Annotated in this window: 403 protein-coding genes, 1 tRNA gene and 1 pseudogene (2 of these 405 running past the window's edge); 233 read left to right on the top strand and 172 right to left on the bottom strand. The window is 65.4% G+C overall.

The genetic code is table 11. From position 1 onward, the window contains the following. Positions 1 to 751 carry the end of a phospholipase C/P1 nuclease family protein gene (locus LQG66_RS17245; protein WP_231327383.1) on the top strand. 1,757 nt of this gene lie to the left of the window's left edge, so only the last 751 of its 2,508 coding nucleotides appear in the window; the start codon falls outside the window, past its left edge; it ends in the stop codon at positions 749 to 751. A gap of 161 nt (positions 752 to 912) precedes the next feature. Here the strand turns inward: LQG66_RS17245 and LQG66_RS17240 are convergent, their stop codons facing one another. Together LQG66_RS17240 and LQG66_RS17235 are read right to left on the bottom strand one after the other, a co-directional pair. Next, positions 913 to 1,773, bottom strand: coding sequence for a right-handed parallel beta-helix repeat-containing protein (locus LQG66_RS17240; RefSeq protein ID WP_231327382.1), 861 nt, complete (start codon positions 1,771 to 1,773; stop codon positions 913 to 915). Positions 1,774 to 2,063: 290 nt separating this feature from the next. After that, complete coding sequence (locus LQG66_RS17235) at positions 2,064 to 2,972, bottom strand: GntR family transcriptional regulator (RefSeq protein ID WP_231327381.1); 909 nt, start codon at positions 2,970 to 2,972, stop codon at positions 2,064 to 2,066. 98 nt (positions 2,973 to 3,070) lie between these two features. Here LQG66_RS17235 and LQG66_RS17230 point away from each other — a divergent pair, with 98 nt between their 5' ends. Genes LQG66_RS17230 through LQG66_RS17210 form a run of 5 tightly spaced genes read left to right on the top strand, consistent with a single transcriptional unit; the run spans position 3,071 to position 8,025 of the window. Beyond that, positions 3,071 to 4,006, top strand: coding sequence for a hydroxymethylglutaryl-CoA lyase (locus tag LQG66_RS17230; protein WP_231327380.1), 936 nt, complete (start codon positions 3,071 to 3,073; stop codon positions 4,004 to 4,006). Beyond that, entirely contained in the window at positions 4,003 to 5,217 is a 1,215-nt protein-coding gene (locus LQG66_RS17225) for a CaiB/BaiF CoA transferase family protein (RefSeq protein ID WP_231327379.1), read from the top strand. The genes LQG66_RS17230 and LQG66_RS17225 overlap by 4 nt, the downstream gene beginning before the upstream one ends. 49 nt (positions 5,218 to 5,266) lie before the next feature. Beyond that, positions 5,267 to 6,313 (top strand): ABC transporter substrate-binding protein, encoded by a 1,047-nt coding sequence (locus tag LQG66_RS17220; RefSeq protein ID WP_231327378.1) that lies wholly within the window; start codon positions 5,267 to 5,269, stop codon positions 6,311 to 6,313. Continuing rightward, positions 6,310 to 7,158 (top strand): ABC transporter ATP-binding protein, encoded by an 849-nt coding sequence (locus LQG66_RS17215; protein WP_231327377.1) that lies wholly within the window; start codon positions 6,310 to 6,312, stop codon positions 7,156 to 7,158. Before LQG66_RS17220 ends, LQG66_RS17215 begins: the two co-directional genes overlap by 4 nt. Before the next feature lie 15 nt (positions 7,159 to 7,173). Further along, positions 7,174 to 8,025, top strand: a complete 852-nt coding sequence (locus LQG66_RS17210; protein WP_231327376.1) for an ABC transporter permease — start codon at positions 7,174 to 7,176, stop codon at positions 8,023 to 8,025. Between the two features lie 49 nt (positions 8,026 to 8,074). Here the strand turns inward: LQG66_RS17210 and LQG66_RS17205 are convergent, their stop codons facing one another. Continuing rightward, entirely contained in the window at positions 8,075 to 9,406 is a 1,332-nt protein-coding gene (locus LQG66_RS17205; protein WP_231327375.1) for an MFS transporter, read from the bottom strand. Between the two features lie 135 nt (positions 9,407 to 9,541). On the opposite strand from LQG66_RS17205, the gene LQG66_RS17200 reads away from it, so the two are divergent. Continuing rightward, complete coding sequence (locus LQG66_RS17200; RefSeq protein WP_231327374.1) at positions 9,542 to 10,309, top strand: IclR family transcriptional regulator; 768 nt, start codon at positions 9,542 to 9,544, stop codon at positions 10,307 to 10,309. Positions 10,310 to 10,431: 122 nt separating this feature from the next. Beyond that, positions 10,432 to 12,027 (top strand): FAD-dependent monooxygenase, encoded by a 1,596-nt coding sequence (locus LQG66_RS17195; RefSeq protein ID WP_231327373.1) that lies wholly within the window; start codon positions 10,432 to 10,434, stop codon positions 12,025 to 12,027. Between the two features lie 289 nt (positions 12,028 to 12,316). On the opposite strand, the gene LQG66_RS17190 is transcribed toward LQG66_RS17195, so the two are convergent. Beyond that, the gene (locus tag LQG66_RS17190) at positions 12,317 to 13,219 is read right to left on the bottom strand and encodes a TetR/AcrR family transcriptional regulator (RefSeq protein ID WP_486598885.1); all 903 of its coding nucleotides are present in this window, start codon (positions 13,217 to 13,219) and stop codon (positions 12,317 to 12,319) included. Between LQG66_RS17190 and LQG66_RS17185 the strand changes: the two genes are divergently transcribed. Continuing rightward, the gene (locus LQG66_RS17185; protein ID WP_231327372.1) at positions 13,200 to 14,189 is read left to right on the top strand and encodes an alpha/beta fold hydrolase; all 990 of its coding nucleotides are present in this window, start codon (positions 13,200 to 13,202) and stop codon (positions 14,187 to 14,189) included. The two genes, LQG66_RS17190 and LQG66_RS17185, sit on opposite strands and share 20 nt — an antisense overlap. A gap of 258 nt (positions 14,190 to 14,447) precedes the next feature. After that, on the top strand, positions 14,448 to 15,650 hold the full coding sequence (locus tag LQG66_RS17180) for a TylF/MycF/NovP-related O-methyltransferase (RefSeq protein ID WP_231327371.1): 1,203 nt from the start codon (positions 14,448 to 14,450) through the stop codon (positions 15,648 to 15,650). Between the two features lie 348 nt (positions 15,651 to 15,998). On the opposite strand, the gene LQG66_RS17175 is transcribed toward LQG66_RS17180, so the two are convergent. Beyond that, complete coding sequence (locus LQG66_RS17175) at positions 15,999 to 16,487, bottom strand: hypothetical protein (RefSeq protein ID WP_231327370.1); 489 nt, start codon at positions 16,485 to 16,487, stop codon at positions 15,999 to 16,001. Positions 16,488 to 17,498: 1,011 nt separating this feature from the next. Here LQG66_RS17175 and LQG66_RS17170 point away from each other — a divergent pair. Continuing rightward, positions 17,499 to 19,262: a hypothetical protein gene (locus LQG66_RS17170; RefSeq protein WP_231327369.1), complete on the top strand. Its 1,764-nt coding sequence runs from the start codon at positions 17,499 to 17,501 to the stop codon at positions 19,260 to 19,262. Positions 19,263 to 19,441: 179 nt separating this feature from the next. Then, the gene (locus LQG66_RS17165) at positions 19,442 to 20,974 is read left to right on the top strand and encodes a hypothetical protein (protein ID WP_231327830.1); all 1,533 of its coding nucleotides are present in this window, start codon (positions 19,442 to 19,444) and stop codon (positions 20,972 to 20,974) included. A gap of 1 nt (position 20,975) precedes the next feature. On the opposite strand, the gene LQG66_RS17160 is transcribed toward LQG66_RS17165, so the two are convergent. From LQG66_RS17160 to LQG66_RS17150, 3 genes are all read right to left on the bottom strand, one after another. Next, entirely contained in the window at positions 20,976 to 22,184 is a 1,209-nt protein-coding gene (locus tag LQG66_RS17160; protein ID WP_231327368.1) for a CaiB/BaiF CoA transferase family protein, read from the bottom strand. Between the two features lie 250 nt (positions 22,185 to 22,434). Next, complete coding sequence (locus tag LQG66_RS17155) at positions 22,435 to 22,635, bottom strand: cold-shock protein (RefSeq protein ID WP_231327367.1); 201 nt, start codon at positions 22,633 to 22,635, stop codon at positions 22,435 to 22,437. A gap of 257 nt (positions 22,636 to 22,892) precedes the next feature. Beyond that, positions 22,893 to 24,626, bottom strand: coding sequence for an adenylate/guanylate cyclase domain-containing protein (locus tag LQG66_RS17150; protein WP_231327366.1), 1,734 nt, complete (start codon positions 24,624 to 24,626; stop codon positions 22,893 to 22,895). A gap of 194 nt (positions 24,627 to 24,820) precedes the next feature. Here LQG66_RS17150 and LQG66_RS17145 point away from each other — a divergent pair, with 194 nt between their 5' ends. Continuing rightward, positions 24,821 to 26,350, top strand: coding sequence for a glycosyltransferase family 39 protein (locus LQG66_RS17145; protein WP_231327365.1), 1,530 nt, complete (start codon positions 24,821 to 24,823; stop codon positions 26,348 to 26,350). Between the two features lie 3 nt (positions 26,351 to 26,353). On the opposite strand, the gene LQG66_RS17140 is transcribed toward LQG66_RS17145, so the two are convergent. Both LQG66_RS17140 and LQG66_RS17135 read right to left on the bottom strand, forming a co-directional pair. Then, entirely contained in the window at positions 26,354 to 27,382 is a 1,029-nt protein-coding gene (locus LQG66_RS17140; RefSeq protein WP_231327364.1) for a YcjF family protein, read from the bottom strand. Then, complete coding sequence (locus LQG66_RS17135) at positions 27,379 to 28,842, bottom strand: YcjX family GTP-binding protein (protein WP_231327363.1); 1,464 nt, start codon at positions 28,840 to 28,842, stop codon at positions 27,379 to 27,381. The genes LQG66_RS17140 and LQG66_RS17135 overlap by 4 nt, the downstream gene beginning before the upstream one ends. A gap of 190 nt (positions 28,843 to 29,032) precedes the next feature. On the opposite strand from LQG66_RS17135, the gene trhA reads away from it, so the two are divergent. From trhA to LQG66_RS17120, 3 genes are all read left to right on the top strand, one after another. Next, the gene (trhA, locus tag LQG66_RS17130) at positions 29,033 to 29,728 is read left to right on the top strand and encodes a PAQR family membrane homeostasis protein TrhA (RefSeq protein ID WP_231327362.1); all 696 of its coding nucleotides are present in this window, start codon (positions 29,033 to 29,035) and stop codon (positions 29,726 to 29,728) included. 24 nt (positions 29,729 to 29,752) lie between these two features. Continuing rightward, a complete protein-coding gene (locus tag LQG66_RS17125; RefSeq protein ID WP_231327361.1) occupies positions 29,753 to 30,547 on the top strand; it encodes an SDR family oxidoreductase in 795 nt (264 codons plus the stop codon). A gap of 825 nt (positions 30,548 to 31,372) precedes the next feature. Then, positions 31,373 to 32,338 carry an IS110 family RNA-guided transposase gene (locus LQG66_RS17120; protein WP_231327360.1) on the top strand — a complete coding sequence of 322 codons (966 nt, stop codon included), beginning with the start codon at positions 31,373 to 31,375 and terminating at the stop codon, positions 32,336 to 32,338. Positions 32,339 to 32,631: 293 nt separating this feature from the next. Here the strand turns inward: LQG66_RS17120 and LQG66_RS17115 are convergent, their stop codons facing one another. After that, complete coding sequence (locus LQG66_RS17115) at positions 32,632 to 33,096, bottom strand: MarR family winged helix-turn-helix transcriptional regulator (RefSeq protein WP_231327359.1); 465 nt, start codon at positions 33,094 to 33,096, stop codon at positions 32,632 to 32,634. Positions 33,097 to 33,181: 85 nt separating this feature from the next. Here LQG66_RS17115 and LQG66_RS17110 point away from each other — a divergent pair, with 85 nt between their 5' ends. Continuing rightward, positions 33,182 to 33,979, top strand: coding sequence for an SDR family NAD(P)-dependent oxidoreductase (locus LQG66_RS17110; RefSeq protein ID WP_231327358.1), 798 nt, complete (start codon positions 33,182 to 33,184; stop codon positions 33,977 to 33,979). Between the two features lie 427 nt (positions 33,980 to 34,406). Beyond that, positions 34,407 to 36,125: an outer membrane beta-barrel protein gene (locus tag LQG66_RS17105; protein ID WP_231327357.1), complete on the top strand. Its 1,719-nt coding sequence runs from the start codon at positions 34,407 to 34,409 to the stop codon at positions 36,123 to 36,125. Positions 36,126 to 36,740: 615 nt separating this feature from the next. On the opposite strand, the gene LQG66_RS17100 is transcribed toward LQG66_RS17105, so the two are convergent. The 9 genes from LQG66_RS17100 to LQG66_RS17060 all read right to left on the bottom strand — a co-directional run bounded on the left by LQG66_RS17100 (position 36,741) and on the right by LQG66_RS17060 (position 48,255). Continuing rightward, positions 36,741 to 38,459 carry a hypothetical protein gene (locus tag LQG66_RS17100; protein ID WP_231327356.1) on the bottom strand — a complete coding sequence of 573 codons (1,719 nt, stop codon included), beginning with the start codon at positions 38,457 to 38,459 and terminating at the stop codon, positions 36,741 to 36,743. A gap of 328 nt (positions 38,460 to 38,787) precedes the next feature. Further along, positions 38,788 to 40,407: a benzoylformate decarboxylase gene (gene mdlC / locus LQG66_RS17095; protein WP_231327355.1), complete on the bottom strand. Its 1,620-nt coding sequence runs from the start codon at positions 40,405 to 40,407 to the stop codon at positions 38,788 to 38,790. Between the two features lie 175 nt (positions 40,408 to 40,582). Further along, positions 40,583 to 41,431, bottom strand: a complete 849-nt coding sequence (locus LQG66_RS17090) for an HTD2 family dehydratase (RefSeq protein WP_231327354.1) — start codon at positions 41,429 to 41,431, stop codon at positions 40,583 to 40,585. A gap of 2 nt (positions 41,432 to 41,433) precedes the next feature. After that, on the bottom strand, positions 41,434 to 42,543 hold the full coding sequence (locus tag LQG66_RS17085; protein WP_231327353.1) for a CaiB/BaiF CoA transferase family protein: 1,110 nt from the start codon (positions 42,541 to 42,543) through the stop codon (positions 41,434 to 41,436). A gap of 170 nt (positions 42,544 to 42,713) precedes the next feature. Next, positions 42,714 to 43,880, bottom strand: coding sequence for an acyl-CoA dehydrogenase family protein (locus LQG66_RS17080; protein WP_231327352.1), 1,167 nt, complete (start codon positions 43,878 to 43,880; stop codon positions 42,714 to 42,716). Between the two features lie 173 nt (positions 43,881 to 44,053). After that, complete coding sequence (locus tag LQG66_RS17075; RefSeq protein ID WP_231327351.1) at positions 44,054 to 44,635, bottom strand: thiamine pyrophosphate-dependent enzyme; 582 nt, start codon at positions 44,633 to 44,635, stop codon at positions 44,054 to 44,056. After that, positions 44,635 to 45,189, bottom strand: coding sequence for a thiamine pyrophosphate-binding protein (locus LQG66_RS17070; protein ID WP_231327350.1), 555 nt, complete (start codon positions 45,187 to 45,189; stop codon positions 44,635 to 44,637). Before LQG66_RS17070 ends, LQG66_RS17075 begins: the two co-directional genes overlap by 1 nt. A 304-nt stretch (positions 45,190 to 45,493) precedes the next feature. Beyond that, on the bottom strand, positions 45,494 to 46,765 hold the full coding sequence (locus LQG66_RS17065) for a cytochrome P450 (RefSeq protein ID WP_231327349.1): 1,272 nt from the start codon (positions 46,763 to 46,765) through the stop codon (positions 45,494 to 45,496). A gap of 194 nt (positions 46,766 to 46,959) precedes the next feature. Next, entirely contained in the window at positions 46,960 to 48,255 is a 1,296-nt protein-coding gene (locus tag LQG66_RS17060) for a cytochrome P450 (RefSeq protein WP_425601318.1), read from the bottom strand. 224 nt (positions 48,256 to 48,479) lie between these two features. Here LQG66_RS17060 and LQG66_RS17055 point away from each other — a divergent pair, with 224 nt between their 5' ends. The 3 genes from LQG66_RS17055 (at position 48,480) to LQG66_RS17045 (ending at position 52,118) form a co-directional block, all read left to right on the top strand. Continuing rightward, positions 48,480 to 49,652 (top strand): isovaleryl-CoA dehydrogenase, encoded by a 1,173-nt coding sequence (locus tag LQG66_RS17055; protein ID WP_231327348.1) that lies wholly within the window; start codon positions 48,480 to 48,482, stop codon positions 49,650 to 49,652. A gap of 212 nt (positions 49,653 to 49,864) precedes the next feature. Further along, on the top strand, positions 49,865 to 50,998 hold the full coding sequence (locus tag LQG66_RS17050; RefSeq protein ID WP_231327828.1) for a DUF898 family protein: 1,134 nt from the start codon (positions 49,865 to 49,867) through the stop codon (positions 50,996 to 50,998). Beyond that, the gene (locus LQG66_RS17045) at positions 50,973 to 52,118 is read left to right on the top strand and encodes a M48 family metallopeptidase (RefSeq protein WP_231327347.1); all 1,146 of its coding nucleotides are present in this window, start codon (positions 50,973 to 50,975) and stop codon (positions 52,116 to 52,118) included. The genes LQG66_RS17050 and LQG66_RS17045 overlap by 26 nt, the downstream gene beginning before the upstream one ends. A gap of 266 nt (positions 52,119 to 52,384) precedes the next feature. Here the strand turns inward: LQG66_RS17045 and LQG66_RS17040 are convergent, their stop codons facing one another. Together LQG66_RS17040 and LQG66_RS17035 are read right to left on the bottom strand one after the other, a co-directional pair. Then, positions 52,385 to 53,128, bottom strand: a complete 744-nt coding sequence (locus tag LQG66_RS17040) for a DUF2927 domain-containing protein (protein ID WP_231327827.1) — start codon at positions 53,126 to 53,128, stop codon at positions 52,385 to 52,387. 116 nt (positions 53,129 to 53,244) lie between these two features. Next, the gene (locus LQG66_RS17035) at positions 53,245 to 53,817 is read right to left on the bottom strand and encodes a L,D-transpeptidase (protein WP_231327346.1); all 573 of its coding nucleotides are present in this window, start codon (positions 53,815 to 53,817) and stop codon (positions 53,245 to 53,247) included. Positions 53,818 to 54,124: 307 nt separating this feature from the next. Here LQG66_RS17035 and LQG66_RS17030 point away from each other — a divergent pair, with 307 nt between their 5' ends. Together LQG66_RS17030 and LQG66_RS17025 are read left to right on the top strand one after the other, a co-directional pair. Next, complete coding sequence (locus LQG66_RS17030; RefSeq protein ID WP_231327345.1) at positions 54,125 to 55,672, top strand: acetolactate synthase large subunit; 1,548 nt, start codon at positions 54,125 to 54,127, stop codon at positions 55,670 to 55,672. A 133-nt stretch (positions 55,673 to 55,805) separates the two neighbouring features. Beyond that, entirely contained in the window at positions 55,806 to 56,321 is a 516-nt protein-coding gene (locus LQG66_RS17025; RefSeq protein ID WP_231327344.1) for a hypothetical protein, read from the top strand. A gap of 258 nt (positions 56,322 to 56,579) precedes the next feature. Here LQG66_RS17025 and LQG66_RS17020 read toward each other — a convergent pair whose 3' ends face one another. Then, positions 56,580 to 56,963, bottom strand: a complete 384-nt coding sequence (locus tag LQG66_RS17020) for a c-type cytochrome (RefSeq protein ID WP_231327343.1) — start codon at positions 56,961 to 56,963, stop codon at positions 56,580 to 56,582. Positions 56,964 to 57,172: 209 nt separating this feature from the next. On the opposite strand from LQG66_RS17020, the gene LQG66_RS17015 reads away from it, so the two are divergent. Both LQG66_RS17015 and LQG66_RS17010 read left to right on the top strand, forming a co-directional pair. Continuing rightward, positions 57,173 to 58,345: an FIST N-terminal domain-containing protein gene (locus LQG66_RS17015; RefSeq protein WP_231327342.1), complete on the top strand. Its 1,173-nt coding sequence runs from the start codon at positions 57,173 to 57,175 to the stop codon at positions 58,343 to 58,345. Continuing rightward, on the top strand, positions 58,342 to 59,694 hold the full coding sequence (locus LQG66_RS17010) for a hybrid sensor histidine kinase/response regulator (RefSeq protein WP_231327341.1): 1,353 nt from the start codon (positions 58,342 to 58,344) through the stop codon (positions 59,692 to 59,694). The genes LQG66_RS17015 and LQG66_RS17010 overlap by 4 nt, the downstream gene beginning before the upstream one ends. On the opposite strand, the gene LQG66_RS17005 is transcribed toward LQG66_RS17010, so the two are convergent. Together LQG66_RS17005 and LQG66_RS17000 are read right to left on the bottom strand one after the other, a co-directional pair. Further along, positions 59,648 to 60,394: a response regulator gene (locus LQG66_RS17005; protein ID WP_231327340.1), complete on the bottom strand. Its 747-nt coding sequence runs from the start codon at positions 60,392 to 60,394 to the stop codon at positions 59,648 to 59,650. The two genes, LQG66_RS17010 and LQG66_RS17005, sit on opposite strands and share 47 nt — an antisense overlap. 214 nt (positions 60,395 to 60,608) lie before the next feature. Then, positions 60,609 to 61,298: a response regulator gene (locus tag LQG66_RS17000; RefSeq protein ID WP_231327339.1), complete on the bottom strand. Its 690-nt coding sequence runs from the start codon at positions 61,296 to 61,298 to the stop codon at positions 60,609 to 60,611. Between LQG66_RS17000 and LQG66_RS16995 the strand changes: the two genes are divergently transcribed. Further along, positions 61,224 to 61,415, top strand: coding sequence for a hypothetical protein (locus LQG66_RS16995; RefSeq protein WP_231328096.1), 192 nt, complete (start codon positions 61,224 to 61,226; stop codon positions 61,413 to 61,415). The genes LQG66_RS17000 and LQG66_RS16995 overlap by 75 nt on opposite strands. Here the strand turns inward: LQG66_RS16995 and LQG66_RS16990 are convergent. The 3 genes from LQG66_RS16990 to LQG66_RS16980 form a co-directional block, all read right to left on the bottom strand. Further along, positions 61,370 to 62,581: a c-type cytochrome gene (locus tag LQG66_RS16990; protein WP_231327338.1), complete on the bottom strand. Its 1,212-nt coding sequence runs from the start codon at positions 62,579 to 62,581 to the stop codon at positions 61,370 to 61,372. The two genes, LQG66_RS16995 and LQG66_RS16990, sit on opposite strands and share 46 nt — an antisense overlap. A gap of 140 nt (positions 62,582 to 62,721) precedes the next feature. Further along, complete coding sequence (locus LQG66_RS16985) at positions 62,722 to 64,413, bottom strand: PQQ-dependent dehydrogenase, methanol/ethanol family (RefSeq protein WP_345778963.1); 1,692 nt, start codon at positions 64,411 to 64,413, stop codon at positions 62,722 to 62,724. A 518-nt stretch (positions 64,414 to 64,931) separates the two neighbouring features. Continuing rightward, positions 64,932 to 65,141: a hypothetical protein gene (locus tag LQG66_RS16980; RefSeq protein WP_231327336.1), complete on the bottom strand. Its 210-nt coding sequence runs from the start codon at positions 65,139 to 65,141 to the stop codon at positions 64,932 to 64,934. Between the two features lie 476 nt (positions 65,142 to 65,617). Between LQG66_RS16980 and LQG66_RS16975 the strand changes: the two genes are divergently transcribed. Further along, positions 65,618 to 65,824: a DDE-type integrase/transposase/recombinase gene (locus tag LQG66_RS16975; protein WP_256460625.1), complete on the top strand. Its 207-nt coding sequence runs from the start codon at positions 65,618 to 65,620 to the stop codon at positions 65,822 to 65,824. 210 nt (positions 65,825 to 66,034) lie between these two features. Here LQG66_RS16975 and LQG66_RS16970 read toward each other — a convergent pair whose 3' ends face one another. The 4 genes from LQG66_RS16970 to LQG66_RS16955 form a co-directional block, all read right to left on the bottom strand. After that, positions 66,035 to 66,565 (bottom strand): hypothetical protein, encoded by a 531-nt coding sequence (locus LQG66_RS16970; RefSeq protein WP_231327334.1) that lies wholly within the window; start codon positions 66,563 to 66,565, stop codon positions 66,035 to 66,037. Further along, entirely contained in the window at positions 66,555 to 67,430 is an 876-nt protein-coding gene (locus tag LQG66_RS16965; protein ID WP_231327333.1) for an FAD:protein FMN transferase, read from the bottom strand. The genes LQG66_RS16970 and LQG66_RS16965 overlap by 11 nt, the downstream gene beginning before the upstream one ends. Further along, positions 67,411 to 67,869, bottom strand: a complete 459-nt coding sequence (locus tag LQG66_RS16960; protein WP_231327332.1) for an FMN-binding protein — start codon at positions 67,867 to 67,869, stop codon at positions 67,411 to 67,413. Before LQG66_RS16960 ends, LQG66_RS16965 begins: the two co-directional genes overlap by 20 nt. Before the next feature lie 508 nt (positions 67,870 to 68,377). Further along, a complete protein-coding gene (locus LQG66_RS16955) occupies positions 68,378 to 70,372 on the bottom strand; it encodes a multicopper oxidase domain-containing protein (protein WP_345778962.1) in 1,995 nt (664 codons plus the stop codon). Between the two features lie 592 nt (positions 70,373 to 70,964). Between LQG66_RS16955 and LQG66_RS16950 the strand changes: the two genes are divergently transcribed. Beyond that, a complete protein-coding gene (locus LQG66_RS16950) occupies positions 70,965 to 71,270 on the top strand; it encodes a hypothetical protein (protein ID WP_231327330.1) in 306 nt (101 codons plus the stop codon). A gap of 116 nt (positions 71,271 to 71,386) precedes the next feature. Here LQG66_RS16950 and LQG66_RS16945 read toward each other — a convergent pair whose 3' ends face one another. The 13 genes from LQG66_RS16945 to LQG66_RS16885 form a co-directional block, all read right to left on the bottom strand. Further along, positions 71,387 to 72,067 carry a hypothetical protein gene (locus tag LQG66_RS16945; RefSeq protein ID WP_231327329.1) on the bottom strand — a complete coding sequence of 227 codons (681 nt, stop codon included), beginning with the start codon at positions 72,065 to 72,067 and terminating at the stop codon, positions 71,387 to 71,389. Further along, positions 72,064 to 72,621: a type II secretion system protein GspM gene (gene gspM / locus LQG66_RS16940; protein WP_231327328.1), complete on the bottom strand. Its 558-nt coding sequence runs from the start codon at positions 72,619 to 72,621 to the stop codon at positions 72,064 to 72,066. The genes LQG66_RS16945 and gspM overlap by 4 nt, the downstream gene beginning before the upstream one ends. Continuing rightward, the gene (locus tag LQG66_RS16935) at positions 72,618 to 73,721 is read right to left on the bottom strand and encodes a PilN domain-containing protein (RefSeq protein ID WP_231327327.1); all 1,104 of its coding nucleotides are present in this window, start codon (positions 73,719 to 73,721) and stop codon (positions 72,618 to 72,620) included. Before LQG66_RS16935 ends, gspM begins: the two co-directional genes overlap by 4 nt. Then, positions 73,721 to 74,644: a type II secretion system minor pseudopilin gene (locus tag LQG66_RS16930; RefSeq protein ID WP_231327826.1), complete on the bottom strand. Its 924-nt coding sequence runs from the start codon at positions 74,642 to 74,644 to the stop codon at positions 73,721 to 73,723. Before LQG66_RS16930 ends, LQG66_RS16935 begins: the two co-directional genes overlap by 1 nt. Beyond that, positions 74,644 to 75,351, bottom strand: a complete 708-nt coding sequence (locus LQG66_RS16925) for a PulJ/GspJ family protein (RefSeq protein WP_231327326.1) — start codon at positions 75,349 to 75,351, stop codon at positions 74,644 to 74,646. The genes LQG66_RS16930 and LQG66_RS16925 overlap by 1 nt, the downstream gene beginning before the upstream one ends. Continuing rightward, a complete protein-coding gene (locus tag LQG66_RS16920; RefSeq protein ID WP_231327325.1) occupies positions 75,351 to 75,764 on the bottom strand; it encodes a prepilin-type N-terminal cleavage/methylation domain-containing protein in 414 nt (137 codons plus the stop codon). The genes LQG66_RS16925 and LQG66_RS16920 overlap by 1 nt, the downstream gene beginning before the upstream one ends. Further along, complete coding sequence (locus LQG66_RS16915; RefSeq protein ID WP_231327324.1) at positions 75,733 to 76,212, bottom strand: GspH/FimT family pseudopilin; 480 nt, start codon at positions 76,210 to 76,212, stop codon at positions 75,733 to 75,735. Before LQG66_RS16915 ends, LQG66_RS16920 begins: the two co-directional genes overlap by 32 nt. After that, entirely contained in the window at positions 76,209 to 76,688 is a 480-nt protein-coding gene (gene gspG, locus LQG66_RS16910) for a type II secretion system major pseudopilin GspG (protein WP_231327323.1), read from the bottom strand. Before gspG ends, LQG66_RS16915 begins: the two co-directional genes overlap by 4 nt. An 18-nt stretch (positions 76,689 to 76,706) precedes the next feature. Next, positions 76,707 to 77,921, bottom strand: coding sequence for a type II secretion system F family protein (locus LQG66_RS16905; RefSeq protein ID WP_231327322.1), 1,215 nt, complete (start codon positions 77,919 to 77,921; stop codon positions 76,707 to 76,709). A 4-nt stretch (positions 77,922 to 77,925) separates the two neighbouring features. Continuing rightward, positions 77,926 to 79,602, bottom strand: a complete 1,677-nt coding sequence (locus LQG66_RS16900; RefSeq protein WP_231327321.1) for a GspE/PulE family protein — start codon at positions 79,600 to 79,602, stop codon at positions 77,926 to 77,928. Between the two features lie 113 nt (positions 79,603 to 79,715). After that, a complete protein-coding gene (locus tag LQG66_RS16895; RefSeq protein ID WP_231327320.1) occupies positions 79,716 to 80,243 on the bottom strand; it encodes a tetratricopeptide repeat protein in 528 nt (175 codons plus the stop codon). Continuing rightward, a complete protein-coding gene (gene gspD, locus LQG66_RS16890; RefSeq protein WP_231327319.1) occupies positions 80,240 to 82,597 on the bottom strand; it encodes a type II secretion system secretin GspD in 2,358 nt (785 codons plus the stop codon). Before gspD ends, LQG66_RS16895 begins: the two co-directional genes overlap by 4 nt. Positions 82,598 to 82,737: 140 nt before the next feature. Then, positions 82,738 to 84,549, bottom strand: coding sequence for a hypothetical protein (locus LQG66_RS16885; RefSeq protein WP_425601317.1), 1,812 nt, complete (start codon positions 84,547 to 84,549; stop codon positions 82,738 to 82,740). A 927-nt stretch (positions 84,550 to 85,476) separates the two neighbouring features. Here LQG66_RS16885 and LQG66_RS16880 point away from each other — a divergent pair. The 4 genes from LQG66_RS16880 (at position 85,477) to LQG66_RS16865 (ending at position 93,311) form a co-directional block, all read left to right on the top strand. Then, positions 85,477 to 90,537 carry a DEAD/DEAH box helicase family protein gene (locus tag LQG66_RS16880; protein ID WP_231327318.1) on the top strand — a complete coding sequence of 1,687 codons (5,061 nt, stop codon included), beginning with the start codon at positions 85,477 to 85,479 and terminating at the stop codon, positions 90,535 to 90,537. A gap of 34 nt (positions 90,538 to 90,571) precedes the next feature. Next, positions 90,572 to 92,062, top strand: coding sequence for a formylglycine-generating enzyme family protein (locus LQG66_RS16875; protein WP_231327317.1), 1,491 nt, complete (start codon positions 90,572 to 90,574; stop codon positions 92,060 to 92,062). Between the two features lie 168 nt (positions 92,063 to 92,230). Then, a complete protein-coding gene (locus tag LQG66_RS16870; protein ID WP_231327824.1) occupies positions 92,231 to 92,794 on the top strand; it encodes a DUF4399 domain-containing protein in 564 nt (187 codons plus the stop codon). Between the two features lie 127 nt (positions 92,795 to 92,921). Beyond that, positions 92,922 to 93,311: a helix-turn-helix domain-containing protein gene (locus LQG66_RS16865; RefSeq protein ID WP_231327316.1), complete on the top strand. Its 390-nt coding sequence runs from the start codon at positions 92,922 to 92,924 to the stop codon at positions 93,309 to 93,311. A gap of 96 nt (positions 93,312 to 93,407) precedes the next feature. Here the strand turns inward: LQG66_RS16865 and LQG66_RS16860 are convergent, their stop codons facing one another. Beyond that, positions 93,408 to 94,286 (bottom strand): GNAT family N-acetyltransferase, encoded by an 879-nt coding sequence (locus LQG66_RS16860; protein ID WP_231327315.1) that lies wholly within the window; start codon positions 94,284 to 94,286, stop codon positions 93,408 to 93,410. Between the two features lie 560 nt (positions 94,287 to 94,846). On the opposite strand from LQG66_RS16860, the gene LQG66_RS16855 reads away from it, so the two are divergent. After that, entirely contained in the window at positions 94,847 to 95,770 is a 924-nt protein-coding gene (locus LQG66_RS16855) for a 2-hydroxyacid dehydrogenase (protein WP_231327314.1), read from the top strand. 14 nt (positions 95,771 to 95,784) lie between these two features. Continuing rightward, positions 95,785 to 96,141, top strand: a complete 357-nt coding sequence (locus tag LQG66_RS16850) for a cupin domain-containing protein (protein ID WP_231327313.1) — start codon at positions 95,785 to 95,787, stop codon at positions 96,139 to 96,141. A gap of 243 nt (positions 96,142 to 96,384) precedes the next feature. Here the strand turns inward: LQG66_RS16850 and LQG66_RS16845 are convergent, their stop codons facing one another. Continuing rightward, positions 96,385 to 97,074 (bottom strand): haloacid dehalogenase type II, encoded by a 690-nt coding sequence (locus tag LQG66_RS16845; RefSeq protein ID WP_231327312.1) that lies wholly within the window; start codon positions 97,072 to 97,074, stop codon positions 96,385 to 96,387. A gap of 342 nt (positions 97,075 to 97,416) precedes the next feature. On the opposite strand from LQG66_RS16845, the gene LQG66_RS16840 reads away from it, so the two are divergent. Next, positions 97,417 to 98,793: an aspartate aminotransferase family protein gene (locus LQG66_RS16840; RefSeq protein ID WP_231327311.1), complete on the top strand. Its 1,377-nt coding sequence runs from the start codon at positions 97,417 to 97,419 to the stop codon at positions 98,791 to 98,793. A gap of 91 nt (positions 98,794 to 98,884) precedes the next feature. Here the strand turns inward: LQG66_RS16840 and LQG66_RS16835 are convergent, their stop codons facing one another. After that, entirely contained in the window at positions 98,885 to 99,361 is a 477-nt protein-coding gene (locus LQG66_RS16835) for an Lrp/AsnC family transcriptional regulator (RefSeq protein WP_231327310.1), read from the bottom strand. A 112-nt stretch (positions 99,362 to 99,473) separates the two neighbouring features. Further along, positions 99,474 to 100,799, bottom strand: a complete 1,326-nt coding sequence (locus LQG66_RS16830; RefSeq protein ID WP_231327309.1) for an NAD(P)/FAD-dependent oxidoreductase — start codon at positions 100,797 to 100,799, stop codon at positions 99,474 to 99,476. A gap of 680 nt (positions 100,800 to 101,479) precedes the next feature. On the opposite strand from LQG66_RS16830, the gene LQG66_RS16825 reads away from it, so the two are divergent. The 9 genes from LQG66_RS16825 to LQG66_RS16785 all read left to right on the top strand — a co-directional run bounded on the left by LQG66_RS16825 (position 101,480) and on the right by LQG66_RS16785 (position 113,346). After that, entirely contained in the window at positions 101,480 to 103,171 is a 1,692-nt protein-coding gene (locus LQG66_RS16825) for an ABC transporter ATP-binding protein (protein ID WP_231327308.1), read from the top strand. Beyond that, positions 103,168 to 104,838: a peptide ABC transporter substrate-binding protein gene (locus tag LQG66_RS16820; protein WP_231327307.1), complete on the top strand. Its 1,671-nt coding sequence runs from the start codon at positions 103,168 to 103,170 to the stop codon at positions 104,836 to 104,838. The genes LQG66_RS16825 and LQG66_RS16820 overlap by 4 nt, the downstream gene beginning before the upstream one ends. A 75-nt stretch (positions 104,839 to 104,913) precedes the next feature. Further along, complete coding sequence (locus LQG66_RS16815) at positions 104,914 to 105,864, top strand: ABC transporter permease (protein WP_231327306.1); 951 nt, start codon at positions 104,914 to 104,916, stop codon at positions 105,862 to 105,864. 38 nt (positions 105,865 to 105,902) lie between these two features. After that, positions 105,903 to 106,781 (top strand): ABC transporter permease, encoded by an 879-nt coding sequence (locus LQG66_RS16810; RefSeq protein ID WP_231327305.1) that lies wholly within the window; start codon positions 105,903 to 105,905, stop codon positions 106,779 to 106,781. A gap of 67 nt (positions 106,782 to 106,848) precedes the next feature. After that, positions 106,849 to 108,159, top strand: a complete 1,311-nt coding sequence (locus tag LQG66_RS16805; RefSeq protein WP_231327304.1) for an NAD(P)/FAD-dependent oxidoreductase — start codon at positions 106,849 to 106,851, stop codon at positions 108,157 to 108,159. A gap of 301 nt (positions 108,160 to 108,460) precedes the next feature. Beyond that, a complete protein-coding gene (locus LQG66_RS16800) occupies positions 108,461 to 109,336 on the top strand; it encodes a GNAT family N-acetyltransferase (RefSeq protein WP_231327303.1) in 876 nt (291 codons plus the stop codon). Between the two features lie 65 nt (positions 109,337 to 109,401). Then, positions 109,402 to 110,541 carry an alanine racemase gene (locus LQG66_RS16795; RefSeq protein WP_231327823.1) on the top strand — a complete coding sequence of 380 codons (1,140 nt, stop codon included), beginning with the start codon at positions 109,402 to 109,404 and terminating at the stop codon, positions 110,539 to 110,541. A 73-nt stretch (positions 110,542 to 110,614) separates the two neighbouring features. After that, positions 110,615 to 111,892 (top strand): NAD(P)/FAD-dependent oxidoreductase, encoded by a 1,278-nt coding sequence (locus LQG66_RS16790; RefSeq protein ID WP_231327302.1) that lies wholly within the window; start codon positions 110,615 to 110,617, stop codon positions 111,890 to 111,892. Continuing rightward, complete coding sequence (locus tag LQG66_RS16785) at positions 111,889 to 113,346, top strand: aldehyde dehydrogenase family protein (RefSeq protein ID WP_231327301.1); 1,458 nt, start codon at positions 111,889 to 111,891, stop codon at positions 113,344 to 113,346. The genes LQG66_RS16790 and LQG66_RS16785 overlap by 4 nt, the downstream gene beginning before the upstream one ends. Before the next feature lie 191 nt (positions 113,347 to 113,537). Here the strand turns inward: LQG66_RS16785 and LQG66_RS16780 are convergent, their stop codons facing one another. After that, positions 113,538 to 114,410, bottom strand: coding sequence for a LysR family transcriptional regulator (locus tag LQG66_RS16780; RefSeq protein ID WP_231327300.1), 873 nt, complete (start codon positions 114,408 to 114,410; stop codon positions 113,538 to 113,540). A 74-nt stretch (positions 114,411 to 114,484) separates the two neighbouring features. On the opposite strand from LQG66_RS16780, the gene LQG66_RS16775 reads away from it, so the two are divergent. Genes LQG66_RS16775 through LQG66_RS37340 form a run of 3 tightly spaced genes read left to right on the top strand, consistent with a single transcriptional unit; the run spans position 114,485 to position 117,614 of the window. Next, on the top strand, positions 114,485 to 115,552 hold the full coding sequence (locus tag LQG66_RS16775; protein ID WP_231327299.1) for a four-carbon acid sugar kinase family protein: 1,068 nt from the start codon (positions 114,485 to 114,487) through the stop codon (positions 115,550 to 115,552). Between the two features lie 26 nt (positions 115,553 to 115,578). Further along, positions 115,579 to 116,559, top strand: a complete 981-nt coding sequence (gene pdxA, locus LQG66_RS16770) for a 4-hydroxythreonine-4-phosphate dehydrogenase PdxA (protein WP_425601343.1) — start codon at positions 115,579 to 115,581, stop codon at positions 116,557 to 116,559. 20 nt (positions 116,560 to 116,579) lie between these two features. After that, positions 116,580 to 117,614, top strand: a complete 1,035-nt coding sequence (locus LQG66_RS37340; protein ID WP_345778948.1) for a cupin domain-containing protein — start codon at positions 116,580 to 116,582, stop codon at positions 117,612 to 117,614. A 354-nt stretch (positions 117,615 to 117,968) separates the two neighbouring features. Here LQG66_RS37340 and LQG66_RS16755 read toward each other — a convergent pair. From LQG66_RS16755 to LQG66_RS16745, 3 genes are all read right to left on the bottom strand, one after another. Further along, positions 117,969 to 118,043, bottom strand: a tRNA-Val gene (locus LQG66_RS16755). A 217-nt stretch (positions 118,044 to 118,260) separates the two neighbouring features. Next, positions 118,261 to 119,556, bottom strand: coding sequence for a coiled-coil domain-containing protein (locus LQG66_RS16750; RefSeq protein ID WP_231327297.1), 1,296 nt, complete (start codon positions 119,554 to 119,556; stop codon positions 118,261 to 118,263). A 121-nt stretch (positions 119,557 to 119,677) separates the two neighbouring features. Beyond that, the gene (locus LQG66_RS16745; RefSeq protein ID WP_231327296.1) at positions 119,678 to 120,322 is read right to left on the bottom strand and encodes a DUF1134 domain-containing protein; all 645 of its coding nucleotides are present in this window, start codon (positions 120,320 to 120,322) and stop codon (positions 119,678 to 119,680) included. Between the two features lie 119 nt (positions 120,323 to 120,441). Here LQG66_RS16745 and LQG66_RS16740 point away from each other — a divergent pair, with 119 nt between their 5' ends. Then, the gene (locus LQG66_RS16740; RefSeq protein ID WP_231327295.1) at positions 120,442 to 120,954 is read left to right on the top strand and encodes a YHS domain-containing (seleno)protein; all 513 of its coding nucleotides are present in this window, start codon (positions 120,442 to 120,444) and stop codon (positions 120,952 to 120,954) included. Between the two features lie 16 nt (positions 120,955 to 120,970). Here LQG66_RS16740 and cysQ read toward each other — a convergent pair whose 3' ends face one another. Further along, complete coding sequence (gene cysQ / locus LQG66_RS16735) at positions 120,971 to 121,807, bottom strand: 3'(2'),5'-bisphosphate nucleotidase CysQ (protein WP_425601316.1); 837 nt, start codon at positions 121,805 to 121,807, stop codon at positions 120,971 to 120,973. A gap of 272 nt (positions 121,808 to 122,079) precedes the next feature. On the opposite strand from cysQ, the gene chpT reads away from it, so the two are divergent. The 9 genes from chpT (at position 122,080) to LQG66_RS16690 (ending at position 132,619) form a co-directional block, all read left to right on the top strand. Then, positions 122,080 to 122,742, top strand: a complete 663-nt coding sequence (chpT, locus tag LQG66_RS16730) for a histidine phosphotransferase ChpT (RefSeq protein WP_231327294.1) — start codon at positions 122,080 to 122,082, stop codon at positions 122,740 to 122,742. Positions 122,743 to 123,006: 264 nt separating this feature from the next. Continuing rightward, positions 123,007 to 125,838 carry a hybrid sensor histidine kinase/response regulator gene (locus LQG66_RS16725; RefSeq protein ID WP_231327293.1) on the top strand — a complete coding sequence of 944 codons (2,832 nt, stop codon included), beginning with the start codon at positions 123,007 to 123,009 and terminating at the stop codon, positions 125,836 to 125,838. Positions 125,839 to 125,863: 25 nt separating this feature from the next. After that, entirely contained in the window at positions 125,864 to 126,334 is a 471-nt protein-coding gene (locus LQG66_RS16720; protein WP_231327292.1) for a chemotaxis protein CheW, read from the top strand. A 67-nt stretch (positions 126,335 to 126,401) separates the two neighbouring features. Next, positions 126,402 to 126,767, top strand: coding sequence for a response regulator (locus LQG66_RS16715; RefSeq protein WP_231327291.1), 366 nt, complete (start codon positions 126,402 to 126,404; stop codon positions 126,765 to 126,767). Between the two features lie 73 nt (positions 126,768 to 126,840). Beyond that, the gene (locus LQG66_RS16710) at positions 126,841 to 128,031 is read left to right on the top strand and encodes a protein-glutamate methylesterase/protein-glutamine glutaminase (protein WP_231327290.1); all 1,191 of its coding nucleotides are present in this window, start codon (positions 126,841 to 126,843) and stop codon (positions 128,029 to 128,031) included. Continuing rightward, positions 128,028 to 128,897 (top strand): CheR family methyltransferase, encoded by an 870-nt coding sequence (locus LQG66_RS16705; protein WP_231327289.1) that lies wholly within the window; start codon positions 128,028 to 128,030, stop codon positions 128,895 to 128,897. Before LQG66_RS16710 ends, LQG66_RS16705 begins: the two co-directional genes overlap by 4 nt. 175 nt (positions 128,898 to 129,072) lie before the next feature. Beyond that, on the top strand, positions 129,073 to 130,827 hold the full coding sequence (gene kaiC, locus LQG66_RS16700; protein WP_231327288.1) for a circadian clock protein KaiC: 1,755 nt from the start codon (positions 129,073 to 129,075) through the stop codon (positions 130,825 to 130,827). Continuing rightward, complete coding sequence (locus tag LQG66_RS16695; protein WP_231327287.1) at positions 130,824 to 131,120, top strand: circadian clock KaiB family protein; 297 nt, start codon at positions 130,824 to 130,826, stop codon at positions 131,118 to 131,120. The genes kaiC and LQG66_RS16695 overlap by 4 nt, the downstream gene beginning before the upstream one ends. Positions 131,121 to 131,131: 11 nt before the next feature. After that, positions 131,132 to 132,619, top strand: coding sequence for a sensor histidine kinase (locus LQG66_RS16690; RefSeq protein WP_231327286.1), 1,488 nt, complete (start codon positions 131,132 to 131,134; stop codon positions 132,617 to 132,619). A gap of 142 nt (positions 132,620 to 132,761) precedes the next feature. Here LQG66_RS16690 and LQG66_RS16685 read toward each other — a convergent pair whose 3' ends face one another. The 5 genes from LQG66_RS16685 to LQG66_RS16665 form a co-directional block, all read right to left on the bottom strand. Beyond that, the gene (locus LQG66_RS16685; RefSeq protein WP_231327285.1) at positions 132,762 to 133,178 is read right to left on the bottom strand and encodes a response regulator; all 417 of its coding nucleotides are present in this window, start codon (positions 133,176 to 133,178) and stop codon (positions 132,762 to 132,764) included. 113 nt (positions 133,179 to 133,291) lie between these two features. Beyond that, positions 133,292 to 134,455 (bottom strand): glutathionylspermidine synthase family protein, encoded by a 1,164-nt coding sequence (locus LQG66_RS16680; RefSeq protein WP_231327284.1) that lies wholly within the window; start codon positions 134,453 to 134,455, stop codon positions 133,292 to 133,294. Positions 134,456 to 134,461: 6 nt separating this feature from the next. Beyond that, positions 134,462 to 134,677, bottom strand: coding sequence for a hypothetical protein (locus LQG66_RS16675; protein WP_231327283.1), 216 nt, complete (start codon positions 134,675 to 134,677; stop codon positions 134,462 to 134,464). Between the two features lie 116 nt (positions 134,678 to 134,793). Beyond that, positions 134,794 to 135,201: a hypothetical protein gene (locus tag LQG66_RS16670; protein ID WP_231327282.1), complete on the bottom strand. Its 408-nt coding sequence runs from the start codon at positions 135,199 to 135,201 to the stop codon at positions 134,794 to 134,796. A 2-nt stretch (positions 135,202 to 135,203) separates the two neighbouring features. Beyond that, positions 135,204 to 135,608 (bottom strand): DUF350 domain-containing protein, encoded by a 405-nt coding sequence (locus LQG66_RS16665; protein WP_231327281.1) that lies wholly within the window; start codon positions 135,606 to 135,608, stop codon positions 135,204 to 135,206. Between the two features lie 175 nt (positions 135,609 to 135,783). Here LQG66_RS16665 and LQG66_RS16660 point away from each other — a divergent pair, with 175 nt between their 5' ends. Genes LQG66_RS16660 through LQG66_RS16650 form a run of 3 tightly spaced genes read left to right on the top strand, consistent with a single transcriptional unit; the run spans position 135,784 to position 138,868 of the window. After that, entirely contained in the window at positions 135,784 to 136,041 is a 258-nt protein-coding gene (locus LQG66_RS16660) for a hypothetical protein (RefSeq protein WP_231327280.1), read from the top strand. Positions 136,042 to 136,060: 19 nt separating this feature from the next. Next, complete coding sequence (locus LQG66_RS16655) at positions 136,061 to 137,251, top strand: hypothetical protein (RefSeq protein ID WP_231327279.1); 1,191 nt, start codon at positions 136,061 to 136,063, stop codon at positions 137,249 to 137,251. 33 nt (positions 137,252 to 137,284) lie between these two features. After that, positions 137,285 to 138,868, top strand: coding sequence for a S53 family peptidase (locus tag LQG66_RS16650; protein WP_231327278.1), 1,584 nt, complete (start codon positions 137,285 to 137,287; stop codon positions 138,866 to 138,868). A 24-nt stretch (positions 138,869 to 138,892) separates the two neighbouring features. On the opposite strand, the gene LQG66_RS16645 is transcribed toward LQG66_RS16650, so the two are convergent. Beyond that, the gene (locus LQG66_RS16645; RefSeq protein WP_231327277.1) at positions 138,893 to 139,627 is read right to left on the bottom strand and encodes a GntR family transcriptional regulator; all 735 of its coding nucleotides are present in this window, start codon (positions 139,625 to 139,627) and stop codon (positions 138,893 to 138,895) included. 192 nt (positions 139,628 to 139,819) lie between these two features. Between LQG66_RS16645 and LQG66_RS16640 the strand changes: the two genes are divergently transcribed. The 10 genes and pseudogenes from LQG66_RS16640 (at position 139,820) to LQG66_RS16590 (ending at position 151,697) form a co-directional block, all read left to right on the top strand. Beyond that, positions 139,820 to 140,827, top strand: a complete 1,008-nt coding sequence (locus LQG66_RS16640) for an ABC transporter substrate-binding protein (protein WP_231327276.1) — start codon at positions 139,820 to 139,822, stop codon at positions 140,825 to 140,827. A 1-nt stretch (position 140,828) separates the two neighbouring features. Continuing rightward, entirely contained in the window at positions 140,829 to 141,638 is an 810-nt protein-coding gene (locus tag LQG66_RS16635) for an ABC transporter permease (protein WP_231327275.1), read from the top strand. 3 nt (positions 141,639 to 141,641) lie between these two features. Then, entirely contained in the window at positions 141,642 to 142,421 is a 780-nt protein-coding gene (locus tag LQG66_RS16630; RefSeq protein ID WP_231327274.1) for an ABC transporter ATP-binding protein, read from the top strand. 334 nt (positions 142,422 to 142,755) lie between these two features. After that, positions 142,756 to 143,484 carry a maleate cis-trans isomerase family protein gene (locus LQG66_RS16625; RefSeq protein WP_231327273.1) on the top strand — a complete coding sequence of 243 codons (729 nt, stop codon included), beginning with the start codon at positions 142,756 to 142,758 and terminating at the stop codon, positions 143,482 to 143,484. 19 nt (positions 143,485 to 143,503) lie between these two features. Then, positions 143,504 to 144,922 carry a dihydropyrimidinase gene (gene hydA, locus LQG66_RS16620; RefSeq protein ID WP_231327272.1) on the top strand — a complete coding sequence of 473 codons (1,419 nt, stop codon included), beginning with the start codon at positions 143,504 to 143,506 and terminating at the stop codon, positions 144,920 to 144,922. Between the two features lie 669 nt (positions 144,923 to 145,591). After that, entirely contained in the window at positions 145,592 to 147,817 is a 2,226-nt protein-coding gene (locus LQG66_RS16615) for a phospholipase D-like domain-containing protein (protein ID WP_231327271.1), read from the top strand. A gap of 111 nt (positions 147,818 to 147,928) precedes the next feature. Beyond that, the gene (locus LQG66_RS16610) at positions 147,929 to 148,357 is read left to right on the top strand and encodes a hypothetical protein (protein ID WP_231327270.1); all 429 of its coding nucleotides are present in this window, start codon (positions 147,929 to 147,931) and stop codon (positions 148,355 to 148,357) included. Positions 148,358 to 148,844: 487 nt separating this feature from the next. Next, positions 148,845 to 149,636 carry a helix-turn-helix domain-containing protein gene (locus LQG66_RS16600; protein WP_231327269.1) on the top strand — a complete coding sequence of 264 codons (792 nt, stop codon included), beginning with the start codon at positions 148,845 to 148,847 and terminating at the stop codon, positions 149,634 to 149,636. Then, positions 149,611 to 151,146: pseudogene (locus LQG66_RS16595) on the top strand (GNAT family N-acetyltransferase). The gene LQG66_RS16600 and the pseudogene LQG66_RS16595 overlap by 26 nt, the downstream one beginning before the upstream one ends. After that, positions 151,143 to 151,697 carry an ATP-binding protein gene (locus tag LQG66_RS16590; protein WP_231327268.1) on the top strand — a complete coding sequence of 185 codons (555 nt, stop codon included), beginning with the start codon at positions 151,143 to 151,145 and terminating at the stop codon, positions 151,695 to 151,697. The pseudogene LQG66_RS16595 and the gene LQG66_RS16590 overlap by 4 nt, the downstream one beginning before the upstream one ends. A gap of 258 nt (positions 151,698 to 151,955) precedes the next feature. Here the strand turns inward: LQG66_RS16590 and LQG66_RS16585 are convergent, their stop codons facing one another. The 3 genes from LQG66_RS16585 to LQG66_RS16575 form a co-directional block, all read right to left on the bottom strand. Continuing rightward, positions 151,956 to 152,624, bottom strand: a complete 669-nt coding sequence (locus LQG66_RS16585; protein WP_231327267.1) for an LptA/OstA family protein — start codon at positions 152,622 to 152,624, stop codon at positions 151,956 to 151,958. Positions 152,625 to 152,738: 114 nt separating this feature from the next. Continuing rightward, positions 152,739 to 152,975 carry a type II toxin-antitoxin system RelE/ParE family toxin gene (locus tag LQG66_RS16580; protein ID WP_231327820.1) on the bottom strand — a complete coding sequence of 79 codons (237 nt, stop codon included), beginning with the start codon at positions 152,973 to 152,975 and terminating at the stop codon, positions 152,739 to 152,741. Positions 152,976 to 153,029: 54 nt separating this feature from the next. Continuing rightward, positions 153,030 to 153,257, bottom strand: a complete 228-nt coding sequence (locus LQG66_RS16575; RefSeq protein WP_231327266.1) for a hypothetical protein — start codon at positions 153,255 to 153,257, stop codon at positions 153,030 to 153,032. A gap of 372 nt (positions 153,258 to 153,629) precedes the next feature. Between LQG66_RS16575 and LQG66_RS16570 the strand changes: the two genes are divergently transcribed. Continuing rightward, positions 153,630 to 154,472: a hypothetical protein gene (locus LQG66_RS16570; RefSeq protein ID WP_231327265.1), complete on the top strand. Its 843-nt coding sequence runs from the start codon at positions 153,630 to 153,632 to the stop codon at positions 154,470 to 154,472. A gap of 1,102 nt (positions 154,473 to 155,574) precedes the next feature. Here LQG66_RS16570 and ctrA read toward each other — a convergent pair. Together ctrA and LQG66_RS16560 are read right to left on the bottom strand one after the other, a co-directional pair. After that, entirely contained in the window at positions 155,575 to 156,276 is a 702-nt protein-coding gene (ctrA, locus tag LQG66_RS16565) for a response regulator transcription factor CtrA (RefSeq protein WP_012046382.1), read from the bottom strand. After that, entirely contained in the window at positions 156,257 to 156,394 is a 138-nt protein-coding gene (locus LQG66_RS16560; protein ID WP_231327264.1) for a hypothetical protein, read from the bottom strand. Before LQG66_RS16560 ends, ctrA begins: the two co-directional genes overlap by 20 nt. 253 nt (positions 156,395 to 156,647) lie before the next feature. Between LQG66_RS16560 and fliI the strand changes: the two genes are divergently transcribed. The 4 genes from fliI to LQG66_RS16540 all read left to right on the top strand — a co-directional run bounded on the left by fliI (position 156,648) and on the right by LQG66_RS16540 (position 160,451). After that, on the top strand, positions 156,648 to 157,970 hold the full coding sequence (fliI, locus tag LQG66_RS16555; RefSeq protein ID WP_231327263.1) for a flagellar protein export ATPase FliI: 1,323 nt from the start codon (positions 156,648 to 156,650) through the stop codon (positions 157,968 to 157,970). 109 nt (positions 157,971 to 158,079) lie between these two features. Further along, positions 158,080 to 158,499, top strand: a complete 420-nt coding sequence (gene fliJ / locus LQG66_RS16550; RefSeq protein WP_231327262.1) for a flagellar export protein FliJ — start codon at positions 158,080 to 158,082, stop codon at positions 158,497 to 158,499. 173 nt (positions 158,500 to 158,672) lie between these two features. Then, a complete protein-coding gene (locus LQG66_RS16545) occupies positions 158,673 to 159,221 on the top strand; it encodes a sigma-70 family RNA polymerase sigma factor (protein WP_231327261.1) in 549 nt (182 codons plus the stop codon). An 81-nt stretch (positions 159,222 to 159,302) separates the two neighbouring features. Then, the gene (locus LQG66_RS16540; RefSeq protein ID WP_231327260.1) at positions 159,303 to 160,451 is read left to right on the top strand and encodes an anti-sigma factor; all 1,149 of its coding nucleotides are present in this window, start codon (positions 159,303 to 159,305) and stop codon (positions 160,449 to 160,451) included. A 128-nt stretch (positions 160,452 to 160,579) separates the two neighbouring features. Here the strand turns inward: LQG66_RS16540 and LQG66_RS16535 are convergent, their stop codons facing one another. The 3 genes from LQG66_RS16535 to LQG66_RS16525 all read right to left on the bottom strand — a co-directional run bounded on the left by LQG66_RS16535 (position 160,580) and on the right by LQG66_RS16525 (position 164,973). Next, the gene (locus LQG66_RS16535) at positions 160,580 to 160,780 is read right to left on the bottom strand and encodes a hypothetical protein (protein WP_231327259.1); all 201 of its coding nucleotides are present in this window, start codon (positions 160,778 to 160,780) and stop codon (positions 160,580 to 160,582) included. Positions 160,781 to 161,151: 371 nt separating this feature from the next. Next, positions 161,152 to 163,281, bottom strand: coding sequence for a flagellar biosynthesis protein FlhA (flhA, locus tag LQG66_RS16530; protein ID WP_231327819.1), 2,130 nt, complete (start codon positions 163,279 to 163,281; stop codon positions 161,152 to 161,154). A 1,092-nt stretch (positions 163,282 to 164,373) separates the two neighbouring features. Continuing rightward, entirely contained in the window at positions 164,374 to 164,973 is a 600-nt protein-coding gene (locus LQG66_RS16525; RefSeq protein ID WP_231327258.1) for a hypothetical protein, read from the bottom strand. Positions 164,974 to 166,245: 1,272 nt separating this feature from the next. Here LQG66_RS16525 and LQG66_RS16520 point away from each other — a divergent pair. The 7 genes from LQG66_RS16520 (at position 166,246) to maiA (ending at position 173,381) form a co-directional block, all read left to right on the top strand. After that, positions 166,246 to 166,689, top strand: a complete 444-nt coding sequence (locus tag LQG66_RS16520) for a hypothetical protein (RefSeq protein WP_231327257.1) — start codon at positions 166,246 to 166,248, stop codon at positions 166,687 to 166,689. Between the two features lie 410 nt (positions 166,690 to 167,099). Further along, complete coding sequence (locus LQG66_RS16515; protein ID WP_231327256.1) at positions 167,100 to 168,353, top strand: MgtC/SapB family protein; 1,254 nt, start codon at positions 167,100 to 167,102, stop codon at positions 168,351 to 168,353. Between the two features lie 251 nt (positions 168,354 to 168,604). Then, entirely contained in the window at positions 168,605 to 168,985 is a 381-nt protein-coding gene (locus LQG66_RS37335; RefSeq protein ID WP_345778961.1) for a hypothetical protein, read from the top strand. A gap of 71 nt (positions 168,986 to 169,056) precedes the next feature. Then, complete coding sequence (locus LQG66_RS16510) at positions 169,057 to 170,427, top strand: alpha/beta hydrolase (RefSeq protein ID WP_231327255.1); 1,371 nt, start codon at positions 169,057 to 169,059, stop codon at positions 170,425 to 170,427. A gap of 463 nt (positions 170,428 to 170,890) precedes the next feature. Beyond that, the gene (locus LQG66_RS16505; protein WP_231327254.1) at positions 170,891 to 171,808 is read left to right on the top strand and encodes a hypothetical protein; all 918 of its coding nucleotides are present in this window, start codon (positions 170,891 to 170,893) and stop codon (positions 171,806 to 171,808) included. Between the two features lie 329 nt (positions 171,809 to 172,137). Then, a complete protein-coding gene (locus tag LQG66_RS16500) occupies positions 172,138 to 172,659 on the top strand; it encodes a cytochrome family protein (protein ID WP_231327253.1) in 522 nt (173 codons plus the stop codon). 53 nt (positions 172,660 to 172,712) lie between these two features. Then, positions 172,713 to 173,381, top strand: coding sequence for a maleylacetoacetate isomerase (gene maiA, locus LQG66_RS16495; RefSeq protein ID WP_231327252.1), 669 nt, complete (start codon positions 172,713 to 172,715; stop codon positions 173,379 to 173,381). A gap of 23 nt (positions 173,382 to 173,404) precedes the next feature. On the opposite strand, the gene LQG66_RS16490 is transcribed toward maiA, so the two are convergent. Both LQG66_RS16490 and LQG66_RS16485 read right to left on the bottom strand, forming a co-directional pair. Beyond that, positions 173,405 to 174,568, bottom strand: coding sequence for a TAXI family TRAP transporter solute-binding subunit (locus LQG66_RS16490; protein ID WP_231327251.1), 1,164 nt, complete (start codon positions 174,566 to 174,568; stop codon positions 173,405 to 173,407). A 344-nt stretch (positions 174,569 to 174,912) separates the two neighbouring features. After that, positions 174,913 to 177,135: an O-linked N-acetylglucosamine transferase, SPINDLY family protein gene (locus LQG66_RS16485; protein ID WP_231327250.1), complete on the bottom strand. Its 2,223-nt coding sequence runs from the start codon at positions 177,133 to 177,135 to the stop codon at positions 174,913 to 174,915. Between the two features lie 965 nt (positions 177,136 to 178,100). On the opposite strand from LQG66_RS16485, the gene LQG66_RS16480 reads away from it, so the two are divergent. Beyond that, complete coding sequence (locus tag LQG66_RS16480; protein ID WP_231327249.1) at positions 178,101 to 178,874, top strand: hypothetical protein; 774 nt, start codon at positions 178,101 to 178,103, stop codon at positions 178,872 to 178,874. 146 nt (positions 178,875 to 179,020) lie between these two features. Here LQG66_RS16480 and LQG66_RS16475 read toward each other — a convergent pair whose 3' ends face one another. The 4 genes from LQG66_RS16475 to LQG66_RS16460 all read right to left on the bottom strand — a co-directional run bounded on the left by LQG66_RS16475 (position 179,021) and on the right by LQG66_RS16460 (position 181,625). Beyond that, a complete protein-coding gene (locus tag LQG66_RS16475; protein WP_231327248.1) occupies positions 179,021 to 179,791 on the bottom strand; it encodes a hypothetical protein in 771 nt (256 codons plus the stop codon). Positions 179,792 to 179,892: 101 nt separating this feature from the next. Next, positions 179,893 to 180,186, bottom strand: coding sequence for a DUF1330 domain-containing protein (locus tag LQG66_RS16470; RefSeq protein WP_231327247.1), 294 nt, complete (start codon positions 180,184 to 180,186; stop codon positions 179,893 to 179,895). 431 nt (positions 180,187 to 180,617) lie between these two features. Next, on the bottom strand, positions 180,618 to 180,830 hold the full coding sequence (locus tag LQG66_RS16465; protein ID WP_231327246.1) for a tautomerase family protein: 213 nt from the start codon (positions 180,828 to 180,830) through the stop codon (positions 180,618 to 180,620). Between the two features lie 54 nt (positions 180,831 to 180,884). Next, positions 180,885 to 181,625 (bottom strand): SDR family oxidoreductase, encoded by a 741-nt coding sequence (locus tag LQG66_RS16460; protein WP_231327245.1) that lies wholly within the window; start codon positions 181,623 to 181,625, stop codon positions 180,885 to 180,887. Between the two features lie 104 nt (positions 181,626 to 181,729). Between LQG66_RS16460 and LQG66_RS16455 the strand changes: the two genes are divergently transcribed. Then, positions 181,730 to 182,623, top strand: coding sequence for a LysR family transcriptional regulator (locus LQG66_RS16455; RefSeq protein WP_231327244.1), 894 nt, complete (start codon positions 181,730 to 181,732; stop codon positions 182,621 to 182,623). A 509-nt stretch (positions 182,624 to 183,132) separates the two neighbouring features. On the opposite strand, the gene LQG66_RS16450 is transcribed toward LQG66_RS16455, so the two are convergent. The 6 genes from LQG66_RS16450 to LQG66_RS16425 all read right to left on the bottom strand — a co-directional run bounded on the left by LQG66_RS16450 (position 183,133) and on the right by LQG66_RS16425 (position 187,645). Next, positions 183,133 to 183,429 (bottom strand): copper-binding protein, encoded by a 297-nt coding sequence (locus tag LQG66_RS16450; protein WP_231327818.1) that lies wholly within the window; start codon positions 183,427 to 183,429, stop codon positions 183,133 to 183,135. Positions 183,430 to 183,568: 139 nt separating this feature from the next. Then, the gene (locus tag LQG66_RS16445) at positions 183,569 to 184,027 is read right to left on the bottom strand and encodes a cupredoxin domain-containing protein (RefSeq protein WP_231327243.1); all 459 of its coding nucleotides are present in this window, start codon (positions 184,025 to 184,027) and stop codon (positions 183,569 to 183,571) included. A gap of 47 nt (positions 184,028 to 184,074) precedes the next feature. Further along, positions 184,075 to 185,406: a multicopper oxidase family protein gene (locus tag LQG66_RS16440; RefSeq protein WP_231327242.1), complete on the bottom strand. Its 1,332-nt coding sequence runs from the start codon at positions 185,404 to 185,406 to the stop codon at positions 184,075 to 184,077. A 13-nt stretch (positions 185,407 to 185,419) separates the two neighbouring features. Next, complete coding sequence (locus LQG66_RS16435; protein ID WP_231327241.1) at positions 185,420 to 186,835, bottom strand: TolC family protein; 1,416 nt, start codon at positions 186,833 to 186,835, stop codon at positions 185,420 to 185,422. Between the two features lie 9 nt (positions 186,836 to 186,844). Beyond that, on the bottom strand, positions 186,845 to 187,135 hold the full coding sequence (locus tag LQG66_RS16430) for a hypothetical protein (RefSeq protein WP_231327240.1): 291 nt from the start codon (positions 187,133 to 187,135) through the stop codon (positions 186,845 to 186,847). Positions 187,136 to 187,210: 75 nt separating this feature from the next. Beyond that, the gene (locus LQG66_RS16425; RefSeq protein WP_231327239.1) at positions 187,211 to 187,645 is read right to left on the bottom strand and encodes a hypothetical protein; all 435 of its coding nucleotides are present in this window, start codon (positions 187,643 to 187,645) and stop codon (positions 187,211 to 187,213) included. 215 nt (positions 187,646 to 187,860) lie between these two features. Here LQG66_RS16425 and LQG66_RS16420 point away from each other — a divergent pair, with 215 nt between their 5' ends. Both LQG66_RS16420 and LQG66_RS16415 read left to right on the top strand, forming a co-directional pair. After that, the gene (locus LQG66_RS16420) at positions 187,861 to 189,099 is read left to right on the top strand and encodes an MFS transporter (protein ID WP_231327817.1); all 1,239 of its coding nucleotides are present in this window, start codon (positions 187,861 to 187,863) and stop codon (positions 189,097 to 189,099) included. 316 nt (positions 189,100 to 189,415) lie between these two features. Then, positions 189,416 to 190,723 carry a TAXI family TRAP transporter solute-binding subunit gene (locus LQG66_RS16415; protein ID WP_231327238.1) on the top strand — a complete coding sequence of 436 codons (1,308 nt, stop codon included), beginning with the start codon at positions 189,416 to 189,418 and terminating at the stop codon, positions 190,721 to 190,723. Positions 190,724 to 190,729: 6 nt separating this feature from the next. Here the strand turns inward: LQG66_RS16415 and LQG66_RS16410 are convergent, their stop codons facing one another. Continuing rightward, on the bottom strand, positions 190,730 to 191,137 hold the full coding sequence (locus LQG66_RS16410; protein WP_231327237.1) for a DUF4864 domain-containing protein: 408 nt from the start codon (positions 191,135 to 191,137) through the stop codon (positions 190,730 to 190,732). A 245-nt stretch (positions 191,138 to 191,382) separates the two neighbouring features. Between LQG66_RS16410 and kynU the strand changes: the two genes are divergently transcribed. The 4 genes from kynU to LQG66_RS16390 all read left to right on the top strand — a co-directional run bounded on the left by kynU (position 191,383) and on the right by LQG66_RS16390 (position 195,657). Beyond that, positions 191,383 to 192,576, top strand: a complete 1,194-nt coding sequence (gene kynU, locus LQG66_RS16405; protein WP_231327236.1) for a kynureninase — start codon at positions 191,383 to 191,385, stop codon at positions 192,574 to 192,576. After that, positions 192,573 to 193,412 carry a tryptophan 2,3-dioxygenase gene (gene kynA, locus LQG66_RS16400; RefSeq protein ID WP_231327235.1) on the top strand — a complete coding sequence of 280 codons (840 nt, stop codon included), beginning with the start codon at positions 192,573 to 192,575 and terminating at the stop codon, positions 193,410 to 193,412. The genes kynU and kynA overlap by 4 nt, the downstream gene beginning before the upstream one ends. 174 nt (positions 193,413 to 193,586) lie before the next feature. Beyond that, the gene (locus LQG66_RS16395; protein WP_231327234.1) at positions 193,587 to 194,411 is read left to right on the top strand and encodes an alpha/beta hydrolase; all 825 of its coding nucleotides are present in this window, start codon (positions 193,587 to 193,589) and stop codon (positions 194,409 to 194,411) included. 121 nt (positions 194,412 to 194,532) lie between these two features. Further along, a complete protein-coding gene (locus tag LQG66_RS16390) occupies positions 194,533 to 195,657 on the top strand; it encodes a hypothetical protein (protein ID WP_231327233.1) in 1,125 nt (374 codons plus the stop codon). 56 nt (positions 195,658 to 195,713) lie between these two features. Here LQG66_RS16390 and LQG66_RS16385 read toward each other — a convergent pair whose 3' ends face one another. Beyond that, complete coding sequence (locus LQG66_RS16385; RefSeq protein WP_231327232.1) at positions 195,714 to 196,016, bottom strand: ArsR/SmtB family transcription factor; 303 nt, start codon at positions 196,014 to 196,016, stop codon at positions 195,714 to 195,716. Between the two features lie 60 nt (positions 196,017 to 196,076). On the opposite strand from LQG66_RS16385, the gene LQG66_RS16380 reads away from it, so the two are divergent. Further along, the gene (locus LQG66_RS16380) at positions 196,077 to 197,030 is read left to right on the top strand and encodes a threonine/serine dehydratase (RefSeq protein ID WP_231327231.1); all 954 of its coding nucleotides are present in this window, start codon (positions 196,077 to 196,079) and stop codon (positions 197,028 to 197,030) included. A 79-nt stretch (positions 197,031 to 197,109) separates the two neighbouring features. Here the strand turns inward: LQG66_RS16380 and LQG66_RS16375 are convergent, their stop codons facing one another. The 6 genes from LQG66_RS16375 to LQG66_RS16350 form a co-directional block, all read right to left on the bottom strand. After that, the gene (locus LQG66_RS16375) at positions 197,110 to 198,705 is read right to left on the bottom strand and encodes a gamma-glutamyltransferase family protein (RefSeq protein ID WP_231327230.1); all 1,596 of its coding nucleotides are present in this window, start codon (positions 198,703 to 198,705) and stop codon (positions 197,110 to 197,112) included. 140 nt (positions 198,706 to 198,845) lie between these two features. Further along, entirely contained in the window at positions 198,846 to 199,229 is a 384-nt protein-coding gene (locus LQG66_RS16370; protein ID WP_231327229.1) for a RidA family protein, read from the bottom strand. A 173-nt stretch (positions 199,230 to 199,402) separates the two neighbouring features. Further along, the gene (locus tag LQG66_RS16365; protein WP_231327228.1) at positions 199,403 to 201,739 is read right to left on the bottom strand and encodes an acetamidase/formamidase family protein; all 2,337 of its coding nucleotides are present in this window, start codon (positions 201,737 to 201,739) and stop codon (positions 199,403 to 199,405) included. A gap of 290 nt (positions 201,740 to 202,029) precedes the next feature. Beyond that, positions 202,030 to 203,271, bottom strand: coding sequence for an acetamidase/formamidase family protein (locus LQG66_RS16360; protein ID WP_231327227.1), 1,242 nt, complete (start codon positions 203,269 to 203,271; stop codon positions 202,030 to 202,032). Between the two features lie 58 nt (positions 203,272 to 203,329). Beyond that, entirely contained in the window at positions 203,330 to 204,952 is a 1,623-nt protein-coding gene (locus LQG66_RS16355; RefSeq protein WP_231327226.1) for an amino acid ABC transporter permease/ATP-binding protein, read from the bottom strand. 337 nt (positions 204,953 to 205,289) lie between these two features. Continuing rightward, entirely contained in the window at positions 205,290 to 206,180 is an 891-nt protein-coding gene (locus LQG66_RS16350) for an ABC transporter substrate-binding protein (RefSeq protein WP_231327225.1), read from the bottom strand. 470 nt (positions 206,181 to 206,650) lie between these two features. Here LQG66_RS16350 and LQG66_RS16345 point away from each other — a divergent pair, with 470 nt between their 5' ends. The 6 genes from LQG66_RS16345 to LQG66_RS16320 all read left to right on the top strand — a co-directional run bounded on the left by LQG66_RS16345 (position 206,651) and on the right by LQG66_RS16320 (position 213,302). Beyond that, the gene (locus LQG66_RS16345; RefSeq protein ID WP_231327224.1) at positions 206,651 to 207,475 is read left to right on the top strand and encodes an ABC transporter permease; all 825 of its coding nucleotides are present in this window, start codon (positions 206,651 to 206,653) and stop codon (positions 207,473 to 207,475) included. Further along, a complete protein-coding gene (locus LQG66_RS16340; RefSeq protein ID WP_231327223.1) occupies positions 207,475 to 208,539 on the top strand; it encodes an ABC transporter ATP-binding protein in 1,065 nt (354 codons plus the stop codon). The genes LQG66_RS16345 and LQG66_RS16340 overlap by 1 nt, the downstream gene beginning before the upstream one ends. 30 nt (positions 208,540 to 208,569) lie before the next feature. After that, positions 208,570 to 209,601 (top strand): ABC transporter substrate-binding protein, encoded by a 1,032-nt coding sequence (locus tag LQG66_RS16335; protein WP_231327222.1) that lies wholly within the window; start codon positions 208,570 to 208,572, stop codon positions 209,599 to 209,601. A 12-nt stretch (positions 209,602 to 209,613) separates the two neighbouring features. Further along, the gene (locus LQG66_RS16330; RefSeq protein ID WP_231327221.1) at positions 209,614 to 210,444 is read left to right on the top strand and encodes an ABC transporter permease; all 831 of its coding nucleotides are present in this window, start codon (positions 209,614 to 209,616) and stop codon (positions 210,442 to 210,444) included. A gap of 225 nt (positions 210,445 to 210,669) precedes the next feature. After that, positions 210,670 to 212,292 (top strand): amidohydrolase family protein, encoded by a 1,623-nt coding sequence (locus LQG66_RS16325; protein ID WP_231327220.1) that lies wholly within the window; start codon positions 210,670 to 210,672, stop codon positions 212,290 to 212,292. After that, a complete protein-coding gene (locus LQG66_RS16320; protein ID WP_231327219.1) occupies positions 212,289 to 213,302 on the top strand; it encodes a CobW family GTP-binding protein in 1,014 nt (337 codons plus the stop codon). Before LQG66_RS16325 ends, LQG66_RS16320 begins: the two co-directional genes overlap by 4 nt. A 15-nt stretch (positions 213,303 to 213,317) precedes the next feature. On the opposite strand, the gene LQG66_RS16315 is transcribed toward LQG66_RS16320, so the two are convergent. Then, positions 213,318 to 214,139, bottom strand: a complete 822-nt coding sequence (locus tag LQG66_RS16315) for an IclR family transcriptional regulator (protein WP_231327218.1) — start codon at positions 214,137 to 214,139, stop codon at positions 213,318 to 213,320. A 179-nt stretch (positions 214,140 to 214,318) separates the two neighbouring features. Here LQG66_RS16315 and LQG66_RS16310 point away from each other — a divergent pair, with 179 nt between their 5' ends. From LQG66_RS16310 to LQG66_RS16280, 7 genes are read left to right on the top strand one after another with little or no spacing between them, the layout of a single operon-like run. Further along, on the top strand, positions 214,319 to 215,374 hold the full coding sequence (locus tag LQG66_RS16310; RefSeq protein WP_231327217.1) for an ABC transporter ATP-binding protein: 1,056 nt from the start codon (positions 214,319 to 214,321) through the stop codon (positions 215,372 to 215,374). After that, entirely contained in the window at positions 215,371 to 216,228 is an 858-nt protein-coding gene (locus tag LQG66_RS16305) for an ABC transporter permease (protein ID WP_231327216.1), read from the top strand. Before LQG66_RS16310 ends, LQG66_RS16305 begins: the two co-directional genes overlap by 4 nt. A 5-nt stretch (positions 216,229 to 216,233) precedes the next feature. Further along, entirely contained in the window at positions 216,234 to 217,028 is a 795-nt protein-coding gene (locus LQG66_RS16300; RefSeq protein WP_231327215.1) for an ABC transporter permease, read from the top strand. Between the two features lie 12 nt (positions 217,029 to 217,040). Continuing rightward, positions 217,041 to 217,334, top strand: a complete 294-nt coding sequence (locus LQG66_RS16295; RefSeq protein WP_231327214.1) for a (2Fe-2S)-binding protein — start codon at positions 217,041 to 217,043, stop codon at positions 217,332 to 217,334. Continuing rightward, on the top strand, positions 217,327 to 218,721 hold the full coding sequence (locus LQG66_RS16290) for an FAD/NAD(P)-dependent oxidoreductase (RefSeq protein WP_231327213.1): 1,395 nt from the start codon (positions 217,327 to 217,329) through the stop codon (positions 218,719 to 218,721). Before LQG66_RS16295 ends, LQG66_RS16290 begins: the two co-directional genes overlap by 8 nt. Continuing rightward, positions 218,705 to 219,877 carry an NAD(P)/FAD-dependent oxidoreductase gene (locus LQG66_RS16285; RefSeq protein WP_231327212.1) on the top strand — a complete coding sequence of 391 codons (1,173 nt, stop codon included), beginning with the start codon at positions 218,705 to 218,707 and terminating at the stop codon, positions 219,875 to 219,877. Before LQG66_RS16290 ends, LQG66_RS16285 begins: the two co-directional genes overlap by 17 nt. Further along, the gene (locus LQG66_RS16280) at positions 219,874 to 220,920 is read left to right on the top strand and encodes an ABC transporter substrate-binding protein (protein ID WP_231327211.1); all 1,047 of its coding nucleotides are present in this window, start codon (positions 219,874 to 219,876) and stop codon (positions 220,918 to 220,920) included. The genes LQG66_RS16285 and LQG66_RS16280 overlap by 4 nt, the downstream gene beginning before the upstream one ends. A 182-nt stretch (positions 220,921 to 221,102) precedes the next feature. Here the strand turns inward: LQG66_RS16280 and LQG66_RS16275 are convergent, their stop codons facing one another. Next, positions 221,103 to 221,825 (bottom strand): pyridoxamine 5'-phosphate oxidase family protein, encoded by a 723-nt coding sequence (locus LQG66_RS16275; protein WP_231327210.1) that lies wholly within the window; start codon positions 221,823 to 221,825, stop codon positions 221,103 to 221,105. A 64-nt stretch (positions 221,826 to 221,889) separates the two neighbouring features. On the opposite strand from LQG66_RS16275, the gene pdxR reads away from it, so the two are divergent. Continuing rightward, positions 221,890 to 223,338: a MocR-like pyridoxine biosynthesis transcription factor PdxR gene (gene pdxR / locus LQG66_RS16270; protein ID WP_231327209.1), complete on the top strand. Its 1,449-nt coding sequence runs from the start codon at positions 221,890 to 221,892 to the stop codon at positions 223,336 to 223,338. A 2-nt stretch (positions 223,339 to 223,340) separates the two neighbouring features. Here the strand turns inward: pdxR and LQG66_RS16265 are convergent, their stop codons facing one another. Beyond that, positions 223,341 to 223,919 carry a hypothetical protein gene (locus tag LQG66_RS16265; protein ID WP_231327816.1) on the bottom strand — a complete coding sequence of 193 codons (579 nt, stop codon included), beginning with the start codon at positions 223,917 to 223,919 and terminating at the stop codon, positions 223,341 to 223,343. A gap of 253 nt (positions 223,920 to 224,172) precedes the next feature. On the opposite strand from LQG66_RS16265, the gene LQG66_RS16260 reads away from it, so the two are divergent. Beyond that, positions 224,173 to 225,261, top strand: coding sequence for an SMP-30/gluconolactonase/LRE family protein (locus tag LQG66_RS16260; protein ID WP_231327208.1), 1,089 nt, complete (start codon positions 224,173 to 224,175; stop codon positions 225,259 to 225,261). A gap of 130 nt (positions 225,262 to 225,391) precedes the next feature. On the opposite strand, the gene LQG66_RS16255 is transcribed toward LQG66_RS16260, so the two are convergent. The 6 genes from LQG66_RS16255 to LQG66_RS16230 all read right to left on the bottom strand — a co-directional run bounded on the left by LQG66_RS16255 (position 225,392) and on the right by LQG66_RS16230 (position 233,214). Further along, positions 225,392 to 226,186 (bottom strand): class II aldolase/adducin family protein, encoded by a 795-nt coding sequence (locus LQG66_RS16255; RefSeq protein WP_256460624.1) that lies wholly within the window; start codon positions 226,184 to 226,186, stop codon positions 225,392 to 225,394. Positions 226,187 to 226,411: 225 nt separating this feature from the next. After that, entirely contained in the window at positions 226,412 to 227,953 is a 1,542-nt protein-coding gene (gene garD, locus LQG66_RS16250) for a galactarate dehydratase (RefSeq protein ID WP_231327207.1), read from the bottom strand. A gap of 231 nt (positions 227,954 to 228,184) precedes the next feature. Beyond that, positions 228,185 to 229,633: an aldehyde dehydrogenase family protein gene (locus tag LQG66_RS16245; protein ID WP_231327206.1), complete on the bottom strand. Its 1,449-nt coding sequence runs from the start codon at positions 229,631 to 229,633 to the stop codon at positions 228,185 to 228,187. A gap of 55 nt (positions 229,634 to 229,688) precedes the next feature. Next, complete coding sequence (gene gudD, locus LQG66_RS16240) at positions 229,689 to 231,044, bottom strand: glucarate dehydratase (protein WP_231327205.1); 1,356 nt, start codon at positions 231,042 to 231,044, stop codon at positions 229,689 to 229,691. A gap of 171 nt (positions 231,045 to 231,215) precedes the next feature. Further along, on the bottom strand, positions 231,216 to 232,160 hold the full coding sequence (gene kdgD, locus LQG66_RS16235) for a 5-dehydro-4-deoxyglucarate dehydratase (protein ID WP_231327204.1): 945 nt from the start codon (positions 232,158 to 232,160) through the stop codon (positions 231,216 to 231,218). A 148-nt stretch (positions 232,161 to 232,308) separates the two neighbouring features. Then, positions 232,309 to 233,214, bottom strand: coding sequence for a LysR family transcriptional regulator (locus LQG66_RS16230; protein WP_231327203.1), 906 nt, complete (start codon positions 233,212 to 233,214; stop codon positions 232,309 to 232,311). Positions 233,215 to 233,843: 629 nt separating this feature from the next. On the opposite strand from LQG66_RS16230, the gene LQG66_RS16225 reads away from it, so the two are divergent. Further along, a complete protein-coding gene (locus tag LQG66_RS16225) occupies positions 233,844 to 234,152 on the top strand; it encodes a hypothetical protein (protein WP_231327202.1) in 309 nt (102 codons plus the stop codon). Between the two features lie 308 nt (positions 234,153 to 234,460). Here the strand turns inward: LQG66_RS16225 and LQG66_RS16220 are convergent, their stop codons facing one another. Then, positions 234,461 to 235,810 carry an MFS transporter gene (locus LQG66_RS16220; RefSeq protein WP_231327201.1) on the bottom strand — a complete coding sequence of 450 codons (1,350 nt, stop codon included), beginning with the start codon at positions 235,808 to 235,810 and terminating at the stop codon, positions 234,461 to 234,463. A 488-nt stretch (positions 235,811 to 236,298) separates the two neighbouring features. On the opposite strand from LQG66_RS16220, the gene LQG66_RS16215 reads away from it, so the two are divergent. Next, positions 236,299 to 237,324: a histone deacetylase family protein gene (locus tag LQG66_RS16215; protein ID WP_231327200.1), complete on the top strand. Its 1,026-nt coding sequence runs from the start codon at positions 236,299 to 236,301 to the stop codon at positions 237,322 to 237,324. A gap of 235 nt (positions 237,325 to 237,559) precedes the next feature. Then, positions 237,560 to 238,990, top strand: coding sequence for a lysophospholipase (locus LQG66_RS16210; protein WP_231327199.1), 1,431 nt, complete (start codon positions 237,560 to 237,562; stop codon positions 238,988 to 238,990). Positions 238,991 to 239,003: 13 nt separating this feature from the next. On the opposite strand, the gene ppsA is transcribed toward LQG66_RS16210, so the two are convergent. Continuing rightward, positions 239,004 to 241,439 (bottom strand): phosphoenolpyruvate synthase, encoded by a 2,436-nt coding sequence (gene ppsA / locus LQG66_RS16205; RefSeq protein WP_231327198.1) that lies wholly within the window; start codon positions 241,437 to 241,439, stop codon positions 239,004 to 239,006. A gap of 174 nt (positions 241,440 to 241,613) precedes the next feature. On the opposite strand from ppsA, the gene LQG66_RS16200 reads away from it, so the two are divergent. After that, a complete protein-coding gene (locus LQG66_RS16200) occupies positions 241,614 to 242,738 on the top strand; it encodes an SbmA/BacA-like family transporter (protein WP_231327814.1) in 1,125 nt (374 codons plus the stop codon). On the opposite strand, the gene LQG66_RS16195 is transcribed toward LQG66_RS16200, so the two are convergent. Genes LQG66_RS16195 through LQG66_RS16185 form a run of 3 tightly spaced genes read right to left on the bottom strand, consistent with a single transcriptional unit; the run spans position 242,698 to position 246,008 of the window. After that, complete coding sequence (locus tag LQG66_RS16195; RefSeq protein ID WP_231327197.1) at positions 242,698 to 243,636, bottom strand: 1-phosphofructokinase family hexose kinase; 939 nt, start codon at positions 243,634 to 243,636, stop codon at positions 242,698 to 242,700. The two genes, LQG66_RS16200 and LQG66_RS16195, sit on opposite strands and share 41 nt — an antisense overlap. Continuing rightward, a complete protein-coding gene (gene glk / locus LQG66_RS16190) occupies positions 243,633 to 244,616 on the bottom strand; it encodes a glucokinase (protein WP_231327196.1) in 984 nt (327 codons plus the stop codon). The genes LQG66_RS16195 and glk overlap by 4 nt, the downstream gene beginning before the upstream one ends. A 3-nt stretch (positions 244,617 to 244,619) precedes the next feature. Continuing rightward, positions 244,620 to 246,008, bottom strand: a complete 1,389-nt coding sequence (locus tag LQG66_RS16185; protein ID WP_231327813.1) for a GH1 family beta-glucosidase — start codon at positions 246,006 to 246,008, stop codon at positions 244,620 to 244,622. Positions 246,009 to 246,158: 150 nt separating this feature from the next. Between LQG66_RS16185 and LQG66_RS16180 the strand changes: the two genes are divergently transcribed. Both LQG66_RS16180 and LQG66_RS16175 read left to right on the top strand, forming a co-directional pair. Further along, entirely contained in the window at positions 246,159 to 246,770 is a 612-nt protein-coding gene (locus tag LQG66_RS16180; RefSeq protein ID WP_231327195.1) for a TetR/AcrR family transcriptional regulator, read from the top strand. A gap of 59 nt (positions 246,771 to 246,829) precedes the next feature. Further along, positions 246,830 to 247,753 (top strand): alpha/beta fold hydrolase, encoded by a 924-nt coding sequence (locus LQG66_RS16175; protein ID WP_231327194.1) that lies wholly within the window; start codon positions 246,830 to 246,832, stop codon positions 247,751 to 247,753. A 50-nt stretch (positions 247,754 to 247,803) separates the two neighbouring features. Here the strand turns inward: LQG66_RS16175 and LQG66_RS16170 are convergent, their stop codons facing one another. Further along, positions 247,804 to 248,691 (bottom strand): LysR substrate-binding domain-containing protein, encoded by an 888-nt coding sequence (locus LQG66_RS16170; protein ID WP_231327812.1) that lies wholly within the window; start codon positions 248,689 to 248,691, stop codon positions 247,804 to 247,806. 120 nt (positions 248,692 to 248,811) lie between these two features. Between LQG66_RS16170 and LQG66_RS16165 the strand changes: the two genes are divergently transcribed. The 6 genes from LQG66_RS16165 (at position 248,812) to LQG66_RS16140 (ending at position 255,916) form a co-directional block, all read left to right on the top strand. Next, positions 248,812 to 250,335, top strand: a complete 1,524-nt coding sequence (locus tag LQG66_RS16165; protein WP_231327193.1) for an amidase — start codon at positions 248,812 to 248,814, stop codon at positions 250,333 to 250,335. A 171-nt stretch (positions 250,336 to 250,506) separates the two neighbouring features. Further along, positions 250,507 to 251,457, top strand: a complete 951-nt coding sequence (locus LQG66_RS16160; protein WP_231327192.1) for an ABC transporter permease — start codon at positions 250,507 to 250,509, stop codon at positions 251,455 to 251,457. A gap of 23 nt (positions 251,458 to 251,480) precedes the next feature. Continuing rightward, positions 251,481 to 252,338 (top strand): ABC transporter permease, encoded by an 858-nt coding sequence (locus LQG66_RS16155; protein ID WP_231327811.1) that lies wholly within the window; start codon positions 251,481 to 251,483, stop codon positions 252,336 to 252,338. Continuing rightward, positions 252,335 to 253,345, top strand: a complete 1,011-nt coding sequence (locus LQG66_RS16150) for an ABC transporter ATP-binding protein (protein WP_231327191.1) — start codon at positions 252,335 to 252,337, stop codon at positions 253,343 to 253,345. Before LQG66_RS16155 ends, LQG66_RS16150 begins: the two co-directional genes overlap by 4 nt. A gap of 2 nt (positions 253,346 to 253,347) precedes the next feature. Next, the gene (locus LQG66_RS16145) at positions 253,348 to 254,394 is read left to right on the top strand and encodes an ABC transporter ATP-binding protein (RefSeq protein WP_231327190.1); all 1,047 of its coding nucleotides are present in this window, start codon (positions 253,348 to 253,350) and stop codon (positions 254,392 to 254,394) included. A 34-nt stretch (positions 254,395 to 254,428) separates the two neighbouring features. Further along, positions 254,429 to 255,916, top strand: coding sequence for an ABC transporter substrate-binding protein (locus LQG66_RS16140; RefSeq protein WP_231327189.1), 1,488 nt, complete (start codon positions 254,429 to 254,431; stop codon positions 255,914 to 255,916). A gap of 93 nt (positions 255,917 to 256,009) precedes the next feature. On the opposite strand, the gene LQG66_RS16135 is transcribed toward LQG66_RS16140, so the two are convergent. Beyond that, a complete protein-coding gene (locus LQG66_RS16135; RefSeq protein WP_231327188.1) occupies positions 256,010 to 256,171 on the bottom strand; it encodes a hypothetical protein in 162 nt (53 codons plus the stop codon). A gap of 353 nt (positions 256,172 to 256,524) precedes the next feature. On the opposite strand from LQG66_RS16135, the gene LQG66_RS16130 reads away from it, so the two are divergent. Continuing rightward, on the top strand, positions 256,525 to 256,692 hold the full coding sequence (locus LQG66_RS16130) for a hypothetical protein (RefSeq protein ID WP_231327187.1): 168 nt from the start codon (positions 256,525 to 256,527) through the stop codon (positions 256,690 to 256,692). A 6-nt stretch (positions 256,693 to 256,698) separates the two neighbouring features. Here LQG66_RS16130 and LQG66_RS16125 read toward each other — a convergent pair whose 3' ends face one another. From LQG66_RS16125 to LQG66_RS16100, 6 genes are read right to left on the bottom strand one after another with little or no spacing between them, the layout of a single operon-like run. After that, positions 256,699 to 257,541: an ABC transporter permease gene (locus LQG66_RS16125; protein ID WP_425601342.1), complete on the bottom strand. Its 843-nt coding sequence runs from the start codon at positions 257,539 to 257,541 to the stop codon at positions 256,699 to 256,701. An 11-nt stretch (positions 257,542 to 257,552) separates the two neighbouring features. Further along, positions 257,553 to 258,482 carry an ABC transporter permease gene (locus LQG66_RS16120; protein WP_231327185.1) on the bottom strand — a complete coding sequence of 310 codons (930 nt, stop codon included), beginning with the start codon at positions 258,480 to 258,482 and terminating at the stop codon, positions 257,553 to 257,555. After that, positions 258,482 to 259,474 carry an ABC transporter ATP-binding protein gene (locus tag LQG66_RS16115; protein WP_231327184.1) on the bottom strand — a complete coding sequence of 331 codons (993 nt, stop codon included), beginning with the start codon at positions 259,472 to 259,474 and terminating at the stop codon, positions 258,482 to 258,484. Before LQG66_RS16115 ends, LQG66_RS16120 begins: the two co-directional genes overlap by 1 nt. Next, positions 259,471 to 260,445, bottom strand: a complete 975-nt coding sequence (locus LQG66_RS16110) for an ABC transporter ATP-binding protein (protein ID WP_231327183.1) — start codon at positions 260,443 to 260,445, stop codon at positions 259,471 to 259,473. The genes LQG66_RS16115 and LQG66_RS16110 overlap by 4 nt, the downstream gene beginning before the upstream one ends. Positions 260,446 to 260,449: 4 nt before the next feature. Continuing rightward, positions 260,450 to 262,087, bottom strand: a complete 1,638-nt coding sequence (locus LQG66_RS16105; RefSeq protein WP_231327182.1) for an ABC transporter substrate-binding protein — start codon at positions 262,085 to 262,087, stop codon at positions 260,450 to 260,452. A 49-nt stretch (positions 262,088 to 262,136) separates the two neighbouring features. After that, positions 262,137 to 262,958, bottom strand: coding sequence for a sugar phosphate isomerase/epimerase family protein (locus LQG66_RS16100; protein WP_231327181.1), 822 nt, complete (start codon positions 262,956 to 262,958; stop codon positions 262,137 to 262,139). Between the two features lie 209 nt (positions 262,959 to 263,167). Between LQG66_RS16100 and LQG66_RS16095 the strand changes: the two genes are divergently transcribed. Next, positions 263,168 to 264,307 carry a PT domain-containing protein gene (locus LQG66_RS16095; RefSeq protein ID WP_231327180.1) on the top strand — a complete coding sequence of 380 codons (1,140 nt, stop codon included), beginning with the start codon at positions 263,168 to 263,170 and terminating at the stop codon, positions 264,305 to 264,307. Between the two features lie 76 nt (positions 264,308 to 264,383). On the opposite strand, the gene LQG66_RS16090 is transcribed toward LQG66_RS16095, so the two are convergent. Both LQG66_RS16090 and LQG66_RS16085 read right to left on the bottom strand, forming a co-directional pair. Beyond that, positions 264,384 to 265,028, bottom strand: a complete 645-nt coding sequence (locus LQG66_RS16090; RefSeq protein WP_231327179.1) for a Vgb family protein — start codon at positions 265,026 to 265,028, stop codon at positions 264,384 to 264,386. Between the two features lie 34 nt (positions 265,029 to 265,062). Further along, positions 265,063 to 266,283 (bottom strand): helix-turn-helix domain-containing protein, encoded by a 1,221-nt coding sequence (locus LQG66_RS16085; protein WP_231327178.1) that lies wholly within the window; start codon positions 266,281 to 266,283, stop codon positions 265,063 to 265,065. An 85-nt stretch (positions 266,284 to 266,368) separates the two neighbouring features. Here LQG66_RS16085 and LQG66_RS16080 point away from each other — a divergent pair, with 85 nt between their 5' ends. Both LQG66_RS16080 and LQG66_RS16075 read left to right on the top strand, forming a co-directional pair. Then, a complete protein-coding gene (locus LQG66_RS16080) occupies positions 266,369 to 267,130 on the top strand; it encodes a DUF899 domain-containing protein (RefSeq protein ID WP_231327177.1) in 762 nt (253 codons plus the stop codon). A gap of 15 nt (positions 267,131 to 267,145) precedes the next feature. Continuing rightward, the gene (locus LQG66_RS16075; protein ID WP_231327176.1) at positions 267,146 to 267,433 is read left to right on the top strand and encodes a hypothetical protein; all 288 of its coding nucleotides are present in this window, start codon (positions 267,146 to 267,148) and stop codon (positions 267,431 to 267,433) included. Between the two features lie 305 nt (positions 267,434 to 267,738). On the opposite strand, the gene LQG66_RS16070 is transcribed toward LQG66_RS16075, so the two are convergent. The 5 genes from LQG66_RS16070 to LQG66_RS16050 all read right to left on the bottom strand — a co-directional run bounded on the left by LQG66_RS16070 (position 267,739) and on the right by LQG66_RS16050 (position 272,695). Beyond that, positions 267,739 to 268,524: an ABC transporter ATP-binding protein gene (locus LQG66_RS16070; protein ID WP_231327175.1), complete on the bottom strand. Its 786-nt coding sequence runs from the start codon at positions 268,522 to 268,524 to the stop codon at positions 267,739 to 267,741. Further along, a complete protein-coding gene (locus tag LQG66_RS16065) occupies positions 268,521 to 269,294 on the bottom strand; it encodes an ABC transporter permease (protein ID WP_231327810.1) in 774 nt (257 codons plus the stop codon). Before LQG66_RS16065 ends, LQG66_RS16070 begins: the two co-directional genes overlap by 4 nt. Positions 269,295 to 269,518: 224 nt before the next feature. Next, on the bottom strand, positions 269,519 to 270,463 hold the full coding sequence (locus LQG66_RS16060; RefSeq protein WP_231327809.1) for an ABC transporter substrate-binding protein: 945 nt from the start codon (positions 270,461 to 270,463) through the stop codon (positions 269,519 to 269,521). Between the two features lie 133 nt (positions 270,464 to 270,596). After that, on the bottom strand, positions 270,597 to 271,340 hold the full coding sequence (gene hutC, locus LQG66_RS16055) for a histidine utilization transcriptional repressor HutC (RefSeq protein WP_231327174.1): 744 nt from the start codon (positions 271,338 to 271,340) through the stop codon (positions 270,597 to 270,599). Beyond that, positions 271,337 to 272,695: a formimidoylglutamate deiminase gene (locus tag LQG66_RS16050; protein ID WP_231327173.1), complete on the bottom strand. Its 1,359-nt coding sequence runs from the start codon at positions 272,693 to 272,695 to the stop codon at positions 271,337 to 271,339. The genes hutC and LQG66_RS16050 overlap by 4 nt, the downstream gene beginning before the upstream one ends. Positions 272,696 to 272,781: 86 nt before the next feature. On the opposite strand from LQG66_RS16050, the gene hutI reads away from it, so the two are divergent. From hutI to LQG66_RS16000, 10 genes are all read left to right on the top strand, one after another. Then, positions 272,782 to 273,996, top strand: a complete 1,215-nt coding sequence (gene hutI / locus LQG66_RS16045) for an imidazolonepropionase (protein WP_231327172.1) — start codon at positions 272,782 to 272,784, stop codon at positions 273,994 to 273,996. Further along, positions 273,993 to 275,540 carry a histidine ammonia-lyase gene (hutH, locus tag LQG66_RS16040; protein ID WP_231327171.1) on the top strand — a complete coding sequence of 516 codons (1,548 nt, stop codon included), beginning with the start codon at positions 273,993 to 273,995 and terminating at the stop codon, positions 275,538 to 275,540. Before hutI ends, hutH begins: the two co-directional genes overlap by 4 nt. A 15-nt stretch (positions 275,541 to 275,555) precedes the next feature. Further along, complete coding sequence (hutU, locus tag LQG66_RS16035) at positions 275,556 to 277,226, top strand: urocanate hydratase (RefSeq protein WP_231327170.1); 1,671 nt, start codon at positions 275,556 to 275,558, stop codon at positions 277,224 to 277,226. A 93-nt stretch (positions 277,227 to 277,319) separates the two neighbouring features. Continuing rightward, the gene (gene bchI, locus LQG66_RS16030; RefSeq protein ID WP_231327169.1) at positions 277,320 to 278,366 is read left to right on the top strand and encodes a magnesium chelatase ATPase subunit I; all 1,047 of its coding nucleotides are present in this window, start codon (positions 277,320 to 277,322) and stop codon (positions 278,364 to 278,366) included. Beyond that, a complete protein-coding gene (locus LQG66_RS16025) occupies positions 278,363 to 280,108 on the top strand; it encodes a magnesium chelatase subunit D (protein ID WP_231327168.1) in 1,746 nt (581 codons plus the stop codon). Before bchI ends, LQG66_RS16025 begins: the two co-directional genes overlap by 4 nt. A gap of 131 nt (positions 280,109 to 280,239) precedes the next feature. Further along, positions 280,240 to 281,208: an alpha/beta fold hydrolase gene (locus LQG66_RS16020; protein WP_231327167.1), complete on the top strand. Its 969-nt coding sequence runs from the start codon at positions 280,240 to 280,242 to the stop codon at positions 281,206 to 281,208. Between the two features lie 45 nt (positions 281,209 to 281,253). Beyond that, on the top strand, positions 281,254 to 282,159 hold the full coding sequence (bchO, locus tag LQG66_RS16015) for an alpha/beta fold hydrolase BchO (protein WP_231327166.1): 906 nt from the start codon (positions 281,254 to 281,256) through the stop codon (positions 282,157 to 282,159). A gap of 51 nt (positions 282,160 to 282,210) precedes the next feature. Then, positions 282,211 to 283,749 (top strand): phytoene desaturase, encoded by a 1,539-nt coding sequence (locus tag LQG66_RS16010; protein WP_231327165.1) that lies wholly within the window; start codon positions 282,211 to 282,213, stop codon positions 283,747 to 283,749. Beyond that, entirely contained in the window at positions 283,746 to 284,786 is a 1,041-nt protein-coding gene (locus LQG66_RS16005) for a phytoene/squalene synthase family protein (RefSeq protein WP_231327164.1), read from the top strand. Before LQG66_RS16010 ends, LQG66_RS16005 begins: the two co-directional genes overlap by 4 nt. Positions 284,787 to 284,919: 133 nt before the next feature. Beyond that, positions 284,920 to 285,063 (top strand): hypothetical protein, encoded by a 144-nt coding sequence (locus LQG66_RS16000; protein ID WP_231327163.1) that lies wholly within the window; start codon positions 284,920 to 284,922, stop codon positions 285,061 to 285,063. 997 nt (positions 285,064 to 286,060) lie between these two features. Here the strand turns inward: LQG66_RS16000 and LQG66_RS15995 are convergent. Both LQG66_RS15995 and crtD read right to left on the bottom strand, forming a co-directional pair. Beyond that, the gene (locus tag LQG66_RS15995) at positions 286,061 to 286,873 is read right to left on the bottom strand and encodes a hydratase (RefSeq protein ID WP_231327162.1); all 813 of its coding nucleotides are present in this window, start codon (positions 286,871 to 286,873) and stop codon (positions 286,061 to 286,063) included. Positions 286,874 to 286,920: 47 nt separating this feature from the next. After that, positions 286,921 to 288,450: a 1-hydroxycarotenoid 3,4-desaturase CrtD gene (crtD, locus tag LQG66_RS15990; RefSeq protein ID WP_231327161.1), complete on the bottom strand. Its 1,530-nt coding sequence runs from the start codon at positions 288,448 to 288,450 to the stop codon at positions 286,921 to 286,923. Positions 288,451 to 288,571: 121 nt separating this feature from the next. Here crtD and LQG66_RS15985 point away from each other — a divergent pair, with 121 nt between their 5' ends. The 12 genes from LQG66_RS15985 to LQG66_RS15930 all read left to right on the top strand — a co-directional run bounded on the left by LQG66_RS15985 (position 288,572) and on the right by LQG66_RS15930 (position 299,501). Then, entirely contained in the window at positions 288,572 to 289,441 is an 870-nt protein-coding gene (locus LQG66_RS15985) for a polyprenyl synthetase family protein (protein WP_231327160.1), read from the top strand. Between the two features lie 373 nt (positions 289,442 to 289,814). Further along, positions 289,815 to 290,960, top strand: coding sequence for an acetylserotonin O-methyltransferase (locus tag LQG66_RS15980; protein ID WP_231327159.1), 1,146 nt, complete (start codon positions 289,815 to 289,817; stop codon positions 290,958 to 290,960). 90 nt (positions 290,961 to 291,050) lie between these two features. Further along, complete coding sequence (bchC, locus tag LQG66_RS15975; RefSeq protein ID WP_231327158.1) at positions 291,051 to 291,992, top strand: chlorophyll synthesis pathway protein BchC; 942 nt, start codon at positions 291,051 to 291,053, stop codon at positions 291,990 to 291,992. After that, positions 291,989 to 292,987 (top strand): chlorophyllide a reductase iron protein subunit X, encoded by a 999-nt coding sequence (locus tag LQG66_RS15970; protein WP_231327157.1) that lies wholly within the window; start codon positions 291,989 to 291,991, stop codon positions 292,985 to 292,987. The genes bchC and LQG66_RS15970 overlap by 4 nt, the downstream gene beginning before the upstream one ends. A 31-nt stretch (positions 292,988 to 293,018) precedes the next feature. Continuing rightward, positions 293,019 to 294,569: a chlorophyllide a reductase subunit Y gene (bchY, locus tag LQG66_RS15965; protein WP_231327156.1), complete on the top strand. Its 1,551-nt coding sequence runs from the start codon at positions 293,019 to 293,021 to the stop codon at positions 294,567 to 294,569. After that, on the top strand, positions 294,569 to 296,020 hold the full coding sequence (gene bchZ, locus LQG66_RS15960; RefSeq protein ID WP_231327155.1) for a chlorophyllide a reductase subunit Z: 1,452 nt from the start codon (positions 294,569 to 294,571) through the stop codon (positions 296,018 to 296,020). The genes bchY and bchZ overlap by 1 nt, the downstream gene beginning before the upstream one ends. A gap of 32 nt (positions 296,021 to 296,052) precedes the next feature. Continuing rightward, positions 296,053 to 296,280: a hypothetical protein gene (locus LQG66_RS15955; protein WP_231327154.1), complete on the top strand. Its 228-nt coding sequence runs from the start codon at positions 296,053 to 296,055 to the stop codon at positions 296,278 to 296,280. Positions 296,281 to 296,432: 152 nt separating this feature from the next. Next, the gene (pufB, locus tag LQG66_RS15950; RefSeq protein ID WP_231327153.1) at positions 296,433 to 296,663 is read left to right on the top strand and encodes a light-harvesting antenna LH1, beta subunit; all 231 of its coding nucleotides are present in this window, start codon (positions 296,433 to 296,435) and stop codon (positions 296,661 to 296,663) included. Between the two features lie 16 nt (positions 296,664 to 296,679). Next, the gene (gene pufA / locus LQG66_RS15945; RefSeq protein WP_231327152.1) at positions 296,680 to 296,868 is read left to right on the top strand and encodes a light-harvesting antenna LH1, alpha subunit; all 189 of its coding nucleotides are present in this window, start codon (positions 296,680 to 296,682) and stop codon (positions 296,866 to 296,868) included. A 144-nt stretch (positions 296,869 to 297,012) separates the two neighbouring features. Next, positions 297,013 to 297,855 (top strand): photosynthetic reaction center subunit L, encoded by an 843-nt coding sequence (gene pufL / locus LQG66_RS15940; RefSeq protein ID WP_231327151.1) that lies wholly within the window; start codon positions 297,013 to 297,015, stop codon positions 297,853 to 297,855. A gap of 18 nt (positions 297,856 to 297,873) precedes the next feature. Further along, the gene (gene pufM, locus LQG66_RS15935; RefSeq protein WP_231327150.1) at positions 297,874 to 298,800 is read left to right on the top strand and encodes a photosynthetic reaction center subunit M; all 927 of its coding nucleotides are present in this window, start codon (positions 297,874 to 297,876) and stop codon (positions 298,798 to 298,800) included. 17 nt (positions 298,801 to 298,817) lie between these two features. After that, complete coding sequence (locus tag LQG66_RS15930; protein ID WP_231327149.1) at positions 298,818 to 299,501, top strand: biliverdin-producing heme oxygenase; 684 nt, start codon at positions 298,818 to 298,820, stop codon at positions 299,499 to 299,501. A gap of 321 nt (positions 299,502 to 299,822) precedes the next feature. Here the strand turns inward: LQG66_RS15930 and LQG66_RS15925 are convergent, their stop codons facing one another. After that, entirely contained in the window at positions 299,823 to 301,997 is a 2,175-nt protein-coding gene (locus tag LQG66_RS15925) for a GAF domain-containing protein (protein WP_231327148.1), read from the bottom strand. Next, positions 301,998 to 303,371 (bottom strand): transcriptional regulator PpsR, encoded by a 1,374-nt coding sequence (ppsR, locus tag LQG66_RS15920; RefSeq protein ID WP_231327147.1) that lies wholly within the window; start codon positions 303,369 to 303,371, stop codon positions 301,998 to 302,000. Positions 303,372 to 303,686: 315 nt separating this feature from the next. On the opposite strand from ppsR (LQG66_RS15920), the gene LQG66_RS15915 reads away from it, so the two are divergent. Next, the gene (locus LQG66_RS15915; RefSeq protein ID WP_231327146.1) at positions 303,687 to 304,124 is read left to right on the top strand and encodes a c-type cytochrome; all 438 of its coding nucleotides are present in this window, start codon (positions 303,687 to 303,689) and stop codon (positions 304,122 to 304,124) included. Positions 304,125 to 304,142: 18 nt separating this feature from the next. Here the strand turns inward: LQG66_RS15915 and LQG66_RS15910 are convergent, their stop codons facing one another. The 6 genes from LQG66_RS15910 to LQG66_RS15885 all read right to left on the bottom strand — a co-directional run bounded on the left by LQG66_RS15910 (position 304,143) and on the right by LQG66_RS15885 (position 310,180). Next, the gene (locus tag LQG66_RS15910; RefSeq protein ID WP_231327145.1) at positions 304,143 to 304,406 is read right to left on the bottom strand and encodes a hypothetical protein; all 264 of its coding nucleotides are present in this window, start codon (positions 304,404 to 304,406) and stop codon (positions 304,143 to 304,145) included. Between the two features lie 14 nt (positions 304,407 to 304,420). After that, entirely contained in the window at positions 304,421 to 305,632 is a 1,212-nt protein-coding gene (locus LQG66_RS15905) for a geranylgeranyl diphosphate reductase (RefSeq protein ID WP_231327144.1), read from the bottom strand. Positions 305,633 to 305,636: 4 nt separating this feature from the next. Beyond that, complete coding sequence (locus tag LQG66_RS15900) at positions 305,637 to 306,968, bottom strand: BCD family MFS transporter (protein WP_231327808.1); 1,332 nt, start codon at positions 306,966 to 306,968, stop codon at positions 305,637 to 305,639. Positions 306,969 to 306,973: 5 nt separating this feature from the next. Continuing rightward, complete coding sequence (gene chlG / locus LQG66_RS15895; protein ID WP_231327143.1) at positions 306,974 to 307,876, bottom strand: chlorophyll synthase ChlG; 903 nt, start codon at positions 307,874 to 307,876, stop codon at positions 306,974 to 306,976. A 6-nt stretch (positions 307,877 to 307,882) separates the two neighbouring features. Beyond that, on the bottom strand, positions 307,883 to 309,310 hold the full coding sequence (ppsR, locus tag LQG66_RS15890; RefSeq protein WP_231327142.1) for a transcriptional regulator PpsR: 1,428 nt from the start codon (positions 309,308 to 309,310) through the stop codon (positions 307,883 to 307,885). 78 nt (positions 309,311 to 309,388) lie between these two features. Then, positions 309,389 to 310,180, bottom strand: coding sequence for a cobalamin B12-binding domain-containing protein (locus tag LQG66_RS15885; protein WP_231327141.1), 792 nt, complete (start codon positions 310,178 to 310,180; stop codon positions 309,389 to 309,391). Between the two features lie 335 nt (positions 310,181 to 310,515). Between LQG66_RS15885 and bchF the strand changes: the two genes are divergently transcribed. The 14 genes from bchF to hemA are packed head-to-tail and all read left to right on the top strand — an operon-like array spanning position 310,516 to position 326,144. Then, positions 310,516 to 311,115, top strand: coding sequence for a 2-vinyl bacteriochlorophyllide hydratase (gene bchF / locus LQG66_RS15880; protein WP_231327140.1), 600 nt, complete (start codon positions 310,516 to 310,518; stop codon positions 311,113 to 311,115). Next, the gene (locus LQG66_RS15875; RefSeq protein ID WP_231327139.1) at positions 311,112 to 312,398 is read left to right on the top strand and encodes a ferredoxin:protochlorophyllide reductase (ATP-dependent) subunit N; all 1,287 of its coding nucleotides are present in this window, start codon (positions 311,112 to 311,114) and stop codon (positions 312,396 to 312,398) included. The genes bchF and LQG66_RS15875 overlap by 4 nt, the downstream gene beginning before the upstream one ends. A 1-nt stretch (position 312,399) precedes the next feature. Further along, complete coding sequence (gene bchB / locus LQG66_RS15870; protein WP_231327138.1) at positions 312,400 to 313,962, top strand: ferredoxin:protochlorophyllide reductase (ATP-dependent) subunit B; 1,563 nt, start codon at positions 312,400 to 312,402, stop codon at positions 313,960 to 313,962. Beyond that, positions 313,937 to 317,530 carry a magnesium chelatase subunit H gene (locus tag LQG66_RS15865; RefSeq protein ID WP_231327137.1) on the top strand — a complete coding sequence of 1,198 codons (3,594 nt, stop codon included), beginning with the start codon at positions 313,937 to 313,939 and terminating at the stop codon, positions 317,528 to 317,530. Before bchB ends, LQG66_RS15865 begins: the two co-directional genes overlap by 26 nt. Beyond that, a complete protein-coding gene (gene bchL / locus LQG66_RS15860) occupies positions 317,527 to 318,435 on the top strand; it encodes a ferredoxin:protochlorophyllide reductase (ATP-dependent) iron-sulfur ATP-binding protein (RefSeq protein ID WP_231327136.1) in 909 nt (302 codons plus the stop codon). Before LQG66_RS15865 ends, bchL begins: the two co-directional genes overlap by 4 nt. A 28-nt stretch (positions 318,436 to 318,463) precedes the next feature. Then, the gene (bchM, locus tag LQG66_RS15855) at positions 318,464 to 319,162 is read left to right on the top strand and encodes a magnesium protoporphyrin IX methyltransferase (protein ID WP_231327135.1); all 699 of its coding nucleotides are present in this window, start codon (positions 318,464 to 318,466) and stop codon (positions 319,160 to 319,162) included. Next, on the top strand, positions 319,162 to 320,586 hold the full coding sequence (locus LQG66_RS15850) for a BCD family MFS transporter (RefSeq protein ID WP_231327134.1): 1,425 nt from the start codon (positions 319,162 to 319,164) through the stop codon (positions 320,584 to 320,586). The genes bchM and LQG66_RS15850 overlap by 1 nt, the downstream gene beginning before the upstream one ends. Before the next feature lie 19 nt (positions 320,587 to 320,605). Further along, on the top strand, positions 320,606 to 321,379 hold the full coding sequence (gene puhA, locus LQG66_RS15845) for a photosynthetic reaction center subunit H (protein ID WP_231327133.1): 774 nt from the start codon (positions 320,606 to 320,608) through the stop codon (positions 321,377 to 321,379). Further along, a complete protein-coding gene (gene puhB / locus LQG66_RS15840; protein WP_231327132.1) occupies positions 321,376 to 322,026 on the top strand; it encodes a photosynthetic complex putative assembly protein PuhB in 651 nt (216 codons plus the stop codon). The genes puhA and puhB overlap by 4 nt, the downstream gene beginning before the upstream one ends. A gap of 16 nt (positions 322,027 to 322,042) precedes the next feature. Then, positions 322,043 to 322,510, top strand: a complete 468-nt coding sequence (gene puhC, locus LQG66_RS15835; RefSeq protein ID WP_231327131.1) for a photosynthetic complex assembly protein PuhC — start codon at positions 322,043 to 322,045, stop codon at positions 322,508 to 322,510. Further along, positions 322,507 to 322,812, top strand: coding sequence for a hypothetical protein (locus LQG66_RS15830; RefSeq protein WP_231327130.1), 306 nt, complete (start codon positions 322,507 to 322,509; stop codon positions 322,810 to 322,812). The genes puhC and LQG66_RS15830 overlap by 4 nt, the downstream gene beginning before the upstream one ends. Next, positions 322,809 to 323,873, top strand: a complete 1,065-nt coding sequence (gene acsF, locus LQG66_RS15825) for a magnesium-protoporphyrin IX monomethyl ester (oxidative) cyclase (RefSeq protein WP_231327129.1) — start codon at positions 322,809 to 322,811, stop codon at positions 323,871 to 323,873. Before LQG66_RS15830 ends, acsF begins: the two co-directional genes overlap by 4 nt. A 13-nt stretch (positions 323,874 to 323,886) precedes the next feature. Then, a complete protein-coding gene (gene puhE, locus LQG66_RS15820; RefSeq protein WP_231327128.1) occupies positions 323,887 to 324,936 on the top strand; it encodes a putative photosynthetic complex assembly protein PuhE in 1,050 nt (349 codons plus the stop codon). Beyond that, positions 324,933 to 326,144, top strand: a complete 1,212-nt coding sequence (gene hemA / locus LQG66_RS15815; protein ID WP_231327127.1) for a 5-aminolevulinate synthase — start codon at positions 324,933 to 324,935, stop codon at positions 326,142 to 326,144. The genes puhE and hemA overlap by 4 nt, the downstream gene beginning before the upstream one ends. 67 nt (positions 326,145 to 326,211) lie before the next feature. Here hemA and LQG66_RS15810 read toward each other — a convergent pair whose 3' ends face one another. After that, complete coding sequence (locus tag LQG66_RS15810) at positions 326,212 to 327,132, bottom strand: LysR family transcriptional regulator (RefSeq protein WP_231327126.1); 921 nt, start codon at positions 327,130 to 327,132, stop codon at positions 326,212 to 326,214. 136 nt (positions 327,133 to 327,268) lie between these two features. Here LQG66_RS15810 and LQG66_RS15805 point away from each other — a divergent pair, with 136 nt between their 5' ends. The 9 genes from LQG66_RS15805 to LQG66_RS15765 all read left to right on the top strand — a co-directional run bounded on the left by LQG66_RS15805 (position 327,269) and on the right by LQG66_RS15765 (position 337,054). After that, positions 327,269 to 328,342, top strand: coding sequence for a class 1 fructose-bisphosphatase (locus LQG66_RS15805; RefSeq protein WP_231327125.1), 1,074 nt, complete (start codon positions 327,269 to 327,271; stop codon positions 328,340 to 328,342). A gap of 36 nt (positions 328,343 to 328,378) precedes the next feature. Then, a complete protein-coding gene (locus LQG66_RS15800; protein ID WP_231327124.1) occupies positions 328,379 to 329,254 on the top strand; it encodes a phosphoribulokinase in 876 nt (291 codons plus the stop codon). After that, positions 329,251 to 331,278, top strand: coding sequence for a transketolase (gene tkt, locus LQG66_RS15795; protein WP_231327123.1), 2,028 nt, complete (start codon positions 329,251 to 329,253; stop codon positions 331,276 to 331,278). The genes LQG66_RS15800 and tkt overlap by 4 nt, the downstream gene beginning before the upstream one ends. A gap of 47 nt (positions 331,279 to 331,325) precedes the next feature. Next, positions 331,326 to 332,408, top strand: coding sequence for a class II fructose-bisphosphate aldolase (gene fba, locus LQG66_RS15790; RefSeq protein WP_231327122.1), 1,083 nt, complete (start codon positions 331,326 to 331,328; stop codon positions 332,406 to 332,408). 35 nt (positions 332,409 to 332,443) lie between these two features. Continuing rightward, entirely contained in the window at positions 332,444 to 333,904 is a 1,461-nt protein-coding gene (locus LQG66_RS15785; RefSeq protein ID WP_231327121.1) for a form I ribulose bisphosphate carboxylase large subunit, read from the top strand. Between the two features lie 74 nt (positions 333,905 to 333,978). Then, the gene (locus tag LQG66_RS15780; protein ID WP_231327120.1) at positions 333,979 to 334,395 is read left to right on the top strand and encodes a ribulose bisphosphate carboxylase small subunit; all 417 of its coding nucleotides are present in this window, start codon (positions 333,979 to 333,981) and stop codon (positions 334,393 to 334,395) included. Between the two features lie 155 nt (positions 334,396 to 334,550). Then, the gene (cbbX, locus tag LQG66_RS15775; RefSeq protein ID WP_231327807.1) at positions 334,551 to 335,498 is read left to right on the top strand and encodes a CbbX protein; all 948 of its coding nucleotides are present in this window, start codon (positions 334,551 to 334,553) and stop codon (positions 335,496 to 335,498) included. After that, on the top strand, positions 335,495 to 336,217 hold the full coding sequence (locus LQG66_RS15770; protein WP_231327119.1) for an HAD-IA family hydrolase: 723 nt from the start codon (positions 335,495 to 335,497) through the stop codon (positions 336,215 to 336,217). Before cbbX ends, LQG66_RS15770 begins: the two co-directional genes overlap by 4 nt. Positions 336,218 to 336,361: 144 nt before the next feature. Then, positions 336,362 to 337,054, top strand: a complete 693-nt coding sequence (locus LQG66_RS15765) for a TetR/AcrR family transcriptional regulator (RefSeq protein ID WP_231327806.1) — start codon at positions 336,362 to 336,364, stop codon at positions 337,052 to 337,054. An 8-nt stretch (positions 337,055 to 337,062) separates the two neighbouring features. Here LQG66_RS15765 and LQG66_RS15760 read toward each other — a convergent pair whose 3' ends face one another. Both LQG66_RS15760 and LQG66_RS15755 read right to left on the bottom strand, forming a co-directional pair. Beyond that, entirely contained in the window at positions 337,063 to 337,659 is a 597-nt protein-coding gene (locus LQG66_RS15760; RefSeq protein WP_425601315.1) for a PepSY domain-containing protein, read from the bottom strand. A gap of 114 nt (positions 337,660 to 337,773) precedes the next feature. Continuing rightward, on the bottom strand, positions 337,774 to 338,907 hold the full coding sequence (locus tag LQG66_RS15755; RefSeq protein ID WP_231327117.1) for a patatin-like phospholipase family protein: 1,134 nt from the start codon (positions 338,905 to 338,907) through the stop codon (positions 337,774 to 337,776). Between the two features lie 387 nt (positions 338,908 to 339,294). Between LQG66_RS15755 and LQG66_RS15750 the strand changes: the two genes are divergently transcribed. Beyond that, a complete protein-coding gene (locus tag LQG66_RS15750) occupies positions 339,295 to 340,107 on the top strand; it encodes a lytic murein transglycosylase (RefSeq protein ID WP_231327116.1) in 813 nt (270 codons plus the stop codon). 93 nt (positions 340,108 to 340,200) lie between these two features. Here LQG66_RS15750 and katG read toward each other — a convergent pair whose 3' ends face one another. Then, the gene (gene katG, locus LQG66_RS15745; protein ID WP_231327115.1) at positions 340,201 to 342,381 is read right to left on the bottom strand and encodes a catalase/peroxidase HPI; all 2,181 of its coding nucleotides are present in this window, start codon (positions 342,379 to 342,381) and stop codon (positions 340,201 to 340,203) included. A 270-nt stretch (positions 342,382 to 342,651) separates the two neighbouring features. Then, the gene (locus tag LQG66_RS15740) at positions 342,652 to 344,769 is read right to left on the bottom strand and encodes a tetratricopeptide repeat protein (protein WP_231327114.1); all 2,118 of its coding nucleotides are present in this window, start codon (positions 344,767 to 344,769) and stop codon (positions 342,652 to 342,654) included. A 220-nt stretch (positions 344,770 to 344,989) separates the two neighbouring features. Here LQG66_RS15740 and LQG66_RS15735 point away from each other — a divergent pair, with 220 nt between their 5' ends. Beyond that, positions 344,990 to 345,919, top strand: coding sequence for a hydrogen peroxide-inducible genes activator (locus LQG66_RS15735; protein WP_231327113.1), 930 nt, complete (start codon positions 344,990 to 344,992; stop codon positions 345,917 to 345,919). A 65-nt stretch (positions 345,920 to 345,984) separates the two neighbouring features. Here the strand turns inward: LQG66_RS15735 and LQG66_RS15730 are convergent, their stop codons facing one another. After that, positions 345,985 to 347,487, bottom strand: a complete 1,503-nt coding sequence (locus LQG66_RS15730; RefSeq protein WP_231327112.1) for a KGGVGR-motif variant AAA ATPase — start codon at positions 347,485 to 347,487, stop codon at positions 345,985 to 345,987. Further along, a complete protein-coding gene (locus tag LQG66_RS15725; RefSeq protein WP_231327111.1) occupies positions 347,484 to 348,098 on the bottom strand; it encodes a TIR domain-containing protein in 615 nt (204 codons plus the stop codon). Before LQG66_RS15725 ends, LQG66_RS15730 begins: the two co-directional genes overlap by 4 nt. A 319-nt stretch (positions 348,099 to 348,417) precedes the next feature. Between LQG66_RS15725 and LQG66_RS15720 the strand changes: the two genes are divergently transcribed. From LQG66_RS15720 to LQG66_RS15565, 32 genes are all read left to right on the top strand, one after another. Continuing rightward, positions 348,418 to 349,029, top strand: coding sequence for a hypothetical protein (locus LQG66_RS15720; RefSeq protein WP_231327110.1), 612 nt, complete (start codon positions 348,418 to 348,420; stop codon positions 349,027 to 349,029). After that, positions 349,026 to 349,259 (top strand): type II toxin-antitoxin system HicB family antitoxin, encoded by a 234-nt coding sequence (locus LQG66_RS15715; RefSeq protein ID WP_231327109.1) that lies wholly within the window; start codon positions 349,026 to 349,028, stop codon positions 349,257 to 349,259. Before LQG66_RS15720 ends, LQG66_RS15715 begins: the two co-directional genes overlap by 4 nt. Positions 349,260 to 349,302: 43 nt before the next feature. Further along, positions 349,303 to 349,497: a hypothetical protein gene (locus LQG66_RS15710; protein ID WP_231327108.1), complete on the top strand. Its 195-nt coding sequence runs from the start codon at positions 349,303 to 349,305 to the stop codon at positions 349,495 to 349,497. Positions 349,498 to 349,766: 269 nt separating this feature from the next. After that, entirely contained in the window at positions 349,767 to 350,072 is a 306-nt protein-coding gene (locus LQG66_RS15705; RefSeq protein WP_231327107.1) for a hypothetical protein, read from the top strand. Between the two features lie 1,359 nt (positions 350,073 to 351,431). Then, positions 351,432 to 352,442 carry a phosphate ABC transporter substrate-binding protein PstS gene (gene pstS, locus LQG66_RS15700; RefSeq protein WP_231327106.1) on the top strand — a complete coding sequence of 337 codons (1,011 nt, stop codon included), beginning with the start codon at positions 351,432 to 351,434 and terminating at the stop codon, positions 352,440 to 352,442. Between the two features lie 103 nt (positions 352,443 to 352,545). Beyond that, positions 352,546 to 353,544, top strand: coding sequence for a phosphate ABC transporter permease subunit PstC (gene pstC, locus LQG66_RS15695; RefSeq protein WP_231327805.1), 999 nt, complete (start codon positions 352,546 to 352,548; stop codon positions 353,542 to 353,544). 3 nt (positions 353,545 to 353,547) lie between these two features. Continuing rightward, the gene (pstA, locus tag LQG66_RS15690) at positions 353,548 to 354,423 is read left to right on the top strand and encodes a phosphate ABC transporter permease PstA (protein ID WP_231327105.1); all 876 of its coding nucleotides are present in this window, start codon (positions 353,548 to 353,550) and stop codon (positions 354,421 to 354,423) included. Beyond that, positions 354,420 to 355,241, top strand: a complete 822-nt coding sequence (pstB, locus tag LQG66_RS15685; protein ID WP_231327104.1) for a phosphate ABC transporter ATP-binding protein PstB — start codon at positions 354,420 to 354,422, stop codon at positions 355,239 to 355,241. Before pstA ends, pstB begins: the two co-directional genes overlap by 4 nt. A 34-nt stretch (positions 355,242 to 355,275) precedes the next feature. After that, on the top strand, positions 355,276 to 355,992 hold the full coding sequence (phoU, locus tag LQG66_RS15680; RefSeq protein WP_231327103.1) for a phosphate signaling complex protein PhoU: 717 nt from the start codon (positions 355,276 to 355,278) through the stop codon (positions 355,990 to 355,992). 16 nt (positions 355,993 to 356,008) lie between these two features. Continuing rightward, on the top strand, positions 356,009 to 356,716 hold the full coding sequence (gene phoB / locus LQG66_RS15675) for a phosphate regulon transcriptional regulator PhoB (protein WP_231327102.1): 708 nt from the start codon (positions 356,009 to 356,011) through the stop codon (positions 356,714 to 356,716). Positions 356,717 to 356,814: 98 nt separating this feature from the next. After that, positions 356,815 to 358,134 carry a trypsin-like serine protease gene (locus LQG66_RS15670; RefSeq protein ID WP_231327101.1) on the top strand — a complete coding sequence of 440 codons (1,320 nt, stop codon included), beginning with the start codon at positions 356,815 to 356,817 and terminating at the stop codon, positions 358,132 to 358,134. Between the two features lie 174 nt (positions 358,135 to 358,308). Further along, the gene (locus LQG66_RS15665; protein WP_231327100.1) at positions 358,309 to 359,412 is read left to right on the top strand and encodes a HoxN/HupN/NixA family nickel/cobalt transporter; all 1,104 of its coding nucleotides are present in this window, start codon (positions 358,309 to 358,311) and stop codon (positions 359,410 to 359,412) included. 53 nt (positions 359,413 to 359,465) lie between these two features. Next, positions 359,466 to 360,482, top strand: coding sequence for an NADH-quinone oxidoreductase subunit B family protein (locus tag LQG66_RS15660; protein WP_231327099.1), 1,017 nt, complete (start codon positions 359,466 to 359,468; stop codon positions 360,480 to 360,482). Beyond that, a complete protein-coding gene (locus LQG66_RS15655) occupies positions 360,479 to 361,918 on the top strand; it encodes a nickel-dependent hydrogenase large subunit (protein WP_231327098.1) in 1,440 nt (479 codons plus the stop codon). Before LQG66_RS15660 ends, LQG66_RS15655 begins: the two co-directional genes overlap by 4 nt. Before the next feature lie 237 nt (positions 361,919 to 362,155). Next, entirely contained in the window at positions 362,156 to 363,247 is a 1,092-nt protein-coding gene (locus tag LQG66_RS15650; protein WP_231327097.1) for a hydrogenase small subunit, read from the top strand. Between the two features lie 21 nt (positions 363,248 to 363,268). Further along, positions 363,269 to 365,059, top strand: a complete 1,791-nt coding sequence (locus LQG66_RS15645) for a nickel-dependent hydrogenase large subunit (protein ID WP_231327096.1) — start codon at positions 363,269 to 363,271, stop codon at positions 365,057 to 365,059. A gap of 15 nt (positions 365,060 to 365,074) precedes the next feature. Further along, positions 365,075 to 365,818: a Ni/Fe-hydrogenase, b-type cytochrome subunit gene (gene cybH / locus LQG66_RS15640; RefSeq protein WP_231327095.1), complete on the top strand. Its 744-nt coding sequence runs from the start codon at positions 365,075 to 365,077 to the stop codon at positions 365,816 to 365,818. A gap of 12 nt (positions 365,819 to 365,830) precedes the next feature. Further along, positions 365,831 to 366,418, top strand: coding sequence for a HyaD/HybD family hydrogenase maturation endopeptidase (locus LQG66_RS15635; protein ID WP_231327094.1), 588 nt, complete (start codon positions 365,831 to 365,833; stop codon positions 366,416 to 366,418). 27 nt (positions 366,419 to 366,445) lie between these two features. Next, the gene (locus LQG66_RS15630; RefSeq protein ID WP_231327093.1) at positions 366,446 to 366,736 is read left to right on the top strand and encodes a HypC/HybG/HupF family hydrogenase formation chaperone; all 291 of its coding nucleotides are present in this window, start codon (positions 366,446 to 366,448) and stop codon (positions 366,734 to 366,736) included. A gap of 232 nt (positions 366,737 to 366,968) precedes the next feature. After that, positions 366,969 to 367,415 (top strand): thioredoxin domain-containing protein, encoded by a 447-nt coding sequence (locus LQG66_RS15625; protein ID WP_231327804.1) that lies wholly within the window; start codon positions 366,969 to 366,971, stop codon positions 367,413 to 367,415. After that, positions 367,412 to 368,275: a hydrogenase expression/formation protein gene (locus LQG66_RS15620; RefSeq protein WP_231327092.1), complete on the top strand. Its 864-nt coding sequence runs from the start codon at positions 367,412 to 367,414 to the stop codon at positions 368,273 to 368,275. The genes LQG66_RS15625 and LQG66_RS15620 overlap by 4 nt, the downstream gene beginning before the upstream one ends. Further along, positions 368,272 to 368,484, top strand: coding sequence for a rubredoxin (locus LQG66_RS15615; protein ID WP_231327091.1), 213 nt, complete (start codon positions 368,272 to 368,274; stop codon positions 368,482 to 368,484). Before LQG66_RS15620 ends, LQG66_RS15615 begins: the two co-directional genes overlap by 4 nt. Further along, complete coding sequence (gene hybE, locus LQG66_RS15610) at positions 368,481 to 368,990, top strand: [NiFe]-hydrogenase assembly chaperone HybE (protein ID WP_231327090.1); 510 nt, start codon at positions 368,481 to 368,483, stop codon at positions 368,988 to 368,990. Before LQG66_RS15615 ends, hybE begins: the two co-directional genes overlap by 4 nt. Continuing rightward, complete coding sequence (locus LQG66_RS15605) at positions 368,987 to 370,078, top strand: nickel-dependent hydrogenase large subunit (RefSeq protein ID WP_231327089.1); 1,092 nt, start codon at positions 368,987 to 368,989, stop codon at positions 370,076 to 370,078. The genes hybE and LQG66_RS15605 overlap by 4 nt, the downstream gene beginning before the upstream one ends. Further along, positions 370,071 to 370,412 (top strand): hydrogenase maturation nickel metallochaperone HypA, encoded by a 342-nt coding sequence (gene hypA, locus LQG66_RS15600; protein ID WP_231327088.1) that lies wholly within the window; start codon positions 370,071 to 370,073, stop codon positions 370,410 to 370,412. The genes LQG66_RS15605 and hypA overlap by 8 nt, the downstream gene beginning before the upstream one ends. After that, positions 370,412 to 371,389, top strand: coding sequence for a hydrogenase nickel incorporation protein HypB (gene hypB, locus LQG66_RS15595; protein WP_231327087.1), 978 nt, complete (start codon positions 370,412 to 370,414; stop codon positions 371,387 to 371,389). The genes hypA and hypB overlap by 1 nt, the downstream gene beginning before the upstream one ends. Further along, positions 371,386 to 373,653, top strand: a complete 2,268-nt coding sequence (gene hypF, locus LQG66_RS15590) for a carbamoyltransferase HypF (protein ID WP_231327086.1) — start codon at positions 371,386 to 371,388, stop codon at positions 373,651 to 373,653. The genes hypB and hypF overlap by 4 nt, the downstream gene beginning before the upstream one ends. After that, positions 373,653 to 373,889 (top strand): HypC/HybG/HupF family hydrogenase formation chaperone, encoded by a 237-nt coding sequence (locus LQG66_RS15585; RefSeq protein ID WP_231327085.1) that lies wholly within the window; start codon positions 373,653 to 373,655, stop codon positions 373,887 to 373,889. The genes hypF and LQG66_RS15585 overlap by 1 nt, the downstream gene beginning before the upstream one ends. Then, positions 373,886 to 375,013 carry a hydrogenase formation protein HypD gene (gene hypD, locus LQG66_RS15580; RefSeq protein WP_231327084.1) on the top strand — a complete coding sequence of 376 codons (1,128 nt, stop codon included), beginning with the start codon at positions 373,886 to 373,888 and terminating at the stop codon, positions 375,011 to 375,013. The genes LQG66_RS15585 and hypD overlap by 4 nt, the downstream gene beginning before the upstream one ends. Further along, on the top strand, positions 375,010 to 376,050 hold the full coding sequence (gene hypE, locus LQG66_RS15575; protein ID WP_231327083.1) for a hydrogenase expression/formation protein HypE: 1,041 nt from the start codon (positions 375,010 to 375,012) through the stop codon (positions 376,048 to 376,050). The genes hypD and hypE overlap by 4 nt, the downstream gene beginning before the upstream one ends. Before the next feature lie 8 nt (positions 376,051 to 376,058). After that, entirely contained in the window at positions 376,059 to 377,516 is a 1,458-nt protein-coding gene (locus LQG66_RS15570; protein WP_231327082.1) for a sigma-54-dependent transcriptional regulator, read from the top strand. Then, positions 377,491 to 378,858, top strand: a complete 1,368-nt coding sequence (locus LQG66_RS15565) for a sensor histidine kinase (RefSeq protein WP_231327081.1) — start codon at positions 377,491 to 377,493, stop codon at positions 378,856 to 378,858. Before LQG66_RS15570 ends, LQG66_RS15565 begins: the two co-directional genes overlap by 26 nt. A 28-nt stretch (positions 378,859 to 378,886) precedes the next feature. On the opposite strand, the gene LQG66_RS15560 is transcribed toward LQG66_RS15565, so the two are convergent. Next, on the bottom strand, positions 378,887 to 379,573 hold the full coding sequence (locus tag LQG66_RS15560) for a GntR family transcriptional regulator (RefSeq protein ID WP_231327803.1): 687 nt from the start codon (positions 379,571 to 379,573) through the stop codon (positions 378,887 to 378,889). Positions 379,574 to 379,593: 20 nt separating this feature from the next. Continuing rightward, positions 379,594 to 380,307, bottom strand: a complete 714-nt coding sequence (locus LQG66_RS15555) for a GntR family transcriptional regulator (RefSeq protein ID WP_231327080.1) — start codon at positions 380,305 to 380,307, stop codon at positions 379,594 to 379,596. Between the two features lie 137 nt (positions 380,308 to 380,444). Between LQG66_RS15555 and LQG66_RS15550 the strand changes: the two genes are divergently transcribed. The 7 genes from LQG66_RS15550 (at position 380,445) to LQG66_RS15520 (ending at position 388,502) form a co-directional block, all read left to right on the top strand. Next, a complete protein-coding gene (locus tag LQG66_RS15550; RefSeq protein WP_231327079.1) occupies positions 380,445 to 381,050 on the top strand; it encodes a copper chaperone PCu(A)C in 606 nt (201 codons plus the stop codon). 88 nt (positions 381,051 to 381,138) lie between these two features. Continuing rightward, on the top strand, positions 381,139 to 382,917 hold the full coding sequence (locus tag LQG66_RS15545; protein WP_231327078.1) for a PQQ-dependent dehydrogenase, methanol/ethanol family: 1,779 nt from the start codon (positions 381,139 to 381,141) through the stop codon (positions 382,915 to 382,917). A gap of 97 nt (positions 382,918 to 383,014) precedes the next feature. After that, positions 383,015 to 383,512: a c-type cytochrome gene (locus LQG66_RS15540; RefSeq protein WP_231327802.1), complete on the top strand. Its 498-nt coding sequence runs from the start codon at positions 383,015 to 383,017 to the stop codon at positions 383,510 to 383,512. Then, complete coding sequence (locus tag LQG66_RS15535; protein ID WP_231327077.1) at positions 383,509 to 384,141, top strand: hypothetical protein; 633 nt, start codon at positions 383,509 to 383,511, stop codon at positions 384,139 to 384,141. The genes LQG66_RS15540 and LQG66_RS15535 overlap by 4 nt, the downstream gene beginning before the upstream one ends. Positions 384,142 to 384,221: 80 nt before the next feature. Further along, positions 384,222 to 385,775 (top strand): AMP-binding protein, encoded by a 1,554-nt coding sequence (locus LQG66_RS15530; RefSeq protein WP_231327076.1) that lies wholly within the window; start codon positions 384,222 to 384,224, stop codon positions 385,773 to 385,775. Positions 385,776 to 385,813: 38 nt separating this feature from the next. After that, positions 385,814 to 386,752 carry an AEC family transporter gene (locus LQG66_RS15525; RefSeq protein ID WP_231327075.1) on the top strand — a complete coding sequence of 313 codons (939 nt, stop codon included), beginning with the start codon at positions 385,814 to 385,816 and terminating at the stop codon, positions 386,750 to 386,752. Positions 386,753 to 386,780: 28 nt separating this feature from the next. Continuing rightward, complete coding sequence (locus tag LQG66_RS15520) at positions 386,781 to 388,502, top strand: thiamine pyrophosphate-binding protein (RefSeq protein WP_231327074.1); 1,722 nt, start codon at positions 386,781 to 386,783, stop codon at positions 388,500 to 388,502. A 51-nt stretch (positions 388,503 to 388,553) separates the two neighbouring features. Here LQG66_RS15520 and LQG66_RS15515 read toward each other — a convergent pair whose 3' ends face one another. Beyond that, positions 388,554 to 393,092 (bottom strand): nSTAND1 domain-containing NTPase, encoded by a 4,539-nt coding sequence (locus LQG66_RS15515; protein WP_425601341.1) that lies wholly within the window; start codon positions 393,090 to 393,092, stop codon positions 388,554 to 388,556. Between LQG66_RS15515 and LQG66_RS37245 the strand changes: the two genes are divergently transcribed. Then, positions 393,051 to 393,182 (top strand): hypothetical protein, encoded by a 132-nt coding sequence (locus LQG66_RS37245; RefSeq protein ID WP_256460623.1) that lies wholly within the window; start codon positions 393,051 to 393,053, stop codon positions 393,180 to 393,182. The two genes, LQG66_RS15515 and LQG66_RS37245, sit on opposite strands and share 42 nt — an antisense overlap. A 135-nt stretch (positions 393,183 to 393,317) precedes the next feature. On the opposite strand, the gene LQG66_RS15505 is transcribed toward LQG66_RS37245, so the two are convergent. After that, complete coding sequence (locus LQG66_RS15505) at positions 393,318 to 394,628, bottom strand: MFS transporter (RefSeq protein WP_231327071.1); 1,311 nt, start codon at positions 394,626 to 394,628, stop codon at positions 393,318 to 393,320. 150 nt (positions 394,629 to 394,778) lie between these two features. On the opposite strand from LQG66_RS15505, the gene cyoA reads away from it, so the two are divergent. Genes cyoA through LQG66_RS15470 form a run of 7 tightly spaced genes read left to right on the top strand, consistent with a single transcriptional unit; the run spans position 394,779 to position 401,726 of the window. Continuing rightward, the gene (gene cyoA, locus LQG66_RS15500; RefSeq protein ID WP_231327070.1) at positions 394,779 to 395,954 is read left to right on the top strand and encodes a ubiquinol oxidase subunit II; all 1,176 of its coding nucleotides are present in this window, start codon (positions 394,779 to 394,781) and stop codon (positions 395,952 to 395,954) included. Positions 395,955 to 395,964: 10 nt separating this feature from the next. After that, positions 395,965 to 397,974, top strand: coding sequence for a cytochrome o ubiquinol oxidase subunit I (cyoB, locus tag LQG66_RS15495; RefSeq protein ID WP_231327069.1), 2,010 nt, complete (start codon positions 395,965 to 395,967; stop codon positions 397,972 to 397,974). Next, on the top strand, positions 397,971 to 398,600 hold the full coding sequence (cyoC, locus tag LQG66_RS15490; protein WP_231327068.1) for a cytochrome o ubiquinol oxidase subunit III: 630 nt from the start codon (positions 397,971 to 397,973) through the stop codon (positions 398,598 to 398,600). Before cyoB ends, cyoC begins: the two co-directional genes overlap by 4 nt. Next, positions 398,597 to 398,965, top strand: coding sequence for a cytochrome o ubiquinol oxidase subunit IV (cyoD, locus tag LQG66_RS15485; protein WP_231327067.1), 369 nt, complete (start codon positions 398,597 to 398,599; stop codon positions 398,963 to 398,965). The genes cyoC and cyoD overlap by 4 nt, the downstream gene beginning before the upstream one ends. Further along, the gene (locus LQG66_RS15480; RefSeq protein WP_425601314.1) at positions 398,962 to 399,786 is read left to right on the top strand and encodes an SURF1 family protein; all 825 of its coding nucleotides are present in this window, start codon (positions 398,962 to 398,964) and stop codon (positions 399,784 to 399,786) included. The genes cyoD and LQG66_RS15480 overlap by 4 nt, the downstream gene beginning before the upstream one ends. 55 nt (positions 399,787 to 399,841) lie before the next feature. Then, positions 399,842 to 401,191 (top strand): ATP-binding protein, encoded by a 1,350-nt coding sequence (locus LQG66_RS15475; protein ID WP_231327066.1) that lies wholly within the window; start codon positions 399,842 to 399,844, stop codon positions 401,189 to 401,191. Continuing rightward, a complete protein-coding gene (locus LQG66_RS15470) occupies positions 401,181 to 401,726 on the top strand; it encodes a response regulator transcription factor (RefSeq protein WP_231327065.1) in 546 nt (181 codons plus the stop codon). Before LQG66_RS15475 ends, LQG66_RS15470 begins: the two co-directional genes overlap by 11 nt. Positions 401,727 to 401,756: 30 nt before the next feature. Here LQG66_RS15470 and LQG66_RS15465 read toward each other — a convergent pair whose 3' ends face one another. Beyond that, positions 401,757 to 401,957: a hypothetical protein gene (locus tag LQG66_RS15465; RefSeq protein WP_231327064.1), complete on the bottom strand. Its 201-nt coding sequence runs from the start codon at positions 401,955 to 401,957 to the stop codon at positions 401,757 to 401,759. Positions 401,958 to 402,186: 229 nt separating this feature from the next. Here LQG66_RS15465 and LQG66_RS15460 point away from each other — a divergent pair, with 229 nt between their 5' ends. After that, positions 402,187 to 403,467 carry a toll/interleukin-1 receptor domain-containing protein gene (locus LQG66_RS15460; RefSeq protein WP_231327063.1) on the top strand — a complete coding sequence of 427 codons (1,281 nt, stop codon included), beginning with the start codon at positions 402,187 to 402,189 and terminating at the stop codon, positions 403,465 to 403,467. Beyond that, positions 403,464 to 404,438 (top strand): hypothetical protein, encoded by a 975-nt coding sequence (locus LQG66_RS15455; protein ID WP_231327062.1) that lies wholly within the window; start codon positions 403,464 to 403,466, stop codon positions 404,436 to 404,438. Before LQG66_RS15460 ends, LQG66_RS15455 begins: the two co-directional genes overlap by 4 nt. Before the next feature lie 3 nt (positions 404,439 to 404,441). On the opposite strand, the gene LQG66_RS15450 is transcribed toward LQG66_RS15455, so the two are convergent. The 4 genes from LQG66_RS15450 to LQG66_RS15435 all read right to left on the bottom strand — a co-directional run bounded on the left by LQG66_RS15450 (position 404,442) and on the right by LQG66_RS15435 (position 411,113). Continuing rightward, positions 404,442 to 405,728 (bottom strand): DUF2130 domain-containing protein, encoded by a 1,287-nt coding sequence (locus tag LQG66_RS15450; protein ID WP_231327061.1) that lies wholly within the window; start codon positions 405,726 to 405,728, stop codon positions 404,442 to 404,444. A gap of 113 nt (positions 405,729 to 405,841) precedes the next feature. Next, positions 405,842 to 408,919: an efflux RND transporter permease subunit gene (locus LQG66_RS15445; protein ID WP_305879331.1), complete on the bottom strand. Its 3,078-nt coding sequence runs from the start codon at positions 408,917 to 408,919 to the stop codon at positions 405,842 to 405,844. Continuing rightward, positions 408,916 to 409,992: an efflux RND transporter periplasmic adaptor subunit gene (locus tag LQG66_RS15440; RefSeq protein WP_231327060.1), complete on the bottom strand. Its 1,077-nt coding sequence runs from the start codon at positions 409,990 to 409,992 to the stop codon at positions 408,916 to 408,918. Before LQG66_RS15440 ends, LQG66_RS15445 begins: the two co-directional genes overlap by 4 nt. After that, entirely contained in the window at positions 409,989 to 411,113 is a 1,125-nt protein-coding gene (locus LQG66_RS15435; RefSeq protein WP_231327059.1) for an efflux RND transporter periplasmic adaptor subunit, read from the bottom strand. Before LQG66_RS15435 ends, LQG66_RS15440 begins: the two co-directional genes overlap by 4 nt. A 368-nt stretch (positions 411,114 to 411,481) precedes the next feature. Here LQG66_RS15435 and LQG66_RS15430 point away from each other — a divergent pair, with 368 nt between their 5' ends. Continuing rightward, positions 411,482 to 412,120: a TetR/AcrR family transcriptional regulator gene (locus LQG66_RS15430; RefSeq protein ID WP_345778947.1), complete on the top strand. Its 639-nt coding sequence runs from the start codon at positions 411,482 to 411,484 to the stop codon at positions 412,118 to 412,120. A 24-nt stretch (positions 412,121 to 412,144) separates the two neighbouring features. Here LQG66_RS15430 and LQG66_RS15425 read toward each other — a convergent pair whose 3' ends face one another. Then, a complete protein-coding gene (locus LQG66_RS15425; RefSeq protein ID WP_345778946.1) occupies positions 412,145 to 412,852 on the bottom strand; it encodes a hypothetical protein in 708 nt (235 codons plus the stop codon). Then, complete coding sequence (locus LQG66_RS15420; protein WP_231327057.1) at positions 412,852 to 413,148, bottom strand: hypothetical protein; 297 nt, start codon at positions 413,146 to 413,148, stop codon at positions 412,852 to 412,854. The genes LQG66_RS15425 and LQG66_RS15420 overlap by 1 nt, the downstream gene beginning before the upstream one ends. Positions 413,149 to 413,658: 510 nt before the next feature. On the opposite strand from LQG66_RS15420, the gene LQG66_RS15415 reads away from it, so the two are divergent. Next, positions 413,659 to 413,895: a hypothetical protein gene (locus LQG66_RS15415; RefSeq protein ID WP_231327056.1), complete on the top strand. Its 237-nt coding sequence runs from the start codon at positions 413,659 to 413,661 to the stop codon at positions 413,893 to 413,895. A gap of 514 nt (positions 413,896 to 414,409) precedes the next feature. Here LQG66_RS15415 and LQG66_RS15410 read toward each other — a convergent pair. Then, positions 414,410 to 415,597, bottom strand: coding sequence for a urate hydroxylase PuuD (locus LQG66_RS15410; RefSeq protein WP_231327055.1), 1,188 nt, complete (start codon positions 415,595 to 415,597; stop codon positions 414,410 to 414,412). Positions 415,598 to 416,066: 469 nt separating this feature from the next. Here LQG66_RS15410 and LQG66_RS15405 point away from each other — a divergent pair, with 469 nt between their 5' ends. Then, positions 416,067 to 416,375 carry a hypothetical protein gene (locus LQG66_RS15405; protein ID WP_231327054.1) on the top strand — a complete coding sequence of 103 codons (309 nt, stop codon included), beginning with the start codon at positions 416,067 to 416,069 and terminating at the stop codon, positions 416,373 to 416,375. A 20-nt stretch (positions 416,376 to 416,395) separates the two neighbouring features. Here the strand turns inward: LQG66_RS15405 and LQG66_RS15400 are convergent, their stop codons facing one another. Genes LQG66_RS15400 through LQG66_RS15390 form a run of 3 tightly spaced genes read right to left on the bottom strand, consistent with a single transcriptional unit; the run spans position 416,396 to position 421,362 of the window. After that, entirely contained in the window at positions 416,396 to 417,793 is a 1,398-nt protein-coding gene (locus LQG66_RS15400) for a nucleobase:cation symporter-2 family protein (protein WP_231327053.1), read from the bottom strand. Positions 417,794 to 417,823: 30 nt separating this feature from the next. Continuing rightward, positions 417,824 to 420,538, bottom strand: a complete 2,715-nt coding sequence (locus tag LQG66_RS15395) for a molybdopterin-dependent oxidoreductase (protein WP_231327052.1) — start codon at positions 420,536 to 420,538, stop codon at positions 417,824 to 417,826. Further along, positions 420,535 to 421,362: an FAD binding domain-containing protein gene (locus LQG66_RS15390; RefSeq protein ID WP_231327051.1), complete on the bottom strand. Its 828-nt coding sequence runs from the start codon at positions 421,360 to 421,362 to the stop codon at positions 420,535 to 420,537. The genes LQG66_RS15395 and LQG66_RS15390 overlap by 4 nt, the downstream gene beginning before the upstream one ends. A 141-nt stretch (positions 421,363 to 421,503) precedes the next feature. Here LQG66_RS15390 and LQG66_RS15385 point away from each other — a divergent pair, with 141 nt between their 5' ends. Beyond that, positions 421,504 to 422,850, top strand: coding sequence for an 8-oxoguanine deaminase (locus LQG66_RS15385; RefSeq protein WP_231327050.1), 1,347 nt, complete (start codon positions 421,504 to 421,506; stop codon positions 422,848 to 422,850). 8 nt (positions 422,851 to 422,858) lie between these two features. Here the strand turns inward: LQG66_RS15385 and LQG66_RS15380 are convergent, their stop codons facing one another. The 9 genes from LQG66_RS15380 to LQG66_RS15340 all read right to left on the bottom strand — a co-directional run bounded on the left by LQG66_RS15380 (position 422,859) and on the right by LQG66_RS15340 (position 433,550). Further along, positions 422,859 to 423,836 (bottom strand): peptide ABC transporter ATP-binding protein, encoded by a 978-nt coding sequence (locus LQG66_RS15380; protein WP_231327049.1) that lies wholly within the window; start codon positions 423,834 to 423,836, stop codon positions 422,859 to 422,861. Beyond that, a complete protein-coding gene (locus LQG66_RS15375; RefSeq protein WP_231327048.1) occupies positions 423,833 to 424,867 on the bottom strand; it encodes an ABC transporter ATP-binding protein in 1,035 nt (344 codons plus the stop codon). The genes LQG66_RS15380 and LQG66_RS15375 overlap by 4 nt, the downstream gene beginning before the upstream one ends. Positions 424,868 to 424,894: 27 nt before the next feature. Next, positions 424,895 to 425,806, bottom strand: a complete 912-nt coding sequence (locus tag LQG66_RS15370; RefSeq protein ID WP_231327047.1) for an ABC transporter permease subunit — start codon at positions 425,804 to 425,806, stop codon at positions 424,895 to 424,897. Then, the gene (locus LQG66_RS15365) at positions 425,803 to 426,813 is read right to left on the bottom strand and encodes an ABC transporter permease subunit (protein WP_231327046.1); all 1,011 of its coding nucleotides are present in this window, start codon (positions 426,811 to 426,813) and stop codon (positions 425,803 to 425,805) included. Before LQG66_RS15365 ends, LQG66_RS15370 begins: the two co-directional genes overlap by 4 nt. Before the next feature lie 272 nt (positions 426,814 to 427,085). After that, the gene (locus LQG66_RS15360; protein ID WP_305879330.1) at positions 427,086 to 428,684 is read right to left on the bottom strand and encodes an ABC transporter substrate-binding protein; all 1,599 of its coding nucleotides are present in this window, start codon (positions 428,682 to 428,684) and stop codon (positions 427,086 to 427,088) included. A gap of 157 nt (positions 428,685 to 428,841) precedes the next feature. Continuing rightward, the gene (locus LQG66_RS15355) at positions 428,842 to 429,921 is read right to left on the bottom strand and encodes a BMP family ABC transporter substrate-binding protein (protein ID WP_231327045.1); all 1,080 of its coding nucleotides are present in this window, start codon (positions 429,919 to 429,921) and stop codon (positions 428,842 to 428,844) included. An 81-nt stretch (positions 429,922 to 430,002) separates the two neighbouring features. Then, complete coding sequence (locus LQG66_RS15350; RefSeq protein ID WP_231327044.1) at positions 430,003 to 430,920, bottom strand: ABC transporter permease; 918 nt, start codon at positions 430,918 to 430,920, stop codon at positions 430,003 to 430,005. After that, entirely contained in the window at positions 430,907 to 431,998 is a 1,092-nt protein-coding gene (locus tag LQG66_RS15345; RefSeq protein ID WP_231327043.1) for an ABC transporter permease, read from the bottom strand. The genes LQG66_RS15350 and LQG66_RS15345 overlap by 14 nt, the downstream gene beginning before the upstream one ends. Further along, the gene (locus LQG66_RS15340) at positions 431,982 to 433,550 is read right to left on the bottom strand and encodes an ABC transporter ATP-binding protein (protein WP_231327042.1); all 1,569 of its coding nucleotides are present in this window, start codon (positions 433,548 to 433,550) and stop codon (positions 431,982 to 431,984) included. The genes LQG66_RS15345 and LQG66_RS15340 overlap by 17 nt, the downstream gene beginning before the upstream one ends. 568 nt (positions 433,551 to 434,118) lie before the next feature. Here LQG66_RS15340 and LQG66_RS15335 point away from each other — a divergent pair. Further along, positions 434,119 to 435,213 carry a hypothetical protein gene (locus LQG66_RS15335; RefSeq protein ID WP_231327041.1) on the top strand — a complete coding sequence of 365 codons (1,095 nt, stop codon included), beginning with the start codon at positions 434,119 to 434,121 and terminating at the stop codon, positions 435,211 to 435,213. 99 nt (positions 435,214 to 435,312) lie between these two features. Here LQG66_RS15335 and LQG66_RS15330 read toward each other — a convergent pair whose 3' ends face one another. The 3 genes from LQG66_RS15330 to LQG66_RS15320 all read right to left on the bottom strand — a co-directional run bounded on the left by LQG66_RS15330 (position 435,313) and on the right by LQG66_RS15320 (position 438,027). Next, positions 435,313 to 435,828 carry a nucleoside deaminase gene (locus LQG66_RS15330; RefSeq protein WP_256460633.1) on the bottom strand — a complete coding sequence of 172 codons (516 nt, stop codon included), beginning with the start codon at positions 435,826 to 435,828 and terminating at the stop codon, positions 435,313 to 435,315. A gap of 256 nt (positions 435,829 to 436,084) precedes the next feature. Next, entirely contained in the window at positions 436,085 to 437,221 is a 1,137-nt protein-coding gene (locus tag LQG66_RS15325) for an MFS transporter (protein WP_231327040.1), read from the bottom strand. Between the two features lie 32 nt (positions 437,222 to 437,253). Then, positions 437,254 to 438,027, bottom strand: coding sequence for a DeoR/GlpR family DNA-binding transcription regulator (locus tag LQG66_RS15320; RefSeq protein ID WP_231327039.1), 774 nt, complete (start codon positions 438,025 to 438,027; stop codon positions 437,254 to 437,256). Between the two features lie 124 nt (positions 438,028 to 438,151). Here LQG66_RS15320 and LQG66_RS15315 point away from each other — a divergent pair, with 124 nt between their 5' ends. Both LQG66_RS15315 and LQG66_RS15310 read left to right on the top strand, forming a co-directional pair. Next, complete coding sequence (locus LQG66_RS15315; protein WP_231327038.1) at positions 438,152 to 439,084, top strand: 2-dehydro-3-deoxygalactonokinase; 933 nt, start codon at positions 438,152 to 438,154, stop codon at positions 439,082 to 439,084. Further along, the gene (locus tag LQG66_RS15310; protein WP_231327037.1) at positions 439,085 to 439,723 is read left to right on the top strand and encodes a 2-dehydro-3-deoxy-6-phosphogalactonate aldolase; all 639 of its coding nucleotides are present in this window, start codon (positions 439,085 to 439,087) and stop codon (positions 439,721 to 439,723) included. A gap of 92 nt (positions 439,724 to 439,815) precedes the next feature. Here the strand turns inward: LQG66_RS15310 and LQG66_RS15305 are convergent, their stop codons facing one another. Continuing rightward, positions 439,816 to 442,470, bottom strand: coding sequence for a flavin-containing monooxygenase (locus tag LQG66_RS15305; protein WP_231327036.1), 2,655 nt, complete (start codon positions 442,468 to 442,470; stop codon positions 439,816 to 439,818). 289 nt (positions 442,471 to 442,759) lie between these two features. Here LQG66_RS15305 and serA point away from each other — a divergent pair, with 289 nt between their 5' ends. Beyond that, a complete protein-coding gene (gene serA, locus LQG66_RS15300) occupies positions 442,760 to 444,007 on the top strand; it encodes a phosphoglycerate dehydrogenase (protein WP_231327035.1) in 1,248 nt (415 codons plus the stop codon). A 21-nt stretch (positions 444,008 to 444,028) separates the two neighbouring features. After that, complete coding sequence (locus tag LQG66_RS15295) at positions 444,029 to 444,508, top strand: TOBE domain-containing protein (RefSeq protein WP_231327034.1); 480 nt, start codon at positions 444,029 to 444,031, stop codon at positions 444,506 to 444,508. Here LQG66_RS15295 and LQG66_RS15290 read toward each other — a convergent pair. From LQG66_RS15290 to LQG66_RS15255, 8 genes are all read right to left on the bottom strand, one after another. Continuing rightward, positions 444,417 to 444,839, bottom strand: a complete 423-nt coding sequence (locus LQG66_RS15290) for a winged helix-turn-helix domain-containing protein (RefSeq protein ID WP_231327033.1) — start codon at positions 444,837 to 444,839, stop codon at positions 444,417 to 444,419. The genes LQG66_RS15295 and LQG66_RS15290 overlap by 92 nt on opposite strands. Further along, positions 444,836 to 445,426, bottom strand: coding sequence for a DUF2478 domain-containing protein (locus LQG66_RS15285; protein WP_231327032.1), 591 nt, complete (start codon positions 445,424 to 445,426; stop codon positions 444,836 to 444,838). Before LQG66_RS15285 ends, LQG66_RS15290 begins: the two co-directional genes overlap by 4 nt. An 11-nt stretch (positions 445,427 to 445,437) precedes the next feature. Continuing rightward, on the bottom strand, positions 445,438 to 446,304 hold the full coding sequence (locus LQG66_RS15280) for a xanthine dehydrogenase (RefSeq protein WP_231327031.1): 867 nt from the start codon (positions 446,302 to 446,304) through the stop codon (positions 445,438 to 445,440). A 205-nt stretch (positions 446,305 to 446,509) separates the two neighbouring features. After that, on the bottom strand, positions 446,510 to 447,607 hold the full coding sequence (modC, locus tag LQG66_RS15275; protein WP_231327030.1) for a molybdenum ABC transporter ATP-binding protein: 1,098 nt from the start codon (positions 447,605 to 447,607) through the stop codon (positions 446,510 to 446,512). After that, positions 447,604 to 448,293: a molybdate ABC transporter permease subunit gene (gene modB / locus LQG66_RS15270; protein ID WP_231327029.1), complete on the bottom strand. Its 690-nt coding sequence runs from the start codon at positions 448,291 to 448,293 to the stop codon at positions 447,604 to 447,606. The genes modC and modB overlap by 4 nt, the downstream gene beginning before the upstream one ends. A gap of 12 nt (positions 448,294 to 448,305) precedes the next feature. Further along, the gene (modA, locus tag LQG66_RS15265) at positions 448,306 to 449,073 is read right to left on the bottom strand and encodes a molybdate ABC transporter substrate-binding protein (RefSeq protein WP_231327028.1); all 768 of its coding nucleotides are present in this window, start codon (positions 449,071 to 449,073) and stop codon (positions 448,306 to 448,308) included. 261 nt (positions 449,074 to 449,334) lie between these two features. Further along, positions 449,335 to 450,888, bottom strand: coding sequence for an amidase family protein (locus LQG66_RS15260; RefSeq protein WP_231327027.1), 1,554 nt, complete (start codon positions 450,886 to 450,888; stop codon positions 449,335 to 449,337). 24 nt (positions 450,889 to 450,912) lie between these two features. Beyond that, a complete protein-coding gene (locus LQG66_RS15255) occupies positions 450,913 to 452,331 on the bottom strand; it encodes a M20 family metallopeptidase (RefSeq protein WP_231327026.1) in 1,419 nt (472 codons plus the stop codon). A 301-nt stretch (positions 452,332 to 452,632) separates the two neighbouring features. On the opposite strand from LQG66_RS15255, the gene LQG66_RS15250 reads away from it, so the two are divergent. Continuing rightward, positions 452,633 to 452,878, top strand: coding sequence for a hypothetical protein (locus LQG66_RS15250; protein WP_231327025.1), 246 nt, complete (start codon positions 452,633 to 452,635; stop codon positions 452,876 to 452,878). 13 nt (positions 452,879 to 452,891) lie between these two features. Here LQG66_RS15250 and LQG66_RS15245 read toward each other — a convergent pair whose 3' ends face one another. Together LQG66_RS15245 and LQG66_RS15240 are read right to left on the bottom strand one after the other, a co-directional pair. Beyond that, positions 452,892 to 453,089 (bottom strand): hypothetical protein, encoded by a 198-nt coding sequence (locus tag LQG66_RS15245; protein WP_231327024.1) that lies wholly within the window; start codon positions 453,087 to 453,089, stop codon positions 452,892 to 452,894. A gap of 63 nt (positions 453,090 to 453,152) precedes the next feature. Beyond that, positions 453,153 to 453,308, bottom strand: coding sequence for a hypothetical protein (locus LQG66_RS15240; RefSeq protein ID WP_231327023.1), 156 nt, complete (start codon positions 453,306 to 453,308; stop codon positions 453,153 to 453,155). A 118-nt stretch (positions 453,309 to 453,426) separates the two neighbouring features. On the opposite strand from LQG66_RS15240, the gene LQG66_RS15235 reads away from it, so the two are divergent. The 4 genes from LQG66_RS15235 to LQG66_RS15220 all read left to right on the top strand — a co-directional run. Then, positions 453,427 to 454,002, top strand: coding sequence for a cytochrome c oxidase subunit 3 family protein (locus LQG66_RS15235; protein WP_231327022.1), 576 nt, complete (start codon positions 453,427 to 453,429; stop codon positions 454,000 to 454,002). A 3-nt stretch (positions 454,003 to 454,005) separates the two neighbouring features. Further along, a complete protein-coding gene (locus tag LQG66_RS15230) occupies positions 454,006 to 454,269 on the top strand; it encodes a cytochrome C oxidase subunit IV family protein (RefSeq protein ID WP_231327021.1) in 264 nt (87 codons plus the stop codon). 103 nt (positions 454,270 to 454,372) lie between these two features. After that, positions 454,373 to 454,825: a c-type cytochrome gene (locus LQG66_RS15225; RefSeq protein WP_231327020.1), complete on the top strand. Its 453-nt coding sequence runs from the start codon at positions 454,373 to 454,375 to the stop codon at positions 454,823 to 454,825. 37 nt (positions 454,826 to 454,862) lie between these two features. Beyond that, positions 454,863 to 455,656 carry the 5' portion of a cbb3-type cytochrome c oxidase subunit I gene (locus LQG66_RS15220; protein WP_231327019.1) on the top strand. It continues 553 nt past the right edge of the window, so only the first 794 of its 1,347 coding nucleotides appear in the window; the start codon lies at positions 454,863 to 454,865; the stop codon falls past the right edge of the window.

Raw genomic sequence — 455,656 nt, 5'->3', positions numbered from 1 at the left:
GGAGTTCGTCTGTGCCGCCGGCGTGCTGGCGCATTATGTCGGCGATTCCTGCCAGCCGCTGCACATCTCGTACCTCCATGATGGCGATCCCGAGCGGCCCGTGAAGCACGTCTTCAGCAAGGGCAAGAAGGCGGGCCAGACCAAGCTGCAGCCGTTGGGTTCGGGTGTCCACAGCGCCTATGAGGACGCCATGGTGTTTCAGAACAGGGTGGCCATCCTCGACGGGCTGAAGCAGACGGCGAAGGTGCAGCAGTCCGAGTTGGTCGGCTCGGGTCGCGAGGCGGCGATCGCGACCATCCGGCTGATGCGCAACACCTTCAAGGCCGTGCCCCCGGCCAAGATCGTGCAGGCCTATGTCGACATCGGCAAGGGCGGCAATGCCGCGTCGTCCAAGCTGTGGTCGCTGTTCGGCCGGCAGACCATCGGCGTGATGCAGGACGGCGCCCATCTCCTTGCCGTGCTCTGGGAAAGCGCATGGACGGTCGGCGAAGGCGAGCGTCACGTGACGCGCCGCGGCACGCTCACGCCGGATCAGGCGATGGACATCGTCAAGGACGACAAGTTCCTGCCGTCGCTGACGATCGGACAGATCGGCAAGGTGCTGCGCGGCCGGCCTGAGCTCCACGCCGAGAGCTCCGAACCGCTGTCTGCGCCGCCCCAGCGCCGGACGGCGCCGCCGCGCCAGCGTCGCACCGCGCGGGGCACGACGGGTTCACGTCCGCCCCGCAAGGGCGCTGCCCGCTCGGCGTGAGCAGAGCCTCTGACGGCGCCGCCATCGGGGACGCCGATCATGCTTTCGAGAGAAGGATCGTTTGAGGACGAGGCGCAGGCGGGCCGCACGACCGCCGCACCGACGTCTGACTGACGCCCAGACGCAGGTCGGCCAACGTCTGGGACTTCACGGCTAAGCCGTTAGTTCAGGCTGATTCCCGTAAGCGGCGTGCCGTCAGCGCCGTTGTTGCTGATCTCGTTGGTCTTGAACGACGAGACCGCGCCGCCGCCGGTCTGGACCACACCGCTGGTGTTGCCCTGGATGATGGAATTTCCCACAGTGACAGTGGCGCCGCTGCCGCTCGCCAGAACGCCGGTGCTGTTGAACTCGGAAATCAGGCGATCGAGGAAGACGCCCATACCCGGCTTTCCGGCGGGGACCGTGGCGGATACTCCGGCATTGCTGTTCAGAATGGTCTTCGTATTCGACACGAGCACGCTGACTGCGTCGGTCGCGTTCGCGGTCGAGATCTTGATGCCGAACGCGGACACCTTGAGCGTCGAGTCCGAGATCACCGCCTGCGCAGCACCGGTCGGCGTGATGGAAATGGCGCTTTGCGAGAAGTTCTCGATCGTGCAGTTCTCGATGATGAGCTTTCGGCCGGCCAGGAAGTTGACGCCGTTGACGCCGAGGGTCGTGCCGGCGCCGTTGATGCTCAGGTTGCGCAGGATGATGACGTCGGATGCGCCGGCATTCACGTTGATGCCGTTGGTCGCTGACGCCAGGACCGATGCCAGGGTTCCCCCACCATCGATCGTGATGGACTTGGTGATTGTCACGGCGCCGAACCCGCCGGGATCGAGCACGTCGATTTCACCGCCGGCGGCCGTCTTGGAAATTGCGCCGGCGAACGTCTTGCAGGGAGCCGTGCGGCTGCACGGGTTGACGTCATCACCGACGCCGGAGACCCAGGTCCGCGTCGCCTGCGCGTGCGCCCCTGTCGAGGCAAGGACCACCATCGCAACGCACAAAAACAGGATCGACGAAAACAACTTTCGCATGAGTGCTTCCTTTTGAAATGCCGAATATGAAGAAATAACCGAACGCAGAGTATTAGTCTACGAAAGCAACCAGAGCGTTCATCGAAAACGAAGATGCAAAAACAGCGCAACTCGCAAGGTAGAACCGCCCACAGCCAAACGGCGGTGGGAATTCATAACGACGCGGGCAAGACGGACCATACACATTCGGCGAGCCTCCGCCTCTCCTGTCAGTTGAGTGCACTGTAATCCAATTGCTGTAGTTGGACGCGCGGCGTCATGGGCTCAAGGCATAGGATCAACAAATGGGCTTAAGAAATGCGTGACGACAGCGGCCGCTGCAGATGGCGCCGCATCAGCTCGGCGGCGTCGGCATGGCGTCCGGCTTCGAGCAGATCGAGCAGGCGCAGGTGCTCCTTGACGTGCCGGCGCATGCCGTCGCGGTCAGCGAAGCTGCGATAGGCGAACAGGCGGCGGATCGAGTTCACGCGCCGCAGCGAATCCACGAAGAACGGATTGCCCGCGCCGCGCGCGATCTCCTCATGAAACTCGCAGCCGGACTGATAGACCTCGCCGATCGTCATCTTGTCGAGCTCGCCGCCGAGCACACGCTGCTGGTGCTGGCGCAGCCGATCGATGATCTCCCGCTCCAGGTGAAAACCGGACTGCAGGATCGCCGCTGGCTCGATAACCGCGCGGAATGCCGCGGCCTGGGCCTGGACTTCCGGGCTCGACACGGTGTCGGCGAAACGCCAGCCGTAGCCGGGCAACCGCGCGATCCAGCCTTCGGCGGCGATGCGATCCAGCAGACGCTGCAACTCGGTGCGGCTCAGCTCATAGCGACGCATCAGCTCGGCCTCGGTGACGTCGGCGTCGATGCGCTGGTCCAGAACGTCGGCGGCAATGTCGGCATAGGCCTGCTCGGCGCGACTGACCGCCGCGAGCGTCGGTCGCGCCGCGCCGCTCGTTGGACTTTTGGTCAGCACGAAGCCGCGATTGGGCTCGCCGCGTGCGAGCCCTGCCGCCTCCAGGGCCTTCAATCCAAGGCGGATCGGTGCGCGCGACACGTCGAGCGCATCGGCAAGCTTCTGCTCGATCAGGCGGTCACCCGCCTTCATGCCTTCGCGGCGCGCAAACGCCAGGATCAGGCCGGCCAGGTGCTCGGCCCGGTCGGTCGCGCCTGTCCGGGCCGGGGAGGGAGATGTGTCCGAATCGGTCATGACGCGGATGAAACCTCTTTGGGCTTGACAGATCGTCGCGCAGATTGTTCTTTATATTGAAAATGTACAATCGATAAATGAGCGGGGGAGGAGCGCCGATGGTCCGTGAACCGGATATCCATATCTGCGAGGTCGCGGCGCGTGACGGCCTGCAGAACCTCGACGTCTTCGTTCCAACGGAGGCGAAGTGCGCGCTGATCGACGCCATTGCCGCCGCGGGCGTGCGCGAGATCGATGCCGGCTCCTTCGTGCCGCCGAAGGTGGTGCCGCAATTCGCCGATGTCGATGTGGTGATGGCCCATGCGCTGTCTCATCAGGACAAGAGGATCGGCGCGCTGGTGCCGAATTTCAAGGGCGCCGAGCGCGCCATCGCAGCCGGCGTCAACAGCATCTATTTCGTGATCTCGGCGAGCGAGACGCACAACCGCGCCAATGTCCGCCGCACGGTCGATGAGCAGGTCGAGGCCTTCCGCGCCGTTCGCGCGGCGATCGACGCCCGGCCGGCCGCCGAGAGGCCGCAGCTGATGGGCGCGATTTCGACGTCGTTCGGCTGCTCGCTGGAAGGCGACATCAGCGAGGCGGCCGTGTGCAATCTGGCGCGGCGTTTCGCCGAGGCGGGGGCCGATGAGATCGGGCTGGCCGACACCGTCGGCTATGCGACGCCAACGCTCGTCAGGCAGATCGTCTCGGCGGTACGATGCGAGGTCGGGCCGGATGTGACGCTCCGTCTGCATCTGCACGATACGCTCGGCGCTGGTCTTGCCAATGCCGTGGCCGGGCTCGAAGCCGGCATCCGCCGCTTCGATGCCGCCGTCTCCGGTCTCGGCGGCTGTCCGTTTGCGCCGGGCGCGCGCGGCAACATCGTCACCGAGGATCTCGTGTTCATGCTTGAACGGATGGGACTGTCGACCGGGATCGACCTCGACCGGTTGATGCAGACGCGTGAGATCCTTGCCCGCCACATCGCCGCGAAGCACCTGACCGGCCATCTGCACGAGGCCGGCATCCCCAAGGTTCTGCGGAGAGCGGCATGACGCACGCGCCCGGAGACCGCGACGCCCCGCTTCGCCCGCTGGAGGGCGTGCGCGTGGTCGAGTTCAGCCAGATGGTGATGGGGCCGAGTTGCGGGCTCATCCTCGCCGATCTCGGCGCCGACGTGATCAAGGTCGAGCCGCTCAAGGGCGATCGCACGCGCACTTTCAAAGGGCCGGCCGCCGGCTTTTTCGCGACCTACTGCCGCAACAAGCGCAGCATCGCGCTCGACACGTCGACGCCGCAGGGCCAGAGCGTGGCGCGCCGGCTGATCGCGCGCAGCGACGTGCTGATCGAGAACTTCCGTCCCGGACTGATGAAGCGCATCGGGCTCGACTACGAGCAGGTGGCGGCGTTCGCGCCGCGGCTGATCTATTGCTCGCTGAAAGGGTATCTTCCAGGCCCCTACGAGAACCGCCTCGCGCTCGACGAGGTCGTGCAGATGATGGGCGGACTCGCCTACATGACCGGCCTGCCGGATCGGCCGATGCGCGCCGGCGCCTCGGTCAACGACATCATGGGCGGCATGTTCGGTGTGATCGCGATCCAGGCTGCGCTCGCCGAGCGCCAGCGCACCGGGTGCGGGCGCTACGTGCAGAGCGCGCTGTACGAGAACAACGTGTTCCTGATGGCGCAGGCGATGATGTACGAGGTTGTCACCGGCCAGCCCTCGATCCCGTATTCGATCAAGGACAGCCCGTGGCCGGTCTATGATCTCTTCGACACCAGCGACGGCTCCAAGCTGTTCGTGACCATCGTTGGCGAGGAGCAGTGGGTGGCGTTCTGCCGTGCTTTCGACCGCACGGAATGGCTGGACGATCCGCGCTTCGCCACGGCCCAGGGCCGCGTCGACCATCGCGGCTGGCTGATCCCCGAGATCGCCGCGATCTTCAAGACATGGGCGAAGGATGATCTTGCCGCGCTGCTCGAGCGCCTCGAGCTGCCCTACGCACCGGTCAACAAACCCGGCGACCTGTTCGACGATCCGCATCTCAATGCGTCGGGCGGCCTCACCGAGATCCGTCTGCCGGACGGCCGCCGCGCCATGACGCCGGTGCTCCCGGTGTCGCTGGACGGACAGCGGCTGCCGAACCGCTATGATCCGCCTGGGATCGGCGAGCACACGCGCGACGTCCTGGCCGAGCTCGGGCTGCTGCCCGATGAGGTTGCCGTGCTGGAGGAGGACGGAACGATTCTCCCATCGCCTTCGTGAGCCCTTAGATCGCGCGCCGTCGAAAACATAAGAACTGCGGGAGGAATTCATGACGATCACACGGCGCCACGCGCTGGCTTCCGGCGCGGCCTTCGCGGGCACCTCGCTGCTGCCGGGTCGGCTGCGGGCCGAGACCAAGTCCGCGACCGTTGCGTTCGGTCCGGTCTCGCCGGTCTATGCGATCTCCATGATTGCGGAGCTCAAGGGCTATTTCAAGGACGAAGGACTCGATTCCAAGCTTCTGACCGGCAACTCCGGCACGTTCGGCCGCCAGACGCTCGCCGCCGACCAGGCGCTGTTCGCGCATGGCGACGCCAGCCATCCGCTGCAGCTCACGGCGCGTGGCAAGCCGTGCAAGATCCTGCTCGCGACCGAGATGGTCTGCTCCTACGCCAACATCGTCGTGCGCCAGGATCTCTACGAGAGCGGCCTCACCTCGGTCGAAAAGCTCGCGGCCTACAAGCGCACCGACGGCGCGAAGCCGGTCGTCGCCGCCACCGCGATCGGCTCCGGCACCTGGGTCTACGGCACCTATGTGTTCGAGTCGCGCGGCCTCGGCGACAGAGTGAACTGGGTCGCGGGCGGCGGACCCAACACCATGTTTCCATCGCTGCAGACCAAACAGTTCGACGCCATCATGGCGCCGCCGAGCTGGATCGTCGAGATCGAGAAGAAGGGTTTTGGCAAGGTGATCTACGACACCTCGAAGCCCGGCATCTTCGAAAAGGATTTCGGCGGCACGGTCCCGGTGCTCGTCATCTACGCGCTGGCGGACACCGTCGAACAGGACAAGGCGCTGGTGCAGGCGGTCGTCAATGCCATCTACCGCGCCATGGCCTGGGTGAAGGCCACGCCAGTGGCCGAGGTGCAGGCGCTGGTGGCGCCGAAGTACTTCGCCGGGATCGATCCCGATGCGGTCAGCGCCGAGCTCGGCTTCGACACATCCACCTGGGCCTATGACGGCAGCATCGACAAGGCGTCCTACGCGCGCGGTGCCAAGCCGTGGTATCGCAAGGGGACGGATATCCCCGAAATGAAATACGAGGACATCGTCGACCCGAGCTTCCTTGCGGCCGCAAAGGCGAAATACAAATGATGCCGCCCTCTGGTCCAGGCCTCGCCGCGGTGCGAGGCGCGGAGAGTCCCGCCGCGGCGCGAACCCGGATCGCGGTGCAGGGACTGATGAAGACCTACAACACCGGCAGCGGTGAATTCGTCGCCGTCGACAACGTCTCGTTCGAGGTCGGCGAGGGCGAATTCGTCGCCCTGCTGGGGCCGTCCGGTTGCGGCAAGAGCACGATCCTCAACATGGTCGCCGGGCTGCTGCCGCGCTCGGGCGGACGCATCCTGATCGACGGCGACGCCGTCGAGACGGGCAAGGTGAACCCCAGGGTCGGCTATGTGTTTCAGCGCGACACGCTGTTTCCCTGGCGAACGGTCGAGCAGAATATCGGCTACGGGCTCGAAATCGCCGGGGTGTCGAAGCCCGAACGCGCCGCGCGTGTCGCCGATGCCGTCGGCAAGGCGGGCCTGATCGGCTTTGGCCGCAGCTTTCCGCGCATGCTCTCCGGCGGCATGCGCCAGCGCGTGGCGCTGATGCGCACGCTCATTCTCGAACCCGAGATCCTGCTGATGGACGAGCCGTTCGGCGCGCTCGATACCCACACCAAGCTGGAGATGCACAAGACGCTGCTCGAGATCTGGGAACGCGAGCGGCAGACAGTGCTGTTCGTGACCCACGACCTCGGCGAGGCGCTGACGCTGGCAAGCCGCATCATCCTGTTGTCAGCGCGACCGGGGCGGCTGAAGGACGATTTCGAGGTCTCGTTCTCGCGGCCCCGCGATGCTGTCGGCCTGCGCGAGACGGCCGAGTTCGGGCGGCTCTATTCCCACATCTGGCATTCGCTCGGCGAGGAATTTCGCCGCACCAAGGCTGACTGAAAAGGCTGACTGATCATGTCGACCCGCCGCGCCGTCATCCTGTTCTGGCAGATCTCAATCCTGGTCGTGATTCTGGTCGTCTGGCAGTGGGGGTTCGAGTGGAGCAGGGCGCTGCTGCCGAAGGCCTATGTGCCGAAGATCCTCGATCCCTATTTCGTGGCGAAGCCGTCGCTGATCTGGCAGAGCTTCCTGCGGCTCGGCTGCTTCAGCGATCCCGCCGGCCTCGTCGCCTGCGTCCAGTCCACCGACAACAATCTGTGGGTCGCGACCCTCGTCACGCTCAGGAACACCTGGTGGGGCTTCCTGTTCGGCTCGGTGAGCGGTGTCGCCGCCGGCGTCGTGCTCGGTCGCTCCGACATCCTGGCCCGCGTGTTCGGCCCCTACATCATCGCGCTCAACTCGATTCCGCGCATCGCGCTGGTGCCGCTGGTGATCCTGATCTTCGGGCTCGGCGATCTCTCCAAGATCGCCACCGCATGGCTGGTCGTGTTCTTCGTGGTCTTCTTCAACACCTTCGAAGGCACGCGCGCCGTCGATCGCGACCAGATCGCGGCGGCTCGCCTGATGGGGGCAAGCGAGCTGACCGTGCTGCGCACCGTGGTCGTTCCGTCGGCCCTGGCCTGGGTGTTCGCCTCGCTGCTTCCGGCGGTGTCCTTCGCGCTCGTCGGCGTCATCGTCGGCGAGTTCATCGGCGCCGAGCGCGGGCTCGGCAAGCTGATCATCGAGGCGGAGGCGCGCGCCAATGCGAGCGAGATGATGGTGGCGATCTTCGTCATGATGTTCGTCGGCATCCTGCTCGCGCTCGCGGTGCAGTCGCTGCAGTCCTATCTGCTGCGCTGGCAACCGCAGTTCGAACGCTCGGCATAGACCTGCGTGGAACGATCGCGTCAGGACGGCGAACGGGCTCGTGCCTGCATCACACGATCCGCGCCAGCAGCAGCGCTGTCGCGGCGGCCACCAGCGCCGGGACGGCCGCCGCGAAGAACAGCGTCTCGACGTCGACATGGCTCGCCAGCATCGCGCCGCCGATCAGCGGACCGACGATCGAGCCGATGCGTCCGATGCCGAGCGCCCAGCCCATGCCGGTGGCCCTGATCGCGGTCGGATAATAGGTCGCGGTCAACGCATTCGCGGCGATCTGTCCGCCGACGATGCAGAAGCCCGCGGCGAAGATCGCCACCGTGACGAGCGCGATCGCGTGGCCGGACAGGCCGATCGCCGCCACCGCGATCGCCGCAAACAGATAGGTGACCGCGAGCGCGCGAAACGAAAACCGGTCGATGATGCGTCCGAGCGCAAAGGTGCCGACCACGCCGCCGACCTGCAGCATGGCGCCGATCGCGGCCGCGGATGACACCGACACGCCGAGATCGTTCAGCACCGTCGGCAGCCAGTTGGACAGCAGATAGAGGTCGAGCAGGCTCATGAAGAACACGACCCAGAGCAGCAGCGTGGTGCCGGCGCGGCGCTCGGCAAACAGATGTGCGACGGGCAGGCCGGAAAGACGCGGCTCCGGCACCACGAAGCGGACGTCGTCCGCCGTTTGCAGCGTCGGATCGACCTGCCGCAACATCGCCGCGACATCGCGGTCACGGCCGCCCGCCAGCGCGAGATAGCGGATCGACTCCGGCAGTGAGACGGCGAGCAGTGGCGTCAGCAGCAGCGGCACCAGACCTCCGACCAGAAACACCGCGCGCCAGCCGAACGCGGGAATCAGCGCCGCCGCGACCAGCCCGCCCAGCGCTGCACCGATCGAGAAGCCCGCGAACATCGCCATCACCATGGTGGCGCGGCGCCGATGCGGCGCCAGTTCGGCGGTCAGCGCGACCGCGTTCGGCATCGCGCCGCCGAGGCCGAGACCCGTGAGGAAGCGCAGCACGATCAACGAGGTCGCATCCTGCGCCAGCATCGTCGCCAGCGTGCCCAGGCCGAACGCGGCGGTGGCGATCACGATGATGCGCTTGCGTCCGACCCGGTCGGCCAGCGTTCCGAACGCGATCGCGCCAAGCATGAGGCCGAACAGCCCGGCGCTGAACACCGGCCCGAGCGCGCCGCGCGCCAGCTTCCATTCCTGCGCCAGCGCCGGCGCGACATAGCCGATGGCCTGGGTGTCGAAGCCGTCGACGAACAGAACCGCGGCACAGATCAGGAGAACGCGGATCTGGAAAGAGCTGATTGGCAGCCGGTCGATGAGCGCCGGCACGTCGATCTCGGCCGTCGATGGCCCCTCCATGCGGTCGATCTTCATCCGCGTGTCCTTCCCCGAGGCCATTGGCCTGCGCTATCATTGTTATTGGAAATTCTCTTATTATGAGATTTTGTCGAGTTCAAGTGCAGCCGGCGGCCGTGACTCGCGCCCCGGGCACGATGGAGAGCGGACGACTTGGAACAGCGGTTGAAGAAGGCGAACAGCCAGGATCGGCTGCTGGCCGTGCTGGACCTGTTCAGCGAGCAGCGTCCGCACTGGACGCCGGACGAGCTGATGCGCGAGCTCGGCTACACCCGGCCGACCCTCTACCGCTATCTGAAGAGCCTGAAACAGAGCGGGCTCTTGATGACGACCCGCGGCGGGCAGTTGACGCTCGGCCCGCGCGTCGTCGAGATGGATTATCTGAGCCGGCGCGCCGACCCGCTGGTCGCCGCGGCAGCCCCGCAACTGGCGCGGCTCACGGCCGCGCATCCCTGCACGGCGCTGATCGTGCGCTGGTACGGCGACAAGATGCTGTGCGTGGCCTCGCAATCCTCGGCGCCCAATCCGGTCAGCAGCTATCCACGCGGACGGCCGATGCCGATGGGGCGCGGTGCGATCGCCCGCGCGATCATGGCGTTCCTGCCCAAGCCGCAACTGCAGCCGCTGATCGCGCGCTATGCCGCGGATCTGCGCGCGGTCGGCGTCGGCGCGACGGCGGATGAGATCGTGGCGGCGCTGCGGCAGATCCGGCGCGCCGGCGTCGCGATCGCATACGGCGAGGTCACCCCGGGAGCGGTCGGCATTGCCGCCCCCATCGTCGACGCCGGCTATCCGGTAGCGAGCCTCTGCGTCACGATCGCGGGGCTGAAGGCGACGGGCGAAGTGATCGACCGGATCAGCGGCGAGGTTCGCGACGCCGCCCGGCGGATTGCCGCGGATGCGTTCGGTCAAGACATCTAAATCTCACAATGTGAGAATCTTATTGACGCTTCCCCGGCGCGACGGCATGTGATCCGCGACAGCGCCTCGGGCGGCCCGGCCAAACCGCCGGACCAGGACAGGGGCGTGAAGGAGGGATGGCGATGGAACCCAGCAAGCAGGCGCCGGTGGTGATCGTCGGCGGCGGCCCGGTCGGTTTTGGCCTCGCCATCGATCTCGGACAGCGCGGCATCAGATCCGTCGTCGTCGAGCGCCACCTGGCGCCGGTGCCGATCCCGAAGGGCCAGAACCTGACCCAGCGCACGATGGAGCACTTCCATTTCTGGGGCGCGGAGGATGCGCTGCGCGCCTCCCGCACCATCCGCCGAGAATACGGTATTGGCGGCATGACCACCTACCGCACGCTGCTGAGCGGCATCACCCATGACTGGCTGCAGCGTGAGCTGGTGCGGCCGTTCTACTACACCGACAACGAGCGGCTGCCGCAATACGCCACCGAGGCGGTGTTGCGGCGTCGCGCGGCCGAGATCCCGGCGATCGAGACGCTGATCGGCTGGACCGCGACCGCCGTGCGCCAGGACGAGCACGGCACTGAGACCGACATCGTCGACGCGGACGGCAACCGGCGCACCTTGCGCTCCGACTTCGTGGTCGGCTGCGACGGCAGCCGCTCGCTGGTGCGCGAGCAGGCCGGCCTCACTCAGACAAAGTCCGATCACGACCGGCTGATGGTGCTCCTGGTGTTCCGCTCGACCGGGCTGCATCAGCTGCTCGAACGCTATCCCGGCAAGTCGTTCTACAACGTGCTGCATCCTGAGCTCGACGGCTACTGGAAGTTCTTCGGACGCGTCGATCTCGGCACCACCTGGTTCTTCCATGCCCCCGTGCCGGCCGATACGACGCGGGATAATTTCGATTTCGAGCGCTTCCTGCACGAAGCCGCCGGCGCCGAATTCGACGTCGCCTTCGACCATATCGGCTTCTGGGATCTCCGCTTCGCGGTGGCCGACAGATATCGCCAGGGACGGCTGTTCATCGCCGGCGATGCCGCGCACAGCCATCCGCCCTATGGCGGCTATGGCGTCAACAGCGGCTTCGAGGACGCGGTCAACCTGTCATGGAAGCTCGCGGCGACCCTGCAGGGCTGGGGCGGACCCGGCCTGCTCGACAGCTACGGCGCCGAGCGGCAGCCGGTGTTCGCCTCGACGGCGCGCGACTTCATCGAGCAGTCGATCTTTGTCGACCGCGATTTCCTGCGTCAACACGATCCGGCGCGCGACCTCGCCGATTTCGAGGCCGCCTGGGAGGAGCGCCGCTCCGGCGCGCGCGCCGAGGTGAACGCGTTCGAGCCGCACTACGAGGGCTCGCCGATCGTGTTTGGACCTGATGGCGTCGCCTGCAGCGCGATCGGCGGCCACGCCTTTGCGGCGCGCGCCGGCCACCATCTCAGCCCCCAGGTGATGTCGACCGGGCGCAACGTCTATGAGGAGCTGGGCTCCGGCTTCAGCCTGATCGAGCTCGGCGCCGGCGATGCCGCGATCGCCTTCGCCCGCGCCGCCTCCGATCTCGGTGTGCCGCTCAAGGTCATCAGCGACACGCCCGCGCGCGGGCGCGAGAAGTATCAGGCCAGGCTGGTCCTGGTGCGGCCCGACCAGTTCATCGCCTGGGTGTCGGACGGCCTGTCGGATGATCGGGCCGAGCCGACCCGCGTGCTGCAGCATGCGATCGGGGCGGGGTGAGAGGATCGCCGCCGCTTCACTGCAATGCAGCTGCCGGGGAGGGGAAACCGCTTCGCCTCACGTATTCAGTTCGATCTATTTTGTGCATTGCCATGCCGGGTGAGATGGTGCGGCAGACCGGCGACGAAGACACGGGCAAGCCGGGCCATGTCCGGTTTCGGGGTAGAAGCGGCCACCCAGAGAGCAAGCGCGGAAGTCACACTTTGATCCGAAGCTGGCATCGACGCCATCGAGAGACAGCGTGACGACGGCCGGGCAATTGCAGCGGCAAGCAAGTCCGGGGTTGCAGCTACCGTCCGCGCCGCCGAGAGCTGGCCTCGACAGCGGATCTCCCCTCGGGGGCCGCCCACCCCTGGACACTCACATCCGCCAGCGCCTCGAATATAGCCGCTGTGCGCTCCAGGCGGGCGATCGTACGTGCGCCTTCGAGGGCAGCTACCAATGCGGCTGCGGTAGAAGATGCGCGCGCGGACGTGAAACCGCACCCCCTAAAATGCTCCGCAACGATCGCGGTTGAATCAACAAATCCGCGCGCTACCCGCTTGGTCAGATCAGCGTCGAGTGCAGGAAGCTCATTCGCCAGATTTTGCATCAGACATCCATACTGGAAATCAGAGGCGATCATTTCGGCCGCGAACGTGCCGAAAAGCTGGTGAACAAAACTCAGGGCATCACCCGTCGTATTCGCCGAGATATCCCGCAAGACAGCAATTCGACTCGCCACGTAATGATCGATCGCTTCTTCTGCGAGCTGTGACTTGCCGCGCGGAAAATGAAAATAGAACGATCCTTTGGGCGAGCCGCTTTCTTCAATGATCTGGTTCAACCCCGTCGCGGTGTAGCCTTGGATGCGAAACAGTCGCTCGGCAGTGGCAATCGCGCGATCGCGGGCGTCAGTCTTACGGGGCATGCCGCAACCATACCACGCCTGGCTTGACAGGGCTATGGTGATCGCCATACTACGGCGATCACCATAGTGACTGTGTCCCGCCGTATCGCCGCCATCGAATCTCAATCCAGAAGTTGCACGCAGGCAAGTGCCGTTCTCCCAGATTGCTGCGCAGGAAATACTCAAATGCGTTCGAGCAACTTCGATTTCGGCAACTGTTCTCGCGAACGGGATCACTGAGATGGCCTCTCGAACCTGCGCGATGATGCTTTTAGGAGCTGCCATGTTCACTGCGATGTTCACTCGCGTTGTGTCCGGAGAGACGTCAAGCGATGCCATCTGGCACAATAAGATCCCTGTCGCTTTGAGTGAGCCTGCCGTTGATATCGATAAGGATCCGAACCTTCTGCACAGATATGCGGAAAATGCGGGAACGAAAATCCACTACGTCACAATGGGATCCAATCAAAAACCGCTTATGGTGTTCGTGCACGGATTTCCCGACTTCTGGTATTCTTGGCGAAATCAGATCCAGGCATTCTCAGCAAATTACCAGGTGGTCGCTCTTGATCTGCGCGGGTACGATTTGAGCGATCGGCCCGAAGGTGTCGAGAACTATAAGTTTCCGGTTCTCCTCGATGACATTCGTGCCGTGATCAATGCAGAGGGGAACGGTCGCAAGGCCATCCTGATTGGGCACGACTGGGGCGCCGCTCTGTCGTGGCTGTTCACCGGGCAAAATCCGGACATGATCGAAAGACTTGTCGTCCTCAGCGTTCCTCATCCTGGCGCCATCACGAAGGAATTGCTCCCTTGGAACCATCCTATCGCGCAGGCGAGGGCCAGCGCCTACGCCACACGGTTCTTCGCTCAAGGCAAAGGCGACAATCTGACTGCGCAAGATTTGGCGTACTGGGTTGCAGATCCACAGGTTAAGAGTCGATACATCGAGGCTTTCGCGAAATCGTCGATCTTGTCCATGATGAGCTATTACAAAGCCAACTACGCGTTTTCTCGGCTTGCGCTCAATCTTTTCGATCCAACCATGAAGAAACTCTACGGTGCCGTGATCAAGTGTCCGGTCTTGCATGTGCACGGAATCGAGGAGAGCCACGCTTTGCTGAGCACTCTTGATTTGGAAAAGTCATGGATTGAAAATCCCGACAATCTCTCGGTCAAGATCGTGCCTGGCGTTGGCCACTTCATTCAGCATGAAGTGCCGGACTACCTTAATCAGACGATTGCCTCCTGGTTGAAAGATACAGGAAGCTGAGCCCGATCTTGCGGCGGCGGAGAGTCAATGGAATTAAGGTGACAGTGCTGGACCGTCACCGCAATTCACGCAAGGAATAGCTGTAGCGCGCAATTTCAAATGTCATCCGGCGCCCCCCGGTTCCAGGATTCAATTCGAGATTGTAGTGCGGGTGCGCATAGTGTTACCGTCACTGAACCTGGGGTAACCCAGATTTTTTTCTACGATTTCTGGTCATTTAAGGTAGCTGCCATTGCAGCCGCCGCATTGGGGATAACGATGTCTGTAACATACGCGGCCGCATTGAATCGCCTGCTGAATGGCGTCGGTTTGCATCTCGTCCGGCGATCGACGCTTGATCGGCTGACCTCCTCCGCCCGCAACGGGCACATGAGCGAACCAGACACGAAGCCGTTGTCGGCCCTTGCCGACGATGATCCCGCCCCGGATGATGCCGCCCCGGATGATGTCGCCCTGGATGATGTCGCCCTGGATGATGCCGTCTTGGATGATCCGGCCCCGGATGACCCCGCCTTGGACGACCCCGCCTTGCGCGCCAACGCAGTCGCGCACAATTTTCGCAAGGTCGCGCTGGCCGGTGAGCCGATGGAGCAGGTCTCCGTCTCATATTTGCAGAACCTGCAGCGCGAGAGCTTGGCGCTTCGTGACATGTCCGCCGAACTGATCAAGCTGAAGCTTCAGCTTGCGGGCGTGACCGACGGAGCAGGCTCCGGCACCCCAACCGATGCCGAGGCCGGAAATCACCGGCTATATACCCCCGTGTACGACCATTCGGGATTGAGGACAGATCCTGCGATCGTGCACAATCACGAATTCATGCTGGACCCGCGGTTCATCGCCGCTTACCAGCGCGGCGTCGCCGCCGAGGGCTACGAGCCGCGCTATTTCTGGCGGACACACGTGGCGCTGTGGTGTGCAAGCGTGGCGGCCCGCCTTGCGGGTGATTTCGTTGAGTGCGGTGTGTGTCGCGGGATGTTGAGCTCGTCGATCATGACCTATCTCAATTGGAACCAGATCGACCGACGCTTCGTCCTGTTCGACACCTTCACCGGAGTGGACGAAAAGATCGTGTCTGCGGAAGAAGTCGCTTCCGGCAATCTCGGCTATTTCCGAGAAATGTACAAAGAAGACATCTACGAGCGCGTCGTCCGCAATTTTGCCGAGTTCGAGAACGTCGAGATCGTGCGAGGGAGCGTCCCGTCCACGCTGTCCAGCGTCGATATCGAGGCCGTGGCCTATCTCTCGATCGACATGAACAACGTCACGCCCGAGATCGCCGCCATCAACCATTTCTGGGACAAGCTGCAGCCCGGCGCCCCGGTTCTGCTCGATGACTATGGTTTCGTCAGATACGAAACTCAAAAGCGGGCGTTTGACGCTTGGGCCGCAGAGCGAGGAGTCGAGATCCTGGCCATTCCCACCGGACAAGGCCTGATCATCAAGCCTCCCACGAGAGCATAGTCCGACCTCGCCGAAGGCGCACGGGCCGGGGCGCTGGGCAATTACGGTGCACGCGCGAATTACGGTGACAGTGTCGGACTGTCATCGTAAATGCATTGCCGCAGAGCAGCGCGCCCCGGCTTGCCGTTGTCACGGAGGAACGAGGAACAGAGGGCACCAAAGTCTGAAGCCCGCGACGATACCGGACCGAACGCGCCGCAAAAGCCGCCGGCCAAGTCTGCCGGGGTAGAAAAAACAGATCAGAGCTCGGCTGGTTCATCGTCCATCCACGCAAAGCTGGCACGGGTGGTGAAGCTGCGCGGTGGTTAGGTTTTGGGAGCGGCCGCAAGCGCTGCACCCCCGTTCACGCTACCATCTCCGGTATTGCAATATCCGCTTTTGGAAATATGCGATATCTCCAGACAAGGATTCGTCCTTGCTAAAAGTCTTCTGCACGCCCTCTAATAATGACAATGCTTCTGTTGAGTTATGGAAAAGGGGACTGTTTCTCTCAGGTGTAATAATAGACACCTGAACCGCAGCACCTTTGGGAGACACCACATGTGTTTGTCGCGCGCTTTGGAACGTATCTATCGCTGCGATGAGATCGTTCAATAGAGATATGCTGATTACATGCGGGTCTGCCTGCTTTGCGTCGAATGGTCTCATCACCATTCGACGGTACCACTCCGCTCCTGCTTCAGAATTGCTAATAAGCACAGATCTCACAAGACCGTCGGACTCTCCGATGTATTCAATCGCAATCACTGAGTATGTCATGCGCTCATTTGACCGAGCAAAGCAGTTCATCGCCATTGCGAGAAGGACAACAACGATTGCTGCCGCTTTTGTTGCCATGCTTCTCATTTTTCCACCACCGGCATTAAATGCACTCCCGTTGCGTTGCGAGTAAGGCCGTACGATACGGTTTTCAGGACGTCATAGGAGCCGTTTGAGTTGATTCCTACGAGAGACAAGTTGGCCTGCCACGAAATAGGCGTTCCCGTATACAATCGGGTTGGGTCACGGTGGTCTTACGGTGACAGTGCACTAAACTCCGCGCGACTTTCTCTCACGCCGTTCGCCCGACGGGCACTTCCCGCATCCCCGTCATGCGCAAACCGCCCGTCGAGCCAGTTTGTCGCACGCGCGCGGCTTGCCTCGTCGGGCAAATCACCACGATGATCCCGGCCATCCCGTTCGCGATGAAGAGGGACGTTTCGGCCGATCGTCACGAGGCGTAGCAGCGGGGAGCGATGGACGTATCGGACTTGGGGCTCTGCATTCGCAGGCCGGCGAGCAAGTCCGGTGCGGACGGTCAAGTCGTAGGGTCCTGGCATCCCGATGCCGATGCCACGCTTGCGATGACGCTGAGGCGTTGCGCAGGTCACGGTGACCAGAAAGCCCGGCGCACCGGGGAGACTACGAAGCAGCCGCTAAACCATCGCGCAGGGAAGGCCGGGTTGGTCCGGCTGAGCCTGTGGTTCCTGCCCCGTGCATTCTTTCCGCACGGGGGCCACGGGTGCCAGTCGGCACCCGGTCTTCCCTGCGCCCTCCGACCGGAAGGGGGGAAAACATCGATGCCTCGGGCGCTCAGGTGCCGCGGGAACGCTCTCGGTTGCAACCTTGACGGCCGATCCCCGGCAGACCGCTGTTCTCCGGTACCGCTGTTCCCCGGTGCCGCTCTCGTGCCCGCCCAACGATGATTATTCGGGCACCGCTCGCCACATCTGCTCCACTTTGTGGGCGCAAATCCGCCTCGGATGAATCCCTAAAATTTCGGTTAGCCCTACGGAAGTAAGATTTTGGCAATCAATCAACCGCTAACTAAGGTTACCAAGGGCTCAACGTCATCGGGAGACTTTGAACGTGAGCGACCAAACGGCCGAACAGACCAGCCTTGGCGCTGCCAGCGCTGAGCCGGTGGTGAAGACCTCTGCGTCCCCCGAAGCTGTCGACATGGCGGTGCCTGCGATCGCTCCACTCGTGCAGCCGATGATCTCGCCGGACCATGAAGCGCCGACGGCGGACAGGCCGGCCAACGACGTCAAGCCCGCGCCGCTCGTGGCCGTGCCGCCGGTCGCCAATCCCGCGCCCGCCACAGCGGCGGCTGCCACGACCGAGGTGAAGAGCGAGATCTCGACCGAGGCCGAGCCGGTCAAGCCGAACGCCGTCAAGGTGGAGCCGATCAAGACCGAGGCCCGCAAGCCGGACCCGGCCCGGCTCGACATCGTCAAGGCCGATGCAGCGAAGCCGGAGGCCGTCAAGGCGGCTGCGGCGAAGCCAAAGTCGGCCAAGGTCGAAGCGACACTCAAGTCGCCCTCGACGATCCTCGACCTGATCAGGACCGAGCCGGTCAAGGCCGATCCGATCAAGACCGATACGATCAAGGCCGTGGCCGTTGCCGAGCCGCTCAAGGTCGAGACGCCCAAGCTGTCGACGCTCGCGTCAAGCGCGCCGAAGATCGGCCCGATGGCGGCCACCCCGCCAAAGCCGGAAACGCCGATCAAGCCGATCGCCGCCGCCAAGCCCGAGGCTGCCGTGAGACCCGAAGCTGCGGTGAAGCCCGAGGCTGCGCCAAAGCCGGAAACGCCCGTCAAACGCCCGATCATGTCGACCGAGGCCGATGCGGCGCCGGCCAGCATGGCTGGCTCTGCGGTCGACAAGGCCGCGGCCTGGGCCAAAGCGACGTTCAAGGCTGAGCCGGCCAAGTTCGATACGGCCAAGTCCGCTGCTGGCGGAGCGGCGGCTGCTGCCGGTGCAACGAATGCCGGCGCGGTGCCGCCTCCGCAGTCGGGCAAGACCAGATCGTCCGCGTTGACGGCGGGGGGCCGGTTCGGGCTTCCGGCCATGGCCGCTGTGCTGTTGCTGGCGATGGTGGTCGGCGGTGTCGCTGGCGGCCTCGCGACGGCCGTCTTCGTGCATCGCGCCAGTGACGGCACCGCGGGAGCGCCGGGAAGCGGCGGCGCGGATGATGCGACGCTGGCCGCGGCCGTGTCGCGGATCGACAACGATGTTGCGACGCTCAGGGCCAGCCTGGAGCAGACCAACCAGACCAGTCTCGTCGAGCTGAACAAGTCGGCCGAGCGTCTCGACCGGCTCGAAAAGATTCTGGGTGAGCTGTCGACGAAGTCGTCCGGCAAGCCGAGCGAACTGCAGCGCCTCAGCGAGGCCGTGGACCGGCTGCGCGCGGCACAGGCGTCGGTGGCCTCGCAGGCCGCATCGCGTGACAATGCCGCATCGCGTGACAATGCCGCGTCGCGTGACAATGCGGCGTCCGTGCCGCAGGCGGTGGGCGCGATCAATGCTGCCGCGCCTCCGGCTGGCGTTGCGACCCGGCAGGAGGCGAGCAGGACCGAACCGAGCAGGGCTGAAGCGGCCAGGGCGGAGGCCGCCCGCGCCGAGGCGAGCAAGGCCGAGGCGAACCGCGCTGATGCCGGCAAGCCCAAGGTCGTCGACGGCTGGGTGCTGCGCGACGTCGGTCGTGGCGGCGCGCTGATCGAGGGGCGCGGCGGTCTCTACGAGGTCTATGCCGGCGATCCGGTGCCCGGCCTCGGCAAGGTCGATGCGATCCGCAAGCAGGACGGCCGCTGGGTGGTCTTCACCACCAAGGGGCTTGTCGTCGCGCGCTGACGGCCCATCTTTTCGTGAACAGTTCTGACGAGGCGCCTCACCGCGACGTGAGGCGCCTCGTCGCACATTTGCCCGCAGCCGTCGCTTTTCGGCTATCTTCGAGGGTTAGCAGGCCGTCGGCTGCACTGTTGTTCGGACGGAGGAGGCGGGTGTTGCGACTGTCGGTATTTGGCCTTGTGATGCTGTGTTGCGGCTCGCTCGCGCATGCGGATGAAAGCGCGCCGCTCGAGCGCGGCGCTGCCATCCTCGAGCCGTTCGCGCTGCGTGAGCTCGACAAGGGGCCGTTTGCTCTCGGCCGGATGCTCGCGGCTCCGAGCGATGCGCCGCTGACCGATGCCGCGCTGTTTGCGCTGCCGTCGATGAGCCCCGTGCGCAAGGCGCTGGAGGTCGAGTTCGACCGCTATGTCGAGAAGCACAAGGCGACGCTGCCGGACGAGAGCATCGGCGTAGGTACGTCGTATGCGTTCCAGCTGTTCGATCGCGCGGTGCTGGATTCCCCCGATGCCCGCTTCGTGCTGGCCGGCATCGTCAACCGCATGGATCGTGCCTTCGTCGATCCCGCCCATTGCGGTGAGGTGCGGCTGCTGTACCGCCTGACGCGGACCACGCCGCCCGAGTCCAAGGGCAGTGACATGGGCGGCGAATTGACCTCACCGCGGCTGCCGATGACGCTCAACATCGTGCTCAAGGCACGCAGCGACGATCAGGCCAGAAGCAATGCGCCGAGCTGTGCCGATATTGCCAAGCGCTGGCTGGCGACGGCTGATCTGCCGCTGACCGGGCCGGAGCTTGCCGCGAAGCTGATGTCGCCGGATGGTCCGCTCGCATTGATCAGGCCGGAGAACATCCACCGCATCGAGACCAACCTTCAGATTGCGCATGCGCCGAAATCGTCGGTGCGGGATTTTCGCACCGACTACATGATGAAGGTGTTCGACTACAACGCTGCCGGCGGCACGTTCGACGAGGCGGTGCTGGAGGATCAGGTCGACCGCGACCGGCTGCTCGCCGATGCGGCGCTTGCGCGCGAATTCAGGGCCTGGCTGCTCGACCCCGTGCATCTCGGCGAGCTCGATCGCGGCACGGCGGTCATCCCCGACAAGTTCCTGGCCAAGGTCGCGGTGGCGCCGACGCCGGTCGGCTTCGTCAATTCCGATCTGCTGCCCGCCTACGGGCTGGTGCAGGGAGACGCGAACGGACCGGCTCCGGTGTTCACGGAGGCCGATGTCGTCGGCGCGCTCGAAAAGGCGGCCGCGCAGGGCATGGCGCTGCAGAACATCCAGTCGGTCGCCGGCTTCGAGCGCCGCCTGAACGATGCGAGCTGCGGCGGCTGTCATCAGACCCGCGGCATCGGCGGCTTCCACTTCCCCGGTGTCGACTGGATGGCGGAGAAGCCGTCCAATACGGTCGTGGTGCCCGGCTCGCCGCACTTCTTCGGCGATCAGGTGCGCCGCCGCGACATCCTCACCGCTTTTGCCGAAGGCCGCGCGCCGGATTTCTCCCGCGGCTTCGCCAGCCGTCCGCAGCTGCGCGGCAGCGATGAGCTCGCCGGCACGGTCTACAATGACGGCTGGGGCGGGCATTGCTACGCGAGCCGCCCCGAGGCCGCGGACAACGACAAGAGCTTTTCGGCCTGGACCTGCGCCGCGAACCTGTCCTGCCAGGCCGGGCCCGCGACGCGGTTCGGCATGTGCTTCATCGCCACGCGATAGATCAGCCCACCGCGCCGCGTGCGCGCAACGCGCGGATGGCCTCGTCGTCGAAGCCGGCGCCGCGCAGGATGTCGTCGCTGTGCTCGCCCACGCCGGGCGGCTTGCGCGGGGCGACCTTGCGCTGGCCGTCGATCCAGATCGGGCTGTTGACGGTCAGCATGGTGTCGTTCTCGAACGGTACCAGGACCTCGTTCTCGATCATCTGCCTGTCGGTCGGAATGTCATCGAGGATGCCGACCACGCCGAACACGAGACCGCTGCCGTCCAGGGCTTTACGCCACTCGGCCAGCGGCTTCGTTGCGAATACCGCGTCGAATTCGTGGATCAGCTCGACCGAGCGGGCGTGGCGGTCCGCCTTGGTGGCAAAGCGCGGATCGTCGATCAGGTCTTCGCGGCCGAGACAGCGGGCGAGCACCGGCCACTGCTTCTCCTCGTTGAGGAGCGACAGCATGATCCAGCGGCCGTCCTGGCATTTGTAGTGGTTGGCAACCGCGTTCAGGGCCCGCTCGCGCGGCCGCCGCTCGACGAAGGTCGCGCCGCACAGCTTGGCCTGGGCCAGGACGGACGCCGCCCAGACGCCGTTCGCCATCAGATTGGAGGCGACGTGGCAGCCTTTGCCGGTCCGCTCACGCTGGTAGAGCGCGGTCACGATCGCGCCGTAGAACGCCATCGCGCAAGGATGGTCGCCCATGCCGGCCACGGAGCGAGCGGGTGTCGTGGTCTCGTCGGCACGCACCAGATCCATCAGCCCGGACCGCGCCCAATAGGCGTTGCTGTCGAAGCCCGGCTTGTCGGCTTCTTCGCCCTTCTCGCCGTAGCCGGTGAACGACGCATAGATCAGCCGCTCGTTCAACGGCGCGAGCTTCTCATGGGTGAGGCCGAGCTTGGCTCGTACCGAGGGCGGGAAATTGGTGATGAAAACATCCGCCTCGCTGACGAGGCGCCGTAACACGGCCTGGGCTTCGGGTTTCGATAGATCGAGTGCGATGCTGCGCTTGTTGCGGGCCTCGAGATACCAGGCGTAGTTATGCTCGCTGCGCGGATAGCCGGGCAGGTTCGGCAGGTTGCGATAGGGGTCGCCGGCGCCGGGCGGCTCGATCTTGATCACGTCGGCACCGAAGTCCGACAGAACGGTCGCCGCGGCGGGAGCTGCAATGAAGCTTGCGCAGTCCAGCACCTTCAGGCCGTGGAAAATCCCTTGGTCGTCCATGAGGTGTCGCTCCCATTTATTGCTTTCCGCGTGCTGGAATTCGTTCTTGGCGCGGTTCGATACCCATTTGACCCAGGTCGGGCAGTCGAGGCAATGGTGCGGCGTGAGCTGAAACTACAAACAAACGTAGATATGATCAGGAGCGGGCACCGCTCCTGTCTTGTCGTGATTTTCAGGACTTGCGATGGCTTGGTGAGAGGACGGTGCGCGCCGAGAGGCCACGAGGCGGAATGGCGCTGCACGGCGTCCGCTACACTTTCAGGTTCTCGGCCGAACTCCTGCCGCGGTTGGCAATCTCGTCATACTCGATCGTCTGGCCTTCGTTGAGGGTCGTGAGCCCCGCCTTCTGCACTGCAGAGATATGGACGAAGATGTCTTTGCCCCCGGCCGTGGGCTGAATGAAACCATAGCCCTTGGTCGGGTTGAACCACTTGACCGTACCTTTAGCCATACCTTGCCTCCGCGGGATCAATCCAGATCGAGCCGGCGGTCCCCGCAAACCATCAGGCCCGGAATTCGAGACTACTGCGGTTGGGACAGGCTTGATAGCGCAAACAGCGGGCGGCCTTTGGCCCGAAGTGACCGATATCATGGCGGCTTTGCGGCTTTTGAACGCCGCGCTGCCCATCGTCTCGCCGGCCACTACTGATCCACTGCAACCGTTCTGCGTATGACGGCGTAGTCCGCAATCAGGTTCAACGCGCCGTCTCATGCCGCGGCACCCTCGTCCGATGAGTTCTGCGCTGCGAGGTCGGACGCATCCGTGGCCGTTCGTACGTGCATCGGTTCGGCGCGGCCGCGGATTTCCACTTCCTGCTGCGGCAGTGCGCCGGCGGCAAGTCCCGCCCGCGCGCAGACGTCCTCGGAAATGATCACCTGGCAGCCGAGAGTCTTCGTCAGGTCCTGCAGCCGTGACGCCACGTTGACGGAATCGCCAAGCGCGGTGAACACCATGTGATCACGGTAGCCGATCTCGCCGACGATCACTTCGCCGCCGTGAATGCCGATGCCGAAGCGGATCGGCTCGTGCAGATCATGGCTCAGGAAGCCGTTGAGCTCGGCGATGTTGGCGGCGATGTCCCGGGCTGCCTGGATGGCCTGCCCGCACGCGATATGCGGATCGACCGAGAGGCCGAACAGCGCCAGCATGCCGTCGCCGATGAACTGGTTGGGCTGGCCGCCATTCGTCAGGACCGCCTGTGACACCGCGCCAAGGAAACGGTTGACGATGAACACGACGTCGAACGGCAACCGCTTCTCGGCGAGGCTGGTCGATCCCCGCATGTCGACGAACAGGCTCACGAGATAGCGTTCCTGCCCGATCCCGGCCCTTGGGCCGCTGTGCCCGCTTGGCGTCAGGTTCGGCATGAATAGCTGAAAGAAGGAGAGGTCACCCGTGGGACGCAGCTGGCAGGCCAGTCTGATCGAAGGATCCGCGGCGCCGACCTGGGTCAGCACGAAGGCTTCGCGCGGCGAAGGCGCCGGCAGCGCGCTGCAATCTCCGATTACCCTGATGCGGCAGGTCGAACAGCGGGCGCGGCCGCCGCACATGCTGGCATGCGGAACGTTGTTGCGCAGACTGGCCTCGAGCACGGAAAGACCCTTCGGTACCCGGATGGTCCGGCCGTTGTTGTAGGACAGCGTGAGCATGCCGCCACGGCGCTCATGCAAGGCGCGGACGCCGCGCGCTGTGAGCACGACCCCGATCAGGCCGAGATAGGCGATCAGGAAACCGTTCATGATGGTTTCGAGGGTCGCCTGCTCGGAAGGCGTGCCCATCTGCTTCTTGGACAGATTTTCGGCGCGCCACTCCGCTGTCGCGCTCGTCGCGATGACGTCACGGCCTCCGCGGTAGAAGCCGAGCAGGGCCAGCGCCGGGATCAGAACGGCGCAGGCGAGCAGTCCCGGCGCGATCCGCCTGTAGAATGGCTTCAGACGCAGCCAGCCATGCAGGCCGATGCAGCCGTGGGTCCATGACGTCAGCAGTGAGGCCGTCATCAGCCAGACGCGCCAGGACGGCCCAGTCCAATAGGAATACAGAACCTGCGGGTAGAGCTTCTCATGTCCGTAGAGGGTCTGACCGAGGCGGACGCCGGCGATATGGGCGAAGATCAGCGCCGGGATGCTCAGACCCAGGACGAGTTGCAGCGGCTCCAGCGTTCTGCGGCTGAACTGTCGGCGTTGATAGAGCGCCCAGACGCCGAGGCCGCCATGGACGAGAATGGCCGAATAGAACAGCACGGCGACCGGCGGGAATTGCCAGAACCTGACGTGATAGTAGAGGCCCTCGCCAAGCGCCTGCAGTGAGATGTTGCCGAGCGCATGATTGAGGAAATGACTGAGGAGATAGCTGAACAGAATGATGCCGCAGATGAGTCGCAGCTGCCGCACGCCGATGCCGCGAAAGGCAGTTCGCAACCGATGGGAAATCGAAATGGTCATGGGGTCCGTGTCATCGTGAACCGCGATGCTAGAGATTTATTCCCTGATGGCCTAGAGGGCGGGTTGCGGAGGCGGGCCGGCGGTGCCGGGGGAGCGTTGACTCGCCCGACGGAGTCGGGGAAAAGCACCGCGTGACGGCCATTTCCCCCAGCATCGACAGTCCACATCCTCGGTCCACGCGCGCCGCGTGGCTCATGGCGGCGGTCGTGATCGCGGCGATGACGATGATCCGCATCGTTTACGCGAGCGCGCTCGATCTGCGCACCGACGAGGCCTATTACTGGACCTGGTCGAAAGAGCTGCAGCTCTGCTTCCTCGATCATCCGCCCATGATCGCCTGGTTCATCCGGCTGGGAACCACGCTGTTCGGCGATACCAATCTCGGCGTTCGCTTCGCAGGTATCCTCGCGATGGGCGCATCGCAGCTGCTGCTCGCCGACATCGTCCGCCGCGTCACACACAATGTCAGGGCCGTGATTCTCGCGGTGCTGCTGCCGGAGGCGGCGCTGTATTATGGCCTGCTGATGGCCAAGGTTGCGCCCGATATCGCGGCGATCCCGTTTGCGCTCGCGATGATCTGCGCCCTGGTCCGACTTGCCGAGAGCGGCGACGGCCGCTGGTGGCTCGCCGCCGGCCTGTTCGGCGGATTGGCGCTGCTGTCGAAGTTCACCGTGGTCATGCTGTTGCCGGCGGTGGCGGCGTTCCTGCTCGTTCCCGCCTGGCGTCGCCGCTGGCTTTTCAGTCCCTATCCCTGGTGCGGCGCGCTGATCGCTCTGGCGGTGTTCTCGCCTGTGCTGATCTGGAACGCCCAGCACGACTGGGCGTCGTTCTGGTTTCAACTCGTTCGCGCCACCGCGCCGCGCGATTTTTCCTTTCGGACGCTCGGCGACTATATCGGACTGCAACTCGGACAGGTCGGATTCATCCTGTTGCCCGTCACGCTGTCGGCGCTGACGCTCACGGCGTGGCGTGGCTATCGCACGCGCGAGCCTGTTGCGATCCTGCTGTCCACCGCGGTGCTCGTGCCATTCCTGTACTTCCTGTGGAAGTCGCTCACCCTGCGGATCGGCGATACCTGGCCGATGTTCATGTGGCCGATCGGGTTTGCGGCGGTCGCCATCAACATCGTACGGCTGCCGCAGGAAGGCTGGCCGAAATGGATGATCCGCTCGACTATCGGCTGGGCGCGCGCGGCTGTCGGGACGGGCATCGCCATGGTCGTCCTGATCTTCCTCTATTATGTCGCCGCACCCTGGAATTTCCTCGGCAGGGCCGATCCCATTGGCGGCGAGGCGGGGTACCAGCAGGTGGCGGCGCGGGCCGAAGAAGAACTGGCGAGCACCGGCGCCACCTGGATCGCCACCTCCGACTACCGCACCTATGCGATGCTGCGCTGGTTCTTCAGGGGGCGCGTGCCGGTCGTCCAGATCAATGAGCGCGCCCGCTTCCTGGGCTTTCGTGATCCCGGCATGAGCCTGATCGCAGGACATCCCGGCCTCTACGTCGTGCGCGAGCCGGACAACAGCGGTCGGGTGTGGACTGACACGACCGCGCGCCGGGAGCCGCTCGGCAGCGTGCAGCGGACGTGGCGCGGCACGGTCATGGACACCTACGCGCTCGAGAAGCTGACGGGATGGACGCCCGACCTGTCGCCGCCACCGACATCGCCATTGTACCAATGGCGCTGGCTCGCCGGTGATCCCGACTCCACTGCCCGCGGCTGAGCATCACTCCTCATCCTCCCGCTTGCGCAGCAGGTCCTTGGCGAGATCGGCCAGTGCCGGCCGCGGCAACGCCGTGAACGGCAGCGGCCGCGTCACGTCGATCGCCGCGAGGCCGAGCCGTGCCGTGAGCAGGCCGTTGAGCACGCCCTCGCCAAGCCGTTGCGACAGTTTTGCAGCGATGCCGTGGCCCAGCACCTGCTGGATCAGGCTGTCGCTCGCTGCCATGCCGCCGGTGATCGCGAGATGGGCGATGATGTGGCGTAGCAGGCTGATCATGCCGAGTGCGCCGGGGCGGCCGCCATAGAGCCGCGCGAGCTGGCGGATCAGCCGCAGCGACGCCACGAACACGAACAGCACGTCGATCATCGCACGCGGGCTCACCGCCGTGACCACCGACACCCGTTGCGCCGCCACCGAGACCAGCCGGCGCGCCTCGATGTCGAGCGGCGTCATCAGCTCGCGCTCGGCGAGCTTGATCATGTCGCTGCCGTCGATGATGTCGTCCGCATGGCCAGCAAGCTCTGCGCGCGGTCGCGCCAGTCGCGGATTCGCATGTGCGATCCGCAGCAGCTCGGCGATGACTTCGCGGCTCTCGGCGCGATCGTCGGACAAGAGCACCGCGGCGGCGCGCTGATGCAGCTTCTCGATCGTGGCCAGCCGCACCAGCCCAAAGGTTTCGCGCGCGATCACGGCGGCGAGCGCGACCGCGGCGGCGGCGGCTAGCCCAGCGCCGAGATAGCCGAGCGCCTCGCTGCGGGCGAACAGATCCTCGATCAGATGCGTGACGCCGAGGCCGAGGCCGAGCAGCACGAGGCCGGCCACCGATCCCCAAAAAAGGGCACCCCAGCGGAAGCCGTGCCGCGCCGGCAGCACGACCTCGACCGGCACCGGCAATTGCGCGGGGTCGGCTTCCGGCGTGATCTGGATCGTGCCGCGGCCCGGCCGGCCGGTATCCTCTGCATCGACCACCACGACGTCGGGATCATCGAGCCGGAACGTCTGGGGGCGACGTGGCTTGGCGCGTTCGCTCATTGCAGCCGGTCTCCGATCAGGAACTGAAGGGCGCGGTCGAGACGAATATGGGGAAAAGCGGGCTCGCCGCCAGCGTCGGGCTCCAGCAAAGGCGGGCGGAAGCGAAGAAAGCGGAAATCGGTCCCATCGGCGTCGGCGCTGGACAGGCCGCGATAGGCACCGCCCTTGAACAGCTCCTCGGCATCCACAGGCAGCTCGCCCGGAAACGTCGCCACCTCGGTGTTGCCGTCGAAGATCTCGCCATTGGCGCTTTCGCCGGCGGCGGGGGTACCGAGCAGCGACGGCAGCTTGTCGCGGCCGCGCGCGACCAGCGCTTCGCGCGTGGCCCGCACAGCGGCCAGCGCCACGACGTCGATGTCGGCGCCGGTGCTCTCGGCGCGGGCCACGGCGTGGTTGACGGCGCGCCGCAGCACGGCCTCCAGCCGGTCGTGGCTGGTGTGATGCAGATGATCGGCCTTGGTGGCCGCGAACAGGATGCGGTCGATGCGGGGCCGGAACAGCGTCGACAGCACCGAGCTGCGGCCGACGCGGAAGCAGTCGAGAATGCCGGTCAGCGCGGCCTCGAGATCATGCAGCGCCTCCGGTCCGGCATTGAACGCCGAGAGCGCGTCGACCAGCACGATCTGGCGATCGAGCCGCGCGAAATGGTCGCGGAAGAACGGCCGGACCACGATGTCCTTGTAGGCCTCGAAGCGGCGCACCATCATCGCCCACAGCGAGGCGTCAGGCGCGTGGCCGTGGGCCGGCACATCGAGCGGCGCAAAGGTCAGCGCCGGCGATCCCGCGAGATTCCCTGGCATCAGGAATCGTCCCGGTGGCAACAGGCTCATGGCGAAGCGGTCGTCGCGGCAGGCGCGCAGGTACTCGGTGAACAGACGGGCCGCCTCGAGCGTCGCCGGCTCGTCTTCGCGGCCCTCGGCGGAGAGTGTGGCCAATTGCGCGTGCCAGTCCCCGGCCAGATGTGCCCGCGGCTCGCTCCGCGACAGCGCGAGGCTTTCGTGCGCCCACTGCTCGTAGCTTTTGTTCAGGAGCGGCAGGTCGAGCAGCCACTCGCCGGGATAGTCGACGATGTCCAGGGTCAGCGTGCGCTCGGCACCATTGGCGCGCTGGAATTCGATCACCAGCCGGAGCTCGCTGATGTCGACCGTCGAGCTCGGCCAGCGCCGCTCCGCGACCAGCGCCCGCACGTGGCTCTCATAGGCAAAGCGCGGCACGCCGTCATCCGGTTGCGGCGCCAGATAGGCGCGCGCAATGCGGCCGGTGGCCTGCGCCTCGAATATGGGCAGGCGTCCTCCCCGGATCAGCCCGTGGATCAGCGCGGTGATGAACACGGTCTTGCCGGCCCGTGACAACCCGGTGACGCCGAGCCGGACGGTCGGGTTGAAGAAGCTCTCGCCATAATCGAGCAGGGCGCGGGCCGAAAGCCGCGCTTCGTCGACGAGTTCAGAAAAAGACACCATGCGGGAGGAGAATTCGCGAGTTGAAAAGGGCGTGAGCGACTTGTGAGAGGTGGCGATGCAAAACCCGGGATTCAAGCTCACATTTCCGGCGCGTTTTCGGGTAGAACCGGAGCTTCAACGGATCGTTGACCACTGGAAACCATAATCGTCCAGCTAAGTTTGTCCCGGCAAGCCAACGCCAGGTTCCTACATGACCGTATTCCAACTGAAGCAGTTCGCCTCGACCTCCGTCCATGCCGCCACCGGTGCGATGCGGTGGAATTACGACAAGGTCGAGATGATCGTCGATGGCGTAATCCATATCCTCGGGATCGCCGCCGGCCTGGTGGCCGCGACCGTGCTCGTGGTGCTGACCTCGATCTATGCCAGCCCGGTCGACATTGTCGTGGTGTCGGTCTATGTCGCCGGCCTGCTGTCGATGCTGATCCTGTCGGCAACCTACAATCTGTGGCCGGTGTCGCCCACCAAATGGGTGCTGCGCCGCTTCGATCATTCCGCCATCTACGTGCTGATCGCGGCCACCTATACGCCGTTCATCGCGGCGCTGAAGGACACGCTGTTCTCGGTGGCGCTGCTGCTCGGCGTCTGGGGCGTTGCCATTTTCGGCATCGTGCTGAAGCTGCGCTGGCCGGGCCGCTTCGACGCGCTGTCGATCGGGCTCTATCTGGCGCTCGGCTGGAGCGGCATCATGATGTACGACCGCGTCGTCGCCGTCATGCCGACCTCGGTTCTGGCCTGCGTGCTCGCGGGAGGCATTCTCTACAGTATGGGCGTCATCTTTCACTCCTGGCGCCGCTTGCGCTTCCAGAACGCGATCTGGCATTGTTTCGTCCTGCTGGGCGCCGGCTGCCACTACACTGCGGTGCTCGATCTCGTTCTGACATAGAAAATTCCACCAGGAGGGCTTCGCATGCAGGTGACCGGCAAGAACGTGGTCGTCACTGGTGGAGCCCGCGGCATCGGCAAGGCGCTGTGCGAGGCCTTCGCGCATGCCGGCGCGGCCAAGGTGATCGTGACCGATCTCGATGGTGCAGGCGCGCGCGCGGTCGCGGCCGAGATCGGCGGCGCCGCATTCAAATGCGACGTGGCGCAGGAGAAGGACATCCTTCACGTGATCGAGGAGACCGAACGGCAATTCGGCCCGATCGCGTTGTTCTGCTCCAATGCCGGCATCGGCGGTGGCTTCGATCCGCTGGCGGTGAATGTCGGCGGGGCTTCGGACGAGCCGTGGATGCGGAGCTGGGCCATCCATGTGATGGCCCATGTCTATGCCGCGCGGCACCTCGTTCCGCGCTACAAGTCTCGCGGCGGCGGCTATTTCCTCAACACGATCTCGGCGGCCGGCCTGTTGTCGCAGGTCGGTAGCGCTGCCTACTCCACCACCAAGCATGCCGCGGTCGGTTTTGCCGAGAATCTCGCGATCTCGCACAAGGCCGACAACATCAAGGTCTCGATCCTGTGCCCGCAGGGCGTCGACACCGACATGCTGCGCTCGATCCCGAAGGGGCCGCAATCCGGCGACGGCGACCTGACGCCGGAGCGGGTCGCGAAGGACGTGCTGAAGGGGCTCGCCGAGGAGACCTTCCTGATCCTGCCGCACCCGCAGGTGCTCGGCTACATGCGCAAGAAGACCGAGAATTACGACCGCTGGCTCGCCGGCATGGCCAAGATCCAGGCGAAGATGCGCGAGGAGTTCGGCAAGTAGTTGCCCGCGTGCGCATGCGGATAAGCGAGTAGGGTGGGCAAAGGCGTGCGTCCATACTGCGTGCATCATGCCGCGCTCGCTCGCGCGCCGTGCCCACCATCAGGCTCCGAGCTGCGGCGCGACGGTGGGCACGCGACCGCCCTGCGGGCGGCCGCTTTGCCCACCCTACGGCAGTGTCACTCAGGCTCGCCCCGATTTCACATCTCAAACAGCTGATGACATGACCGTGCGGTCTCGCGGCGGATTGTGCCCGAGGCTTGCGGTCGACATGTCCCTCCTGACAAACGAAGGGCGCAGGGAATGCCGGGTGAGGGCTTCACCCATGGCCCGCCTGCGAAAAAAAATGCAGGCGGCAGGTACCACAGGTGCTGCCGGATCAACCCGGCATTCCCTGCGCGATGGTCTTCACGCTTATATCGCGCTCTCCCCGGTGTCCGGGCTTGTTAGCCACCGTCGTCCGCGCGATGCGCAAGCATCATCACGAACTTAGCGCCAGCGTCGGGGCGCCAGGACCACGCAACTTCACGTCCGCAAGAGCATCGTTCGTCCGCATCTCCGTTAAGGACATGCTGCGACGTCTCGCGGCCACCGCATCCCCGCCTCGCGTGTCGTGACGATCGCGCGCAACGCCCCTTGTGTTCAGAAAGTCTGTCAGAATATGCGAACGGGCGGTTCTCGCAAAACCGCCCGTCGCTGGATCTGAGCCCGTAACGCCCCAAACGCAGCAGAGCCTGTTTCAGAGCGAGGGACAGCTCCGGTGATCTTCCTCAACCCGAACAGTTGCAAGGGCCTCGAGCCCATACAAGGCAAGGAAGGGAGTGGATGATGACACAAATCGCAAACGGTGTCGCTGGCATCGATGTGGCCAAGGACAAGGTGGACGGCTGCATTCGCAGCCTCGGACTACGGCAGACGTTCCCGAGCACTCCGCACGGGCACCGCCAGCTGTTGACCTTGCTTCGCAAGCACAAGGTGAACAAGGCCGTCATGGAGGCCAGCGGCGGTTATGAGCGCGAGTGGGCCAAGGTGTTGCGCCAGGCCGGGATAGAGGTGCGGATCGTCGATCCCAAGCGGGTTCGCAACTTTGCCCTATCGGCCGGTCGACTGGCGAAGAACGACACGATCGATGCGGAGATGATCGCCTGGTTCGCCGAGACGTTCAACGACGCACCGAGCCAGACCTACGATGCTGCCCGCGAGGAACTGGCGGGACTGGTGAAAGCACGCAAGAACCTGATGGATCTGAAAACCCGTCTGCAGAACCAGAACGAACATGTCGTGCCGGGATTGGCGCAGAAGGCCCATTCCCAGGTGTTGAAGACGCTCGCTGCACAGATTGCGAAGCTCGAGGCTGCGATCTCGGCCAAGGTCAAGGCCACACCGGAGTTTGCCAAGCGCGCCGAGATCATCGAAACTGTGCCAGGGCTTGCCGGCACGACCTCCGCGATCCTCATTGCAGGAGCGCCGGAGCTCGGCAAGGTGAGCGACGAGATCGCCGCCGCCCTGATCGGGGTCGCTCCTTACGACGATGACAGCGGCAAGCGCCGAGGCGAGCGCCACATCAAGGGGGGCCGGCGCTGGGTGAGAAACGGCCTGTTTCTTCCCTGCCTCGGCGCAGCGACCCAGCATAATCCGGTGCTCAAGGCCTACTATGAGCGCCTCACCGCCAAGGGCAAGGAGCCGAAAGTTGCGCTCATCGCCTGCATGCGCAAGCTGATCATCATCCTCAACACGATGATCGCCCGCGGTGAGAAGTGGAATCCTAAGCCACCACGCGTTGCGGTGAGCTGATCGAGCGCCATGCCGCGCTCGGTCCACGACCGAGCGCATGCCAAGCCAACAGGACGGCGAGCGGACGGGGTCAAGGCCTTCAGCCGCCGAAGGCGGGGGCGCGTCTCGCGCCAGCCTTGAGGCCGGCCGCTCGCCGGCCTACCTCAACAGCACAGTTGCTCCGTATCGAGGCGGGATGCGCGGAAAGATCGTCCTGATTTGCCCGACGGCGCAAGGCTTCACGCTGCGACATTTCAACACGACGGGCAGTTTCGTCATGGCCCGCATGCGCAATCTGCCCGTCGGCCGCGTCGTCAACGCGACAGCTGCATCTCCTCTTCCGCGGAGCGCGACGCCTTCAGCGCGCGGGCATAGAGGATCAGGCCCTCGCGCACGGCGCGCTGCTCGGTCTTCGACAGCGACGCCAGGGCGCCTCGAACCTGTTGGCGGCCGAATGCGTGCAGCGCGGCCAGCGTCCGCCGTCCCTTGGCGGTGAGCGATAGCGGCTTGATGCGGGCGTCGCCGGGATCGATCATCTCCTGCAACTCGCCGCCGTCGATCAGCTTTCGCACCATGCGGCTGACGCTGGATTTTTCAAGATGCAAGATCTCGCCGAGCTGCAGCGCCGTCATCGGTCCGCGCAGGCCGATCTCCAGGATGGTGTGAACAGCGGACGGAGGATGGTCGGTCGCGGCCACCGTTGCTTCCATGAAGCCGAGCTCCCGCACCATCAGGCGCGAAGCGGCACGGATGTCGTCGACCAGTGTGGCATCGGTCATCTTGATCTCCAGCGACGATAGTTGTATCATACAACAAATTTCCGGCGCAATGGCGCGCCGGGCATCGAGTTGTGGAGAGCGCGCGATGAGCAACGCTGTGGCTCGCGCCGGGAGCGCCGTGTCATCCGAGGGGCGGATGCGCGGCAAGGTCTGCCTGGTCACCGGCGGCGGCTCCGGCATCGGTCGGGCCGCGGCGCTCAGGATGGCGGCGGAAGGCGCCGAGGCGGTGCTGATCGCCGGCCGGCGCGAGGCCGAGCTGGAAGCGGCAGCCTTGGACTGCCGCGCCTTCGGCGTCGAGGCCATCGCCGTCAGAGCCGACGTGACACGGCAGGAGGAGGTCGAGCGCCTGGTCGCGACCGCGCTCGATCGTTATGGCCGGCTCGACGCCGCCTTCAACAATGCCGGCTTCCAGGAACGGCGTGCGCCGCTGGAGCAGCAGGGTGGCGGGATCTATGACGACGTGTTCGACGCCAATGTGCGCTCGGTATTCCTGTGTCTGCGCGCGCAACTGGCGGCGATGTATGCGCGCGGGCAGGGGCGCATCGTGATCAACGCCTCGGTGAGCGGCGTGCGCAATCCGAACGCCGGGCTTGCGCTCTATTCGGCATCGAAGGCCGCGGTCATCTCGCTGACCCGCTCGGCCGCGATGGAGGCTGCGCCGCGTGGCGTGCGGATCAACGCGATCGCGCCGGGACGGGTCGTCACCGACATGATGCTGCGTGCGGGTGTCGGCGATATCGCGACCGTGGCCGCGGGCCTGCCGCTGCGCCGGATCGGGCAGCCGGAGGACATCGCAGAAGCCGTGGTGTGGCTCCTGTCGGACGCGTCGGCCTATGTCGTCGGCCACGTGCTCGCGGCCGATGGCGGATTTCTAGCCTCGTGAGCCTGACGATCCGATCGCCGATTCGGGTCGACGAGACCAAGCTCGCAAGCGGCGTGCGGGGCATGGACTTCAGATCCGAGGCATCAGGCGATCGTCAGACGGCATCAGGGCCGCGCCGGATTTCCGTCAAGATCGGAGAGGAGTTGCGGCGTGCGTGCGGCATCACTGCGTGCATCGTCACTGCGCGCATCATCGTCCTGACTAATTAGTTCTATCCGCGAACGTCTGCAGGCGCTTCGAATCGCGTCGAAGCGCCGTTCTGCAAATGATCCGCAATCTCGCATGAAATCTCCTCAGCTCGGCACAATTTCCGCCGACGTTCGTCGGCTACCTGGACGTCAAGGGAACCGGTCGCAGGCATCGAGCATGTGTCATGGCGGCGGTGGCCCGACGTCTCGCGTGTTGTTCTGCGTAGCCTGGTTTTCCGTTGCAAGCCTCCGATTCCCACAAGACCGGCGCGTTCGCCGTGCGGACGAAGCGGCTGATCCTGACGCGCACCCAGAAGGGCGTGACGCTCGCGCTCGTCGAGGTGCTGCTTCTGGCCGTCATGGTGGCCGACGCGTCCGCGCAGCAGACGATCAAGGCCAAGCCGACGGACGTCGTTCCGGGGCGGTCCGATCGCTTGTTCTTTCGCCACGTCACCGCGCGCAGCATCTATTACAACGTGCCCCGGATCGCGAACGACAGCCGCACGCTGATGATGCGCCAGGACCCGCGCAGCATCAGTGCGCTGTTGCGTCCGGTGCGCGAGGCCGGCGCGCCGCCGCTCACGCCTGCGGGCAAGGGCGGTCTGCCGACCGGCAGCCCGGCGTTCGCACAGGCGGCGTTCCAGCCGGTTCGCGGCGCCATGGTGCCGAAGACCGAGCCGCCGCGCGAGATCGCCCGCGCGGCGCCGAAGCAGATTGCCGCAAAGCCAGCGCCGGCCGACGAAGCCGTCGCCGCTGTCCAGCCGGTGGGCGTGCTGCGCAACCGCGACGTCCTGCCCGATCGCAATCTCGACACCGTGAAGCCGCCGCCGGTCACCGCCGAAGCCAAGCCCTACGATCCGACCGGCGTGACCGTTGGGTCGTTCCTGGTGAAGCCGGCGGTCGAGATCCAGGCCGGCTATGACAACAATCCCACCCGGCGAACGGGCGGACCGGGATCACCGGTCGCCATCGTGGCAACGGAAGTCTCGGTGCGCTCGCAATGGGAGCGGCATCAGCTCAACGCCGATTTCCGGGGCGCCTACACCGAGGACACCAACGTCCGTTCGATCAGCCATCCGACCTTCGAGGCGCGCGCGCAGGGACGCTACGACGTCACCGAGGGCACCGCGATCACCGGCGAAGCGCGTTTCGTCAATGACGCGCTGACGATTCCGGGCCTGCTGAAACTGCCGCGCGTCACCACCTTCGGCGGCAGCGCGGGCGTGGTGCAGAAGCTCGGTCCGGCCGAGATCGCGTTCAAGGGATCGCTCGATCGCGTCGTCTTCAATGATGCGATGATCACGACCAACGTCCCGCTGCGGACGCAGGACCGCAACTATACCCAGCCTGGCGCGCAGGTCCGCGTCACCTATGTGCTGACGCCGAACATCTCGCCCTTCATCGACATGAGCTTCGATCGCCGTAACCACGATCTGGAGGTCGACTTCAACGGCCAGCGCCGCGACTCCAGCGGCATTGCCGCGCGCGGCGGCGCGGTCGTCAACCTGGGATCGCTGACCGGCGAAGCGTCGGTCGGCTACCTCACGCGCCGCATGGACTCGCCTGCGATGCCGAACATCAGCGGCGTGATCGCGGATGCGACCTTGGCCTGGGCCGCGACCGATACCACGACCTTCGTGCTCGTGGCGCGTTCGCAGGCGTCGGAAACGCCGGCATTGAACGTCTCGGGCATCCTGTCGCGCGATGTGATCATGCAGGTCGACCATCAGTTCGAGCCCTGGCTGATCGGAACGCTGCGCGGCGGCTATGGACAGGATCAGTTCGTTGGCATCGGGCGGACCGATCAGCGCACGTTCGTCGCCGCCGGCGGCACCTACAAGATGAACCGCAACGTTCAGCTGAAGAGCGAGATCCGCACCGAGTGGACCCGCTCCAACATAGCGCTCAACAATTTCATGGCCGTGGTCGGCGTCGTCGGCGTGCGCTTCCAGTACTGAGCGTGTGATCGGGCTTTGACCCGGGCGCCGCGCACGCGAGGTATCGTCGCCAGGATGCTTCTCATGCGAGGCCATCCACGCATACGGACGAGAGCCGTGCTGAGCGGAGCGTGAACGCGGCTGCCTGCGCCGTACAAGGGCGGCGGGTGAGGCCGCGCCGACCCAGATCGAAAGCCCGGTGCGGCGCCCAACTAATCCGACTGCGTCACAATGACCGGCATTCCGGGGCAAGGCCGCAGGCCTTGAACCCGGAATCTCGATATTGTCTCGATCTTGTCTTGGGTCTGTTCTGAACAATTTCGAGATTCCGGGTTCAATCGTCAACGCGCAGCCGCTTCGCGCCTTCGCATTGACGATTGCCCCGGAATGACAGTGAAAACGCGACTGTGCGGCTCTTTGTAACGCAGTAGAACCAAAAAAATGAGCCCCGCAGGGGGGCGGGGCTCAGGGCAGTGCATGCCGGGCGGATGGGGGCCGGGGGCATCTCACGCGGCGGGTGAGGTTAGATCCCGCCGCGTGCGCAGTTCCCGGTTGGTTCGGCATGCGGCTTGTCACGGCCTTTTTGTTGTTGTCCGGTCCGCGCCGCCCGGGCGAGCGGCGCGGAGCGCAGCGGCCTTACTGCTCGAGCGCGGCAAGCGCAGCGTTGCCGATCTGTTGTGCCTCGGCCCAGGCGGCCTGGGTTGCCTGCTGCGCCGCCGTGTAGCCGGCCTGGACCTGCTGCTGAGCGGTCGCGCGTAGCGCCTGCTCCTGCTGCTCGCCGGCTTCGCGGGTCTGGGTCAGAGCCTGGTTGTCGGCGGTCAGCGTGGCATTGGCCTGGTTGAAGGTGTTGGCCGTGGTCTGTGCCTTGGCATTGGCGGCGGCAAGCGCGGCCTGGTTTGCGGCCGTGTTGGCCCGCTCGACGACCTCGGCCGCCTCCTGCGCGTCCTGCTTGGCCTGCTGTGCCACCTGACGCGCCTGCTCCAGTGCCTGCCGGTCGGCATTCACCTTCTGCTCGGCCGCTTCGGTCGCCGCATCGAGCGCGCCGATCTTCTGGTTCAGCGCAGCCTCGACCGCCTTCTGGTTCTGCGTCGCGGCGGCCTGCGCGGCCTGGGTCTTCTGCTGGGCGACTGCACGCGCCTGCTCACCGGTCTTTAGCGCGGCTTGCAGTGCAGCCTGCTCGGCCGCCTCCTGGGCGGCCTGGTTCTGCTGGTTGCCGGCGGCGGGCTTGGTGCCGCCGTTGTTGGCAGTGCCGCCGGCATTGGCGGTGCCGCCATTGTTGGCGTTGCCGGCAGCCTGGCCAGCCTGCTGAGCCGCCTTCCCGGCAGCCTCGGCGGTCTCGCGCGCCGTATCCTTGGCGGCGTTGGCGGCTTCCTTGGCCTCGTTGGAGACGTCGATGTCCTTGTCGAGCTTGGTGAAGGCCGCTTGCAGCGCAGCGGAGGCCGCGGTCAGCTTCGCAGCGTTGGCTGTGGCCGCCGCCTGATTGGCCGCGGTCGGGTTCTTCTCGGCCTGCTCCTGGGCCTCGATCGCGGCGCCGCGCGCAGTCTGCTCGGCCTGGCGTGCAGCGTCGATCGCCTTGCGGTCGGCGGCGACCTGCGCTTCGGCGGTCGCGGCGGTCTGGGCTGCGGCTTGTGCGGCGGCGTTGGCCTTGGCGACGGCGTCGTTGCTGCTCGACGAGCCTGCGGCGGCGGCCTTGGCCGGGGTCGCGGCGGCGGCAGGTGTCGCGGTGGCCTTCGCGATCGCGACGGTGGTGGTGGCCGCCGTGGTCTTGGCCGCCGTGCCGGTGCCGGTGCTCGTGGCTGCGGTCTTGGCCGTGCCGGTCGTCGCTGCCGTGGCCGTCTTGGTGGACGTGCTCGTGGTCGCGGCAGTCGTGGTGGCAGCTGCCGGCTTGGCGGCCGTGCCGGTGGTCGTCGTTGCGGTGGTCGCAGCCATGGTCGTCGTCGCGGCAGCCTTGGCAGCCGTGCTCGCCGCGGCCGTGGAGGCTGCGGTTGTCGCCGCCTTGGCGGCTGCGCTGGCTGCGGCCTTCGCAGCAGTGTCGGCTGCAGCCTTGGCGGCGGCGGTGGCTGCAGCCTTCGCGGCTGACTTGGCGGCGGCGTCCTGCGCCGCCTTGGCGGCGGCAGTTGCAGCGGCCCTGGCTGCAGCATCCTGCGCGGCCTTCGCTGCGGCGGCCGCAGCCGCCTTGGCCGCAGCATTCTGCGCCGCCTGCGCTGCGGCGTTGGTGGTCGCGGACGTGGCGAGCGCGTTGGCCTGATGCGGTAGCGCCGTGATCGCCAGGGCGGTCATCAGGGCCAGCACGCTGACGTGGCGATAGAGGTCGTTCCTCGATGATGCGGTTTGAAGGTTCTTCTTGTCCGCCATCCGCTCAACTCCCTTGGTACGCTGAATCGTATGGCGTTCCTTTTGACAATGATTTTTGATTGCAGGATGGTCGGACCTTGCACGCGGCATGGCGTCGCCCGCCAGGACGCGGCAGGATTTCGCGGTGTTTGCGGCAGCTTGACTGCAAGGCGCCGGCGGAATTCAGCAGAAAGCTTTTGAAACAAATGCTTGCCGCGGAAAGCGCCGTTCCACCGATGGGGCGGGTCGATGCTGATTTCGGGGCACGCCATGCTGTTGCCACCGAGGGTGCGACGCGTTGTCGCGTTCGTTGGAATGTCTTGACGAAGCGTCCGTAGATCGAACGCCGTCAGGTCTTCGGCGCGTAGAGCAGGGGGACGGCGGAATCCACCATGACCTCGACGAGGCTCGTGCCGTCCTGTGCAAGGCTGCGTGCCAGAGCGGCTTCGAGGTCGGCCGACGTCGTCACGCGGACGGCGTCGCAGCCCAGGCCTTCCGCGAGCTTGACGAAGTCGAGCCCCGGCAGATCGAGCCCGGGCACGTTGCGCACCTGCATGACCTGGCTGAACGAGCGCATCGCTCCGTAGCCGGAGTTGTTGATGACGACGACCGTCAGCGGCAGCCTGCGCTGCGCGGCGGTCCACAGCGCCTGCAGCGAGTACATCGCCGAGCCGTCGCCGATCAGGCACACCGTGCGGCCTTGTCGCCGTCCCAGCGCCATGCCGACCGCGGCCGGCAGGCTGTAGCCGAGGCCGCCGCTCGCCATCGTGTAGAACGAGTCGGCGCCCGGCATCGGCATGAACTTGTGCATCACCGGCCGGTGCGAGGGGATCTCCTCGACCAGCGCAGCGCCGCCTGGCAGCGCCCGCGACAGCGTATGCAGCAGATAGTCGACCGGGATCGGATCGGCCGGCTTCGGCGCGTCCGGCAGCACGCGGGCCTTCGGCGCGGCGCGCTTCGTCTCCGGCAGCAGCTCCAGCAAGAGCGAGAGCGCCGGGCGCATGGTGGAGACGATGCTGGTGCCGATCGGCGGCACGGCCGCGCCCTCGGCATCGTCGGTGATCTGATAGATCGCGGTGGCGCCGTCGAAGATCGCGGCGTGGCCCTCGACATGGAAGGTGAAGACCGGCGCGCCGATCACCACGACGAGGTCGTGGGCTTTCAGCGCCTCCGACAATTGCCCGGGCGAGGCCGGCAGGAAGCCCTGGAATTGCGGATGCCGCTCGGGGAACGAGCAGCGCGCCGAGAACGGGCTGACCCAGACGCTCGCTTTGGTCTTCTCCGCGACCGCGACCATCTGCTCGACGCAGCCGGCGCGATCGATGCCGGGGCCGACCACGAGCGCAGGGTTCTTTGCAGCGCCGAGCGCATCAACCAGCTCGTCCATGGCCGCGCGGTCGGGACCGAGCTCGCGGCTGAGCTTTCGTGCGACGACCGGCTGGGAGGGATGCATCCAGTCGTCGATCGGGATCGAGACGAAGGTCGGGCCGCAGGGCGGCTGCATCGCGGTGTAATAGGCGCGCGCGATCGCGCCCGGCACGTCCTCGGGCCGGGCCGGCTCGACGCTGTATTTGACGTAGGGCCTGGGGAATTCCGACGCGCGCTCGGCATAGAGGAAGGCCTGCAGCGGCAGGATCGCGCGCGCCTGCTGGCCGGCGGTGATGACGAGCGGCGTCTGGTTGCGATGCGCGGTGTAGATGTTGCCGAGCGCATTGCCGACCCCGGCGGCCGAATGCAGGTTGACGAAGCCGGCATTGCGCGTCGCCTGCGCATAGCCGTCGGCCATGCCGACCACGCTCGCCTCCTGCAGGCCGAGCACGTAGTCGATGTCATCCGGCCAGTCGCTCAGGAACGGCAGCTCGGTCGAGCCGGGATTGCCGAACACCTTTTTGATGCCGAACGCCCGCAGCAGCTCGAAGGTGGCCTGCTTGACGGTGCGGGACTTGGTTTTGGGAGACTTGCCGGACAAGACGTTTCCTCGGGAGCGATCGTTGTTTGTCGTCATTCCGGGGCGATGCGTAGCATCGAACCCGGAATCTCGAGCTTTTCTTTTCCCTCTCCTCGAGGTTCCGGGTTCGATGCTCTGCGCAAAATGGCTTCGCCACTTTGACGCGACGCCTCGCCCCGGAACGACGGGATGTATTCTACCAGGTCGCGGTGCCCTTCATAGTCGGTTGCCGCTCGGCATTGGCGATCCAAACGTCCAGGCCCGCATCAATGTCATTGGCGTTGACCGAGAATTCCGAGCCCTCGAACAGCGGCTGCACGCCGCGATAGGCGAACTTCGCCGGCGCCTTGCCCTTGAGCTTGGCGGCGAACTCGACCAAGAGCGCGGCCTGCAGCGGGCCGTGGAAGATCAATCCCGGATAGCCCTCGACCTTGGTGACGTAGTCGCGATCGTAGTGGATGCGGTGGCCGTTGAAGGTCAGCGCAGAATAACGGAACAGCAGCACCGCATCGGAGACACGCGTCTCGCTGTGCTGTGCGACCGGAGAAGGTGGCGGCGCCTTTGCTGGCGCGGGCTGCGCGCCGCCCATGTCGCGGTAGACGATGTCCTGGCGCTCGCGGATCGCGACCCCGCGCGGCGTCGTCACGACATGCTCGACGGCGACGAAGCAGAGCTGGCCGGTCGAGCCGCTCTTCAGGGCGACGTCGGAGATGGTCGAGACCCGGGTGGCGACATCGCCGACGCGCAACGGATCGAGAAACGCGACCTCGCCGCCGGCCCACATCCGGCGCGGCAACGGCACCGGCGGCAGGAAGCCGCCGCGGGTCGGATGGCCGTCAGGGCCGAGCTGATCATGCGGAAACACCGGCTGGCCCAGGCACCAGTGCACCGTGTAGGGTGCGATGTCGCCCGTATCAGGTTCGCCGATGTCCTGGAACAAGGTCGCGCGCAGGCCCTTGGTGAGCTGGGCGGTGACGATGTCGGTGGCCTCGGCGCTGCGGCCGACCCATTGCCGCAAGCGATCGAGATCGAGCGTGTCCGTCATGATCATCCCTTTCGCGCGGAAGAGCCGGCTTCGCCGATACCAGGCACCGCGCCGTAACGCCTGTCGTCGCCGACCACGATGGCGGCCGGGGCCGGATAGCTGACGACGCCGTTTGGCGTGCTCACGTCAATGCGCCGCAGATGCGGATGGGTCGAGAGATCCGCCATGCTGTTGACCTCGGCAAAGGCGATGTCGGCGCTCGCGAGCTTGGCGAGCAGTTCGTCGCGCGACAGCGCCGCGAAACGTGCGGCCACGATCCCGTCGGTCTCTGTCCGGTTGCGCACGCGCGCGACCATGTTGGCAAAGCGCGGATCGTCGGGCAGAGCCGGCTGCTCCAGCACCTTGGCGCACAGCGTCTTCCACTCGCGCTCGCTCTGGATCGAGATCAGGATGTCCTTGCCGTCCTGCGAGGTGAACACGCCATAGGGCGCGATCGAGGGATGGGCGAGGCCGATGCGCTTGGGCGGATGGCCGGCCTCGGCATTGAGCAGCGGCACGGTGAGCCAGTCGGCCATCACGTCGAACATCGAGATCCGGATGTCGGCGCCCTCACCGGTGCGGCCGCGGCCGATCAGCGCTTCGAGGATCGCGGCATGCGCGGTGGCGCCGGTCGCGACGTCGACGATCGACATGCCGACGCGCGACGGCCCGTCCGGACCGCCGGTGATCGAGGCGAGCCCGCTCTCCGCCTGGATCAGCAGGTCATAGGCCTTGCGATCGGCATAGGGACCGGAGTCGCCATAACCGGTGATGGTGCAGCAGATCAGCTTCGGATAGTCCTGGCGCAGCCGCTCGCGCGCAAAGCCCATTTTGTCCATCGAGCCGGGCTTGAGGTTCTGCAGCAGCACGTCGGCGCTCGCGATCAGCCTCTCCAGCTCGGCGCGGCCTTCTTTCGTCGCGAGATCGACGACGACGGACTCCTTGCCGCGGTTGAGCCAGACGAAATAGCTGCTCTGGCCCTTGGCGGCGGCGTCATAGCCGCGCGCGAAATCGCCCTCCGGTCGCTCGATCTTGATGACATGCGCGCCGGCATCGGCGAGGCGCGACGAGCAGAATGGCGCGGCGACCGCCTGCTCGACGGCGACGACGGTGATCCCTTCAAGCGGCAGCATGGTGTGAACTCATAGAATGGGGCCTCATGGTTCGAGACGCGCCGCAAGTGCGGCGCTCCTCACCATGAGGGTGGAGAGATGTAGCTGCGCCTAAGATCCTCATCCTGAGGAGCCCGCCGCAGGCGGGCGTCTCGAAGGATGGCCGCGGGCGATGGATAGACCGCGGCATATCAGTACGAGCGCGGCAGGCCGAGCACGTGCTCGGCGACGTAGGAGAGAATGAGATTGGTCGAGATCGGCGCGACCTGATAGAGCCGCGTCTCGCGGAACTTGCGCTCGACGTCGTATTCCTCGGCGAAGCCGAAGCCGCCATGAGTCTGGATGCAGGCATTGGCCGCCTCGAACGAGGCGTCGGCCGCGAGCATCTTGGCCATGTTGGCCTCGGCGCCGCAATCCCGCCCGGCCTCGTATTTGCGCGTCGCTTCCTTCACCATCAGCTCGGCCGCGCGCATCGAGGCGTAGGCCTTCGCGATCGGAAACTGGACGCCTTGATTCTGGCCGATAGGACGGCCGAACACGACGCGCTCCTTGGCATAGGCGGTGGCCTTGGCGATGAACCATTTGGCATCGCCGACGCATTCGGCGGCGATCAGGATGCGCTCGGCATTCATGCCGGAGAGGATGTAGCGGAAGCCCTTGCCCTCCTCGCCGATCAGGTTCTCGGCCGGCACCCGCATGTCGGTGAAGAACACTTCGGTGGTGGCGTGGTTCATCATGGTGCGGATCGGGCGGATGGTCAGCCCGGCGTTTCGCGCCTCGCGCATGTCGACGATGAAGACCGAGAGGCCATCGGTGCGCTTCTGCGCCTGGTCCTTCGGCGTGGTGCGCGCGAGCAGGATCATCAGGTCGGAATATTCGGCGCGGCTGGTCCAGATCTTCTGGCCGTTGACGACGTAGCTGTCGCCGTCGCGCTTGGCGAAGGTCTTCAACGACGAGGTGTCAGTGCCCGAGGTCGGCTCGGTGACGCCGAACGCTTGCAGCCGCAACTCGCCGCCGGCGACCTTCGGCAGCCACTTGGCCTTCTGCTCGGCAGAGCCATGACGCAGCACGGTGCCCATCGTGTACATCTGGGCGTGACAGCCGCCGCCATTGCAGCCGGCACGCTGGATCTCCTCCAGAATGGCCGCGGCCGCGGACAGCTTCAGGCCCGCGCCGCCATATTCTTCCGGAATCAGCACCGAGAGATAGCCGGCTTGCGTCAGCGCATCGACGAACGCACTGGGATAGGCCATCTCGCGATCGAGCTTGCGCCAATATTCGCCTGGGAACTGGGCGCAGAGCTTGGCCACCGCGTCGCGGATGTCGGCGTAGTCGTCGTGCTGATGCTGGTCTGTCATGCGCTGCTCCGCGGGCCGATGTTGCGCGGCCTGCGGTCTCCCTGTGCTCGTTTGTCATAGCCTATGACGAAGCAGGCCTCGATTGGCAAGCTTGGAATGCCAGCGCGCGGTGCGGTCAGCCGTCCGAACGCGAGCTGCCATTTCTGCTTTGGATGGTGCGCGGCCACGACGTTCTAGCTGACGGAAAATCCGAGATGGCTGCGAAAGCGGTTCTTCAGGAAAACGCCGTCCCGCGGGGGCAGGGCGCGGTCGACATGGTCGGTCGAGATCGCGACAACAGCGAAATGCGGACCGGCGAGATCGCGCAGCTTCGGCCGAAAGGCCTGCAGCGCAGCGTGGTCGAGGATCGTGCTCACCGAGCGAAAGCCGGCGCCGGAGGCGATCTGCTCCAGGCTCACGCCGAGCCCGGAATGGCTCATCTGCATGCCGGTCTCGCCGAAATGCGCATTGTCGAGCACGACGATCGACAGGTTCTTCGGCTTCTTGGCCGCTGACGTGGCGAGGCTGCCGAGCCCCATCAGCTGCTCGCCGTCGCCGGTGATGACGGCGACCGGCCGCGACGGCTGTGCCAGTGCGAGGCCGAGGCCGATCATGACGGCGCCGCCCATCGCGCCCCAGAGATAGAAGTTCGCCGGGTGATCGCCTGCGGCGAACACATCGTAGGACGACGAGCCGAGACCGCTGACGACGAGCAGGTCGCCGCGCTCGGCGACCAGCGCCTTCACCGCGGCGCGACGGTCGAGCGCTGCACTCATCACTTGTTCTCCGTCCATTTCTTGGCGCCGATCATGCGCTGGGAGATCAGCACCGCGATCGGCTGGTCGCTGTCGAAGGCGAGCGTTGCCGCGGCGGCGGCGATCTCGCCGGCGTCCTCGGGGCGTTCCATCCGGAACACGGTGACGCCCATGATCTCGAAGGCGGACTGCGTCGCCTTGCCCATCGGCACTTGCCACGGATTGAACTCGGCCCATTCGCCACGCATCGTGACGAAGGTGAGGAACGGGAAGCGGCAGCTCGCCAGCAGCGAGAACATGTTGACGCAATTGCCGACGCCGCTCGACTGCATCAGCAGCACCGCGCGCTGGCCGCCCAGCCAGGCGCCCGCGCCGAGCGCGACGCCTTCCTCCTCGGTGGTGAGGACGGTGGTCGCGATCGCGGGATCGTCGTGGGTCAGCCGGATCAGGCGGGCGTGTCCGGCATCGGGCACGTAGCACAGCTGCCGGACGTCGGCGGACTTCAGGGCCTCGTAGATGGCGAGCGGCCAGTCCGGGCCGGTACTCGGTGTGTCGGTCGGTGCGGCAGCGGCCATGGCGTCCTGCGGTTCATGCGCACCCGCAAAGGTGCGGAGGTGATCTAGCAGAAACGAAGGTCGGGGCCCATCGCATCTGGTTCATGCGGCCATGCCGAAGTTGTATAGTCCGAGAGGCAGCGGAGCCTCATGGTTCGAGACGCGCCGCAAGCGGCGCTCCTCACCATGAGGGTCTTGGGGCCCGCTCATTCAGGCAACTGCCTGCCCTCATGGTGAGGAGCCGCGCAGCGGCGTCTCGAACCGTGAGGCCCCATGCGGTCGACCAAACGAATGGTCGTGTGGAATGGACCCGATCGACGGGAACTCACCCCGGTATGCGCACCGGCAGCGATTCGTAGCCGCGCACGAAGCTGGAATAGACCCGCTTCGGCTCGCCGACGACCTCGATGCGGTCGAAGCGCTTGAGGATCTCCTGCCAGACGATGCGCAGCTGCAGCTCGGCGAGGCGCATGCCGACGCAGCGGTGGATGCCGAAGCCGAAGGAGAGGTGGATGCGCGGCCGCTTGCGGTCGATGATGAAGGCGTCGGGGTTCTCGATCACCTCCTCGTCGCGGTTGCCCGAGACGTACCACATCACGACCCGATCGCCCTTGCGGATCTTCTGGCCACCAAGCTCGGTGTCGACCAGCGCAGTGCGCCGCATATGGGCGAGCGGCGTCTGCCAGCGGATCACCTCCGGCACCATGGTCTCGATCAGCGCCGGATTGTCGCGCAACTTCTGATATTCGCCGGGGTTCTCGTTCAGCGCCAGCACCGAGGCTGTCATGCTGTTGCGCGTGGTGTCGTTGCCGCCGACGATGAGCAGGATCAGATTGCCCATCAGATTGTCCGGCGTCATGTGGCGCGTCGCCTCGCTGTGCGCCATCATCGAGATCAGGTCGCGCCCGGGCTCGGCCTGGCGCGCCTTCCAGAGCCGGCCGAAGGTCTCGGCGCATTCGGCGAGCTCGCGCCGGCGCTCCTCCTCCGACGAGACGATGCCGCTCTTGGGCAGCGCGGTGGACACGTCCGACCAGCGCGTCAGCTTGCGTCGCTGCTCGAACGGAAAGTCGAACAAGGTCGCCAGCATCTGCGTCGTCAGCTCGATCGAGACCTTCTCGACCCAGTTGAAGGTCTCGTTGCGCGGCAGCGAATCCAGCACCTTCGCCGAACGCTGCCGGATCAGCACGGCGAGCTCATCGAGGTGATCGGGCGTGAACATCGGCGACACGGTCTTGCGCTGCTCGCCGTGAACAGGCTCGTCCATCGCGATGAAGCTCGGCCACTCGTAGCCGGGTGCCACATCGCGGATCATGATGCCGCCGTTGCTGACGTCGGAGGAGAAGATCGCGTGGTTGGTGTCGACATGCATGATGTCGTGATACCGAGTCACCGACCAATAGGGCTCGATCGGCGCCTTGGTGCAGTAGTGCACCGGGGCCTCCTTGCGCAGCCGCTCGAACCAGGGCCAGATCGTGTCGCTCTGGAACAGCCGCGGCGCGCCGGGATGGAAATCCTCCAGCGGCGTGGAATAGGCCGCGAGCCGCGCCTCGCGCAGCAGATCGGCGTGGTCGGAACGGATCGCGGCCTGAACGGTCATGGGGGTCCTTTCCTGGAGCGTCGCTCCAGCCTCAACACGTCATCAAATATGGTTGCTCTCCGTCATTGCGAGCCACCCGGACCGCGCGAAGCGCGGCCGGATGACAGGCTCCGCGAAGCAATCCAGGGCTAAGAAGACAGTCTGGATTGCCACGTCACCTTCGGCTCCTCGCAATGACGGAACTCATGAATCGGTTACGCTGTAATTCGCACCGGCAATGTTTCATATCCCTTCACGAAGCTGGAATAGACCCGCTTCGGCTCGCCGATCACGTCGATATGATCGAATCGCGTCAGGATCTCCTCCCAGATGATCTTCAGTTGCAGCTCGGCCAATCGCAATCCGACGCAGCGGTGGATGCCGAAGCCGAACGACAGATGCTGGCGCGGCCTGGTACGGTCGATGATGAAATCATAGGGACGCGCGATCGCGGCCTCGTCGCGGTTGCCCGAGACATACCACATCACGACCTTGTCGCCTTTCCGGATCTGCTTGCCGCGGAACTCGATGTCGGCCAGCGCCGTGCGCCGCATGTGGGCGAGCGGCGTCTGCCAGCGGATCACCTCCGGCACGAAGCTGTCGATCAGGGCCGGATTGTCCTTGAGCTTGCGATACTGGTCGGGATTCTGGCTCAGCGCGTAGAGGCTGCCGGACATCGTGTTTCGCGTGGTGTCGTTGCCGCCGACGATCAGCAGCACGAGATTGCCGAGGAAGTTCCTGGGGTCCATGTCGCGGGTGGCCTCGCTGTGGGCCATCATCGACAACAGGTCGCTCTTCGGCGGCTGGTTGATGCGCTCCTGCCAGAGCCGCGTGAAATAGCGCGCGCACTCCATCAGCTCGGCCTGCCGTTCGTCCTCGGTCGCGACCAGCCCGTCAGGACCGGGAAGCGTGGTCGCGATATCGGACCAGCGCGTCAGCTTGCCGCGGTCCTCCCAGGGGAAGTCGAACAGCACCGCCAGCATCTGCGTGGTCAGCTCGATCGAGACGCGGTCGACCCAGTCGAACACCTCGCCAACAGGCAGATTGTCCAGGCACTCGGCCGAACGCTTGCGGATGTTGATCGCGAGCTCGTCGAGATGCGTCGGCGTGAACATCGGTGCCACGGTCTTGCGCTGCGCGGCATGACGCGGCGGATCCATCGCGATGAAGCTCTCGCGGCGCAGATCGGGATCGACGTCGCGGATGGTGATGCCGCCGAGCGCCGAGGCCGAGGAGAACACCGCGTGATTGGTCTCGATCTCCATGATGTCGTCGTAGCGTGTGATCGACCAGTACGGCCCGAACATCGACTCCTTGCAGTAATGCACCGGGTCCTCGCGGCGTAGCCGGTCGAAATAGGGCCAGTGCGTGTCGGTCCGGAACAGCTCGGGATGACCGGGATCGAATTCGGCCAGCGGCAGCGAGGCTGCGCGCCGCGTTGCGGCGTCGATCATCGGTTCGCGCGCCACGATCGGCCGACGCGCGTCGGCGAGCTCTGTGGTCCCTTGCATGGATATCTCCCTGATCGCCGGGTTCTTGGCGCCCGGCGCAATCTGGTGCAATTACATCCTGCCCGGGATCGAGGGGCAAGCGCGGAGTTTACCGGGCGCCGCATGGGCGGTCTTGCGTCGCAGCGCTGCTCTTTTGCAGGACGCCGGGCGTGACAAGCGCCACGCCACGGAATATGGCTACGATCGATTGTTGCAAAGCAGAAGAAGTGCAGGAGGCCGCCGCCATGATCGCCAACGCGCAGCGCATGTTCAATTTCGATCTCGGCGAGACTGCGGACGCGATCCGCGAGACGGTGGCCAGTTTCTCGCAGAACGAAATCGCACCGCGCGCGGCCGAGATCGACCGCTCCAACCAGTTTCCGCGCGACCTCTGGCCCCGGATTGGCGAGCTCGGCCTGCACGGCATCACGGTCGAAGAGGACTATGGTGGCGCGGGCTTGGGCTACCTTGAGCACTGCATCGCCATGGAGGAGATCTCGCGCGCCTCGGCCTCGGTCGGTCTGTCCTACGGCGCGCATTCCAATCTCTGCGTCAACCAGATTCGCCGTAACGGCAACGAGGCGCAGAAGCGCAAATACCTGCCCAAGCTGATCTCGGGCGAGCATGTCGGCGCGCTGGCGATGTCCGAGCCGCAGGCCGGCTCCGACGTGGTCTCGATGAAGACGCGGGCCGACAAAAAGGGCGACCGCTTCGTCCTCAACGGCAGCAAGATGTGGATCACCAACGGTCCGATCGCGGAGACGCTGGTGGTCTATGCCAAGACCGATCCGCAAGGCGGGCCCCGCGGCATCACTGCCTTCCTCATCGAGAAGGGCATGAAGGGTTTCTCGACCGCGCAGAAGCTCGACAAGCTCGGCATGCGCGGCTCCGACACCTGCGAGCTCGTGTTCGAGGATTGCGAGGTGCCCGAGGAGAACGTGCTGGGGCAGGTCGGGCGCGGCGTGAACGTACTGATGAGCGGCCTCGACTACGAGCGCGCGGTGCTGGCGGCGGGCCCCCTCGGCATCATGCAGGCCTGCATGGACGCGGTGCTGCCTTACGTGCACGAGCGCAAGCAGTTCGGCCAGCCGATCGGCACCTTCCAGCTCGTTCAAGGCAAGGTCGCCGACATGTACACGACGATGAATGCCGCGCGCGCCTACGTCTACGCCGTGGCCAAGGCCTGCGATCGCGGCGAGACCACGCGCGAGGACGCGGCGGGGGCAATTCTGTTTGCGGCGGAGAAGGCGACGCAGTGCGCGCTCGATGCGATCCAACTGCTCGGCGGTAACGGCTACATCAACGATTATTCGACCGGACGGCTGCTGCGTGACGCCAAGCTCTACGAGATCGGCGCCGGCACCAGCGAGATCAGGCGCATGCTGATCGGCCGGGAATTGTTCGACAAGACGTCCTGAAGGGTTGAGCGGGACGAAGGCGCGGGGAGCGGCCTGTGCGCTCATCGGGCAGATAGCGATATTTATCGGGCGCCGCCCAAGCCGGTGTTTTTTTCCGGCCGAGTTGCGTACAAAATGCGCTGCAACGTCGAACCTCGGAGTCGCCCCGGCGACAGATACCCGAGGTATATTGTATGTCATTGCGTGTTTCGGAGGCGTGAGCCGTGAACCAGATGAGTTACGTTCCGCAGCAGCCGCCGCCGCTTCCGCCGTTGACGGCGGGGTTTTCCGGCGTTCGCGGCGAGTTCTTCAGGCTGGTCAGCCGCGGTGCGGCCATCGAACTGATCACGCTGGGCTTCTATCGCTTCTGGCTCGCGACCGACATCCGTCGGCATCTGTGGGTCAACACGGCCGTCGATGGCGATTCCGCCGAGTATACCGGCCGCGGCAAGGAGCTGTTGATCGGCTTCCTGTTCGCGATGGCGATCCTGGTCCCGATCTACCTTGCCTATTTTGTCGTCAGCGTCGAAGCCGAGCGCTATCAGGGCTTTGCCAGCGTGCCGCTGGTGATTTCCTTCTATGCGTTCGGTCAGTTCGCGATCTATCGCGCGCGGCGCTACCGGCTGACGCGCACGGTGTGGCGCGGGGTGCGGTTCTGGATGGACGGCTCAGGCTGGGCCTATGCCGGACGCGCCATGCTGTGGACGCTGTTGGCCGTTGTCACACTGGGGCTGGCCTGGCCGTGGCGGGCCGCCGCGCTCGAGCGCTACAAGATGCAGCACTCGCACTATGGCGACCTGCGCGGTGATTTCGAGGGACGCGGCTGGGAGTTCTTCAAGCGGGCGTGGTATCTCTGGCTTGTTGCGCCATTTGCGCTCGTGCTGTTTCCACTGCTGCCCTTCGTCTATGCGCAGCTCAAGGCCGTTGAATGGCGCTGGTGGCTGTCGGGTATCCGCTTCAGTGGCGTTCGCCTCGAATCGAACTTGCCCGGAAATGCCTTTTACGGCCTGTACTGGAAGGTCATCGGCTGGTTCTTCCTGCTGTCGCTCGTCTCCTCCGTCTATTTCGGCGGGGTGGCTGCGCTGACCGCGAGCCTGTCAGGGCCGGACCCTGACGATCTGTCGCCGATCCAGTTTTACGCCAATCACGTGCCGATGCTGGTTGCGATGGCGCTCGGTTACATCGCGCTGATCCTGGCACTCAACGTCGTGATGCGCCTCTATCTGGTGCGCGATATGTGGGCGACGGTGCTGGCCTCAATCCAGGTGCACGGCATCGAGGCCATGGCCAACGTCGCCGCCAAGGGCGATCTGGCCAGCGCGCTCGGCGAGGGGTTTGCCGATGGACTCGACGTCGCCGGATTCTGATCCCGAGCTCGGTGCGGAGCGACGGGATGTCGACGGGGCATCGGTGGAGCCGGCCGCCGCGCCCGGCGGCCCTGCGACCTATTTCGACGGGCTGTCAAACCGGCGGCAGACCGTCACGATCGGCTTCGCCAATCAGCTGGTGATGCGCAGCGCCGACAATTACGTCTCCTGGCCCTATGCCGACATCCGGCGCGTCGATGCTCCGAGTGGCACGCTGCGCGCCAGCTGCTTGTCGGCCGCGCCGTTGGCGCGCCTGGAGGTCCGCGATGCGGCTGTCGCGGCCGAACTGATCGCGCGTTGCAGCCATATCGACGAGAACCGGGTGACGCGCGGCGCGATCGCGCGCATCACCGGCTGGTCGCTGGCCGCCTCAGCCTCGATCGTCACGCTCGTGCTGGTCGTGATCCCGTTCGCCGCCGACCGGCTGACCCCGCTGGTCCCCCCGAGCATGGAGCGGCATCTCGGCGAAGCCGCGGTGGTGCAGATTAACACCGTTTTCGGAAACAAGGTCTGTAGCGAGGCGGCCGGACAGGCCGCGTTCGGCAAGCTGGTCACGGCGCTGCGTGCGCCGGCCGGCCTCGACGACACCATTGCGTCGCAGGTGCTGGATACACCGATTCCGAACGCCTTCGCGCTGCCGGGCGGGCGGTTCTTCCTGCTGAGGGGGCTGCTCGACAAGGCCGACGATCCCGACGAGATCGCCGGCATCCTGGCGCATGAGCTCGGCCATCTGAAGCATCGCGACAATCTGCGGCAGCTGATCCACAATGGCGGCAGCTCGTTCCTGATCGGGCTGCTGTTCGGCGACATCACCGGCGCCGGCGCTGCGATCTTCGCGTCGCGGACGATCGTCAACGCCTCCTATTCCCGCGAGGCGGAAGCGGCCGCCGACAGTTTCGCCATTCAAGTGATGCACCAGCTCGGCCGGCCGACGCGGCCGATGGGCGAGCTGATGTTCCGCATCACCGGCAAGGAGGACGGCAAGCGGCCGTCGCTGTGGGCGAGCCATCCGCTCACCGAGGACCGCCTCGCCCGCATGCGCGCCGAGGACCTCCCGGCGAGCGGGCCGCCCCTGCTGAGCTCGGATGAATGGCGCGCACTGAAGGGGATCTGCAGGTAGCTGACGGCGATCTGTCGGTTACTTCTGTCGATTACTAATGAGGTACGCCGTCACCAAACACTCGGTGTCGTCCCGGCGAATGCCGGGACCCATAACCACCGAATCCGTTTGTTGGAAGAATGTGGCTCTCAGTGTGCCTGATTGCAGGGCCGCGGCGTGGGTCCCCGGGGCGGCGTCCTGACAACGCTGGCGCGTCGTAAGCAACTGCCCGGGACGACAGTGGAGTTTCCGGCGGCGTCTGAGCTCTCAACAGCTGCCAAAGCTCCTCACTCCGCCAGATTATTCACCTGCTTCACCCAGGCGCGGACGTCGGTGAGCACGTCCGGCAGCACGGCCTTGACCTCGGTGAGCGTCATGCCGGCCTTGACGCGCGGATCGTAGAGCACGTTGAGGATGTACTGGTCGTAGACGTCGAAGAAGCCCATCGAGACGTTGTCGTTGAACATGGTCCAGGGCACGCTCGATGTGTCGTTGATCGGGCCGAGCGACTGCAGCAGCTCCTCATAGGCGCAATCGAGAAAGACGAAATCGCCGTTGTCGACGGTCAGGATCACGTCGGAATGCTCGATCTCGAACGCTTCGTTCTTGCGGAAGCCGGACAGGCATTGCGGGTCGAGCGAGGTCTTGATCTCGCGTGCGCGCTCGCTGCCATAGGCCTGGCTGATGGTGTGGTAGAGGTCGCGGTCGCGCACCAGCTTGACCCGGACATTGGCGTTGTCGTCGCTTTCGGTCATGGCGATGTCGAGATTGCGGATGTGCGCGGCGATGTCGCCGACGACCTTGGCGAGCTGCGCCTTGCGGTCGGCGCGGCGGCCATCGGCGAACACGCGCACCGGCGTGCCGTACTTCCTGATCCGGTCGACCCGCCCGGCGAGATGATATTCGGCGCCGAACGCGGTCTTGAAGAAGCCGTCGGTGATTTCGGCGTCGGTAAACGCCTTCTTCTCGGTGCGCTGGCGCGCGGCGATGGCCGGGATCTCGGCCGTCGAGGCCGGCAGCGAGACCGTCATGAACGAGAGCGACGTCAGCGCGACGGCTACCAGCCACAGGGGGGACCGCCGCAAGCCGGCGAGCCCTTGGTCGGCATGAGCAGTCCGTCGTCGCGACATTCTGGCCCGTCTTGGTGTCAGTTCTTGACGATCACGGTGGCGCCGACCGAGACGCGGTCATAGAGGTCGGTGACGTCGTCATTGGTCATGCGGAAGCAGCCCGATGACACGGCCTGACCGATCGTCTCCGGCTCGTTGGAGCCATGGATGCGGTAGAGCGTGGAACCGAGATACATCGCGCGGGCGCCGAGCGGGTTTTCGATGCCGCCGGCCATGTGGCGCGGCAGGTCGGGGCGGCGCCGCAGCATCTGCGAGGGCGGGGTCCAGGCCGGCCATTCCTTCTTCGCGGTGATGCGATGCACGCCGCTCCAGCGGAACCCGTCGCGGCCGACGCCGATGCCGTAGCGCAGCGCCTGGCCGTTCGGCAGCACCAGATAGAGCCGGCGCTCGGCGGTGTTCACGATGATCGTGCCGGGCGCATACTGACCGTCGTACATCACCGTCTGGCGCGGAATCGGGCTGACGCCGCCCTGGAAGAAGTTCGGCCCGCCACCGAAGACGTCACGCGTGTCGAACATTTCCGCGCGCGCCATTCCGGCACCCGACAGCAAGGCGACCGCAGCAATTCCCAAAGCAAAAAAACGCTTCATTTACATCCCCTGGCATAAATCAAAATCCATCGCAGACAGGCCATAAACCTCCAGGTTTCGCAACCCACGCCGCCGTGAGGCCGGTATGTGGCGGCGGTCCGTGACCCAAATCCCACGAAAACCACCGAGCTCGCCGCCCGACACCGTGTTAGCCAAGTCCGCCTTAGCCAAGTCCGCGTTAGCCAAGTCCGCGCATGAGCATCGTCGCGATGGCAGCAATGCGGCCAGCCCCTTTGACGAGGCCCGCGAACAATGATTGATCTGCCTCACCTTTAGACGTGGCGCGCGGTATCAACGGGAGAACATGATGAACGGTGCGGAAAGCCTGGTGCGGACCCTGGTCGCGGGGGGCGTTGACGTCTGCTTTACCAATCCGGGCACCTCCGAGATGCATTTCGTCGCCGCGCTCGACCGTGTCGAGGGCATGCGCTGCATCCTCGGCCTGTTCGAGGGCGTCGTGACCGGCGCCGCCGACGGCTATTTCCGCATGAAGGGCACGCCGGCCTCGACGCTGCTCCATCTCGGCCCCGGCCTGGCCAACGGTCTCGCCAATCTGCACAACGCCAAGAAGGCGCGCTCGGGCATCGTCAACATCGTCGGCCAGCACGCGACCTACCACATCGGCTTCAACGCGCCGCTGACCTCGGACATCGAGGGCCTGGCGCGGCCGATGTCGGACTGGGTGCGGACCTCGCCGAGCGCCAAGGCCGTGGCCGCCGACGGCGCCGCCGCGATCGCCGCCGCCAAGAGCGCGCCGCCGCAGATCGCGACCCTGATCCTGCCCGCCGACACCGCCTGGAACGAGGCCGACGGCATCGCCCAGGTGCCTGGCGAGACGCAGCGCCCGAGCTATTCGGCTGAGGCGGTCGAGAAGGCCGCCAAGATCCTGCACGCCCATGGCCCGGAGACGCTGGTGCTGATGACCGCGGGCGCGCTGACCGAGCAGGGCCTGGCGTTCGCCCAGCGCATCGCCGGCAAGACCGGCTGCCGCGTGATGGGCCAGACCTATCATCCGCGCATGGCGCGCGGGGCGGGGCGGTTCTCGATCGACCGCATTCCCTACGTGATCGAGCAGGCGCTGCCGATCCTGAAGAACTACAAGCACATCGTGCTGGTCGAGGCCAACGACCCCGTCGCCTTCTTCGCCTACCCGAACAAGCCGAGCATATTGAAGGCCGAAGGCACCGAGGTGCACCGCATGACCGCCTGGGGCGAGAACTCGGCCGCCGCGCTGGAGGCGCTGGCCGACCATCTCGGCGCCAAGGCCGCGGACGTGAAGCCGCAGCCGCTCGCCGAGCTGATCAAGCCGACCGGCGCACTGAACCACACCACCATTGCGCAGGCGATCGCCTATGCCATTCCCGAGAACGCGATCGTGGTCGACGAATCCATCACCACCGGCCGCGGCTTCTTTCCGCCGACGGCGGCCGCCAAGCCGCATGACTGGCTGCAGAACATGGGCGGCTCGATCGGCTTCTCGACCCCGGTCGCGACCGGCGCCGCCGTGGCCTGCCCGGACCGCAAGGTGATGTGCCTGGTCGGCGACGGCAGCGCCATGTACACGATCCAGTCGCTGTGGACCCAGGCGCGCGAGAACCTCAACGTCGTCACGGTGGTGTTCGCCAACAGGATCTATCAGATCCTGCGCGGCGAGTTCGATGGCGTCGGCGCCGGCGAGCCCGGCCAGCGCGCCCAGGACATGCTCAAGATCGACCGCCCGACGCTCGACTTCGTCGCCATGGCCAAGGGTATGGGCGTCCCGGGCCGCGCCGTCACCACGGCCGACGAGTTCAACGCGGCGCTGGCGGAAGCCAATGCGGAATATGGTCCCCGCCTGATCGAAGTGCAGATGTAAGGCTTCCCGCCCACAACCGGCGGCCGCAAAACGGCCGCCGGTTCATGGCAGCGTCATGACCTCATTATGCGGCTGGCGACTCAGGCCGATCGCGTGTTGATGGTGACGTCTCCATCTTTTGTTCTTGGGCGGCATGCACAGCGAATTGAACCGGCTGATCTCAGCGTTGCAGGAGTTCTATGCGCGCGAGCGCTTCATCCTGGACCGCGATCTGGGTGAGCGCGCCCTGACGCACCGGCTCGCGGTACATCTGGAGCGCAACTTCCTCGGTTGGGACGTCGATTGCGACGACAACCGGCTCGGCGATCGCGCGATGCTGCTGCCGCGCGGGTCGATCGTCTCGACCGACGATGAGCTGGGCAAGTCGGTCTACCCCGACATCGTCGTGCACAAGCGGGCCGTGCCGGACAACCTGCTGGCGATCGAGGTGCGCAAGGCAGGCAATCACCAGCCGCTGGCGCACGACCGCCACAAGCTGATGGCGCTGACCGATCCGCATCTGTGGTTCGCCTATTGGATCGGTGTGCTGGTGATCCTCGACCGCCGAACCGTGATCGCGCCTGAGATCTATGTCGGGGCCCGACTGGAGCCGCAGCTGTCGGCCTGGTTCGCTGGACGGCTGCAGCAGCTGGGGCTGGTCGCTGTCTAGGAGGCACGCCTGCGCGGCGCCTGCAAGTCGATACGCGTTGGATCCGACTGATCGTCGTCATGGAACCGCAGGGGAGGCCGCGGTCCGTCCCTTCGCGGGGCACGGGGCATGCCCCCGAAGGCAAGCCCGCGCTGAGACCCACTTCGACATGGCGTCGCCCGAGCCCATGGCGTCGTGGAGACGACGCGGCAGCGTGCGAGTGCGCCATGTGCGCAAGGGGGAACGAAAGCCGAGCCCCGCTGCTGCGTCTCATGCCCGCTATTTCAACGTCGACAGATAGGCAACGACGTCGGCTCGCTCCTTCCCGTCCGCCAACCCCTTGAAGTACATTTTGACGCCGTGGACGTCCCCGCGCGGATCGGCGATGTAGGTATCCAAGGCCGCAGCCGTCCAAGGCGTCTTGTTGGTCTTCATGCCTTCGGAATAGACGTAGTCCGGTACGGCCGCCGGCTGGCGTCCGACGATGTTCCAGAGGCTCGGACCGACCTTGTTGATGCCGATCTCGGCAGAGTGGCAGTTCTGGCAGATGCGCTGGAAGATGCTCTTCCCGGCGATGGGGTCCCCGTCCAGCGCCTTGGCGCCCGACGCAAGACCCGACGCAAGACTTGCGAGAACGACGATAAGAACGATGCGGCGGAGCATGCGAATCCTTCCCTTTTCGACCCTGAGCGGCGCGGACAAGTCCCGCGACCGGGCCGGTCGGCAGATCCGTGCAGATGATCGGACAAGAGCCAGACCCAAGTCCTTGTTCTGGATCAATCCGCGTCGTTGCCGTTGCTGTTCAATTGGCTTATTCTTCTAAAAAAACGAACGGAAACCACACGAAACGTGTCGTTCTGGGAGGTGCCTGAGTGGGAGACGCCGATCCTCGGCCCGCGCGCCCGTCTGGCGTGATTGCTGCAAAGTCGAAGGCCGCGACCGAGGCCGCTGCGGCGGCCGACATCTGTGGCCAATTGTCGGCCGACGGCTTGGCCATGGTGCTGATCTTCCTGTCGCCCCACTATGATCCGAACAAATTCATGGCGGAGGTGACGACGCGTCTTGCCGGCATCCCCGTGTATGGCTGTACGACGGCGGGCGAGCTGTCGCCCGATGGCTGGGACGACAACAGCGTCGTTGCTCTCGCCTTTGCAGCCGATGATTTCACCGTGTTCGCGCAGCCCATCTTCGGCTTGTCGGCCTTTCGCGTCGATGAAGGGCGCCGCCTCGGCAACCAGTTGAGGCAGGAGGTGTTTCGGCATGGCGGTCGCGACGACGAAGGCGTGTTCGGGCTCGTCCTGATCGACGGCATGTGCCAGCGGGAAGAGGCGATCATGTCGGCGATCTATGCGTCGCTCGACAATATTCCTCTGGTCGGCGGGTCGGCCGGCGATGGTCTGCGCTTCGAGCGCACCTGGGTTTTCCACGACGGCAAAGCTCATACCGACATGGCGGTGCTGATTCTGATCAGGACGTCGTTGCCGTTCCGGTTGTTCAAGTGCGATAATTTCGAGCCGACCTCGGCCAAGATGGTGGTGACGGAAGCCGATCTCGAACAGCGTATCGTCAAGCAGCTCAATGCTGAGCCGGCGGCGGAGGAATATTGCCGCGCGGTCGGTATCGCCGATTCCGAGCTCGACCCGTTCCTGTTTGCAGCCCATCCGGTGCTGGTGCGTGTCGGCGGCTCGTATTTCGCGCGTTCGATTCAGCGCGTCGACCCGGACGGCTCGCTCCGGTTCTTCTGCGCGATCGACGAAGGAATGGTGCTGACCGCTGCGAGGTCGCGCAACTCGGTGGCGGCCGCCCGCGAGATGCTGGCGGAGGTCCGCAACGAGATCGGCGAGGTCTCGATCTTCATCGGTTTCGAGTGCATCCTCAGGCGTCTCGACGCCGAGCAGCATCAGTTCGCGCGGGAGATGTCCGATCTCTATCGCGACAACCGGATCGTCGGATTCCATACCTATGGCGAGCAGTACGGTTCAATGCACGTCAATCAGACGCTGACGGGCGTCGCGATCGGCAAACGCGCAGGGGCGCAGCCATGACCGCCTCCGGGTCTCCGCAGGACCTGCAGCGTGAGGCGGCCAAGCTCAGGAAGATCAACGCCGCGCTGATGTCCCGGGTCGAACGCTCGATGGACCAGCAGTTCAATGCGTTCTCACTGTTCGAAACGGCGATCGCGCTCGATCAGCAGGTCCGCGAACGGACCCGGCAGCTGCGAGATGCGCTGCATTCGATTGAGACGGCCAACAAGGACCTCTACTGGGCCAAGCAGCAGGCGGAAGCGGCCAGCTCCTTGAAATCGTCGGTCCTGATCTCCGTGACGCATGATCTGCTTCAGCCGCTCAACGCGGCGCGGCTGACGCTCTCGACCTTGGCGGACGAGGTCTCGTCCGATCGTGGAATGACCATGGTCGGCCAGGTCGACCATTCGCTGGCCATGCTCGAGGATCTGCTGCGATCCCTGCTCGAGATTGCCAAGCTGGACGCCGGAGCCCTGCGTCCGGATGTGCGCCCCATTCTGCTCTCGACTCTGTTCGAGCCGCTCGAACGCGAGTTCGCGCCGATCGCGGCAAAACGGGGGCTGTCGTTGCGCATCTGTCCGAGCTCTGTCGCCGTGGTCTCGGATGCCATGATGCTGCGGCGCATCCTGCAGAATCTCCTCGCCAACGCTCTGCGTTACACGCGGCGCGGCGGTGTGATCATGGGGTGTCGGCCGGGGCCGGGATCAAGCCGTGTTCGCATCGAGGTGTACGACACCGGCCCGGGCATTCCCAAGCCGCAACAGGAAGCGATCTTTCTCGAATTCCAGCGCGGTCAGCCGAGCGCCGAGGACCAGGCCGGCTTTGGGCTCGGCCTGTCGATCGTCCGGCGCTTCGCCAAAGCGCTGGATCATGAGGTCAGGCTCGCTTCACGGGTTGGCCATGGATCCACATTCAAGCTCGAGCTCGACCGGGCAGACCCGGCAGCCGTGCTGCCGGATTTGTATCCTGCGGATCACGTCGACCACGACTATGGCGGGCTCGAAGGCGCCAAGATCCTGCTGATCGAAAACGACCTGGCCACCGCCGAGGCCATGGTCAGTCTGCTGGAAAAATGGGGCTGCGACGTCGTGGCTACGGTGTCGTCGAAGGACGCGTTGCAGCGCTTGAGCGCGCTCGGCGCGGTCCCCGAGACGATCATTGCGGATCTCCACCTGGATGGCGACGAGAGCGGGCTTGCCGCCATCCGGGACATCCGGCAATTCCTCGGCAGAGACGTGCCGGCCATGATCGTGACGGCGGACTATTCCGAAGCTGCGGCCAAGGAAGCGAGCCTGTACGGGCTCGAGATCCTGACCAAGCCGGTCAGGCCAGCGGAGCTTCGTGCCCTGTTGTCGTTTCTGCTGTCATGAGCGTTTCAGCGTCGTCTCCCCGCGCTTGAACCGGCGTGCGTGTCCGCGGCTCGCCGATGAGGTTCACGAAGTCGATCTTTTCCATCTCGATGATGGCCTTGGTCCGGCTCATGACCCGGAGCTTTCGCAGGATTTCCGAGACATGGACCTTCACGGTGGTCTCGCTGATCCCGAGCTCATAGGCGATCTGCTTGTTCTGCAGTCCGCAGCGGATCAAGTCGAGCACGCGCAGCTGCTGCGGTGTCAGCTCGTGAAGACGTTTCAGGAGATCCTGAGCAGGAAGCCTGCCCCGGCGCGTGCCGGCGCAGGGTGCGCCGGCATCAATATGGACCTCGCCACGCAGCACGACCTTGATCGCATCAGCCAATTGCTGTTTCGAGGTCGATTTCGAGATATAGCCGGCGACACCCAGCGTGAGAACATGGGCGACGAGCCGCGGATCCTGATGCGCTGAAACCACCAGGACCGGTGTCCGCGGCGCGGTCTTGCGGATGCGAATGACGCCGGAGAGGCCGGTCGTTCCGGGCGTCGAGAGGTCGAGCAGGATCAAGTCGAATCTCGGCGGCGACGACAGAAGACCGATGGCCATATCGATGGACGTCGCCTCGCGCATCTCGGCATCAGGCAGAGCGACGCGGATCGCGCTCTCCAACGCCTCGCGAAAGAGCGGATGGTCCTCGACGATGAGCAATCGAGCCACGTGCTGTCACCCCCCAGCCGGATCGACGAGCCGGTTTTTCCAGTGTCGCGGATCTGACATTCGCACCGGTCTGCGCATCGTCTTCGAGCGAACGTCAGAGCCGGAGCACCAGCGATACCGTCTTGATCCCGATCAATCAACGATCAAGATGCGCGATGTCGCGATGCCTGGCGCCGCCACGACATCCCGCGTCGCAGCATTGCCGGTCCGTCAACTACTGGTGCTTCCTGCGTGACGCGGCCCGCGATCCGGGGCGGTCGGTCGGAATGGGCAGTTCGATCTTGCTGGTTTCGATGACGGCCTTGTTGCGGCTGAACAGGCGGAGTTTTCTCAGGATTTCGGTGATGTGCGCTTTGACGGTCGATTCCGCAAGCTGCAGTTCGCCGGCGATTTCCCGGTTCTGGTAGCCTCGCTTGATCAAGTCGAGGACGCGAAGCTGTTGCGGAGTCAGTTCCTCGAGACGTGCCTGCAACGCGCGAGAGGAGCCGTTCCCGTCGCGTTCGGCGGCAGGCACGAAGTCTTTCGGGACTGAGATCGAGCCGCTGAGCACGCGTTCGATCGAGGATGTCAGCTCGCGCTTCGAGGTCGACTTCGGCAGATAGCCGGCCGCGCCGAGCGAAAGTGCCTCGCGCACGACATGCTGGTCTTCATCACTCGAGACGATCGCGACCGGAAGCCGCGGATGGGTGGCGCGAAGCCGCAGGAATCCCGAAAAGCCCGTGGCGTCCGGCAGCGTCAGGTCGAGCAGCGCCAGATCGATTTCTGGTTCGGACGAAAGGATGTTGAGCGCATCGGCGATCGACAAGGCCTCGAGGATCTGGGCGTCCGGATGCGCCAGACGCACGGCGTTGCCGAGGGCCTCGCGAAACAGCGGATGATCGTCGATGATCAGAAAGCGCGTCATTTTCGACTCTCACTTGTCGCCAGCACGCTGCGGGTGATCCGGCAGACCCTGACCGCCGGTATCGGTCTCCTTCAATTTGCCGTTTCCGACGACTGCACGGTCATCAGGAATGAATAGATGCTCTCGAACTGGTCGTCGGTAAAGACCTCCTTCCAGGCGGGCATGCCTTTGGAGGGACGACCTTCGTGCACGGTGGTCCAGTACTTGTCGCGCATGTCCTCGCCGTAGCGGGTTCGCAGCCGTCGCAGGTCGATCCGGCGTTCTGCCTGCACGGCGTCGGGTCCGTGACAATGGGCGCAGGTGCCGTTGAAGATCTCCTTGCCGAGGGGCACCCCCTCGGTCTGGGGATCGGTCACATTGGAGTCCGAAACCCTGATCACTGAAGCCTCAGCAGCCGGCTGTCGGAGGAGCTGAGCGGGACCAGTGAACGAGGCCAGCTTGATCAGGCTCGGCGCGGCGCCGAGCCTGATCGGCGGATCGCCTGGCAGCCCGTATTTGGCAGCCAGCTCGGCGATCCGCAGGTCGAGCTGCGGCAAGGCGGCGTCGATCTGGTCGCGCAACTGCGCTGAGGTTCTGGCGAAGCCGATCGCTGCATCCCAGGACAGACCGGCTCCTTCGACGGGCTGGATCCGGAAGCGGCTTTGGTAGGTCGTCTTGTTCAGCCAGCCTGCAACCGGTCCCCAGACGAAAGCGACGTCGGCCTTGCCCTGGGCGAGGGCCGCCATGCCCTCGTCCGGCGTCAGCACGGTAACTTTCTCGATGTCGTCGCGCTCGGCCAACAGATTTTGCGGCGTGGTTTGGTATTGCACCGCGACGCGCTTGCCTCTGAGGTCGTCGATGCTGCTGACGGCAAGCGTCTCGCGGCTGACGAGCGCATAGCTTTCGGTCGCGATCTTTTTCGAGAAGATCACCGTGGGTCCCATGAATTCCGAGGACAGCGGCAGGCCTATCATCGCGTCGCACTGCTTGCCCAGCAGCGTCACGCGCACGGTCCGCTTGCCGAAATAGGATTTGTACCAGTTGTACGTCACGGGGCGGTCGAGCTGCTGCGACAGGGCCCGGCCGACCTCGAGATAGAATCCTGGCTGCGATGGATTGTCGCTCGAGAAGGGAAGATTGGTCGGATCCGCGCATAACCGCAGCGGGTCCGCCTCGTTTGCGAACCCCGCGGCCGACGATGCCGGCAGGGTGGAGGCCATCAATGCGACCAGAATCGTCGCACGTGCTGACAGTTCGGCGGCGGCCTGCCTTTTCGAGCCGGTCTGACGACGATTCAGGCGCATCCTTGATCCCTCGATCTTGTTATCTTGTTTGTTCGCACCGGCTCGGTCCTCGCGGCCGTGCCATTCGCCTCATGCGGACAGGCTGGGCGGTGCGCGTGTCCCGATTCCGGGGACACGCGCTTCTGTCGTGGTCGTCGCGGTTATTGGACCGCGAAGACGAACAAGGCGCCGCCCTCGGGAGCCGCGTTCGTCATCTTCTTGCCGATCTCGCCGAGGAAGGCCGGGATCGAGGCGGTGCGCCCGACGACGACGGCGACGTACTGCTTGCCGTCGACCGAGTAGGTCACCGGACCGGCGCCGATGCCGGAGCCGAGATTGCGCTTCCACAGGATCTTGCCGGACTTGGCATCGATGGCGCGGAAATCGCCGTGCAGATTGCCGGAGAAGACCAGGCCGCCTGCGGTGCTGAGCGTGCCCCCGTTGAAGGGAAGGTCTTCCTGGATCGACCAGACCTTCTTGTTGTTCACGGGATCCCAGGCGATGAGCTCTCCGAGGAAGCCGCCGGGGCCTTCCTTGGTCGGGAATTCCGCGCCGAGATAGAACACGCCGCGCTTGTAGGAGACGTCGCTCACCGCCCAGTCCATGCAGACATTGTTGGCCGGGATATAGACCAAGCCGGTGTCCGGGCTGTACGACATCGGCTGCCAGTTCTTGCCGCCGATCAGGTTCGGACAGACGTCCTTGACAGGATGTCCGGGGCCCGGCCGCTTGTCCGGATCCTCGACCGCGCGCAGGGTCGCGGTGTCCCATTTCTGAGCCCAGTTGGCGAAGACGTATTTCTCGGCCGAGATGACCTTGCCGGTCTCGCGATTGGCCACGAAGAAGAAGCCGTTGCGGTCGGCCTTCATCAGCGTCGGAACGGCCGCATCGCCGATCTTCAGGTCGGCGAGGATGGCTTCGTTGACGCCGTCATAATCCCAGGCATCGGCGGGGGTGGTCTGGATGTGCCACTTGATGTTGCCGGTGTTCGGATCGAGCGCCAGCGTGGACGCCGTATAGAGATTGGTCAGCTTGCCGAACTCGCCGTTGCCGGTCGAGCGCACGGCGGTGTTCCAGGGACCGGGATTGCTGGTGCCCCAATAGACCGTGTCGCTCTTCGGATCATAGGAGCCGACCAGCCAGGCCGCCCCACCGCCGTGCAGGCCGGTGTCGCCCTTCCAGGTCTCGCTGCCGGGTTGGCCGGGAGCAGGAACGGTGTAGGTCTGCCACAACGCTTTGCCGGAGTTGATGTCGAAGGCCTGCAGCGAACCGCGCACACCATACTCGCCGCCGCCGAAGCCGGTGATGACCTTGTCGCGAACGACCAGCGGCGGCGAGGTGATCACCGAACCCTGTTTGTAGTCGACGACCTTCGACGTCCACAGCTCCTTGCCGGTCGCGGCATCGAGCGCGGTCAGCTTGCCGTCGAGCCGGCCGACGAACAGCTTGCCGTCGGCATAGGTGATGCCGCGGTTGTTGACGTCGCAGCATGCATATTGCAGCACGTCGTCGGGAATATCCGGCTCATAGGTCCATTTGCGCGCGCCGGTCGCGGCATCCAGCGCATAGACGTATTTCGGGCCCCAGGAGGTCGAGACGTAGAGCGTGTTGCCGATCACGATCGGCGAGGCCTCGTTCGAGCGCAGCGAGGCCAGCGAGAACGAATAGACCAGCGACAGCTTGCCGGCGTTCTCGGTATTGATCTCCTTGAGCGGGCTGAAGCGGGTGTTGCCGTAATCATGCCCGGCCATCGCCCAGGCCCCGGGCTCACTGGCGGCCTTCAGCGCCGAGTCATTGGCGCGGACACCAACGGCGCCGGCCATGAGGAAGGCAACCGTCGAGATGCCAGCCAAGAATCTCCTGCTCGTGAAATTCATCAGTTCCCTCCGCATTTGTCTTTGTTGTGGTCGTGTGGCGCGCGCGCCGCGCCGAGCCCCCGATGTGCAGTCGCGCTGCAAGCATCGGGGGGAATTACACCATCACCTCTCCCGGGCTCTCATAGGCGGAAGGTAGTAGGCCGATGTGCCGGCCTCGAAGGCCGATTTCCCTGCTGTTTCCGGTGCTTGCCGGAGAACGTGCAAACATTCCGCTCGCAATCGCAGCGCTTTTTGTGGTGGCGGCATTGATCGGGGGGCGCGGTGTTGATCCACGACAGGCTGTCGGCGGGCCCATCTCGGCTCGCGTCTTCGCCGGTGCGTCCGGGCCCACCGGCGAGGGCGGGCAACGGGGGGACGAAGGAGACCGGCGACCAGCTTCGCCAGCTGCAGAGCATGGGCCCTCGGCACAGACCGCGCCGAGATGCCAATCGTCGTTCCAGCGCCGCGAAGGCCGCCCCTCGAGGGGGCGGCCGGGCGCGATAGCGCTCTCGGTGTTATTTCGACATGCCGTCGCCGGACGACGTGCCCGATTTCTTGGCCGTCTTCTTCTTCGGCTTGCTCATCTTCATATCGTCGCCCGAGCTCATGGCGTCGCCGCTCTTCGCCGCCTGGCCGGTGGTCGTCATCGGCTTGTCGGCGGACTGGGCAAGGGCGGCCGACGAGACGAACGCAACAGCGGCGGTGGCGATGATCAGTTTACGCATGCAGAAAACCTCCGTGGATTTGGAAACGCGCGGGACCATAGGCGAATTCGATCCGCGGCGTTCTGACGCAGGAATCAGGAAAACGTGAGAGCTCCGCCCTGCAAAAGCCGCGTTGCGCCGTCCGCCCGGAAAGCAGCGGGCGCATTCTGTGACGAGTGCGTTGGACGCAGGGGGGGCATGCGATGATGAACCAAGCCAATGCAGCGGCGTGTGCTCGTCGCCTTGCCATACAACGCGGAGAGCCAGATGGTCTCCTCGGAACGACGGCTGCGCGACGAGGCTGGCCCGACGGTTCGAGGCGCGCCGATCTCGTTTCAGGCGTCGATCAAGGTTGATTAAGGTGACAGTGCACTTAATTTTCTGCGTCTCGGCATCGTCGCAGGAGCCATCACCCCTGATCGGTCCGTCGTAATAAATGCAGCGTCACCGTAATCCCCGCCGAGCGACCAACCAACGTCGTCGTCGTTCCCGATCTGGTGCGCGGCCCAGCGCCCGACCAAATCTGGGTCGTGGACATCGCCGAGGTCCACCTCGCCAAGGCGTTCGCCTATCTCGCCGTCATTCTCGACGCCTTCTCACGCGAGGCTGTCGGCCGGGCGTTTGAGAACACGCTCGATGCCTCGCTCGCCGTCGCCGCGCTCGACAACGCCTCCAGGCTCGAAATCCGAAGTCCGGCAGCCTGATCCATCACTCCGACCGGGGCGTGCAATACGCCTCGATCGCCTGTCGCCAGCGGCTTGCCGATCGCGAGGATCAGCGGTCGAAACAGTTGATCATTCCGATCGCTCGAACGCCGCATGGTCGGCCTGCGCCACCGGTGCAGCGAGCGCGATCAGGCTCAAGATCGCAAGCAAGCACCATATTCGGTGTTACGATGCACACTTCCGATGAAGTCAGCCAGCTTTGCTCATAACGTTGACCAGATCGGCGTCGGCCGGAGCATCCGCCGGCACCAGCGTGGCGGCTGTCGCGCGCTGTGTCCGCATCGGCTGAGCCACAGGGGCAACGCTTGCCCGGCCAACGACAATGTGCGCGGTGACGACCGCCGGAACTCCGAGCCCGAAGGCGATGTGGACAGTGCTGATCCACGGCCGAAGCGCTTCGGACCCGACGTAGTAGAGCCCGAACGCGGTCGCGATGAGCAGGCCGTACATCGCCAGGCTGACGATTCCGGTCGTCCTATTCTTCTTGGCGCGCCAGGCGCGCTGGACGTGCATGGGACCAAGTGCGCCGAGCAGCATCAGCGTGATCATCGCAGCTCCGCCATGCATGCTCAGAAGGAATGCGGCGGCCTGCTGCCATATCTCGGTGTCGATCTCCGTGTGGTTCTTCATCTGGTCGGCGTAGATCCAAAGCGCCCCGCTGGCGAACAGGAGCCCGAAGATTCCATAGAGTGCGAACCGAAACGCGCCTTTAAGCCGCATGTTGGAGAACTCCCTGCCAGTTCGATGTCGTGTGGATGTCGCCGTTGGTCGTAATCAGCATTGCGTTCGCCTGGAAGTGGGCCAGCGGCGCTGCAGCCCGCTCGCCTGCAACCATGACGACCTTGGTCAGCGCGTCGGCGACCATGCACGTTGGAGCGCGCACCGTTGCGCCGTAGACGCCGTGTGCCGGCCGCCGGGTCGTCGGCTCTATGACCGCCGTGTCGGTCGTATCCGCCGATCGGAACGGGTCAAAGCGGCGTGCGGACGTCGCCAGGGCCTCATTGCTCACTTCGACCTGGCAGAGCAGCCTGTCCGGGAATAGCGGATCTCGAATGTGGACGACGCGAGCGTCGGGTCCGAAGGTAGCGAGATCGCCACCTGCGTTCACCATGGCGGAGCGCACGCCGCAGCTCCGCAACGCCTCGAGCGCGCGGTCGACCGCGAACCCCTTGGCGATGCCGCCAAGGTCGATCTTTACGGCCGGGTGACCGAAACGGACCTGGTCGTCCGCGAGCAATTCGATCGCTGCGACGGTCGAAGTTCCGGTCTGCTGCAGAGGCGGTGCACCGGCAACGCCGATGTCGAAGGCGCCGTCCGATTGCTGCGCCACGTCCAGCGCCATCTTTAGCACGGCGTAGGTCCAGGGATGCACCATGACGGCGCAGCTCGACGCTTCACGATTCAGCCGCGACACGTCGCTGTCCGCATCGTGGAAGCTCATCAGCCGATGCACGTCGGCGACCGCGGAGAACGCCGCTTCGACGGCACTCTCCGCATCACGCCTGTTTGCGTCAGTGACGTCGATCTCGACGAATGTACCCAGCAGAGCCCGCGCTCGCCGAATGCTAGTGGAAGTGGCTGGCATGATACGTCAGCACCTTCTTCACGCCTTCGGTCAAGTGGGTCGACGACAGGGTCGCGCCCGAGATGTTGCGGATGTCGGAATTGATGCGAACCTCGTTCTGGCTGCTCTTGCCGACGAACTGGCCGAGCCAGCTGGCATCGTGCACCTCGCCGCCATAGGATTCCCGGTAGTTCAGAATGTCCACACGGCGCACGCGACCGTCGGCTCCGATAGCGACCGTATAGTCGATCAGAAGATGCTTGCCGACGACGTGGTCATAATAGATGTAGCCGCCGCTGCTCGCCTTCCACACCCGGCCGGCTTGAACCTCGGCGAAGCTGGCTCCCGGGAAAGCGGCCTTCTGGGCTTCCTCGACGCTCATATACTGCATGGCGTAGGCCGGCGAAGCGATCGACACGACGGCCGCAGCGGGTGCCGCCCATTTCAGCCAATCACTCATCTCGTCCACCTCAAAACTGCTTTCATGTCACGCCCTCCTTTGCGCATCGATCTTTCGTCTTGTCGGGACGCGGCGCGATGTCAGCAGTCCAACCGACGATATTACTTCCGCAAATCCGCACCAGGTACCGATCTGATCGTGTCCTTCCGACGTTCGCAATGCGCTTGCTGCAAACCATTACGATTGTCAGAGCTGAGATCGTAGTGTTCCGATTGCGGCGAATTACTGAGACGATGTTGGCGATTTGCCGGAGTGGCTGGGGAATAACGATGTTGCCGCCTGATCGAAGTATCGCAACGGCTACAGGCCGCGTCCGGACGCGTCATTTCAGTGACTTGCAAAGCGGCGTTCGCGGCAGCTTAGAATAATTCAAAAGTGTCGGCCGCGGTTCGAACGTCTCGTCGAAGGCGCGCCCGCGGCAACCGCCCTGGCGTGGTGGTGAACTAGCCTCGCCGGCGCCGCGATTGCGACGCCGGCCTCTCGATCTCACATCGGACCGTGCGTCGCGCTACCACGGCATCTGGTTCATGGCTTCCCATGCGGAGCCGCCATAAGGGGATGGCACCACCTTGATCTTGGCCATCATGCCCCCGTCCTCATGCTCGAGGATATGGCAGTGATAGACGAACTCGCCGACCTGCGAGAACGGGATATCGACCACCACGGGCTTCGACGTGCACTGCCCGCTTCGCCACTGCTCGATGCTGCAGACGCCGTTCTGGGCATCCATCACTTCCGGAACGTTCGGGGTCGCGACGCCGAGCGGGACGTTGTCCTGGAGCATGCCGCCGCCGATGCTCCTGTTCAGCGACACCGACAGCGGCGTGTTTTCAGCGGCCTTGGTGTTGATGGTCCTGAACCGGGTCTGGTGGATATGGAAGTTATGGTTCTCGGTTGAGAGCTGCACCAGCTCCCAGGTCTCGTGGACGGGGCGTTGTCCGGCCGCCAGCGGCAGGCAGACGATGTTCTGCGCAGGGTCGAACTGGCTCACCGGGAGCTGGGTGCCGGGTACCGGGTTGCCGTTCTGATCGACCTCCTCATAGCCGAGGCCGAAGGTGCCGTCGTCGTTCAGATCGGCGAGGCCGAAGAAGATCCGGCGGCGGTGTCCTGGAGGCAGCGGGCGGCAGCCGTCACGCAGCGGCGTGGCGCTCGCATACGGCACCTTGGCATCGAGGATGCCCGACGGCTGCATCGTCGCCAATGCGTCGCCCCTGATATCCATGGCGTAGGAGATGTGGTTGCGCCAGCCATGCTGGTTGAAGTGCACCTTGGCAAGATCGACCGCCGGCCACTGATCGCCGCTGCCCATCGTCAGTCCGGCCATCTTGAAGGTCGCGGACGCCGACCGACCCGGCGAGGCGATCGCGCCCGTCGCCGGATCGCGATAGGTGACGAAGACCTCGGCGCGCGAGCTCGGCATCATCACCATCTGGGTGACGCAAACCGGCTTGGAGTGAAAGCGCGAGATCGGCATCGGGGGACAGGGCACGACGCGGAAGCGTGCACCGCCGAGACGAACCATGGTGTCCATCGTGGTGTCCTGCGGCAGGTTCACGCTCACGCCGTCGACCGAGATGAGCTGCATGATCATCGGCTTCTGCGCCTCGTCATCGGTCAGCTGGAGATTGTAGGACAGGCTGCCGGAGGCGTTGGTGAGCCGCCAGACCTCGCCGTCCGGATCGGTCACCTTGATGGTCGGGAACGTCCGGCCATTGACCGTGAAGAACCAGTTGCCGCCGGCAAAATTGGAGCCTTCATCGGCAGAGTTGTCGACGCCCGGGCACGATCCTTGACGCACCTCGGAGCTGTCCGCCGGGAACTGCGCGCAGAAGCCCGGATCCTGCTGATTGATTACTTCACCGGGCTGCACGGCGACCGGGCCGCTATCGAACTGCACCGTGCCGCCGGGCGCGACCTGCATGTCCTTGAGGACCAGATGGCGAACGCTGGCGTCGGAGAACGGCGTATCTCTCGCGTCGCCATGCGCGTAGTCCGAGACTTCGCCGACCGAGATGATGCCCGCCAGGCCTTCAGAGACCTGGTTGAGCGAAAGCCCGTGGATATGCGGATGAAACCAGAATTGTCCCGACGGGTGGTTCCTCGGGATCTCGATCCGGTAGTCCGCATAGTTCATCTTGTTGGAGCCGTGCTGATGGGTCGTCTGCGGCACCGGCATGCCATTGGCGGAGTTGTAGATCTGCACGAAGACGTAGTCGCCGAAGGTCTGGTCGCTCAGCGTCGGAGCGCGCGGTTCGACGATGAGACCATGGGTATGCAGATTGGTCGGATTGCGAAACAGGTTGGCCTGGCCGGGATCGGTATTGTGATTGACCTTCGCCGGGTCAAGTTGCGGCAGCTGGTTCACCAGCCTGATCTTCAGTGTGTCGCCCTTCTGCAGTGCCAATCGCACGCCGCCGTAGTCCGACACCGCCGCGCCGGCCGGGCATTTGATGTCGTGGGCGGGCCGCGGGCAGATCTCGTAAACCCAGCCGGTCGGGTTCATGGGCGAGCCGCCCGGCGGGGTGTAGCTGATGGTCGAGACCGGCTTGGCCCGGGCGATCATCAACAGATCGAGGACGCCGTGCTTGCTCCTGAACACCGTCGGCTCGACCAGATCATGGGCGCGCGCGGCTGTGCCTGCGCAGGCCAGCCCCACCAGCACCGCGGCCGCGGATGTCAGTGATCGCAGTGTTGGCTTGTGCCCGACTAACATGCCTGATCCCCATTTGGCTCGGGTTAAACTCGGTACGAAACGATGCAGGCGCCACCGGCGCGGTGGTCGAGCTCGAACGATTCACCCGAGCCCATCAGTACACCGGCGCTCTCGCACCCTCGGCCTTCGTCGCTATGGATGTCGGATGTCTCCTTTGTGGCCGTTTCTTTCGTTTTGTGAGGATTGCAGTTAGTCCCTTAAGAATCGATCTAACAACAAGAACGGCCGTGTGCAGTGTGCGCGTGGCGCACGAGAGTCGACATAAAAACGACAACCATCTCTCGTACCTCACTTAGCAGCGGCTCTCGTCAGGCCGTGTAGGAGGCGTCACGAACATGCGCCGGAGCTGTTTGTGGGTGGCTCGCTCTGAGGAGACCGAAGGATGATGCTGCTTGCTGTTGTTCTCACGTTGGTCTGCAACGTGACCGGCATCTCCTGCACGACACCAACCGCCGAGATCATCCAGAAGGCCTATGAGCAGGAAGCGCCTTCATCCGGCGTGCGCCATGACAAGGGCCTCAAGATCGTGGAGGCGGCATGTGACAGCGGCAACGAGAGCGGACGCTTTCTGTGCCAGGTCTCGTTCGTGTCGGAGGACGATCCCGACAAGCGTCTGTATTTCGATATCGTCGCCGCCGCTCTCACGGACAAGGGATGGGTCCTGACGAGCGGATTGTGCAAGCGCTAGGGTCCGTCCGAGCGAAAGCTGCCGCGAGCTGAGATCCTGCGGGGACGCGCTGCGCGCAATGCCGGCGCCCGAAAGCGAGGGGCGCGCGCCGCGCTCGCTTCGGATCGTGCTCATCCTTACAATTGACGGCGTCCCGAGCGTGGGCGCTGATGCATCCGAAGCAGCCTGGATTCGGGCGACAGATAAGGCGTCCCCGCTTGAGCCAATGGCGGTGCCGTTTGTGTGAGCTGCGTGTCGGCGAAGCCGGTGCCGGCCGGGTTCGTCGGCTGGCTCGACGACGGTGCGAAGGAGAACACGGCGATGTCCTGGCCCTTCTGCAGCGTGACCGATCTCGCCCCGACCGTACGCAGTGTCCATCCTTGATAGTCAGCGCCCGTTCTGACCCGCAACGCCGTGTTGCTGCTCTGATCGAGGAAGACAGCCAGGCCGCCTGCGCCGTTCACGACGGTCCCGACCAGCGCGAGCTGCGGCCGTTCCGGCGGCGCCGGCTCCTGCACCGCCGGAGTCGCCACGGCGGCTGGCGGCTCAGCAGCGCTCGGCGGAGGCCGGCGCGACGGCGAGAAGATCGGGCGCTCCCGCGTTGCCGACAACTGCCCGAGCGGAATGCCCCACAACGGGTTGCCGGTTTGCGATTGCGTCCGCTGCGCGACCGGTGAGTCCTGCGCCCCTGCAGTCGGCCGCTCGGCGTCGGCCGCTCCCGAGATCTCGATCTCGGCCGGTCTGGCGATGCCGACGGCCGCAACAGTCGCCAGGACACAACAACAGCTGATGACGCAAAGCCGGGCGAGACTGCTCATTGCGGCCCCTGCCACTGTCCAGAAATCGTCATCAGAACGCGTAGTTGTTCGCTGGGTGTCGTCAAGGGCGAGCGCGCTTCGATGACCAGCTCGTCGACGAACAGACATGGCATCCCGGCCTCCAGGTCGTAAAGGATGGGCTGCAGGGCGGGCTGACCGACCTCGAAATTCGCGATGACGCTGATATGACCGTCCTTGGCGCGAGGCCCCTGCAAATCGAGCTGTGACGACGAAAGGCTGCCGCCGTGACGGGTCACCACGTCGCCGAGACGCTGCAGCAGCGCTGCTCCCGCCACCGTGACGGTAGAGCCTTCGAGAAAGGCCGGTCCCGCCATGCTGGCATCTCCACCGCTGTCCTGATGCGCCGCCGGCATGGCATGGGCGTCCAGCAGACGGAGTGTATCGGCGAGGGAGACCAGCTCGGCGCGCTGATCGAGCAAGCCTTTGATGGGCAGCGCCGTCGCCGCGATCAGCACGAGCAGCAGGCCGCCGTAGACGATGGCGGCGATCGAAGGTGGCGCGGGGCCGTCCGTGAGAAGCTTTGTGATCTTCATGTGCCGGGTCCAAGATGAGGTTTGATACCTGCTTCGATATGGAAGCGCTCGCCGGGGTCGTCAGCCGAGCGTGTCGTCGGCGCGAAGAACGTCGCGTGCGTGAAGTGCGCCGACTGCTCGATCAGCTTGACCAGCGCGGGCGCGTCCTGGGTCATGCCCGTGATTTGCAGCTTGTCCTTCTCGATCCGCAGCTCGGTCACATGGGTGTTGTCCGGAAGAATCTTTGACAGCGCCTCCAGCAGAATGACAGCCGCGGCCATCTCCTGCTTGCGGCGCATGAGACCGCTCAGCGCGGGATTATCGGAGCCTTCCGGATTGAGGCGCAGCGCTGCGCGCCGTTCCGAGATCTTGTGCGACAACAGGCCTTGTTGCTCCTCCAGCTTTCCGCCGATGATGCCCGTCATCGCAACAGACAGCGTCGCCGAGACCGCTGCGACCACCAGGACCGCCGCCAGGGCGCGGCTGACGCGGCCGACCTCGAGAGACCCGCGCAAGCGCCGCTCGGTGAGCTTCGTTCCGCCGGTAGCGCCGAGCTGGTCGTCGATTGTCGCCGGCGCAGCCTCGGGAGCTGCAAACAGGACAATCGATCCGGCGCTCCAGGACTCGGCAACGTGGATCAGTGGATCGAGCGTCGTCCTTGGCGCAGCGATCACCGTCGTAGCAATGCGTTCACCCGATATATCGACCGGGGCCGTGTAGCCGAACTCCGCCTCATTCGCTGTCCACGGCGTCAAGCGATCGAGCTGGGACCGTATCATGGCATCGAGAAACTCGACGGCGCGCTTCGGCAGATCCAGCGGCCGCGACAGGAAGCGGTACGGCATCAGCATGACTTCGATCCGGCTGCCGCGCACGGCGGCCTTCCAGCTGTCCGGAAGCGCGGGCCGACCCGCCTCATTGTCAGTCAGGACGATTTGCCAGCCGGGCGGCACCGATCGCCCGGATCTCGCGCTCATCCGCATGATGAAGACGTTGCGTTCGGTCTCGATCAACTGGATGGGCGGCTTGATATTGAGCCGACCCACCGTATCGACGACGGTATCGGCGACGGAGCCGATCCATGCCGCCAACTCACGGCGCAGCCTCGTTGACATCGTCATCACTGTGCCTTTCCTGATTGCCTGAGCGTCCCGGGGGCAACGACATCATCGCGCCAGGAGAGGACCCGATAAGGATCGTCACCATCGCCCAGCAGGATGACCGCCTCGGCTGCGGCTCGGTGACCGGCGTCGAAGCTGATCGTGATCCATACGCGCACGGCATCGGCGACCTCCAGTGTCGCTCCCGCGCGTGCCGGCCCCAGCGCCGAGGTCATCGATCTGACCTCACGGCGCAGGCCCGGCCGTTGCTCGAGGAAGCTCTTCAGCAGGTCCTGGGTCATCCCGGGAAGCGAGGCCACCACTTCGGGTGCGGCCTCCAACGCGTCGATCTCGCGCCGGCCGCTGAATATGGTCACGAAGGGCATCGCCCGGTCGACCAGTGCGGGCGGCAGATTGAGCACCAGCCGCAGTTCCTCGACACTTTCAAACGGCGCGGTGCGCGGCATGTGGTCCGCCCCCGCGGTCCGGTAGAGATCGCGCTCCACATCCGGAGCGGTCTCGGCCGCCGGCGTCCGCCAGCCGACGATCCGTTCGGCATACGCGCCGGCGTCGCCAGCACGTGCGCCGAGAACCTCGAACAGATGCGCCAGCATCTCCCTCGACGCATGGTTGAGGTCGATGCGGGCGGCTTCCGACCGGAATGCGACCGACACCCGTGCATGATCGAGCCGAAATGAAAAAGACCCGGCCGGAGCGCGCAGCGACTTTGCCGAGGATGACAGTTTGTAGGCCGTGAGCTCGAGGCTTGCGGAGACCAGCGCGGCGGATCGCAAACGATCATCCTCGAGCGACAGGCCCCGGGCGGTATTGACGAGATAGACGGACAGGATGCCTGCCAGTCCTGCCAGTGAGACCAGGATCCACAACGCAGCAACGAGGATGAAGCCGCCTTCCCGATCATCGGGCCGATGATCCCCGCCCATCATCGTTGCTCCGCTGGCGCGGAGGCACGCGCGGTGGTGACGTCGGTGAGCAGCGCCTGCTTGTCGCAGTTGTTGTCCGCGGAGCTGCATACGCTGTCTGCCGGCGCGGAGACATGGATGACTGCGATCCGTGAGATCGACAGCGCGCTCGGGCTTTGTGCGTCTCGCACCGTGACCAGTACGGCTACCGGCAGCCTCTCCGCGTTGCGCCACGACGGCTTCCACATCCGGTCGGCGCCCGCATAGGCGAACGACACGCGGTAGGGGGCCTGCAGCAGCACGACCGGATCGCCAAAATTTCGGGATGATGCGTCGCCGGGTGCGAATGTCGCGCGCGTTCGGGCCAACGCCACGCCATCGCCATCACCGGTTTCGGCGATGCGAACCATATCGAGGCCTCGGCCCCCATTCGGTCCCAGCGAAATCCGCGCAAGTATGATCGATGTGTCCGATCCGTCGAACAGAACGGACTTGGCCTGGCCATCTGGCCGGATGAATTCGGATGCCGCGATATCGGCGCTGATGCGGTCGAGCGCGACGCTCACGGACTCGCTGCGCTGGATGCGATGAAGGCCGCGATCCCAATTCGGCAACCATTGCGAAGTGATCGCAAGCAGCGTCGAGACCAGCAGCCCCATCAGCGCCATCGCCACGAGGGCTTCTATCAAGGTGAAGCCCGATTGAGCACTGTTGGGCCGCGTCGACATCACTCCGCCCGCCTTCGAAACAGCCGGACCGTCTCCAGCTCCATGGTCCCGCCCGATGGCGATCGAACCTGGAGCGTGATTCTTTGCGGCAGCCAGGCGGATGTATTCGCGGGCGCACCGACATCGATTGCGAATGGCTGCGCCTGCGCGCGCCAGAGATGGGCCATCGACTCTCCGGACTGCGCCGGAGATGCCGGCGGCAGACGGGATGGAAAGGCCAGCCACAGGACGTTGTAGGCGGCCTGAACCAGCGCGACGTGCTGCTCCAGTTTCCTGCTGCCGCGCGCCGAGGACCCCATGAGCGCACCTATGGTGACGAGCGACACCGCCACGACCGCAAGCGCGACCAGCGTCTCGATCAGGGTAAACCCGGCCGTTGCCTTATCGTCCAGAGAGACCAGCGTTCGGGACAACTTCGATCCTTCCAGTCAGCCAGTTGACGCGAATTTGGTAGCCTGCGTCGAGGTGGGTGAGCGTGATGGCCCCGCCGCAGGACATTCCAGACCCGAAGAAACTGATGGTCTCGAAAGCGGGCCTGTTATCGCAATTCCGCGGCAGCAGCGTCTCGAACCGCACATCATCGGGGAAACGAACGGCCTGCCCATTGGTGCCGGAGCGGATCGAACGCGCCTGCGTGTCAATTCGCGTCGTGACCTCGAGTCCTCGCCTGATCGCGGCATTTCGATCGGCCTTCAACAGTGCGGCGACCTCGACCGCGTAGGCCTCAAGACGCGGCCGCGAGGTCTGCCGCGGGATGGCGGGCAGCAACACGGCCGTCATCAGGGCGACGACGGCGAGCGCGCATACCACTTCGATCAGAGTAAAGCCGGCGTCGCAGCCGCCCCGGCGACACATCGTCATTTCGCGCCGATCGTGGTTGACGAGGAGATGTCGGCCGCGAGATCCGCGCCGCCTTCCTGCCCGTCTGATCCGTACGACACGATATCGTAGGGCGCGTGCTGTCCGGGCGATCGGTAGGCGTATGAGTGACTCCAGGGATCGTTGGGAACGTTTCCTCCCTTGAGATACGGTCCCGCCCAGCCCGGGATATTCGATGCCGGCCGGACCAGCGCAGCCAAGCCTTCCGATGTGGTCGGATAGCGACCAGTATCGAGGTAGAACAGATCGAGCGCGCTCGAAAAACTCTGAATTTGAATCCGGGCGGTCTTGACCCTTGATTCGTTCAAGTAGGACAGCACGCGCGGCCCGATCAGCCCCATGATCATGCCGATGATGGCAATGACGACGAGCATCTCGACCAGCGTGAAGCCGCGCTGACGGTCGTCGCGCACAATATGGGCCCGCCGCGCCGTGCCGCCGATCCCTGGCTGTTTCATCTGATGGTCTATCTGCTGCTAACCGACGAGTTGCGTCACCGACAGGAGTGCGGTCATCACCGAAACGATGAGGCCTCCCACAACGGTGCTGATGAGAATGATCGCGGCGGGCCCGACGATGCCGACCATGCGATCGAGACTACGCTGCAGCTTCGCCTCGTAGAACTCGGCGATGCGGCCGGCAAGGACCGGCAACTGCCCGGTCTCCTCGCCAATCCGAATCATGCGCGTGGCCATGGCGGGCAGGATGTTCGTCGCCGCCAGCGCCTCCGACAACTTGCCGCCATGACGAACGCGGTCGGCCGCGGCGCTCCATACCGGGCCGCCGCCCGTGACCGACATGATGTCGATCAGGATGCGCAATGTCGCCGTCAGCGTCAGGCCACTGCCGAGCAGGATCGCCAGGTTGCGACAAAACACACTCGTGCGATACGATCGGAACACGGCGGCAAAGCCCGGTAGTCGGCAGACCTGCGAGATCACGGCGACACGGACGCTGGCACGGCCGAGAAGCAGGAGACCGGCCGCGATGACCGCGCTCGCCAACAGCGCGAGCGTTGCGCCGTTGCCGCGCACGAAGTCGGAAATGTCGAGGAACGTGTTGATGGTGGCGTCGGTCTTGGCGCCGAAATCGCGCAGCACCGCCGAGAACTGCGGCAGCACGTAAACGAAGAAGAAGAGCATCACGAGGCAGGCGGCGATCAGGACGAAGAACGGGTACTGCATCGCGTCGGTAAGCTTGCGACGCACGGCTTCCGCGCGCGCCCGCTCGGCGCCGAGCAGGTCGAGCACGTGATCGAGGGTCCCTGAGACCTCGCCGACCCGCACCAGCGCGACGTACATCGCGGGAAACAACAAGGGATGATGCGTCAGCGCTTCGGCAAAGCTCTCTCCAGCGAGAATGCTGGATCGTAACCGGCTGACGATCGGACGCAGCCGTCCGATATCGGCGTCGCTGGCCAGAAGTTCGAGCGAATCCTCGAGCCTCGCGCCGGCCTTCAACAACAGTGCCAGATCGCGCGTGAAGGTCGTGACATCGCCCTGGGTCGGACCGCCGAACAGGACCAGAACGTCCCGTGAGACGGAGCTTTCCGCTTTCTCCTCGATGGTCTCGATCGGCAGCAGCTGCAGATATTCGATCCGGTCCATCACCTCCTTGGCCGTCGCCGCCGCGATCGTCCCGTGCACGACGTCGCCATTCTGGGTCAGTGCGCGGTAGCGAAACTTGCTCACCGGCTCACCGTAACGTTGTGACGCGCAGGACCTCTGCGACCGACGTCGCTCCGGCCCGGCACTTCGCGACGCCATCATCGAGCATCGTCGTCATTCCATTGCGAATGGCGCTGCGGTCGATGACGGCGGCATCGGTCGTGCCTTGGATCAACGGTCGGATCTCCTGATCCAATTCGAGAACCTCGAAGATGCCGAGCCGGCCCCGATAGCCGGTGCTGCCGCAGCTCTCACACCCCACAGGTTCGTAGACCGTCTCGCCGACTTCGAAGCCTACCGCGGAATAGCGCGGGTCGGCGGAGAGATCATCGGCGCAAAGCACCTTTTCCGACCTGCAGCGCTCGCACAGCCTGCGCACGAGTCGCTGCGCAATCACCGCACGGAGCGTCGATCGCAGCAGGAAATCCTCGACCCCAAGATCGAGCAATCGCGGGACAGCGGCTGCGGCATTTTCGGTGTGCAACGTCGTCAGAACGAGGTGGCCGGTCAGTGCGGCATGGACCGCGACATGAGCGGTTTCGCCGTCGCGCACCTCGCCGACCATGATGACATCAGGGTCTTGCCGCACGAAGGATCGCAGGGCGGAGGCGAATGTCAGCCCGATCGCCGGTTTGACCTGCGATTGGTTGATGCCGGGAATCTCGTACTCGACCGGATCCTCGATGGTCAGGATCTTCCGTGTCGGTTCGTTGAGGACCGACAGCGCGGTTGCCAGGGTCGTGGTCTTGCCACTGCCGGTCGGCCCGCAGATCACGATCATGCCATGCGGCAATGCCAGCAGGCGGCGGAGCGATCGATCGTCGCGGGTGGCAAAGCCGAGCTTCTCGATGGCGAGCAGCCCTCGGTCCTTCGGAAGCAGCCGGATCACGGCCGACTCGCCATGCTGCGTCGGCATCACGGCGACCCGAACGTCCAGCTCGATGCGGCCGACGCGGAGCCGCGCAGCGCCATCCTGAGGCAAGCGCCGTTCCGCGATATTCAGGCCGGCAACGATCTTGATCCGCGAGATGACGGCTTGAGGCAGGACGCCGGCCGGTTCAGGGACCGGCTTGAGCAGGCCGTCCACGCGCATCCGAAGCGACAGTCCGGTCCGCATCGCTTCGACGTGGATGTCGCTCGCGCGTAGTTCGACAGCCAGTTCGAACAGATCGTTGACGGCGCGCACCACCGGGGCTCCGGTGGCGAGATCACGCAGGCTCTCGATGTCGTCGTCGCGCAGCTGCGGCTGCTCGGCGCCGTCACGCGCCGGAACCTCATCATCACCGGCCAGCCGGTTCAGTGCCATGGCAATGTCGTCGACCGAGGCCACCACGAGCTCGATCGCGCCCCCGAACACCAACTCGGCGGCTCGTGCGGCCGCGGTGTCGCGGGGATCGGTAACCGCGAGGCACGGCTTTTGCTGCGCGGACTGAAACGGGAAGACCATCGTCTCCCGAAGGAAGCGCCGGGAAAAACGCTCCGCCAGCGGCTTGCACGCCAGCAAATCGGACAACGAGATCCGCGGCAATCCAAGCTGTCGGGCGACTGCGTCGGCGAAGTCGGCGGCCGAGAGATCCGTTGCCTCCGACGTTTCCGTCCCGACGTCTTTGGTGGCTGCAGCGCCGGCCGACCCGGCGCCGAACCGGGCCGGCCCGCTGCCGCCCTGCGGATGGTCGGCAAACCGAAGAGGGGGAGGAGAGCTCATGGCGCGTCCCGTGACGGATCGTTGTCGATCACCTCATTGCCGAAGGCGAGCGTGCGAAGCACTTCGTTCTTGATGTCAAAGATGACACTTGTGAGATCATAAGATTAGAAGAACTACAAACCGGAAGCCGGCGCGGCGGTGCCAATACCGCCGGGCGGTCGTTGCTGCCATTCGACCGCGAGCCGCTGGCCGTCGATGATCTGATCAGGTGACAGTTTGGATGCGACGGCATCGCGAATGCGCAAATAGGGTTCACGTTCGCGCATCGGCGCCGCGGCTGCTGCAAGAGTCAGCCATTTGTAGGCCAGCACATGGTCCTGGTTCACGCCGTGGCCCTTGTCGTATGTCAGACCGAGCAGATGCTGTGCCGCCGGGTCGCCGCGTTCGGCGGCTCCGGTGTAGAGCTCGACCGCGGCCTCGTACGATTGCGGGACGCCGAATCCGTTGTCGTACATGTAGCCGAGCACGGTCATGGCGCGCGGATGTCCGCGTTGCGCCATCGGCGCCAGAAGACGCGCTGCCCTGACATAATCACCACGTGCGAATGCCGCCCATCCTGCTCCAGGCGGCCGGGCGTCGACCGTAGCGACGCCGAAGGCAAGCGCCACGACAGCAAATGCTGTTGTCGAACGCCGATTCATCGATTGATCCGCGACGTCTGAAGCGCACTCGCGGACACCGGATTGATTGTGCCGCGCAATTTCGACCGCAGCTCCTCGGCGACGTAGTGAGCATCGGTGCCGTCGCGGATGATCTGGGGGCGAATGAAGATGATCAGCTCGGTCCGTCCGCGGCTGCGGTCGTTGTTGCTGAACAGGTCCCCAAGGCCCGGGATCTGGTCGATCCCCGGAACGCCATTGCGCGTGCCTTGATGCGTTTCGCTGATGAGGCCGGCCAGCAGCACGGTCTGGCCGCTGGCCACCGCGACCGAGCTCTTCACCTTGCGCTGCGCGACCGTTGGCGTGAGGCTGTTGGCTGTCGCCGGAGAGACGTTGCTGATCTCCTGCTCGATCTCCAGCCGCACATTGCCGTTCTCGTTGACCCTGGGAGCGACCCGCAAGATGATTCCGGTGTTACGGTAGTCAATCGTGTTGACGACGGTGTTGTTGGTTGTCAGCACCGTGGCGCTACCGGTCGAAACCGGCACCTGGTCGCCGACCTGCAATGTCGCGGCCTGGTTGTCGATCACCACCAGCGAGGGGTTGGACAACACCTTGACGTCGGTCACCGTATGCAACGCACTCAGGATCGCGCTCGGCTGGGATTCCGATCCGACCAGGAAGTTGAACCCGGGGAAGGCGCGGCTGAGAAAGGCGTTGGTGATCGTTCCCGCCGCCGAGGCGACCGTCGTAGGTGCCGATGTCGAGGTGGTGTTGAGCACTGACCCCTGGTCGGGCTTCAGACCGAGGTTCTTGCTGGTGAGATAGGACTGCACGCCGAAGCTCAGGGTGTCGTTGAGCGTGACCTCGGCAATGGTGGCGTCGATCGCGACCTGCAGCTGCGGGCGATCGCACTGCCGGAGCGTGCTTTCGATCAGTCGATAGTTTTCCTTGTCGGCATAGATCAGAAGCGTGTTGTTGACGACGTCGGGGGTGATCCGCACGCCCTCCATGAGCGGCTTGCCGCCCGTGGAGGGACCACGTGAATCCGAACCCGCATCAAGGTTCGCCTGAGTCGGCGGCGGCGTCCCGCCAAAGCCGCGGTTTGCGACCAGACCGTTGTTGCCCTGCTGCTGGCTCGAGAAGCCGCTCGGTTGAGACGTCGTGCCGGCAGCCGACAGCCGCTCGCTGCTCGAGCTCGATGAAGCTCCGGAGCCGGGGGCTAGGTCATTGGACGATGCCTCGGCTGCGCTGCCCGCGCTGCCAACGAACATGTCGTTCAAGACCCGCGCCATCTGGCGCGCCTCGCCATATTTGACGCGGTAGACATGGACGCTGTTGCGCAGCGTGTTGGCGCTGTCCAACCGCTTGATCCATGTCTCTGCGGTACGCAGCAGCGCCGGCTTGCGGCTGATGACCATCACGGCGTTCATCCGGCTAACCGTCTGGAATTTGACCATGTTCTGGCCAAGACCGCTGTCGCCCGCGTCCATGATCTTTTCGAGCTCGGCAACGATCGGCTCGGGATTGCCGTTGACGATGGGAAAGATCCCGACCGACTGTCCGCGCATCCAGTCAGCATCGAAGCTCAGCGCGGCATCGATCGCGGTCCGCCGCTCGGCCCCGGTCCCCTGGATCAGCAACAGGTTGCGGCCGGGGTCGGCGCGCACCGTGCCCGGCTTCAGCGCAAAGCTGTCGAGCAGCTTCAACAATGTCGGTGCTGATACATATTGCAGCGGGAGGACCGAGATGCCGTAGCCGGGTTCTGCCGAGCCTCCGGCGGGATCCACGTTGCCGGCGCCGACCGCGTCGCCGAGCGGAATCAACCGGTAGCCCGAGGTATCGCGGACCAGCGCCGTCCCGGACAGGCGGAGCGCGTTCTCGAGCACGTAGGCAACATCCGATTTCGGGACCGGACGGACCGAGGACAGGCTGACGGTTCCCTGGATCCGCGGATCGATGGTGTAGCCGACGCCAAGGACGTCGCCGAGCACGACCTTGGCAACCGTTGCGATCGGCGAGTTCTCGAAGTTCAGCTCGAACCCGTTGCCGACGGGCTGCGATTGGACCGCCACCTGCTGGACCGGAAGCGAAGTTGCGGGGGGCGCTTCCGCTCTCGCCTCTCTCGCGTCTCTTGCGTCGTCGTTGCCGCCGTAGATTTCCGCGCGGGCCCGGCGCGCTGCCGGTGACTGCTCGGGAAGAACCTGCTTGGGGTACCGGGGCGAAAGATCGAGCCGGCCGACCTTGTCGAGCACGTCGTCGCCGCGACCGTCGCTCCCGATCGTCGCTGAATTGCAGCCTGCCAGCGCCATCGACACCACGGCCAGCGCTGCAAGCGTGCGGCATCGCAGCCAACCGGGGCTCACATCAGCAATCTCAACCACTCGCCCGCCCACCCGATCTGCCGCGTACGTTCTTAGTTTTGAGGCACCGCCGGGCGGAAGGCGATTGCCTTCCGTCCCGGGTCGTTGCCGCTCGCCTGCTGCGAGGAGAGGACGCCGCCTGTATGGCGGCGGCCTGTTGTTGTTGCGGTCCGTTACCAGAGCCAGCCGACACCAGCGAGAACGCGATCGGACATCGCCCCGGTCGCGCTGTGGTCGATCACCTTGGTGTAGTTCAGCTTGTAGACCAGGCTCGGGTTGGGAAACACGGCGATGCCGACGTCGTGGAACGTCATGTCGCCGTGGCCCGTCGGGTTGTTCAGGCCATTCGTAAAGTCCGATCCGAGCATGGCTGAGGTCTGGAAGTTCTGGCGGGTGTAGCGATAGAACGGCACGATGTCGTAGTCGTTGGGCGCCCGGAAATGATAGGCGATCTCGCCCGAGTAGCCCCACATGCTCTTGCCGACATTGTTGTCGTCGACGAGATCATTGTTGGCGCGCAGGTTTTCCGGATTGGAGAAGTTGACATAGGCATATTCGGCCCGCAGCTCCAGGCCGGTGTTCGGAACGCGGTACCGAGCCTCGGTATCGAAGATGGTCATCGCGTTCTTGCCGAGTGGGACCTCGGTGCCGTCGGGTTGGGTCGCATAGGCGCCGCGCGGCGTGACGTCCGGCGAATAGTAGATCGCCGAGCTGCCGGCGAAGCCGGGCAGGAACGATGGCGTGTAGCTCAGCCGCAATGTATAGGCGAGTTGATTGCTGAGCTGCCGGTTGTCGCCGATCGGCGCTTTCGAGAGGCCGAGCGCATCCGTGCCGTTGATGCCGCCCGCATAGCCGCCGGAATTGATGTGGCCATTGTCGCCACGATGGTCGAAACTGTCGCCGAAATCCTCGGCGCTTTGGCTGACCTGGAACTGATAGCTCAAGCCGTCGACGATCTTGCCGTGGAAGCCCATCGAGGGCGCATACCAGGTCGTCGGGATCAGGCCGTTGGCCAGTTCCGGGCGCGCTACGCTGTAGAACAGCGTCGGCTCATGATAGAGATTGGTGAAGGAGATCGGGATCAGATCGACGCCCGGTGAGCGCAGAGTGAAGTAGTCGCTGAACTTGATGTCGAAGAAGGCCTGCTCGACCTCGACTGCACCATGCAGCTTGTCGTCGTTGTCGAATGCGGTGCCGCCGTGCTCCCACTCCAGCTCTGCATTGAAGGTGATGGAGTCGCTGACCTGGTAGGTGGGCAGCAGCACCAGGCGTGCCATGTCGAATCCGTTCTGCCACTGGCCGTTGGCGTCGGGATTCTGTATCGAGCCGAACTTGATCTCGCCGTACATGCCGATCTTCATGCCCGCGACCGGCGATGGCGCGGCGCCGAACAGGTCCTTGTTGGAGGCCTGGGGCGGGGCCTTGAGATCGGCTACCGGCATGAATCTGGGCTTGGGATCGGAATCGGCGAACGCCGCTGCCAGCCGTGATGACGGGGAGGGCGACTGCGCGCCGTCGGCCGTCTTCTCGCTGGCCTTGGAGTCCTTCGCACCGGCGAACGCCATGGCGTCGCCGGCGGACTTGGAGGACTGCGCGGGATCGGACGCCCTGGCGGAATTGGCAAGCGCCATCGCTTCGGCCGGACGCCTGGACGCGAGCGATGCGGACTGCCCGACGCCGGTTGTCTTCTTGGCTTTCGCGTCCTTGAGCTCAACCTGAAGGTTGTTGATGCGCTGCTCCATGGAGTCGATCTTCGCCATCAGCGCCTTGACGGCAGCCGCTCCATCGGTCGACCGTGGCGGCGCATTTTCGGCGGCCTGGGCCGACGCCGCGCTCAGCGCCACTGTCGAGACGGCGGCCAGCAGCGACGACAACAGCTTGCCGCGGCTGCGAACCGCACGAATGCCATGGCCGAAAACCGAACTATCGCCGTGTGAAGACACGGTGCAATCAACGCGTCTCCCCTTGCAGCTAATCAAGACCATCAGTTGAACCTCCCCATAATTGACGCGCGGACGCACGCCCCTTCACCCGCGTCGCGGTGAACCCTGCCACGCGCATCTGCGAGCCATTTGCGTTAGAAACCGGCAATGTCGATACTTGGGCTCGCAGGCGATGCTCACGTGTCAGCACTTGGGCGGCGACGTGCGGAGCCCGTTGTTCGGCGATGGCGCGCCTGGCACCGGCGGTCGCGCTGACGGCCGTCGTTGTCGGGAGTAAGTACTTTCACTACTTACTGATTGTTGATCATTACAAATATCGCGAGCATGACGTCGGTCGATACAGCGTAGAGATGTATTTGTGCGTCTGAGGCGTGACGTACCGAACTACGCCACACTTCGTCAGCGATCGAGGCGCGCCATGACGAATTGCGTTCCCTCCGTGGCGCGGTTCGGACCGGGCACTGGAATTCAACGATAAAGTGGGAGCGAAGGCTGCTCGATTGCGGCGAGACTGCGCATGATCTGCTGATGGAGATGTCGTCGAGACCCATGCGACGACCTGTCGCGCACGATCAAGGCAGTCGCTCCGCAAACAGATGGTGCTGATTTAAATAGATTCTAAACGGCGGACTCGGACCAAATGCGAAAGTTATTGAAACGATAACAAATCAGTTGGCTCGATTTTGCATTTCGAGCAGCTCTCGGTCTCCCTCTCATCATTACGCCGCATTACGTAATCCTATTGTCGATCGATTAGTGCGGGTTTGGCTGCCATTCGCTGGAGTATGCCCGCGAGTACCGGGATCGACTGGCATCACAAGCCACGCCAGGACCGTTAATGTTCGAGTGTACCTCTTATGGTCTTGACGCGCGCGACCGAGTTCGCCGCAAAGCGGGACGAACGTCAGGACCGGGAATTGGGATGAACCGATTGCTTCGCTTACTCGCCGCTATCCTCGGGGAGGCATTATGAACGCTGTCCATCGGTTGGAGCCGGCGGTCGGACCGTTGCAGAATGTTCTTGGCTATCTCACCAAGATCGTTCGGCACAACGCACGCGTGGTCGAACGTTTGTCCGACCATCGGCTTGGGGGCGGTCATCGCTTCGTTTTCCATCAGCACGAGCTGGAGAAACTGCCCGGCATCACCCAAAATACCTTCGACGCGGATGGCCCCGTGTGGCTTTCCGTCGAACGGCTCGTCGCCACCGATCCGCCCGCCGTGATTTCCGATCTGGCGATGTGGATCGAGGTGTCGGCCGATCCGGACCGCCGCCCGCTGGTTCGGCAGCGCGTCACGACAACGGTGCATGAGGCGGAGAAGGATCGGCTGATCGCGGCGGGGCACGCACGAGCCGAGCATTGCTCGCCGGCGATTGCGCACGACGCGTCCGCCCGGCTCTGGAACGTGCGATTGCACTTGGAGCAGCGCCCGGACATCGTCGAGCGTCTTGATCGCTATCTCGCCGACTCGTGGGCCGCGTGGGCCACTGCGGAACGACCACGTCGTCAGACCATCGCGGTCCACCGACGGCTGCGCGAGATGGCCCGCGTGGCGGGAGCAGGCGGCAGCGATCGGAGCTGCGAGATCGTATGGGGTGTCGGCGTATCACGATGGCGAAGACAGGGCCATGAGCTGGATCTGCCGCTGCTCGAACGCCTGGTCGAGATCGAGGTTCTCGAAAACTCCGACAGCGAAATTCGGATCCGGCCCCGCATGGTCGGCGCAACGGTCAATCTCGCGGCATTCGAGGCGCTGACATCGGCCGCGACTTTGGCCGGTGACAACGCCGAGCGGCTGCTGGAGACGATCGAGCGCGGTGGTGAGCTTTCGCCCTTCCAGCCCGAGAGCTTCGAGCCGATTCTCAGCGCCATCAGCTCGCAGCTCGATCCGCAAGGGATCTATCGGCCCACCGTGCCCGACTCGGCAGTCACGCTGCAGGATGCGAGCGATCAGCTGACGGTCTCCGATCGCTGGGTGATCTTTGCGCGGCCACGCTCGGACGCACTGCTGCTGCGCGACATCGCGCGCCTGAAGCGAGCGATGGAATACGCGCCAGGGAGCGAGTGCTGCCTGGACGCGCTGGCTCACCTTCTGCTTGGGGCTCCGGACCACGAGGCGAAGGATCGCCTGCGCCGGCGGCTGTCCGGAGTGATCGGCGACCCCATCGATATCGCGCCGGTTGCGCAGGTCACGGCCGATCAGGGTGATCTGTTCTTTCCCTTGCCGACGAACTCCGACCAGATGGAGATCGTGCGCCAACTCCGGCGCTCGGACGGCCTCGTCGTGCAAGGTGCGCGCGGACCCGACCGGACCGCCGCGATCGCCAATCTGGTGTGCCACCATCTCGCGCTTGGCCTGCGCGTCCTCGTGGTATCACGCAACGAGTCTGCGCTCGCGCATCTGTCCGAGAAGCTGCCCCGCGCCATCCGCGAGCTCACGGTCGAACTGACCGGCTCCGACAAGCAGGTATTGAAGCACGCAGAGACCGTGGTCAGCCGGCTGCTGTCGATCGTCGACACCATGGACCTGCGCGCGCAGGCCGAACAGATCAATCGGCTTGAGCGCGACATCATCGCGACCAGCTACGAGATATCGCGCCTCGATGACGACGTCGCCGACATCGCCAGCCGCAGCCTGCCGCGTTCGTCGGGTGCCTCCGATCTGCCGCCCGACGCACTGACGACGTTGATCGCCGATCGCGATGCGTATGCCTGGTTCACCGATCGGCCGTCACGATTTCTGAGCGAGACAGACCTGCTGGCTTCGGCGGTCGATCAGGCCAGCCAGGCGCGGTTGCGACTGGCCGGCGATCTCAAATACGTTGACGACGATCTGCCGGAGATTGCTAGTCTGCCCGACGCCGCGACAGTGATGCGTCTGCACAAGGATCTGCAGTCGACCGCCGAGCGGCTGGACGGGGAAAGTCGTGATAGCCGGCTTACCCGCGATGTGATCGCGACGCTCGGGTCGGAGGAGGCTGACAAGCTCGCCGGCGATCTCGACGCGCTGGCGGCTGCCCATCGGGTCATTGCCGACGACCCCTGGCTCGCAGCGCTATCACCGGTCGGAGCCCACGCCGACGAGACCTCCGTCGACGGCGCAGCGCTCGTCGATTTTGCCCGGGATGCGTCGTCCCTGCTGTCGCGGCGCGCTGGCTTCCTGGCCCGGCCGGTGGAAACGCCCGCGGACGCCTTCGCCAACCAGGAGCTGCTCACGATCGTCGAACGGCTATCCGTCGGAGAAAGGCCCTTCGCGACGTTCTCTCTGCCCGGACGCGGCTTGAAGCAGACCGTGGACGCGATCACGCTGGCTGGCTTCGCGCCGAAGACCGCGGCCGATTGGGGCCATGTTCGCGACTATCTCACATGGCGGCGTCACCTGCATTCGCTCAACGCCCGATGGCGATTGCTGGCGGCGGAAATCGGAGCGCCCACGCCCGAGCCGGAATCCTCCCACACGTTCCACGGTCACGAGCGCATCATCAAATGCGTTGAGGTCGCGATCGTAATGGCGGCGCTGGCCAAGCGCAACGTCCTGACCACCGTCCCCAAGCTGTCGATGCCGGACGGCGAGGTCGCCGAGTTGCTCGGCGATGGCCGAAGACTTACCGCTCTTGCGGCTGCTGTGAGGAATGCGGCCAGCCGCCTCGCCCACCAGCGCTCGGAGCTCACGCGGCTGAACCAGCTGTTTAGCGGTTGCGGGGCGCTTGCAGCAGATGTTGAGGCCGACGTGCTCTCGCAGATCGGCCGCGATGATGTGGACCCGCGCGAGATCGAGAAGCGCTGGATCGCCATTCGCTCCCGGCTGCAGGCGCTGCACGACCGGCGCCAGGATGTCGAACTGCTCGACGAGGTCTGCCGGACGTTGACAGAAGCAGGGGCGGGTGAGTTCGCCCGGCGCATCCGAAGCGAGCCGGCGGATCAAGAGGGCGGCGATCCGGTGCTCGTTGCAGATTGGATCATGGCCTGGAATTGGGCGGTGCTGATGCGACAGACCGACGGTGTCGGTCAGCATCAGCGCTTGCGCGATCTGTCCGACCAGCGTGTTGCACTGGAGATGAGACTGCGCGAGCTGCTCGAGCAGGTGGTCGTTGCAAGGATGCATCTGGGCTTCGCGCAGAACACGAGCAGCAACGTGAGGCAGGCGCTCACCGTGTTCATGATCACGCTGCGAAAGATGGCCGCGACCTGCTCCGGCCCCACGGCGTGCCGGCTGCGTCAGGTCGCGCGCGAGGCGCTTGAAAGTTGCTATGAAGGGATCCCATGCCAGCTCATGCCGGCATGGCGTGTCGCCGAGCAGTTGCCGGCGCGGCTGGGCGCGTTCGATCTCGTCGTCATCGACGATGCCTCGCAATCCGACCTGCGCGAACTCACTGCGATGCTCAGGGGGCGCAAGGTCGTCGTCATCGAGGACGATCGGCGGACAGGGGAGATCGTCGAGCAAGCCGATCGCAGCATCGAAGCCATCGAGCACGCCGTTCTGCGCAGTGTTCCGGTCGCGATCCGCCAGTTCCTGCTGCCGGGCGCGGCGCTCTGCGATCTCGTCAAGCTGCTGTTTCCAGACCGGATGATCAGGCTTCGGGAGCACGCCCGCCGGGTTGATCCGGTCGCGCTTCCGTCCACCGCGTCGTGGCCGCAATCCGCGGAGCCGCAGGCACCGTCCGGCGGCGCGTATCCGGCTGCATCCGCGCTCGCGGGCTCCGCGGAAGGACACCTGCCATCGATGTCATCCGCGCCGCGTCCCGCCTATTCGCTGGAGGATGAGATCGCCACAGTGGCCGAAAGCCTGTCGTTCGCTCGTGCTTCGCGGGGGCAACGCGACGAGCCGACCATCTCGATGGAGGGCCCGGCGCCGGACTGGCTGAGCAATCGGACGGGTGGCAGCACGCCGAGCAACGAGGCGCGCGGGTCGGCGCGCGGTGCCGCGCATGACGAGCCGGCCGCCGCCGCATCGGCCGCCGCGCCTGCACCGCCAGCGTGGTTGCAGCCCGCCGTGTCGGTCACGGCTGCGGGGAACGAGACGCACCACGGCGCCGATCGCCTCGCGGATTCGGCATTGTCGCCGTTGGACGACGCGCCGGCTGCGGCCACGGTGACCGTTGTCGCAAACGAGGCGGAGAGGCCCGGGAAGACGGAGACGCGACCCGCATCCGAGCCGGTGCGGCGCCCTGCCGGCATTGATCATTCGCCGCTCTCGGCGCCCTGGCGTCCGCGGCTTGATGACATCGCGAAGCGGCCGCGCCGCTCGCTTCGCCGCCGCGTCATGGCCGCCGCCGCAGTCGTCGCGGTCATGATGGTCGCTACATCGATCTACTACTGGCAGCCGGCAGCCAATCGAATCACGACGTCTTGGCACGCGGTCCTGAATCAACTCCCGGTGTCCTGGAATGCAGCCTCGCCGGCTGCCGCGCTGGCAGCCGGCACCGAGCCGCGTAAGGTCACCGCGGAGCGAATGATGCCCAACGGCAAGAGCGCGGCGGGCGGCGATGGCGCGGCTGAGGCGATCATGTCGCACGCCGTGCTGTATCAGGAGGATCCGCAAGATCCGCACGGCAAGCGCTATCTCGGGACGGTGACCTGGCACGTCGAGCCTGCCGCCGGGTCGGTCCCTGCATCGATCAAAGGAGATGTCGAGATCGACAAGCGGATGAAGGCGACGCTGTCGCTGCGCCCCAATCTCGAAAACGAGATGCCGGCGAGCCACCTCATGGAGGTCAAGTTCAACTGGCCGGACGACCCGACTCACGTCGGTGTCGATAGCTTGAAGGGCGTGAGCATGAAGGCCAGGGAATCGGGACGCGGCGCGCCATTGTCGGCGCTGACCGCGAAAGTGACGCCCGAGTTTTTCATGATTGCACTGTCGGCCGGTGACGTCGACACGAAGCGGAACGTTCTGCTACTCAAGGGCAAGGAATGGATCGACATTCCGATCGTGTATAGCGGCGGCAGCCGGGCGGTTCTGGCGATCGAGAAGGGAGCGGACGGTGAGCGCGCATTCAAGGATGCGTTTGCCGCCTGGGGACAATGAACCGGCGAGGCCGATCTCCGGTGGTTGTCTTGCGATGACCGGGATCGACGTCCTGAGGCAAACCCGGGCGCCGGCGTCGGATGAGGACGCGCCGTCGGTCGTCACCGTCACCCATTCCGTGCCTTGTGAGCGGTGCGGCCGCATCGTGCGGGTGGCGTTGAACGCGCTGCGTCCGCCCAGCTTCCACGATGTCGATGAGCAGATCGCGTGCCCGGAGATCCAGGAGCGCCGAAGCAAGGGCGCCGGCGGGCTGCTGTTGATGATGTGCCGACCCCTGCAGCAATCGCTCGACGCCCGGTGCGATGCCGCCAAGGTCGAGACGACGGCTCCTGACGGCGGCGAGGCTGCACGGATCGTCTGCAGTATCCCCGGTGTGTCGACCGCTCACTACTCTCCGGAGGAGGCGCGCAGCCGGGCTGAGATCTGGCAGGCGCATGGACACGTCAGGCTGGCCTCCGGGCTTCGTGCGGCAGCCGCGCTAGCGGAGCGCGAGCCGCTCGTTCGGCCGCGAACCGCGGCCGGCCTCGTCGCACTGGTGCTCGCCGCCGCTGGCGGCTGGTTCGTGCTGACTCGACAGCCGCCGGCGGCGCCGCCACTGCTGCCGGCTGCGCAGCCGCCGGCGGTCGAGACGTCCGAGGCATTCGCAAGGCTCGCAAGTGTCGAGATTCCACCGCGCACCGTGGCGTTGCAGGATGCGTCCTCGGACGCTGCGACGCCGTCGCGCTCAGCGGAGGCCGCGCAGAACGAGGCGCCCGAACGTCAAGTGTCGCCGGCAGGCGCCGCGACCGCAGCGGGCGACCCGCCCGCGGTAGGTTCGAATGCGGCTCCGGGACCGACGGAAGAGTCGAAGATTCACCTGCCTGACATCGTGATGATACCCGGTGGAACGTTCGCGATGGGCGGCGCGGAAAGCTCCGAGCTTCCGGTCCATCGGGTCACGATCAAGCCGTTTGCCCTCGGCAAATACCCGGTCACCGTTGGCGAGTGGAAAGCGTGCGTGGCCGACAAGGCATGCGCCGACGTCACGACCGGTCCGGATGATAACCCGGTCACGAATGTCAGCTACGACGATACCAGGGACTATCTGGCGTGGCTCTCGCGGGTCGTCGGCAAGCCGTTTCGGCTTCCGACCGAGGCCGAATGGGAATATGCCGCGCGCGGTGGCGCGACCGCGAAGTTCTGGTGGGGCGATCAGATGCGCCCCGGTATGGCCAATTGCAACGGATGTAACGACACCGGCGAGCCCGTCCGACTTATGAAGGTCGGGAGTTTCCAGGCCAATCCCTTTGGCTTGTTCGACATGGGCGGCTGCGTCGACCAGTGGGTCGCAGACATCTGGCACAAGAACTATCAGGGCGCGCCGTCCGATGGCTCGGCGTGGACTGACGAGCAAAGCTTTGTCCACGTCATTCGCTCCGGGGCATGGAAGAATGATGCGAGTTACGTGCGCAGCGGCAGCCGCGACCGCTATGATGCGCGCGTCAGGTACCCGACGCATGGATTCCGCGTTGCTCTTTCACTCTAGAGTGGCCTAATTAGAGTAGTCTAGTTGAAGTTCATTTTTGCAAGTTGGAAAGTTATGAGTGGTGGGAAATCTGCGCTTTCAGCGCCGCTATTCGATCTGGAGTCCGGGGAACGACTTTGTATCGCGCAGGTCTCGAAGTTGGGACCTGTCGTATTGGCCGCCGCGCTGGTGCTGTTGCCGAGCCTTGCGTTGGGACAGGGGAGGACGGCGCCCAAGGACGCTTACCTTTATTTCGTCTCGCCGACCGACGGCGACACTGTAAAGGGCGCATTTCGGTGCCGCTTCGGCCTCCGCAATATGGGGGTTACGCATGCCGGCGACAGCTTTGGCAACAGTGGTCATCATCATCTCCTGATCGACGCCGACGAACCGATCAGTCCGGGCGAACCGATCCCGCAGGACAGGAAGCACCTGCACTACGGTGCGGGTGAGACCGAGGCTCTGATCGAATTGCCTCCCGGGAAGCATACGCTGCAGCTCGTGCTAGGCGACGGCATGCACTTCAACTTCGATCCGCCGCTGCTGTCGAAAAAGATCACGATCACTGTCAGCAATGCCTCCGAACGACACGGGCAGAACCTCGCGCACGCCCATCGGCGGACCGGGCATCTTGCCGCGCGTACCGCGCGATCGGCGGCGCAACCGTCTGGCGCCGATGCGCCGCCGCCTGATCCGTCCAAGTCCGCGGGGGCCGTTGATTTCATCAGAAATCAAATTTTTGGTACGAAATGAACGTCCCACAACAGTCCATCAGGCAACAGCGTCCGAACGAGCTCGTGGGCAGGTCGCGCAATGTCGAGGCTCTCGGCAGCGGCAAGCGTAGTCTATCTGGCTCCGCCTGATCCTGGAGGGCATCGCTATGACGCCCACCGAACGGCATGCGAAGCTAACCATCCATGATCTCCGTAGACTGCGACAAGCCGAGCTGATCGAGTTGGAAGCGAAGCTTGAAGATGCCAAGACCAAGCGCTCAACGGGCACCATTGTTCGGCGAGCCGATGGCTTCGCTGGCGCTCAGCGGCGGCTTGCAGAGCGTCACGGCCGACGGACCAAGAAGGGATTGGTCATCGATCTTCGCTTGTCCCAAGAGCATCTGGCCGTGATGATCGGCGTTGGCCGCCAAACGATCAATCGCTTGCTTAAAAGTCTGGAGCAGGATGGAATGGCGACGACAAAGTACACGTCTGTCACGATTCACGACCTGGAGGCAATCGAGCGTCTCAGCTTGAGTGAGGCCGTCGATGGCTAGAACCGGGCTCAGGAAGGTGAGTTCCGGGCTGGGGATGGCGCTGTCGAGACCTGTCCAGCCTGCCCGGTCAGTGACGCAAGCGGCGAGATGGATGCTTCAGCTCAACGCGTGACCGGCCAATCCGTAGACCCACGGCTCGTTTTCCTTCCGGTTCAGGAATCGCCGTCCCTTGGACATGGTCGTGACGGTGTCACTCATTGCGAGGCGGCTGTGCTGAAGAAAGTCGGCAAAGAGACCCGTCTGCTCTCGCGTATCGATGCGTGCGAACCGTCCCGCGAGCTCCTTAAGATGCACGGCGGTGAGATGGATCGCGTCACGGTCATTGCTGGCGACGACGGGACCGATCACATGACCGCGCCCGAATTCGCGGCTCATGGAGTAACCGACGATCTCGCCGCCGCGGCTCAGAACGTAGATCGAGGCGCGCTCTGACAGCAAGGCAAGCAGCTTGTGTCGGCTTGTTCCGAACGCGCGCTCATCCAGCGCTGCGATGTCTTCAACATGCTCGGCTGACAGCGACCTCAATTCGCCGTCCAGAACTGGGAGCGCGGGGAGGGACGATAAGACCTCGCCCTGCCACAGATACACGACCGCTTCCTTCGTAAAGCCCAGCGAAAGGTAAAGATGATAGGCGGCGTCGGTCGAGTTCAGGGTCAAATTCCGATCGCCGCAGCGCTCAAACACCTGCTGCATGAGCCAGCGGCCAGTCCCCTGGGCCTGGGTGCGCGGCGATGTGATCACCAGGCCGACGGTCGCAAATCCGCGTCCGTGCGGGAACCACATCGCGCTTCCGAAAACGCGCCCGATGCCATCAACAGCGACGATGCCTTGACCTGCGCGGCGCAGGAAATCCCAATCCTTGGGCCGATGCGGCCAGCCAACCGCGATCGAGAGAGCGTGGAGCAGCTTCACGTCGACTTCGTTGATGTCCCTTGCAGCCAGTTCAAAGGACTTCACGCGTACCGTTCGTCCCATTTGAGCTCATCCGTTCCTTCGCCCGATGCCACGCTTTTCGGCACATCGAGCCCTTTGTCCTCCGCCGCAATTCGGCAGCAGACGTGGTCGCTGCAGTATCGCACAAAAGCCCAGCAGTTTTTGCCTGTTTGGGGCGCGTTTTCGAAATCTTCAGCCCGTACTGCAACGCGATTCGGCAGGGAAAGCTCCTGGTTGCAGCTACCCTCTCGATGTTCGGCAATTGCGCAGGCAGAGTGGGCCGGAATGAATGCTCAAGAAATTCTCGCGAGGCTGGTCACCTTTCCCAGCGTCGTCGACACGCCAGACGAGGCATTTGTCGACCGGGTACGAGGGGACTGCCAGGCAGCGGGAGCCGAGATAGCAATCATTCCAGGCCCTGAGGGCGATCGGTCCAATCTGGTGGTCAGGGTTGTGCGGCGCGAGGTGGGGACGGCACTCTTTTCGGACAAACGGATGTCCCGCCGGCGGGCGAGCCCGAAGGGAGCGGAGCCTCCGCGTGCCAAAGAATGACTGCGCATCTGTGGGCGCAGTTCTCCGCGTGACATGAGACGGGTGCATCGATGGCGTTTCTTTTCAATTCCGATGCTGCCAGGGGGGCAGTCTTCCGCGAGGTCTTCGCCCGCGAACTCCCCGATCTGGAATTCTACCATTGTAGCGAACGTATCGACCCGGAAAAGGTACGGTACCTGCTGACCTGGAACGTGCCGGACGATGTCTCGCGCTTTCGTAATCTGGAAGTGCTCTTTTCCCTCGGTGCGGGAGTTGATCAGTTCAAGCCCGAGACCATACCAGGCCACGTGAAGCTCGTGCGCATGGTCGAGGATGGCATCATACGCATGATGCAGGAATACGTCGTTCTTGGCGTGCTGACGCTGCATCGCGAGATGCTTGCATATCGGGAGCAGCAGAGAAGGAGCCTTTGGCAAGCTCTTGCAACCTCCCAGGCCACCGATCGGCGTGTGGGCTTCCTGGGCCTTGGGATGCTGGCGCAAGCTGCGATCGACCGCTTGAAGCCGTTTCGATTTCCCCTTGCCGCGTGGAGCCGCAGCAAAAAGGTGGTGGAGGGTGTCACCTGCTTCCATGGAGCCGATCAGCTCGGCAGTTTCCTGCGAGGAACGGATATCCTCGTCTGCCTTCTGCCCCTGACGGAGCAAACAAGCGGCATCCTGAACGCAAGGCTTTTCTCCTTTTTGCCAGTGGGAGCGAGGTTACTGCATGTTGGCCGCGGGCCGCAGCTTGACCAAGGCGCACTGATCGAGGCTCTCGACAGCGGCCGCCTGGCAGCGGCCATGCTGGACGTTACCGATCCCGAGCCGCTGCCGGAAAGCCACGCACTCTGGTCCCATCCGAAGGTGATCATAACGCCGCATATCGCGTCCGTGACGCAACCGCATACGGCAGCACAATCCGTCGTTGAAAACATCCGTCGGCACCGCGCCGGAAGAAGCCCGATCGGCCTCGTCGATCGAGCACTCGGCTACTGACAAGGAAAGATGCAATGTCACTTCTGATCACCATCGACACCAGTCCCGACTTCGCTCCGAAGACCGCACTGCCTGCTCCGGAACGGCTCATTTCGGGCGATCCATCCTTCAAGACCTGGGCGCAGGACGCCTCGAAAGGGGAGAAGGTGCTAACCGGCGTCTGGGAAGCAACGCCCGGCGAGACCCATTCCATCAAGGGCACCACCTTCGAGTTCTGCCACATCATTTCGGGTGTCATCGAAATTGAGGAAAAGGGTGGTGAGACGAAGACGTACCGCGCCGGCGACAGCTTTGTGATGAAGCCTGGCTTTGTCGGCGTCTGGCGAACGATCGAGACAGTGCGAAAGATCTATGTCTGCCATTATGACTAAGCGCGATGCTGAGGGGAGCTTCAACAGGCGGCCCTCGGAACAATCGACGTTCGAGATCGTGTCTGACCAGATTCAACGCGATTGCGTCGATGTCGGCGGGTCGCAGTGAGAGGTCCATCGATCGAGTAGCTGAACCCGGAAAAAGGGGGGCGGTTGAACCGCCCCCCGTTTTCCTTCACAGCGCATCGCTCTGCTTTCGAAGGCCTGAGCCACCGCGAAGAACGAACCCGAAGTGGATACGGCTTACGCGCTTGTGCGAAGGGGCCCCAAGCCGACTGCCGCGGCGAGCCCGCCAATGCCAGCGACCTCGGTGTATTCATAGAAGGGGTTCGCGGGCTCATGACCGCGGTTTACCCATACCTTGCTCCTGATGCCGAGGTCGTAGGCCGTCATCAGGTCGTAGCGGAAGGAGGAGGAGACGTGGGTGATATCTTCCGGGCCGCAGCCCAGCTTGTCCAGCATATATTCGAAGCCCTTCATCTGCGGCTTGTAGGCGCCGGTCTCCTCGGACGTGATGACCATGTGGAAGGGAGCGCCGAGCTTCCTCACGTTCGACATGATTTGGCTCTTCATGGAGTTCGACAGAATGACCAGCGGTATCTCCTCTGCAACCCGGGCCAAGCCCGCGGGAACGTCGGGATGTGGGCCCCAGGTCGGCAGTTCCTGATAGATGCGCTCGGCATCCTCCGGCCGAAATGCGACGCCATTGCGCTTGCAGGCGCGCTCCAGCGAGTTGTGGACGACGTCGAGGTAGGGCTTCCACGCGCCGAGAACCTCGTCCAGGCGATAGGCTGAAAAATCCTTGATGAGCCTCGCCAATGCCGTGGGCGAAAGCGCCGGGCCATAGACCCTCTTTGTGGCGCCAGCCATGTCGAAATTGATCAGGGTGCCGTGGCAGTCGAAGGTGATGTATTTGGGTTTAAACGTCGCCATTGCTCGACTCCTCCTATTCTTCACGCATAGCGTGCCTGTACGACAAGCATCATAGCGAGCAGTCGACAAGATAAGGCGCCGCTGTCGCGGCGGCCGGGAGCAGATTATGTCGTATCGGATCGGAGCTTTGGCAGAGAGTTGCGCGAACGGAGCGTTTCCAGTTTGAGCGTCAGTGCCGGGCGCCGCTCAACGCCGGCATATGATGCCGCCCCGGTCGGCAATGAAAGTCAAAACTCGTTCCGTCCATACGCTCCTTGGTAGGAACTGCTGTCTTTGACATCCTACTTTGGGTTCGAAGCATCGGAGTGACCGCACGAGCATTCGGATGAGCTGGAGGACAAGATGTTGAGCAACTCGCTGATTGAACTCGACCGCGCGCATCTTATTCACCCGGTCAGCTCGTATCGCAGCCATGAAACGTCAGGCGTGCGCGTGCTGAGATCGGCGAAGGGGGCGACGCTGATCGATGACTCGGGACATCAATTGCTCGACGGCTTCGCTGGTCTGTGGTGTGTCAATGCCGGCTACGGACAGGACAGCATCGTTGAGGCGGCTACGAGGCAGCTGCGCGAACTGCCCTATGCGACGGGCTATTTCGGGGTGGGCTCCGACCCAGCTATCCGGCTGGCGGCCAGGCTGGCTGAATTGGCGCCCGGTGATCTGAACCATGTCTACTTCACGTTGGGTGGCTCAGATGCCGTCGACAGCACGATCCGATTCATTCGGTACTACTATAATGCCAAGTGCATGCCACAGAAGGACCAGTTCATTTCCGTCGAGTGCGGCTACCACGGATCGTCGACGGCGGGGGCTGGCTTGACTGCGCTACCAGCCTTTCATGCGGGCTTTGGGGTACCTTATAGCTGGCAGCACAAAATTCCGTCGCACTATGTCTATCGCAATCCTGTCGGTTCCCATCCCCAGGCTATCATTGCGGCGTCGGTCGCTGCCCTGCGGACCAAAATCGCCGAACTGGGCGCAGATCGCGTTGCGGCCTTCTATGTCGAGCCGATACAGGGGTCAGGAGGCGTCCTCGTTCCGCCGCCGTCCTGGCTGAAGGCCATGCATGCTGTTTGCAAGGAGCACGATATTCTGTTCGTTGCCGATGAGGTCATCACCGGCTTTGGCCGTGCCGGTCCGCTCTTCGCCTGCGAAGAGGATGACGTCGTGCCGGATCTTATGACCACGGCAAAAGGTCTGACGTCGGGCTATGTGCCGATGGGGGCCGTTCTCATGTCCGACCGTGTCTACGACACGATTGCCGATGGCGCCGGCAAGACGGCCGTCGGTCACGGCTACACCTATTCCGCGCATCCTGTCAGCGCGGCCGTCGGGCTCGCATGCCTTGACCTTTACGAAAACGGCTTGCTGGAAAACGGCCGGAAGGCCGGGCAGCGCCTGATGGAAGGTCTTCGCGCGCTTTCCGATCATCCGCTGGTCGGCGACGTCCGTGGTCGCGGCATGCTGGCCGCAATCGAGCTTGTGACCGACAAGGCGCGCAAGACGCCCCTGCCGGCGGAAGCCGACCCGGCGCGCCGTATTTTTGACCGCGCATGGGGCAACGGTCTCGTGATCCGCGCCTTTGCCCAGGGCGTGCTGGGTTATGCGCCGCCGCTCTGCTGCACGGATGCGGACATCGACGGCATCATCGAACGAACAAGGACCACGCTCGACCAAACGCTCGAAGACAGCGATGTCCGCGCTGCGATGAAAGGATGATGACTGCGCCTGCCGGTCGGCGGCAAGCAAAGGCCCAGCCGTCACCCGGCAATCCGCCCGTTCCCCTTCTACCGAGGCGGAGGATTGTTCTTCAGCTGCTGAATATGCTTTCGAGAGGCAGGTGGGATTTCACGATTGGGGACTTCAGCACGACAAAACTGAAGTATTTGTCGATGCCGATATCCATCTCGACGAGGCGCTCCATGACCGCCTGGTATTCGCTGATCCCCGCCGTGATGAACTTTACGAGATAGTCGTACCCACCTGAAACAAGATGGCACTCGACGACGGCATCGATCTTTTCGATAGTCGTGAGAAAGCGAGCAAAATCGATCTGCCGATGATTCTTCAGGGTGATTTCGGCGAACACGGTCAGAGTCTGTCCGAGCTTGGAAACGTCGATCTGGGCGGAGTAGCCGGTGATGAAGCCCTCCGTCTGGAGCCTCTTGACGCGCATCAGACATGGGCTCGGAGAAAGATTTATCAGCTCCGCGAGCTCGACGTTGGAAACCCGCCCGTTCTTCTGCAGTTCGCATAAAATCCTGATGTCGATCTTATCGAGCTTCATAGCAAGGCCATGGGATGGGGGCGACAAGGGGGGCGCGGCTTTGAGGCTTTGGCGTCATACGCGTGTCATAGCATCAACCAGCATCCTTTCCCACCGGCGCGGCAGCTGCTTTTTAGAACTCGCCGACCTTGCCCCAGGCACTCATTTTCAGCCGCTCCGGCCTGTAGGGGCGCGGGTCGACGATCGGCGCATGACCGGTAATTATGTCCGCGATCATATGCCCCGCGCCGGGGCCAATCCCGAAGCCGTGGCCGCTGAACCCCGCTGCGAGGATGAAGCCTGGAATGGACTCAACTTCACCGATTGCCGGAATGCCGTCCGGCGTGCTGTCGATGTAGCCGGCCCAAACGTTTGAGATGGCGAGAGGCCGGAGTTCGGGCAGCAACTTGCAAGCCCGTCGATGGGTCAGCCGAATCTGCCTCATGTCGGGAGGGGGATTAAGTGTCCGGTTCAGCTCCATCGGGGTCACCTCGTCGAGCGCCCATTTTGCCAGGGATTCATGACCTTGCCGCACGCCCTCGAAGGCCCCGGGGGTAAGACTGCGCCACCGCCGGGCGAACATGGGCAGGAATTCGCGACCGAACCTGAACTGCTGCGGCGTGGGATCGACTCGCGCGCGCCCACTGATTGCCAGCGTGTACCCGCCGTTGCCACGCCGCGTGAGCGACGCGAGCGCAGTGTACAGCGCATCGGGCAGGCCGGCCGCGCCCGGAGCCAGGGCGAGAATGGACTGGCGGACGGATGCCTGTGGGAAGCGAATTCCAAGCTGGTTGCAGAACGACGAAGCCCACGCGCCTCCTGCCATAACCGCCGTCTTCGTCCGGATCGTACCCGCTTCGGTCACCACTCCATGGACCCGACCGGCACTGAGTTCTATGCCGCGCGCCGCGCAATGCTGGTGCACCGTGCCGCCAGCCGCCATGATCGCACGCGCGGCAACGGGCACGGCCTTTGAGGGATCTGCTGTTCCGTCGGTTGGAGAGAAAACGCCGCCTTTCCACTTGCGGCCCGTCGCCTTGCCTCGCTCGCTCGCTTCTTCCGCGCTCAGCATGTGCGTCTGAACGCCGACGGTCCTGGCGAAATCGCGCCACTTTGCCCAGCCCGCCAGCTCAGTCTCGTCGTTCGACAAATAAAGAAGGCCGCAGCGGCGGAAGCCCGTGTCTTCACCGGTCTCCCTGGCAACTCTCTCCCAGAGATCGAGGCTCTTGGTTGCAATCGGCAACTCGCGCGCATCGCGGTTCTGTTGGCGGCACCATCCCCAGTTGCGGCTGGACTGCTCGGCGGCGACGCGGCCTTTTTCAAGCAACGCAACCTTAAGGCCGCGTCGGGCGAGATAGTAGCTTGTGAACACGCCCACCACGCCGCCGCCGATAACGACGACGTCTGCCTCTTGAGGCAGGGATGGGCTGGATTCGATCTGCATGAGCGGCGCGCTCATTGGGCGGGGATCTCCGATGGTTGCTGTATCGTAACTGGGGAATTGCGGCAGGCCCCCGCGGACTTTCGTGATTGGACGGAATATCCTGCGGTTTGCTGCCTGTGGCACAGGCTATTATTGCGAGAATACGTCGCTTGCACCGCATCATGCAGGTGTGGAGACCGACGCGCACGCTCCGCAATCGGGTTAGCCTTCCCTCGAGGACAGGCCACGCACTGATCCAGCGCGAGCGTCGGCAGCCTCGGCAGCGCCGACTGAAATGCCAAATCGGACTTCGTTTTCAGAAGTTCCTGCTGCCCGGATGCCGCCTTTCGGCGACTCCAGGGTGATCGAAGTCATCAAGATCGGCAGAACCACTCGATCGATGGGTCGAAGTCCGTAGAGGCAACCCGCATGAGCCTTGTCCAGGAACAGACCTTAGCGGAAGCGATCAAGCCATGACGTCGACGCCGTATGAACTTCGCTTCGATCGAGGTGGCCGATTTGGTCGGCGCTGCGCTCTGAGCAACAGCTCTTGCATATTGCGCGCGGGGACCTGAATCATGTCGCAGCCTCCATTGAAGGAATGGCAGGTTGAGCGACGAATTGTTGACCTGTCCAAGGAGCGTGGGGACACAACGGGCCGAAGTCGCGGCCCGCAGCAGGATGGCCGGACTCGGTCGACAGGGGAGGATGTTCTGATGGCCTCTGGCATGCAGGCTGCAGTCCCCGCCGATGTGGTGCTCTCGGTGCGCGACCTGAGCGTAAGTCTGCCGGTAGGAATGGAGCGGGCCTATGCCGTCGAGAACATCTCCTTCGATCTGACGCGCGGTCAGATCCTCTGTATCATAGGGGAATCTGGATCGGGCAAGTCTGTCACCGCCAATGCGATCATGGGGCTTCTGCCCAAAGCGATCCGGATCTTTTCGGGTGCGATCCACCTGGATGGCATGAACATCGTAGGCCTCTCATCCGATAGGCTCCGCAGCCTGCGCGGCCGGGTCGTGTCGATGATCTTTCAAGACCCTCTCTCGGCGCTTAACCCGCTGATGACCGTCGGCGCGCAGATCGAGGAGGTGATGGCGGCGCATGACGTTGGCACGCCGAAATCTCGTCGCAGCCGCGCGATGGAGTTGTTGGTTGAAGTGGGACTGCCGGATCCGCAGCTCATGTATCACCAGTATCCATTCCGGCTCTCGGGCGGACAGCGACAGCGGGTGATGATTGCCATGGCTTTGGCTCTCGAACCTGCGATCCTCATTGCGGACGAACCGACCACCGCACTCGACGTGACGACCCAGGCACAGATCCTGCAGCTAATCCGCGACATTCAGCGTCGCAAGGGAATGAGCGTGATGTTCATCACCCATGACTTCGGAGTTGTGGCGGAGATTGCCGATTCCGTTGTGGTGATGGAGAAGGGCCGTTGCGTGGAGCAGGGCAGTGCCGAGCAGGTACTCGAGTCGCCCAGCCACCTCTATACGCGCCGCCTGATCGCGGCCGTGCCGCACCTGACTGGCAAGGACCGCATTCCCTTGGAAGCCGCGGATGGGGTGTCCATCCTGAATGTCGAATCCCTGACAAAGACCTATCGCAGCGGCAGCGCGCTTTTCGGTACGCAGCGCATCGTGCCCGCGGTCAATGGGGTCACGTTCGATCTCACGTCGGGACGCACGCTGGGCGTTGTCGGGGAAAGCGGTTCGGGCAAATCGTCGCTCGGCCGGCTGCTGATCAAGCTCATGGAGTGCGATAGCGGCTCGATTCTGTTCGAAGGCCGCGACATTGCCGGGCTTTCCGAAGCGGAGTTTCGGTCGCTGCGGCCCAAAATCCAGATGATCTTCCAGGATCCGTTTGCGTCGCTCAATCCGCGATCGACGGTCGGGCGAATTCTCACAGCCGGCCCGATCGCGCGTGGGCTGCCCTACAGCGAAGCTTGTGAGCGAGCGCGGGAGCTGCTGTCTCATGTCGGCCTGGATTCGGGAGCCTTTGACCGCTATCCGCATGAGTTCTCCGGCGGGCAGCGCCAGCGCATAGGCATCGCCCGGGCGCTGATGTTCAAACCAAAATTGCTGATTGCCGACGAAGCGGTCTCTGCGCTTGACGTATCGATCCAGGCCCAGATCTTGAAGCTGCTGGACCAGATTCAGCGGGAGACGGGTGTCTCGATGATCTTCATCACGCATGATCTACGCGTCGCAAGCCAGATCTGCGATGAAATCGCCGTCATGCATCGAGGTCAAATCGTGGAAAGCGGGCCGCCGTCCCAGATCTTCCTCGATCCGAAATCGACCTACACGCGAGAACTGGTGGCCGCGATCCCGGGGGAGCAACCTGGGAACGTGCCCCAACATGAAGGCCACGCCGGACACCACAAGGGAGGACAGACGTCATGACCAAGCGTTCTGCGACTACATCGAACTACTCGCGGCGCGATGCTCTGCGAATGGCGGCGTTCGGCGGAGCTGCCGGCCTCATCGCGCCTCATCTCTTGGGCAAGCCTGTCCTCGCTCGCACCTCTTCGGCAAAACCGACCGGCCGCGTGATCGTCGGACTTGGACAAGAGCCGACCGTATTCAATCCGCTGATGGTGCACATTGAAGTCGACGATGGCGTGCATTTCTCGGTTTTCGACGCGCTCTTCCGCATCGACCCTCAAGGCGTCGTTCAGCCCAACCTTGCCGTCGAAGTGCCGAACCAAAAGAACGGCGGCATTTCGGAGGACGGCCTCAAATGGCGCATTCGTTTGCGTGACGATGTCCGCTGGCACGACGGCAAGCCTTTCAGCGCCGAGGACGTGAAGTTCACTCTCGAGCTGATCATGAACCCCAACTTCCGGAGTTGGCGTACGGCCGGCCATGCTCTCGTGCGCGATATCACGGTGGTCTCGCCCACGGAGATCGCGTGGCGAATGGAAGAGGCCTTTGCGCCTTATTTGTCGTTCCTCACCGAGACCTTCATCGTGCCCAAGCACATCCTGGAGAAGGAGGCCAATCAAAATAGCGCTGCCTTCAACCAGATTCCGGTCGGCACCGGTCCGTTCAAGTGGGGTCAGCGAGTCGCAGGCGATTATCTCGAACTCGTGGCTAACCCCGATTATTTCGGAGAAGGCCCTCACATCGAAAGACTGGTCTTCAAATACATTCCCGATATCACCGTGCTCTACACTCAGTTCAAGAGCGGCGACGTGGATCTGGTGGGCCAGCCCTATATCACGCCCGACCATTACGGAGAAGCCAAGACACTGGCGAGCCGTGTGGTGACCTTGGTCCCAAGAACCGCATTCGAGTCCTTTTACCTGAACATGGAGCGCCCGCAGTTCAAGGAGCTTGCGGTCCGTGAGGCGCTCTACGCGGCGATCGACAAGGAGGCGATTGCCCAAGGGCTCTATTACGGAGTGCCGGCCCCGACAGAGACCTTCATGCCAAGGCAGTCCTTCTACTATAACCCCAATCTGCCGGCACACGAATACAATCTGGATCGCGCGCGCCAGATCCTCGATCAAGCCGGTTGGGTGCCCGGACGGGATGGCGTTCGTGCCAAGAGCGGCGTCCGTCTGTCCTTCGTCAACTCGACCACGTCAGGCGATCCGCTTCGCGAGCAGGTGCAGCAGTTCTTGCAGCAGACATTTACCCAGTTGGGCGTCGAGATGAAGATATCGAACCTGCCCGCCGCCGTGATGTGGGGCGAGTTCTGGCAGAAGTCGCAATTCGATTCCGTAATCGTCGGCAGCACGTATCTGATCGGCGCCGACCCGGACGTTACCAATCGCCTGCACTCGCGTTCGATCGCTGCGATGGGCGGGCGCGGTTCGAATAACGCGCAGTACTCAAATCCGGAGGTCGACGCCCTGCTCGACAAAGGGGCTCGCACGTTCGATCCTGAAGCGCGCCGGGCGATCTACTATCGGGTACAAGAGCTGGTCCGTCGCGACCTGCCCTTCCTCCCGCTGTACCAGAACAATGCAGTCCAGGGTCACAAGAGCGGGATTTCCGGCATCGTGCCGAACGGCAACACGCGCACGGAATCCTGGAACGCGCTGGCCTGGCATTGGGCGAGCTGACGGACTGCTGCCTATGGCCTGCATAGCCAGAGGACGGCGACGGACTGGCACTGTCAAGGTAACACGGAGACTCGAATGTCGAGGTTCCTGCTCAATCGTCTCTCGCAGAGCATCGTGCTGCTGGTGATCGTCTCGATCATTGGCTTCACGGTTCTCAACCTCATGCCGGGCGGCCCTCTCGCGCAGTTCGGGCTCGATCCCGGCATGACGCAGAAGGATGTCGAGCGACTCGCTGCGCAGCTGGGGCTGAACCGGCCGTTGTGGATACAGTATCTCGACTGGGCTTGGCGGCTGGTTCGGGGTGACTGGGGACACTCCTTCCGCGATGGCTCCTCGGTGCTGGCGGTCATTGGTCAACATCTTTTGGCGACGCTGCTGCTGATGGGGACGTCCACCGCAGTAGCGATCGCGGCCGGCACCTGGATCGGAATCCGCGGTGCCACCCACCGCTATTCCCTGTTCGACTACTGCGCGACCGTTGGTGCCATGGTCGCCCTGTCGGTCCCGACCTTCTGGTTCGGGCTCATCGGCATCTACATCTTCACGCTGAAGCTCGGGTGGGTTCCTGCAGGTAACATGTACACGATCGGCGACGGCTCGGTGCTGGACTATCTGCATCACCTGATCTTGCCAAGCTTGGTGCTGTCGCTGGTTCATGTCGCGATCTGGAGCCGCTACATGCGCACGGCGACACTCGATGCGCTAAGCCAGGATTTCATCAAGACGGCTCGCGCCAAGGGCGTAAGCGAGCGCCGCATTCTGCTGAAGCATGTCGTCGGCAATGCGCTGTTGCCGATGATCACGCTGGCGGGGATGCAGCTGCCCAGCATTCTGACCGGCGCATTGGTCACCGAGACGGTCTTCACCTGGCCGGGAATGGGGCGGTTGTTTCTCGACAGCCTTGGTTACAGCGACTATCCGGTCGTGATGGGGCTGCTGATATTCTCCGCCATTCTGGTCGTGTTGGGCAACCTGATCGCAGACATCGTCATCGCTACCGTCGACCCGCGCATTCGCCTGGGCTGAGCCAGCGGACTCACGCCTGTTAACAGGAGGCAATAGATATGACCGCCATCGTCGCGCACGCAGCTCCGACTCGTTGGTGGCAAAGCCGTGCGGCGAACCGCTTGATGCGGCATCATCTGGCACTTGTGGGGATCGCTATGATCACCCTGCTCGTGTTGGCGTGCGCGATCGGTCCCTATGCGTTGCCATACGATTCGCTCCACATCGATCTACGCGCCCGCTTTGCTCCACCTCTGACCGGTCGCCACTACTTGGGCACCGACCCGTTGGGGCGAGATTTGGCTGCACGGCTGTTGATGGCCGGGCGCATCTCACTCCTAGTGGGATTTTCGGCGATGTTGTTGTCAACGCTGATCGGCACGCTGGTCGGCGTGACGGCGGGCTATCGTGGCGGCTGGGTCAGAGCGGCGCTGATGCGCACGGTGGACGGCTTCCTTGCCTACCCCTCGATCTTCCTCGTGCTGGCGCTGGCCGCAACGCTGAGGCCCAGCCCGGTGATGATTACCGTGATCGTCGCCGTCACGAGCTGGATGGAGACTGCCAGAATTGTCGAGGCCGAGGTGCGCTCGCTGCGCGAGCGCGAGTTTGTCCAGGCTGCGCGTATGGTGGGGCTAAGCGGGAGGCATATCATGTTCCGCGAGATCCTGCCCAATGCTATGGGGCCGATCATCGTCGCCGCGAGCCTGGCCGTCGCGCGCGCGATTCTTCTGGAAGCCTATATCAGCTTTCTCGGCTACGGAATCCAGCCGCCGCTGCCAAGCTGGGGCAACATGCTCAATGGCGCCCAGCAGTATCTGGTCAGCGCTCCGTGGCTCGCCATCATTCCCGGTGCAGCGATCACGATCGCAGTGACGAGCTTCAACTTCATCGGCGACGGCCTGCGAGATGCCCTCGACGTTCGAGACGACCACATTTGATACCTGAGCTCGGCGCGACCGAAGGCACGAGGCCGAGCCACGTTTGAAGATATGAGGAGCAGACGACATGCACGCGCCGCGAGTCGACGAGAAGGCGACGCCGTACTGGTGGGAAGCCGCCCCGGTTAAGCCGCTGCCTCAACAGCCATTGCCCGAGAGGCTCGACGTGCTGATCGTGGGCGCTGGCTACGCCGGGCTTTCGGCTGGGCTAGCGCTGGCACGCGAGGGACGCTCAGTTGCGGCCTTTGATGCGATGGATGCGGGGGAGGGGGCTTCTACGCGCAACGGTGGAATCACCAGTGGAACCATCCGGCCGGACTACGCTGCGCTCACGCGGCAGTTCGGCGAAGAACGGGCGCTCGCGATCGAGGCAGAAGGCAAGATCGCACGCGAGTTCCTGTACGAATTCATCAAGACGGAACGGCTCGAGTGCGATTTCCAGCTGGTCGGGCAGTTCAAAGGCGCCTTCGGATATGAGCAATACGAAACCATGGCGCGCAGCGCGGAGACGCTGGCGAAGAGGCTGCGGATCGAGGCCTACGCTGTCCCCTATGCCGGGCAGCGCAAGTACATCGGCACCGATGTCTACCGCGGCGGCGCGGTTCGCATGGACATCGGTGGGCTACATCCGGCGAAGTTTCACTCCGAGCTCCTTCGAGTGGCGCTCGCTTCGGGGGTGGCGGTCCACGGGCGAACACCGGTGATCTCAATAGACAGGGATGGCTCCGAATTCCGCGTCGTGACCGCGGCCGGCTCGGTGCAGGCGCGTCAGGTGCTGGTTTGTACGAACGGTTACACCGATGGCGCCGTGCCCTTCCTGCGCCGCCGGCTGGTCCCGGTCCGCAGCCGGATCATTGCGACCGAGGAGCTTGCGCCCGAAGTCATGGCGCGGCTGATGCCGAAACGCATGATGATCACCGAGAGCCGAGAGGTCGGCTTCTATTACCGACCCTCACCCGATGGCAAACGCATTTTGCTCGGTGGACGTGACAGCTCCCGCGTCGGTGATCCGGTGGCTCCGAAGCTGCTTCTACGCAAAGGCCTGGTCAACTTGTTTCCTGAACTGGAGGCCGTTCGTCTCTCGCACAGTTGGTTCGGTAATGTGGCGATGAACCGCGACATGATTCCGCGCATCTTCGAGAAGGACAGTGTCGTCTACGCCACCGGCTTCTGCGGTTCGGGCGTGGTCTGGGCGCCGTGGATCGGCATGCATGCGGCCCACAAGCTGATGGGACATGAGGAGCGGGCGCGCACCGCCTTTGACTTCCGGCCTCCGGCTTTCATCCCGTTCTATCGCGGCAATCCGTGGTTCATGCCTGCATTCATTCAAGGCTATCGGATGCGTGACCGAATCGCGCTGTGGCGCGCCACCCGCTGATGGCCGGCAGAAAAAATACGGATCCAGGGCATGATCTCCAGGGCACTCCCGCATCTCGAAGAAGAGTATCGATTTACTACGTATCCACGCGCGGCGCGACATGGCACGAGACGCCAGCCGCGGACAGCAGATTGGCGATCCGGCCACGTCATCAATGAAATTCTATGCCGAACTTTGCCCCAGTCCGATTGCGTAATGCTGTCGGACCCAAGTTACGTTGCGGGCCGTGCGAGGACCATCAGATGGCCCTCGCCTTGTCAGGTACTGGCGATTAGCCGGACCCAAGCAAGAGACGTCGCCCATGAGGACCACCGCAGCTAACCAGGCGGGAGATCGCGACAATGAAGTCGTGACCCTGGTTGCTTTCGCCGCAGCGCATCTGGAAGGCGCCCTGAAGCTCTCGCAAGAGATGTCTTGGCCCTATCGGATCGAAGATTGGGATGTCGCGCTGCAGCTGGGCCAAGGCTTTGTTCTGCAGCGCTCCGGTGTGGTGATCGGGACCGCGGCCTGGTGGCCCTACGGCGAGACTCATGCTTCGGCCGGGATGATCATCGTCGCGAAAGCCGCTCAGGGCCGCGGCTACGGCGCGCGGCTCATGGATGCCTTGCTGGCGTCCGCGCGTCCACGGACCATCGCGCTGAATTCGACGGCCGAAGGGATCACGCTTTACCGGCGCCGCGGCTTCGTCCCCATCGGGGTCATTCACCAGCACCACGGAATTCCGAGGGAATGCCGTGAGGCCCCGCGGTCGTGCCTCGTCAGGTCAATGGTTGCATCGGATTTTGAGGCGATCATGCGGCTCGATCGCGAGGCTACGGGCTTGGAGAGACGACGGCTGCTGGATCGGCTCGTCCAGAGCGGTGTCGGCTACGTCCTGCAGCGTGACGGCATACCGCGTGGCTACGCCATCTCCCGGCTTTTCGGCCGCGGCCATGTTATCGGTCCTGTCGTAGCTGAAAGCCCGATCGATGCACGCGCGCTGATCGATGCCGCGCTCGCAGTCCTCGGGGGTTGTTTCGTTCGGATCGACACCTCGGTCTCATCGCAACTCGGGGATTGGCTCGAAAGCATCGGCCTGCAGCAGGTCGGCGAGGCCACCACCATGATCTTGGGGACGCCGGCACCATCGACCGGGCCGGCGCGCACCTTTGCGATCGCCAACCAGTCGTTCGGCTAGGAGACGTCGAAGTGATAGGGCAGGAGACGCACGGAACGGATATCACGGATATCCAGAACGGCAAGATGGCCGCAACGGTTGGCGCGTTGGCAACACCGGCCCTTCTGCTCGACAAGGACCGCCTGGATCGCAATCTCGACCGTCTGTCCTCTCGTATGGCCGCGCGAGACGTCGTGCTGCGTCCCCACATGAAAACCGCGAAATCCATTGACGTCGCCCGACGCGCCCATCGCTCGGGGCCGGGGCCAATCACTGTTTCCACCTTGGCGGAGGCGGAGTACTTCGCGCGGCATGGTTTCCGAGACATGACATATGCCGTGGGGCTTGCACCGCACGCCGCCGAGAGAGCCGTGCGTCTCCAGAAGGCAGGCATCGATCTCAAGGTGCTGCTCGATTCGCCCGAGCAGGGGATGCTGCTGGGCGTGGCCGGTCATGCCGCTGGTGTGACGCCGTCCGCCTTCATCGAGATCGACTGCGACGGTCATCGCGGTGGGCTCACCGCCACCGATCCCAAGCTCATCGCCGTCGCGGCCGCTCTGGCCGAGGCCGGCGTCAAGCTCGCCGGCGTTCTCACCCATGCCGGCGAATCCTACAGCCTCTGCACGCCCGAGGCCCTTGTCGCTGCTGCGGAGAACGAAAGGGCCGCCGCCGTCGCCACCGCGGCGACGTTGCGGACGGCGGGGCATGCATGTCCTATCGTAAGCGTCGGCTCGACGCCGACCGCCCATTTCGCCGACGACCTGACCGGCATTACGGAGATGCGGGCCGGCGTCTACATGTTCTTCGATCTGGTGATGCACGGTGTCGGTGTCTGCACGACCGACGATATCGCGATCTCGGTTCTTGCCACCGTGATCGGCACGAAGGCGGCGAAGGGCTGGATCTTGGTCGATGCGGGCTGGATGGCCCTGTCGCGCGATCGTGGCACTGCGGCTCAGCGGGTTGACCAGGGTTACGGTCTCGTCTGCGATCTCTCCGGCAAGATCTATCCCGACCTGATCGTCGCACAGGCGAGCCAGGAGCACGGCATCCTCGCCATCAGGTCCGGGTCGGCGCAAGCTTTGCCGGATCTTTCGATCGGCGCAAAAGTCAGGATTTTGCCCAATCACGCCTGTGCGACGGCCTCGCAACACGAGCTGTACAATGTGGTCTCGGCCGGGAGCGACGCGATCGAAGCGCGATGGCCGCGGATGCGCGGCTGGTAGGCTCTCAAACTGAGTGGGTTGCTGCGATTTGCGGACGCCCGGCATTATGAGGCGATATTTTCGGAGCCGGGGTATGAAGCTTACATCATATTGGTTGGATACATCGGGGCCATTCACGAGCGCCGCCGCAGGACCGGTGCAAGGCACCTGCGACGTCGCAGTGATCGGCGGCGGCCTGACCGGCTCGTCTGCCGCTCTGGCTCTCGCCAAGAAGGGCGCGCGCGTCGTGCTGCTCGAAGCCGAGACGATCGGGCACGCGGCGTCCGGCCGGAACGGCGGGATGTGCAACAACGGGTTCGCCCAGGACTACGGCACGCTCGCGGCGAAGCTCGGCAAGGACGTCGCCAACCGGCTCTACCACGCCTTCGACGCCGGGGTTGATACGGTCGAACGTCTGGTCGCCGAAGAGAAGATTGACTGCAGCTTCGCGCGCACTGGCAAGATCAAGCTTGCGGCAAGACCTGAGCACTATGACAAGCTGGCGCGCAGCCAGGAACTGCTGGCCGCCAATGTCGATCCCGACACGGCAATGGTGAGCCGTGCTGATCTCACTGGCGAGGTGGGATCGAAGCGCTATTACGGCGGGCTGATCTACCGCAAGAGCGCCGGCATGCATGTCGGACGCTTCGTCCACGGGCTTGCGGAAGCGGCGGCGCGGCGCGGCGTCGAGATCCACGAGCATACGCCGATGACGGGCCTGCGACCCGCCGCCGGCGGAGGCCAGGAGATCGAGACACCCAGGGGGCGCCTTCGAGCCTCGCAGGTTCTGTTGGCGAGCGGCATCTCGCATACCGGACCGCTGGGCTGGATTCGACGCCGGATCGTGCCGGTCGGCGCTTTCCTCATCGTGACCGAACCCTTGCCGATCGCGACCCTCGATCGGCTGCTGCCGCGCCGGCGAATGGCGGTCGATACGAAGAACCTGGTCAACTACTTCCGAACAACGCCCGACAACCGGCTGCTGTTCGGTGGCCGCGCGCGCTTCGCGATCTCCAATCCGGCGTCGGACGAAAAGAGCGGTGCGATCTTGCAGGCTGCGCTGCACGATGTCTTCCCCGAGCTTCGCAGCGTGCGCATCGACTATTGCTGGGGCGGAATGGTCGACATGACGCGCGACCGGCTGCCACGTGCCGGGGAACGCAACGGCATCTATTATTCCATGGGCTACAGCGGCCACGGCACCCAGATGGCGACCCTGATGGGGACAATCATGGCGGACGTCATGGACGGGCGCACCGAGCTCAATCCCTGGAAGGACTTCGCCTGGCCGTCCATTCCGGGCCATCTCGGTCCTCCCTGGTTCCTTCCGCTGGTCGGCGCCTATTACCGGATCAAGGACAGCTTCCAATGACCTCGCCCGTTCGATACCTGACGGAAGCGGGCTTCCTCGGAAAATTCTACATTGACGGAGAATGGCGGAAGCCGATCGGATCGGCCACGGCGACCGTCGCCAACCCGGCGACCGAACGGCGGATCGCCGAAGTCGCGCTCGGGGATGACGAGGATGTGGGCTGCGCTGTCGTCGCCGCCAGACAAGCCTTCGCCGGCTGGTCCATGACGCCGCCAACTGAGAGGGCGGCGCTGCTCGATCGGGTCCATGGTTTGCTGCTCGAGCGGCTGGAGCTGTTCGCGCAGGCCCTTACATGCGAGATGGGAGCCGCCATCACCTACGCGCGCCAAGCCCAAGTGCCGCTGGCCGCCGAACATATCCGTGCCGCCCGCGACAATCTCGCGATCTATCCGTTCATCACCCCGCGCGGCAGCACAGCGATCATGCGCGAGGCGATCGGCGTCTGCGGCCTCATCACGCCTTGGAACTGGCCTCTCTACCAGATCACGGCAAAGGTCGGTCCGGCGCTCGCAGCGGGCTGCACCGTGGTGTTGAAACCGAGCGAATTGTCGCCGCTGAGTGCGTTACTATTCGCTGAGGTGATGGACGATGCCGGCTGTCCGCCCGGCGTATTCAACCTCGTCAACGGGACAGGGCCAATCGTCGGCGCCGGTCTGGCGTCGCATCCGCAGGTGGACATGATCTCGATCACCGGCTCGACTCGGGCGGGGGTTCTCGTCGCGCAGGCGGCGGCGCCCACCGTGAAGCGCGTCGCCCAGGAGCTCGGCGGCAAGTCACCGAACATCATCTTGCCGGATGCCGATCTGCGCCGGGCTGTTCCGCTCGGCGTCGGCGCCGCCTTCCGCAATCTCGGCCAATCCTGTAGCGCACCGACGCGCATGCTTGTGTCCCGCTCGCAGATGGAGGAGGTCGAGATCCTGGCGGCGGCAGCCGCTTCTGAACTGGTGGTCGGCGATCCGCTTGCGGAAAGCACGACCCATGGTCCGATCGCCAACCGGCCGCAGTTCGAGCGCGTCCAGGCCATGATCGGTGTCGGCCTGGAGGAAGGCGCCAAGCTCGTCATCGGCGGGCCGGGGCGGCCCGACGGCCTTCAGATCGGCCTCTATGCGCGGCCGACGATTTTCTCGAACGTCCGTCGCGACATGAGGATTGCGCAGGAGGAGATCTTCGGCCCGGTGCTCTCGATCATGCCCTACGACACCGTGGAGGAGGCGATCGAGATCGCGAACGACACTGTCTACGGACTCGGCGCCCACGTGCAGGGCACCGATATGGAGACGGCGCGGGCGGTCGCCGGGCGGATCCAGTCGGGGCAAGTCCATCTCAATCATCCCGACTGGGACCCCAACGCACCTTTTGGCGGATACAAGCGTTCCGGCAACGGCCGGGAATACGGCCTCGAGGGCATGGAGGAATATCTCGAGACAAAGGCTGTTCTCGGATTTTACCGGTAAAACGCCCCTGATCCGGAAAGAGCCGTTCGAAAGCAGGGTGCCAGTTTCGCCGACCCCCTTTGCTCCGGGATCGCGCTCCAGGATCTCTATATCGGCTAATTTCTCCTTTCGATGAGCAAGGCGGCACCGAATTCTGGATGCGCCAACTACCTGTAAAAAAGTCGGGCTATCAAACCTGGTGCCATCACGCCTTAGATGAAATTGCACTGTCCTTGCAGCCATAGCGCAAGATCGTTTGCGTTCCCGGACAGTTCAGTTTCTCCTGTCCAGATTAGACCATAGTGGCTTTCGTCGGGATCGAATCCGGCAGGTGCGACGAGCCGCCCTCTATCTATGTCGTCGGTTGCAAGCACCCGCGGGCTGAGGGCAACGCCCAACCCTGCCGATGCGGCTTCAACGATGAGGAAGTGGTGGTCGTAGAAGCGAATCTCCGTGGGGCGCCGCACCGACGGGTGGCTGGAAAGCCAGCGCGACCAAGCGTCCGGCCGGGTCTTTGAACCCAACGCGATGTACTCCCCCGAGGCAAACGCCGGCGCGAGCTGAGGGCTCATGACCGGTCCTACCTTTTCAGGAAAAAGGCGCCTGACATGCCACGCCTCTGGGAGCGCAAAGTCGAGCCGACGTATAGCAAGATCGATCCGGTCGCGGCGAAACTCGACGGGACCGCCGCCGACTGACAGATGTAGCGCGATATCGGGGTGGGCGGACTGAAAGCTTGCAAGCCTCGGAATAAGCCAGCGCATAGCGACTGAAGGCTCGCATGAGAGAACGAGGGCATTCTGCCGAGCGTTGGCAGCACGCAAGCTCTCAACGATTGTCGCCAGCTCGGTGAAGAACCGGCCGAGTGTGAGGTTGAGCACCTCTCCAGCAGCCGTGAGGCGCAAGCCGCGTCCGCTTTTTTCGAAGAGTTTGAAGCCAAGGTCTTCGGACAGTTTGGTGATACGGCGGCTGACGGCCCCATGGGTCAAGGCAAGGCTGTCGGCGGCAACGCGGACGGACCCAAGGCGCGCCGTGGTCTCGAACGCACGCAAGTCGTCCAATGAAGGAATTTCCGACCGCTTCATTGGTGATCTAGTATCACCAATGAAACACAAAAACTATCGCTTTTTACGCTGGATTGGTTTGACATAATTGATCTATGCGAACCAATAGCCAGTACACGATCGGCATTCTCGCCGACGATCTGACCAGCGCCGCCGATGGGGCTGGTCCGTTTGTCGAGCGGGGCCTGCGGGCAATTGTCGGCCGACGCCGGCTCCCGCTACAGGATGCAGCGATCGTCGCCGTCGATAGCGGATCGCGATCGGCCCTTGCCTCGCACACGGCGCAGCGGGTGTCGGAACTTGCCGAGCAGCTCGCTTCACGGGACGTCCTCTACAAGACCGTGGACTCGACACTTCGCGGGCATGTGACGGCCGAGCTGGAAGCGGCCTACATCGCAAGCGGCCGCAAGATGCTGGTCTTTGCACCTGCGTTTCCCGGCGCAGGGCGTACGACCGTCAGCGGCGTTCAGCTTGTGGATGGCGTCCCGGTAGCGGAGACCGTGTATGGTCGCGACCCCGTCCATCCGGCGCGACACTCGCGGCTGGTTGAGCTTGTCCCGGCCTGCATCGGCAGCGTCGTCATCCTTGATGCTGCGACACAGGACGATCTCGACACACAAATTGCGGCTCTGCCGGAGCCGGAGTCGATCCTGTGGGTGGGCTCTCCGGGCATGGCCCTGGCTTTGGCGAAGCGCCTTGCGCCGGCTGCGGCTGCATCGGACGTGACCGTCGCGGCTCGCGGCGACATTCTTATCGCTATCGGCAGCGCCAACCCGCGCAGCCATCGTCAGGCCGATGGGGTCGCGCTCGCGCCTGGGGTCGCCCTGCTGCGAGCTCCAGTCGAACGGATGGATGATCCCGGCGCCGTCGTGCGCGACATTGCCCGGGATGTGGCTCGAAGGGTGGCCGACGAGCGTTTCGACGTCGTGATCGCCACTGGCGGGGACACGATGGAAGCGATCCTCGATCGCCTGGACATCGGTGCGTTCGAGATCCTGCAAGAGCTTGAGCCAGGCTTTCCGCTTGGCCGCGCATTCCTCGGGGATGGGCGAGAGCTACTTATCGCCATGAAGGCAGGCGGCTTCGGCGACGACAATACGCTGCGTCGTGCGATCGCGCAGCTCCGCCTTGGCGCCTGGGCATCAGAACAGGTTGTGTGGTGATCAAAACCGTCCCCCTAGCCATCACAATGGGTGATGCCTCCGGCATCGGCCCGGAGATCGTGGCGAAGACATTGGCCAAAGGCCATGAACGCACGGTCGTCTTCGGCAGCTACGTCGTGATGGAGAATATCGTCCATCGTCTGGGTCTCGACCTGACGGTCAGGCATATCGCGGGACCTGAAGAGGCACGTTCTGAGCCGCGGTCCATTGAGATAGTCGAGGCGACGCAAATCATCGCGCCGCCTCCGTTCGGGATCGTCAGCGCCATTTCCGGCAAAGCTTCTTTCGCCGCCATCGTCGCCGCCATCGCGGCGGCCAAGGCCGGCAAGGTCAGCGGGATCGTCACCGCGCCGATCAACAAGGAAGCGATGGGAAGCGCGGGCATTCGCTATCCCGGGCACACCGAAATCCTCGCCGACTATGGTGGCGCGAAGCGCGTTGCGATGATGCTGGCCAACGACGATATCCGTACGGTTCTCGTCACTATCCACACGTCGCTGCGCAAGGCCATCGACCAAGCGGATTTCGATGCGCAGATGTCGGCGATCCGGCTCGCAAATGAGGGCGGCAAGGCCCTCGGGATCGCGACGCCGCGAATTGCGGTCGCAGGGCTCAATCCCCATGCCGGCGAAGGTGGTCTCTTCGGCGACGAAGAAATCCGGATCATCCGGCCCGCGATCGAGGCCGCGCGCGCCGAGGGCATCGACGCCAGTGGTCCCTGGCCCGGCGACACTGTCTACATGCAGGCCCGCAAGGGCCGCTTCGATGTGGTCGTGGCCCAATATCACGACCAGGGCCTGATCCCCGTGAAATATCTCGGCCTCGAAAAGGGGGTGAACATCACGCTCGGCCTGCCGTTCGTCCGCACAAGTCCTGACCATGGCACGGCGTTCGACATTGCAGGTCTAGGCACTGCCGATACCGCCAGTCTAGAGACCGCGCTCGCTTACGCGCGGAGGCTCGTTGCTGCGCAAACCACGACCAAAGAACTTCAAAGGGTAGTCTAATGGGCCTTCGCTTCATCTTCATGCTCACGCGCAACGACCGCACGATCGAGGACGCATCAGAACAGCTCAAAACCGCCTTGCGTCTCGGCGTTCGCCATATCGGCTTCAAGGACATTGGCCTGCCTATCGACCAACTCAAGGCTCTCAACCAGTCCATCAAGGCAGGCGGCGCGACCTCCTATCTCGAAGTGGTTTCGCTCGACGCGGAAAGTGAAATTGTTTCGGTGAAGGCGGCGGCCGAAATCGGCGTTGACGTCTTGCTCGGCGGCACACGTGTCGACGACGTCCTGCCGCTCCTTGCCGACACGGAGATCCAATACTTCCCCTTCCCGGGTCGCATCACGGGTCACCCGAGCGTGCTCCAAGGGAGCATCGAGGAGATCGTCAAGAGCGCCGAGGCGTTGACCGCGCGTGAGGGCGTGCATGGTCTCGATCTGCTCGCCTATCGGTCGAAGGAAGACGTCCCGGCCCTCATCAAGGCGGTGTGCGCGGCGGTGTCCAAGCCCGTCTACGTGGCCGGCTCGATCGATACGGCTGAGCAGATCGCCATCCTGAAGGAAGCGGGTGCCGCCGGCTTCACGATCGGCACTGCTGCGCTGGACGGCAAGTATCCGGCCGAGGACAAGGACGTCACTGGCCAGCTCCGGGCCATCATTCGTGATGTGGCTGCGCTCAATCAGCACCTCTCGCCGTTCCACAAGAAGAACCTCACCAGCTCGTTCGGGCGCTTCAACGACACCTGGTCGCCGAAGATCGCCGGTCAGATTAACGAAATGCAGATCAAGCTCGCCAAGTTCTCCGGCGAGTTCGTCTGGCACTTTCATAAGAGCAAGGACGCACTCTTCTTCGTGCACAAGGGCCGCCTGCTGATGAAGTTCCGTGATCGGGACGAGATCATCGAGGAAGGCGAGTTCATCGTGGTCCCGCATGGCGTCGAGCATTGCCCAGTCGCATTGACCGATACCTGCGAGGTCGTGCTGCTCGAACCTGGCACAACCGTCAATGCCGGCGCTGCGGCCGACGGGCGAATGGTGATTGAACTCGGCCAGATCTAAAGTGAGCGGCGGACCAGCGCGTATCTTCGCGCTCTAGTTTGACTTGTTCCGCGGCGGCGTGCCGCGTTAGCCCACTCTATCGGGCAATCGCTAGCTTATGCCGTCGGCGGTCATTCGGAGCTACCAGATGCAGAAGCCGCCCCGAACTGTGGCGCGCCAGCAACTGACAGCACGTCGCCTGTTCCGCCCCTTCAACGCAGTACCGTGCCGAGCTTTGCTTCGTTTTGATTGCGCAATGCGGTCGGCCCCAAGGTCGGTTGCAGCCAGCACAGGGTGTACCCTTGTTGTGCCCCAAAAATTTCGGGGCACCCTTCCGGGGAATCGATCTGCTAACTTGTTGGATTAAGGGGCTAATGGTGGGCGCACAAGGGATCGAACCTTGGACCTCTCCCGTGTGAAGGGAACGCTCTCCCGCTGAGCTATGCGCCCGGATCCCGGTGGCTGCCGGCCGTGAAGCCTCAGAGAGCAGCTGCCGAAGCAGTCCGTCGGAGCCCGCGATTTACGAAGCGCGGGCAGGGGGTGTCAAGGATTTGCGGCGTTGCCAGCGAGGAAAACTGCGGGGGAACGGCGGGCTGTCCTCGATCGGGCCGAAACCTGCCCTTTCACGGATCTGCCCCTCACAGGGAGGAGGGGCAGGTCCGCCACATCAAGCGCCGATCTGGCGGGCGCGCGAGGCGTGGGACTGCAGCGCCCGGATGCGGTCGGCCAGGGTGCCGCCCTGAGGACCGCTCGCGCCTGCCGCTGCCGCAGCCGCAGGGGTCGCAGCGACGCCGTTGGCGTTTGCCGGCTTGGCAGGAACGGGCTCGGCGGCCAGCATGGCCTCGATGGTCGAATTGGGGCCCTCGATCTGCATCGCGAGCTTGGCGACCTCGGCTGCGATGTCGTTGATGCGCTCGCGCAACAGCGCGTTCTCCATCCGCTCCTGGGCCCAGGTGCTCTCGGCCTGCTGCTGGATCGCGTTCATCTCGCGCTGCAGCTTGGTGCGCTCGTCGCGTGCGGCCTGCAGCTGCTCTTCGAGCGCAGCCTTCTCGGACTTCAGTCGCTCGAACGCGGCCGGTTTGCCGTTGCCGTGGCCGGCGAGCTCGTCGCGCAGCTCCTTCAGCGTGCGCTCGGCGGCGGCGTTGGCCTCGCGCAGCTGGTTATTTTCGAAATCGCGCTCGGCGAGCAGCTTGCCCTGGGTCGACAGCCGTCCCTCGAGGTCGGTGACGCGGGTCGCCAGCATCTCGGCTTCCTTGACCTGGACGATCAGCTGGCGATCGAGGTCGGTGACGCGCTGGCTGAGATTCTCGACCCGCGCGCGGGCGTCGTTGAGCGCCTTGGTCGCGGTGTCGGATTCGTCGCGTTCCAGCGTCAGCCGCGCCTGCGTCGCGGAAAACTCCTTCTCGGCGTCGGAGACGCGGCTGCGCAGCTCCTCGACCTGGGTCCGCACCGACACCAGCTCGATCTGGCGGCTGTCCGCCAGCATCGACTTGTCGTTCAGCTCGGTGCTCAGCCGGACCAGCTCGCCCTGCTTGTCCTTCAGCGCCTGCTCGGCGGCACGGAGCGCCTCGGTCTTGGCGGCGAACTCCTCCTCGGTGGCGCGCAGCTGGTCCTTCAGCGCCTTCTCGCGCGCCTCCAGCGCAAAGATCGCGGCGTTCTTCTCGCCGAGCTCGATCTTCATGCGGTTGATGGCGTCGGTCTTCTTGCCGAGATCGGCGAGCTGGCCGGTGGCCTTGTTCTTGAGCGCGTCGACGCTCATTTCCAGCCGCCGGGCCGACATCGCGAATTCCGCGCGCAGCTGGTCCTTGTCGGCCTGGATCTCGGCCATCGACAGCGGCGTGGCCGCCTCCAACCGGCGCGTCGTCAACCGCACCGCACGATTGTGCACGAGCGGCACGATCATCAATGCACAGAGCATTGCGATCAGAAATCCGATCGCAAAATACATGATCGGCTCGACCATGACGCGCAACTCCCCGGCCAGAAATACTTAACAGAATCACAATGCCACGGCCGGCTGGCGCAAAGCCAGCCCATTGCCGTGTTAACCTTGATCCGTCATGGGAGAACGTGTCGCGGCGGTATCAGAACGGGTTCCAGGTCGCGCTCGGCGTGAACTTGAGATAGCCGACATTGGCGCCGAGCCGCAGGCCGATACCGGAGCGAATCGGCACCAGCACGATGTTGTTCGCGGTGAGCGCCGTCATGCCGAAGCCGCCGACGATATAGGCCGAGCCGTCGATGCCGACGAAGCGCTGGTAGATCGCGCTGGTGGCCGGCAGGTTGTAGACCAGGGTCATGGTACGCGCGCCGTCGCCGCCCCAATCGAAGCCGAGCGAGGGGCCCTGCCAGTAGACCCGCAGATCGCCGGCGTTCTTGGTGTAGAGCGTGCCCTCGCCGTAGCGCAGGCCGGCAACGAAGGCGCCGGCGCCTTCCTCGCCGAGGATGTAGCCGTTCGGCAGACCCCATTGGCTGACCGCGCGCTCGATCACCGAGGCGAGGCCGCGCGAGACGTTGCCGAAGAAGCGGTGGCCGGCATTGACCAGCTCGTCCGGACCGAAACTGTCGGGGGCTGGCGCGCGCTGCGGCGGCGGCGCCGGCTGCTGGTATGGGGGCGCGGCCTGGGGAGGCGGCGGCTGGGGCGGTGGCGCCTGTTGCGCAGCCACCGACGCAGTCAGGGCCAGCACGGCCGCAAGCGTCGTGGCGGCGAGGCGTGATGCGAAATTCATCGATGGAAATCCCCTGCTATCGGCTTCCCGACCTTCGCCTTAACCTGACGCCAACCCCATCGGGCGATTGTCGGGAGAGGGGCGCGGCCCCTTCGTCTCCCATGTTATCGGCACCAACTATGACCGCACAACGGCAACAACGGAACCAGACAGGGTCAAAGCCGCTGTTTCGCCGCGTTATCGCCGCCATCGCACTCACGGCTCTGCTGCTGCCGCCGGTCGGCGCGCCCGCGGCCACCACCCTTCGGATCGTCGCCAACCGCTTCAGCGGGCTCGCGATCGACGGTTTCGACCCCGTCTCCTATTTCGTCGACGGTCAGGCGCTGCAGGGCGATCCGGATTTGGAGGCGACGCAGGGCGGGGTGGTCTGGCGGTTCCGCAACGAGGGCAACCGCGCCTCCTTCCTGGCCCATCCGGAGGTCTATGGCCCGCAATTCGGCGGCTATGACCCCACCGATGTGGCGCGCGGCGTCACGGTGGCCGGTAATCCGCGCTTCTTTGCGGTCGTCGAGGACCGGCTGTTCCTGTTCAGCCGGGAGCAGAGCCGGGACGCCTTCGCCGCCGATCCCGCGCGCTATTTGCGGCGGGCGGAGGCGCGCTGGCCGGCGCTCGAGCAGGATCTGCCGAACTGAAGCCCCGGGCGGCGGCTCATGCCGCCTTCACCACGGCGGGGTCGCCCCAGGCGATGAAGGACGGCACGATGAAGCCGTCCGTGCGCTCGCCGTAGCGCAACGGCGTCCCGGTCTCGCTGGTGACCGTGCCGCCTGCGGCCGTGACCACGGCGTGGCCCGCGGCGACGTCCCATTCCGAGGTCGGGCCGAGCCGCGGATAGATGTCCGCCAAGCCCTCGGCCAGCCGGCCGAATTTCACGGCCGAGCCGAGCGGGAGACGCATCGCTCCCGGACGCGCCTGGATGAAGGCCTCGGTGCGGGCGTCGCCATGGGATCGGCTGACGGCCGCGACCCAGGCCTCGCCCGGCTTCGGCGCCGGCCGCGTGCGGATCGGCTCCGGGACGCCCAAGCCCGTCTCCGTGAACGACAGCCGCTCGGCACCGCGGCCGACCAGGCCCCGCCAGATCAGGCCGATTGCCGGCGCGCAGACGATGCCTAGCAACGGGCTCGCCGCGCTGACCAGCGCCAGATTGACCGTGAATTCGCCGCGGCCGGCCACGAACTCCTTGGTGCCGTCGAGCGGATCGATCAGGAAGAAGCTGCCTTTGAACGGTGGCGCGCTTGCCCCGACCCGCTCCTCCGATAGCGCCGGGATCTCGGGCGCAAGCCGCGCCAGTCCGTCGGCGATGACGCGATCGGCGGCGAGATCGGCCTCGGTGACCGGCGAGCCGTCGGATTTGTCGGTGACGCTCATGGCGCGCCGGTTCACGGCCAGGATCGCGTGGGCGGCCTCGACGACGAGCTCGGTCAATGGTGCCATCAGCGCTGCGGCCGATCCGATGTCGACGGCGCCTGCGGTCGGGCTCGTCATCATCGCGATGTGCTCCCTTCGGCCGTTCTGTGCGGAGCTTTCATGGTCGATGTCCTCATCTCGTCATCTCGCGGTCGGCCCAATCCCGTCCTGGCCCGCTCCGGGGCGCATCTGGATACTGCCACGTGATGTTCCATTGAGCATCCTGCCCGGAAAACCGCTACGTACTTTCCGGTGGCATGCTCTAAGCTCGGTGGCGGTTCATGCATTCGCAGTGTATCAAGCCATTAGGCAAGCATGATTCGTCAAAGTTCGCGGATTTCCAGGAACATCGAATGTCCGGCACGTCGTCTTCAGAGATCGCCAATCCGATTCCCGCTCCCGACACGCTCGAGCTTGCCGCTCTGCTCTGCTCGAAGGTTTGCCACGACCTGATTAGTCCGGTCGGCGCGATCGTCAACGGCCTCGAGGTGCTCGACGACAATCCGAAGCCCGAAGACCGCGACTTCGCGCTCGACCTCATCCGCAAGAGCGCCAAGACCGCTTCCGCACGGCTGCAGTTCTGCCGGCTCGCGTTCGGCGCCGCCGGCTCGGCGGGCGCGCAGATCGATGTCGGCGACGCGCAGACCATGGCGCGCGGCCATATCGAAGACGCCAAGACCTCCATCACCTGGAACCTGCCGCGGCTGCTGTTGCCCAAGAACAGGGTCAAGCTGCTGCTCAACATGATGGTGGTGGCGCAGCAGACGATTCCGCGCGGCGGCGTTCTCACCGTCGATCCAATCGGCGATGGCGAGACCATGAGCTTCCGCGTCGCCGCCACCGGGCTCAACGCGCGGCTGCCGCAGAACATCATCAATCTGCTTGCCGGCGCGCATCAGGCGACGATCGATGCCCACGCGGTACAGCCTTACTACACGCGCCTCCTCGCCGAGGCCTGCGGTCTCAAGGTGACGCTCGCCGCCGAAGGCGATGCAATGGTCGTGCTGGCCTCCTGATCGGGCAAGGATACCGGCCCGACAAGCGTCGGGATCTGACTGACGATTCCTGCGCTTCAAGGCCGCGCCGATGCGGCAGGAAATCGTTCATCATGATTAATCAGATATTACCGACATGTCCGAATTTGTCCGGACACACCTTATCTCTTTGTTGAGTCCGTTCATTTGCGCTTACTCAACTAATATTAAACGCTTTGCACGGAAACTGGCCACGGTTTGAAGAGCGCGTCATGTCGCGTTCCGTTGCGTGCGAAGGCCAGTTTCATGGATGATCTGTTGCGTGAGTTCCTGACGGAGACCAGCGAGAGCCTGGACACCGTCGATAATCAGTTGGTGCGGTTCGAGCAGGAGCCGAACAACGCGAAGATCCTGGATAACATTTTCCGGCTGGTGCACACGATCAAGGGGACTTGCGGCTTCCTGGGCCTGCCGCGGCTCGAAGCGCTGGCGCACGCCGCCGAGACCCTGATGGGCAAATTCCGCGACGGCATGCCGGTGACCGGCGAGGCCGTGACGCTGATCCTGACCACGATCGACCGCATCAAGGATATCCTGGGCCAGCTCGAGGCGAACGAGGCCGAGCCCGAAGGCGAGGACCGCGATCTCATCAGCGAGCTCGAGGCGATGGTCGAGCGCGGCATGGCGGCGATGGCGGCCGGAGCTGCGGCAGCTGCAGCGCCCGCCGTGGCCGCGCCTGCGCCGGCCGCGCCTGCGCTGACGCAGGGCTCGCTGATCGACCAGACGCTGGAGCGTCCGCTGCGCCCGGGCGAGGTTTCGCTCGACGAGCTGGAGCGTGCCTTCCGCGAGACCGCGATCGAGATGCCGGCTGCGCATGAGAAGGCCCCCGAACCCAAGCCGGCGGTTGCGGCCGCCGTCGCCAAAGCCGAGCCCAAGACCGCGCCCAAGACCGAGCCCAAGCCTGAACCCAAGGCGGCGCCTGCCAAGGCTGAAACCAAGGCCGAGCCGGCTAAGAAGGAGGCGAAGCCCGCGCGTGCGAAGGCCAATGCCGACGGCGAGGTGCACGAGAACGACAAGGTCGCCAACCAGTCGATCCGCGTCAACGTCGACACGCTCGAACACCTGATGACGATGGTCTCGGAGCTGGTGCTGACCCGCAACCAGCTCCTGGAGATCGCCCGCCGCAACGAGGACACCGAGTTCAAGGTGCCGCTGCAGCGGCTGTCCAACGTCACCGCCGAGCTGCAGGAGGGCGTCATGAAGACGCGCATGCAGCCGATCGGCAATGCCTGGCAGAAGCTGCCGCGCATCGTCCGCGACCTCGCGACCGAGCTCGGCAAGCAGATCGAGCTCGAGATGCACGGTGCCGACACCGAGCTCGACCGCCAGGTGCTCGACCTGATCAAGGATCCGCTCACCCACATGGTGCGCAACTCCGCCGACCACGGGCTGGAGACGATGGCCGAGCGCGCCGCGGCCAACAAGCCGGACCAGGGCACGATCCGGCTGTCCGCCTATCATGAGGGCGGCCACATCATCATCTGCATCGCCGACAACGGCCGCGGCCTCAACACCGAGCGGATCAAGGCCAAGGTGCTCAGCAACGGCCTCGTCACCGAGGCCGAGCTCGAGAAGATGACGGAAGCGCAGATCCACAAGTTCATCTTCGAGCCGGGCTTCTCGACCGCGGCCGCGATCACCTCGGTCTCGGGCCGCGGCGTCGGCATGGACGTGGTGCGCACCAACATCGACCAGATCGGCGGCACCATCGACATCAAGTCGGTGGCCGGCGAGGGCACCTCGGTCACGATCAAGATCCCGCTGACGCTCGCGATCGTCTCGGCGCTGATCGTCGAGGCCGCCGGCGACCGCTTCGCGATCCCGCAACTGGCCGTGGTCGAACTGGTGCGGGCGCGCGCCAACTCCGAGCACCGCATCGAGCGCATCAAGGACACCGCGGTCTTGCGGTTGCGCAACAAGCTGCTGCCGCTGATGCATCTGAAGAAGCTCTTGAAGATCGACGACGGCTCGTCATCGGATCCGGAGAACGGCTTCATCGTGGTGACGCAGGTCGGCAACCAGACCTTCGGCATCGTGGTCGACTGCGTGTTCCACACCGAGGAAATCGTGGTCAAGCCGATGTCGACCAAGCTGCGTCACATCGACATGTTCTCAGGCAACACCATCCTGGGCGACGGCGCCGTCATCATGATCATCGATCCGAACGGCATCGCCAAGGCGCTCGGCGCCGCAGGCACCGCCTCGCAGGCGGTGTCCGACGAGCATGCCGCGCATCACGCCATCGGCGGCGAGCAGCTCACCTCGCTCCTGGTGTTCCGCGCCGGCACGGCGCAGCCCAAGGCGGTGCCGCTGGCGCTGGTCACGCGGCTGGAGGAGATCGCGGCCGACAAGATCGAGATCTCCAACGGCCGCTACATGGTGCAGTACCGTGACCAGCTGATGCCGCTGGTGCAGATGGAAGGCGTGTCGGTGCAGACCACCGGATCGCAGCCGATCCTGGTGTTCGCCGACGAGACCCGCGCGATGGGGCTCGTGGTCGACGAGATCATCGACATCGTCGAGGAACGTCTCAACATCCAGGTGTCCGGCGCCAAGGACGGCATTCTCGGCTCGGCCGTGATCAAGGGCCAGGCGACCGAGGTGATCGACGTCGGCCACTTCCTGCCGATGGCGTTCGCCGACTGGTTCATCCGCAAGGAGATGCACACCGACGCGCAGACGCAGTCGGTGCTGCTGGTCGACGACTCGCCGTTCTTCCGCAACATGCTGGCGCCGGTGCTGAAGTCGGCCGGCTACAAGGTCCGCACCGCCGCGTCGGCGATCGAGGGGCTGGCCACGCTGCGCTCGGGGCACACCTTCGACATCGTGGTCACCGACATCGAGATGCCGGAGATGAACGGCTTCGAGTTCGCCGAAGCGATTCGCGCCGACCAGAACCTCAACCAGATGCCGGTCATCGCGGTGTCGTCGCTGGTGTCGCCGGCGGCAATCGAGCGCGGCCGCCAGGCTGGGCTCTACGACTACATCGCCAAGTTCGACCGGCCCGGTCTGATCGCGGCGCTGAAGGAACAGATCGAGGAACGGGCGCGCGCGGAAGCCAATCAGCGCGCCGCGTAACACGAGGGGGCAGGAGTAACGTGCGATGAGCAGCAAGATCGAGACCACCGAGGGCGCGGCCTCCGAATTCGTCACCGCCGTGATCGGCGGCCAGTTGTTCGGCCTGCCGATCTCGCGGGTGCAGGACGTGTTCATGCCGGAGCGCGTGACGCGGGTGCCGCTGTCGTCGGCCGAGATTGCCGGCGTGCTGAACCTGCGCGGTCGCATCGTCACCGTGATCGACATGCGGGCGCGGCTCGGCCTCGCCAGGGCCGATGACGGCAGGCCGCCGATGGCGGTCGGCGTCGACCTGCGCGGCGAATCCTACGGCCTGCTGATCGACCAGATCGGCGAGGTGCTGCGGCTGCCCGAGGAGAGCCGGGAAGAGAACCCGGTCAACCTCGACCCGCGCATGGCGAAGCTCGCCGGCGGCGTGCACCGCCTCGATGGCCAGCTGATGGTCATTCTCGATGTCGATCGCGTGCTCGAACTCGCAGCCGACAAGATGGCGGCCTGAGGCCGCAGCGTGAGCGCAACGGCGCAGCCAGCGTCGTTGCATTGGATCCTGATTTCGAGAGGCTGATATGAGAACATGTCTGGTAGTCGACGATTCGAGCGTCATTCGAAAAGTGGCGCGACGCATTCTGGAAGGTCTGGATTTCCAGATCGTGGAAGCGGAAGACGGCGAGCAGGCGCTGGAGATCTGCAAGCGGGGCCTGCCCGATGCGGTTCTGCTCGACTGGAACATGCCCGTCATGGACGGCTATGAGTTCCTCGGCAATCTCAGGCGGATGCCCGGCGGCGATGCGCCGAAAGTGGTGTTCTGCACGACCGAGAACGACGTCGCGCATATCGCGCGGGCGCTGCACGCGGGCGCCAATGAGTACATCATGAAGCCGTTCGACAAGGAGATCGTGACAGCCAAATTCCAGGAAGTTGGGCTGATCTGATCTTCCTCGGTCCGATGGTCCCGTGATCCTCCGGGCTTGCCGTCGCCGTCTGCCTCTGTCCTGTTGGTGAACTATGAGCGTCGCGTTGGCCAGTTCTTCGATCCCTAGTTCGACCAGACAGGAACCTCTCCGGGTGATGGTCGTGGACGATTCCGTCGTCATCCGCGGCATGATCTCGCGCTGGATCAGCTCCGAGCCCGACATGGTCGTGGCGGCGTCGCTGCGGACCGGCCTCGAAGCCGTCAATCAGATCGATCGCGTCAATCCCGACGTCGCCGTGCTCGACATCGAGATGCCGGAGCTCGACGGCATCGCCGCGCTTCCGAAGCTGCTTGCCAAGAAGAAGAACCTTGCCGTGATCATGGCGTCGACGCTGACCCGTCGCAACGCGGAGATCAGCTTCAAGGCGCTGTCGCTCGGCGCTGCCGACTACATTCCGAAGCCCGAGAGCACGCGCGAAGCATCGGCTGCCGACAATTTCCACTACGACCTCATTCAGAAGATCCGGACGCTTGGCGCCAAGGCACGCCGCTCCGCGCCAACGCCTTACGCGCCGTCCGCGCCTCACGTTCAGGAGCTGAGGCCTGCGCCGGCGCTGCGCCCGGTCGCGGCTCCGCTGCCGGCCCCGGCGGTGCCCGCCGCTCCGGCGCAGCTCGCGCGGCGCGCCTTCGGCACGCAGATGCCGAAGGTGCTGCTGATCGGATCGTCGACCGGTGGTCCGCAGGCGCTGATGTCGCTTGTGACCGATCTCGGTCCGGTCATCGACCGCTTTCCGGTGCTGATCACACAGCACATGCCGCCGACCTTCACCACGATCCTTGCCGAGCATCTGGCGCGCTCGAGTCGCCGGCCCGCTCATGAGGCGATCGACGGCGAGATCATCAAGCCGGGCCAGATCTATCTGGCGCCGGGCGGGCGCCACATGCGCGTCGTACGCCATGGTGCCGACATTGCGATCGCGCTCGACAACGGTCCCCCGATCAATTTCTGCAAGCCGGCCGTGGATCCTCTGTTCACCTCCGCCGTCGACGTCTGGCAGGGCTCGACGCTGGCGGTGATCCTGACGGGCATGGGTTCCGACGGCATGCGTGGCGGCAAGGACGTCGTGGCGGCCGGCGGCAGCGTCATCGCCCAGGACGAAGCGACGAGCGTGGTCTGGGGCATGCCGGGCGCGGCCGCCAATGCCGGGATTTGCGCGGCGATCCTTCCGTTGAACCAGATCGGGCCGAAGCTGGTCCGTCTGTTTGCAGGAGACCGCTCGTGACCCCCCTGGACTACGAGTTCTTGCGTAAGGTTCTGAAGGATCGTTCCGGTCTCGACCTGTCGGCGGACAAGCAATATCTCGTCGAAAGCCGCCTGCTGCCGCTCGCGCGCCGGTACAACCTGCCGGGCATCCCCGAGCTGGTCATGAAGATGAAGAGCGGCGCGGAGCAGCTCACGACGCAGGTGGTCGAGGCCATGACCACCAACGAGACCTTCTTCTTCCGCGACAAGATTCCGTTCGATCATCTGCACGACGGGGTTCTGCCCGGGCTGATCCAGTCGCGCGCCAGCCGGCGATCCCTGCGCATCTGGTCGGCCGCCTGCTCGACCGGCCAGGAGCCGTATTCGATTGCGATGTGCCTGCGCGAATATGGTCCCGCTCTGGCCGGATGGCGTATCGAGATCGTTGCGACCGACCTGTCCCAGGAAGTGCTGGAGAAGTCGAAGGCCGGGCTCTACAGCCAGTTCGAAGTCCAGCGCGGACTGCCGATCCAGCTGCTCGTGAAATACTTCACCCAGCTGGGCGAGCTCTGGCAGCTCAGCGCCGACATCCGCGGCATGGTGCAGCACCGCCAGCTCAACCTGCTGCAGGACTTCTCGCATCTCGGCAAGTTCGACGTCATCTTCTGCCGCAACGTGCTGATCTATTTCGATCAGCCGACCAAGGCGTCGATCTTCGAGCGCCTCGCCAAGGTGCTGGAGCCGGATGGCACCTTGATGCTCGGGGCGGCGGAGTCGGTCGTCGGCATCACCGACGCGTTCCGGCCCAACCAGGAGCGGCGCGGCCTCTACCAGATCAACCCGGTCCGCAGCCCGCGCGGCGGAGCCGCCCTGCTGCCCGGCCTCAAGGTGGTCGCGGCGCGCTGAACGCCGCGCCGGCCGCTCAGCACTGCCGGGCCGGCCGTACAGGCAAGACCGCAGTCTCCGGATAGGTCCTGCCAAACCAAATCTTCCTCGCCTCGCTGGAACATTTTCCGTTCTGGCGCGTCAAATCACGCCGCGGTGTGGACTGATGCGTGCTGGATTGATGGCGGGGGAATGAATGAAAACGAGCGTGCGTCCTCGAGTTGTGACGCGGGATCTGCCTGTCATCGCGAAATCCCCGACGGGGATCGACGGCCTCGACGAGGTCACTTTCGGTGGCCTGCCGCAGGGGCGGCCGACGCTGTTGTGCGGCGCTGCCGGCTGCGGCAAAACCCTGTTTGCCATGACGTTTCTCCACAACGGCGTCGTCGAGTTCGACGAACCTGGCGTGTTCATCGCCTTCGAGGAACAGCCGGAGGACCTGATCAAGAATGTCGGCTCGCTGAGCTATGACATCGAGAAGCTGATCGAGCAGAAGAAGATCGTGGTCGACCACATCCATCTCGACCGCAACGAGATCGAGGAGGCCGGCGACTACGATCTCGACGGCCTGTTCATCCGTATCGGCTTCGCGATCGACGCCATCGGCGCCAAGCGCGTCGTCATCGATACGATCGAGACGCTGTTCGGCGGTCTCGACAACCAGGCCGTGCTGCGCTCCGAGCTGCGCCGGCTGTTCGAATGGCTGAAGAGCAAGGGCGTCACCGCGGTCATCACCGGCGAGCGCGGCGATGGTACGCTGACCCGCTACGGTCTTGAAGAATATGTCGCGGACTGCGTGATCCTGCTCGACAACCGCGTGCACGACCAGCTGTCGACGCGCCGGCTGCGCGTCGTGAAGTATCGCGGCACGGCGCATGGCACCAACGAATATCCCTTCATCATCGACCAGGAAGGCATCACGGTGATGCCGATCACCTCGTCGGGCCTCTCGCATGACGCCTGGACGGAGCGCGTGTCGACCGGCATCGCCGATCTCGACGAGATGCTCGAAGGCAACGGCTACTACAAGGGATCGAGCATTCTGATCTCGGGCATGGCCGGATCCGGCAAGTCGACGGTGTCGGCGCACTTTGCCAATTCGATCTGCCAATCGGGACAACGCTGCATCTATTTCGCGCTGGAAGAATCGCCGCAGCAGATCATACGCAACATGAAGTCGGTCGGTCTCGACCTGCAGCAATGGGTCGATCGTGGCCTGCTGCGGTTCTCGGCGCGGCGGCCCAATCTCTACGGGCTGGAGACGCATCTCGCCGCGATGCATCGCGAGGTCAAGGACTTCGATCCCGCCGCTGTCGTGGTCGATCCCATCTCGGCGCTGATGGGCGCCGGCCTCGCCGGTGACGTGCATTCGATGACGCTGCGCCTCATCGATTTCCTGAAGGCGCGCGGCGTGACGGCGCTGTTCACCAACCTCGGCGCAGGCAGCGCCGATACGGCGACCACCGAGATGCAGATCTCCTCGCTCACCGACACCTGGCTGCTGCTCTACAATCGCGAGAGCAATGGCGAGCACAATCGCCAGCTCTATCTGTTGAAGTCGCGCGGCATGGCGCATTCCAACCAGGTCCGCGAGTTCCTCATGAGCGCCGACGGCATTTCGCTGCGCGAGGTCTATGTCGGTCCGGAGGGCGTGCTCACGGGATCGGCGCGGGTGGCGCAGGAGGCGAGAGATCGGGTCGACCGCCTGATGCGCACGCAGGACATGGAGCGCCGCACACGCGAGGTCGAACGTCGTCGCCGCGATCTCGCCGCGCAGATCGAAACGCTCAAGGCTCAGCTGGCCATTGAGGAGAGCGAGATGGCCCTCATCAACCTGGAAGGCGCTGCGCGCGAGGATCAGCGCTTGGCCGCTCGCATCGCGCAGGTCGAGAGCCGCTCGTCCAGGCGCCCGCTGAGCTCCACGTCGAACCCGTTGAGATCCAGCAAATGACGACCGCACCGATGGAACAGGATGGCTACAATCTCCGGCTCTATGTCGCCGGCCAGACACCGAAATCGCTGGCGGCGCTCGCCAACCTCAAGAAGCTCTGCGAGACGCATCTGCCGGGCCGCTATACCATCGAAGTGATCGACCTGATGAAGGATCCGGCCCTCGCGCAGCGTGATCAGATCGTCGCGATCCCGACGCTGATCCGCCAATTGCCGGAACCCCTCAAGCGCATCATCGGTGACCTCTCCAATGCGGAGAAGGTGCTGGTTGGCCTCGACATCGCACCGAGCTGAACGGAGGACGCGTGGCATCAAGAGACGCGATGCAGGCGGGCCGGCCCCGTAACGAGGCGGAGGAAACGGTCGAGGCAATTCATCGCGGCAGCGTCGATGCCGTGGTGGTGCACGGCCCCGCGGGACCTCAGGTCATCATGCTGCAGGGGGCCGACGCGCCCTATCACGTCCTGGTCGAACGGATGAGCGACGGCGCGCTCACGCTCGATGCCGAAGGCAGCATCGTCTATGTCAATTCCAGGCTATGCGTCCTGACCGGTCTCGGCTCCCACGAGCTGGTCGGACGCAGCTTCGCGTCGCTGTTCGCGGGAGCGGTGCCCCAGCAGCGGCCCGACGATGCCGCAAGCGACGCGCAACTGCGCAGCGTCGAGGGTGTTGATCTGCCGGTGTCGGTCTGGATGCGGCAGATGGCGATGGGCGGCGTCGTGGCAACGCTCGTGACCTTGACCGACATGTCGATCCAGCGCCGCGCCGAGGAGGTCGCCACTGCCGAGCGCTTCGCGCGCTCGATCTTGGAACAGGCGACCGATGCCGTCGTCGTCCTCGCGCTCGACGGGCGGATCACCCATGCGAGCTGGGTGGCCGAGCAGCTCGCCGAACGATCCCCTGTCGGGCGGTTGTTCTCGGAGGCCTTCCCGCTCGACGGCCAGAGCGCGAGCCAGCAGGGCACCTTGACGCGCTTCTCGCGCGAGAGCCTCGATCAGGCGCTTGCCACCAAGCCGTTTCACGGCGTCGAAGTGGCCCTGCGTGACGAGCGGCTGTCGGGGCGCTCGTTCCTGCTCTCGGGCGGTCCGCTGGTGAACGATGCAAGGGATGTGGTCGGCTCGATCGTGACCCTGACTGACATCACCGAACGCAAGCGCGCCGAGGAGCAGCAGACCGTCCTGGTCGCCGAGCTCAATCATCGGGTCAAGAACATCCTGGCGATCGTGCAGTCCGTTGCCGGACAGACGCTGCGGACCTCGCCCTCGTTGCCGGCCTTCAACAAGGCATTCTCGGGCCGCATCCAGGCCGTTTCAATTGCGCATGATATCCTGACCCAGACGCGCTGGATCGGCATCGGGCTGAACGAGCTGCTCACCACCGTGCTGGCACCCTACGGCGTCGGTGAAGGTCGAATCGCCACCGAGGGCCCGCCGGTGCTGCTGGAGGCGCGGCTGGTGCTGCCGCTCTCGATGGTGCTGCACGAGCTCGCGACCAACGCTTCGAAATACGGCGCGCTCTCGGCGCCATTCGGCCTGGTCGCGATCTCCTGGCGGCTGTGCGACGACCGTCGCAGGCTGGAGCTGCTCTGGCTGGAGCGCAACGGGCCTCCGGTCGAAGGCGGAGGCGCGCGCGGCTTCGGTACCACCCTGATCGATCGCGTCGTGCGCTTCGATCTCGATGGCGATGCCGTGCTCACGTTCGAACCGACGGGAATCCGCTGCACGCTGACGTTTGCGCTGACGGCCGAGACGTCACCGGAACATCCGCCGGCATCGGCCGTGCGGCCGGATTAGCGCGGCGGATTCGGTTTACCATGCTCCTCATTCGGATTTCTAGCTGATAACCCCGCGGGATTTTCTCGTTGGGAACGGGTGCGCGCTCTCGATGCACGGCGCGGAGAGCTCAGGGAATTCTGAACGGTCGGCCGTCACTGCGTTACCCGGGCGGGAGGTGGAGGTTCTCTCCGGAGACCTGGCGCGGAAGAAACGTGGCCTCGCACATCGCGCGTAGCGCGCGCTCGTCAAACGGCTTTGCGAGGCGCGGCAGGTTGCGGAATTCCGGGGGAAACAATGTCGCATCGTCATAGCCGGAGGTAATGACGATTTTCAGCTCGAGCGCGATGAGTTGCGGCAGGATGGCGAAGATCTGCTCGCCCCGCAGATTGACGTCGAGCAGCGCGCCGTCGAGGCGGCCGCGTTCGGCTTCGCGCAGCACGTCGGCGACGCGGGAAACGGGGCCTACGACCTCGCACCCGAAGCCCTGCAGCACCGTCTCGAGTTCGAGCGCGATCAGGCCCTCGTCCTCGGCGACCAGGATGCGAAAGCCTTCGAGCTGAGAGTTGTCCGTCGCCATGCCTGATATCCGGTCGTGCGCAGTTGCCGAGTCCAGGAGTTCCTTCCCCTCGTTCTATCTAAACCTCCCTAACGGAGTGTCGAGCCGTTTCGATACGTCTCGTTGACGCCTTATTACAGGATGGCATGCGGCAAAAAGCGCGAGCGATTGCCCGTGATCGGGCTCGCATCCTCGCGGATCGAGAGACCGCAGGGCGTGTGGGAGACCAGCCAGCTGCCGATCACCGGGAGCACGCCGCCGAAGTCGGGTAGCGGTGCCAGCGCCTGGCGAATGAAACCCTCCGCGCCATAGGGACCATCCTGCGCAGAGAGGGCGACACCATCGGAGACCAGGCTCACATTGGCGCCTTCGCGCGAGTAGATCGGCTTGCGCACGAAGCTCGGGCCAAGACTGGCGGCTTTCGGATCATCCTCGAAATAGGCCGGCAGCAGGTTCGGATGGCCTTCGAACAGCTGCCAGAGCAGGGGAAGGATGCCCTTGTTGGACAGGATCGCCTTCCACGGCGGCTCGACCCAGCGCGTCGGCGCGTCCCTGAGCTTGGCGCCGAAGGCGTCGCGGAACATCCATTCCCATGGATACAACTTGAACGCGAGCGCCATGTCGCCGCCGTCGAGATCGACGAAGCCGCCGCCATCGTCGCGCCAGCCAATGTCGGCAATGTCGAGCACCGTTGTTGACAATCCCGCCTGCGCCGCGGTGTCGGCGAGATAGGCCAAGGTCGCGGCATCCTCGGCATCTTCGGTGAGGCCGGTCAGATGCAGCCGGTGCCCCTGGCCGAGCGCGCGCCAGCGCTTGATCAGGCGCTCATGGATCGAATTGTACTGATCCGCACGCCCCGGGATGATGTGCCGTTCGATCGCCTGTTCGAGCCAGGTCCATTGAAACACCGCCGCCTCGAAGATCGAGGTCGGGGTGTCGGCATTGTATTCGAGCAGCTTCGCCGGCATGCGGCCGCCCTGATAGCTGAGATCGAGCCGTCCATAGAGGCTGCCGTCCTTGCGCGTCCAGCTGTCTGATAGCAGTGGCCAGACATGTTCCGGGATTTGCAGCCGGCGCAGCAGCGCGTCGTCGCCGAGGACACGCTCGACCAGCTCCAGACACATCTGTTCGATCTCGCCGGTCGGCTCCTCGATGCCGAGCTCGATCTCGGCGATCGTGAACGCGTAGTAGGCGCGCTCGTCCCAGTAACGCTCACCATCAAGTTCGTAGAAATCGAATCCGCATTGCTCCGCCGTCTGCCGCCAGTCGTCACGCTCGGGGCAGGGGATCCGCTGCATGCTCGGCTAACCGCCGGCATGGCCGTGCGCGCCGTGCCCGTGGAAGCGGTGCACAGCGTGGCCGAAGCCGCCATGGGTGGCACGGCATTGAATGCGGTCGCGCGGTCCGGGCGAGACGTCGCGCCCGGGGCCGCACGATCGTTTGCGAGTAAAGCCTAGCGAGACCGCGCCGATCGTCGCAGTCCCCATCATCGTCAGCACCACGCGGCGCGAACGTTTCATCGGATCAGTCCCGATAAGTTGGCAGGCGATTTTCTATGATTTTCAGTCTGTGTCAAAGATCCGAATCGCATCATCACCATAAAGGCGGTGTTTTCACGGCGGTCCCTGGACCAAAATCAGCCGCCGCGCGAGAAGCCGAACGCATGGGCGAAGGAGCCGAAGCCGCCGCGCGAGACGTGGCTGGACGAGGCTTCGGCGACCTGCGTCGACGTCGAACTCCGCCTCGTCTCGCTGTCGTCGCCGGAAAACAGATGCCACGCGCGCCCCGAGCCGCTTCCGCCGCTGCTGCTGCCGGACCGTCGCGTCGTGCACTCGCTCGCCGCCTGCGGCTGGCCGGCGAGCGGCGCATCCGTTCCCTGCTGCGGGCAGCTCTGCTGGCGCGGCATCAGCGCATAGGCGGTGCCGCCGACGGCCAGCGTGCCCATCAGCAAGAGCGCGACATGGCCCGAGCGCTTCACCGGCGGCGTCGCCGGGGGCGGCGGCATCGGCCTGCGCTTGCCGAACTCGGTGCGTTGCCCGGGCATGATCAGATGATCATCGAGGCGGCATTGAGCGCGCCCGCCGAGAGGGATGCGAGCCCGAGCCAGATCGCGGACGCCAGCTCGCCGGCGACGATGCGCTGTGCGAGGTCCGGCACCGGGATGCGGACGAGATAATAGACGATTACCTGCACGACCAGCGCGATCAGCGCCCAGATCAGGCAGTCCAGCACGTTGGCGGAATGAGCGATGGCGCTGACCAGCGGCAAGGTGAAGCCGAGCAGGCTCAAGCCGAGCGCGATCGCAGCGGACGGATGATTGTCCCGGATCAGCTGGAACTCGTTGTACGGCGTGACGCGGGTGTAGATGAAGAGGTACGCCGTCACCGCGAACAGCGCGGTGCAGAAATACACCAGGAAAGCCGGCAGGCCGGCGAGTGATTGAAGGATCATGCGGGTCGTCCTGATCTCCGCCGTTGCGAACGCTTTGTCGCGTCATCCTGTGCGTCGGTTCGATGCGATTCCGTAAAGATGCATGCCGGCCGGCGGAAATTTCGCCGCCGCGTGTGAGCTGGGTCATACGCGCGACGACAACCTCAGGTGTTGTTTCGCGCAATGGAGGCGCGCGATGGCGACCACATTCAGCTCGGACATTCTGCCGTTGTTCCGTTCGACCGATATCAACTGCATGAACAACAAGGGCGTCCATCTCGACGATGCGCAATGGATGTGCGACGCCGCCGGAAATGACGATTTCGCAGATTACGCCAATGCGCGCCATGTCTTCGCGGCGCTGTCGTCCGCGTTCATGCCGCCCGGACATCCCTGGCCACAGCCTTCGCTCGATACCTACACGAATTGGATGTCAGACGGCTTTTTGCCTTAGCAAACAAAGGGAGGGTACGATGACGAGATATCTGCTCGCAGGCGCGTTCGCTCTTGGGCTGAGCGCGGGGGTGGCCGGCCCGGCCAATGCTCAATCGACTGCCGATCCGGCCATGAATGCGCCCGACCAGGTCGCCTGGCAGTTCTTCATCCAGGCCAACAGCCGGGCCGGCGGCAGCAACTCGGTATTTGAGACATGGGCCAGCGATACCGATACGTTCCAGCCGAATCCGCAATTCCCGACAGCGCCGACACCGCCGTCGTTGCGGCGGCCGGTGCTGCCGCAGGTCGCGCGCGAGGGCGTGGAGGCCGCCGGCGGCCTGCTGCCGGCATTGCCGCCGGGCATCTCCGACGGCGTGACCGAGGAGACCCGGCGCAACAAGGCGGCGTTCGATTTCATCGTTCAGAACAATCTATACAAGGTGTCGGGGCTGAAGGCGGCCTTTGGCAAGAGTCTGTCGTTCCCGATCGACTCGATCGAGGTGAAGGCCAACTGGATGCCGGTCAGCGCCATTCCGGCCTTCACCAACAACCGCGTCACCGTCGCGCAAGTGCCGCAGCTCTATCACGTCAACAGCGCAGGCGGCGTGCAATACGCGATGGTCGCGATGCACGTCATCAGCAAGGCCGTGCCGAACTGGACCTGGGCGACGTTCGAGCACAGCCTCAATCCGTCACGCTGCGACATCCTCGGCTGCAGGGATGCGTTCGGCGCGCAGCAGCCGTTCGTGCCGTCGAATCGGGCTGCTGGGCAGGGCTATCCCAACTGTGCCAAGACGCCGGCGCTGACGGCGATGCTCAACGGCGCGGACATCGATCCTGTTTATCAGAACTACTGTCTGAAGGGCTCACAGAGCGACTTCGTCGACAACACCGGCCTGGATATTCGCGTCGGCAACTCGGTGACGGAGGAAGGCTTCGTGGCGACCGCCTCCTGCATGACCTGTCACGGCCGCGCAGTATGGAACAAGAACGGGCAGCCGACCTCTCAAGCCGGTTTCCTGTCGTTCGGTCCGAATGGTCCGATCGGCCCGCTCGGTCCGCTGCTGCCGACCTGGTATTGGAGCTTCACCTCGCAGCCGCCGATCTTCCAGGGCAAGTCGGGCCTCACACGCACGGCAACGTCGGCCGACTTCGTGTGGTCGATTCCGTTCTGCGCGATCGACGACACCCAGACGCCGGTGCAGCAGTCCAACTGCGCCGGCAAGTGACAGTGAGTTCGCGGGTGCCTTCGGAGGCATGACATGACTGATCGCAAGGTCGCTCTCGCCGGCAGTCTCCGCGTTCCGCCGGAGGGCGCGGCCTTGATCGGCGAGGTCGATCCGGACGAGCCGGTCAGCGTCGTCGTCCATGTCAAGCGTCGCACGCCCGATGCGTTCGTGCCGGGCAGCGCGGGCGATCTCGCCCGCCTCACCAGCAGGCCCGTCACGCGCCGCGCGCTGGCGGCGCAGCGCCTCCGCACCCATGCGCGTGCTGCTGCGCGGATCGAGAAGCTCGCGCAGACCTGCGGGCTCGAGGTCAGCGCCGTCAACCTCGGCCAGCGCACCGTCGAGCTCAAGGGCACGGCGCGGCAGATGGCCGAGGTGTTCGGCGCCACCTTGCGGCGCTACGACGACGGCCGGCAGCAATTCCGCGCGCGGGTCGGGCAACTGACGGTGCCGGCCGAAATCGCGCCATGGACACGCGCCATTCTCGGCTTCGACCAGCGCCCGCTTGCCGCGCCGGCCGACCGGGTCCGGCCGCAGGCCGGTGACGGCACCGACGCCGGTCGCTGGCCGACCGAGATCGCGTCGCTCTACGGCATCCCGATCAATCGCGAGGCGCCCTCGGTCTGTGTCGGCATCGTCGCGCTCGGCGGTGGTTATCTCATGTCCGACCTGGTGACCGCGATGGCGGCGATGGGCCGCCCGATGCCGGAGGTCATCGACGTGACCGTCGAGGGGGACGGCAATCAGTTCGTCGATGGCTTCAGCCTGGCGGAGCAGGAGATCGCGCTCGATCTCCAGGTCGCCGCGAGCCTGCTGCCGAAGGCCCGCATCGTCGTCTATTTCGCCAACAACTCCACCGACAGCCTGACGCGCGCGGTGCATCGCGCGGTGTTCGACGACATCAACCGGCCGCAGGTGGTGTCGGTGAGCTGGGGCAACAGCGAGAAGACCTGGACCGACACCAGCCGCGACGCGATGCAGGCGGTGCTGGCGGATGCGATCAGGCTCCGCGTCAGCGTCATGTTCGCCGCCGGCGACCTGCTCGCGACCGGCGGCCTCGCCGATGGCAGGCTGCACGTGTGGTTTCCGGCCTCCAGCCCCTATGCGCTCGGATGCGGCGGCACGGCGCCGGTCCTGAACGAGAGCGGCGCCGCGATCGTTGCCGAAGCGGTCTGGAAGCAGGCGCCGACCGGCACCGGCGGTGGCATCAGCGACGTGTTTCCGGTGCCGGCGTATCAGCAGGCGCTGAATCTGCCGGCCTCGCTCAATGACGGCGCGGTGCGGCGCGGCGTGCCCGACGTCGCCTGCGCCGCCGCTGCTACGCCGGGCTATCGCATCGTCCTCAATGGACAGCAGGTAACGAAGGACGGCACCAGTGCGGCGACGCCGCTATGGGCAGCGCTGCTGGCGATGGCCAATGCCGAGCGCGCCAGCCCGGTCGGCTTCGTCAATCCGGCGCTCTATTCCGATCCGGCGCTGTGTCGCGCCATCACGCAAGGCGACAATCGCGTCGCGGGCCGCGGCTATGATGCTGGACCCGGCTGGAACGCGTGCACCGGCCTCGGCGTGCCCAAGGGCGCCGATATCATTGCAGCGTTCGCAGGGGGGCTGGTGGCGTAACGCACCAGCCGACATGGGAGCCGATCAGGCCTGGGACTCCAGCATCTGCAGCACGGAGTCCCCGGTCTTGCGGGTGTGATCGGCGAGAGCCTGCGCGAAGCCCGCGGCGTCGCCGGCGCGCAACAGGGCCATGAACGCCTCGTGCTCCCGGATCGACTCGTCCCAGCGGCGCGCGTCGTAATTGGCCACCGCGCGCGCCCGGAAGACGTTCGTATGCAGGGTGCTCCACATGTTGAACAGCACGCTGTTGCCGGCGAGCCTGGTGATCTCGGTGTGGATCTGCTGGTTGAGCCGGAAATAGGCGGCGCGCTCGGCCGCGCGATGCAGCGTCACCAGTTCGGCATGCATCGCGTCGAGCCTGGCGATGTCGCCAGCAGTTGCACGGGCGGCTGCCGCGCGGCCGGCGGCGGCATCGAGCCCGACCATCACGTCGAAGATCTCGGCGATCTCGCGGGCGTCGATCGGCGTCACCACCGGCGTGCGGTGTGGCCGCAGCTCGATCAGGCCTTCGGCCGCGAGGATCTTGAACGTCTCGCGCAGCGGCGTGCGCGAGACGCCGAAGGTCTCGCACAGCATCCGCTCGGGCAGCGGCGCGCCGGCGGCGAGCTCGCCGTCGACGATCATCTCGCGCACCTTGGCGACGAGCTGGTCGTGCAGCGACAGGCGCTCCAGCGGGCGCTTGGAATGGTCGGACGACAGCTTCAGCCGCGCCGGCTTGAAGCGCGTCTTCAGTCTGGGCCGTGGTGCTGGGGTGGTCATGTCAGCCGCAGAGGCCTCGCTGTCAGTTGCCTGAGATTCGGGCGTTGCGCCCGCAGATCAGGCAAATCGTCCAAATAATGCATCAACCTACATATTGATTTTACTTATAAAAATCAACATTGCATATCGCATCCAATTGGCATGTGGCTTGCTGATAGGAGGCCAGCGACATGGATCGACCTTGCCCTGGAGATGGACGTGAAACGCTTTCTGCTCCCCATTCTTGCCCTGCTCGTGCTGGCGCTGCCCACGCTCAGCTTTGCCGAGGACGCGCCGAAGATCAAACTCGGCTACGCCAAATGCGCGCATTGCACGCCGATGTCGCTGACGCCGCAATTCGCCGAAGGCGTCGCGATCGACGCCGTCAGCTTCAACACCGGCACCGACGCGCTGACGGCGCTGGTGTCGAAGAACATCGACGTCGCGCAGGTGACCTATCTGCACTATGCCATCGCGCTCGACAAAGGCTTCGACGTCGTCGCCATCTCCGGCCAGGTCAATGGCGGCTCGGCGATCCTGCTCGCCAACGATCTTGAGATCGCGCCGGGCGACTGGGGCGCGCTGAAGGCGCTGATTGCCAAGTACAAGGCGGACGGCAAGCCGTTCCGCGTCGCCGCCTCGCGCGGCAATGCGCAGGACATCCACATGCGCGGCGCCTTCGCCAAGCAGGGCATCGACATCAACAAGGACGTGCAGTTCATCAACATCCCCAACCCGTCGGATCATCTGCAGGCGCTGCGCCGTGGCGAGGTCGAGCTGATTTGCACCGTCGAGCCGTTCGCCACCCAGATCATGCAGGCCAAGGCCGCAAAGTTCTTCGGCTTCCCCTATGACCAGGCCGCCGGCAAGCTGACCAATCTGATCCTGACCCGCTCCGACGTCATCGCGTCGAACCCGAAGGCGCTGGAAGGCGTGGTGCGCGCGGTCGTGAAGGTCGATGCCCACATCGCCGCCGACAAGCCGGCGCTGATCGAGGTGATCTCCAAGGTCACCGGCCTCGACAAGGCGATCGCCACCGGCGCGGTCGAGAACCTCGATCCCGATCCGAAGATGTACCGCGCCTCGGCGCTCGCCATTGCCACCATGATGCGCGACCTGAAATACATCAACTCCGACGTCACGGCCGCGGTCGAGAAGAACCTCGACTACCGCTTCCTAGAAGCCGCGACCGGCAAGCCGAAGACCGAGCTCGGCTACTGAGATGGCCGCGCTCGCCCAGCTCCGAAAGCTCGACCGCTACCTTGTCCCGGTGCTCGTGCTCGCGGGCTGGGAGGCGTTCTCGCGCTCCGGCGCGCTGCCGGCGGCGCTGCTGCCGGCGCCGTCGACGGTGCTGTGGGCGTGGGCGGACTGGCTGATCGGCACCGACGGCAACACCCAGACCTACAGCGCGCATTGGCTCGCCGACATGCTGGCGAGCCTGTCGCGCGTCGCCGCTGGCTTTGCCATCGCCACCGTGCTCGGCGTCGGACTTGGGGTGGCCATCGGCTGGTCGCGCAAGATCGAGATCGTGATCGAGCCGACGCTTCAGATGCTCAGGCCGATCCCGCCGGTGTCGTGGATCCCGCTCGCCATCATCTGGTTCGGCATCGCCAACAAGCCGGCAATCTTCCTGGTGTTCCTCGGGGCGTTCTTCCCGATCCTGCTCAACACCATCCATGGCGTGAAGACCTGCGACCGCAATCTGATCCGTGCTGGCGCGATGGTCGGCGGCAGCGAGCGCAAGCTGCTGCGCTACATCGTGGTGCCCGCGGCGCTGCCGAGCATCTTTGCAGGGCTTCGCATCGGCATCGGCTCGGCCTGGATGCTGACGGTGACGGCCGAGATGGTCGCGGTGAAGAGCGGGCTCGGCTACGTGCTGTGGGACAGCTACTACTTCCTGCGCTACGATCTGGTGCTGGCGGCGATGGCGAGCATCGGCCTGCTCGGCTTCATGAGCGACCTCGCCATCCGGTTCGTGATGGCGCGCGTGCTGCACTGGCAGCGCAACACCACCTTGGGCGGCGGGGAGTAGGTCATGGCCACGATCGACATCGTCAACGTCTCCAAGACCTTCACCGACAGGAAGCGCAACGCCGAAGTGACGGCGCTCGCCGACATCAGCCTCAGCATCGCGCGCAACGAGCTCGTCTGCCTGCTCGGTCCGTCCGGCTGCGGCAAGTCGACGCTGCTCAACATGATCGCGGGCTTCGAGCAGCCGAGCGCAGGAAGCCTCACCGTCGACGGCCGGCCGGTCACGGCACCCGGCGCCGATCGCGGCGTCGTGTTCCAGCACGCCAATCTGATGCCGTGGCTGCCGGTGTGGGAGAACGTCGCCTTTCATCTGCTGCTCGGCGGCGGCCAGAAGGCCGAGCGCCGCGCGCGGGCGCAGGTCTATGTCGACATGGTCGGCCTCACCGGATTCGAGAACCACTATCCCTCGGAGCTGTCGGGCGGCATGAACCAGCGCGTCGGCATTGCGCGGGCGCTGCTGATGAATCCGCAGGTGATCCTGATGGACGAGCCGTTCGGCGCGCTCGACGAGCAGACCCGCATGGACATGCAGACCGAGCTGGTGCGCATCTGGCAGCAGCACCAGGGCACGATCGTGTTCGTCACCCACGGGATCGACGAGGCGCTGACATTGGGCACCCATGTCGCCGTGATGAGCGCGCGGCCAGGCCGCATCGCCGAGATCATCCCGATCGATTTGCCGCGCCCGCGGGATATCACCTCACCGCAGTTCAACGCGCTGAAGCGCCACATCCTCGCGCTGCTGCGCGGCGAGCGGGTGGAGCAGGAGAGGGCGCTGGCATGATGCAGATTCTGCTCCATCGAAAAGAGATGCTGGAAGTTCCTGCATCGCGGCGACGAAACACGGCATCATTGATGGCCCGCACTTGGCCGGCACGGTCGGTGCACCCTCTCCCCATGTGGGAGAGGGTGGCAGCCGAAGGCTGCCGGGTGAGGGGTCTCTCTCCGCGATCTCATCTGCCGAGGCGGACCCCTCACCCAAGCGAGTCCGCTGCACGCGCGGGCATGCCCTCTCCCGCAAGGGGAGAGGGCGCATCGATGCGCAGCTCGCCCGCGGTTACTGTAGAGGTGTCGGCCCCCGCGCCGCATCCCGTCATGGCAAGGGGGTTCAATCACCAATGACCAAACGCACCCTTCTCGGCATGCTGACGCCCTCGTCGAACACGGCGCTGGAGCCGATCACCTCGGCGATGGTCGCGGGCCTGCCGAACGTGTCAGCGCATTTCTCGCGCTTCAAGGTCACCGAGATCGCGCTGTCGACCGATGCGCTGGCGCAGTTCGACACCGGCAACATCCTGCGCGCCGCCGAGCTCTTGGCGCATGCCAAGGTCGACGTGATCGGCTGGAACGGGACCTCCTCGGGCTGGCTCGGCTTCGAGACCGACGTCAAGCTGTGCGAGCAGATCACGGCGGCCACCGGCATTCCCGCCACCACCTCGATGCTGGCGCTGAACGAGATCCTGACGACGTCAGGCGTGAGCCGGCTCGGCTACGTCACGCCCTATCGCGACGACGTGCAGGCGAAGATCATCGCCAACTACGAGGCGTTGGGGATCAGTTGCGGCGGCGACCGCCATCTCGGCCTGCAGGACAATTTCTCCTTCGCCGAGGTGACGCCGGCCGAGATCGAGACCATGATCCGCGAGGTCGCGCGCGAGAAGCCGGATGCGATTGCGGTGATCTGCACCAACATGCGGGCCGCGCCGCTGGTGGCGCGCCTCGAGCTGGAGACGGGCATTCCGATTCTCGACACCATCGCCACCGTGGTATGGAAATCATTGAAACTGGCCGGCGCCGATATCAGTGGCGTCAGCGAGTGGGGATCGCTGTTTCATCAATTCGCCTGAGATTGGGAGCGCGCGTCACATGGCTGCATTCGACACCGTCATCCGCAATGGCACCGTCGCCACCGCGAGCGATACGTTCAAGGCCGATGTCGCGATCAAGAAGGGCCGCATCGTCGCGATCGGCGAGGCCATCACCGATGCCGACGAGACCGTCGACGCGTCGGGCCTGCTGGTGCTGCCCGGCGGCATCGATAGCCATGTCCACATCTCGCAGCCCTCCGGCCCCGGCATCGTCATGGCCGACGATTTTGAGAGCGCGACGCGCGCGGCAGCCTTCGGCGGCAACACCTTCGTGATGCCGTATTGCCTGCAGGAAAAGGGCCAGCCCTTGCGCGCCGCGCTGAAGGACTACCACGCGCTGGCCGACCAGGCCTGCTACGTCGATCACTCCTTCCATCTCATCATCGCCGATCCCTCGGACGCCGTGCTCGGGCAGGAGCTGCCTGCGCTGGTCGCCGACGGCTATTCGTCGCTGAAGATCTTCATGACCTATGAGGGGCTCGCGCTCAGCGATTACGAGATCCTCGGCGTGCTGCAGGTTGCGCGCGAAACCGGCGCGCTGGTGCAGATCCACGCCGAGAACTACGACGCCATCCGCTTCCTCACCGATCGGCTGGAGCGCGCCGGCAAGACCGCGCCGTATTATCACGGCAAGTCGCGCCCGATTGCGGTCGAGCGCGAGGCCACCCATCGCGCGATCTCGCTGGCCGAACTGATCGACGTTCCCATCGTGATCGTGCACGTCTCCAACCGCGAGGCGATGGAGGAGATCCGCCGCGCGCAGGCTCGGGGGCTGAAGATCCACGGCGAGACCTGTCCGCAATATCTGGTGCTGACGGAAGAGGACATGCAAGACATCAATAAGGATGGCCTCAACATGGAAGGCGCCAAATATGTCTGCTCGCCGCCGCCGCGTGACAAGGCGAGCCAGGAGGCGTGCTGGGAAGGGCTGCAGAGGGGCGTGTTCTCGCTGTTCTCCTCGGACCACTGCCCGTTCCGCTATGACGACGAAGCCGGCAAGCTGACGCCGAAGGGCCGCACCAGCTTCCGCTGGGTGCCGAACGGCATCCCCGGCGTTGAGACGCGGCTGCCGATCCTGTTCTCCGAAGGTGTCAGCAAGGGCCGCATCACGCTGAACCAGTTCGTGGCTCTGACGGCCACCAACCACGCCAAGACCTACGGCCTGAAGGGCAAGGGCTCCATCGCCATCGGCTATGACGCCGACATCGCGCTGTGGGACCCGCAGAAGACCGCCAAGATCAGCCAGTCCGGCCTGCACCACGGCTCCGACTACACGCCCTATGAAGGCATCGAGATATCAGGCTGGCCTGTCGCGACCATGCTGCGCGGCAAATTCGTCGTGCGCGATGGCCAACTCACTGGCGCGAAGGGCGAGGGCCGCTACGTCACCCGCGGCAAGCCGGGCGCCGTGGCCTGAGGCACGCTCTTTGCGCCGTCATTGCGAGCGAAGCGACGCAATTCAGAGTCGTGAGCGGCACTCCGGATTGCTTCGTCGCTGCGCTCCTCGCAATGGCGAGTTGGAGACAGCTGCCGACCCTCCCCTGGAGGGGCAGGGCGATCGCATTTGACGAAATGCGGCAATCGCAGCACTAACGCCTGCCAATCAGTTACTCCGTCATGCCCGGGCTTGTCCCGGGCATCCACGTCGTTCCTCGGACGCCGGGCGACGTGGATGGCCGGGACAAGCCCGGCCATGACGACGTGGAAACAGACAGGCGCAACGCGTAGACCGCCATACGCGATCGCCCTGCCTAAAGGAGGAGGGGCGGCGCGTGCGCAGCGCGCGGCGGGGTGAAGCCAAGCGCGCGATCTATCAGGGCGGTCCTCCACGTCAGCATCGGCCTCGCCTCACTTGACACCGCGCGCGGATGGTCTGTCACCCCACCCCGGCTCCCATTCGCTTCGCTCATGTGAGCCGACCCTCCCCCTCCAGGGGCGGGTGAGCACCGAGCCGGTCGAGCCACTGGCCCTCCCGCACCGCACCATCCACCCTCGCGACCCACGCCACATCCCTTTCCTGTATCGGATGTGTCGAACCCTTGTTACAACTCCGCGACATATTCCTTGTCAGACAAGGAGTGCCGCCATGCCCGCGCTTGCATTTTCCAACAACGACATTGCCGTCGTCGCCTGGACCTTCGATCGCCGTCTCGACGGCTGCCTCGGCTTCGCCATTCACCAGATCGACGTCGCCGCCAACACCGACACCGTGCTGCCGGCACTGGCACGCTTTGCCGGCCAGACCGCGGACAAGCTCACCACCGAGCAGGCACCGATCCAGAAGTTCTGGTGGAAGGATCTCTTCGCCAGGCGCGGCCGCACCTATCGGTATCGCATCGTGCCGATGGGCGGCGTGCCCGGACAGCCGCTGACGCCACTCGCCGGTGTCGCGCCGCTGGAGAGCAACGACGTCACCTTGACCCCGGACCGGCCGCCGTTCCAGGCCTATTTCAACCGCGGCATCACCGCGACCCAGGCGCTCAGCCACGCGCTGAACGATCACCCCAGCGTGCCGGCGCTGGCGCCGCACATCCTCGATCCCGCCGATCCGATCCGCATCCGCCTGATGGGCCAGCTGCAGGAGGGGCTGACCTCGCTGTTGAAGCGCGCCGACGACGGCGGCGGCACCATCCATGCCGCGCTGTACGAGCTCAACGATCCCAACGGGCTCGAGAAGCAGCTGCAGCACAATCCGAACAGCCGCATTGTCATCCTCGGCAACGAGCAGGCGCCGGACAGCGACGACGCCGATGCCAAGAACCGCGCGGCGCTGAAGGCCGCCGGCGTCGACGTGATCGACCGCATCCTCGGCAAAGGCAGCATCCCGCACAACAAGTTCATGGTGCTGACCGAGAAAGGCAAACCGACCGCGGTGCTCTCCGGCTCGACCAACTGGACCTCGACCGGCCTGTGCACCCAGACCAACAACGCGCTGGTGGTCGAGAGCCCAGAGCTGGCCGAGCGCTATCTGTCGTATTGGACCGCGCTGAAGGCCGACGTCGACGCCGCCGATGGCGACAAGACGAAGCTGCAGTCGCAGACGTTGCGCGACTTCGCCCATGCCAACAACGAATCCTCGATCACATCTCCGATCGATCTCGGCCATGGCGTCACCATCGAGCCGATGTTCTCGCCGAACACCAAGGGCAAGCTCGGCAAAAATCCGACGACGCCGGATGACATGGGCCGCGTGTTCGAACTGATGCGGGCAGCGAAGCACGCCGTGCTGTTCCTGGCCTTCGATCCCGGCAACAACTCGATCCTGGACGTCGCCGGACAGCTGCTCAAGGACAAGCCGGATCTGTTCGTGCGCGGCGCGCTGACGAGCCCGGTGCGCGCCACCAACTTCTCGGCGGCGCTGCATTCGGGCGGCCACACCGACGGCGCGGACGAGGGCGGGGATGCGACGGACGCCGCAGCGACACCCGAGGTGAAGGTGGTCGGCGAATCCGGCACGCCGAAGAAGCCTGGCGACAAGGGCAGCATCGATTTCCGCGGCGTGCCGGCCGGCGCGGTGAAGGACGCCTTCGGCAAGTGGGAGAGCGAACTCGCCAAATACGGCTTCGCCATCATCCACAACAAGATCGTGGTGATCGACCCGTTCAGCGACGACTGCGTCGTCGTCACCGGCTCGCACAATCTCGGCTTCCGCGCCTCGCACAACAACGACGAGAACATGCTGATCATCCGCGGCCATCGCGGCCTTAGCGAGGCCTATGCCTGCCACGTCCTCGACCTCTACGACCACTACGCCTGGCGCTGGCTGTTGAAGGCCCATCCGGAGATCTTCGGCAAGCCGCTGCAGGGCGACGACACCTGGCAGGAGCGCTACATCAAGGGGAATGAGGAGAAGTCCTCGGAGCTGCGGTTCTGGCTGTCGGCGGCGGCGAAGGGCGCGACCGGTGGCGAGAGCAGCGGCGGCGCCGTGGCTGAATCGAGCGTTACGGCTCCCGCAAAGAAGAAGCCGGCGAAATCGCCGGCCAGCGTCAGCGCGCCCAAGCCAGCGCCCGCAGAGCCCGCACCGGCGAAGACGGTCGCTGCGAAGACTCCGGCCAAGGCCGGGACCACCAAGGCGAAGACGCCGACAAAGCCCGCCAAGAAGGCCTCGAAGAAGGCCGCCGCAGCAGCGAAGACCTCGGCCGGCCGCAAGAAGACGACCAAGAAGAAGGTCGCCAAGAAGGCGTCGAAGGCCGCCAAGAAGAAGACCGTCGCGGCGAAGAAGGCGAAAGCGAAGACAAGCAAAAAGGTCGCGAAGAAGGCTGCGAAGAACACCAAGCGGGCCAGGAAGAGCGCCGTGAAGAAGAGGCGGTGAAGGCCTTTGGCGTAGAACCGTGGCCACGGGCGATCCAGCTCTCGACGGCTTGCGAGAGCTTTCGCTCCCCGGCTTCAACTTGGCTGAAGACGAAACCATCGGAGAGCCCAGGTGCGCACTGTCCTTTTCGTCGTTGGCGCTGCCATGATCGTCGCCAACACTCACGCATTCGGTCAAGCCAACTGTGATGTTATTGACGAGTGCGCGAAGGCCGCATTGCAGACGGCGCAAGCTGCGCTGAACGAGGCGCAGAGCCTCAGGCAGGAGCTGCAGCAGCTCAAGGCCGCCGTCGGCACCCAGGAACAGTCCAACCTCGCCGCGCGAACCGCCGTTCAGGGGCTCATCGACAATTCAGCCAAGCCGCCTCGCATTGGTACGGTGACCGTGAGCGCAGTAAGAGCTACCCAAGATGTGTCCTGTGCAAATGGCGAGTATCTGGTCGGGGTGAGATACAGCTGGAGCGGGACCTGCCAGCGTCAATGTGACGGTGATGGACCAATCCTGTATTCGGTCGCCCCTATCTGCCGAAAGCTGCAGTGAAACGTCTTTTTCGCGAGGTGAGATATTTGCTTGTTTGTTTAGCGCGAAGTCGACTGGCGCTGGCTGCTGAAGACGCACCCCGATATCTTCGGCAAGCCGCTGCAGGGCGACGACTCCTGGCAGGAACGCCACATCAAAAGGAATGAGGAGAAATCGCCGGAGCTGCGGTTCTGGCTGTCGGCGGCGGGGGGCGGCGGCGCGGCTGAGGCAACTCTGGCGCCGAGCAAGCCCGCGAAGCCCACCGGAACCACCAAGCTGGCCAAGAAGCCACCCGCAAACACGACGCCTGCCAAGACATCGGCCAAGACCGCCAAGAAGGCCCCAAAGAAAGCCGCCGCGGCGGCCAAGACCTCCGCGGGCCGCAAGCAGACGAAGAAGGAGACTGACCGCCCAGAGGCGGAACGCTTTACTAGAAAACGTCCAACGATCGAATATTCCCTTTACGGAATAATCAAGTCTTTGATACATCTCCGATAAAGGAGTCTCGATGCCCAAACTGACCGGACAAGTTGTCAAAGCGGTGCGCGTGCAAAACACCGATCTTGGAAGAATCGTAGGTAAGTCGCTGAAAAGCTTGCGCGAACTGGCTGGCGTCACCCAGATGGAATTAGCAGACCGACTGGAAGTAGGCCAAGCGGCGATCTCAAAAATTGAAAACCGGGGCGATGTCCAGATTTCGTCCCTGCAAAAATATGTCCATGCGCTCGGCGCTACCTTACGGATCGAAGCAACCTTCTCGGCGAAGGCTCTTGCAGAGCTGTCGATCGGGCGTGCGTTTGATGCCGACCTGCAGGATGATGACCAACTTGTCTTTCCGATTTTTGGCGATGAACTGTTCCGCGCGCAGCGCGATGTCGTTCTCAGCATTCGTCCAAATTACTCGACCAAAATAATGCAGGGCATCAAGACGGTAGAGCTACGGCGGCGGTTTCCGGTGTCTGCGCCTCGCGGCACGATCGCATACATTTACTCAACATCCCCAATTCAAGCGATGGTCGGCAGTGCAGAAATCGCCGAGGTTGTAAAGCTACCTGTCGCCGATATTTGGAAGAAATTCAACAAAATGGCGCAGATTGAGCGCACCAGCTTCAATGAATACTTTTCCGGGGTAAAGTACGGCTTTGCTCTTCGATTTACGAACGTGCGACCGTTCAATCACCCAATCGATTTGAACGAACTTCGCAAGAGATTTGCTTTCGAACCTCCACAATCGTTCCTTTACGCAACACCTCTCCTCCGTACGGCCCTCCAAGATGAGTACTCAAACGTATCTTATTGATACGAACGTCATCATCGGCCTTGAAGACCACAAAACTGTACAGCCTGCGTTCGCCGCGCTCCTGAGCGTAGCGGCGCGGAACAAAGTGGACATTATGGTCCACGAAGCCGCGCGCGATGACTTGTACCGCGATCGGGATGCCAAGCGTAAAGCCATCTCTCTAAGCAAGCTTGAAAAATTTCAAGTCCTGAAGAAGGTTCGGGGCCTCACCCAAGCTCAGCTAGAGCAAAAGTTCGGCGTTTTAAAACGGCCGAATGACGTGGTCGATGCCACGCTCTTAGATGCCCTTGATCGCAGCGCCGCCGACTTTCTTGTCACAGAAGATAGGGGCCTCCACGAGCGCGCACGGCGCGTCTCGCCAGAGCTAGGACGACGCGTTCTGTTCGTCGCCGACGCGGTACAGCTTCTTAAGACAACGTACGAACCGGTCGAAGCACCTCTTCGTTACGTCGAAGAGGTGGCAGCAAACGAAATCCAATTGACCGACAGCATCTTTGCGAGTCTCCGAGAAGACTATCCGGATTTCGAGATCTGGTGGCGTGAGAAATGCGTCCGTGAGCACCGCGAATGCTGGGCGGTGTTCGACGACGGCCTCGCCGGTCTCATAGTGAGAAAGGATGAGACTGCGGCGAACACCGACGCGACCACCAAGGTTGCGAAAATCTTGAAGATCTGCACATTCAAAGTTCGTCCGGAAAAGCGCGGCGTGAAGCTCGGCGAGCTTTTGCTGAAAAAAGCCTTCTGGTTCGCTCAGGCGAATAATTATGAACTCGTTTACTTGACCACGTATGACACGCAAGTCGCACTGATTGATCTCCTCGAATATTACGGCTTTCACCACACGGCGACAAAGCCTGACGGCGAGCTGATCTACGAGAAAGTGTTCTCACGCGATCGGCTTGAGTTGGTGACGGGTGTTTCCACCTTCGAGTTGGACCGGCTCCATTACCCGCGTTTCGTCGCAAGCGCTCCAATCCGCGCTTTCGGCGTGCCGATAAAAGAGGGATACCACGACACTCTCTATCCTGATTTGCGGAACCCAGTTGAACCCGATCTCTTCGAAATGATCAGTGCGGGTGGGGGACCTAAGCGGCCCGGCAATACGATCCGCAAGGTCTACCTTTGCCGCGCACCGTGAAATCTTGGGCCACCAGGCTCTCTCCTACTTTTCTACAAAGGGAAGGCGGACGACCCACCGTCACAAGCGATGACAAGTGTCGGAATTTTTGAAGAGCTTAAGTCAGCGCATTCAACAAAAGAGCTAATGCACCTTGCCGGCGGGCGGTCTGTCTACAGCGAGGCCGAGCTGGCAGAATGGGAGGCCACTTCCGCGAGGCCTGTCAAGGTCATCAACTACCTATTGGCCGCCTATATTGATCCGCCTATTACTCTTGCCGAGCTAATTGAACTTGGAGTGATGACGGAGAACCCGCCGCAGTCGATATTTGAGATTCGTCGCCTGCAACTCGACGCGTTGCTGCCGCGGTTAAACTTGGGTTTCCGAACATGAGGCCGAAAATTGTCGCACTGACGGGTTTGTCTGGTGTAGGAAAGTCGACACTGCTCGTGGCCGTCGCACCTCGGCTGCCTTTCCAGCATTTGGAAGCATCGTCTCTGATCAAAAAAGGCCGTGCAATTATGCTCGGGCAAACCGTAGCACAAGATCAGTTGCGGTATTCTGACTTGGACGAAAATCAGAATCTTCTCGTTCGCGGACTAGAAGCCTCCATCAATCACGCGAGCCAGCTTGTGGTTCTCGATAGCCATACGCTGATCGAGCGAGACACAGAACATTTCCTCATTGGTCCGGAAGTTTTCGCGGCTCTCGAACTTGCAGTCATGATTTTCTTGCGTGAAGAGCCACACGAAATTGAAAAGCGGCGCGTTAACGATCAATCTCGTTTACGGCCACGAAAAGATGCTGCTGCTCTGGCCAAGGTGCAAGCTGAGGCCGTGGCCCAGGCTGAGCTGATTTGCCGCGAGATCGGCGTGCCCCTGCATGTTGAAATGCCATCAAACGTTGACGGCTTGGTCGATTTGCTATGTCGCTATAGCAATTGACGGATCATGGCCTATGCGCTGCATTTTTTGCGCCGACTCCAGCTTCTCACGAAGTGAACGAGCATCATTCCAGAGCACGGTGCACATTACTATCGCATTGGCTCCAGGGGCTTCCCGACCGACTCAAAGCGGTCCTCGTGAGGAGGCGGTGAGTGTTCTGTGGGCGACAGGCGCCCGGATTGCGGCAGCGCAAAATCAGGCGTGCTTTCGGAGCTGTTTGGCAGGCGTACCCGGGTGAGGCGAGCGCGGCCTATTACGTTATTTCTTCTTCGACGCGGGACCCGGCGGGACTGACGGCGCTCCGCACCCCGCCTCCGACGACTGATTGACCGACGCCGTCACCTTGCCGTTGGATTCGACCCGCGACACGCCCGTCGTCATGTCGACCAGGAGGCGATCGCCGCGCAGCACGTTCCGGCACTGGGTCACCACCACCCCGCCGAGCATGGTGATCAGGTTGGTCTTGGTGTCGAACACCGCGCTCTGGCCGGTGACGACCTGATCTTTCTGCGTGACGACGACATCGCCGCGCGCCTCCAGGCGCCTGATCGCGGAACTGCCGCTGGGGCCGGGCGAGGCCGATTGCAGCGGCGGACCGGATTTGGCTGCGTCGCTCGCGCTGGACGAGGACTGTGCCGCGGCCGTGTAGAAGACGTCGAGGCTCTTCGACGTCATCGTCGTGTCGCCTTGGACGACTTTCACGTTGCCGGAGAAGGTGGCCTGCTTGACCTTGTCCCGCACCTCGAGCGCATCAGCCTCGATCTGGATCGGCTGATCGCGGTTCTGCACAAATCCCTGCATGGCATTGGGGTTTGAACTCTGTGACTTCGCGTCATGAGTGGTGCCGAGCGCGAGGGTGAAGATCGTCACCAGCGTGGCGGCGCGTCGATGGAAGTTGCGGGGGGCGGCGACAAGGCGCTTGGACATGCGGCCACGCTACGAAAAAATCGGTTTCAATGGAATGGGATAGAATGCGCTCGCCGAGTGCCGTTTCGCGCTGATGTGTGCGGCCATGTTGGACGCCAGCACGCCGCCGCCACCTCAAGCATCGTCGTGTTCGCGCTGTTGGGCTGGATGCTTGACGCTCAGGATCACGATCTCGTTCGCTCCATCGTCAACGGTGTAATAGATGAGATAGCTGTATCTGGGCGTTACGAACTTTCGGACGCCCTTGGTCTGTTGCGGACGACCGACGTTTGGAAACAGGATGATGTCCTGAAGGCTCTCGTAGATCGCGGCGCGCACGCGTAGCGCAGCGGCAGGGTTGTGAAGGCGGATATCGTCGGCGATCGCCGCGATGCTCTCGACCGCGCGAGGGCGTAAAGCGAAGCTTCACGGATCGAAGCGGCGAAACGCGGCCTCGATCTCCGTGTCCGTTGCGAACCGGCGGCGCTTGGCCTGCGCAAGGCTCTCCAGCACGTCCGGCAGATGCGAGGGGGCAATCTCTTCCGGCTCGCTTTCGTCGCCGGCAAGCGTCAGCATCGCGCGCGCGATTTCGTCTTGCGTCTCGGGCGGCAGGCGGCGAACGGCTGCGAGCGCCTGATCGAGCAGTTTGGTCATGTCCGGCTCCTTGCAAGAGATGATAGAGCGCCGGGACGGATTTTCCAGGGGGGGGGGCTAGGTGTCGCTTTTCAGAAATATGCCCTGCTCCGCGCATCCTGCTCCCGATGTCCTCATTGCAGGCAATCTCCGTAACCATTCTTTTGGTGTCGATTGATACGGTGTACCTCCAATGTGACCGGACATGGCGTCGTGACCGATCCAAAAGGCCTTCAATTTGCAACCGCTGACGACTTGCGCGCCTTTGAGCGTGCGATGTCGGAGTTCTTCTGGACTGAGAACTTCGCCGGTGCCGAACATGCGCTCGACAGCGCGATGGACAAGCATCCTTCGCCGTTCTCGGCGATCTGCCGGGCCACGCCGCAGGCTGCAGTGTCGATCCGCGGTTGGGATGAGCTTTGTGCGCAGATCGAGAGCCCGTCGCGGAGGAGCGATCGGTGCAGTGCGATCGAGATCGATCTGTCCGGGCATGCCGATCGGGAGATTGCGCCCGGACTCATCGAGCCCGGCTTCGAGTGCTCCTACTTCGACGATTCGATGTATCCCTTTTCGGCGGCAGGACATGACGAGATATTGTCGAGATGCAAGGCGGGCCATGTCCCGTGGCAGGGTGGGTTCTTCGACATCGATTACGCGTTGACCTGCGAGGGGCTCGGCCAGCTCTACGCCGCCATCCTCGGCTATCCGCACCGGCATTGGCATTCGAACTTCTCCTCTGCCGGAGAAGTGCCGTCAGGTTTCGTCTCGTATACGCTTGCCTGCTGGTTTCTCTACCTGCGCGTCCATCAGGCGATCCGGCTGGAGTTGGGCGCGCGCGGCCTGCCGCGGCCGTTGCCGGTCGTGGTTGGCGAGCACGACTTCGGACCGACTTTGCTTGCAGTCTATATGTCGGAAAAGGTCTGCGACAGCCGTGCGGCCACCGCGCACATCGTCGCGCAACGCGACGCCGAGGCGCAAGCCTTTGACGACAAGATCACAGAGGATGAGGTGCGGGGATTTCGCGAGCGGCGTGACGGCATCCGCAGTTGGCCGTTCTTCTGGAATCGCAGGGAACGCAAGATCTTTGTCGAATACAGCATGGCGCATGAGAAACTGATCCTGGATGCCAACGGCCTGTCGGCCGATCGACCAACCTGGAAAATGTCGGATCAGGCGTTCGAGTCGCTCATCGCGCGTTACCGCGCCGCTCGCGCATCGCGTCACCTGGGAGCTTGACTTGCGCGAAGCCGCGCATGGGCAGGCCGCCGATCCGGAACGAGAGATTTCGACAGGGCCTCGGTCGGACACGGAACGCAAGCCTCGACGATGGCCATTCGAACGCCTGGAAAGCCAATATTTCGGCTTTTCGAAAATTTCTCTTTCGCGTTTCCGGAAATTGTGCTTTACTCCGTGTGTCCCGCCCCAACGAGGGGACGCTTCGCGGTCGTCACGGACGTCGGGTGCGGGATGCGATGGGCGCTGGGGGTCGCAGCATGGTTTTGCCATGCCGACGAACGACCGCTGGCGCACGGCGAAATCGCGTGGTCCTGGCCTCCCGATGCTGAGGTCAAGCCTGCGGGCGATGCGGATGACGCAGCCTGCGGGTGATGGGGGCAAACAAGCCCGGTCCCCAGGGAGATCGCGTATAAGTCGTCAAACATCGCGCGGGGAGGGCCGGGTGTGTCGGCCAGACCTGTGGTACCTGCCGCCTGCATTTTTTTCCGCAGGCGGGCCACGGGCGCGGCCAGCGCCCGGCCTTCCCTGCGCCCTCAGTTAGGAGAGGGCGGTGAGAATGGCACATAGCTCGGGCGCAACGCGCCGCGAGATCGCGAAGGTGTGGGGGAAGGTTCAGCTGATTAGCCAAGCGAGATCGACGCCCGCCTTGGTAAGGCGCGTCCGGCGATGCCTGAGCGTTTGAGGCGAGCAATCGCGGCGACGGTGGTGCGCTCCCCTCCCCCTTGCGGGGAGGGGTCGGGGGTGGGGGTTCCTTGCTCAGGACGGAATTTGTGGCTAGCCCCGGCGCGCGGCGCTGTGCGCCGGCTTCCTACCTGCAAGGGGAGCGAGGTATGACCTGTGAGTTGGCTGCTTGGTGGGCCTTCAGTGGGACGCGACCCAAATGCAGACCATTTCTGTGGACCCCCACCCCCGACCCCTCCCCGCAAGGGGGAGGGGAGCGCGCCGCGTGCGGGGTGGGAGATCGAATCCAGCTAACAGGACATGGCTGGTCGACGGGCGGCTCGTCTGTCACCCCCACAAACAAAAACCCCGCCATTTGCGGCGGGGCCCAGTCTGGGAGGAGCAAGCGGTGAGGCTCGCCGATAGACCCAGTGAAATAAGATCAGGCGGGGATGCGTTCGTCCATATCGTGCGGCTCGCGCAGCACGTAGCCGCGGCCCCATACGGTTTCGATGAAGTTGCGGCCTTCGGAGGCGTTGGCGAGCTTCTTGCGCAGCTTGCAGATGAAGACGTCGATGATCTTCAGCTCGGGCTCATCCATCCCGCCGTAGAGATGGTTGAGGAACATTTCCTTGGTGAGGGTGGTGCCCTTGCGGAGCGAGAGCAGCTCCAGCATCTGGTATTCCTTGCCTGTCAGATGCACGCGCTGGCCGCCGACTTCCACCGTCTTGGTGTCCAGGTTGACGACGAGGTCGCCGGTCTGGATGACCGATTGGGCGTGGCCCTTGGAGCGGCGGACGATCGCATGGATGCGGGCGATCAGCTCGTCCTTGTGGAACGGCTTGGTCATGTAGTCGTCGGCGCCGAAGCCGAGACCCTTGACCTTGTCCTCGATGCCGGCGAGGCCGGACAGGATCAGGATCGGCGTCTTGATCTTCGAGACGCGCAGCTGCTTGAGCACATCGTAACCGGACATGTCGGGCAGATTGAGGTCGAGAAGAATGATGTCGTAATCGTACAGCTTGCCGAGATCGACGCCTTCTTCACCAAGGTCGGTCGTGTACACGTTGAAGCTCTCGGACTTCAACATCAGTTCGATAGACTGCGCGACGGCGCTGTCATCCTCAATCAGCAAAACGCGCATGCCAGTTCCCCATAGTCGCCGCTCCGGGCGTCAGGTCGGCCGCAATTGCGGCACTCAAAACGCCTTTGAACAACTGATTCGGATCCTGACGAGAGATGGTTAACAAATCCTGATTCATCTCTGCAAGCTCTATCCGTGCAATTTTTCTCGAATCGCCGTAAGATATTGCGATGAAGCAGTTTTTCTTATCCGCCTTCGTTCAAGCTCCATGTTAAGAGATGGACCTAACCGACTCTCGCATCTCGCCGCCTTTTAAGGGCGGCAAGGCGAGCCACGTCAGTCACTCCAGACCATGACGTAATGATTAATGATGCGAGTAAACACAGAGTTAAACCGGACCCGCGAATCTGCCCTAACTTAAGGTTTTCGCAATGAAGGCTTTGGCCGAGCAGATCAACGACGTCGACGCCGTGAATACCTTTGGTCGTGTCGTCGGCGTCAAAGGACTGATGGTTGAGATCGCGGGGCCGATTCACGCGATGTCGGTCGGCGCGCGCATCGTGATCGAGACCGGCAACAATTACATCCCTGCCGAAGTGATCGGCTTCTCCGGCAGGAATGCCGTGGTGATGCCGTTTGCGGGCCTGGAAGGCGTGCGCCGCGGCTGCCGCGCGGTCATCGCCAATGCCGCCAACCAGGTGCGGCCGTCACAGGCCTGGCTCGGCCGCGTCATCAATGCGATGGGCGAGCCGATCGACGGCAAGGGGCCGCTGCCGCAAGGCGCTTCTCCGGTTCCCTATCGGAACAATCCGCCGCCGGCGCATTCGCGCAGGCGCGTCGGTGCGCCGCTCGATCTCGGCGTGCGTTCATTGAACACCTTCCTCACCTGCTGCCGCGGCCAGCGGCTCGGCATCTTCGCCGGTTCCGGCGTCGGCAAATCCGTGCTGCTGTCGATGCTGGCGCGCAACGTCGATGCGGACATCTCGGTGATCGGGCTGATCGGCGAACGCGGCCGCGAGGTGCAGGAGTTCCTGCAGGACGATCTCGGCGACGAGGGCCTCGCCCGCTCCGTCGTCGTCGTCGCCACCTCCGACGAGCCGGCGCTGATGCGCCGGCAGGCGGCGTACCTCACGCTCGCAATCTCGGAATATTTCCGCGACGAGGGCAAGGACGTGCTGTGCCTGATGGATTCGGTGACGCGCTTTGCCATGGCGCAGCGCGAGATCGGGCTCTCGGCCGGCGAGCCGCCGACCGCCAAGGGCTATACGCCGACCGTGTTCACCGAGCTGCCGAAGCTGCTCGAGCGCGCCGGCCCCGGCAGCGCCGATGGAACCATCACCGGCATCTTCACGGTGCTGGTCGATGGCGACGACCATAATGAGCCGGTGGCGGACGCCGTGCGCGGCATTCTCGACGGCCACGTCGTGATGCAGCGCTCGATCGCCGAACGGGGCCGGTATCCGGCGATCAACGTCCTCAAATCGGTGTCGCGGACGATGCCGAAATCGGCCGACCCCGTATTCTTGCCGACCATCATGCGGGCGCGCCAGGTGATGGCGACCTACGCCGACATGGAGGAGCTGATCCGGCTCGGCGCCTATCGCGCCGGCTCCAGCCCGGAGGTCGACGAGGCGATCCGGCTGCACGAGCCGCTGGAGGCCTTCCTGCGGCAGCGCAAGGACGAGGTCTGCGGTCTTCAGGAAGGGTATCGGGAGCTGGAACAGATCCTGGGGCGGTTGGAAACGGAAAGCTAACTTTGTCGGGTAATCATCCCCTCCATGTATTGAGCCTAGTCGGTGAGCCCAGGACGGGCGGCCGGCCCTGTCCCGCGCCGTATACGGGACTTCTGGGGAGTATGAGTCGATGAAGTCGCGCGAAACGCTGATCCGCCTGAAGAAATTTCAGGTGGATGAGAAACGCCGCAGGGTGACGCAGATCGAGGGCATGATCGCTGACTTCCAGCGCATGTCGGCCGAGCTCGAGCGGGAAATCCAGACCGAACAGGAGCGGGCCGGCATCAACGACCCCGCTCATTTCGCCTATCCGACCTATGCCAAGGCCGCGATCCAGCGCCGGGAAAACCTGACGCGCTCGGCCGACGAGCTGCGGGTCCAGCTCGAGGACGCCAAGGCCGCTTTGTCCGAGGCGTTCGAGGAGATGAAGAAGGTCGAGCTGCTCGACGAGCGCGACCAGGCCCGCGAAAAGGCCGAGGAGAACGCCCGCGAGCAGGCCGACATGGACAGCATCGGCCTGATGCGCGCCCGGCTCGGCGTCATCGCCTGAGCCGGACCGCGCCGCGATCGGAGCTTCGAAAACCCGGGCCGCGAGGTCCGGGTTTTTCGTCGTTGCTGCGCGGGTGGAGAGTTGCGCACGACCTGTGCTACGGGAAAGTCGGGCCATGTCCGTTTTCGGATGTGGGACACGTTTGGGAGTGGGGCGATTTCTGGGGACGCTGAATGCTGACGCCGGCAGAGCTGGTCAGGTTGATCGCCGCGGTGGCCGGGCGCGACGAGGCTGCGTTCGAGCGCCTCTATGCGGCCACGCGCGCGAAACTCTACGGCGTCGTGCTCCGTATCTTGCATCGACAGGATCTCGCCGAGGAGGTCGTGCAGGAGACCTATGTGAAGGTCTGGAACAACGCTGCGCAATTCGATCCGGCGGTGTCCTCGCCCATCACCTGGATGGCGGCCATCGCGCGCAACCGCGCCATCGATCTGGTGCGCAAGCGCGGCGAGCTGTCTTTGGAGGATGAGCCCTCGGCGCTCGAGGTCGCGGCCGAGACGCCCGATCCTTTGGCCCGCCGCGAAATGTCGGAGGAGCTCAAGCGTCTGTTGGAATGCGTCGGCCGGCTCGAGCCCGACCGTCAGAAACTCGTGCTGCTAGCCTACTACAACGGCTGGAGCCGCGAGCAGCTGGCGACCAAGTTCGAGGCGCCGGTGAATACGGTGAAGACCTGGCTCCGGCGGAGCATGATGGATATCCGCCAATGTCTTGGTATCGGATGAGGTGCCGTTCGGACTGGCGACAGACCTGAAGGCGAGAGAAATCGGCAGAGACCTTTGTAGGGGACGTGACCCGGACGTGTGATGGCGTATAGCGAAGACCATATCGCACTGGCGGCGGAATACGCGCTCGGGACGCTCGATGCTGCCGAGCGCGCCCAGGTCGAGACCATGATGGCGGTGGACAAGGATTACGCCGTCCTCGTTCAGACCTGGGAATTGCGTCTCGGCCCGCTCAACCAGATGGTCGGCCTGGTCGAGCCGCGTCCGGAGCTTTGGCAGCGCATCAAGGCCGAGATCGCGCGTTTGAGCGTGCCAGCCGAGATCGCTGTGCTGCCTGAACCTGCGGTGGCTGCCGAGGCTCCGGTTGTCGTGGCTCCTTCGGAGCCGTCCGAGGTTCCACTCGTGGCTGAAGCTCCGGAGGCACCGACCGTCGTAGCTGAACCTCCGCAGGTCGAGGCTCCCAAGGTCGAGGCTCCCAAGATCGAAGCGCCGAAGCTCGAAGCGCCACCGGTTGAGCTCCCCAAAGTTGAGCTCCCCAAAGTTGAGCTCCCCAAGGCTGAAGTCGCCGATACTGAAGTCGCCGATACTGAAGTTGCCAAGGCTGAACTCCCGGCGCGGGCGCCACCGATAATCGCGCCACCGCGCACTGCGGCGCCGGTCGCCGATGTCGCGGGCGACAACGCCAATGTCGTGCGGCTCTCTTCCAAGGTCCGGCAGTGGCGCGCGGTCGCCAATGTGATGACGGCGCTCGCCGCCGCGCTGCTCGCGCTGGTCGGCGTCCAGGTCTACCGCCCGGATCTCCTTCCGCAGCCGCTGCGGCCGAAGCCCCGGCTCCAGACCGTCGAGACAAAAGCGCCGACGGCGGCGCAGTCCCCGGCTCAGTTCGTTGCTCTGTTGCAGAAGGATGCAGCGTCGCCGGCCTTCATTCTCACGGTCGATGCCGCCAGCAAGAGCTACACGGTGCGCCGGGTCGGTGCGTCGCCGGAGCCGGGCAAGAGCTTCGAGTTGTGGCTGGTGTCGGACAAGCTGCAGCGGCCGCGCTCGCTGGGCGTGATCGGAGGCAGCGACTTCACCAGCCGTCCCGTTCTGTCCGCCTATGATGCCGACACCGTCAACCGCGCCACCTACGCCGTCACGGTCGAGCCGGAAGGCGGTTCGCCGACGGGTGTCGCCACGGGTCCGATCGTCTTTACCGGCAAGCTGATCGAGACCGTGCCGCCGACGCGCTGACGCCGACAAAAAAGAAAACGCCCGTGGGGAGCGGGCGTTTTCGGTAGTCGACTTGGGGTTGGGTCTACTACATATCCACGCGGCCAGTTGGGGGGCTGTGAGAACCGCGTGAATTCCGGGAATTCCTGTTAGCGAACCAGCGGCGTCTCCGAGCTTGTCACCACGACCGGCTTGCCGGCCTTCATGACCTTCGCGGTTTGCGTGTAGCCGGTGTCCGCGTTGAGACGGGCGGAAATGCCGAGGCCGGCCACTGCGATGCCAGCCACGAGTGCCACCACCACGATCTTGAGGTGGGTGGTCCGATCCGCGCTGTAAATCGAGTGGTTCATGGGAAGCCTCCTGCCGCCTTCCGCCTCTGCTGATTCGTGTGAGCCGGGCTCCGTCCGGTTCATCGTCTCGCATGGAAGAACGTAGGAAACCGCGATTCTGTTTCATAGGGCGCATCACAAGGGCGTGATAAGGCGTGATGCTTCGCGACAAGAATGCAGATAATTCGTAATTTATCATTCAATATCAATTATTTAAGTCAATGTTCGGTCTACGGCTGGAAATTCAGCCACCTAACGCAAAATTAAGAAATCGTTTGCCTGTGGCGGTAAAGCACAGGCCGCTGTGCCCGGAAAAACGGCAAAGCCGGCGCCCCGCGCCGGCCTCGCGAAACAACGTCCCGCCAAACAGCCGGTTCCGCGTTGGCATCGCCTCACACGCTCCCCACCGTCTTCAGTCGCGCCCGCGGATGGATCTCGGCCTGCGACAGCACCGTGGTCTGGGCGCGGAAGCGCTCGACCAGCGAGCGGACGAAGGGCCGGATCGCGGCCGAGGTGACCAGCACCGGCGATTCGCCCTCGCGCGCGGCGCGCTCGAAGGCGTCGCGCGTGGCGGTCATGAACTCCGACAGCCGCGACGGCTGCATCGCCAGGCTGCGCTCCTCGCCCTGGCCGATCAGCGATTCCGCAAAGGCCTGCTCCCATTTCGCCGACAGCGCGATCAGCGGCAGATAACCCATCGGCGAGGTGTTCTGGGCGCAGATCTGGCGGGCGAGGCGGGCGCGCACGTGCTCGACGATGACAGCCGGATTGCGCGAGAACGCGAGTGCGTCGGCGATGCCTTCGAGGATGGTCGAGAGGTCACGGATCGAGATGCGCTCCGACAACAACAGCTGCAGCACGCGCTGGATGCCGGAGATGGTGACCTGGGTCGGCACGATGTCCTTGACCAGCTCGCTCTGCTCCTTCGGCAGCTCCTTCAGCAGCTTCTGCACCTCGCCGTACGAGAGCAGGTCGCTCATATTGGCCTTGAGCAGCTCGGTCAGATGGGTCGACAGCACGGTTGCCGCGTCCACCACCGTGTAGCCCTTCAAGGTCGCTTCCTCCTTCAGCCCGGCGTCGACCCAGGTGGCCGGCAGGCCGAAGGTCGGCTCCGTGGTGTGGATGCCGGGCACCGCGACCTGGTTGCCGCCGGGGTCCATGACCATGAACTGGTTCGGCCAGATCTTGCCGGAGCCGGCGTCGACCTCCTTGATCTTGATGATGTAGGTGTTGGCCTCGAGCTGGACGTTGTCGAGGATGCGCACCGACGGCATCACGAAACCCATCTCGATCGCCAGCGAGCGGCGCAGCGCCTTGATCTGGTCGGTGAGCCGGTCGGTGCCGTCGGGCGCGTTGACCAGCGGCAGCAGCGCGTAGCCGAGCTCGATCTTGAGGTCGTCGATCTTGAGCGCGTTGGAGATCGGCTCCTCGGCGGCGGCGGCCGTGGCGGCTGCGGCGGCGGGCGCGGCAGCGGCAGCCGCTTCCTCGGCCCGGACGATGTCCTTCTGCTTGTGCGCCTTGAAGGCCAGCGCCGCGGCGCCGCCGCCGAGCGCCAGGAATGGGATGGTCGGGATGCCCGGCAGCAGCGCCAGCACCAGCATGACGGCGGCGGACATGCCGAGCGCCTGCGGATAGCCGGAGAACTGTTTCATCAGCGCCTTGTCGGCGGCGCCGCTGACGCCGGCCTTGGAGACGAGCAGGCCCGCCGCGGTCGAGACGATCAGCGCCGGCACCTGGGTGACGAGGCCGTCGCCGACGGTCAGTGTCGTGTAGGTGCGCGCGGCCTCGCCGAAGCCGAGGCCCTGCTGGGCGACGCCGATGATGATGCCGCCGATGATGTTGATGAAGACGACGAGCAGGCCCGCGACCGCGTCGCCGCGGACGAATTTCGAGGCACCGTCCATGGCGCCGAAGAAGCCGCTTTCGTCCTCCAGCTCCTTGCGCCGGGCCTTGGCGACCTTCTCGTCGATCAGGCCGGCGGAGAGGTCGGCGTCGATCGCCATCTGCTTGCCGGGCATCGAGTCCAGGTGAAAGCGCGCCGCGACTTCGGCGATGCGGCCCGAACCCTTGGTGATGACGACGAAGTTCACCGTCACCAGGATCGCGAACACGATGATGCCGATGACGAAATTGCCGCTCATCACGAAATTGCCGAACGCCTCGATGACGTGGCCGGCGGCGTCGGTGCCCTCGTGGCCGCGCGACAGGATCAACCGGGTCGAGGCCAGGTTGAGCGACAGCCGCAGCATCGTCGAGATCAGCAGGATGGTCGGGAACGAGGAGAATTCCAGCGGTGTCTGGATGAACAGCGCCGTCATCAGGATCAGGATCGACAGCGTGATCGAGATCGCCAGGAACAGGTCGAGGATGACGGAAGGCAGCGGCAGGATCAGCACCACCAGGATGGTGAGGATGCCGAGCGCCAGCGCAATGTCGCCGCGCAGGACCAGCGTCTTGAAATCGCCGAATGAGAACCCGCCGGCCGGAGACCCGGTCCCCTGACCCGCCGTGACGTCGACCATGGCTTTCGCCCCTTCCCGCGGGCCGCGCTTGCCGGGCCCAAACGAATGCGCGGCGGCCGTAGGGCCGCCGTTCCTGACTGGAGCGACTGTGCTGGCGTCCACGGAAAGGGCCTCCCCCGTCATCCGCACCCGACCACGACACTCACTTCAACTCGGCAATTTTTGCCCGGTGTATGGTTAGCGTTCGGTTAACGGCGGTTAACAAAAGGTTGCGGGGTGCACGGAAAGGGTTGAGCGGCGGTCGTGACGCAAGGCAGGGCGGCGCCTCGGCAGGACGATTGGCGGGGCGGACGATGTGATCGTGGAAGCCCGGACCGCACGCAGCTCGGGCATCGCGTAGCCGTTCCGCCTCCGCTGCTGCCCGGGGGCACGAGCGGCGCGACGTCTTCACCCTCCCCCTTGCGGGGAGGGTCGACCGGCGCGAAGCGCCGGGCGGGGTGGGGGTACCACGAGCAAAACTGCATCGATCCACCTCTCGAAACGACATGCGCAATCATCTCCCGCGACGCATGGCGCCCGAGCTGTGCATCAGGTCCGCCCTCACATCAGATGGAGGGCGCAGGGAAGGCCGGGCGCTGGCCGCGCCCGTGGCCCGCCTGCGAAAAAATGCAGGCGGCAGGTACCACAGGTCTGGCCGAACACGCCCGGCCCTCCCTGCGCAATGGTTGGAACGGCTTATACGTGGTCTCCCTGGTGCACCGGGCTTGTTGGCCACCATGCGCGACAACGTGCTTTCGCACGCTGCCGCGGGACACCAGCGTCGGGGTGTCAGGACCGCACGATTTCGCCGTGCGCAACGAACCGTTCGTCCGCGCGACATCAAGCCACGCCGCGATTCATTGCGCCCATCGCATCCCACTCCCCACGTCTCGTGACGGTCGCGACACGCCCCTCCGGCGGAAGCTGGACGGGGGAGAGATAAGCATGGATTCGGAAAAAAAGAAAGTAGAATTTTGGGCCGCCGACAAGAATCCCGCCGAGCTACCCTTTGAGCGTCAACCCTACCTCGGGCTTTTCTTGCGTTGTCCCGAATCAACCGGGTCGGCGGTTTACCTTTAAGAAGTGCCCCTAAGAAATTTCCTCCAGAAGGATTTAGCGGCCAAGCACGTTACCTGTCCAAGAGACAACGTGGAATGGTGTGAACCATTGGAGCAAGGCAAGCACGGCAAGAACAATGAAGACATAAGCCAACAAAGCTCGCGCGACACGCTGCCCGAGGGGACGATACGGCGGTCTATTGTTCGGTGGCCACGCAAATTCCTCTTCCCAGGCCTGCTGAGAGATATGTTCAGGCCGAATTCTCTCGAGTGGCAACCAGGCCCGGTAAGCTGCGATACCTCGTGACCTGGCAATCGGATTTCTAGACCAAAGAAAATTCGTTCTACCGGCAAGATCGATCAAGGACCGGAGCATCGCGCCGCAAAGCATAAACATCGCCCAAATCGCAAGGTACACGTAGGCAATCATGAACCCGAAGGTCAGCCAGGACTTCGTAAATGATTTGACGGTGAAGACGGACGAGGCCGACCGAACAGTCTCATCGACTAGCTTGTCGAGTCCTCCAAATATCCGGCCGAAGAAGGAGGCGTCCTCGGCTGCTTGGAGCAGGAAGATTACGAAGATCACCGCGGCGAGTTGAACGAGAGGAAACCGCATGATCGCCTGAAAGGGAGCGAGAATTGTCTTCATCATCTCAGGTTCCCTCGGATTACTGATGCGTAGGCTAGAGCCGGTCTTCAACTCGTCCGTACTTGCCGATCCAACCTCATACTCCGCGGTCGAGCAACCAAGTCATGCGTCGAGCTTCGCCCTGGTCAAACCGTGCCCCTCAAGATCTTCGATCATCGGTCGAACGTCCAGTGTCTCAAACAGCACCGAGCGGTACCGCCAGACGAAAGATATCTTCGCACTGTAAGTCAAGCTCGTGCCACCCAGCGAGCACGTGGGGAAAACGAGAGCTTCGAAGGAGCGCGCATCCGCGCGGCACGAAGCCACGCTGCGATTCCTTGCGCCCATCGCATCCCGCCTCCCGCGTCTCGTGACGGTGGCGGCACGCCCCTCCGGCGGAAGCAGACGGGGGAGAGATAAGCATGATTTCGGAAGGAAAGAAGAATCTTTGCGCGGGAGATTGGATTAGACAAAGCAACGTTTAGTTCGCGCGGCGCGCGATGCTGAAGCCCAATTGGCTGCTCGGTCAAACCTGAGCGAGAGCACCATCCGCGATCTCGAAAAGGGCCGCCGGGTCCGGTCCATCAACAATCTGGCTGCCATACGCCGTGTGCCTGAAGCTGCCGGGGTTGACTTCGTTGATGGCAAACCAACCCGGGGTCGATTGATGCGCTGACAACAGCGTTCGCAAATGCCGAAGCCCGGCCGTGTATTCATAAACCCGTTGGCGTGACGTGACGAAGGCTACGGCCGCTTTGCCCCGTTAGCGATACGCTCGCGCGGCGCTGAATGCGGACGCCGGCAACTCGGTCGCTAAGCTCTGTCTTGGGTCACTTTCGATCGACTCAGTAGGTTTCGTCGGCCGGTTGATGTCCGCTTCTGAAGAGCCATAAACGGCCGAGTTGCGCCGAGCTTGGCGACGGTCGCCGCCGGGACGCGCCGGACAATCGAGCCTATGCGTCCAACAGGCCCGGCTTCAACAACTTCCCAGTCTCGGCATTCAACGCCTTGGCGATCTTTTCGATGTTATCGATCGATAAGTTCCGTTCGCAACGCTCTACCGAGCTGATATGGTATTACGGTGACAGTGCCGAACTGCACACAAAGATGATCATCGTTTGTGTCCCGTAAATCTGGTGCGATAGATGGTATTGCACGTCGCCGAAAAGCTTTCGGCAAGGTGAGCCATATTGATCAGGCAGCTCATGGCATCAGGGTGCATGCTGGTCGTCGTCACCGCTCGACGTCTGCGGGTGAGGCGTTGATCGGAAATGACGGTTGTTGGAGCTGACAGCGATGACCAGACATAGTCTGACGCAGGGTCTGATTTGCGGGTTGCTGGTGATGGTTGGCCCAACCGTGGCGGCTGCGCAGTCGGCGCCTGCGGTGGTCGCAGCAGATCAGCTCGGCAATATCCAGACAGCCATCAACAAGGCCATCGGGGCCCAGGCCAAGACGATCGAGATCACGACGGATGGCAACGTCCTGGTCGTGGCGCGGGTCAACAGCAACATGAATGCGTCGACCCATGAAGGCCGGAACAATGAGGCGAAAACGATAGCTGCGATCGTCGCCGGCAGCATCGGCGGCAGCTCCGGATACGGGACGATGAGCACGATCCGCGTCGACTACATGACGCGTGCCAAGGCCTCGTCCAAGGCCGCGTCCAGGGCCAAGATCGTCGATCGCGTCGAATTTCGCAAAGGGCCTGACAGCGTGTTCGATTTCCACCAAACTTGACGCGCGTCGGAGCGCGCGCGTCCGCCGGACTGAGTTTCGGCGAGCTTGGCGAGCTTTGGGGCCGGAAGCGGTGTTGCAGACAATGGCGAGTGGCTCATGCCGCATCTCGGCTGTTTGATACGCCCCGCGCCTCGGGCGATCGCACATGGCTGAAGTGGATCTGCGGCGATGGATCGGTGCCAATTGGGTGTATTCTTCATGCGTGGGATTGTCCCGCGCATCCATCTTTTCAGCATCACATCGGCAGGCGAACTCACCACCGCAGGGCGGCGTGCTTTGGCGCCGGTGGCCGATGCACACCCGTGCAACGATCGGTCCTCTCTGCTTGACGCACCTCAAGCCGGGCGTCGGTTCGGGCGGTATCGTTGGTCCTTGCTGCACAGTGACCACCGGTCCGAAACGGACATCGCATGTTTCCCATCGAGCCGGTGATCCTGAATCTGGCGGTCGCGCTTGGCATCGGCCTGTTGATCGGCGCCGAGCGGGAGCGCCGCAAGGGAGCGGGTCCATCGCGCGCGCCCGCCGGCATACGAACCTTTGCCGTGGCGTCTGTCGCCGGTGCCGTCAGCTTTCTGGCCGGTGGTCCGGTCCTGTTTGCCATCCTGACCGCAGGTGTCGTTGTGCTGGTCGCCGTCGCCTACTGGCGCGGGCGTGAGGACGATCCCGGGCTGACGACCGAGGTCGGGCTGACGGTCACCGTCTTGCTCGGCGGTCTGTCGATGCAACGCCCCGCGCTCGCGGGCGGCCTCGGCGTCGTCGTCGTGGTTCTCCTCGCTTCCAAGTCCCGGCTTCATCGCTTCGTCGGGTCGGTTCTCACCGAGGACGAACTGCAGGACGCTCTGGTCTTCGCCGCAGCAACGCTCGTCGTTCTTCCGCTGGTCCCGGATCGTCCGATGGGGCCCTACGGCGCATTGAATCCGCACGCGATCTGGGTGATCGTCATCCTGATCATGGCCATCAGTGCCGCCGGCTATGTCGCCGTCCGTTTCCTCGGTGCCCGGTTCGGGCTTCCGCTCGCCGGTCTCGCCTCGGGTTTCATTTCGAGCACCGCAACGATCGCCGCGATGGGCGCGCGCGTTGCCAAAGCGAAGGAGACGTTGGCCGCCGCCGTTGCGGGGGCCGTGCTGTCGACGATCGCAACGGTTCTCCAGATGGCTCTCGTTCTCGCCGCCACGAGCATGCCGACGCTGCTGTCGCTCGCAGGTCCTTTGGCCTGCGCGGGGCTGGCAGCCGCGGTCTACGGAATCCTATTCACTGGTCTTGCGTTGCGGCAGCGAGCCGATGCGGAGCCGCAGAAAGGCCGGGCGTTCAGCCTCCCTGCGGCATGCCTGTTTGCCCTCACCCTCTCCGTCATTCTCGTTGCGAGCGCGGCGCTCCGGGACGCGTTTGGCGAGGACGGTGTCATCGTCGCCGCGGCGCTCGCCGGATTCGCCGATACGCACGCCGCGGCGATCTCGGCTGCGTCGCTCGTCGCATCCGGAAAGCTGACGGCGGCCGATGCCGTCCTGCCGATCTTGGCCGGCCTGTCGACCAACACCCTCAGCAAAATGCTGCTGGCCGCTTCGAGCGGCGGAGTTTCGTTCGCCGCTCGCGTCATCCCGGGGCTGATCCTGGTTGCCTTGGCGGCATGGGCAGGCGCGTTCTATAATCCCTTCGTCCGCTGACGGAGTGCGTGGCTCGTTGCGAGCCAAGGGGAGACGGTGGCGCTGCAGTCAAGTCGCTCCGCCGCGAGCTGATGCGCCGGATGTCCCGAAAAGCGCTCGCTGCGCGCCTGCGCTGCTATTGACCTCTTCCGCCCCCAGTGCTCGCGGGGCTTGTGATGGAATGGCTGCAGGCGCTGAAGGCGGGGAGCGAGTCGGAGGGGCAGGCCGGGCCGCCAGCGTAACATGCCTATCGGTCCGATCCGCTACAGACGCTGGACTTCTGGTATGCGGCAGGTGGCAAGGCCGCGCCGCTGATCGTCTTCGTCCATGGCGGGGGACGGACGCGCGGACACAAGCGCAACGCGATTGGGGTCGCCAAGGTCGATCATCTCATCGGTGAGGGCTATGCCTTCGCCTCGATCAATTACGCCTGGTCCCGGCAGCGACCGTGGAGCAGCAGGCGCCGGATGTCGCGGCGGCGGTCGCATGGCTGCTCACAGGCAGCGGGGGCGAGGCCATCCGTCTTCCCTAGGACGCGGCTGCAGGCGACCGATCATCGACGTCTGCGTCCGCGCCGCGGAGCCAAACGCGGCGGATCGCGTTTCACTGAGACGCTGCGGGTCGCAACCGAGGAACTCGCGTCCCCGCATTGACCGCTCGCCGACCGCCTTACATAATCCCGATCAAGGCTCGCTCGTAACAAGACCGCTATCGGGGAAGAAACATGAAAAGCGCCCTGACCGTCCTTGCGACGACATGGATCGCCGCGGCATCGCTCCCGACAGTCAGCCTGGCGCAGACGCCACCAGGGCAGACGCCGCAGGCACAAGCGCCACAAGCACAATCCTCACAGACGCCCTGCGTCACGCAGAACATGGCTGTGCCTCCCGGCGCCAACACCACCGACAAGGACAAGCCGTTCTTCATCGACACCGCCGGGCTCGACTTCTCCACTAAGCCGCCGACCCGCGACCCGACAAATCCGAACTATCCTGATGCCACCGAGCTGCCCGACGGCACTTTGCCGCCTGCAGGCGCGGAGGGGAACTTCATCATCGGTCCGACCCACGCGCCCGCGCCCGAGACGATCGCGAAGGAGGGCGTGCCGAAGGGGACCGTCATTTCCTTCACGATGTCGTCGCGCGACAGCGTGATCTACAATCCCGGCCTGATCCGCGACGATGTGGCGGGCTGCACCAACTCGTCGATCATGATCACGACGACCGTGCCGGGCGACAAGTCGAACATGATCGTCACGACCAGCCATCCGGGCACCTGGACCCGCAAGATCGACGTCTATGTGCCGCCGAACACCACGGCGGGCACCGAGCTGCCCTTCATCGTGCTGGGCGATGGCGGATCGGCTGCCTGGAAGGACATGAACACCGTCCTCGACAATCTCATTCAGCAGCGGCGCGTGCCGCCGATGGTGTCGATCCAGATCGGCAACGGCGGACAGGATGCGCAGGGCGCGCAGCGCGGCCGGGAATACGACACGGTGTCGGAGACCTATACGCAGTTCGTCCAGCGCGAGGTGTTGCCGCTGGTCGAGAGCCGCGCCGGCATCAAGCTGACTGGGAATCCCGAGGGACGTGCCACCATGGGCTTAAGCTCCAGCGGCGCCGCAGCGTTCATCATGGCCTGGTTCAATCCCGATCTCTATCACAGGGTACTGGCCTATTCGCCGACCATGGTGAACCAGCAATGGCCGCAGAATCCCGGCTTACGCGGCGGCGCCTGGGAATTCCATTCGCCATGGACCGGACCCGCCAGCCCCAATCTCACCGTGAAGGACGGCGCGCTCGTACCGTCGGAGCCACCAGGAGCGCCGCTCATCCCTCGCGCGTCCGCCAAGCCGATCCGCTATTGGTTCGAGATGGGCGATCAGGACCTGTTCTATCCCAATCCGACGATCCCCGACGGCATGCACGACTGGACGCTCTCGGCCGAGCTCATGGCCAAGGTCCTTGCCGAGAAGGGCTATCACTATCAGTTCCTGTTCGTGCGCAACGCCAAGCATGTCGACCGCCCGACCATCGCGCAGACGCTGCCTGCGGCCCTGGAGTGGCTGTGGAAGGACTATCCCATTCCGTAGATGCGCCCGTTGCGCCGGCAAGTGACGGCAGCAACTCAGAGCGCTCGTGAGTGACGGACAGGCGGGTCCCGCGTGAGCCTCGGCGATGCGTGGTTTGAGAGCGGAATGTCGCTCCGCGTTGCGCTTGGGCATCGGCGGACAAGCCGCTGATCAGGACGACGCGCCGACGCGGGGATAATCGAGCGACTCCCGAATCTGGTCGAGGATCTGCCGGATCAGGTCCGCGATCGGTGCGGCGGAAGGCCGCGCCGAGATCCGCTGCGCTCATCGCACTTCGCTTTCCCTCGTCCGGTGACGGTCGTGACATACCGCTCCGACGGAGGCGGCAAACGCAAATTCTAAAGAAAGAAGACCTCTTGTGTAGCGTGGGATGCAGACAGAATGCTCGGCCTTGACGACACATTGCGTCCGTCAGAACAGTGAAGCCCATTTTGAAAATGATTGCTCACTAAGGACGCAAGTAATGATCGGAAATGCCGGAAGTATTATTGTAAGCCGATTTTACCAGCTCATAGCCAGGCGACAGATTCAGGTCTGCTTCGCCGTCGCAAGCGATGGTGAGCGCAGGTACGTCGATCTGTTGACGATTTCGGCTCTTGCGCTGAGGAAAATATACGGAGCAGCCAAGCTCACCATCCTCACGGATGATCAAAGCCTTCCAATCATAGCTCCTCTGCTTGCGCATCATGATCTGGCGAAGAATATCCGTTCAGTCGGCGCCTTTCCGGGTGGCATGGGGGCGCGGAGCCGGTTCGCGAAGACTCAGGCGCGCCAGTTCATGGAGGGCGATTTTCTCTACCTCGACGCCGACGCCATTCCCGTGGCTGCATTCGATCAGCTCTTTCGAGACCGGACCGTATCCGTCTGCGCAGCCATCGATCGCAGTCCCGAAGCGCCAGCCGGCTGCGGCTTGCCGTCATGGGCGTCGTCCGCATTCGAGCGTCTCGGCTGGTCTCACCCGCTCCCGTTCTATCTCAACAGCGGCGTCGTGTTCTGGCGCGATACGCCCATCGCCCGTCAGCTTGGAAACGCGTGGCATGAAAACTGGCTGCAGTTCTTTCGGTCGAGCAACGATTTCGCCGATCAACCGGCATTCAATCATAGCCTGAGCAGCCTAGGGATTTCCCCGGGCGTGATGCACGACAGGTACAATGCCCGCGTCGGCCTATCGCCGGAGTTTACCGACGGAGCATCCATCTATCATTTTTATGCCAGCGACTCGAAATTGCCGGGCCATGCGGCTCTCGAGGAATTGCTGATTGCATTTCGCAAAGGCGATCCTTTGGATGTCTCGCTGATCGACGCAGCATTGGCGCGCAGCCATGCCAGTCGGCATGCGAGCCACAGCCTGCCGCGGCAGATCGACACTCTGCCGCTTTAGCGCGTCGTGCGGATAGGCGAAGCGTGGTCCGCCGCCGCCATGCCGTCGCGTCGGGCGTCGCGATCCATGACGATCGCCGAGATTGCCACCATGTCCGTTGTAGCGCTCGCCCTCATCCGCCCCGATTGGACGCTCGTGAAGGCACCCAGGCGCCTCAGCATCCTGGTGTCTCAACGGGTCCGGACGGCAGCACAATGTGTCCGGAGCGTGCGCGCCACGCTGCATGGATCATCAAGTTTTTCTGATCGCTGCGATCAACAATTGCGATTGGCGCCGACGATGGTGTCTCCTTAGAACGTTTCTAAAGTTTTCCTTCCGGAGAATCGAAGATGCGTCCGAAACACCTCCGCCAAGGCAAGCGGCTGACATTCGCTGCCGTCAGTCTCGCGGGGCTTGCCTGTCTTGCCGCGATGTTTGCCTCCATGGGCGGCACGCGCGCCGAAACACCGATCGCTGCGCCGGCCTATCTGCCGACCATCAGCGACCTGATGATCGCAACCGTTCAGCCACGCCACATCAGGCTCTGGATCGCGGCGCATAGCGGCAACTGGGCGTTCAGCGCCTACGAGCTCGGCAACCTCAAAGGGGCGTTCAACCGCGTCAGTCGGGCGCAGCCGCAGGTCGAGGGCAATTCCTTCGCCGACATGACCGCTGCCGTGACGCAGCAGCCGTTCGACGACCTCGCGCAGGCCATCAAGCTCGAGGACGTCGCCCGCTTCGACAAGTCCTACGCGGACCTCACCGCCGCCTGCAATTCCTGCCATCAGGCGCTCAACCGAGCCGCGGTCGTGATCAAGGTGCCGCAGAGCGCAGCCGTCGCCGACCAGGAGTTCACACCGGGCGCGGAGTAGGCCTTGCTCACGATCGCCGCCGCGGGCACCTTCGGGCGTCCGAGGGAGCCCACATGAAACTCTATTCGTTCTGGCGGTCGCTGGCGAGCTTTCGGGTGCGGATCGCGCTCAACCTGAAGGGCATTCCTTACGAGCAGGTCGCGGTCGATATCGACCGCCAGCAGCATCACGGCGATGCCTACGCGGCGCTCAACCCGCAGATGGCGCTGCCGTCGCTGGTGCTCGACGACGGCACCGTGCTGACGCAGTCGCTGGCGATCCTCGACTATCTCGACGAGGCCTGTCCCGGTCCGGCGCTGCTGCCGGAGGACGCCAAGGGCCGCGCCCGCGTGCGCGCGCTGGCGGCGATGATCGCCTGCGACGCGCATCCGCTGACGACGCCGCGCGTGCAGCGCTATCTCACCGAGGTGCTGCACGTCGACGACGCGGCGCGCGCGGCCTGGCTCAGGCACTGGGCTGCGGAGATGCTGGCGGCGGTCGAGGCCCAGCTGTCGAGCCATCCAGCGACCGGCCGCTTCGCCCATGGCGATGCGCCCACGACTGCCGACATCTGCCTCGCCGGCCATGTCACCTTCGCGCTCAACCAGGGCCTCGACCTCGCATCGACGCCGACGGTGAAGCGCGTCGTCGAGGCCGCGATGGCGCTGCCGGCTTTCGCCTCCGCCCATCCGCTGGCGCAGCCGGACACGCCGGAGTCGCTGCGCAGGAACCGCGCGCCATAGCCCGCGCGAGCAACCAATCGGGGCTATCGCGCCGGCTGGCCGCCCCCCTGCTTCATCCAGCCCTGGAACTGCTCGAACAGCACCTTGGTCTCCTCGTCGCTCAGACGCCGGCCGCCGGTTGCGGCTCTTGCATTCATCCATTGGTCGAACTGTTGCTTCTCGGCGCCGTCAGCCTCCGGCCGGCGGCTGCTTGCCAGCAGTTCCTCCGCGGCGCGGAAGCGGGTCCAGCCGGGAAGCGAGGAGGCGAGGTTGATCTCGTTCCACTTCGGGTGAAACGGCGGCTGCTTGAACTGGTCGAACCGTCTGAACAGGTATTCGACGAACCGCGCGACGCGGCGATATCGCTCGGTCTCCGGCGGCCAATTGTAGACCGCCAGCACCTGCGGCACGCCGATGGTCTCGACGCTCTCGCCCGGCTTGAGCAGGTTGGGATAGTCCTGCGACGTCAGCTTCGTCGGCACGTAGTAGTCCTGCAGGCTGCGCGCAAACGGCACGGGGAGGAAATGAAACCCGGGCTCGGGCTTGAACTTGGCGAACAGGTCGGTCGGCTTGCCGGTGACGTGCACGACGCCGGCGATCTCGCCGGTCCGCATCTTCTCGAGCGCCACCGAATTGTTGAGGAACACCTTCTCGGCGTTGATGTGGAGCCGGTCGAAGACGATGCCACCGGTCAGATTCGCCGCACTTCCCACCGTATTGAAGCTGACCTTCTTGCCCGCGAGATCTTCGAGTGTCTTGATCTCAGGGCGGACGTAGACATGCATCTCGTTGATATAGAACGAGCAGATGTAGCGGATCCGGGTCTTGATGTTGGCGAGCGTGCCGTTGCGCACGAACTCGTCGAGCACGTCGGCCGAGGTGATCGTGACATCGACGCCTTTGAGATAGAGCAGGTCCTCGATGTTGCCGAGCGCGCCATAGGTCACCATCGGCAGCACGCGCAGGTTCGGCCGGTCGTCGAGCACCTTGGCCATCTCGGCGGCAAAACGAATGTTGGTGCCTTCGAGCAGGCCGCCGGCGATGCCGACCGTCCATTCGTTGGATTCCTGCAGCTTGCCGCCTTCGCCGACGGCGGTGGCGGTTGCGGACTTTGCGGCCCGCGCGGTCTGTGCCGCCGCAGGCACGAGCGGCGCAGTCACCAGACTCAATCCTGCCGCAAAGACGCAACTCAACAACGCGGCCCGCATGCCCCAATTCCTCCGTTGCCGGCCGCACAGCAATCGCGAGGCACGGTCCAGTTTCTGACGCCATTATGTGTGTGCGCGGCGAAGGCGGTCCACTACTCGCCGGTTGGTGGCAGGGAGGCCTAATGTCGCGGGCCGGGCATTGCCACCAAAAAGCCACATCTGTGTTGGCGCCACAGCCAGGACGAGTGAAACTCCGTCGTGTCAGGACTACGTCATGATGGTGTCAGGGATCGGCGGGCCGGGGACGATCTGATAGCTGCATCTCCTGGTTGTGTCGCGGCGTGGCGTCGGAGATCCAGCCCCGGTCTCGGCAGACGGCGCAGGGCGGACGAAGCCGCCGGGGATCAGGAGGCGGCGCCCGCGCAATAGGTCTGCCAGAACTGCCGGTACGCCGCCTCGACGCAGCGCGTGTAGTTGGCGACGTCGCCGGCCGGCGAGCGCGCGACCATGCCGGGCAGCTCGGCCCGCAGCTTCGCCAGCAGCCCCGCCTGCGCGGCGAAGGTCTTCGCGATCCGGATGTAGCCGTCATCATCATCGGCGACCCAGTCGGCGAGCCCGGCCGCGGTCAGGATGCCGCCGGCCGCGCGCGAGGCTGCGCCGGAGCCGAGCTTGGCCACCACCGGCACGCCCATGTAGAGCGACTCGAACGTCGAGATGCCGCCGTTCTGCGGGAACGGATCGAGCGACATGTCGATGCGATCGAACGACCGCAGATGCTCGCTGCGCTCGCTGGCCCCCAGGCAGAGGATGCGCGCCTCCGGCACGCCCTGCGCGACGAAGCGGCCGAGCAGGCCGTCACGCACCAGCGCGTCGTTGAGCGCGAGATGCTTGATGACGAGCTTGGCGTCGGGAACCTCGCGCAACAGCCGCGACCACAGCGCGATCGCCTCGTCGGAGATCTTGTCGATGCGGTTGTAGACGCCGAAGGTGACGTGGCCGTTCTGCAGCATCGGCAGCGGCGATGGCGCAATGTCGAGCAGCGGGTCGATCGTGATCACGGAAGGCAGGTCGTGGACGCGCTCGGCGAACAGCGGCCTGACATTCTGCGGCACCGTCACGGGATCGGCGAAGAAGTAATCCATGGTCGCAAGGCCGGTGCCGGTGCCGCTGCCCCACGCCGTGACCTGGATCGGCGCCGGCTTGCGCGCAAACACCGGCATCCGCGTGCCCGTGGTGTAGCCGGAGAGATCGACCAGGATGTCGACGTCGTCCTGCTGGATGCGGTCGGCCAGCTCGTCGTCGGAGAGGTTCGCGGCCTCGACCCAGACGTCGGCTACGGACTGGAACGTCGCGGTGAAGGCATCGTGCCGTGGCGACGACGAGTAGCAGTTGACCTGCACCTGTGTCTTGTCGTGCGCGCGCAGCACCGGCAGGAAGGCGAAGGCGGCCGAATGCATGCGGAAATCGGCCGACACGTAGCCGATGACGATGCGCCTGCCGGGATCGAGCGAGCGCGCGGCGAGCTTGCGGCGCGGGAATTTCGCGCCGATCGCCACCCACCAATAATAGCGCGCCGCCTGCTGCACGGCGAAGTCGGCGCCGGACAGGAAGTCGAGATAGAAGATCTTCTTGGTGATCGCCTCGTCGTAGTCGGGCTGCACCGCGAGCGCGCGGTCGAACTGCGCGATCGCGCCCTCGATGTCGCCGAGCCGCCCCTGGCAGGCGCCGAGCAATGTCAGCGCGACCTGGGCGGTGGGGTTGTTGTCGAGCACGCGCGTGCAGGCCGCCATCGCCTGCGCGATGTTGCCCTTGAGCATCGAGATCTGCGCCTTGCCCTGCCATCCCACCTGGAGGCCGGGGTCGAGCGCGACGGCGGCATCGAAATCGGCTTCGGCCTGATCGGTGCGCCCGGCCAGCATATGGAGCCGGCCGCGATGCGCCAGTAGCTCGGCATTGTCGGGCCGTGCCGCGCGTGCGGCATTGAAGGTCGCTTCGGCCAGCTCGAAATGGCGCAGCTCGAGATGCGCGAGTCCCTTGTTGACCATGGCCTCGAAATGGTTCGGGCGGAATGCCAGCGCGCGTTCGGCGCTCGCCGCCGCCGCGTCCCAGCGCCGCAGCATCAGCTCCGCGACGCTGCGGTTGCACCAGCAATCGGCATCGTCGGGCTTGAGCTGAAGCGCGCGCGTCACCGCAGCGAGCGCGGGCTCGCCCTGCTTGAGCCGCAGCAAGGTGATTCCGAGGTTGCGCAACGTTACCGGCGCATTCGGCCGCAGCGCCAGCGATCGCTCCAGCGAGGCGCGCGCCTCCTCGTAGCGATCGCAATTGACCAGCGCCCAGCCGAGATTGGAATGCGCGTCGGCCGAATTGGGCTCGAGCGCCACGGCCTGCGCCAGAAAGCCCGTGGCTTCGGTGAAACGTCCGCATTCGACCAGGGACACGCCGAGCAGATGGACGGCTTCGAAACAGGTCGGCACCTCCTGCAGCAGCTGTGCGCACAGCGCCTGCGCATCGGCCTGGCGCCCGGCGCGATAGGCCGCAAACGCCGCCGGCAGCTGCGCCTCGATGAGCTTCTTCAGCTTCTTTTCCTGCCGCGCCTTCTGGAAGGCGCGCGAACCGACGGTGCTCAAGGCTGCTTTTCTCCGGGTAGGCAGGGCAGGCGATGATCTCGGACGGCCGCAGCCGCGTCCGCGAAAGCGCTGCAGCCGGCAACCGGGCCGCTGCCATGCCCGGCAGCAGCAAGGCCCAAGGGAGGCCAAAGGCGTGTCCTGTGGGTTGTCCGGTGGCCGGCCACGCGCAACGCGATGCGGCGACCTTGCCCGGGCCATGGTTAGCAATTGGTTAACGCCGGCGGCCGGGGCGCCGCGGGGACGGGCGAGGTTCACCCCGGCGGGATCGGGCTGGCAGTCGCTCGTCCGCATCGCTCCGCCTTTCATCCGAACGCGCAATCGCCATCTCGCGGCGCATCACGCCCGAGCTGTGCATCAGGTCCGCCCTCGAATCGGGGAGGGCGCAGGGAAGGCCGAGCGCTGGCCGCGCCCGTGGCCCGCCTGCGAAAAGAATGCAGGCGGCAGGTACCACAGGTCTGGCCGAACACGCCCGGCCTTCCCTGCGCAACGGTTGGAACGGCTTATACGTGGTCTCCCTGGTGCACCGGGCTTGTTGGCCACCATGCGCGACAACGCACTTTCGCACGTCTCCACGGGACACCAGCATCGGGGTGTCAGGACCGCACGATTTCGCCGTGCGCAACGAACCGTTCGTCGGCGCGGCACGAAGCCACGCTGCGATTCCTTGCGCCCATCGCATCCCACCTCCCACGTCTCGTGACGGTCGCGACACGCCCCTCCGGCGGAAGCAGGATGGGGGGATGTAAGCACTATTTCGGAAAAAATGAAAGAAGAATCTTTAGGCGGAGCCGTCGCAATTCCACTGTCGTCGTTCGGGCGGCCGTGGTGCTACGCGAGGATCATAGTATGCCGGCTAGCGGCGTTTCATTTTCTCCGGGCAACAAGGGTACAATTTCATCAGCCGAATCACGTTAGTGCCGCCCGTCGAAGAACCGATACATCACGAGCTTTGGAGCCTGTGGGATATGCTAGAAACGTTTGGCCATATCTATTTTAGATGCGCCGACAAGTTGGCATCCGCGCGCGGCAAGCTGCACGCTTGGAAGACCTCCCACCCGAACGAAATCCGCGTTTACCGCGATGCTGAGGCTCACCGCCTTGCTATGGAGGCATTGGCTGACGCGGCTGAGGTGTGTTCACGCGTACCGCTTGGGACGCTTTCCCGCGAAATAAGACGCACTATCGAGGAGTGTGACTCTCTTGTCGTGGATCGATGTGGAGCAGCGCTTCGTAACATATCGGAACGGTTCCACGACGAACTGGAAAGCAAGCGATTTGTTTATGTGCCTGAAGAATTGGTACCCTTCTACGATCAAAATGAGCTTTTCGGCAGCGCGGTCTTTGAGAAATTCAAGAACGCTAGAGAAGACATCAAGTCTGCTGGTACGTGCTATGCGCTGGGGCAGTCTACAGCGAGCGTGTTTCATCTAATGCGTGGCATGGAGGTTGCCGTGCGCCATTTGGCTCGTCGGCCAAACGTGGAAATCACGATCACGCCGCAGACAACATGGAGACAAATCACTGGTGCTATGGACGCCAAGATCAAGGCGATGCCCGAGACGACCTTTCAGAAAAAACGGAAAAAAGAACTTTGGGAGTCAGCGCGAGCCAATCTTCATCACGTTGGTTCGGTCTGGCGCAACGGCACGATGCATCCCGCAAGAACCTATACGCAATCGCAGGCAAAAGACGTGCTGGACGCATGCCGTATTTTTATGAACGATCTTTGTGCTCTTTAGGGCTGGAAACTACTTTCTTTGACGATGATCCGCGCCGAACTCCGTTTTCATCCGCGTCCGCATTCTTGGTGGGGTATATGGAGCGCTTTAGGCCGCTTCAGGTCGTCTGGGGTACGGGGCGGCCAGCTAGTAAACCGAGAAATTCCTCAGCGGCTGCCGGATGAGGATGCGGCCGGCTGTAAGGGCGGAGCTTGGGTCGGCGTGGCGGGCGAGCCCATGCTCATCTCGCCATTCGGGCGTTTGAGCTGCCAGCCCTGCGCCGTCCGCGTCAGGTCGGTGGGCGCTTCCTTGTTGGTGTCGCTACTCGCCTGCAGGCGCACCCGATTGTCGTCGATCCAGGTATCGACTTCATACTGTTCGAGACCTTCGGGCTTGTAGCTCCATTCCAGTCGCGGGCTGTCGCCATTAGAAAAGATCGCGATCCGGTAGTCGATGCCGCAATTGCCGTCGTCGCGGGGATCTATGGTGATGAAGCGCTTGCCGTTCGGCGACAGGAACGGGCCGCTGCCGATCTTGATCTCGGCGCCGGTGCGCCGGTTGACCAGCATCACGTAGGGGCACTCATAGGGCGTGACCAGCACGATGTAGTGCCGGTCGCCGATGTGTCCGACCAGCCTGTAGCTGATGCAAGCGGCCTCCGGCCCCTCCGGTTCGCATTCTCTGGCGTCGGTGATCACCTTGGTCTTGCCGTTGGCGAGCCGCAGCGTGAGCTTCCGGCCGTCACGGCGGGCGATTGCGGGTTGCTCCTTCAGGCAGGCGCTCTCTTCGGGCGATCCATTGTGGATTTCGAACGGCTGGCACAGCGTGCGCAGGTCGAAGAAGCCGGCGCCCGCGGAGGCAGCGCGGGGCATCAGCGCGGCTAGCATGGCGATAGCGACCGCGACCATCGCGATGTAGCGAAAAGAGATGAGTAGCATGTTCGGTGCACGTGCGAGTTGCTCTTGCGTTGGGACGAGCGAGCGATCCGTTGCACGGGGTCTCGCGTGGATCAAGCGCGAGCCGCCGGCGGTCGACGGGTTCACTCCGCGCACCCGTCGACCAGGACCAGCCGGCTCGTTGTGGTCCGGTGCCGGATCTCGAACAGGTGCTGGGTCTCGGGATCGTCGATGAAGTCGGTCGCGTTCTGGCGCGATGGGAATTCCAGGATCACCATCCGCTCCGGCGTCCAGTTGCCTTCGACCGGCGTTGGTACGGCACCCTGCACGATGGAGCGGCCGCCATGCCTGGCGATGAAGGCGGGAATCGCGTCGATGTAGGTCTTGAACGCAGGAAAATCGTGAACGGCGAGATCGAGGACGAGGTAGGCCTTCATGGCGGGCTCCGCGTGGGGAGCTCGGATCATACGATCAGAATGGCTGCGGAAGAACGCGCAACTGACAGATCGCTTGCGCGATCCATCCGCACGTCATTCCGGGGCATTCGTGGGCGCACTTGGCGCCCGCGAATGAGCCCGGAATCCATAACCACGGGCCGTGGTTGTTGAAGGATCGTGTGGGTTTGAATCCCGCGCCGCCATCAGGAGCGGCGGTATGGATTCCGGGCTCGCGCTGTCCAGCGACTTCGTCGCTTCGCGCGCCCCGGAATGACGGTGGGAGGGAGGGCGTCGCGATAGAATGATGCCGCCCGCTTGGGGCGGATCAGCGCCGCGTGGTTCTATGTGGCCTGTGCGGATAGCGGATGATGCCACGCTCATCCGCCATCAGGGACCGCGCGAAACTTGGTAGCGCGGCCCTCGTCCGCCGCTCACGTCGTCGCGCGATAGGCCGGCGGGATCACGAACACCTCGTCGGCGCGGCCATAGCCGCCATCGGGCACCTCTTCGATCAGCACCATCGTGTGGGGCCGCGCGGCCTCGCTGAAATAGTCGACGAACATCGCGGTCACGCGATGCACGATCTCCTGCTTCTGGGCCGTGGTCAGCGCGGCCTGCGGCACCTTGATGTTGGCGAAAGGCATGTGAGCTCCTTGGTGTTGCGCCGGCGTCGGCCGGCTGTTGGGAAGAGCGCGGCGTCAGACGACGCCGCCATTGACGCGCAGGACCTGGCCGTTGACCCAGCTGGCGGCCGGACTCGCGAGGAAGGCCACCACGTCGGCGATTTCCCGGGGCTGTCCGAAGCGGCCGAACGGATTCATCGCGGCGATGGCGCGCAGCTGCTCGTTGCTCTTGCCGTTCAAGAACATCTCAGTCTCCGTCGGCCCCGGCGCCACCGCGTTCACCGTGATGCCGCGCACGGCCAGTTCCTTGGCGAGGACGTGGGTCATCGCTTCCACCGCCGCCTTGGTCGCCGCATAGGCGCCGTAGCGCGGCTGATAGAGCCCGACCACGCTGGAAGAGAAATTGACGATGCGGCCGCCGTCGCGAAGCCGCCGCGCGGCCTCGCGAAGGGTCCGGAAGACCCCGGTCACGTTCACCTCGAACTGGCGCGCGACGTCTGCGTCGCTCAACTCCACGAACGCGCCGAGCGCCATGGTTCCGGCATTGTTGACCAGGATATCCACGCCGCCGAATGCCTGCTCGGCGGCATCGAACAGCGCCGCGGCGCTGCCGGGATCGGCGATGTCGGCCTGGGCCGCGAGCGCGCGGCCGCCGGCCGCCTCGATCCGCTGCACCACCTGCGCGGCGGCGTCCCGTCCCCGTGCGTAGTTGACGACGACCGCGACGCCATCCGCGGCGAGGCGTTCGGCAATGGCCGCGCCGATCCCGCGCGAGCCTCCTGTGATGATCGCGACCGGCGATGTGTCGTTGGGCATGATCGGTCTCCCTCGTTTCAACCCGAGAGGACATAGCTGATCGCCTCGCCCGTATAATCCGCCCCGGCTTGACATCAGATGTCGGCCTGGGCGAACAGTCTGATATGGACCGCTTCGATGCCATGCGCCTGTTCGTCCGCGTCGTCGAGCGGCGGAGCTTTACGGCCGCGGCCGCCGATCTCGGCCTGCCGCGCTCGACCGCGAGCGAGGTGCTGAAGGAGCTCGAAGCCCGTCTCGGCGTCCGCCTGATCGAGCGCACCACGCGCCACGTCACGCCGACGCTGGACGGCGAGGAGTATTACCGGCGCTGCGTCGGCATCCTCGGCGAGATCGAGGAAGCCGAAACCGCGCTGCGCGACAGCAGTCCGCGCGGCCTGCTGCGGATCGATGCGCACCCGCTGCTGACGCGCACCTTCCTGCTGCCGCACCTGCCGGCATTTCTCGCCGCCCATCCGCAGCTCGACCTGCGCATCGGCCAGGGCGACCGCCTGGTCGATCTCGTCAGCGAGGGCGTCGATTGCGTGATCCGGTCGGGCGAGCCCGAGACCAGCGGGATGATTCAGCGTCGGCTCGGCACCATCGAGGAGATCACCGTCGCCAGTCCGGCCTATTTGCGTGACTACGGCACGCCGCAGCGGCCTGACGACCTCGACGGCCACCGGATGATCGGCTTCATCTCGTCGCGAACCGGGGAAGCGCTGCCGCTCGAATTCACGTCTGATGGCGGGCTGCGCCATGTCGTGCTGCCGAGCCGGGTCATGGTCAACAATTCCGACACCATGGTCGACCTCGCCCGGCTCGGGCTCGGTCTGGTGCAGGCGCCGCGCTATCGCTTCGCGCAGTATCTGGCCGATGGCAGCCTGATCGAGATTCTCAAGAACGATCCGCCGTCACCCACGCCGCTGCACGCGCTCTATCCGCAGAACCGGCAGCTGAGCTTGCGGCTGCGCGTGTTCCTGGACTGGATCGTCGGCATTTTCGGCCGGGCGAAATTGTAGAGCGCGCGTCGGAGCGCGCCGACGCTCATCCGCCTCACGGCGCCGGCGTCACGGCAGATCCAATGCGTGATCCATCCGTCCGTCATTCCGGGGCATTCGCGGGCGCGTTTGCGCCTGCGAATGAGCCCGGAATCCATAACCACAAGCCGCTGTGGCTGGGCCGGGATCATCGTGGCTTGCATCTCTCACTGTTATGGCGAGTCGTGGTTATGGATTCCGGGCTCGCGCTGTCGCGCGCCCGGAATGACGACGGAGAAAGGGGGCAGCTTGCGTAGGGCGGATCAGCGCAGCGTGATCCGCCGCGTTTCCGCGAGCGCGGCGGAATGGCGGATTACGCTAGCCCTAATACGCCCTACGGCTCTGCAACGAGGATAGCTGTTAATTAGTTACTCGTCATGCCCGGGCTCCGTCCCGGGCATCCACGTCGTTCCAGGGGCTTCGAACGACGTGGATGGCCGGGACGAGCCCGGCCATGACCGAGTCGAAAGAGCCGACCACAAGGGCGGCTGCTACTTGCCCTTCTCGATCTTCGTCACCGTGTAGCCGGAGGAGTCCTCGACCGCCTCGAACTTCACCTTGTCGCCGACCTTGACCGCGTTGAGCAAAGCGGGGTCCTTGACCTGATAGACCATCGTCATCGGCTCGGTCATGCCGAGGCTCTTGGCCGGGCCGTGCTTCAACGTGACCTTGCCGGCGGCGGCATCGATCTTCTTGACCTCGCCGCTGATCGAGTCGGCGGCGTAGACCGGGGCAAGAAGCGCAAGGGTCAGCGCGGCGGCGGTCGTGAGCTGAGCGAGTTTCTTCATCATGTCGTCCCTTCTGCGAGATTGATTCATGTTGATCTGAATGCGTAGGGCGGATCAGCGCAGCGTGATCCGCCGTGTGTCCGAGTGCTCTCTCCTGCGGCGGATTGCGCTAGCGCTCATCCGCCCTACGACCTGAGGGTCACTTGACGGTGACGTGGCCGGTCATGCCGTAATCGCGGTGGTCGGGGATCAGGCAGGAATATTCGAACGTCCCAGGTTTGGTGAACCGCCACACCAGCTCGGCCGTCTTGTTCGGCGCGAGCCGCGCGCCGTTCGGCTCGTCGTGCTCCATGTGCGGGTGCTTCCTCATGACAGCGGCGTGCTTCAGGTTTTCCGGCGTGGTGGCGAGCAGGAATTCGTGATCCTCCTTGCCGGCGTTGCGGAGCACGAACCGGATCTGCTCGCCGCGCCTGACCTCGATGCGTGCCGGCGTGAACTCCATCTCGTTCAGCAGAACCTCGATGGTGCGTGACGGCTGCTTGGGATCGCCGGGCTCGCCGGCGGAATAGCCGTGCCGGCCATGCTGCTCATGGCCGAGTGCCGGTGCGGTGACGATCAGGGCGGCGGCGGCCGCACCGATCGCGATCGAGCTTTTCATCGGAATCTCCGGTTCGTTGCTTGTTGGGGGCTGTGGTGGGTTTGATGTCAGCGTTGTGTTCGGGTCTGTGTCGCGGCGCTTCCAGTTCGTTGCGGCGGCTCGGGCGCACTCGCAACCTCATAGGCCACGCTGCCTGCGGGGAACTGATACGGCCCGGGATCGCGATAGTCGTCGCGCGCGAGGCCCTCGCGCACCTTCACGACCGTGAACATGCCGCCCATCTCGATCGGACCGAACTGGCCGTTGCCGGTCATCATCGGCAGCGTGTTGTCGGGCGCGGGCATCTCCATGGTGCCCATCGCCATGCCGGTGTTGCCCATCACCATGCCGTCGGGCGAAAGCTTGCCGACGGCGCGCGCCAGCTCCTTGCGCGACACGCCGATCAGGTTGCGCATGTCGTGACCCATGGCATTCATCGTGTGGTGCGACTTGTGACAGTGCAACGCCCAGTCGCCGGGATTGTCGGCGATGAAGTCGAGCACGCGCACCGTGCCGACCGGCACGTCGGTGGTCGTCTCCGGAAACTGCGCGACCTCGGGGATCCAGCCGCCATCGGTGCCTGTGACCTTGAATTTGTGGCCGTGCAGATGAATCGGATGGTTGGTCATGGTGAGATTGCCGATGCGGATGCGCACCTTGTCGCCGAGCCGCACCGGCAGCGTATCGATGCCGGGAAACACGCGGGAATTCCAGGTCCACATGTTGAAGTCGGTCATCTCGGTGACCTTCGGCAGATAGCTGCCGGGCTCGATGCGGTAGGTCGCCATCACGAACACGAAGTCGCGGTCGACCGGCGGCACAGGCGCGCGCGGATGCACGACGATCATGCCCATCATGCCCATCGCCATCTGCACCATCTCGTCGGCGTGGGGGTGGTACATGAACGTGCCGGCGTGCTTCATCTCGAACTCGTAGACGAAGGTCTTCCCCGGCTGGATGTGCGGCTGGGTCAGCCCGCCGACGCCGTCCATGCCGCAGGGTAGGATCACGCCGTGCCAGTGCACGGTGGTGTATTCCGGCAGCTTGTTTGTGACGAAGATTCTGATCTTGTCGCCCTCGACCGCCTCGATGGTCGGGCCCGGCGACTGGCCGTTATAGCCCCACAGATGCGCGCTCATGCCGGGCGCGAATTCGCGCGTGACGGGCTCGGCGACGAGATGGAATTCCTTCCAGTCGCCGTTCATGCGGAACGGCAGCGACCAGCCGTTGAGCGTGACCACCGGCTGATAGTCCGGGCCAGCGGAGGGATGCAGCGGCGGCTGCATGACCGCCTTGTCCATGACGGGGGCGTCGGGAATGGCCGCGGCCTGGACGCGGCCGGAGACGGCGGAGGCGCCGGCCAGCGCCGCTGACCCGAGCAGTGTTCGGCGTGACAACATCTGTGATCTCCTGTCAGTCATTGCTGGGCGCCAGCGCGCTCGCGGTCTGCCGTGCGGTGTCCTCTCCCGTCGTGCCGCCGCCACCATTGACGGCGGTCGACAGCTCGGCCTCGGCGAGGAAGTAGTCGCGCTTCGCGTCGATGGCGGCCCGGCGCGAGGCGAGGCGCTGCCGCGTCTCGAGCAGCAGCGCGAAGATGTCGACCTGCATGCTGGAATAACGCAGCTGCATCTCCTCGCTGATGATCTGGCGCAGCGGCAGCACCTCGCGGCCGTAGTGACCGGCGATGTCATAGGCCGCGCGATAGCTGCGATAGGCGTCGCGTGCCTCCGAGCGGACCGTGACGGCGCGCTCGGTGAGGCGGTTGAAGGCGATGTTGTAGGTCTCCGCCTCCTGCCGCACGCGCACCTCGCCGCCGTCGAAGATCGGGATCTGGAACTGCACGTCGAAACCGCGCTCGCGGATGACGCGGCCGTCGGGCTCGATGGTCTTGCGGTCGATGCCGGCGAGGTCGAGCAAGGTGACGAAGCGCGTCGCCTCGGTGAGCTGCAGCGAGGTTGCGAGCGCTGACAGCTCGAGGCGCGCGATCTGCAGATCGATGCGATGGCCGACCGCGTCGGTCTCGACGAAGGGCTGCGTCAGCGGCCGGCGCGGCAGCGCCGGTAATCGCTCGGGGAGACGGAAGCCGAGATCGTCGCCCCACAGGCCCATCAGCCGGATCAGCCGCTCGCGCGCGCTCGAAGCCATGCGGCGGGCGCCCGCGAGCTCGGCCGTGGTCTCGGCGTAGAACACCTGCTCGCGGGCCTGGTCCAGACGATTGAGCGCGCCGGTCTCGCCGAGCCTCGTGGCCAGCCGCGCGGTCGCTTCGGCGGCCGATTGCGCCTCGACCAGCAGGACCACCAGCTCGTTCGCAGCGACCGCGCGCACCTGCGCACGGCGCACGTCGGCCGCGAGCCGCAAGGTGGCCAGCGCCGCTCTCAGTTGCGCCTGATGGAAGCGCTCGCGCGCGATCCCGGAACGCAGCGGCAAGGTGGCGAGCGCCAGGATGTCGCCCGCGACCTGGCGCTCCGCCTCCAGCGCGCCGTCGCCGCTGATGCGCATCAGGGACAGCGTCGGATTCGGCGGCAGGCTGGCCCCGACCCTGTCGGCGTCGCTGAGCGCGAGCTGATGATAGTCGGCCTGCAATCCCTTGTTGTTGAACAGCGCGACCTGTACGGCCGCATCGGCCGACAGTGGCCGAGCGAGCAGCCGGCGTGTCGCGGCGCGGACGCGCTCGGCGTCGTCATCGCTTCTGACGGAGGCGACCTCCTTGGCCGTCGTGCGGGTGGTGATGTCGGCAACCACGCCCATGCCGCCGTCGGGCGAGAACGAGGCGCAGCCCGCGAGCGCAGTTGCTGCGGCGAGCGCCGCAAGCCTGATGATCCCCTGCATGTGGCGCTCCTAGCGGCTCGGCTCGGGGCGCGGCGTACCGGCGTCGTTACGCTGTCCCCACGCAGCGGGGGCGACCGGGCGCAGCGACGTGGACGGCGCGGTCACCGCCGAGGTGCGCACGGGCGCGACCCTGGCTGCGGGGTCGGCCGGATCGGCACCCGACAGCGCGACCGTGCGCGGCTGGCAGGCGGCAAGGCTGAAGGCCGCAAGCAGCGCCAACGTGCTTGGGCGAATGGGAAACGGCAGGCCGCACCGCGCCGGACATACGGCAGCGGGCGTCGCCTTCGGTTGCGACAACATGATGTGGAGTCCTTCGATCTGTCGATGAATCGCGGAGATCGGTGCGCGGACAGCGCGCGATCCCGCGTCGTTCGTTCAGACCAGGACGATGGGGGGACGATCGAGGCGCTGTGGCGTGCGCCCGGGAAGGCTCTCGTCCCGCATGGTGAGGCTGGCGGCGGCGAGAGGAGAGGGGACGGCGATCGCCGGCAGCGCGGCGGTGAGACCTACCGCGCACATCATGGCGCAGCACGGCCCGGGCATCTTGCTGTGATCATGATGCGATGGGACGGGAGCAGGGGCGAGCCGCACCTGCATGCCGCCATCCATGGCATGGCCGTGATCATGAGAATGCGCGTGCGCCGCATGCATCTGCGGCATCACCGCGTCTGTGGCCGTCTCATGATAAGAGACCGCAACCGCAATCGCGGATTCGTCGAGACAGGGCGCAGCGCCATTCCCGAACGCCATCGCGACGCCCGGGCTGAGCACGCAGAACAGGTAGGCGAGGACGAGCAGCCGTCCCGCCATAACCCGCGTCTTCCGTGTCAGTCCAAACGACATGCGCGCGCAAATCTCTTCGTTGCCGCGCGCAACCTAGCCAGAATTTGCTGCGTCGCCAAGACCAAGAGCAGCGGATATCCGGCGTGCCGGCGGGATCGCATCTGTTGCGCTGCTTCTGCATGGCCAATGCCGCAGCAATGTGGCTTGACCTGATGCAACGTGGCAACGAAGTTGCGGCCATCGTGCACGGACCCCATACAAGATTCGAGGAAGCGCCTCACTTCACGCCAGATTCGCGCCAGGCTTGGGCGCGGCTGGTGCTTGCGCTCGCGATCGGTTCCATCGGCGGCGCGGGGATGTGGACCGTCGTCGTCGTGCTGCCGACCGTGCAGGCCGAGTTTGCCGCCAGCCGGGGCGCGGTGTCGCTGGCTTATACCCTGACCATGTTCGGCTTCGGCCTCGGCGGCGTCATCGTCGGCCGCATCACCGACCGGTTCGGCATCGTCACCGCGATGGCCTTGAGCATCGCCTGCACCGCCGTGGCCTATCTGCTCGCCGGCGCGTCGATGACGCTGTGGCAGTTCCAGGCGGTGTATTTCCTGATCGGGCTCGGCTCGTCCGTGACCTTCGCGCCGCTGATGGCGGAGGCCTCGCACTGGTTCGAGCGCTATCGCGGGCTCGCCGTCACCATCGTCGCCTCCGGCAACTACGTCGCCGGCACGGTGTGGCCGCCGCTGGTGAATTGGGGCGTGCAGCAGATCGGCTGGCGCGCGACCCATGTCGCGCTCGGGATCTTCTGCGCGGTGGCGATGAGCGCGCTGCTGCTGATCCTGCGCGCCCGCATGGACGGCGCCGGCGCCCATGATCACACCCGGGCCGCGCCGCCGCAGCTCGATCTGCCGATCTCCACCAATGCGCTGACCGTGCTGCTCAGCGTCGCCGCGATCGCCTGCTGCGTGGCGATGGCGATGCCGCAGGTCCACATCGTCGCCTATTGCGGCGACCTCGGCTATGGCGTCGCCCGCGGCGCCCAGATGCTGTCGCTGATGATGGCGTTCGGCATCGTCAGCCGCATCGGCTCCGGCTATCTCGCCGATCGGATCGGCGGCATGCGGACGCTGCTGATCGGCTCGCTGGCGCAGGGCTTCGCGCTGCTGTTCTACCTGTTCTTCGACAGCCTGAGCTCGCTCTATCTGATCTCGGCGATGTTCGGCCTGTTCCAGGGCGGCATCGTGCCGAGCTATGCGATCATCGTGCGCGAGGCGATGCCGGCGCGCGAGGCCGCCACCCGGGTCGGTATCATCATCTTCGCCTCGGTGTTCGGCATGTCGTTCGGTGGCTGGGTGTCGGGGGTCATCTTCGATGCCACCGGCTCCTATGCGGCGGCGTTCGCCAACGGGCTCGGCTGGAATGCGCTCAACATCGCCATCGTGGTCACGCTGCTGATCCTGGCGCGGCGGCGACACCGGCTGGCGGCCTGAGCGGGCGGCGTTGCGCGGCAGCCACACCGGCTGCAGATCGCTTCCACGCCTGGCATTATATGCACCCTGTCATACAAAATCCCGTCCAGCGCCGCAAATCCATCGAATCCGATCACGCAACTATGATCTCGATCGAAGTTGACGAGGGCCGTTTTGGCCCGCGCGATTCGCATCGCGAAGTGGATTTGTCGCGAGGTCTCAGCCGAGGCCGCGGTCGCCCGTCGCTTGCCTGAAGCAAAGAGGCGATGAGGTGAAAGCTCCGGACCGGTCGAGATCGCTGCGGCGGCATCGCGATGGTGCAGGAGGCCGTTGCGCTATGTCCATCGTTTCCAAGGTTGCCTCGCAGCTGGTGCTCGCCGCGCTCGCAGCGGGTCTCGTGACCAGCCATGCGTCCGCACAATTATTGCCCCAGATCCAGCCGCCGCGCCCGGCGGCGACCCGCTCGATCATCGTGCCGGTGTCGCCGGCTCCCGCGCGTCCGAACGCCGCGCCGGTGATCCCGGCTCCGCCCCGGCCCGCGGGCCTGCCGGCGTCGCTGTCGCCGGCCCCCGGCAGCGGGCCGGACGTGTGGCGACTGCCGAACCCGAACGACGTCAACGAAGGCACGGTCACGATCATCACGGCGCCGGCCGGCGGCGCGACCTCGGTGTTCGGCTCGGACATGGCCCGCGTGCTGGACGACCAGTCGAACATCCGCGTGCTGCCCGTGCTCGGCAAAGGACCGGTGCGCAACGTCTCCGACATCCTGTTCCTGAAGACCATCGACATGGGCGCGGTCGCCGCCGACGTGCCCGAGTTCTATCGGCTGCAATACGGCATCCCGGACATCACCTCGCAGCTGCGCTACATCGCGCGGCTCTATCACAACGAGATCCACATCATCGCGCGATCCTCGATCCGCTCGATCTTCGACCTCAACGGCAAGCGCATCATCGCGCCGACCGACGTCGGCTTCTATTCGGCGCGCGTGATCTTCAACCGGCTGAATCTGGCTGCCTCATTCGATTACGCGAGCGATGACGCGAAATCGATCCAGAAGCTGATCGACGGCGAGGCCGACGCCTACATTGTCTCCACCGGCAAGATCTTCCAACTGGCGCGCAACATCAGGAACGACAACCGCGCTTTGCATCTGGTGACGATCCCCTACGACCGCCGGCTGCAGGATCTCTATCTACCGACCACGCTGTCGTCGGAGGAATATCCGAACCTGCTGCAGCCCGGCGAGACGATCGAGACGGTGGCGATCAGCATGCTGCTCGTCAGCTACAACTGGCCCGAGAATACCGAGCGCTATCGCAAGGTGGCGCGCTTCGTCGATGCGTTCTTCGCCAACTATGACGAGTTCATGAAGCCGCCGCGCCATCCCAAATGGCGGGAGTCGAGCATCGTCGCCGCCATCCCCGGCTGGAAGCGCTTCAAGGCTGCGGACGATTGGCTCATCGCGCGCAGCATGGTGCCGCGGCCGCAGGTCGCCGATGCGCAGCAGGTGCAGTTCGAGGCCTTCGTGCGCCAGAGCGGCGGGCAGCTGTCGAACGATCCCGCCGAGCGCAGCGCGCTGTTTCGCCAATTCCTGCAATGGCGTCAGCAGCATGGCGGTCCGCCGACGCCAACGCAACGATGACGGGACTCAAACCGACTGCCCGGTCTTGAGCAGCGAGCAGCCGGTGATCTTGAGGCTGCCGTCGGGCTGCACCTGCAGCGTATAGAGCGCTTCCCAGGCCTCGCCGTCGGCGTCGACGATGTGCACACGCTGGGCGATGGTGCCGTCCTCGGCCTGTAACGGTCCGAAATCGAAGCGGCGGTGACGATAGACCGGCGCGTAGCCGGTCTTGACCATCGCCATGAAGATCTCGACGCTCGGGAACATCGCCTGGACCGCCGGCGCGGCCTGCGCGTAGGCCGTCGCGCCGTCGTCGCGGGCAAAGGCCTGCTCCTGCGCGCGGATCACGTTCTGCGCGGCGGCGGCCTCGTCGCCTGCACCGGCAGGATGCGTCAGCAGCAGGAGAACAAAGACGAACGGCAGTATGATGCGCATCGGGCGCACTCCGCGGATACTGGGAATCATCGATCCTTGCATGCCGCAGGCCTCCGGTCATCTCCGCCGCGAGCCATGCGGGCCATCTGTGTCGACTTTTTGCCGCTCCGCCGGCTGATGCGGCGCCGCGCCGGCGGGCCAGCCATGCACGGGTGGACGGCGTGTCCGGCTTGATCTGGCCTAACCCGGCGCGAATCATGCATTCAGGAGCCGCGAACAGGAGCCGCGAACCGGACAGGGCCAGCATGACCGATTTTTCCAGGACGCGCTCACTCTTCACGATCCCCAAAGGCGTGATCTATCTCGACGGCAATTCGCTCGGCGCTCTGCCTTCAGCGGTGCCCGCCCGCGTCGCGCACATGATCGAGGCCGAATGGGGCACCGAGCTGATCCGCGGCTGGAACAGCGCCGGCTGGATGACACAGCCGCGTCGTGTCGGCGACCGCGTGGCACATCTGATTGGTGCTGCGCCCGGCACGGTCGTGATGGGCGACACGCTCTCGATCAAGGTGTATCAGGCGCTCGCCGCGGCGCTGTCGCTCAATCCCAGCCGTCGCGTGATCCTGTCGGACAGCGGCAACTTCCCCTCCGATCTCTACATGGCGCAGGGCCTGGTCCGCATGCTCGGCGACCGCGCCACGCTGAAGGTGGTCGAGCCGGAGGCCGTCGAGGCCGCCATCGACGACGGCGTCGCCGTGCTGATGCTGACCGAGGTGGACTATCGCACCGGGCGCATGCACGACATGAAAGCTTTGACCGCGAAGGCGCACGCTGCCGGCGCGCTCGCGATATGGGACCTCGCGCATTCCGCCGGCGCCGTGCCGGTCGATCTCGCCGGCGCGGATGCCGACTTCGCGGTCGGCTGCACCTACAAATATCTCAATGGCGGGCCCGGCGCGCCGGCCTTCATCTATGTCGCACCCCGCCATGCCGATATCGCGCCGCCGGCGCTGTCGGGCTGGATGGGCCACGAGGCGCCGTTCGCCTTCGATCTCGACTATCGCCCCGGCGGTGGCATCGAGCGCATGCGCATCGGCACGCCGCCGATCATCGCGCTGGCCGCGCTCGATGCGGCGCTCGACGCCTGGGAGGGCGTGTCGATGCAGGACGTGCGCGCAGCCTCGATCGCGCTGTCGGAGCTGTTCATCGCCGAGGTCGAGAGGCGCTGTCCCTCGCTGACCCTGGCTTCGCCACGTGATCCCTCCCGGCGCGGCAGCCAGGTGTCGTTCCGCCATCCCGACGGCTATGCCATCATGCGCGCGCTGATCGCGCGTGGCGTGATCGGCGATTTCCGCGCGCCCGACGCATTGCGCTTCGGCTTCACGCCGCTCTATCTCGGCGAGGCCGAGGTGCGCGGCGCCGTCGACATTCTCGAGGAGGTCCTCGTCAAGAAGCTGTGGGACCGGCCCGACTATCGCCAGAAGGAGCTCGTGACGTGACCAGCGGTCCCTACGATCCCGCCACCGAAGGCGCGCGGATGAACTTCAAGGGACGGATGTCCTATGGCGACTATCTGATGCTGGACCGCCTGCTCGACGCGCAGGCGCCGCTGTCGTCGGCCCATGACGAGCTGCTGTTCATCATCCAGCACCAGACCTCCGAGCTGTGGATGAAGCTCGCGATCCACGAGATCAAGGCCGCGATGGCTGCGATCGCCAGGGACGACGTGCAGCCGGCATTCAAGATGCTGGCGCGGGTGTCGCGCATCTTCGAGCAGCTCAACGGCGCCTGGGACGTGCTGCGCACGATGACCCCCAGCGAGTACACGCTATTCCGCGACAAGCTCGGCGAGTCCTCCGGCTTCCAGTCGTTCCAGTATCGCTCGATCGAATTCCTGCTCGGCAATCGCAATCTCGCGATGCTGCGGCCGCATGCGCATCATCCCGAGCTGACCGCCGAGCTGGAGGCGATCCTGGCGAGACCCAGCCTCTACGACGAAGCGCTGCGGCTCTTGGCACGGCGCGGCTTCTTCACCGGTGCCGACGGGCAGCGCACGGACTGGCGCGGCACGCGCAGCGAGAGCGCGGAGGTGGTGGCGGCCTGGACCAGCGTCTATCGCGATCCGCAGCGCCATTGGGAGTTGTACGAGCTCGCCGAGAAGCTTGTCGACTTCGAGGATTACTTCCGGCGCTGGCGCTTCAACCACGTTACCACTGTGGAGCGTATCATCGGCTTCAAGACCGGCACCGGCGGCACCAGCGGCGTCAACTACCTGCGCAAGATGCTGGAGATCGTGCTGTTCCCCGAACTCTGGAAGCTGCGCACCGGGCTGTGAGCAGGGCGATCGCATATGATGTCCAAGCTTGAGTTCGGCTCCCTCCGCACAGTCATGGCCGGGCTCCGTCCCGGCCATGACGACGTGGAGACAGACTCGCGAAAAACTCAGATTGTCATATGCGATAGCCGTTGGGCTGTGATGTCGCGCTAATCATTCGATGAGGAGATCTTCATGCTCTATGCTGTCAAGGACTGGGACAACGCCTATGCCAACGGCCCGAACATCGCCGGCGGTGAGCGTTGGCCGGGCCTGTGGGTTGCGCCCGCGGAAGCCTATCGTGCTGAATTGGCCGGGCAGGGCCGCGCCATGCTCGATATCGCCTATGGTGCGCACGACCGTCAGCGCCTCGACCTGTTTCTCCCTGAGGGCAAGCCGAAGGGGCTCGTCGTGTTCGTGCATGGCGGCTACTGGATGCGGCTCGACAAGAGCTTCTGGTCGCATCTGGCGCAAGGCGCCGTCGCGCGGGGCCATGCGGTGGCGATGCCCTCCTACCGGCTGTGCCCCGAGGTCGGCATCGCCGACATCTCGGCCGACGTGGCGCAGGCGATCGCGCGCGCGATGGACGAGGCCGATGGCCCCGTGGCGCTGACCGGCCATTCCGCCGGCGGCCATCTCGTCAGCCGCATGATCTGCCGCGGCGCGCCGCTGGCCTCCGAGCGGCAGGCGCGCATCACGAGCGTAGTCTCGATCTCCGGCCTGCACGATCTGCGCCCGCTGCAGCGGACCGCGATGAACGACACCTTGCGCATCGACGACGCGACGGCCGCGAGCGAGAGCCCGGCGCTGCTGGCGCCGATCGATGGCGCACGGGTCACCGCCTGGGTCGGCGGCGCCGAGCGCAACGAATTCCGCCGCCAGGCCCAATTGCTCGCCAACATCTGGACCGGCCTCGGCGCCGCGACGGTCTATGTCGAGGCGCCGGACCGGCACCATTTCGACGTGATCGACGATCTGGCTGATCCGGAGAGTGCGCTGGTCGCAGCGCTGGTCGGGTAGGGACGAGGCGGCCGCGCCGCAGGTTGCGAAGATGGTGCCAGGGGAGCAGGCAGCGCCTCGAGCGATTGGCGCTGAGCTTTGCAATCGCGGACACCGCTGATCAAGAGTGAGCTTGAGGCTGATGAATCCTGATCAGTTTGTAAAAGTCTTCGATGTGCTCGATGCCGGCTTCATGGCCTGGTGGATTACTGCGACCGGTCTAACTCTCGTCATTGCGACGGGGTTCTTCGCAGCGGTTCCTTCTTTGCTGCAGGCGATGAGGATTCCGTACCTCCCGAAATCGAACGTGTCGCGCTACGGTCCGGTGGTGTTTGCGATCCTTTGGACCGCCGGCGCCTTCGCGCTGACCTTTGCCCAGTACTACCGCCATCACAGGTTGGCAATGAGCGGCGAATGCCGGGTCGTCGAGGGCCTCGTCGAACAGTTCACGCCGGTGCCATCAGGTCGACACCCAAGCGAATCCTTCACGGTATCGGGCACGACGTTCAAATATTCGGACACGGACATGAACGAAGGGTTCAACATGACGGCGGCGCGGGGCGGACCGCTTACGCCCGATGCCTATGTCCGTATCTGCTACGATCCGTCCGGCAACGTGATCTTGCGCCTTGAAATTCGTGGCTTTGCCGGACCTGTAACGAAGCAGGTCGGAAACCCCATTCTACGGCAGGCTCCCGATCGTCCGTCCTCGGCTTCGAACCCGGTGGATATTCCATCCTGGTTGACGCCGCTACTCTTCGGCACCGCCCTCCTTGACCTTGTCGCGATCGCTGCACTCTACCCGCTGTATCTCGGAAAATTCCTGCGGATCGCCCGCGAGCAAGATCGCTTCGTTCTTCGTTCAGACCTGCAGGCAGGGAAGCGCGTCACACTCAGCACTTGCGTCGTCTATTGGGACGAGCTGCGTGACGTGATCTGGCTGCGGCCACGAGGATTGATCCTGTTTCAAATTCCCCTGGTCGTTGGCAGACTGCACGTCGACGCAACGACTCGTGCCGTCATCGGATGGGATATCTGCCTCGCGCCGACGAGCTCCCTAGCGTTTGTCGTGGTCGGAGCCGGCTTGTTCGGTCCTCCTCTCGCCGCGGCCGGAGGCCAAACATCGTCCTTGCTGGGTTTCCTCGTCGGCGGATTGCTGGGACTCTTGATCGTTGTTCTGAACGTTGCCGCTTCCCGTTCCCGCATGCGAGCTTTCGTTCAGCAAAGGCTTCCAGAAATCGCTGCGCCGTCGCCGTGGACAAGATGACGCTTGCCGGCGTGCTTCACCATAATCCCTGGCGCTCGCCGAGTTTCGCACGATTCCTATAGCGTATCGCTGAGCAGCCGCCGGGCCGCCTTCAAGCCTTGCTCGTCGCGCTTGTAGAATGTCCAGCCCTTGGCACGCTTGGCCTTGATGAGGCCGGCGGCGGAAAGCACCCGCATGTGCTCGCTCAGCGTCGGTGCTGACACGCCGAGCTTGTCGGCAATGAAAAGCCCGCAGACCCCATCCCGGACCAGGTCGCCATCACTCTGCGGTGGAAAATGCCGCGTCGGATCGCGCAGCCAGTCCAGGATCTGGAGCCGCTTGTCGTTGGCCAGCGCACGGAACACGCGGTCTGGAGTCATTTTGTTACTTTGCCAAATGGCTAATTCATGTCAAGATGGCACAGACGAGAGAGGTGCCGCATGTCGGAGAGATCCACAGCAGTGACGCGGCAGCGGATCGCCGCGACCTATGAGCTCATCAGGTCTCATATCCGGCACACGCCGCTGATGATGGTTGATGGCGGCGATGTCGGACTGCCGTCTTGTTCGTTGCGACTGAAGCTCGAGTTCATGCAGCACGGCGGCTCGTTCAAGGCGCGTGGAGCGTTTGCAAATCTCCTGACCCGCGATGTGCCTGAGGCCGGTGTGGCGGCTGCGTCGGGCGGCAATCACGGTGTCGCGATGGCGCTCGCGGCGCAACGTCTTGGCCGCAAGGCCGCGATTTTCGTGCCGAGGATTGCCTCGCCCTCGAAGATCGACCTCATCCGGCGCTGCGGCGCTGAGATCCATGTTGGCGGCGATCGCTATGCCGATGCGCTGGCGGCGAGCGAAAGGCATGTCGCGGCCACCGGCGCGCTGCCAATTCATGCCTTCGACCAATCCGAGACCATGCTGGGGCAGGGGACGGTCGGGTTGGAGATCGAGCGCGACGCACCTGACATCGACACGCTGCTGGTCGCGGTCGGCGGCGGCGGGCTGATCGGCGGCATTGCCGCGTGGTACGAGGGACGCGTCAAGGTCGTGGCGGTGGAGCCCGAGAGTGCGCCGACCCTGCGCGACGCCCTGGCGGCAGGGCGTCCGGTCGATGCGCCGGCTGGTGGCGTTGCCGCCGACAGTCTTGCGCCGCGCCAGATCGGCGCGCGGGTGTTTCCGATCGTGCAGCGTTTCGCTGCGCCCGACGTTGCCATCGTCAGTGACGATGCCATCCGCGCGGCTCAGCGTGCATTGTGGACGGCGTTGCGTATCGTCACCGAGCCGGGCGGCGCGGCGGCATTCGCAGCGCTGCTGTCTGGCGCCTATCGCCCTGCGCCGTCCGAGCGCCTTGCGGTTCTGGTGTGCGGTGCCAACACCACGGCGGTGAATTTCGATAACTGAACCGTCATTGCATGTCGAGCGACGGGGCCGCCGGAGTTTTCGGTGCCGCTGCGCCTTGCAATGACGGCGCTCCTGTTGATCACCCCTCTGCCACCGCATCTCCCCACGCATGGAAGATCTCGGTCGCGCCGCTGTTCACATCGCCATCGCGCATGACGATGCTGGGGCAGGCGAACTTCATCGGCATGGTCTGCACCGGCGCCGGCACGGTCTCGAACTTCGCAGTCAGCGCCGTCATCACCTCAGCGGGCAGTCGCGTGTCGGCGCCGACGATGTCGCCCTCGCTGGCATCGATGCGTGGGCAATGGATCGCGGTGTCGAGGTCCATGCCGTAATCCATCACGAAGGACAGCATCTGCGCCACCGCGGGCAGGATGCGGCGGCCGCCGGAGGCGCCGAGCGCGAGGTGCCGTCCATCCGCGGCCTGGGCCAGAACGGGCGTGTAGTTGGTGAGGCAGCGCTTGCCGGGCGCCAGCGAGTTGGTCGTGCCGGGTGTCGGATCGAACCACATGATGCCGTTGTTCATCATGATGCCGCTCTGCGGCGCTTGGAATTTCGAGCCGAAGCTCGACAACAGGGTCTGTGTCACCGCGGCCATGTTGCCGTCGCTGTCGACCACCGAATAATGCGTGGTGCAGGCCGGCGCCAGATATTCGGCACCGAGCGAACGCTTGCCGGCGGCATCGCCCATGCCGTTGAGCCGCTCGCGATAGGCCGCCTGCAGCGCCTCGGCATAGGCGACATAGGCGGCGGCGTCCGGTGCCGTCGTCGCGGCGTTCAGGCTCGCCTGCATCAGCCGCAGGGCATGCGCGAGCGTCGAACCGGCGGTCAGCTCGGGTGTCGCAAACACGGTGCCGCCGCGATAGGGAATGCGCAGGGGATCGCGGACATGGGCCTGGAAGGCGGTGAGATCCTCGACGGTGAGCGCGCCGCCGGCGGCCTGGATGTCGCGGGTGAGCGAGCGGGCGATGTCGCCCTGGTAGAAGTCGCGCGCGCCGGCATGAGCGAGATGCGACAAGGTCGCCTTCAACTGCTGCTGCGGCAGCCGCACCACCGCCTTGGCCCCCCATTGCGGGTTCGGCGGCAGGCCGTCCTTCAGATAGGCAGAAGTGCTGCCGGGATAGCGGCGCAGGTCGGCGGCGCAGCTCGAGATCATCACGGTGGTCCACCAGTCGACCAGCAGGCCTTCGGCGGCGAGCGCGACGCTCGGCTTGACGAGATCCTGCCACGGTAGCCGTGCGTAACGGCGATGTACAGCCTCCATGCCGGCGACGACGCCGGGCACCGCGATCGATCCAGGGCCGTGCAGATTGCGGTCGTCCTTGACGCGCGCCCACGGGAAGATGTCGGCGGCGACGCTGCCGTCATTGGCCAGCGGATAGTCTTCCACGCGCAGGCTGTTGGGCGCGCGCATGCCGTAGTCGATCACCTCGACACGATTTTCCTTGGCGCGGTACAGCACCATGGCGCCGCCGCCGCCGAGGCCGCTCATCCAGGGCTCGAGCACGCCGAGCGCAAAGCCGGTCGCGACCACGGCATCAACGCAGTCGCCGCCGGCCGCCAGCACCTCGGCGCCGACTTCAGCCGCACGCCGCGACTGCGCCGCGACGATGCCGCCCTTGCTGGTCACCGCCGGCTTGCGGATCTGCTGACGATTGGAAAACTGGTTCGGCATGGCACTCCCCGAAGATCCGCCTCATTTGTCAGGCGAATTGACACGGCCGCACGAAGCCACGCAATCGGCAACAGCGTGGGGCTCCCCAGCCCGGATCGAATGACGGGGCGCCGCGTTGAGAAGATGTTTACCAATGGGTACTATGGTCTTCGGCAGACCAGATCGATCTCGATCAGCGCGTCGTAGGCGAGGCCGGTGACCCCGACGCAGGTGCGGGCCGGCAGCCGGTCCGGCGGGAAGAATGAACGGTACGCTTCATTCATTGCCGCATAATCCCGCCTAAACTCGGTCAGGTAAATCCGAGACATCACAATATGTTCGAGGCCGAGGTTGAGACCTTGGAGGATGTACTTCAAGTTCTGCATCACCGCCTTCGTCTGTTCCACGATGCCGTCCGGCAGCACACCCGGCGCTTCCGGTGAATCCGGCATCTGACCGGTGACGAACACGAAGCCGTCGGTCTCCACCGCGTGACTGAACGGCGCCACCGGCTTGGTCGCGCCGGAAATCATGTGAAACTGCATGGTGGTGTCCTCTTGCATGAATGAACGCGTAGGGTGGGCAAAGCGGCGCTGTGGGCGCCGCGTGCCCACCATTGTTAGCGGATGCACCGCGGTGGGCCTGGCGCGGGATACATCATCTCTGATGCAGCAGCGTCGCGGGCGCGCCTTTGCCCACCCCATGATTTGACGCGAACTCAGCTCCCATCCTCGAACAGCCGCTTGCTCAGGATGGCGTGGACGCCCCAATTGCCGTCGACCACTTGCGTCACGCCGAAGTCGACGGCGGCCGACATCAAAGCGATCGCCTCGTCTTCGGTCAGGCCTTTGATGTGCATCAGGAAGCGCCGCATCTTGCGGAACGCGTCCTTCATCGCGAGGTCGAGCGAGGAGGTCGCGTAGACCTCGCTCTGGCCCTGCGCGCCGAACTCGGCGAGGTAGTTCGGATGGCTGAAGCCGGTCAGCACCCAGTCGGTCTCGGTTTCGATGAGCGGGTAAGAGAGATCGGCGAAAGGTTGTCCGGCGAGCTGCGTCTTCTTGTGGAGGATGACCTGGAACGTGCCGGTCATCGAGCATTCGATCGCGGTGCCGCCGAGCTCGCCGTCGCCCTGTGTGGCGTGGGGGTCGCCGACCGACAGCAGCGCGCCGGGAACGGAGACGGGGAGATACACGGTCGCGCCCTTGCCCAGCCGCCAATTGTCGAGATTGCCGCCGAAATAGGACGGCGGAATCGAATCGACGAAATCGGCCTCGCGCGGGGCGACAGCGATCACGCCGAAATGTGGCCGCAGGGGAATGCGGATGTTGTCGAGCACGCCGTGGCGGCGCTTGATGCTGTCAGGCGCCACCGGCACGCCGGGATAGTCGTAGGTCGTATGGACGATTCCGGCGGGATCGGTCTGCGGCTCCCAGCGATAGGAATAGAGCGCGCGCGCATGCGGCTCCGCGCCATCGGCAAAGATCTCGTAGATCGTCACCGCCTCGCGCGGCTGCGGCGCGGCGATCAGCTCGTTGTAGTGATAGCCCCACCACGCCGCGACGCTGGAGCCGAACACGCGGCCTTCATGTGTCCTGCTCTTGCTTGGCCGCGGCACGATGTCGAGGATGCGCACCTCGAGCACGTCGCCGGGCTGCGCGTCCTTCACCGCGACGGGGCCGGTGCAGATGTGCACGCCAAAGCCTTCGCCGGCGCCGCGGCCGAACACGCTGGCGTCCATTGGGCCTGCGCCGCGGCGATCGACGTTCTTCTTCGCCTTGGTCCAGCCGAACACGCTGAGCGCAGCGGCATCGCCTGCGATCATCAGCTCGGGATCATCGGAGGCATGCTGGGTCAGCGTCTCCACTGTGATCGTGTCCCCGGATGCGATTTCGATCTGCGCAGGCAGCGAGCGACTGAAATAGCCCCAATGCACGCGCTCAGCCGACACCGCGAGGTGGTGATGATGGCGCTGCTGCGCGTCGTGGTCGTTGGCCGGCGCAGGAAGCGCGTTATCGGTCTTGGCGGCTGCTGAGGTCTGGCATGCGCGCTGCTGCGCCAGCGCATCCTGCGGCCAGCCGCGCTGGCCGCGCGGTGCGGCCGAGGTCACCGCCTGTTCGGCCTTCTGCTGCCGGAACTCGCGCGGCGACAGGCCGAAGCGGGCGCGAAAGCTGCGGCTGAAATGCGCCGAGTCGGCGAAGCCGTAGCGATAGGCGATCTCGGAGATCGAATGATTGGCCTCGGCCGGATTGGACAGGTCGGTCCAGGCCCGCTGCAGCCGTCGTTCCTTGACGTAATGACTGAAATTATCGCCGACGCTCTCGAACAGCTTCTGCAGATAGCGCTCGGAGATGCCTTCGGCCGCAGCCACGCGCGCCGGTGTCAGTTCGGCCTCGTCGAGCCGCCGCTCGATCGTCTGGCAGATCCGGTGCAGGATGGCGGCCTGGGTCGCGCTGCTGCCGGTGTCGGACGCTGGTGCGGCCTGCTGATGCGCGAGTGTCAGCAGGAGATCGACCAGGCTCTGCGCGACCGTGCTCCATTCGGCATCGCTCAGCGTCGCGAGCGCGCGCGCGGTGGCCTCGATCGTGCGGCACACCACGTCCGCGAGCCCGCTCGGCGCGACCACCTGCGGCTTGGCGAATTTGGGCTTGCCGCTGATGCGGCCATGCAGGGCGTCCGTCGTCACGGTCAGCACGATCGCGCGCAGGTCGCGCTGGAACGCGATGCTCCAGTCGCCAGTGCGCGGCAGCAACATCAGATGCCCTGCGGGCACGATGCGGTGGCTTTCGCCGCTGCGAAGCACGGCGCCGTCCTCGATCGCGAGCAGCGCAATCGGCAGGTCCTCATGTGTCTGCGGAACCGCAGCCACGACCTGCGAGCCGGCCGACAGCCGCGACAGCGCGATGCCGGGCGCATGGCGATGCGAGGCGGTGGCGTGGCCGTCATAGAAGGATGTTTTCGCAGCCGGCTGCAGCCCGACCGCGTTCAGCACGTCGCGCCACGCTTCGGGGCGCTCGTCCTGGGCATAGGATTCGCTGGTGAACGGACGGAAACTCATGGCACGACCTGGGTCCGGGAATTCGAAGCAACCCCCGTGCCAGATGAGCTTCACGGTCTGTCGTTTCTGCAGCCGTGTGTCGGCGTTGGTCAGTCGTCTGCTCCCAAGCTTATTGTCGTCGGTGCTGTCGCCACATGCGCGGTCTGTTCCCCTCCCCCTTGCGGGGAGGGGTTAGGGGTGGGGGTCCACGGCGGCGGTGTCGCTTGGGGCACCCCCACCCCAGCCCTCCCCCGCAAGCGGGGGGAGGGAGTGCACCGTCTGCGCCGCCAGAGCTCGTGTCGCCACCGAAATCAATCACACCGGAACACGTTCTTCCGGATCGTGCCGTGGACGCCCCAATTGGCGTCGACCACCTGGGTAACGCCGAAATCAGCACCGACCGACAGCAGTGAGATCGCCTCATCCTCGCTCAGATGATGCACGGTCATCAGGAAGCGCCTGAGCTTGCGGAACGCGTCGCGCATGGCGCGGTCGAGGCTGGAATGGTTGGCGATTTCGGTCTGCGCGTTGGCGCCGAGCTCGGCGAGATAGTTCGGATAGGTGAAGCCATACACCGACCAGGCCTGGTCGGTCTCGAGCAGCGGATGGGTGAGGCCTTCGAGCGGCGTGCCGCCGAGGTCGCTCTTCTTGTGAAGGATGAACTCGAAGTCGCCGGTCAGCGACGTTTCGATCGCGGTGCCGCCGAGCTCGCTGTCGCCTTGCGCGGCATGGGGATCGCCGACAGAGAAATAGGCGCCGGGCACGGCGACCGGATAGTACATCCGCGCGCCCTTGCCGATGCGCCAGTCGTCGATGTTGCCGCCGGTATAGCTCGGCGGAATCGAGGAGACGTAGTCCGCCTCGGAGGGCGCGAGCCCCATGGTGCCGAAATGCAGCCGGGCCGGCACCTTGATACCGGGCAGGATGTTCTCGCGCTTCTTGATCGTACCGTGATCGACCGGCACGCCGGGATAATCGATCGTCGCATGCACGATGCCGTCGGGGTCGGTCTGCGGCGTCCAGACATAATTGTAGACCGCCTTCGCGAACGGCTCGCCCGAGGTGTCCAGCTCGAAGATGGTGATGACCTCGCGCGGCTTCGGCTCCTCGATCAGGTCGTGATAGTGGAAGCCCCAATTGGCCGCGGCGTTGGAGCCGAAGCATTTGCCGGCATGGCAGCCGCACTGGCTCGGCCGCGGCTTGATGTCGAGGATGCGCACCTCGAGCACGTCGCCGGGCTCGGCGCCTTCGATCGCGACCGGGCCGGTGAGCAGATGCACGCCGACGCCTTCACCGGAGCCGCGGATGAACGGCCCTTCGGTCGGTCCCGCGCCGCGCCGCGCCACCGCCTTGTGCTCTCTGGTCCATTTGAACACGCTCTCGGCGCCGGGATCGTCCTTGATCATGCGCTCATAGTCGTCATTGGCATGATGCGTCAGCGTCTCGATCGTGGCGCGGTCGCCGGAGCGCAAAGTGAGCGCCGGCGTCACCACCTTGGAGAAATAGCCCCAGTGGATGGTCTTCGGGGACACCGGCAGCAGATGGTGTTTCATGCGAGAGCCTCATGAAAGATCGGACGCGAGATCGTTGATGTTGACGTGGAGGATGAGCTCATGCGACGGCGTCCTTCGGGCGCTCGGCATCCATCACCGAGAGGAAGCGCGCCGTCAGCGGATGACGCGGATTGGACAGCACTTCGTGTGCCGGGCCTTGTTCGAGGATGACGCCGCCATTGAGGAAGGCGACGCGATCGGCGACCTCGTCGGCGAAGCGAATCTGATGCGTCGAGATGATCATGGTGAGACCGTCGTCGATGGCGAGGCGGCGGATCACCTCCAGCACCTCGCCCACGAGTTCGGGATCGAGCGCCGAGGTCGGCTCGTCGAGCAGCAGCACGCTCGGATTCGGCGCCAGCGCGCGGGCGATGGCGACGCGCTGCTGCTGGCCGCCGGAGAGATGCCGCGGCAGCGCATTGGCGCGATGAGAGAGGCCGACGCGGTCGAGCAATTCTGCGGCGCGGCGCTCGGCCTCGAAGCGGCCCAGGCCGTGCACCCAGCGCAACGGACCGGCGACGTTCTCCTTCGCGGTCAGATGCGCGAACAGGTTGAACTGCTGGAACACCATGCCGACGCCGACATTGGCGCGCTCATTGGCGATCGCGCGCGGCGTCAGCTTGCGCCCCTTCTCGTCGAAGCCGAGACGACGACCGCCGACGCGGATCTCGCCGGAATCCCAGTTCTCCAGGTGATTGATGCAGCGGAGCAGCGTGCTCTTGCCGGAGCCGGAGGGACCGAGCAGCGCGATCACCTCGCCGATGCGCACGGTGAGATCGAGCCCGTCGAGCACGGTGTTGCCGTCATAGGCCTTGCGCAGCTCCTTGACCTCGACCGCGATATTGTTGCGGGCGATGGTGGCGGCGCGCCGGGCGCGATCCTCGACGGTGAGCGCGAGCGGCGGCGTGTCCTTCAGCTCGGCCGGCTCGGGTAGTGTGATCTCGGCTGGTGCCTTCGCGGCCAGAGCTAGGTTGGTGGCCAGATCGACGCGGCGCCAAGGGAGATAATCCGCGAGCTTGCGCTTGCTGCTGCTGCGGTCGAGGTCGAGCAGCCATTCCAGCGCGAGCTGGATGGCGCTGATGGCGCCGGTCAGCACCAGATAGAGCAGGCCGGACGCGAAGAAGATCGAGAAGAAGTCGAAGGTGGAGGACGCCAGCTGCGTCGAGCGCAGCGTCAGTTCCTGCACGGCGATGACGGAGGCGAGCGAGGAGTTCTTCAGCGCGCCGACGGCCTCGTTGCCGAACGCCGGGATCATGGTGCGGATTGCCTGCGGCGCGATGATCCGGCGCATCAAGACGCCCGGCGTCATGCCGAGCGCCTGGCCTGCCAGCAGCTGGCCGCGATCGACGCCCCGCACGCCGGAGCGCAGCATCTCGGCGATGAACGGCGCCTCGTTGCAGGCAAGCGCGAGGCCGGCTGCCAGCACCGCCGGCAGCTTGATGCCGATATGCGGCAGCGCGTCGTAGGCGAACACCATCTGCAGGATCAGCGGCGTGCCGCGGAAGATCACGGTGTAGCCGCGCGCGATCGCCGCCAGCAGCCAGAACCGGCTGAGCTGCATCGAAGCGAGGATCAGGCCGAGGAGTAGTCCGCCGATCAGGCCGAGCGCGGTGACCTGCAGGGTCAGCTCGATGCCCTGCAGCAGATACGGCATGCTGAGATAGTGCAGGAAGAGGGACATCGGTGATCAGAGCCTGATGAGTGCCGTAGGGTGGGCAAAGGCGCAGAGCGCCGTCCCCACCGCGGCGTTCCGGAGGAGCGATGGTGGGCACGCTGCGCTTTGCCCACCCTACGAGATTGAACTCATGGCGCGCGGCGAAGGCAGTGCTCAACTCTCCCCGCCTGCGGGGAGAGGTCGGATTGCATCGCCAGATGCAATCCGGGTGAGGGGGTACAGGTCTAACCGCAGACACTTCCCGTGCGGCTGCCCCTCATCCCAGCCCTCTCCCCGCAAGAACGGGGAGAGGGAGTGCAGTGCCTTTGCGGATACAGCGTCGAGTCAAACGAAACGTGCGCGCTTAGTCCGCCGTCAGAATATCCGGCTCCTTGAAGTTCGCCGGGTCGAGCTCCCACTTCTTCAACAGCTCCTGGTGGATGCCGGCCTTCTGCACCTCGATCAGGGCGGCCAGCACGGCGTCGCGGAATTTCGGCTTGTCCTTCGGCACGGCGATGCCGACCGAATACGGGATCGTCACGGCAATCGCCTTCTCCAGCTTGTCCGGATAGGCCTTCACCGCCTGGTCCACCGTGTTGACGTCGTTGACATAGGTGTCGGCGCGGCCGGCGAGGATCGCCTGGATGCAGTTGGCGTTGTTGTCGTAGAGCTGCAGGGTCGGCTCCGGCTTGCCTTCGGCCTTGCACTTCGGCGCGAGGTCCTGGATCAGCGGCACCTCGACATAGCCGGTGTTCTCGGCGGCCGCCGCGCCGCACATCGTCGTGTTGATGCCGGTGATGCCCTTCGGATTGCCCTTGGCGACCAGCACGCCGTCGAACACCTTGGAATAGGTGATGAAGTCGGCGGCCTTGGCGCGCTCCTTGGTGGCGTAGATGTCGGAGATGACGATGTCGGCCTGGCCACTCGCCAGCGTGGTCAAGAGTGCTGCGAACGTCACCGGCTTGTAGGTCAGCTTGAAGCCGAGGCAGTCGCCGATCGCCTCTCCCAGGTCGATGTCGAAGCCGACATATTTGCTCGGGTCCTTCGGGTCGATCGCTTCATAGCCCGGGGTGTGCGGGTTGATGGCGTTGACGAGCGTCTTGCCGCTCCAGTCCGGGTATTTCTCTTTCAAAGCCGCGCAGCCCGCGGGTGTCGCGGCGTGCGCATCGATGGGGGCGAGAAGTCCTGCCACGATGACGGCGCCGAGCGCGGCAAGCCACGCGCGCCGCGCTCCAGTGAATAGCCTCGTCTGCATGTTGCCAGCTCCTTCGAACGGTGATGTCGCGCTGGTCCGGCGGTGCATTGGTGCCGTCGCTCCGGTCCAAGCTCGAAGGCAAGCTTAGGTGCGGGCATGCATGGATGACTTGTCCGTGGGCGCACAAAATATTGGATCGTGCCGGTGCAAGAATTGAGCAGGCCTTGCCCAAAACCGCGCCGCTGCGTCGGAACGCCGCGCGCGCCCGCGGCTTGCCCGTGACGGTCCGAAATTCTGAAAAGCGAAATTTCTCGCAGCGGCGACGAGCGCGGCGCACGCAGCGCTAGCGCCAAGATGGAAGTAACGGCGAGCTACGCGCCAGGATCGCAACACCGCCGCGTCGATCCGCCCATGCGTATGTGCATTGCGATAACTCATGCCACAGGCTTGGCGGCGGCGGAGCGGCCGACTACGATGCCGCCGCTCGAACCACTGATAGCAGTGGAATTCTACTCGTTGAGGTGTCCGCAATGCTGTTCCGTTTTACGGGACAACTGTCACTCGGCCAATTCGCAGTGCGGACACTGATCGTCGTCGCCTATGCCGTCATCTTTGCGCCTGTCGTCATGATCGTGGTGACGAGCTTCTTCGCGCAGGAGATCGTGAGCTTCCCGCCGCCGGCGCTGTCGCTCAAATGGTATGCGAACGCGCTGAGCAAGCCGGAATTCTTGCGCGGCCTGGTGACGAGCTTCCAGGTCGCGCTGCTCGCGACCGCGATCGGCGTGCCCCTCGGCACCGCAGCGGCGCTCGCCATCGTGCGCGGCGAGTTCCGCGGCCGCCAGGTGCTGAGCTCGTTCCTGCTGGCGCCGCTGGCCGTGCCCGGCGTGGTCGCCGGCTCCGGCCTCTACATGTTCTACGTGCTGGCCGAGGATCTGCTCGACCGCGACATCAAGGCGACCACGGAGGGCCTCGTCGCGGCGCATACGCTGCTTGCCATTCCGTGGACGGTGCGGCTCGTCGTCGCCAGCCTGCAGGGGCTCGACCGCGCCGCCGAGGAGGCCGCGGCCAATCTCGGCGCGAGTCCTCTCACCGTGTTCCGCCGCATCACCCTGCCGATGATGCGATCGGGCATCGTCGCAGCGGCGATGTTCTCCTTCATCCAGAGCTTCGAGAACCTCGATCTGTCGATGCTGCTGGTCGGACCCGGCCGGATCACGCTGCCTGTCGCCATGCTCAACTATCTCGAATTCCGCATCGATCCCACACTGGCCGCTGTTGCGACCGTGCAGATCACGCTGGTCGGAATCCTGATGGTGGTGACCGACCGCTTCGTCAAATTGTCGCGGGTGGTCTGATGGCGCAACTCACCATCGAGAAGCTGACCAAGCGCTTCGGCACGTCGATCGGCGTCGAAGGGCTCGATCTCGCCGTCAACGAGGGCGAGCTGGTCGCGCTGCTGGGCCCGTCCGGCTGCGGCAAGACGACGACGTTGCGAATGGTTGCCGGCTTCCTGCCGCCGTCGAGCGGTCGCGTGCTGTTCGACCGCGAGGACGTGACCCATCTGCCGGCCTACAAGCGCGCCACCGGGATGGTGTTCCAGTCCTACGCGCTGTTTCCGCACATGAGCGCGGCGGAGAATGTCGGCTTCGGCCTGGAGATGCGCGGGCTCAACGCGGCCGAGCGCAAGACCAAGGTCGCCGACGCGCTCAAGCTGGTGCGGCTGTCGCATCTCGCCGAGCGGCTGCCGCGGCAATTGTCCGGCGGCCAGCAACAGCGCGTCGCGCTGGCGCGGGCGCTGGTGATCAATCCGCGCATCTTCCTGCTCGACGAGCCCTTGTCGAATCTCGATGCCAAGCTGCGCGCCGAGGTGCGGCTCGAGATCCGCGCGCTGCAGCAGCGGCTCGGCCTGACCACCTTGATGGTGACGCATGACCGCGAGGAGGCGCTGACGATGGCGGACCGTCTCGTGGTGATGGAGGGCGGACGCGTGCGTCAGGTTGGCACGCCGCAGCAGCTGTATGATTCGCCGAAGGATGCGTTCGTCGCCGACTTCGTCGGCCGCTGCAACATCCTGGCGGGCCGGCGCGAGAGTGAAGGCCAGTTCCGCACCAGCGGTGGCCTGCTGCTGCCGGTCGATGTCGCCGGCGACGAACGCGACGATGCCGACGCGTTCGCGTTGCGTCCCGAACGCATTTCCGTCTCGCCCGGCGAGTCCGGCGAGGTTCGCGGGCGCGTCCAGGCCGTGACCTATATGGGCGCGCAGACCGAGTATGTGGTGGCGATCGGTGACGAGACGCTGGTTGTTGTTCGCCCGACGCCCGATGCCGGCGAGCCGCTGGCAGCCCTCAAGCCCAACGATCCGGTGTCGCTGCAGTGGGACCGCAAGGCCCCGCGTCTCGTGCCGCAAACATCTTCGTAAACCATTCCATCCAGAGCGAGAGGTTTTCTCATGATTTCGCGACGTCACTTTCTCTCCGCCAGCGCCGGCGTCGCCGCGCTGGCCTCCGGCATGCCCACCGCGCGCGCCGAGGGCGGACAGGTCGTGGTCGGCACCTGGGGCGGCGACTACGGCCAGCTGCTGTCCGACATCATCGACAAGCCGATCATGGCACCGAAGGGTTTTGAGGTGGTGCAGGACGTCGGCAATGCCGATCCGCGCAAGACCAAGCTGATCGCCGAGCGGCAGAGCCGCCGTGGCTCGATGGACGTGTCCTGCCTCTCCGACAACGACGCCTACATCGTGTCGCAGTCCGGCGTGTTCGACACGATCGATCCGGCGCAGGTCAAGCGGCTGGACAAGGTGTTCCCGGAGCTCCGAAGCGAGATCGCGATCCCGCACATCTATTCCGCCCAGGTGATCCTCTACAACACCAACCAGGTGAAGACGCCACCGCAGTCGTTTGCCGACCTGTGGGACCCGAAATGGCGCGGCCGCATCGGCCTTGCCGACATTCTTTATCCCAACAACACGCTGGCGGCGGCGCTCGCCGGTGGCGGCGGTGTCAGCAATCTCGATCCGGCCGAGAAGAAGCTGATGGAATGGCGCTCGCTCGACGTGAAGATCTATCCGTCGAACGAGGCCTTGGCCGCGGCGCTGAAGTCGGAGGAGGTCTGGATCACCACGATGTGGCTCGCTCGCGGCTTCATGTGGAAGAAGTCGGGCATTCCGCTCGCCCATGTCGTGCCGAAGGAAGGCACGCCGGCGATCGTGTTCCAGGCGTCGGTGCCGAAGAACGCGAGGAACAAGGCGGGCGGCTTCGCCTATCTCGACGCGATGCTCGACGCCAAGGCGCAAGGCGGCTTCGCCGACAAGATGGGCTATGTCCCGACGGTGACCGACGCCGTGCTGCCGGAGGACCTTGCGAAGCAGGTCAGCCTGACCGAGGCCGAGCGCGCGCGGCTGTTGAAGCCCGATTATGCCTACGCCGCCGGGCGTTCGCAGCGCACGCTCGACTTCTGGAACAAGGAGTTCAAGGCGTAAGGATTGATCACGATGGCGCTGCTGGTCGTCCCTGCCTGTCTGCTGGTTCTGGCTTTGTTGATTGGGCCGATGATCCTGATGTTCCGGATCTCGCTCAACCAGTTCAGCCCGACCCAGCTGATGGTGCAGGCGCTGTCGCCGGACAACTATATCAAGGCTGCGACTGATCCGTACTATCAGCAGATCATCCTGGCGACCTTGGGCATCGCGCTATTGTGCACGGTGCTGACGCTGATCCTGGCGTTCCCGGCGGCCTATTGGCTCGGCCGCATGGAGAGCCGCTGGAAGAGCCTCGTCGTCATCGCGACCTTGTTTCCGTTGCTGGTCGGCAACGTCGTGCGCTCGGCCGGCTGGATGGCGCTGTTCGCGCGCGACGGGCTCGTCAACACGGTGCTGATGAAGCTCGGCGTGGTCTCCGCACCATTGGAGATCATGTACACGACCAAGGCCGTCATCATCGGCATCATCGCCGTGGTGCTGCCCTACATGATCCTGACGCTCTCGGCGGTCATCGAGAGCATTCCGCGTGATCTCGAATATGCCGCGGCCAATCTCGGCGCCTCCGGCGCGCGCGTGTTCTGGCGCGTGATCCTGCCGCTGTCGGGACCCGGCGTCGCCGCCGGCTCGATCCTGGTGTTCGTTTTGTGCATGAACACCTATGCAACGGCGGTGCTTCTCGGCGGCCCGCGATTCAAGATGATGGCGCCGGCCGTCTACGACCAGTTCGTGCGCGGCAACAACTGGCCGATGGGCGCCGCGCTCGCCTTCATGCTGCTCGCGGTCACCATGGCGTTCACGGTGTTCGGCAGCGTCGCCTTCGCGCGGCGGTACAGGACGGGGTAGCTGGATGTTTGAGGCGAGGACCCCGCGGCGGGCTCGCTGTACCTCGCCCCGCTTGCGGGGAGAGGTCGGATTGCATCCTCAGATGCAATCCGGGTGAGGGGGTACAGGTCTCACCACGGACACTTCCCGTGCGTCTGCCCCTCACCCCAACCCTCTCCCCGTAAGAACGGGGAGAGGGAGCGCACCGTGCGCTTGGCTGGCTGATTGGAATAAAGGAAGAATGGCATGACCGACCAAACCACGATGCTGCCGGGCGATGAGCTCGCCTTCATCAGGAACAAGGGCGCGGCGCCGATCGTGCCCATGGCAACCACGCGTGACCGCGGCATCGGGCCGTTCAAGCGGCTGGCGCTGCGCAGCGCCACCGTGATCGACGGCACCGGCGCGCCGCCGATCGGCCCTGTCGACATCATCGTCGAGAACGGCCGCATCGTCAGCATCAAGAAGGTCGTCGGCTATGGCTATGGCGGCAATCCCGGCGAGCCGGCCGATCACGAGATCGACTGCCGCGGCAAATGGGTGACGCCGGGCTTCGTCGACTGTCACGCCCATGCCGGCGTCGCCTATCATTCCGCCAACGGCTGGGTGCCGCCGGTCGACTACGTCTACAAGCTCTGGCTCGCGCATGGCGTCACGACGGTCCGCGAGATGGGGTCGATGAACGGCCTGTCGTGGATGCTGGACCAGAAGCAACGCGCGGCCGACAACACCATCGCCTCGCCGCGGCTGCTCGCCTATGCCTATTTCCCGGCGGTCAACGACATGGTCAAGACCATCTACACGCCGGAGCAGGGCCGGACCTGGCTGCGTCAGGTGAAGGAGCGCGGCGCCGACGGCATCAAGTTTTTCGGCGCACCGCCGGCGATCATGGAAGCCGCGCTCGACGAGTGCAAGACGCTCGGCTTGCGAACCGGCTGCCATCACGCCCAGATGGCGGTGTCGCGCATGAACGCGCTGACCACCGCAAAATGGGGCCTGACCAGCGCCGAGCATTATTACGGCCTGCCGGAGGCGCTGTTCGAGGATCGCGTGATCCAGAACTTTCCGCTCGACTACAACTATACCGACGAATATTTCCGCTTCTCGGTGTCCGGTCAGATGTTCCGGCAGGGCGCCGAGCCCGGCTCGGCCAAGTGGAACGAGGTGCTGGAGCAGTTCCTGGAGATCGGCTTCACCTTCGTGCCGACATTCACCATCTACGACGCCAATCGCGACCTGATGCGCGCGCGCCAGGCCTATTGGCACAAGGAATATACCTGGAAGTCGATGTGGGACTACTTCACGCCGCAGCGCGGCGGCCACGGCTCATACTGGTATCGCTGGTCGACCCAGAACGAGATCGAGTGGAAGGAGAACTACCGGCTCTGGATGGCCTTCATCAACGAGTACAAGAATCGCGGTGGCCGGGTCTGCACCGGCTCGGATTCCGGCTTCATCTATCAGATCTTCGGCTTCGGCTATATCCGCGAGCTGGAGCTGCTGCAGGAGGCCGGCTTCCATCCGCTCGAGGTGATCCGCTCGGCAACCTCGCAAGGCGCCGCGCTGTGCGGCCTCGAGGGCGAGGTCGGCACCATCGACATCGGCATGCGCGCCGACATCCTTGTGCACGACCATAATCCGCTGACCGACTTCAAGCTACTCTACGGCACCGGCGCGATGCGCTTCAACGACGCGACCAACGCGGTCGAGTGGCATCGCGGCCTGAAATACACGATCAAGGACGGCATCATCTACGACACCGAGGAGCTGCTGGCCGACGTCCGTGAGCTGGTCAAGGCGAGCTGGGAGAGCGACGTGCCGGAGAAATACGCCACCAAGGATAAGACGAAGGACGCCGCGGCGCCATGAGCGCCGGCGGGCTGGACTTCTTCGTCCTCACCGGCTTTCTCGGCTCCGGCAAGACGTCGTTGCTGCGCGATGTATTGAGCGCGGACACTGCATCCGACACCGCTGTGATCGTCAACGAAGCCGGCGAGGTCGGGCTCGACGGCGTGCTGCTGCGCGAGAGCGGCGACGACGTGCCGCTGGCGATGCTGTCGAACGGCTGCGTCTGCTGCCAGGCCGGCAGCGATCTCGCCTTCACCATCGACCGTCTGATCATGGCGCCGCGCCCCGATGGTCTGCCGCCGTTGCGGCGGATCATCCTGGAGACATCCGGTCTGTCGATGCCGGGCCCGGTGCTGCGCCAGCTCGCGACATTGGCCGAGCACCATCTGCGCGTGGCCGTGATCGCGACCTATGACCTCACGCGCGGGCTCGCCGTCGCGACGTTCGAGGAAGCCGTAGCGCAATGGGCCGCCGCGCATCGCATCGTCGCCACCAAGGCCGATCTCGCGCCGCAGGCGCTGACCGAAGCGCCGGTTGCGATCGCGCAGCTCAATCCCGTCGCCGAGGGCATCGTCAACGCTGATCGCGCCGCCCTCGCGTCGGCTGCCTTCGCACCACTGGCGGCATCACTGCCACTCCGCGACGTCGCGCCTGATCTGGCCGCCGCGCATCCGCGGCTCGCGCTCTGTCTCGTCCGCCCGCCGGCTGAGATCGCTTATGCCGATCTCGCCAGCTGGCTCGACAATGTGGCGGGCGCGCTCGGCGAGCGGCTGCTGCGGATCAAGGGCCTCGTGAAGGTTCATGAGGCGCCGGGTCCGCTACTGGTGGAAAGCGTCGGCACCATGTTCTCGCCGCCGCGGCAGCTTTCCGCCGCCAATCCACCAGCGCCGTTCATCGTCGTGATCGCGCGCGACATCGTCCGCGCCGAGCTGGAGCAGGTCCCGCCTTCGGATCTCTTCGCCTTCTCCTGGCGCGATCCAGACAGCGGCGCAGCACAGCCGCGCGGCATCCGCGCCGAATGGGTGACTTAGGCCGCAAGGCGCTGATCAGCTCGTCCCGATCGTGCTCAGGCTGCGCGAGGGATAGCGCAGGGCGACGTCGAACGGGTTGAGCTTGCCCGCCAGCGCCCGCGCCTCGCTCTGCAGGATCTTGACCACGTGTGGCAGGCGGTCGGCATTCAGCCGCTCCGCGAGTGTGCCGACGCTCAGCGCCGCAACAGCGCGCCCCTGCGCGTCGAGCACGGGCACGCCGAGACCGGCCATGCCGGGAATGAGCCCGGTGCTGGTGTTGACCCAGCCCTGCGCGCGCGCCTGCGCCAGCGCGCTGCGCAACGAAGCCTCGTCGAGAAAGCCGCGATCGAGCAGGCGCGGGATGTTGAAGCGGATCACCGCTTCCTGCTCGTCCGCGGGCAGGTTGGCGAGGATCGCGAGACTGCCTTGGCCCAGCCCAAGCGGCACTTTGCCGCCGATGTCGCCGGTGAAGGAGCGGATCGGAAACGGGCCCTCGACACGATCGAGGCAGACGGCGTCGAAGCCGTTGCGCACCAGCAGGAAGATCGTGTCGCTCAGGGTCGCCGACAGGCGCAGCAGCGCGGGACGCGCCGCATCGCGCAGGCCGCTGGCCTGGCCGGCGCGTGCAGCGAGCACGTAGAAATCGAGCGCGAGGCGATAACGCTTGCCGGCGACCTGCTCGGCAAAGCCTTCGGCAGCGAGATCCTGCAGCATGCGATGCGCGGTCGGCTGGCTGCATCCGGCCGCCTCGGCGATGTCCTTCAGCCGGAGTCCGGCCGGGTCGCCCTCGGCCAGGATGCGCAGCAGCCTGAGGGCACGGCGGAGGCTTGAGGCTGAGTCCTGTTCAGGCAAGCTCATCGTTTTTCTGAATGATGGAAATCATTAGCCATCTTAAATTCTATATAGCTGAATTCTAGCAAGATAAATTCAGAATAGTTGAATTCGTCGTTGACCTGTCACATCGCGACCCCGCATGAAAAGGTCCCAGGGAGGCAATCCTGCTGATGGCGCAGGGATCCTCTCCCGCGCGAGGACGCATGGGTTTCCTGACGCTGGATGGTCTGACCAGGCTCTATGGGGATGTCGCTGCGGTCAGCGACGTCAATCTCAGCGTCGCCAAGGGCGAGTTCATCTCGCTGCTCGGCCCCTCCGGCTGCGGCAAGACCACGACCTTGCAGATGATCGCCGGCCTCGTCGAGCCGACGTCGGGCCGGATCACGCTGGATGGCCGCGACATCACCCATGAGAAGCCGGACCGCCGCGGCCTCGGCATCGTGTTCCAGAGCTACGCGCTGTTTCCGCACATGACGGTGGCGCAGAACGTGTCCTTCGGGCTCGAGATGCGCAAGGTCGCACGGGCCGAACGCGAGGCGCGCGTCAGCCAGGCGCTGGCGCTGGTGCAGCTCGCAGCGCTCGCCGACCGCTATCCGCGCCAGCTCTCCGGCGGCCAGCGCCAACGCGTGGCGGTGGCGCGCGCGCTCGTCATCGATCCGCCGGTGCTGCTGCTCGACGAGCCCTTGTCCAACCTCGACGCCAAGCTGCGCGAGGAGATGCAGTTCGAGCTGCGCGGCATCCAGCAGCGCGTCGGCACCACCACGATCATGGTGACGCATGACCAGAGCGAGGCGCTGTCGATGAGCGACCGCGTCGTGGTGATGGAGCAGGGGCGCATCATGCAGGTCGATGCGCCCTATCGGCTGTATGAAAGCCCGGCGACGCCCTTCATCTCCTCCTTCGTCGGCAAGATGAACCGGCTGCCTGGCGTGTGGCGCCATGGCGGCGTCGAGATTGGCGGACGCGTGCTGCCTTGCGAGAGCGCTGGTCTCACAGATGGCGATGCCGCCGTGCTGACGATCAGGCCAGAGAAGATCAGTCTGAAGGCACATGGCGCTGGAGTCCTTGACGGCCGAGTCAAAGGCCGCTTCTTTCTCGGCAGCGCCTGGTTCTTTACCGTAGAGACGCCGGCCGGCTCGATCGGCGTGTCGCTGCCGAATCTTGGCGGGGAGCCCGCGCGCGAGGGCGATCGGGTCGGGCTCGACTGGACGGGGGGCGGCGCCAAAGCCGCGAAGCCGGATGGAGCGCAGCCGGCATGAGCGGTACGCGCGCCGGCACGGCACCATGGCTATTGGCGGCGCCAGGCGCGCTGCTGTTCGCCGCGCTCGTCGTCGTGCCGCTCACGCTCACCCTGATCCTGTCGTTTCACGTCTATGATGCCGCCAGCGGCGTCAAGGACCAGACCACGCTGGCGCACTATACAGCGATCCTCTCCGACAGCTACTTCCTCAACATCTTCTGGCGCACCCTGCGGCTCGCCGCGTTGACCACCCTGATCTGCGCTATAATCGGCGCGCCCGAGGCCTACATCCTGGCGCGCATGCGCGAGCCCTGGCGCTCGGTGTTCCTGCTCGCGATCATCGGCCCACTGCTGGTGTCGGTGGTCGTGCGCACCTTTGGCTGGAGCATGCTGCTCGGTCCCTCGGGCCTCGTGAACGAGGCATTCCGCGCGCTCGGCCTCGGCACCGTCAAGATCCTCTACACCGAGACGGCGATCGTGATTGCGCTGGTCCATGTGATGCTGCCGTTCATGGTGATCCCCGTCTGGACCTCGCTGCAGAAGCTCGATCCGATGGTGGAGGCGGCGGCATGGACGCTCGGCGCCTCGCGCTTTACGGCGCTGCGTCGCGTAGTCATGCCGCAGGTGACGATGGGCCTGCTGTCGGGCAGCCTCGTCGTGTTCGGCCTGTCCGCGTCCGCCTTCGCGATCCCTGCGCTGCTCGGCGGCCGCCGGCTGAAGATGGCGGCGACGCTGGTCTATGACGAATACATGCACGAGCTGAACTGGCCGCTAGGGGCGGCCATCGCGATCCTGGTGCTGACCATCAACCTCGTGATCATGCTGGCGTATCAGCGCGTGGTCGAGGCGCGCGCCAAGCGGACATTGGGGTGAGCGGCATGCGCCACAATGGTCCGATCGCGCTGCTCTTCCATACCCTGGTGGTCGGCTTCGTGCTGGCGCCGCTGGCCGTGATCTGCCTGGTCGCGTTCACGCCGGCCAACACATTGACCCTGCCGACCACACAGGTCTCGCTGCGCTGGTTCACGGCCGTGTTCGCGCATCCGGATTTCGTCGCCTCCTTCCTCAACAGCCTGTGGGTGGCGGCCATCGCCGCAACGATCGCGGTCGTGCTCGCAGTCGCCGCCGGCCTTGCGCTCGCTCGCTACGATTTCCGCGGCCGCGCGGCTTTGAACGCACTGTTCCTGTCGCCGCTGATGATCCCACATCTCGTGCTCGGCGTCGCGCTGCTGCGGCTGTTCGCGCTGGTCGGGGCCACCGGCAGCTTTCTGTGGCTGACGGCGGGGCACATCGTCGTGGTCACGCCCTATGTGCTCAGGCTCGTGCTCGCGGCGCTGTCCGGTCTCGATCGCAGCGCCGAGCAGGCGGCGGTGACGCTCGGCGCCTCCAGCTGGATCGTGTTCCGCCGCATCACCGTGCCGATGATCCTGCCCGGCATCACCGGCGGCTGGCTGCTCGCCTTCATCAATTCCTTCGACGAGCTGACGATGTCGATCTTCATCACCTCACCTGCGACCATCACCTTGCCGGTGCGCATGTACATGTATGCGACCGAGTCGATCGATCCGATGATGGCCGCGGTGTCGGCGTTGATGATCGCGGTGACGGCGGCGGCGATGCTGCTGCTCGACCGCATCTTCGGCCTCGACAAGATCCTGGTCGGGCAGGGCTGAAGGACAACCGTGATGCCGCTGCTTCATCGCCTCGTCCGCAACGACAGCCCCGCGATCTCGTTCCTGATCGACGGCGAACCCTGCGAGGGCCGCGCCGGCGACACCGTGCTGACGGCGGTGCTCTGTCATTCCGAACGGCTGCGCGACAGCGAGTTTTCCGGCGCGCCGCGCGCCGGCTTCTGCCAAATGGGCGCGTGCCAGGATTGCTGGGTGCAACTCGCCGGCGGCGAGCGGCTGCGCGCCTGCACCACGCCGCTCGCCGCGGGCATGCAGATCATCACCACCCGAGGGCGCAGCCATGGCTGAGCGCGCACCACCGCTGATCGTCGGCGCTGGCCCGGCTGGCATTCGTGCCGCGATGACTCTGGTGGCCGCCGGCCTGCGGCCGATCGTGGTCGATGAGGGCCACGCCTGTGGCGGTCAGATCTATCGCCAGCCGCTGAGCTCCGATGGACGCGATGCCGAGGCGCGCTACGGCTCGGAGGCCGCGAAAGCGTTGCGGCTGCATCGCGACTTCGCGGCCCTCGATACGCTGATCGACTATCGGCCCCGTTCGTTGTTGTGGAATCTGCGCGACGGCGCGGGCGATATTCTGCGCGACGAAGGCAGCCAGCGCGTCAGGTATGACGGGCTGATCCTTGCGACCGGCGCCACGGATCGCGTGTTGCCGATTCCCGGCTGGACCCTGCCCGGCGTGTTCACGCTCGGCGGCGCGCAGATCGCGCTGAAGGCGCAGGGCTGCGCGATCGGCCGGCGCGTAGTGTTCGCCGGCTCCGGCCCGCTGCTCTATCTCGTCGCCTGGCAATACATGAGGGCCGGCGTCGAGGTCGCGGCCGTGCTCGATGCCGCGCCGCTGTCGGCGAAATTCAATCTGCTGCGCGCGCTGCCGCTGTCGCCCGGCATCGTGCTGCGCGGCGTGCGGATGGCGGCGGAGTTGAAACTGCGCGGCACACGCGTCGTATTCGGTGCTGATCGCCTCGCCATCGAGGGCGAGGGCAGGGTGGCGCGCATTGTCTATCAGGCGGGTGGTCGCGCGCACGCGATCGCTTGCGACGGCGTTGGCTATGGGCTGAACCTGCGCTCGGAGACGCAGGCCGCCGATCTCGCCGGCTGCGCCTTTCACTTCGAACCGCGCGACCGCGCGCACCTGCCGGTGCGCGACGCCAGCGGCCGCAGTAGCGCGGCAGGCGTTTATCTCGCCGGCGACGGCGCCCGCATTGCCGGCGCGGATGCGGCCGAGCGTGCCGGCGAGCGCGCGGCGTTGGCGCTGCTGGAAGACCGCGGCCTGCCGCATGACAGCAGCCGGGCCGCCGTGCTCGAACGCGAGTTGCAGCGGATCGACCGGCTGCGCGACGTGCTCGAAGCCGCGTTCCCCTATCCCTCGCATTGGGGTGGCGACATCGCGGACGACACGCTGCTCTGTCGTTGCGAGGAGATCAGTGCCGGCGAAGCGCGGCGCGCGGTCAGCGATTTTTCGCTCACCGAGATCAATCGACTCAAGGCAGTGACGCGCATCGGCATGGGCCGCTGCCAGGGCCGCATGTGCGGCGCTGCCGCCGCGGAGCTGCTGGCTGCGCAAACCCGCCGTGACATCGGCGCCGTCGGGCGGTTGCGCGCGCAGGCACCAATCAAGCCGATTCCCCTTGCTGCCGGCCTATCCGTGCACGAGAGGCAGCATGACCCGGCGCATTGACTGCGATGTCGCGATCATCGGCGGCGGCCTGGTCGGCAGTTCTGCGGCGCTGGCGCTGCGCGGCATGGGCTTCTCCGTCACCTTGCTGGACAAGGGCTTTTGTGGCGCGCAGGCGAGCGGGGTCAACTACGGCGGTGTGCGTCGGCAGGGCCGTCCACCCGAGCAGCTGCCGCTGTCGCAGCGCGCGCACGCGATCTGGCCGCGGCTGAAGGCATTGATCGGCATCGACGGCGAATTCCTGCGCTCCGGTCATCTGAAGCTCGCGCGCAGCGCGGCCGACATGGCGAGCCTCGAGAGCTATGCTGCCGACGTCGCGCCGTTCGGGCTCGCTCTCGAGCTGGTCGGTCACAACCAGCTGCGCGACCGCTTCGGCGTCGCCGGTGAGGTCATTGGCGGCTCGTTCTGTCCCGGCGATGGTCACGCCAATCCGCGGCTGGTCGCGACCGCTTTTGCCGCGGCAGCGCGCCGCGCCGGCGCCGAGGTGCTGGAGAACACGAAGGTCATCGGTCTCACCAGAAACGGCGCGGGCTTTGCGCTCGAGGCCGAGGGAGTGAGTGTCACCGCGCGCACCGTCATCAACAGCGCCGGCGCCTGGGCCGACAGCTTCGCCCGCGCGTTCGGCGAGCCGGTGCCGCTGGAGCGCACCTATCCGTCGATGGTCGTGACCGAGCCGCTCGATCCGTTTCTCGGCGTCAACATCGGCATCGAAGGCGGCGGCATTTACGCGCGACAGGTCACCCGCGGCAATGTCGTCGTCGGTGGCGAGCGTGCCTTGCCACTCGACGATCCCGATTACTCGCGTCCACGCAGCGACGGCGTGCTCACCATCATGCAGCGCGCCAGCGAATTGTTCGGCCCGCTCCGCCACGCCCAGGCGATCCGGTTCTGGAGCGGCACCGAGGCCACGATGCCAGACCGCAATCCGGTGATCGGACCGAGCGCGACGACGCCGGGTCTCATTCACGCCTTCGGCTTCTCGGGCGCCGGCTTCCAGATCGCGCCGGGGGTCGGCGAGGTCCTGGCTGAGCTCGTGCGCGACGGCCGGACGGCCACCCCCATCGACGTATTCGCGATCACCCGTTTTCCACCCGCATCGCAGCCGGGCGATGCATCTCAAGCAGCAATGACGACAGGATCGAAGGAGACCTCGCCATGATCGATGCTCGCGCCGCGCTCGGCTCAGCCCTCGCGCTCGTGCTTGCCACCGCCTCCGTGCATGCCGAAACAAAGACGCTCTATGTCGGCATGAACGGCGGCAATTTCGAACGCACCTACACACAGGCGGTGTTTCCGGATTTCGAGAAGGCCAACGACGTCAAGATCGTCGTCGTACCCGGAACCTCCTCGGAGATCCTCGCCAAAGCGCTCGCGGCCAAGGACAAGCCGCAGATGCACATCATGTTTCTCGACGACGGCGTGATGATCCGTGCGGCCGGTCTCGGCCTTTGCGAGAAGCTGAAGCCGAGCGAAGCGCTGGCGCAGCTCGAGCCGTTCGCGCGGCTCAAGGGCGACATCGCCGCCGGCGTCGACATCGGCATGACCGGGCTCGCCTACAACAAGAAGCTGTTCGACGAAAAGGGCTGGCCGGCGCCGACCTCGTGGCTGGATCTCGCCGATCCCAAATACAAGGACAAGGTCGTGTTCCAGTCGGCCTCGGTGTCGACCTTCGGCCTGCATGCCTTCCTGATGTTCAACCGCATCAATGGCGGCAGCGAGGCCGATGTCGAGCCGGGCTTCAAGGCATTCCCCGATTCGATCGGTAGGAACGTGCTGGAATACATCCCGAACTCGGCCAAGATCTCCGAGATGGTGCAGACCGGTGAGGCCGCGATCTTTCCGCTGACGCCGACCGCGGTGTCGACCCTGAAGGAGAAGGGCATCCCGGCTGAATATGCGCAGCCCAAGGAAGGCTCTGTCGTGCTGATGGTCGCGGAGTGCGTGATCGCCAACAATTCGGAAGCGGAGCTGGCGCAGAAGCTGGCCGCCTATCTGTTGTCGCCGGAGGCGCAGGCCAAGGCGCTGGCGGCCGGCAACATCGTGCCGTCCAACACGACCGCCAAAGCCACGACGCCCGCAGCCGAGCAGAAGCTCGCGACCTTCCACGGTTATATGAAGAACGCGATCACGCTGGACTGGGACGTGATCAACGCCAAGCGCGCCGAATGGAATACGCGCTGGAACAGGATGATCGAGCGGTGAGCGACACATTCGTAGGTTGGGCAAAGACGTTCCGAGCGATGCAACGCATCGCTTGGAACGACGTGCCCACCGTGCCAACGACGACTTCGCCGTGAATGGTGGGCACGGCGCGGTCAGGCAGCGCCTATGCAGACGCGGAGGACGGGCGCGCCTTTGCCCACCCTACATTGTCGCGCTATGAACTACCCCGCCGGATAGCTCATCGCATACGCCTCCGTCAGCACCTCATCGAGCCGCCGTCCGGCGTTGAAACCTGACAGCGTTGCGGGACGGGCGAGGCCCGGCAGCAACCGGCTGTCCGGCTCCGGCGCGCCGATCACCGTGCGCACCGGGATGCGCTCGGCATAGATCGCCAGTGCGTAGTCCTCGTCGTCGTCGATGACACCGGCGGCGCGGACCTTGGCCGAGGCCTTCTCAATCTCCATGCTGACGACGGCGGTGGCCTTCAGCTCCTGCTCCGTGGTCGGGCGCAAGGTCGCGGTGCGGCCGGGAAACAAACGGTCGACCATCATCGTCAGCGCGCGTGACTTCTCGGGCTCATCCTCGATCAGCTTGGCATGGCCGAACGCCATCACCGAACGATAGTCGGCGGAGTGATGGAAGGCGCTGCGCGCCAGCACCAGGCTGTCGAGCTGGGTCACGGTGAGACAGGCGGGCTGTCCCTCGGACAGGTTGCGCAGCATGCGGCTCGCGCTCGACCCGTGCCAGTACAGCGTGGTCCCCTCGCGCCAATACAGCGTCGGCGTGCAGTAGGGCTGCCCGTCGATGACATAAGAGACGTGACAGAGCGCGGCGGAGTCGAGCAGCGCATGGACCGTGGCGTGATCATAATGGGCGCGCTGATGCCGGCGCTTGATGCGGTTGGTGTCGTCGACGGGATAGCTCGCCGCTGGCTGCTCGGACATCGTCAATCTCCTGTTTGAGACGGCTTGATGCCATGGCAAAGTGGTCGCTGGGAGTTCCACTTCGATGCCAAATCGAACAACCACTTCGCGGCGGCGGGACGACGTGCTGGCGCTGCCGATCCGTCTCGACCGCACCATCCGCAGCCAGTCGCAGCAGGTGCACGGCGCGCTACGCTCAGGCATCGTCGACGGCCTGCTCACACCCGGCCTGCGGCTGCCGTCCACGCGCGGGCTCGCCGAGCAGCTCGGGGTCCGGCGCAATGCGATCGTGGCGGCCTATGAGCAGCTGCTGTCGGACGGCTTGGTCGAGCCGCGGCACGGCGCCGGCACCTATGTCGCAGCCCAGTTGCCGATGCCGCCGGCTGCTGCGCCGGTGGCGGAGCTCAATGTTCGGATTCCATCGCGCCGGCCGTTCGCACTCGGTTTCACGCTGGTCGATTCGGTCCTGCTGAGGCGGCTCGCGGCGGCCAGCCGGCGGCGCATCGCGCTGGCCGCTCCCGATGAGCTCGGCTACGGCGATCCGCGCGGCAGCATGCATCTGCGTACGCAGGTCGCGCACTATCTCGCTGCCAATCGCGGCGTGCGCTGCGATCCCAGCTGTATCCTGATCGTGAGCGGCACGCAGCAGGGCCTGAGGCTGTGCCTCGATGCACTGCTCGCGCCGGGCGATGCCGTGTGGTTCGAGGACCCCGGCTACCATGCGTCCCGCCACACGCTGCGGGCGACCGGGATGACGCTGGTGCCGGTGCGGGTCGACGGCGAAGGCATCGTGGTAAGCGCAGGCGAAAAGACTCATGCACCGGCGAAGGCCGCCTATGTCACACCGTCACACCAGTTTCCGACCGGCGTCCCAATGAGCATGGCGCGGCGGATCGCGCTGCTGGACTGGGCGCGCCGGGCCGGCGCCTACATTTTCGAGGATGACTATGACAGCGAGTACCGCTTCGCCGGCCCGCCGCTCACGGCGCTGGCCGGCATCGGCGGTGAGCGCGTGATCTATCTCGGCACCTTCGCCAAGACGCTGTTTGCGGGCCTGAGGCTCGGCTATCTCGTCGTGCCGCCGGCGCTCGTCCCGCGCGTGGTGGCGGCACGCGCCGCGCTGGACCGCTTCCCACCTGCCTTCATGCAGGAGGCGCTCGCCGATCTCATGGCCGAGGGGGTGATCGCAGCCCACATGCGGCGGATGCGCCCGCGTTATCGGCAGGCGCGCGACGTCGTTGCGGAGGCGCTCGTCAAGCATGCCAAGGGCTGCCTGCAACTGGCGGCGCCTGCTCAAGGGCTGCATCTGCTGGCGACCTTGCCGCCCTCAGCGCCGAAGGGCGCGGCGAAGCTGATCTGCGAGCGGGCCGGTATCGAGTGCCGGTTGTTGTCGGACGCGCGGATCGTGCAGCGCGGCCCCGACGGCTTCATCCTGGGCTATTCGGGCTTTGCGGCGAAGGATCTGGCCGACGCCGCTAGGCGGCTCGGGCGCGCGGCATCCGATATTCTTGCGGGCGAGCCACGCTCGCGCTGAGCTCATTGATAGGGATTGTGCTCGGCGTTGGTCATGGTCTGGCGCACCCGGCGGAGCGTAATCGGCGTGCCGTCCGACACGAACTGCAGCTCGTAGGTACGGCCGGACTCGTCCTTGGCGGAGCAGGTGACGCTCGTCACCTTGAGCATCGCGAAATTGCCGACCTGCCGACACACGCCGGACGAGCCTTGCGCCGCGGGCACCGGGATGCCGTCCACCTTCGGGCGATGCTTCGAGTTCAGGAGCATGCGATCGATCGGCAGCTCGTAGACGTTCTGAATCGACCTTCGGCCATTGACCCCGGAGAACGCGATGATGTGGCTCTCATCGGCGGGATCGTCGAGAGCGACGGAGAAATGGGCACGACCTTTCTCGCTATGGAAGAAGGCGACGGTCTTGCAGGGAAATTCGCGGCCGTCGACCTTCAGGGTACGGCAGGTGCCGGACATCAGCGCGTAGAGATCGATATCGGGCCGCTCCTCCGGCGAGCTCGCAGCCGCCAGCGGTTGTTCGGCCAGGCAGGGCGTGACCAGGAGCAGGCCGAGCGCGGCGGCAGCGAGGCGGGAGAAGTGCAAGGGCATCCGCGGGGTGAGCCTGAAGGGAATCATGTCTGCGCAGCAGGTTAAGCGATGTGTCAGCTTTGCGGCAAAATGAGGTCCGACATCGGCTGGCGCGGCCCACCTTCGATCGCGCCGACCGCCGACCTGCGCTGCAGCGCGTCGATGGTTGGTATCGATCGATGCGGCAAAAGCAATGGAATGTTCCGCGCGCACCTTTTATGGGATGGGTACGGCCGATCGTCGGCCCAATACAAGAACGATACGGAGGAAGCTGATGACATTGTCGCGTCGCGACATTCTTTCGGGTGCGCTGGCCGGATCGGGGCTCGCGATCTCGGGGCAGGCGAGGGCGCAATCCTTTGCCTTCAAACCGAACCAGCGCTATCCCGATCCCGCGGTCGAGATCCTCGATCCCAGCTTTGCCAAGTACCGCCTCTACAGCTCGACCGTCGAGCAGGTCGCCAGCGGCATGCGCTGGGCGGAAGGCCCGGTGTATTTTCCGGACGAAGGCTATCTGCTGCTCAGCGACATTCCCAACAACCGGATCATGAAATACAGCGAGAAGGACGGAAGCTTCACCGTCTTCCGCAGCCCCGCCAACTACGCCAACGGCAACACGCGTGACCGCCAGGGCCGCCTCGTCACCTGCGAGCATTCGGTGACGCGCCGCATCACCCGCACCGAGAAGAATGGCTCGGTGACCGTTCTGGCCGACAGCTTCGATGGCAAGCGGCTGAACGCGCCGAACGACATCGTCGTGAAATCGGACGATACGATCTGGTTCACCGATCCGCTGTTCGGCATCAACGGCAATTGGGAAGGCTTCAAGGCCAAGCCGGAGCAGGCCAACACCAACGTGTTCCGCATTGGCACCGACGGCAAGCTCACCGCCGCCATCACCGACCTCGTCAATCCGAACGGGCTCGCCTTCTCGCCGGACGAGAAGAAGCTCTATGTCGTCGAGTGGAAGGGGACGCCGAACCGCAGCATCTGGAGCTATGACGTCAACGCCGACGGTACGGTCGGCAACAAGACGAAGCTGATCGATGCGGCCGACCAGGGCGCGCTCGACGGCTTCCGCGTCGACCGTGACGGCAATCTCTGGTGCGGCTGGGGCTCGAACGGCGCGCTGGCATCCGAGCCGGTCGATCTCAACGGCCACAAGGTGTACCCGCTCAAGGGCAAGTCCGAGGATCTCGACGGCGTCATGGTATTCAATCCACAGGGCAAGCCGATCGGCTTCATCCGTCTGCCCGAACGCTGTCCGAACCTGACCTTCGGCGGCCCCAGGGGCAATCGGCTCTACATGGCGGCGTCGCATTCGCTCTACGCGCTCTATGTCGAGGCGGAAGGCGCGGTGTAGCGCGTTCGCCAGCATCCGGGTGTTGTCGTTCGTCATTGCGAGCGAAGCGACGCAATCCAGAGTCTCGTTGCGAAAGGAACTGGATTGCTTCGTCGCTTTGCTCCTCGCAATGACGTTCATTCGTGGGCCGCTATTTGCCCGCCTGCACCTTCTGTTTCCACAATGCCCAGGCGCGGTCCATGATCACCATGTTGACGCCGTCTGCCTTGGTGGCCTCCTCGGCGCTGAGATAGCTGACATCGGTGCCGAGCCCGATGGCCTGCGCCTGCAGCTTCGCATTCACGTCGGTGTAGTAGGCGCGGAACACGGCGACCTTCACCGCGGCGCCGACCGTGACGTCGCCATGGCCGCGCATCAGCACCACTGATTTGTCGCCGAGCGCGGTCGCGAGCGATTTGCCGATCGCGTTGTTGCGCACCAGCATATCCGTCGCGCCGAACTCCTTGCCGATGTCCCAGACCGCTGCGCCGGCGCCGAGGAAGGCGGCGTTGTGATAGAGCGGCCTCAAGGGTGTCCGGCTGACGCTGAAGGGCACGACGCCCGGCGAATGGGTGTGCACGACCGCCTTGACGTCCGGGCGCGCCCTGTAGATCTCGGCATGGATGAAGCGTTCGAGAAAGACGGTGCGGCCGCGGGCATCGACCGCCTCGCCGTTCTCGTCGAACTCCATGATGTCGTCGGCCGTCACCTGCGCCGGCGCGATCGAGCGCGCCATCAGGAAATGGCTGGGGTTGGTGGGATGCCTCGCACTGACATGGCCGAAGGCATCGACGACGCCGAGATCGGCGAGGATGCGGCTGCCGACGGCGATGTCGTCGAGCAGCTCACGCGGGACGGATGCGATGGAATCCTGGGCGCGTGAGGGGGCGGCAGAGAGGAGGAGGGCTGCGACAGCAACTGCGGCAAAACAACTGACGTTGGACATGTTGTCGTTCCCCTCCCTGGTCTTCGTTGATCTAGGTTTGTCGCCTCAGCATACGCGTCATTGCGAGCGAAGCGAAGCAATCCAGTTCTGTCCGTTCGGGACTCTGGATTGCTTCCGCCTACGCCCGATGGGCTTCGGCGGACACGTCGCTTCGCTCGCAATGACGGGGATGGGTCTGAGTGAAGCAATTGCCATGGTCGTGTGAGCGAGCTCCTCTCGCAGGCCTCAGGTCACCGGCGCCGGGTTGAACAGGGTCAGGTCGTTGTGGATGCCCCAACGGTCCGACCACGGCTTGGTGCGGCCGGAGGCGACGTCGAGGATCAGCTTGAACAGCTCCCAGCCGGTCTCCTCGATGGTCATCTCGCCGGTGGCGATGCGCCCCGCGTCGAAATCGATCAGGTCCTTCCAGCGCCGCGCCAGCTCGCTGCGGGTCGCGACCTTGATGACGGGCGCCGCCGCAAGGCCATAGGGCGTGCCGCGGCCGGTGGTGAACACCTGCAGTGTCATGCCGGAGGCAAGCTGCAGGGTGCCGCAGATGAAGTCGGAGGCCGGCGTCGCCGCGAACAGCATGCCCTTCGTCCGCGCCTTCTCGCCGGGCGCCAGCACGCCATGGATCGGACCGGAGCCGGACTTCACGATCGAGCCGAGCGACTTCTCGACGATGTTGGCGAGTCCGCCCTTCTTGTTGCCGGGCGTGGTGTTGGCGCTGCGATCGGCGCCGCCGCGCGCCAGATAAGCGTCGTACCAGTCCATTTCGCGGATCAGCGCGCGACCGACATCCTCGTTGATCGCGCGCCGGGTCAGCAACTGGATCGCGTCGCGCACCTCGGTGACCTCGGAGAACATTACGGTCGCGCCAGCGCGGACCAGAAGGTCGGCGGCGAAGCCGACGGCGGGATTGGCGGTGACACCGGAGAACGCGTCGCTGCCGCCACATTGCAGGCCGATCACGAGATCGGACGCCGGGCAGGTCTCGCGGGTGCGCTTGTTGAGCTCGGCAAGTCGCCGATCGGCCTGGGTCATGATGGCATCGACGATGGCGCCGAAGCCGTCGAAGGCCTCGTCCTGCATGCGCACGATGGAATCTTCCGTGCCTTCCGGCAGCAGGCGCTCCGGCGCGAGCTTCTCGCAGCCCAGTCCGACGACGAGGACTTCGCCGCCGAAATTGGGATTGAGCGCCAGGTTCTGCAAGGTGCGGATCGGCACGACGGCGTCGGGGGCCGTGATCGCGACGCCGCAGCCATAGGCATGGGTGAGGCCGACGACATCATCAACGTTCGGATATCTCGGCAGCAGCTCGCTCTTGATGCGCTTGATCGCGTAGTCCAGCGTGCCGGAGACGCATTGCACCGAGGTCGAGATCGCCAGGATGTTCTTGGTGCCGACCGAGCCGTCGGCGTTGCGGTAGCCCTCGAAGGTGTAGCCGTCGAGCGGCGGCAGCGGCGCCGGCACGGCAGTCGAGATTTCCAGCTTGTCGAGGGCAGGGGCTTCCGGCATGTCGATGCGGGCCTCGTCGACCCATTCCCCGGCTGCGATCGGCGACTTGGCGTAACCGATGATCTCACCATAGCGAACGATCGGGCCGCCCGCGGCGATGTCGACCAGCGCGGTCTTGTGGCCCTGCGGCACGAAGCTCTTCAGCGTCAGGCCGTCGGGAAATTGGGTGCCGGCGGGCAGGCCGAAATCGTTGACCACGATCGCGACATTGTCGCGCGCGTTGAGCTTGATGGTGCGGGGCTCCTGGTTCGCGACGACCTGCTGGTTCATGCTGGCTCCGTTCCGATCCGTAGGGTGGGCAAAGCGAAGCGTGCCCACCGTCTATCCTCTTGCTCGAACCGTCGGTGGGCACGGCGCTACGCGCCTTTGCCCACCCTACAGGTCTCAGTTTTCGTCATTGCGAGGAGCGAAGCGACGAAGCAATTCAGAATCGTTTTTCTGGCTCCTGGATTGCTTCGCTTCGCTCGCAATGACGCGGCTTAGGGTCTCGGTCTCAACGACTCACACCGGGTAGGTGTAGGCCGTCTTGACCGTCGTGTAGAACTCGCGTGCGTAGGAGCCCTGCTCGCGGGCGCCGTAGCTCGAGCCTTTGCGGCCGCCGAACGGGACGTGGTAGTCGACGCCGGCGGTCGGCAGGTTGACCATCACCATGCCGGCCTCGCTGTTGCGCTTGAAGTGCGACGCATATTTCAGGCTGGTGGTGCAGACGCCGGCAGCGAGACCGAACTCGGTGTCGTTGGCGATCGCCAGCGCCTCGTCGTAGTTCTTGGCGCGGATCACGCAGGCGACCGGCCCGAAGATCTCCTCGCGGGCGATGCGCATGTTGTTGTTCGCTTCGGTGAACAGCGCCGGCTGCATGTAGAAGCCGGGCGTCTCGCGGTTCAGGAGCTCGCCGCCCCAGGTCAGCTTGGCGCCTTCGTCCTGGCCGATCTTGAGGTAGCGCTGGTCCTGCTCGAGCTGGTTCTGGTCGACCACCGGGCCGATGTGCGTGCCCTGCTTGAGCGCGTCGTCGACCACGAGGCCCTTCAGCCGCTCGGTCATGGCAGCCACGAACTTGTCGTGGATGCCTTCGGTCACGATCAGGCGCGAGGACGCCGTGCAGCGCTGGCCGGTCGAGAAATACGAGCCGTTGACACAAGCTTCGACCGCGACCTTGACGTCGGCATCGTCGAGCACGACCATCGGGTTCTTGCCGCCCATCTCGAGCTGGAACTTCTTCATCGGATTAGACAGCACGCAGGCCTGCGCGATCTTGCGTCCCGTGCCGACCGAGCCGGTGAAGGAGATCGCGGCCACGTCCGGATGGTCGATCAGGGTCTGGCCGACCACCGAGCCGGAGCCGACGACGAGGTTGAACACGCCGGACGGCAGGCCGGAGCGGGCGATGATCTCGGAGAGCGCATGCGCCGAGCCCGGCACCAGTTCGGCCGGCTTGAACACCACCGTGTTGCCGTAGCAGAGCGCGGGGGCGATCTTCCAGGCGGGAATCGCGATCGGGAAATTCCAGGGCGTGATCATGCCGATCACGCCGACCGCCTCGCGCGTGATCTCGACGTCAAGACCGGGGCGCACCGAAGCGCCCTTCTCACCGGTGAGACGCAGCGCTTCGCCGGCAAAGAAGGCGAAGATCTGGCCCGCACGCGCCGCCTCGCCGATACCTTCCGGCAGCGTCTTGCCCTCCTCGCGGGCGAGCAGGCGGCCGAGTTCTTCCTTGCGTGACAGGATCTCCGCCGAGATCTTGTTCAGCGCGTCATAGCGCTCCTGCGGCGTCGAGCGCGACCAGGCGGGGAAGGCGGCCTTGGCGGCGGCGACCGCCTTCTCGGTCTGCGCCTTGTCGGCCTTGGCGTATTCGCCGACGACGTCGTTGGTGTTGGATGGATTGATGTTGCGGGTCACCCCGGTGCCGTCGATCCATTCGCCGGCAATGAAATTCTTGAGGATCGCGTTCATGTTGTTCTCCCGACTTTTGCGCGATTGGCGCGGCAGTCATATCCCATCTGAAGCGTCAGCGCACGAGACAGGGTCGTTTGTCGTCGAAGGTCCATCCAGGGATCAAATACTGCATGGCGACGGCATCGTCGCGCGCGCCGAGCCCGTGGCTCTTGTACAGCGCGTGAGCCTTTTCAATGGCCTCGCGATCGATCTCGATGCCGAGCCCGGCTTTCTCGGGCACGGCGATCTTGCCGCCCTTGATCTGCAGCGGCTCCTTGGTCAGCGCCTGGCCGTCCTGCCAGATCCAGTGGGTGTCGATCGCGGTGACCTTGCCGGGGGCGGCGGCGGCAACATGGGTGAACATCGCCAGCGAAATGTCGAAATGGTTGTTGGAGTGTGAACCCCAGGTCAGGCCGTTGTCGCGGCAGGTCTGCGCGACGCGCACCGAGCCCTGCATCGTCCAGAAATGGGGATCAGCCAGCGGGATGTCGACCGCGCCGAGGCGCAGCGCATGGCTGAGCTGCCGCCAGTCGGTGGCGATCATGTTGGTCGCGGTCGGCAGCCCGGTGGCGCGGCGGAACTCGGCCATGATCTCGCGGCCCGAGAAGCCGGCCTCGGTGCCGCAGGGGTCCTCGGCATAAGCGAGGATGCCGTGCATGTCCTTGCACAGCCGGATCGCCTCGTCGAGCGACCATGCGCCGTTGGGATCGAGCGTGACCCGCGCCTGCGGAAAGCGCTTGGCGATTGCGGTCACCGCCTCGATCTCGGCCTCGCCTCGGAGGACGCCGCCCTTCAGCTTGAAGTCGGCGAACCCGTAGGCGTCGTGCGTGGCCTCGGCCAGCCGCACCACGGCCTCGGGCGTCATCGCCTCCTGGTGCCGCAAGGTGAACCAGCCGTCCTTCTCGCCCTCGCCGGTCGCGTAGGGCAGGTCGGTCTTGCGGCGATCGCCGACGAAGAACAGATAGCCGAGCGCCTCCACCGACGCGCGTTGCTGGCCCTCGCCGAGCAGCGCCGCGACGGGCAGGCCAAGGTGCTGGCCTAGCAGGTCGAGCAGCGCGGATTCGACCGCAGTCACCGCATGGATCATCACGCGCAAATCGAAGGTCTGCTTGCCGCGGCCGCCCGCATCGCGGTCAGCAAACGCGGTGCGCATCGATGCGAGGATGGTGTTGCAAGCGCCGATGCTTTTGCCCACGATCAGGCTCTTCGCATCCTCCAGCGTCTGCCGGATCTTCTCGCCGCCCGGCACCTCGCCGACGCCGGTGTGGCCGGCATTGTCGGTGACGATGACGAGATTGCGGGTGAAGAACGGCCCATGCGCGCCGCTGAGATTGAGGAGCATGCTGTCACGGCCGGCCACCGGAATGACCTCCATGCCGGTGACGACCGGCGCGCCGGAGATCCCGGTCTTGGTGGCTTCGTGACTCATTATGCTCCTCCTCTTTTCGTTTTACTTCGTTCGTCCACCCTCATGGTGAGGAGGCGCCTTGGCGCCGTCTCGAACCATGAGGCCCCGACTGTGGCCTCATCCTTCGAGACGCCTGCTCTGCAGGCTCCTCAGGATGAGGGGAAAGGCCTCAGCCGCAGACGCAGCTCAATCTTACTCCGCCGCCTGTTGCGCCGGCACGGCACCCGGCAGCGCCTTCACCAGCGCGGTCAGCTCCGCCATCTCGGTCTCGGTGAGATCGGTGAGCGGCGGCCGTACCGGGCCGGAATCGCGGCCGATCACCTTCATGCCGGCCTTGATGATCGAGACCGCGTAGCCCTTCTTGCGGTTGCGTATCGCGATCAGCGGCAAAATGAAATCCTTCAATCCGGCATGGATCGTGGCGTGGTCGCGTTTGCGCACTGCGGCATAGAAATTCGTGGCGAACTCCGGCACGAAGTTGAACACCGCCGAGGAGTAGGTGGTCACGCCCATGTCGAGATAGGGCAAAGCGAAGGTCTCTGCGGTCGGCAGGCCGCCGATATAGGTCAGGCGGTCGCCGAGCCTGGTGTAGACGCGGGTCATCAGCTCGATGTCGCCGATGCCGTCCTTGTAGCCGACCAGGTTCGGGCAGCGCTCGCACAGCCGCGCCAGGGTGTCCGGCTGCAGGATCGCGTTGTCGCGGTTGTAGACGATGACGCCGATCTTGACCGCATTGCAGATCGCCTCGACATGGGCGGCAAGGCCGTCCTGCTCGGCATGCATCAAATAGGGCGGCAGCAGCAGCAGGCCGTCGGCGCCGGCCGCTTCCGTACCAACAGCGATCTCGCGGGCGATCGCGGTGCCGTAGCCGGTGCCGGCGAGCACGGGCACGCGGCCCTTGGTCTCCTCGACCGCGACCTTGACCACCTGGGGAACTTCGGCCGCCGTCAGCGAGAAGAACTCGCCGGTGCCGCCGGCGGCGAACAGGCCGGCGACGTCATAGCCGCACAGCCAGTCCATGTTGGCGCGATAGGTGGCCTCGTCGAAGGAATGGTCGGCCTTGAACGGCGTCACGGGGAAGGAGAGCAGGCCGCTGCCGATTTTCGCAGCCATTTCCTTGGGGGTCATCTTGCTCATCGCGGAGGTCCTTCACGAATGTCTGCACGAATGTCTTGGGATCGGACCCGGCAAGTGCACCAGCGCGCGCATCCCTCGCGGCGTTTCGTAGGGCCAAGTTCGATGCCGGTCCAAGCCAATCACGGTATTGATTGATACTGGTTGAGTATCAATCCTCGGCCTGCTGCAGGGCGGCGAGACCGCCCGCGATCTCGACCAGCGCCGGTAGCAGCGGATTGTCGTGATCGCGCCGCCAGACCAGGAACAGCTCGGCCGGTGTCGGGTTGCGCAGCTTCAGCGGCCGCAGCCGGACATCGGCGATCTTCAGGCTGTGGGCTGCTTCCGGCACGATGGCGAGGCCGAGGCCGGCGCGCACCATCGCGAGGATGGAGTGGATCTGGCTCAAATGCTGTACGTAGCGCGGCAGCACCTCCGCGCGCATGAACTGCGACACCAAGAGGTCATGGAAATAACGCGCCTCGATCTGCGAATACATGATGAAGGGCTGGCCGTCGAAATCCCGGATCGACACGGTCTCGGCCGAGGCCAGCCGGTGGCGGCGGGGCAGCGCCGCGCAGAGCGGCTCGGCCACGACGCGGCGCGTGGCGAATTCCGGCCGGGCGATCGGCGGCCGCAGCAGGCCGGCATCGATCTGGCCGGAGGCCAGCGCCTCGATCTGGTCGCCTGTCACCATCTCGCTGAGCGAGAGGTCGGCTTCGGGAAGCTGGGTGCGGCAGGCGGCGACGAGCTCGGGCAGGAAGCCGTAGGCGGCGGCTGCGGTGAAGCCGATCTTCAGCGAGCCGCTCTTGCCGGTCGCGATCCGGCGCGCCACCTGGGCGGCGTCCTCGGCCATCTTCAGGATGCGCCGCGCCTCGGGCAGGAAGCTGCGTCCCGCCGGGGTCAGCTTCACCGAGCGGCTGGTGCGCTCGAGCAGGGCTGCATCGATGATGTGCTCGAGCACCTGGATCTGCCGCGACAGCGGCGGCTGCGTCATGTTGAGCCTGACGGCAGCGCGGCCGAAATGCAGCTCCTCGGCCACGGTGACGAAGCAGCGCAACTGGTTGAGGTCGAACATCGATGCCTCCTCGGTATGGATCGGGCGGGTCCTCTACGGCATTAGCATTGATCGGGCGGGGTGGAAATGAGGGCGTGTAGGGTGGGCAAAGGCGCGGCTGCACTGTCTCGGCCTGCAAAAGATGCGGCGCGCGCCGTGCCCACCGCGTGCCGCGTTCGATGCTGATGGTGGGCACGTCGCACACGCGGCCGATAGCCGCGTGCGCGCCTTTGCCCACCCTACGGCAGCGCGCTCCGGATCTGCCGATTTCGTCCCAAACGCCTCAACAAACACCGGTGTCGTCCCTGCGAACGCAGGGACCCATAACCACAGGAAGTCGTGTTAGGCAGGCTCGTCATGAGCGGTTCGCACATCACGTCCGCCGCGGCGTATGGATCCCGGATCGGCGCCGTGCCGCGCTGTCGCGCGTCGCGGCTTGTCCGGGACGACAGCGGTGTGGGGAGCGGATTCACATCTCAAACAGCCAAGTCGTATCTCGATCGGGGAGCGTATCGATCAGCGGGACCAAGATCGATCAGCCGCCACACGACAGCGCGTTCTCGCGGCATGTGATGCCCGAGGCGTACGATTAGTTCGTCCCTCCTGATAGATGCAGAGGGCGCAGGGAATGCCGGGTGAAGGCCTCACCCATGGCCCGCCTGCTAAAAAAATGCAGGCGGCAGGTACCACAGGTGGTGCCGATCAACCGGCATTCCCTGCGCGACGGTCTTCACGCTTATACGCAGTCTCCCTGGTGCGCCGGGCTTGTTGGCCACCATGACGACAATGCGCTTGCGCGCATTGCGCTGGACACCAGCATCGGGGTGTCAGGACGCTGCGACTTCACGTCCGCAAGCGATCGTTCGTCGGCGCATCCGAAGACACGCTGCGATCTCTCGCGGCCATCGCTCCCCGCCCCGCGTGTCGTGACGATCGCGCGCAACGCCCCTCCGCAGTGAGGCGGGATGGGCGCAGACAACCATGAATTCCGAAAAATCGCAAGAGATTTATTTTTTTCAGAAGTCTTGGCGGGCTGGCCTCGCGATGGATCCGAGTGATCTGCGAGTTCTCTCTTCCGTCATTCCGGGGCGTGCGCAGCACGAGCCCGGAATCCATCGTGCGGCAGATTGCGCGGCGAAATGGATTCCGGGCTCGCCCTTGGGGCGCCCCGGAATGACGGCGGAGGATGACGCACCAGCTGTGCGCAAAAAAAAACGGCGGCCGAGGCCGCCGTTCAAGTCGAGACCACGCAAAGGGGGCGTGGTGCTCAGGAGGCTCGGAGCTCGACGCGCTGGATGCGGCCGACGATGAAGAGATAGGCGAACGCCGCGACCAGCGCATTGACGCCGACGAACACCAGCGCGCCGTTGAACGAGCCGGTGGCCGACAGGATGTAGCCGATCACGATCGGCGTGGTGATGCTGGAGAGGTTGCCGAAGGTGTTGAACAGGCCGCCAGAGACGCCGCCGGCTTCCTTCGGCGAGGTGTCGGAGACGACCGCCCAGCCGAGCGCGCCGATGCCCTTGCCGAAGAAGGCCAGCGCCATCAGCCCGACCACCAGCGCCTGGCCGTCGACATAGTTGCAGCCGATGATGGCCATCGACAGCAGCATGCCGCCGACGATCGGGATCTTGCGCGCCAAGGTCAGCGATCCGGTCTTGCGCAGGATGGCGTCGGAGATGAAGCCGCCGAGCACGCCGCCGATGAAGCCGCACAGCGCCGGCAGGGTGGCGACGAAGCCCGCCTGCAGGATCGACAGGCCGCGCTCCTTGACGAGATACACCGGGAACCAGGTCAGGAAGAAGTAGGTCAGCGTGTTGATGCAGTACTGGCCGATATAGACGCCGAGCATCATGCGGTTCGACAGCAATTGCCCGATATGCGACCAGGTCGGACCACCGGACGCGGCCTTGCCGTCCTTCCCGCTGTCCTTGGCACCCTCCATGTCGATCAGCGCGCCGCCGTCGCGGATGTAGTCGAGCTCGGCCTCGTTGATCCCGGGATGCTCCTTCGGCCCGTACATGGTCTTGATCCAGAGCAGGCCCATGAGGATGCCGAGCGCGCCCATCACCGTGAAGACATGACGCCAGCCGAACTCATGCGCGATCCAGCCCATCAGCGGTGCGAAGATCACGGTCGCGAAATATTGCCCGGAGTTGAAGAAGGCCGACGCCGTGCCGCGCTCGTTGCTCGGGAACCAGGCGGCGACGATGCGGGCATTGGCCGGAAAGCTCGGCGCCTCGGCGAAACCGACCAGGAAGCGCAGCGCGAACAGCGCCGTCACCGCGGCCGCGCCGGAGAAGAAGCCGATCCAGCCCTGCATCATGGTGAAGATCGACCAGATGACGATGCTGCAGGCATAGACCCAGCGGGAGCCGAAGCGGTCGAGCAGCCAGCCGCCCGGCACCTGCGCGAGCACGTAGGACCAGCCGAAGGCGGAGAACACGTAGCCCATCGCGACCGGATCGAGATGCAGCTCCTTGGACAGCGAAGGTCCGGCGATCGACAGCGTTGCGCGGTCGGCGTAGTTGACGGTCGTGACCAGGAAAAGCATGGTCACGATGAACAGCCGGACGCGCGATCGGCGCAATTCGGCCGTGGATACGATTGCGCTCATGCGCTCCACCTCTCTTAAACGTTCCTCAAGAACTGTCCTAGAGGAGATGACGGGCCGGGGTCCAAACCGAAGCCTGTATCGATCGATGCAAAATTTGGATCAATCGCGGGGTCTCCATGCTGGTGGGACCGGGGCGCCAATTCGCGATCCCGCCGGGTTCGGACCCCCGAGGCCTGAGCCGATCAAGCTTGCACGCGAAGGTTGGCACGCGAAGGTTGGCACGTTGGTCTGCGAACTTTCGATGATCGCCGCTGCGACGGGCCGAGCAGCAGGCGGATTTCTCCTCACATCCACCGCGCCGCGCGCGCCTGATCGCCTTGATCCCGGCGGACTGGCTCGCGACAACATTCGGGAGCGCGGCCGTGGCCGGTCCGTTCCGTGCGCCGGAAGTTGCCTGCGCGCAGCGATGTGGGCGCGAACCTTCTGTGCTTGTATCGGCGGCTGCTGCGTGCACAATCGTTCGCGCAAGCGAACAGGAGTCATTGCGCGTGAAGGCCGTCTACACCGAGCTGCATCGCAGCCACGATCCGCAATTCTATCTGGTGCGCGGCGTCGTCAAGCGCACGACGGAGCAGCCCGAACGGGCGGATCGCCTGCTTGCGGGATTGAAGGCCGGCAAGCATGAGCTGCTGGCGCCGACCCATTTCGGCCAGGGGCCGCGCGCCCGCGTTCATAGTCCGGAATATCTCAGCTTCCTGGAGGAAGCCTGGGACGCCTGGGCGGCGCTCGGAGATGTCGGCGCGGAGATGATCCCGAACGTCCATCCGGTGCGCAACGCCGCCACCTATCCGACCCATATCGTCGGGCGGCTCGGTTGGCACACGACCGATACCTCGGCGCCGATCGGCCCGGGGACTTGGGCCGGCGCCTGCGCCGCGACCGATGTCGCTGCGACGGCGGCCCAGTTGCTGCTCGACGGCGAGGATGCGGCCTACGCGCTGTGCCGGCCGCCGGGCCACCACGCCTACCGCGACATGGCCTCGGGCTTCTGCTTCATGAACAACAGCGCCATCGCCGCGGCCCTTCTGCGTCAGCATCATGAACGCGTCGCCATCCTCGACGTCGATGTTCACCACGGCAACGGGACGCAAGGCATCTTCTATGAGCGGCCCGACGTGCTGACCGTCTCGATCCATGCCGATCCGATGCACTACTACCCGTTCGTCTGGGGCTATGCGCATGAGCGCGGCGCGGGCGCCGGCCTCGGCGCCAATCTCAACATCCCGCTGCCGCTGAAGACCGGCGACAACGGCTATCTCCGAGCCTTTGAGGCGGCGGCGAAGACGATTCACGCCTTTGCGCCGGGGGCGCTCGTCGTCGCGCTCGGTCTCGATGCGTCCGAGCACGATCCGCTCGCGGGGCTTGCCGTGACGACGCCCGGCTTCCGGCGCATCGGCGCGGCGATCGCTCGGCTGGGCCTGCCGACCGTGTTCGTGCAGGAGGGCGGCTATCTCTCGGACATTCTCGGCGACAATCTGACCGCGGTGCTGGCAGGATTCGAAGAGGCGCGGTGACCCCAGCGTCTCCCGCTCCTTGTGGGCACTGTGACAATCGATCGCAAATCGTTCGCATGACCCGGTTGCGAGCGCACGCGACCAGGCGGGCCACTTTACCGCTATGAGGAAGCAGGCCCTCGAAGCTTGCCTTCGAAGCTTGTCTTCGAAGCTTGCCTTGGCGCAATCGCACACCATTCAGCAACTGCTAGGCTTCGCGGACTACCCTGAGCTGTGATTCGTTCCGAGGGATGTCATGACGTGGCCAGTGATCGACCTGCATTCCCTACTTGTGCGCTCTGAAGCGGCGTTGACCGACCTGACCGCTGAACGTCCCGAGCCGGAGCCAGGCTCGGCAGACTTGGGCGGCCGGCCGTCGCGCCGACGGCTGCTGGCCTCCGCGGGCCTCGGCGTTGGTGCCACCGCGCTGTCCCTCTCGGCCGCTCCTGCCGTCGCACAACCACGGAGCGGCGCAAGCCTCGGCCGGCCGGTGCGCATCACCAGGGACCGGCTCGATGCGCTCGCGGCCAAGTTTCACGCCGTCTTCAATGAGCATGATATCCTGCCGCCGTTTTCCGCCGACAAGCACGGTGCGCGTGTCGACGTCGACCTGCGGCGGCTGACGACCTTCACCCGCGTCCCCGAGACCGGAGAGCGCGTCAAGGTGAGCGGCCTGCTCGCGCTGCCCGCCGATCACGCGGGCGCGTTGCCGGTCGTATCATGGCAGCACGGCACCATCCTGTCGTTCGATCAGGTGCCGTCCAATCTCGTCAAGCTGGCCGATCCGAACTACGAGCCACGCGACAATATCGATTCGATCGAGACGCTGTTCAACGTCCAGCGTCTGGTCGGCAACGGCTTTGCGTTGATCGCGGCCGACTATCTCGGCAAGGGACCGTATCGCCAGGGTCGCGGCGAGGCCTATGCAGTGAAGGACGCCACCGTGCAGTGCTGCCTGGACGTGCTGAACGCCGGTCTGCTCGCGCTCGATCATCTCGGCTTGCGAAAGCAGGCGCTGTTCCTCAACGGCTGGTCGCAAGGCGCCGTGAATACGCAATGGCTGCGCCAGGAGCTGCAGCGGCGGCGCGTCGCGGTGGCGGCGAGCGCCACCCAGAGTCCGTTCAGCAATCTTGTGGACTCGATGCGCTATTGGGTGGCGGCGCAACCCGGCATGCCGACCGACGGTAGCTATCCGAAGCAGCCGATCTGGATCACGCCGTGCGTCATCGTCCTCTTGGGCAGCTATCGCCAGCACTACCGGCTCACCGATCTGTTCAAGACGGCGATCAAGCCACAGCACCTCGCGCTCGCCGAGAAATACTGGTCGGACTACAGCATGGACGAGACGTTCAGCAAATCGGTGCCTCAGCCCTCGGATCTGCTGGTCGATGGCTTCTTCGATCGCTTCACCCACGACACCAACAGCCGCTTCCTGCGCCGCCTGGCCGGCAACAGTGCGACCTATTGGGACTATGACTCGCCGATGCGGTACTACTACGGCCTTGTCGATGAGGCGCTGCCGCCGAGCCTCGTCAAGATGCCGCTGGCAGCCGACGGCCACTTTGCGCAAGGCGTCGCGGTCACCGGCGCCAGCCACCGCGGAACGTTCCTGGCAAGCCTCTATGGCAGCGGCGACGTCATCGGCGGCGCTTCCACCGTGCTGGACTTCTTCAAGACCGGTTCTTGAGCTGCGGCGATGATCAGCTCGCCAGCGCCTGCGGCGCGCGCGGTGCGAGCTCCCGCTCCGCGGTGCGGACGATCTCCATGGTGCGCACGATGCTCGCCGGATTGACGCTGATGGAGTCGATGCCGAGCTCGGCGAGATAGCGCGCGACCTCCGGATAGTTGGCCGGCGCCTCGCCGCAGATGCCGACATGGCGATGGTTGCGATGCGCGCCCTCGACCGCCAGCTTCAGCATCGCCAGCATGCCGGGATCGCGCTCGTCGAAATCGAACGCGACGATGTCGGAATCGCGGTCGACGCCGAGCGTGAGTTGGGTGAGGTCGTTGGAGCCGATCGAGAAGCCGTCGAAATGCTTGGCGAACTCGTCGATCAGGATCACGTTGTTCGGGATTTCGCACATCATGTAGATCTCGAGCCCGTTCTCGCCACGCACCAGGCTGTGCCCGGCCATCGCCGCGATCACCTTGCGCGCCTCCTCGACGCGGCGGCAGAACGGGATCATGATTTTCAGATTTCGTAAGCCCATCGCGTCGCGCACCCGCCGCAACGCCGCGCATTCCAGCGCGAAGCCGGCGGCGTAGGCCGGGTGCGCATAGCGCGCCGCGCCGCGGAAGCCGAGCATGGGGTTCTCTTCCCTGGGCTCGAAATCGCGGCCGCCGATCAGGCTGGCATATTCGTTGGTCTTGAAGTCCGACAGCCTGATGATGACCGGGCGTGGGTGGAACGCGGCGGCGATGGTGCCGACGCCTTCCGACAGCCGCTCGACGAAGAAATCGGCCGGCTTCTTGTAGCGCGCGGTCAGCCGCTTGATCGTCGCGCGGTCCTTCGCCGCCGTGACCTTGTCGGGCGCCGCCAGCGCCATCGGGTGGATGCCGATCGACTGGTTGATGATGAACTCCATGCGCGCCAAGCCAACGCCGTCGTTCGGCAGCAGCGCGGTCTTGAAGGCGAGCTCGGGATTGCCGAGATTGACCATGATCTCGGTGCGCGGCCGCTCGAGCTTGTCGATCGCGATGCGCTCGACCTCGAACGGCAGCGCGCCTTCGTAGACATGGCCGGCATCGCCTTCGGCGCAGCAGACGGTGACGGTGGCGCCGGTCTTGGCGCGCCGCGTGAAGTCTTCGGTGCCGACCACCGCGGGCACGCCGAGCTCGCGGGCGATGATCGCGGCATGGCAGGTGCGGCCGCCGTGATCGGTGACGATCGCGGCCGCCGTCTTCATCACCGGCTCCCAGTCCGGGCTGGTCGATGCGGCGACCAGGACCTCGCCGGGCCGGAACGCGCGCAGGTCTTTCGCCGTACGGACCAAGCGGATCTTGCCGGCGGCGATCTTCTCGCCGACGGCGCGGCCCGTCGCCAGCACCTTGCCGGTCTTTTTCAGCACGTGCGTTTCGACCATCTCGGGCCGGCGCTGAGATGCCACCGTCTCCGGACGGGCCTGGATGATGTAGAGCGCGCCGTCGCGGCCGTCCTTGGCCCATTCGATGTCCATCGGCGTCGGCCGTCCGGCCTTCTGCGAGTAGTGCTGTTCGACGACGATGGTGGCCTGAGCCAGCTCCAGCACGTCGGCATCGCTGATGCAGAATCTTGCCCGGTCGGCCGGCGGCGTCGCCTCGTTGCGCGTGGTGGCGCCGCGCGCGCTGGTCTTCGCATAGACCATGCGCTTGTCCTTCGCGCCGAGCCGGCGCGACAGCACGCTGCGGAAGCCTGCCGCGAAGGTCGGCTTGTGGACGTAGAACTCGTCCGGGTCGACCGTGCCCTGCACGATGGTCTCGCCGAGGCCGTAGACGCCGGTGATGAAGGCGACATCGCGAAAACCGCTTTCGGTGTCGAGCGAGAACATCACGCCGCTGGCGGCGCGATCCGAGCGCACCATCTTCATCACGGCGACCGACAGCGCGACCTTGTCGTGCGCGAAGCCGTTGTCGACGCGGTAGGAGATCGCGCGGTCGGTGTAGAGCGAGGCGAAGCAGCGGCGGCAGGCCTCGAACAGATCCTTAGGCCCGCGAATGTTGAGAAAGCTCTCATGCTGGCCGGCGAAGCTGGCATTCGGCAGGTCCTCGGCGGTGGCCGAGCTGCGCACGGCGACCGCGACGCCCCGGCCATACTCCTGCTCCAGCTGCTTGTAGGCCTCTGCCACCTCGCGGCGCAGATCGTCGCGGTCGGTCGCCGCGAATACGATCGCGCGCGCTTTCGCCGCCCGCTTGGCGAGATCGGCGATGCGCCGCTTGTCGAGGCCCGCGAGCAGCTGGCGCAGCGCGTCGTCGGCTCCGGTGGCGCGCAAGGCATCGCGATAGGCGGCGGCCGTCAGTGCGAAGCCGTTGGGCACGCGCACCCCTTGCGACGTCAGCGCCGAATAGAGCTCGCCGAGCGACGCCGTCTTGCCGCCGACGTCGGGGACGTCCTCGATACGGAGATCCTTGAACCAGCGGATGTAGCCTGGTGCCGTCATCGGTGATCTCCCGCATCGCAGCGCAGACATTAAGTTTGTCGCGTTACGCGGCGCATACCTTGCGGAAGATCAAGCGCGGCGGCCGGGGAGCTACTTAGATCACGTTTATGGTAGAAGTTCCTCCAGCAAAGGCGGCCCACAGCCCATGAACTGCAGGAATTCCGGCCCAAAATGATGTCCGACGACGAGAACGAGGACGGCAATCGCGAATGGTCGCGATTCTGGCTAACGGCGCAGCAGTTCTGGCTCGGATCGACGGCATGGCGGGTCTGGCTGCTCTGCGCCGCCCTGGTCGCCCTCGTGGTGCTTCAGCTCTACGTCCAGTTCCGCTTCAATTACTGGAACAGGGATTTCTTCGACGCATTGGAAGGCCGCGATCCGACGCGGCTGCGTCAGCAGGCTTATCTGCTGATCCCGCTTGCTCTGGCGAGCGTCGTGCTGGCGATCATCTCGGTATGGGGCCGCATGGCGATGCAACGCAACTGGCGGCAATGGCTGAGCGCCAAGGTGATCAATTATTGGGTCGAGAACGACCGCTATGCGCGGCTCGCGACGGTGCAGGGCGATCTGAAGATTCCCGAGTACCGCATTGCCGAGGACATCCGCATCGCCACCGATGCGCCGATCGACTTCGCGGTCAGTGTGATCTCCTCGCTGCTGACGGCGATCGTGTTCGTGCAAGTGCTGTGGCAGGTCGGCGGATCCATCGGCTTCGCCGTGGCCGGGCTGCAGCTCTGGATTCCGGGCTATCTGGTGGTCAGCGTCGTCGTCTATTCCGGGCTGGTGACCGGGGCGATGCTGTGGGTCGGCTCGCCGCTCACCCGCGTCATCCAGACCAAAAACCAGGTCGAGTCGGAGCTGATCACCGCGGCGCATCTGTTGCGCGACATCGGTGAAGGCATCACGCCCAAGCAGGAGGAGCGCGGTGTCATTGCGGGCATCTGGCTGGCGCTCGACCGCACGATCCAGCAATGGAAGCGGTTGTGCTGGCAGCTGATGCGCAACACCCTGGTGTCTCATCTGAACACGCTGATTGCGCCGATCATCGGCCTCGTGCTGTGCGCGCCGAAGTTCCTCGCCGATCAGATGACGCTGGGCGAACTCACCCAGGCCGCCGCTGCGTTCACGCTGGTGCAGGGCTCGTTCAATTGGATGGTGGACAATTTCAGCCGCGTCGCCGAGTGGATGTCGTCGCTGGAGCGCGTCGGCGGGTTGCTGCTCTCGCTCGATCGGCTCAACGGCGATGCCAAGGCCGATGTCACGCCGTCTGAAGCCGCACGTCAGCAAGCAGGCGGCTGATGTCGGCGGGGGCGCACAGCGCGGTGCCGGTGCGCAGCAGCGCCGCGGCGCCGGCCGCGACCGCAAAGCGGAACGCGTCTTCGAGCGGCACGTCTGCCGCGAGCTTTGCCACCAGCGCGCCGAGAAAGCTGTCGCCGGCGCCGACGGCGTTGACCGGCACCATCGTCAGCGGCTGAGCGCGCAACACGCGGTCTGATGTCACCAGCAGCGCGCCGAGATGGCCCATGGTCAGCGCGACCGTGCCGGCCTTGCCGGTCGTGACCAGCGTCCGCGCCGCGTCTTCCCACGCCATTGCATCGGGAAGCTCGCCGCCGACGAACTCCTGCATCTCGCGGAGCGACGGCTTGATCAGGTCGACGCCGCCAGCGACTGCCGCTGCCAAAGCAGGGCCCGAGGTATCGAGCACGAACTGAGCGCCGCGTGACCGTGCAAGCCGGGCAACACGCGCGTAGAAGTCGGTGGGCACGCCGTGCGGCAGGCTGCCGCTGCCGATCACGAAACGCGGGAAGGGATCCAGGCCCGCGAGCAGGGTGAGGCCAGCCTGCCACTCGGCCGCGGTCAGTGTCGGTCCCGGCAGGATGAAGCGGTAGGGCTGGCCGGTGGCGCGCTCCTGGACGAAGAAGTCCTCGCGTGTATCCTCGGCGGTGGTCCAGGTGCGGCCGGTGACGCCTTCCTTCTCCACGAGCTGCTTCAACAGCTGTCCGGTCGGACCACCGACGGGATAGAGCGCGGTGACATCACCCCCGAGGCGCGTGATGACGCGGGCGACGTTTATGCCGCCGCCGCCGGGATCGCGCCGTTGCGTCGTGCCGCGCAGCTTGGCCACGGGCACGATCTTCTCGACGGTGGTCGAGACGTCGACGGCCGGGTTCGGCGTGATCGTGACGATGTCGCTCATCTGGCGGCGGCCGAGCCGCCGCTCGCAGCCACGCCGGCCTCGAAGAACGATTTCAGGCCGAGGAAGCTGATGTCGGGCTTGGTCACCAGATGAACAGGGATCGGACGCAGATAGCTGTCGTAACGCCCCTTGCTCTCGAACTGCCTGCGAAAATCGGACTTTGCGAAGTAGTCGGGAAAGCGCGGCGGAATGCCGCCGGCAATGTAGACACCGCCGCGGGCGCAGAAGGTCAGCGCGAGATTGCCGGCAACGGCGCCGAGCCAGGCGCAGAACATGTCCAGTGTGGCGCGGCTGGTCGCGCAACTGCCGTCGAGCGCGGCGCTCGTGATGGCCGCCGCGTCACGCTGCGGCACCGCGGCGCCGTCGACGGCCGCGATCGCGTGGTAGACGTTCGCGAGACCCATGCCCGACAGCGCGCGTTCGATCGAGACATGGCCGAAGCGTTCGCGCATCTTCGCCAGCACGGCGGCCTCGCGCGCCGTGGTGGCCGGCAGCGTGGCATGGCCGGCCTCGGTGACGGCAACCGTCGGGCGGCCGTCGCCGGGCAGATAGCAGGCAGCGCCGAACCCGGTGCCCGGGCCGATCACCAGCATCGGCGCACCCGCAACGGCTGCGCTGCCGCCGAGCGGAAACAAATCATCCGGATGCAAGGCGGACAGCGACCAGCCGACGGCCTCGAAATCGTTGAGCAGCTTTGCGGAGCGGAGATTGAAGCGCGCGGCCAGCTCGGCACCATCGATCACCCAGGTGCTGTTGGTCAGCATGCCGCGATTGCGTTCGATCGGGCCGGCAATGTCCAGCACGGCCGCCGAGGGCGGGCCGCCTGCAGCGTCGCGTGAAAGGAAATCCGTGATCGCATCGATAATGGTGGGAAAGTCGGCGACCTTCAGGTGCGCGACCTCGCCGATCGAGCCGCCGTCGAGCAGCGCAAAACGTGCATTGGTGCCACCGATATCCCCCAGAAGAACGCGATCGCTCATTCCTCAGCCGCTTTCCGTCAATTTGCGCGGCTCGCTGGCGTGCGCCAGGGCCCGCCGTGCCGCGATCGTGTCCGCATACCACCGCGCAGACGCCTTGGGAATGCGGCGCTGCGTGGCGTGGTCGACATAGACAATGCCGAAGCGCTGCGAATAGCCCGCTCCCCATTCAAAATTATCCAGCAGCGACCACACGAAATAGCCGCGCACGTCGGCCCCGGCCCGGATCGCCTGTTCCATCGCGGCCGTGTAGGCCCTGAGATAGCTGATCCGGCCGTCATCCTGGATATGGCCCGTGGGATCGATCACGTCGGCGGCGGCCGTGCCGTTCTCCAGCACGTAGATCGGAAGCTGGAACCGCTGATGGATGTCCATGAGCGTGTCGCGGAACGCGTCGGGCACCACCGGCCAGCCGATCGCGCTGCGCGGCACGGTGTCCGGTGCAGCGCCGAAGCCGGCGCCGATCAGGTTGGTGTCGGCCTTGACGTAGTGCGGGGAATAGTGATTGAGCCCGAACCAGTCGACGGGCCGTGCGATCTGCGCCATGTCGCCGGGCACGATGTAGGGCGCGACCGCGTCCGCCAGGTCCGGCGGATAGCAGGCGAACGCTTGCGGGAACGGAAAGGCGTCGTTCCAATAGGCGGCGAGCCGCAGGGCCGCCGCGGCGTCTGCCGGGTTGCTCGTCGCGGGATAGCACGGCTGGCGGTTGTGGATCGCGCCGATCGAGGCGTCGCTGACATCGCTGCGCAGCACGTCGACGGCGCGGCCATGGCTGAGATTGACGTGATGAATGGCCTTGTGCAGCGCCGCCTTGTCGGCCACGCCCGGCGCATGCCAGCCGAGGCCGTAGCCGAACAGCGTGAACACGCAGGGCTCGTTGAAGGTCGCGAAGCGCTTGACGCGATCGCCGTAGCGCCGCGCCACCAGCCCGGCATAGTCGGCGAACCAGCCGGCGATGTCGCGGTTCTGCCAGCCGCCGAGATCATCGAGCGCCTGCGGCAGGTCCCAGTGATAGAGGCACAGCCAGGGCTCGATGCCGGCGGCGAGCAGCGCATCGATCAGCCGATCATAGAAGGCGAGGCCGGCTTCGTTCGCTGCGCCGCGTCCCTGCGGCAGCACCCGCGGCCAGGCGATCGAGAAGCGGTAGGCGCCCAGGCCTAGCTCGCGCATCAGCGCCACGTCCTCGGCATAGCGATGATAGTGGTCGCAAGCCGTCTCGGCCGTGTCCTTTGTCCGGCCGGGGGCGCGCAGATAGACATCCCAGATGCTGTCGCTCCGACCATCGAGATGCGCTGCGCCCTCGACCTGGAAGGCGGAGGTGGATGCGCCCCAGACAAAGCCGGTCTGACCCGGCGGCGTTGCCCGCGGGTGGGGCTCGATACGTTCAGGAACCATGGTCGAGGCGGCCACCCTTGCTGACATGTGTTCCCATCATCGTTTTTCCTCGAAGCGATCAGTTGATACGGATCAAAGGGCGGGAGGGGGGAATTACCGCTTCAAGTCGGACTTGATTCGGAAATGATCATAGCCTAATTAGGGGTGACCATGAGCAGTTCCGTACCACCGCAGCGAACACCGGGGCGCCCGCGCGAGTTCGATATGGACGTCGTGCTGGACAAGGCGATCACCGTCTTCAGCCGGCTCGGCTACAGCGCGACCTCGGTGGCCGACCTCAACACGGCGCTGGGGCTGACCTCGGGCAGCATCTACAAGGCGTTCGGCGACAAGCGCGGCGTGCTGATGGCTGCGCTCGACCGCTATGTCGAGCGGCGGACGCGGCGGCTGGACGATTTGCTGGCGTCGGCGCGCACCGGCCGGGAACGTGTGGCGGCCGTCCTGAAGTCCTATGCCGAGACTAGCCACGGCGAGACCGGACGGACCGGATGCCTCGTGATCGGCACGCTGATGGAGTTCGCGGGCTCCGACCCGGCGCTGCGCGAACGGCTGACGAAGATCCTGGCCACGCATGAAGCGCGCCTGCTCCGTTTCCTCCGGGAGGGGCATGCCGATGGCTCGATCGCCGCGCGGATCGATCCCGAGGCGACAGCGCGTCTGCTGCTCTGCGTCATCCAGGGCATGCGCGTCGTCGGCAAGAGCGGCCGCCGGCAGGCCGAAATGGCCGCGATCTGTATCGAGGCGCTGCGCCTGCTCGACTGACTTTGCTTGACCAAGCTCGCTGACCTTGCTGTGTCAAATTAGAAAATGGATGTTTCCAAATGAAGGCCTCGGCTCTTTTCCACCCGACCGCGTCCTCGGCAGATTTTCGTCACGGCACAGCGGCTGCGAACGGCGTGCGGCTGCATTATGTCGAGGGCGGCGCTGGTGCGCCGGTGCTGCTGCTGCCGGGCTGGCCGCAGAGCTGGTACGCGTGGCGGCACGTCATGGTGCGCCTCGCAGAGGCCGGGCGGCGCGTCATTGCGGTGGATCCGCGCGGCATGGGTGACTCCGAGCGGCCCGCGACCGGCTACGACCTCACGACCGTCGCGGCCGACATTCATGCCTTCGCTGCCGGGCTCGGTCTGCTCGACGCGGGCCCGATCGACGTCGCCGGTCATGATGTCGGAGCCTGGATCGGCTACGCCTATGCCGCCGACTGGCCCGGCGATATCAGGCGGCTTGCGATGATGGATGCGCTGGTGCCCGGATTGTCGTCGCCGCGCAGCGATCTTCCGCCCGAGGAGGCCAACCTGAGGGCGTGGCATTTTGCCTTCAATCGGCTCGACGATCTTCCGGAGATGCTGATCACGGGGCGGGAGCGTGCGTTCCTGACCTGGCTGTTCCGCGCCAAGGCGGTGAAGCCCTGGGCGATCGGTCCCGGCGACATCGCGGAATATGCGCGGCAGCTGGCGGCTCCCGGCGCGATCCGTGCGGCAACACGTTACTACCAGGAGGCCTTCAGTACGGAGGGCGTCGCCGCCAATCGGGCGCGGAGCCTGCGCCTGCTGCCGATGCCGGTGCTCGCGCTGGGTGCCGAGCGCGGCGTCGGTCCCGGTCTGGTCGAGGCAATGAGGCAGTTGGCAGTAAATGTCGAAGGCGGCGTCATCGCCGATTGCGGCCACTACATGCCGGAGGAAAGCCCGGACGAGGTCAGCGCGGCTCTGATCCGCTTCTTCGATCATGCGGCAAAGCAGAAGCCATGATGCAACGACGGCTCGCGGCGACCAGCCCTGCTCCGGGAGGGGCCATCGCATCACAGCCGCGCCACCGCCTTCCCGGCGCATTTGAGGAAATCTCGAATCAGCGGGCTCTCGAAATCCCGCCGCCAGCACACCGCGATTTCGATCGCATCGGTCGCGTCCAGGAAAGGTCTGAAGACGATGCCGCGCGGCGCGCCGAGCGCCGCGCAGGCCGGAAGAATGGCGAGACCTTCGCCGGCGAGGACGAGGCTCATGGCCGAATGCACCGTCTCGACCCGGCTGCTGATCGGCATGACAACCCCGTGCCGTCGAAGCAGGGCCGCCACCGCCGACGAGGCGGGCTCTTCGTCCGGTCTCGGCAGGCTGACGAGGGGGCGTCCCTCCAACCTGCTCACCGGCACGGCGGTCAGGCGGGCGAGGGAGGATCGGGCCGGCAATGCAAGCCTGAGAGGCTGCGACCCGATCTGCACCGCCTGAATCTCCGGATGGCGGATTGCGGGCATGCACAGGGCGGCCGTCACGGTGCGATCGAGCAGCCGGGCCTCGCGCGTCGACGCGCTCAACTCGACGAATTCGAGATCCACTTCCGGCAGTGACCGCCGCAACTCCGGCACCAGCCTGGGCAGAACCGCATTGGCCAGCACGAACATGTAGCCGACGGCGAGCCGTCCGCGCCGTCCGGCCGCCACGGCACGCGCGGATTCGGCGCCCTCCTCGGCAAGGGCCAGTGCAGCGCTCGCGCGCGAAAGCAGGGCCTGGCCGGCCTCGGTCAGATCCATGCCGCGGGCATCTCGGCGGAACAGAGCGGTGCCGATTTCGGACTCCAGCTTCCGAATTTGGACGGAAAGCGGCGGTTGGGCCATCCGCAGCCGCTCTGCGGCTTTGCCGACGCTGCGCGCTTCAGCCACGGCGACGAAATAACGAAGCCGACGAAGATCCATTGGCATACCGAAAACGTATGGGTTGGCGCTATCGTTCGTATTGGACGGCAGCTTAATATGAGTGTCATTCTCGCTGTCAATGCGCCGCAACGCGGCGGCGCCGGAGAGAATGACCTGACGATGAGTGATGACCTCTGCCTTCACTCCGCAGCCGACCTGCGCGACTTGATCGCTCGCAAACGGATTTCGCCGGTCGAGATCGTCGCCGCCGTCCTTGCACGGGCGGAGCGGCTGCAGCCCGATCTCAACTGCTTCATCACGATCTGCGCGGACCGCGCCCTGGCGCAGGCGAAGGACGCCGAGCGGCGGATCATGAGCGGCGAGCCGGGTCGGTCGTTGGAAGGTATCCCGTTCACGGTGAAGGATATCGTCAACACCAAGGGCGTCCGCACCACCTTCGGCGCGGTGCCCTATGCGGACAATGTCCCCGATCAGGACGCCGTAGCGGTCGCCCGGCTGAGTGCACAAGGTGCGATCCTGATCGGCAAGACCACGACACCGGAGTTCGGCAGCAAGTGCCTGACCGACTCGCCACTGTTCGGCCGGACCCGCAACGCATGGGACGCGCGGCGTTCCAGCGGCGGCTCGAGCGGCGGCGCGGCCGTCGCGGTGGCAAGCGGCATCGCGCCGCTCGCAGTTGCGACCGATGGCGGCGGGTCGACGCGCATTCCTGCGGCTTGCAACGGTGTCGTCGGACTGAAGCAGAGCAACGGCGTCATCGCGCACAGCCAGGCGCAGGATGTCTTCGGCAACCAGACCTATTTGACGCCGACCACGCGGACGGTTGCCGATACCGCCCTGATGATGCAGGCGATGGCGGGTGAGGACGCTTCCGATCCCTGGTCGATTGGTATTCCCGTGCCGGATTTCCCGGCCGCCGCCGCGCCGCGCGGCGATCTGCGCGGACAGAAGGTGCTGTTCTGCCTGTCGCCGCCGGGGCGACCGGTCGCGGCCGATGTCGCCGAGGCCTTCAAGGCCGCACTGGATCGGCTGGCGGGTCTCGGTGCGGAGCTCGAGGAGTTTTCCGGCGCGGATTTCGACATCGAGCCGACGTGGCGGGCCATCAACCACACCGTCTGGAAGGCCCGCTTCGAGAAGCTGGCGTCCGAGCACGGGAACGTCCTGAGCGAGGCGTTCCTCAAGCAGCTCGCGCTGGCGGCTGATGTCAGCGGCGTGGACTACCAGCAGGCGATGTTCGAGCGCACGTCGCTGTTCCGCCGCGTGCAGGCGCTTCTTGCCCGGGGCAACCTGCTGGCGATGCCGACCCTGACCCGGACGGCGCTGCCGATCGACCAGGACCTGTTCGGGACCATCGAGATCGACGGACGCAGCTTCGACAATGTCCGGCCACACTGGTTTCCCTGGACGATGCCGTTCAACATGACCGGCCATCCGGCCATCAGCCTGCCTTGCGGATTTGGCCGTGACGGCCTTCCGATCGGACTTCAGCTCGTGGGCCGTTTCCGCGCGGACGCCGAGCTCTTGCGCGCAAGCGCGCTGTTCGAGGCATCGCACGACCTGCTTGCCCGCTGGCCGGGTCGAGAGGCAGGCGCCACGTCAGGGGGCTTGTCAGGGGGCTTGGCAGAGGGCTTGCATCGGGCAACCGGACATGTTGGATCGTGCGGTGGGACGTGTGAGAGCTGAGACCCTTCGTGCGGCGGATTTGAAGTTCTGGTCATTTGTTCGGCCTTCTGCATCAGCACTTCAGGTTTCAACGCCGCACGAGAATCAATCGTCTGCGCGTGCTTTTCGATTCCGAAGTTCGTCCATGGAGGTGCGGCAATATGATGCGAACTCCGGAATCGGAGCACTAGGATGAGCGTCTTTCTGCTGCGGCGTTGCGTGACCTTGCTGGCGACCCTGGTCGGCGCGTCGTTGATCATCTTCCTGGTGCTCGACGCCTTGCCGGGCAACGCCGCGCAGATGCTGATGGGCGCCGATGCCTCGCCGGATGCGGTGCGGGCGCTCACGGTCAAGCTCGGGCTGGATCAGCCACTCGGTTACCGCTATCTGCATTGGCTTGGCGGCCTCCTGGTCGGTGATCTCGGCAACAGCTACGCCTATGGGACGCCGGTGGCCGAGCTGATCCGCGAGCGGCTGGCGATGACCATTCCGCTCGCGATCCTGGCGATGCTGCTCACCACGGTTCTGGCACTCGCGGCCGGTATCTACACCGCCGCGAACCACAATCGCATCGGCGACGTCGGCGTGATGTCGCTGACCCAGATCGGCATCGCGCTGCCGAATTTCTGGTTCGCCATTCTCCTCATTCTTCTGTTCGCGGTGAAGCTGCAATGGCTGTCGGCGGGCGGCTTCCCCGGCTGGGAGGAGGGGCTGTGGCCCGGCTTCAAATCGCTGCTGCTGCCCGCGGTTGCGCTCGCGGTGGTGCAGGCCGCGATCCTGGCGCGGGTGACGCGCTCGGCGGTGCTCGACGTGCTGCGCGAGGATTTCGTGCGCACGGCGCGGGCCAAGGGCCTGACGAAGCGCGAGGTGCTGTGGCAGCATGTGCTGCGCAACGCGATGATCCCGGTGCTGACCGTGATGGGGCTGCAGTTCGCGAATCTGCTGGCCGGCACCATCGTGATCGAGAACGTGTTCTATCTGCCGGGCCTGGGCCGGCTGATCTTCCAGTCCATCGCCAACCGCGACCTGATCGTGGTGCGCAACTGCGTCATGCTGCTGGCGGCGATGGTCATCACAGTCAATTTCGTGGTCGACGTGCTCTATGCCGTGATCGATCCGCGCATCAAGGTTCACGAGTTGTGAGTTCGTCCGTCATCGCCCCAGCCATGCCGAGCATGGCGCCGGCCGGCAACGGCTTCTGGCGCCGCGCGCTGCGCCACCGCAGCTTCGTCGTCGGCGGCCTGCTGTGCCTGCTGGTGCTCGGCGCCGCGCTGCTGTCGCTGATCTGGACGCCGTGGTCGGCCTACGAGATCGACGTCGCCGCCAAGCTGCGGCCGCCGTCATCGGCGCACTGGCTCGGCACCGACGTGCTCGGCCGCGACATCGTCTCGCTGCTGCTGGTCGGCGCGCGCGCGACCATTCTCGTCGGCATCATCGCGGTCGGGATCGGCCTGACCTGCGGCGTCGGCCTCGGGCTGATCGCAGCCGCACAGCGCGGCTGGAGCGAGGAGCTGATCATGCGCTTCAGCGATTTCACCTTCGCGTTTCCGGCGGTGCTGTCGGCGATCATGCTGGCCGCGGTGATCGGGCCGGGCATGGCGACCTCGATCACCGCCATCGGGATCTTCCAGATTCCGGTGTTCGTCCGCGTGACACGCGGCTCGGCCGGCGCGGTCTGGACGAGGGAGTTCATTCTCGCCGCGCGCGCCGCCGGCAAGGGCCGCTTCCGCATCACCGTCGAGCACGTGCTGCCGAACGTGCTGTCGATCCTGATCGTGCAGGCCACGATCCAGTTCGCGCTGGCGATCCTGGCGGAAGCTGCGCTCTCTTATCTAGGCCTCGGCACGCAGCCGCCGCAGCCATCCTGGGGCCGCATGCTGAACGATGCGCAGACGCTGCTGTTCCAGTCGCCGAGCCTCGCGGTGTATCCAGGCGCGGCGATCGCGCTGGCTGTGCTCGGCCTCAATCTGCTCGGCGATGGGCTGCGCGACCTGCTCGATCCTCGTTTGGCGAGGCAGCGATGAGCGCGAGCGATCAGGTTCTGCTCGATGTCGCCGGTCTCGGCATCCAGCTCGACACCAGCCGCGGCCCGGCCAAGGCCGTGCGCGGGGTGTCCTTCACGCTTCGTCGTGGCGAGACTCTCGGCATCGTCGGCGAGTCCGGCTGCGGCAAGTCGATCACGGCGCTGGCCCTGATGGGACTGTTGCCGGACAGCGCCGTCGTCAGCGGCAGCATCAAGCTCGACGGCCGTGAGCTGGTCGGCCTTGATGATGCTGACTACTGCAAGCTGCGCGGCAACCGCATCAGCATGATCTTCCAGGAGCCGATGACGGCGCTGAACCCGATGCACACGATCGGCCATCAGGTGGCGGAGCCGCTGCTGCGCCACACCGGCTGCTCGGCGGCCGACGCGCGGCGGCAGGCAATCGCCTTGCTGGACCGGGTCGGACTGCCCGACGCCGTCAGGCGCTTCGATGCCTATCCGCATCAGTTCTCAGGCGGCCAGCGCCAGCGCGTCACCATTGCGATGGCGCTGGCCTGCAAGCCGGACGTGCTGATCGCGGACGAGCCGACCACGGCGCTCGACGTCACGATCCAGCGCCAGATCCTCGATCTGATTGCCGATCTCGTGGCCGAGCGGGGCATGGCGATGATCCTGATCTCGCACGATCTCGGCGTCATCGCCGAGAATGTGCAGCGCATGATCGTGATGTATGGCGGGACGGTCGTCGAGAGCGGCACGACGGACGCCGTGTTCTCGCGCATGGGCCATCCCTACACGCAGGGCCTGTTCCGGGCGCGGCCGCGCCTCGGCGCCCGCAAGGGCACGCGGCTCGCCACCATCGCCGGCACCGTGCCCGAGCTGGCCGATCTTCCGGCCGGCTGTCCGTTCGCCGATCGCTGTACGCTGGTCATCGACGCCTGCCGCGCGGCACTGCCGCCTGCGGTCGAGATCGGCGCAGGGCACGGCGTCCGTTGCATCCGGACCGATGTCGCGCTCACCCGTGATCCGGTGGGAGTCATCGCTTGAGCATGGCGACGCAAATCGCGGCCGAGACGCCGCTGCTCGAGGTCAAAGATCTCATGCAGCGCTATGCGCTGCCGCGCGAAAGCCTGCTGCGGCCGCCCGGACAGGTGCTCGCGCTCAACGGCGTATCGCTCACAGTGATGCCCGGCAGGAGCCTCGGCATCGTCGGCGAGTCCGGCTCCGGCAAGTCGACCCTGGCGCGGCTGATCATGGCACTGGAGCGGCCGTCGTCGGGATCGGTGCTGATGGCGGGACGCGATCTCGATCAACTATCAGCGGATGAGCTGCGGCGCGCCCGCCGCGACTTCCAGATGGTGTTCCAGGATCCCTACGGATCGCTCGATCCGCGCCAGACCATCGCGCGCATCGTCGCCGAGCCGCTGACGGCATTGGAAAAGCCGGGCAGGGACGAGCTGCGAACGCGGGTCGCGGCCGCGCTGCGCCAGGTCGGGTTGCGCGACGCCGACATCGACAAATATCCGCATGAGTTCTCCGGCGGCCAGCGCCAGCGCATCGCCATCGCGCGCGCGCTGATCACCCAGCCGAAGCTGATCGTCGCCGACGAGCCGGTCTCGGCACTCGACGTCTCGGTGCAGGCGCAGGTGCTCAACCTGATGCAGGACCTGCAGGAGCAGTTCGGCCTGAGCTATGTGCTGATCAGCCATGATCTCGCGGTCGTCGACTATCTCTGCGACGAGGTCGCGGTGATGTATCTCGGCCGCATCGTGGAGCGGGGACGGCCCGAGGATTTGTTCGGCCAGTGCGCCCATCCCTACACGCGCGCGCTGTTGGACGCGGTGCCGCGGGCGCAGGCCGGCGCCGTCAGACGCCGACGCGAGGGGGCTGCGATCGCATCGCAATCCGTCGGTACGGCCGGGTGCGCCTACGCGCCGCGCTGTCCGCTCGCCGACGCGCATTGCCGCGAGACGGCGCCGGCCTTGCGGGCGCTCACCGGGCAACATTCTGCGGCCTGCCACAAGGCGGAAAACGTGATGACGCTGCCGGCGCTGGCCGCGCCGGAACACCTGCCTCTTGTATCCGATCAGCTTTGACGCGTAATTTGGTTCAGTCCGGGAGAAACAAACAATGTTCAGAAGACTATCCATCATTGCCTTGGCTGCGCTCGTCGCGGCCGTTGCGTCGCCGGTCGCGGCCCAGAAAAAGGACAGCGTCATCGTCGGCATGACCCTGGAGCCGCCGGGTCTCGATCCGACCAACGCGGCTGCCGCGGCAATTGCCGAGGTGACGCTCTACAACGTCTACGAGACGCTAACCAAGATCAACGAGGACGGCTCGGTGTCGCCGCTGCTGGCGCAGAGCTGGCAGGCCTCGCCCGACCTGAAGAGCTACACGTTCAAGCTCCTCAAGGGTGTGAAATTCCAGAATGGCGAGGCGTTCGATTCCTCGACGGTGAAGTTCACCTTCGAACGCGCCGGTGCCGCCAACAGCACCAACAAGGACAAGGCGGTGTTCCAGGCGATGGAGCAGGTCGCGGCGCCGGATCCGGACACGGTCGTGGTGACCATGAAGTATTCGGAGCCGAACCTGCCGTTCCTGCTCGGGCAGGCCTCCGCGTCGATCGTGGAGCCGAAGAGCGCGCCGACCAACGTGACGCAGCCGGTCGGCACCGGGCCGTACACGCTGGGCGCATGGGCCAAGGGCTCGTCGCTGACCTTGAACAAATGGCCCGATTATCGCAACGCGGCCGCGGTCAAGCTGTCGAAGGTGACGATCCGCTTCATCTCCGATCCGGCCGCGCAGGTCGCCGCGCTGTTGTCGGGCGACGTCGAGGCTTTCCCGCGCGGCACGTCGGCGCGCAGCTTGGCGCAGTTCAAGTCCGATCCGCGCTTCACCGTGCTGATCGGCGGCTCGAAGGCCAAGACCATCGTCACCATCAACAACAAGAAGAAGCCGCTCGACGACGTCCGCGTCCGCCGCGCCATCCTGGCGGCGATCGACCGCAAGGCCATGATCGAAGGCGCCGTCGAAGGCTTGGGAACGCCGATCGGCAGCTTCTACGTGCCGGGCTCGCTCGGCTATGTCGATACCACCGACATCAACCCCTACGACCCTGAGAAGGCCAAGAAGCTTCTCGCCGAGGCCGGTGTCACCACGCCGCTGCAGCTCAGCCTGCGGCTGCCGCCGCCGGCCTATGCGCGCCAGGGCGGCGAGGTGCTCGCGGCCCAGCTTGCCAAGGCCGGCATCGTCGCCAAGATCGAGAACCTCGAATGGGCGGCGTGGCTCTCGCAAGTCTTCAACGGCCCGCACGATTTCGACCTGACCATCGTCTCGCACGTCGAGCCGTTCGATCTGGTGAAATTCACCGACAGCAACTACTATTTCGGCTATCATTCCGAGGCCTTCAACAAGCTGTACCAGTCGATCGTCGATGCGCCCGGCGAGGCGGACCGCGCCAAGCTGCTCGGCGATGCCCAGCGCATGCTGGCGACCGACGCTGCGGCGGGATTCCTGTTCCAGCCGCAGTGGATCACGATCATCAACAAGAAGCTGAAGGGCGTCTGGAAGGACGTGCCGCAGTTCGAGAACGATTTCTCGAACTGGTCGTGGGAATGATCGCCGTCGGTTGGTGATTTGAAGGACTTGAATATGAAGGAGATGAAGGGATGCGTGCGATGCCGCGCATCCCTTCATCTTTGAGGGGCCGGATCAGTTCGGCCATTCGATCGGCGTGAACCGCATTTGCCGCCGGCGCATCTCAGCCTGAAGCTCCTGGGCATATTGCTTGGCCCGATCCCCCACCAGCCGATAGGGACCACCAATCCGGCTGTCGGCCGCAACCTGCTTCCTGACGCTTTCGTAGTAGGCCATCAGACTTTCATCGGTCGAATTCTCAAATCGCATTGATGCTCCCCGCAACACAACCTTGGGTCCCCAATGAGTTTGCATGTGTCGCTGCCGTGCGGCAGCGACATGGGTTAAGTTCCATTGCCATAAAAAAGTTCCATCTGTGTCCCGGATTGCGGCAGGCGAATTTTGCGATTGGCCGGGAACTTGGGGCTGCGGGCCGGGTGGAACCCGCGGCATCGTCGGCGCGTCATGCGGAAGCGTCGCAGTCGGCGAATCGTGCGAACGTGATAACAACCTCAAGTCGCATTATCATATGTTGGTGCCATCGACGTTGACGTGTCGGACGATGGCTTATGGACAGGAAATCGGCATGTTTGGCCGCGGCATCGAGCTGTCGCGAGGAGGCCGAGCGCGATCCGGCTCGCCGCGACCTGTGGTTGCAGGAGGCGTCGAAATGGACGGCGTTGGCGCATGAGCGGGCGGGCCACGCCGTGATCACCTGCGAGCAGGCCGCCGTGGCAGGTCACGACGCCCGCCGCTGAGCAGGCCTATTGCAGCGTCGGATCGAGCCTGTCGCGCAGCCAGTCGCCGATCATGGACACGGCAAGCGTGGTCAGCACGATCGTGGCCGCGGGGGCCAGCATGATCCAGGGCGCGCGCGTCAGATATTCGCGGCCATAGCCGACCATGTTGCCGAGGCTGGTCATCGGCGGCTGCACGCCGAGGCCGAGGAAGGACAGCCCGGACTCCAGCAGGATCACTTCCGGGAACACCAGCGTCATCGACACGATCAAGGTCGAGGCGATGTTCGGCAGGATGTGCCTGAGATAGACCCGCTGCGGCGTCGCACCGAGCTGGCGGACGGCCGCGGCGTAGCCTTGCGCGTTGGCCGAGATCGCAAGCCCGCGCGCGATGCGGGCATAGCGCTCCCAGCCGAACAGGCCCATCAGTCCGATCAGCAGCGGCAGCGAGTTGCCGAAGAAGGCGAGCACCGCCAGCGCCAGGATCAGGAACGGCATGCTGGCTTGGAAGTCGGCGAGCATCAGCACGAATTGTTCGACCAGGCCGCGGAAATGCGCGGCGAGAAAGCCCAGTGTGGTGCCGGCGATCGCGGAGATCGCGGTGGCACCGAACGCGATCAGGAGCGAGATCCGGATCGAGACGATCAATCGGGACAGCACGTCGCGGCCGAGCTCGTCGGTGCCGAGCCAATGCGCGGCATTGCCCGGCAGGGCCAGGCGGTTGCGCAGGTCGAACTTGGTGAAGCCGTAGGGAGCGACCTGATCGGCGAACATGGCCAGCACCAGCATCGCCAGGATCCAACACACGGCAATCGTGACAGAGACGGGAACGTTCGGCCAGCGCAGCCGCCGCGCCGCCGGCGCCTTCATTGCGATGTCGGTCATGCCTCGGCTCCCTTGCTGCGCAGCCGTGGATCGAGCAGGCCGTAGAGGAAATCGACGATCAGGTTGGACGTGACCATCGTCAGCGCGACCAGCAGCAGGATGCACTGCACGACGGCAAGGTCGCGGTTGGCGACGGCGACGACGAGCAATCGCCCCACACCGGGCCAGGAGAACACGCTCTCGACCACGACGGCGCCCGCGATCAGGCTGCCGACCATGAAGCCGAGAATGGTGACCGTCGGAATCGCCGCATTCGGCAGCGCGTGGTCGGTGATGACCCTGCGCCAGGGCACGCCCTTGGCCGACGCGGTGCGGATGTAGGGCTGGCCGAGGATCTCAAGCATGGCGCTGCGCGTGAAGCGGGCGAGCACGGCGGCGCCGCCGAAGCCGAGCGTCACGATCGGCAGGATGGCGTGGCGCCAGGAATCCTGTCCACCCGAGGGCAGCCAGCCGAGCTGGACAGCAAAGATCAGCACCAGGATCAGCGCCAGCACGAAGCTCGGCACCGTGAAGCCTGCGACCGCCGTGATCATCACCGCGCGGTCGATCGCCGATCCCCGATGCAGCGCGGCATAGATGCCGGCGGGGATGCCGAGCAGGACCTTGACCAGGAATGCCGGAATCGTCAGCGCCAAGGTCGCCGGGATGCGCTCGATGACGAGCTGGATCGCGGGCCGGCCGTCACGCATCGATCGTCCCAACTCACCCTGGCCGATCGCCTTGAAGTAGTCGAGATATTGCATCCAGATCGGATGATCTAGGCCCCAGGCCTTGCGGAACGCGGCGATGACCTCGGGCGGCGCCTCCGGTCCCATGATCATCAGCGCGGGATCGCCGGACAACCGGAGCACGATGAAGGCGAAGGTGACGACGAGCGCGATCGTCAGCAGCGCGCGCGCGAAGCGGATCGCGAAATAGCGCAGCATCACGCGGCATCCCGGGTCTGCGATTGCGGGCCTGTCACGAGATGACAGGCCACCTGGCGCCGATCGTCGAGCGCAGTGAGCGCGGGCACCTCGACGGCGCAGCGCGCGGTCGCAAGGCGGCAGCGCGGGTGGAAGGCGCAGCCCGACGGACGCGCGGCGGGGTTCGGCGGATCACCAGTCAGCACGATGCGGCCGGTGCTGCGGCGGCCCGGCGCCGGTGATGCCGACACCAGCGCTTGCGTGTAAGGATGCTGCGGCCGCGCGAACAGATCGTCGGCGTCGCCATGTTCGACGATGCGGCCGAGATACATCACCGCGACCCTGCTGCTGATCTGCCTGACGACGCGCAGGTCATGGCTGATGAACAGCATGGTCAGCCCGAGCTGCGCCTGGAGATCGACCAGCAGGTTGACCACCTGCGCCTGGATCGAGACGTCGAGCGCACTGACCGGCTCGTCGCAGACGAGGAAGTCGGGCTTCGTCGCCAGCGCGCGCGCCAGCACGATGCGCTGGCGCTGGCCGCCGGACAGCGCACCTGGATAGCGCCGGCCGTGGCCGTCGTTGAGATCGACTGATTGCAGCAGCTCGTGCACGCGCGCGTCGCGCTCTGACTTCGTGCCGATGTTGTGGATGTCGAGCGGTTCGCGGATCTGATCGGCGACGGGGAGCCTGCGGTCGAGTGCGCCGAGCGGATCCTGGAAGATCATCTGCATGCGCGCGCGTTGCGCCCGCCAAGCCGCCGAGCCCGGTGCTGCGATCGGCGCGCCATCGAAGCGCACGCTGCCCTGATCCGGTGGCTCGAGCCCGAGCACCATGCGGCCGGTCGTGGATTTGCCGGAGCCGGACTCGCCGACGATGCCGAGCGTCTCGCCCTTCGTGATCGATAAGCTCACGCCGTCCACGGCCTGGACGGCTGTCGGACGCCCGAACAGGCCGGACCGCATCCGATAGGTGCGCGAGATCCCCTGGATGTCGACGAGCGGATCGCTCATTCGGCGGCGAGCTCCACCGGCAGCCGCTGCGGCCGCAGGCAGGCGACGGCGCGGTCGTCTGCGCACGGCGCAAGCGGCGGCACGCCCGCATGGCATACTTCGCCGGCAAAGTTGCAGCGTGGCGCGAACGCACAGCCGCTCGGCAGTGCGCGCGGATCCGGCACCGTGCCCGGAATGGCCTGCAGCCGCCGCCTGATGCCATCGAGCGGCGGCAGCGCGCCGATCAGGCCCTGCGCGTAAGGGTGCCAGGGATCATCGAACAGGCGCGCGGCCGGGGCGCGCTCGACGATGCGGCCGGCATACATCACGCAGACGCGGTCGCAATTCTCCGCGACCACGCCAAGGTCATGACTGATCAGCACCATCGCCATGTTGAACTCGCGCCGGATGGCCGACAGCAGATCGAGGATCTGCGCCTGAATGGTGGCGTCGAGCGCCGTGGTCGGCTCGTCGGCGATCAGCAGGTCGGGCTGGCCGGCCAGCGCCATCGCGATCATGATGCGCTGGACCTGGCCGCCGGAGAACTCGTGCGGATAGGCGGACAGCCGGCGCGCCGCATCGGGAATGCCGACGAGATCGAGCAGCCTGAGCGCCTCGGTGCGCGCCGCCTCACCGCGCAGTCCGCGATGCAGGCTGAGGCTTTCGCAGAGCTGGCGGCGGATGGTGAGCACCGGATTGAGCGCGCTCGCCGGATCCTGGAAGATCATCGCGATGCGGCGGCCGCGCACCTGGTCGAGCACCTTACCATCGGCACCGAGCAGCTCGCGGCCTTCGAGCTGCACGGAGCCTGAAACTTTCGCCCTGCCAGGTAACAGGCCGAGCGCCGCGAGCCAGGTCACCGACTTGCCGGATCCGGACTCGCCGACGAGGCCGATGGCCTCGCCCTTGTCGATGTCGAGATCGATGCCGTGCAGCACGGACGTGCCGTCGAAGGCGACCTTCAGGCCGGAGATGCTGACCAGCGGCGCCACGGCGTCAGACTCCGTAATTGCCGGTGCGGAAATCCATCGCGAACGCCGGCGACGCCTTCCACTTGATCGACTTCGGCTTGGCCGTGAACGTCGCGTTCTGGTGCAGCACCGTGTAGGCGGGGTCCTCGCGCTCGGCGATCTCCAGCATGCGGCGGAACGCCTTCTTGCGCGCGTCACGATCGGTCGAGGTCTCCAGGAACTCCGACAGCCGGTTCAGCTCGTCATTGCTCCATTCGCCGACCTGCTGCTGCTGGCCGTTCGGGCCATGCTGGGCGACGAGCGACGACACCGGATCGTTGAACGCGGCCGAGTTGGACCAGTCGCGCACCGCGCGGCTGGCACCGCGCTCCAGGATCTGCGACCAGTTCTCCTTGGTCTCGATCTGCACGTTCAGGCCGACCGCCTGCCACATCTCGACCAGCACCTGCGATGTCGCGACCTGGTTGGTGTAGTAGTTGTTGAGCAGACGATAAGGAATCGGGTCGCCCTTGTAGCCGGCCTGCTTGAGCAGGTCCTGCGCCAGCTTCGGATCGTAAGCCGGCACGCTCCAGTCGGCGATGAACATGTCGCCGTAGAACTCCCACTGCAGCCCCTTCGGCACGCGGGTGCGGCCGGCCCACAGGCTGTCGACGATGGCCTGGCGATCGATCGCATGGGTGAAGGCGCGCCGCACCAGCGGATTGGCGAGCTGCGGATGGTTCTTGTCGAACACGGTCAGGCGATGATTGAGAATGGTGCCGCCCTGCACCTCGAACGCCGCGTTCTTCTCGATGCCGGCGATCTGGTCCGGCGGAATGTCGCAGGCGAACTGATATTCGCCGGAGAGGAGACCATTGATGCGGCTCGCGACCTCCGGCACCTCGAGGAAGCGAATCCGCTTCAGCGGCGGGCGGCCGCCCCAATATTCGTCGTGGGCTTCGAGGGTCAGCGACACGTCGGGCCTGAACTCGACGATCTTGTAGGGACCGGTCGTGATCGGCTTGCGCGCCCAGTCGAGATAGCTCGCAGCTTCCTCCCAGCCGCGCCGGCTCATGATGTCGGAGCCGTAGCGCATCAGGCGGCCTTCGATGGTGACGTCGGGCGTCGCGTTGACGAAGCGCACGGTGTATTTGTCGACCGCATCGACGCGGACGAGATCCGGCCACATCCGGCGCGCAACGCCGATCACGTCCGGCGGCAGCTCCTTGCCCGGGCGCGGCGTCGGGATCTTCTCGAATGCCTTGATGGTGGAACGGCTCTTGGCCTCGCTGTCGCCGAACATGCGCTCACGGCTGAACGAGAATACGACGTCTTCCGACGTCATCTCGTCGCCATTGTGGAACTTGACGCCCTGGCGCAGCTTCAGCTCGACGGTCTGGTCGTCGATGCGCTTCCACTCGGTGGCGAGGCCGGGGACGGCCTCGAGGTTGCCGCGGAAGTTCTTGGAGATCAGGCTTTCCCACAGCGACGAGTAGAACACGCGCTCGCCGACATTGGACTGCTCGCGCAGCACGTCGAGCACGTTGGAGTTGGTGATCTTCTGCACGGCGATCGTGACCGAGGGACGATTGTCGGCTTGCGCAAGCGACACGCGCGGCAGCATGAAGCTGCCGCCGATCGCGGCGCCGGCGCCGAGCAGGCCGCGGCGGGTGAGCTTGGTCATGGCAATCTCTCTTGAGGTTGTCGACTTTGCGAAAAGGAAAAGGACGTGTCTATTCGGCGAGGCCAAGCGCAGCGAGATACGCGGCGCCAGCCTTGACATGGTCGTGGTTGCGCAGTTCGAGGATCAAGCGCGGATTGGAGGTCAGCCTCGCGAGAGCGCGGAACACAGCGACCCAGCGGATGTTGCCTTCGCCGGGCGCCCAGTGGCGGTCGGCGTAGCCGTCGGTGTCCTGGAGATGGACGTGGGTCAGCATGTCGCCGGCGGCGTCGACATAGTAGTCGACCGGCGGCGCGCCGGTGGAATAATGCGCGTAGTTGGCATGGCCGGTATCCAGCGAGACCCGCATTTTGCTGCTGCCCAACGCCTTCGCCAGTGCGACGCGGTCCTGCGGATCCTTGTCCTCGATGTTCTCGATCACGATCTCGCAGTTCGCCTGCTCGGCGGAGGCGATGACGTCGGCCAGCGTCGCCCGGACGCGCTCGGTGAGCGCCTCGCGGTTGTCCGGCAGCATGTCGATGTTGTTGTAGTCCCAGGTCGTGTAGGGCGAGTGGATCACCATCTGCGTGGCGCCGAGAAACTCCGCGACTTCCAGCCCCTGCAGCAGTCGCTTGGTCACGGCGCGGCGGATCATCGGATCGTGGCTGTCGATCTTGAAGCCCCAGAACGGACCATGAATGCCGAGCCGCCCGGTATGACCTGACAGCATCGACTTGATCTCCTTGGCGGTGCTGCGCCAGTCGCTGTCGAGAAGGTCGGCGCGGAAGAAGTCCTGGATCTCCAGATCACGCTGGCGCTCGAGCAGCCAGTCGGTGTGGGCCGGAATGGATTTGACGGAGAGGGCGGCGCCCAGGACGGGCAGCGTGGCGGACATGGCGAGATCCCTTCGCTTTCAGACCTCGTGAGCGCTAGCGGAGTTCGATGACGCCGCCATGAAGGGCTGTGGACGGCGCCTACGACATATTGGGAATAACGGGTGCCGGACCCGCAACCTGTTGCATCCCTGGGGTAGCTGATCGTTCATTGCTGCTACTTGACGTAGCCGCGGGAGTAGCAACAATGCGGCGAAAAAGGGGAAGTGGGATGACGGTACGGCGTGCGATCCTTACGACGGTGCTTTCGATGCTCGCGCTTACGGTGTCTTCGTTGAGCGTGCCTCTATTGACTGTGCCGGCGCACGCGAAGGGGCCTTTTGGTGCGATCTCCGCGGCCGGATGGTCGGGTGGTGCCTACACCGACGACAAGACCGGCCAGTTCACGAGCTGCATCGCGAGCGCGAGCTACCAGAGCGGCATCACGTTCGGCGTCCTTGCAACGCCGACATATAGTTGGGCTCTTGCCTTCATCCATCCGGGCTGGTCGCTTTCGCCGGGGCAGAAGTTTCCGATCGTGCTGAGCTTCGACGGCAAGTCCACGTACAATGCCGAGGGCGCGGTCTGGACGGCCAACATGGTCGCCGTGCCGATGCCGAACGATTCCAGCCTGATCAAGGCGTTCCGCGCCGCGCGGACGATGTCGGCCTTTGCGCAGGGCAATCTGTTCCAGTTCAAGCTGAACGGCACCGCCGTGCTGCTGCCGTCACTGGCCAATTGCGTACGGTTGATCAACGCCGGCGGACTGGCTGCGGCAACCAATTTCACGGTCCAGCCCAGCGCTGCCCCGGCGCAGCGCCCGACGCCGCCGCCGACCGCGACGGCCAGCGTCCAGCCGTCACGGCCGCAGGGCGACTCACCCGAACTGCAGCTCGAAGCGATGCAGATCGCCTCCAACTTCATCCTGAAGGCGGCGTTGGCGCATCCGTCGATTCTGGGCGGCGGCGAGAAGCCGGTGTGGCTGACATCGGGAGGGGTGGCCTGGAAGGCCGACAACGCCACCGGGTTCGTCCGGATCGTGCCGCCCGAGCGCAATGTCGATGGGCTCGAAGTCACGGCCACCATCGTCGGCAACGACGCCCGCGACTGCAAAGGCAAGTTCATCTCGGCGCGCAACAGCGAGCTGGTCGACAGCGCGGTCGTGTTCCGCGGCATGTCCTCCTGCGAGGACAGCGAGAAGTCTGATATCGCCGAGTACTTCATCTTCCCGCGCAAGGCCGGCGGCTTCGTCCTGTTCTCGGTGGTCACGCCGACCAGGCCGGTTGGCAGTGGCGGCGGCCAGCAACTGCAGACGCACGAAGAGGCCAATGCCAACTTCCGCAAGGCGGCCTACACGTCGATCGGGAAATAGGTCGCCTGCGCCCGTGTGGGCACCCTCTACATGGGCGCCCTTTGATGCGGACGGACGATGATTTGCGCTGGCGTCGTCAGCCCCGCGATCGCTTCGGACGCCTGATGGCGCGCACCTTGCCGCTGCGACCGCCGCCACAATACAGCGTCTCGTTGCCGTCCGACTCCATTCCCGACACGCCCGTCCCTGCGGGCATGTCGAGCTGATCGAGCACCTCGCCTGTATCGGGATCGATGCGCCGGATGTCGCTGACGTCATCCTCCCAGGTGCCGTGCCAGAGCTCGCCGTCGACCCAGGTGACGCCGGTGACGAAGCGCGTGCAGGGAATGCTGCGCAGGATCTGTCCGGTATCGGGATTGATCTGATGGATCTTGCGATCACGATAGGCGCCGACCCAGAGTGATCCTTCGGCCCAGGCGAGCCCGGAATCGCCGCCGCCGGCCGGCGCAGGAATCGTCGAGACGACCTCGCCGCTGTCCGGATCGACCTTTTGGATGCGGGCTTCGGCGATCTGATACAGATGCTTGCCGTCGAATGCGGTCCCGGCATGGGCAGGGACGTCGAGCGAACGCTTGACGTCGCCATTGGCCGGATCGAAACCCTTGATGCTGCCGCCCGCCGCGATCCACACCTGCCGGCCGTCATAGGTCACGCCACCGACTTGCTCGACGCCCTCGAAGGGGCCGTATTCGCGGATGATCTCCGCTGCTGCTCGTGTCATGTCTGCCGTCCCTTGGTTGTGTGACAGATACACGCTAATCAAGCGACGACCACGCCGGGAGTAACAAGGCGGTCGCGAATTCCGGCGCCACCGGGCAGGTCCAGCGTTGCGCACGGCCGCGCCCGAACGACTGAACCTTGCCGGACAGTGCCAATGCATCGAGCCCGCGCTGCACCGTACGCTGGCTCGCTCCGAGCGCAACGGCAAGGCCCGAGCTCGACCAGGCTTCGCCGTCGGCCAGGCAGGCGAGCACGGCGGCGTCCTCGTCCTCGGCCGGCTGTGCCAGCACAGCGACATTCCGATCCCGGCAAGGCGACAGGACAAAGCCGTCTCTCGTCGCACTGATCGCGGCCATGCCGCTGATCAGTTGGCGCAACCGGCCGATCTCGACGCGCAATCGTGCGCGATGCGACTCGTCAGCCTCCTTGCCGCGGAAGGCGTGCGCGATCAGGTCGCCACGGGACACATCGTCGGGAGCACGCTCCGCCAGCCTGCGGGCGAGGGCGAACAACACCGGGCGCCGCGCCATTGGCACGACATGGCTCCCCTGGCGCAGTGCCAGCCGGCACGCATCGACGATCAGCCTATCCGACCGGAACAGCGCCTCGACCTCGTCGAGCTGCAACAGCCGCTCCCCGCCGCGCACGATCATGCGTGCGGCAGGAGCGGAGAGGGCCGCGGAGGCCCGCTCGATCTCCGCATGCAGCTCGGGAATGCGGGCCTGCCGCGCGGTGTGCGTGGCGCGTTCCAGCGCTGACCGTGCCGCCTTGGTCTGAAGGCGACGCAAGGCAAGTCCGGCGACGATCAGTTCGTAGATCGTGCGCGCTGCCGGCAGCAGCGGTGAGGGATCGAGGTCGGCAAGTCTGCGCTCTGCTTCGTCGAGATGTCCGATCAGCACCAGCCGCCGGATCTCGAGGCTGCGTGCATAGGCGGCATTGGTGCGATCGCCGTGCCGCTCCAGGGTCTCGCGCGCAGCTGCAAGCGCCTTCGTCGGCCAGGTGAGGTCGCGCGCGGCGAGCGCGATTTCGGCTTCGGCCACAGCGCAGCGGGCGCGGGCCATCGTCGCCTTGGCGCCAAAGGCACGCGCGGCCTGCCGCAGCAGCGCCTTCGCACGCACGAAATCGCCGAGCCGCGCCATGGCGATGCCGCGCAGCGCCAATGCCGGCGGGTCGTCGCGCAAGGCGACGCGGTTCAGCGCGCCGAGCGGATCACCCGCGGCGAGCGCTTGGGCTGCAGCCGTGATCAGCGAGTCCATGCAAATCCCGCCACACTTGTCACTCCCGGTTCGTCCCGCGTCGATCCTAGTCTCAGTTGCGGTCAACACGCAAAGGATCACAGACATGACCATGCATATCACGGGAACTCGCGAAGACTGGCTCAACGCACGGCTGGACCTGCTGGAAGCCGAGAAGGACTTCACGCGCCGCAGCGATGAATTGGCGCAGCGCCGTCAGGCCTTGCCCTGGGTGCGCGTCGACAAGGCCTATCGTTTCGATACGGAGGACGGACCGGCGACGCTGCCCGATCTGTTCAAGGGACGCTCGCAACTCCTGGTCTATCACTTCATGTTCGGACCGGACTTTCAGGCCGGCTGCCCGTCCTGTTCGATGATCGCCGACGGCTTCAACGGCTTCCAGGTCCATCTCGCCAATCACGATGTGATGCTATGGGCGGTGTCCCGCGCGCCGTTGGCAAAGCTGAAGGCCTACAAGTCGCGCATGGGCTGGACCTTCCCCTGGGCGTCGTCGGCGAGCAGCGACTTCAACTTCGACTTCAACGTCGCGATCACCGAAGAGCAGCAGCGCCAGGGCGGCACCGAGTACAACTACCGGACCAGCCCTCCGCTCGGTGCTGGGGATGTGCCGGCCATGGTGGCGGAGATCGCCGCCGGTACCGGCACGGATGGCGCGACCTTCATGCGTGATCGCCCGGGCATGAGCGCATTCATTGTCGAGGATGGTGCCGTCTATCACACCTATTCGAGCTATGCCCGCGGCCTCGACGGTCTGTGGGGCGCCTATCAATGGCTCGACCGCGCGCCCAAGGGGCGCAACGAGCAGGGCGTGTGGTGGCGCCGTCGCGACGAATACGGCAAGCGCTGACCACGGAGCAAAGCCATGGCGTTCTTTGCTTCCAGACGGCGCATGATGCCCGACGTTGCCGATGCTCTCCGCTTCGCTGCGGCGCCGACCTTCGCGCTGATGGCGGTCCTGAACGCCATGGCCCGCGACGGCCGGTCAGACCTGATCTGCTCGGCCATGCCGGCCGGCGCCCCGCTCGGCGGCATGACGGTGATGTATCTGCTGATGAGCGCCTTTCACCTGGTGCCGTGGTTGAAGCGCATGCGGCGGAGCCTCCCGAGCGCGCGATCCGATGAGGTACGATTGCAGCAGCCTGGGACTTAGCTACGTGTCTACGAGCGTCGTTTGCGGAGAGAGACCCCTCACCCGAGCGGAGTCGCGGATCGGCCGGCGATGCCCTCTCCCACAAGGGGCGAGGGCGCTGTATCGCGCAGTCTTGCTGCGGCGCTGCTCGAACATGCGCAGCGCATGATTTGAGCCTCAGCGGTGGCCGTTACTGCGCCCTCACCCTTGTGGGAGAGGGCATGTAGGACAGTGCGGCAAACTCGCTTGGGTGAGGGCTATGTCTCCGCGCGCTTCGCTGCAGAGAGAGCACTTGGCCAAACCAACGCGCAGCCGACAGCCGGACCTCACGCCTCCACCGCGACCTTCAGCGCCTCAGCGCGGATTTCTTCCACCAGCCGCTCCTTGAGCGCGACGAACTCCAGCGAGGTCTTGACCTTGTAGGAGCGCGGATGCGGCAGCTCGATCTTGATGTCGGCCTTGACGCGCCCCGGCCGCGCGCTCATCACCAGCACGCGGCTGCCGAGGAAGATCGCCTCCTCGATGTCGTGCGTCACGAACAGCACCGTCTTCTGATCGCGCTCCCAGATGCCGAGCAGCATCTCCTGCATCAGCACCCGGGTCTGGTTGTCGAGCGCGCCGAACGGCTCGTCGAGCAGCAGGATCTTCGGATCATTGGCGAGCGCGCGCGCAATCGCGGTGCGCTGCTGCATGCCGCCGGAGAGCTGCTTGGGCCAATGGTTCTCGAAGCCTTTCAGCCCGATCTGCTGGATGTAGCGATCGGCAACGGCGTTGCGCTCGGCCTCCGCCACGCCGCGCTCGCGCAGGCCGAAGGCGATGTTCTCGCGTACGGTGAGCCACGGAAACAGCGTGTAGGACTGGAACACCATGCCGCGATCGGCGCCGGGGCCGGTTACCTCGCGGCCGTCGAGCAGCACCCTTCCCGTGGTCGGATGATCGAGGCCGGCGACGATGCGCAGCAAGGTCGACTTGCCGCAGCCGGACGGCCCGAGAATGGTGACGAAGTCATTGGTGCCGATGGTGAGCTCGACCGGCTCCAGCGCGCGCGTCGGCGCATGGCCCTGGCGTGCCGGGAAGGTGCGTGACACCTGATCGATGACGAGCTTCGTCATGCGAGCTTCCACGGGAACAGCCAGGCGTTGAACGCCTTGAACAGGAAATCCGAGATCAGGCCGATCAGCCCGATCACGATGATGCCGAAGATGATCTGCCCGGTGTTGAGCAGCGCCTGGCTATCGGTGATCATGTGGCCGATGCCCGAGGACGAGCCGATCAGCTCGGCGACGATGACGTAGGTCCAGGCCCATCCCAGCACCAGCCGCAGGATCTCGGCGATATCGGGGGCCGCTGAAGGCAGCAGCACGCGGCCGATGATGCCGCGATCGCTGGCGCCCAGCGTATAGGCGGCTTCGACGAGGTCACGCCGTGTGTTGCCGACGGTGACCGTGATCATCAGGATGATCTGGAACACCGAGCCGATGAAGATGATCAGGAGCTTCTGCAGCTCGCCGATGCCGGCCCACAGGATCAGCAGCGGGATGAAGGCGGAGGCCGGCAGATAGCGCGCGAACGAGACGAACGGCTCGAGGAACGCCTCGACCGGCTTGTAGGCGCCCATCAGCAGGCCGAGCGGGACGGCGATCACGGCCGCGAGCACGAAGCCGCCGACGACGCGCCAGACCGTCATGCCGATGTCGGTCAGGAATCCGAACTTGGTCAGCAGGTCCCAACCCTCGTGGAGCATGGTCAAGGGATCGGCCAGGAACGTCTTCGGCACATAGCCGCCGAACGTCGCCAGCGACCACGCCGCGACGAAGAGGACGAAGAAGGCGAGGCCTAGCGCCGTACGGGATCTGGCGCCGACGGGGTCGAGAGGACGGATCACGGATCAGGCTTTCGCGTTGGATGCGGCCCGCGAGGTGCCGCGGGCTGCCGATGGTGAGATCGAATGACTTACTTCAGAGCAGTCTGCACAGCGTTGGGCATGATGCCTCAACACCGTCATTGCGAGGAGCGAAGCGACGAAGCAATCCAGACTTCCTTCCTGGCGCTGGATTGCTTCGCTTGCGCTCGCAATGACGGATCACTCGGAGCTCAGATCAGCGCTTACTTGATGAAGCTCGCGTCATAGAGATCCTCGATGTTCGGGACCTGCTTGATGATCCCGACCTCGAGCAGGAGCTCGGCGGCCTCCTTGTTGAAGGTCTTGAACTCGGTCTCGAAGAACTTCTGGCTGGCGGCCTTGTCCTGCCAGCGCAGATACTTCGCGGAGTTGCCGAACTGCTCGCCGCTCTGCTTCACGTCGGCGCCCATGATCTCATAGGCCTTGGCCTGGTCCTTGCCGATCAGCTCCAGCGCCTCGAAATAGCTGTCGGCGAGGGCCTTGGCGGCCTTCGGATTCTCTGACAGGAATTTCGGGGTGCAGCCGAACGTGTCCATGACCATCGGATAGTCCAGCGTGGTGGCGATGATCTTGCCCTTGTCCGGCGCGGCGCGCACCGTCGACAGATACGGCTCATAGGTCATCGCCGCATCGTTCTGGCCGGCGACGAAGGCCTGCGCGGCCGCGGCCGGCTCCAGGTTCACGATCGTGACATCCTTCACCGTGAGGCCGTTCTTCTTCAGCATCCAGGCCAGCCCGAAATAGGGCGATGTGCCAGGCGCGGAGGCCGCGACGGTCTTGCCCTTGAGATCCTTGATCGCGGCGACGTCGTTGCGCACCGCCATGCCGTCGGCGCCGTAGCTCTTGTCGAGCTGGAAGATCTGCTTGGTGGCGACGCCATTGGCGTTCCAGGAGATCCAGGTCTCGACCGTGGTCGCCGCGCACTGCACGTCACCGGCCGCGATCGCGAGATGACGATCCTTCTGCGGGATCTTCTTGATGGTGACGTCGAGACCGTTCTTCTTGAAGATGCCGGCCTCCTTCGCCAAGGTCAGCGGCGCGAAGCCGGTCCAGCCGGAAATGCCGATGCCGACCTTGACGTCATCGGCGAAAGCCGTGGTGGAGGCCAGGAGCGCGGCCGTTACTGCAAGAAGCCCGAATTTGCGCATCGTCATCGTCCTTTGCTGTTGAAAGAAATTGTCGGAGCGGTCCGCAGTCGCCTGCGATGGCCGCGTATTTCTGCAGGCGTGTTTGTCGACGCTCTTGCAAATCTCGTGCTGAGATCGGGCGCGCATGATGCTGTCATTCGCTGCCCCTGAACCGCGCCACAAGCCGGTGCTGCTCACCCGGATAGACCAACCTCACGGCCGTGAGCGGCTGCGTCTTGCGCCAGGTGTGGCGCTCGATCACGAGGCAGGGCGCGCCGAGGGCAATGTCCAGGCCATCGGCGATCGCGTCATCGGCGACGATGGCGCTGATCGCGTGCTCCGCCTCGGTCCAGGGCACGTGATGCAGCAGCCACGAGCCGGGCGGATCGACCTTGAAGTTCGCCTTGGCCGCGTCGGGCACCGCGTCGAGATCGATCAGCCGGTCCTCGATCGCAAACGGCAGATCGTCGGCGCTGTGGCGGCAGCTGATTGCGACCACCTTGCACGGCTTGGTCACGCCGAGCCGGGCGCGATCGCCGGCATTGGCGGTGCGGCGGGTGCAACTGATCAGCTCATAGCCATAGGCGCGGCCGAGCGCGCCGATCTCGGCGCGGATGTCGGGAATCTTCAGTACCGCCGAGAGGAATTGCGGCCGCCGCACGAAGCTGCCGGCGCGCCGCCTTCGCTCGATCAGGTCGGCCTGAGCGAGCTCCGACAGCGCCTTGTTCACGGTCATGCGCGAGCAGCCATAGCGCGCCATGATCTCGTGCTCGAATGGGATGCGATGGCCGGGCGGCCATTCGCCGGTCAGGATGCGGCGCTCGATATCGAGTCGGATCTGCTTGTAGAGCGTCGGTTTCGCCATGTCGGGCTTGGCGCGATTGGCCGCGAGGCTCATGCGAGCAGCCTCCGCACCGCGTCGTTGAAGCCGCGTCGCGCGGTGTCGCGCAGCCGATGCCGGCCGTTCACGACGACCTTGTCGCCGCCGGTCCAGACGCAATCGATCGCGTCGTTCGATGTCGCAAAGATCCAGCCGTCGAGCAGCGCATCGCGCGTTCGTCCCGCCAGCGAGGGGTGCGACAAATCGAGCGTGACGATGTCGGCGCGGGCGCCGACCTGTAGACCTGAGTGCGGCTGCGCCAGCGCCTGCGCGCCGCCAACCAACGCTGCATCAAACAGAGTGCGGCCGGTCGACGCGCCCGGGCCGGATGTCAGCACGTTGCGCTCGCGATGGGTCAATCGCTGACCATACTCCAGCTGCCGCAATTCGTCGGTGACCCCGACGAGGACGTTGGAGTCGGTTCCGACGCCGAAGCGTCCGCCGGCCTTGAGATAGTCGCGCGCCGGGAAGATGCCGTCGCCGAGGCTTGCTTCGGTGACCGGGCAGAGGCCCGCGACGGCGCCGTGGGCGGCGAGTGCGGCCGTCTCGTCCGGCGTCATGTGCGTCGCATGAATGAGGCACCAGCGCGCATCGACAGAGGCATGGTCGAGCAGCCATGCGACCGGGCGCTGGCCCGACCAAGCCAGGCAGTCCTCGACCTCCTTGACCTGCTCGGCAGCGTGGATATGCACCGGGCCGCCGTCTGAGAGGGGAACGAGTGCGCGCAACTCCTCCGGTGCCACCGCGCGCAGGCTGTGCGGCGCGATGCCGATATTGGCGCCGGCGAGCGTGCTGATCGCCCCGCGCGATGCCGTGAGAAGTTTTGCAAACTGATCGACATCGCAGAGGAAGCGCCGCTGCCCGTCATGCGGTGCCGCGCCGCCGAACCCACCATGGGCGTAGAAACTCGGAAGCAGCGTGAGGCCGATTCCAGAGCCAAGAGCTGCGCTCGCAATCCGGCCCGCCATCTCCGCGATGTCGGCGTAAGGTGCGCCATCGCGATCATGATGCAGGTAATGGAATTCGCCGACCCGCGTGAAGCCACGCTCCAGCATCTCGACATAGAGCAAGGTCGCGACCGCCTCGACATCGTCTGGGCTCATCGCCAGCGCGAAGCGATACATCGTCTCGCGCCAGGTCCAGAACGTATCGGTGGAATGGCCGCTGATCTCGGCGAGGCCCGCCATGCCGCGCTGGAAGGCGTGGCTGTGCAGGCTGGCGATGCCGGGCACTGCGACCTGATGCCGCTCGTCCGCGGCGCTCGGCGGGACGCCGGGCGTGACCGCCGCGATCCGCCCGTCGCTGACCGTGATCTGCACGTCATCGGCCCAGCCGGACGGCAGCAGCGCGGATGCAAGGTGCAGTGACGCCATGGTGAGGGCCCGCTGGGCTGGACTGTGGGTTGAGTTTATGTATAGACATATATCGCGTCAAGCGTCCGCGTGTTCGGGAGGGGGCGATGCCTCAGCAGTTCGATCGGATCTGGCACAATGCGTGTCTGGCCACCTTGCGCGAGGATCTCGCCGGGCTCGGTGCGATCGAGCGGGGGGTGGTCGCCGCACGGGACGGACGCATTGTCTTTGCCGGCGCGCAGTCCGAATTTCCGGCGGACGTCGATGCGCCCGATCGCATCGATTGCGAGGGACGCTGGATCACGCCGGGCCTCGTCGACTGCCACACCCACCTGGTCTATGGCGGCGACCGCGCCCAGGAGTTCGAGTTGCGCCTCGCGGGTGCGAGCTACGAGGAGATCGCGCGCGCCGGCGGCGGCATCGTCTCGACTGTCGCTGCGACACGCGCCGCGAGCGAGGACGTGCTGATCGCAAGCGCGCTGCCGCGGCTGGATACTTTGATCGCCGAGGGCGTCACCACGATCGAGATCAAGTCCGGCTATGGGCTGGAGACGGCGACCGAGCTGCGGCAATTGTCCGCAGCCCGTGCTCTCAGCCGTCAGCGTCCGGTCAGCGTGCGTACCAGTTTTCTCGGCGCGCATGCGCTGCCGCTCGAGGCCGATGGCGACAAGGATCGTTACATCGATCTCGTCTGCAATGAGATGCTGCCGGCGGTTGCGAGCTCCGGTCTGGCCGATGCAGTCGATGCGTTCACGGAAAACATCGCCTTCTCGGCCGCGCAGACCGCACGCGTGTTTGTTGCGGCGAGAGCGCTCGGCCTGCCGGTCAAGCTGCATGCCGATCAGCTCTCCAATCTCGGCGGCGCCGCGCTGGCGGCCGAGTTCGGCGCGCTCTCGGCCGATCATCTCGAGCATACCGACGAGGCCGGCGCTGCGGCGATGGCGCGGGCCGGCACGGTCGCGGTGCTGTTGCCCGGCGCGTACTACTTCATCCGCGAGACGCAGAAGCCGCCGGTCGAGCTGTTTCGCAGGCATAGCGTGAAGCTCGCGCTCGCGACCGACTGCAATCCCGGCTCGTCGCCGCTGACCTCGCTGCTGCTGACCATGAACATGGCCGCGACCTTGTTCCGGATGACTGTCGACGAATGTCTCGCTGCGGTGACGCGCGAAGGCGCCCGTGCGCTCGGCCTGCTGGCTGAGACCGGCACGCTCGAAGCCGGCAAATGGTGCGATCTCGCGATCTGGGACATCGGCCGTCCCGCGGAGCTGGTCTACCGCATGGGCTTCAATCCCTTGCATCAGCGCGTCTGGAGGGGCCAATGAGCGCGATAACAGCGGCGCCCGGCCGCGTCAGTCTCGACGACCTCGCGCAGGTCTACAATGGTGCGGCGCTCGCGCTTGATCCCGCTTACTGGCCCCGTGTGGAGGCCGCTGCCGCCATCGTGGCCAAGGCTGCGCAGGGCGCCGATCCCGTCTATGGCATCAACACCGGCTTCGGCAAGCTCGCGTCGAAGCGCATCCCGCCGGATCAGACCGCACAGCTCCAGCGCAATTTGATCGTCTCGCATTGCTGCGGCGTCGGTCCGGCGACGCCGGAGCCGATCGTGCGGCTGATGATGGCGCTCAAGATCATCTCGCTCGGCCGCGGCGCCTCCGGCGTGCGGCGTGACATCATCGATCAGTTGCAGGCGATGCTGGCGCACGACGTGTGCCCGTTCGTACCGCAGCAGGGTTCGGTCGGCGCCTCCGGCGATCTCGCGCCGCTCGCGCATATGACAGCTGTGATGATCGGCGAGGGCCAGGCCTTCCTCGACGGCCGGCTCGTCCCCGGGCGCGACGCGCTGGCGCGTGCGGGGCTCGCGCCGGTGACGCTCGGACCCAAGGAGGGGCTCGCGCTCATCAACGGCACGCAGTTCTCGACCGCTTACGCGCTCGCTGGCCTGCTCCGTGCGCAGGATCTCCTTAACGCCGCGCTGGTCACCGGTGCGCTGTCGGTCGATGCTGCGATGGCCTCGACCGCGCCGTTCCGCCCCGAGATCCAGGCGCTGCGCGGCCATCCCGGCCAGATCGCGGCCGGCCGCGTCCTGACCGAGCTGCTCGACGGCAGCGCCATTCGCTTGTCGCATCTCGAAGGCGACGAGCGCGTGCAGGATCCATATTGCCTGCGCTGCCAGCCGCAGGTCGCCGGCGCCGCGCTCGATCTGCTGACGCAGGCGGCGCGTACGCTGGTGACCGAGGCCAATGCGGTCACCGACAATCCGCTGGTGCTGGTCGAGACCGGCGAGATCATCTCCGGCGGCAATTTCCACGCCGAGCCGGTGGCGTTCGCTGCCGACCAGATCGCGCTGGCGCTGTCTGAGCTAGGCGCGATCAGCGAACGGCGGATCGCGACGCTGGTCGACCCTGCGCTGAACTTCGGCCTGCCGCCGTTCCTCACACCGGAGCCGGGCTTGAACTCCGGCTTCATGATTGCCGAGGTGACGGCGGCTGCGCTGTTCGCCGAGAACAAGCAGCGCGCGCTGCCGTGCTCGATCGACTCGACGCCGACCAGCGCCAACCAGGAAGATCATGTCTCCATGGCGGCGCATGCGGCGCGGCGGCTACACGACATGGCCGACAACCTCGCGCACATCATCGGCATCGAGCTGCTGGTCGCCGCACAAGGCATCGAGCTGCGTGCGCCGCACGGCACCAGCGCCGCGCTCTCGGCCGTGATCGGCGCCCTGCGCGCGCATGTGCCGGCCCTGGGGAACGACCGCTACATGGCCGATGACCTGGGGAAGGCGGCCGCGCTGGTGGCGGGCGGTGTGTTGGCCAAAGCTGCGGCCGGCGCACTCGGACGCGAGACATTTCCCAAGCTTGGATGAAAGGGACCAATCGTCATGAACCGACGCCTGGACAATGAGCGGGTGATCCGCGCGCCTGTTGGAAGCGACATCAGCGCCAAGAGCTGGCTCACCGAAGCGCCGCTGCGGATGCTGATGAACAATCTCGATCCTGATGTGGCGGAGAAGCCGAGCGAGCTGATCGTCTATGGCGGCATCGGCCGCGCCGCACGCGACTGGGACAGTTTTGATCGCATCGTCGCCTCTTTGCGCAAGCTGGAGGCGGACCAGACCCTGGTGGTGCAGTCGGGCAAGCCGGTCGGCATCTTCCGCACCCATCCTGATGCGCCGCGCGTGCTGATCGCCAACTCCAACATCGTGCCGCATTGGGCGACGCTCGATCACTTCAATGCGCTCGATAAAATGGGCCTGATGATGTACGGCCAGATGACGGCCGGCTCCTGGATCTATATCGGCAGCCAGGGCATCGTGCAGGGCACCTACGAGACCTTCGTCGAGATCGGCCGTCGTCACTACAATGGCGATCTCTCTGGCAAGTGGATCCTGACCGCCGGCCTCGGCGGCATGGGCGGTGCGCAGCCGCTGGCGGCGACGATGGCCGGCGCCTCGATGCTTGCGGTCGAATGCCAGCCGAGCCGCATCGAGATGCGGCTGCGCACCGGCTATCTCGATCGCCAGGCGGCCACGCTTGACGAGGCGCTGGCGCTGATGGCCGAGGCTGCCGTGACGAAGAAGGCGGTGTCGGTCGGCCTGCTCGGCAATGCGGCCGAGGTCTTCCCGGAACTCGTGCGCCGCGGTGTGCGCCCGGACATCGTCACCGATCAGACCAGCGCGCACGATCCGATCAACGGCTATCTGCCGAAGGGCTGGACGCTGGCTGAGTGGGAAGCCGGGCGCACGTCGGAGCCGAAAGCAGTCGAGCAGGCCGCGAAGAGCTCGATGGTCGGCCATGTCCAGGCAATGCTCGACTTCCACGCCATGGGCATCCCGACGCTCGACTACGGCAACAATATCCGCCAGATGGCGAAGGACATGGGCCTCGCCAACGCTTTCGATTTTCCAGGCTTCGTGCCGGCGTATATCCGTCCCTTGTTCTGTCGCGGCATCGGCCCGTTCCGTTGGGCTGCGCTGTCGGGCGATCCGCAGGACATCTACAAGACAGACGCCAAGGTGAAGGAGCTGCTGCCGGACAACAAGCACCTGCACAACTGGCTCGACATGGCGCGGCAGCGCATCAAGTTCCAGGGCCTGCCGGCGCGGATCTGCTGGGTCGGGCTCGGCGATCGCCATCGCCTCGGGCTCGCCTTCAACGAGATGGTGGCGCGCGGCGAATTGAAGGCGCCGATCGTGATCGGGCGCGATCATCTGGATTCCGGCTCGGTGGCGAGCCCCAATCGCGAGACCGAGGCAATGAAGGACGGCTCCGACGCGGTGTCGGACTGGCCGCTGCTGAACGCACTTCTGAACTGCGCGAGCGGCGCGACCTGGGTGTCGCTGCATCATGGCGGCGGCGTCGGTATCGGCTATTCGCAGCATGCCGGCATGGTGATCGTCGCCGACGGTACGCCGGATGCGGCGCGGCGGCTGGAGCGCGTGTTGTGGAACGATCCGGCCACCGGCGTGATGCGCCATGCCGACGCCGGATACGAGGACGCGATCGCCTGCGCCGAGGCCAGCGGCCTCGATCTGCCGAGCCTGGCACGCTGAGGGCGTCCATTCCTGATGGGTTGAAGAGCTGCCCCTGATTGTGGTCTCATGCTGACAACGCGACGGGAACTCGTCGCGGCGCAGGGGAAGCTCATGGGGATAGCATTTCCGTTCTCGGCCATCGTCGGCCAGGACGAGATGAAGCTGGCGCTGATGATCGCGGCCGTCGATCCGAAGGTCGGCGGCGTGCTGGCGTTCGGCGATCGCGGCGCCGGCAAGTCCACCGCGGTGCGCGCGCTTGCTGCGCTGCTGCCGCCGATGAGCGCCGTGGTCGGCTGTCCCTATCAATGCGATCCGGCCGATGCCGCCGCGCAATGCGCTGCGTGCCGCGCACGCTCCAAGCCCGGCGGCAAGGCGAAGAAGCCGGCCGCGCTGAAGGCGCATCAGGTGCCGGTGCCGGTCATCGACCTGCCGCTCGGCGCCACCGAGGACCGCGTCGTCGGCGCGCTCGATCTCGAGCGCGCGCTGGCCCATGGCGAGAAGTCGTTCGAGCCGGGTCTGCTGGCGCGCGCCAATCGCGGCTTTCTCTATATCGACGAGGTCAATCTGCTGGAGGATCATCTCGTCGACCTGCTGCTCGATGTCGCCGCCTCCGGCGAGAACGTCGTCGAGCGCGACGGACTGAGCATCCGTCATCCCGCGCGCATCGTGCTGGTGGGCACCGGCAATCCGGAGGAGGGCGAATTGCGGCCGCAGCTGCTCGATCGCTTCGGTCTCTCGGTCGAGGTCAAGACGCCCGGTGATCTGCCGACGCGCATCGAGGTCATCAAGCGACGCGACGCCTTCGAGACCGACCAGGCCGCTTTCGTTGCGCATTGGGACAAGGAGGAGGCCAAGCACCGCAAGCGCATCCTGGCCGCGCGCGAGCATATCGGTTCGGTCAAGGTCGCCGATCGCGAACTGGAGAAGACGGCGCGGCTGTGCATGGCGCTCGGCACCGACGGCCTGCGCGGCGAGTTGACCTTGATGCGGGCCGCGCGCGCTGCGGCGGCGCTCGATGGGGCCAAGGCGGTCGATGACAGCCATCTGAAGACCGTGGCGCCGATGGCGCTGCAGCATCGGCTGCGGCGCAATCCGCTCGACGATTCCGGCTCGTCGGTGCGGGTCGAGCGCGCGCTCAACGAGCTGTTCGCATCGTGAGCGACGGAGCCACGATCTGGGCAGATTCGATGATCGCGGCCGCGCTGGCTGCGATTGATCCCGTCGTGGCGTCGGTGCTGCTGCGCGCGGGCGCTGGGCCGGTGCGCGAGCATTGGCTCGACCTCGTGCGCGAGCTGATGCCGGCCTCCACTGTCATTCGCAAGCTGCCTCCGTCGATCTCCGATGACCGCCTGCTCGGCGGCCTCGATCTCGCCGCGACCCTGCAGTCGGGATGTCCGGTCCTGCAGCATGGGCTGCTCGCCGAGGCCGATGGTGGTGTGCTGATCGCGGTGATGGCCGAGCGCATCGCGCCGTCGACGATCGCGCATCTCACAGCCGCGCTCGACACCGGCACGGTCAGCATCGAGCGCGATGGCATGTCGCTGCGCGTGCCGTCGCGGTTCGGCCTGATTGCGCTCGATGAGGGCATCGGTGATGAACGCGTGTCGCCCGCGCTCGCCGATCGCCTGGCCTGCCATCTCGATCTCGGCACGGTCGCGCGCGCCGATCTCGGCGAGAGCCTGTTCAAATCGTCCGACATCGCTGCGGCGCGTGCGCTGCTGCCGCAGATTCGTCTGTCCGACGATGCGATTGCGGCGTTGACGACGACGGCCTGCGCGCTCGGCATCGATTCGCTGCGCGCGCCATTGCTCGCTTGTCGCGTCGCGCGCATCGCTGCGGCGCTGGATGGCGAGACTGATGTCGCCGAGCCGCACATCGCCTGCGCCGCGCGGCTGGTGTTGGCGCCGCGCGCAACCAGGCTGCCGGCCATGGAGGATGACAACGAGAGCAACGAGGCGCCGGAGTCGCAGAACGAGTCGGCCGAGAGCGAGCAGGACGATCGCAGCAACGACGGTCCGCTGGAGGATCGCGTGCTCGACGCGGCGCAGGCTGCCATTCCGGCTGATCTGCTGAAGCGTCTGCAGGACGAGCGTGCGATGCGCATGCGATCGAGCAGTGCCAGCAAGCAGGGCACCGCGCAGAAGGCGCCGAAGCGCGGCCGCCCCATTGGTTCGCGGCGCGGCGAGTGGCGGGCCGGCGCGCGGCTCAACGTGCTCGAGACCTTGCGTGCGGCGGCGCCGTGGCAGCCGCTGCGCCGGCGGACGCAACGCTCCGACAAGAGCGGCCGGCTGATCGTCCACAAGGACGACATCCGTATCACCCGCTTCAAGCAGCGCTCGGGCACCACGACGATCTTCGTCGTCGATGCCTCCGGCTCGTCGGCGCTGCAGCGGCTCGCGGAGGTCAAGGGCGCCGTCGAGCTGCTGCTCGCCGAATGCTACATCCGCCGCGACGAGGTGGCGCTGATCGCGTTTCGCGGCAAGAGTGCGGAGCTGCTGCTGCCGCCGACGCGATCCTTGACGCGGGCCAAGCGCAGCCTCGCGGCACTGCCGGGCGGCGGCGGCACACCGCTGTCGGCGGCGATCTTCGCCGCGACCGAGCTCGCGCTCGCCGTGAAGGCCAAGGGCCAGGCGCCGACCATCGTGCTGATGACCGACGGCCGCGCCAATGTCGCGCGTGACGGCGTCGGCGGCCGCGGCGAGGCCGAGGCGGAAGCGCTCGTCGCCGCAAGGCAACTCGCGCTCACCGGCATTCCCGTGGTGCTGGTCGATTCCTCGCCACGGCCGCAGGACAAGGCCGCGCAGCTCGCCGGTGCGATGCAGGCGCGTTACGTCGCGCTGCCTCATGCCGATGCCGCACGGTTGTCGCAGGCCGTCATGGCGCAAGCCGGCCGCGGCTGACAGCGCTGGAACCCCTGGCGTCAGGCGGCGTTCCCAACGGCGACTGACAAGCTGTCCGGTCATCGCTATGCTCGGGCACGGCAGCAAATGATCGCGCCGTTCGACATGAAGCCGTCACACAGGAGCACGTCATGCAGGTCGCCTCGACCACACAGAGTGATCATGCAGCGGCCCCGCGCGCCGTGACGATGCCGCCGCCGCTCGCCGCGCCGCGTTTCGAGCTCGCTGATTCGCGCTGCGGCCGCATCACTTGCTACGGCGACGGACCCACCGCGCCGACCGAGCAGCGGCCACTGCTCTTGATCCACAGCGTCAATGCCGCGGCGACGGCCTACGAGATGAAGCCGCTGTTCGAGCACTACCGCCACACGCGTCAGGTCTATGCGTTCGACCTGCCGGGCTTCGGCCTGTCGGACCGCGCCGACCGCATCTACACGCCGCGCATCATGACCGACGCGATCCTGCTGGCGGCGAAAGAAATTCGCCGCCGTCACGGCGATACGCCGATCGATGCCATCGCGCTGTCGCTGAGCTGCGAGTTCGCCGCACGCGCCGGCACCGAGGCGGCCAACCTGTTTCGAACGCTCGGGCTGATCAGCCCGACGGGCCTCGATCGCCGCGCGGAAGCGGCGGCCAAGAAGGGCGGCGACAAGGATGCGACCCGCGCCATGCCGTGGCTGCGCAACATCTTCACCGTGCCGCTGTGGAAACAGCGCTTCTTCTCGCTGCTGACGTCGCGGGCCAGCATCCGCTTCTTCCTGCGCAAGACCTTCGGTCGGAAGGACATCGACGAGGGGCTGCTGGAGTACGACTACATCACCACCCACCAGCCCGGTGCGGAGAACGCGCCGTACTCCTTCGTGTCCGGATACATGTTCAGCGTCCATGCGCTGAAGCTCTATCAGGCGCTGTCGATGCCGGTGTGGATGGTGCATGGCGTGCGCGGTGATTTCGTCGATTACCAGGGCAAGCATGCCGTGGAGGGGCTGCCGAACTGGCAGATCGAGGTGTTGCAGACCGGCGCGCTGCCGCAGTTCGAACAGCTTGATAAAGTCGTAGCCAGCTACGATGATTTCCAGACGCGCGCGGCCGGCGCGTGAGCCGCAACGCCGCTGGGCTGAGCGCAATCCGGATTGATCGTCGGCATGAACGACAAGCTGAACTGGAGCGTCAACGGCAGGGACTGGCCTCATCGCGCGGCCAGCCGCTTCATCGAGGCCGCCGGCCTGCGCTGGCATGTGCAGATCATGGGCGAGGGGCCGGTCGCGCTGCTCGCGCACGGCACCGGTGCTGCGACCCATTCCTGGCGCGACCTCGCGCCGCTGCTCGCCAAGCGTTTCACCGTGGTGGCCCCCGATCTCTCGGGGCACGGCTTCACCGCGACGCCGCGCTGGCAGCGGCTGTCGCTCGACGGTATGGCGCGCGACCTCGCGGGCCTGTGCGAGCGGCTTGCGATCAAGCCCGACATCGCGATCGGTCACTCGGCGGGCGCGGCGATCCTCACCCGGATGACGCTGGACGGCCTGATCGCGCCGAAGCTGATCGTCAGCCTCAACGGCGCCTATCTGCCGTTCGGCGGCATGGCCGCGCAATTCCTGTCGCCGCTTGCCAAGATGATGGCGCTCAACCCGCTGGTGCCGCGCTTGTTCGCCTGGCGGGGCCGCGACCCGGCCGCGGTGCATCGGCTGTTGAAGGGCACCGGCTCGACCATTGATGCCAACGGCGAGCGGCTCTACCTGCGGCTGGTCGGCAGTCCCGGCCATGTCGCCGCCGCGCTGGAGATGATGGCGAACTGGGACCTGCATCCCCTGCTGCGCGACCTGCCGCGGCTGAACACCGCGCTGCTGCTGATCGCGGCCACCCACGACCGCGCCATCCCGCCTGACGTGGCGTATCGGGTGCGCCAATTGGTGCCGCAGGCGCAGCTCGAACTCATTGATGGCCTTGGTCATTTGGCCCATGAGGAACAGCCGGCCCGGATCGCCGGCCTGATCGTCCAAGCCGCCGAGCGGGCCGGCGTGCTCGCAGTGCAGCAGAAAATGTCTAGTTAAGTTGACGTTTTTGACTGGCGAAAGCGTCAATTTCAATTTACGCTTTCGGTTATGCTCGACGTCTCCAACATCAAGGCCGCTGTTCCGGCTGCGCTCGGAGACCGGCCGCATGCGGTCGTGATCGGCTCCGGCTTCGGTGGCCTGGCCGCGGCGGTCCGGCTCGGTGCGCGCGGCTATCGCGTCACCGTCTACGAGCAGCTCGATGCGCCCGGCGGCCGCGCCTACGTGAATCGCCAGGACGGCTTCACCTTTGATGCCGGCCCGACCATCGTCACCGCGCCGTTCCTGTTCGAGGAGCTGTGGCAGCTGTGCGGGCGGAAGATGTCCGACGACGTCACGCTCAAGCCGATCTCGCCTTTCTATCGCATCCGGTTCGACGACGGCACGGTGTTCGATTGCTCGGGCGACGCGGCGGCGATGCGCGCCGAGGTGGCCCGGATCGCACCCGGCGACGTCGACGGTTACGAGCGCTTCATGAAGGCGAGCGAGGCGATCTTCAAGATCGGCTTCGAGGAGCTTGGCGACGTGCCGTTCCTGTCGTTCATGGACATGGCGAAGATCGCGCCCGCGATGATCAAGCTGCAGAGCTTTCGCTCGGTCTACGGCCTCGTCTCGCACTATGTCCGGGACGAGCGGCTGCGCGTCATCCTCAGCTTCCATCCGCTGCTGATCGGCGGCAATCCGTTCACGACGACGTCGATCTACTGCCTGATCGCCTATCTCGAGCGGCGCTGGGGCGTGCACTTTGCGATGGGCGGCACCGGCGCGCTCGTCGAGGGACTCGTCGGCCTGATCGAGGGGCAGGGCGGTGCGGTGCGTTGCTCGACCCCGGTCACCGAGATCACGACCAAGAATGGCGTCGCCACCGGCGTGCGGCTCGCGTCCGGGGAGACGATCGCGGCCGATGTCGTCGTGTCCAATGGCTGCGCGGCCTGGACCTACAAGCATCTGCTGCCGAGCGTGTCGCGGCGGCGCTGGACCGATGCGCGCATCGACCGCGCGCGCTATTCGATGAGCCTGTTCGTCTGGTATTTCGGCACGAAGCGCCGCTACGACGACGTCGCGCATCACACCATCCTGCTCGGCCCGCGCTATCGCGGCCTGCTCGACGACATCTTCCGCCGCAAGGTGCTGGCGGATGATTTCAGCCTCTATCTGCACCGGCCGACCGCGACCGATCCGTCGCTGGCGCCCGATGGCTGCGATGCCTTCTACGTGCTGTCGCCGGTGCCGCATCAGGAGAGCGGCATCGACTGGGCGGCCACGGCCGAGCCGTTCCGCAAGCGGATCGAGACCGCGCTGAGCGAGACGCTGCTGCCGGACCTTGCCGGCCAGCTCGTCACATCGCGGCTGCTGACGCCGGATGATTTCGAGCATCGCCTGTTGTCCTATCGCGGCGCCGCCTTCGGGCTCGAGCCGGTGCTGATGCAGAGCGCCTGGTTCCGGCCGCACAACAAGAGTGAAGAGGTCGAGCGGCTCTATCTGGTCGGCGCGGGCACGCATCCCGGCGCCGGCCTGCCGGGCGTGCTGTCCTCGGCGCGCGTGCTCGACGATCTCGTGCCCGCGCCGCATGAGCTGGAGCGCCGATGAGCTGGCAAACGGACATTGCGATCTGTCGGCGGATGTTGCGGGGCGGATCGAAGACGTTCTTTGCCGCCTCGAAAGTGTTGCCCCGTGCGGTCGGCGATCCCGCCGTCGCGCTCTACGCGTTCTGCCGCGAGGCCGATGATGCGATCGACGGGCCCGGCCGCCGCGTCGACGCCGTCGAGGTGCTGCACGAGCGGCTCGACCGGATCTATCATGGCTCGCCGGACAACAGTCCCGTCGATCGCGCGCTGGCCGGCATCGTGGCGCATTTCGCGATCCCACGCGCGCTGCCGGAGGCGCTGCTCGAAGGTCTCGCCTGGGATGCCCAGGGCCGTCGCTACGAGACATTGAGCGACGTGCTCGCCTATGCCGTGCGCGTCGCCGGCACCGTCGGCGTGATGATGTCGCTGCTGATGCACCGGCGTGACACCGAGACGGTCGGACGCGCCTGCGACCTCGGCATCGCGATGCAGCTCACCAACATCGCCCGCGACGTCGGCGAGGATGCGCGCGCCGGCCGGCTCTATCTGCCGCGGCAATGGCTGCGCGAGGCCGGGCTCGACGTCGAGACCTGGCGCGCCGCGCCGTTCTTCGACGATCGGATCGGGCGGGTCACCGCGCGGCTGCTCGCGGTCGCCGACGTGTTCTATGCGCGTGCCGCGGCCGGGATCGCCGATCTGCCATGGAGCTGCCGGCCCGGCATCCACGCCGCGCGGCTGATCTATGCTGAGATCGGCCGCGAGGTCGCGCGCGCCGAGTTCGATTCGCTGTCGCAGCGCGCGTTCGTCTCGATGTCGCGCAAGCTGCAGCTGCTCGGCAAGGCGGCGGTGGTGTCGCTCGTCCAGGAGCAGCCCTCGCTGGCGCCGTTGCGGTCGGAGGCGCGTATCCTGATCGATGCCGTCGTCGCGGCGGATGCGCAGCGCCCGCACGCGATCGCGCCACCGCGCCGGACCGCCCACGACCGCGCGCTGTGGGTGATCGACCTGTTCGAGCGGCTGGAACGGCGCGATCAATTGTCGCGCCTGGGGCGGATGTCGTGACGAGGCAAGGTCGTGCGCCATCACGGGTGAAACAGCTACGCGCGACGGCATGAGAGCCGCGTCGCGGCTGCGATGTCCCGGTTCCGAAGTCTTGACCGCAACATCATGGACGAAACGCCATGAGTGACACGCCATGAGCGAGATGGGCGGCCTGCTCGAATTCGTCATCGTCGCGCTGTGCGTCGCCGGCTGGCTGGTGCTGGAATGGCAAGGCCGCCGCCTCGACCGCCAGCGCGCCGAGCGCGAGGCCAGGGAGCGCGAGGCTGAGAAGCCGTAGGGCGGGCAAAGGCGCGCGGCGACGCTGCTTCCGCGTGTGAAGAAAGGCGTGCGCGCCGTGCCCACCGTCGCACGCGCGATGCAGAGTGGTGGGCACGGCGCGTACGCGGCGTATCGCCGCGTACGCGCCTTTGCCCACCCTACGGCAGCATGCTTCGGAGTTGTCGATCTTATCGCAACGCCTGAACAATGCCGCTGTCGTCCCGGCCTTCCGGGACGACAGCGGTGGGAGAGGCGGATTCACGATTCAAACAACGATCGACATGGCTTTGCGTTCTCGCAGCAGATGTTGCCCGAGGTCTGTGATCAGTCTGTCCCTCGCAAACAGTGCAGAGGGCGCAGGGAATGCCGGGTGAAGGCCTCACCCATGGCCCGCCTGCTCAAAAAAAATGCAGGCGGCAGGTACCACAGGTGGTGCCGATCAACCGGCATTCCCTGCGCGACGGTCTTCACGCTTATACGCAGTCTCCCTGGTGCGCCGGGCTTGTTGGCCACCATGGCGACAATGCGCTTGCACGCATTGCGCTGGACACCAGCATCGGGGTGTCAGGACGCTGCGACTTCGCGTCCGCAAGACGCCGTTCGTCCGCATGCTCGTTCAAGAGCCTGCTGCGACCTCTCGCGGCCATCGCTCCCCGCCTCGCGTGTCGTGACGATCGCGCGCAACGCCCCTTCTGCTTGAGGCGGGATGCGAGGATACAATCATGATTTCCGAAAAAGCGCAATATATTTATTTTATTCAGAAGACGTCGCACTGCCTTCCGGTGTCGTCCCGGGCTTGACCCGGGACCCATACCCCCAGGGAGCGGTTTGAGGCATGCTGGTGATTGGCTTTTTGCCCATCACGTCCGCCGCGGCGTATGGGTCCCGGATCGGCGCCACGATGCGCTGGCGCGCATCGTGGCTTGTCCGGGACGACACCGGTTGTTGTCGCGCAGCCATGGGCAAATCGGCTGCGTTCGTCAACGAGCGCAGTCGATGTTGGCTCCTTCTGGACCTCACCATCGCGGCATCCGGAACGGCAGCATTGCCTGGACGATCGGCATCTGGAAGCGGTCGAGGGACAGGCTCTCGTGCATGATCGCAACGTCCTCGCCGCGCACGCGGGCGGCGAGATGGGAGCGGGCGTAGAATGGGGCGTCCTCCAGGGTGCTGATGACACGCACAGGTGCATCGACGTCCGCGCGGGCGCTGCGGTCGATGCGCCACAGCGTCTTGCGCAAGGGCGCCTCGGCGAGCGGCGCAATGCGTTCGAGCCGCGCGGCGGGATCGACGTGCAGTGCGATCGTCTTGTCGGCGCCGTCCCGTGCTATCGTGTCGTAGGAGATCACGGTGCCGGTGCGCGTCGCCGCGCGCGACCATTGCCAGCTCTGGAAGTCGCGCTCCAGCGGCGCATCGCCATGGTTGATGTCGAAATAGCCGTCGCCGCGCCAGTGCAGATCCGGATGATCGAAATCGACCGACACGCGGCAGCATGGCGCGATCGGCTGCCAGCGGTGGCGTCCCTCCGCATCCAGCGTGAACGCGAACTCGTTCAGCGCTGTCGGCACCACGCGCACCTTGCCGCGCAGCGGCAGCGGCCAGGGCACTGAGACCTCGCTGATCTCGATTGTGAGCTCGCGGCCGGTCCAGGCCAGGCGGCTCGGGCCGATCGCAAGGCTCTCTTCGTCGCGTGTAATGGCGCGCCGGCCGCGCTCGGTCATGGCCCAGCGCTTCGCGCGCTCGCCATACAGCGCGACGTTGAGCGCGCAATGATTTTCAGGATCGGCCGGGCCGCGGCGGCGCGCCCAGGCGTAGTAGGGCGAGAACACGCTGCCGACGAAGGCGATGAGCGTAATGCCGAAGCGGCCGTCGTCGCTCAGCGCGTCGACATACCACCACGCATAACCGTCCGGCGCGACGGCGCGGTCGAAGCGAGGTCCGCGATCGCGCGCGCGGCCGCCATCCGCCCCGACAGCGCCGCCATCGGCACGCCCGGCCCCGGATGCGCGCTGCCCCCCGCTACATAAAGTCCCGGCAGCTTGGTCGGCGCGCCCGGCCGCTGGAACGATGCCATCCAGCCGTGCGAGCTGCGACCGTACAGCGCGCCCCCCGTGCCCGGAAACATCCGGTTGAAATCCGCCGGCGTCGTCACGCGGGTCTTTTCCGGCGTCGTCGCGATGCTGAGGCCGCAGCGCTGCAACAGGTCGAAGGTCTGGCGGGCACATTGGCTGATCTCCGATGAATCGAAGCGGTGATGGTCGCCGGTCGCAGGCGCGTTGATCAGCACGAACAGCGGCTCGTTGCTGCCGGCATCGCGCGGCTGGTCGTCGCGGTCCTGCGCGCAGACATAGACGGTGGGCTCCTGCGGCATCGCCCGGCGGTCGACCAGCTGATCGAACTCGGCGCGGGAGCTGCGCGAGAAGAACACGTTGTGACGGAGCAGCGGAAAGCCGTCGGCGCGCGCCATGCAGCTCCAGGTCATGGCCGAGAGCGAGCGGGCGGAGGCCGGGATCGCGGGCAGCGCCCGCGCGGCGTCGGCGCCGAACAGGCCCTGCGCCAGCGCGGCGACATCGGCCGTCGCGATCACGGCGTCGGCTGCGATCTGCTCGCCATCGGCGAGGCGCACGCCGGTGGCGCGGCCGGATCGCGTGACGATGCCTGAGACTTCGCTGTCGTAGCTAATCGTCACGCCGTGGCGCCGCGCCAGCGCCGCCAGACACGCGGCGAGCTCATGCATGCCGCCATCGATCAGCCAGACGCCGGCCTGCTCGACATGCGCCACCAGCATCAAGGTCGCCGGCGCATGGAACGGCGACGAGCCGCAATAGGTCGCGTAGCGGCCGAACAGCTGCTGCAGACGGGCATCGCGGAAGTAGCCGCCGAGCGCCTTCCATAGCGTCTGGAACGGGCGGATCGCGGTGAGGTCGCGAAAGCCAGCATTGCGCAGCAGGTGCGTCATGCTCGGCGCCGGCGTGCGGATGAACGGATCGCGCAGCACCTCGAAGATGCGGCGGGCATCGCGGCAGAAGGCGCGATAGCCGTCGGCATCGCTGCATCCGGCGAGCCGGCCGATTGCGTCGGCCGATCGCTCCTCGTCGGCGAACAGATCGAGCCGGCTGCGGTCGGTCCAGGCGTGGCGGGCGAGAATGTCAAGCGGCGTCAAAGTGAGATGATCGTCGAGCGCGGTGCCGATCTCGGCGAACAGCTCGTCGAACACCCAGCGCATCGTGAACACGGTCGGCCCGGAGTCGATGCGCGCAGGTCCGATCGCGATCTGGCGCATCTTGCCGCCAGGCGCGGGCGCGCGCTCCAGCACCGTCACCTCGGCGCCGCGCGCGGCGAGGGTGAGCGCAGCGGCTAGGCCAGCGATGCCGGCGCCAACCACGATCACGCGGTGATCGGCCATTCCTCGCACCTCCCGTCCCCTGACCTGACACAGGAAATGTCTAGCATGATTTACACTATGGGTGTAAGTTGTAATTTACATACGCGGTGACCGGGTGGGCATCGCGGCAGGGGAGGCGGACATGGACGTGATGGCCCGGATCGAGAAATCCCTCGTCGCAGCGGTCGGACTGGCCGAACGGCCCGGATGTCCGCCCCGCCTCTCGGCCGCGATGCAGGCCGCCGTCTTTCCCAAGGGCGCGCGGGTTCGTCCGCGTCTCTGTCATGCGGTCGCCAGCGCGTGCGGCGATGACGAGCCTGCGGCGACCGACGCGGCCGGATCTGCGATCGAGTTGCTGCACTGCGCCTCGCTGGTTCATGACGATCTGCCGTGCTTCGACAACGCCGCGCTGCGGCGCGGGCGGCCCTCGGTGCATGCGGCGTTCGGCGAGCCGCTCGCCGTGCTCGCCGGCGATGCGCTGATCGTGCTCGCGTTCCAGACGCTGGCCAAGTCGCGCTGCTCGCCGCTGCGGCTGGCGCAGCTGATCGCGACCATCGGCGATGCCGTCGGCGTGCCGCATGGCATCTCGGCGGGACAAGCCTGGGAATGCGAGCCGCAGATCGACCTGTCGCGCTATCACCGCTCCAAGACCGGGGCGCTGTTTGCGGCCGCGACCGTTTCGGGCGCCGCTGCGGCGGGGCACGAGAACGCGGAGGCGTGGCGCACGCTGGGCGAGACCATCGGCGAGGCCTATCAGGTCGCCGACGACATTCGCGACGCCGCCAGCGATGAGGAAGAGGCGGGCAAGCCGGTCGGGCAGGATGCTGCGCTGGGGCGGCCCAATGCGGTGCTGCTCTATGGGCTCACCGGTGCGGTCAGCTATCTGCACGATCTCGTCGCCGACGGCATCCGCACCATGCCGCCCTGCGCCCACGCGCACGAGCTGCGCATGCTGATGGAGCAGGAAGCCAAGCGCCTGGTGCCGCGCCGCCTGGCGCAGTCGGCGGCGTGACCTTTCGGCCGCGTTGGATGGCACTGCTTTTTCCAGGCGCACCGTGCTTACCTCTCCCCGCTTGCGGGGAGAGGTCGCATTGCATCGAAGATGCAATCCGGGTGAGGGGGGACAGGTCTAACGACGCGCCTCACTGGGTGTGGCTGCCCCTCACCCCGACCCTCTCCCCGCGAGCGAAGCTCGTCGCGCCCCCGCATCCGCCTTCGCTCTTCGAGCTACGGCGGACAAGAGCGGGGCGAGGGGGCGCACTGCCCGCGACGCTCGCTCCCGACTCTCACTTGCAGAGGCGTGGGTCTGCACTGTCGCTCATGCCTGAGCGGATAGATTCGCGATCGGTGGAGAACTGCATCCCGGCATTGGAGCTCTGACGGCCATGCCGAGCGTCGTCCGCTATGACACGTCGGCTGCCACGAGCCTCAGTGATCGCTGGCGCGGGTGGCGTGACTCGCTGCTGGCGAGTGCGGCGTTTCAGCGCTGGGCGGCGGCGTGTCCGTTGACGCGGCCGATCGCGCGCAAGCGTGCCGCGGAGCTGTTCGATCTCTGCGTCGGCTTCGTCTATTCGCAGACCTTGGCAGCCTGCGTGCAGCTCGAACTGTTCGAGGGATTGCGGGCCGGCCCCTGCGATGTCGCGACGCTGGCCTCGCGCGCGGCGATGTCCCCTGACGCGATGGTCAGCCTGTGCGAGGCCGCATCCGCGCTGCAATTGCTGGAGCGCCGCGGCGCGGCGCGCTACGGGCTCGGGCCGCTCGGTGCCGCGCTGCTCGGCAATCCCGGCATCGCCGCTATGGTTCGGCATCACGCCGCGCTCTATGCCGATCTCACCGATCCCGTGGCGCTGCTGCGCGGACAAGACAGCGAGCGCCGGCTTGCGCAGTACTGGCCGTATGCGCTGGACAAGACCGGCGATGCGCTGACGCGCGACAGCGTCGCGCCCTACACGGCGCTGATGGCGGTGTCGCAGCCGATGATCGCGGACGTCGTCCTCGCCGCCTATCCGCTTTCGGGCCATCGCTGCCTGCTCGATGTCGGCGGCGGCGACGGCAGTTTTCTCATGGCTGCTGCCCGGCAGGCGCCGCAGCTGCGGCTGCAGCTGTTCGATCTGCCCGGGGTCGTCGCGATCGCGCAGGAGCGTCTCGCCAAGGCCGGCCTCGCCGATCGCGTCACGATCACGCCGGGCAGCTTCTACGATGACCTGCTCCCCACGGGCGCCGACGTGATCTCGCTGATTCGTGTCGTGCACGATCACGACGACGACGCGGTGGCGCGGTTGCTCGCGAAGGTGCGCGCCGCCTTGCCTGACAATGGCGTGCTGCTGCTCGGCGAGCCGATGCGCGAGGCGGCCGGCGGGGCCGACGGCGTCAGTGCCTATTTCGAGATCTATCTCCGCGCGATGGGGCAGGGACGGCCGCGCAGTGCCGCCCGCTTGCGCGATCTGCTCCATGCGGCGGGTTTTTCGCAGGTGCGAGTGCTCCGCACCCGGATCCCGCTGGTCGCGAGCGTGATTGTCGCGAAAAGCTGACACTTGGAATGTAAATATATATTGACACTTCTTTCAGTCGGACTAACCTGACACCCGTAACTAAGCGGGCGTCGCCGGGGAGTTTGGGCTATGGACGCGATCGCCGTTGTTCTGGGGAGGCCAAGGGAATTGTCGCTGCAGCAGCTGCTGCTGGCGGATGCCCCGGACTGCCTGACCGTCGACATCGAATGGAGCGCGATCAGCACCGGCACCGAGCGGCTGCTGTACGAAGGCCGCATGCCGCAATTTCCGGGCATGGGCTATCCGCTCGTGCCGGGCTACGAGGCGGTCGGCCGGATCGCGCATGCCGCACCTCATTCTGGTTTTCGAAAAGGCGAGCGCGTGTTCGTGCCGGGCGCGGCGCGCTGCTTCGGCGAGGTGAAGAGCCTGTTCGGCGCCGCCGCCTCGCGTCTCAACGTTCCTCCGCAGCGCGTGGTCGCGATCGATGACTCCATCGGCGAGCGCGGCGTGCTGCTGGCGCTGGCGGCGACCGCCTATCATGCGCTTGCGATCGGCGGCGACGGCCGCGCCGAATGCGTGGTCGGCCATGGCGTGCTCGGGCGCCTGTTGGCGCGGCTGATCATGGCGATGGGTGGCGACCCGCCGGTGGTGTGGGAAAGCAATCCGGAGCGCGCGGTTGGCGCGATGGGCTATAGCGTCATCGATCCAGCGCAGGATAGCAAGCGCGACTATCGCCTGATCTTCGATGCCAGCGGCGATGCCGGCCTGCTCGACAGCCTCATTGCTCGCCTGGCGCCCCGGGGCGAGATCATCCTCGCCGGCTTCTACAGCGCGCCGCTCACCTTCTCCTATCCGCCGGCCTTCATGCGCGAGGCGGCGATCCGCGTCGCCGCCGAATGGAAGCACGAGGACCTGCTCGCGGTACGCAACCTCATCGATGCCGGCCGGCTGTCGCTGGACGGGCTGATCACGCATCACGCGGCCGCATCGTCCGCGGAAAGCGCCTACCGGACCGCGTTCGACGATCCGTCATGTCTCAAGATGGTCTTGGACTGGAGAGCTGCAGCATGAATGCCCCGACCAAGATCAGTGAGATGACCGATGCCCTGCGCGCCGAGGCCGCGATCGAGCCGGATGCGCCGGTCACGGCTGCGCCGAAGAAAACCACGCAGATCATCGCGATCTACGGCAAGGGCGGCATCGGCAAGAGTTTCACGCTCGCCAACCTGTCCTACATGATGGCGCAGCAGGGCAAGAAGGTGCTTCTGATCGGCTGCGATCCGAAGAGCGATACCACGTCGCTGCTGTTTGGCGGCCGCGCCTGCCCGACCATTCTGGAGACCTCATCGAAGAAGAAGCTCGCCGGTGAAGAGGTCAAGATCGGCGACGTCTGCTTCAAGCGCGACGGCGTGTTCGCGATGGAGCTCGGCGGTCCCGAAGTCGGCCGCGGCTGCGGCGGACGCGGCATCATCCACGGCTTCGAGCTGATCGAGAAGCTCGGCTTCCACGACTGGGGCTTCGACTACGTGCTGCTCGACTTCCTCGGCGACGTCGTCTGCGGCGGCTTCGGCCTGCCGATCGCGCGCGACATGTGCCAGAAGGTGATCATCGTCGGCTCCAATGACCTGCAGTCGCTGTACGTCGCCAACAATGTCTGCTCGGCGGTGGAGTATTTCCGCAAGCTCGGCGGCAATGTCGGCGTCGCCGGCATCGTCATCAACAAGGACGACGGCACCGGCGAGGCCGCCGCCTTCGCCGACGCCGCCGGCATTCCGGTGCTGGCCTCGATCCCGGCCGACGACGACATCCGCCGCAAGAGCGCGAGCTATCAGATCATCGGCCGGCCCGGCACGCCCTGGGCGCCGTTGTTCGAGCACCTCGCTGCCAACGTCGCCGAGGCGCCGCCGCAGCATCCGCATCCGCTGACCCATGACGGCCTGCTCGGCCTGTTCAAGGCCTCGGAGGTCGGCCGCGACGTCGTGCTCGAAAAGGCGACGCTCGAGGACATGTGCGGCAGCACGGTGGTGACCAGGCCGTCGCTCGAAGTGATCTACGACAATGTGTGATGGGATCGGCTGACGAGCGGAATGTAATGCAATGAGCGATCCTGTGATCCATCAGGCGATGAGCGCGCAGAGCGGCGCAGAGGCAGGCCTTCTGCCGGCGCAGCCCGAGGCGCTCGGCTGCCACGCCGGCAAGGCCGAGCTCAAGAAGGCGGCCGATGCCGCGGGCAAGAGCGAGGTGCTGGCGCGCTATGCCGCCGATTATCCGGCAGGGCCGCACGACCAGCCGCAGAGCATGTGTCCGGCGTTCGGCTCGCTGCGTGTCGGCCTGCGCATGCGCCGCACCGCGACCGTGCTGTCGGGCTCGGCCTGCTGCGTCTATGGCCTCACCTTCACCTCGCACTTCTACGGCGCGCGGCGCAGTGTCGGCTATGTCCCGTTCAATTCGGAGACGCTGGTCACCGGAAAACTGTTCGAGGACATCCGCGAGGCGGTGTTCAAGCTCGCCGATCCCGCCAACTACGACTGCGTCGTCATCATCAATCTCTGCGTCCCCACCGCCTCGGGCGTGCCGCTGCAGATCCTGCCGAAGGAGATCAACGGCGTCCGAATCATCGGCATCGACGTGCCGGGTTTTGGCGTGCCGACCCATGCCGAGGCCAAGGACGTGCTCGCCGGCGCCATGCTCAACTACGCGCGCCGTGAAGCCGAGCAGGGGCCGGTGCAGGCGCCGCGCGCGCCGCGCAGCGACAAGCCGACCATCACTCTGTTAGGTGAGATGTTTCCCGCCGATCCCGTCGGCATCGGCATGATGCTGGCGCCGCTCGGCCTCGCCGCCGGTCCCACCGTGCCGACGCGGGAATGGCGCGAGCTCTATGGCGCGCTCGATTGCGCGGCAGTGGCTGCAATCCATCCGTTCTACACGGCTTCGATCCGCGAGTTCGAGGCGGCCGGGCGGCCGATCATCGGCTCGGCGCCGGTCGGCTGCGACGGCACGGCGGATTGGCTGGAGGCTGTAGGCAAAACTTGCGGCGTCGGCCGCGCGCAGATCGATGCGGCCAAGAACGCGGTGCTGCCGGCGATCCGCGCGGCGCTCGCGGCGAGCCCTATCAGTGGCCGCATCACGCTGTCGGGCTATGAGGGATCGGAGCTGCTGGTCGGGCGTCTGCTGGTCGAGAGCGGCGCTGATCTGCGCTATGTCGGCACGGCGTGCCCGCGCACGCGCTGGTCGGAGGCCGACTGCGCCTGGCTCGAGAGCCACGGCGTGCGCGTGCAGTATCGCGCTTCACTGGAGCAGGATCTCGCGGCGATGGAGGAATTCGCTCCGGATCTCGCCATCGGCACCACGCCGGTGGTGCAGAAGGCCAAGGCGTGCGCGATCCCGTCGCTCTACTTCACCAATCTGATCTCGGCGCGGCCGCTGTTCGGCGTGTCCGGCGCCGGCTCGCTGGCTCAGGTCGTCAATGCGGCGATATCAGGCAAGGCGCGCTTCGACGAGATGCGCGACTTCTTCGAAGGTGTCGGTGAGGGCGACAATGCCGGCGTCTGGCAGGGCACGCCGGTCGAACGTCCCGAGTTCCGCGACAAGTTCCGCAAGGCGGTCGCGGCGCAGGCCAAGAAGCGCAAGTCCGAGGAGATGGTGTGATGCTGATCCTCGACCACGATCGCGCCGGCGGCTATTGGGGGGCGGTCTACGCGTTCACCGCGATCAAGGGCCTGCAGGTCATCATCGACGGCCCGGTCGGCTGCGAGAACCTGCCGGTCACCTCGGTGCTGCACTATACCGACGGTTTGCCGCCGCATGAACTGCCGATCGTCGTCACGGGCCTCGGCGAGGACGAGCTCGGCCAGAAGGGCACCGAGCAGGCGATGAAGCGCGCGCGCCGCGCGCTCGATCCCGACCTGCCGGCGGTCGTCGTCACCGGCTCGATCGCCGAGATGATCGGCGGCGGCGTGACGCCCGAAGGCTCCAACATCAAGCGCTTCCTGCCGCGTACCATCGACGAGGACCAGTGGCAGAGCGCCAACCGCGCCTTGAGCTGGCTGTGGAGCGAATACGGCCTGCGCAAGATCCCCGAGCGCAAGCCGCGCAAGGACGGTGAGAAGCCCAGGGTCAACATCATCGGGCCGATCTACGGCACCTTCAACATGCCCTCGGATGTCGCCGAGATCCGCCGTCTGGTCGAAGGCATCGGCGCCGAGATCAACATGGTGTTTCCGCTCGGCAGCCATCTGGCCGATGTCGGAAAGCTGGTCGACGCCGACGTCAACGTCTGCATGTACCGCGAGTTCGGCCGGCTGCTGTGCGAGACGCTTGAGCGGCCCTATCTGCAGGCGCCGATCGGGCTGCACTCGACGACCAAATTCCTGCGCACGCTGGGCGAGATGCTCGGGCTCGATCCCGAGCCGTTCATCGTCCGTGAGAAGCACACCACGATCAAGCCGCTGTGGGATCTGTGGCGCTCGGTGACCCAGGATTTCTTCGGCACCGCTAGCTTCGGCATCGTCGCATCCGAGACCTACGCGCGGGGCCTGCGCAATTTCCTGGAGACCGAGCTCGGGCTGCCCTGCAGCTTCGCGATCTCGCGCTGCGCCGGCGCCAAGACCGACAATGATGCCATCCGCAAGGCCATCCACGAGCGGCCGCCGCTGGTGCTGTTCGGCAGCTATAACGAGCGCATGTATGCGGCGGAAGCCGGCAACCGCGCGATCTACATCCCGGCTTCGTTCCCGGGCACCGTGATCCGCCGCCACACCGGCACGCCCTTCATGGGTTATGCGGGCGCGACCTATGTGGTGCAGGAGGTCTGCAACGCGCTGTTCGATGCGTTGTTCAACATCCTGCCGCTGGCCACCCAACTGGATCAGATCGCAGCGACGCCGCCGCGGCTCGACCGCGAGTTGCCATGGGATGACGGGGCCAAGCTCGCGCTGGATCAGATCATCGAGACGCAGCCCGTGCTGGTGCGGATTTCCGCGGCCAAGCGGCTGCGCGACGCAGCCGAGCGCGGCGCGCGCCAGGCCGGACTAGACAAGGTGACGGAAGACGTTCTCGCGCGCGTGCGGCTGCAGCTCGCAACGGGGCAGGCCGCATGACCGCGATGGGGATGAGCGAAGGGAGAGGGACGATGTCGTTGTACGTACGCATGGATCGTGACCTCGCGCCGAGATCGCGCGAGCGGATCGACTATCTCCTGGTCTACGCGGTGTGCTTTGCCGTGCTGATGGTCGAGGGCGTGCTGCGCCGGATCGGCTCCATCATCACAGGCCACCGGCCTGCGCCGCTCGGCGCGATCTTTGGTGAAGCGAGGCTCAAGGCCGCGAACTGCGCGACCTCGTCCTTCATGGGACTGTGAGTTTTGAGGCTCTGAGTTCGGCCTCGCGACGATTGCAAGGAATTCGTGCGGCTCGCCGCATGAATGTCATCCCGGCGACGGGATGACGCTTCGACGCCGCTCGCGACAGTGAGCGGCATCCGGCCGAAAGGCCAACACCAGGAGGTACCACCATGGTGGACGTACCAAACAAGGGAGGCTCTCTGTCGGGGCTGACCGAAGCGGAGGCGAGGGAATTCCATAGCATCTTCATGACGAGCTTTGTGGTCTTCACGGCGGTTGCGATCGTCGCCCACATTCTCGCATGGATGTGGCGGCCTTGGCTGCCCGGGCCGGCTGGCTACAAGGCGGCGATGGATGGGGCGACCCACTACGCCAATATCGTGCTCTCCTACCTGACCTGACCGAAAGGAGAAAACTATGTGGCGCTTGTGGTTGTTGTTCGATCCCCGCAGGGTTCTTGTAGCTCTCGGCGTTTTCCTGTTCGGGCTGGCATTGGTGATTCACTTCATCCTGCTCAGCACGAACCGGTTCAACTGGCTGGAGGGACCGCGTGCTGCGAAGACGTCGTCGATCTCCGAGCCGGCGACTCCGCTGAAGCTCACTTAAGGCTACGGCAAGACCAATGGGAAGCGGACGAACGCTCGGCGGCAGACCTTGCTCGCCCGCTTCCCACTCTACACCGCTCACGACATTCAAGACCGTACGACACGGCACGTAGCATATCGAGCGACGGGCAGCGGAGGCAGACCGATGGCAATGCTCAGCTTTGAACGAAAATACCGCGTCCGCGGCGGAACGCTGATCGGCGGTGATCTCTTCGATTTCTGGATCGGGCCGTTCTACGTCGGCTTCTTCGGCGTGACGACCATCTTCTTCACCTTCGTCGGTGTGGCGCTGATCCTCTACGCGGCGGCGCTCGGGCCGACCTGGAATCTCTGGCAGATCAGCATCAATCCGCCGGACGCCAAATATGGTCTCTCCTTCGCGCCGCTGACCGAGGGCGGCTTCTGGCAGCTCATCACGGTGTGCGCGCTCGGAGCATTCGTCTCGTGGGCGCTGCGCGAGGTCGAGATCTGCCGCAAGCTCGCGATCGGTTATCACGTGCCGTTCGCGTTCGCCTTTGCGATCTTCGCCTATTTCACGCTGGAGGTGATCCGTCCGGTGCTGATGGGCTCGTGGAGCTACGCCTTCCCCTACGGCATCATCACACATCTCGATTGGGTGTCGAACACCGGCTATCAGTTCGGCAACTTTCACTACAATCCCGCGCACATGATCGCGATCACGTTCTTCTTCACGACGTGCCTCGCGCTCGCGCTGCACGGCTCGCTGATCCTGTCGGCCAGTAATCCGGGGCGGGGCGAGGAGATGAAATCGCCGGAGCACGAGAACACGATGTTCCGAGACCTCATCGGCTACTCCATCGGCACCCTCGGCATCCACCGGCTCGGCCTGTTCCTGGCGCTGGCCGCCGTGTTCTTCAGCGCCGTCTGCATCGTCATCTCCGGTCCCGCCTGGCTGCTGCCGGAAGGCAATGCCTGGTCGGATTGGTGGGAGTGGTGGCGCAGGGTCCCGATCTGGTCGCCGCAATGAGCTCAAGGAGAGGTCGACATGGCCCAATACCAGAACATCTTCACGCAGATCCAAGTTCGTAGTGCGATCTATCCGGGCATCCCGATCGAGCCCGGCGTCTGGGAGCGGCTCGGCAAGGGCAGCTTCAACTACTGGCTCGGCAAGGTCGGTGACGCCCAGGTCGGCCCGGTCTATCTCGGCTTCCTCGGGCTTGCTTCGCTGATGTCAGGTTTCGTTGCGATCGAGATCATCGGTCTCAACATGCTGGCGTCAGTGAACTGGAGCCCGCTGGAGTTCATCCGGCAATTCCCGTGGCTGTCGCTGCAGCCGCCGGCGCCGGAATACGGCCTGCAGATCTTCCCGCCGCTGCAGGAGGGCGGCTGGTGGCTGATGGCGGGCTTCTTCCTGACGTCGTCGATCCTGCTGTGGTGGGCGCGCACCTATCGCCGCGCGCGGGCGCTGGGCCTCGGCACGCATGTGTCATGGGCGTTCGCCGCGGCGATCTGGCTCTATCTGGTGCTCGGCTTCATCCGGCCGATCTTCATGGGCAGCTGGAGCGAGGCGGTGCCGTTCGGCATCTTCCCGCATCTCGACTGGACCAACAACTTCTCCATCACCCACGGCAATCTGTTCTATAACCCGTTCCACATGCTCTCGATTGCCTTCCTGTACGGATCGGCGCTGTTGTTCGCAATGCATGGCGCGACGGTGCTCGCCATCAGCCGCTATGGCGGCGAGCGCGAGCTCGAGCAGATCGTCGATCGCGGCACGGCCTTCGAACGCGGTGCATTGTTCTGGCGCTGGACGATGGGCTTCAATGCGACCGCCGAATCGATCCATCGGTGGGCGTGGTGGTTCGCCGTGCTTTGTCCCTTGACCGGTGGCATCGGTATCCTACTGTCGGGCACCGTCGTCGACAATTGGTTCGACTGGGGCGTGAAACATGGGCTGGCGCCGCTGCGCTAGGTCTTTCAGGTCGAGACATGTTGGACAGAGTTGAATCTGATCATATCGAGATGGCCGGGCGCAGCACGCGTCCGGCCAGTCTCTTGGACGCCATGCGGGAGCGCACCAGGACGCTGCACGTGACCGCGGAGCGGACCGGCATCGTCGCCGAGCTGCTGCGCGGCCGCGGGACGCGGCGAGCCTATGCGCTGCTGTTGCGCAATCTGCTCCCGGTCTACGAAGCGCTTGAGTCCGAGCTGCTTCGTCATGAAGGAACGCGGGCGGTGGGTCTCATCGTGCGGCCGGAGCTGCACCGCAGTGCTGCGATCAGAGCTGATCTGGCGCAGCTCGATGTGGCCGGTCTGCCTGTGCTGCCAGAAGCCATCGCCTATGTCAGCGCGATCCAGGAGGCCGGCGCCGGAGCGGGGCACCCTCTGCTGGCCCACGCCTATACGCGCTATCTGGGCGACCTCAGCGGCGGCCAGATCATCAAGAAAATTCTCGCGCGCTCGCTCGATCTGCGTCCCGAGAGCCTGTCGTTCTACGAGTTTCCTGATATCGCCGATCTTCAGCGCTTCAAGAATGATTATCGTAATGCGTTGGAGCAGGCGGGCGCGGCGATGGTCGAGCATGGCGCGGTCGTCGAGGAGGCCGCCCTCGCGTTCATGCTGAACATCGCGCTGTCTGAAGCGTTGCAGGCGGCCGCCGGCTTCGGGGCCTGAAATTTAGGTGCCATGTTCTCTCCACGCGTCATTCCGGGGCGCGCGGAGATCAAGGCCGACGCATGTCGGCCTCGAGTCGTGGCGCGAGCCGGGAATCCATAACCACAGTCGGTCATGAGGACGCGAGATGCGCGTGGCGCCTTGTCTTCGACGCACGACGTCTCGTGGCTATTGATTCCGGGCTCATTCGCGCTGCTCCAAAACGGCTTCGCCGTTTTGCGCGCGAATGCCCCGGAATGACCGCGTGGAGACAGCGCGAACAGCCCGCATGACAGGGTTGTCCGATGAAGCGTGAGGGGCGCATAGGCGAAACGCGGCGCGTCACTCCTCGCTCTGCGAGCGATACCACACCAGGTGTTCGATGATCTCCAGCGTGCGCGCCGTCGAATTGCGGATGCTTTCCAGCATCTCGGGCATGCTGCTGGCCTGCGCGCCGTGCGTCACCTCGAGCGCGGCGAGTTGCGCGTTCTCCATGGTCGAGGCCGCCAACTCCTTGTAGATCAGGCTCGCGCTCTGATCGAGCCGCAGGCTCGGGCGCCGTGCGCTGTCGATCTCCTCCTGGAAGCGCGCCCGCGCGGCTTCGGCGGTCTTGCGCTCGGTCAGGTCGGAGAAGATCAGCACGAAGCCGAGCACGCGGTCGTGCGGCGCGATCACGGGATCGGCGCGCACCATCAGCGGCCGCGGCGGCGAGGCGCCGCCGGTGAGTGTCAGCTCGCCTCGCCAGCTGCGCTTGTTGCGCATGAGGTCGTCGAGATTGGTACGGAATTCCGCCGGTGCCGCGAAGTAGCTGCCGAGATCGCGCAGATGCGGAATGTGCGGATGCGTCGTACGCAGCTGCTGCTCGAACGCCTCGTTCAGGAGCAGGATGCGACCCTCGACGTCGGCGATGATGACCGGCTGCTCCGAGCGCAGCACCTGGCCGCTGATCGTGGCGAGCTGATCCTGCGCAATCACCATGCGCACCGAGCGAAGCTGGAGCGCGACGTCGGCGACGGTCTCGCTGATCAGCCTGGCCGAGGCCAGCTCCGCCACGGACCATGGCTCGGACTTGCCTTCGACCAGCTGGTGCCATTGCGCAAAGGAGCGTCGCGGTGACAGATCGGAGGGGTCGTCTCCGATGATGACCGCCTTGAGCGGATCGCCACCCCAGGTCACCGTTCTGATCTGCTCCGGCCGGAACCACAGCAGGTACTCGCCATCGCTCGCCGACAGCGGCGCCGCAATCAGTCCGCTCGCGCTTGCGCGGAGGTCCATGAAGCCGGGCTCATCGAGCGTCAGCGAACTGGTCGCGGTCAGCCCCTGCGGAGAAGCGCCTGCGGCCGTCCGGCTACGGTCGAGCCAGCCTGCGAGATCGCGGATGCGCTGCGTCGACGGGACGTCGCCTGCGGTGGTGACCTGGCCCTCGAACAGCAGCGCCGCCCCGCTCGCGCCGAGCGGCTGCAGCAGTGATTGCGACCCGTCGAACAGCGCGGCCTGCCAGTCGCCGTCGCGCGACACGGCCTCGACCAACCGCTGCTCCAGCCGGCGGACGACCAGCTCCGAATGGCTCTGCGCGAAGCTCTCCAGCGCGGCGATCCGGATCGCGCAGGTTTCGGCCAGCGCCTCGCAGGCGGCGCGGATGTCGAACGGCACGAAGCGCGGCTCGTAATGGTGGCAGGCGATCAGCCCCCACAGCCTGCCGCTGACCATCAGCGAGCACACCAGCGTCGCGCCGACGCCCATGTTCTGCAGATATTTCTGGTGGATCGGCGACATGCTGCGCAGGCAGCTCAAGGACATGTCGAGGTCGCGGCCGTTGAACGGCGAGATGCGCGGCTGCAGCGGCACCGGCGTGTAGTTGACGTCGACCAGCAGGCGCACGCGGTTGCGCTCGTAGAGCCGGCGCGCGATCTGCGGAATGTCGGAGGCTGGATAGCGGTTGCCGAGAAAGGCTTCGAGCTCCGGGCGCCGCCGTTCCGAGAGCACCTCGCCGTGGCCCTCTTCGTCGAAGCGATAGACCATGACGCGGTCGTAGCCGGTGATCTCCTTGAAGATCGTCGCCGTCTCGTCGCACAGGCCGAGCAGTGAGGAGGACGAGGTGATGCGGTGGAAGGCGCCGTCCAGGGCCGGCGCAATGTTGGTCGTCGTCGTTGCCGGCTCCAGCTCGACGATCAATCCGCCGTTCGAGGGGCGATGGATCGTGCAGTCGACGCGCCGCGCCGGCGATCCGACCGTGCATCGCAGTGTCATCGGCGCCAAATGCAGCGGACCGTTGAGATGGGGCAGGATCTGGAGCGCCAGGTCGCCGCCGAGATCGCGCAGCGGCCGTCCGACCACGGCGCCGGTGTCGAGGAAGGCGCCGGCGTTGGTGCTGGCTTGGATGATCGTGTTGTCGGGCTCCCTGACAGCCAGCAGGATGCCGTGCGGCTGAATCGAGCCCGCGAGATGAATCTGTTCGCGCTCGCAATCCGCAAGAGTAGCGTGGCCAAACGCCGGCGTTGTCAGCGAAACTGGCAACTAGCTCCCCTTTTCGGTTTCCTCGTCGTCGCTTTCTTCTGGTTGACTGAGATTATACCGATCGAGCTTGGCGTAAAGGCTCTGGCGGCTGAGACCGAGAATTTCGGCAGCCGATGTCCGGTTCCCGTTGGCGAGCTCGAGTGCGGCGCGGACGTAATGCTGTTCGACGACTTCGACCGTGCTCTTCACCAGCTTGCGCAGCGGCGTCTTGCCGACCGATTCGTTCAAGGCGGCGAGCGCAACCCGCAGATTGTCGTGCTCCCCATTCGGCGACAACCTTCTGGCGATGTTGCGCAGGACGAGGCCGATCCGGCGATGGCTGTCCAGACCATAGGCTGCAGCCGAAATCTCGACCTCCGTCTCGGTGCCGAGCTCGCCCTGGATGGTGGTCGACAACAGCCGAACGGCGCCGTGGCGCTCGACGTTGGAGATCAGGACCGAAAGGTCGGCGCCGGGGCGCGTCAACCAGCGGCTCAGCTTCTCGCCGATCAATGCCTCTTTCGATCCGATTTCGACCAGTTCCAGGAACGCGCGATTCGCGCGCTTGATCGCGCCTGTGACGTCGATGCTGATGACGGCATCGGGCAGATTGTCGATCAGCGCTTCGGGATCGTCAGGCACGGGGCCGGGCTGCACCGCCTTGCCGATCGGCGCCATCTGCAGCAGGAACATCGGCGCGGTCTCGCTGGTCATCAGCGATCCCCTGAGCATCCAGGGGGCGGCCTCTTCGCCGAGATGGACCACGATGCCGGGCGCCTTGCCCTGGTCGCGGACGCGCCTCAGCATCAGTTCCACCAGTTCGCGGTCCTTGGGCGGAATCTCCTGCAGGAACTCGCGGCCGACCAGATTGTCTCGGCGGCGGCCGGATGCCCCCAGCGCCGAGGTCGCGGTCCGGTTGGCTTCGATGATCCGCAGATCCGAGACCTTCGTCAGCAGCACGGCCTCGTTGGAATCCTCGATCACCAGCCGGTAGCGCGTCTCGATCTCGCGCAGCTTCCAATAGTCGCGCTCGATGGTCTGTTGGGCCGAGATCAGCCGCGCCTGCAGCTCGGCCACGGCCTGCAGGTTCTTGCCGATCGCGAGCATGCCGGCGCGACCGCCGAGCAGCACCGTCGTGAACTCCATCGGCAGTTCGAGGCCGCTGGGGAAGCGCTGCGTGATCTGGCGGAACGCGGAAATGCCGGTCCGCTTGGTGTCCTGCATGATGCGTTCGATCTTCTCGCTCGCATCGTCGACGATCTCCGACCAGGGACGGCCAAGCCACGCGTCGACATTTTCGGACGCCATGTTGGGTGACAGCGTTGCCTCCCGGATCACGCCGTCCATGTCGAGCAGCAATGTCACGTCGGCTCGTGGACCGTGAAACTCGGCCATGGTCTTTGGCACCCGTTGGAGACGCTCACAGGATCGCGCGGCCGTGCGGTTGGCGCGCATTTTGAAGGTGCTACGTCACATCCCGCTAACGTATTGAGAGGCTTGACAATGTTTTTAGTCCACGCAGCGCCCTCAGTGTCAAGGCTTATTTACAAGTTGGCTTCGTTCGACGGTATCCCTGCGCCTGTTGCATGTTCGAACTGCGACTTAACCGCCCATTTTCACCGACCTATGACATGACAAGTAAGCATGACATTTGTATTTGTAAGGGAGAACTGCGCGGATTCACCAAGCAGACAATCGGGAGAACGCAGGATGTTCAGAGCGGGTGTGGTTGCAATGGTCGGGCTGGCGATTTCGGCCGGCGCCGGGGTCGCGCTGGAGGGCGGTGATCCGGCCAAGGGCGAGCAGGTCTTCAAGCAATGCATGACCTGTCATCGCATTGGACCCGATGCCAAGAATGCCGTCGGCCCGGTTCTGACCGGCGTGATCGGGCGGCAGCCCGGAACCTATCCCGCATTCGCCTATTCAGAGCTCAACAAGCATGCCGGCGAGGCCGGCCTGGTCTGGAGCGAGGACACGATCTTCGAATATCTCGTCGACCCCAGCGCGTTCCTGAAGAAGTTCCTGACCGACAAGGGCAAGGCAGACCAGGCGACCGGCTCGACCAAGATGGTGTTCAAGCTCGCCAACGAGCAGCAGCGCAAGGACGTCATCGCCTATCTCAAGACGTTCTCACCCGACAAGAAGTGATCGGCCTCGCGCGGACGATCATCGCCAGCGCTGCCTGAGATCGGCGGCGTTGGCGAGACCGGCCGCCGTCAGGCACGACGCAAGCCAGAACCACGGCGCATCCGCCAGCGCACAACGCAGCGCGAGCAGCAGGAAGGCGCCGGCGAGCAAATTGGGCAGCAGCGCGCGCGGACTGATGCCGCGGCGGCACCGCCGCCAGACCAGCGCACCGGCTGCGAACTCGGCCGCGATGATGGCGAGGATCAGGTCGATCAAATGCGGGCTTCGCAACAACTCGCCCATGTCCGCGAACCCGGTCAAGCCGCCCGTGCCAGCCCGGTCAGATGCGCGATGTTCTTGAAGAAGATCCGCACATGCGACAGCGGCTTGGCGCGCACCAGCGCCTTGTTCATGTAGGCGTCCCAGGTCAACTGCTGCACGTCGGGATCGCGGCAGATCGCGACGAAGCGTTCGCGACGGGCGTCGTTCGAGTACCAGTAGCGCTGCATCAGGCCGAGGATGAAGAACACCGCGCCGTGCTGGCGCATGAAGCTGCGCCGCGCCGAGGCGAGCGCCGCGGCGTCACCGGTCTTCAGGAACAGGGCGACCGCGTCGGCCGCTGCGCGGCCGCCCGCCATGGCGTAGTAGATGCCTTCGCCTGAGGCCGGGGCCACCACGCCGGCCGCATCGCCGGCGAGCAGGATGTCGCGGCCGTTGTCCCAGCGCGACAGCGGCTTCAGCGGGATCGGCGCGCCTTCGCGGCGGAGGGTCTCGAGGTGGTCGAGCGCCGCTGCCTTGCGAAATTGCGCAACCGAGCCGCGCAGCGAGAAGCCCTTGCAGGCGCTTCCCGTCCCGATGCTGGTGGTCGGTCCGTGCGGAAACACCCAGCTGTAGAAGTCCGGCGACAGCTGGCCGCGATAGACGACGTCGCACCGGGTCGCGTCGAAAACCGGATGGTTGCGATCGGGCGAGCGGATGATCTCGTGATAGGCGAACACGTAGCGCATCTCGCAGGCTTCGGGAATGCATTGGCGCGCAACCGCCGACACCGCGCCGTCGGCGCCGATCACCGTGCGCGCCCGCACGCTGTCCAGCCTCAAGCTGCCATCGTCCATGCGTCTCTCGTAGTGCACCACGGCGGTGCCGTCGTCGTCGCGGGCGAGCTCGCTGAAGGTGCCGGTGCGCCTGATCGCGCCGGCTGCCGCCGCGCGCGTACGCAGCCATTTGTCGAAATGCTCGCGGTCGACCATGCCGACGAAGCCGCCGTCGATCGGCATGTCGACGTCCCTGTTGCTCGGCGACACCATGCGCGCCGCGGAAATCCGCGCCACCAGCAGATCGCCGGGGATTTCGAACTCGGCGATCAGCCGCGGCGGAATGGCGCCGCCGCACGGCTTGATCCGGCCGGCGCGGTCGAGCAGCAGGACGCTGTGGCCCTGGCGGGCGAGATCATTGGCGGCGGTTGCGCCGGCCGGGCCGCCGCCGACGACCACGACGTCGAACGTCTCCTGGCTGCAAGAGGGGATCATCGCGCTAGGCTCCCTGGTTGGCCGGCTGCACCGCCAGCGTCGATGCCTGCTCGCGCGGGCGCTTGATCCAGATCGCGAGCCAGGCGGAGAGGACGAACAAGGCAGCCTCGGCCGCGAACACCGCCGCATAGGCTGAGGCCGTCGACGGCAGCAGCTGGCGGGCAGCGTCAGCCGCCGCGGTGCCGACGAAGCCGCCGATGCCGAACGAGATCGCCTGCGAGGCGCCCCACAGGCCCATCCGCGTGCCCTCGCGATTGTCGCGGCCTTCGCTCACCATGTTCATCATCGCGCCGATCGCGGCGATGGCGTAGACGCCGTTGGTGAGGCCGAGCAGCAGCACGGAGGCGCGCAGCGGCCAGGCCGGACCAACGGTTGCGGCACCGACGAGGCCGAGCAGCGCCAGCGCCGAGGCCAGGCAGCCGCCGACGATCCACGGCTGCGGCCGCGTCCGCCAGTCGCTGCGAAGGCTCGCCAGCGCCGGCATCAGGATCATGCCGATCAGCGCGCCCATGTGTTGCACCGAGGACAGCTGCGTGGTCTGGCCCGGTGTCATGCCGAAGACGCTGCCGGCGAACGGCTCCAGGATCAGGTCCTGCGCGCTGTAGGCCAGCATCGACACGAAGATGAAAATCGCGAAACGCCGCGCCTGCGGCTCCCGGTAGATCTCGCGGAAATCCTCCATAAAGCTGTTGCGCGCGGGGGCGGAGGTCGGCGTCACGGCCATTTCAGGCTGCTCGATGCCCCAAACGCCCAAGAGCGTCAACACCATGGCGATCGCCGAGACGGTGCCGGACACCATCATGAGCCGCTCGCCCGAGAACGGATCGAGCGCCTTGCCGGCGACGGCCGTCGTGACGATGAAGCCTGCGATCATCATGATCCAGGCGATCGACGCGGCGGCGCTGCGCCGCTCCGGCGCAGTGCGTTTGGCCAGCAGCACCAGCAGCGAGGTGCCGGCGGCGCCGACGCCGATGCCGATCATGATGAAGGCGGTCACTGCCAGGATCAGGCCGAGAATGAGCTGGCTCGCCATCAGCGCAGTGGCGGCTGCCGCGAGCAGGCCGCCCGTTGCAAGCACCGCCATGCCGCCCACGATCCAGGCGAAGCGGCGGCCGCCGACATCGGAGCCGTGACCGAGCCATGGCCGCAGCACCTGCATCGCGTAGTGGATCGCGACCAGCATCCCCGGGATCATGGCCGGCAAGGCGAGCTCGATCACCATCACGCGATTCAATGTCGACGTCGTCAGCACGACGACGGCGCCGAGCGCGGTCTGCACCAGGCCGAGCCGGACGATGCCGAACCAGGAGAGGGGAGCAGGCGAGGCTGAGTTCATCGGCGTCATGCTGCCATTCCCGCCAGCGCAAAGGCCGTCACCAGCATGCCCAGCACATAGAGCAGCACGCCCGTCCCGTTGTACCAGGGCGCCAGTTCGCGCGGCCGCAGCAGCAGCCGCCGCATCAGCACCAGTTGGGCCGCGATCAGGGCGGCCACGATCGCGGCATGCGCCGGGCGGCTCCAGACCACCAGCAGCGCGAGCACGGCGAACTGCGCCAGCGCCATCGTGATGCAGGCCAGGCGCGCGGCCTTGTCGGCGCCGAGCATCACCGGCAGCGAGTTGACGCCGCTGACGCGATCGCCCGCGATCGACTTGAAGTCGTTCAATGTCATGATGCCGTGGGCGCCGAGGCTGTAGAGCAGCGCGATCAGCAGCACCTGCCAGGACGGCGCCTGTGCGCTCATGATCGCCGCCGCCGTGATCCAGGGCAGGCCCTCGTAGCAGAGGCCGACCGCGCTGTTGCCCCACCAGCCGTTCTGCTTCAGCCGGATCGGCGGCGCGCTGTAGGCCCAGGCCAGCACGAGGCCCAGCGCCGCCGCGGCAAACCCCCATGTGCCGAGCAGCGTTGCGACCGCGAGCGACAGCACTGTCCAGATCATCGCGATGGTGAGACCCCAGCGCCCGGGAATGCGGCCCGAGGGAATCGGGCGGTTCGGCTCGTTGAGCGCATCGACATGGCGGTCGAACCAGTCGTTGACGGCCTGGCTGGTGGCGCACACCATCGGCCCGGCCAGCACGAGGCCCGCGATCACGGTGGGCCAGCGCGGCGCCAGCGGCGCGCCTGATGACACCACGCCGCAGCCGAACGCCCAGATCGGCGGAAACCAGGTGATCGGCTTCAGCAGCTCGAGCACGGCGAGCGGCTGCAGGCGGGTGGTGAGCGGGGCGGGCGCGATGTCGGTCATGGCACTCTATTCCAACTGGCTGTCGTCTTCGGTCGGCTCGGCCATGCCGTAACGCCGCAGCTTGACGTAGAGGCTCTGGCGGCTGAGGCCGAGCATCTCAGCGGCGGTGGCGCGGTTGTCACCGGTGAGCTTGAGCGCGGTTTCGATGCACATCCGCTCGATCACGTCGGTGGTCTCGCGCACCAGCTCCTTGAGCGGCACGCGGCCGATCAGCTCGGCGAGCTGCTCGCGCGAGCGGGGAATGTAGCCGTGGTCGCCGCTGTCGGAGGTGATGCGCGGGCCGACGTTGCGGATCGTGAAGCCGAGCCTGGCCTGGCCGGACGCACCCACCGTGGCGGCGGAGATCTCGACGTCCACCGGCGAGCCGTGCTCGCCGCGGACCACGCTGGAGAACAGCTTGACGCTGCCATGCTGGCGCAGATTGCTCAGCATGATCGAGAAATCGATCGCCGATTTTCCGATCCAGCGGTCGATCGTCTCGCCGAGGATCTGATGCAGGTTCTCGACCTGGGCCAGCTGGAGGAAGGTGGCGTTGGCATGCAGCAGCCGGCCCTCCATGTCGGTGATGACGAAGCCGTCGGGCGCGGATTCGACGAATTGCACCAGCTGCGTGCTGACATCGGACCGCTGCGCGATCGCGGGCTGTGCGGTCAGCGGCGAGAAGCGCAGAAGGAACAGCGCCGACGTATCCTGTCGGAAGAAGGTGCCGTCGAGCAGATAGTCCCTTCCGCCCTCGAGCCTGACCTTGGCGCGCTCGATCTTGCCCTGCGAGCGGATCGCCAGCGCCAGCGACTGCGACGTCGCCAAATCGTCCATCAGCAGGACGTCCGGAAACAGCTTGCCGATCAGGTTGGCCGCGCCGTGGTCGAGCAGGGCGGCCGCGGCCGGGTTGGCGTCGACGATCCGGTGGCTCACGGAATCGATGATCAGCACCGGCTCGGCCGTGATCTGAAACAGGATGCGGTAGCGCGACTCGGCGCTGCGCATGCGCGAATAGTCGCGCTCGATCGCCACCTGGGCCTCGATCAGCTTCTGCTGAAGCGCAGCCGTGGCGCGGACGTCGCGGCCGACCGCGATGAAGCGGGCCGGGCCCTTGATCGCCACCACCGCGAACAGGATCGGGATGTCCGGTCCGCGTGCGGCCGGATAGCGGACCTCGCGCCAGCGCGACACCTTGCGCTGGGAGGCCTCGGCGAGCAGCAGCTCTGGCTTGGTCTGGCTTTCCTCGGACACTGTTGCTTGCCAGGATCGGCCGATCCACTCGTCTGTGTTTCTCAATTCAAGCGGCAGCCCGGCTTGCTGGAAAGCCAGATCCTGAATGTTGCCTTCGGCGTCGAGCGCGAGCGCAATGTCGGACGCAGCGGCCACCACCATGGCCGCGACATCTGCATTGAGATCGCCAAGCGACTCTTTCGGAGCTCTGAACGCCCTCACCAACGACGTTGTCCTCCCAGTCAAGGAGCCTTCGCGCGGCGAGTCTCGTTCCAGCATTCATCTTCACGTCACCCTCAGCTATCGCCGTTCGGTCAGAAGACTGACGACGTGCCGGGCTTGCGAAGCCTCTCTGCTCGGGTCGGAGACGACACCGTCGCCGCCGACCAGGAGTACGAGTTCAGGCCGTTCAGTAAACGCAGGACCGCAGACCAGCACGCCGATGTCCTGGTTGGAGGACTCGCGCCGCGCCATCCTTATGTTCGAGGCGAGATCGTCGAGCTTCTTGTCGCTGTTGGCGAAGAACTCGACGACGTTGAACCATTGCGTGCGGAGCGCGTGGAGGAAGCCGCGATCCGCCGTGTCTGGCTCGATCCAGGTGTCCCAGCCGTCGCGGCGAAAGAACTCGCCCGCCAGCACGAGGCCGAACATCATGTGCCCCATCTCGCGCCGGTCACCCGGCGCGGTCGTCAGCAGCCCGCGCAGGCCGGTGGGGACTGCCGCAAGCTCGGCGCAGAAGGCCGGGCTGAAATGCCGCAGCAGCTGCTGCAGCCGCCACAGCGCCAGCGTGACGTCGGCGAAGTCGCGCTCGTCGTCGGCCCACAGATGGCGAAGATGGTTCGCAGTCGGCACCAGCAGCTCGAGATAGATCCGCTCCAGCGTTTCGCCGTGATCGCGATGCGCCTGGATGCAGGCCACCGCCCGATCGTCGTCCGCACCCAGCACGAGCTCGGCGAAATCGGCCGCTTCCTGTTCGGTGGCGGCGATGATGGCCGGCATGCGTTCGAGCGCCGGCGCATGGGCCATCACGAGCCGCGGAATGATCTCGGCCTCGATCGTGGCGTTGAGTTCGGGATGGCGGGCGTTCCGCATGGGAACGCTGAGGCGCGGCGCCGCGGGCGGATGAAACACCGCCTGACCACGCTTCGTCCGAAAGCGGGTTCGTGGGAATCGGACTGTCTCATTGAGCTCGGTCATCAGCGCCTCCCCTCCATATGAGCGCACGTCACTCGTTGCGTCAATATCATTTGACGTCAATTTTGATTGACACTCTTCGTGCCCGGGTCTAGCTTTTCCCCATCGGGCCCGCACTCCAGGGATTTGCGATGCGCCACCTGCAAACTGCACAACGTCACGTTGATCAGATCGAGTGCGGTGCACCAGAAATGTCCCTGTTGTTGCCGTCATCGCATCACTGGGCACCGATGTTGTCAAATCATCTTTACACATCGTGTGACGCGCAATTCACATCTGCCGCTGATCCATCGCTCTGGGGGCAACTCTGCTTCACGCCGGGGACGACGTCGCGTGCAAAGCGGCAACCGCTTTATACGGCTGAGGAAAAGCGCAGGCGGGACGCCACGCCCTGGACCCTGGTGCAGGGCATCCTGGCGCCGCTGCAGTTTTTTGCCTTTCTGATCAGCCTTGCACTGGTGTCGCGCTATCTCGCGACCGGCGAGGGCCTTTGGCTCGCCACCGTCTCGGTCGTTCTGAAGACGGCGCTGCTCTACACCATCATGATCACCGGCTCGATCTGGGAGCGCGTCGTGTTCGGGCGCTATCTGTTCGCGCCCGCCTTCTTCTGGGAAGATGTCTTCTCGATGCTGGTGATCGCGCTGCATACGGCCTATCTCGCCGCGATCATCGGTCATATCGGAACGGCGCAGCAGCAGATGCTGCTGGTGCTCGCGGCCTACGCGTCCTACGCGATCAACGCGGCGCAGTTTCTGCTCAAGCTGCGCGCCGCGCGTCTGCAGGACGAAGCGATGGCGCGGGCCAGCGTGACGAGTGTGGAGCGCGCGTCATGACCATTCACGCGCAGGCCTGCGCTGTTCCATCAACATCTTCTCCGGACGGCGTGCTGCGCCAGCGCGGCCAGCGCGAGGTGTTCTGCGGCCTGACCGGCATCGTCTGGCTGCATCGCAAGATCCAGGACGCGTTCTTCCTCGTCGTGGGCTCGCGCACCTGCGCGCATCTGATCCAGTCGGCGGCGGGCGTGATGATCTTCGCCGAGCCGCGCTTTGCCACGGCCATCATGGAGGAGCGCGATCTCGCCGGGCTCGTCGACGCCAATGACGAGCTCGATCGCATCGTCGCCCAGCTGCTGGCGCGCCGGCCCGATATCAAGCTGCTGTTTCTCGTCGGCTCCTGTCCGTCGGAGGTGATCAAGCTCGATCTGTCGCGCGCCGCGCTGCGGCTGTCGCAGCGTTTCGCGCCCGGCGTGCGCGTGCTCAATTATTCCGGCAGCGGCATCGAAACGACGTTCACGCAAGGCGAGGACGCCTGCCTCGCGTCGCTGGTGCCGGTGCTGCCCGTAGCCGATCGTGCTTCTGGACCGTCGCTGCTCGTGGTCGGCGCGCTCGCCGACGTGGTGGAAGACCAGTTCAGGCGCATCTTTGTCTCGCTCGGCATCGACCAGGTTGCATTCCTGCCGCCGCGGCGCTCGTCGGAGCTGCCGGCGATCGGTCTCGAGACGCGCGTGCTGCTGGCGCAGCCGTTCCTTGGCGACACCGCACGCGCGCTGGAGGAGCGGGGCTGCCGCCGCATCGCCGCGCCATTCCCGCTCGGCGGCGAGGGCACGGCGCTGTGGCTCGCGGCGGCCGCCGATGCCTTCGGTGTCTCGCGCGCCCATGTCGATCGCACGCTGGCGCCGCTCCAGGCGCGCGCCGAGCGCGCGCTGGCGCGCTACCGCGCGCAATTGGCCGGCAGGCGCGTCTTCCTATTCCCGGACTCGCAGATCGAGATCCCGCTGGCGCGCTTTCTTGCCCGCGAGATCGGCATGGAGCTGGTCGAGGTCGGCACGCCCTATCTGCACCGCGAGCATCTCGCCTCCGAGCTGAAGCTGCTGCCGCAGGGCGTCCTGCTCAGCGAAGGCCAGGACGTCGAGCGCCAGCTCGACCGTTGTCGCGCCGCGCGGCCGGACCTCGTCGTCTGCGGCCTTGGTCTCGCCAATCCGCTGGAGGCCGAGGGCCTCACGACCAAATGGTCGATCGAGCTGATCTTCACGCCGATCCAGGGCTTCGAGCAGGCCGGCGATCTCGCCGAGCTGTTCGCGCGGCCGCTGCTGCGCCAGACCAGATTGGCGGTGTGAGATGCAGCTGTCAGTCTGGACCTACGAAGGACCCCCGCACATCGGTGCGATGCGTATCGCCACCGCGATGCGCGACGTGCACTACGTGCTGCATGCGCCGCAGGGCGACACCTACGCCGATCTCCTGTTCACGATGATCGAGCGCCGCGACCGCCGCCCGCCGGTCACCTACACGACGTTCCAGGCGCGTGATCTCGGCGGCGACACGGCGGATCTGCTGCAGAGCGCGGTGCGCGCGGCCTATGACCGCTTCCAGCCGCAGGCGATGCTGGTCGGCGCCTCGTGCACCGCCGAGCTGATCCAGGATGATCCCGGCGGGCTCGCGCAGGCGCTCAAGCTTCCGATTCCGGTGATCCCGCTCGAGCTCCCGGCCTATCAGCGCAAGGAGAACTGGGGCGCATCGGAAACGTTCTACCGGATTGTACGGGCGTTGGCTGCGTCTTCCGCGAACGGCTCCCCCCGCCGTCCAAGGGAGGCAGGCGCTCGTCCAGTCTGCAACCTGCTTGGTCCGACGGCTCTCGGCTTCCGTCATCGCGACGACCTCGCGGAAGTGACCAGGCAGGTTGTGGAGCTCGGCATCGAGATCAACGTCGTCGCGCCGTGGAATGCGACGCCGGCCGATCTCGCCCGTCTTCCCCAAGCCGATTTCAACATCGTGCTGTATCCCGAGATCGCCGCGACCGCGGCGCAGTGGCTGCAGCGCCAGTTCGGCCAGCCCTCCACCCGCACGATCCCGATCGGCGTCACCGCGACGCGCGAGTTCATCGCGGAAGTGGCGGCGCTCGCGGGCGTCGATGCGTCGCCCGTGCTGGCGCGCAGCGAGAGCCGGCTGCCGTGGTATTCGCGCTCGGTCGATTCGACCTATCTCACCGGCAAGCGCGTCTTCATCTTCGGCGATGCGACCCACGCGGTGGCCGCCGCACGTGTCGCGACCCAGGAACTCGGCTTCGAGGTCGTCGGCCTCGGCACCTATGCCCGCGAATTCGCCCGCGAGATCCGCGAAGCGGCTGCGATCTACGGCGTCGAGCCTGTGATTACCGACGATTATCTGGAAGTCGAGGCCCGCGTCAGCGAGCTGCGCCCCGAGCTCGTGCTCGGAACGCAGATGGAGCGCCACATCGCCAAGCGCCTCGGCATTCCCTGTGCGGTGATCTCGGCGCCGTGCCACGTGCAGGATTTCCCGGCGCGCTACTCGCCGCAGATGGGCTTCGAAGGCGCCAACGTACTGTTCGATACCTGGGTGCATCCGCTGATGATGGGCCTGGAAGAGCATCTGCTCGGCATGTTCCGCGAGGACCACGAATTCGCCGATCATGCACCGTCGCATCTCGGCGCCGCGCCCGCCCGGCCGTCCGAGGCAGTGCGCAGTGCCGAGCCTGCTGCAGTCGCTGTGTCGAGCGCGGCTCTGTCCTGGGCGACCGACGCCGAGCGCGAGCTGACCAAGATTCCCTTCTTCGTTCGCGGCAAGGCGCGCCGCAACACCGAACGTTTTGCGCGCGAGCGCAACGTCAACCTGATCACACTCGAGACCTTGTACGATGCCAAAGCGCATTTCGGTCGCTGACAACACACCCATCCGGGTGGTGATCGTGACGATGGACAGCCATCTCGCCTCGGCTGCCCTGCGCGCGCGCGCCGCACTCCAGGCCGAGCTGCCGGGCCTCGATCTCAAGGTCCATGCCGCGGACGAGTGGGGCTGCCATCCGGACGCCCTGCAGCGCTGCAACGACGACATCGCGACCGGTGACATCATCGTCGCCACCATGCTGTTCATGGAAGATCACATCCAGCCGGTGCTGCCGGCGCTGACGGCGCGGCGCGACCATTGCGATGCGATGATCGGCTGCCTGTCGGCGGGCGAGGTCGTGCGTCTGACCCGGCTCGGCAAGCTCACGATGTCCGGCTCGGCCACCGGCGTTCTCGGCCTGTTGAAGCGCTTGCGCGGCAGCAGCCGCCCCGGTGGAGCCGCCAGCGGCCAGGGCCAGATGAAGATGCTGCAGCGGATGCCGCGGCTGTTGCGCTACATCCCCGGCACCGCGCAGGATCTGCGCGCCTATTTCCTCACCCTGCAATATTGGCTGGCGGGCTCCGAGCAGAACTTCGCCAACATGGTGCGCTATCTCGTCGGCCGCTATGCCGACGGCTCGCGCGCCTCGCTGCGCGGCAAGCTCAACGCGGCTGAGCCGGTGACCTATCCGGATGTCGGGCTCTACCATCCGCGTCTGGCGCAACGGATCATCGACCGTGCCGACGAGCTGCCGGCGGTGCCGAAGGCGGTCGGCCGCGTCGGCGTGATCCTGATGCGCTCCTATCTTCTCGCCGCCAACACCGCGCATTATGATGGTGTGATCTCGTCGCTGGAAGCGCGCGGGCTTGCGGTCGTGCCGGTGTTCGCCTGCGGGCTCGACTCGCGCCCAGCCATCGAGCGCTACTTCCAGAAGGACGGCGTGGCGACGGTCGATGCCGTTGTCTCGCTCACCGGCTTCTCGCTGGTCGGCGGCCCCGCCTACAACGATGCGCGCGCGGCCGAGGAAGTCATGGCGTCGCTCGACGTGCCGCTGATCGCGGCGCATCCGCTGGAGTTCCAGACCGTCGAGCAGTGGCACGACGATGCGCGCGGACTGACGCCGGTCGAGGCCACCATGATGGTCGCAATCCCCGAGCTCGACGGCGCCGTCGGTCCCACCGTGTTCGGCGGCCGCTCGTCGATGGGCGATGCCGGGCGCGACATGGCCTCTCTGCCGGAGCGTGCCGCGCAACTCGCCGCTCGCGTCGGCAAGCTGGTCGAGCTGCGGCGGTCGGCGCGCGCTTCGCGGCGCCTCGCGGTGGTGCTGTTCAACTTCCCGCCGAACGGCGGCGCAGCCGGCACGGCGGCCTATCTGTCGGTGTTCGAGTCGCTGCACAATGTGATGAATTCGCTGCGCGCGGCAGGCTACACAATCGACGTGCCGGCGACAGTCGACGAACTACGGGCGCGCGTGCTGAAGGGCAATGCCGAACGGTTCGGTACTGCGGCCAACGTCGCGGCGCGCATTCCGGTCGATCAGCATGTGCGGCGCGAGCGACATCTTGCCGAGATCGAGAAGCAGTGGGGACCGGCGCCCGGCCGCCACCAGACCGACGGCGCGAGCCTGCTGGTGCTCGGCGAGCAGTTCGGCAATGTCTTTGTCGGCCTGCAGCCCGCCTTCGGCTACGAGGGCGATCCGATGCGGCTGCTGTTTGAGCGCAGCTTCGCGCCGACGCACGCCTTCGCAGCGTTCTATCGCTGGATGCGCGAGGACTTCCGCGCCCACGCCGTGCTGCATTTCGGCACCCATGGCGCGCTGGAATTCATGCCGGGCAAGCAGGCCGGGCTCTCGGCCGAGTGCTGGCCGGAGCGGCTGATCGGCGACCTGCCGAACTTCTATATCTACGCGTCGAACAATCCGTCCGAAGGCGCGCTCGCCAAGCGCCGCGGCGGCGCCACGCTGATCAGCTATCTCACGCCATCGATCACGCGGGCCGGCCTGTATAAGGGGCTCGCCGATCTGAAGTCCTCGCTCGATGCCTGGCGCAACCTGTCACCGGATGCGACCGCGCAGGTCAGGGCCGATAGCGTGGCGCTGATCCAGGCGCAGGCGGCGGCCGTCGATCTCGCATCTGCCGAGCCGGCCTGGGACGGCGAGCGCGACGCGCGCATCGCAGCGCTCGCCACCAGTGTGCTGGAGCTGGAATATTCGCTGATCCCGCATGGTCTTCACGTGGTCGGCGCATCGCCGCCCGAAGCGCAGCGCAACGAGCTGCTCGAACTCGCCGGCATCGCCGATGCCGCCAAGCGCGCCGAGCTCGACCGGCTGCTCGCCACCGACAGCGAGACACCTGCGATCCTGCACGCGCTCGACGGCGGTTACATCCGCCCGGTGCCGGGCGGCGATCTCCTGCGCAACACCGACGTGCTGCCGACGGGGCGCAACCTGCATGGCTTCGATCCGTTCCGCATCCCCAGCGCGTTCGCGCTCAAGGATGCCGAGCGCCAGGTCGCGCGGCTGCTCGCACGTCATGCCGGCGAAGGGCACGGACTGCCCGAGACGATCGCGCTGGTGCTGTGGGGCACCGACAATCTCAAGACCGAGGGCGGGCCGATCGCACAGGCGCTGTGGCTGATGGGTGCCGAGCCGCGCCACGACAGCTATGGGCGGCTGTGCGGCGCAAACCTGATCCCGCTGGAGCGGCTGGGCCGTCCGCGCATCGATGTCGTCATCACGCTCTCGGGCATCTTCCGCGATCTGATGCCGCTGCAGACCAAGCTGCTCGCGGAAGCGGCGCTACTCGCGGCCGCAGCCGACGAGCCGGCCGAGATGAACTACGTGCGCAAGCATGCGCTTGCCTTCCAGGCCGCGCATGGCGGCGAGCTTGCGGACGCTGCGCTGCGCGTCTTCGGCAATGCCGAGGGTGCCTATGGCGCCAACGTCAACCAGCTGATCGATTGCGGGGCCTGGACTGACGAGGACGAGCTCGCTGATGTCTATACGCGCCGCAAAGGCTTTGCTTACGGCACCGACGGCCGGCCGGTCCGGCGCGACGCGCTGCTCGGGCACGTGCTGGCCGGGGTCGATGCGGCGTATCAAAACGTCGACTCGGTCGAGCTCGGCGTCACCACCATCGATCATTACTTCGACACGCTCGGTGGCATCAGCCGCGCCGTGCGCCGCGCCAAGGGCGAGGCCGCGCCGGTCTATATCGGCGACCAGACCCGCGGCGAGGGCACGGTGCGGACCCTGTCGGAGCAGGTCGCGCTGGAGACGCGCACGCGCACGCTCAATCCGAAATGGTACGAGGCGCTGCTCGCCCATGGCTACGAAGGTGTGCGCCAGATCGAGTCGCACGTCACCAACACCATGGGCTGGTCGGCGACCACGGGGCAGGTCGCGCCGTGGGTCTATCAGCAGATCACGACGACGTTCGTGCTCGACGAAGCGATGCGCGAGCGCCTCGCCTCGCTCAATCCGGCCGCGTCGGCGAAGATCGCCAACCGCCTGATTGAGGCGCATGAGCGGAACTACTGGACCCCGGATCCGGCCATGCTCGATGTGCTGCGCAAGGCCGGCGAAGAGCTCGAAGATCGCCTCGAAGGCGTGGGAGTTGCCGCATGAACGTGACCTTGAGACCGCCGCTCGCATCGACACCGATGCGCCGGCCCGATGACGCCGGCAGCGTCCAGGTGCAGATGGATCCAAGCGTCGTCATCGGCACCGCGAAGGTGTTCTCGGTGTACGGCAAGGGAGGCATCGGCAAGAGCACCACCTCGTCCAACCTCTCTGTCGCGCTGTCCAAGCTCGGCAAGCGCGTGCTGCAGATCGGCTGCGATCCCAAGCACGACTCCACCTTCACCTTGACCAAGCGGCTGGTGCCGACCGTCATCGACATTCTCGAGCAGGTCAATTTCCACGCCGAGGAGCTGCGCCCGGAGGACTTCGTCTACCAGGGCTACAACGGCGTGATGTGCGTGGAGGCGGGCGGGCCGCCGGCCGGCACCGGCTGCGGCGGTTATGTCGTCGGCCAGACGGTGAAGCTGCTCAAGGAGCACCATCTGCTGGAGGACACCGACGTCGTGATCTTCGACGTGCTCGGCGACGTCGTCTGCGGCGGCTTCGCAGCACCCTTGCAGCATGCCGACCGGGCGCTGATCGTGGCCGCCAATGATTTCGACTCGATCTTCGCGATGAACCGCATCGTCGCCGCGATCCAGGCCAAGTCGCGCAACTATCCGGTGCGGCTCGGGGGCGTGATCGCCAATCGCAGCGCCGCCACCGACCAGATCGACAAGTTCAACGAGCGCGCCGGTCTGAAGACGGTCGCGCACTTCCCCGATCTCGACGTGATCAGAAAGAGCCGGCTCAAGAAGTGCACGCTGTTCGAGATGGAGGCCTCGCCGGACGTCGAGCGCGCCCAGAACGAATATCTGCGCCTCGCGGCCTCGATGCTCGCCGGCAGCGAGCCGATGCAGGCGGTTCCGCTCAAGGATCGCGACATCTTCGATCTCTTGGGTTTCGATTGATTGGGCTTCGATTGAGCAGGGCTGGCCGATGACATCTGCGCAATATCTGACCCGACGTAGTGAAGTGGAGACCTATTTCGACCGCACCGCGGTCGCCGCCTGGACGCGGCTGACCTCGGATGCGCCGGTGGGACGCATCCGCGCCACGGTCCGTGCCGGCCGTGACGAGATGCGGCGCACGCTGCTGTCCTGGCTGCCGCTCGACCTGCGCGGCGCGCGGCTGCTCGATGCCGGCTGCGGCACCGGCAGCTTCGCGATCGAGGCGGCGCGCCGCGGTGCCGAGGTCGTGGCCGTCGACATCTCGCCGACCCTGATCGAGATCGCCCAGCGCCGGCTGCCCGACGACGTCAGCCGACAAGCGATCCGCTTCGTCGCCGGCGACATGCTCGATCCCCGGCACGGCGGCTTCAACTTCGTGGTGGCGATGGATTCCTTCATCCACTACCGCACCGAGGATGCCGTGCGCATCGTCGCCGGCCTTGCGGCGCGCACCTCCGAGGCGATCCTGATGACCTACGCGCCGCGGACGCCGCTGTTGGCCGTCATGCATGCGGTCGGCCGGGTGTTCCCGCGCGGCAATCGTGCGCCGGCGATCGAGCCGGTCACCGAGCAGCGGTTGTATCGCTTGATCGCCGATCATCCCGATCTCGCCGACTGGCGCTGCGCCCGCAACTGCCGCATCGCCAACGGCTTCTATACCTCGCAGGCGCTGGAGCTGAGGGCGTGATGAGCGGGCGCGGACCATCGATCCTGCAAGTCTGGACGCGGCTGTCGTCGCGCTACCTGCCGTTTGCCGATGCCGCGTCGATCGAGTTGCCCTTGCCGCGCCTGATGCGGCTGTCGCTGTTCCAGGTCTCGGTTGGCATCTCGGTGGTGCTGCTCAACGGCACGCTCAACCGCGTCATGATCGTCGAGCTCGGCGTGCCGAGCTGGCTGGTTGCGACCATGGTGGCGCTGCCGCTGGTGTTCGCGCCCTTGCGCGTGCTGATCGGCTTCAAGTCCGACCACCATCGCTCCGTGCTCGGCTGGCGCCGTGTGCCCTATATCTGGATGGGCACGCTGCTGCAGTTCGGCGGGCTCGCCATCATGCCGTTCGCGCTGCTGGTGCTGTCGGGCGATGCGCCGGGGCAGGTGATCGCGGGGCGCATCGGCGCAGCGCTCGCCTTCCTGCTGGTCGGTGCCGGGCTGCACACGACGCAGACCGCGGGCCTGTCATTGGCGACCGACCTTGCACCGGAGCAGGCACGGCCCCGCGTGGTGGCCTTCCTCTACGTGATGCTGATGTTCGGCATGATGGCGAGCGCACTGACCTTCGGCGGACTGCTCGCCGAGTTCAGCGAGATGCGGCTGATCCAGGTGATCCAGGGCGCGGCGCTGACCGAGATGGTGCTCAACGTCATCGCGCTGTGGAAGCAGGAAGCGCGTGATCCGTCGCGCACCTCGGCAACGCGGGAACGGCCGCGCTTCGGCGATTCCTGGCGACACTTCCGTGAGGCAGGCGGCTCAGCACGCGTGCTGCTCGCGGTCGGGCTCGGCACCGCCGGCTTCACGATGCAGGACATCCTGCTCGAGCCCTATGGTGCGGAGATCCTGCATCTCACCGTCGGCGAGACCACCGCGCTGACCGCCTTGCTCGCGGCGGGGACGCTGGCCGGCTTCGGCCTCTCCGCGCGCCGCCTCGGCAAGGGCTCCGACCCCTATCGGATTGCGGCGCTCGGTGGGATCGTCGGACTGTTTGCTTTCTCGGCCGTCATCTTCTCGGCGCCGCTCGCCTCGCCGCTGTTGTTCCGGATCGGCACGGCGCTGATCGGCTTCGGCGGCGGCCTGTTCGCCGTGGGCACGCTGACGGCCGCGATGGCGCTGGTGCAGAACGGCGAGAGCGGTCTCGCGCTCGGTGCCTGGGGCGCCGTGCAGGCCACGGCCGCAGGTCTCGCAATCGCCGGCGGCGGCGCCATTCGCGATGTGATGTCACAGCTCGCGCTGGACGGACGACTCGGCGTGGCGCTCGCAGGTCCCGCGACCGGCTACAGCATCGTCTACCATTTCGAGATCGCGCTGTTGTTCGTCACACTGGCGGTGATCGGGCCGCTGGTGCGCCGGCGGGCGCAGCCACAGCAACTCCAATTCGGAATCGTTGAATTTCCAGGTTAGCCCAGTCGGGGAGGAAGCCATGCAGACGTCATTCACGAGCTACATCGATGTCGCCCAGGTCGTGCTTTACGGCTTCTGGGTGTTCTTCGCGGCCCTGATCTTCTATCTGCGCACCGAGGACAAGCGCGAAGGCTACCCGCTCCAGTTCGAAGGCCGTGTCGGCCGCCAGAGCGGTCACGGCTTCCCGACGCCTCCGGGACCGAAGACCTATCACATGCATGGCGGGCGCACCGCGACCCTGCCGAACTGGGACAACGACCGCTCCGACGCGCCGGTGACGCCGATGTATCCCTGGCCGGGCTCGCCTTATCTGCCAACCGGCAATCCAATGCACGACGGCGTCGGCCCGGCCTCGTTCGCCGCACGCAGGGACGAGCCCGAGCTGACGATGGACAACATCCCGGCGATCGTGCCGCTGCGCGTCGACGGCAGCATCTTCATCGCCTCGGAAGATCCGGATCCACGCGGCATGCCGGTGATCGGCGCCGACGGCAAGGTCGGCGGCAAGGTCCGCGAGGTCTGGGTCGATCGCGCGGAGATGCTGATCCGCTACCTCGAAGTCGAGGTCGACGGCATCGTCGGACGTCACGTGCTGCTGCCGATGACCATGGCCATCGTCGACAGGTCCCGCAAGGCGGTGCTGGTCGATGCCATCCTGTCCTCGCAGTTCGCCAACGTGCCCGGCCTCGCCAAGCCTGACCAGGTCACCAAGCTCGAGGAAGACAAGATCGTCGGCTACTACGGCGGCGGGCATCTCTATGCCACCGCCTCCCGCCAGGAGCCGCTGCTGTGAGGACGCGTCGGGAGCAAGATACGCTGATGCTGCCGGCCGGCGAGCGGCTGCTCTGGCAGGGACAGCCGACGGTGAAGGCGCTGCTGTTGCGGGTGTTCCACCTGCGCCTCGTGCTCGCCTATTTCGCGGCGCTGTTCGGCGCGCGCGTGCTGGCGGGCGCACTCGATCATCAGCCGCTCGCAGCCTCGGTCGCCAGCGCATCGTCGCTGGTGACACCCGTGGCGCTGGCGACGCTGCTGCTCACCGGGCTCGCGGTGCTCTACAGCCGTACGACGCGCTACACCATCACCAGCCGGCGCGTGCTGCTGCAGTTCGGTGCCGTGCTGCCGATGACCTTGAACGTGCCGTTCAAGCAGGTCGGCCGCGCCGATCTGAAGCTCCATTCCGACGGCTCCGGCGACCTGCCGCTCGGTGTCATCGCCGAGCAGCGGCTATCCTATCTGCTGCTGTGGCCGCATTCGAGGCCGTGGCGGCTGAACGAGGTCGAGCCGATGCTGCGCGGCGTGCCGGACGCCCGCAACGTGGCCGAGATTCTCGCCAACGCGCTGGTCGCCGTATCGGACGGCGCCGTCGCGGCGCAGCCGTTGCCTGCAGCCGATGGCCAGCCGCAAGGCGCACCGCCGGCGGCGATCGCCAGCGCAGCGTGAGTCGAAGGAGGGCGCCATGAGCCACGCCGAAAGTCACGCCGAGGCCGAGATCATGATCCCGAAGGGCGCGCTTCGCGCGGCCTTCGCCCTGGTCGCCTTTGCCTTGCTCGCGGCCGGCGTCGGTCGCGTCACGGGTCTCGGCACGGTGCGCAACGACCACGTCGCGGCCGTGCAGTCGACGGCGCTGCGGTTCGAGGACCGCGCCGATGGCGGCATCGCTGTGGTGTCGCCCGCCAGCGGCAAGCTCGTGACGGTGGTCGCGGCCGGCGGCGACGGTTTCCTGCGCACCGTGCTGCGCAGCATGGCCTTCGACCGCCAGCGTCACGCGATCGGGTCGGGCCCGGCCTTCACGATCAACCGCTGGTCGGATGGTCATCTGACCCTGGACGATCCCGCCACCGGTCGGCAGATCGATCTCGCGCCGTTCGGTGCCGACAACATGCGCCGGTTCACGGGCTTGATGGCGATGGGAGAGCAGCAATGAGAGGGCTATGGACCACCGCGCCGCGCCGCTTCGACATCGGCTGCAGCATCGAGATCGAGCGCACCGGCGAGAGCCTGCATGCGCACGTCACGCTCGACCGCGACGTCGGCATCCGTCCGGGCGACGAGGTGCTGATCCAGGGCGAGCCGATCACGGTGAAGTTCGGCGAGCAGCTGAACCTGCGCCGCACCGCGACCGTGGTGCGGGCCAGTCCCTGGAAGCGGATGGGCATGCATCTCGCCGGCTATCTCGAGCTCACCGAATTGTACGACGTCAGTTTTTCAGATGGGAGGGTCAGATGATCGCGATGGAAGGCGGAGCCGGAAGCACCTCGACCACGGACATGGCCCGCGAGGACACGATCCTCACGCCGCGCTTCTACACCACCGATTTCGCGGCGATGGACCGGCTCAACGTCGAGCTGGTGCGCCGGGAATGGGATGCGGTCATGGCCGAGCTGCGCGCCGACCACAACCGCAAGCACTTCGTGCGCACGCCCGAATTCGACAAGGATCTGAACGAGCTGCCGGAGGCGCTTCGCGTGGAGTTCAAGGATTTTTTGGTGTCGTCGCTGACGGCGGAGTTCTCCGGCTGCGTGCTCTATGCCGAGATCAAGAGACGGATCACCAATCCGGATATCCGCGAGCTGTTCTCCTATATGAGCCGCGACGAGGCCCGCCACGCGGGCTTCATCAACGAGATTCTCAAGGACCACGGCATCGGCGTCGACCTCGGCTTCCTCACGAAAGTGAAGAAGTACACCTACTTCAAGCCGAAGTTCATCTTCTACGCGACCTACCTGTCGGAGAAGATCGGCTATGCCCGCTACATCACCATCTATCGCCAGATGGAGCAGCATCCGGAGCGCCAGTTCCACCCGATCTTCAAATGGTTCGAGAAGTGGTGCAACGACGAGTTCCGGCACGGCGAGGCGTTCGCGCTGCTGATGCGCGCCGATCCGTCGCTGCTGCAGGGCCGCAACAAGCTGTGGATCAAGTTCTTCCTGCTCGCGGTGTTCGCCACCATGCATGTGCGCGACCACATGCGTCCGGCCTTCTACGAGGCGCTGGGCATGTCGCCCGACGATTACGACATGCACGTGTTCCGCATCACCTCGGAGATCTCGCGCCAGGTCTTCCCGGTCATGCTCGACATCGACAATCCGCGCTTCTGGGCCGGCTTGAAGCAGCTGCGCGAGGTGTCGGAGGCGATTGCCGATGCCAAGGCGCAGGGCGGCTTCATGGGGGCGGTCAAGCGTGCGGTGCTGCCGCTGAAGGCCGCTCTGACCTTCGGCCGGCTCTACATGCTGCCGGCCAAGAGCAACGAGCTGCCGCGGGAGATCACGCTGCAACCCGCCTGGTGAGAAGGAGCCCGCCATGGGCGCGACCGCGATTGCCATTCCCTATGTCGTGTTCGTCTGGTGGTTCTCGACCGGCGCCGTGCTGCTGCTGGTCGGGCTCGCCGCCCGCCATCCGGCCGCGTTCAAATGGGGAACGGCCGCGGCCTTCGTCGCGGCCCTGTCCGGCGTCGCCGTGTCGAGCCAGGCCGCCGAGGACGCCGACGCCTATTGCGCCTTCACCTGCGCGATCCTGCTGTGGGGCACGGTCGAGATGTCGCTGCTCGCCGGCTGGATCACCGGCCCGCGTCCCGAACCCTGCCCGCGCGACTGCACGCCGCTCGGACGCGTCGGCTTTGCCTTGCAGGCGATCGCCTATCACGAGCTGGCGCTGATCGCGACCGCGGGTCTCGTGTTCGCGGTGACCTCCGGCGCGCCCAACCGTCTCAGCTGGTGGACCTTCGCGGCGCTGCTGGTGCTCCGGCAGAGCGCCAAGATCAACCTGTTCCTGGGCGTGCGCACGCTGAACGACGAGCTGCTGCCGCAGCAGGTGCGGTTCATGCGCAGCTATTTCTCGCGCAAGCAGATCAACGCGCTGTTTCCGTTCTCGATCGTGGCCGCAGTGGGAGCCACCGTGCTGGTCGCGGCCGGCGCGCTCAATGCGGCGTCGTCCTTCGACGGCGTGGCGCTGTCGCTGCTTGCATCGCTGATCGCGCTCGGGGCGCTCGAACACGGCTTCATGGCGCTGCCGATGCCGGTCATCAATCTGTGGCGCTGGAGTTCGCACCCGGAGCCGGTCGCGGTGACCGTGCCTGCCGCCGCCGTTCCGGTGCCGCTGCGCTTAGCGCCGCTGCCGCCCTTCGCGCGGCCCGTGCTCGCCGTCGTGCCAGACGGCGCCGTGCCGGCAGAACGGCCGGTGTCGGCCAAGACTGCGGCGGCCGCGGCGCGGCAACGGCTCGAGGAACAATTCCGGCAGGCCTATCGCCAGGCCCGCGCCGACGCACAATCGCAAACCATCACCGGACTGACCGCGGCCTCGATCCCGACGACGGTCGATCCGAGCACATCAGCACAGGGGGGAGTACCATGAACTACGAAGACTATTTCCGCCGCCAACTCGATGGTCTTCGCCGGGAAGGACGTTACCGCGTGTTCGCCGACCTCGAACGCAAGGCGGGTGCGTTTCCCCTGGCGACCTATCGCGGCCCCAATGGCGCACGCGACGTGTCGGTGTGGTGCTCCAACGACTATCTCGGCATGGGCCAGCACCCCAAGGTGCTGGAGGCGATGCACGAGGCGCTCGACCGTTGCGGCGCAGGCGCCGGCGGCACCCGCAACATCAGCGGCACCAACCACTATCACATCCTGCTCGAAGAGGAGCTCGCCGACCTCCACGGCAAGCAGGCCGCGCTCTTGTTCAACTCCGGCTACGTCTCGAACTGGACCTCGCTGTCGACCTTGGCGGCGCGCATGCCCGGCTGCGTGATCCTGTCGGACGAGCTCAACCACGCCTCGATGATCGAGGGCATCCGCCACAGCCGCTGCGAAACCCGGATCTGGCGTCACAACGACGTCGCCGATCTTCGCGACAAGCTGTCCGACCTCGATCCGAAGGTGCCGAAGCTGATCGCGTTCGAGAGTGTCTATTCGATGGACGGCGACATCTCGCCGATCTCGGACATCTGCGACGTCGCCGATGAGTACAACGCGATGACCTATCTCGATGAGGTCCATGCCGTCGGCCTCTACGGCCCGCGCGGCGGCGGCATCTCCGAGCGCGACGGCGTTGCTGACCGCCTGACCGTCATCGAGGGCACGCTGGCCAAGGCGTTCGGCGTCATCGGCGGCTACATCACCGCCTCCAACACCGTCTGCGACTTCGTCCGCAGCTTCGCCTCCGGCTTCATCTTCTCCAGCTCGCTGCCGCCGGCGGTGGCTGCTGGTGCACTCACCAGCATCCGCCATCTCAAGGCCAGCAGCATCGAGCGCGCGCGCCACCAGGACCGCGTGGCGCGGCTGCGCCGCCGGCTCGACGAAGCCGGTGTCAGCCATCTCGACAATCCGAGCCACATCGTGCCGGTGATGGTGCGCGATCCCGTGCGCTGCAAACAGATCAGCGACATCCTGCTCGACCGCTACGGCATCTATGTTCAGCCGATCAACTACCCGACGGTACCGCGCGGCACCGAGCGGCTGCGCATCACGCCGTCGCCCCATCACTCCGACGAGGACATCGATCGCCTGGTGTCGGCATTGTCGGAGATCTGGGCCGAGATGGGGCTGGCGCAGGCCGCGTGAGGTCGGGGGCGCGCGTACATCGACGTGCGCGCGCACGGTGCGACCACGCCGGTTCCTCGCCGCGCGGTCAGCGCGGCAGGAACCGAGCGCCCTCCTTGCCGAGAAAGTCCAGCATGGCCTGCGCCGGCGGTAGCAGCAGCTTGTCGGCGCGCCGTACCGCATGCCATTGGCGGATCACGGGCATTCCGGGCACCTTCAAGGTGACCAGGCGGCCCTCGCCGAGCTCGTGCGACACCGTATGCTGCGAGATGAAGGCGATGCCGAGCCCCGCGATGACGGCCTGCTTGATGGTCTCGTTGCTGTCCATCTCCATGCTGGTCTTGGGATGCAGACCGTGCTTCTCCAGGAAGGTCTCCATCAGCATGCGGGTTCCTGAGCCGCTCTCACGCGTGATGAACACCTCGCCGGCGAGATCTGCAGCCGCGATCCGTTTTCGGCGCGCGAGCCGGTGTCCCGCCGGCGCGACGATGACATGCGGATGCTTGCCCATCGGCCGCATGTCGACGGGAATGTCCGCCGGCGGCCGTCCCATGATGGCGATGTCGAGATCGTAGCCTCTGAGCGCTTCGCGGATGGTGTCGCGATTGCCGATCCGCAGGGTGACGTCGATCTTGGGAAACCGTCGCGAGAATTCCGCGATGGCGAACGGGACGAAGTATTTTGCCGTGCTGACCGCGCCGATCGCGACCCTGCCGCCGCTGCGCCCCGCCAGAATGTCGAGCGCCTGCTCGCAATCCTGCAGCGCGGCCTCGACGCGTTCGGCCAGCGCCAGCACGCTGCGGCCGGCTTCGGTGAGGATCATGCCGTCGGTGGTGCGCTGGATCAGCGGCAGGCCGGCGAGCTCCTGAAGGTTGCGAATTTGCAGCGTGACCGCGGGCTGCGTCAGGTGAAGACGGCCGGCCGCGGAGGTGACCGACCCGGTCTCCTGTACGGCTGCAAGCGCGCGCAGCTGGCGAATGGTGAGGTCGCGGGCGAAGCGCCGGCTCATGAAACCCTCGATATAAGGAAAACTTTTGTCGAGCCAAAGATAAACAAATTTCCCTAATCACGCAAACCGAGCGTTGATGGGGGTGCGGCACGACCCCTTCGTGCCGCACGCATCAAGCTCTCCAAAGAATGGGCTGATGGCAAGGGAGTGGCCCATGAATCATCCTCAGATAGATCATCCTCAGATGGATCATCATCAGACATTGCAAGCCCATCTCGCATCGCAAGGTGCGGACGCGGACTGCGCCGCCGTCATCGAGGCGCTGGCCGAGGCTGCACGCGATCTGGCGCGGCAGATCGCGATTGCGCCGATTTCGGGCGTCGACGAAGGCGCAGCAACCGTGAATGCCGACGGCGACGTGCAGAAGGCGCTCGATCTCGTCGCCGACAACCTGATGCGGGATGCGCTGCGCCGGGCGCCGGTCGCCGGCATCCTCTCCGAGGAGGTCGACCGGCCTGAAACGGTCAATGCTGCTGCCCCACTCTGCGTGGCGATCGATCCGCTCGACGGTTCCTCGAACCTGCAGAACAACATCTCGGTCGGCACCATCTTCTCGATCCGGCCGCGCGGCCGCGATGTCCTCTCCAGCTTCTTCGAGCCTGGCACGGCGCAGCGCGCCGCCGGCTTCTTCGTCTATGGACCGCAGACCTGTCTCGTGCTCGCGATCGATCATCGCGTCGACCTGTATGTGCTGCATCCGTCGCTGCGCGAGTTCGTGCTCGCCAAGTCGGGCTTGCGCATCCCGCAGGATACGCCGGAGTTCGCGATCAATACCTCGAACCGGCGGCACTGGAGCGGGACCGTCCGCAACTATGTCGACGAGTGTCTCGCGGGCGCGGCCGGTCCGCGCGGTCGCGACTTCAACATGCGCTGGATCGCCTCGCTGGTCGCCGAGGCCTATCGCATCCTGATGCGCGGCGGCGTGTTCCTCTATCCGGCCGACGCGCGCCCCGGCTATCGCGAGGGCCGGCTGCGGCTGATCTACGAGGCGCATCCGATGGCGCTGATCATGGAGTGGGCCGGCGGGTCGGCGTCGAGCGGCCGCGCGCGCATCCTCGAATTGTCGGCCCGCTCACCGCATCAGCGCGCGCCGCTGATCATGGGCGATGTCCGCCTCGTCCGCGATATCGACCAGTTGCTTGAGGGCGTCGAGCCGCTGTTCGAAACCAGCGATGCGCCCCTGTTCGCGCGGCGCGGCCTGTTCCGCTGAGCCAGCCTTGCTGAGCGAGCCTTCCGGAGAAATTTCATGTCACGTCGTCATCCCATCATCTCGATCACGGGCTCGTCGGGCGCCGGCACCACGTCGGTCAAGAAGACCTTCGAGAACATCTTCCGCCGCGAGAACGTCAAGGCGGCCTATATCGAGGGCGATGCCTTCCATCGCTACAATCGCGAAGAGATGCGCGGCAGGATGGTCGAGGAGGCCGAGCGCGGCAACAAGCACTTCAGCCATTTCAGCCCCGACACTAATCTGTTCGAGGAGCTCGAGAAGACGTTCCGCGACTATTCCGAGACCGGCACCGGCAAGACCCGCCACTACGTGCACGACGAGGAGGAGGCGCGGCTCTACGATACCAGGCCCGGCAACTTCACCGACTGGACGCAGCTGCCCGAGGAGTCCGACCTTCTGTTCTACGAAGGCCTTCATGGCGCCGTCGTCACCGAAACGGTCAACATCGCCCAGCATGCGGACCTGAAGATCGGCGTGGTGCCGGTCATCAACCTGGAATGGATCCAGAAGCTGCATCGCGACCGCGCCTCGCGCGGTTACACCACCGAGGCGGTGACGGACACGATCCTGCGGCGCATGCCGGACTACGTGAACTACATCATTCCACAGTTCTCGGAGACCGATATCAACTTCCAGCGCGTGCCGACGGTCGATACGTCGAACCCGTTCATCGCCCGCTGGATCCCGACGCCCGATGAATCGATGGTCGTGATCCGCCTGAAGAATCCGCGCGGCATCGATTTCCCCTATCTGCTCTCCATGATTCAGGGGAGCTTCATGTCGCGCGCCAATTCGATCGTGATCCACGGCTCGAAGCTGGACATCGCGATGCAACTGATTCTGACCCCCATGATCATGCAACTGATGGACCGAAAGAGGCGCACGATATGACAGCGACCGCCGTGCAAACGCTGGGCCCGAAGACCGATCCCGGTCATGCCGAGATGGCGAATGCGATCCGCTTCCTGGCGATCGACGCCGTCGAGAAGGCGAAGTCTGGCCACCCCGGCATGCCGATGGGCATGGCCGACGTTGCGACCGTATTGTATCAGCGCTTCCTGAAGTTCGATCCCGCCGATCCGGCGTGGCCCGATCGCGATCGCTTCGTGCTGTCGGCCGGCCACGGCTCGATGCTGCTCTATGCGCTGCTGCATCTGACCGGCTACGAGGCGGTCACGATCGACGAGCTGAAGAGGTTCCGGCAATGGGGCGCCAAGACGCCGGGACATCCGGAATATGGTCATACGCCCGGCGTCGAGACCACCACCGGTCCGCTCGGGCAGGGCATCGCCACCGCCGTCGGCATGGCGCTCGCCGAGCGCCTGATGAACGCGCGTTTTGGCGACGATCTGGTCGATCATTATACTTATGTGATCGCCGGCGACGGCTGCCTGATGGAGGGCATCAGCCACGAGGCAATCTCGCTCGCCGGCCATCTCCGGCTCAATCGCCTGATCGTGCTGTTCGACGACAACGGCATCTCCATCGACGGCTCGACCGGGCTCGCCTGCTCTGACGATCAGCTGGCGCGCTTCACGGCCTCCGGCTGGGCGACGAGCCGCATCGACGGCCATGATCCGGAAGCGATCGCTGCGGCGATCGCCGCGGCGCGACAGAGCGATCGTCCCAGCATGATCGCGTGCCGGACCACGATCGGCTTCGGCTCGCCCGGACGGCAGGGCACGGAGAAGGCGCATGGCGCGCCGCTCGGGCCGGAGGAGGTCGAGAAGACCCGTGCCGCCCTGCATTGGCCGCACCGGCCGTTCGAGGTTCCGGCCGATGTGCTGGTGAGCTGGCGCGAGATCGGCGCGCGCGGTCGCAGTGTGCGCCAGGCCTGGAAGGAGCGGGCGCGGAAGCTCGGCACCTCGGACCGGTCGCCCTGTCATGACGCGCTGAACAGGAAATTGCCGGCCGCCTACACCGAGCGCATGGCGCAGTTCATCAGCGAGCTCACCGCCGAGCGGCCGAAGATCGCCACGCGCCAGGCCTCGCAGAACGTCATCGATGTGATCGCGCAGGTGCTGCCCAATCTGCTCGGCGGCTCGGCGGATCTCACTCACTCCAACCTGACCAAAGCAAAGACCCACAAATCCGTCACGCCCGCCACCATGGACGGCAACTACATCCACTATGGCGTGCGCGAGCACGCGATGGCGGCGGCCATGAACGGAATCGCGCTGCATGGCGGCTTCATCCCTTATGGCGGCACCTTCCTTGCGTTCGCCGATTACAACCGGCCGGCGATCCGACTCGGCGCCCTGATGGGCATCCGCGTCATCCATGTCATGACGCACGACTCGATCGGCCTCGGTGAGGACGGACCGACGCATCAGCCGGTCGAGCAAGTCGCCAGCCTGCGCGTCATTCCCAATCTGCTCGTGTTCCGTCCGGCGGACGCGGTGGAGACGGCGGAAGCCTGGGATTGCGCGCTGCGCGCCGAAAGCTCGCCATCGGTGCTGTGCTTGTCGCGTCAGGCGCTGCCGGCCTTCCGGACCGACGCGTCTGACCACAACCAGGTCGCGCTCGGCGCCTATGTCGTCGTCGAGCCCGAAGGCGGCCGCGACGTTACCCTGATCGCGACCGGTTCGGAGGTGGCGATTGCGCTGGAGGCGGCGAAGCTGCTGGCAGCCGAGAAAGTCCGCGCGGCCGTGGTGTCGGCGCCATGCTTCGAATTGTTTCGCCAGCAGGCGCCGGACTATCGCGCCAAGGTGCTCGGCGATGCGCCGCGCATCGGCGTGGAAGCGGCGATCGAGGGCGACTGGGCGCGTTGGCTCGGCGACGCCGGCGAGTTCGTCGGCATGCACGGCTTTGGCGCCTCGGCGCCGGCGGAGGTGCTGTATCGCGAATTCGGCATCACGCCTGCCGCGGTCGCCGATGCCGCCATGCGCAACATCATTCGCGCGCGGACTTCCTGACAGAACGCAGCACAGAACGCAGACGCAGAAGAGGGACGGAGACGAACATGGCGCGGATCACGCTCAGACAATTGCTGGACCATGCCGCCGAGCGCGGCTACGGCGTGCCGGCTTTCAACATCAACAACATGGAGCAGGGGCTCGCGATCATGGAGGCGGCCGCGGCCGTCGACGCGCCCGTCATCATCCAGGCCTCGCGCGGCGCGCGCTCCTATGCCGGCGACATCATGCTGGCGAAGATGATCGATGCGCTGGAGGAGATGTATCCGCAGATTCCGCTCTGCCTGCACCAGGACCACGGCAACGACGAGGCGACCTGCGCGACCGCCATCAAATACGGCTTCACCTCGGTCATGATGGACGGCTCGCTCAAGGCCGACGCCAAGACCGCGGCCGACTACGACTATAATGTCGACATCACCCGCCGCGTCACGGACATGGCGCACTGGGTCGGCGCCTCTGTCGAGGGTGAGCTCGGCGTGCTCGGCTCGCTCGAGCATGGCGGCGGCGAGCAGGAGGACGGTCACGGCCTCGAAGGCAAAGTCAGCCGCGATCAGCTGCTGACCGATCCCGACCAGGCGGTCGATTTCGTGCGCGCCACCAAGGTCGACGCGCTCGCGATCGCGATGGGCACCTCGCACGGCGCCTACAAGTTCTCGCGCCAGCCGGACGGCGACATCCTCGCCATGAACGTGATCGAGGAGATCCATCGCCGGCTGCCCAACACCCATCTGGTCATGCACGGCTCGTCCTCGGTGCCGCAGGCGCTGCAGGACGTGTTCAATCAGTTCGGCGGCGAGATGCCGCAGACCTGGGGCGTGCCGGTCGAGGAGATCGTGCGCGGCATCCGCCACGGTGTGCGCAAGGTCAACATCGACACCGACTGCCGGCTGGCGATGACCGCGATCTTCCGAAAAGTGGGCGCCCAGTCGAAGGTCGAGTTCGACCCGCGCAAGTTCCTGAAGCCGGCGATGGATTCGATGCGCGAGCTATGCCGCGAGCGGTTCGAGCAATTCGGCGCTGCCGGCAATGCATCCAGGATCAAGGTCATTCCGCTCGCCGAAATGGCCAAGCGCTACCGCTCCGGTGCGCTCGATCCGCGAGTTGGGGGAATGACTGAAGCTGCGTGACGTCCACGGCCATAACGAACATTCAGGAGGAATACATGAACGACCAATCGATTACGGTGCGCGGCAAGGATCGCTACAAGTCCGGCGTCATGGAATACAAGCGCATGGGCTATTGGGAGCCGTCCTATCAGCCCAAGGATACCGACGTGATCGCGCTGTTCCGCGTCACGCCGCAGGATGGCGTCGATCCCACCGAGGCCTGCGCGGCCGTGGCGGGCGAATCCTCGACCGCGACCTGGACGGTGGTGTGGACCGACCGGCTGACGGCGGCGGAGAAGTATCGCGCCAAATGCTACCGCGTCGAGCCGGTGCCGAGCTCGCCCGGCAGCTATTTCGCCTATATCGCCTATGACCTCGACCTGTTCGAGCCGGGCTCGATCTCCAATCTCACGGCGTCGATCATCGGCAACGTGTTCGGCTTCAAGCCGCTCAAGGCATTGCGGCTGGAGGACATGCGGCTGCCGGTCGCCTACATCAAGACGTTCCAGGGCCCGGCGACCGGGATCGTCGTCGAGCGCGAGCGGCTCGACAAGTTCGGCCGGCCGCTGCTGGGAGCCACCGTCAAGCCGAAGCTCGGCCTGTCCGGCCGCAACTATGGCCGCGTGGTCTACGAGGCGCTGAAGGGCGGTCTCGACTTCACCAAGGACGACGAGAACATCAACTCGCAGCCGTTCATGCACTGGCGCGAACGTTTCCTCTACTGCATGGAGGCGGTCAACAAGGCGCAGGCGGCGAGCGGCGAGATCAAGGGCACCTATCTCAACGTGACCGCCGCGACGATGGAAGACATGTATGAGCGCGCCGAGTTCGCCAAGGAGCTCGGCTCCACCATCATCATGATCGATCTCGTGATCGGCTACACGGCGATCCAGTCGATGGCGAAGTGGGCCCGCCGGAACGACATGATCTTGCACCTGCACCGCGCCGGCCACTCGACCTATACGCGGCAGCGCGCGCATGGCGTGTCGTTCCGCGTCATCGCCAAGTGGATGCGGCTCGCCGGCGTCGATCACATCCATGCCGGCACCGTGGTCGGAAAGCTTGAGGGCGATCCCAACACGACGCGCGGCTATTACGACATCTGCCGCGAGGACTTCAATCCGATGCGGCTCGAGCATGGCGTGTTCTTCGACCAGCCCTGGGCGAGCCTGAACAAGCTGATGCCAGTGGCGTCCGGTGGCATCCATGCCGGCCAGATGCACCAGCTGCTCGACCTGCTCGGCGAGGACGTCGTGCTGCAGTTCGGCGGCGGCACCATCGGCCATCCGCGCGGCATCGCCGCCGGTGCGACCGCCAACCGCGTCGCGCTGGAAGCGATGATCCTCGCCCGCAACGAGGGCCGCGACTACGTGCATGAGGGTCCGGAGATCCTGGCCAAGGCGGCGCAGACCTGCACGCCGCTGCGCGAGGCGCTGGAGATCTGGAAGGACGTCACCTTCAATTACGAATCGACCGACTCGCCGGACTTCGTGCCGACTGTCACCCCCGCCGCCTAGCCATCGTTCGATGCGCCGCCGCGATGCGGGCCGGACACCGGCTCGCCCGTATCAGCCAATCAGGAGACGTCAACATGCGTGTGACACAAGGCTGCTTTTCCTTCCTGCCCGATCTGACCGACGAGCAGATCACGGCTCAGATCCAGTACTGCCTCGACAAGGGATGGGCCGTGAACCTCGAGTTCACCGACGATCCGCATCCCCGCAACACCTATTGGGAGATGTGGGGGCTGCCGATGTTCGACCTGCGCGACGCCGCCGGCATCGTGCGGGAGCTTTCCGAGTGCCGGAAGATCTACGGCGATCGCTACATCCGCATCTCGGCGTTCGATTCCAGCCATGGCTGGGAGTCGACACGGCTGTCGTTCATCGTCAACCGGCCGAAGCATGAGCCCGGCTTCCGGCTCGACCGTCAGGAAACCGTCGGGCGCAATCAGCGTTATTCCACGCGGTCGTACGCGGCCGAGCGTCCCGAAGGCGAACGCTACTAGTCGCATCGAGCCGACGTCTCCGGTCGATTCCGGGGACGTCGGCGCCGGCGACGCTGCGATCATCGATCTGTTGGCCGCGTCTCTGTTTGCCGACGTTCGCAGACGAAGGTGCGGCAACACGATACGAACTTCGTAAAACGGAGCACGAGCCAATGATGCAGGCCACGCAGGCGGATGCCACCGAGGCGACCCCGGTCGACACGATCGACCTGCGCCGCGAATTCGAGGACGTAGACATCGCGTCCGTGCTGGCGCAGCTCGACCGCGAGCTGGTCGGGCTCGCCCCGGTGAAGACGCGGATCCGCGAGATCGCCTCGCTGCTGATGATGGAGCGGATCCGCCGGAAGATGGGGCTTGCGACGACGTTTCCGACCCTGCACATGTCGTTCACCGGCAATCCCGGCACCGGCAAGACCACCGTCGCGCTGCGCATGGCGGGCATCCTGCATCGGCTCGGCTTCGTCCGCCGCGGCCACGTCATCAGCGTCACGCGCGACGACCTCGTCGGCCAATACATCGGCCATACCGCGCCGAAGACCAAGGAGGTCTTGAAGAAGGCGATGGGCGGCGTCCTCTTCATCGACGAGGCCTACTATCTCTACCGACCCGAGAACGAGCGTGACTACGGCCAGGAGTCGATCGAGATCCTGCTGCAGATCATGGAGTCCCAGCGCGAGGATCTGGTGGTGATCCTCGCCGGCTATGCGGACCGGATGGAGAAGTTCTTCCAGAGCAACCCCGGATTCCGCTCGCGCATCGCCCATCACATCGATTTTCCGGATTATTCGGAGGGCGAGCTGCTGACGATCGCCGATCTGATGCTGGACGGCCAGAACTACCGCTTCACGCCGGACGCCCGTGCGGCATTCGAGAAGTACATCGCGGTTCGCCGCACGCAACCGTTGTTTTCCAATGCGCGCTCGATCCGCAATGCGCTGGATCGCATCCGCCTGCGCCAGGCCAACCGGCTGGTCTCGCGGCTCGACCGCGTGCTGACGTCCGAGGACGTGATGTCGATCGAGGCCAGTGACGTGCTGGCGAGCCGGGTGTTTGCCAAGGGGGAAGTCAGGGCGGAAGTCAAGGCGGGGGAGGCCCAGCCATGAGTCTCGCGCTGGTCAAGAACTCAGCGTTCGACGACATCAGGCGCCGGATCGCCGATGCCGGGGCCCTGATCTTCGATGTCGACGGCACCCTGGCGGAGACCGAGGAGATTCATCGCGAGGCCTTCAATGAAGCCTTCGTAGCGACCGCCATCGACTGGCACTGGGGCCGCAGGATCTACAAGGAGTTGCTGCGCGTCGCCGGCGGCAAGGAGCGCATCCGGGCCTTCGACCAGATGCGCCGCTCCGGCCCGCCCTTGAGCGATGCGGTCATCGCCAGGGTTCATCGGGTCAAGACCGAACGTTTTGCCGCGCTGATGGCCGACAAGGGATGCCCGTTGCGGCCGGGCGTCAGAGCGGTGCTCGATGCAGCGCGGAGCCGCGAGCAGCGGCTTGCGATCGCTACGACGACCACGCGGGGCAATATCGATGCACTGCTCGCACCCGTGCTGGGCGAGCAGTGGGAGACGATGTTCGCCGCCGTCGTCGCCGCCGACGATGTCGCGCGCAAGAAGCCCGCGCCCGACGTCTATCTGGAGGTGCTGTCGCAGCTCGATCTGCCGGCTGCGAGCTGCATCGCGATCGAGGATTCCGGCAATGGGCTGATGGCGGCGACCCGCGCGGGTGTCCCGGTGCTCATCACCCGCAGCCTGTATTTTCATGATGACAGTTTTGATGGCGCGCTCGCGGTGCTCGATGATCTCACCGAGATCGCCTCGTGACGAGATCCTGTGACTGACGTGTATTCCCGATTATGTACGCCACCGTGCGCATGGCTGCTCCTGAGCTCTCGTTCTATTGCTGTGCCGACAAGAACGTGTAATTCCTTGGCGGCATACCGTCATGTCGAGTCGAGGTCGTGGAGTATGGCCCGCACGCAGGCCAAGGTGAAACGTACGGAGGTCGCCCGCACGGAAATGTTGCGCGGGCGGGTGGGGCGGCCGCCTAAGGCGTTGGCCGGCGACATCGAAGAACGGATTATCGGCGCGGCGCGCGCGGTGTTTCTCGAGCGCGGCTTCGATGGCGCCAGCATCGACGAGATCGCCGAACGGGCGCCGGCGAGCAAGCCTACGATCTATGCGCGCTACTCGGGCAAGCCCGCTTTGTTCGCCGCCGTTGTGGGGCAGTCCGTCAACGAGCTGATGAATTTCGATTCGTATGCGCCGCCGGCGGGAACGGTCCAGGAGAAGCTGGTCGGCCTTGCGATCAGCATCGTCGATCGGGCGCTGAAGGAGTCGCTCGGACTGTTGCGGGTCACGATCGGCGAGGCCTATCGTTTTCCGGATCTCAGCCGCCAGCTGCATGAGGTCTCGCGCAAGCAGGCAACCCATGCCGTGGCGATGCTGCTGGCCGAGACGACCGGCGCGTCCGGCATGTCCGTCCGGCGCGCGCCATCGAAGGCGTCGGCTGCCTTGGCCGAAATCTTCATCGATTTGATCGTGCTGCCGATGATCATGCGCTCCTTGATGGGCGCCAGCGAAAGGACCATCCGCAAGGAGCTGCCCGGCTTCGTTCGTGAACGCGTCAAGACGTTCCTGGCGCTGCAGTCCAAGTCGTAGTCGCGAGCTCAGCGCCGCCGCAGCGCGGCCGGTTCGAGGGTCACCTGCTTCAGATCCTTGCCGCTCACGACGACGATGATGAAAGCGAGCTTGCCATCCTTGCTGATCAGGCCGCCGCTGATGGCCCTGCCGGCCGCGGATCGTTCGGCGATGCGGACCGCATCCGACATCTTGAGTCGCATGGCGTTGAGTGCGGTCAGGCTGTCGCGGTCACTGTCGTTCAGCGCCTGCACCGTCGAGAACAGCACGCTGTTGCGCACTTTCGCTGTCGTGCCGTCGATGTCGGACTCCCAAATCTGCCCACTCTGCAGGGTGCGGACCTTGTAGACGGGGACGTCGAGCCCGCCCTCGAAGCTGATGTCGGCGGTTTTCGAACCGGGATGGATCCGCTCGGCGATTCGCAAGGCCTGGTGCAGCGACACCTCTGTCCGGCGGAACCTGTCGAGCTCGCGATCGATTGCCTCCTGGCTCAGCGCCGGATCATTGGCGTTGGAGGATTGTGGATCCATGGGGACCTGCGCCCCGCTGGTCGCGGCATCGGCAACAGCGTGCGCAAGGGGCGTCCATGACAACAGGATGAAGGTAAAAAGTATGATCCGTCTCATGTGGTGCCTGCTGTCTCCGACATCGGTCGGTGCTTGTAGAGCATTCCCGGCAAAACGGTTGTGTTAAAACGAAACTGTATCGTTCTATAATTACGCTCCACCGGTTTGTCAAGATCACGGCACCGGTGGTGTCTGGATCCAGAGGCGCGCCGAACGCGCGGTGTCGTAACCGAACGCATAGAGCGAGCGCATGTAGTCGGTATCGAAGCCCACTCCCTGGCCCTCGGGAATGGAGGGGTCGATCGCGGTCATGTTGAAGGCCAGCCCGTTGTGCTTGGCAAACTGGTAGGTCGCCTGCAGATAGCTCTGAATCTCGCGCTTGCTCTTCATCCCGAGCGAGCGGATCGCGATCGCCTTGGCGCTGTTCTCGACCGGCTGGAACTCGGTCGAGATCCGGCCATTCATGATGACATAGACCGCCGGCCCCGGCGACGCCATGCGTCGCGATGAGCCAGGCTGCATCAGCAGGCGGTCCGGAAAGGTGAAGACCTGCGTGGAGACGCCGCCGTCGACATGCATCTCCTCGATGGCTTTGCCGTCCGCGGAGGCAGCGATCAGCGACGGCGGAAACGCGACGGGAACACTGGCCGACGCCGTGAGCACCTGCCGGAACAGTGCAAGCGCGTGTGGCGTTCGCACCGACGCGATCTCGCCCATGTTCCACAGCACAGGACGGGCTGCGTCCAGATCCGTGGTCACGACGAAGAGCCGGCGCCCCTTGGCGTGTTCCCTGGCGATCGCCTCCAGCAGCTCCGGCGTCGTATAATGGCTGATCGCGTCGCGCAGCGGCTGGCCGTCGAAGATCGATGAGCCGAACACGGCACGCAGGGCGTTGGGAGAGGCAGCGAACGAGCTGGCGAGCCCACTCGTATACATCTCCTTCAGCGTCGGATCGTAGGCCTGCCCGAGGAAGGCGAAGGGGGCGATCAGGGCGCCGGTGCTGACACCCGACACGATCGTGAATTCCGGACGCGCGCCGCTTTCGCTCCAGCCGTTGAGAATGCCGGCGCCGAACGCGCCGTCGCCGCCGCCTCCGGAAAGGGCAAGATAGGCGAACGGCCGGCTCGGCTGCGGTTTCGGCTTGAACGATGCAACGTCGAAGCTCTCGGCAGGCGCGTCGGCCCACATCCGCACGGAGCCGAAGCCGTCGATCGTGGCGCGCTTGGCATCATCAGCCGAATAGGTTGCGCGCTGAACGGATGCGCAGGCCGAGAGCAAGAGTGCAAGCGTGCAGACTGCGGCGGTCACGCCGCCCGCTTGCCTTGGACAAGGTCGCACGTCTTACACTCCACACTAAGAAACGATACCGTTTGGTATTGTTTCTGCCGATGATCAAGCTCCGAGACGTCCGATCGTTCGCTCGCCTCATCACGATTCCCGGAGCCGCGCGCCGGGCGGCGACCGGCGAAGCGGGATTGGCTCATGCGACGGGGATCGCGCGTCGCAGCCGTTGATGGAACCAGCCGGCCTCGGTTGGTGCCGGCAGCTATGACTTCGTTGCCATTTCCGGTAGGTTCGCGCCCGTTCGACCAGCGCGGCACCCACAGCCGATGCAAAATCCGCAAAGCCGCGGGCGCAGATTCATGAGCCGCTCAGGGATGTCGTGAGCGCCATGCAGGAGGAGAGGACGGCGGAATGACCAAGGGCCAAGCCATGATCAGAACGGCTGTGACTGCAATGACGCTGCTTGCAGGCCTGGGCGGAGCCCATGCGGCGCAGTGCGGCAGCTCGCCCGCGGGCTTCGAGGCGTGGAAGCGCGAGTTCGGCGAGGAGGCCCGCACCAAGGGAATCGGCGGCACCGCGGTCGCAGCGCTGATGCAGACCAACTACGCGTCGGCGACGATTGCCGCCGACCGCGGCCAGCGCAGCTTCGGCCTGTCGCTCGATCAGTTCCTCGCCAAGCGCGGCGCGGCGGCGATCGTCGCGCGCGGGCGCCAGCTCAAGCAGTCGCAGGCCGCGATGTTCGCTTCCATCGAGCAGCGTTACGGCGTCCCGCCCGGGCCGCTGATCGCGATCTGGGGCATGGAGAGCGGCTTCGGCAGCCAGCGCGGCAATCAGCACATGCTCTCGTCGATCGCGACGCTCGCCTATGACTGCCGCCGTCCGGAGTTCTTCACCGAGCAGCTCTATGCCGCGCTCAAGCTGATCGATCGCGGCGTGCTGTCGGGCTCGTCCCGCGGCTCGATGCATGGCGAGGTCGGACAGACCCAGTTCATGCCGAAGAACATCCTCGCCTACGGCATCGGCAATCTCGACGTCGCCGCCAACGCGCTGGCCTCGACCGCGAATTTCCTGCGCGCCAATGGCTGGAAGGCAGGCGCCGGCTATCAGCCGGGCGAGCCGAACTTCGCCGCCATCGAGGCCTGGAACGCGGCCGGCGTCTATCAGAAGGCGATCGCGCTGATGGGCCGTCAGATCGACGGCGGCGGCTCGGCCGCGGAGCGGTGAGACGCTCGCACCACCAACAAGACGTCTGCAAATAAGAAAAGCGGCGCTTCATCACTGAAGCGCCGCTTCCTTTTACTCAGTCCGTTGATCGCCTCAGGCCTTCAGCTCGAAGCGGTCGAGGTTCGTCACCTTGGTCCAGGCGGCGACGAAGTCCTTGACGAACTTCTGCTTGGCGTCCGAGCTCGCATAGACTTCGGCGAGCGCGCGCAGCTGCGCGTGCGAACCGAAGATCAGGTCGGCGCGGGTGGCCGTCCACTTGACCGCGCCGGACTTGCGGTCGCGGCCCTCGAAGGTGTGCTCGCCCTGGTCGACCGGCCGCCATACGACGCCCATATCGAGCAGGTTGGCGAAGAAGTCGTTCGAGAGCGTCTCCGTCTGCGCTGTGAACACGCCGTGCTTGGCGCCGTTGGCGTTGGCGCCGAGCACGCGCAGGCCGCCGACCAGAACGGTCAGCTCCGGCGCGCTCAGCGTCAGCAGCTGGGCCTTGTCGACCAGCAGCTCCTCGGCCGACAGAAACTGCTTGCCGCTGATGTAGTTGCGGAAGCCGTCATGGGTCGGTTCGAGCACCGCGAACGATTCGACGTCGGTCTGCTCCTGGGAGGCGTCGGTGCGGCCGGGCGCGAACGGCACGGTCACCTCGACGCCGGCTTTCTTGGCCGCCGCCTCGACGCCGGCATTGCCGGCCAGCACGATCAGGTCGGCGAGCGAGATCTTCTTGCCGCCGGCGGCCGCCGTGTTGAACTCCGTCTGGATGCCTTCGAGCGAGGAGAGCACCTTGGCGAGCTCGGCCGGGTTGTTGACCGCCCAGTCCTTTTGCGGAGCGAGACGGATACGCGCGCCGTTGGCGCCGCCGCGCTTGTCCGAGCCGCGGAAGGTCGAGGCCGAGGCCCAGGCTGTCGACACCAGCTGCGACACAGACAGCCCCGAGGCGAGGATCTTCGCCTTGAGCGCCGCGACGTCCTTGTCGTCGACCAGGGGGTGATCGACCGGCGGCAGCGGATCCTGCCAGATCAGCTCCTCCTTCGGCACCAGCGGACCGAGATAGCGCACCTTCGGACCCATGTCGCGATGGGTCAGCTTGAACCAGGCGCGGGCGAAGGCGTCGGCGAACTGATCCGGGTTCTCGAGGAAGCGGCGCGAGATCTTCTCGTAGGCCGGATCCATGCGCAGCGCGAGGTCGGTGGTCAGCATCGACGGCGCGTGGCGCTTGGACTTGTCATGCGCATCCGGCACGGTGTCGGCGCCGGCGCCATGCTTCGGCTTCCACTGATGCGCGCCGGCCGGACTCTTGGTCAGCTCCCATTCGTAGCCGAACAGGTTCCAGAAGAAGTTGTTGCTCCATTTGGTCGGCGTCGTGGTCCAGATCACCTCGAGACCGGAGGTGATGGCATCGCCGCCCTTGCCCGAGGCATATTTGCTCGCCCAGCCGAGACCCTGCTGCGCGATGTCGGCGCCTTCCGGCTCGGCACCGACCAGCGAGGCGTCACCGGCGCCGTGGGTCTTACCGAAGGTGTGGCCGCCGGCGATCAGCGCCACGGTCTCTTCGTCGTCCATCGCCATGCGGGCGAAGGTCTCGCGGATGTCGCGCGCGGAAGCCAGCGGGTCGGGATTGCCGTTCGGGCCTTCCGGGTTGACGTAGATGAGGCCCATCTGCACGGCGGCGAGCGAGCCGGCGAGCTCGCGGTCGCCGCTGTAGCGCTCGTCGGCGAGCCACTTGCCCTCGGGACCCCAATAGATGTCCTGCTCCGGCTCCCAGGTGTCGGCGCGGCCGCCGCCGAAGCCGAAGGTCTTGAAGCCCATCGATTCCAGCGCGACGTTGCCGGTCAGCACGAACAGGTCGGCCCAGGAGATCTTCTGGCCGTATTTCTGCTTGATCGGCCACAACAGGCGGCGTGCCTTGTCGAGGTTGGCGTTGTCGGGCCAGCTGTTCAGCGGCGCGAAGCGCTGCTGCCCGGCGCCGGCGCCGCCGCGGCCGTCACCGATGCGGTAGGTGCCGGCGGCGTGCCAGGCCATGCGGATGAACAGCGGGCCGTAATGACCGAAATCGGCCGGCCACCAGTCCTGCGAATCCGTCATCAAAGCGTGCAGGTCCTTGACCAGCGCGTCGAGATCGAGGCTCTTGAATTCCTTGGTATAATCGAACGCCTCGCCGAGCGGATCGGTAAGCTTCGAGTGCTGATGCAGGATCGACAGATTGAGCTGGTTCGGCCACCAATCCTTGTTCGAAAATCCCTTCAAGCCGCCCGAAAACGGGCACTTGCTGACGTCATCCATGTTTCTCTCCTGACGTGATCGTCATGGTTCCCCCCTGGGGTGGGTGGCGGGACCCTACGCGGCTACTTCGATCAGGGGAAATTGAGTTTGGTGATTGTCACGATAAGATTATCTGATCGAAGTGTGAAACTGGGGTGATGCCGGCGTCCGGGTCCCGAGACGTCATTCGAGGACCGGAAGCGCGGGCTGCGGCCTGGCCTCGGCGCCGCAATGCCCGCAACCATCACCGACCGCCAGCGAGCGGACGCCGCATTATTGCCGGTCAAAACCTCAGAGGCACGTTCCAGAACCGCGCGAACCGGAGCACGGCAGCTGCTTGGACAGGTGATCCACCTTCTGCTTGAGCGAGGCCTGGGCCACCAGGTCGAACACGCTCCGCGGCGTCAGGGCCATGGCGTGACGGAAGTCGGCGGTGGCCCGGGCGGTGTCGTTGCGGGCCTCATAGGCCTGGCCGCGCCCGATATAGTTCTCGATGGTCTCGTGCTTGGCCAGGGCCTGGCCGAAATCGGCAATCGCCTGCTGATAGTCCTTGGTGGCGTTGTGCAGCAGACCGCGCACGGTCAGGTACTCCGCGTCGTCGGGCCGGACGACCCCGACCTGATCGATGTCGGCGGTGGCATGGGCCAGGTCGTGCTGGGCCAGATAGGTGCGGGCGCGCAGCAGCCGCGCGGCGCTGTCGTCGGCGGTCTTGCCGATGATCTGGTTGAGCGCGACGATGGCGCGGTCGAGCTGCCCCGTGGTCATCAGGGCAAGGCCTCGCCCGAGCAGGGCGATCTGGTTGTTGGGATCATGCTCGAGGACGATGTTGAGGTCGGACAGGCTTTCGCCGGCATTGCCCCTCAACAGCAGCGCAAGAGCGCGCGCGGCGCGCGCATCGTCGTCGCGCGGATTGAGCGCCAGCGCCTGGTCGAAATCGACGACGGACTTGTCGGCCTCGTTCATGGCGATGCGGGTCAGGCCGCGCTGCGTGAAGGAGGCGCCGTCCTTCGGATTGAGCGCGATTGCGCGATCGAGATCGGCGATGGCCGCGGGAAAGTTGCGCTGCAGCCGGTTGATCATGCCGCGATAGGCGCGGGGGAGTGGGTGGTTCGGCTGGAGATCCAGGGCATGCTGGATGTCGGTACGCGCGAGCTCGAGCTGGCGCGCGGCGATAAGGGCCAACCCGCGCAGGGACAGCGAGACGACGTCGTCGGGCTTGATCCGCAGCGCCCGGTCGAGATCGCTGCGGGCCTCGGCCGCGCGGTTGAGGCGCAGCAGGGCGAGCGCGCGGTATTGCAGAGCAGCCGCATCGTCCGGCTTCTGTGCCAGCGTCCGGTCGAGACTCTGGACCACCTCCTGCCATTTGCCCTGGGCCGCGAGCGGCTTGACCGATTCGAGCCAGCCTTGCGGCGTCGCCGGTGCGTTCGTTGCCACGCTGGGGCGCGGCGCGTTCGCCTCCGCCGGGCGATCTTGCGACGGCGTGGCCGAATTTCCGACTTCGGCCTGCATCGCCTCGGCCGACTTCACCAACTCCTTCGCTTCCGGATTGTCCGGCGCGATCGCGAGCGCGGCCTTGAAGTCCGCGGCGGCCTTCGGATAGTCGCCCTTGGCCAGCAGCAGCCGGCCGCGCGCGAGCAAGGGGTTGATCTCGCGGCCGCCGCTCTGCGCGATCGCCCGCGAAAAATCCTCGATCCCATGCTGCGTGTCGCCCTTGCGACGATAGATCTGGCCACGCCAGAAATAAGCGATGCCATTGATCGGGGCCGCGGCGATGGCGAGGTTCATCTCGTTCATCGCGCCATCGAGATCGCCGGTTTCCAGCAGCGCCCGGCCGCGTCCGACATGGGCCGGCGGCGAATCCTGCGCAAGACGGAGGGCCGCATCGAAATCGCTCAGGGCTTCCGGAAAGCTCCTGGTCTGCAAGCGCAGATTTCCGCGCGACAGATAGCCGCCGATGGCCTTGGGATCGATGTCGACGGCGCGATCGAAATCGGCCCGCGCGGCATCGAGCGAATTCTTCCGCAGTAGGATCTGACCACGCGCGAGCAGGGCGGGCACGGAGCGGCCGTCCAGCCGCAGCGCCGCTTCGGCGTCGGCAAGCCCGAGCTCGAGCTGGGCCTGGTTGGTGTAGACGCGGGCGCGATTGACGTAGGCCTGGACGTGATCGCCGTCGGGGCGGGTCTGGTCATCGATGATGGTCGTGCAGGCCGCGATCGTCTTCGCGGTCGGACGCGGGCTGCAGTCATCCGATTCGCCGGCGCGGGCCGTGCCCGCTCCGGCGCCAAGTACGATGCCAAGTACGATGCTAAGCACGATGGCCGCGCAGGCGAGCGCGACGGCCGTTGCTCCGCTGTGCCGCCGGAAAGGCGAGATCGTCGGGATGCCGAGATCGGTCGTCGACGTCTTCATCATCTTCACCTGCGATCTTCGATCCGGGCTGGCCTGTCGCTGCGCTCTCGCCTGGGTGACGATAGCGCAGAGCATTTTCGGCGACCACAAAGGGAACAGTCAGATTCGCAGCATTTTTTTCGCAGGCCGGGACGGTGCGTGACGTCGCTGCAGCCGCGGGTTGCAGCAGCCCTGCCTTAGGAAAAATTGACTTCCCGGCGAGGATCGATAAGTTAATCTGATGATACATCTGACGATGCGGCAGCTTCGCTATTTCGATGCGCTGGCGCGTCTCGGCCATTTTGGCCGCGCCGCCGAGGCCTGCGCGATCTCGCAGCCGGCGCTCTCGATGCAGATCAAGGAGATGGAGGAGGCGCTCGGCGGCGTCCTCTTGGAGCGGAGCGCGCGGCAGGTCGTGCTGACCCGGTTCGGCGAGCAGCTCGCCGAGCGCGTGCGCGACATCCTGCGTTCTGTCGACGAGCTCGGCGATTTCGCTCGCGCCTCGCGCGACAAGCTGACCGGGCGGCTGCGGCTGGGCATGATCCCGACGGTCGCGCCCTATCTGCTGCCCAAGGTGATCGGGAACCTGACGCGCAAGCATCCCGAGATCGACATCCACGTGCGCGAATCCAAGACGCCGAAACTGATCGAGGAGCTGGTCGAGGGCCGGCTCGATGCCGCGATCGTCGCACTTCCGGTCTCCGAGCCGTCGTTGACCGAGGTCGCGCTGTTCTCGGAGAATTTCCTGCTGGTGCGACCGCCCGAATATGAAGGCGCTGATGTGCCGAGCAGCGAGATGCTGCGCGAGATGCGGCTGCTGCTGCTGGAGGAGGGGCACTGCTTTCGCGATCAGGCGCTGACGTTCTGCAACATGCAGGCGCCCCGCGAGATGCTCGATGCGAGCTCGCTGTCGACCCTGGTGCAGATGGTCGGCGCCGGCATGGGCGTGACCTTGATTCCGGAGATGGCGGTCGGCGTCGAGACGCGCTCGGCCGCGGTGTCGCTGGCGCGCTTCGCCGAGCCGCAGCCACAGCGCTCCATCGGCATGGTCTGGCGCAAGACCAGCCCGCTCGCCAAGCAGCTGCTGCAGATATCGGAGGTGGTGGCCGGCGCGGCCGAGGGCTTGCGCAAGCAGGCCGCGGCCGGGCAGGGCCGCAAGCGGCGCGGGTGAGGGGATGTTGCGGCGTCGACGATGCAGATGCCTTGAGACAAGGAGCTCAGGCGCGCCGCCAGTGATCAGGCAAGAGTCTGCTGTGCCGGGCGGCTGGGCGCTTCGTCGATCATCTCGCGCAACAAATTGGCGATCAGGTGAATCGTTGCGTGCCAACTGGAAGGCCTGCGCCCTGACGCAGACTTCGACGTTCTCAACAAGGCGGCTTCCCGCGCATCGATGATGACATGTTCGCCGACTAATTTCGACAGCCTCAAAGGATCACCCGCCAACAAGACGGGCAGTACGAGCGCCTCGTCCTGGACGCTGCTCCGCTCCAGAAATTGATTGAGCTCCTTCACCGCGAAGTCGGACTCGAAATATCGCGGAGTGACGAGCATGAGCATGATCTTGGAACGCGAGACCGCATCACGGATCTCATCTCGCCAATGATCTCCAGCTACCACCTCGCTGACGTCGAGATACAGGCGTGTCTCTTCACCGCGCATCGAAGACAATTCGCGTTTCAAGGCATCGGCAATCTCGATCGCGGCCTCGGTCGACGACCTGTCGTGGCTGACGAAAACGTCGTACTCGAAGACGTCCTCGCGGCGAGGAGCCTCGCGAAAGACCGAACGCTGCGAATGCCGCTTGCGGACGATGGGGGGCCGCGCGGTCTCAGGAACAGCCGGGTCGATTCCGGTCAGCGTCCGGACGTCCCGCAGATCGCTGGCGAGGAACGCCGCGACCTTGTCGTAGACGAACCCCATGCCGGTGGGGTCGCTGGTGCCCTGCTCCTGCACGGCGAGCCGCTCGCCGAAGCCGAAATAGGAGTGATGCGGGATCTTGATCGTCTCGACCACCTGGCGCGGGTCGATCGAGACCGGCAGCCAGTCCGCATAGAATTCCCGGACACCCTCGACGACGCGGTCGAGCCAGACCTGGGTCTCCTGGAATTCCTGCACGCCCCAGCGCGACGGCAAGGGCAGGATCGACAGCGGCATGCGGTCATAGGCGAGCGACTGCCGCGCGCGCTGCGCCAGCCGCATCACGTCGCGCACGCCATACAGGCTCTGATGGTTGGCCGTGAACATCGCCACCACGACATCCGGCAACTGGATGGTACAGATGCCGCCGGTGTCGCTCAGGCCGGTGCGGCTATCGATCAGGACGATGTCATATTCGCTGCGCCAGCGGTTGCGCAGTTCCTCGAACAATACGCCGCCGCCATGGGCGAAGAATTTTCCCCAGTCGAAGGATTCCAGATTGGCGGAATAGGCGTCGTCCTGCTCGCGTCCGCTCGGCAGCAAGGTCAGCGGATGCGACCCTCCGCATTGAACCGACAGCGTGAAGGCGTTCTCGTCGATCTCGCCCATGTCACGCGCCTCGACCAGCATGCGCAGCAGGCCGGTACCGCGTCCCGTGATCTCGTAGTAGCTGAAATAGCGCTCCAGTCCCGGCGCTTCGAGATCCCAGTCGACGGCCAGCACCTTCAGGCCGCGCCGCGACAGCAGCACCGCGATGTTGGCCAGCGCCATGCTGCGGCCGACGCCGCCCTTGTAGGAATAGAAGGTGACGATGCTGCTCATGGCGCCGTGAACCGCGGCACTGTCGTCTGCACCGGCCCGGCTCGCTCATGAAACTTCTGGTACATCTTCGCGATGGCCGCCTGTGGCCAGGATTTCCGGAAGGCTGGCGCATGCTCGATGCAGGCGGCGATTGCCGGCGCCTGCGCGGTCAGTACGGCATCGAGCTCTTCGGCGCGAGGACTGTTGGAGGCCATCCGCACGTTGAAGCACTGCTGGATTTCGAAACGCTGCATATAGCTCAACTCGGCAGGAAACCGGTTGCCGTCATGGATGAATGCCGGGATCACGACGCCATGCGGGCGCTGCGCGGTCCGCAATTGCGCCTCCTGCTCGCGCGCCACCATGTGGCTGAGCTCGGTCGAGCACCAGACGCTCGACAGGTAGTTTCCGGTCCACAGCGCGATCAGGGTTCGGGAGCAGCCCAGGGCTGTTCCGAGCGATTGAGGCCATGAGGTGCCGGTCTCGACCTGTTCGTCGATGAACACGGTCGGCGCGCGGCCCAGCTCCATGTCGACCCGCAACGTCAACAGCGGCAGGAAATGCTGCCTGATCCAGGCGAGCGTCTCGGGGTTGCGCCGGTAACTGATGAAAATGTCGTGCGTATAGCTCACAGCGGCCGCCAGCGTGAAAATCGGTCGATCTCAATCATGCAACTATAAACAGAAGAGAAGCTCCGCCGCAATGTTGCGGCGCAGCGGCTGTCCCGCTGAGCCCGGGCATCGTCGGAGGGACTGGACCGTCGGCGGACGGACAGCGCGCGCGAAGGCTGAGCCGCCCTGAGCTTGACCATGGCACAGCTCTTGTATGGCCAACCGACGACGGCTGCATGCGCATTCGCCACGGCGCGGCGATCCGCGGATATCGATCTCCGTCAGTTCAATCCGCGGCGCGCGCCGATTGCGATCGAGACCGCGTGCTTGGAGAACGGCTATGTCTGGGCCACCACACACTCGGGAGTTTTGGCAAGGCAGGATTGTCGATTGGCTGCGCGAGAATGCCGGTCTCAGGAAAGAACGCATCGATCTGACGCGGAAGTTCACCCAGGAGCCGTACAATCTCAGCGCCGTCCGGGTCCTGACCATGATGGACGAGTTCGTCGCGCTTCATAACGCCGCGAACGGGACCAGGCTCGTGCTCTCCCAGAACTGGCGGCTGGCGCAGCGAAGTGCCACGGTCGGCGACTTCATCGCGGCGTTCCTCCGCCTGGTGCATCCCGACGACAGCAGCGCCGCGCAAGACGCCGCGAAGGACAATGGCGCGTCGCCATCCGGCCAAATGTCGCAAAGCCGACAGGGCGGGATGCAGAATCAGCGCATCGCTGCACTGCGGGCCAATCCCGGCGGCGACTGGAAGCCGGTCGATCTCGAGATCATCGCGTCACAACATGCGATGAAGTTTCGCAAGATCACCGGCACCCACGAGGTGTTCCTGCATCCCTCGGTCCCACATTGCGTGACCGTTCCTCTCAAGTCGAAGATCAGGGCGCCGCATATCCGGGCCTTCGTTGCGATGATCGACCACATGGATGAGGCCGTGCGATGATCGACCCGCACTCTTATGTCTACGACGTGACGGAGCTCGGTGCCGAGGATGGCGGCGGCTTTCTCGTCACCTTTCCCGATATTCCCGGTGTCATCGGCATCGGTGGGAATGCCCAGCAGGCCATTACGGACGGTCAGCATGCGATGTTTGCGTGCCTCGATGCGTTCAAGGCGGTCGACCGGGACCCTCCTGCCCCTCGGGCGGCGCCGGACGCCGCGCCGCTGGCGTGATTCTTGATGTGATGTCGGGGACTCCAACGCGACGGGACAGACCATGCCACTGACAGAGGACGCCATCCAGGTCGGCAAATGCTACAAGACCAGGATCGCGGAGAGCTACAAGGTGCTGTCGATCACGCGCGGCATCGTCACCTATCAGACCCTGACCTCGCCCTTGCGCATCAACACCGGCATCAAGGCGTTCGCCGACGCGGTCTACAAGGAGATCACCTGCCCGGGGCAGAGCTAGTGCGGCACCCAGGCGGTGGCCGGACCGTGTGGCACTCGGAGGGGGAAGGCAGACAAGAGAGTGCACCATCTCTCCTCCGTCATTGCGAGCCAACGGGTCCGCGCGAACGCGCGGCCCGATGACAGGCTCCGCGAAGCAATCCAGGATGATTCCGCGGCGCGACTCTGGATTGCTTCCACCTACGCCCTTCGGGCTTCGGCGGACACGTCGCTGCGCTCGCAATGACGCGGAAATAGCTCGTCGTATTCACCGGCACGGAGGAGATTCGGATGAAACTCGAAGAGCGCGAACAGGGCGTGCTGGCGTTCGTCGACGACGATGGCCGCATCTGGGCGCAATGCGCCAGGCCATCCCCGAACCCGGCCGATACGGACTATGTGATCGAGGGACCCTTGAGCGGCTTCGTGTATGACGAGGGAACGTTCACGGCGGATAGCGAGCAGGCGTTTCGCGCCTGGCTCGACGACCGTCTGATCAGCGATGACATCTTCCACGTCCGGGACAAGGAGACGGCCTTGACGCTGGCCAAGCGCATCGCGTCGGCGGCCCGCCAGATCCTGAAGGACCGGACTTGACCGCCGCTTCGCAACCGTCGGCCGCTCATTTTTCTCTTTCGTTTTTCCGGAAATCATGCTTATATCCCTGCCAACCCGCCTCGTGCAGAGGGACGTACGCGTCGTCACGAAACGTTGAGGTGGGCTGCGATGGACGTGATGGCTGTGCCGACGAGCGCAGTAGTTACGTACGGCGAAGTCGTGTGGTCCTGGCCTCTCGACGCTGAGGTCAAGTTCGCGAGTGATGCTTTGACGGCTCGCGCGGGCGATGGGGGCAAGAAAGCCGATCCCCAGGGAGAGCACGAAGGACACCGTTAAAACCGTTGCGCGGGGAAGGCCGGGATGTCCCAGCCGAACCTGTGGTACCTGCCGCCTGCATTTCTTTCTGCAGGCGGGCCATGGGGGCGGCAGGCTCCCGGCCTTCTCCGCGCCCTCTCGTATTTCAGGAGGGACATGACGAATGCATGACCCGGGCATGACGTGCCGCGGGATCTAAGCACGTGCCTAGATGATGCATGTCGCCATCTTGTTGCGGTTGATGAAGGTGCCAACCAGCTCCTCACTGTCATCCCAGACAAGCGCGCGGTACGCGCGCGCAGATCCGGGATCCATAACCCCAGGGAGACGTTTGAGGCACGATGGTCGACCGATCTCGCCCAGCCACATCCGCCGCGGCGTATGGATCCCGGGTCGGCGTCCGCCAACGCTGCGCGTTGCCGGACTTGCCCGGGACGACACCGCTTGTGTGGCGCGTGTTGTGGGCCAACGGCGCGTTCATTGATGACGACCAAGCCGCCACCGGCGTTCGCCTCACATTCAATGTCGTCCCGGACAAGCGCGCGGCACGCGCGCGCCGATCCGGGGTCCATAACCCCAGGGAAACGTTTGAGGCACGATGGCCGACCGTTCTCGCCCAGCCACATCCGCCGCTGCGTATGGATCCCGGGTCGGCGTCCGTCAACGCTGCGCGTTGCCGGGCTTGCCCGGGACGACACTGAAATTGGGGCGCAAGCCGTGCCATACCCGCCGCCGTCATGCCCGCGCAGGCGGGCATCCAGTACACCGCGGTGTCGCGGTTGATCACTGCCGCAGGTGGAATACTGGTTCGCCCCGCCCCTCGCGGGCGATGACAGCGGTGATGGTCTTTTCCTGGGTGAGCGACGCTCGCACAAGGGCGAGGCGCCGCGGCCCGCGGCAACGTGTCGGTTGGCCCGTAAAAATTCGGGTCTCTTCTGGAAAATCAATTGTTTTCAACGGCTTGTTACTGTCATCCGAGTGTCATCGAACCTTTATAAAAGCGGCATCGAGGCCCCTTAAAGCGGCCGGGGAAGCGCAATCGGGCGCATATGGCGCTTCGCTTCCCAAGCATGGAGACCAGCTATGAATTTCGTCAAAGCTATCGTCGCTGCCGGCTTGGTCGCCGCATCGACGTCGGCCTTCGCTGCCGACATCACCGGAGCGGGCGCGACGTTCCCGTTCCCGATCTATTCCAAGTGGGCTGACGCCTACAAGAAGGAGACCGGCAACGGTCTGAACTATCAGTCGATCGGCTCCGGCGGCGGCATCAAGCAGATCCAGGCCAAGACCGTGACCTTCGGTGCGACCGACGCGCCGCTGAAGGCCGAGCAGCTGGAAAAGGACGGTCTCGTGCAGTGGCCGCAGGTGATGGGCGGCATCGTGCCGGTCGTCAACCTCGAGGGCGTGAAGCCGGGCGAGATGGTGCTGGACGGCGAGACGCTCGCCAACATCTATCTCGGCAAGATCACCAAGTGGGATGACGCCGCGATCAAGAAGCTCAACCCGAGCGTCAAGCTGCCGTCCGACGCGATCGCGGTGGTTCGCCGCTCCGACGGTTCGGGCACCACCTTCAACTTCACCTACTACCTCTCGGAAGTGAGCGCCGACTGGAAGAGCAAGGTTGGTTCCAACACCGCCGTCGAATGGCCGGTCGGTGTCGGCGCCAAGGGCAATGAGGGTGTGTCCGGCAACATCGGCCAGACCAAGAACTCGATCGGCTATGTCGAGTATGCCTATGCCAAGCAGAACAAGCTGACCTACACCGGTCTCGTCAACAAGGCCGGCAAGACCGTGCAGCCGACCGTCGAAGCCTTCCAGGCCGCTGCGGCGAATGCCGACTGGGCCAAGGCCCCCGGCTACTACGTCATCCTGGCCAACCAGCCCGGTGACAAGTCCTGGCCGATCACGGCTGCGACCTTCATCCTGATGCACAAGGAGCCCACCGACAAGGCAGCCTCTGGCGAGGCCATCAAGTTCTTCAAGTGGGCGTTCGCCAAGGGTGACAAGATGGCCGAGGAGCTCGATTACATCCCGATGCCCGACAGCGTCGTGAAGCTGATCGAGAAGACCTGGTCGTCCGACATCAAGAGCTAAGTCGGGCTCGACGACAACGCGGCTCCTCTCCCTCGTGGAGGGGGAGGGGCCACCTCAGGGCGCGCCTTAAGTGACAGAAAAACAGGGGACTGGCGTGGCAGACATGGCCGTTCAGAGCGACGCGAGCGAGATTGCGGACGCCGTCGGACCCTACGATCGCGCGCGGGCGCTCAACGCCTTCAAGGTCGGCGACGTCACCTTCTACTGGATCACCCGGATCAGCGCGATCTCGGTGCTGCTGATCCTCGGCGGCATCATCCTGTCGCTGATCGTCGGCGCCTGGCCGGCCATGAAGCAATTCGGCTTCGAGTTTCTGTGGACGCGGCGCTGGGCGCCCTCGGCCGATCCGCCGGTGCTCGGCGCGCTGGGACCGATCTACGGCACGCTGGTCACCTCCTTCGTCGCAATGCTGATCGCCATTCCGGTCGGTCTCGGCATCGCGATCTTCCTCACTGAACTGTGCCCGCAATGGCTGCGCCGTCCGATCGGCATCGCGATCGAACTGCTCGCCGGCATTCCCTCGATCATTTACGGCATGTGGGGCTTCTTCGTGCTGGGCCCGTTCCTGGCCTACACGTTCCAGCCGTTCATGATCAATCTGTGCGCCGGCATCCCGGTGCTGCAGGACATCTTCGCCGGTCCGCCGTCCTATCTCAGCCTGTTCAACGCCGCGCTGATCCTGGCCATCATGGTGCTGCCCTTCATCACCGCGATCTCGGTCGACGTGTTCAAGACGGTGCCGCCGGTGCTCAAGGAGGCCGCCTATGGCGTCGGCTGCACCACCTGGGAGGTGGTGCGCAGCGTCGTGATCCCCTACACGCGGGTCGGCGTCATCGGCGGCATCATGCTGGCGCTGGGCCGCGCGCTCGGCGAAACCATGGCCGTCACCTTCATCATCGGCAACTCGTTCCGGATCTCGTCCTCGATCTTTGCGCCGGGCACGACCATCTCGGCCGCGATCGCCTCGGAATTCCAGGAGAGCGACGGACTGCACCAGTCGAGCCTGATCCTGCTCGGCCTGCTGCTGTTCGTGCTGACATTCTTCGTGCTCGCGGCGGCGCGTCTGATGCTGATGCGGCTCGAAACCAAGGCGGGGAAATAGCACATGTCCGCGGTCGACTTGCAGGCCAATCCCGTCAATCCGATCTACGCGCGCCGGCGCCGCTGGGACATCGTGATCCGCGGCCTGTGCATGGCCGCCGCCTTGTTCGGCGTGACCTGGCTTGCCCTGATCCTGTTCACGCTGTTCGTCAACGGCCTGGCCGGTCTCAGCCTGCAGGTCTTCAGCGCCGACACGCCGCCGCCCGGCTCCGCGGAAGGCGGCCTGCGCAACGCGATCGTCGGATCCATCATCATGACCGTGATCGGGGTCGGCATCGGCGCGCCGCTCGGCCTGTTCGCGGGAACGTACCTCGCCGAGTATGGCCGCAACGACCGGCTGACCTCGGTGATCCGCTTCATCAACGACATCCTGCTGTCGGCGCCGTCGATCATCATCGGCCTGTTCGTCTACGGTGCCGTGGTGGTGCCGATGGGCGGCTTCTCGGCGCTCGCAGGCTCGCTCGCGCTCGCCGTGATCGTGATCCCGGTCGTGCTGCGCACCACCGAGGACATGCTGCTGCTGGTGCCCAACCCGTTGCGTGAGGCGGCCTCCGCCCTTGGTCTGCCGCGCTCGCTGGTGATCAAGCGGATCGCCTACCGGGCCGCGCGCTCCGGCCTCATCACCGGCGTCCTGCTTGCGACCGCCCGTGTCGCCGGCGAGACCGCGCCCTTGCTGTTCACCGCGCTGTCGAACCAGTTCTGGAGCCTGAACCTCAGCAAGACCATGGCCAACCTGCCGGTGACCATCAACAATTTCGTCCAGAGCCCCTATGCCTATTGGAAGCAGCTGGCCTGGAGCGGCGCCCTTCTGATCACCTTGACCGTGCTGGCCCTGAACATCGGCGCGCGCATTCTCGGCGCCGAGAGGAGCTCGAAATGACCGATATGTCCGTATCCGTGAGCAGCCCGACGGCCGCCATTCCCTCCAAGTCGCTGCCGGACGCCCCGGCCAAGGTGATCGCGCGCAATCTCAATTTCTATTATGGCGAGCACCAGGCGCTGAAGAACATCAACCTGTCGCTCGGCACCAACCGCGTGACCGCCTTCATCGGCCCGTCCGGCTGCGGCAAGTCCACGCTGCTGCGCATCTTCAACCGGATGTACGATCTCTATCCGGGCCAGCGCGCGACCGGCCAGCTGATGCTCGACAACACCAACATCCTCGATCCCAAGCTCGATCTGAACCTGCTGCGCGCCCGGGTCGGCATGGTGTTCCAGAAGCCGACGCCGTTCCCGATGACGATCTACGAAAACATTGCCTTCGGCATCCGCCTCTACGAGAAGATCTCGAAGTCGGAGATGGACGACCGCGTCGAGAAGGCGCTGCGCGGTGGCGCGCTGTGGAACGAGGTCAAGGACAAGCTGAACGCGTCCGGCCTGTCGCTGTCGGGCGGCCAGCAGCAGCGGCTATGCATCGCGCGCACCGTGGCCGTCAGGCCGGAGGTGATCCTGTTCGACGAGCCGTGCTCGGCGCTCGACCCGATCTCGACTGCCAAGGTCGAGGAGCTGATCCAGGAGCTGTCCGATAACTACACGATCGCGATCGTCACCCACAACATGCAGCAGGCGGCGCGCGTCTCCGACAAGACCGCCTTCATGTATCTCGGCGAGCTGATCGAGTTCGATGAGACCAGCAAGATCTTCACCTCGCCGAGCGATCGGCGGACCCAGGACTACATCACCGGCCGGTTCGGCTGACGCCGGACAGCATCATTGCCTCTAGGAGATCATCATGGCCAGTGAACATACCGCCAAGGCGTTCGACAGCGATCTGCAGGACCTGACGCGGCTGGTATCGGAAATGGGCGGCCTCGCCGAGCGGCTGATCGTCGATTCCGTCGATGCGCTGGTGCGGCGCGACGTGGCGCTCGGGCAGAAGGTGGTCGCCACCGATGCCGAGGTCGACAAGCTGCAGCGCGTCATCGAGGAACGTGCCGTGCTCACGATCGCCCGGCGCCAGCCGATGGCGGTCGACCTGCGCGAGATCGTCGGCGCGATGCGCGTGGCGACCGATCTGGAGCGCATCGGCGACCTCGCCAAGAACATCGGCAAGCGTGTCGCGGCGCTGGAGAGCGATTTCCACCCGCTCAAGCTGATCCGCGGGCTCGAGCACATGACCGATCTCGTGCAGTCGCAGGTCAAGACCGTGCTCGATGCCTATGCCGCGCATGATCTGCCGGCGGCGATGACGGTGTGGAAGGGCGACGAGGAAGTCGACGCCATCTGCACGTCCTTGTTCCGCGAGCTCCTGACCTACATGATGGAGGATCCGCGCAACATCTCGTTCTGCATCCATCTGATGTTCTGCGCCAAGAACATCGAGCGGATCGGCGATCACGCGACCAACATCGCGGAGACGGTGTTCTACATGATCGAGGGCCAGCAGATCACGGACAAGCGCCCCAAGGGCGACATGACGAGCTTTGCGACCACGATTCCCGGCAACTGAGAGAGACGCTTGAGACATGGCTGCGCGCATTCTGGTGGTGGAAGATGAGGAAGCGCTGACCACGCTGCTGCGCTACAATTTCGAGACCGAGGGCTACGAGGTCGAGACCGTGGCGCGCGGCGACGAGGCCGACACGCGGCTGAAGGAGCGTATTCCGGATCTCGTCGTGCTCGACTGGATGCTGCCGGGCCTCTCCGGCATCGAGCTGTGCCGGCGGCTGCGGGCGCGGCCGGAGACGAGGCAGCTGCCGATCATCATGCTGACCGCGCGCGGCGAGGAGAGTGAGCGCGTGCGCGGGCTCGCGACCGGCGCCGACGACTACATCGTCAAGCCGTTCTCGGTGCCCGAGCTGCTGGCCCGCGTGAAGGGTCTGCTGCGGCGCGCCAGCCCCGAGCGGCTCGCCACCGTGCTCACCTATGGCGACATCGAGCTCGACCGCGAGAAGCGCCGCGTGGCGCGCTCCGGCAGGCCGATCGATCTCGGCCCGACCGAGTACCGGCTGCTCGAATTCTTCCTGGAGCATCCGGGCCGCGTGTTCAGCCGCGAGCAGCTGCTCGACAGCGTCTGGGGCCGCGACATCTACATCGACGAGCGGACCGTGGACGTTCACATCGGGCGCTTGCGCAAGCTGCTCAATCCCGGGCGTGAGCAGGATCCGATCCGCACCGTGCGCGGGGCCGGCTACGCCCTGGACGATCGCTTTGCCAAGATCGAGCAGGCCTGATTAAGGAGGCGGCGGACTGCTTTCCGCCACGCCGATGCCGTCTTGATCATTTTGGGTGGGCGCCTCATCAGAAGTGTCTTCGGTCCCAGCGGACGCCCTTGATCAAGACGATCATCATATGTCTCGCCATGGTGCTCGGCGCCGTGGTGGGCGCCTCGGCCGCCGAGCTCGACGAAGCGGTTGCCGCCGCCGGCAGCGGCGAGCATGCGGCGGCGCTGCGTCGGCTCACGCCGCTGGCGCGGAAGGGCGATGCGCGGGCGCAGTTCGATCTCGGCTTCATGTCCGCGTTCGGCTGGGGCCAGCCGCGCAACCCCGCCGAGGCGCTGGCCTGGTATCGCAAGGCCGCGGATCAGGGGCTTGCCGTCGCCCAGCATTATCTCGGCATCGCCTACGTCAATGGTGAGGGCGTTGCCTGTGATTACGGCGAGGCCGCACGCTGGTTCACCCGCGCGGCTGCGCAGGGCTTCGCCCAGTCGCAGTACATGCTCGGGCTGATGATGCTCGACGGCCGATCGGTGCAGCAGGATCCGGTTCAGGGCTACGCCTGGCTGGTGATGGCCGGCCGCAACGGGGTGAGGTCGGCCGGCCGCGACGTGCAGCGGGTCAAGCTGAGCGAAGCGCAGCGGCGGCAGGCTGAGACCATCATCGCCAACTGGAAGCCGAAATTCGAATCGGCCGACGCCGGCATCGCCAGCCCCAGGCCGGGAGAGTTGCTCGGGCTCGATCGGCACATCGGCGAGGTCGTCGATCCCACATCCTGGCCGGCGTCGTCGATCGGCGTGGTCACCGTCGCGCAATACAGCACCGGCGGCTGGTGCACCGGCACGTTGGTGGCTCCGCGCGTCGTGCTCACCGCCGCACACTGCGTGTTCAACGGGGTCGCGCAGGTCAGCCCCGGCAACGTCCGCTTCCTGGCCGGCATGAACAGGGGCACGCCAGCCGCGTCCTCGGTCGCAGACCGCCTGATCGTGGCCCCGGACTTCGTCCCGACCCAGCACGACAAATGGTCGCTCGATCGCTCGCCGTCAGACTGGGCGCTCATCGTGCTGAAGGACGATCTGCCGTCGAGGCCGGTGGCGGTGAAGGCGCTCACGCGCGACGATCTCGCGGCAGCGACCAAGGCAGGCACGATCTCGGAGATCGGCTACGGCCAGGAGCGGCGCTATTCGCCGACCGGACAGCGCAACTGCCGCGCCGACATGACCAGGGACGCCCGGCTGCTGACCGTCCATTGCCTGGCGAATTTCGGCTATTCGGGCTCGCCGATCCTGGCCGAGGTCGGCGGCGAGCCGGCCGTGGTCGGTATCTTCTCGGCCTTCCACGAGGAGACGCGATTGATGTTCGCCGCACCCGCGAGCCAGTTCGAGGCGGCGGTTCGGAGTGAGATCGTGGCGGAGAGGAGGGCATCTGCACGTTGACGATGCGTGATCAAGGCGTGCGGCTGGTCATTGTCTGCGCGTGACCGGATAGCGGCTTGCCAATCGAGGACGCCGATCCGCGATCGAAGGCCCTGCTCCCCTTGATTCCGCGCGGCTTTCGGCCTGGAGGCTGGGCCCACGGCGAACTGGCGCGTCTCTTGCTCTCTCCAGCGTATGACGATTGTTCCAATTGATCATCCCCACGGCCCGCGGCCCGCGCTGTTCCGGCGGCGGGGGCAGGCGCAGGGGAATGCGGTCCTGGCTGTGGGGCTGGTGGCGGCCAACGGCCTTGCCTGGGCCTGGGCGGTCGCCCTCTATGCGGACCGTCCGGCCATTGTCGGCACCGCCATGCTGGCCTGGCTGCTCGGATTGCGCCATGCGGTCGATGCCGACCACATTGCGGCGATCGACAATGTGGTGAGAAAGCTCGTGCAGGACGGCGACGCGCCGCGCGCTGCCGGTCTTTACTTCGCGCTCGGTCATTCCAGCGTCGTCGTCATTGCGACGGTCGTGTTGAGCCTCGTCGCCGGCGCCGGGCTGATGAATGACGAAAGCGCCGTCAGGGTGATCGGCGGGGTGATCGGCACAGCCGTATCATCGGTCTTCCTGCTGCTGATCGCCTGCGCCAATCTCGTTCTGCTCATCAATCTCTGGCGTCGGTCCGCGCAGCCGCATGCCGAACAGCCGTCGCAAGGTGATGCCGACAAGGCCGGGCGCGCGGGAGGCGGCCTCCTGATCCGCCTGCTGCGTCCGCTGTTGCGCATGGTCGGCCGTGCCTGGCACATGTATCCGCTCGGCGTCCTGTTCGGCCTCGGCTTCGATACCGCGAGCGAGATTGGTCTGTTGAGCCTGTCGGCCACCGAGGCCGCGCGGGGCGCCAGTCTCGCTCACGTGCTGGTGTTCCCGGCGCTGTTCGCCGCCGCGATGGCCACTGTGGATACCGCTGACAGCATGCTGATGGCCGGGGCCTACCGCTGGGCGCTCACCGATCCCGTGCGCAAGCTCCGTTATAATCTCGTGATCACCGGCGCATCGGTCGCCATCGCTCTGGTGATCGGCAGCGCCGAGGCCTTCAGTCTTGTCGGGCCGCAACTCGGCCTCTCGGGCGGGCCTTGGGATACGGCGGCCGCGCTGAATGGCTATCTGGCCAATCTCGGTATCGTGGTGGCGTGTCTGTTTCCCGCCGCCTGGATCGGTGCCATCATCGTCATGCGCCGTCAGCGCAAGCCATCGCCTTCGGTTGCGGCGCGCTTGCCGGCGTTTCCGCTGAAGGGCTAAATCGGCCGGCCCGACGGAACGCGACAGGCCGAGATTGGGATGGAACGCTCACGATGGACGGCTCCGGTACGATGACGCGGATGCTGTGGTTGCAGGGCGCGAGCTGCGGCGGCTGCACCATGTCGATCCTGGAAAGCGGCGCCTCCGGCTGGTTCGACGAGCTGCGCCAGTCCGGCATCGATCTGGTATGGCACCCCTCGGTCAGCGAGCAGACCGGCGACGAAGTCGTCGACCTGCTTGAGGCGATCCGGGACGGCCGCGAGCGACTCGACCTGCTCGTGCTCGAAGGTTCGGTGGCACGCGGGCCGGGCCTGACTGGCCGCTTCAACATGCTCGCAGGCACCAACCGCTCGATCTATCACTGGCTGCTCGATCTTGCGCCGCTGGCGGACTATGTCGTCGCCGTCGGCAGCTGTGCTGCCTATGGCGGGATTCCCGCGGCCGGTGTCAACCCGACAGACGCCGTCGGGCTGCAGTTCGAGGGCAGCGACGTCGGCGGCGCGCTCGGCGCCAGCTTCCGTTCGAAGCGTGGGCTGCCGGTGATCAATGTCGCAGGGTGTGCCCCGCATCCGGGCTGGATGATGGAAAGCCTGCTCGCCCTCACCAACGGCGACCTCACCGCGAGAGAGCTCGATGGTTTCGGCCGGCCGACATTCATCGCCAATCACCTCGCCCATCACGGCTGCTCGCGCAACGAGTTCTATGAATTCAAGGCAAGCGCGGAGACGATGTCGGAGCGGGGCTGCCTGATGGAGCATCTCGGCTGTCGTGCCACCCAGGCCGTCGGCGATTGCAATCAGCGCTCGTGGAACGGCGGCGGCTCCTGCACCAAGGGCGGCTATGCCTGCATCGCCTGCACCTCGCCCGGCTTCGAGAGTGCGCAGAACTATCTGCAGACCGCGAAGCTTGCGGGCATTCCCGTCGGCCTGCCGACCGACATGCCCAAGGCCTGGTTCGTGGCGCTCGCGGCGCTGTCGAAGTCCGCGACGCCGCGGCGCGTCCGCGTCAACGCGACGGCCGACCACGTCGTGGTGCCGCCGAGCCGCTCGGGCGACAAGCGCAGCTCATGACGCGGATCACGGTCGGCCCGTTCAACCGCGTCGAAGGAGATCTCGAGGTCCGGCTGGACATCGAGCAAGGCCGCGTGGCGCGCGCGGAAGTCACCGCGCCGCTCTATCGCGGCTTCGAGCAGATCCTGGAGGGGCGTCCGCCGCTCGATGCCCTGGTGATCGCACCGCGCATCTGCGGCATCTGCTCGGTGTCGCAGTCGATCGCAGCGGCAGGCGCGTTGCGCCAGGCCATGGGCGTCGCGACCGCGCCGAACGGCGTGCTCGCAACCAACATCGCCCATGCGGCCGAGAACGCGGCGGATCACCTGACGCATTTCTATATCTTCTTCATGCCAGACTTCGCCCGCGAGGCCTATGCGTCGCAGGCTTGGCATGGCGCTGCGGCCGAGCGCTTTACCGCGACCAAAGGAAGTGCGGCGCGTGAGGCGCTGCCGGCGCGGGCGCGGCTGCTGGAGATCATGGGCGTGATCGCCGGAAAATGGCCGCATAGCCTTGCGTTCCAGCCGGGCGGGACCACGCGCGCGATCGAGCTTGGCGAGCGCATCCGGCTGAATGCGATCGCGGCATCGTTTCGCGGCTTCCTCGAACGCGTGATGTTCGCCGACAAGCTCGAGAACGTGGTTGCCTTGTCGACACCGGACGAGCTCGACCGCTGGCGCGACGGTCGCGGTGGCGACTTTGCGCATTTCCTCGCTGTCGCCGATGCGCTGTCTCTCGCCGATCTCGGCAAGGGTCCGGGCCTGTTGATGAGTTTCGGCGCCTACCACGATTCGGACGGCGCTCGTTTTCGCGCCGGTATTCGCGCGAGCAACGGAGAGGTCGAAGCTCTGCCGTCGGACCGGATCACCGAGGACGTCTCGCACGCCTGGATGCGCGAGACCTCGCTCGATCCGGCCGAGAGCCGCACCGTGCCGGATGCCGACAAGGCGGACGCCTACAGCTGGTGCAAGGCGCCGCGCCTGGCCGGTCAGCCCGTCGAGGTTGGCGCACTAGCGAGACAGGCGGTGGACGGTCAGCCGCTGATCACGGCGCTGCTCGCCGCTGACGGCAGCAATGTCCGCAATCGCGTGATTGCCCGGCTGATCGAGACGGCGCAGCTTGCGCTTTCGATCGAAGGCTGGATCAAGGCGCTGCGTCTCAACGAGCCGTTCTGCCTGAATAGCGGCGACACGGCGGATGGCAACTTCGTTGGTCTCGTAGAGGCGGCGCGGGGCAGCCTCGGCCATTGGCTCGCGGTGCGCTCCGGCCGCATCGAGCGCTATCAGATCATCGCGCCGACCAGTTGGAATTTTTCGCCGCGCGATGCCGGCGGCATCGCAGGTCCGCTCGAGCAGGCGCTCGTCGGCACCGAGGTCGGCGCGGCCGGTGCGCGCGCTGTCGGCATCCAGCATGTCGTCAGATCGTTCGATCCGTGCATGGTGTGCACCGCGCATTGAACGCACTGCAAACAGCCGAGCAACAGGCGGTAACAAACTTGTCGGGTGCAAAGCGCGTGATTTCCGATCGTCACGTCAGACCGGGTCGTATTTGTCCTGTCGCGTCGATGTGTTCGCTCCAAGCATCTGGAATCATTGTGATTCAAATCCGGCTTTGATGCTGGCCTGCTTCTTGCTGTCTCCTCCTGTCAGATAGCGACCATAACGGTTGCCAAGGTGATCATAGGGGGAGGACTCATGGGCGCGGCGACGGAAACGTTCTACAGCGTCATCAGGCGTCAGGGCATCACGCGACGCAGCTTTCACAAGTTCTGCAGTCTGACCGCGACGAGCCTCGGCCTCGGCCCGCTCGCCGCCAGCCGCATCGCCAATGCGCTCGAGACCAAGCCGCGCACGCCCGTCATCTGGATGCATGGGCTCGAATGCACCTGCTGCTCCGAGAGCTTCATTCGCTCGGCGCATCCTCTGGTGAAGGATGCCGTGCTGTCGATGATCTCGCTCGACTATGACGACACCATCATGGCGGCGGCCGGCCATCAGGCGGAGGCCATCCTCGAAGAGACGCGCGCGAAGTACAAGGGCCAGTACATTCTCGCGGTCGAGGGCAACCCGCCGCTGAACGAGGGCGGCATGTTCTGCATCGACGGCGGCAAGCCGTTCGTTGAGAAGCTGAAGCTGATGGCCGAGGACGCGATGGCGATCATCGCCTGGGGCGCCTGCGCGTCCTGGGGCTGCGTCCAGGCGGCGAAGCCGAATCCGACGCAGGCCACGCCGATCGACAAGGTGATCACCAACAAGCCCATCATCAAGGTGCCGGGCTGTCCGCCAATCGCGGAAGTGATGACCGGCGTCGTCACCTTCATCACCACCTTCGGCAAGCTACCCGAGCTCGACCGCCAGGGCCGGCCGAAGATGTTCTACTCGCAGCGCATCCACGACAAGTGCTATCGCCGCCCGCATTTCGACGCCGGCCAGTTCGTCGAGGAGTGGGACGACGAGGCCGCGCGCAAGGGCTACTGCCTCTACAAGATGGGCTGCAAGGGCCCGACCACCTATAACGCCTGCTCGACGGTGCGCTGGAACGGCGGCGTGTCGTTCCCGATCCAGTCGGGCCACGGATGCATCGGCTGCTCCGAGGACGGCTTCTGGGACAAGGGCTCGTTCTACGACCGCCTCACCAACATCAAGCAGTTTGGTATCGAGCGCAACGCCGACCAGGTCGGCATGGTTGCCGCCGGCACGGTGGGCGCGGCAGTCGCGGCGCATGCAGCGGTGACGGCCGTCAAACGGCTAGCCACCAAGCGCGACGACGCCAAACAAGATCATTAATCGAATTCAGGGCAGGCAACGATGGGCATCCAGACCCCTAACGGCTTCAATCTTGACAATTCCGGTAAGCGCATTGTCGTCGATCCCGTCACCCGCATCGAGGGACACATGCGGGTCGAGGTCAATGTCGACTCCGACAATGTCATCCGCAATGCGGTTTCCACCGGCACAATGTGGCGCGGCATCGAGGTGATCCTCAGGAACCGTGATCCGCGTGACGCCTGGGCCTTCACCGAGCGGATCTGCGGCGTCTGCACCGGAACGCACGCGCTCACATCGGTGCGCGCCGTCGAGAACGCGCTCGGCATCACCATCCCGGAAAATGCCAACTCGATCCGCAACCTCATGCAGCTTGCGCTGCAGGTGCACGATCACGTCGTGCATTTCTATCATCTGCACGCGCTCGACTGGGTCGATGTGGTGTCGGCGCTCTCGGCCGATCCGAAGGCCACCTCGACGCTGGCGCAGTCGATCTCGAGCTGGCCGCTGTCGTCGCCCGGCTATTTCAGGGACCTGCAGACCCGCCTCAGGAAGTTCGTCGAGTCGGGGCAGCTCGGCCCGTTCAAGAATGGATATTGGGGTAGCAAGGCCTACAAGCTGCCGCCCGAAGCCAATCTGATGGCGGTGGCCCACTATCTCGAGGCGCTCGATTTCCAGAAGGAGATCGTCAAGATCCACACCATCTTCGGCGGCAAGAACCCGCACCCGAACTGGCTGGTGGGCGGCGTGCCATGTCCGATCAACATCGACGGCACCGGAGCTGTCGGAGCCATCAACATCGAGCGGCTGAACCTCGTCTCCTCGATCATCGATCGCCTGATCGAGTTCAACGAGATGGTCTATCTTCCCGACGTCGCGGCGATCGGCTCGTTCTACAAGGATTGGCTCTATGGCGGTGGCCTGTCCGGCAAGAGCGTCCTCGCCTATGGCGACGTACCCGAGCATGCGAACGACTATTCCGCGAAGAGCCTGAAGCTGCCGCGGGGCGCGATCATCAACGGCAATCTGTCCGAGGTATTTCCGGTCGATCACGCCAATCCCGACGAGATCCAGGAGTTCGTGGTTCACTCCTGGTACAAATACCCCGACGAGACCAAGGGGCTGCATCCCTGGGACGGCATCACCGAGCCGAACTACGTGCTCGGTCCCAATGCCAAGGGCACCAAGACCGACATCAAGGAGCTCGACGAGGGCGGCAAATATTCCTGGATCAAGGCGCCGCGCTGGCGGGGGCATGCGATGGAGGTCGGTCCGCTCGCGCGTTGGGTGGTCGGCTATGCGCAGAACAAGGCGGAGTTCAAGGATCCCGTCGACAAGTTCCTGAGGGATCTCGACCTGCCTTTGACGGCGCTGTTCTCGACGCTCGGCCGCACCGCGGCGCGTGCGCTGGAATCGGTCTGGGCCGGACGGCAGATGCGCTACTTCCAGGACAAGCTGATCGCCAACATCAAGGCCGGCGACAGCTCGACTGCGAATGTCGACAAATGGAAGCCCGAGAGCTGGCCGAAGGAGGCCAAGGGCGTCGGCTTCACCGAGGCGCCGCGCGGCGCGCTCGCGCACTGGATCAAGATCAAGGACACCAAGATCGACAACTACCAGTGCGTCGTGCCGACGACCTGGAACGGTTCGCCGCGCGATCCGAAGGGCAACATCGGCGCTTTCGAGGCGTCGCTGATGAACACCCCGATGGCCAATCCCGAGCAGCCGCTGGAGATCCTGCGCACGATCCATTCCTTCGATCCGTGCCTGGCCTGCTCGACGCACGTCATGAGTCCGGATGGCCAGGAACTGGCCAAGGTCAAGGTCAGGTAGCACGGGAGAAGGGTCATGATGGATGCAGTTGCACGACCGCCCGAGTCGGGGACGGACATCGCCGCGATCGCGGCCGACGGCGCCGGCGAGCATGCGGTCGGCCGGCCCACGGTCTATGTCTACGAAGCGCCGGTGCGCATCTGCCACTGGGTCAACGCGTTCGCGATCATTGTTCTGATGGTGACCGGCTATCTGATCGGGACGCCGCTGCCGACGGTGTCGGGGGAGGCGTCGGCGAACTTCGTGATGGGCTATATCCGCTTTGCCCATTTTGCGGCCGGACAGGTGCTGGCGGTGTTCTTCCTCGCCCGCATCTTCTGGGCCTTCGTCGGCAACCACCACTCCCGGCAGATCTTCTACATCCCGGTGCATCGCAAGCAGTTCTGGAAGGAAGTGCTGCACGAGATCCGCTGGTATGCCTTCCTGGAGCGTGAGCCGAAGATGTATGTCGGCCACAATCCTTTGGCGCAGACGGCGATGTTCACCGGCTTCACGCTGTTCGTGTCCTTCATGATCGTCACCGGCTTTGCCCTCTATTCGGAAGGCGAGGGCATCGACAGCTGGCAGCACAAACTGTTCGGCTGGGTGTTTGCGATCTGGCCGAACAGCCAGGATGTCCATACCTGGCATCATCTCGGGATGTGGGCGCTGGTCACGTTCGTGATGGTGCACGTCTATGCCGCCATTCGCGAAGACATCATGTCACGCCAGAGCATCATCTCCTCGATGATCTCGGGCGAGCGGCAGTTCCGCGACTAACAGGGGGCCGGCATGGTCGATGAGAGCGGGCACGACCGCATCCTGGTGCTCGGGATCGGCAACATTCTGTGGGCCGACGAAGGCTTCGGCGTGCGGGTGGTGGAGGAATTCCACCGCCGCTTCACCGTGCCCGACAACGTCACGATCCTCGACGGCGGCACGCAGGGGCTTTACCTCGTCAACTATGTCGAGGAGGCCGACGGCCTGATCGTGTTCGACGCCATCGACTACGGCCTCGTGCCGGGCGAGCTCAAGCTCGTCCGTGACGAGGAGGTGCCGCGCTTCACCGGTGCCAAGAAGATGAGCCTGCACCAGACCGGCTTCCAGGAAGTGCTGAGCGCCGCCGATTTGCTCGGCCGCTATCCGCGTCGCCTCGCGTTGATCGGCTGCCAGCCGCTCGACCTCGAGGACTGGGGCGGACCGCTCACCGCGCCGGTCCGTGCCCAGATCGCGCCGGCGATCGAGCAGGCCTGCACTTTGCTGGCGGAATGGGGGGCGCCGGCCGTGCTGCGGCGCGAGCCGCTCGCCGGCGACGAGCGGCTGCTTGCCAACGACATCGATCATCACAGCTACGAGATGCGGGCGCGCGCGGCCGAGTGACCGCCGGCGCTGCGAGGGGAGTCCGTCATGTGCCTGGGCCTGCCGATGACGATCGTGGAGACCGATGGCGTCTCCGCGCTGTGCAGCTTCGCCGGCGAAGAGCGCCGCGTCTCGGTGATGCTGCTCGACAAGCCGCCGGTCGGCGCCAAGGTGCTGGTCTATCTCGATGACGCCGTTCGTCTGCTCGATGACGAAGAGGCCAGGCTGATCGCCGAAGCGCTGCGGGGGCTGCAGGCCGCGATGAACGGTAATTCTTGCGACGAGTTCTTCGCCGACCTGATCGGGCGTGAGCCGGAATTGCCGGACCACCTGCGATAGTCCGCCGCCCGTTACCTGCTGTGCCTATCGGAAACGAACTTTCCATACGGAAATAAAATTACCAGGCCTCGACTGGAAATTAACTTTTCGATTTCCGGTGCGGCTTTCGGACCTCTAAAATACTGCTGAAATTACAGTCGGTTGTTTGGGGCGATCAAAGCCGCCTCATCTGGCACGTTGATTGCTGTTCATTCAGAACCCGGTAACAATAACTGGTCAGGAAGGAACGTCCATGGAAATGCAGCAGCGTGGTCCCGCACGCATGCGAGGCGGTCTGCCGGAGGTCGATGTCGGCACCGTCGATGGTCTTCTCGCCGAAACCCACCGTGCCGGTGCGGTCGCGGTGCTGCTGTCGGCCGGCGACCCCTTGCGCTTCCCGGAGGCGCTCGACGTCGCCGTCGTCCTGCCTGAGCTGATCGCGGCCTTTCAAGACCGGCTGCGCGGCGCCGTGATCGCGCGCGAGGCGGAGGCCGAACTCGGGACGCGGTTCGGCGTGCGCGTGCAGCCAAGCCTGATCCTGTGTCGCGGAGCCGATACGCTCGGCCTGATCGCGAAGATCCAGGACTGGTCTGTTTATGTCGATCGCATCTCGCGGCTGATCGACCGACCGCTGGGCGCGACTGCGACGGTCGTCGCCAGCATCGTCCCAGTTCACCAGTCTGCGGGAGCCGAGCGATGAAGCCGGGATTCTGGATTGCGCCGGAAGGAGCCGAGCAGCCCGTCAACATTTTCCCGATCGGGGAGGAGGCGCTTGATAGCTCCCATAAGGGGCTGACCGCCTCGGGGGCGCTGGCCAAGCTGGCCTCGCTGGACTCGGAAGCGCTGGCGCGCAGCTGCCCGCGCGCGGTCGAGCTGCTGTCGACGATTGCATCGGCCATCGCAACGCAGACGGTCGACGCGCCGACGCAATTGTTCCGGCTCGCGGGCCTCAACGATCTCGAGCGTCGGCTGATCGACGACGTGCTGGGCGAGGGCGAGGTCGCCGGCGTCGTGGCGCTGCCCGACGGGACGCTCGCTCAGATCCAGGAGTCGGTGCTGGCCGGCATCTGGCGGGTGCGGCTGGAAGCGGACGAGCGTCACGACTACGTCGAGATCGGCTCCATTCCGGAGATCGTCGCGCGCGCGGCGGCCGATCTGACCGCCACCGACATCGTCATCGGTCCCGCGCCCGAGGGCACGATGAACGCGCTGCCGGTGCTTGCCGAGATCCGCGAGCGCGCGCTCGCCTGGCGGCCTGGCGTGCGGGCGCAGACCATCAATTTCACGCTGTTGCCGATGAGCGCCGCGGACATGAGCTTCCTCCAGGAGACCCTCGGCAACGGCCCGATCCAGTTGATGTCGCGTGGTTACGGCACCTGCCGCGTGCTTGCGACCGGCATCCGCCATGTCTGGTCGGTGCAGTTCTTCAATGCGATGGACACGATCATCCTCGATACGCTCGAAGTCGGCGGCGTGCCGGTGGTCGCGCTCGCCGCCGCCGAGGACTTCGAGGATTCCGCCGAGCGGCTGCAGCAGATCATCGAGGCCTATTTCGCATGACCGGAGGCTTCGAGAATTTCGGTGTCCGCAGCGATCTCGCTGACGACGTGCTGTTGGAGTGCGGGATCTGCTGGACGCGCTATGACCCGGCCGAGGGCGATGTGGTGGCGCAGATCGCGCCGGGCACCCCGTTCTCCGCGCTGCCGGACGAGTGGCATTGCCCGAACTGCGACGCGCCGAAGGCGAAGTTCATGGTGATCGAGTCATGAGCGAGCTCGCGGCCGCGCACAGCACGCCGGATGCGGCCGCGGCCGCCTGGGGGCAACAACTGGCCGTCGCCTATCGCGACATCGGCGAGCGCGTCATGCGTGAGCTGCCGATCTACCACGACGCGCTCGAGGTCGAGCCGGTCGGATTTGCGGAGTTTCGCGGCCGCATGATGGGGATCATGATCACGCCCTGGTTCATGAACGTGGTCGTGCCGGCCGATGCGGCGACAGCGGCTGGGTCCCTGATCGTAGACCTGCCCGCCGGCGCATTCGAATTCACGCTCGGCGACGTCGCCGGCATCGGGCGCATCGCCAGCTGCTCATTGTTTTCGCCGATGTTCGAGTTCGAGGACATGGCGGCCGCGCGTGTCGCTGCCGAAGCGGCGCTCAATGCGCTGGTCACGCCGCCCAGCGAAGAGCCGGAGCCGACGCAGGCGGGGAAGGTGTCGAGCGCCATCGATCGTCGCGCCTTCCTGCGCGGCACGCTCACCGAGAGCCGGGCATGACGATCGCCTTTCGCAACCGGATCGACCTCACGCTGTCCGTCGCGGATCGGGCGATCGTGAGCGTCGGCATCCAGCCGCGGACGAGGCCGCCGATCGGCAGGCTGTTCGCCGGCAAGCCGGCCGAAACGCTGCTCACGACCTTGCCGCGGCTGTTCTCGCTCTGCGGCGTCGCGCACCAGGTCGCGTGTCTTTCCGCGATCGAAGCAGCGCACGGCGAGCAGGCCATGCCGGCGCCGCGCCGGCGCCGCGCCGCGGCGGTGGCCTTCGAGCGCTTTGCGGAATTGCTGCGCGGCCTCGTGCTCGGACGGTTTGCCGGGGATCGCGACACGTTGCAGGTGGCACAGAATCTGTTGCGGGCGCTCGCGCCGCTGCAGGCCGAATTCGCGCGCGGGCGGGCTCGCTCCGAAACCTTGTCTCAGATCAAGATGGGCCTGGAGGCTCTGGGCATAGGCTCGGCAGCGGAGCCGGTCTTGCCGGGGACGCCGCTCGCAGCAACGATGGCGTCGGCCCGGAGAGCTGCTGATGACGGAGGATGGAGACACATGCCGGCTGATCCGTGCTTCCTGTCGGCGGCCGACGATCGCGCGATCGTCACCCTGCTGATCGACGCCGGCGCCGCATTCGCGCAAGTCCCCGAACTCGACGGCCGGTTTCCGGAGACAGGGGTCTGGGCACGCCGTGCGGTAGGCCATGGCGTGACCCGAGCCGATCCTGCTGCGCGCCTGTCTGCCAGGATTGCCGAAATAGCAGCGCTGCTGCGCTGGATCGAGGCCGGCGAGACGGAGAACGACATGGTCGAAGCCGTTGCAAGCTATGCGCTCGGTCCGCGACGTGGCGCCGCAGCGGTCGAATGCGCGCGCGGCCGGCTTCATCACGTGATCGAACTGGACGAACAAGGGCGCGTCGCAGGATTCGAATTTCTCGCGCCGACGGAATGGAATTTTCACCCGCGGGGTCCGGTCGTGAAGAGCCTGATCGGGGCTGCGTTACGCGGCGCCGCAGATCGCGACGCCGTCGACGCCATGGTCGGTTCGTTCGATCCTTGCGTCGGCTACCACCTGGCGTTCCAGGAGATGGCCGATGCATGAGATGGCGCTGTGCGAGGGCATCGTCGAGATCGTCGAGCAGGAGGCACGCAAGGGCGCCTTCGCCAAGGTGAAGACCGTGTGGCTCGAGATCGGTGCGCTCAGCCATGTCGCGCCGGACGCGCTGCGGTTCTGTTTCGAGGCGGTGACGGCAAAGACCCTGTTGCAGGGGGCTGCGCTCGAGATCATCGAACAGCCGGGCACGGCGTGGTGCCTCGGCTGCTCGCGCAGCGTCGGCATCAGCCAACGCTACGCGCCATGTCCAGCCTGCGGCAGTCATCAGCTGCAGGTCACGGGCGGGGAAGACATGCGGGTCAAGGAGCTGGAGGTCGAGTAATGTGCACGGTGTGTGGCTGCAGTGACGGCAAGTCCTCCATCGAGGATGGCGATCATCATCACGATCACGGCGAGCATCATCATGCGCACGGACATGATCACAGTCATGATCAGTCCGGACACCATCACCATCATGGCGACCATCATCACGACCACGATCACGGTCACCATCATCATGGCCATGACGACCATGATCACGGCCATGCGCATGATCATCATCACGACCACGCCGCCGTCGACCGCATCGACTGCTCGGTGAACCCCGCGGGCCAGGAAATCGCCGGTCTCTCCAGCGGGCGCATCATCCAGATCGAGCGCGACATTCTCGGCAAGAACAACCGTCTCGCGGCCGAGAACCGCGCACGTTTCGCCGCCCACGACGTGCTGGCGTTCAACTTGGTTTCCAGCCCCGGCGCCGGCAAGACCTCGCTGCTGGTTCGCGCCGTCTCCGATCTCAAGCAGAGCCGGCCCGTCGCGGTGATCGAAGGTGACCAGCAGACCTCCAACGATGCCGAGCGCATCCGGGCCACTGGCGTGCCGGCGATCCAGATCAACACCGGCAAGGGCTGCCATCTCGATGCGGCCATGGTCGGCGAGGCCTATGGCCGGTTGCCGCCGCTGCGCGGCGGGCTGCTGTTCATCGAGAATGTCGGCAATCTCGTGTGCCCGGCCGCGTTCGATCTCGGCGAAGCCTGCAAGATCGTCGTATTTTCGACGACGGAAGGCGAGGACAAGCCGCTCAAATATCCAGATATGTTCGCAGCCTCGGCGCTGATGCTGATCAACAAGATCGATCTGGCGCCGGTGCTCGATTTCAACCTGGCGCAGACGATCGAATATGCCCGCCGCGTCAATCCGAAGATCGAGGTGCTGACGATCTCGGCCAGGACGGGCGAAGGCCTCTCGGCCTTCTATGCCTGGATCAGGAAGCAGGCGGACAAGATGCGGGCGGGCGCGCTGGGCGCGGTGCAGGGATGAGCGCGCCCGGCCAGACATTGGCGGCGAAACACACGCGCCTCAGGCTCCGCGTCCGCGGCGCCGTGCAGGGCGTGGGCTTTCGTCCCTATGTCCATGGCCTGGCGACGCGCTATCGGCTCGGCGGCTTCGTCGCCAATGATGCTGATGGCGTCGTCATTGAGGTCGAGGGCGAGGAGGTCGCTGAGTTCGTCGAGGCTCTGCCGCAGCAGACACCACCACTGGCGCGCATCGACGACATCGCGGTCGAGCCGATGGTGGCCGATTCCTGCACGGGCTTCCGGATCGCCGAGAGCGTGGGCGGGCGCGTCACGACGCGGATCGTGCCGGACGCAGCCACCTGTGCAGCCTGCCTGGCCGAGCTGTTCGATCCGACCAGCCGCTTCCATCTCTATCCTTTCGTCAACTGCACCCATTGCGGTCCGCGTTTCACCATTGCCGAACGTCTGCCTTACGACCGCGCGACCACGGCGATGAAGCGCTTTCCGATGTGTGAGGCGTGCCGCGCCGACTACGAAGATCCGAGCGGCCGCCGCTTTCATGCCGAGGCGATCTCGTGCGCGCGTTGCGGGCCGCGGCTCAGCCATGGAGTGGACGAGGTCGCGGCCGCGCTTGCCGAGGGCAAGATCGTCGCCATCAAGGGGCTTGGTGGCTACCAGCTGCTGTGCGATTGCAGCCGCGATGACGTCGTCCAGCGCCTGCGCGCGCGCAAGCAGCGCGACGGCAAGCCCTTCGCCGTGATGCTGGCCTCGGCCGATGCCGCCGCCGATCTCGCCGAGATCGATGCGCCTGCGCGCGCGTTGCTGGAGCAGGTGGCGCGGCCGATCGTGCTGCTGAGATCGCGCCATCATGTCGCGCCATCCGTTGCGCCGGGTCTTGCGAAGATCGGCGTGATGCTGCCCGTCGCGCCGCTGCATCATCTGATCTTTCACGCGCTCGCTGCGCGCGGCGGAGCCGCGGGTGAGAGGGGCTGGGCGCTGGTCTGCACCAGCGCCAATCCGAGCGGCGAGCCGCTCTTGACCGACAACGACGAGGCGCTGGCCGCGCTGGCTGATATCGCGGACCTGATTGTCACGCACGATCGCGACATCGTCATTCGTGCCGACGATTCCGTGGTCGCCATGGTCGCCGGCGGTCCCCGTTTCATTCGGCGCGCCCGCGGCTATGTGCCGGAACCGATCCGTCTTGCGCGGTCCATGCCGCCAATACTTGCGGTCGGCGCTCATCTGAAGGCGACGGTGACGGTGACGCGCGGCGACGAGGCGTTCGTGTCCCAGCACATCGGCGATCTCGACACCGCACAGGCCGTCCGCTTCTTCGAGGAGACGATCCGTCACCTCACCTCCATTCTCGATGTCGAACCGGTCGCGATCGCGCATGACATGCATCCCGACATGGCTTCGACGCGGTTCGCACAAGGCCGCGGTCTCCCTATGGTGCCCGTGCAGCATCATCATGCACATGCGGCGTCCGTCATCGCCGAGCATGGGGTAGCCGGTCCTGCGCTCGGCCTCGTGCTCGATGGCTACGGTTATGGCAGCGACGGCGGCGCGTGGGGCGGCGAGCTCCTGCTGTGCGACGGCGCAGGCTTCCGTCGCCTCGGCCATCTCGCGCCATTGAAGATGCCGGGTGGCGATCGCGCCGCGCGCGAGCCGTGGCGCATGGCCGCGGCGCTGCTGCATGACATCGGGCGGGGCGGGGACATTGCGTCGTGCTTCGCCGGCCAGCCCCAGGCTCGGCATCTGCCCATGCTGCTGGATCGCGCGGACACGCCGGTCACGACCAGCGCCGGTCGCCTGTTCGACGCCGTCGCCGGCCTGCTCGGTGTGAGCATGGTCCAGAGCTATGAAGGCGAGGCGGCCATGAAGCTCGAGGCGCTGGTACGTGAACCGGCGGTACTGGCGCGGGGCTGGACGGTCATCGAGGGCGTGCTGTCGCTGCGGCCTCTGCTCGCGCATCTGGCCGCGCGCGATCTCGATGCGGTCGAAGCCGCCGGCCTGTTTCACGGCACCTTGGCCGCGGCCTGCGTCGACTGGGTTGCGGATGCTTCGCGTGCGACCGGCATCGGCACCGTCGTGCTGAGCGGCGGCTGCTTCCTCAATGCGCATCTGGCAGAACAGATCGTGCGCGGCTGCCGAGCGGCCGGCCTCGATGCGCTGCTGCCGCGCCAACTGCCGGTCAATGACGGCGGCTTGAGCCTCGGGCAGGCCTGGGTCGCCGGACTGCAGATTACTCAACAGGGTCTAACTTCCGGAGGGTTCGTCTGATGTGCCTGGCCATTCCTGCCGAGGTGATCAAGCTCCTGCCTGACGACATGGCGATCGTCTCGATCGATGGCGTCAGCAAGGAAGTCTCGGTCGCGCTGATCGAGGAGATCACCGTCGGCGACTACGTCATCCTTCATGTCGGCCATGCGCTGGCCAAGATCAATCCGGAGGAGGCGCGCGAGACGCTCGACCTGCTCCGGCAGATGGGAGTGGAACCCGTGGAGGCGCGGCCATGAAATATGCTGATGAATATCGCGACAAGGAGCTCGCGATGGGCCTTGCGCGCGCGATCCGCGCCAAGGCAGAGTCCGGCAAAGCCTATCGCTTCATGGAGTTCTGTGGCGGGCATACCCATGCGATCGCCCGCTATGGTCTCGAAGACATGCTGCCGGACAACGTGCGCATGATCCACGGGCCGGGCTGCCCCGTCTGCGTGCTGCCGGCCGGGCGCATCGACATGGCGATCGCGCTCGCCGAACGGTCCGAGGTCGTCCTCTGCGTCTATGGTGATCTCATGCGCGTGCCGGGCTCGCGCGGATCCTCGCTGCTGCGGGCCAAGGCCCGTGGCGCCGACGTCCGCATGGTCTATTCGACGCTGGATGCGATCGCGCTGGCCGAGCAGAACCCGGGGCGCGAAGTCGTGTTCTTCGCCATCGGCTTCGAGACCACGACGCCGCCGACGGCTGTGATGGTCAGGCTCGCCGACAAGAAGCAGCTGGCGAATTTCAGTGTGTTCTGCAACCACGTGCTGACGCCGCCGGCGATGCGGGCGATCCTCGACAGCGAAAACCCCGTCGAGATCGACGGCTTCGTCGGCCCTGCGCATGTTTCCACGGTGATCGGCACCGCGCCCTATGAGCCGTTCGCGCGCGACGACGGCAAGCCGGTCGTGATCGCGGGCTTCGAGCCGCTCGACATGATGCAGGCGATCCTGATGTTGATCGAGCAGGTCAATGACGGCCGTCACGAGGTCGAGAACCAGTATCGCCGCGCTGTTACCGGCAGCGGCAACCGGCGCGCCATCGACGAGATGGCCGAGATCTTCGAACTGCGCGATCAGTTCGAATGGCGCGGCCTCGGCAGCATTCCGTCGAGCGCATTGAAGTTGCGGCCCGCCTTTGCGCATCTCGACGCCGAGCTGCGCTTCGCCATGTCCGAGTTGGTCGTGGCCGACAATCCGGCCTGCGAATGTCCGGCGATCCTGCGCGGCGTGAAGAAGCCGGTGGACTGCCGGCTGTTTGGCAACGCGTGCACGCCGGAGACGCCGGTCGGCTCCTGCATGGTGTCGTCGGAGGGCGCCTGCGCGGCGCATTGGACCTATGGCCGCTTCCGCGACCATCAGCGGAGGCTCGCGTCATGACCATGCATCAGCGCCAGCTCGACCTGCGAAGCGGCTGCGTCGATCTCTCGCACGGCGCCGGCGGCCGCGCGATGGCGCAGTTGATCTCCGGCCTGTTCCATGAGGCGTTCGGCAACGGATGGCTGGCGCGCGGCAACGATCAATCGGCTTTTGACGTGGCGGCCGGCCGCATGGTGATGACGACCGACGGCTACGTGGTGTCGCCGCTGTTCTTCCCCGGCGGCGATATCGGTTCGCTCGCGGTGCACGGCACCGTCAACGACATCGCCATGGCCGGCGCCCGGCCGCTGTATCTCTCGGCCAGCTTCATCATCGAGGAGGGCTTCCGCTTCGCGGACCTGAAGCGGATCGCCGACTCGATGGGCGAGGCGGCGCGCGCAGCGGGAGTCCCGATCATCACCGGCGACACCAAGGTGGTCGAGCGCGGCAAGGCGGATGGCGTCTTCATCTCCACGGCGGGCGTCGGCGTGCTTCCGGACGGCCTGGACCTGTCGGCGGACAAAGCGAGGCCCGGCGACCGCGTGTTGTTGTCGGGCAGCCTCGGCGATCACGGCGTCGCGATCATGTCGAAGCGGCAGAATCTCACCTTCGATACCGAGATCGTGTCCGACTCGGCGTCTCTGCACGGTCTCGTTGCCGACATGGTCGCAGCCGGCGGTCACGGCCTGCGCCTGATGCGCGATCCCACCCGCGGCGGGCTTGCGGCGACCATGAATGAGATCGCCCAGCAGTCCAATCTCGGCTTTCGGCTGCAGGAGGACGCCATTCCCGTGAAGCCTGCCGTCGCGGCGGCCTGCGAGCTGCTCGGCCTCGATCCGCTCAATGTTGCCAACGAGGGCAAGCTGATTGCGGTGGTTTCGCCTGATGTGGCCGGCGCCGTGCTCGCTGCCATGAAGGCGCATCCGCTCGGGCGCGACGCCGCCGACATCGGCGAAGCCGTTGCCGACGATCATCGCTTCGTGCAGATGGCGACGAGCTTCGGCGGTGGCCGCATCGTCGACTGGCTGTCGGGCGAGCAGCTGCCGCGGATCTGCTGAGACATGTGATGGGAATACAGGGAACGATACTGGTCGTGGATGACGAGATCCGGTCGCAGGAGGCGCTGCGGCGTGTCCTCAACCAGGATTTCGAGGTCTTGTGCGCCGGCAACACGGCCGATGCCGAGAAGCTGCTCGAAGGCGAGATCGTGCATGCCGTGATCTGCGATCAGCGCATGCCGCAGGAATCCGGCGTGAGTTTCCTGAAGCGTGTCCGCGAGATGTGGCCGGACCCGGTGCGCATGATCATTTCCGGCTATTCGGATTCGGAGGACATCATCGCCGGACTCAACGAGGCCGGCATCTATCAGTACATCACAAAGCCCTGGCAGCCGGATCGCCTCATCGAGATCGTGCGCGAAGCGATCCAACTGTACCGGCTGCAGAAGGAGACCGAAACCGCCGGTGTCGACGTCAAGGCGACGCCGGCGCACATCAAGAAGGTCGTCTCGGTCAAGCGCGGCGCCGCCAAGCAGCTCTATGATTTCGACCGCATCGTGCACTCGGCGGCGAGTCCGATGCGCAATGTGATCGAGCTCGGCCGCCGCGCCGCAGACTATGACATCTCGGTCCTCATCACCGGCGAGTCCGGCACCGGCAAGGAGTTGCTGGCGCGCGCGATTCACTACGGCTCGGCCCGCGCCAACCAGGCCTTCGTGGTCGAGAACTGCGGCGCGCTGCCGGACGAGCTGCTGGAGAGCGAGCTGTTCGGCTGCAAGAAGGGCGCCTTCACCGGCGCCTATCAGGACCGCATCGGCCTGTTCGAGGTCGCCGACGGCGGCACCATCTTTCTCGACGAGATCGGCGAGACCTCGCCGGCGTTCCAGGTCAAGCTGTTGCGCGTGCTGCAGGAAAGCGAGATCCGGCCGCTGGGTGCGCAGCGCGTCCGCAAGGTCGACGTGCGCGTCGTCGCCGCGACCAACCGGGATCTCGAAGCCGAGGTCGAGGCCGGCCGCTTCCGTCGTGACCTCTACTACAGGCTCGCCGCGTTCCCGGTGCACATGCCGTCGCTGCGCGAGCGCCCGATGGACATTCCGTTGATCGCCGAAGGCGTGCTGTCGGCCGTGAAGACGTCGTTCAACCGGCCGCATCTGCGCTTCGCGCCGCCGGCGATTGAGGAGTTTTCCAGATATCACTGGCCTGGTAATGTCCGCGAACTGCAGAACGAGATCCAGCGCATGGCCGTGCTGGCCGATGCCGATGAGTTGCGCTGCCCGCCCTTCGCAGCCCGCCGCAACGGCCGCCGCGCCGCACCCGCGGTCGGCAATGGCAAGCTGAACGGTTCCGGCAGCTTGAAGGACAGGGTCGAGGACCTCGAAAAGAGCGTCATCGTCGGCTGCCTCGAGAAATACGACGGCAACATCAGCCGTGTCGCGAGCGAGCTCGGCCTGTCGAGGGTCGGCCTGCGAAACAAATTGTCCAGATATGATTTGAGAAAAAATGGCAAAGGCCACTCACTCTCCTGAACCGTCCGGAGCTGATACGCTTCTGAAGCTCATCGCAAGCAGCAGTACGCTCGAATTCGACAGCGAGCGCGAGGGTGTCTGGATCGAAGTGATCCGCAAGATGGACGAGGTCTATTCGGACCTGCTTCGCTATGAGGTCGATCTCGAAAGCAAGAATGCCGAGCTCGAGGAGGCGCAGGCCTTCGTCACCAATGTCATCGAGTCCGTCTCCGACATTCTCGTCGTCTGCGACGCCAGGGGCACGGTGCAGCAGGCCAACTCCGCGTTCCAGCAGACGTCGGGCCTGGCCTTGGCGGAGATCGCGGGGCGCAATATCGCCGACATGATCGACTTCGATCACAGGACCAAGCTGCCGCCGCTGCTCGCGCCACGCAGTGGAACCGAAGTGGTGGATGGCGAGCTGCGATTCCGCGCCACCGGCGGCAGCTCGGACCTGTTCGCGATCAACAGCTCGCCGCGGCATGACCATCGCGGCCGCTTCATCGGCGTGGTGCTGACCGGCAGGCCGATCGGTGAGCTCCGCCGCGCCTATGAGGCGCTGCACAAGGCGCACCGCGAGCTACAGCGCGCGCAGCGGCAGCTGGTCGAGCAGGAGAAGATGGCGAGCCTCGGCCGCCTCGTCGCCGGCGTCGCCCACGAGCTGAACAATCCGATCAGCTTCGTCTACGGCAACGTCCACACCCTGATGCGCTATCGGACGTCGCTGGTCGGCTATCTCGACGCGATCCATGAGCAGCCGGTCGGCGATGACATCGCCGCGCTGCGTTCGGATCTCCGGATCGATGCCATCCTGGACGATTTTGGCCCGCTGATCGAAGGCACCTTGGAAGGCGCGGTGCGGATCAGCGAGATCGTCAAGAACCTCCGCCGCCTGTCGTTCTCCAAGCTCGGCGAAGTCGAACGCGTCAACATCGAGCGGCTGATCAACACCGCAGTGCTGTGGGCGGGGCGGACCAAGCAGCATCGTGTGGACATTCAGATCGAGGTCGAGCCTGACCTGTGGATCTCGGGCAATGAAGGCCAGCTGCACCAGGTGATCGTCAACCTGGTCGAAAACGCGATCGATGCGATGCGCGTGACCGAGCTGCCGCGCCTCCTGGTCGGGGCGGCGCGCCAGGGCGGCGAGATCGCGTTCAGGATCACCGACAACGGTCCGGGCATCGACAAGGATCATCTGAGCCACATCTTCGAGCCGTTCTTCACGACCAAGCGCGTCGGCGAGGGGACCGGACTCGGACTATGGATCAGCTACGGCATCGTCCGCGAGCATGGCGGCGAACTCTCCGCGACCAACGAGCCGCAGGGAGGCGCCACCTTCGCGTTCGCCCTTCCGGCCGCGTGAGCGCCGGCTGACAAGAAGCCGCCGTCCGTCAGGTCTGGGCCGGAACGGCGCTACGCTCGCGCTGCTTCGTCATGCGCGCAAGCAGCACGCCGGCCGTCCGGGTGATGTGCTGCCGGGCAAGCAGCTCGGCCCTCTGCGCGTCGCCCGCGATCACGGCTTGCAGAATCTCTTCGTGCTGATCCCAGATCCGCCGCGGCGTCTCGTCGCGCATCAGCACCTCGCCCATCAGGCGTCGCAGATGCAGCCAATGCGGCTGGGTCGTGTCCTGGATCACGGAGTTGCCGGAGATCTCGTAGAGGAATTCGTGGAATTTGACATCGGCCTCGATCAGCTTCTCGACCGAATGTTCGCGCTCGGCGCGACGGCCTTCCTCGATCAGCTTCGGGCCTTCGTGGGCTGCGCGCTCGGCGCCGCGCGTTGCAGCGAGCCCGCAGGCGAGCCCTTCGGCGACGGCACGGATCTCGTAGAGATTGCGGATGAAGTCGGTGTCGATCGGCGCGACTTCGAGGCCACGTCCCGGTGCATCGCGCACGAAGCCCTGATTGCGCAACAGCAGCAGCGCCTGCTGCACCGGCTGGCGCGACACGCCGAGGTCGTGCGCCAGGTCATCCTGGATCAGGCGCGCCGATTCCGGCAGCTCGCCGCCGACGATGTCGGAGAGAATGCGCTGGTAGACGCGTTCCGTCAGGTTGGGCTGTGTCTTGAGCGGCGCCACCGGCCTCGTATCCATCTTGCTCATGGCGAGAGTTTTCTCGCCGAGAGCGTTCGCCGCAGCTTCGGCCGCCTGTCCAGCTGCGCTTCGAGGTGACGGATGAAGACGCTTGCCGCGCGCGAGATGTGTTCGCGGCTCAGCGCTTCGGCGTCGGCGGCGCGGCCTTCGATCACGGCGGCGAGAATGTCCTTGTGTTCGTCCCAGACCGTCTGGGACATGCCTTCCTCCTTCTGCAGCACGTCGGACATGACGCGCTTCAGGCAGGGCCAATGCGGCGCCATCGTCTCGCTGATCAGCGTGTTGCCGGACAGGTTGCTCAGGAAGTGGTGGAAGGCGATGTCCGTCTCGATCTTGCGGTTCACGAGCCCGCTTCTGACCGCCTCGTAGCCGGCAGCGATGTAGGCCGGACCCTCGAGCGCGGCCCGATGGTTCGCGCGTTCGGCCGCGAGCCGCGCCGCCAGCCCTTCGAGGACGGCGCGCATCTCATAGAGATCCCGGACGAAGCCCGGGTCGAGCGGCGCCACGATCAGGCCGCGGCCCGGCGCGCTCTGCACCAGCCCGCACCCGCGCAACAGCATCATCGCCTGCTGAACGGGCTGGCGCGACACGCCATAGGCCTGTGCCAGGTCATCCTGGATCAGCCGCGAGCCGGACGTGAGCACGCCGCTGACGATCTCGTCAGTGATCGCTTCGACAACCTGGTCGACGAGGGAGGGGGCAGAGGTCACGATTCGCATGGGACATCAAATTTTGGCGGACATTAGCACGTCAAGAGCAAAAATCCATTTGCGACGAATTCGAATTCAGAGTACGAATTCAAAAAAAGGCGCTCATTAAACCAAGTTAAAAAACGGCGCCACAGGGAGGACTCCCGTTGTCGGAACATCCGGCTCGTCTGGAGCGCGATCAGATTTGGTCCGCGCCCTCGGAGGGTAGCGTGCAAACCGGGGGAAATTCAACTGATCGTTGGCGAGGACCGGCCTCGCCGCCGAGGATCGTCAGCGAGGCGGTCGCGCGACGACGTGATGCCTGCCGGAAGATCGCGGCGAGCGGGCTCCTGGTGGCGCTGGCTGCCCTGATCTTGCCCACCGCGCGGAGTCTCGCAGCTTCGGGGGAAGGGCTCACGCTCTCCGAAGCCTGGGTGCCTGCAACGCCCGAGGTGGGCCGCGATATCCCGTTGCTGGTCACGATCAGGAACGACACCACTGCGCCCGAAGCGCTGATGCGCGTCCGTTGCCCGGTCGCCAATTTCTCCGAACGACATACCGTCGATCGCGGCGAAGGCGCGCCCGCGATGCGTTCCATCCCGTCGATTCCGATTCCTGCCGGCAGCACCCTGGTGCTGCAGCCGACCGCCTATCACGTGATGCTGCTGCAGACACGCGAACCGCTCGAACCCGGCAAGCGCTTCAGCTGCACGATCGTCTTCCAGAAGGCAGGATCCATCGAAACGGAGGTCGAGATACGTAAATCGCCTTGAGCTTGCTTGTCGCCTGCTGCCCCTTCGCCGCGAGCGGCGAGGCGGTGTCCAACAAACACACATAAAATCATAGTGGGAGAAGGAAACGATGAGGAATCACGTCAGGTCCACGTTACGGGCGGTGCTGCTGGCCAGCGCGGCCTTCGCCTGTTTCCACCTTGTATCTCCGGCGCAGGCCGCGGACGAGATGACGGCGGATCGTCTGCTGAATGCGGACAAGGAAGCCGGCAACTGGCTGCATCATCACAAGAACTACTCGGGCACGCGCTTCTCGACGCTGAAGGACATCAACAAGGACAACGTCAAGAACTTGAAGGTCGCCTGGACGATGCATCTCGGCGGCGTCGAGGGGGGCGGCATCTGGAGCCATGGCGGCCTCGAAGGCACCCCGATCGTCGAGAACGGCATGATCTACGTGACCGACGGCTGGGGCTCGGTCTACAAGATCGATGCGCGCGGCGGCAAGGGAACGCTGGTCTGGAAGATGGATCCGAAGACGGATCACGACTGGGCCGGCGCCGTCGCCTGCTGCGGCGTCGACAATCGCGGTGTTGCGCTGTGGGGCAATCTCGTCATCTCCCATACGCTTGATGGGCGCCTGATTGCGACCAACAAGGAGACCGGACAGGTCGCATGGCAGCGCCAGGTCGCCGATCCCGACAAGGGCGAGGTCATCACCGGCGCACCGCTGATCGTGAAGAACATGGCGGTCTCCGGCGTCGCCGGCGCCGAATACGGCATCCGCGGCTGGGTCGCCGCGACCGATCTGTCGACGCAGAAGGAAGTCTGGCGCACCCACACCATTCCGGCCAAGGGCGAGCCCGGCAGCGAGACCTGGAAGGACAGCAACGACGCGGCAGCGGCCGGCGGCGGTTCGACCTGGGTGACGGGGACCTACGATCCGGCCACCGACACCATCATCTGGGGCGTCGGCAATCCCGGTCCGGACTGGGACAATGCCTACCGCCCGGGCGACAACCACTACACCGACAGCTCGCTGGCGCTCGACGCTTCGACCGGCAAGATCAAGTGGCACTACCAGCACACGCCCAACGACCCCTACGACTACGACAGCGTGGCTGAAAACGTGCTGGTCGACGTTCCCGCGCCGAACGGATCGACCTTGAAGCTCGCGCTCGAAGCCGACCGCAACGGCTTCGCCTATGCGATCGACCGCACCACCGGCAAGTTCATCTGGGGTCTGCCCTTCGTCAAGAAGGTCACCTGGACCAAGGGGCTCGACGCCGAAACGGGCAAGCCGATCGAGTACGATCCGAAGAATCCGGTGCAGCGCTACAACGCCGCGGTCACGCCAAGCCGCGACAACAAGGTCGCGGACATCTGCCCCGGCAACATGGGCGGCAAGAACTGGCCTCCGACGGCCTACAATCCGGACCTGAAGCTCTGGTACATTCCGGTCATCGAGAGCTGCAACCGCATCACCGTCGAGGAATCGACCAAGGACAAGCTGAAGGCTCGCGAGTTCTGGACCGGCGGCGGACCGAGCCAGCCGTTCAAGATCACCGGGAGCGTAACCGCGATCGACGTCACCACCGGTAAGATCGCCGGCAAGATGGAGACGCCGTTCCCGAATCTCGGCGGCATGCTGGCCACGCCCGATCTCGTCTTCTCCGGTCAGCCCTCGGGCGAGGTGATGGCGCTCGACGGCAAGACGCTGCAGAAGCTGTGGGAGTTCAACACCGGTGGCGGAGTCAACGCGCCTCCTGTGACGTTCTCGGTCGACGGCAAGCAATATGTCGCGATCCTGGTCGGTCTCGGCGGCGCCTGGGACAAGTGGTTCATCGAGGCTACGCCCGAGCTGAAGAAGATCCAGCCCGGCTCGATGCTCTACGTCTTCTCGCTGTGATCCCGACAAGGAGCGGAGGCATCGCCTCCGCTCCTCCCGTTGTCACGTTTCACAAGAACATCACATGAAACTCAGTGCGATCACGTCTGCCGCGGCGTTGGCCTTCGTTCTCATTCCGGTTTCGCTCGCGTCGGCGCAGTCGGCGGCGCCAGCGGATCCGACCGAGGCCGGCAAGGCGGTGTTCAAGCGCGCGAACTGCGTCGGCTGCCACAAATGGCACGGCAATGGCGGTGGGGGTTACGGCGGCGACGCGCTGTCGCTGCGCAAGACCCAGCTCACGCGCGAGCACATCATCGAGACCGTGACCTGCGGCCGGCCCGGGACGGGCATGCCCTATTTCGCGCGCGGCTCGTACGACACCGCCAAGTGCTACGACATGAGCCGCCAGGACGTCGGCGAGCGCATGCCGCCCGAGGGCGGCACGTTTCTTCGACCCAACGACATCGAGGCGGTCGCGGACTACGTGCTCGCTCACATCAAGGGCCGGGGCGAGCCGAACTACGACGAGTGCACCGCCTTCTTCGGCAACACCTCGCGCGTCTGCGACATCTACAAGGCGGGCGACGCCAAGCCAGCAAGCGAGCCATCGAAATGAGACGATCAACCTGCGCCGCGATCTTCACCGCGTTGCTTCTGCCGTTCGTAGTACATGCGGCCTCGGCCCAGGCCGTGCCGGCATATGATCTGCGTGACATCACCGTCGGCATGCCGGTCGGCGATCTGCCCGATGCCGGCTATGTCAATCTGACCTGCGCCAAGGATCCGGAGCGCAAGCTCAGCGCCTGGTCGGGCTGGCGCGACTGTCCGGCCGACGCGCAGGCGATGCGCGCCGTGCGCTTCGACTTCGATCCGGAGACCAGCCAGGACGGCACCAAGGTCGCCGGTCATCCGGTGCTGCTGACCGCTCTGGTCGACGACAAGGGCACCGTCACCGGCCTGACCATCGAGACCGATCCGAAGGCGCGGCTTTACATTCGCAAGAAGGCCTTCCTGCTCGGCAATCAGGTGAAGTCGCGCTACGGCGCTGAAGGCTGGGATTGCAAGGAATTGCAGCCGACGGCGGGCGAGCAGCCGGTCGGCGGCGTATTCCTTCGCGAGGTCTGCAGCAAGGCCGTTCCGGGCCGGACCCTGACGGTCGAGCGCGAGCTGTTCCGCAAGCCGGATCAAGACGCCAAGAGCTTCGTCGACCAGACACTGGTTCGGATCACGAAGGCTACCAACTAGTCCGTCGCCGACCGTCATCGCGCTCCGCTGGAGGCGTGCGCCAGTCGGCGTCGTAAACCCGGCTGCCGGAGGGAACGACGATGAGGGATCTCTTGAATTTCGGGCAGATGCTGTCGGCCCATGCCCGCATGTCACCGGACCGTACCGGCGCCCGTGATCTCGAGCGTGAGATGAGCTTTGCGCTGTGGAACGAGCGCGCCTGCCGGCTCGCCAATGCGCTGCTCGGGCTCGGCCTCGCCAAGGGCGATCGCGTCGCGATCCTTGCCTATAACTGTGTCGAATGGTGCGAGATCTATGCCGCCACCGCCAAGGCGGGCCTTGTGGCGCTGCCGATCAATTTCCGCCTCACCGCGCCCGAGGTGCAGTTCATCGTCCAGAACGCCGAAGCGGCCGCCATGATCGTGCAGGACGAGCTCACGGATCTCGTCGAGGAGGCCCGCAAGGATCTCGGCATCGCCGACGACCGCTTCATCCATTTCGGTACCAAGCCGCGGCCTGCGGGTTATCGCGGCTATGAGGACATCATCGCATCGGCTGCGGATCGCGAGCCGGACCAGCAGGTCACGCTGTCCGATCCCTGGACCTTGATGTACACCTCGGGCACGACGGGCAAGCCGAAGGGCGTGCTGCGCAGCCACCGCAGTGCTGTCTTGCTGTCGATGGTCACCGAGATCGAGCTGAAGCTGAGCCGCAACGACGGCGCGCTGCTGGTGATGCCGATGTGTCACGCCAACTCGCTCAACTTCTTCGGCGCCTTCGGCTATATCGGCGGCGTCAATTCGATCTATTCGCGCAAGAGTTTTGATCCCGAACACGCGGTGACGACGCTCGCCGACGGCGGCTCGACCTTCACCTCGCTGGTCCCGACCCACTACATCATGATGCTCGATTTGCCGCGCGCGCTGCGCGCGCAGCACGATTTCAGCGCGGTGACCAAGCTGATGATCTCCTCGGCGCCGGCGCGCCCCGAGACCAAGCGCGAGGTGATGGAGATGTTTCCGAAGTCCGGGCTCTACGAGCTCTATGGCGCGACCGAGACCGGCTGGGTCACCATGCTGCATCCGCATGAGCAGTTCACCAAGCTCGGCTCCGTGGGCCGCGAATGCGTCGGCGCAGCACCCATCCGCATCCTGGACGAGGCCGGCAATGAGGTGCCGGACGGCGAGGCGGGCGAGCTTTATTCCAGCAACGCCCACACCTTCGACTGCTATTGGCGCCTACCTGAGAAGACGAAGGAGGCGTTCCGCGGCGACTACTGCTCGGTCGGCGACATGGCGCGGCGCGATGCCGACGGCTACATCCAACTCGCGGACCGCAAGAGCAACATGATCATCTCCGGCGGCGAGAACATCTATCCGTCCGAAGTCGAGGCGCTGGTCGGCGCCCATCCTGGTGTCAAGGATATCGCTGTGATCGGCCTGCCCGACGCCAAATGGGGCGAGCGCGTCCACGCCGTGATCGTGCCGCGCGACGGCATGGCCGTGAATGAACGCGAGCTGGCCGAATGGGCGAGGGAGCGTCTTGCCGGCTTCAAGCGGCCGCGCACCTACGCCTTCATCACCGACAGCGAAATGCCGCGCAATGCGACCGGCAAGATCCTGCATCGCGAGCTGAAGCAGAGATTCTCGCAGTGACGTGGCTGCCCTTCGCTCCAGTCTGATATGTAGCTGCGATGCAGGCCGTCCTCAATTCCGCTCTTCCCATCTTCGCGCTGATCCTGACCGGGTTCCTGTGCGGCTGGTTCGGTGTGTTCGATCGCACCGCGACCGACAACCTGAATCGTTTCGCCGTCTATCTGGCGCTGCCGGCGCTGATCTTCACGGCGATGTCCAGGATTGGAGTCGAGCAGGTCAGCCAGTTCGGCTTCATCGGCGCCTTCTGCGGCGGCATTGCCGCGACCTTCGCGACCGGCTTCGTGATCAGCAGGCTGCGCGGCCGCCGAATCGCCAATGCCAGCATCGAGGGCCTCGATGCCGGCTACAGCAATGTCGGCTTCATGGGCATTCCGATGTGCCTGCTGGTGTTCGGCCCGGACAGCGCGCCGGCCTCGATCATCGCCACTTTGTTCACGGCCTGCGTGCTGTTCCTGTTCGCGATCGTCGTCGTCGAGATGGATCTGCAGAAGGGGGCCTCGTTGGGTGCGACGGTCGCCAAGGTCGCACGCTCGCTGTTGACCAGCCCGTTGTTCATCGCACCCGTCGCCGGGCTCGAGGTGGGCCTGAGCGGCTTCGCGCTGCCCGCGCCGTTGCTGAGCTTCACGACCCTGCTCGGCGGCGCCGCGTCGCCGGCCGCATTGGTCTGCATCGGCCTGTTCCTGGCGCAGGAGCGGGTGGTCACGCACGATGCAGCCTCGATCGGCATCCTTGTCTCGCTGAAGCTCGTGATGCAGCCGGCAGTGACCGCGCTGCTCGCCTTTCACGTGTTCTCGATGCCGCCGCTGTGGTCGCATTCGGCCGTGATCCTGAGCGCGCTGCCGATCGGCTCCGGTCCGTTCACGATCGCCAAGCTCTACGGCCTCGAGGCCGGCGTCACCTCGGGCGCGATTCTCGTCTCGCACATCTTCGCCGTTCTCACCGTCTCGCTGCTCGTGGCCTGGCTCGCGCCGGGCTGATCACACTCACATTCGCCGGAGTCGTCAGATGAATATCTCTCCCGACAGTGCCGCCGATCTGATCGCCCGTCTGCTCAAGCGCCGCGGCGTGAGCCGCGTGTTCGCGCTGTGCGGCGGCCACATCATGCCGATCTGGATGCGGCTCGATGCGGCAGGCATTCGCATCGTCGACGTGCGTGATGAGCGCGCGGCCGTGCATATGGCGCAGGCGCATGCGGAGCTCACCGGCGAGCTCGGCGTTGCGCTGGTCACGGCAGGGCCCGGCATGACCAATGCGATCACCGGCATCGCCAACGCCCATGTCTCGCGCGCGCCGGTGCTGGTGATCTCAGGCGGCAATCCGCGGCCGCAGGAGAACCGCGGCGGGCTGCAGGACATGGACCATACCCAGCTGGTGCGCTCGATCACGCGCTATGCGCGCACCGTGCGCGAGCCGTCGCTGGTGCTGCAGGAGCTCGACGAGGCGATTTCGCGGGCGTTCGGCGAGGGCGGAGAGCCCGGTCCATCCTTCATCGACTTCCCGGTCGATACGCTGCGTGGCCTCGTACCGAAAGCGCTGCAGCTGGAGGAGCATCTTGCGCCGAAGCCACGCGTGGCGACGCGGCCGGATCCGGCCGAGGTCGAGAAGGCGGTCGAGCTGTTGTGGTCGGCGCGGCGCGTGCTCGTGATTTCCGGCCGCGGCGCGCGGGGCGCCGGCCCTGAGCTGATCGCGCTGCTCGACCGGCTCGGTGCCGTCTATCTCGACACCGGCGAGAGCAGGGGACTCGTGCCCGACGATCATCCCTCCGTGGTCGGCGCAATGCGCGGTGCTGTCATGGGCGATGCCGATGTCGTGCTGACGGTCGGCCGCCGGCTCGATTTCCAGCTCGCCTATGGCTCGCCGGCCGTGTTCAAGGAGGCCACATTCGTGCGCATCAGCGACACGGCATCGGAGCTGCGCGACAACCGACGCGGCGCCGCCGAGATCCTGGCCTCACCCGCCGAGACTCTGCGCGCGATCGTGGCGCTGGCGGGCAATCGCGAATCCGCTGTCGATCGGCAATGGGCGGGCAAGCTGCGCGCCGTGCATCAGGAGCGCGCGGCCAAGCTGAAGCAGAGCATGGCAACGGCGCCTGCCGGCTCCGACGGACGGCTGCATCCGAACCGCGTGCTCTCGGCGCTGCAGGACGCCATCGGCAATGACGCCGTTGTCATCACCGATGGCGGCGATTTCCTGTCCTTTGCCCGCGTCGGCTTGAGCGCGCCGCTGATGCTCGATCCCGGCCCGTTCGGCTGTATCGGCGTCGGCGTGCCCTATGGCATCGCCGCAAGCCTCGCCTTCCCCGACAGGCCCGTGGTGGTCGCGACCGGCGACGGCGCCTTCGGCTTCAACGCGATCGAGGTCGACACGGCCGTGCGCCACAAGGCGCCGGTGCTGATCGTCGTCGCCAACAACGGCGCCTGGCAGATCGAGGTGCACGACCAGACCGTGACGCATGGAAAAGTCGTCGGCACGAAGCTGCAATTTGCAGATCATGCCGCGATGGCACGTGCGTTCGGCATGCATGCCGAGCGGGTGGAGACCGAGGAGCAGCTTGCGCCCGCGATCGCCCGCGCGCTCGCCAACCGCCCGGCGCTGCTCGACATGGTTGTTACACCTGAAGCTGTCTCGTCCGATGCCAAGACCGGGCTCGCCTGGGTGCCGGACCTGCAACCGCTCGCGGCCTGGGACGAGGCCGAGCGCAAGTGGCGCGGGGAGTCAACGGACTGAACAGCGGAGCGGTTGCTGTGGCCGCCAAAGCAGCAACTTGGGGCAGGTTCGCTAGTGGTCGGCGCGGAACGTCGCGGCCACGTCCGCGTCCAATGCGGCCAGCGGCCACAGATGCACCCGGCCGGCTTCCGTGCCTGCGGCCAGCCATGAGCCATCGGGCGAGAGTGCCAGTGCGTTCACCTCACCGGGGCCGGTCGTAAACCGGAAGATCGGTTCGGCTCTTCCAGGCGTTCCGACCGCAATCGAGCCATCGTCCAGTGCTGCGGCGACCAGCTTTCCGTCGGCCGCCAAGGCCGAGCGCCGGATCCGGCCGGCGGTTTCGAGCGACGTCCATTCGACCTGGCCATCGCGGGACACCGCCTTGATCGATGTGCTGGAGGAGACGACGAATGCGCCCGAAGAGGTTGTCCCGAGAACGGCATCCGCAGAGGGCAGCGTGACCGGGCTCGACTTGCACGATCTGGTATCGACCATGTTCAGATTGATCTGGGCTCCGTCCTTCCCGGCTTGCGAGAAAAAAGCTGCGCTGGCTCCGCGATCGAAGAGCTGAACCTTCGCGCTGCCCTCGACAGCAACAACCGATCTGCAGAGATCCGTTTCCGTCGTGCTTCCTCCCGGAAGCGACCAGCCCCAAATTCCGGGTTTCGTGAGTTCTCGCCTCACGATGATGGTGTGCTGCTTGGGATCGACCAGGACAGTGACGCCGCGTTGGCTTTCTGCCCCGACCGTCACCTCGAACGCCGAGCCGCCATCGGTCGCGCGCCACGCCTTCACGGTGGTCGACTTGCCTGCTCTGCAAGCCTGCCAGAGCGTGCCGGCGTCGCCGCTCCAGCCGCTGCCGACCTCGAATTCGCAGCTGGCAAACGGCTTGAAGACCGTACGGCTGACCTGCTTGGTCCCGAGCGTGTAGGTCGTGATTTCGTTGGAGGCGCTGCGGAAGCGGATCTCCTGATCATCCGGCGTGAACGTCAGGCTCGAGATGCTCGATCCGTCCGCACTGGTCGGAACATCGACCGCCTCGCACGTGGCTGTGGTCCAGACCTTGAGGACCTCGCCATCGAAGGCGGCGAAGTGAGCCCCGGACGAGCTGAGCGCAATCGCTTGATTGCGCGGTTGCACGACGCTCTTGGGGCTGCACCGGCTGCCTCCAATGGTCCAGAACGTCATCTGTCCAGTCCTTGACCGCTCGACGATGGCCTTGCCCCGCACGACCATGTCGGAATTGATGCGGCCGTCGTCCGACTTGGCATAGGGACCGGACAGGAGCGCCCCATCGGAAAGCGCGCGAAGACTGACATCCTCGGTGTCGAGCAGCGCAAAACCATCACCCAGGCTGACGGGAAGAAGAGCCTCGTTGGGGTCGTCCTTGCGATGGGTCTCGACGGTGGCGCCATCGGTCAGGGCGATCACGTCCAACGATGTCGAGCTGTCCGTACTTCTGAACGCCATGCGCTGACCCGCATCGTCGAACACGGCCTTCAATCCGAACATACTCGTCCGCTCAATCGTCCGTTGCCACAGCAGGTTTCCCTTAATGTCCAGCGCCTCAAGCAGAGTGATGTTGCGTTCGCCCGCGGCCACCACCCGGTCATCGTCTGCGTTCAATTGCCGGTACCAGCGGCTGAAATTGTTGTCCGACAACACCTGTGCCGAACCGGAATCCACCTGCCAGCATAGGATGGCAGAGAGCCGGGCTCCGCACACCGACCCGTTCAAGCCGGAAAAGGCCAGGCTTTCGACTCCTGACGGGAACTCACCATTCGTCGCCAACGGCCTGTGCATCCTGGCTTCACGCGCCGAGATATTCAGGACATAGGGCATTCCGCCATATTCCGTGGCAACTCCCAGCATCGTTCCCTGGGGCCCGAATACGACATCCCTGATGCTTCGCTGGCGCCCAATGTTGGACCTCGCCCAGAAGCCGCGATCGACCGGCGGCAGCCACTGCCATTGCTTGGCTCCAACCACGATGCGGTCTTGACTGGTCCATTCCAAAACCGACGAGTTGAATGCCTGTGTCGTTCCCGCATGCGGGGCGGTGCCGACCACCTCATTCGTCTCCGTCTCGACGACGACAAGATTGTCCTTCTCGTCCATCGCTGCAACCCATCGGCCGTCGGGCGAAACGGCGGTCAGCATGGCCTGGTCCGAGAAAGGACGTGACTGGAGTGCAGCCACCGGGCCGTTGGTCGGGGACAGATCCCAGGCGAGAATCGAGCCTGCGTTTCCAGCGGCAGCGATGTAGCGTCCGGACGCGCTGAAGGAAATGCGCCCGGCTGAAGCTGACCAATGTCCGAGGCTGGCCGTCTCGACCCGGAACGACCAAAGCGTTTTTCCGGTCCGGCTCTCGAAAACTTCCAAGGTCTGATCGGCAAGGCCGAACCCCTGCCGCATCACTCCAACCATGGCGCCATCCGGTGAAAGACGCAGCGAATCTGCCTCGGACGCCACCAACGGCCAGGCGGCCTGCGCCGCTCCATCGCGCTCGACCGCAATGATGAACTTGTCCTTCTCCGCCGCCGGGCGCAGCGTCGCCTTGGTTGTCCCGACCTGATCGACGAGCGGGTCTCCGGGCTTGAGGGAGGGAGGCTCGCTGACACCCTGCCGTTCGCTCAACTCGCGCAGTCCGGGGCGCTGCAGGCAATCGACGAGGGCCGTCCTCAGATCGTCGCCAGGCCTGATCTTGGCTGCCTCCTGCAGCGCCTGGATGCCCGTGTCCCTGGCCCCGACCGTGACGTCACGACAGGCAACCCTCGCCGTCTGCAGCCGCGACGTCCGAAGCGAGTTGTTGCTCTCAGCCTCGGCGTTTCTGGCGTCGATGTAGAAGCTGATCGCAACGGCTGCCGCGGCCAGGGCGCCGCCGGCAAAGCCTCCGACGATCAGGCGTTGACGGCGAAGCCGCGTCAGCTCGCGGTCGCGTTCAGCAAGGTCCTTTCGATGTTGCTCCTCGACCGCTTTCGTCGATGCTACGAGGAAGCTTGCCGATTTGTCGGTGGCGCCGATGCGTTGGGTGGCAAGGAGACGCTTGGCGCGATCGAGCCGCGCCTCGGCCCAGAGATACTCGGGACGCCGGCCGCTGCTTTCCCACAACGCGGCGTCCGTCTGCGCCTCCGTGCGGACCATCAGCGCGGCGCGCGCTTCCTTGACCCAGTCCGCGAGCCGGTTCCAGGCGCCGAACAGAGCCTCGTGGGCAGGCTCGACGAAATCGCCATCAGCAACGAGCAGGCGGGCCGCTTCGAGCGCGTCGATTCCCCGCGTCGATTGTGCAGGGAGGCCGGACCGCAAGGCCTGCCGCTTGAGGATGGAGCCGTCGGTGGAGATCTGGATCATTTCCAGCAGCGCAATCCGGAGCGCCTCCGCGTCCGCGGGATTGTCGATCACCGACTTCGTCGCCGCTTCTGCCGCTCGCTTCACCGCGCCTTCGATCCGGCCGAGATCGGTGACATAGCTCGCGGTGAGCAACCGCCCTTCGGCTGAGCGGCGTTCCCATAATTCACGGAGAGCAAAGGCAAGGAGCGGCAATGCCTGGCGTGCACGCACGTCCTGCAGCAGCTCCTGTGCCAAATCCGGATCGAGCTGTAGCCCGGCGGTCTCCGCAGGCGCCGTGATGGTGCGCAACAGTTCGCTTTCGCTGAGCGGAGCGATCGTGACCAAGCGCCCCCGCATCAGCAGCGGGACGGTCTTTTCGACCGAGGCGACGCGGTCCGACCGCAATGATCCAAGCACGACGAGACGCGGATGGTCGATGTCGAGCACGTTGAGCAGCCACGCCGGCAGCCCTTCCTCGGCGGCGGGAGATGCCAGCTCCTCCAGCTGATCGATCATGACGACGATCGTGGTATCCGCATCGTCGGCGACGAGGGCACGCAGCGTCGCGCGAAGTTCGTCCTGCGACTTGAAGTCCTCGCTGACCTGGCCCGGAGTCCGTGGCCGCGGCGACGTCGCAAGCAGGGCCGAGATCGTTTCCGCAAGCTTCGACAGCGGCTCCAGCGACGGCCTGACAGGCGGGAGCACCAGCCAGCGGCGGGGATCCAGCCGCAGCCTTGGCAGAATGCCTGCCCGAAGCAGCGACGACTTGCCGGTGCCGGAGGCTCCGAGCACGATCAGTGCACGCGGGGCGGAGCCAAACGTCGCCAGATCGTGAATGCGATCGAGAATGGCGCGGATGTCCTTCTCGCGTCCGAAGTAGACGCCGGCGTCGTCGGCGTCGAAGGCGGACAGACCAGGGTAGGGCGGCCGCGTCGGATTCCAGGCCATGCTGTCGTTGGCGCGAATGCCGATGGCCTCGAGCCCGGCCAGGAGCCTCGTGAGCATACTCTGCCGGTCGATCGTCGCAGACTGAAACTGGGCATAGCGAAGGATCGGCGGCAGCTCGGCATCATCGAGCAGCAGGGGGATGATCGGACGGCCCAGGGCCTTGGCATGAGTCAGCTCGGCGAAGCACCATTTCGAATCGTTGAAGTGCTGGCTGACGAGCGCGATGACTGCCGCGCACGACCGGAGCTTCTGATAGAGCAGGGTTTCCCACTGCTGCCCGGGAAGAATTGAATGATTGTCAATGAAGACGTCGCGAAAACCAGCCTCACGCAGCTCATCGCGCAGGTGTTCGGCGTCGGTCTTGTCCTTCGAACTATGACTTATGAAAATAACCGGCATGTCACCGCTCCCAAGCAACTTTAGCTCAAGAGTCGGTGCAAGTCACCGGAGGTTGTCATCTCGAGATGGGCACGGCAGGCGGTGCCAGGGCCTGCGACGCGACCTCTGACCGTCTGATGAGACGTATCGTCGCCTTGTCCGGCAGGATCCCGCCGCTCCCTACACCTGCTGCAATTGCCGCGGTGCGCTGAGCCACAGCGCGAGCAGGGTGCAGATCGCGCCCGACAGCAGATAGCCGCCGGCCGAGATCAGGCCGAGATTGGCGGCCAGCACCAGTGCTGCGAGCGGCGCGAAGCCGGCACCGAACAGCCAGGCGAGGTCGGCCGTCAAGGCCGAGGCGGTATAGCGAAAGGTCGGTGCGAAGTTCGAGGCGATGGCGCCGGAGGATTGGCCGAACGACAGGCCGAGCAGGATGAAGCCGAGCACCATGTAGATGGTCTCGCCGACCGGGCCGGCGTCGAGCAGCTGCGGCGCAAAGCCCGAGAACACGGCGATCGCGATCGCAGATCCAATCAGCAGCGACTTGCGCCCGATCCGGTCGGCGAGCATCCCGGAGGCTATGATCGCGACCACGCCGAACACGGCGCCGACGGCTTCGATCATCAGGAAGCGCGCCGGCGTCTCCTTGGTGAACAGGAACACCCAGGACAGCGGAAACACCGTGACCATGTGGAACAGCGCGAAGCTCGCCAGCGGCGCAAACGCGCCGATGACGATGTTGCGGCCTTCATGCCGGATCGTGTTGACGACACTGGCGGGCTGCAGCTCGCGAGACTGGAACAGCTCGTCATATTCCGGGGTGACCACCATGCGCAGCCGGGCGAACAGCGCCACGACGTTGATGGCGAACGCCACGAAGAACGGGTAGCGCCAGCCCCAGTCGAAGAAGTCAGCGGCCGAGAGATAACCGACGAAGAAGGCGAACAGCACGCTGGCGACGATCAATCCGAGCGGCGCGCCGAGCTGCGGGATCATCGCATACCAGCCGCGCTGGTTCTGCGGCGCGTTCATGGCCAGCAGCGACGCCAGGCCGTCCCAGGCGCCGCCCCAGGCGAGGCCCTGGCCGATTCGCGCCAGCGCAAGCAGCCAGATCGCGGCAGTGCCGACCGTATGATAGCTCGGTAGGAAGGCGATCGCGACCGTCGAGGTGCCCAGCAGGAACAGCGCGGTGATGAGCTTGGCACTTTTCCCATAGCGGCGGTCGACCGCCATGAAGATCACGCTGCCGAACGGGCGGGCAAGGAAGGCGAGCGCGAACAGCGCGAAGGAATAGAGCGTCTGGGTCAGATCGTCGGCGAACGGAAACACCAGCCGCGGAAACACGATCACGGATGCGATGGCATAGACGAAGAAGTCGAAGAATTCGGACGTGCGGCCGATGACGACGCCAATCGCGATCTCGCCCGGATGCGCCTCATGCGTGCGGGAGAGGTTGGTTTCGCCGTCGGCGGTCGCCGCTGCCTGTGTCATCGCGCTGCCTGCAATCCCTTTACGCCTTTATCCGCACCCGTAATTGTCTGCCCCGGCGCCGCACCGGTATTGGACAAATTGTCCAATGTCGGGCACGTCGTCTCGCCGCTACCTCAGGCCTCGTTCAGAAATCCGCCTTCGAGGTCGAGCGTGCGTTACTGGAAATTCTTGGCTCTGCTGCCGCTGGGGCTCGCACTCGGCGGCTGCAATCTGGTCGTGCTCGCGCCTGCCGGCGACGTCGCCGCCCAGCAGCGCGATCTGGTGATCATCGCCACCGTGCTGATGCTGCTGATCGTGGTGCCGGTCATGGCGATGACCGCCATCGTGGCCTGGCGCTACCGCCAGTCGAATCATTCGGCGACCTACACGCCGGACTGGGATCATTCGACCCAACTCGAGCTCGTGATCTGGGCGGCGCCGCTGCTCATCATCATCTGCCTCGGCGCGGTCACCTGGATGGGCACGCATCTGCTCGATCCCTACCGCACGCTCGGCCGGATCGCGGCCGATCGGCCCGTGACGCCGCAGGACAAGCCGCTCGAGGTCAATGTCGTCGCGCTCGATTGGAAGTGGCTGTTCATCTACCCGGAATACGGCATCGCCAGCGTCAACGAGTTGGCCGCGCCGGTGAACCGGCCGCTCGATTTCAAGATCACGGCGTCCTCGGTGATGAATTCGTTCTACGTCCCGGCACTGGCCGGCCAGATCTATGCAATGCCGGGCATGCAGAGCCGGCTGCACGCTGTCATCAACAAGCCCGGTCTCTATCGCGGCTTCTCGGCGAACTACAGCGGCTCCGGCTTCTCCGGCATGCGCTTCGCGTTCCAGGGCCTGTCGGATGCGGATTTCGCCGGCTGGATCGAGAAGGCGAAAGCGAGCGGCAGCCAGCTCAGCCGGGAGGGCTATCTCGCGTTGGAGCGCCCCAGCGCGAACGAGCCTGTCCGCTACTACGCCTCCGTGGACGGCGACCTGTTCCGGGCGATCCTCAACATGTGCGTCGAGACCGGCAAGATGTGCATGAGCGAGATGATGGCGATCGACGCCAAGGGCGGGATGGGGGTGGCCGGCATCCGCAACACGCTGCCGCTGACCTACGACAAGCTCGCCGGCCGCGGCGCCGTGTTCGGCGCGGAGCCGAGCTTCGTTGCCGGCGGAGTCTGCCTGCCGGGCGACCAGACTGTCCAGATGTCGGATGATTCGTCGCGCACCGTCATGGCGCCGCTCGACTGGACGCCGCTGCAGGGCCGCGGGCTGGAGCGGCCCGGCCTGATGCGGCCGTCGAAGGCATCATTCATCACGGGGCCCACCTCCAAGTCGGATTCGTGAGGGTACGATCATGTTCGACACGTCAGATCTCACCAGGTTCATCTTCGGCCGGCTGACGCTGGACCAGCTGCCGCTGCATGAGCCGATCATCATCGGCACCTTCGCGATGGTCGCGCTCGGCGGAGCGGCCCTGTTCGGCGCCATCACCTATTTTCGCCTGTGGGGCTATCTGTGGAAGGAGTGGTTCACCACCGTCGACCACAAGCGCATCGGCATCATGTACATGGTGCTCGGCATCGTCATGCTGCTGCGCGGCTTTGCCGATGCGCTGATGATGCGGCTGCAGCAGGCGATCGCCTTCAACGGATCGGAAGGTTATCTCAACTCGCATCACTACGATCAGGTCTTCACCGCCCACGGCGTGATCATGATCTTCTTCGTGGCGATGCCGCTGGTCACCGGCCTGATGAACTATGTCGTTCCGCTGCAGATCGGCGCCCGCGACGTGTCGTTTCCGTTCCTCAACAATTTCAGCTTCTGGATGACCACGGCCGGCGCCGTGCTGGTGATGTGCTCGCTGTTCGTCGGCGAGTTCGCCCGCACCGGGTGGCTGGCCTATCCGCCGCTGTCGAATATCTCCTACAGTCCGGATGTCGGTGTCGACTATTACATCTGGGCGCTGCAGGTCGCGGGCGTCGGTACGTTGCTGTCGGGCGTCAACCTGATCTGCACCATCGTGAAGATGCGCGCGCCCGGCATGACGATGATGAAGATGCCGGTGTTCACCTGGACCTCGCTGTGCACCAACGTGCTGATCGTCGCCTCCTTCCCGGTGCTGACGGCCGTGCTGGCGCTGCTGTCGCTCGACCGCTACGTCGGCACCAACTTCTTCACCAACGACTTTGGTGGCGATCCGATGATGTATGTGAACCTCATCTGGATCTGGGGCCATCCGGAGGTCTACATCCTGGTTCTTCCGGTGTTCGGCGTCTTCTCCGAGGTCACCTCGACCTTTTCGGGCAAGCGCCTGTTCGGCTACACCTCGATGGTCTATGCCACCGTCGTCATCACGATCCTGTCCTACCTCGTATGGTTGCACCATTTCTTTACGATGGGCTCGGGCGCCAGCGTGAACTCCTTCTTCGGCATCACCACCATGATCATCTCGATCCCGACGGGCGCGAAGATGTTCAACTGGCTGTTTACGATGTATCGCGGCCGCATCCGCTTCGAGCTGCCGATGATGTGGACCATCGCTTTCATGCTGACCTTCGTGATCGGCGGCATGACCGGCGTACTGCTCGCGGTGCCGCCGGCCGACTTCGTGCTGCACAACAGCCTGTTTCTGGTCGCCCACTTCCACAACGTGATCATCGGCGGCGTTGTGTTCGGCGCGTTCGCCGGCATGGCCTACTGGTTCCCGAAGGCGTTCGGATTCAAGCTCGACCCGTTCTGGGGCAAGCTGTCGTTCTGGTTCTGGACATCAGGCTTCTACTTCGCCTTCATGCCACTCTATGTGCTCGGCCTGATGGGCGTGACCCGGCGACTGCGCACCTTCGACGATCCAAGTTTGCAGATCTGGTTCGTGATCGCGAGCATCGGCGCGGTCCTGATCCTGCTGGGCATCGCGAGCTTCATCGTCCAGATCGCGGTCAGCATTCTCAGGCGCGAGCAGCTCGCCGACGTCACCGGCGACCCCTGGGACGCGCGGACGCTGGAATGGGCGACCTCCTCGCCGCCGCCGGCCTATAATTTCGCGTTCACGCCGGTCGTACACGACAACGACGCCTGGTGGGACATGAAGCGCCGCGGCTACACACGCCCGCTCGGCGGCTTCAAGGCGATCCACATGCCGAGCAACACCGGCACCGGTGTGATCCTGGCCGGGCTCAGCACGACCATGGCGTTCGGCCTGATCTGGTACATGTGGTGGCTCGCGGCCGGAAGCTTCATCGCGCTGCTCGCGGTCGCGATCACCCACACCTTCAACTATCACCGCAGCTTCCACATCGCGGCCGATGAGGTCGTGGGCGTCGAGCGCGCCCGCACCGAATTGCTCGCGGCAGGAGCCAAGTCATGACCGTTGCGATGGGCACCCTGAAGGCCGGCGAGCCGGTGTTCTACGTCGTCGACGAGCACGAGCACGCCGAAGGCGACAGCACGATGCTCGGCTTCTGGCTCTATCTGATGAGCGACTGCCTCATCTTCGCGATCCTGTTTGCGGTCTACGGCGTGCTCGGCGCCAGATACGCCGCAGGGCCGGCGCCGAAGGACCTGTTCGACCTGTCGCTGGTCGCAGTCAACACCTCGTTCCTGTTGCTGTCGTCGCTCACCTACGGCTTCGCGATGCTGTCGATGCAGCAGAACCGCGTCGGTGCGATGCAGGGCTGGCTGGTGGTGACCGGCCTGTTCGGCCTCGCCTTTCTCGGCATCGAGCTCAGCGAATTCGCCCACATGATCCATGAGGGCGCGACGCCGCAGCGCAGCGCGTTCCTGTCGTCGTTCTTCACCCTGGTTGGGACGCACGGCCTGCACGTGACCTTCGGTCTCGTCTGGCTGATGACCTTGATGGTGCAGGTCCGCACGCGCGGGCTGATCGAGGCCAACCGGCGCCGGCTGATCTGCCTCAGCATGTTCTGGCACTTCCTCGACGTGATCTGGATCGGCGTCTTCACCTTCGTCTATCTGATGGGAATGCTTCGATGAGCTCGCACGCCCACCTTCCAGTCGACCATCATGCCGCCGATGCCCATGCCGGCACCCGCTCCGGCCAGCTGATCGGCTTCGCGGCCTCCGTCGTCCTGACGGCCGTGCCGTTCCTGCTGGTGATGAACGGCTCGCTCGACAAGCAGGCCACGGCGCTGATCATCATGGCGCTGGCCGCCGTCCAGGTCGTCGTCCACATGATCTTCTTCCTGCACATGAACACGCGCAGCGAGGGCGGCTGGACCATGATGGCGCTGATCTTCACCATCGTCATGGTGGTGATCGCGCTCAGCGGCTCGCTGTGGGTGATGCATCACCTGACCACCAACATGATGCCGGCGCACGAGATGGGCCAGACGCCTTGACCCGCCGTCCGGTTGCGGGCGGTTCGCCGGCCGTATCCGTTCGGCCGCGGCTGATCACGATCGGTGTCGTCTGGGCGACCTGTGTCGCGGTCCTGCTTGCGCTCGGCATCTGGCAGGTCGAGCGGCGCGCCTGGAAGCTCGACCTGATCGACCGCGTCGAGCGCCGCGTCCACACCGAGGCGGTGCCGGTTCCCGGTCCGGCGTCGTGGCCCGGGACCAACCGGTCCGACGATGAGTACAGGCGCGTCGCCGCGAGCGGCCGCTTCCTGCATGACCGCGAGACGCTGGTGCAGGCCGTGACGGTCGAGGGCCCCGGCTATTGGGTCGTGACACCGTTGCAGACTGCCGAAGGCGTCGTGCTCGTGAACCGCGGCTTCGTCCCCGCTGACCGCCGTGATCCCGAGAGCCGCAAGGCCGGGAACCCGGCGGACGAGGTTCGGGTGACCGGCCTGCTGCGATTGTCCGAGCCCGGCGGCGGTTTCCTGCGCCACAATGATCCCTCAGGCAATCGCTGGTATTCACGTGACGTTGTCGCCATCGCGGCCGCCCGCGGCCTCGCCCATGCCGCACCGTTCTTCGTCGATGCGGATGCCACGCCCAATCCGGGCGGTTTTCCGGTCGGCGGGCTCACGGTGATCTCCTTTGCGAACAACCATCTGGTCTACGCGCTGACGTGGTTTACATTGGCTTTGATGCTGGCCGGCGCCGGGCTGCAGCGGCTGCGCCGCGCCTATGGCGGTCTTGGTTCGTCAGCAGCGCAGGGCTTGGAATGGGATCATCGGCAAGCGGACATCCGCAGACACGAGGCGTCAGCCTCTTGAGCAAACGGGCCCGGCCAGCGGCGCTTCCGGATGTGTCGGAGTCGGAAGACCGGCGATGAACGAGGCGCCGAATCTGCCGCTGGGGGCGGTGGCTGCGATCGCCACACCGGAGATCAGCGCGCCGCTGCCGACCAGGGACGCGACCAACCGCAAGAACATGGTGCTCCTGATCCAGCTGCGCTGGATCGCGGTCGTCGGCCAGATCGTGACCGTCGCCTTCGTCACCTTCTGGTTCGGCATCGCGCTGCCGCTGCTGCCGATGGCGGCCGTGGTCTGCGCGCTGGTGGCGCTGAACGTCGGCAGCCACATCTGGCTGCGCCGTCGGGTCGACGTCGGCAACCGTCACCTGCTGATCGCCTTGATGCTCGACGTCATCGCGCTGACGTCGGAGCTCTATCTCACCGGCGGCGCCGCCAATCCGTTCACCTGCCTCTATCTGCTGCAAGTCACGTTAGGGGCCGTGCTGCTCGATGCGCGCTCGTCGTGGTCGCTGGTCGCGCTCACCGTGATCAGCTTCATCTGGCTCACCATCTCCTATTGGCCGCTTGAACTGCCGCATCGGCACGTCAGCGATCCCTTCAGCCTGCACATCACCGGCATGTTCGTCGGCTTCATGCTCGACGCCGTGCTGCTCGTCGTGTTCGTGACGCGCATCAACCGGAACCTGCGCGAGCGCGACACCAAGCTCGCCGACCTGCGCCAGCATGCCGTCGAGCAGGACCACATCATCCGCATGGGCCTGCTCGCGTCGGGGGCTGCGCACGAGCTCGGCACGCCCCTGGCGTCGCTGTCGGTCATCCTGAACGATTGGCGGCGCATGACGGCGATTGCAGCCGACCCGGCGCTCGCGGATGACTTCGCGGAGATGGAAGCCGCGGTGCAGCGCTGCAAGTCGATCGTCACCGACATCCTGGTCTCGGCCGGGCAGGCGCGCGGCGAGGGGTCGGCGCCGACGACGTTGAAAGCGTTCCTGACCACGCTGGTCGCCGAGTGGAGCGCCGCGCGATCAGCCCGCAACCTGATGGTCCGCAACGAGTTCGGTTCCGATCCGGCGATCGTCTCCGACGTCGCGCTGAAGCAGGCCATCGTCAACGTGCTCGACAACGCCTTCGAAGTCTCGCGCGACTGGGTGGAGTTCCTGGCCGAACGCGACGGCGATATGCTGCTGCTCACGGTCAGCGACCGCGGCCCCGGTTTCGAGCCGAACATTCTGGCCCAGCTCGGGCGGCCCTATCAGTCCAGCAAGGGGCGTCCGGGCGGCGGGCTCGGCCTGTTCCTGGTCGTCAACGTGATCCGCAAGCTCGGCGGCAGCGTTTCAGCCTGGAATCACCGGGGGCGTGGGGCGACCGTGCGGCTATCCTTGCCGCTGTCGATGCTTGCGATTGGAGAGCCCCGTGGAGAGTGAGCGGTCCCTGTTGATCGTCGAGGACGACGATGGCTTCGCGCGCACCTTGAAGCGCTCGTTCGAACGGCGCGGCTACGACGCTGTGATCGCGGCCTCGCTCGAGCAGGTCGATGAGGTCCTGAAAGCGCAGTCGCCCGGCTATGCCGTCGTGGACCTGAAGCTCGGCGGCGCCTCCGGTCTCGTCTGCGTCGAGAAGCTGCATGCGCACGATCCGGACATGCTGATCGTGGTGCTCACCGGCTTTGCCAGCATCGCGACCGCGGTCGAGGCCATCAAGCTCGGCGCCTGCCACTATCTCGCCAAGCCGTCGAACACCGACGACATCGAGGAGGCGTTCCGCAAGGCCCAAGGCAAGGTCCAAGGCAATGCCCAGGTCGCGCTGGCCGAACGCTCGACCTCGATCAAGACGCTGGAATGGGAGCGCATCCACCAGACCCTGATCGAGACCGACTTCAACATCTCCGAAGCCGCGCGGCGGCTCGGCATGCATCGCCGTACCCTGGCGCGCAAGCTGGAGAAGCGGCCGGTGAAGTAGCTCGTGATCCGATGGGCTTGCGGCGACTGGTCAGATCGGATGATGCGACATGTAGGCCGCCGTCTTCAGGGCGACCAGCAAGGTCAGGACGCCGCCGGCCACGGTCAGCGCCAGCACGAAGCGGGCGAGCCGTCCGAGCAGGGCGCGTGCTCTGCTGTCGGTGCGTCGTTCTGCCGGACGCAGCCATGATGCGCGGAAATCCTGTTCACGGTGAGCGGTCAGAAGCGACATTCCGGCTTTCCCTTGAGCGAGCCAGGCCGGCGCAGGACCAGCCTCCATTGTAACGGAGGATGCACCCGGGCCGCATAGGAATGCGAGACGGCGCCCGGGACCAGCTTATAGGCGCGCCATAAAATTCGCCGCCGTATCCGGTTGCCATTCGGGGCGTCGGGCTCGCATCGTCGGCTTGTCTTCGTCTTCAGGTTGTGTTTCGCTGACGAAGCTGCGACGAGGGCCGGCCATGTCCATCGAGCCGATGCGGGTCTATGTGCTGTGGGCGCCGGCGCGGCCGGATCCGTCCGAGGATCCCGGCGGCCGTCTTGCCGATACGCTGCATAGGCAGCTCGATGCGCTCGGCATGATGCGCGATGGAATCGGCTTCCGCATTCCCGTACGCAAGCGCAGCGCGAACTGGCGCGACACCGGCAGGCCGCAGCCGATCGACTGGGCGGCGGCGCGCTCCAACATCGTCATCCTCGTGATCGACGACGTGATGCGCAACCGCGAGGGTGAGTGGGGCGATTACGTCGCCGACATCGAGCGGCACATCCGAGATAGCAGCGTCGCCGACATGCTGTTGCCCGTGATCACGTCGCGTGGTCAGGGCGTGTCGGCATTCGATGCGCTCGCGACCCAGGGCATCGTCGCGCCCGCTCCGCAAGCGGAGCAAGGCTGGGAGCGCTGGACCCGGCGCATCACGATGTATGTGATGGGCGCGGTGTGGGCGCACCAGCGCAATGTGCAGCGTGCCATGAACCGGACCATGATCGAACAGAGCGCGACCGGGCAGGCCACTTCCGCCGAGGAGTTGCGCCGGATCGGGATCTTTCTCAGCCATGCGAAGATGGACGGCGAGGGCGTCGCGCTGTTGCTGGAGCGCTTCAGGGACTCCAGACCGAACCCGACGCCGGATGAGGTCCGCGTCAACAGCGTCGAGATGTTCTTCGACGCCAGCGACACGGTGGCCGGCGGTGCCTATGCCAAGCAGTTCGAGCAGGCGATCAAGCGCGGCGCGCTGCTCGGCATCCTCACCGACGCCTATCACGGCCGTCCCTGGTGCATGTGGGAGCTCCTGACGGCCAAGAAGTTCGGCAGCCCGATCGTGCTGTGGGATCTGTCGCATCGCGGAACGCTGCGCAGCTTTCCCTATCTGGGCAACGTGCCGGTGATCCGCACGCCGGACGTCCGCTATCAGCCGGACGGCGGAATGGAGCGGCTGGACGTGACCAGCATCAGCGACGCCGACATCGAGCATGTGCTGCTGGCGCTGCTGTCGGAAGCGATGCGAATGGAGGTGTGGGCGGCGGACGCACAGGATCGCGTCAACAGTCATCCCGCGCCCGGTGGTGAGATCGTCGTCTGCGCCCGGCCGCCGGAGCTCGCCGAGCTGGTGCATCACTGTATGCACGGCCCGATCCGGTTGGTGTATCCCGACCCGCCGATATGCCTGCACGAGAAGGAGCTGATCGAGACCGCGTTTCCGCAGGTCAGCCTGATCGCCCTCAGCGAGCTGTCGTCATGAGCGCGACGAGCCGGAGCAAGGGGTGGACCCTCGCATTGTCGGTGTCGGATACGCCGGATCTCGACGCCCTCGGCATGTTCGAGAACGACGACAAGCGCGTGCTCAGCGCGGTGCTGACGCCGCTGGTCTATCACGGCGCCAGGATCGCCTATGGCGGCCGCATCGAGCCGCCGACCGAGACCAACTTCACCCAGGAGATCTCGACGCAGTTGGGCGCTGCCTATCGCGCCAGCGGCGAGGCGCTGAAGAGCCGTCCCTTCATCCATTATCTGCGCGCCAATGATCTTCAGCGCGAAGGCAAGGACAAGGTCTGGGCGCATGCGCTGCGGCTCGGCGCCTTCAGCGAGATCAAGCTGCTGTCCGACGAGACCACCGTTGCGACGCTGCTGCCGTCGGGAACGATGGCCGACGTCTATGTCGGCAGCAGCCGGACCGCAACGGTCCAGAAGGCGGACGAACTTGGCGCCGTTCCTCAGATCGTGCCGCTGTTTATGACGCCGCCGACCGGCGATCCGCTGGCCGGCATGCGGCGCTCGATGGCGAAGGAGACCGACGCGCGGATCATGATGGGCGGGCGCGCCGGCGTGAGCAAGCACCCCGACGGCAGCTACTGGGGCGACGGCAAGTCCGGCATCGCCGCCGAGGCTGTGGCGACATTGGAGGCCAACAAGCCGCTGATCGTGATCGGCGGCATCGGCGGTGCCAGCCGCGATGTCGCCGGGGCGCTCGGATTGATCGGCGATGAGGACCTGGTTCCGCGCCCTCAGCCGGCAGATCCGACAGAGCAGGCCATGCTCGCGAACTACTGGGCCTCGATCGACAAGGTGCGTCCGTTCGCCGCCGACTACCAGGCGCGGCTCACAGCGGCGAACCTCCTCAAGGAGGCAAGGCGCCTCGCCGTTTCCGACAGCTACACTGAGATCGCCGAGCTGGTCATGACGATGCTGACGCGGCTCATCCCGTCGGCCTGAGATCTATTCAGCCGCTTCACTGCTGACGTTGCCCTCGCCTTCGATCAGCAGGATGTCGAGGCTCTCGATCTCCTGCATGGCGCGGCCGGCGATGCCCTGGAGATCGCCATAGAGGCCTGCGGTGGAATCGAGCACGCCACGCAGCTGCTCCTCACGCTTGGCCCACAGCCGCATCATCGTTTTGCGCTCGCGGTCGAGATCCGACTGCATCTCGGTGAAGCGCTCGACGATCGCATCGATGCGGTGGCGGAAGCGCGGACCGGTCAGATAGGCGTAGACCATCTCCATCTTGGTCTGCTGGCCTTCCTGGGCGAGCTTGCTGCCGGCGACGTCGATCAGCGACTGCCGCAGCGCGAGCGACAGCGGCAGCGCAAAGCGCGGCTCGGCGACCCAGACGCCGTCGATCAGGTCGAAGCCGTCGACGCCCTTGGGCAGCGCGGTCGAGACGATCAGCGCGATGTCGGCTTTGGCCGCGCGCTGGTCGTCGCGCAGCTTGACCAGCCAGCCGTCGCTCCAGTTCTTGGTGCGCTTGGACTCCCACAGGATCGTGCCGCAGACCTGGCCGCCGGGGCCGACCACCCGATGCAGCACGTCGCCGCCGAACTCGCCCTTCGGCACCGGCTCGACCAGGTCGCGCGGAAACCGCGCGCGCAACTGCGATTCCAGCTCGATCTCGAGTGCCTCGCCCTGCAGCTGCTGCGAGCCCTGTTCGGCCTTGCGCCGGAGCTCCTCGATCTGCCGCTGCATGCCGGCGATCTGGGTCTCCTTCTCGGCGACCTTGGCCTTCAGCGACTCCTCGCCTTCGAGCCGAGCCTTGTCACGCACGGCGACGAGGCTCTCCTGCACCTTCTTCTCGATCGTGAGATCGAGCTCGCGACGGGCCTCGTCGAGCTCGCGCTGCTTGCGCATCATCTCGGCCTGCGCCTTCTGGGCATCGGCCAGCTTGGCGTCCTTGGCGGCGAGAATCTCGTGCAGCTCGGTGAGCTTCTGCTCGCCGCGGCCGATTTCTTCCGCCAGCGCGGCACGCGCGCGCGCAGCCTCGGCCTGCGCGATCGCCGCGCGCTCGGTCTTCAGCTTCGCCGCGACCTGCTGGTCGATCGCCGCGCGGGCCTGCGCGATCTGCTCCTGAGCCGCCTTCAGCTGCGTCTCGCGGCGGCCGAAATCAGCCTCCTTGGCGGCAAGCTGCTTCTCGAACTGCCGGCGGGTCTCCGCAATCAAGGGCGCGGCGAGCTGCTCGGTGAGCCTGATCTCGGTGCGGCAGGAGGGGCAGACGATCTGAGGATCGGTCATGATTCGCATCCTTCGCTCATGGAGGCCGAATCTAACCGGCCGCCGCGTGGCGTTTAACCCACGCGGACGGCTTATCCCACGCAATTATCTGCGATTCCCGGCCGTTCGGCGCCTCACGCGCCGTGCGGCGTGGCCTCGGGAGCCGCGGTGCTGTCCGGCGCCTTGATGCGGAACCAGGCGACATAGAGCGCCGGCAGGAACAGCAGGGTCAGCACGGTGCCGACGATGATGCCGCCCATCATCGCATAGGCCATCGGGCCCCAGAAGACCTCGCGCGCGATCGGGATCAGCGCGAGCGAGGCGGCGGCCGCGGTCAGCATGATTGGTCGCATGCGGTGCTCGGTCGCCTCCATGACCGCCTCCCAGGGCGGCCGTCCTTCGTCGCGCAGATGCTCGATCTGCACGATCAGGATGACGGAGTTGCGGATCAGGATGCCGATCAGCGCGAGCACGCCGAGGATGGCGACGAAGCCGAGCGGCGCGCCGCTGGGCAACAGCGCCGCCACCACGCCGATCAGGGCCAACGGCGCCACGGCGAACACCAGGAACAGCCTATGGAAGCTCTGCAGCTGCAGCATCAGGATCGTGGCCATGGTGAACAGCATGATCGGCACGACGGCGATGATCGGTGCCTGGCTCTTGGCGCTTTCCTCGACTGAGCCGCCGGTGACGACGTTGTAGCCGACCGGAAGCTTGGCGTTGAAGGCTGCGATCTCGGGCTTGAGCTGATCGACCACCGTGTTTGGCTGCACCTGATCGACCACGCTGGCCTTCAAGGTCAGCGTCGGTTGCCGCGAGCGCCGCCAGATCTCCGGCTGCTCGATCTGGTAGCGCAAGGTCGCCAGCGCGGCGAGCGGGATCGACTGGCCGTTCGATCCCGATAGCTGCAGGTCGCGCAGCGTCTCCAGCGATTGCCGTTCCTTGGCATTGGCGCGGCCGCGGACGTCGATCAGGTAGATGTCGTCGCGCACCTGCGTGATCGAGGTGCCGTCGAGCACGCTGTTCAGCGCGTTGGCGATGTCCTCCGAGGTGACGCCGAGCTGGCGCGCCTTGTCCTGCAGCACGTCGACCTTCACCACGCGCGCCGGCTCCATCCAGTCGAACACGACGGCGCCGAGATGAGAGTTGCTCCGCATGATGCCGGCGACCTGCTGCGCGATCTCGCGCGCCTTGGCCACGTCGGGGCCGCTGACGCGGTACTGCACCGGACGGCCGACCGGCGGGCCGATGTCGAGCAGATGCACATAGGCATCGGTGCCGGGGAAGGTCTTGGTGAGATAGGCCTGCAGCTTGGCCCGGGCGCGATCGCGCACCTCGAGGTTCTTGGTCACGATGATGATCTGCCCGAACGACAAGTCGGCAGGCTGTACGTCGAACGACAGCACGAAGCGCTGCGCACCCGAGCCGACATAGGTCGACCAATGGTCGATGTCGGGATTGTCCTTCAGCGCCTCCTGCTCGAACTTCGCCATCTGCGCGTTGGTCTCCGCGATCGAGGAGTTCTGCGGCAGGTTGAAGTCGATGATGAGCTCGTTGCGGTCGGAGGAGGGGAAGAACTGCTGCTGCACGAAGCCCATGCCGACCACCGACAGCCCGAACACGAGGACGGTGACGATGATCGTGCTCCAGCGATGCTGCATGCAGGCGCCGAGCACTGCGCGGAACATGCGCGCCAGCCGGCCAGCCTCGGCGTGATGGTTGGGCAGAGAGGCGGGCAGGATGGTGACGCCGAGCAATGGCGTGAACAGCACCGCCACGATCCACGACACCACCAGCGACACCGCGATCACGACGAACAGCGTGAAGGTGAACTCGCCGGCGGCGCTGTTGTTGAGACCGATCGGAATGAAGCCGGCGACCGTGACCAGCGTGCCCGTCAGCATCGGGAAGGCGGTGGAGGTGTAGACGTAGGTCGCGGCCTTGCGCAGCGAGTCTCCGACCTCGAGCCGCGCCACCATCATCTCGACCGCGATCATGGCGTCGTCGACCAAGAGGCCGAGCGCGATGATCAGTGCGCCCAACGAGATGCGCTGCAACGAGATGCCGGTATAGGCCATGACCAGGAAGGTGATGGCGAGCACCAGCGGGATCGAGATCGCGACCACCAGCCCGGCGCGCACGCCAAGGCTGATGAAGCTGATCGCGAGCACGATGATGACGGCTTCGTAGAGCGCCTTGGTGAAGCCGCCGACCGCCTCCTCGACGATCTTCGGCTGGTCGGAGACCAGGTGCACGCCGACGCCGACCGGCAGATCGGCTATGACCTTGGTCATCTCCTGCTTCAGGGCATCACCGAACTCCAGCAGATTGGCGCCGGCCTTCATGCCGATGGCGAGCCCGATCGCGGGCTGGCCGTTGAAGCGGAACAGCGACGTCGGCGGATCCTCGTAGCCGCGGCTGATGGTGGCGACGTCGGTCAACGGGAAGAAGCGGTCGTTGATGCGCAGATTGATTGCCTTGAGGCTCTCTTCCGAGGTGAACTGGCCGGAGACACGCACGGCGACCCGCTCGGGCCCCGCCTGCAGCACGCCGGAGGGCGACACCGCATTCTGCGCCTGTAGCGCGGTCAGGATGGTGCGCTGGTCGATGCCGAGCGCGGCCACCTTGCGCGGCGAGAATTCCAGATAGATCACCTCGTTCTGGGCGCCGACGATATCGACGCGGCCGACATTGGGCACGGTCAACACCTTGGCGCGGACCTCTTCGACCCGGTCGCGCAGCTGGCGCTGGCTGAGCCCGTCGCTGGTGAAGGCGTAAATGTTGCCGAACACGTCGCCGAAGCGGTCGTTGAATCCCGGCCCGACCACGCCCGACGGGAAGTCGCCCTTGATGTCGTTGATGAGGTTGCGCACCTGCAGCCAGGTCGGCACCACGTCGCGCGCCTTGGTCGTATCGCGCAAATTGACGAACACGGTGGTCTGGCCGGGAACGGTCAGGCTCTTGGTGTAGTCGAGTGCCGGCAGCTCCTCGAGCTTCTTCTCGATCCGGTCCGTGACCTGGCGCGTCATCTCCTCGGCGGAGGCGCCGGGCCATTTCGCCTGGATCAGCATCGTCTTGATCGTGAAGGCGGGATCCTCCTCACGGCCGAGATGCAGATAGGAAAACAGACCTGCGGCCATGAAGGCGATCATGAAATACCAGACGAGCGAGCGATGCTCGAGCGCCCAGTCGGAGAGATTGAAGGACTTCACGGCTGCGATTCCTGATCGATGCGGACGGGCTGGCCATCCTTGAGACTGTGCACGCCGGCGGTGACGACGCGCTGCCCGGCTTCGAGGCCGGTGGTGACGCGGATGCTGCCGTCCTCGTTGCGGGCGATCGTGATTTCCTGCTGCTTGACCGTCTTGCTGGCGGTATCGACCAGCCAGACGAAGCTCTTGTCGTTCTGCTCGAGGACAGCCGAGCGCGGCAGCCTGATGACCGTCTTCTGTTCGGTATCCAGCGTCGCGGTCACCGTGGTGCCGAGGCGCATGATCTCCGGCGGATTGTCGAGCGTGATCCGGATGCGGCGCGTGCGGGTCGTCGCATCGGCCCGCGGCCCGATCTCGCGCACCTTGCCGGTGGTGCTGATCCGGGGATCGACCTGCAGCCTCACCGTAAACGGCGTGTCGGCCTGCAGGCTGCCCGCAACGTCCTCGCCGACATCGATGACGGCGTCGCGGACGTCGGGCCGCGCGACGGTGACGACGCTGACGCCCGGCGAAACGACCTGGCCGACTTCGGCGCCGACGGCCGTGACGATGCCGGCGAAGTCTGCCTTCAGTTGTGCGTAGCCGAGCTGCTCGCGCGCCTTGGCGAGGTTGGACTGCGCCTTGACGACGGAGGCCTGGGCGGCCGCGCGCGACTGCTCGGCGCTCTCCAGCGTCGCCTTCGTCGTGGCGTCGGTTTCCAGCAAGGTGCGCTGCCGGCCTTCGGTGCCGGTCGCGTTGGTCAGCTGCGCCTGGCTGCGCGAGACCTCAGCGGCCGACGCGCGCATCGCAAGCTCGAGCGCGGCGGGATCGATCGCCGCCACCACCTGGTCCTGCTTGACCATGTCGCCGACGAACACCGGCCGCGCGATCAGTCGTCCCAACACCCGGAAGCTCAGATCGGCCTTGTAGCGCGGCTCGATCGTGCCGCTGACGGCCGAGCCATTGGCCGCCTGCGGCTCGACCTTCATCGACAGCACCGGCCGGACCGGCTCGGGAGCCGCGGCTTTCTCGTTGCAGCCGGCGAGCAGAGCGAGCGCGCCGAGCGGAACGACACAACGTATCGGCATCATCACGACCGCGCCTCCTCGTTGAATGTGATCTTTTGTCCGACGCTCAGCAGCTTGCCGCCCTCGGTGACGACGCGATCGCCGGGCTTGAGCCCGGTGGAGACGACGAACGCTCCGGTCTCATAGTCCTCGATCGTGATCGGCTTGAGCGAGACCGACTTGTCGGCGGCATCGACCAGCCACACCGCGGGTGTTTTGCCTGCCGCGGTGAGCGCGCTCCAGGGCAGCACGATGCGCTGCTCCGGCTTGATGAAGCCGGTGACGGTCACGGCGCTGCCGAGGGTCATCTCGGGCGGCGGATTCTCGATCGCCATCTTGACACGGACTGTCCCGGATTTGGGATCGATGGTCGGCGAGACCTCGCGCACTTGTCCCTTGGCGGTCACCGAGGGATCCGAGAGCAGCGCCAGCGCCGCCTTGCTGCCGTCGAACTTCAACGACAGCGCCGCCTCGTAGACGTCGATCACGGCGTCGCGGTCGCCGTCATGCGCCAGCGTGAACACAGACTGCGCCGCCTGCGCGACCTGACCGACCTCGACGTTACGCGCGGTGATGGTGCCGTCGGCGTCGGCGCGCAGCTCGGTGAAGGTGAGTGCGTCCTTGGCGGTGTCGCGCTGGGCCTTGGCGGATTCCAGCGAACCTTCAGCCGTCCGCAACGTCTCCTGAGCCTGATCGAAGGTCGCGCGCGTCGTGAAGCCGCTGGTCAGCAAGGTCTGCTGCCGGTTGAAATTGGAGGTCGCGACCTTGACCTGCGACTCCGCAGCCGTCACGGCGGCCTCGGCGGAGTCGAGATCGGCCTGCTGCTCGGCCGGATCGATCTTGGCGAGCAACTGCCCGGCCTTGACGTGCGCACCGACCTCGACGAGCCGCTCGGTGACGCGGCCGCTGACCCGGAACGACAGGTCTGCAAGCACGCGCGCCTGGACGTCGCCGGTGAGCGTGATCGATTGCCGCCGCTCGGACAGTTTCACGATCTCGGTCCGGACCAGCCGGGACGGCTGCGCCGTCACTGCGGTCTTCTGATTGCAGCCGGCGAGCAACAGCCCGATTGCGGCACAGCCGGCTGCCGCCAGCAGGCGCGAGCCGGACCCGCGCGGGGGAGATGAAGGTCGCCTGAGGAAGGTCATGGTTGCACGTTCGAGCCCAAGGAAATGGTTGACGGTCGCTGATCCGGCCGGAGGTCGAGGACCATCGGTCGTCTCTTTCGTCCGGAGGTGTAGGACGTGTGGTCGCAGTCACAGCCAATGTACCCCAACCAGCGGTTGTCCGTTGGAGGGAGTACGGCGTTCGGGGTCAAGCTGAGCATCATCCCCTTGACAGCGAGTGAATTAGACAATCATGTCTAGAATAAATTGTCTAGTAAAATTCCCGTTTGGGCGTAAAATGTCGTATCGAAGGAAAGGGAAGGGGAGAGCCGGCCGGTTCGAAAGCCACGGGAGGGCCATCCCGGCGCCCCGCCTGCCCCGGACGATCAGAACGAAAGCTCGAACGAGACGTGCGACGAAAAGATGTGACGAAACCGGAGGAATCTGTGCGAACGACGCCGCGCGCGCCGCGGCAGGCGCGCGGGCGCGAGCGCCGCGAGCAGCTGCTCGATGCGGCCGCGGCCCTGATTGCGGAGTCCGGTCTCGATGCCGTCAGCATGCATGCGGCGGCCCAGCGTGCCGGCGCGTCGATCGGCTCGGTTTATCATTTCTTCCGCGACAAGGATCAGATGCTCGATGCGCTGGCCGAGCGTCATGATGCCGAGCTGCAGCCGGCCTTCGATCGCGTGCTGCAGCGAAGCGATGCCGAATGGGCCTCGCTGTCGCCTGCCGACGTGATCGAGCAGCTGATCGGCTGGGCGATCCGCTACTTCGTGCGCCATCCCGATGCGCTGGCAACGCTCGATCTGCACGACCAGACCATGCATGCCGAGTTCAGGACGGTGATAGACCGGGTGATGCGCGCCAGGCTCGGCCAGGAGCTGGGCTCGCAGGCAGCCACCACCTTCGATGCGGTCGTGCTCGGCACGCTGCTGTTTACCCGCGAGCAGGACCCGCGCAGCCGCGACGTCGTGGTCGCCGCCCTGCCGGAGATGATGGCCACATATCTGATCGCGCTGGAGGCGAAGCGGACGCGGGCGAAGGGATGAGGCGCAGGCGGCGCGTTGACGCGATCAGCGCGGGTCCTTGAAAAGCCATTCGTTCTTTTTCCGATAGATCGCAACTGAGCGCGGCGACCCCGTGTCGCCGATTGATTTGGCCGATACGACGATCTGATCCTCGCCGTCCCAGTGTTCGAATTCGTAGCTCCATTTGCTATCGTCGGGCGCGCGATAGTGCCATTCCTTCACTGCCCGATCCCGTTTCGCCGGGACGACATCGATGCCGTCCGGCGGTCCCGCAGGGCCCAGGCTGGATGCGACCGACACGAGCCAGCGCTTCTCCGGCGAATAATGGGGCGGCGCCACGATTGCAATTTCGTCTCCGGTGTCGGCGCGCACGAGAAGCCAGTCGACGCCCTCCCAGTGCCCGCGCTCGAGCAATATGAGGTCATGGTCGGGGAAAAATCCCGTCAGCTGAAACTTGACGCAGCCCTTGGCGTCACCGTCGGCGCACTTGGCATCCTGGTTTCGATAGATCCGCGTGCGGCCGTTGCGAAATGTCAGCTTCAGTCCGGAGCCGTTGCGTTGCGCGACGTCCGGAATCTGCGCCAGGCAGGCCGTCTCCGATCGATCGAGATCGCCCGTTCCGGCATCGTCGATGCAGCGCCCGTCCTGAGATGGGTGGTCGACGACCGCGAAGGGAGGCCGCTCAGCGCAGGCGACGGCGCTGCTGATTAGACAGACGAACGACGCCAGTGCGGCCGCACGCATCCTCCTCATCACATGCGCCCCGCTGCCGACGGCGTGTCGACGTGATCCACTGTTGGGACCGACAGCCGCCGAGAGTCTTCGATGAGAGCGGAGCAGCGGCGGCGACGCCCGAGCCGTCTCTCGCTGCCCCGGTAGCGCTTGCTCGCGAGCCTTTCCACCAGCCAGGCGACGACGCCGACGATGGCAAAGCTGACGAGCAGAGAGATGCACAGGAGCCCCAGATAGAGCTTCAAGACCGAGCTTGCGAAGCAGGCAAGCACGATGAGCGCGACAATGGCCAGTCGGCCTTTGACGGAGATCGACATTGAGGGGCGTTTCGCTGAGAGCTGGTTTGTTCGTACCACTCTAGCGCCATCTTCTCTGCCGCCAAGCCGCGTGCAGATGGGTGGTAAATTTTACTGCAAGGTCATGACGACAATCGAACGCGCTCCAGCGCGATCGGAGTTGAGTGCATCGGAACTCAACTTTGCGTTGCGCTGATGCGGTTGTCTTGCCATGGGCTTCACGCATTCGTAGCGAGAACCGGGCGCGCCGTTTGAAACGTCACTCTCTCCACATCGTCATTGCGAGCGAAGCGACGCAATCCAGTCGGTGGTCTGGGCAAGACTCTGGATGGCGTCGGCGCAACAGCGCCTCGCATTGGCGTCGACTCGTGTTTCGCGGCGCGGAGGCCGCGCTGATGCTCTCAGCTGTCGTCCCGGCCAAGCGGCCGGCAACGCGAAGCGTTGTCCGGTGGCGCCGAGCCGGGACCCATAGCCACCGAACGCTATTTGACGGACGACTGCCAGCTCGGATCGATTGCGAGATCACGCGGTATGTATCCCGGCTCCGCGCACCAACAGCGCATTGCGCTGTCGGTGCTTGGCCGGGACGACAGCGGAGTGTTCGTCGGCGGCGCCGCGCAACACGGCGCCCCGCTGAATCGCATGCGCCAAACAACGAATTTCGCAAATCCTTTCAAGCTGATTTGGCCTGTCCAGTCCCTCGGCGAAAAATATTCCGCTTTCGTTTTTTCGGAAAATGTGGTTGTCTCTCGCCATCCCGCCTCGTGAAGAGGGGCGTACGCGTCGTCACGATACGTGAGGTGGGGAGCGGTGGCTGCGAGCGGCGGTGCGCGACGAGCGCTGTCCGGCGCAGACGTGAAATCGCGTGGTCCTGGCGCCCCGACGCTGGCGCTAAGTCTTTGGGGGATGATGATCCCGAAGGCGACGGTGGCTAAAGAGCCCGGACACCGGGGAGAGCGCGACATAAGCGTGAAGACCATCGCGCAGGGAGGGCCGGGTCGTTCCGGCTGTACCTGTGGTTCCTGCCCCGTGCATTTTTCTCGCACGGGGGCCACGGGCCTCAGCCGAGGCCCGGCCTTCCCTGCGCCCTCTCGTTTGATGGAGGGCGGACATGACGCACAACCCGGGCCGATCACGCCGCGGTAACGCAGCGGCACGCCCTCTTCCTACCAACGAAATGATTGAAACAGTCGACACTTGTCGGAGCGCGGGAGTTCGTTGTGACGAATGGTCTCGAAGCGACCGCTGTTTGACATGTGAGGCAGGGGACGAAATTCTGCAGCTATTGCGACGCGCCCGCCCACGCCGCCAGCACGGCGCGCTCCTCACCGGTGATCTCGGTGATGTTGCCGGGCGGCATCGCGCTGGACCACGCCGCGTTGCGGGCGATCAATCGCGCATTGCGCTGGATGTTGTCGGCGTTGTCGAGCAGCACGCCCTTCGGCGCCGTGACGATGCCGTCCCAGACCGGCTCAGCGGCATGGCACATGCTGCAGCGGGAGGTCACGATCTCCTCGACCTGCGCGAAGCTCGGCTGCGCGGCGGCGGCTGCCTTGGCGTCGCGCGGGCCGGCCGCCGACAACAGCAGGATCGCGATCATGCCCGCGGCGGCCACGCCCCACACCCACCAGGGCGACGGATTGCCCTTGTGACGCTCGTTGAAGAAGTGGCGGATCACCGGGCCGAGCGCCAGCACGATGGCGACGATCGCCCAGTTGTAGCGGGTGCCGAACAGCAGCGGATAGTGATTGCTGATCATCAGCACGACGACCGGCAGGGTCAAATAGTTGTTGTGGACCGAACGCTCCTTGCCGGCCTTGCCGAGCTTGGGATCGGGCGCTTGCCCTGCGAGCAGCGCGGCGACGATCTTCTTCTGGTTGGGAATGATCACCGCGAACACGTTGGCGACCATGATGGTGCCGATGATGGCGCCGATCTGGTTGAAGGCGCCGCGGCCGCTCAGCACGTGGGTGAAGGCGAAGGTGAGCGCGACCAGGAAGACGTAGCCGCCGATCGCGAACGGCAGCTCATGCTTCGCAAGCCCGCTGCGGCAGGCGGCCTCGTAGAGCAGCCAGGCCAGCGCCAGCGAGCCGAAGCTGAACAGGCCGGCCTGAAGAGGCGTGAGATCGAGGATCGACTTGTCGACCAGGAACAGGTCGGCATTGAGATAGTACACCACGATCATCAGCACGAAGCCGGACAGCCAGGTGGTGTAGGCCTCCCATTTGAACCAGGTCAGCTCGCTCGGCATCTGCGCCGGCGCCACCAGATATTTGACGATGTGATAGAAGCCGCCGCCATGGACCTGCCAGGCCTCGCCCATCACGCCTTTCGGCAGGCCTTCGCGCGGCTTCAGGCTGAGGTCGAGCGCAATGAAGTAGAACGAGCTGCCGATCCAGGCCACCGCCGCGATCACGTGCAGCCAGCGGAAGATCAGGCTCAGCCATTCCGATATGATCGAAGCCCACATCGCGCGCTCATCTCCTCTCGTCGTTCGTTCGAGCCCACACCGCACGGCTTGCGCGGTGCTTGCCTCTCCCCGCTTGCGGGGAGAGGTCGGATTGCATCGCCAGATGCAATCCGGGTGAGGGGGTACAGGTCCAACAACGCAGAATACCCGTGCGTCTGCCCCTCACCCCAACCCGCTCAGCGCGAGCGAAGCTCGTCGCGGCGCCGTAAGAACGGGGAGAGGGAGCCCACCTTCCGTGCGCGACGGCTCGAACCTCTCGTCGATAGATGTGAGCACGTACTATCCCTCTGCGAGGCGCGCCCGAGCACGATCGCCCGCATCTCATCTGTGGCATCGATCGGGTGCGATTCCCAGCGCATCGCGGTGGTAGGCCATGCACGGGAGACAGGCCGTCAGGCGCGCCTGACGAGGTGGACTTCCGCGACGCGATTGCGTTCAATGTGGCCGATAGCGAAGCGAGGCGGGTGCGATGAAGAGACTGGGTCTGATCATGCTGGTGGTGGCGCAGCCCGGCCTGGTGCCAGCCGCGCAGGCGCAGACGGCGCCCGCGCCAAAGCCCGCCATCGCCAAACGCGCCGACGCCTGCGCCCCGATCGGGCGCACCGAGGACGGCAAGCTGGTCTATTCGATGAAGTGCGAGAGCATTCCGAAGCCGGTCGCGCCCGCTGCACCGCAGGCTGCCGCCCAGCCGACTCAGCCCGCCCCGGCGGCGGAGCCGGAGCCCGAGACGGAGCGGAGCGGTCTGTTGGGCTGGTCCTACGACCGCCGGCCGAAGTAGGCGCGCAGCCATCCGTCACCTCAGACGTGCTGCGCGGAGGACGCTGCCGCGGCGGCGTCAGCCTCCGCGGTCCGGCCGCTGCCGAGCCCGTTGAAGAACGCATTCAGCAGCACGGCGACGACCGCGCACAACAGGATGCCGGATTCGAGCAGCGGCTGCAGTTCGCGCGGCAGGTTGTGGAAGAAGCCGGGCGCCGCCAGCGGGATCAGGCCGAAGCCGACCGAGATCGCGACGATGAACAGGTTGAAGCGGTTGGTCTTGAAGTCGACATTGGCGAGGATGCGCGCGCCGGTCGCCGCCACCATGCCGAACATCACGAGGCCGGCGCCGCCGAGCACGACCTGCGGCACGGCCTCGACGAGCGCGGCCATTTTCGGCAGCAGGCCGAGCAGCAGCATGATGCAGCCGCCGGTGATCGTGACCCAGCGCGAGCGCACGCCGGTGACCGAGACCAGCCCGACATTCTGCGAGAACGAGGTGTAGGGGAAGGTGTTGAACAGACCGCCGAGCAGGGTGCCGACGCCGTCGGCGCGCAGGCCGCGCGACAGCGCCTCGCGATCGACGGTCTTGCCGGTCATCTCGCCGAGCGCGAGGAACATGCCGAGCGACTCGATCATGACCACGATCATCACGACGCACATCGTGATGATCGGCACGAGCTGGAATTGCGGCACGCCGAAGCGGAACGGGACCACCAGCGCGCCCCAGGAGGCGGCGCCGACCTTTTCAAAATGCATGACGCCCAGCACGGTCGCGAGCACGGCGCCGGCAACGATGCCGAGCAGCACCGAGACGTTGGCGATGAAGCCGGTGCCCCATTTGATCAGGCCGAGGATGAACAGCAGCACGAACAGCGCGATGCCGAGCCCCTGCAGCTGGCCGTAGTTCGGATTGGGAAAGGCGCCGGCGGCGCCGTCGACGACCTTGGTGATTGTCGGCAGGCCGCCGCCGGCCCAGTTGATGCCGACCCGCATCAGGGAGATGCCGATGATGAGGATGATGGTGCCGGTGACGACCGGCGGGAACAGCGGCAGCAGCCGGCTGACGAAGGGCGCGACGATGATGCCGAACAGGCCGGCGGCGATCACCGAGCCGTAGATGCCGAGCAGCCCGATCTCAGGCGAAGCGGCCATCGACAGCATCGGACCGACGGAGGCGAAGGTGACGCCCATCATCACCGGCAGGCGAATGCCGACGCCGGGAAAGCCGATGCATTGCACGAGAGTGGCGAGGCCGCAGGCGAACAGGTCGGCGCTGATCAGAAAGGCGACGTCCTCGGGCGGCAGCTTCAGGGCGCGGCCGATGATCAGCGGCACGGCGACGGCGCCCGCATACATCACCAGCACGTGCTGCAGCCCGAGCGCCAGCAGTTTCGGGACCGGCAGCATCTCGTCGACCGGATCTACTTTATCGCTCATGTCTCCCCCCAGATCGTCGCCATGATTGCCTCAGTCGCCGAACGTCTCCTGCAACTGCGGAAACAGCCGGTCCGGCTTGAACGGCACCGCCGTGAAGCGGATGCCGGTTGCCGCGCGCAAGGCGTTGCCGAGCGCGGCCGCCACCGGATTGTACGGACTCTCGCTCATCGACTTCGCCCCCAGCGGGCCGATGGCATCGTTGGTCTCCGCAAACAGCACCTCGGTGCGCGGCACGTCGGCGTAGGAGGGCAGGTGGTAGTCGCGGAAGCGCGGATTGATCACGCCGCCGGTGGCGTCGATGACGATCTCCTCGTAGAGCGCGGCGCCCAGCGCTTGCGCGACGCCGCCCTCGACCTGGCCGCGGCACTGCATCGGATTGGCGACACGGCCGGCGTCGGCCGCCTGCACGCTCCTGAGAATCTTGATCGCGCCGGTGTGCTTGTTCACGGCGACGCGGAAGCCCTGGACGTTGAAGGCGACCGAGCGCGGCGTCCCTTGCGAGTTGCCGCCGGCGGAGAGTTGCGATCCGCTTGGGCCGGCGATCTCGGCGAACGAGAGACGCTGCGCGCCGCAGATGATCGCATCATCCGCGATCCGGCACTCGGCCGTGTCGACGTTCCAGTGACCGGCGGCGAAGCGCCTGATCTTGTCAGCAAGAGCCTCGGCCGCGGCCTGCGTGGCACGGCCCGCGACGAAGGTGCCCGTCGAGCCATAGGCGCCGGTGTCGTGGCCGCCATGGGCCGTGTCGGACTGCTTGAGGGCAATGCGGTCGACCCCGGTGCTCAGCACGGTCGCGGCGATCTGGCGATGCACGGTGCTGGTGCCGTTGCCGAACTCGGCGGTGCCGACGGTGAGCGTGAAGCCGCCGTCGTCGCGCAGGCTGATCACGGCATCGGCGAAGTGGCCATCGGGCGGCACGGTGTCGATCATCGTCAGTGCGATGCCGTCTCCCTCGAGCCATTCGGCCGACAGCTCCGGGGTCGGCGTTTCCTCGGCCATCGCGCGTTCGACCAGATCGATGCACTGGTCGAGCCCGTAGGAGCCGTACAGCACGTCGCTGTGCTCGGAGCCCGGCGGCGACAGCATCGGATCGCCAGGCTTGACGACGTTGCGACGGCGTATCTCGAACGGGTCGATGCCGAGCTGGATCGCGAGCTCGTCGATGGCGGCTTCGACAGCGAAGGTGGTCTGCGGCAGGCCGTAGCCGCGATAGGCGCCGGCCGGCACCGTGTTGGTGTAGGCCGCGACCGCGTCGACCTTCTTGTTCGGACAATTGTAGACCGAGATCGACTCGGCGCAGGCGTGGAACAGCACGGGCCCGGCGTGATTGCCATAGGCGCCGGTGTTGGAGAGCACGTCGAGCTGAAGCGCGGTGAGCTTGCCGTTTCTGTCGGCGCCCGCTTTGACCGTGACGCACATCGGATGCCGCGTCGAGGTGGCGATGAACTGCTCCTCGCGGGTGAATTCGAGCTTGACCGGCCGCTTCGTCTTCAGCGCTGCCAGCGCCAGGATGTCCTCGACGAACATCTCCTGCTTGCCGCCGAAGCCGCCGCCGACGCGCTCGCAGAAGACGCGGACCTTGTCGGAGGGAAGCTCGAAGATCTCGCACAGCGCCCGCCGCGTCAGGAACGGCACCTGCGTGCTGGAGCGCACGGTGAGAACGCCGGCCTCGTCGAGCCAGGCGAGCCCGCCGTGAGTCTCCAGCGCGGCATGCTGGACGCGTTGCGTCGTGAAGGTACCTTCATAGGTCGCGGCGGCGGTTCGCAGCGCTGCAGCGACGTCGCCGAATTCGCCGTGGCTCTCGGCGACGACGTTGCGGCTGACATCGGCAATGCGATGCTCGGCCGTGCGGCCGGCGTGAATGATGGGCGCGCCGGGCGCGATCGCCTCTTCGGGATCGACCACCGCGGGCAGGACCTCGTAATCGACGCGGAGGCGGCGGCAGCCTTCCTCCGCCGCGGCTTCGCTCTCCGCCACCACGGCGGCCACCTTCTGGCCGATGAAGCGGACGACGTCGTCAAGTACGCGGGTGTCGGCCGGATCCATCCAGGCCTGTTCGTGGCGCGCCGTCGAGAACAGAATGGCTGGCGCATCCTCATGCGTCAGCACCGCATGCACGCCGGGCACCGCCAGCGCCGCGGATCTGTCGATCCTGGTGATCCGAGCATGCGCATGCGGCGATCGCAACAGCTTGACGTGCAGCAGGCCTTCGATGGCGGTGTCGAACGTGTAGCGCGCCCGGCCCTGGACGACATCCGGTCCGGCAGGCGCGGGCAGGCTGCGGCCGAAGGCTTCGCCGGCGGCGACGTCCTCGACATTGGTGCGGCCGAGCAGCGCATCCTCGATCGCGCGATAACCGGTGCAGCGGCACAGATTGCCCTTCAGGGCCGCGTCGAGATCCTGCTTCTGCGCCTGGTTCAGCGAGGCGCAGGTGACGATCATGCCGGCGGTGCAGAAGCCGCATTGAAACGCCTGGGCGTCGAGGAAGGCCTGCTGCATCGGATGCAGACCCTCGTCAGTTGCCAGCCCCTCGATCGTCGTGACCGCGTGACCATCGGCGCGAAAGGCCGGGATCAGGCAGCTGTGCACCGGCTCGCCGTCGAGCAGCACGGTGCAGGCGCCGCAGTCGCCGGCATCGCAGCCCTTCTTGACGCCGAAATGGCCGGTGTCGCGCAGAAACGTGCGCAGGCATTGGCCGGGGCGGGGCGCGGGGGCGACCGCTTTGCCATTGACGATCACGCTCATGGCCGCGCGCCGTCTGCGAGTTCGCTGCGGATCTCCTCGGCGAGGCGCAAGGTCATGGCCTTGCGCCAGGCGGGCTTGCCGTGGAGATCGTCATGATAAAGCACGTCGGGAATATCGCGCTGGATTGTCGCGCGCAGCAGGGCTGCGTCCGGCATCGCGGCAAAGCGCAGCGGCAGCGGTCTGACGGTCGATGCCGTGACGGTCAGCAGCAGGTCGCCATCGCGTCCCATCGTGCCGATGACGAGCGCACCGGAGCGGCCGACAGGTGTCAGTGCGATCTGGCGAAAGGCCGTGCGCCGCTTCAGCGCGGTGAGCGGGATGTCGATCTGGCGCAGCAGATCGCCGGGCGCGAGCACGTTGCTGTTGTTGCCGGTGACGAAGTCGGCGACCGCAATCCGCTGCTCGCTGCCGTCGCTCTTCCAGATCGTGCACACCCCTTCGAGCGCGGCGAGCAGCGAGATCATCGGCCCCGCCGGCAGCGACATGCAGAGATTGCCGCCGACGGTCGCGGTCTTCCATATCTTGAAGGAGGCCAGGAACGCGCGACAGCACTGATCGATCAGTGGCGCTGCGATCCAGTCGGCCGGGCATTGCAGCGCGTCGAGCTCCGCAACGCTGCAGGTGGCCGCGATGCTCAGGCCGTCGGTGCTCGCGGTGAGCGCTGGCCAGGCGAGATCGCTGAGGTCGATCAGCCGCGAGAGCTGCGCCTGCGGTTCCGAGAACAGCCAGGTGCCGCCGGCCAGCCAGGCATCGCCTGCCTGCCAGCTGAGCAGGTCCGCCCGCGTTCTCGGGCGCACGACCTCGGTGATGGTGTTCAGGTCCATGGTGACGCAAGCTCATTGGCGAAGCATATCGCCGGTGAAATCCTTGCAAGACCAGCGCCAACTGGCAATAGGATGATGTTGGCCTTTCGCTTGCAAGTCACCAGCGAATGCGAACGCCGCGCGCAGCGAGATGAGACAGCCATGAGCACCACGCCGATCTGGATCAAGGACCCGCTCGCCATCCTGGCCGAGGGCGCCGCGCGCGGCGTCGTCGTCAAGGACGGCCGCATCGTCGAGCTTGTGCCTGCAGGTGCCGAGCCGGCCACTGCGGGCGTGGTGGCCTATGATGCAGGCGCGCATGTCGTCATCCCCGGGCTGATCAACACGCACCATCACTTCTACCAGACGCTGACGCGGGCGCTGCCGGCCGCGATGGACCGCGAGCTGTTCCCCTGGCTGAAGGCGCTGTATCCGGTGTGGGCCAAGCTGACGCCGGAGGCGCTGGATGCGGCCGTCACGGTCGCCATGTCCGAGCTGATGCTGTCGGGCTGCACGACGACGACAGACCATCATTACGTGTTTCCTGCCGGGCTGGAGGACGCAGTCGGCATCGAGGTCGCAGCCGCGAAGCGGCTCGGCATCCGGGTGCTGTTGACGCGCGGCTCGATGAACCTGTCCGAGCGCGATGGCGGGCTGCCGCCGGACAGCGTGGTGCAGGACGAGGACACCATCCTGGCCGACAGCGAGCGCTTGGTCGCCACCTATCATGAGCGCGGGCCGGATGCGATGGTGCAGATCGCGCTGGCGCCGTGCTCGCCGTTCTCGGTGACGGGATCGCTGATGCAGAAAACCGCCGCGCTCGCCGACAGGCTCGACGTGCGCCTGCACACGCATCTGGCAGAAACCGAGGACGAGAACCGTTTCTGCGAGGCGATGTTCGGCTGCCGTCCGCTCGACTATCTCGAGAAGAACGGCTGGCTCGGTCCGCGGACCTGGCTCGCGCACGGCATCTTCTTCAATGCCGAGGAGATGACGCGGCTCGGCAAGGCCAAGACCAGCATCAGCCATTGCGCCTGCTCGAACCAGCTGCTCGCGTCGGGCTGCTGCCCGGTCTGCGAGATGGAGGAGGCCGGCGTCGGCATCGGCCTCGGCGTCGACGGCTCGGCTTCGAACGACGGCTCCAATCTGATGCAGGAGGTACGCGCTGCGTTCCTGCTGCAGCGGGCGCGCTACGGCGTTGGAAGAATCAGCCACAAGGATGCGTTGCGCTGGGCGACGAAGGGCTCGGCGGCCTGCGTCGGCCGGCCGGAGCTCGGCGAGATCGCCGTGGGCAAGGCTGCCGATCTCGCGCTGTTCAAGCTCGACGAGTTGCGCTTCTCGGGAGCCGGCGATCCGATTGCGGCACTCGTGCTGTGCGGTGCGCATCGCGCCGACCGCGTCATGGTCGGGGGCAGATGGACCGTGGTCGACGGCGCCATTCCGGGGCTGGATGTTGCGGGCCTGATCGGCAGGCATAGCGCGGCGGCCAAGGCTATGCAGGGAGGGTGAGACGATCGTCAGGCCACCTGTGTCTCCAGGAAGCGTTCGGCGTAATGGCAGGCGACGAGGCGACTGTCGAGCGGGCGCAGCGGCGGGCGCTGCGCGCGGCAGAGATCCGTCACATGGGGGCAGCGGGTCGAGAAGACGCAGCCGACCGGTGGGTCGAGCGGCGACGGCAACTCGCCCTTGGGCACGATCCGCTGACGTTTACGACCAAGACCCGGCGTGGCATCGACCAGGGCCTGCGTATAGGGGTGCAACGGCCGCGCAAAAATGCGCTCCTTCGGCCCGTGCTCCATGACCAGTCCCAGATACATGATCAGCACGTCGTTGGCGATGTGCCTGACAACGCCGAGATCGTGCGAGATGAAGAGATAGGCCAGCCCCAGCTCGCGCTGCAGATCGACCAGGAGGTTGAGCACCTGCGCCTGCACCGACATGTCGAGCGCAGAGACCGGCTCATCGGCAACCAGCAGCTTCGGCCGCAACATCAGGGCGCGCGCGATCGCGATGCGCTGCCGCTGGCCGCCGGAGAACATGTGCGGATAGCGGCCGTAATGCTCAGCACGCAGCCCGACCTTCGCCATCATGTCGAGCGCCTGCGCGCGCCGCTCCTGCTTGGTGAGGTCGGTGTTGATGATCAGCGGCTCTTCGAGGATGGCGCCGACACGCTTGCGCGGGTTGAGCGAGCCATATGGATTTTGAAACACGATCTGCACGGTACGCCGCAAGGTCCTCGCGGCGCTGCCAGGAGGATTGACGGCGTCGAGCCCGTCGAGCGTGAGCGTGCCGGCGTTCGGCTTCTCAATCAGTGTGACCAGTCGCGCGAGAGTCGATTTGCCGCAACCGGATTCGCCGACGATCGCCAGCGTCTTGCCGGCTTCAATGGCAAAGGACACGCCGCCAACCGCCTGCAGATGCGCCGGGGCGCGGAACAGGCCCTGCTTGACCTCGTAACTGCGCTTGAGGCCGTCCGCGGTGACGAGCGCCGTCATGACACGGCCTCGCGCTTGTCGTTGGTCGCGCCGATGCCGCGCCGGTCGGCCGCAAGTCGCTCCTCCCGTGTCGGATCGCCGAGCGGATAATGACAACGGACCAGGCCGTCGCTCCAGGGACGCAGATCGGGACGCACCTCATCGGTCAGCGGCGTCGCATAGACGCAACGTGGACTGAACAGGCACCCGCGCGGCCGATCGTAAGCGCCGGGCACCACGCCCGGGATGGTGGCGAGCCGTCCCCCGTCGCTCGCCTCCGGGCGGGCCGCCAGCAGCGCTGCCGTATAGGGATGCTCTGGCGAGGCGAACAGGCTCGGGGTCGGGCGCTGCTCCATGATCTGTCCCGCATACATCACGGCGACCCGCTCGGTCGTGTCCGAGACCACGCCCATGTTGTGGGTGATGAGGATCAGCGCCATGCCGCGATCGCGCTGCAGCGACAGCAGCAAATCCAGGATCTGGGCCTGGATGGTGACGTCGAGCGCCGTCGTCGGCTCGTCGGCGATCAGGAGCTTCGGATTGCAGGCGATCGCCATCGCGATCATGACGCGCTGGTTCATGCCGCCCGAGAGCTGGTGCGGATAGGCCGAGAGCCGGCTCTCTGCGGCCGGAATGCCGACCTGCTCCAGCAGCTCGATCACCCGCCGCCGCGCGGCCCTGCGGTCCATCCCCTCATGGATGCGCAACGTCTCGGCCAGCTGATAGCCGATCGTAAAGGAGGGGTTGAGCGACGTCGTCGGCTCCTGGAAGATCATCGCGACGTCCTTGCCGGTGAGGGCGCGCCGCTCGCGGTCGGACAGGGTCTGCAGATCCCGTCCCTCGAACAACAATTTGTCGGCCTGCACTTGGCCGGGGTAGGGCACCAGTCCCATCAGCGCCAGCATGCCGACGCTCTTGCCGGATCCGGACTCGCCGACGATCCCCAGCACCTCGCCCTTGTCGAGCGTGATGCTGACGCCGTCCACGGCACGGACCATCCCGTTCCGCGATGGAAATGCGACCGACAGATTTTCGATCTCGAGAAGCGGCATCGGATCGCCTTTACTCACTTGCGCAAATCATCGTTTGAGCTTGGGATCGAGCGCGTCGCGCAGCCCGTCACCGAGCAGGTTGAAGGCGAGCACCGTCAGCAGGATCGCCAAGCCCGGCAGCGTGACGACCCACCACGCCCGCAGCACGAATTCGCGCGCGTCCGCCAGCATGGTTCCCCATTCGGGCAGGGGCGGTTGCGCGCCGAGACCGAGAAAGCCGAGCGCGGCGGCGTCCAGGATCGCGGTGGAAATTCCGAGCGTCGCCTGCACGATCAGCGGCGCCGCGCAATTCGGCAGCACCTCCTTGAACATCAGGCGGAGCCGGCCGGCGCCCGCGACCTTGGCCGCGATGACGTAGTCCTTCGAGACCTCGCTGATCACGGCCGCACGCGCGATCCGCACATAGTGCGGCAGCAGCACGATCGCGACCGCCAGCATGGCATTCATCAGGCCCGGCCCGAGGATCGCGACGATCACGATCGCGAGCAGAAGGCTTGGCAGTGTCAACGTGATGTCCATCAGCCGCATGATCGCAATCTCGGTCACGCCACGGAAGAAGCCCGCAACCAGGCCGAGGATCGTTCCCGCTATCACCGACAACGTCACCACCGCGATGCCGATCAGAAGCGACAGCCGCGCGCCATGGATGAGACGGGACAGAATATCGCGCCCGATCGCGTCGGTGCCGAGCGGATAGGTGAGCGATCCACCCTGCTGCCAGAAGGGAGGCTTCAGGAATGCCGCATTGTTGGTGAGCACAGGCGAATGCGGCGCGACGACATCGGCCGACAGCGCGAGCAGGATCAGGACCGCGATCACGACGAGGCCCGCGACGGCCCCGGCATTTTTCCGGAAGTCTTGCCAGAACTCCAGCAATGGAGATGGCGGCGCGCCGGCTTGCGCCAAAACGATGCGGGTTGGGAGGTGCTCGGCGCTCATCGCGTGTACCGGATGCGGGGATTGATCAGCCCATAGGCGATGTCAACCAGCAGATTGACGGTCATGACGATCGCGCCGATCAGCAGCGTGCCGCCCTGCAGCACCGGATAATCGCGGCGGTTGATGCCCTCGATCAGCCATTTGCCGACGCCGGGCCAGGAAAAGATGGTTTCGGTGAGGATGGCGCCGGTGAACAATACGCCGACCTGCAGCCCGATCACCGTCACCACCGGAATCAGCGCATTGCGCAAGGCGTGGATCGCGATCACGCGGAACGGCGGCAGCCCCTTGGCGCGGGCGGTGCGGATGTAGTCCTCGCCCAGCACTTCCAGCATGGCCGACCGCGTCATGCGGGCGATCACCGCAAGCGGCACCGTTCCGAGCACGATGGTCGGCAGGACGAGATGCGACAGGGCCGAACGAAACGCGCCGACATCACCGGCCAGCAGTGTATCGATCAGCAGGAAGCCGGTGACCGGCTCGATGTAATACTGCACCGCGATCCGGCCGGACACCGGCGTCCATCCGAGCTGCACCGAAAACAGCAGGATCAGCAGCAGTCCCCACCAGAAAATCGGCATCGAATAGCCGGTGAGCGAGATCCCCATCACGCCGTGATCGAAGATCGAGTTGCGCCTGACCGCGGCGATGATGCCGGCCGGCAGCCCCACGCACAGCGCAAACAGGATCGCGCACACCGACAGTTCGACCGTCGCCGGGAACAAGGTCCGGAATTCGGCAATCACCGGCTCATGGGTGACGATCGAGCGGCCGAGATCTCCGTGCGCCAGCCGCGACAGATAGAAACCATACTGGACCAGCACGGGCTGATCGAAGCCGTAGTCCTTGCGCAATTGGGCGAGGCGTGCCGGATCGATGCCGCGTTCGCCCGCCATCGTCTCGATCGGATCGCCGGGGATCAGGCGGATCAGCACGAAGACGAGCAAGGTGATGCCGATGAAGGTCGGAACCACGAGGCTCAGTCTTGTAAAAGCGAAGCGAAGCATGCCGTCTTTCTCATCCCCCTCGGAAGGGAAGGTGAATCCTGCTGAGTCTCGGCAGTATTGGATCAGTTAGTACACCGTCCTCTCTGCATCGTCATTCCGGGGCGCGCGAAGCGTGGGCCCGGAATCCATTTGCCCTCGGAGACGGTGGCGCCATGGATTCCGGGTTCATTCGCTTCGCGAATGCCCCGGAATGACGCGGAGAACGTTTCAACAGTTCTGACGCAATAAGATAAGCGGCGGGGCAGCGTTGGCCGCTCCGCCCTCACCATCCGCTAATCCTTGACGTCGACGCCATAAAAGCTGTGGCGTCCGAACGGCGACAGCTTGAAGTCGATCACGCGTTTGCTGATAGGCTTCAGCTGCACCGCATGCGCGATGGTAAACCACGGTGCCTGCTCCTTGAAGACCACCTGGGCCTCCGCATAAAGCTTGGCACGCTCGGCCTGGTCGCTGACGGTCTTGGCCTTCAAGACCAAATCGTCGAACGGCTTGTAGCAGAACTTGGCGATGTTCGACCCCGATCCCGACGCCGAAGCACAGCCGAGCAACGTGTGCAGGAAATTGTCGGGATCGCCATTGTCGCCGGTCCAGCCATACATGCCCATCTGGTGCTCGCCGGCCTGCAACCGCTTGCGGTATTCGCCCCATTCGAACGACTTGATCTCGGCCTTGACGCCGATCTTGGCGAGGTCGGCCTGCATCAGTTCGGCGATGCGCTTGGCATTCGGATTGTAGGGCCGCTGCACCGGCATGGCCCAGAGATCCGTCTCCAGGCCGTTCGGAAATCCGGCATCGGAGAGAAGCTTCTTGGCCGCTTCGGGGTCGTAGGGATCGTCCTTGACGGCGTCGTTGTAGGACCACATCGACGGCGGGATCGGGTTCTTTGCCGCGATGCCGGTCGACAGGTAGACCGCGTCAATGATCGCCTTCTTGTTGATCGCCATGCTCATGGCCTTGCGCACGCGCACGTCATCGAACGGCTTCTTCTGCGTGTTGAACGCCAGATAGCCCACGTTGAGGCCTGGCTGTTCCAAGACCGTGATGTTCGGGTCCTTCCTGATGGTGTCGATATCGGCCGGGTTCGGATAGGGCATCACGTCGCATTCGCCCTTCTGGAGCTTGGCCCAGCGAACGGATGAATCCGGGGTGATCGCATAGACGAGATCGTCGATCTTGGCCTTGCCGCCCCAATATTGGGGGAACGCCTTGTAACGGATCACGGCGTCCTTTTGATACTGCACCAGATAGAATGGACCGGTGCCGATCGGGTCCTGGTCGATCTTCTCGGGCGTACCGGCCTTCAGCATCGCGTCGGCATATTCCTTCGACTGGATCGCGGCGAACGGCATCGCGAGATCCGCGAGGAAAGGGGCTTCCGGCTGATTGAGGGTCACCTTGATCGTATAATCGTCGATCTTCTCGACCGACTTCAAAAGTTTCGGCATCGCCATGTCGCCGAAATACGAATGGTTCGGGCTTGTCACCTTGAAATAGGGATTATCCTCCTTCCATTGCCGCTCGATCGAGAACAGAATGTCGTCGGCATTGAAGTCGCGTGTCGGCTTGAACGACTTGGAGGTCGAATGCCACTTCACGCCCTTGCGCAGGTTGAACGTGTAGGTGGTGCCATCGGGCGAGATCGTCCATGTTTCGGCGAGACCCGGCACGACTTGCGTGCTGCCGCGCTCGAACTCGACGATGCGGTTGTAGATTGGCTCATTGCCATCGAACGATGTCCCGGTTGTGTTGACACCGGGATAGAAGTTCTCCGGGCTGCCTTCCGAGCAGAAAACCAGGGTCTTGGCGAAAGCGGCTGGACTCGTCAGTAGCGCCGAAGTGCAGACGGCAACGAGCAGGATAGATCTGTTCACGGTTGGAACTCCCGGTTACGGCTGTCGGCGGTGCGACACGATGCATTCGGGTAACGATCTACCTCATCATCCGTCGCAACAAAAGGTCCAACTCAAATGTGAGTACCGATCACCCTGCCGCAGCAGAGCTGCAGGGTGATCGGTAGCTCCAGCTTGATTACTTGCCCGGCACCTTGTCGTCGATGCCCTTGACGTAGAAGTTCATGCCGAGGATCTGGCCGTCGGCGAGATTTGCGCCGCCCTTGCACTCGACCTCCTTACCGTCCTGGCCGAGCACGGGGCATTTGAACGGATGCAGCTTGCCGGAGGTGATCGCGGCCTGCGTCTCCTCCGCCAGCTTCTTCACGTCGTCGGGCATGTTGGTGTAGGGCGCCATCTCGAACATCTTGGAATCGAGGCCACCCCAGGTGTCTTCCGACTTCCAGGTGCCGTCGAGCTCGGCCTTGACGCGGGAGATGTAGTAGGGCGCCCAGGTGTCGAGGATCGAGGTGAGCTGCGTCTTCGGTCCGAATTTGATCATCTCGGAATCCTGGCCGAAGGCGAGCTTGCCGCGCTCGCTTGCGACCTGCATCGCCGCCGGGCTGTCGGTATGCTGCATGATGATGTCGGCGCCCTGGTCAATCAGCGCCTTGGCGGCGTCGGCTTCCTTGCCGGGGTCGAACCAGGTGTTGGCCCAGATGATCTTGACCTTGATGTTCGGATTGACCGTCTGCGCGCCGATGATCGTGGCGTTGATGCCCGAGATGACCTCCGGAATCGGGAACGAGCCGATATAGCCGAGCACGCCGGCCTTCGACATCTTGCCGGCAATGACGCCCTGGATGTAGCGGCCCTGGTACCAGCGCGACGAATAGGTCGACGTGTTCTTGTCGCGCTTGTAACCCGTCGCGTGCTCGAAATGCACGTTCGGATACTTCTTGGCGACCTTCAGGGTCGGGTCCATGTAGCCGAACGAGGTCGTGAAGATCAGCGTGTTGCCGGCGCGGACCAGCTGCTCGATGGCGCGCTCGGAGTCGGGCCCTTCCGGCACGTTCTCGAGATAGGTGGTCTCGATCTTGTCGCCGAACTCCTTGACCAGCGCCTGACGCGCGAGCTCGTGCTGATAGGTCCAGCCGAGATCGCCGATCGGGCCGAGATAGATGAAGCCGACCTTCAGCTTGTCGGCGGCGTGAGCCGTGCCGACGAAGCTTCCCGCCAGCACCAGCGCGGCAGCAGCGCCCAGAAGCCTTTTCATCATCGTCAGTATCTCCAAACTGTCAGGGGAAAACTGGGTGATCCCGAGCGTCGCGCCCCATCGCTGGCGCCCCGGATGAAACGTTTAGCGATCTGGCACGAACACCGTTCCCAGCGCAGCAGGCGCGGTCGAGCCGCCAGTGCGGGCGCGCGACAGCAGCACCAGCACGATGACGGTGGCGAGATAGGGCAGCGCCGACATGAACTGCGAGGGAATGCCGACGCCGGCGCCTTGCGCATGCAGCTGCAGGATCGTCACCGCGCCGAACAGATAGGCGCCGATGACCAGCCGGCCCGGCCGCCAGGACGCGAACACGACCAGCGCCAGTGCGATCCAGCCGCGGCCTGCCGTCATGCCGGGAATGAAGAAGGGCGTGTAGGCGAGCGGCAGATAGGCGCCGGCGAGGCCCGCACAGCCGCCGCCGAACAGCACGGCGAGCAGGCGGATGCGCAGCACCGGATAGCCGAGGGCGTGCGCGGAGATGTGGTTGTCGCCGCAGGCGCGCAGCACGAGTCCGGCGCGGGTGCGATAGAGGAACCACCAGACAGCGATGATCAAGGCCAGCGACAAATAGACGAACGCATCCTCGCCGAACAGGATGCGACCGACCAGCGGGATGTCGCTGAGGCCAGGAATGGAGAGGTGCGGCGCCGTGGTGATGCGTTCGCCGACGAAGCGCGCACCGATCAGGCCGGAGAGGCCGATGCCGAGAATGGTCAGCGCCAGGCCCGTCGCCACCTGATTCACAGCCAGGCCCAGGGTCATGAGCGCGAAGATCAGCGACATCGCCATGCCGGCGACGATGCCGCATATCGCGCCCACGATGATCGATCCCGACAGCCAGGCGCCGCCGAAGCCGCAGGCGGCGCCGACGATCATCATGCCCTCAACGCCGAGGTTGAGAACGCCGGAGCGTTCGGTGACCAGCTCACCAGTCGCCGCCAAAAGCAGCGGCGTCGATGCGGCGAGCACCGACAGGATGATTGCTTCAACCAGCACCACTTTGGACCTGCCGCGATGCGAACACGAGCTTGAACCGGTAGAGGATGAGGGAGTCGCAGGCGAGCACGTAGAACAGCAGGATGCCCTGGAAGACCTTGGTCACATCGAGCGGAATCTTCATCGTGATCTGGGCCTGCTCACCCCCAATGAATGTCAGCGCGAGGAAAAGTCCTGCAATTAATATTCCAACCGGATTGAGCCGCCCGAGGAAGGCGACGATGATCGCGGTGAAGCCATAGCCTGGCGAGATACCCGGCTGCAGATGTCCGATCGGTCCCGCCACCTCGATGATCCCGGCGAGCCCTGCCAGCGCGCCCGACACGGCGAAGGTCAGAAGCACCAGCTGATTGGCATTGAAGCCGCCGAACCGTGCGGCCCGCGGCGCCACGCCGACGACGCGGATCTCGAAGCCCTTGATCGTCCGGTCGAGCAGCACGAAGGCGCAGGCGACGACCAGCAGGGCGATGAGGCTGCCGAGATGCAGTCGCCCGCCCTCGATCAAAACCGGCACCGTCGCGACTGGATCGAACTCCGCCGTCGTCGGGAAGTTGAAGCCGGCCGGGTCACGCCAGGGCCCGCGTACGAGATAGTCGAGCAGGAGATCGGCGACATAGACCAGCATCAGGCTGGTGAGGATTTCGCTGGCGCCGAACTTCACGCGGCACAGCGCCGGGATCAGCGCATAGAGCGCGCCTGCGACGGCGCCGGCGATCAGCATCGCCGGCAGCACCCAATGCCCGGCCTCGCTGCCCTGTGTCTTGACGGCGATCCAGCTGCCGGCGACGGCGCCGATCAGGAACTGGCCCTCGGCGCCGATGTTCCAGACGTTGGCGAGATAGCACAGCGATAATCCGATCGCGATCATCACCAGCGGCGTGGCCTTCACCGCGATCTCCTGCAGCGAATAGCTGTCGGTGAGCGGCGCGATGAAGTAGACGCCGAGCGCCGTGATCGGGTTCTTGCCGAGAATGGCGAACAGCACGCTCATGGTGACCAGCGTCAGGCCAATCGCGATCAGCGGCGAGACCAGCGCGATCGTGCGCGAGCGCTCGGCGCGCTTCTCAAGCACGAGCTGCATGCGCGACCTCCTTCTGGTCGAGACTGGCGCCGCCCATCAGCAGCCCCAGCTTTTCGCGCGTGGCCTCGGCGCGCGGCAGCGCCTCTGACAAGTGCCCGTGAAACATCACTGCGATACGGTCGGCGATCTCGATCAACTCATCGAGGTCCTGGCTGGTGACCAGCACGGCGGCGCCGGCACTGGCGAGATCGATCAGTGCCTGGCGGATGATCGCGGCGGCGCCGGCATCCACGCCCCAGGTCGGCTGGTTGACGATGAGCACCGCCGGCGTGCGCAGGATCTCGCGGCCGACGATGAATTTCTGCAGATTGCCGCCCGACAAGCTCGCGGCTTCGGGATCGCGCTTGGCTTTGCGGACGTCGAACGTCTCGGTGGTGCGATCGACGGTCCGCAGCGTCGCCGCGGAATTGATGAAGCCGTGGCGGACCATGTCGCTGGCGGCGTGCCCTGTCAGCAGCGCATTCTCCGACAATCTCATGCGCGGCGCGGTGCCATGCCCGAGCCGTTCCTCGGGCACGAAGGCCGCACCCATCTTGCGCCGCTGCGTGATCGACAGATTGCCGCAGGCGAGGCCGTCGATGATGATGGTACCGGGCTCCTTGACGAGGCGCTCACCCGACAGCGCTGCGAACAGCTCGTCCTGCCCGTTGCCTGCGACGCCGGCGATGCCGAGGATTTCGCCGCCCTTCAACTCGAACGAAACGTTTTGAAGGCGGGCACCATGCAGCTCGGCGGGCTCGAGGCTGAGATCATTGACGACCAGGCGGGGCACAGTGGTCTTGCGTTCGGCCGGCGGCTTCACCTGCTTGATCTCTGTGCCCACCATCATGCGGGCGAGCGAGGCTGCGGTCTCGAGCTTCGGATTGCAGGTCGCGACCTTCTTGCCGCCGCGCAGAATGGTAGCGGTGTCGCACAGCCGCTTCACCTCATCGAGCTTGTGGCTGATGTAGAGGATGGCGCGGCCTTCCGCCTTCAGACGCTCCAACACCACGAACAGCTGATCGGCCTCCTGCGGCGTCAGCACGGCGGTGGGCTCGTCGAGGATCAGGAATTTCGGGTTCTGCATCAGCGCGCGCACGATCTCGATGCGTTGGCGCTCGCCGACCGACAATTGCCAGACCTCGCGCTTCGGATCGAGCGGCAGGCCGTAGTCGCGCGCGACGTCGGCAAGCCTGGCCGAGATCGCCTTGAACGGCTCCTTGCCGTCGAGCCCGAGCGCCACGTTCTCGGCCACGGTGAGATTGTCGAACAGGGAGAAATGCTGGAAGACCATGCCGATCCCGAGCGCCCGCGCTTCCGCCGGCCCGGACGGCTTGATCGGTACGCCCTGCCAGCGCAGCTCGCCCGCACTGGGCTGCACGAGACCGTAGATGGTCTTCACCAGGGTCGACTTGCCGGCACCGTTCTCGCCAAGCAAGGCATGGATCTGTCGCGGCCAGATCTCGATGTCGATCCTATCGTTGGCAAGGAAGTCGCCATAGCGCTTGGTCAATCCGACCGTCTGCAGGAGCGGAGGTGTGCTGTGAGGATCGGCCGGCGCGGGATCAGGCATCGCTGCGATTTGGGCACGGAGTGGAACTGCCTCAATTGTGAGCTAATTTGCCGCGGCGCGTAAGAGGCGAAAAGCGCCATCGTCTGCTCAACTCTTGCTCAGGTTGACGGGTGTGTTTTGCGCGCTGGCGCGCGGTTGTGGTGTTTTCGCACTGCAATCACGGAGAGCGAACGCGTGAAAATGGCATGTGGCACTTTTGCGACAGTCCCCGGAAAATCAGTCCTGCGTAGCAGGCTGCCCGTTGGATGAGCAGCGTCATGCAATGGGTCGTTTCGGGCTTCGGTCTCGTCCCAGAAGTGCTGAAGCACACCGCTGTTCGCCGCGCCGTCCGGCTCTGGAAAACTCCAGCAATGTGAACCGGCAAGAGCGATTCCAAGGGCCAGCCAGACTGCGACCGATCGTCCCAGGATTTGGAACCGAAGGGCGACGCGGCCGGAGGGGATTGCGGCGGAACCTTGATCAAAGCGCGGGCAAGCCCTGGAGAAAGTTGAGGCTTCTCGCGCCGGGGGAACAGCGCAACTGTGCATGCAAGTCCGGAATCGGCGCTTGCTAATTGGGGGTGTTCTACATGTCGTTCTATAAATCCATCGCGGTTGCCGTTGCGCTCGGCGCTGCAGTCCTGTCGTCCGCCGCTCCGGCAGGCGCAGCCGATCTGCCGGCCAAGGCGATGGCGAAAAAGGCTCCGGCCGACCTGCCGTTCTTCCTCGTCGTCGACAACCGGGCGACCTACTCCTACATCTTCACGGGAACGGATCCGGGAATGTTCACCCGGAATGCCAACGGCTCGTACAACGGCAAGACGGCCAAGAGCGTATTTTCGTTCACCCATTTCGACGTCTGGGGCTACGGCACCAACTTCTTCACCATCTCGATGTTCAAGTCGGACAAGAACGATCCGGCTGGACCTTGCACCGGGCCCGGCAACATTTTCGGCGCGCCTGCGAGCTGCGCCGGCGCGACCGAGATCTACGGTCTGTTCCGTTCGACGTTGGGCTGGAACCAGCTGTTCAACACCAATGCCTTCACGGTCGGACCGCTGCACAACGTCTCGTTCGAGGTCGGCATGGACGCCAACACCGAGAACACGTTCCTGGCGCCTGCCAAGCGTGATGTCGTCGCCGGTCTGCAGTTTGCGTTCGATCTTCCCTACAAGGGCTATTTCAACGTTGCGCCCCTGATGTACTGGGAGTTCTCGAACCACAACGCATTCATTCAATGCGGCCTGTTCGCTGGCGGCGTTCCGGGCGTGACCTGCTCTCCCGACGGCAACACCAGCTACAATCCGACCTGGGCCGTCGAGTTGAACTATGACATGGATCTCGGCTTCCTGCCGGAGAGCGTTCGGTACTTCTCGATCAGCGGCCGCGCCGGCTTCTATGGTCCGAAGGGCAACCAGAACCAGCCGCTCGGTGTCGCCTCGGGTGGCACTGCAACCAAGATGGAGATCAACAGCGAGCCGATCCGTTTGACGTTCGACGCCTCCAAGGCCTTCATGGGCGCGAAGTACTCTCACATGGTGGACGTGTGGGTGGCGTATCGCTACTGGCAGAACAAGTTCGGCCTCGACCACAACGCGGCACCGGGCGTCTGCACGGTCGCTGGCGTGAGCACCAACTCCTGCACCGAGTCGTCGCTGTACACCGGCGTGTCGGTCAAGTTCTGACGCCCAGATCGACCTGTAGGATATGCGAAGGCGCCGCGGCGATGTCGCGGCGCCTTTTCATTGATCGCAGCTCATTTGCCTCAGGTCATTTGTCTCAGGTCATTTGTCCCAGACCCCGGCGTGCAGCGCAGCTGCTTCGTCTTCGAGCAGGGGGCCAACCACCTCGGTCGCGCGCTGGCCGCTCGCGAAGACCTCGCGGCAGGGCAGGTCGAGGGTGGGATTCTCCGGATGGTTGCCGGTGATGTCGCGCAGCCGCCGCTCGCTCAATCCATAGACCACGCGTCCGATCCCGGCCCAGTAGATCGCGCCCGCGCACATCGCGCAGGGTTCTGCGGACGAATAGAGCGTGGCCGTTGTCCTGACCTCCGGCAGAAGCGAGGTACAGGCCTGCGTAGCGAGCACGCGCTCCGCGTGGGCGGTGGCGTCACGGGCCGGCATGTAGCCGTTCTCCGCCTCGATCAGCACGTGCCCGCCGGCGTCGACGAGGACCGCGGCGAACGGATGATTGCCGTGCGCCATCGAGCGGCGGGCGACCGCAAAACTGTGGCGCAGGAAATGCGCGTCGCATTCTTGGGTGTCGTTGTGTGCGTCGGCGACACCGCGTGTACTCCCGATGGGCTCGCCGTCCTCGATCGTCATTGCTGTGCTCCCGGTCATCGCGGGCGATCCTGCTCTGCTCCCGCGGTCACCGCAAGCGGGGCGCAGGCGAAGCGCCCGCCCGCGGAACGGCAGCCGTGCGCGTGCATCAGCGATAGGTGATGCCGTCTTCCCGGGAGGTCACGCGCGCGCCAGCAGCGCGAGCTGATAGACCGCCGCGATCGCGATGAGCGCGTACCCCATGCGGGGCAAACCGAAGCCGCGCGGCTCGTTGCTAGCGCGGCGCTCGTGCGACCAAGGGCGCGCTCAGCAGCACGATGACGAGCAGCGCCGCGAGGATCCAGAATGCGGTCGCAAGGCTGGTCGCCGCCGCGACGAAGCCGATGCCGGCAGGCCCGAGCAGCACGCCGGAGTAACCGGCCGTGGTGACTGCGGCGACCGCCAGTCCAACTGGCATCACGCTCTGTGCGCCGGCCCTGCGAAACAGCACCGGGACGAGGTTCGATGCGCCCAGGCCGATCAGTGCAAAGCCTGCCATGGCGGCAAGAACTGATGGAACCGTCAGCAGAACGATGAAGCCCGTGATTGCGATGGCGCTGCCCCACAGCAACGTCGCGCGGTCGCCCACCCGTGCGACGACGCCATCGCCGACGAGGCGGCCGGCGGTCATCGCGATCGAGAACATGATGTAGCCGAGGCCGGCCTGAGCTGCGGGCAGGCGGCCGGAGCCGGTCAGCAGCAATGCGCTCCAGTCGAGCATCGCCCCCTCGACCAGGAACATGATTGCCGCGAGCGCCGCCAGCAGCATCACGGCGCCATGAGGAAGCACGAGCAGAGGACCCGACTGCGCCGGTTTGCTCGCCAACAGTCGCGGCGCAGCGGCAATCATCGCGACCAATGCGAGCGCGCAGCAGGCGAGCGTACCGAGCAGCGGCGCGATATCGAAGGCGAGCAGCGCGGTCATGACGCCGGAGCCTGCAAAGCCGCCGATGCTGAACTGCGCGTGGAAGCCGGACATCAGGGGCCGCCCGCTCAGCCGCTCGACCTCGATGGCCTGGATGTTCACGGCGACGTCGAGTGAGCCCAACGCCGCGCCGAATGCGAACAATGCGAGCGCGAGTGTCGCTGGTGTTGCTGCAATCGCCAGCAGCGGCAGGAACAGCGCGAGGCCGATGCCGCTGACGATGATGACGGGCTTGCTGCCGTAACGGGCGCTCAGGAGTCCGGCGGCCAGCATCGATGCGACCGATCCCACGCCGAGCGAGAGCAGCAGCAGCCCGAGTGTCGCATCATCCACACCGAGCCGCTGCTTGGCGAACGGCACCAGCGGTGCCCAGCAGGCGATGCCGAAGCCGGCGACGAAGAAGGCCAGGCGCGTCGCGAGCCGAGCCGCGCGGTGATCCGAAGTCATCTGGATGCTTCCTGAAACTCTGAAAGGCGCCGTCATACGGGCGGAGCGGCCGTCACGATCGTGGCTCCCGCCCGTCTCAGCAGGGCGATTCGGGCAGCCGGCGCGTCATGCTCGACGGTTAGCTGGCTGATCGTCTTGGCGCCGGCGATACGGTGAGGTGCTCGCGTCTCGAGCTTCTCGTTGGTGACCATTGTGACGCTCACGCGGCTCAGCGACAGCAGAGTCCGCTTGAAAGCTGCGTCAGTCGGATCAAGCGCGCTGATGCCGCCTTGCGCCGACACAGCGCAGGCGCCGATGAAGCAGCGGTCGATGTTCAAGCGCTGCACCTGCATGAGGGCGTCGGCGTCGACGCAGCCGCCGACTGCGGCGTGAACGGAGCCGCCGATCACGATCAGTTGCAGATCCTGCCGATGTAGCACGGCTGCGGCAATGTCGATGGCGTTGGTCGCGATGGTGAGATCGAAATCATCGGGTAGGACTTCGACGAGCGCGAGATTGGTGCTGCCACTGTCGAGGAAGAGAAATTCCCCGCGCGCGATGTTGCGGGCGGCCGTCCGGGCGAGCGCCAGCTTGCGCTCGCGACCTTGCCCGATTCGCGCCGCCATCGGTGTCACGCCGCCGGCGTTGGGCAGTGCGCCGCCATACACCCGGCGGCAGCGTCCCTCGGCGGCAAGCGCGCGCAGATCGCGCCGGATTGCATCCTCGGAGACGCCGAATTCGTTCGCGAGGGCGGCCGCGATGACCGCTTGCCCTGCAGCGAGGCGGTGGGCGATCTGGTCGCGGCGCGCCAGTGGCAGGTCTGACATGTCGCCCCGGTATCATGCACAAACAAGAAATACAACGTGCATAATCGTGCACGATGCAGTTTATGGTTTGCGCGGCCCGCCGGGCATGCCATTGCGATGATGTCGAAGTGTTCGGGAGCAGGATGTGACCGCCGTCTATTCGTCCGCAACGCCGGCCTTTGTTGCCGTCGACTGGGGAACCTCCAGCTTCCGCGCCTGGCTGATGGCCGGAGACGGGACGGAGCTCGCCGAGAGCCGCGGTGGCGAGGGCATGCTGCATTGCGCGACATCAGGCTTCGCGCCGGTGCTGCGCGATCATCTGGCGAAGCTTGGCGCGTCGGCCGATGTTCCGGTACTGATCTGCGGCATGGCCGGCGCGCGGCAAGGCTGGGTCGAGGCGCCGTATCTGCACACGCCCACCCGTCTCGATGCGCTGCATGCCGGCGCGATCCGCGTCGCCACGGATGGCGATGTCAGGATCCTGCCGGGGCTCGCGCAGGTGCGGCCGGATCAGCCGGACGTGATGCGCGGCGAAGAAACCCAACTGCTCGGCGTCACGGAGCCCGACTTCACCGGGATCGTCTGCATCCCCGGGACCCACAGCAAATGGATCCGCATCGACGCCGGCGCGGTGATCGATTTCGCCACCTACATGACGGGCGAGCTGTTCGCGGTCATCTCCCAGCACAGCATCCTGATGCACGCCGTCGAGCCTGGCGGATCAGGCACGGAGGACGGCGGGCCGTTCCGCGCGGGCCTCGGGTCGATACTGGCCGCGCCGACCAGCTTGACCAGCGCGCTATTCCGGCTGCGCGCGGCGCAGCTGCTCGGCTTCGAGCAGCGGTCTGACGGAGCTGCTCGGCTCTCGGGGCTTCTGATCGGCGCCGAGATCGCTGATGCTCGCGCGCGCTTCGGTGCCGAGCTTCCGCTGCGATTGATCGGAACGGGCCGGCTCGGCCAGCTCTATCGTGAGGCGCTGGCTACGACTGGTTTCGATGTGAACGAATGCGATGCCGAACAGGCGTCGCGCCGCGGCCTGATCAAGGCCGCGCGGCAGATCTGGGGAGCGCGTTTCTGAATGACACAGTCCGTTGTCTGGCCGGTTGTGAAGCGGTCGCTCGTTGCGATCTTACGTGGCATCAAACCCGACGAGGCCGAGGCGGTCGTCGACGTCCTGATCGAGGCAGGATTCGAGATGATCGAAGTTCCGCTCAATTCGCCGGATCCGTTCGTTTCGATCGAACGCCTGGCGACGCGGTTCGGCAAGCAGTGCCTGATCGGCGCAGGGACGGTCGTCAATGCGCCGGATTGCGTGCGGGTCGCGGAGGCCGGCGGCCGTCTGATGGTCAGTCCGAACGTCGATGCGGAAGTGCTGGCGACGGCGCAGGCCTACGATATGGTGACGATGCCCGGCGTGTTCACGCCAAGCGAAGCATTTCTCGCGTTGCGCTGCGGCGCTTCGGCTCTGAAGTATTTCCCCGCCTCTGTGCTCGGCCCGTCGGGAATTGCGGCGCAACTCGCGGTGCTGCCGAAAGGCGTGGTGGTCGGCGCCGTCGGTGGCGTGTCGGACAACAATCTCGCCTCCTATGTCGCGGCCGGCGTGCGTGCCTTTGGTCTCGGCTCGAGCCTGTACAAGCCGGGCATGACTGCGAGCGATGTGCGTGAGACCGCACGCACGTCCGTGCGTGCCTATGACGAGGCCGTGGCCTCGGCGTGACACGCTGACATCGTCGTTCCAGAGCAAGCTGCGCATCACCGTAACGACCCGCAAACAAGCGGGCCGTCCCGATCAGCGCCGGCCGCCGCCGATCAGCTCGCCGCGGCGTTGATCTCATGCGTGGCGCTGTCCTCCGGTGATCGCGCGAACACCTGCAGCGCTTCGGCCATCTGCAGGCGGCCGCCGACACCGGTAATGACGACGTCGACCATCATGAACGACGAATGGAAGTGGCCGTGCGCTTTCAGCTGCCCGACCGGCACGCCGGCCGCGGCGAGCGCCTCCGCATAGGCGATGCCTTCATCGCGCAACGGATCGAACTCGCAGGTGACGACATAGGCCGGCGGCAGGCCCTGAAGCCTACCGCGCAGCGGCGACACGCGCGGGTCGGTGCGATCGGCCGGCGAGCAGTAGATGTCCCAGAACCAGTACATCAGCGACCGCGTCAGGAAGTAGCCCGTCGCGTTCTCTGTATAGGACGGACGATCGAAGCTGCAGTCGGTCGCGGGGCACAGCAGCAGCTGGCCGCCGATATCAGGCCCGCCACGATCGCGTGCGAGCTGACACGTGACAGCCGCGATGTTGCCGCCCGCGCTCCAACCGGCCACCAGAACAGGGCCCTCGCGGCCGCCGAGTTCGGCAGCATGTTCCGCGATCCAGCGTGTCGCGGCGTAGCCATCCTCGGCGGCGGCCGGAAAACGATGCTCGGGCGCGTGGCGATAGCCGACGCTGACGAAGATCATGTTGGAGCGGCGGCACATGTCGCGGCAGAATGGATCGTCCGACTGCTCGTCGCCGAGCACCCAGCCGCCGCCATGGAAGTAAACGACGATCGGATGCGGGCCGGGCGTGGCCGGACGATAGAGCCGGTAGGGCAGGGGACCGTCGGCGCCTTGCAACGTGCCGTCCTTCACCTCGCCGACGGGCCGTCCCGGCGGGCGCGCCGCATTGAACTGCGTCACGAACTCGCGGGCGCCTGCGGCGCCGAGCGATTCGATCGGCGGCAGATTCATCTCGGTGAGCATGTTCAGCACCAGCCGGACATCCGGCTGCAGCTTCACGATCTCGCCGTCGTTGCACTGTGTCGCGCCGTTCGGGCCGGTCAGCTTGAAGCCGAGCATGCCGCGGCTGACGATCTCGTTGCAGATGCCCCGATAGGGGCCGACGCCGCCGGTATAGGGCATCAGCGCCTGTGGCTTGCCCGGGACGTTGGCGCCCGTGTACCAGGTGTTGGCGAGCCGATGCAGCGTCACGGTCGCGCAGTCCGCCATGTGGCGCGTCCACCCCGCCTGCGCGGTCTCCGTCGGCTCGATCGTCGTGAAGCCGGCCTCGCGCATCGCAGCCAGGCGATCCACCACGAAGTCGACATGCTGTTCGATCGACACCGCCATGTTCGACAGCACCGACGGGCTGCCGGGACCGGTGATCAGGAACAGGTTGGGGAAGCCGGCGACGGTCAATCCGAGATAGGTCTCCGGGCCCTTCGCCCAGGTGTCGTCGAGCGATTTGCCATCGCGCCCCTTGATCGGATGCACGGCGCGGATCGCGCCGGTCATCGCATCGAAGCCGGTCGCGAACACGATGACGTCGATGTCGAAGCTGCGCTTGTCGGTCTTGATGCCGTTTGCGGTGATTGACGCAATCGGCTCCTGGCGCAGATTGACGAGCGTGACGTTCGGACGATTGAATGTCGCGTAGTAGTTGGTGTCCAGGCAGGGGCGCTTGGCACCGAACGGATGGTCGTGGGGCGTTAGCGCCGCGGCGGTTTCGGGATCCTTGACGATCTCGCGGATTTTCTCGCGGATGAGATCGGCTAGCAGCGCATTGCCGTCGGCATCGACGCCCTGGTCCGCCCAGAGCTGGGTCAGCATGCCCACGAGATCGCCCGAGGCCCACAGCTTCTCGAAGCGCTCGCGCCGCTCGGCCTCGCTCATCTGCCAGCTGAATTCGACGGCCGGCGGAATCGGCACGCCGGTCAGCGACCAGCGTGCCTGCTCGCGCAGCCCGTTGCGATCCTGCGCGAGCTGCGCGGCGCGATCCTCCGGCAGCGGGCCATTATGCGCAGGGAGAGCGAAGTTCGGCGTGCGCTGGAACACCGTCAGCTGCGACGCCTGTTCGGCGATAATGGGGATCGACTGGATGCCGGACGAGCCGGTGCCGATCATGGCGACGCGCTTGCCGCGGAGGTCGACGCCGTCATGCGGCCAGCGGCTGGTGAAGTAGATCTCGCCCTTGAAGTCGTGGACGCCCTCGATTTCCGGCGGCTTCGGTTGCGACAGGCAGCCGGTCGCCATGATGTAGTGGCGACAGGAGACGGCAGGGCCCTTGTCGGTCGTGAGCAGCCAGCGCTCTTTCGAATCATCCCAGGCGGCGCCGAGGACGCGGGTGCCGAAGCGGATGTCGCGGCGCAGATCGTAACGGTCGGCAACGAAGCCGAGATAGCGCAGGATCTCCGGCTGCGTCGCGTATTTCTCCGACCACTGCCAGGCGGTCTCGAGCTCGGGGTCGAAGGTGTAGCTGTAGTCGACGGTCTGGATGTCGCAGCGCGCGCCCGGATAGCGGTTCCAATACCAGGTGCCGCCGACATCGTTGGCCGTGTCCAGCGCCACCGTCGAGAGACCCGCCTTGCGCAGGCGATGCAGCAGGTACAATCCTGCAAATCCGGCGCCGACAACGCCGACATCGACCGTCTGAATTTCGCCTTGAGTCGATTCCGGCGCGCCTGCCTCGACCATTCCGTCTGACATGCTGACCTCCCGATGATTTTGTGATTGACCGAAAGGCTAACGCTGCTCGCATGGTTTGTCAGCAGCCAAAACAACGATCTGCGGTTGTTGCAGTGCGGACCGTGCAGCGCGGCAGGTATGCCAGGCGCTGATTTTGCATCGCCGGTCAAAATGCCGGTACGGAGTAGACAAGACCCTGGGAAAACGACAGAAAGCGACCCTGCCGCGTCGCATTCACCAAGTTTCAACGCATCGCGACTGTAACAACCGCTACACTGCGACACATCCACGATTGATTTAGGCCAGGTCCATGCCGTTATCGCTGCCCAAGCAAAAGATCCGCGTTCTGCTCCTGGAGGGCGTGAACGACTCGGCCGTCCGCATGTTCGAGGCCAACGGCTATACGGAAATCGAGCGGCTGCCGAAGGCGCTGGGTTCGGCGGAACTGAAGCGGATGCTGTCCGGCGTGCACATGCTTGGCATTCGCTCGCGCACGCATCTGACCGAGGAAGTGCTGCAGGCGGCCGACCGGCTGATGGCGGTCGGCTGCTTCTCGGTCGGCACCAACCAGGTCGAGCTCGACGCGGCGCGGCGGCTCGGCATTCCCGTTTTCAACGCGCCCTATTCGAATACGCGCAGCGTCGCCGAGCTGACCATCGCCGAGGTCGTGATGCTGATGCGGCGCATCTTCCCCCGCTCGGTATCGGCGCATGCCGGCGGCTGGGACAAATCGGCGAATGGCAGCCGCGAGGTGCGCGGCAAGACGCTCGGCATCATCGGCTACGGCAATATCGGTTCGCAGCTGTCGAACCTCGCCGAAACCATGGGCATGCGGGTGATCTTCTTCGATCTCACCGACAAGCTGCGCCACGGCAACACCGAGCCGGTCGAGAGCCTCGACGAGCTGCTCGCCAGCAGCGACGTCGTCTCGCTGCACGTGCCGGAGACGCCGGCCACCGCCAACATGATCGGCGAGCGCCAGATCCGGCAGATGAAGGACGGCGCTTATCTGATAAACAATTCGCGCGGCACGGTCGTCGACATCGAGGCGCTGGCCAGCGCGCTGCGTGAGGGCAAGCTCGCAGGCGCCGCGGTCGACGTGTTTCCGGTCGAGCCCGCCTCGAACGCCGATCCATTCGTGTCGCCGCTGCAGGGGCTGCCCAATGTGATCCTGACCCCGCATGTCGGCGGCTCCACCGAGGAGGCGCAGGATCGCATCGGCGGCGAGGTCGCGCGCAAGCTGATCGACTACTCCGACGTCGGCTCGACTTTCGGCGCGGTCAACTTCCCCCAGGTGCAGCTGCCGGCGCGCCCGACCGGCACGCGCTTCATCCATGTCCACCGCAACGTGCCGGGCGTGCTGCGGCAGGTCAACGACGCCGTGTCGCGGCACAACATCAACATCCTCGCGCAATATCTGCAGACCGATCCCGAAGTCGGCTATGTCGTGCTGGAAACCGATGTCGTCGGTGGCGAGGGCGAGGAACTGCTTGCGGAGCTGCGCGCGGTCGAAGGCACCATTCGCGTGCGCGTCCTGTACGACCACGATCGTCCCTGAGGCCGTGGAGACTGCCGCGCGATGACTGGCCAGTCTGCATCGTCGTCGGCCTCATCGGTCGTGCTGAGCACGACCGTTCCTGCGCGCGTGCTGCGCCATGATCCGCAATATGGCATGTCGACGCTGTTCTTTGCAGATGGCGAGTTGCGGGTGCCGATGGTCGATGCCCCTGTCGATGCCGGCGTCTCCGTGACCATCGAGGCGCGCGACGTGTCGATCGCGCTGTCGCGGCCGATGGATGTTTCGATCACCAACCGGCTGCCCGGCCGGATCGAGGAGATCCTGGCTCTTGAGCCTCCCTACGTGCGCGTCACGTTCGATCTTGGTTCGACGAAGCTCCACGCCCTGGTGACGTTGGAGTCGGTCGAGCGGCTCGCGCTGGAAACCGATCTGTCCGCCTGGGCGATGATCAAGAGCGTCGCGATCGGACCCGGCGCGGTTCGGCCTTCGGAGCTGCCTCGACCGCGCCGCTGGCCCGCTTCTGATAGTGGCGATCCGTAGCCTTCTGCAATTCGCCAAGTGCGGCGGCCGTGGCTGTCCGCGTGCGCCGCTCCATCGATCGATACAGCGCGATCAGACGTTCGCCGAACGGCGTGATCTCAGCACCGCCGCCGCGGCGGCCGGGATGGGTTTCGAACACCGGCGTCTCGAAGGTGCGGTTGAGCGCATCGACCATCAGCCAGCACTTGCGGTAGGAGATGCCGCTCGCGCGCGCCGCACCGAGGATCGAGCGCTCCTTGCGTATGACATCGATCAGCAGCAGATCCTCCGGGGACAGGCTTCCGCCATTGCCGAAGTTGACAGTCAATGCGATCTGCGCCGCGCCCTTCATGCCATTCCGATCCGCTCGCGTGGAGAGCTGATCATGTCACGAGCGTATCGCGATGTCACCCTGCGGCCGGACCACGCCTCGATCCAGCCATGTCCGCGCGCGACATCGGCGTGGACGCATTCGGCGAACAGGCCGGCGAAGTTCGTCCACGCTTCCATCATGGCCGGGGAGACCGCCGTGATGATGGGAAGTCCCGCGGCGAGGGCGGAGCCGAAAGCGTCGGCGAGGCCACCGCCCATGGCTTCCTGCTTGCCGAATTTGCTGAGGATGACGAGGTCGGTGCCCCTGATGATCGACTGCTGCACGGCGGCGCAGGCAAGCGCCAGGCCCTCCGGATCGAGATTGCAGGCCTGTGATCCCGGACCGAGATCCTGGGAAATCGAGAACAGGCGGCCGTCGTCGAGACTGCGCAGCATCATGGCTTTGCACGGCTTGGCCTTGTCCGCGCTGCTCTCGATCACGCCAGAGACACGCAGTCCGGCGCCTGCAAGGCGGACGGCGAAATCGCCGAGCAGATCCTGGATCACGGTGGACGCGGCGCCTTGCAGCGCCACGATCTGACAAGTCCCGACCTCAGCTATACCCATGGCAGTCCTCCTCACACGTTGGCGGAGACGCGGCCCGCCTTCCGACCGGTTTGCATGATGTTGTGAACCGCCGAGACGACGCTCGCCGCGATCGCCTGGCCGCGCTCGTCCATGCCGGTCCAGGCGGCGCTCCGGCCGCGCGGATCGATCTCGAGCAGCTTGACGTTGGCGGGCACGCGCACGCCGTCGCGCGCGATCCCGCGTAGCGCGCCGTCGAGCGGCGCGAGCACCGCCATGCCGCCGAGCGAGCCGAGCTGCAGCCCCTTGTAGACGCGGGTGCCGATATCGAGCGGCGTGTGCCAGACGGCCTCCTGGTCCGAATAGACGAAGCGCTCGCGCCCGGCGCCGCCGAGATCGCGGGCCTTGCCGTCCGCGTTCCGCGTCGTGCCCTGCGCCACGATCGCACCGGTCTCGCAAGGATGCGTTTCGATCGCGACGTCGCAATTCTGCCCGGCCGCAAAGCGCGGGCCGATGCCGACGGCAATGCCGGCGACGCCGCGCAGATCCGGCGTCACCAGATGCTTCTGCATGCGGGCGTCGATGATGACGGCCGGATAGCGGAAGGCGATGATGTCCGTGAGATGCATTTCAGTGACGGCGACGTGGCCGGGCTCGCAATGGATCCGCACGACCTCCGCAATGTTGTCTGCACGGCAGCCGATCACGCCGTCGATGTCGCGCGTGTCGCCATACAGGACGTCGTGGAAGGCCATGCCGCGCCGGATCACCGGCGGGAACGCGTCATGACAGAGCACGATCGCGAAGCGGGCATGGTTGAGCCTGGCCGCGACGGCGGAGGCGATCTCGTTGGTGCCGAGCACCAGCGCGAGCGGCTTGGGCGCGTTCGGATGCCAGGTGACGGCGGCGGCGGCTTTCATGCTGATGACCTCGTGTTGCGGGATCGAGGTAGCAAGCGCCGGGCCAGCCGGCCTCTCACCGGTCAACTCGCTCATTGCATTGATGAAACTTGAGCTGGCGCGATGTCGTATAATCCGAAGCTATATTGTTTCAGATATAACACTTGAGCTATATTGTCGCATATATAACATGACGCGATATGGTGGACGGCGCCGTCGCGGCGGATCAGGCGGCGGGGTCTTCGCGGCGGACCAGCGCGACGCCCTTGACCTGGGCGTAGACCTCCAGTCCCGGCTGCAGGCCCAGCTCGTTCCACGAGCGCTGGGTCACGCGTGACAGCAGCCGCGCGCCCTGACCGTCCTGGCCGAGGCCGAGCAGGGCGGTGACGCGGTGATCCGACTGGCTGCGGATCTCGAGGATCTTCGCGCGCAGCACGTTGACGATGGTGCTGCGGCTCGGCGTGTCACGCGCGAGGCTGACATCGTCGGCCAGCACGCGCAGGCGGCGCCGAGCGCCCGGCGCGATCGGCTCGGCCGGCAGCAGGAACTGGCCGCCGGACACGGCGAGCGTCGCCATGCCGTCGGTTGCGTCCTGCTCCAGGACCGTGGCGTCGAGGCTCACGGCGGCATTACGTGACAGCGCGAGCGGCAGCGACAGGTCGGCCTGAAGCTTGGATAGCGGACCGGACGCGAGGACAGCACCGTGGCGCATCAGCACCAGCTGATCGGCGAGCCGCTCGACCTCGGTGATGTCGTGGCTGATGTAGAGGATCGGCAGCTCCAGCGCGGCGTGCAGCCGCTCCAGATAGGGCAGGATTTCGTCCTTGGTCATCTGGTCGAGCGCCGACAGCGGCTCGTCCATCAGCAGCAGCTTCGGCTGGCTGAGCAAGGCGCGACCGATCGCGACGCGCTGCCGCTCGCCTCCCGAGAGATGGCGTGGCGAGCGGTCCAGCAGCCTGTCGATTCCAAGCAGCGCAACGACCTCGCCGAAGCCGATCGCGGCCGCACCGCTTTGGCCGGGATGGCCGTACATCAGATTGGCACGAACCGAGAGGTGCGGAAACAGGTTGGCTTCCTGGAACACGTAGCCGATCGGCCGCTGATGCACGGGACGGAAGGTCTTTTCGTCCTGCCAGACGTCGCCCGCGACCGAGCACAATCCGCCAGCGAGGCGATTGAGGCCGGCAATGCAGCGCATCACAGCGGTCTTGCCGCAGCCCGAGGGGCCGAAGATCGCGGTCACGCCGCGCGCCGGGACCTCGAAGCGAGCGTTCAGATCGAAGCGTCCGAGCATGCCGCGGAAATCGACTTTCACGGTGCTCATGACGCGGTCCGGCTCATCTTCTTCTCGATCAGCATCATCGCGAGAATGACGCAGAACGAGAACACGACCATGCCGAGCGCGAGCACCGACGCCTCGGTCCATTGCGAGGTCTCGACATAGTCGAAGATCGCGACCGACAGCACCTTGGTCTTGCCGGGGATGTTGCCGCCGATCATCAGGACCACGCCGAACTCGCCGACGGTATGGGCGAAGCCGAGGATCGCGCCGGTGAGGAAGCCGGGGCTCGCGAGCGGCACCGCAATGGTCCAGAACGCGCGCCAGGGCGATGCGCGCAAGGTAGCTGCCGCTTCGAGCGGCTTTTCGCCCATCGCCTCGAACGCGTTGCGGATCGGCTGCACCACAAACGGCATCGAGAACAGCACGGAGCCGATGACGAGGCCGGGGAAGGTGAAGGCGAGCGTGCGCGCGCCCCACAGCGAAGCCAGCGCTCCGCCGGGGCCGCTCGGGCCAAGCGCGACCAGCAGATAGAATCCGAGCACGGTCGGCGGCAGCACCAGCGGGATGGCGACGAGCGCCGCGACCGCCTCCTTCCACCACGCCCGCGACCGCACCAGCCACCACGCGATCGGCGTACCCACGATCATCAGGATCACAGTCGTGATCGCCGCGAGTTCGAGGGTCAGCCGGATCGGTTGCCAGATGTCGGCCGAGACGTGGAGATTCATCAATGCGAGTGCTCAGGTGCCCGACTTCGGGTCCAGAGCATAGCCGAACTTCTCGATGACCGCACGGGCTTCCGGGCTCCTGAGGAAGGTCAGGAAGGCGGTCGCGGCCTCGTTGCCTGCAGAGGCTTTCAGCAGCACGGCATCCTGGCGGATCTCGCTGTAGAGGCTCTGCGGCACCAGCCAGCGCGAGCCGCCGGCGTTCGGCATCAGTTGCGACAGTGCGACGAAGCCAAGCTCGGCATTGCCGGTGTCGACGAACTGGAACGCCTGCGAGATCGTGTTGCCCTGGACGATCTTGGGCTGGATCGTCTCATAGAGCTTGAGCGCCTTCAGCGTCTCGACCGCGGCGGCGCCGTAGGGGGCGGCGGCGGGGTTGGCGATCGACAGCTTGTTGAACGCGTTCGCCTTCAGGGTTTCCTCGCCCTTGACGATGTTCGGATCCTTGCTCCACAGCACCAGCTTGCCGATCGCATAGGTGAAGCGGCTCTCGGCGACGCCGAGGCCGTCATCGACCAGCTTCTTCGGCCGCTCGTCGTCGGCGGACAACAGGATCGCGAACGGCGCGTTCTCCTTGATCTGGGTGTAGAACTGCCCGGACGCGCCAAAGCTCAGCACCAGCTCGTGTCCCGTCTTGGCCTTGAACAGGCCTGCGATCTCCTTGGCCGGCTCGGTGAAGTTGGCAGCCACGGCGACGTTGGCACTGGCGGCGAAGGCGTTCGCGCCGGTCAGCAGCGTGGCTGCCGCACATAGGACGGCGGTGACGAAGCGCATCGATCTCATCAAAATTGTCCTTGTTCATATCCACCGATGGGGTCGTTTCGGTGAATTGCAAGTCTCATTCCGGCGCATGGGCCAGTGCCCCTGCCGTGCTATATCCATTCGTATACACCAAAATAGACAAGTCGGCCAATTCCGGTCAACCGGAGGGATCTCGAGCGGGCGCTCACGGACGTCAGTGTTCGACTATCGACAATCGTTGCAGGGCAGTGTCGAGAAAACGACAGCCCTGAAGATCGGCTGATCCTCAGGGCCGTCCGAGCGTCAGGCCATCTTCTCCCACAGCTGCCGAACCAGCATGCCGGCGCGCTTCTCGATGGCCGCGGCGGCATCGAGCGCGAGGTCCTCGCGATAGCGTCCTGCGATCAGCTGCACGCCGATCGGCTGGCCTTGGTGCACCGCGACGGGGACCACCGCGCCGGGCAGGCCGAGGACATTGATCGCGGAGATGAAGCGGATCTCGTTGAAGAAGATCTCGCGCACGCGCGCGGCGCTGACGGTGTCCTCGCGCGGACCCGGCGTCGGCTTGACCGTCGTCGGCGCCAGCACCACCGGGTACTCCTCGAAGAACAGCTGCCACGCCCGAATATGCGTCGAGCGTTGTGCTGTCGCCTGCATCCAGCCGGCGAGATCGAGCATCTCGGCTTTGGCCCGCATCCCGCCCCAGGCCTTGTGGAAATCCTCGGAGGTGACAGCCAGCATCTTGGCTTCCTGCATCACCACGACCTCGTTGGTGATGATGTCGCACCAGGTCTGCCAGACACCGGAAATGTCGGGCACCTCGACCTCGCTGACCCGGTAGCCCGAACGCTCGAGGTGATCGGCGGCCTGCCGGAGCGCGGCATGCACGGACGGATCGACGTCCATGTCGTCAGGGATCCTGGCGAGCGCGACCTTGACCGGCCGCTTTGGCTTGTCGCCTTCGAGCGGCGCCGGCACCCACCAGGGGTCGCGCGGATCGCGGCGGCTCATCACCTCCAGCGCCAGCCTCACGTCGGCGACGCTGCGCGCGAGAGGTCCCTGCGACGACATCAGATGCGACAGCATCGGCCGCTCGGCCGTTGCGCTCTCGTTATAGGCCGGGATGCGTCCCTGCGTCGGCTTGATCGTGACGATGCCGTTGCAATGCGCCGGCCAGCGCAGTGAGCCGCCGATATCGTTGCCATGCGCGATGGCGCCGATGCCGGCAGCAACAGCGCTGCCGGCGCCTCCGGACGAGCCGCCGCAGGTGATCTCCGGATCCCACGGGTTCAGCGTCAGCCCGTGCAACGGGTTGTCGGTGAAGCCGCGAAACGAGAATTCCGGCGTGTTGGTGAGGCCGAGCACAATGGCGCCGGACTTCTTCAGATTCCGCACCACCGGTGCGTCCGACGGCGCAATGATGCCCATCTGTGCTGGAACGCCGTTGGGATTCGGCCGTCCCTGGTAGTCGACGTTCTCCTTGATCGTGACCGGCACGCCATGCAGCAGGCCAGTCTTGTCGCGCGCTCTGTCGGCGGCACGCGCCGCCTTCAGGGCGTCTTCGGAGAGGTCGACGACGACGGCGTTGAGCTTCGGATTGACCTGATGCATGCGCGCGACATGCGCTTCGGTCACCTCGACCGATGAGATCGCGCCGGAGCGGATCGCGGCCGCCGTGTCGACCGCGGACCACTGCCAGGCCGGCCCTTTCGGCAGCCGCGGTTTTGGTGCGGCGGCCCCTGGTCGAGCCTTGGTCTTTGCGACGGCCTTCTTCTTGGCTGCCGTGCTCGCAGCCGCACGTTTCGGTGTCGGCTTGGCCGCCTTTGCAGGCGGTCGCTTCGCTGTCTTCTTCGCCATTGTTGTTTCCCCCCCGTTTCGTCGTTACGCCACCGACATCGTCAGCGGCGGTTCGACCTCATCGGGCAGCGGACTGACATAGGGCGTGCGCGTGGTGCGCTTCTTCAGGTCGGCCTTGGCGGCGGCGATCAAGGCTGGATCGTTGAGCGCCTTGATGCCGAGGCCCGCCATCGCCTTGGCGGCCTGCACCATGGCCTTGTGCGCCCCAGGCGACTTGCCCTGGGCAACGACCTGCCAGGTGTGGAACGGCGTGCCGATCGCGACCGTCGGCGCGTGCACCTGGACCGTCGGCAGCACCCAGCTGACGTCGCCGACGTCAGTCGATCCGATCTGCGGATTGCGCTTGGCGTTCAGCGGCACGAGGAAGTCGGCGAGCGGCTTCTCGGTCGGGTCCATACCAATGCTGTAGTAGACCGAGGCGATGTCCTTGTCGGTCAGGGTCGCCTGGATCTGCCCGGCAAAATCCTTGTCGGTCTCGTCGAAATGCGGCGGCCCGAGCTCTTCCATGATTCCGTACAGCGCCTCTTCGAGCGGGGTGTTGGGCAGGATGTTCGAGACCGCCGAAATGATCTTCATCTCGACCTTGGTCTCGGTCATCAGCGCCGCGCCCTGCGCGATCTTGTGGACGCGCCCGACCAGCTCGTTCATCCCGGGCAGATCGCGGGCGCGGATGGAGTAGCGCACGCGGGCGTGGGCCTGCACCACGTTGGGCGCGATGCCGCCGGTGTCGAGCAGCGCGTAGTGCACGCGGGCGTCGCTCGGCATGTGCTCGCGCATGTAGTTGACGCCGACATTCATCAGTTCGACGGCGTCGAGCGCGCTGCGGCCGAGATGCGGCGATGCAGCTGCATGCGAGGTGCGGCCGGTGAAGATGAAGTCGGCGCGCGTGTTGGCCAGCGACGGCGTCATCACCACTTCCCAGAAACTCGACGGATGCCAGGTGATCGCGATGTCGGCATCCTCGAACGCCCCTGACCGCACCATGAAGGCTTTCGCCGCGCCACCTTCTTCGGCGGGGCAGCCATAGTAGCGCACGCGCCCGGGAATCTTGTTGGCTGCGAGCCAGTCCTTCACGGCGGTGGCGGCAAGCAGCGCTGCCGATCCCAGCAGATTGTGGCCGCAGCCGTGGCCGTGGCCGTTGCTCTCGACCGGGCGGTGCTCGGCGATTCCGGCCTCCTGGCTGAGGCCGGGCAGGGCGTCGTATTCGCCGAGAAACGCAATGACCGGACCACCCATGCCCCATTCGCCCATCAGCGCCGTCGGTATGCCCGCGACCTTTTCCGTGATGCGAAAACCCTGATGTTTCAGCTCGGCAAGATGTTCGGCCGCGGAGCGGGCCTCGGTGTAGCAGACCTCGGGCATGCCCCACACCCGGTCACTGAGCTCGATGAAACGGGTCTTGATCGCGTCGACGCCGCGCCAGATCTCGCTACGGTTGTCCATCTCCGGTCCTTGTCCTGTGCTGCCGATGGGGAAGCCGACATGGTTATCAGTTAAGTTCCCTCGCGCCTAGCGACCCCGGGCGGGAGCAGCCATGCGGCGCCTAACGGCCGTGGCAGGAGCGTCGTTGTTTTGAGCAGTCGGTGGCATCATCCCGTGCAGGCTGTCATTTTTTGCAGCGCAAGGTCAGGCGGGGCCGTGCCGCGCGTTCTCATATTTCGGAACTGGCGGGCTGTCGTACTCGCCGCTCGCGCCTGGAACGATCGGGGAGATGGCCGGTTCTGGCTCGAAGGAGCACGACACCATGCGTGCAGGACCGATCGCCATCATCGTCGCGCTGCTGCTGATCCTCGCAGCCGCATTCGCCTACGCCTATTCGGGTCTGACCATTCCCGGCGAGCCGATGCCGAGGGAGGGCTGGATTGCGCTGGCGCTCGGCGTGGTGTTCTCGCTAATTGTCGGTATCGGGCTGATGACGCTATTGTTCTACAGCAGCCGCCGAGGTTACGACGAGCCATCGCATTTCAACACCGACGAGCGCCCTGATTGAGAACGCTTGCAGCTCAAGCCATTCGCGGCGGGTGCGGCGGGTGTTCTGTGGGTGAATGGCGGTCGTGCAGGAGCTTCGCGAGGTCGTGGCGCAGATCGTCGTGGCCGCGCATCGCAGTCTCGAACAACGCCTCCTGGATATCACGCGGCATGTCGCCCCAGACGCTGATGGCGGCGTTTCCGAGCAGCACTGCGAATCGGTTGTCGTCCATGCGGCACCTCTGGACGAGGTTACGTATGGGCGCCGAAAAGGTTCCAAGCCGGCTACCGAGTGGCTACTGAGTGGTGAACAGGACGACCGCAATCGCGACCGAGGCCGCAATGGCCGATACCATACCGGTCGTCGACAGCACGCCCATGCGCCGCAGCGCGGCTGCGAAAACGATGATGATCGGCGTTGCCGTGACGAGGCCGAGCTGTGCTTCGCTCATGGGGCTGCTCCTTGAAGGTGCTGGTCCTTAGCGCGTCTGGGCGCCGCGCAGTTTGTGCGCCGACAAAGAGGGCGTCTGCTTCTCTGACTAGCTTGCCGACGTCCAACCGGAGGTGGAAATGTCGGCAATCGTGGGGGAGGAGGAACAGGAACGCTGGGGCGTGTTCGACGGCCTGCCCGGCGATCCCATGATGTGGGTGCTGATCCTGAGCGAGCTCGTCGCTTTCGGCCTTTTGCTGGGCGCGTTCGTGGTGGCGCGGTCCGTCCACCCCGTCGTTTTCACAGCCGGGCAGGCCGTGCTCGACAGCCGGCTCGCCGCCGTGAACACGATCGTGCTGGTCACCAGTGGCTGGGCGGCTGCGCGGGGCGCTGCGGCTGCGCGGAATGCGTCGCCGATCATTGCCCGCCGCTGGATCGCCTTGGCCATGTTGCTCGGCGTCGCGTTCATCGCGATCAAGCTGTCCGAATATGGCGGTGAGATCGCCGCCGGCGCGGGTCTGGAGACCTCTCCCTTCTTCACGCTCTACTTTCTGCTGACGGGCTTTCACCTGCTGCACGTCGTGCTCGGCATCGTGATCCTTGCGGTCGTCAGCCGCGGCGCTACCACCAACGGCGTCGAGACCGGGGCCGCTTTCTGGCACATGGTCGATCTGGTCTGGATCGTGATGTTTCCGATCCTCTATCTCGTGCGCTGAGCCATGGTCCGGGATCGTCTCAATCTGGCCTGGCTCCAATTGCTTTGTCTCGCCATCGCCACGCTCGCAGCCTCGCTGCTGCTGCCGGGCAGATGGCTGGTTGACGCGCTCGTCCTCTCGCTCGCCGCCGCGAAGGGCAGGGTGATCATGCTGGACTATCTCGGCCTGCGCAGCGCGCCGCCGCTGTGGCGCGGTCTGCTTACGGCATGGCTGACCGGCCTTGTCGGTCTTGCCGGCCTCGCGGTCGCATTCCGCGCGCTCGTCTGACCAGCCCATCGCCGCGCTCATTGCGCCGCGACAAAGAGCCTTCGGGCATCGCCGATAGATTGCTTCCACACCATCGACCTTCACCAACCGGAAAGGATGTGTCATGGCGGAACGCCTGACCAAGTCGGCCGCGCGGAACGTCTTCTACGGCGGTTCGGCCTTCTTCTTTGCGATCTTCCTCGGGCTGACCGCGCACAGCCACTACTATATGGTCACGACCTCGACCAACGCTGCCACGCTCTCGGATGGCGTCGCGCGCGGCAAGCATGTCTGGGAGAGGAACTCCTGCATCAACTGCCACACGCTGCTTGGCGAGGGCGCGTATTTCGCGCCCGAGGTCGGCAACGTCTGGGACCGCTGGGGCGGCAAGGAGGATCCCGCTGCTGCGCGTGAGATGCTGAAATCCTGGATGCAATCGCAGCCTTCGGGCGCGCCGGGTCGGCGCCAGATGCCGCAGTTCAACCTGTCCGACCAGGAACTCAACGATCTCGCCGATTTCCTGCAATGGGCCGACACGATCAAGCGCCAGGACTGGCCGCCGAACAAGGCCGGCTGAGCCTGCATCCCGCCCTCCATCATGAGAGAGATTCGCGATGAGATATGAGACCCAGAAGGTCGCGATGCTGTATTTTTACGGCGCGCTGACGCTCTTCCTCGCCCAGGTCATCTTCGGCCTGCTCGCCGGCACGATCTATGTGCTGCCGAACACGTTGTCGGTTCTGCTGCCGTTCAACATCGTCCGCATGATCCACACCAACGCCCTGATCGTGTGGTCCCTGATCGGCTTCATGGGGGCGACCTATTTCCTGCTGCCCGAGGAGACCGAAACCGAGCTCTACAGCCCGTTGCTCGCCAAGATCCAGTTCTGGATGTTCTTCGGCGCAGCCGGCGTGGCCGTGGTCGGGTATCTCTTCCACTACCATGAGGGCCGCGAGTTCCTCGAGCAGCCCTTCATCATCAAGGTCGGCATCGTCGTGGTCTGCCTGATGTTCCTGTTCAACGTCACCATGACGGCCCTGAAGGGTCGCAAGACCACGGTGACCAACATCCTGCTGTTCGGCTTGTGGGGTGTTGCGATCTTCTTCCTGTTCGCCTTCTACAATCCGGCCAATCTCTCGGTCGACAAGATGTACTGGTGGTATGTCGTGCATCTGTGGGTCGAGGGCGTCTGGGAGCTGATCATGGCCTCGGTGCTGGCCTTCCTGATGATCAAGCTCAACGGCATCGATCGCGAGGTGGTCGAGAAGTGGCTCTATGTCATCGTCGGGCTGGCGTTGTTCTCCGGCATCCTGGGCACCGGCCATCACTTCTACTGGATCGGCGCCCCCGGCTACTGGCAGTGGATCGGCTCGCTGTTCTCCACGCTGGAAGTTGCGCCGTTCTTCAC

Source organism: Bradyrhizobium ontarionense (assembly GCF_021088345.1).
In the GTDB taxonomy this organism is placed as follows: domain Bacteria; phylum Pseudomonadota; class Alphaproteobacteria; order Rhizobiales; family Xanthobacteraceae; genus Bradyrhizobium; species Bradyrhizobium ontarionense.
Note: the sequence above shows the minus strand (reverse complement) of the source record. Positions and strands in the feature narration are given on the sequence as shown.

What these genes read in the sequence shown, in the direction of transcription:
- LQG66_RS17240 (WP_231327382.1), bottom strand. Translation starts at nt 1,773, where the DNA reads ATGCGAAAGTTGTTTTCGTCGATCCTGTTTTTGTGCGTTGCGATGGTG.
- LQG66_RS17235 (WP_231327381.1), bottom strand. Translation starts at nt 2,972, where the DNA reads ATGACCGATTCGGACACATCTCCCTCCCCGGCCCGGACAGGCGCGACC.
- LQG66_RS17230 (WP_231327380.1), top strand. Translation starts at nt 3,071, where the DNA reads ATGGTCCGTGAACCGGATATCCATATCTGCGAGGTCGCGGCGCGTGAC.
- LQG66_RS17225 (WP_231327379.1), top strand. Translation starts at nt 4,003, where the DNA reads ATGACGCACGCGCCCGGAGACCGCGACGCCCCGCTTCGCCCGCTGGAG.
- LQG66_RS17220 (WP_231327378.1), top strand. Translation starts at nt 5,267, where the DNA reads ATGACGATCACACGGCGCCACGCGCTGGCTTCCGGCGCGGCCTTCGCG.
- LQG66_RS17215 (WP_231327377.1), top strand. Translation starts at nt 6,310, where the DNA reads ATGATGCCGCCCTCTGGTCCAGGCCTCGCCGCGGTGCGAGGCGCGGAG.
- LQG66_RS17210 (WP_231327376.1), top strand. Translation starts at nt 7,174, where the DNA reads ATGTCGACCCGCCGCGCCGTCATCCTGTTCTGGCAGATCTCAATCCTG.
- LQG66_RS17205 (WP_231327375.1), bottom strand. Translation starts at nt 9,406, where the DNA reads ATGAAGATCGACCGCATGGAGGGGCCATCGACGGCCGAGATCGACGTG.
- LQG66_RS17195 (WP_231327373.1), top strand. Translation starts at nt 10,432, where the DNA reads ATGGAACCCAGCAAGCAGGCGCCGGTGGTGATCGTCGGCGGCGGCCCG.
- LQG66_RS17185 (WP_231327372.1), top strand. Translation starts at nt 13,200, where the DNA reads ATGTTCACTGCGATGTTCACTCGCGTTGTGTCCGGAGAGACGTCAAGC.
- LQG66_RS17180 (WP_231327371.1), top strand. Translation starts at nt 14,448, where the DNA reads ATGTCTGTAACATACGCGGCCGCATTGAATCGCCTGCTGAATGGCGTC.
- LQG66_RS17175 (WP_231327370.1), bottom strand. Translation starts at nt 16,487, where the DNA reads ATGGCAACAAAAGCGGCAGCAATCGTTGTTGTCCTTCTCGCAATGGCG.
- LQG66_RS17165 (WP_231327830.1), top strand. Translation starts at nt 19,442, where the DNA reads ATGCTGTGTTGCGGCTCGCTCGCGCATGCGGATGAAAGCGCGCCGCTC.
- LQG66_RS17160 (WP_231327368.1), bottom strand. Translation starts at nt 22,184, where the DNA reads ATGGACGACCAAGGGATTTTCCACGGCCTGAAGGTGCTGGACTGCGCA.
- LQG66_RS17155 (WP_231327367.1), bottom strand. Translation starts at nt 22,635, where the DNA reads ATGGCTAAAGGTACGGTCAAGTGGTTCAACCCGACCAAGGGCTATGGT.
- LQG66_RS17150 (WP_231327366.1), bottom strand. Translation starts at nt 24,626, where the DNA reads ATGACCATTTCGATTTCCCATCGGTTGCGAACTGCCTTTCGCGGCATC.
- LQG66_RS17145 (WP_231327365.1), top strand. Translation starts at nt 24,821, where the DNA reads ATGGCGGCGGTCGTGATCGCGGCGATGACGATGATCCGCATCGTTTAC.
- LQG66_RS17140 (WP_231327364.1), bottom strand. Translation starts at nt 27,382, where the DNA reads ATGAGCGAACGCGCCAAGCCACGTCGCCCCCAGACGTTCCGGCTCGAT.
- LQG66_RS17135 (WP_231327363.1), bottom strand. Translation starts at nt 28,842, where the DNA reads ATGGTGTCTTTTTCTGAACTCGTCGACGAAGCGCGGCTTTCGGCCCGC.
- trhA (WP_231327362.1), top strand. Translation starts at nt 29,033, where the DNA reads ATGACCGTATTCCAACTGAAGCAGTTCGCCTCGACCTCCGTCCATGCC.
- LQG66_RS17125 (WP_231327361.1), top strand. Translation starts at nt 29,753, where the DNA reads ATGCAGGTGACCGGCAAGAACGTGGTCGTCACTGGTGGAGCCCGCGGC.
- LQG66_RS17120 (WP_231327360.1), top strand. Translation starts at nt 31,373, where the DNA reads ATGACACAAATCGCAAACGGTGTCGCTGGCATCGATGTGGCCAAGGAC.
- LQG66_RS17115 (WP_231327359.1), bottom strand. Translation starts at nt 33,096, where the DNA reads ATGACCGATGCCACACTGGTCGACGACATCCGTGCCGCTTCGCGCCTG.
- LQG66_RS17110 (WP_231327358.1), top strand. Translation starts at nt 33,182, where the DNA reads ATGAGCAACGCTGTGGCTCGCGCCGGGAGCGCCGTGTCATCCGAGGGG.
- LQG66_RS17100 (WP_231327356.1), bottom strand. Translation starts at nt 38,459, where the DNA reads ATGGCGGACAAGAAGAACCTTCAAACCGCATCATCGAGGAACGACCTC.
- LQG66_RS17090 (WP_231327354.1), bottom strand. Translation starts at nt 41,431, where the DNA reads ATGACGGACACGCTCGATCTCGATCGCTTGCGGCAATGGGTCGGCCGC.
- LQG66_RS17085 (WP_231327353.1), bottom strand. Translation starts at nt 42,543, where the DNA reads ATGCTGCCGCTTGAAGGGATCACCGTCGTCGCCGTCGAGCAGGCGGTC.
- LQG66_RS17080 (WP_231327352.1), bottom strand. Translation starts at nt 43,880, where the DNA reads ATGACAGACCAGCATCAGCACGACGACTACGCCGACATCCGCGACGCG.
- LQG66_RS17075 (WP_231327351.1), bottom strand. Translation starts at nt 44,635, where the DNA reads ATGAGTGCAGCGCTCGACCGTCGCGCCGCGGTGAAGGCGCTGGTCGCC.
- LQG66_RS17070 (WP_231327350.1), bottom strand. Translation starts at nt 45,189, where the DNA reads ATGGCCGCTGCCGCACCGACCGACACACCGAGTACCGGCCCGGACTGG.
- LQG66_RS17065 (WP_231327349.1), bottom strand. Translation starts at nt 46,765, where the DNA reads ATGACCGTTCAGGCCGCGATCCGTTCCGACCACGCCGATCTGCTGCGC.
- LQG66_RS17060 (WP_425601318.1), bottom strand. Translation starts at nt 48,255, where the DNA reads ATGCAAGGGACCACAGAGCTCGCCGACGCGCGTCGGCCGATCGTGGCG.
- LQG66_RS17055 (WP_231327348.1), top strand. Translation starts at nt 48,480, where the DNA reads ATGATCGCCAACGCGCAGCGCATGTTCAATTTCGATCTCGGCGAGACT.
- LQG66_RS17050 (WP_231327828.1), top strand. Translation starts at nt 49,865, where the DNA reads ATGAGTTACGTTCCGCAGCAGCCGCCGCCGCTTCCGCCGTTGACGGCG.
- LQG66_RS17045 (WP_231327347.1), top strand. Translation starts at nt 50,973, where the DNA reads ATGGACTCGACGTCGCCGGATTCTGATCCCGAGCTCGGTGCGGAGCGA.
- LQG66_RS17040 (WP_231327827.1), bottom strand. Translation starts at nt 53,128, where the DNA reads ATGACGGTCTCGCTGCCGGCCTCGACGGCCGAGATCCCGGCCATCGCC.
- LQG66_RS17035 (WP_231327346.1), bottom strand. Translation starts at nt 53,817, where the DNA reads ATGAAGCGTTTTTTTGCTTTGGGAATTGCTGCGGTCGCCTTGCTGTCG.
- LQG66_RS17030 (WP_231327345.1), top strand. Translation starts at nt 54,125, where the DNA reads ATGAACGGTGCGGAAAGCCTGGTGCGGACCCTGGTCGCGGGGGGCGTT.
- LQG66_RS17025 (WP_231327344.1), top strand. Translation starts at nt 55,806, where the DNA reads ATGCACAGCGAATTGAACCGGCTGATCTCAGCGTTGCAGGAGTTCTAT.
- LQG66_RS17020 (WP_231327343.1), bottom strand. Translation starts at nt 56,963, where the DNA reads ATGCTCCGCCGCATCGTTCTTATCGTCGTTCTCGCAAGTCTTGCGTCG.
- LQG66_RS17010 (WP_231327341.1), top strand. Translation starts at nt 58,342, where the DNA reads ATGACCGCCTCCGGGTCTCCGCAGGACCTGCAGCGTGAGGCGGCCAAG.
- LQG66_RS16995 (WP_231328096.1), top strand. Translation starts at nt 61,224, where the DNA reads ATGCGCCAGACGCACGGCGTTGCCGAGGGCCTCGCGAAACAGCGGATG.
- LQG66_RS17000 (WP_231327339.1), bottom strand. Translation starts at nt 61,298, where the DNA reads ATGACGCGCTTTCTGATCATCGACGATCATCCGCTGTTTCGCGAGGCC.
- LQG66_RS16990 (WP_231327338.1), bottom strand. Translation starts at nt 62,581, where the DNA reads ATGCGCCTGAATCGTCGTCAGACCGGCTCGAAAAGGCAGGCCGCCGCC.
- LQG66_RS16980 (WP_231327336.1), bottom strand. Translation starts at nt 65,141, where the DNA reads ATGCGTAAACTGATCATCGCCACCGCCGCTGTTGCGTTCGTCTCGTCG.
- LQG66_RS16970 (WP_231327334.1), bottom strand. Translation starts at nt 66,565, where the DNA reads ATGCGGCTTAAAGGCGCGTTTCGGTTCGCACTCTATGGAATCTTCGGG.
- LQG66_RS16965 (WP_231327333.1), bottom strand. Translation starts at nt 67,430, where the DNA reads ATGCCAGCCACTTCCACTAGCATTCGGCGAGCGCGGGCTCTGCTGGGT.
- LQG66_RS16960 (WP_231327332.1), bottom strand. Translation starts at nt 67,869, where the DNA reads ATGAGTGATTGGCTGAAATGGGCGGCACCCGCTGCGGCCGTCGTGTCG.
- LQG66_RS16955 (WP_345778962.1), bottom strand. Translation starts at nt 70,372, where the DNA reads ATGAACCCGACCGGCTGGGTTTACGAGATCTGCCCGCGGCCCGCCCAC.
- LQG66_RS16950 (WP_231327330.1), top strand. Translation starts at nt 70,965, where the DNA reads ATGATGCTGCTTGCTGTTGTTCTCACGTTGGTCTGCAACGTGACCGGC.
- LQG66_RS16945 (WP_231327329.1), bottom strand. Translation starts at nt 72,067, where the DNA reads ATGAGCAGTCTCGCCCGGCTTTGCGTCATCAGCTGTTGTTGTGTCCTG.
- gspM (WP_231327328.1), bottom strand. Translation starts at nt 72,621, where the DNA reads ATGAAGATCACAAAGCTTCTCACGGACGGCCCCGCGCCACCTTCGATC.
- LQG66_RS16935 (WP_231327327.1), bottom strand. Translation starts at nt 73,721, where the DNA reads ATGACGATGTCAACGAGGCTGCGCCGTGAGTTGGCGGCATGGATCGGC.
- LQG66_RS16930 (WP_231327826.1), bottom strand. Translation starts at nt 74,644, where the DNA reads ATGGGCGGGGATCATCGGCCCGATGATCGGGAAGGCGGCTTCATCCTC.
- LQG66_RS16925 (WP_231327326.1), bottom strand. Translation starts at nt 75,351, where the DNA reads ATGTCGACGCGGCCCAACAGTGCTCAATCGGGCTTCACCTTGATAGAA.
- LQG66_RS16915 (WP_231327324.1), bottom strand. Translation starts at nt 76,212, where the DNA reads ATGACGATGTGTCGCCGGGGCGGCTGCGACGCCGGCTTTACTCTGATC.
- gspG (WP_231327323.1), bottom strand. Translation starts at nt 76,688, where the DNA reads ATGAAACAGCCAGGGATCGGCGGCACGGCGCGGCGGGCCCATATTGTG.
- LQG66_RS16900 (WP_231327321.1), bottom strand. Translation starts at nt 79,602, where the DNA reads ATGAGCTCTCCTCCCCCTCTTCGGTTTGCCGACCATCCGCAGGGCGGC.
- LQG66_RS16895 (WP_231327320.1), bottom strand. Translation starts at nt 80,243, where the DNA reads ATGAATCGGCGTTCGACAACAGCATTTGCTGTCGTGGCGCTTGCCTTC.
- LQG66_RS16885 (WP_425601317.1), bottom strand. Translation starts at nt 84,549, where the DNA reads ATGGTCTTGATTAGCTGCAAGGGGAGACGCGTTGATTGCACCGTGTCT.
- LQG66_RS16880 (WP_231327318.1), top strand. Translation starts at nt 85,477, where the DNA reads ATGAACGCTGTCCATCGGTTGGAGCCGGCGGTCGGACCGTTGCAGAAT.
- LQG66_RS16875 (WP_231327317.1), top strand. Translation starts at nt 90,572, where the DNA reads ATGACCGGGATCGACGTCCTGAGGCAAACCCGGGCGCCGGCGTCGGAT.
- LQG66_RS16865 (WP_231327316.1), top strand. Translation starts at nt 92,922, where the DNA reads ATGACGCCCACCGAACGGCATGCGAAGCTAACCATCCATGATCTCCGT.
- LQG66_RS16860 (WP_231327315.1), bottom strand. Translation starts at nt 94,286, where the DNA reads ATGGGACGAACGGTACGCGTGAAGTCCTTTGAACTGGCTGCAAGGGAC.
- LQG66_RS16855 (WP_231327314.1), top strand. Translation starts at nt 94,847, where the DNA reads ATGGCGTTTCTTTTCAATTCCGATGCTGCCAGGGGGGCAGTCTTCCGC.
- LQG66_RS16850 (WP_231327313.1), top strand. Translation starts at nt 95,785, where the DNA reads ATGTCACTTCTGATCACCATCGACACCAGTCCCGACTTCGCTCCGAAG.
- LQG66_RS16845 (WP_231327312.1), bottom strand. Translation starts at nt 97,074, where the DNA reads ATGGCGACGTTTAAACCCAAATACATCACCTTCGACTGCCACGGCACC.
- LQG66_RS16840 (WP_231327311.1), top strand. Translation starts at nt 97,417, where the DNA reads ATGTTGAGCAACTCGCTGATTGAACTCGACCGCGCGCATCTTATTCAC.
- LQG66_RS16835 (WP_231327310.1), bottom strand. Translation starts at nt 99,361, where the DNA reads ATGAAGCTCGATAAGATCGACATCAGGATTTTATGCGAACTGCAGAAG.
- LQG66_RS16830 (WP_231327309.1), bottom strand. Translation starts at nt 100,799, where the DNA reads ATGAGCGCGCCGCTCATGCAGATCGAATCCAGCCCATCCCTGCCTCAA.
- LQG66_RS16825 (WP_231327308.1), top strand. Translation starts at nt 101,480, where the DNA reads ATGGCCTCTGGCATGCAGGCTGCAGTCCCCGCCGATGTGGTGCTCTCG.
- LQG66_RS16820 (WP_231327307.1), top strand. Translation starts at nt 103,168, where the DNA reads ATGACCAAGCGTTCTGCGACTACATCGAACTACTCGCGGCGCGATGCT.
- LQG66_RS16815 (WP_231327306.1), top strand. Translation starts at nt 104,914, where the DNA reads ATGTCGAGGTTCCTGCTCAATCGTCTCTCGCAGAGCATCGTGCTGCTG.
- LQG66_RS16810 (WP_231327305.1), top strand. Translation starts at nt 105,903, where the DNA reads ATGACCGCCATCGTCGCGCACGCAGCTCCGACTCGTTGGTGGCAAAGC.
- LQG66_RS16805 (WP_231327304.1), top strand. Translation starts at nt 106,849, where the DNA reads ATGCACGCGCCGCGAGTCGACGAGAAGGCGACGCCGTACTGGTGGGAA.
- LQG66_RS16800 (WP_231327303.1), top strand. Translation starts at nt 108,461, where the DNA reads ATGAGGACCACCGCAGCTAACCAGGCGGGAGATCGCGACAATGAAGTC.
- LQG66_RS16795 (WP_231327823.1), top strand. Translation starts at nt 109,402, where the DNA reads ATGGCCGCAACGGTTGGCGCGTTGGCAACACCGGCCCTTCTGCTCGAC.
- LQG66_RS16790 (WP_231327302.1), top strand. Translation starts at nt 110,615, where the DNA reads ATGAAGCTTACATCATATTGGTTGGATACATCGGGGCCATTCACGAGC.
- LQG66_RS16785 (WP_231327301.1), top strand. Translation starts at nt 111,889, where the DNA reads ATGACCTCGCCCGTTCGATACCTGACGGAAGCGGGCTTCCTCGGAAAA.
- LQG66_RS16780 (WP_231327300.1), bottom strand. Translation starts at nt 114,410, where the DNA reads ATGAAGCGGTCGGAAATTCCTTCATTGGACGACTTGCGTGCGTTCGAG.
- LQG66_RS16775 (WP_231327299.1), top strand. Translation starts at nt 114,485, where the DNA reads ATGCGAACCAATAGCCAGTACACGATCGGCATTCTCGCCGACGATCTG.
- pdxA (WP_425601343.1), top strand. Translation starts at nt 115,579, where the DNA reads ATGGGTGATGCCTCCGGCATCGGCCCGGAGATCGTGGCGAAGACATTG.
- LQG66_RS37340 (WP_345778948.1), top strand. Translation starts at nt 116,580, where the DNA reads ATGCTCACGCGCAACGACCGCACGATCGAGGACGCATCAGAACAGCTC.
- LQG66_RS16750 (WP_231327297.1), bottom strand. Translation starts at nt 119,556, where the DNA reads ATGGTCGAGCCGATCATGTATTTTGCGATCGGATTTCTGATCGCAATG.
- LQG66_RS16745 (WP_231327296.1), bottom strand. Translation starts at nt 120,322, where the DNA reads ATGAATTTCGCATCACGCCTCGCCGCCACGACGCTTGCGGCCGTGCTG.
- LQG66_RS16740 (WP_231327295.1), top strand. Translation starts at nt 120,442, where the DNA reads ATGACCGCACAACGGCAACAACGGAACCAGACAGGGTCAAAGCCGCTG.
- cysQ (WP_425601316.1), bottom strand. Translation starts at nt 121,807, where the DNA reads ATGATGACGAGCCCGACCGCAGGCGCCGTCGACATCGGATCGGCCGCA.
- chpT (WP_231327294.1), top strand. Translation starts at nt 122,080, where the DNA reads ATGTCCGGCACGTCGTCTTCAGAGATCGCCAATCCGATTCCCGCTCCC.
- LQG66_RS16725 (WP_231327293.1), top strand. Translation starts at nt 123,007, where the DNA reads ATGGATGATCTGTTGCGTGAGTTCCTGACGGAGACCAGCGAGAGCCTG.
- LQG66_RS16720 (WP_231327292.1), top strand. Translation starts at nt 125,864, where the DNA reads ATGAGCAGCAAGATCGAGACCACCGAGGGCGCGGCCTCCGAATTCGTC.
- LQG66_RS16715 (WP_231327291.1), top strand. Translation starts at nt 126,402, where the DNA reads ATGAGAACATGTCTGGTAGTCGACGATTCGAGCGTCATTCGAAAAGTG.
- LQG66_RS16710 (WP_231327290.1), top strand. Translation starts at nt 126,841, where the DNA reads ATGAGCGTCGCGTTGGCCAGTTCTTCGATCCCTAGTTCGACCAGACAG.
- kaiC (WP_231327288.1), top strand. Translation starts at nt 129,073, where the DNA reads ATGAAAACGAGCGTGCGTCCTCGAGTTGTGACGCGGGATCTGCCTGTC.
- LQG66_RS16695 (WP_231327287.1), top strand. Translation starts at nt 130,824, where the DNA reads ATGACGACCGCACCGATGGAACAGGATGGCTACAATCTCCGGCTCTAT.
- LQG66_RS16685 (WP_231327285.1), bottom strand. Translation starts at nt 133,178, where the DNA reads ATGGCGACGGACAACTCTCAGCTCGAAGGCTTTCGCATCCTGGTCGCC.
- LQG66_RS16680 (WP_231327284.1), bottom strand. Translation starts at nt 134,455, where the DNA reads ATGCAGCGGATCCCCTGCCCCGAGCGTGACGACTGGCGGCAGACGGCG.
- LQG66_RS16675 (WP_231327283.1), bottom strand. Translation starts at nt 134,677, where the DNA reads ATGAAACGTTCGCGCCGCGTGGTGCTGACGATGATGGGGACTGCGACG.
- LQG66_RS16670 (WP_231327282.1), bottom strand. Translation starts at nt 135,201, where the DNA reads ATGCCCGGGCAACGCACCGAGTTCGGCAAGCGCAGGCCGATGCCGCCG.
- LQG66_RS16665 (WP_231327281.1), bottom strand. Translation starts at nt 135,608, where the DNA reads ATGATCCTTCAATCACTCGCCGGCCTGCCGGCTTTCCTGGTGTATTTC.
- LQG66_RS16660 (WP_231327280.1), top strand. Translation starts at nt 135,784, where the DNA reads ATGGCGACCACATTCAGCTCGGACATTCTGCCGTTGTTCCGTTCGACC.
- LQG66_RS16655 (WP_231327279.1), top strand. Translation starts at nt 136,061, where the DNA reads ATGACGAGATATCTGCTCGCAGGCGCGTTCGCTCTTGGGCTGAGCGCG.
- LQG66_RS16650 (WP_231327278.1), top strand. Translation starts at nt 137,285, where the DNA reads ATGACTGATCGCAAGGTCGCTCTCGCCGGCAGTCTCCGCGTTCCGCCG.
- LQG66_RS16645 (WP_231327277.1), bottom strand. Translation starts at nt 139,627, where the DNA reads ATGACCACCCCAGCACCACGGCCCAGACTGAAGACGCGCTTCAAGCCG.
- LQG66_RS16640 (WP_231327276.1), top strand. Translation starts at nt 139,820, where the DNA reads ATGGACGTGAAACGCTTTCTGCTCCCCATTCTTGCCCTGCTCGTGCTG.
- LQG66_RS16635 (WP_231327275.1), top strand. Translation starts at nt 140,829, where the DNA reads ATGGCCGCGCTCGCCCAGCTCCGAAAGCTCGACCGCTACCTTGTCCCG.
- LQG66_RS16630 (WP_231327274.1), top strand. Translation starts at nt 141,642, where the DNA reads ATGGCCACGATCGACATCGTCAACGTCTCCAAGACCTTCACCGACAGG.
- LQG66_RS16625 (WP_231327273.1), top strand. Translation starts at nt 142,756, where the DNA reads ATGACCAAACGCACCCTTCTCGGCATGCTGACGCCCTCGTCGAACACG.
- hydA (WP_231327272.1), top strand. Translation starts at nt 143,504, where the DNA reads ATGGCTGCATTCGACACCGTCATCCGCAATGGCACCGTCGCCACCGCG.
- LQG66_RS16615 (WP_231327271.1), top strand. Translation starts at nt 145,592, where the DNA reads ATGCCCGCGCTTGCATTTTCCAACAACGACATTGCCGTCGTCGCCTGG.
- LQG66_RS16600 (WP_231327269.1), top strand. Translation starts at nt 148,845, where the DNA reads ATGCCCAAACTGACCGGACAAGTTGTCAAAGCGGTGCGCGTGCAAAAC.
- LQG66_RS16590 (WP_231327268.1), top strand. Translation starts at nt 151,143, where the DNA reads ATGAGGCCGAAAATTGTCGCACTGACGGGTTTGTCTGGTGTAGGAAAG.
- LQG66_RS16585 (WP_231327267.1), bottom strand. Translation starts at nt 152,624, where the DNA reads ATGTCCAAGCGCCTTGTCGCCGCCCCCCGCAACTTCCATCGACGCGCC.
- LQG66_RS16575 (WP_231327266.1), bottom strand. Translation starts at nt 153,257, where the DNA reads ATGACCAAACTGCTCGATCAGGCGCTCGCAGCCGTTCGCCGCCTGCCG.
- ctrA (WP_012046382.1), bottom strand. Translation starts at nt 156,276, where the DNA reads ATGCGCGTTTTGCTGATTGAGGATGACAGCGCCGTCGCGCAGTCTATC.
- LQG66_RS16560 (WP_231327264.1), bottom strand. Translation starts at nt 156,394, where the DNA reads ATGAATCAGGATTTGTTAACCATCTCTCGTCAGGATCCGAATCAGTTG.
- fliI (WP_231327263.1), top strand. Translation starts at nt 156,648, where the DNA reads ATGAAGGCTTTGGCCGAGCAGATCAACGACGTCGACGCCGTGAATACC.
- fliJ (WP_231327262.1), top strand. Translation starts at nt 158,080, where the DNA reads ATGAAGTCGCGCGAAACGCTGATCCGCCTGAAGAAATTTCAGGTGGAT.
- LQG66_RS16545 (WP_231327261.1), top strand. Translation starts at nt 158,673, where the DNA reads ATGCTGACGCCGGCAGAGCTGGTCAGGTTGATCGCCGCGGTGGCCGGG.
- LQG66_RS16540 (WP_231327260.1), top strand. Translation starts at nt 159,303, where the DNA reads ATGGCGTATAGCGAAGACCATATCGCACTGGCGGCGGAATACGCGCTC.
- LQG66_RS16535 (WP_231327259.1), bottom strand. Translation starts at nt 160,780, where the DNA reads ATGAACCACTCGATTTACAGCGCGGATCGGACCACCCACCTCAAGATC.
- flhA (WP_231327819.1), bottom strand. Translation starts at nt 163,281, where the DNA reads ATGGTCGACGTCACGGCGGGTCAGGGGACCGGGTCTCCGGCCGGCGGG.
- LQG66_RS16525 (WP_231327258.1), bottom strand. Translation starts at nt 164,973, where the DNA reads ATGATGAAGACAATTCTCGCTCCCTTTCAGGCGATCATGCGGTTTCCT.
- LQG66_RS16520 (WP_231327257.1), top strand. Translation starts at nt 166,246, where the DNA reads ATGACCAGACATAGTCTGACGCAGGGTCTGATTTGCGGGTTGCTGGTG.
- LQG66_RS16515 (WP_231327256.1), top strand. Translation starts at nt 167,100, where the DNA reads ATGTTTCCCATCGAGCCGGTGATCCTGAATCTGGCGGTCGCGCTTGGC.
- LQG66_RS16510 (WP_231327255.1), top strand. Translation starts at nt 169,057, where the DNA reads ATGAAAAGCGCCCTGACCGTCCTTGCGACGACATGGATCGCCGCGGCA.
- LQG66_RS16505 (WP_231327254.1), top strand. Translation starts at nt 170,891, where the DNA reads ATGATCGGAAATGCCGGAAGTATTATTGTAAGCCGATTTTACCAGCTC.
- LQG66_RS16500 (WP_231327253.1), top strand. Translation starts at nt 172,138, where the DNA reads ATGCGTCCGAAACACCTCCGCCAAGGCAAGCGGCTGACATTCGCTGCC.
- maiA (WP_231327252.1), top strand. Translation starts at nt 172,713, where the DNA reads ATGAAACTCTATTCGTTCTGGCGGTCGCTGGCGAGCTTTCGGGTGCGG.
- LQG66_RS16490 (WP_231327251.1), bottom strand. Translation starts at nt 174,568, where the DNA reads ATGCGGGCCGCGTTGTTGAGTTGCGTCTTTGCGGCAGGATTGAGTCTG.
- LQG66_RS16480 (WP_231327249.1), top strand. Translation starts at nt 178,101, where the DNA reads ATGCTAGAAACGTTTGGCCATATCTATTTTAGATGCGCCGACAAGTTG.
- LQG66_RS16475 (WP_231327248.1), bottom strand. Translation starts at nt 179,791, where the DNA reads ATGCTACTCATCTCTTTTCGCTACATCGCGATGGTCGCGGTCGCTATC.
- LQG66_RS16470 (WP_231327247.1), bottom strand. Translation starts at nt 180,186, where the DNA reads ATGAAGGCCTACCTCGTCCTCGATCTCGCCGTTCACGATTTTCCTGCG.
- LQG66_RS16465 (WP_231327246.1), bottom strand. Translation starts at nt 180,830, where the DNA reads ATGCCTTTCGCCAACATCAAGGTGCCGCAGGCCGCGCTGACCACGGCC.
- LQG66_RS16460 (WP_231327245.1), bottom strand. Translation starts at nt 181,625, where the DNA reads ATGCCCAACGACACATCGCCGGTCGCGATCATCACAGGAGGCTCGCGC.
- LQG66_RS16455 (WP_231327244.1), top strand. Translation starts at nt 181,730, where the DNA reads ATGGACCGCTTCGATGCCATGCGCCTGTTCGTCCGCGTCGTCGAGCGG.
- LQG66_RS16450 (WP_231327818.1), bottom strand. Translation starts at nt 183,429, where the DNA reads ATGAAGAAACTCGCTCAGCTCACGACCGCCGCCGCGCTGACCCTTGCG.
- LQG66_RS16445 (WP_231327243.1), bottom strand. Translation starts at nt 184,027, where the DNA reads ATGAAAAGCTCGATCGCGATCGGTGCGGCCGCCGCCGCCCTGATCGTC.
- LQG66_RS16440 (WP_231327242.1), bottom strand. Translation starts at nt 185,406, where the DNA reads ATGTTGTCACGCCGAACACTGCTCGGGTCAGCGGCGCTGGCCGGCGCC.
- LQG66_RS16435 (WP_231327241.1), bottom strand. Translation starts at nt 186,835, where the DNA reads ATGCAGGGGATCATCAGGCTTGCGGCGCTCGCCGCAGCAACTGCGCTC.
- LQG66_RS16430 (WP_231327240.1), bottom strand. Translation starts at nt 187,135, where the DNA reads ATGTTGTCGCAACCGAAGGCGACGCCCGCTGCCGTATGTCCGGCGCGG.
- LQG66_RS16425 (WP_231327239.1), bottom strand. Translation starts at nt 187,645, where the DNA reads ATGGCGGGACGGCTGCTCGTCCTCGCCTACCTGTTCTGCGTGCTCAGC.
- LQG66_RS16415 (WP_231327238.1), top strand. Translation starts at nt 189,416, where the DNA reads ATGTCCATCGTTTCCAAGGTTGCCTCGCAGCTGGTGCTCGCCGCGCTC.
- LQG66_RS16410 (WP_231327237.1), bottom strand. Translation starts at nt 191,137, where the DNA reads ATGCGCATCATACTGCCGTTCGTCTTTGTTCTCCTGCTGCTGACGCAT.
- kynU (WP_231327236.1), top strand. Translation starts at nt 191,383, where the DNA reads ATGACCGATTTTTCCAGGACGCGCTCACTCTTCACGATCCCCAAAGGC.
- LQG66_RS16395 (WP_231327234.1), top strand. Translation starts at nt 193,587, where the DNA reads ATGCTCTATGCTGTCAAGGACTGGGACAACGCCTATGCCAACGGCCCG.
- LQG66_RS16390 (WP_231327233.1), top strand. Translation starts at nt 194,533, where the DNA reads ATGAATCCTGATCAGTTTGTAAAAGTCTTCGATGTGCTCGATGCCGGC.
- LQG66_RS16385 (WP_231327232.1), bottom strand. Translation starts at nt 196,016, where the DNA reads ATGACTCCAGACCGCGTGTTCCGTGCGCTGGCCAACGACAAGCGGCTC.
- LQG66_RS16380 (WP_231327231.1), top strand. Translation starts at nt 196,077, where the DNA reads ATGTCGGAGAGATCCACAGCAGTGACGCGGCAGCGGATCGCCGCGACC.
- LQG66_RS16375 (WP_231327230.1), bottom strand. Translation starts at nt 198,705, where the DNA reads ATGCCGAACCAGTTTTCCAATCGTCAGCAGATCCGCAAGCCGGCGGTG.
- LQG66_RS16370 (WP_231327229.1), bottom strand. Translation starts at nt 199,229, where the DNA reads ATGCAGTTTCACATGATTTCCGGCGCGACCAAGCCGGTGGCGCCGTTC.
- LQG66_RS16365 (WP_231327228.1), bottom strand. Translation starts at nt 201,739, where the DNA reads ATGAGTTTCCGTCCGTTCACCAGCGAATCCTATGCCCAGGACGAGCGC.
- LQG66_RS16360 (WP_231327227.1), bottom strand. Translation starts at nt 203,271, where the DNA reads ATGAAACACCATCTGCTGCCGGTGTCCCCGAAGACCATCCACTGGGGC.
- LQG66_RS16355 (WP_231327226.1), bottom strand. Translation starts at nt 204,952, where the DNA reads ATGTCCCTCTTCCTGCACTATCTCAGCATGCCGTATCTGCTGCAGGGC.
- LQG66_RS16350 (WP_231327225.1), bottom strand. Translation starts at nt 206,180, where the DNA reads ATGCAGACGAGGCTATTCACTGGAGCGCGGCGCGCGTGGCTTGCCGCG.
- LQG66_RS16345 (WP_231327224.1), top strand. Translation starts at nt 206,651, where the DNA reads ATGCTGTTCCGTTTTACGGGACAACTGTCACTCGGCCAATTCGCAGTG.
- LQG66_RS16340 (WP_231327223.1), top strand. Translation starts at nt 207,475, where the DNA reads ATGGCGCAACTCACCATCGAGAAGCTGACCAAGCGCTTCGGCACGTCG.
- LQG66_RS16335 (WP_231327222.1), top strand. Translation starts at nt 208,570, where the DNA reads ATGATTTCGCGACGTCACTTTCTCTCCGCCAGCGCCGGCGTCGCCGCG.
- LQG66_RS16330 (WP_231327221.1), top strand. Translation starts at nt 209,614, where the DNA reads ATGGCGCTGCTGGTCGTCCCTGCCTGTCTGCTGGTTCTGGCTTTGTTG.
- LQG66_RS16325 (WP_231327220.1), top strand. Translation starts at nt 210,670, where the DNA reads ATGACCGACCAAACCACGATGCTGCCGGGCGATGAGCTCGCCTTCATC.
- LQG66_RS16320 (WP_231327219.1), top strand. Translation starts at nt 212,289, where the DNA reads ATGAGCGCCGGCGGGCTGGACTTCTTCGTCCTCACCGGCTTTCTCGGC.
- LQG66_RS16315 (WP_231327218.1), bottom strand. Translation starts at nt 214,139, where the DNA reads ATGAGCTTGCCTGAACAGGACTCAGCCTCAAGCCTCCGCCGTGCCCTC.
- LQG66_RS16310 (WP_231327217.1), top strand. Translation starts at nt 214,319, where the DNA reads ATGGGTTTCCTGACGCTGGATGGTCTGACCAGGCTCTATGGGGATGTC.
- LQG66_RS16305 (WP_231327216.1), top strand. Translation starts at nt 215,371, where the DNA reads ATGAGCGGTACGCGCGCCGGCACGGCACCATGGCTATTGGCGGCGCCA.
- LQG66_RS16300 (WP_231327215.1), top strand. Translation starts at nt 216,234, where the DNA reads ATGCGCCACAATGGTCCGATCGCGCTGCTCTTCCATACCCTGGTGGTC.
- LQG66_RS16295 (WP_231327214.1), top strand. Translation starts at nt 217,041, where the DNA reads ATGCCGCTGCTTCATCGCCTCGTCCGCAACGACAGCCCCGCGATCTCG.
- LQG66_RS16290 (WP_231327213.1), top strand. Translation starts at nt 217,327, where the DNA reads ATGGCTGAGCGCGCACCACCGCTGATCGTCGGCGCTGGCCCGGCTGGC.
- LQG66_RS16285 (WP_231327212.1), top strand. Translation starts at nt 218,705, where the DNA reads ATGACCCGGCGCATTGACTGCGATGTCGCGATCATCGGCGGCGGCCTG.
- LQG66_RS16280 (WP_231327211.1), top strand. Translation starts at nt 219,874, where the DNA reads ATGATCGATGCTCGCGCCGCGCTCGGCTCAGCCCTCGCGCTCGTGCTT.
- LQG66_RS16275 (WP_231327210.1), bottom strand. Translation starts at nt 221,825, where the DNA reads ATGTCCGAGCAGCCAGCGGCGAGCTATCCCGTCGACGACACCAACCGC.
- pdxR (WP_231327209.1), top strand. Translation starts at nt 221,890, where the DNA reads ATGCCAAATCGAACAACCACTTCGCGGCGGCGGGACGACGTGCTGGCG.
- LQG66_RS16265 (WP_231327816.1), bottom strand. Translation starts at nt 223,919, where the DNA reads ATGCCCTTGCACTTCTCCCGCCTCGCTGCCGCCGCGCTCGGCCTGCTC.
- LQG66_RS16260 (WP_231327208.1), top strand. Translation starts at nt 224,173, where the DNA reads ATGACATTGTCGCGTCGCGACATTCTTTCGGGTGCGCTGGCCGGATCG.
- LQG66_RS16255 (WP_256460624.1), bottom strand. Translation starts at nt 226,186, where the DNA reads ATGTCCAACGTCAGTTGTTTTGCCGCAGTTGCTGTCGCAGCCCTCCTC.
- garD (WP_231327207.1), bottom strand. Translation starts at nt 227,953, where the DNA reads ATGAACCAGCAGGTCGTCGCGAACCAGGAGCCCCGCACCATCAAGCTC.
- LQG66_RS16245 (WP_231327206.1), bottom strand. Translation starts at nt 229,633, where the DNA reads ATGAACGCGATCCTCAAGAATTTCATTGCCGGCGAATGGATCGACGGC.
- gudD (WP_231327205.1), bottom strand. Translation starts at nt 231,044, where the DNA reads ATGAGTCACGAAGCCACCAAGACCGGGATCTCCGGCGCGCCGGTCGTC.
- kdgD (WP_231327204.1), bottom strand. Translation starts at nt 232,160, where the DNA reads ATGAGCAAGATGACCCCCAAGGAAATGGCTGCGAAAATCGGCAGCGGC.
- LQG66_RS16230 (WP_231327203.1), bottom strand. Translation starts at nt 233,214, where the DNA reads ATGTTCGACCTCAACCAGTTGCGCTGCTTCGTCACCGTGGCCGAGGAG.
- LQG66_RS16225 (WP_231327202.1), top strand. Translation starts at nt 233,844, where the DNA reads ATGGCCCGCCTGCTAAAAAAATGCAGGCGGCAGGTACCACAGGTGGTG.
- LQG66_RS16220 (WP_231327201.1), bottom strand. Translation starts at nt 235,810, where the DNA reads ATGAGCGCAATCGTATCCACGGCCGAATTGCGCCGATCGCGCGTCCGG.
- LQG66_RS16210 (WP_231327199.1), top strand. Translation starts at nt 237,560, where the DNA reads ATGACGTGGCCAGTGATCGACCTGCATTCCCTACTTGTGCGCTCTGAA.
- ppsA (WP_231327198.1), bottom strand. Translation starts at nt 241,439, where the DNA reads ATGACGGCACCAGGCTACATCCGCTGGTTCAAGGATCTCCGTATCGAG.
- LQG66_RS16200 (WP_231327814.1), top strand. Translation starts at nt 241,614, where the DNA reads ATGTCCGACGACGAGAACGAGGACGGCAATCGCGAATGGTCGCGATTC.
- LQG66_RS16195 (WP_231327197.1), bottom strand. Translation starts at nt 243,636, where the DNA reads ATGAGCGACATCGTCACGATCACGCCGAACCCGGCCGTCGACGTCTCG.
- glk (WP_231327196.1), bottom strand. Translation starts at nt 244,616, where the DNA reads ATGAGCGATCGCGTTCTTCTGGGGGATATCGGTGGCACCAATGCACGT.
- LQG66_RS16185 (WP_231327813.1), bottom strand. Translation starts at nt 246,008, where the DNA reads ATGGTTCCTGAACGTATCGAGCCCCACCCGCGGGCAACGCCGCCGGGT.
- LQG66_RS16180 (WP_231327195.1), top strand. Translation starts at nt 246,159, where the DNA reads ATGAGCAGTTCCGTACCACCGCAGCGAACACCGGGGCGCCCGCGCGAG.
- LQG66_RS16175 (WP_231327194.1), top strand. Translation starts at nt 246,830, where the DNA reads ATGAAGGCCTCGGCTCTTTTCCACCCGACCGCGTCCTCGGCAGATTTT.
- LQG66_RS16170 (WP_231327812.1), bottom strand. Translation starts at nt 248,691, where the DNA reads ATGGATCTTCGTCGGCTTCGTTATTTCGTCGCCGTGGCTGAAGCGCGC.
- LQG66_RS16165 (WP_231327193.1), top strand. Translation starts at nt 248,812, where the DNA reads ATGAGTGATGACCTCTGCCTTCACTCCGCAGCCGACCTGCGCGACTTG.
- LQG66_RS16160 (WP_231327192.1), top strand. Translation starts at nt 250,507, where the DNA reads ATGAGCGTCTTTCTGCTGCGGCGTTGCGTGACCTTGCTGGCGACCCTG.
- LQG66_RS16155 (WP_231327811.1), top strand. Translation starts at nt 251,481, where the DNA reads ATGCCGAGCATGGCGCCGGCCGGCAACGGCTTCTGGCGCCGCGCGCTG.
- LQG66_RS16150 (WP_231327191.1), top strand. Translation starts at nt 252,335, where the DNA reads ATGAGCGCGAGCGATCAGGTTCTGCTCGATGTCGCCGGTCTCGGCATC.
- LQG66_RS16145 (WP_231327190.1), top strand. Translation starts at nt 253,348, where the DNA reads ATGGCGACGCAAATCGCGGCCGAGACGCCGCTGCTCGAGGTCAAAGAT.
- LQG66_RS16140 (WP_231327189.1), top strand. Translation starts at nt 254,429, where the DNA reads ATGTTCAGAAGACTATCCATCATTGCCTTGGCTGCGCTCGTCGCGGCC.
- LQG66_RS16135 (WP_231327188.1), bottom strand. Translation starts at nt 256,171, where the DNA reads ATGGCCTACTACGAAAGCGTCAGGAAGCAGGTTGCGGCCGACAGCCGG.
- LQG66_RS16125 (WP_425601342.1), bottom strand. Translation starts at nt 257,541, where the DNA reads ATGAAGGCGCCGGCGGCGCGGCGGCTGCGCTGGCCGAACGTTCCCGTC.
- LQG66_RS16120 (WP_231327185.1), bottom strand. Translation starts at nt 258,482, where the DNA reads ATGCTGCGCTATTTCGCGATCCGCTTCGCGCGCGCGCTGCTGACGATC.
- LQG66_RS16115 (WP_231327184.1), bottom strand. Translation starts at nt 259,474, where the DNA reads ATGAGCGATCCGCTCGTCGACATCCAGGGGATCTCGCGCACCTATCGG.
- LQG66_RS16105 (WP_231327182.1), bottom strand. Translation starts at nt 262,087, where the DNA reads ATGACCAAGCTCACCCGCCGCGGCCTGCTCGGCGCCGGCGCCGCGATC.
- LQG66_RS16100 (WP_231327181.1), bottom strand. Translation starts at nt 262,958, where the DNA reads ATGTCCGCCACGCTGCCCGTCCTGGGCGCCGCCCTCTCCGTCAAATCC.
- LQG66_RS16095 (WP_231327180.1), top strand. Translation starts at nt 263,168, where the DNA reads ATGACGGTACGGCGTGCGATCCTTACGACGGTGCTTTCGATGCTCGCG.
- LQG66_RS16090 (WP_231327179.1), bottom strand. Translation starts at nt 265,028, where the DNA reads ATGACACGAGCAGCAGCGGAGATCATCCGCGAATACGGCCCCTTCGAG.
- LQG66_RS16085 (WP_231327178.1), bottom strand. Translation starts at nt 266,283, where the DNA reads ATGGACTCGCTGATCACGGCTGCAGCCCAAGCGCTCGCCGCGGGTGAT.
- LQG66_RS16080 (WP_231327177.1), top strand. Translation starts at nt 266,369, where the DNA reads ATGACCATGCATATCACGGGAACTCGCGAAGACTGGCTCAACGCACGG.
- LQG66_RS16075 (WP_231327176.1), top strand. Translation starts at nt 267,146, where the DNA reads ATGGCGTTCTTTGCTTCCAGACGGCGCATGATGCCCGACGTTGCCGAT.
- LQG66_RS16070 (WP_231327175.1), bottom strand. Translation starts at nt 268,524, where the DNA reads ATGACGAAGCTCGTCATCGATCAGGTGTCACGCACCTTCCCGGCACGC.
- LQG66_RS16060 (WP_231327809.1), bottom strand. Translation starts at nt 270,463, where the DNA reads ATGCGCAAATTCGGGCTTCTTGCAGTAACGGCCGCGCTCCTGGCCTCC.
- hutC (WP_231327174.1), bottom strand. Translation starts at nt 271,340, where the DNA reads ATGAGCCTCGCGGCCAATCGCGCCAAGCCCGACATGGCGAAACCGACG.
- LQG66_RS16050 (WP_231327173.1), bottom strand. Translation starts at nt 272,695, where the DNA reads ATGGCGTCACTGCACCTTGCATCCGCGCTGCTGCCGTCCGGCTGGGCC.
- hutI (WP_231327172.1), top strand. Translation starts at nt 272,782, where the DNA reads ATGCCTCAGCAGTTCGATCGGATCTGGCACAATGCGTGTCTGGCCACC.
- hutH (WP_231327171.1), top strand. Translation starts at nt 273,993, where the DNA reads ATGAGCGCGATAACAGCGGCGCCCGGCCGCGTCAGTCTCGACGACCTC.
- hutU (WP_231327170.1), top strand. Translation starts at nt 275,556, where the DNA reads ATGAACCGACGCCTGGACAATGAGCGGGTGATCCGCGCGCCTGTTGGA.
- bchI (WP_231327169.1), top strand. Translation starts at nt 277,320, where the DNA reads ATGGGGATAGCATTTCCGTTCTCGGCCATCGTCGGCCAGGACGAGATG.
- LQG66_RS16020 (WP_231327167.1), top strand. Translation starts at nt 280,240, where the DNA reads ATGCAGGTCGCCTCGACCACACAGAGTGATCATGCAGCGGCCCCGCGC.
- bchO (WP_231327166.1), top strand. Translation starts at nt 281,254, where the DNA reads ATGAACGACAAGCTGAACTGGAGCGTCAACGGCAGGGACTGGCCTCAT.
- LQG66_RS16010 (WP_231327165.1), top strand. Translation starts at nt 282,211, where the DNA reads ATGCTCGACGTCTCCAACATCAAGGCCGCTGTTCCGGCTGCGCTCGGA.
- LQG66_RS16005 (WP_231327164.1), top strand. Translation starts at nt 283,746, where the DNA reads ATGAGCTGGCAAACGGACATTGCGATCTGTCGGCGGATGTTGCGGGGC.
- LQG66_RS16000 (WP_231327163.1), top strand. Translation starts at nt 284,920, where the DNA reads ATGAGCGAGATGGGCGGCCTGCTCGAATTCGTCATCGTCGCGCTGTGC.
- crtD (WP_231327161.1), bottom strand. Translation starts at nt 288,450, where the DNA reads ATGGCCGATCACCGCGTGATCGTGGTTGGCGCCGGCATCGCTGGCCTA.
- LQG66_RS15985 (WP_231327160.1), top strand. Translation starts at nt 288,572, where the DNA reads ATGGACGTGATGGCCCGGATCGAGAAATCCCTCGTCGCAGCGGTCGGA.
- LQG66_RS15980 (WP_231327159.1), top strand. Translation starts at nt 289,815, where the DNA reads ATGCCGAGCGTCGTCCGCTATGACACGTCGGCTGCCACGAGCCTCAGT.
- bchC (WP_231327158.1), top strand. Translation starts at nt 291,051, where the DNA reads ATGGACGCGATCGCCGTTGTTCTGGGGAGGCCAAGGGAATTGTCGCTG.
- LQG66_RS15970 (WP_231327157.1), top strand. Translation starts at nt 291,989, where the DNA reads ATGAATGCCCCGACCAAGATCAGTGAGATGACCGATGCCCTGCGCGCC.
- bchY (WP_231327156.1), top strand. Translation starts at nt 293,019, where the DNA reads ATGAGCGATCCTGTGATCCATCAGGCGATGAGCGCGCAGAGCGGCGCA.
- bchZ (WP_231327155.1), top strand. Translation starts at nt 294,569, where the DNA reads ATGCTGATCCTCGACCACGATCGCGCCGGCGGCTATTGGGGGGCGGTC.
- LQG66_RS15955 (WP_231327154.1), top strand. Translation starts at nt 296,053, where the DNA reads ATGTCGTTGTACGTACGCATGGATCGTGACCTCGCGCCGAGATCGCGC.
- pufB (WP_231327153.1), top strand. Translation starts at nt 296,433, where the DNA reads ATGGTGGACGTACCAAACAAGGGAGGCTCTCTGTCGGGGCTGACCGAA.
- pufA (WP_231327152.1), top strand. Translation starts at nt 296,680, where the DNA reads ATGTGGCGCTTGTGGTTGTTGTTCGATCCCCGCAGGGTTCTTGTAGCT.
- pufL (WP_231327151.1), top strand. Translation starts at nt 297,013, where the DNA reads ATGGCAATGCTCAGCTTTGAACGAAAATACCGCGTCCGCGGCGGAACG.
- pufM (WP_231327150.1), top strand. Translation starts at nt 297,874, where the DNA reads ATGGCCCAATACCAGAACATCTTCACGCAGATCCAAGTTCGTAGTGCG.
- LQG66_RS15930 (WP_231327149.1), top strand. Translation starts at nt 298,818, where the DNA reads ATGTTGGACAGAGTTGAATCTGATCATATCGAGATGGCCGGGCGCAGC.
- ppsR (WP_231327147.1), bottom strand. Translation starts at nt 303,371, where the DNA reads ATGGCCGAGTTTCACGGTCCACGAGCCGACGTGACATTGCTGCTCGAC.
- LQG66_RS15915 (WP_231327146.1), top strand. Translation starts at nt 303,687, where the DNA reads ATGTTCAGAGCGGGTGTGGTTGCAATGGTCGGGCTGGCGATTTCGGCC.
- LQG66_RS15910 (WP_231327145.1), bottom strand. Translation starts at nt 304,406, where the DNA reads ATGGGCGAGTTGTTGCGAAGCCCGCATTTGATCGACCTGATCCTCGCC.
- LQG66_RS15905 (WP_231327144.1), bottom strand. Translation starts at nt 305,632, where the DNA reads ATGATCCCCTCTTGCAGCCAGGAGACGTTCGACGTCGTGGTCGTCGGC.
- LQG66_RS15900 (WP_231327808.1), bottom strand. Translation starts at nt 306,968, where the DNA reads ATGAACTCAGCCTCGCCTGCTCCCCTCTCCTGGTTCGGCATCGTCCGG.
- chlG (WP_231327143.1), bottom strand. Translation starts at nt 307,876, where the DNA reads ATGACCGACATCGCGCCCGCCCCGCTCACCACCCGCCTGCAGCCGCTC.
- LQG66_RS15885 (WP_231327141.1), bottom strand. Translation starts at nt 310,180, where the DNA reads ATGCGGAACGCCCGCCATCCCGAACTCAACGCCACGATCGAGGCCGAG.
- LQG66_RS15875 (WP_231327139.1), top strand. Translation starts at nt 311,112, where the DNA reads ATGACCATTCACGCGCAGGCCTGCGCTGTTCCATCAACATCTTCTCCG.
- bchB (WP_231327138.1), top strand. Translation starts at nt 312,400, where the DNA reads ATGCAGCTGTCAGTCTGGACCTACGAAGGACCCCCGCACATCGGTGCG.
- LQG66_RS15865 (WP_231327137.1), top strand. Translation starts at nt 313,937, where the DNA reads ATGCCAAAGCGCATTTCGGTCGCTGACAACACACCCATCCGGGTGGTG.
- bchL (WP_231327136.1), top strand. Translation starts at nt 317,527, where the DNA reads ATGAACGTGACCTTGAGACCGCCGCTCGCATCGACACCGATGCGCCGG.
- bchM (WP_231327135.1), top strand. Translation starts at nt 318,464, where the DNA reads ATGACATCTGCGCAATATCTGACCCGACGTAGTGAAGTGGAGACCTAT.
- LQG66_RS15850 (WP_231327134.1), top strand. Translation starts at nt 319,162, where the DNA reads ATGAGCGGGCGCGGACCATCGATCCTGCAAGTCTGGACGCGGCTGTCG.
- puhA (WP_231327133.1), top strand. Translation starts at nt 320,606, where the DNA reads ATGCAGACGTCATTCACGAGCTACATCGATGTCGCCCAGGTCGTGCTT.
- puhC (WP_231327131.1), top strand. Translation starts at nt 322,043, where the DNA reads ATGAGCCACGCCGAAAGTCACGCCGAGGCCGAGATCATGATCCCGAAG.
- LQG66_RS15830 (WP_231327130.1), top strand. Translation starts at nt 322,507, where the DNA reads ATGAGAGGGCTATGGACCACCGCGCCGCGCCGCTTCGACATCGGCTGC.
- acsF (WP_231327129.1), top strand. Translation starts at nt 322,809, where the DNA reads ATGATCGCGATGGAAGGCGGAGCCGGAAGCACCTCGACCACGGACATG.
- puhE (WP_231327128.1), top strand. Translation starts at nt 323,887, where the DNA reads ATGGGCGCGACCGCGATTGCCATTCCCTATGTCGTGTTCGTCTGGTGG.
- hemA (WP_231327127.1), top strand. Translation starts at nt 324,933, where the DNA reads ATGAACTACGAAGACTATTTCCGCCGCCAACTCGATGGTCTTCGCCGG.
- LQG66_RS15810 (WP_231327126.1), bottom strand. Translation starts at nt 327,132, where the DNA reads ATGAGCCGGCGCTTCGCCCGCGACCTCACCATTCGCCAGCTGCGCGCG.
- LQG66_RS15805 (WP_231327125.1), top strand. Translation starts at nt 327,269, where the DNA reads ATGGCAAGGGAGTGGCCCATGAATCATCCTCAGATAGATCATCCTCAG.
- LQG66_RS15800 (WP_231327124.1), top strand. Translation starts at nt 328,379, where the DNA reads ATGTCACGTCGTCATCCCATCATCTCGATCACGGGCTCGTCGGGCGCC.
- tkt (WP_231327123.1), top strand. Translation starts at nt 329,251, where the DNA reads ATGACAGCGACCGCCGTGCAAACGCTGGGCCCGAAGACCGATCCCGGT.
- fba (WP_231327122.1), top strand. Translation starts at nt 331,326, where the DNA reads ATGGCGCGGATCACGCTCAGACAATTGCTGGACCATGCCGCCGAGCGC.
- LQG66_RS15785 (WP_231327121.1), top strand. Translation starts at nt 332,444, where the DNA reads ATGAACGACCAATCGATTACGGTGCGCGGCAAGGATCGCTACAAGTCC.
- LQG66_RS15780 (WP_231327120.1), top strand. Translation starts at nt 333,979, where the DNA reads ATGCGTGTGACACAAGGCTGCTTTTCCTTCCTGCCCGATCTGACCGAC.
- cbbX (WP_231327807.1), top strand. Translation starts at nt 334,551, where the DNA reads ATGCAGGCCACGCAGGCGGATGCCACCGAGGCGACCCCGGTCGACACG.
- LQG66_RS15770 (WP_231327119.1), top strand. Translation starts at nt 335,495, where the DNA reads ATGAGTCTCGCGCTGGTCAAGAACTCAGCGTTCGACGACATCAGGCGC.
- LQG66_RS15765 (WP_231327806.1), top strand. Translation starts at nt 336,362, where the DNA reads ATGGCCCGCACGCAGGCCAAGGTGAAACGTACGGAGGTCGCCCGCACG.
- LQG66_RS15760 (WP_425601315.1), bottom strand. Translation starts at nt 337,659, where the DNA reads ATGAGACGGATCATACTTTTTACCTTCATCCTGTTGTCATGGACGCCC.
- LQG66_RS15750 (WP_231327116.1), top strand. Translation starts at nt 339,295, where the DNA reads ATGACCAAGGGCCAAGCCATGATCAGAACGGCTGTGACTGCAATGACG.
- katG (WP_231327115.1), bottom strand. Translation starts at nt 342,381, where the DNA reads ATGGATGACGTCAGCAAGTGCCCGTTTTCGGGCGGCTTGAAGGGATTT.
- LQG66_RS15740 (WP_231327114.1), bottom strand. Translation starts at nt 344,769, where the DNA reads ATGAAGACGTCGACGACCGATCTCGGCATCCCGACGATCTCGCCTTTC.
- LQG66_RS15735 (WP_231327113.1), top strand. Translation starts at nt 344,990, where the DNA reads ATGATACATCTGACGATGCGGCAGCTTCGCTATTTCGATGCGCTGGCG.
- LQG66_RS15730 (WP_231327112.1), bottom strand. Translation starts at nt 347,487, where the DNA reads ATGAGCAGCATCGTCACCTTCTATTCCTACAAGGGCGGCGTCGGCCGC.
- LQG66_RS15720 (WP_231327110.1), top strand. Translation starts at nt 348,418, where the DNA reads ATGTCTGGGCCACCACACACTCGGGAGTTTTGGCAAGGCAGGATTGTC.
- LQG66_RS15715 (WP_231327109.1), top strand. Translation starts at nt 349,026, where the DNA reads ATGATCGACCCGCACTCTTATGTCTACGACGTGACGGAGCTCGGTGCC.
- LQG66_RS15710 (WP_231327108.1), top strand. Translation starts at nt 349,303, where the DNA reads ATGCCACTGACAGAGGACGCCATCCAGGTCGGCAAATGCTACAAGACC.
- LQG66_RS15705 (WP_231327107.1), top strand. Translation starts at nt 349,767, where the DNA reads ATGAAACTCGAAGAGCGCGAACAGGGCGTGCTGGCGTTCGTCGACGAC.
- pstS (WP_231327106.1), top strand. Translation starts at nt 351,432, where the DNA reads ATGAATTTCGTCAAAGCTATCGTCGCTGCCGGCTTGGTCGCCGCATCG.
- pstC (WP_231327805.1), top strand. Translation starts at nt 352,546, where the DNA reads ATGGCCGTTCAGAGCGACGCGAGCGAGATTGCGGACGCCGTCGGACCC.
- pstA (WP_231327105.1), top strand. Translation starts at nt 353,548, where the DNA reads ATGTCCGCGGTCGACTTGCAGGCCAATCCCGTCAATCCGATCTACGCG.
- pstB (WP_231327104.1), top strand. Translation starts at nt 354,420, where the DNA reads ATGACCGATATGTCCGTATCCGTGAGCAGCCCGACGGCCGCCATTCCC.
- phoU (WP_231327103.1), top strand. Translation starts at nt 355,276, where the DNA reads ATGGCCAGTGAACATACCGCCAAGGCGTTCGACAGCGATCTGCAGGAC.
- phoB (WP_231327102.1), top strand. Translation starts at nt 356,009, where the DNA reads ATGGCTGCGCGCATTCTGGTGGTGGAAGATGAGGAAGCGCTGACCACG.
- LQG66_RS15665 (WP_231327100.1), top strand. Translation starts at nt 358,309, where the DNA reads ATGACGATTGTTCCAATTGATCATCCCCACGGCCCGCGGCCCGCGCTG.
- LQG66_RS15660 (WP_231327099.1), top strand. Translation starts at nt 359,466, where the DNA reads ATGGACGGCTCCGGTACGATGACGCGGATGCTGTGGTTGCAGGGCGCG.
- LQG66_RS15655 (WP_231327098.1), top strand. Translation starts at nt 360,479, where the DNA reads ATGACGCGGATCACGGTCGGCCCGTTCAACCGCGTCGAAGGAGATCTC.
- LQG66_RS15650 (WP_231327097.1), top strand. Translation starts at nt 362,156, where the DNA reads ATGGGCGCGGCGACGGAAACGTTCTACAGCGTCATCAGGCGTCAGGGC.
- LQG66_RS15645 (WP_231327096.1), top strand. Translation starts at nt 363,269, where the DNA reads ATGGGCATCCAGACCCCTAACGGCTTCAATCTTGACAATTCCGGTAAG.
- cybH (WP_231327095.1), top strand. Translation starts at nt 365,075, where the DNA reads ATGATGGATGCAGTTGCACGACCGCCCGAGTCGGGGACGGACATCGCC.
- LQG66_RS15635 (WP_231327094.1), top strand. Translation starts at nt 365,831, where the DNA reads ATGGTCGATGAGAGCGGGCACGACCGCATCCTGGTGCTCGGGATCGGC.
- LQG66_RS15630 (WP_231327093.1), top strand. Translation starts at nt 366,446, where the DNA reads ATGTGCCTGGGCCTGCCGATGACGATCGTGGAGACCGATGGCGTCTCC.
- LQG66_RS15625 (WP_231327804.1), top strand. Translation starts at nt 366,969, where the DNA reads ATGGAAATGCAGCAGCGTGGTCCCGCACGCATGCGAGGCGGTCTGCCG.
- LQG66_RS15620 (WP_231327092.1), top strand. Translation starts at nt 367,412, where the DNA reads ATGAAGCCGGGATTCTGGATTGCGCCGGAAGGAGCCGAGCAGCCCGTC.
- LQG66_RS15615 (WP_231327091.1), top strand. Translation starts at nt 368,272, where the DNA reads ATGACCGGAGGCTTCGAGAATTTCGGTGTCCGCAGCGATCTCGCTGAC.
- hybE (WP_231327090.1), top strand. Translation starts at nt 368,481, where the DNA reads ATGAGCGAGCTCGCGGCCGCGCACAGCACGCCGGATGCGGCCGCGGCC.
- LQG66_RS15605 (WP_231327089.1), top strand. Translation starts at nt 368,987, where the DNA reads ATGACGATCGCCTTTCGCAACCGGATCGACCTCACGCTGTCCGTCGCG.
- hypA (WP_231327088.1), top strand. Translation starts at nt 370,071, where the DNA reads ATGCATGAGATGGCGCTGTGCGAGGGCATCGTCGAGATCGTCGAGCAG.
- hypB (WP_231327087.1), top strand. Translation starts at nt 370,412, where the DNA reads ATGTGCACGGTGTGTGGCTGCAGTGACGGCAAGTCCTCCATCGAGGAT.
- hypF (WP_231327086.1), top strand. Translation starts at nt 371,386, where the DNA reads ATGAGCGCGCCCGGCCAGACATTGGCGGCGAAACACACGCGCCTCAGG.
- LQG66_RS15585 (WP_231327085.1), top strand. Translation starts at nt 373,653, where the DNA reads ATGTGCCTGGCCATTCCTGCCGAGGTGATCAAGCTCCTGCCTGACGAC.
- hypD (WP_231327084.1), top strand. Translation starts at nt 373,886, where the DNA reads ATGAAATATGCTGATGAATATCGCGACAAGGAGCTCGCGATGGGCCTT.
- hypE (WP_231327083.1), top strand. Translation starts at nt 375,010, where the DNA reads ATGACCATGCATCAGCGCCAGCTCGACCTGCGAAGCGGCTGCGTCGAT.
- LQG66_RS15570 (WP_231327082.1), top strand. Translation starts at nt 376,059, where the DNA reads ATGGGAATACAGGGAACGATACTGGTCGTGGATGACGAGATCCGGTCG.
- LQG66_RS15565 (WP_231327081.1), top strand. Translation starts at nt 377,491, where the DNA reads ATGGCAAAGGCCACTCACTCTCCTGAACCGTCCGGAGCTGATACGCTT.
- LQG66_RS15555 (WP_231327080.1), bottom strand. Translation starts at nt 380,307, where the DNA reads ATGCGAATCGTGACCTCTGCCCCCTCCCTCGTCGACCAGGTTGTCGAA.
- LQG66_RS15545 (WP_231327078.1), top strand. Translation starts at nt 381,139, where the DNA reads ATGAGGAATCACGTCAGGTCCACGTTACGGGCGGTGCTGCTGGCCAGC.
- LQG66_RS15535 (WP_231327077.1), top strand. Translation starts at nt 383,509, where the DNA reads ATGAGACGATCAACCTGCGCCGCGATCTTCACCGCGTTGCTTCTGCCG.
- LQG66_RS15530 (WP_231327076.1), top strand. Translation starts at nt 384,222, where the DNA reads ATGAGGGATCTCTTGAATTTCGGGCAGATGCTGTCGGCCCATGCCCGC.
- LQG66_RS15525 (WP_231327075.1), top strand. Translation starts at nt 385,814, where the DNA reads ATGCAGGCCGTCCTCAATTCCGCTCTTCCCATCTTCGCGCTGATCCTG.
- LQG66_RS15520 (WP_231327074.1), top strand. Translation starts at nt 386,781, where the DNA reads ATGAATATCTCTCCCGACAGTGCCGCCGATCTGATCGCCCGTCTGCTC.
- LQG66_RS37245 (WP_256460623.1), top strand. Translation starts at nt 393,051, where the DNA reads ATGATTGTCAATGAAGACGTCGCGAAAACCAGCCTCACGCAGCTCATC.
- LQG66_RS15505 (WP_231327071.1), bottom strand. Translation starts at nt 394,628, where the DNA reads ATGACACAGGCAGCGGCGACCGCCGACGGCGAAACCAACCTCTCCCGC.
- cyoB (WP_231327069.1), top strand. Translation starts at nt 395,965, where the DNA reads ATGTTCGACACGTCAGATCTCACCAGGTTCATCTTCGGCCGGCTGACG.
- cyoC (WP_231327068.1), top strand. Translation starts at nt 397,971, where the DNA reads ATGACCGTTGCGATGGGCACCCTGAAGGCCGGCGAGCCGGTGTTCTAC.
- cyoD (WP_231327067.1), top strand. Translation starts at nt 398,597, where the DNA reads ATGAGCTCGCACGCCCACCTTCCAGTCGACCATCATGCCGCCGATGCC.
- LQG66_RS15475 (WP_231327066.1), top strand. Translation starts at nt 399,842, where the DNA reads ATGAACGAGGCGCCGAATCTGCCGCTGGGGGCGGTGGCTGCGATCGCC.
- LQG66_RS15465 (WP_231327064.1), bottom strand. Translation starts at nt 401,957, where the DNA reads ATGTCGCTTCTGACCGCTCACCGTGAACAGGATTTCCGCGCATCATGG.
- LQG66_RS15460 (WP_231327063.1), top strand. Translation starts at nt 402,187, where the DNA reads ATGTCCATCGAGCCGATGCGGGTCTATGTGCTGTGGGCGCCGGCGCGG.
- LQG66_RS15455 (WP_231327062.1), top strand. Translation starts at nt 403,464, where the DNA reads ATGAGCGCGACGAGCCGGAGCAAGGGGTGGACCCTCGCATTGTCGGTG.
- LQG66_RS15450 (WP_231327061.1), bottom strand. Translation starts at nt 405,728, where the DNA reads ATGACCGATCCTCAGATCGTCTGCCCCTCCTGCCGCACCGAGATCAGG.
- LQG66_RS15435 (WP_231327059.1), bottom strand. Translation starts at nt 411,113, where the DNA reads ATGACCTTCCTCAGGCGACCTTCATCTCCCCCGCGCGGGTCCGGCTCG.
- LQG66_RS15425 (WP_345778946.1), bottom strand. Translation starts at nt 412,852, where the DNA reads ATGAGGAGGATGCGTGCGGCCGCACTGGCGTCGTTCGTCTGTCTAATC.
- LQG66_RS15420 (WP_231327057.1), bottom strand. Translation starts at nt 413,148, where the DNA reads ATGTCGATCTCCGTCAAAGGCCGACTGGCCATTGTCGCGCTCATCGTG.
- LQG66_RS15415 (WP_231327056.1), top strand. Translation starts at nt 413,659, where the DNA reads ATGTATCCCGGCTCCGCGCACCAACAGCGCATTGCGCTGTCGGTGCTT.
- LQG66_RS15410 (WP_231327055.1), bottom strand. Translation starts at nt 415,597, where the DNA reads ATGTGGGCTTCGATCATATCGGAATGGCTGAGCCTGATCTTCCGCTGG.
- LQG66_RS15405 (WP_231327054.1), top strand. Translation starts at nt 416,067, where the DNA reads ATGAAGAGACTGGGTCTGATCATGCTGGTGGTGGCGCAGCCCGGCCTG.
- LQG66_RS15400 (WP_231327053.1), bottom strand. Translation starts at nt 417,793, where the DNA reads ATGAGCGATAAAGTAGATCCGGTCGACGAGATGCTGCCGGTCCCGAAA.
- LQG66_RS15395 (WP_231327052.1), bottom strand. Translation starts at nt 420,538, where the DNA reads ATGAGCGTGATCGTCAATGGCAAAGCGGTCGCCCCCGCGCCCCGCCCC.
- LQG66_RS15390 (WP_231327051.1), bottom strand. Translation starts at nt 421,362, where the DNA reads ATGGACCTGAACACCATCACCGAGGTCGTGCGCCCGAGAACGCGGGCG.
- LQG66_RS15385 (WP_231327050.1), top strand. Translation starts at nt 421,504, where the DNA reads ATGAGCACCACGCCGATCTGGATCAAGGACCCGCTCGCCATCCTGGCC.
- LQG66_RS15380 (WP_231327049.1), bottom strand. Translation starts at nt 423,836, where the DNA reads ATGACGGCGCTCGTCACCGCGGACGGCCTCAAGCGCAGTTACGAGGTC.
- LQG66_RS15375 (WP_231327048.1), bottom strand. Translation starts at nt 424,867, where the DNA reads ATGCCGCTTCTCGAGATCGAAAATCTGTCGGTCGCATTTCCATCGCGG.
- LQG66_RS15370 (WP_231327047.1), bottom strand. Translation starts at nt 425,806, where the DNA reads ATGAGCGCCGAGCACCTCCCAACCCGCATCGTTTTGGCGCAAGCCGGC.
- LQG66_RS15365 (WP_231327046.1), bottom strand. Translation starts at nt 426,813, where the DNA reads ATGCTTCGCTTCGCTTTTACAAGACTGAGCCTCGTGGTTCCGACCTTC.
- LQG66_RS15355 (WP_231327045.1), bottom strand. Translation starts at nt 429,921, where the DNA reads ATGATGAAAAGGCTTCTGGGCGCTGCTGCCGCGCTGGTGCTGGCGGGA.
- LQG66_RS15345 (WP_231327043.1), bottom strand. Translation starts at nt 431,998, where the DNA reads ATGCAGCTCGTGCTTGAGAAGCGCGCCGAGCGCTCGCGCACGATCGCG.
- LQG66_RS15340 (WP_231327042.1), bottom strand. Translation starts at nt 433,550, where the DNA reads ATGCCTGATCCCGCGCCGGCCGATCCTCACAGCACACCTCCGCTCCTG.
- LQG66_RS15335 (WP_231327041.1), top strand. Translation starts at nt 434,119, where the DNA reads ATGTCGTTCTATAAATCCATCGCGGTTGCCGTTGCGCTCGGCGCTGCA.
- LQG66_RS15325 (WP_231327040.1), bottom strand. Translation starts at nt 437,221, where the DNA reads ATGACTTCGGATCACCGCGCGGCTCGGCTCGCGACGCGCCTGGCCTTC.
- LQG66_RS15320 (WP_231327039.1), bottom strand. Translation starts at nt 438,027, where the DNA reads ATGTCAGACCTGCCACTGGCGCGCCGCGACCAGATCGCCCACCGCCTC.
- LQG66_RS15310 (WP_231327037.1), top strand. Translation starts at nt 439,085, where the DNA reads ATGACACAGTCCGTTGTCTGGCCGGTTGTGAAGCGGTCGCTCGTTGCG.
- LQG66_RS15305 (WP_231327036.1), bottom strand. Translation starts at nt 442,470, where the DNA reads ATGTCAGACGGAATGGTCGAGGCAGGCGCGCCGGAATCGACTCAAGGC.
- serA (WP_231327035.1), top strand. Translation starts at nt 442,760, where the DNA reads ATGCCGTTATCGCTGCCCAAGCAAAAGATCCGCGTTCTGCTCCTGGAG.
- LQG66_RS15295 (WP_231327034.1), top strand. Translation starts at nt 444,029, where the DNA reads ATGACTGGCCAGTCTGCATCGTCGTCGGCCTCATCGGTCGTGCTGAGC.
- LQG66_RS15290 (WP_231327033.1), bottom strand. Translation starts at nt 444,839, where the DNA reads ATGAAGGGCGCGGCGCAGATCGCATTGACTGTCAACTTCGGCAATGGC.
- LQG66_RS15285 (WP_231327032.1), bottom strand. Translation starts at nt 445,426, where the DNA reads ATGGGTATAGCTGAGGTCGGGACTTGTCAGATCGTGGCGCTGCAAGGC.
- LQG66_RS15280 (WP_231327031.1), bottom strand. Translation starts at nt 446,304, where the DNA reads ATGAAAGCCGCCGCCGCCGTCACCTGGCATCCGAACGCGCCCAAGCCG.
- modC (WP_231327030.1), bottom strand. Translation starts at nt 447,607, where the DNA reads ATGAGCACCGTGAAAGTCGATTTCCGCGGCATGCTCGGACGCTTCGAT.
- modB (WP_231327029.1), bottom strand. Translation starts at nt 448,293, where the DNA reads ATGAATCTCCACGTCTCGGCCGACATCTGGCAACCGATCCGGCTGACC.
- modA (WP_231327028.1), bottom strand. Translation starts at nt 449,073, where the DNA reads ATGAGATCGATGCGCTTCGTCACCGCCGTCCTATGTGCGGCAGCCACG.
- LQG66_RS15260 (WP_231327027.1), bottom strand. Translation starts at nt 450,888, where the DNA reads ATGGCGAAGAAGACAGCGAAGCGACCGCCTGCAAAGGCGGCCAAGCCG.
- LQG66_RS15255 (WP_231327026.1), bottom strand. Translation starts at nt 452,331, where the DNA reads ATGGACAACCGTAGCGAGATCTGGCGCGGCGTCGACGCGATCAAGACC.
- LQG66_RS15250 (WP_231327025.1), top strand. Translation starts at nt 452,633, where the DNA reads ATGCGTGCAGGACCGATCGCCATCATCGTCGCGCTGCTGCTGATCCTC.
- LQG66_RS15245 (WP_231327024.1), bottom strand. Translation starts at nt 453,089, where the DNA reads ATGGACGACAACCGATTCGCAGTGCTGCTCGGAAACGCCGCCATCAGC.
- LQG66_RS15240 (WP_231327023.1), bottom strand. Translation starts at nt 453,308, where the DNA reads ATGAGCGAAGCACAGCTCGGCCTCGTCACGGCAACGCCGATCATCATC.
- LQG66_RS15235 (WP_231327022.1), top strand. Translation starts at nt 453,427, where the DNA reads ATGTCGGCAATCGTGGGGGAGGAGGAACAGGAACGCTGGGGCGTGTTC.
- LQG66_RS15230 (WP_231327021.1), top strand. Translation starts at nt 454,006, where the DNA reads ATGGTCCGGGATCGTCTCAATCTGGCCTGGCTCCAATTGCTTTGTCTC.
- LQG66_RS15225 (WP_231327020.1), top strand. Translation starts at nt 454,373, where the DNA reads ATGGCGGAACGCCTGACCAAGTCGGCCGCGCGGAACGTCTTCTACGGC.